The sequence below is a fragment of the Parafrankia sp. BMG5.11 genome, assembly GCF_004337455.1.
In genome coordinates this window covers 1-455,923 of the sequence record NZ_SJXI01000027.1, presented here as the reverse complement: position 1 = coordinate 455,923, position 455,923 = coordinate 1, and the positions used below count along the sequence as shown (strand labels likewise).

The following is a 455,923-nucleotide window of genomic DNA, read 5'->3' as shown; positions in this document are numbered from 1 at the left end:
TAAGATTATCCGGGTGCTTGACCCATACCTCAACCTAGACAGCCGCATCTCCAAGGGATGGGATTTCGGCCTCTATTACCGCGTGCCCGATTTCGGGATGGGAGATTTCCGCATCCGCCTGAACGCGGCGCGACTGGAAAGCTTTGTCCAGGACGCCGGTCCTGAGGGTCAGGAAATCCTTGACGCGATCGAGGCGGGCACTCTGCCGCTGGACGTTAGCGTCGGTGGCCTGGGCGAGCTGCTCGAAATCGATGGCCGGCCCAAGTGGCGTGCGAGCGGCTCGATCAACTGGGAGCAGGGACCGGTCGAGCTGGGCCTGTTCGGCAGCTACGTCGGCAGCGTCTACGACACTGGCGTCGTGCGCGACACGCTCATCGTCTCCGATGACCCGAACGCCAATTTCTTCCCGGTCGACGACATGTTCACGATGAATGTCTCGATCGCCTATTCGATCAACAATGACACCCCGCTCGACGGCACGCGGCTGCGCTTTGCGATCAACAACCTGTTCGATACCGATCCGCCGCTCGCCGACGAAACCTATGGCTACTTCAGCGACCTTCACAGCGCGCGGGGGAGGCAGTTTGCAATCGAGCTCCGGAAGAAGTTCTAGCCTGTGATCGTGCCGATGAAGCTGTCGTGGCGTGTGGCGCTCCTGCTTCTGCCCCTCGGGGCGTGCGCGGGGGCGCTTCCGCCGGTCAGCAGGACCGATGTCGTGCCTGGCTGCTCGACGCGATCCGCGTCGATCCGGTTCGACTTCGACACCGCGCCTCGACACGCTTGCGCTATCCTGGGCGAGCGAAAGTTCGCGATACTCGTAACCCCCGAGCACGCCCCGCCGATTAACCCCAGCCCGTGGTACGCCTTCCGCTACGCCGCGAGCGGAACCAAGGGCATTTCCATCCGGCTCGATTATCTGGGGGCGCGGCACCGCTATTCGCCAAAGCTGATCCGGGGCGAGTCGATCGCCCCCGTTCCTGTTGAGGTGGCCGAGAACGGCGCCAGCGCGTGGGCCGAGCTTCCCGCCGGGGAAGGACTCGTCGCGGCGCAGGAGCTCTTCGATGGAGCGCGTCACGATCGCTCGCTCGACCGCCTCGCGGCTCTGCCGCAAGCCGAGCGGCTCGAGCTTGGCCGCTCTTTCGATGGACGCCCGATCTCAGCCGTCCGTTTCGGCGATCCCGCTGCTCCCTCGCTCGTTTTGTTGCTCGGCCGCCAGCACCCCCCCGAGGTGACCGGCGCGATTGCAATGGAGGCGTTCGTTGACGAGTTGGCCGCTCAGGTGAAGGCGGGTCGCATCGCCGATGGCCGGATCCAGTTTCTGTTCGTGCCGCTGCTCAACCCGGATGGCGTTGCGCGAGGCCATTGGCGCTCCAGCCGCGGCGCGAAGGACTTGAACCGCGATTGGGGAGAGTTCTCCCAGCCTGAGACGCGCACGGTGAAGGCTTGGCTCGAAGCGCTGCCGCAAACCGTTCGGCCGATCGCGATGCTCGACTTCCACTCGACCAGGGAGAACCTGTTCTACGTCCAAGGCGAAAGCGAGGCGGGCGATCGGGAAGAGGAATTCCTCGCAGGATGGCTCGCTGGAAGGGAAACCGCGATCCCGGGCTACCCTTTCTCGGTCGAGCGCCGCGATGCCAACCCAGGGGCCGGTACGGCGAAAAACTGGTTCCACCAGACCTACGGCATTCCTGCTTACACCTACGAAGTGGGCGATGAGACCGATCGCGAGGCGATCAGGCGGTCTGCGATAACTCTCGCCCGCACCTACCTCGATCCGCTTGAGCAACTGGCGCGCGATCGGCCCGAGCGTTAGATAGCGCTTAGAGGGAGACTGCGCAGTGCGGCGGCTTTTTGTCCTTCTGCTTCTATTTGTGCTGTTCACGGCATGCGTCGGAGCCGGTGATGCGCCGCGGGCACCCCAAGACGCGACTGTTCACACTTCTTTTGAATTCAGCGGCTGGGCAGGTCCGGCCATACGGGTTTGGTATCAGAAGCCGGTGCGCGTCTCCGTGAGCACGCCAATCGTGTTCGTGATGCACGGGGTGCGGCGGGATGCCGACCGCTATCTGGCAGAGTGGGCGCCTATCGCTCAGCGGAACGGTTTCATTCTTGTGGTACCCGAGTTCAGCCAAGCCGATTTTCCCGGATCGCGCGGGTACAATGACGGCTATCTGCGCGAGGAAGACGGCTCTCTCCGGCCGCGCTCGCACTGGTCCTTCGCGTCGATCGAGCCGCTGTTTGATGAAATCAAAGCCCGGACCGGCACCAGATCGGCAGCATACGCGCTTTACGGTCATTCAGCCGGGGCCCAGTTCGTCCACCGCTACGTACTGCTCATGCCGCAGGCCCGCCTCAGCAGGGCGATTGCTGCCAACGCGGGTTGGTACACGATGCCCGATCTCCAATTTGACTATCCCTATGGTCTCGCTAGCACCGGGGTAGATGAGCCAGCTTTGAAGCGCGCACTCACCAAACCACTGACGGTCCTGCTTGGTACTGCGGATACTGACCAGGATCCGAACCTTCGCACTACGCTTGATGCAAACGCGCAGGGGCCTCATCGATATGCGAGAGGGCTCAATTTCCACCGTCATGCTGAGGCCGCTGCCGCGCGCGCTGGGGTGCCGTTTGGCTGGCGACTTCTGAGAGTCCCGGGGGTGGGCCACTCTAACAGCAAGATGGCCATCTCCGCTGCACCGCTTTTAGCAAAGTAACGAAGCTTCCGCTCTTTTTGCTCACCGAAATGATCGTCTGCTTTTCGCTAACCGCGGCTCGAAAGCTGCAAGTCAGCTTACGGCCCAGAACCTGCCATTCCGCGGCTGTGTTTCCCAGGTGCTGCCTCAGTCGTAGGCGCCGCTTCTTTGATGGGTTTAAGCGCTTGAATTAACAGTAGGTCGTCCGCCCACTCACGCTGATTGAATATTAGCGGGTCCACACAATTCCATGCCTGAGTGTGCTCGGCAATGGGGGGCCAGGACGCTGGCTGGGCGGTCTTGCACTATCCCTGCGCCGGGCTCACAAACGCGAGAAGTATAAATTTAGGAGGCAACCTTGAGCTTCACTCCGGCCGGCAAGTTGCTCACCCTTGCATCTGGTTTGCTGTGTCCTAGCCTAGCGTCAGCTGCGCCGGTCGATGCTGCGGTGGAAGTGGCAGTGGGGGCGAAAACAGTGACCGCCGATGTAAAGGTGGCGATCGCGGAGGGCGCTTCGGCGCTGTTAGCCAATGAGCGGTGGGCTGTGGTTGGAAGCTGCTCCAATCGACCCACAGTCAGGATCAACTTCGTGAAAGGGGCTCAAGCCTTAACAGCGACGAAGCGAGTAGCAATTGTCAGTGGCGCGGCGAGGCTGACGGCCGATCGCCAGATCTGCATTACCAACGCCGCGCAACTAACGACGGAGATGCGGGCCTCGTTGAATCTGCCTACGGATTAGATCTGACAGTGGCCTCAGGTCAGGGCATTAGAAACCCCGTCTTTTATACTCATCAGGCAGGAGTTTGGATGCGTCGATCGAGGCATCTTCGAATGAGAGACCATTGTCCATACCCGTCTTATGACGACGCGGATTCGGTCCAAGTCCTCTTTCTTCTGCGAGCGCTTTGCCATACCAACTCCAAGGTCTAGGCCCACAATAGTCGGACGAGGTGGTCCTCGCGAACGCGACGACGACGCTCTAAACTGAGAGAATATCGCGCCAAGCGCCGCACTTGAAATGCGCTCACCCTTGAGATATCTCAAGCGTAATCATCAGGAGCAGGGCAATTCCGCCCTCACCAACCTGCCAGTTCGGGCAAGGTGGTACCCGCAAGGGGATGTGGCCGAGGCAAATATGCGAACCCATTCGAACCGCGAGCAGCTCCTACGCAAAAGGAGACCTGCATATGCACCCGTTTAAGCTTGGCGACGTCGTTGTGTGCGTTAACGATACGCCTCTCCCCGAAAAGATCGTTCGCATCGGTGAGCCGTGGGTGAAAATCGGGCGAACTTATCTAGTGTCCGGAATTAGCAGTAACGAAGTCGGCCACCACGGCATCGTGCTTCTTGAGATAAGGCAGTGGCCGCCCGCGATCGGCTGGCACACATGGCGCTTCAAAAAACTTTATGGCACGGATCAGCGCGTGGAAGTAGAGACCCGCGGTAAAGAATTGGAGCATGCATAGCTCCGCACTGGCGGGCTCGAGCCGTCCGCGGTCAAGTTTTGTTTTCAGGCGTCGGCGCCAGCACCGCGTTGCTTCGTGCCCGCGCGGCATCAAGTATGGCGGCAATCCGAACTGACGCATCGACGTCAGAGTGCTGACCCGCGGGCAGCAGCTTTTCAATCGATAGGATAGTCTGAGCGGGCCGGCCCCAGCCGCGATCCAGCAACGCAGTAGCTGCGGTCACTCGTGCTGCGGCCGGGCTTCTCTTGTCCTCAAGCACAGCCATCAGCGCGGCCAGGGCATCCTCGGTTTTTTCGCGCGCGAGCTCTGTGAGGCTTCGACCGTCTGATAAGCGACGCGGGGGCCGACCGCCAGGGTTTCCGCTTTGTCCCTTCTCGAAACGGCCGAGTGGCCTGTTCGGCTCCTGAGAACAGGTGTCCATAACGATCTCCTTAACTCATCGGTCCACCCACCACCCCTCTTGTAGGGGGGTGTGGTGTGGGTGGAATGGATTTGATGTCCACATCTGCCGTTTGTGGGTCGATGTGGGGTTGTGGGAGCGTAATTCCTGCAGGACCTTCGGCGATGAGGCCTCTTTGCATCATCGTGCGAATGCTGCGCTTGATTGCGTCTGGTCGCGGAACCGGTGAGTTGGGGTAGATCCGCAGGTGCTCATCCCTGGTTGATTGTACCAGCTCGTAAATTGAAAAGGGGCCCGTGAAATCAAGTTCCTGAAGCTTGTCCAAAATTATGCTTTGTATCTTGCCGGCAGGTGCCGCCGAGGATTCTACAGCGTCGATATGGCTGACGACGCAGCTAGTCACCGGATCGCCGTCCTCATCGGTCTCGAGAACAATCTGTTGCATGGTGAAGGCGGCTGCAGCGCCGTGCTCGCCGTCTTTCATTTTAGTGACTTCGGCGACAGAATAGGAGTCACCTCGCGAAACGCGGATCTCAACGTCGACGGCGCCTTTCAGACCTGACCAACCGCGAGCCCCTCGCCCTTCGTCTTTGCCACTGTGATGGATCAACAAGACAGTCGCTCCCGTGCGCTCGATGAGTTCGTTACAGTGCGCAATGGCAGCGCTCATATCCTGGGCGGAATTCTCGTCCGCGCCTGATGTGGCTTGGGCGAGCGTATCTATCACGATGAGGTCCGCACCACCCGCAGCGCGGATCTCCTCAATGAGCGCAAGGGGGTCCTCGCTGTGAAGTGATGGACGCCCAGCAATTACGCCGATTGGCAGGTCGGCTAGGGCTACCTGATGGTACTCGGCGTAGGCTCTAAGGCGGAGACGGGCGCCAGTTGCCCCTTCAGCCGCAATGTAGACAACTCGCCCGCACTGGGTGCGCCTGGCTCTCCAAGAAGTTCCTCGCGCAACCGACCAAATCAGGTCGAAAGCGAGGAAGCTTTTGCCCGAGGCTGGGGCGCCATAGAGCATGACCAACGATGCGGCAGGAAGGTAACCTTTCACGATCCAACGCACTGGGGGTCCTTGGCAAAATTCCGCCGCGGGAACCACCTGTAGAGGCCGCCGATCATCGCGTAGGAATGGTGACACTATCGGAAGAGAATAGCGCATGCCGCCATGGGCATGGGAGTAGATGTGGGGTTCGCTGGCGTCCTTCAGCAAGGCTACGGCGATGCGGTTGTCACCGCGGTAATCGGGCTCGAGTGGATCGGCAAAGCGTCGGCCATTCCACTGGTCTAAATCGTTCAGGAGTTCGCTAACTGATACTTCCGTCCCCTCTTCAGTGAGGAGCAGCAAATCCGCTGGCAGTGTGCCCGCCTCCAGCGCGTCCCGCATTGCACTACGTACGCGATGCAGTTCGCCCTGCTCGGCGTCGTGTCGCACGACTTTACGGCTTTGAGCATCGAGCCATACGTCACGTCGACGCGCTGCTTCCACGTATCGATTTTCACGAGATTGTTTTCTTAAGGCATCAAGTTGCCGCTCCTCATCTTCCGTTAGAAGCTGAAGGCCCCCGGCCGGCAATCGAGCCTCATTTCCGAGAAGATCATCGATGTCCCCGGGGTAAACTGTCCCCGTCAATTTCTGAATCAGGGGACGCTCGCACTCTGCCACGGCATAGATCAGCCGCTCGGGCTGCCAGACACTGGCATCAAAGAGCGTGCGCTCCCTCATCTGACCATTGGCCAGAACTAGAATGTCGCCGTGGCCCGCCAGCCACAGGCGATCAGAGATGCGCTTTCCGAAGGTAGGAGCATCTTCAGCCCTCTCCAATGCGATGAAGAGATGCTGGCCGCGCGTTCCACGTAGCTCGAGACCAGTCTCGTCGAAGATACAGCTGGATGTGCTCGGCTTATGACCAATGGTGATATGTTCGAGCTCCGGGACAGCCCGACGTAGCGCCGAAACCAAATCATCGGGCTGCAATGGATCGGTCCGAGGCGAAGGGTCGTAATCGAGTAGGAGAAAGCCTGGCCCTTTAGGCCAAGCGAAATGCTTCCGATCCCGGGCCACCTGGTTCTGGGCGCATGCTGCCCTCTCAAGAGCTGCCTTCGTTACGACCCGAGCCTCGACCGGTGAGCAGACCCCGAAGCTTACTGCTTGGCTGGAACTCAGGGAACACAGTAGATCAAGCAATTGCCTGATCGTCGCCACTTCTGCCCTAGTTACCCGGCCATCGGTCAGGTTACCGCCGCCTCTGGACACGAGCCCACCATCCCGAGCTTTGCTGATCGTCTTGCTGAGGACTCTTCCCCCTTCAGTGGTGAATACGCTGAGTTGAAAAGCGTGCATCACTGAACAGCCACTCGCGAAGCATCGGCAAGTGTTTTTGCGAGCTCGAGGATCTTGCGCGTTGGAACCCTTTCGCTGCCGTCCTGGAAAAGCAGCCAAAGCGCCATGGCCACCTCTTCGGGCTCCGCCTTGGGCGAGCGGAATACGGGATCCGAGAGTATCAAGAACAGCTTCTGCCGGAAGCCCGGCCGCATCTGCTTCAAAACGACATGTGTGATCCCGACCTCGGGGACGGGCTCACCAATGATCGGCGTACGCAGCCGGAAGTTGCAAGAAGGACGCGCCTCAAACCAAAGGCGGTCGGCTTCCTTATAAAGCGCGGCATCGGCGGGAGTGATGTCAAGATAGCCCCTCCACGATGAGTTCGCGCCGATCATCGCACCGACTCCTCAGAGGTGCTCGAGATCGTCCGCCTGGCCAGCCATTCATCAAGATCGCTCGCGCGGTACCGGACTGCCCGGCCCAGCTTCAGATAAACCGGCCCGCCACCACTGCATCGCAGCTTTTCAAGAGTGGGTACTGCGAGGCCAGTGTGTTCGGCGGCACCTGCAGTATTGAGAACATGAGGTTTCATGGTCAGCTCCTATCTAGCTGACGACAGGGTACCCCAGATTATCCTCCTGGTGTTCACGGTCCCCCTCGAGGGCAGCTGAGACGAGATCTTCAAAGTCCAACAAGACGCTGAACGTTCGAGCCCCAACGTTCCAGTGCCTCTCGCTTCTCTGCTGCCCAATCATACCGCTGATAAACTCCGGCAATTCCTGATCGCGAGCCGCTCGAATGGTTCAGCACGGCCTCGGTCACTTCAAAGCGGATACCGAGACGCTGGAGACCAGTTGCTACTGTGCGCCGGAGGTCGTGCAGCCGCCACGGTGGCGGAGGCTCCGCTAGAGCGGCAGTCAGATGCTCATCGAGTCTGCGTTTCACCTTTGAAAATCCCGAGACCGGCGTAATCCCGGTCGTAGAGAACACGAGCCCCCTCGCCGGCCATTCCTTTCCTGCGGCCACTTCATTGAGAACCGCTAGCGCCAGCGTACCTAGCGGAACGAGATGCGGTTTCCCATTCTTCGAGCGCCCTGCAGGCAGCGTCCAAGTCGAACCGCGGCGATCAAGTTCTCCCCACGAGAGCGCGGCGACCTCTTCGCGGCGCTGCCCGGTTAACATCAGCAATTTGAGCAGTCCTTCGAACTGCCCTCCGATCCCTCCCGCCCCGGCCCACACCGCCGCCAGTTCGTCGTCACAGAGGACGCGGTCGCGCGCGGCCACCGGCGGGGGCGCCTCCACGCCCTCCAACGGGGATCGCTCGAGATCGCCACGGCTTACTGCCCATCGAAATAGCTTACGCAAGGTGGCGTGGGTGAGCCTCGCAACCGCGGGTCTATCCTGCAGCCGGTCCCAGATACCACTCAAGTCCGAGCGCTTGATCTGCGGCAGAGGCTTCTTCTTGAGGACAGACACGGCTTCACGCCGCAGCACGCCCGCACCCAACGACCACTGCTTCCACCGCTTCTTAAGGTACAGATCTACGAACGTATCGACGTACGCATCGAATGCGAGATCGACGGCCTGCCGCCGGCGCTCGTGATCGGCCTGGACCGGATCAACCTTCTGCTGAACCAGCATTGCGATCCGCTCCGCTTCTTTGCGTGCGGTTTGCGGCGTCCAGGGCGATCCATGCCGGCCAATCGTATAGCGCCGCGAGGGCGCCTCGCGGCCACCCATGCGGTACTGGAAGACGTAGGACCTCGCGCCGTTCGGCGTTGCGCGCAGACCGAACCCGCGAAGCTGATCGTCCCACAAAAAGGTGTCTTTGAGGGCTCCCGCCACTGCATCGACCGACTGTTTCGTAATTCGCACTGTAGGCATCAGCGCGCCTCCCCAACCATATCAGCGAGCCCGAAATGTAAGCACCGTGGAAGCACGGTACAGCAAACTCGAGGAAACTGGAAGCGACGCGAGCTAAAGGAATAGGGAGCGTTTAAACGCACTTAGCCCTACAGGAGGCAAAATCAGGTAAGTGGAGAAAAGTCGAATTGCATAACTCTTAATCAGCGGGTCGTTGGTTCGAACCCAACAGCGTCCACCACCCTTCCCCCCTATCGCCGTTTCAGGAACCGGTTTCCTGCTCCGGAATGAGCACGGCGCGGTCCTGGTAATCGGCACGCGGGGGGCGCGGCGGGAAAATGCCGAGCGCGGCATCGCGGCGGGTAACGAGGTATTCGTAGTCGGAATCGTCACCCATCTGCGGGCGATCTTCGATCTCGTATTCCATGTCCGGCACCTCTCCATCTCCGCAATGCCGGAGAGGTGTGACGGTTCCGCGAATCTGCGCTAAACTGCAGAGACTTGCGCCGAATTGTTCACCTGTCAGATGTGAAGCGCGCGGCCGTAGGCGGCGAGCACGCTTTCGTGCATCATTTCCGACAACGTCGGATGCGGGAACACGGTCTGCATCAGTTCCGCCTCTGTGGTCTCAAGTGTCTTGCCAACGACATATCCCTGGATCAATTCGGTCACTTCAGCCCCGATCATGTGCGCGCCGAGCAGCTCCCCGGTGGCCGCGTCGAACACCGTTTTGATGAAGCCCTCCGCTTCGCCCAGCGCGATCGCCTTGCCATTGCCGATGAAGGGGAAGGTGCCGACCTTGACCTCGCGCCCGCCCTCTTTCGCCTTGGCTTCCGTCAGCCCGACGCTGGCGATCTGCGGATGGCAGTAAGTGCACCCGGGGATGTTCGAACGATCGAGCGGGTGCGGATGGACATCCTTGTTCCCCAGTTCCTGCGCGATCGCCTCCGCGGCAGTGACGCCCTCGTGGCTTGCCTTGTGGGCCAACCAGGGGCCGGGCGTGCAATCGCCGATCGCCCACAAGCCGCTGGACTTGGTGCGACCATAAGGGTCGATCTGAATGAAGCCGCGGTCCATCTCAACCAACTGGTCGAGGCCGAAGCCTTCGGTGTTCGGCACGATGCCGACCGCGACGATGACGTGGCTGAATTGCTCTTCCGCGATCTTGCCCGCCTTATCCTTGATCCTGGCTCTCACGCCGCCGCCAGACACCTCCAGCGCCTCGACCCCGGCACCGGTCATGATCGTCATGCCCTGCTTGGTGAGGCTCTTTTCGAGAAATGCCGACACGTCCGCGTCCTCCACCGGCACGATCCGGTCGAGCATCTCGACCACCGTCACCTCGGCGCCCATGTCGTTGTAGAAACTGGCGAACTCGATCCCGATGGCGCCGCTGCCGATCACCAGCAGCTTGCTGGGCATCTCGGCCGGGGTCATCGCGTGGCGGTAGGTCCACACGCGCGCTCCATCGGATTTGGCAAACGGCAGTTCGCGTGCGCGCGCGCCGGTGGCGACGATCACATGCTTAGCCGAGACTTTCTCCTCCCCTTTGTCGGACTTGACCGTCAGCGAGGTCGGGCCGGTCAGCGTTCCCTCGCCCATGTGCACGGCGATCTTGTTCTTCTTCATCAGGTGCGTGACGCCCTGGTTAAGCTGCTTGGCCACTCCGCGGCTGCGTTTGACCACCGCTGCCAAATCTGCCTCGATCGCGCCGGCGACCTTGAGACCGTAATCGGCCGCGTGATCCATGTAGTGCTTGATCTCGGCCGAGCGCAGCAGCGCCTTGGTGGGAATGCAGCCCCAATTGAGGCAGATACCGCCGAGCAGTTCGCGCTCAACGATCGTGGTCTTTAGACCGAGTTGGGCGCAGCGAATGGCCGCGACGTAGCCGCCGGGGCCGCTGCCGAGCACGATGACGTCGTATGATGTTTCAGCCATGAGTCTCTCTAACCGTTGACGGCACGCGGCCGGTCGTTCTCGTCAAGCAGGACGAACTTGAAAGTGCCACGCGAAACCAGTTGAGTCGCCTCGCCATTCCGCTCGCGCGCGATGCCTTCGGCGGAGATAGTGAGCGAGGTGGTGCCGGTCGCGGCGACCGCGCAGTAGACGCTAAGTTCGTCCCCCACCGCCATCGCGCCGGGAAATGCGAAGTCGGTTGCCGAGACGACCACCGCCTTGCCCCGCCCCAACCGGCTGGCCAGCGCGCCCGCACCGAGCGCCATCTGGCTCATCAGCCATCCGCTGAACACCCCGCCATAGGGATTGGTGTCCGCCGGCATGGCGGTGACGCGGATGAGGGGGTCACGCTGCCAACGGACTGTCAAGCCACCAGCCCCAGCGGTGCCTCGCAGATCTGCTTGAACGCGCTCATCAGCTCCGCACCGGTCGCGCCGTCGATGGCGCGGTGATCGAAGCTGCCGGTGGCGGTCATCACAGTGGCGATGGCGAGCGCGTCGTCGACCACGTAGGGCCGCTTCTCGCCCGCGCCGACGGCCATGATCATGCCTTGCGGCGGGTTGATCACCGCTTCGAACTGCTTGATCCCGTACATGCCTAGGTTGGACAGGCTGGCGGTGCCGCCCTGGTATTCGTGCGGCTGCAGCTTGCCCTCGCGCGCCTTGCCGGCGAGGTCCTTCATTTCGTTAGCAATTGCGCTGACCGACTTGGCGCCGGCGTCGACTACGATCGGCGTGATCAGGCCGCTGGGCGCGGCGACCGCGACCGAGATGTCAGATCGGGTGAAGCGGCGAAGCGTATCGCCGCCAAAGCTGACGTTGCACGCGGGGACCTGCATGAGCGCCTTGGCAAGCGCCTTGATCAGCAAGTCGTTAACGGAGAGCTTGACCCCCTGCGACTCCAGCGCAGCGTTGAGGTCAGCCCGCAGCTTGAGGAGAGGATCAAGCCGCACGTCGATCGCGAGATAGTAATGCGGAACGGTCTGCTTGGATTCGGTCAGGCGGCGCGCGATTACCTTGCGCACGTTCGACAGCTTCTCATCTTCGTGCGGAATACCGAAATCGGGCAAAGCTGTGGGGACCGACAAGACGGTGCCGGGTTCAGCGGGCGCCTGGGCCTGGGCGGGTGAAACCTTCGCCTGTGCCGGGGTGGCGGCGGCCCCTTCGACATCCGACTTCACGATGCGCCCGTTGGGACCGGAGCCGGTGAGCGATGCGAGATCGACGCCTTTCTGCTGAGCGATGCGCTTGGCGAGGGGGGAGGCGATTATTCTATCCCCATCCGTTGCCCCAGCATGGTCTGGGGCCCCGGTGGGCTGGGCGGAAGGCCGCGTATTTGTCGACGACTCCACAGCCTGCGCTGGAGCGATGGGATTGTCCTCAGAAGCAGCGCGCGCAGGCTCTGGCTCCTCCCCCGGTTCGGTTGGTTCGGGCGTACCGGTGATCGCGGTGCCCTTGCTCTCGTCTGCCTTGACCGCGGGAGCGGAGGCGGCGCTGGCGTCCTCCCCCTCGCCCGCCAGCATCGCGATCACGGTTCCGACCTTCACGCCTTCGGTGCCTTCGGCCACCTCGATCTTCGCGATCGTGCCTTCGTCGATCGCTTCGAACTCCATGGTTGCCTTGTCGGTCTCGATCTCAGCCATGACGTCGCCGGCGGAGACGGTGTCGCCTTCCTTGACCAGCCATTTGGCGAGCGTGCCCTCCTCCATCGTCGGCGACAACGCAGGCATCTTGATCGGCGTGGGCATGGTTTTCCTTCACTGGGGAGTGACGCCCGCCCGCTTTGGCAAAGCCGTAGCGTCACGGCAAGCCGCTTGCCCTGACGCTCCTTTGCGCCGATACTTTGGCTCACGCAAAGGGGTGGGATCGATGCGCGTCTATCTGGTGATCATGGACGAGACCGAGGAAGCGGTGCGTGCGCTGCGTTTCGCCTCGCGCCGCGCGACCAAGACCGGCGGGGCAGTTCACATCCTCGCGCTGGTGCCGCGCGAAAGCTTCAATGCGTTCGGCGCGGTGCAAGCGACGATCGAGGAAGAAGCGCGCGACCGGGCGGAAATGGTCGCCAGCAGCGCCGCCGGATCGCTGTTCGCCGAAAGCGGGAAGATGCCGGTGATCTCGGTCCGCACGGGCGATGCGCAAGGCGTGATCAAGGACTACCTCGCCGAACACCCGGAGGTCGCCGCGCTGGTGCTGGGCGCCGCGAGCGAAGGTGGGCCGGGGCCGCTGGTGACGCACTTTTCATCCCACATCGGCGCGTTGACCTGTCCGCTGTTCATCGTGCCCGGCACGCTCACAGATGAGGACATCGACCGCCTGAGCTAGGCGGCGTCTGCGCCAATCAACGTTTGCCCCGCCCCTGATGGCGGATGCTGCCGGGACGGCCTCGCTTACCCTGCGGATGCTGGCCGGCGGGCGACTTGCGCTTGTCGCGCGGCGCGAGCCGGTTGCCGCGTGGCTCAACCCGCTCGTCGCCGTCGGGCAGTTCAAACTTGAGCGCACCAGTCAGCGGGTTTGCCTCCCCCAGCCGCAGTTGCAGCCGGTCGCCTGGGGCGTAGCTGGTGCCGCTGTCGTCGCCCACCAGCCGCTGCGCACCCTCCTCCCACCGGAAATGCTCACGTCCCAGAGTGGACACCGGCACCAGCCCGTCGCCGCCCAGGCCCACGATTGTGGCGAAGAAACCAAAGCTCTGCACCCCGGTGATGCGCGTCTCGAACACCTCGCCCACGCGGCCCGCCAGCCAGGCGGCGACGTAGCGGTCGATGGTATCGCGCTCCGCTTCCATCGCGCGGCGCTCGGTCTTGCTGATCGCCTCGGAGATCTTGCCGAGATCCTCACGGTCGCGATCTGACAGGCCGCTGTGCTCGGGCAGGTGCTTGGGCGCGGGCTGCTCCAGCTTGTAGGCGTCGACCAACGCGCGGTGGACCAGCAGGTCGGCATAGCGGCGGATCGGGGAAGTGAAGTGCGCGTAGGAGCCGAGCGCGAGCCCGAAGTGCCCCATGTTGTCTGGACCGTAGTACGCCTGCGTCTGGCTGCGCAGGACGGCCTCCATCACCTGCGCCTTTTCGCTCTCGTCGCCGATGTCCTTGAGGAGGCGGTTGAACAGCCCCGGCGTGACCACCTGTCCGAGCGCGAGGGAATGGCCAAACGTCTTCATGTAATCGCGCAAGGTAATCAGTTTCTCGCGCCCCGGCTGCTCGTGGACCCGGTAGACCACCGGCGCGGTCTTGGCCTCCAGCGCCTTGGCGGCGGCGACGTTGGCGGCGATCATGAAGTCCTCCACCACGCGGTGCGCATCGAGTCGTTCGCGCACCGCGATCTCGGCGATCTTGCCTTCCGCGTCGAGACGCACCTGGCGTTCGGGCAGCTCCAGTTCCAGCGGATCGCGCGCCTGGCGGGCGGCGAACAGCAGCTTCCACGCATCCCACAGGATGGTGAGATGAGCGGGCGCGTCCCCGCCGTCGATCGCCGCCTGCGCGTCTTCGTAGGCGATGTTGTGCGCGATGCGCACCAGCGCGCGGGTGAAGCGCCATTTGGTCACCTTGCCTTCGGCCGAGATGCGCATGTGACACGCCATCGCCGCCCGGTCCTCGCCCTCCTTCAGCGAGCAGACGTCGGCGCTGAGCACTTCGGGCAGCATCGGCACGACGCGGTCGGGGAAATAGACCGAGTTGCCGCGCTTCCGCGCCTCGCGGTCAATCTGGCTGCCCGGGCGGACGTAGAAGCTGACATCGGCGATCGCGACGATCGCGTTGAAGCCGCCCTCCCCGTCAGGCTCGGCCCAGATAGCATCGTCGTGGTCGCGCGCGTCGGCCGGATCGATGGCGACGATCGGGACGGCGCGCAGGTCCTCGCGGTGGTCGGGCGACAGCGGTTCGGTCGCAGCCTGCTCGGCTTCAGCCAGCGCTTCCTCAGGGAAGATGTGCGGGATGCCGTGCTTGGCGATGGCGATCAAACTGAACGATTTCGGGGCCAGGGGATCGCCGATCACCTCGGTCACCTTGACGCCCGAGCGAGGCGACTTGCCTGCCGGCTCGGCGATCACAAGCTGACCTTCCTCTGCCCCGCCAAGATCGGCAATCGGCGAGGACGAGCGCACCCGCTTGTCCACCGGCGCGAGCCAGCCCTTGCCGCTGGCGTCGATCTCCACCACCCCCATCAATCCCTCGGTGCGGGCGGGCAGTTTTTTCATCACGTAGGCGCGGTAGCCGTTGCCCGCCTCCTCGGTGCGGGCGAGCACGCGATCGCCGATCTTCAGCGCGGGGAAGCGGTTGCCATTCTTGCCCCCTTTCTTTCCCTCGATCACCCGGATGCGCGGAGGGGGCGCGCCGTCGTCCGGGCTCCAGGCGTCGGGGATCGCGAAGGGTTCGCCGTCCTCGATCTCGGCAATGCGCAGAGTGGTGACCTTTGGCACACCGCCCATGCGGTGATAGGCTGTTTTCTTGCCGTCGATCAGGCCTTCCTGGGCCATGTCCTTGAGCAACGCCTTGAGGGCGATCTTCTCCTGACCCTGCAAGCCAAACGCCTTGGCGATCTCGCGCTTGCCGGCGATCTGGTCGCTGGTCTGGAGAAATTCGAGGATTTGCGCCCGGGTGGGCATTCCGGGCTGGCGATTACGGGTACTGCTCATCATCCCCGATATGGGGCCGCAGCTAGTCCTTGTCACCCTTGGCGCTGGCGAGCGGCCGAAACCCTCCGCCAGGCACCGCGCTGGCGACGGGGCTGCACAGTCCATCGGCCGAACAGGCGCTGACGCCGAACACCCAGTCGTCTCCGCGCACGCCTTCCAGCTTGGCGCTGGTGGCGACGATCTTGCCGATGACCGGTTCCGCGGGCCAATTCGCCTCGTCGGTGCGGCGCTGCCAGACGGAGTAGTTCGCCGCGCCCGGCACTTCGCCCCATTTTACGGTCGTGAATGTCTGCACGGCGGCCTCGGCGGTCGGCACCGGCGGGGCGGGCGTCCGCGCAAGGCGGTCAAGCATGCGAACATTGAGCGCGGTCACCTTGGCGAGGTAGGGGAAGTCCATCGCCTCGATCGTGTCCCCATACACCGTGCCGCCTTCCGTCCGCAGATCCTGGTGCTGATGCTCGTAATCTTCGACTGCCACTGAAAAGCGGATCGCGGGGTAGCCCTTGTCGAGGTACGGCAGGTGATCGCCGCCCCGCCCCATGCGATCGGCGCGCCAGATCTGGCGGACCTCCAGCACATTGTCGTCGAGCCCGGCCGCGTAACGCGACAAATTGCGGCTGGGCGAATCGTTCTCGCCCCCATCACGGCGCTGCGCGGCGCGGGTCTTGTCGTCGAGATCGGCGCGCGGTCCTTCAGAGAAAACCCGCACGTGGTCGGGGTCGCAGTACCCGTCGGAACCGCACGAATTGCCAACGATGTCGTTGTTGAGCACCGCCTTGACCTGCCACCCCTGCTCGGCCGCATAATCCGCCAGAAGCTGCCCGCCATAAAGCCCCTGCTCCTCGCCCGAGAGCAGGGCGTAGACGATCGTCACCGGATACTTGTTCTTCGACAGCAGTCGCGCGGATTCCAGCACCAGCGCCACCCCGCTGCCGTCGTCGTTCGCGCCCGGCGCGTCGGAGGTGAAGTCCATCACGTCGGTCACGCGGCTGTCGATGTGCCCCTGGACGATGACCACTTCGCCTGGCCGCTCGGTCCCGCGCTGGATCGCCACCACGTTCACCAGCCGCGTCGGGGTCGGCACCCGCGCGCCTTCCACCACGCGTTCGGGCAGGACAATGGACAGGCAGCCGCCGCACGCCTGGCTGGTCTTGCGGAACTCCGCTTCTCCCCACCGGCGGGCGGCGCCGATGCCGCGCGCGGGATTGTCCTGCTCCGACATCGTATGCCGGGTGCCGAAGCTGACCAGTTTTTCGATATCGGCCCGGAGCCGCGCTTCAGATACCGCGGCGGAGGGAGTCTGGGCGGCGGCAGGAATGGCGACCAGACCGGCTGCCAGAAGAAGGATTGTGCGCATCAGCCCTTGTTCCGCGCCCGGCGCGGCAACGCAAGCCGCAATTGCGCGATCAGAATCGGACCGGCACCTCGCCGTAGCGGTTCTGACCGGGGGTCGATCGCAGCAACCCGATCACAATCACGAGCACGATCGGCACATAGCCCAGCAGGCTCTGCCGCGCCAATTGCGCCTGCGCTTCGATTGCGCTCGCCGGATTGGACGCGCTCGACATCTGGCGCATCACCTCGACCATCTGGTCGGCGCTCGACCAGTTCTGCCATAGCGAAAACAGGTAGATCGCTCCCACGAGCGCGGCCCACAGCCCGGACTGGCCGCTGTCGTGCAACCGGCGGACGAGCGCCGCTGCCAGCAAAACGACATTCACCAGCCCCAGCACGATGCCGGCGATGATCATCGAGCGCATGGACCCCGCCATGCCCGCCATCGCCGCTGCTTGGGCTGCTGCTGGATCCCCGCCGCTCCTGGTAGCTTCCAGTGCAGTCGTCGTCGCGCTGATGGTGGCCGGCAGGCTCATCGCCAGACCGACAACGATGTTGAGGATAAACAATGCCAGGAACCAGTACCAGAAGGTCTGGCGCGCATCCCGGCCGCTGAAGTCAGCGAGATGGCTCAGGTGGTAGCGCACAGCTTGCAGCATCGGATGGCCCTCGGTTGTTTCTCAGTAAGCCCGCGCGACCAGCACGCGCTCCACGGCTGGCTCTCCGGTGAAGACGCAGGCCCCGTCAGCCGGATCACTATCGGCTGGCACGTTGCGCAAGGTCAGCTTGAGCGCCTTCAGCCGCTCGGCCACGGCATCGAGCGCCGCGCCCGTCGGCTTTGACCACTGAACCTCCACCCAGCCGGGGTTCTTCACCTCGTCGGAAAAGGCCGCCTCGATCTCGGAGAATGAATTCACTCCGCGAGTGATGCGCCGGTCACGATCGGCCTGTGCCGAGGCAAGCAACGATGCCTGCATCTCGGTCAGCATCGCCGGGATGGACTGCGCCGCGTATTCCAGCGAAGGCGCGGCGAAAGCCGGCTTGCCGTTTTCAGCCCACAATGCGTCGCGGCGCAGCAGGCTGACCTTGCCATCGGTCATGTCGCGCTGGCCGACCTCGACGATCAGAGGGGCGCCCTTGCGGACCCAGTTCCACCGTTTGGACGCCGCCTTGCCGGGCTTGATATCCAGCAGCGCGCGCACCGGCTCACCCAGCGCGGTCTGTGCCGCAATCTGGGCACGCAGTCGTTCACAATACGCGATCAACGCCGGGTCGCCATCGTCCTCGCGCAGCATCGGCACAATGACGACCTGCCAGGGGGCGATCCGCGGCGGCACCTTCAGCCCATCGTCATCGCCGTGAACCATAATCACCCCGCCGATCATCCGGGTAGACACGCCCCAGCTGGTGGTGTGCGCCAGTTGCTGGCCGCCGTCGCGGTCCTGAAACTTGATCCCGCTCGCCTGCGCGAAATTGGTGCCGAGATAATGGCTGGTGCCGGCTTGCAGCGCCTTGCCGTCCTGCATCATCCCCTCGATCGACCAGGTCTCGACCGCGCCGGGGAAGCGTTCGTTCTCGGGCTTTTCGCCCGCGATCACCGGCAGCGCGAGGTCTTCTTCGGCGCAGGCGCGATAGACTTCCAGCATGCGCAGCGTGTGTTCCTTCGCCTCGGCCGCGGATTCGTGGGCGGTGTGGCCCTCCTGCCAAAGGAACTCGCTCGTGCGCAGGAACATGCGGGTGCGCATTTCCCACCGCACCACGTTGGCCCACTGGTTGAGCTTCAGCGGCAGGTCGCGCCACGACTGGACCCAACGCGCCATCGCGTCGCCGATTATCGTTTCCGACGTCGGGCGGACAACCAGCGGCTCTTCCAGCTTGGCTTCGGGATCGGGTACCAGTCCGCCCTTGCCGTCGGCGATCAACCGGTGGTGCGTGACCACCGCCATCTCCTTGGCAAACCCCTCGACGTGCTCCGCCTCGCGTTCGAAGTTCTTGAGAGGGATGAATAAGGGGAAGTACGCGTTGTCGTGGCCGGTCGCCTTGATCCGGTCATCGAGCAGGCGCTGGATACGCTCCCAGATGCCATAACCCCACGGCTTGATCACCATGCACCCGCGCACACCCGATTCCTCGGCCATATCGGCGGCGGAAATCACCTCCTGATACCACTGGGCGAAATCGTCGGCGCGCTTGATCGAAAGGGCGTGGCGGATCTGGGACACGGGATGGGTACTTTCAGGAACGGACGGGTCGCGGGCGCCTAGCGGCGGGGGCGGCTATTTGCCAAGCTCATCAAGCTTCTTCTGCATCGCGGCCATCTGCGCGCGCAGTTCGTCCAGCTCGTCCGCCCTGGGCGGAGCAGGTTCTGCTTCGTTCGTCGCTTCGGGCTTGCGCGGCATCAGCGCGTCGGCGGCGGCCCGCATCATCGCCATATTGGTCTCGGCCATCTTGGCAAAGGGGTTGGATCCCGCGCGAGCGTGCAGCGCCTCGGCCACCTTGGCCTGGTTGTCGCGGAAATTGCTCATCATCGCATCAAGGTAGGCTGGCATCATCGACTGCATCGAATTGCCATACATGCCGATCAACTGGCGCAGGAAGCTGATCGGCAGCATCTGCTCGCCTCCGCTCGACTCCTCCTCCATGATGATCTGGGTCAGGATAGTATGGGTGAGGTCTTCGCCCGACTTCGCATCAAGCACCCTGAAATCGACCCCTTCGCGGGTCATGCGCGCCAGATCTTCCAACGTGATATAGCTGGACGACGCGGTGTTGTAGAGCCGCCGGTTGGCGTATTTCTTGATGATGGTCGCACCGTCCGCGCTATCGTTCCGCTTGGCCATCGTCTGAAATCCTTCGCTGCTGCAAGAGTTGCTTAGCACTTGCAGCATTGAAGCTTCAATAATGCTGCGCTCGTTGTGCGCAGCAATTCAAGAGCGGTACCGCTGGCCGAGGGTTGTCAGCAGCTCGTATTGCGACAGACCCGAACGTTCCGAGGCGGCGGGAAGATCATACGGGACGTCAACCCACTCGCCCTCGCGTACACCCGGAGCGGCGGCGAGATCGACCACCACCATGTCCATCGACACCTTGCCAAGCAGGGGCAACTTAGCGCCTTCGTAGCGCAAATAGCCGCGAGCGCCCCAGCAGCGCAGGAAGCCGTCGGCATAACCCAACGACACCACTCCGACGCGCATCGGCCGGCTGGCAACAAATGCCGCGTTATAGCCGACGCCTTCGCCAGCCTCGATCTCGCGAACCTGCAGGATCGCCGCGCGCGGATATGCCACCTGGCGGATCGCAGCGTCCAGCTCGGCGCGCGGAACACCGCCGTAAAGCGCCAGCCCGGGCCGCGTCACATCGAACGCGTAAGCATCACCCAGGCCGATACCGGCGCTGTTGGCCAGGCTGCGGCGGCGGGCCGGTACCGCGGCGCTTACGTCACGAAAGCGGGCGAGTTGCTCAGCGTTTTGCGGCACGTCCTCATCGGCCGAGGCCAGGTGCGACATCAGCGTATCGACCGCCAGCCTGGCGACCAGCGGATCGCCCAGGTCGCTCAGCGCCAGCCCCAGACGGTTGATGCCGGTGTCGACCATCAGGTCGCACGGGCCCCCGCCCGTGTTCACCCAGCGCGCGGCCTGCGCCAGACTGTTGAGCACGGGACGCACGCCAGTCTCGCGCGCGAACCGGCAGTCGGCCTCGCTCATCGGCCCGTGCAGGACTGCAATCCGGTCTGCGGGAACATACGCCAGGACGGCAGGCACCTCGCTCCAATGCGCGACCAGGAAATCGCGCGCGCCGGCCTGCGCCAGAACTGGCACGACGTTGCCGACTCCCAGGCCATAGGCGTCCGCCTTGACCGCCGCACCCGCCCGCGCGGCGCCCGACAGGCGGTCGAGTGACCGCCAGTTGTCCGCCAGCGCCGCGGTATCGAGATCGAGCCGCAGGCTGGGCGGCGGAAGCAATGTCATGGGCGGTTCGGCGCCACCGGCGGGTTATCGGTCGAAGCTTCGAAATCGCGCGGCTTGCCACCGGGAATGCCCCACCACGCGACCAGCAACCCGAACGCCACCACACCCCAAGTGTACCAGAGCCCGGCATAGGCGTTGCCGGTGGTGGCGACGATGTAGCTTGCGATCAGGGGAAGGAACCCGCCGAGATAACCTGCACCGATGTGGTAAGGGATCGACATGGAGCTGTAACGAATTTGCGGCGGAAACATCTCTGCCAGCAGGGCCGCTACTGAGCCGTAGGTGAGCGCCGACAAGAGCCCCAGCCCGCACAGCAGCGCGATGATACCAAGTATGCTGGCAAGCGGCGGCGTCTGCTTGGCAAAGTCATAACCCTGCTGCTCCAGCAGGCTCTGGACCGCCGCTTTCTGCGCGGTGTCGTCGGCTGCGCCGAACGCGGCGAGTTCGGTCCGGGCATCGCCTACTGAAAGCCGAGCGCTGCCGTAAGGATCGGCCACATCGTATGCGACCCCCAGTGCGGTGAGATCGGCCAGCAGACGGCCACACTCGGTTGCCTGCTTGCTGGCGAACGGATCGTAGGTGCATCCCTCGCCCGACACGACCACCGGCGCACGTTCGGCGCTGGCCGACAAGCCGGGATTGGCAAGCGCCCCGATGCCCCAAAACAGAGGGAACAGAAGCACCAGGCTAGCCGCCGCGCCGACAATGATCGGGGTCTTGCGCCCGATGCGGTCTGACCATCGGCCAACCAGGAGATAGAACACCATCGAGATGCCGGCAGAAATTAGCATGACCATTTCCACGGTCGTGTCGTCCACTCGCATCGGGCCGCGCAGGAAGCTCATCCCGGAAAAGAACGCGGTGTACCAGATCGTTGTGAGCACCCCGGTGATGCCGAACAAGGCCACGAAAATGCGCTTCTTGTTACCAGGGTAGGTGAAGCTTTCCACGAACGGGTTCTTCACCATCTCGCCCGATGCCTTCATCGCCTGGAAAACGGGGCTTTCCGACAGCTTCAGACGCATCCACAAGCTGATGCCCAGCAGGATCAGGCTAAGCAGAAACGGCACACGCCAGCCCCAGGCAGCGAACTCGTCCTCAGGGATTAAGGCGCGGCAGGCGACGACCACGACGATCGACAACACGAACCCACCGACCACGCTCGCTTGAATAAACGAGGTGTAGAACCCCCGCTTTTCTGGCGGGGCGTGTTCCGCGACATAGACCGCCGCTCCGCCGTACTCCCCGCCCAGCGCAAGCCCTTGGAGAATCCGCAGGAAGATCACGATCGCCGGCGCCGCCACCCCGATAACAGCGGCTTCGGGGATCAGCCCCACGCCCGCGGTGGCAACGCCCATCAGAGTGACGGTGACCAGGAACGTGTACTTGCGCCCTAACCGGTCGCCCAAGTACCCGAACAGGATCGCACCGAGCGGCCGGAACCCGAATCCGACCGCAAACCCGGCCCACACCAGCAACAACTGCAGCGTTTCGTTGTCCGCCGGGAAGAACGCCTTGCCGATCAGCGCGGCGAGCGTCCCGTAGATGAAGAAATCATACCATTCGAACACGGTCCCGGCGGACGATGCAGCGATCACCAGGCGAATTTCGCGCGCGCTCGGTTCCGGCGCGGCGGTGACGGCAGTAGCGCTCATGACGGCAGCCTTGCTCCCCTTCCCTCAAGGTGACGCGCTCTAGCTGTCCGCAGTTTCCTTGGGAAGCGCGGCCAGCGCGGCGTTCCACGCCAACGGAATGGCTCCGTGCCGTCCGGGATAATCGATCGCAGGCGCCAGCGCCTCGATCCCGGGCCAGACAGGCGGCGGACCCTGACTGGCCAGCCAGCCCATGATCGCGTCGCGCGCCGCCTCGATCTCGCCGCGTGTGCGCCCGGCGGCATGCGCGACGAAGATCGCCGCGGCGGCTTGCCCGACGGCGCAGGCAGTGACGCGCAGGCCAGGGGCGCTGATCTGACCTCCATGCACGGTGCCAGAAAAAGCGACCCGGCCGCCGCATGTCGGAGAGCGGGCCTCACCGGTGCAACCGGAAGCCCGATCGAACGGGAACCGCGCCAGCGAAACCGCCAGCTTCAGCAATTCGGGTGTGTAAAGCACCGACCCGGGCCGAGCGGTCATCGGCTCTGGTCGCGGATCACGGAATCGCTGTTGGCAACGGACTCGTTGCGGTTCTCGATCATCTTGACCAGCGCATCGGCGCTGGCGTTGATCAGCGGATACGTGCGCGCCTGCTTGATCCAGTCGGGACGACCCGCGATGCCCCAGGCTGCATCGTAGCCGAGCACCAGCAGCGCAAAGCCACAGGTCACGACGACCGCCCCCTTGATCGCGCCGAACCCGAAGCCGAGCACCCGATCGATCGGACCGAGCATCGATGCGCGAGAGCTTTCGCCCAGCCGACCCGCGATCAGCTTCATGCCCGCGTACGGGATCAACAGCAGCATGGCGAAGGCCAGGGTCGCCGCCCCGGTTGGGTTGCCGATCTTGGGCACCAGCCAATCATACAGCGGCGTGTGAAGGTTGTGGATTGCGAGGATCGCGACCGCCCAGGCGACCAGCGACAGCACTTCCTGCACGAAACCGCGCATGAAGCCGCCTACCGCCGCTACCGCAACGATCAGCAGTACGATGATGTCGAAACCCGTCATACGATCTTCGGAACGACTATGCCTCTGCCACGACCCGGTCAACGAGATTGCCCAGCCGCCGTAGCCCGCGATAGTTAAGTCCGGATGAACCCGGCTCGACATCGGCCGGCCCGAAACCAAGGTTGAAACCCAGCTTTGCCGCTTCGCGCAAGCGCAGCCCGGCGTGTGACACCGGGCGTATTTCACCCGCCAGCGACACCTCGCCGAACCACACGGCGTGGGTCGCCAGCGGCTTGTCCGCCAGCGCGGAAACCAGCGCGGCGGCCACTGCAAGGTCGGCGGCTGGGTCCGACAGGCGATAGCCGCCCGCGACGTTCAGATAGACCTCGGCCGAGCTGAAATTCAGCCCGCAGCGCGATTCCAGCACCGCCAGCAGCATCGCCAGCCGCCCCGTGTCCCAGCCCACGACCGCGCGACGCGGGGTAGCGCCCGATTGCAGGCGCACGATCAGCGCCTGGATCTCCACCAGCACCGGCCGGGTACCCTCCAGGGCGGGGAACACCGCGCTGCCCGCCAGCGGTTCGTCGCGCCCGGTAAGGAACAGCAGCGACGGGTTGGCGACTTCTTCCAGCCCCGCCCCTGCCATCGCGAAAACGCCGATCTCGTCGATCGCGCCGAACCGGTTCTTAAGCGCGCGAAGGATGCGGTACTGGTGGCTGCGCTCCCCTTCGAAGCTCATCACCACATCGACCATGTGTTCAAGCACGCGGGGCCCGGCGATCGACCCGTCCTTGGTCACGTGGCCGACCAGTACCAGCGCAACGCCATTCTCCTTGGCGTAGCGGATCAGCTCGAACGCGCACCCGCGAACCTGGCTGACCGTCCCCGGCGCCCCCTCGATCGTGTCGGAGTGCATCGTCTGGATCGAATCGATCACCAGCAGCGCAGGCGGTGCCGACTGCCCCAGGGTGGTGAGGATATCGCGCACCCCGGTGGCCGACGCGAGCTTGATCGGCGCGTCCGACAAGCCCAGCCGCCCCGCACGCATACGGACCTGCCCCGCGGCCTCTTCTCCGCTGACATAGACCACGCCAGCGCCCGTTCGGGCCACCGCTCCGGCCGATTGCAGCAACAGGGTCGACTTGCCGATCCCCGGATCGCCGCCCATCAGGATGGCGGAACCGGGCACCAGCCCGCCGCCCAGCGCACGGTCGAACTCGGCCAGACCGGTGGGCAGCCGCACCAGCGGCTCCGTCGGCGCATTGAGCGCCTCGAACTTGATCGCGCGCCCGCCCGCCGACAGGTCGTGCTTCAGCGAATACACGGTGGCGGGCGCATCCTCGACCAGAGTGTTCCACTCCGAGCAATCGGCGCACTGCCCCTGCCAGCGGCTGCTGACCGAACCGCAGGCCTGACATACGTATCGCCGCTTCGCCTTGACCATGCGGGTTCGCCTAACGGGAACATTGGTGGAACGCAATTGCCAAGGGCGACGCGACACGGCAAGGCCCGCACATGCGTCAGAAGGAACTCCGCATCGCGCTGATCTGCTATGGCGGGGTCAGCCTGGCGGTGTACATGCACGGGGTCACCAAGGAACTGTGGCACTTGGCCCGCGCCAGCCGCGACTATCATGGCGACGGGCCGGAACGGGGCGGAGTCAGCGCGGTCTACCGCGATCTCCTGACCACCATCGAAAGCCGCCACGGCCTGCGCCTGCGGGTGCTGCCGGACATTGTCACGGGGGCGAGCGCCGGCGGCATCAACGCGGTGTTCCTCGCGCAGGCGATCCATTCAGGCCACAGCCTGGAACCGCTGACCGAGCTGTGGCTGGCCAACGCCGATGTCGAACGCCTGCTCGATCCCGATGCCCGGCCATGGTCATGGGCGGCCAAGCTGTGGGCGATGCCGCTCGTCTGGTGGTTGCTGCGCCGGCCAGGCAACGTGGTCAGCGAAAGCGTGGCGCCGGAAACCCGGGCCGAGGTGCGGCGCAAGGTATCCCACCTCGTGCGCAGCCGATGGTTCGAACCGCCCTTCTCGGGCGACGGATTTTCGGCGTTGCTGTTCGATGCGCTAATGGAGGTGAACGCAGGCCACCCGGATACGCCCCTGCTGCCGCCCGGACACCCGCTGGACCTGATGGTGACCGCCACCGACTTCCGTGGGTTCCTGTCGCTCCTGCGCCTGAACAGCCCGCCGACCGTCGAGGAGAGCGAGCACCGGATGCCCATCGCCTTTCGCAGCAAGACTCCGCCCGGCGGAGGCGAGAACGTGGCCGAGCCGCTTGAACTGACGATGGCGGCACGCGCCACTGCGAGCTTCCCCGGCGCCTTCCCTCCGCTGCGGCTGGAAGAGATCGACCGGCTCGCGGCGGCGCGCGGGCGGCAGTGGAATGGGCGTGGCGCGTTTCTGGACCGGATCATGCCCGTGCACGTGCGCCAGGGCAGCGAGGCGCATGTATCGCTGATCGACGGGTCGGTGCTGATCAACGCCCCGTTCGCCGCCGCCCGCGGCGCGCTGACGTCGCGCCCGGCCCAGCGCGAAGTGGACCGGCGGTTTGTCTATATTGATCCCCGCCCCGACCGGTTCGGTTCATTGGAACAATCGATCGATCGGCCGGTGGGCTTTTTCGGGGCGATCTTCGGCTCGTTGTCGACCATTCCGCGCGAACAGCCGATCCGCGACAACCTGGAGGCGCTCGAGCGCCAGTCACGCGAGGCGGTGCGGTTGGCTCGCATCGTCAAGGCATTGCGCCCGGAAGTCGAAGGCGCGGTTGACAAGCTGTTCGGCATGACCCTGTTCCTCGATCGCCCCACACCCAAACGCCTCGCCGCCTGGCGCACCAAGGCGCAGCAGGCCGCCGCCGACCGCGCCGGATATGCCTTCCAGGCTTATGCGCAGACCAAGGTGGCCGGGATCATCGACACCCTCGCGCAAGTGGTGCTGGCGGCCGCACCTGCCCTGCTGCTGCCCGATGCGGAGCCGATCGCGCTCCGGCTGCGGCGTGAACTCGACGAACGGGGGCTGTTCTCCCTGGCGGACGGAGGAGGAGGGCTGAGCGAAGCAGCGGTGGCGTTCCTGCGCGCGCACGATCTCGCATTCCGGATCCGCCGCCTGCGCCTGATTGCGCGGCGCCTGTCGATCGACTGGGAAGCGGACGAGACCATCCCGGACACCGCGCTGGAGGCGGCGCGAGAGGCGATCTACGACATCCTCGCGCTCTACTTCGCGCAGGAAAGCGGCACCAACCTTGGCGACGACTTCGCGGTTCTGGCGGGCAAGGTGATGAGCGATCCGGGCGCCGTCCTCGATGCGCTAGCCGCGCGGCGGCTGCTGCCCGAGGTCGACGCCGAGGCGGAGGAGCGGCTTGCCGCGGCGCTCGACGAGATGCCTAAGGAGCTTCGCCGGCGGGTGTTGCTCACCTACCTTGGGTTCCCGTTCTACGATGCCGCGACGCTGCCGTTGTTGCAGAACGAAGGCCTCACCGAATTCGACGCGGTCAAGGTCGATCGGATCAGTCCGGAAGACGCCCGATCGATCCGCGCTGGCGGCACGAAGGCCACCCTACGCGGGACCGAGTTCTACAATTTCGGTGCGTTCTTCAGCCGCGCCTATCGTGAGAACGATTACCTGTGGGGTCGGCTGCACGGAGCGGAACGCATGATCGATCTGGTCGCCTCGACCGTAGAGAACTTCAGCGATGGCGAACTGGCTGCGTTCAAGCAGCGCGCGTTCCTCGCGGTGCTGGACGAGGAAGATGGCCGCCTCACCGCCGACCCCGGCTTGATCGCCCGCATCAGGAGTGAGGTGCTGGCCGCTTAGCCCCCAAACGCGTTCTTCAGCTTATCGAAGAAACCGCGGCTCTCGGGACACTCGTCACCCGTCTCGGTATCCCGGAACTGCTGGAGCAGGTCGCGCTGGGCCTTGGTCAGCTTGGTCGGGGTCTCGACGGCAATCTCGACTACCAGGTCGCCCCTGCCGCGGCCCTGCAACACCGGCATGCCTGCTCCGCGCACTCGCAGCTGCTTGCCTGACTGGATCCCCGCGGGAACCGAAACCTGGTGCGTTTCGCCGCCAAGATCGGGAATCTCAAGCGTGTCGCCAAGCGCCGCGCTGGTGAAGCTGATCGGGCAGCGGGTGAGCAAGGTCGTGCCTTCGCGCTGGAATACCGCGTGAGGCCGGACATGGACAAAGATGTACAGGTCGCCCGGAGGCGCGCCACGCGGTCCCGCCTCGCCCTTGCCGGCGAGCCTAATGCGGGTGCCGGTATCGACCCCGGGAGGGACATTCACTTCCAGCTTTTGCGGCAGGTCGATGCGCCCTTCACCGCTGCACGAGCGACAAGGACTCTCGATCACCTCGCCGGCCCCGTGGCAATTGGGGCACGGGCGCTCGACCACGAAAAAGCCCTGCTTGGCGCGGACCTTGCCGTGCCCGGAACACAGGTTGCAGCGCCGGGCCCCGGTGCCGGGAGTGGCGCCTGACCCGTGGCAGCTATCGCAGGACTGGCTGACCTCGATCTCGATCTCGCGGCTTTCGCCGTGAAACGCCTGATCGAGAGTGATCTCCATGTCGTAGCGCAAGTCCGCACCGCGCCGGGCCTGGGTACGCCCTCCACCGCCAAAGGCGCTGCCGAAGATCGTCTCGAAAATGTCGCCGATGTCGCCGAAATCCTGCCCGTGGCCGGCGCCCCCGCCCATGCCGCCCTGAAAGGCAGCGTGACCGTACCGGTCGTAGGCAGCGCGCTTCTGCGGGTCCTTCAGGCACTCGTACGCGGCCGAAACGGCCTTGAACTTGTCCTCGTTATCCTTGCACCCGGCATTACGGTCGGGATGGAACTGCATCGCCAGCTTGCGGTAGGCGCTCTTGATCGTGGCGCCGTCAGCGTCGCGGGCGACTCCGAGCACCTCGTAGAAATCGATTTCAGCGGTCGACATGGACTGGCCCCGAACTCAGCCGCCACCGGTGCGGCGGGCACCGGTGGCAGACTGCGTTTTCATCGTTTCGATCAGTTCTTGGCGTCTTCGTCGACTTCCGAGAATTCGGCGTCGACCACGTCCTCGTCGGAACTGCTTTCCGACGCCGCCTCGGTCCCATCGGAGCCCTGCGCCGAAGCCTGTTCCTGGCTGTAGATCGCCTGGCCCATCTTCATGGCGAGATCGGTCAGCGCCTGCGCCTTGCCATTGATGGCGTCGGCATCGTCGCCTTCCAGCGCGGTCTTGGTTTCCGCGATCGCGCTTTCGACCTGGCTCTTGAGATCGGCGTCGATCTTGTCGCCATGCTCGGACAATTGCTTCTCGGTCGCGTGCACCAGGCTATCGGCCTGGTTGCGTGCTTCAGCCGAGGCGCGCCGCTTCTTGTCCTCTTCAGCGAACTTCTCGGCATCCTTGACCATCTGGTCGATGTCGTTGTCGCTGAGCCCGCCCGAGGCCTGGATGCGGATCTGCTGTTCCTTGCCCGTGCCCTTGTCCTTGGCCGAGACGTTGACGATGCCGTTGGCGTCGATGTCGAACGTGACTTCGATCTGCGGCACGCCGCGCGGCGCCGACGGAATGCCGACGAGGTCGAACTGACCAAGCAGCTTGTTGTCCTGCGCCATCTCGCGTTCGCCCTGGAACACGCGGATGGTCACCGCCTGCTGGTTGTCCTCGGCGGTCGAGTAGGTCTGGCTCTTTTTCGTGGGGATCGTCGTATTGCGGTCGATCATCCGGGTCATGATCCCGCCCAGCGTCTCGATGCCGAGCGACAGCGGCGTCACGTCGAGCAGCAGCACGTCCTTCACGTCGCCCTGCAGCACACCCGCCTGGATCGCCGCGCCCATCGCGACAACCTCGTCCGGGTTTACGCCAGTGTGCGGTTCCTTGCCGAAGAACTCCTTCACGAATTCGCGAACGCGCGGCATCCGGGTCATGCCGCCGACGAGCACGACGTCGTCGATGTCGCTGGCCTTGAGGCCGGCATCGGCCAACGCCTTCTTCATCGGCTCTTTCGTGCGTTCGATCAGGCTGCCGACCATCTTCTCCAGATCGGCGCGGCTGATCGTTTCGACCAGGTGAAGCGGCGTGGTGCTGCCGCCTTCCATGCGCGCGGTGATGAAGGGAAGATTGATCTCGGTGGTCTGCGCGCTCGACAGCTCGATCTTGGCCTTTTCGGCGGCTTCCTTGAGCCGCTGCAGGGCAAGCTTGTCGGTGCGGAGATCCATGTTCTCCTTCTTCTTGAACTGGTCAGCCAGCCATTCGACGATCGAATTGTCGAAGTCTTCACCGCCGAGGAAGGTGTCGCCGTTGGTGCTCTTCACCTCGAACACGCCGTCGCCGATCTCGAGGATTGAGACGTCGAACGTGCCGCCGCCAAGGTCGTAGACCGCGATGGTCTTGCCGTCGTTCTTTTCCAGGCCATAGGCGAGCGCGGCTGCGGTCGGCTCGTTGATGATGCGCAGCACTTCAAGGCCGGCGATCTGGCCGGCGTCCTTGGTCGCCTGGCGCTGCGCGTCGTTGAAGTACGCCGGCACGGTAATCACCGCTTGGGTGACCTTTTCGCCCAGATAGCTTTCGGCGGTTTCCTTCATCTTCTGCAGGGTGAAGGCGCTGATCTGGCTGGGGGAGTAATCCTCGCCGCCGGCCTGGACCCACGCGTCGCCATTCTTGCCCTTGACGATCGTATAGGGGACCAGCTCGGTGTCCTTCCGGGTCACCGGGTCATCGAAGCGGCGGCCGATCAGGCGCTTGACCGCGAAAATGGTGTTGTCGCCGTTGGTGACGGCCTGGCGCTTGGCCGGCTGACCGATCAGCCGTTCGCCGTCCTTCGTGAAGGCGACGATCGAGGGCGTGGTGCGCGCGCCTTCCGAATTCTCGATGACCTTGGGCTTGCCGCCGTCCATGACCGCGACGCAGGAATTGGTGGTGCCGAGGTCGATCCCGATAACTTTTGCCATGGTTTCCCTATTGCCTTCTCTGGTGTTGGACACCGCCCATCCGGCCTCCCGCGTCTGCGGCAAGGCCTGTCGGCGGCTCGATTAACGCGGGCGATATAGGTGCGCTTTCGCTTGGCACAAGAGAGCTTGGGCGCTACGCGAACGGCGCCAGCAAGGGGGAGAAAACGATGCCGGGCAAGCTGTTTGCAGTCGCGCTGATGGGCGCTGCGCTGACCCTTTCGGGATGCGGCGAGAGCCCGGAACAACCCGCCGCCACTGATGCCGTCGGCATCCCCGGCATGAAGATTTCGAACGCGCGCATGGTGCTGGCGCCGGTGCCGGGCAATCCTGCAGCGGTGTATTTCGACCTCGCCTATGACGGGGATCGCCAGGTCGCGCTCAACCGCGCGGAAGTCACCGGCGCAGCCAGCGCGGCGTTCCATGACTACGCCGAGTTCGAAGACATCCGGCAGATGCAGGAGATGCTACCGGTGCCGCTCAAGAAGGGCGACCGGATCACGTTCGAGCCCGGCGGCAAGCACCTGATGGCGATGGATGTGTCACCCGACCTCAAGCCCGGCGGCACGACCGAGGCGGCGGTGATCGTTTCCGGTGGCAAGAAGCAGACATTCGCGGTGGAGATCCGCGCAGCCGGGGATGAGCGCTGAACCAGGCGAATGACGAACTCGGAATAGAGAGCCACTCCGCGCCGGCCTGCCCGGTGGGCGGGGAACGGCGGTTGACGGGCGGCGAGGTCGACCTTGCGCGCAGTGTCTTTGGCAGCGCCATCGATTATGCCCGCGTCACCATCCGGCGGCGCAAGTTCTTCCCCTTCCAGCCGCGTCACACCACCATGGCGCCGCGCGGCCACCTGCACTTCCACCCGCGGGGGACCGGCTACTGCGACGATTTCGGTCGCGCGGGTCGCGTGGCGCAGGGATTGTTTATCCACGAAATGACGCATGTGTGGCAAACGCAGACACTCGGCGAGTGGTACCTGGTGCTCCACCGCCACCCGTTCTGCCGCTACGACTACAGCTTTAAGCCCGGTTGGCCGCTTGAACGCTATGGCATCGAGCAGCAGGCGCAGATCGTGAAGCACGCGTTCTGGCTGCGCAACGGGGTGAAGGTGGCAGGCGTTGGCGATGCCGCCGCGTATGATCTGCTGGTGCGGTTTCCGGGGACGGTCTGACGCGGTCGGCTTGAGCGATACGGTTTCGCTTGATACCATCTGCGCATCGATCCGGGCGGCCCAACCCGCGCCCGGCATACGGTGCAATCCATGGAGCTATCTGACTACGGCATGTCGCGGACTCGCGGCTTTCTCTCGCATTACGAGATCGACGAGATCGCCCTCCCCTCCCAATTTGACGAAGTAAAAGACGCCGCCGGCAACCTGTCCGGCCTGCTGTCCACCGGGCGCGTGCGCCACTGGCTCGACCAGCTCGCCGACCCGACGCTAGAAGACTGGGCGCGTGAAGCCGCGGAGGAAGAGGTCCGCACCGCAATGGTCCACTACAGCTTCCTGGTGCAGGCTTACGTCTGGGGCGAACCTCTCCCGCCAGAGCATCTGCCGGCCAATCTCGCCCGCCCGATGGTGGCGATCGCAGACCGCTTGGGCCAGGCGCCATTGCTGCCGTATTCCGCCTACGTGCTCGACAACTGGTCGCGGCTCGACAAGGCGGGGCCGATCAGCCTTGAAAACATCTACATGGTCCAGAACTTCCTCGGCGGGGCCGATGAAAACTGGTTCGTGATGATCCATGTCGCGATCGAAGCGGAAGCCGGAGTGCTGCTCGACAACGCGGCGCGGCTGGTCATGATTGCGCAGCAAGGCGACGCGGCCGAAGCGGAGCGACTGCTGATCGAGATGGATGCCGCGTGGGAGCGGATCTATGGCCACTTCAGCCGCATGACCGAGCGATGCGATCCGTACATCTACTTCCATCGGGTGCGCCCCTACATCCACGGGTGGGCCAACAACCCGGCGCTGGCTGGCGGCGGGTTGATCTACGACGGCGTGGAGCGGTTCGAACGCAAGCCGATGCCGTATCGCGGCCAGACCGGCAGCCAGTCAAGCATCGTCCCGGCGATGGACGCACTGTTCCAGGTGGGTCATTCGGACGATCCGCTGCGGCAGTTCCTCGACGAACTGCACCACTACCGCCCTGTGCCGCATCGCCGCTTCATCGAAGACATCGCGGCGCAGTCCACCTTGCGCGCGTTCGTGGCGGGCTCGGCATCGCAAAGCCTCAAGGACGCGTTCAACGCCTGCCTCAACCAGACGGCCCGCTTCCGCACCCGCCACCTTGAATACGCGGCGAGCTACATCAATAAGCAGGCAGGCAGCATTGCCGGCAACGATCCCGATGTCGGCACCGGCGGCACGCCGTTCATGAAATACCTGAAAAAACACCGCGACGAAAACCGCGCGCAGCTGGTGTGAAATATGCTTGCTCCCCGGCAAAACAGTCTCTGCCGGGGAGCAACACGCAGGTTGATCAGGGAGTAATTAAGGCTTCTTCGCGACCGCCACCATCGCCGGTCGCAGCAGGCGGTCCTTGATCATCCAGCCGGTCTGCATTTCCTGCACCACGGTGCCCGCTTCCACGCTGTCACTAGGCACCTCCAGCATCGCCTGGTGCTGGTTGGGATCGAGCGGCAGCCCCATCGAGGCGATCCGGGTGATCCCGTGCTGGGCGAATACTTTTTCGACTTCGCGCTGAGTCGCTTCGATACCGGTGACCAGCGCCTTCATGCGCGGATCGTCGTGGAGTTCACCCGGGATGGCATCAATCGCGCGCACCAGGTTGTCGTACACCGACAGAATATCCCGCGCGAAGCCGGTCGCGGCATAGGCGCGAGCGTCGACGATATCCTTTTCCATGCGGCGGCGCACATTCTGCGTTTCCGCCTTGGCATAGAGCGTTTCCTGCTTCGCGGCTTCGAGGTCGTTCCTCAACGCCGCGAGCGCCTCTGACACGTCGGAACCGCTTTCCGTCGCGTCTTGCGCTTCGTCGAGCATGTCGGCTGGGACGCCGTCGAGTTCCTTGGCCACGGCTTCATCCTCGGGGCGTGAATCTTGGTCTGCGATCATTGTTTTTTCGTGGTTATCCGATGATCTTGCCCAGTGATCGGGCGGTGAAATCCACCATGGGGACAACGCGCGCGTAATTCAACCGGGTGGGGCCGATGACACCCACCACGCCGACCACCCGGCCCTCGCGATCGCGGTAGGGCGATGCGATGACGGAGGATCCCGACAGGGCGAACAAGCGGTTCTCGCTGCCGATGAAGATACGGGTCGCCTGCGCCTCCCGCGCGGCCTCCAGCAGCGTGGCGACCTCCTGCTTGTCCTCCAGGTCGTCCAGCAACTGGCGTACCCGTTCGATGTCACCAAGCGCCGCCTCGTCGAGAAGGTTCGCAGCGCCGCGGACGATCAGCACCGGGCGGCGCGCGGCGTCCTCGCTCCACACGGCAAGCCCGCGTTCGACGAGGTCGCGGCTGGCCGCGTCGAGCTGGCTTCGGCCCGTCGCAAGCTCGGCGCGCATGGCGGCGGCGGCTTCGGCCAGCGTTCGCCCGGCAAGGCGCGCGGTGATGAAGTTGCCCGCCTGCTCAAGGGCGGAGGGGCCTGCCGGGGCGGAAAGCTCGATCACCCGGTTCTCGATTCCGCCATCCTCTCCCACCAGCACCGCCAGCGCCCGGGTCGCGCTAAGCGGGACGAGAGTCAGCTGCGCCAGTCGCGGCTCCTTGCGCGGTACCATGACCATGCCGGCAGCCCCAGAAATATCCGACAGCAAGGCACTGGTCGCCTCCAGCGCGGCTTCGATCGGACCGGGTGCGGCGAGACGCTTTTCGATCGCCTGCCGCTCCTGCCGGGTGGGTTCAGCCACCTGCATCATCCCGTCGACGAACAGCCGCAGGCCCACGTCGGTCGGCATGCGTCCAGCGCTGGTGTGCGGCGCGGCGAGCAGGCCCAGGGTCTCCAGCTCCGCCAATACCGAGCGGATGGACGCGGGCGACAGGTTCAGCCCGGCATCGCCGGCAAGCGTTTTCGATCCCACCGGCTGTCCGCTGGTGAGGTAGCCTTCCACCACGAGACGGAAGATATCGCGGGCGCGAGTGCTGAGTTCGGTGACGGGCGGCGTGGCCATAGCCGCTCACTCTAGAGCCTGTCCTTGCAGCCTCAAGGGCGAAGCGCCTAACGCGGCGCGAACGACTCATCAAAGGAATGACCCATGCGACCATCCGGCCGCGCGCCCGACGAGATGCGCGCCATCACCATCGACACCGGCTTCACCGTTCATGCGGAGGGTTCGTGCCTCGTCAGCTTCGGTGATACCCGGGTGATCTGCACCGCCAGCGTAGAGGAGCGGGTGCCGCCGTTCCTGCGCGGCAAGGGCCAGGGCTGGGTCACGGCCGAGTACTCGATGCTCCCGCGGGCGACTCATACGCGCGGCCAGCGCGAAGCGGCCAAGGGCAAGCAGAGCGGACGAACGCAGGAAATCCAGCGGCTGATCGGGCGCTCGCTGCGCTCGGTGGTGAACCTGAACAAGCTCGGCGAGCGGCAGATCACGCTCGACTGCGACGTGATCCAGGCCGACGGCGGGACCCGCACCGCCTCCATCAGCGGCGCATGGGTCGCCCTGCGGCTGGCGGTCGACGGCTTGATCAAGAAGGGCTTGCTGGTCGAAGACCCGATCGAGGCAAAGATTGCCGCGATCAGCTGCGGAATTCACCAGGGCACCCCCGTGCTCGACCTCGATTATGCCGAGGACAGCAATGCCGATGCCGACGCCAATTTCGTGCTGATCGAGGGCGGCAGGATTGCCGAAGTCCAGGCCACGGCCGAGGGCGCGACGTATGACGAGGAAGGGCTCTTGCGGCTGCTCCGACTTGCGCAGATCGGTTGTGCCCAAATCTTCCGGGAGCAGGAGAGCGCCACTCGATGACCCGGCGGATCGGTTCCGGCACGGTGGTGATTGCCACCCACAACGCGGGCAAGCTGAAGGAAATCGGCGCGCTACTGGAACCGTTCGGCGTCAAGTGCATCTCGGCCGGATCGCTGGGGCTGCCCGAACCGGCGGAAACCGGCACCAGTTTTGTCCAGAACGCGCTGATCAAGGCGCGAGCGGCGGCGGAGGCGTCAGGGCTCGCCGCGCTGGCGGACGACAGCGGATTGTCAGTGGCGGCGCTGGACGGGCGCCCGGGGGTCTATACCGCCGACTGGGCCGAACGGCAGTGGTTCGAAGGGGAGCCGGGCCGGGACTGGTACATGGCGATGGGCAAGGTCGAAGGCCTTCTCGCGGCCAAGGGTGCCTCTGCCCCGCGCAACGCATGGTTCATCTGCGTTCTCGCGATTGCCTGGCCCGATGGCGAAAGCGCGGTGTACGAAGGGCGTGTCGACGGCGCACTCACCTGGCCGCCGCGGGGCACGCTGGGGTTTGGCTACGACCCGGTGTTCGTGCCTCATGGGCGCGAGGTCACCTTCGCCGAGCTCGATCCGGAGGAAAAGCACCGCATCAGTCACCGCGCAGATGCGTTCGAGAAGCTGGTTGCCGATCAGTTCGGCTGATGTGCTAGAGTACGGCGGCACTAGCGAAACCTGAAAGCACCCGATGGCGCGCGCGCTTTACATTCACTGGCCGTTCTGCGCGCGCAAATGCCCGTATTGCGACTTCAACAGTCATGTCCGCGAAAGCGTCGACCATGCCGCGTGGCAGGCGGCCTTGATTGCCGACATGCGCCACGAGGCGCAGATCGCCGGTGGGGAGCCGCTGCAGTCGGTGTTCTTCGGCGGCGGCACGCCCAGCCTGATGCCTCCGGCGCTGGTGGCGGCACTGCTCGCGGAAGCGGAGCGGTGGTGGGGCTTCGCGCCGGACGTGGAGATCACGCTGGAGGCCAATCCGTCATCGGTCGAAGCGGCGCGGTTCGAAGGGTTGGCCGCGGCGGGTGTGAACCGCGTGTCGCTGGGGCTGCAATCACTCGAAGATTCCGCGCTCAAGTTCCTAGGAAGGCTACATAATTCCGCCGAAGCGCTGGCTGCGCTCAAGTTGGCGCACAAAAGGTTCAACCTGGTCAATGCGGACCTGATCTATGCCCGTCCGGGACAGACTCCGGCCGATTGGCGCGATGAACTGTCGCGCGCGCTGGACCTCGGCACCGGACACCTCTCGCTTTATCAACTCACGATCGAGCCCGGCACCCGCTTCGCGACCGATGTGCGCCTGGGTGCCTTCGCCCCGCTGGAGGACGATCCGGCGGCCGACCTGTTCGCGCTGACCCGCGAACTCACGGCAGCGGCGGGGTTGCCGGCATATGAAATCTCCAACCACGCCCGCCCGGGCGAAGAGAGCCGGCACAACCTCGCTTACTGGCGCTACCAGGATTACGTCGGGATCGGACCGGGAGCGCACGGCCGGCGGCGGGGCAGCGCGACGGTGCGGCACAAGAAGCCGGAAAACTGGCTGGCCGCGGTGGCGGAGCGGCGGCACGGCATTGCCGAGGAACGATCGCTCGCGGCCCGTGAGCAGGCCTCCGAGGCGCTGCTGATGGGTTTGCGGCTGGCCGAGGGGGTGGACCTGGCCCGGCTGTCGGAGCGGCTAGCCGTCCCGGCGGAGGAGCTGGTCGATCCGGCACGGCTGCAGTTCCACACCTCGCTCGGGCTCGTGCGGCAGGAAGGGACGCGGGTCTTTGTCACCGACGCGGGGATGCCGCTGCTTGATGCGCTGCTGGGCGAGCTGGTTCCGGTGGAACTGGTCGCGGCGTGAGCAAGGCCGACCTGCTGGAGGCCTGGGGCGAGCATCTGCGCAACGGCCGGCGCCGATCCCCCCACACGGTCCGCGCCTATCTCGCGACTGCGGACAGGTTGTTGACCGAAGAGCAGATCGGCGATTGGCGGCGCGCCGCCGCGCTCGATGCCGCCGCCCTCCGCCGCCAACTGGCGCTGCGCCGGGCCGACGGTCTCGTGAACACCTCGGCCGCGCGCGAACTATCGGCGCTGAAGGGCTTCGTCGCATTTGCCCGGACGCAAGCCGGGGAAGAGAGTACCGCGCCCCGTCTGCGCGGCCCGCGGATCAAGAAGGGCTTGCCCCGCCCGATCACCCCGGACGAAGCGGTGAACCTGGCCGAACTGGTCGACCATAATGCCGCCGAAGACTGGATCGGAGAGCGCGACCGCGCAGTGCTGCTGCTGATGTACGGCGCTGGCTTGCGGATCGCGGAGGCTCTGTCGCTGACGGGCGGCAGCCTGCCGCTGGGCGAGACGCTGACCGTGACCGGCAAGGGCGGCAAGCAGCGGATCGTGCCGCTGATCCCGTTGGTGCGGGAAGCGGTGGCCGCTTACGCCGCGAAATGTCCCTGGCCGCTGCTAAAGGAACAGCCGCTGTTCCGCGGCGCCAAGGGTGGACCGCTGGGCCAGGGCATGGTGCAAAAGGCGGTCGCGCGCGCGCGCATCGCGCTGGGCCTGCCGGCAACCGCCACGCCTCACGCCCTGCGCCACAGCTTTGCCACCCACCTGCTCAGCGCCGGAGCGGACTTGCGATCGTTGCAGGAACTGCTCGGCCACGCGAGCCTGGGCTCGACCCAGATCTACACCCGCGTCGATGCCGCCACCCTGCTCGACACATACCGGCGGGCGCACCCGCGCGGCTAGTCGCCGGTGCGGTCCGCAGCGGGGCGCGGCTTCCAGGTGAGCACGCGGTACGCGTAGCCCAGCACCGCCAGCGCGATCAGCCCCACGATGATCCACCCCATCGCGGATTCGTATTCCTCCAGATACCGGGCGAGGAACGTGCCGCCCAGGATCAGCAGCGCGTTCCAGATCGCCGACCCGGCGGTGGTGAACAGCAGGAAGCGCCACACGCTCATGTGCGCAAGGCCGGCCGGCAGCGAGATCATCGTGCGCATGAACGGACTGAAGCGGAGGAAGAACACCACCCATTGGCCGTGTTTCTGGAAAAAGGCCGTCGCGCGTTCGACGTGTTCGAAATCGATCGTCAGCCACCGGCCCCACCGCTCCACGAACGGTTGGGTCCGCTCATATCCCCAGCGGTCCCCGATCCAGTACCAGGCGTAATTGCCCGCCACCGTGCCGAGCGTGCCCCACACCATCAGCGGCCAGAACGCCATGTCACCGCGCGCGACCAGCACCCCGCCGATGCCCATGATCACTTCGGACGGGATCGGCGGGAAGATGTTTTCCAGCGCCATCAGCACGAAGATGCCGAAATAGCCGCCCTTCGCGATCGCTTCGATGATGATTGAATGCATGGGGCTGACAACGACAGGGTGGCGATTGTTATCCCTGCCCCATTAGTCGACCTGCGAGCGATCGCCCTTCCCGGCGCCGCTGCGCCTGCGGCCTAGGCTTGCCGGGCGAGAACAGGTAATGCGAACGCGATGGAGGAAAAACCACCCGTTCCCCCCGCCCCGCTTCCCGCCTCGGAGCGCGAGCTGTTCGCCTCGATTGCCCTCAGCCCGATCGCGACCGTCATCACCAATCCACGGCTGCACGACAATCCGGTGGTCGCGGCGAACGACGCCTTCTGCGCGCTCACCGGCTATCGTCATTCGGAGATCATCGGGCGCAACTGCCGGTTCCTGGCCGGGCCGACCACCGAACCCCACCTGACCGAGCGGATTCGCGCCGCGATCCGCTCGCCCGCGGCCACGCTCACCGAACTGGTCAACTATCGCAAGGACGGCACGCGCTTCCGCAATACGGTGCTGATCGCCCCGATCCTGGACGGGGACGGCTCGCCCGCGTGGTTCCTGGGGTCGCAGGTGGACGTCAGCACGGCAGAGGATGCTCCGGACGTGCTCCGGCGGCAGCGGGCCCGCGACGCGGTGGAGGCGCTGTCCCCCCGCCAAAGGCAGGTCCTAACCGAAATGGCGCATGGTTATCGCAACAAGCAGATCGCATGGCGGCTCTCGATCAGCGAACGAACGGTCAAGATGCACCGCGGCCTGATGCTGGAGAAGCTGGGCCTGCCCACGTCTGCCGACGCGATCCGGCTGGCGATCGAGGCGGGACTGTAGCCCTTCGAGATACGGTACAAAGTCCATGTAACCAGCCCCAGAACGGGTTCCTATCTTTGCGTCACACAGACGCCATCGAGGACCCGCCCATGAAGCTTTCCGTCGCCGCCGCACTGGCACTTTCCGTCGCCCCGCTTGCCGCCTGCACCACGATGATGGACGGCGGCATGGCGACGCAGACCGCGTTCGTCGGTGGGGCCGAGATGTTCCCATCGCGCAATATCGTCGAAAACGCCGTCAATTCGCCGATCCACACCACGCTCGTCGCAGCGGTCAAGGCTGCCGGGCTGGTCGACACTTTGTCCGGGCCCGGTCCGTTCACCGTGTTCGCACCGACCAATGATGCGTTTGCGAAGCTGCCCTCCGGCACGGTCGACACCCTGCTCCAGCCCGCCAACCGCACCCAGTTGCAATCGGTGTTGACGTACCACGTGGTCCCTGGCCGCGTGAGCGCAGCCGAACTGGTCGAGATGATCCGGGCCGGCGGCGGCACGGCGCGGCTGACCACGGTGCAAGGCGGCGTGCTGACCGCCAGCATGATGGGCAACCGGGTGATGCTGACCGATGCCGCCGGCGGCATGGCCCACGTCACCCAGGCCGACGTGTTCCAGTCGAACGGCGTGATCCACGTGACCGACGCGGTTTCGCTCCCCGGCTAAGCCGCCACCTGTTCTCAAAAGTAGTAGTGACCTGAAAGGAATGTCGATGAAGACCCTCATGACCGGCGCGGCGCTTGCCGCCGCCCTGACTCTGGCCGCGTGCGATGCCCCGGCTGAAACCACCACCCCCGCCGCCACCGATGACATGGCGATGGCCGAAGAGACCGCCGGCGATACCACACCGGCCGGTGGCACGATCGTGGAACTGGCGCAGAGCAACGCCGACCTGTCCACGCTGGTTTCGGCGGTTCAGGCAGCGGACCTTGGCACCACGCTTTCCGGGGCGGGACCGTTCACCGTGTTCGCGCCGACCAACGCCGCGTTCGAAGCCGTGCCGCAGGCCGCACGTGACCAGCTGATGAGCCCCGCCGGCAAGCAGGACCTGACCGGCATCCTCACCTATCACGTGGTCGCCGGCGAAACGATGAGCCCCGCGCTGATCACGGCCATCGAAGGCGCCGGTGACGCAGGCTACACCATCAAGACCGTCAATGGCGCGAACCTCACCGCCACCCTCGAAGGCGGCAAGGTCGTTCTGACCGACGCCGCCGGCAACAAGGCGACCGTCACCCAGACGGACGTCGATGCCTCCAACGGCGTCGTGCATGTCATCGACAAGGTGCTGATGCCCGAGTGAGTTAACAGAGGCTGTCGCCCTTTGCAGCCTCGCGGCGGCGGGTCCTTTCGGGTCCGCCGCCGTTCTCGTTTACCAATGCAGCCAGCGTCAGGCGGACAGGCGCGCCTCGATCGCGTCCCAGATCCGGCCGGCGGTGTCGGTGCCGTTGAAGCGGTCGATGGCGACGATGCCGGTGGGGCTGGTGACGTTGATCTCGGTCAGCCACCGGCCGCCGATCACGTCGATGCCGACGAAGATCAGGCCCAGCTCCTTCAACCGCGGGCCCATCGCGGCGCAGATTTCTTCCTCGCGCGGGGTCAGCCCCGTCGCTTCGGCGCTGCCGCCCACGGCCAGGTTGGAACGGAACTCCCCCTCCCCCGGCTTGCGGTTGATCGCGCCGGCCACCTCGCCGTCGATCAGGACGATGCGCTTGTCGCCCTGCGCGACCTCGGGCAGGAACGGCTGGACCATGTGCGGTTCGGCCCAGGTCTGGTTGAACACCTCGAACAGGGCCGAGAGGTTGTCGCCATCGGCCGGCACGCGGAAGATCGCCTTGCCGCCGTTGCCGTGGATCGGCTTTACCACCACCGCGCCGTACTGCCGCTGAAACGCGCGCACTTCCTCGGCCGAGCGGGTGACCAGCGTCGGCGGCATGAATTGCCGGTAATCGAGCACCATGACCTTTTCGGGCGCGTTGCGGACGCTGACCGGGTTGTTCACCACCAGCGTCTCGCCCGCGATCCGTTCGAGCAGGTGCGTGGCGGTGATGTAACCCATGTGGAACGGCGGGTCCTGCCGCATCAGCACCACGTCGATGTCGCGCCCCAGGTCGAGCCGCCGCGCCTCGCCGGCGGTGAAATGGTCGCCCGTCACCGGCTGCACCCGCACGGGACGCGCCGGTGCGGTTAGGCGGTCGTCGGCGTCGAGCGTGAGGTCCCCGGCGTCGTAGTGGAACAGCTCGTGCCCACGCGCCTGTGCGCTCAGCATCAGCGCGAAGCTGGAATCGCCGGCGATGTTGATGCTTTCAAGCGGGTCCATCTGGACCGCGACGCGCAGGGTCATCCGTTTTCCTTTTCAGGGCTGCCAGGCGTTGACGATGTGCTGCGGCAGGCAGTCTGGCGCAAGCAGGATCACGTCGATCCGCAGGTCTTCTCCGCCGCTCGCGTATTCGTGCGCGACCGCTTCCACCGCGGCGGCGACGCGGCGAAGGCGGTACTCGTCGATCGCGAGCGCAAGCTCTTGCGCGTTCCTGCGCCACTTCACCTCGACGAACGCGACCACGCCGGCGCGGCGCGCCACCAGGTCGATTTCGCCCAGCGGCGTCTTGCGCCGGCGGTCGAGGATCGCCCACCCCTTGGCCTGCAGATACAGCTCCGCCGCTACCTCGCCCTTGCGCCCGGCGGCTTCGGCGCGCTGGCGCTTCACCCGGCTTTCAGCTCGAGCGCGCGGGCGTAGAGATCCTTGCGGTCCAGCCCCGTCGCCCTGGCCACCTGCGCGGCGGCCTGCGACGGCTTGAGTGTCTCCAGCGCCTCGACCAGCAGCGCCTCGGCATCGGACGCATTCGGCGCGTCGTCGCCAGGCGGGCCGATCAGCAGGACGATCTCGCCCTTCGGCGGATGCGCGGCATAGTGGGCGATTAGCTGTTGCGGAAAGCCGGTGCGGCATTCCTCATGCAGCTTGGTCAGTTCGCGCGCGACCGCGACCTCGCGTCCCGGCAGCACGTCGCCTATCCCAGCAAGCGCCTTCAGCAGGCGCGGCGCGGTTTCGTAGAACACCAGCGTCGCGGGCACTGCCGCGAGATCGCGCAAGGCATCGGCGCGGGCCTTGTCCTTGACCGGCAGGAAGCCGGCGAACAGGAACTTGTCGTTAGGCAGGCCCGACAGCGTCAGCCCCGCCACCGCCGCGCAGGGGCCGGGCAGCGTCACGATCGCAATCCCCGCCGCGCGCGCTTCCCGCACCAGGCGGTATCCCGGGTCGGACACCAGCGGAGTGCCCGCATCGCTGACCAGCGCGACGGAGCGGGTGTGCATCGATTTCACCAGCCGCGCGCGGTCCTTGTCGCTGGCGTGGTCGTCATATCGCCACAGCGGCTTCGACGCGCCGAGGTGCTTCATCAGCTTGCCGGTGACGCGGGTATCCTCGCACGCGACCCCGTCGCACGCCCGCAGCACCTCGGCCGCGCGCAGGGTGATGTCGCCAAGATTGCCAATCGGCGTCGCCACGATGTAGAGGCCGGGAGACAGAGTTGCGGGCGCGCGGGTGGACACGGCCGGCCTCATGAACCAGCGATACGGGGAGCGGCAAGCATGAACGTTGCCAAGACAGGCGGATTGATCGATCGGCGCAAGCTGATCGCGGTGGGCGGCGCGATGCTGCTCGCCGGGTGCAAGATCATCCCCGGCGGCGGCGTTTCTAAAAGTCCGGACCCGGTCCCGACCCCCACGCCAAGCGCCAATATTCCCAGCCCGCTGCCAACCGACACCGCGCGCCACCGGGTGGCGCTGCTGGTGCCGATGTCGGGCACCAACGGCGCGGTCGGCCAGTCGATCGCCAACGCCACCACGATGGCGCTGCTCGACACCAGTGCCGAAAGCCTGCGCATCACCACTTACGATACCGCCGGCGGCGCCCGCGCGGCAGCGCAGCGCGCGGTGGCCGAGGGTAACAAGCTGATCTTGGGGCCGCTGTTGTCCGAAGATGTCGGCCAGGTGCTGGCGGAAGCGCGCCCCGCCAACGTGCCGCTGATCACCCTGTCCAACGATACCGCGGTCGCCGGTCCGGACGTGTTCGTGATGGGCCAGGCACCCGAGCAATCGATCCAGCGCACGGTGGATTACGCCCGCTCGCGCGGGTCCAGCCGCTTTGCCGCGATCGTCCCCGAAGGCGAATACGGCCAGCGCGCCGCCGCCGCGCTGCGCGCCTCGGTCATCACCGCCGGCGGCACCGTGGGCGCGGTCGAAACCTATGCGCGGGGCAACACGTCGGTGGTCAGCGCCGCCAGCCGCCTGGCGGCGAAGGGCGGCTACGATGCGGTGCTGATCGCCGACGGCGCGCGGTTCGCCGCGCAGGCCGCCACGGTGCTGAAGCCGCGCGCCACCGCCGGCGTGCAACTGCTCGGCACCGAGCTGTGGAGCGGCGAGAGCGAAGTCACCCGCGCGGCCGGGCTGCGGGGCGCGTGGTTCTCGGCCATGTCCGACGCGCGGTTCAAGCGGTTCTCCGACAGCTACAAGGCTCGCTTCGGCGGTGCGCCCTACCGCGTCTCCACGCTGGGGTATGACGGGGTGCTGCTTGCGCTCAGGATCGCGCGCGACTGGAAACCGGGGCGCAGTTTCCCGGTCGCCCGCCTGCGTGACGAAGGGGGGTTCCTGGGCCTCGACGGCGCGTTCCGCTTCGGCCGCAACGGCGTGGTGGAGCGGACCATGGAAGTGCGCGAGGTCCGGAACGGCCAGGTGGTGATCGTCGATCCTGCGCCCGCTGCCTTCGGCAACTGACGATAACCCCGTGGCCTGCTTGAAGCGCGCAGCGCCCGCTGCGTATAGCTGAACCCATGTCCGACGATCTGTTCGCCAACACCCCCGCCACCAGCGGCGACTACGATGCATCCTCGATCGAGGTGCTCGAAGGGCTGGAGCCGGTGCGCCGCCGGCCGGGCATGTACATCGGCGGGACCGACGATCGCGCGCTGCATCACCTCGCCGCCGAAGTGCTCGACAACGCGATGGACGAAGCGGTCGCGGGGCACGCTTCCCGGATAGAGGTAGCGCTCGATGAGAACAACCGCCTGACCATCGCCGACAACGGCCGCGGGATGCCGGTGGCCGAACACCCCAAGTTCCCGGGCAAGTCGACACTCGAAGTGATCATGTCGATGCTGCATTCGGGCGGCAAGTTTTCGGGCAAGGCCTACGCCACCAGCGGCGGCCTGCACGGCGTCGGCGTGAGCGTGGTCAACGCGCTGTCCAGCCACACCCGGGTCGAAGTCGCGCGCGACCGGCAGCTCTACGCCCAGGAATTCTCGCGCGGGGTGACGCAGGGACCGCTGCAGGAACTGGGGCCGACCCCGAACCGGCGCGGCACCACCGTCAGCTTCACGCCGGATACCGAGATCTTCGGCGACCGCGACTTCAGCCCCAAGCGCCTGTTCAGGCTCGCCCGGTCGAAGGCGTATCTCTACGCCGGCGTCGAAATCCGTTGGAAGTGCGCCGCCGCGCTCGCCGCCGACGATGTTCCGGCCGAAGCAGTGTTCAAGTTTCCAGGCGGCCTGTCGGATCACCTTGCCGAACAGATCGGCGGGCGCGAGTGCGTGACCGCGCAACCGTTTGCCGGCACGCAGGACTTCCCCCCAGACGAAACAGGTGGCTCACAGGGCCGCGTGGAATGGGCAATCGCCTGGCCGCTGTGGTCGGACGGATCGTATTCCTGGTACTGCAACACCGTGCCGACGCCCGATGGCGGCACCCACGAACAGGGCCTGCGCGCCGCGCTGACCAAGGGCTTGCGCGCCTTTGCCGACCTGATCGGGCAGAAGAAAGCCAAGGACCTGAGCGCGGACGACGTGATCACGGGTTCCGAGATCATGCTCAGCGTGTTCATCCGCGACCCGCAATTCCAGAGCCAGACCAAGGACCGCTTGACCAGCCCCGAGGCCGCGCGGCTGGTCGAGAACGCGGTTCGCGATCATTTCGACCATTACCTGACCGATAACATGGAGCGCGGGCGCGCGCTGCTCGGGTCCGTCATGGAGCGGATGGACGAACGCCTGAAGCGCAAGGCGGAACGCGAGATCAAGCGCAAGACCGCGACCAATTCCAAGAAGGTCCGCCTGCCCGGCAAGCTGACCGACTGCACCGGCGAAGGCAGCGGCGAGACCGAACTGTTCATCGTGGAAGGCGACAGCGCCGGCGGCAGCGCCAAGCAGGCGCGCGATCGCAAGACGCAGGCGATCCTGCCGATCCGCGGCAAGATCCTCAACGTGGCGTCCGCCAGCGCCGACAAGATCCGGGCCAATAGCGAAATCGCCGACCTGACCCTGGCGATGGGCTGCGGCACCCGGAAGGACTGCAACGCCGATCAGCTGCGGTACGACCGGATCGTCATCATGACCGATGCCGATGTCGACGGCGCGCACATCGCGACGCTGCTGATGACCTTCTTCTTCCAGGAAATGCCCGACGTGGTGAAGCGCGGGCACCTGTTCCTGGCCCAGCCGCCGCTGTACCGCCTGACCGCGGGCAAGGAGAGCGCCTATGCCCGCGACGACGCGCACCGCGCCGAGCTGGAGGCGACCCGGTTCAAGGGCAAGAAGGTCGAGGTCAGCCGCTTCAAGGGCCTGGGCGAGATGAACCCGCAGCAGCTCCGCGAAACGACGATGAACCCAGCCAGCCGTAGCCTGATCCGCATCACCCTGCCGCCTGAGCATGAGCAGCGCTTCGCGGTGCAGGAACTGGTCGACCAGCTGATGGGCCGCAACCCGGAACACCGGTTCAACTTCATCCAGAACAACGCCGCCGAATTCGACCGCGAGCTGATCGATGCCTGAGCGCCGTCAGGGCCTCCGCGGGCTGTTGCGGTTCGAAGGCAATCGCCCGGTCGTGGTGCTGCTGGCTGCCGGCCTGGCGCTGCTGGTCATCGCGATCCTGGTGTCGATTCAGGCGTTGTCGCAGGTGACCGCCACCGGCGAGCGCGTCGAACAAAGCCTGCGCGTGCAGGCCGAACTCAATCGGTTGATCAGCATCAACGAGCGGGTCGAGACGGCGCGCCGCGGCTACCTGTTGTCCACGCAGTCCGACATGATCGACATCCTGCAGGAGAGCCAGGCGCAGTTCACCGCCTCGGTGGCAGAGCTGCGCGGCCTGGCGGGCGAGAGCAGCGACCAGATTGCCGGGATCGAAGAAATCGAGCGCCTGCGCGCCGCCCGCGAGGAAGCGATCAGCCAGAGCATCCTCAGCCCCTATACAGTCGCCGCCTCCGCCCGGGAGAACGGGCTTGCGCAGGAGGCCGGGACATTGATCACCCGGCGCATTCGCACGATCACCGATGTGATGCGAGAGCGCGAGGCAGCGCTGCTGTTCAACAACGCGCGCGCGCAGTCCGCCTCGCAGAGCCGGTTCTATGTCATCAGCGGCGGGGCCACCGCCTTGCTGCTGCTCACCCTGATTGCGGTGATCGTGCTGATGCTGCGCTTCAACCGCGATCTCGGGATCGCGCAGGTCCGGCTGCGCCAGGCCAACGAGGGGCTGGAAGCCGCGGTCAACGCGCGAACCCTGGAACTGACCCGCGCCAACGAGGAAATCCAGCGCTTCGCCTACATCGTCAGCCATGACCTGCGGTCGCCGCTGGTCAACGTGCTCGGCTTCACGTCAGAGCTGGACGAGGCGCGCAAGATCATCCGCAAGTTCCTGGCCGAACTGTTCGAACGCGATCCCGACCTGCGCGACCAGGCGGTCTGGCTGGCCGCTGACGAGGATCTGCCCGAGGCGCTCGATTTCATCCGCAAGTCGACCGAGAAGATGGATCGGCTGATCAATTCGATCCTGGAGCTGTCGCGCCAGGGGCGGCGTCCGCTGACCCCCGAACTGCTCGACATGGACGCGGTCGCGGATGGCGTGGCCGCCTCGCTCTATCAACGGGCCGAAACCGCGGGGGCCGAGATCGTGATCGAGCCGCTGCCAGACGTTCACAGCGACCGGATCGCGGTGGAGCAGATCCTGTCCAACCTGACCGAGAACGCGCTCAAGTACCTCAGCCCCAAGCGTCCCGGGCGGGTGGAGATCAGCGGCCGCAAGGTCGGCCCGCTGGTGGAGATCGCGGTCAAGGACAACGGCCGCGGGATCGATCCGGCCGATCACGAAAGGGTGTTCGAACTGTTCCGCCGCGCCGGCACGCAGGATCAGCCAGGCGAAGGGATCGGCCTCGCCAACGTGCGCGCACTTGCATACCGGCTCGGCGGGACGATCCGGATCGAGTCTCAACTTGACGAAGGCGCAACATTCACGCTTTCGTTGCCGCTACGGTTCACGGCAGGGGAAACAGTCACATGAACGCGCATCAACCCGTCGGCATCGTGATGATCGAAGACGATGAAGGCCATGCCCGCCTGATCGAGAAGAACATCCGCCGCGCCGGTATCTCGAACGACATCAAGCATTTCGCCGATGGCACCAGCGCGCTCGAATACCTGTTCAACGACACGACCGGCCCGGTCCACAATGGCCCGTGCATGGTCCTGCTCGACCTCAACCTGCCGGACATGAGCGGCACCGCGATCCTGGAAAAGATCAAGAGCAACGACAAGCTGCACCGCACGCCAGTCGTCGTGCTGACCACCACTGACGACAAGGTGGAGATCCAGCGGTGCTATGACCTCGGCTGCAACGTCTACATCACCAAGCCGGTGAACTACGAAAGCTTCGCCGACGCGATCCGCCAGCTGGGCCTGTTCCTGGCGGTGATCCAGGTGCCCGAGGTCGAGTAACCATCACCGCGCCGCGGATCCTCTACGTCGATGACGACGACGGCCTGCGCCGTCTGACCCAGCGCGCGCTCGGCCGCCGCGGGTTCGAGGTAGAGGTCGCCGACAGCGCCGACGCAGGCCTGGCGCGCCTGAAGGAGAGCGCGTTCGATCTCGTCGCAATCGACCATTACATGCCCGGGAAAAGCGGGCTGCAGCTGCTGGACGAAATCGTCGCCCTGCCCGATCACCCGCCGGTGGTGTTCGTGACCGGCAACGATGACACCGCCGTAGCGGTCAAGGCGATCCACGCCGGCGCGCTCGATTTCGTGGTCAAGATCGTGGGCGAGAGCTTCTTCGACGTGCTCGACAGCCGCTTCCGCCAGGCGCTTTCGCGCGCCGAGCTGGAGCGAGCCAAGCGGCAGGCCGAGGCCGATCTCATCGTCGCGAACGAGCGGCTGGAGCTGCTGGTGCGCGAAGTGCATCACCGCGTGTCCAACAGCCTGCAGATGGTGCTGGGATTCGTGTCGATGCAGGGCAGCCAGTCGCCCGATCCGGCGGTGCGCGCCGCGCTGGACGAGATCCAGAACCGGATCAAGGCGATCAGCAAGGTCCACCAGCGGCTCTATACCCGCGAGGACCTGTCCTCGATCGACCTCGACGCCTACCTCACCAACCTGGTCGATGACCTGCGCGACAGCATTCCGAACCATTCGGCCAACATCCGCCTGGAACTCCAGACCGAGCCGGTCACGGTGCCGCCGGACACCGGCGTGTCGATCGGAGTGATCGTCAACGAACTGGTGAGCAACGCGGTCAAGTATGCCTTTCCCGATGGCGCGGAGGGGGTCATCGCGGTGCGCCTGGAAGCGCAGGACAAGGGCGGCTTCAGCCTGACGGTGACGGACAATGGCCAGGGGATCGACCGCGCGGGCTCGCCCACGGGCACCGGCATGGGTACCCGCATCGTCGATGCCATCGCCCGCAGCCTGCACACCGCGCTGGAGGCGATCGACCAGGCTTCCGGCACCGCGCTCAGGCTGACTGTCGCCGGGCCTCCCTCGAGCAGCTGACGCTCGCGCCCGATCCCTGTTGCAACGACCGCGGCAGCCAGCCAAGAGCGTCTTCGGGAGGATCTTTCATGCTTGCTCGTTTCGCGCTGCCGCTGGCCCTGTTCAGCGTGCCGGCCATCGCTCAGCCCGCGCCGCAGCCGATCCCGCCGGCCGTGCAAGCCGCGGCGGACGGCATGGCCGAGGTGCTGCTCGGCAAGCGACCGGCGGCCGAGGTATTCTCGCCCGCGTTCCTGGCCGCGGTGCCGGCAGACAAGCTGGCGGCGCTGACGGCGCAGATCGCAGGTCAGTTCGGTCCGCTGGAAGGCCTTGAAGGCGTCACGGCGACCGGTCCTGCCAGCGGCGTGATCGCCTTGCGGTTCGCCCGTGCCATCTACAGCGGCCCGTTCGCGGTGGATGCTGACGGCAAAGTCGCCAACCTGCTGCTCAACGATTACAAGCCGGTGGGGGACGACACCGCGACGATCCTGCGCGACGTCGCGGCGCTGCCCGGCGCGGCGGGCGTTCTCTATGCGCCGCTTGACGGCGGAGAACCGCTGCTGGCGCTGAACGCCGATCGCCAGCTCGCGATCGGTTCGACCTTCAAGCTGTATGTGCTGGCGGCGCTGGCGCGGCAGGTTGAGCAAGGCACGCGCAAGTGGGATGAGGTCGTGACGCTAGACGACCTGCGCTCTTTGCCGAGCGGGCAGATGCAGGACTGGCCCGCGGGTGCGCCAGTCACGCTGCAAACGCTGGCGACGATGATGATCTCGATCAGCGACAACACCGCGACCGACCAGCTGATCCGCTTGGTGGGACGCGATGCGATCGCGGAAGAATTGCGGGCAAGCGGCCATTCGGCCCCCGCCCGGACCCTGCCGTTCCTCACCACGCGAGAGGCGTTCGCGCTGAAGGCCGATCTTGCGCGCGGAACGCGGTACGCCGGAATGAGCGAGCCCGAGCAAACAGGCGCGCTGGCAGCGCTGGGGCGCGAATTCGCCGCCGACCCGGCGACGGTCGCCGCGCCAACGTTTACCGCGCCGACCCTGATCGACGGCGTGGAATGGTTCGCCAGCCCCGATGACCTGCGCAAGCTGCTCGGCCGGATCGTCGCGCTGAAGGATCCCACTGCCCGGAAGATCCTTGCGGTCAGCCCCTCGATGCCCGCCGCCCAGCGCAAGAACTGGGCGTTCACCGGGTTCAAGGGCGGGTCGGAACCGGGCGTGATCAACGGCACCTGGCTGCTGCAGAAGCCGGGCGGCCAGTGGCGCATCCTGACGATGAGCTGGAACAATCCCGCCGCGGCGGTCGACCAGGCGACGCTCGAATTGATCGCGCAACGTATCCTGGCCTTGCCCTGACAGGATCACCCGCTTACCGCTTACGTAAACTGGCAAGGGAAGATTCCGGTATGGTCGAGCGTTTCGAGGGCACCAGCAACTACATCGCGACCGAAGACCTGAAGGTCGCGGTCAACGCGGCGGTGACCTTGCGCCGGCCGCTGCTGGTCAAGGGCGAACCGGGCACCGGCAAGACGGTGCTGGCGTACGAGATCGCCAAGGCGGTGGGCGCGCCGCTGATCGAATGGAACGTGAAGTCCACCACCAAGGCGCATCAGGGGCTGTACGAATACGACGCCGTGGCCCGCCTGCGCGATGGCCAGCTGGGTGACGAGCGGGTCCACGACATCCGCAACTACATCAAGCGCGGGAAGCTGTGGGACGCGTTCACCTCCCCCACCCTGCCCGTGCTGCTGATCGACGAGATCGACAAGGCCGACATCGAGTTTCCCAACGACCTGTTGCAGGAACTCGATCGCATGAGTTTCGACGTGTACGAAACGCAGGAAACGATCGCGGCCAAGGAACGGCCGATCGTGGTGATCACCTCGAACAACGAAAAGGAACTGCCCGACGCGTTCCTGCGCCGGTGCTTTTTCCACTATATCAAGTTTCCCGACCGCGACACGATGCGCGAGATCATCGAAGTCCACTTCCCCAACATCCAGAAGATCCTGGTGACCAAGGCGATGGACGTGTTCTACGAAATCCGCGACGTGCCGGGTCTGAAGAAGAAGCCTTCGACCAGCGAGCTGCTCGACTGGCTCAAGCTGCTGCTGAACGAAGACATGCCGCTAGACGTGCTGCAGGACCGCGACCCGACCAAGGCGATCCCGCCCCTTCACGGCGCGCTGCTGAAGAACGAGCAGGACGTGATGCTGTTCGAACGTCTCGCTTTCATGGCGCGCCGGGGGGCCTGACAGCCCCTTCCCGGTAGTCGGCCCCAGCGGCGCCGGCCACTAAGTAATAGCCCGCGCCCGGTTTTCTTCGCGCGCCAAGCCCGTTATCACCTCTGCAAAAGGGATCGCAGAGGTGACGGAAATTCGGTGATGGGGGAAGAACGCAGGGACGACCGCCACGATATCGAGGTGTGGGGGCATTACCGCACACCCAACGGGCTCAAGCGTGATGTGCCGGTCAAGGACCTGTCGGAGACCGGCTGCCGGTTCTTCGACAAGTTTTCGAGCTTGCTGCCGGGGGCCGAGATCACCCTGCGGATCGAATCGCTCGGGCCATTCCAGGCGACCGTGCGGTGGCAGGAAGGCGGCTATGTCGGGGTCGAATTCCAGAACCGGCTGTACGGTCCGATGTTCGATCACATCCGCCTGCGGCTGAGCCGCTAGGGCTCTCGCCTACAGGACGTAGGCGAGCTCGAAATCGCCCCACCGGCGACCTTCGATCACCAGCGGCACATAGACGTTGCGGACCACTTCATAAGTCCGCCCGTCCCCCTCCTGGCGATAGACCGCCATCATGTAGGGATCGCTGCTCGCCTTGGCCTTGCGATCGATTGCGTCGAGGATGATGCGCCCGTTGCGGCAGAACTTCGTGTCGTGCGCGAGGTCGCCGGTCGGCGCGCGCGAGCGGTCGGTGATGTGGGTCGGCAGGAACCCTTGCATGTCGGCCTGGCTGCACATCTTCACCGCCCCGCCTTCTGCCACGACGCGGTCGTTCACCGGGCGCCAGTTGGCATCGGCCCAGTCGCTGAGCGACGTGCGGAAGCGCTTCGGGTTGCTGCCCGGCACCTCGCGATAACCCTGGTCGAACAGTACTGCGGAGGTGAGCTTGCCTTCGCGCACGGCGGTTTCCGCCCGCTCGACGATCTCGCGCGCGAAGCCTTGCGCCTTGTCGACCATCGCGCTGTCAACGGGGGAGAGCCCCGCCTTGACGATCTCGTCGAACATCGCGCTGGCGGTCAGCTCCAGTTCCTCGATGCGATTGTGCGCGGCAGACAGCTTGCTCTCGTTCTCGATCGCGGCGCGGTCGAACGAATCGAGCACCGTCTGCACGGCATGGACATGGTTGCTGATCGTCGCGGTCGCCCGCGTGATCTGGTCATTCTGGCCGTCGACCTCGACGATCAGTTCGTTGACGACGCGCATGGTGTGGTGGATCTGCCCGACCGAAGTCTTGGCGGTGCCGCTTTCCCTGGCTCCGCGCTCGATCTTGGCGATCACCTCGTCCGCTTCCTTGCCCAGCGTGTCGATCGTGCGGCCGATTTCCTCGGTGGCGCGGCGGGTGTCGTTGGCCAGGCTCTTCACCTCGCTCGCCACCACTGCAAAGGTGCGGCCCGCGTCGCCTGCGCGCATCGCCTCGATCGTGGCGTTGAGCGCGAGGATGTTCGTCGTTTCGGCGATCTGGTCGATCTCCTGCGCGCTGCGGCGCACCTGCGCCATCGCGGCGGCGAAGCCGGTGACGTGGACCGTCAGGGTTTCGACCAGTTCGAGCAGGCCGGTGATCTGATCGAGCGACGACTGGATCAGGCTGGAGCCCTCCCCCAACCGGTCGATCGCCCGTTCGGACAGCAGGCGCGCCTCGTCACTGGCCTGCGCGACCTTCATCTGATCGGTTTCCAGCCCGGCCACGGTTTCCTGCAGCGCGGCGTGTTCGGCGCGCAGTTTCTCCGACGAGACCATCACCGCATGGATGATTCCCGCCACATCGGTGCAACCCACCGTCACTTCGCCGCACGAGGCGGAAATGCGGTCGATGCCGCGCGCAGAGGTCACGTCGATTGCCTGGTGTTCCATGTTCGCCCGAGAGCCCCCGTTATTCGTTGCCGCGGGATTAAGCGCCGATGGTTAGCAACTCTTTAAGCAGCCCCTCAGCGCAGCGCTGGCGCGCCGCCTGAAGACGCGGTATGCCCCGGCCCATGTTCTTCAATTTCGTCGACGAGCTGCGCAGCGCCGGCATTCCGGCCAGCTTCAAGGAACACCTCACGCTTCTCGAAGCGCTGGACAAGGACGTGATCGAGCAGACGCCCGAGGCGTTCTATTACCTCAGCCGCGCGACGTTCGTGAAGGACGAAGGGCTGATCGACCGGTTCGACCAGGTGTTCCAGAAGGTCTTCAAGGGCATCCTGACCGATTACGGCCAACAACAGGTCGACATTCCCGAAGACTGGCTGAAGGCGGTCGCCGAGAAGTTTCTCACCGCAGAGGAGATGGAGGCGATCAGGTCCCTCGGGTCGTGGGACGAGATCATGGAGACGCTGAAGAAGCGGCTCGAGGAACAGGAAAAGCGCCACCAGGGCGGCAACAAGTGGGTCGGTACCGGCGGCACCAGCCCGTTCGGCAATGGCGGCTACAATCCCGAAGGCGTGCGCATCGGCGGCGAAGGCAAGCACGGCAAGGCGCTGAAAGTGTGGGAGAAGCGCGAGTTCAAGAACCTCGACAACACCCGCGAGCTCGGCACCCGCAACATCAAGATGGCGCTGCGCCGCCTGCGCCGGTTCGCCCGCGAAGGCGCGGCGGACGAACTCGATATCGACGCGACGATCGAAGGCACCGCAAAGCAGGGCTGGCTCGACATCCAGATGCGCGCCGAGCGGCGCAACGCGATCAAGCTGCTGCTGTTTCTCGACGTCGGCGGATCGATGGACCCGTTCATCAAGCTGGTCGAGGAGCTGTTCAGTGCCGCGACCGCCGAATTCAAGAACCTGGAGTTCTTCTACTTTCACAACTGCCTGTACGAAGGCGTGTGGAAGGACAACCGCCGCCGCTGGGCCGAACGGACCAAGACTTGGGACATCCTCCACAAATACGGCCACGACTACAAGATCGTGTTCGTGGGCGACGCGGCGATGAGCCCGTACGAGATCACTCACCCCGGCGGCAGCGTGGAGCACATGAACGAGGAAGCCGGCGCAAGTTGGCTGCAGCGGGTAAATACCACCTACCCCGCGACCGTGTGGCTCAACCCCGTGCCTGAGCAGCAGTGGGGCTATTCGCAGTCGACCAAGATCATCAAGCAGTTGCTGAACGACCGGATGTACCCCCTGACCCTCGACGGGCTGGACGATGCCATGCGCGAGTTGAGCCGCAAACAGGGTTAAGGTAAACCAGCGGCAGGAGCGTACCCCATGCGAGTCATCCTGTTGCCCCTGCTCGCCGCAGCCGTGCCCGCTCTTGCAGCCGTGCCTGGGTCCGTGGCGCTACCGGCTCCAGTAGCCTCGCCCGACGCGATGATGCCGGCATACTCCCAGCCGCCGCAAGCATGGACCGACATCGACGAAGCTGTCGCCAGCCAGACCTGCGGCGACCGCATCGAGCAGGTTCGCGCGGCGGCGGGCCAGCCCCCGCTCGACAAGACACCTGCCGCTCCGCAGGAGGGTCTGCTGATCGCGGCAGTCGACAAGCGGATCGACGGCTGCGCGGTGATGCAGATGCACCGCGATGTGAACGACGTGCGGCCGTTGCCCGCTGCCAGCGGAAGCGCGAAGTTGCAGCCAGCCAAATAGGGCACGATTGGCGTAGCGCGGAACCTCGCCGCAGCTTAAGGGCCGCGCCCGATGGACATCCAGCTTATCGTCATTTGCGTGCTGACCTTCGGGATCAACCTGATCGGCACGCTCGCCTACGCCGCGCGCATCGCGGGCGTGCGCACCCGCCGGATCGCCATGAGCTTTGCGCTCTTCAACGTGCTGGTGCTGGTCAGCCGCACCGCCAACGGCTTCCTCGGCCCGTTCCTCGCCAAGCGGATCGAGGGGCGTCTGCTGGAAGGGGGCGGTGACGCGCTGGCGGGCGATTTCCGGCTGGTGCTGGCGAGCGCTTCCGTCGCGGTGTTCGTCGGCATCCTGCTCGTGCCCACGGGCCAGCGGTTGTTCGCGCGCGCGATCGCGCACTTCCAGCGGCACCGTTCGACCGGCAAGCTGATCCTGCGTTCCGCCACCCCGTCGGGGCTCAGAACCGTACGCGAGGAGGTATCGCTGCCGGGCCGCGCGCATCTCGGCGCGCTGCGCAAGCCCCTCGGCGTGTCGTGGACGGTGCTGGCGGGCAACGCATTGGCCCAGGCGCTGCTGACGGTGGGCGTGGTCGCCTCGCTCTATGCAGGGTATCTCGCGCCGGAATTCCGCGTCACCGCCAGCCAGTTGTCGGCCGTGATCAATGGATTTGCCACCATCCTGCTGTTCGCGCTGATCGACCCCCAACTGTCGGTGATGACCGACGATGTCGTCGAAGGCCGGATCGACGAGCCGCTGTTTCGCCGCACGATCGTGTGGATCAGCTTCAGCCGCCTGTTCGGCACGCTGCTCGCGCAGGCGTTCTTCATTCCGTCAGCCGCGCTGGTCGCGTGGATCGCGGTCCACGCATAGCGCCGCGGCGCGGCGTCAGTAGAGCAGCAGATCGGCCACTTCCGCACGCCAGCGTTCCTCATCGGAACCGGCCTTGGTTTCCAGATCGAGCGGCTCGGCGCTTTCGTCGTCCACCCATTCGCGCAAGGCAGGCCCGCCGTTGATCACATCGATCGCCAGGCGCTTGAATTCGTATTCGTAGGGAAAATCGCGCCACAGGTCGTAATCCGGCCGCAGCCGCCGGATCGCCTTGAACGCGAGCGCCTGCAGCCGCCACGGCCGAAAGGCGTGGTGATCGTAGAACCCCTGCTCTGCGTGGATCATCAGCCCGCTGTTGAGCTGCTTGGCGTGCTTGTGAAAGGTCGGCTCGAAAAAGCACGGGCGGATCGCGCAGCCGTCCAGCCAGCGGGGCGCAATCCGGCGCATCTCGGCGAGCACGTCCGCACCGTCGAGATCGGGCGCGCCGAACAGCACTTCCAGCGGACGGGTCGTGCCGCGGCCTTCCGACAGGGTGGTCCCTTCGAGCATCACCGTGCCGGCATATGCGCGCGCCATGTTGAGGCTGGCGGCGTTCGGGCTGGGGTTGATCCACACCCGGTCTTCCGGCCAGCCGAAGCCGGGACCCTCTTCCGGCAGCCATCGATCCATCCCGATCACGCGGTAATCGACGTCGAGCTTGAAGTGGCGGATGAACCAGTGGCCCATCTCCCCCATGGTCAGCCCGTGGCGCATCGGCATCGGCCCCGCGCCGACGAAACTTTCCTGCCCCGGCAGCAGCAGCGTACCCTCGATCGGGCGGCCGGCGGGATTCGGCCGATCGAGCACCCACACCGTCTTGCCCGTCTTGCTCGCCGCCTGCAGCAGGTAGAGCAGCGTCGTGACGAAGGTGTAGATCCGGCAGCCGAGGTCCTGCAGGTCGAACAGGAAGACGTCCGCCGTGCTCATCATCTGCCCGGTGGGTTTGCGGACCTCGCCATACAGGCTGAACACCGGAATGCCGTATGCCGGGTCCACCTCGTCGGCGGTTTCGACCATGTTGTCCTGCTTGTCCCCCTTCAGGCCATGCTGCGGCCCGAATGCGCTGGTGACGTTCACCCCGGCAGCGATCAGCGCGTCGAGGCTGTGCGTCAGGTCCTCGGTCACCGACGCGGGATGCGCGACCAGCGCGACGCGGCGGCCGTGCAGTTGCTGGAGAAGCTCCGGCTCGCTCAGCAGCCGGTCGATGCCGAATTTCATGGCTGCGCAGGTGGCGTAAGCTCGGCGGTGAAGCAAGCGGGGTCATGGAAATCGGGCTTCGCCGCCGGGTGCGCGAGTGCCCAGAAGCTCTTCACCCCGCCCTGCTCCTCGATCACCGCCGCGAAGTTTGCCGCCGCTGGCAGCACGGGCAGGACATCGCGCGGGATCGCCGCATCGAAGATGGCGAAGCTGCTGCCCTGCCGCATCGTGCAGTCGGGTTCGCGCGATGCGGGCCGTTCGGCCATGCCGTCCCGGTAGCCTGAGAAATCATACGCCGCCCACCGCTCTGACGGCGAGAGGTTCAGCTCGACATAGGCATCGCCGCCAGCGGGGCGCAGGAACAGTTCGAAGCAGGTGGTCTGCCACAACTCGTCCGCGCGGCCGCGCCCGGCGAAGGGCGGGATCACCAGCCCTTGCGCGCCCTCGACCCGCCAGCGCACGCGCAGCCAGTCGGCATCGAAGCCGATCACCCGCGCCTCGATGCCCGAGACCCGCGCCGGCGGATGCGCGGGATGCGCGCTCAGTTGATGCGTTTGCATGTGTCGGCCCTCGTGCTAACCGCCCGCCGCGATGAGCGACTACCAATCCGATCTGCTGCGCCTGCTCGAACAGCGGGGCTATGTCCACCAGATGACCGACGCCGCGGGGCTGGACGCCCTTGCCGCGCGCCAGATCGTGCCGGGCTATATCGGGTTCGACGCCACCGCGCCCAGCCTGCACATCGGCAGCTTGGTGCAGATCATGATGCTGCGCCGCCTGCAGCAGACCGGGCACAAGCCGATCGTCCTGATGGGCGGCGGCACCACCCGGATCGGCGACCCCACCGGGCGCGACGAAAGCCGCAAGATGCTGACCGATCAGGCGATCGCGGACAACATCGCGGGCATCTTCACGGTGTTCGACAAGCTGCTGACGTTCGGCGACGGGCCGACCGACGCGGTGATGGTCGACAATCACGATTGGCTGGGCCAGCTCGGTTACATCGAGCTGCTGCAGGAAGTCGGCACGCACTTCACCGTCAACCGGATGCTGACGTTCGATTCGGTGCGATTGCGGCTGGAGCGCGAGCAGCCGATGACGTTCCTCGAATTCAACTACATGATCCTGCAGGGCTATGACTTCCGCCATCTGTCTCGCGAGATGGGCGTGCGGCTGCAGATGGGCGGCAGCGACCAGTGGGGCAACATCGTCAACGGGGTGGAACTGGGCCGCCGGATGGACGGGGCGGAGCTGTTCGGCCTTACCACCCCGCTGCTGACCACCGCCGATGGCGCCAAGATGGGCAAGACCGCCGCGGGTGCGGTGTGGCTGAACGAGGCGCAGCTGCCGGCCTACGACTTCTGGCAGTTCTGGCGCAACGTGGACGATCGCGACGTGGGCCGGTTCCTGAAGCTGTTTACCGACTTGCCGCTGGACGAGGTCGCCCGGCTGGAAGCGCTTCAGGGGGCCGAGATCAACGCCGCCAAGATCGTGCTCGCCAACGAGGTCACGCGCCTGGTGCGCGGCGACGAGGCTGCCCGCACTGCGGAGGCGACCGCATCGACGACCTTTGCCGGCGGCGCTGGCGAAGACCTGCCTACGCTGGCGCTGGAGCCGGACATGACCTTTGCCGCCGCGCTCACCGCGCTGGGCTTCACCGCGTCGAACGGCGAAGCCAAGCGCAAGGTGGCCGAAGGCGCGGTCAAGCTTGACGGGGAGCCGGTGACCGATCCTGCCGCCCCGGCACGGGCGGGACGCATCAGCCTGGGCAAGAAGCGCCACGGCGTGCTGACCTGAAGCGTCGCGCCGCGGCTTAACCCAAAATCAGCGATTGGCCGCTATCCGAGCCGTTCCAGGTCAACGGAAGGGCGGTGTCATAGTGTCTGTCGGAGCTCAGCTATCGGTCACCGACCTGCGCCGCGCCGCGCGGCATCCGGTCGATTTCCCGGTGATCGCGGAGCACCATGAGCGGGGCGACCTGAAGCTGCACATCGCCAACCTGTCGGCACACGGCTTCATGATCGACGACGCGAGCGGGATTGCCCGCGGCGACCGGGTGATCATCCGCCTGCCCGAGATCGGCCGGATCGAGGCCTATGTCATCTGGGTGCGCGAGGAGCGCGCGGGCTTCCAGTTCGAGCGGATCATCCGGCTGGACGATTTCATGCGCATCATCGAGGCGCTGCAGCCCAATCCCCGCCTGCGCCGCGCGCGCTGAGCGCGAAGTTAAGCCAACCGGCTGAATAGCAAAGGCTTGGTTGGCAAGCCGCCGGGCCACTGTCATGGGCGTGGAGGTGAGCGTCGCCGCCCCCCACCCTCTCACCATTCCAGCGTTCCGCGCGTATTTCGTGTCCCGCCTGTTCGCCACCATCGCGATCAGCGCGCAGGCGATCATCATCGGCTGGCAAGTCTATGGCATCGCCCGCGAAACGCTGGACATCCGGGAGTCGGCCTTCCTGCTCGGCATGATCGGCCTGGTGCAGTTCGTGCCGCTGTTCCTGCTGACCCCGATGGTGGGCCTGTTCGCCGATACGTATGACCGGCGCTGGATCGTGCGCGGGACCAACGCGCTGCTGACGGTCAATGCGGCCGCCTTGGGTTTCCTGACGTTTGCCGGCCAGTTGACCTTGCCGTTCCTGTTTGGCGCTGCCGCGATCATCGGCATCGCGCGGGCGTTTTCGGGCCCCGCATTCTCCGCGCTTGCCCCCAATCTGGTGCCGCGCGAAAGCCTGCCGACCGCCATTGCGGTCAGCTCCATCGCGTGGCAGGTGGGGATGATCGCCGGCCCGAGCATCGGCGGGGTGTTGTATGCGATCCATCCCGACATCGCCTATGCAGCAATTTCGGCGATGCTGTTCGCGGCACTGCTGGCGGTGTTCCTGATTCCCAAAGTCCCCCAGCCTCCGCTGCAAAAGGATCGCCGGCCGATCCACCGGGTGATCGACGGGTTCCGCTATGTGCGCAACAACCGCCTGGTGTTGGCGACGATCACGCTGGACCTGTTCGTGGTGCTGCTGGCGGGCGCGACCGCGCTGCTGCCGGTGTTCGCGCGCGACATCCTGCACGTCGGCGCTGACGGGTTCGGCATCCTCGCCGCCGGGATGGGCATCGGCGCCACCGCCGCTTCGGTGTGGTTCTCCGTGCGCCCGATGCGAACCAACGTGGGGGTCAAGATGCTTGGCGCGGTGCTGATCTTTGCCCTCGCCGTGCTGACGTTTGGCCTGTCGAAGTGGTTCTGGCTCAGTTTCGGCGCGCTGACCGTGGCGGGAGCGGCGGACATGGTGTCGGTCTACGTCCGCCAGTCGCTGATCCAGTTGCACACCCCTGACGAGATGCGCGGCCGTGTGGGAGCAGTATCGGCGCTGACGATCTCTGCTTCTAACGAATTGGGAGAGGCGGAGAGCGGCATGCTCGCCGCGCTGATCGGCCCAGTGGGCGCGGTCGTGTTCGGCGGGGTGGCCGCGATCGGGATCACACTGGCGTGGTCGCGGTTGTTTCCAGAGTTGCGCCTTGCCAAGACCTTCGACCCGCCTGCACATTGACCATGGCAACGCCACCAGGAGTAACACGATGAAAGCCGACAGCGTCCTTGCCGTAATCGGCAACACCCCGCACATTCGCCTCTCGCGCATGTTTCCCACTCACGACGTGTGGGTGAAGAGCGAACGCGGCAATCCGGGCGGCTCGATCAAGGACCGCATCGCGCTGGCGATGATCGAGGATGCCGAAGCATCCGGCGCGCTCAGCCCCGGGGGGACGATCATCGAGCCGACCAGCGGCAACACCGGCATCGGCCTTGCCATGGTGGCCGCAGTGAAAGGCTACAAGCTCATCCTGGTGATGCCCGAAAGCATGAGCATCGAACGGCGGCGGCTGATGCTGGCCTATGGGGCGAAGTTCGATCTGACGCCCAAGGAAGGCGGCATGAAGGCAGCCATCGCGCGCGCGCAGGAACTGACCGAGCAGACGCCGGGCGGGTGGATGGCGCAGCAGTTCGACAATCCGGCCAATATCGCGGTTCATGCGCGCACCACGGCGCAGGAAATCCTGGCCGATTTTCGCGATACGCCCATCGACGTGCTGATCACCGGCGTCGGCACCGGCGGGCACCTGACGGCTTGTGCCGAAGTGCTCAAGCAGACCTGGAGCGGGCTGAAGGCGTTCGCGGTGGAGCCCACCCTGTCGCCGGTCATCAGCGGCGGCCAGCCGGGGCCCCACCCGATCCAGGGAATCGGCGCGGGCTTCATTCCGACAAACCTGCACACTCAGTCGATCGACGGCGCGATCCAGGTGGACCCTGAAGACGCCCGCGAGATGGCCCGCCGCTGCGCGCGCGAGGAGGGTATCCTGGTCGGCATCTCGAGCGGCGCGACCCTGGCGGCCATTGCCAGGAAGCTGCCTGAACTCGATCCCGACGCTCGCGTGCTCGGGTTCAATTACGACACCGGAGAGCGCTATCTCTCGGTGCCGGACTTCCTGCCCGAATCGTGATCGTGGAGACCGTCGCCTACCGCGAGGGCGGCACCGCGCTCTCCGCGCTGGTGGTGCGCCCGGCGTTTCCGCCGCGCGCGGCGGTGGCGGTGTTTCCGACGATCTTCAATCCCACTCCGGGGGTGATGGCAAAAGCCCATGCCCTGGCGGACGCGGGTTATCTGGCGGTCGTGTGCGATTTTTATGGCGAGGCGCCCGCCGACATGGCGGATGCCTTCGCTCGTGCCGAGCGGTTGCGCGCCGACACCGATGGATACCGGTCACGCCTTCGTGCCGGTTTGACGGTGCTGGCCGAACAGGCCGGGCCATTGCCCTTGCTGGCGATCGGCTTCTGCATGGGCGGCCAGGCCGTGCTCGAACTGGCCCGCGACGGAGCGGACCTGGCTGCGGTGGTGAGCTTTCACGGCCTGCTCAATACGGCGCGTCCGGCGGCCGCGCCCGTCAAACCGCGCATCCTGGTGTGCCACGGCGATGCCGATACGCTGGTGCCCCGCGCGCAAGTGATGGCGTTCTGGGAGGAGATGGACGCTGTCGGCGCCAACTGGCACTTCCACAGCTATGCCGGCGTGGCCCACGGGTTCACTAATCCCGCCATGCTGGATGGTGCCGCCAATCCAGCCTACGACGCCAGCGCCGACCGGCAAAGCTGGGCGGCAATGCTGTCGATGTTTGACGAAGTGCTCGGCTAGAAGCCGTCCCCCGCCGGCTGCGGTGCGAACCGCACCAGCCGGCTGTCGGCCAGCGCCGCCGTGCGGTTGACCACCGCGCGCTGGTAGTCCGGGTCCTTGATCATCTCCAGGAATGCCGCGGCGCTGGGGTACTGCGCGATGAAGCCGTCATCCCAGCGCATGTCGTCAGGGCCGGTGACGACCGTCTGGAAGGCGCCGCGCCACACCAGGGTGCCGCCCACCCGGCGGAAGATCGCGCCGCTGGTGGCGCCGTACTCCGCGTATGCGCGCCGCCCGCTCCAACCTTTGCCGGCATGCTCGTTGCCATCGGGATATTCCGCCTGATCACGGTAGCGCAGCAGGTTGAGCATCTGGATCGGCTGGTCGCGCGGCAGGTTCTTGAACGCGTCGAAGTTGGCGCGCGAGGGATCGATGTAGACCGTCATGGGGCATAACTCTCCAGGTAGCCACATCCCGCGCAGCGCCAGGTCGCGATCTCACGCCTCTGCCGCTTATCGACTTTGAGGCCCCACCACCTGGGGGCGGGTTTGCCGGGATGCCAGTGACCCACCATCGCCATGTTCCCGTCACCGAGCTCGATCGAAAATCCCTCTTCCATCAAGCGGCCGCACCGGGCGCAGTTGAGGATCAAGCCACGTCCTCGGCCACCAGTCGGTAGTCGCGGAACTGCTCGCGCAAATCTTTCTTGCTGATCTTGCCGGTGCCGGTGTGAGGGATCTCGTCAACGAACTCGATTGCATCGGGCAGCCACCACTTGGCGACCTTGTCCGACAAATGCGCCAGCACTTCCGCCGGGGTGACGCTCGCGCCCTGCTTGGCGACGCAGACCAGGATCGGGCGTTCATCCCACCTGGGATGCGCGATGCCGATCGCGGCCGCCTCGGCGATTGCCGGGTGCCCCACCGCGGCGTTCTCCAGTTCGACGGAACTGATCCATTCACCGCCCGACTTGATCACGTCCTTGGTCCGGTCGGTCAATTGCAGCGTGCCGTCGGGATGGATGACCGCCACGTCGCCGGTGTCGAACCACCGCTCGGCGTTCGCCGCGTCCTCCTCCGCCTTGAAATAGCGCTGGATGACCCACGGCCCGCGCACCTGCAGCGCGCCGGAGGTCTGGCCGTCGCGTGGCAGCTCCCGGGTGGGATCGTCGAGGTCGACGCAGCGTAGTTCCACCCCGAACGCAGGCCGTCCCTGCTTCTGGACCAAGGCGACCCGTTCAGCGAAGTCCATCTCGTCCCACGACGACGGATACGCGCCGGTGGTGCCGATCGGGCTGGTCTCGGTCATGCCCCAGGCATGAGCCACCCGCACGCCGTTGTTCATCAGCCGCTCGATCATGAACTTGGGCGCAGCCGAACCGCCGATGATCGCGGTCTCCAGCTTGCCGATGTCGCGCACGTCCTTTCCGATCGAATCGAGGTGCTGGAACATGCCGAGCCAGACCGTTGGCACGCCGGCCGAGTGCGTCACGCGCTCCCGGTCGAACAGCTCGCACAGCACGGCGGGATCGTTGACCGCCGAATAGACGAATTTGATCCCCGGAATCGCCCCGGCCCAGGGCAGGCCCCAGCTGGCCGCATGGAACATCGGCACGATCGGCAGCATGACCGCCCGCGAATCCAGATCGAACAGGTTGGGCTGAACGCCCGCCATGGCGTGCAGCATGGTCGAGCGATGCTCGTACAGCACGCCTTTGGGGTGTCCCGTGGTGCCGCTGGTGTAGCACAGCATGCACGGATCGCGTTCGGCGACCTCGGCCCACGCGGTGTCACCGTCGTGCGCTCCAATCCAATCCTCGAAGCCGAGCACGTCCGACCCGGTCGGGGGATCGAAACAGACGTATGTGGTGACGGTCGGCCAGCAATCCCGCATCCGGTCGACGATCGGCTGGAACACCGCGTCGTACAGCAGCACCCGGTCCTCGGCATGGTTGACGATGTATTCGAGCTGGTCGTCAAACAACCGCGGGTTGATGGTGTGCAGCACGCCGCCCACGCCCACCGCGCCGTACCAGGTCACCAAGTGGCGCGCGTGGTTCATCGCCAGGGTGGCGACCCGGTCACCCTTGCCCACGCCGGCAGCGCGCAGAGCCTGCGTCATCTTCAGCGCATCGCGCCGGACTTTCGCCCACGTCGTGCGCGTTTCGCTGCCATCGGCCCAATGAGTGACGTGCTCGCGCTCTCCGTATTCACGCGCGGCATGATCGATCAGGTGAGTGACCACGAGGTCCCAGTCCTGCATCGCTCCCAGCATTGGCATTCTCTCCCTGTGGCGCCCTCTCGTGCAGGAGGGCCTCAGGCCACCAGACGCAAGCTCGGCGCGCGCTGGGTGCCAAGCTGCACATTGGCAAGTCCGTCGAGGCTTGCCAAGCGCTCGGCGAGATCGCCGTCGAGCTGGAAGTTGTGACCCAGGATCATCTCCGGCTCGTGCTCGCCGCCGGTGCGCAGCTTGACCCGCACCTCGCCCCGGCCATCCGCGCCCGTTTCCAGCAGGTTGCGCAGGGTGGCAAACCCGTCGGGCGCGGTGACATCGAGGGTGAGCACCATCCGTGCACCCGCCTTCACGTCGCGCAACGGCCGTGCGCCGCGCACGGTGATCCGCGGCGGCTCGTCCGGGCTAGGGCTGTCGAGTTCGACGTTGAGGAGGATCGACGTGCCGTCTTCGGCCCAATTCACGAAGCTCGCGATCAGCGTCTCTTCAAAACACGCGGCCGAAAACTGCCCGCTGCTGTCGGAGAAGTCCGCGCGCACGAAGTCCTTGCCCCGCTTGGTCCGCCCGCGATTCACCTTTTCCACCATCGCCGCCATGACCGCGGTGGCGCGGCCCCCCGCGGGAGCGCCCCCGCCCATCAGCGAGGCATAGCTGCGCGCGCCATTGGCGGACGCGATCGCGCGATACTGTTCCACCGGATGCGCAGAGAAATAGAATCCGAAGTTGTCGCGCTCCTTGGCCATGCGCTCGGTGCGCGGCCAGTCCTCCGCCTCCTTCAGGCGCAGGGTGCTGTCCGCCTGCGCCTCGCCACCGAACAGGCCGCCCTGCCCGCTCTCGCGTTCGCGGTTGGCAGCCTCCGTCACCGCCAGCAGCAGATCGACGTTGGCGTAGAGCTTGCCGCGGTTGGGCTCCAGCGCATCGAGCGCCCCAGCCGCGATCAGCCCTTCAAGCTGGCGCGAATTCATCGACCCCTTGGGCAGGCGCTGGAACAAGTCCTCGACGCTCTCGAACGCGCCGCTCGCCTCGCGCTCCGCGACGAGCGCTTCCATCGCTTTTTCGCCCACGTTGCGGATGCCCGCCAGCGCATAGCGCACGGCGTAGCCATCGTCCGTCCGCTCGACGGTGAATTCAGCCTCGGAACGGTTCACATCGGGCGGTGCGATGACCGTTCCGCCGCGCCGCGCGTCATCCACGAACACCGCCAGCTTTTCCGACTGATGCATGTCGAAGCACATCGAGGCGGCGTAGAATTCTTCCGGGTAGTGGGCCTTCAGCCACGCGGTCTGATACGACAGCAGCGCATAGGCGGCGGCGTGGCTCTTGTTGAAGCCGTAACCGGCAAACTTGTCGATCAAATCGAACAGTTCGTTCGCCTTCGCTTGCTCGATGCCGGAGTGAGTCTTGCACCCTTCCACGAAACGCTGGCGCTGGGCGTCCATCTCGGCCTGCACCTTCTTGCCCATCGCGCGGCGCAGCAAGTCGGCGTCGCCCAGCGAATAGCCGGCGAGGATCTGCGCGGCCTGCATCACCTGTTCCTGGTACACGATGATGCCGTACGTTTCGGCGAGGATGGCCTCAAGCTTCGGGTGCGGATACTCAATCACCTCCAGCCCGTTCTTGCGCCGCCCGAACAGCGGAATGTTGTCCATCGGGCCGGGGCGATAGAGCGCGCCGATGGCGATGATGTCGCCGAAGTTGCTGGGCTTCACGGCAGACAGCGCACGGCGCATGCCTTCGGATTCGAGCTGGAAGACGCCGACGGTGTCGCCTTTCTGCAGCAGCGCGTAGACCGCCGGATCGTCCCACTCGAGCGCGCTCAGGTCGATGTCGATCCCGCGCCTGGCCAGCAGCTCGACTGCCTTTTGCAGCACCGACAGGGTCTTCAGACCCAGGAAGTCGAATTTGACCAGACCCGCACTCTCGACATGCTTCATGTCGAACTGGGTGACCGGCATGTCCGAACGGGGATCGCGGTAGAGCGGCACCAGCTTGGCCAGCGGCCGGTCCCCGATGACCACGCCGGCGGCGTGCGTGGAGCTGTTGCGCGGGAAACCTTCGAGCTGCATCGCAAGGTCGAGCAGGCGCTTGACCTCGTCGTGGTTCTCGTACTCGCGCTTGAACTCAGCCACGCCGTTCAGCGCGCGCGGCAGGGTCCACGGGTCGGTCGGATGGTTGGGCACCATCTTGCACAACCGGTCCACGTGCCCGTAGCTCATCTGCAGGATGCGTCCGCAATCGCGCAGCACGGCGCGCGCCTTGAGCTTGCCGAAGGTGATGATCTGCGCGACGTGATCGTGCCCGTATTTGGCCTGCACATAGCGGATCACCTCGCCGCGCCGCGTTTCGCAGAAGTCGATGTCGAAGTCCGGCATGGACACGCGTTCCGGGTTTAGGAAGCGTTCGAACAGCAGGCCCAGGCGAATGGGATCGAGGTCGGTGATGGTCAGCGACCATGCCACCAGCGAACCCGCGCCCGAACCACGGCCCGGGCCCACCGGGATGCCCTGCTCCTTGGCCCACTTGATGAAGTCGGCGACGATCAGGAAGTAGCCGGGAAAGCCCATCTGGTTGATGACGTCGATCTCGAACTCAAGCCGGTCGCGATAGACCCTGAGCTCGTCGTCCGAGAGCGCGTCATATTTTTCCAGGCGCGCCGCAAGGCCGCGGCGGGAGTCCTCAGCCAGCAGGCGCTTCTCGCCCTCGATATCGCCGGCCAGGCTGGGCAGGATCGGGTCGCGCCTGGGCGGCGCGTAAGCGCAGCGGCGAGCGATCACGAGTGTGTTTGCCAACGCCTCGGGCAAGTCGGGAAACAGCTCCTGCATCATCGGCGCCGACTTGATGAACGCTTCCGGGTTCGACCTCGGACGCTCGGCGGCATCGATATGCGTGCTCGCCGCGATGCACAGCATGGCGTCGTGCGCGGCGTAGAAATGGGGGTCGCCGAACTGGGCCGGGTTCGTCGCGACCAGCGGCAGATCGCGCGCATAGGCAAGATCGATCAGCGCATCCTCGGCCGCCTCGCACAGCGGATGACTGCGGCGGGCGATCTCGATGTACAGCCGGTCGGGAAACAGGGCCTGGAGGCGGCCGCAGAGCATTTCAGCTTCATCAGCCTTACCGTCCGCCAGCAGCCGGGTCAGCGCGCCCTCGCCCGCGCCGGAAAGCGCGATCAGCCCGTCAGTCCGCCCTTCAAGATCGCTGAAATGGACATGCGCTTCGAGTTCGACCGGCCGGGCCAGATGCGCCTTGCTGACCAGGTGGCAAAGGTTTTCGTACCCCGCCTCGTCCTGCGCAAACAACGGCAGGTGGTCGATCGTCTCCCCGCTCGCGTCGCGCGCAACGCCCAGCAGCGCGCCGACGATCGGCTGGATGCCTTTTTCAAAGCAGGCGGCAGCGAACGGGATCGCGCCATAGAGACCGTTGCGATCGCAAATCGCGGTCGCCGGGAACCCACGCTCCTTCGCCAGGCGCGCAATGGTCTTGGGATCAATCGCCCCCTCGAGCATCGAATAGCTCGACATGACGCGCAACGGGACGAATGGGGCGAAGGCCATCAGGACAGATTAGGGATTAGCGCCAGAATCGGAAGGTCCGCGGAGCTGCATTTCTCCACAGCTGACGGGGGCTAGAGCAGCTTCTCGATGTCTTGTTCGATGCTCGCCGGCGTGTCAGTCGGGGCGTACCGCCGCACAACCTTGCCGTCCCGGTCGATCAGGAACTTGGTGAAGTTCCACTTGACCGACTTGGAGCCCATCAGCCCCGGCGCCTCGCGCTTCATCCAGTCGTACAACGGACTGGCGGCAGCGCCGTTGACGTCCACCTTCTTCAGCACCGGAAAGGTGACGTCATAGGTCAGCTTGCAGAAGCTGGCGATTTCCTCCGCATTGCCGGGCTCCTGCGCGCCGAACTGGTTGCAGGGGAAGCCCAGCACCTCTAACCCGCGCTCGGCATATTTGCGCTGCAGCGCTTCCAGCCCTTCGTACTGCGGGGTGAAGCCGCACCGCGAAGCGACATTGACCACCAGCAGGACCTTGCCGAGCTTCTCGGACAGGTCGAGCGGTGCGCCGTCGGGCGTTTCGACGGTAAAATCGGCGATAGTGGTCATTCGAGCACTCCCTCGTGCAAGCGTACCACGCGGTCCATCTTCGCCGCCAGCCGCTCATTATGCGTGGCGACCAGCGCGGCGCTGCCTTCTCCGCGAACGAGTTCGAGGAACTCGGCGAACACCTTGTCCGCGGTATGCTCGTCCAGGTTCCCGGTCGGCTCGTCCGCCAGCACCAGCTGAGGTCGGTTGGCGAGTGCACGGGCGACCGCCACCCGCTGCTGTTCGCCGCCAGAGAGCTGGCTCGGCCGGTGTGTCAGTCGGTGCCCCAGGCCCAGCGCGGTCAGGATCTCGCGCGCCCGTTCCTCAGCCGCGGCGCGCGACCGGCCCGATACCAGCTGCGGCATGATCACGTTTTCGGTCGCGTTGAAATCGGGCAGCAAGTGGTGGAACTGGTATACGAAGCCAAGGTGATCGCGGCGCAGCCTGGTGCGGCCGTCGGTCGGCAGCGCGCTCGCATCTGCCCCGACGATCTCAATCTTGCCGCCGAAGCCGCCTTCCAGCAGCCCGACCGCCTGTAACATGGTCGACTTGCCCGACCCCGAAGGGCCCAGCAGCGCCACGATCTCCCCCGGAAGGATCGACAGGTTGACCCCGCGCAGCACGTCGATGCGCACGCCGCCCTGCTCGAACGAGCGGGTCAGGTTGGTCAGGCGAACGACGGCATCACTCATAGCGCAGCACCTGGACAGGGTCGGTGCTCGACGCCTTCAGCGAGGGATAAAGCGTCGCCAGGAAGCTGAGGATCAGCGCCAGCGAGGCGATGCCGATGATCTCGACCGGATCGGCCCGTGCGGGCAGCGTCGAGAGGAACCGAACCGATGGATCCCACAGGTTCTGGCCCGTCAACCGCTGGATCACCTCGACGATATTCTGCCGGAAATAGAGGATGATGAAGCCGAGCACCAGGCCGGCCATGGTGCCGACCGCCCCGATGGTGAAGCCGGTCGTCACGAAGATCTTCAGCAGGCTGCGACGGGTCGCGCCCATGGTCCGCATGATCGCGATATCGCGGGTCTTGGCGCGCACCAGCATGACCAGGCTGGAAAGGATATTGAACGCAGCCACCAGCACGATCATCGACAGGGCGAAGAACATCGCTACCCGCTCCACCTCCAGCGCTTCGAACAGCGAAGAGTTGATCTGCCGCCAGTCGGACACCACCGCCCGGCCCGACAGCTTGCGCGCCAGCGGCGCCAGGTATTCGCCGACCTTGTCCGCGTCCTGGGTCTTCACCTCGATCATGCCGATCGTGTCGCCGGTCAGCATCAGCGTCTGGGCATCGGCGATCGGCATGACGACGAACTTCTCGTCGTAATCGTACACCCCTATCTCGAATATCGCGGCGACCCGGTAGCCCACCTGGCGAGGCACCGTGCCGAAGGGCGTCGACCGACCGGCAGGGTTGATCACGGTGATCGTGTCCCCGACCTGCGCGCCGATGTTTTCGGCCAGTCGGGCGCCGATCGCGACGTTGCTGGCATCGGGCCGCAGCCCGCCGAGATCCCCCTGGATCACATTGGGCTGCATGCGCTGGATGTCCTGCGCGGTATTGCCGCGCACCAGCACGCCTTCGACCCGGCCGTTGAAGGTCACCAGCAGGGGCTGTTCGATCAGCGGGCTCGCGCTGACGACACCGGGCGTCTTGCGCACGTCCTGCAGCACGTCCTGCCAGTTATCCAGCCGACCGCCGTATGCCTGGATGATGGCATGCCCGTTGAGGCCCACGATCTTGTCCAGCAGTTCGGCCCGGAAGCCGTTCATCACGCTCATCACCACGACGAGCAGGGCGACAGACAACATTACCACGCCCACGCTGATGCCGGCGACGAGCGCGATGAAGCCCTCGCCCTTGCCGGGCAGCATGTAGCGCTTGGCCACGGTCCATTCGAAAGGGGAGAGGATCAAGCGGTTCGTTTCGTTAAGCGAGGGTTTCGCGGCGGCGGTGTAGGGGCCGAGTGGCCGGCGCGCAACGGGTGATGGTGAGCAGCCTGCCCTTGTCATCGTGTCGTACAATCGCCATTAGCCCCACGAGCAGCGAGGCAACGCCCAGCCGATGATCATATCTCATCCGTTCTACGACGCGGACGGCGACAAGCTCCGCGAGGAATGCGGCGTATTCGGTGCGATCGGCGCGCCCGATGCCTCGGCGATGACCGCGCTGGGCCTTCACGCGCTGCAGCACCGCGGCCAGGAAGCGGCCGGCATCACCAGCTTCGACGGACAGGAATTCTATTCGCGGCGCGGCACCGGCCACGTGGCGGAGAACTTCTCCACCTCGGAAGCACTGGCCGAATTGCCCGGGATCATGGCCGCCGGGCACGTGCGGTATTCCACCACCGGGGGCGCGGGTCTGCGCAACGTGCAGCCGCTGTATGCGGATCTTGCCGCCGGCGGTTTTGCAGTGGCCCACAACGGCAATATCTCCAACGCGAAGACCCTGCGTGACGAGCTGGTTCGCAAGGGCGCGATCTTCCAGTCGACCTCCGACACCGAGGTGATCATCCACCTCGTCGCGACCAGCCGCTATCCGACAACGATAGACCGTCTGATCGATGCGCTGCGCCTGGTCGAGGGCGCATATTCGCTGATCGTGATGACGCCCGAGGGCATGATCGCCTGCCGCGATCCGCTGGGCATCCGGCCGCTGGTGATGGGCAAGCTGGGCGACGCCACCGTGTTCGCCAGCGAAACGGTCGCGTTCGATGTCATAGGCGCAGAGTTCGTGCGCCAGGTCGATCCGGGCGAGATCGTGCGGGTGGATTTTGACGGCAAGGTCACTTCGCTGCAGCCGTTCGGTCAGGTGCGGTCGCGTCCGTGCATCTTCGAACATGTCTATTTCAGCCGGCCCGATTCCATCTTTGACGGACGGAGCGTGTACGAAGCGCGCAAGTCGATCGGGCGCGAGCTCGCGCTCGAAGCGCCGGTCGAGGCCGACCTGGTGGTGCCGGTGCCGGACAGCGGGGTGCCCGCCGCCATCGGCTATGCCCAGGCATCGGGGGTCCCGTTCGAACTGGGCATCATCCGTTCGCACTATGTCGGGCGCACCTTCATCCAACCGGGCGAAGGCGCGCGTCATTCCAGCGTGAAGCGCAAGCACAACGCCAACCGCGGACTGGTGGAAGGCAAGCGGATCATCCTGATCGACGATTCGATCGTCCGCGGCACCACCTCGATGAAAATCGTCGAGATGATGCGCGATGCCGGCGCCACCGAAGTCCACTTTCGGGTCGCCAGCCCGCCCACGGCGCATTCATGCTTCTATGGCGTCGATACACCTGAGCGATCCAAGCTGCTCGCGGCGCGTATGGACATCGAGCCGATGCGCGAATTTATCAAGGCCGACAGCCTGGCCTTCGTGACCATCGACGGGCTTTATCGCGCGGTCGCCGGGGAAAGCCGCGATCCGGTGCGGCCACAGTACTGCGATGCCTGCTTCACCGGGGATTACCCCACCACGCTGACCGACCTCGCCCAGCGCGAGATACGCGAAACGCAGCTACCCTTCCCCATTCACAAGGTTGCCTGAATGAACTCCGATTTGCCGCTCGCCGGGCGCGTTGCGCTCGTCACTGGTGCGAGCAAGGGGATCGGCGCGGCCACCGCCAAGGCGCTGGGTGCGGCGGGTGCGCACGTTGTGCTCACCGCCCGCGACGTCAAGGCGCTGGAGGGCGTCGAGGACGCAATCCACGCCGCCGGAGGGACCGCGACCATCGCGCCGCTCGATCTGTCCGAACAGGACGGGGTGTCGCGCCTGGCCGCCGCGCTGGCGCAGCGTTGGGACAAGCTCGATATCCTGGTAATCAACGCGGCGTACCTGCCGTCGCTGACCCCCGTGACGCAGATGGAATCCAAGCAGTTCGGGCAGGCGCTGACAGTCAACGTGCTGGCAACTCAAGCGCTGATCGCCGCCTTTGATCCGCTGATGAAGCGCGCAGGCAACGCCCGGGTCATTGGGGTGACCAGCTCGGTCGGCAGCGTCCCACGCGCGTTCTGGGGCGCGTATGGCGCGAGCAAGGCGGCGTTCGAGGTCATCCTCGATTGCTACGCCGCTGAGGTCGAGAAGCTGGGCGGGACGCGCGTGGCGATCGTCGATCCGGGCGCCACCCGCACCGCGATGCGCGCGCGCGCCTATCCGGGAGAGGACCCTGCGAGCGTCAAGCCGCCCGAGGATGTCGCAGCCGGGATCGTCGCGCTGGTGCAGAGGGACTTTCCGACGCGGCACCGTGAACGGATCGGCGCAACCGGTTAACCACTTCCGCCAGCAAAGCGGAAACCAGCCTTCGGCAGAAGTTACAAAGCCTGGCCGCGAACCGTGCGGTGAGGCTGTTGGTTACGTGCACCGAGGGTACTGGGATGATCCATACGCAAGACCCCTATTCGCTGGCAGCGCAGGAAGACCGCTGCTCACCCCGCACCAAACTGTCGATCCCGGCGCAGTTGCGCGCTTCCGGCGGGCGCCCGGTCCGCACGGTGGTGCATGATCTGTCGATCTCCGGATTTTCCGCGGCGGCCATCAACCGGATGCACCTGGGTCAGCTGTGCTGGCTGACGCTCCCCGGTCTGGAATCGCTGCAGGCCGAGGTGGTCTGGTGGGACAACAGCATCGCCGGTTGCGCTTTCGCCGAGCTGCTGAGCCCGATCGTGCACGACAACATCCTCGCCCGTTACTCCACCGGCGGGGTGTTCCGGCCGATCGCCTGAGCCTAGCGGCCGCTGGCGGCGATGACCTGATCCAGGAGCGCGCGGCGGCTGGCCGATAGCGGCTTGCCAGTCGCCGCCGGCCAGTTCGAGACGATCGCGATCACCAGCCGCCGGTCAGGCACGATCGTGATCGACTGGCCGAAGATGCCCTGCGCGCCAAAGCTTGCGCCGGGGTAGGTCCACCACTGGAACCCGTATCCGTTGCCGTCGCCAAATTCGACCTGCGGCGCGCCCGCACTGGCGAACCAGCCGACCGGAACCGCCGACTGTCCGCCCTCCAGCGCGAACTGGCCCATGCGCGCGTAATCCGACAGGCGGATCGACAGGCAGCACCCGCCGATATTGTTCCCGGTGAGATCGGTCATCCAGAACAGCGGCCCTGCAAAGCCTGCCGGATCGACGATCTTCTTCTTGGAGTAAGCGGCCAGCGACTGTCCCGTCGCGGCGGTGACCAGATCGCCCAGCAGGTTGGTCTCCAGCGTCTTGTAGACCCACTTGCGCCCCGCCGGCGCCTCTCGCGTGAGCTGCCGGGCATAGGTGATCGCCTGCGATTCGCCCGCCACCGGCGCGACCAGCAACATCCGGGCAACGTCGCTGGCGGGATCGGTGTAATCCTCGTTCCACTTCACCCCGGACGTCATCGTGGCCAGCTGCTCGACACTGACGCCGTCATATGCGGTGCCCGCCAGCTTGGGCAGATACTTGGTCACGGGATCGTCCATGCTTGCGATGAAGCCGTCTTTCACCGCCGCCCCCAACAAGGTTGAGGTGAAGCTTTTCGCGACCGAGAAGCTGGTCCAGCGCCCCTGCGGTCCGAACCCAAGCCCGTACTTTTCGTACCGCACCCGGCCATCCTGCAGCACCATTATGCCCGCAGCGCCGGAACTGGCCAGGTACGCATCCAGCGCAGCCGCGGTGGCAGCATCGTACGGGCTACCCGCGGGCAGATTGCGCACGTCAGTGGCCGCGGCGACTTCGTGCCCGGCGAAAAAGTCCTCCATCCTGCGGAAGCGATCGGACCGGGTCGCGTCGTTCCAGAACAGCACCTGCTGATCCTGCAACGGCACCTCTGCCACCGGCTGGCTCATCCGCACGGGTGCGTCTGCCGGCACGGTCGCACACGCGCCGAGCATCGCTGCTGCAAGCAAGAGGACAAAGCGCCGCATCACAATTCCTTCACAAGGGTGACCTGGTGGACATCGATCCCGCCGCCGCGGAACCCGCCCTCGCAGTACATCAGATAATAGCGCCACAGGCGCACGAAGCGATCGTCGAACCCGGCAGGCAGCCGCCCTTCTGTCACCGCGAGGTCGAACTGGTCGCGCCAGATGCGCAGGGTCTCTGCATAATCCAGCCCGAAATCGTTCTGGTCGGTCCAGGCGAGTCCCCGCTCCTCGGCCAGGCGGCGGAACTCGCTGGTCCGGATCAGCAGTCCGCCTGGGAAAACATACGCCTGAATGAAATCGGCGCTGCTGGCATAGGCATCGAACAGCGAATCCTTCATCGAGATGAACTGGATCGCCGCCCGTCCCCCCGGCTTCAGGTTGCGCGCCATGCAGTCCATGAACGTGGGCCAGTATTCCCGGCCCAGCGCCTCGACCATTTCGACGCTGACGATCGCATCGTACTGCCCGTGCGCATCGCGGTAATCCTGCTTCAGGAACCGGGGGTTGGCCGGATCGATGCTTTTCGTGCGACAGAATGCGAGTTGCTCGTCCGACAGGCTGATCGCATCGACCCGCGCGCCCATCGCCGCCGCGGCGTGCGCCAGCATTCCCCAGCCGCAGCCGATTTCGAGCAGGCTGCCGGCCTGGTCCGCGCGCACCCGGTTGAGCATCGCGGTGACCTTGGTCAGTTGCGCGTAATCGAGCTCGGTCAGGAACTGCTCAGCCTGCGACGGCCCCTCACGCTCGCCGAACAGCGCGCTTGAATAACACATCGATTGGCCGAGCCACTGGGCGTAGAAGTCGTTGCCCAGATCGTAGTGCGCGTGGATGTTCCGCTCCGCCCCGGCATGGGTGTTACGGTTGAGCCAGTGCGCGAACCTGGCCGCAAGCCGGAACGGCCCCCGCGCCCGCGCAGTTTCTCCCAGCGCATCTCCGTTGGCCATGAACAGCGCGAACAGCGGAACGGGATCGGGGCTGGTCCATTCGCCCGCCTCCCATGCCTGGTACCAGCCGATCGATCCATTGGTCGCCAACCGGACGAGCGCACGCCAGTCACGCAGGTCCACTTCCGCGACGAACCCCGGCGCGCGTCCGCCCAGCATCCGCGTGCTGCCATCGGGCAGCCGGCCCATGATGGTGCCGCTCTCCAGCCCGGCGTCGATCCGGTCGAGTAACTTGTGGAAGCCCGGCGCGATCAGGCGCGCGACCCAGCCCGGGCTGCGCTCAAACCGCGCACCCGCCGACAACAGGCTTGCGCCCCGGCCTATCCCCTCTGCCCTCATGCCGCTGTTTATGAACCGTATCCTGCGTGGGGGCAACCTAGGACCGGCTCGTGCGATACGCCGCCAGCGCGCGCTCGCGGGCCTCGCGGTGGCCGATCAACTTGGCGGGATAGTCACCCCGCAGCCGATCGGGCGGATCGTGGATCTGCGCGTCATCCAGGTGCGCCAGTTCGGGCACGTAGGCGCGGATGTAGTCGGCAGCGGCGAACTTTTCGCTTTGCGTCAGCGGCGCCATGATCCGCACGAACATGTTGCTGTCCACCCCGGTCCCGGCGACCCACTGCCAGTTCACAGCGTTGTTGCCGTAATCGGCATCGACCAGCGTATCCCAGAACCACCTTTCGCCCGCGCGCCAGTCGATCAGCAGGTGTTTCACCAAGAAGCTGGCGGTGATCATCCGCACCCGGTTGTGCATCCACCCGGTCTGCCACAGCTGCCGCATGCCGGCATCGACGATGGGATACCCCGTGCGCCCGCGCTGCCAGGCGGTGAGATCGCGCCGCGCCTCCGCACCCGTCCGCCACAGGCCATCGTAACCGTTTCGATAGCTGCGCGTGCCGTAATCGGGGAACTGGTCGATCACGTTCTGAGCATAGTCGCGCCAGACCAGCTCCTTGGCGAAGGTGCTCCACCCGTCGGATGTCCGACCGGAAAGCATGTGCCACACCTGCGCGGGAGAGATTTCTCCCCAGTGCAGATGCGGCGACAGCCGGGACGAACCATCCGTCGACGGCAGGTTGCGCGCGTCCGTATAGTCGGCGACCGAATCAGCCCATTCGGCCAGCCGGTCGTGCGCCGCCGCTTCGCCCACCTGCCAGAACTCCCCCAGCCCGCCCGACCAATCGGGCGCGGAAGGGAGCAGGTCCCAGCTGCGAAGCTCGTCGCCCGCCGGCCACTGGGCCGGAGCCGCTAGGCGCTCCGGCGTCGGAAGCGGGTCGTGCGGCGGCATCTGCGCCAGCACAGCTTTGGCGAACGGCGTGTATATCTTGTACGGCTCGCCCGACCCGGTCCGCACCGCGCCCGGCGGCAGCAGATAGTTGCCGTCGTACAGCGTAAGATCCAGCCCCTCCCCGAGTTCGGCCTCGGTTTGCTGCCACCATGGTTCGTAATGGCGGACAGCGTGCACCTGGACCGCGCCGGTCTCCTCGGCGAGCCGCGCTATCTGTTCGGCGGCGTTTCCGCGTCGCAGGACCAAGCGGGAACCGAGCGCCTCCAGATCCCGTGCCAGGCTGGTCAGCGAATGGTGCAGCCACCAGCGCGACGCCCCGCCCAGGGCGAACTCGCCCGCCGCGTCATCATCCAGTACATAGACCGGCACCACCGGCCCAGCCCTCGCTGCGGCGCATAGCGCGGGTTGGTCCGCCAGGCGCAAGTCGCGGCGAAACAAGACGATCTGAGGCAAACTCATGCTGACCGGAACCGCGCGTGCTTGCTGCTGGTTCCTCCGCCATGTCCAATCCCGACACCGTGCACCCGCAAGAGCATCCGATCCCGGCCCAGGCGATCCGACTGCCGCAGCGAGGGTTCACGATCAATCGCCGTAAGGCGCTGCTGGCCGCCGGCATTCTGTGGCTCGGCTTCGCGGTCATGGTCTGGCTGGTGCTGGCCGGCCGGACGGGGGCGTTCGACGAAATGGGTCTGCTGGCGGCGCGCCGCGAAGGCAACCTGGACTTTGCCGGATCGCACCTGATGCTGGAGATCGTCCGGGACACGACGGCCCTTGGCGGGGTCTTTCTGCGCAACCTGTTCGCCGTCGGAGCGGTGGTGGCGCTGCTGTTTCTCGGCCTGCGGCGCGAGGCGGTGCTGTTCGCCATGACGGTGACCGGCGGATGGATCACCAACACCGCGCTCAAGGGCATCGTCGGCCGCGATCGGCCCCAGATCGTGCCTCACCTGATGGAGGCCGGCGGCGAAAGCTTCCCGAGCGGACACAGCTTCAACGCGGCGGTTGTCTACATTGCGATGGCGCTGGCCTTCGCATCGATGAGTTCGCGGCACTCGGTGCGCTGTACGATCGTCGGCAGCGCGATGGTGCTAAGCGCGATGATCGCGTGGAGCCGGGTCATGCTCGGCGTCCACTTCCCGAGCGACGTCACCGCGGGCTGGCTTGGCGGCGCCGGCTGGGCCTTTCTGGCTGCGGCGTTGCTGTACAAGCCGGCCAAGGCCGCAGCGGACAGTCAGGTGGCCGGAACGCTCGATCCGGCTACAGCTGCTCACAGCGGACATTCGGCAACGCAACGGTGAACCGCTCGCGAGCGCGCGGGTCGTAGTAGCGCGCGTCGCGGATGAGCACCGAGCCGTTGGGGGCGCGTTCGGCGAAGGGTGCGCGCGACCAGAATAGGAAGGCGTCGAGGTCACTGTCGGTCTGCCTTAATTTCTCGGTGTCAGGCCATGCACATCGAAGCGAAGGAACTACCAGTTCGTGACGCTCGGCTCGCTGCCTCTCGAGCAGAGCCCCATGGAATGTAAACCAAACATCCCGGTCACGGCCAACAATCTGTTCTCGCTGCCAGAAAGCAAACGGTAGCGGGCTCGATATGTACTCCGCGCCTACCACAAGTTGATCGCCATACGTGGCGCGGTCGTACGCTGTAATGGCTGCGTTAACAGCAATGTAAGCCAACCCCACTGCAATCGCGATCCGCGCCGGGCGCATCCATTCTCCGCCCCGCCGCTCCCGCCGCAGCGAAAACCACATCGCACCGCCCATCAGCGCCCACAGCCACACGTCGATGATGAACAGCACGTCGCCATAAAACCACCGGCTGGAGAACGGTTCGAGCAGGCGGATACCGTAGACGTTGAGCCAGTCGAGCGCGGGGTGAGTCAGCGTGGCGAGCAGGCTGAGGGCATAGAGCCAGCCGAAGTGCACCGGCAGCCGCCCCTCCGGCCGCTTGCCGCGCCCCGATTGCCAGCGGTCCCACCACCACAGCGATAACGCCAGCAGCAGCGGCAACACCACCCAGGCGATCGGACCGTGAGTGATCCCGCGACGGAAGGCGAGGTGCTGCACCCCGTCGAGCCACAGGAAGCAGGCCGCGTCGATGTCGGGAATGTTGGCGCCAATGATCAGCGCCGGCATCGCCAGCCCGGTCTTCCGCTTGAGCCCCGCCTGCCCGATCAGCGCGCCGACCAGGCTGTGCGTGAGGTTATCCATCAGCGCCCGCCGCGGCAGTAGGAAGTGTCACACGTGTCACACTGTTCTGGCGCGAAAATCCCGCCGACCTGCCGCGCACATGAACACGGGCGGAAAGGGGCGCGGCTGGGCATGACGGCACCCTTAAGGGCGCATCGTCGTGTAGGAAAATGCCTGTGTGGAGCGCACCGATCAGAGCGGATCAGCCGCGTCCGGCGCGCCCTGCCCCGGCGGGCGGCTGTCGAACGGTTCGGGGCCGTTGCCCTCGACCGTCCAGCTCTGTCCCTTGCCGAGCAACTTGGCGAGGTTGGCATCCTTGCCCGCGCTCGCCTGCTCCCGTTCCAAGGCCACAGCCGCTTCGAAGGTCGGCGTGGGATCGTCGTAGAGCACGCCCAGCGCCATCGGGAACGGGCCGAACGGCATTTCGACCAGCATGTGCGCGATCGAACGGTTGGTGACATCGTGAACGAGCACGCCGGCCGACTGCCAGTCGCCATCGACAACGGGCACCACCATCAGCCGCAACCGATCGCGGTCGAGCGCGATGCCTTGCATGCCGCCCGGCGACCTGTCGGAACCGAACAGCATCGGCTCCCCGTCCTGCAGCCAGAGCTGGCGATCCTCCGCGCCCTTCGGCTGGGCGAAGTCGTCGAACACATCCTTGTTGTACACGACGCAGTTCTGGAAGATTTCGATGAACGCGGCGCCCTGATGCGCGTGCGCGGCCTTGAGCACGTCCGGCAGGTTCTTCGACACGTCGAACCCGCGTCCAACGAACCTAGCGCCCGATCCCAGCGCGAAAGCGGCGGGACGCGCCGGGTGATCGTAGCTGCCGAGCGGGGTCGAAGGGCTCTTGGTCCCCTCGCGGCTGGTGGGGGAGGACTGCCCTTTGGTGAGGCCGTAGATCTCGTTGTTGAACAGCATGATCTGCATGTTCACGTTGCGCCGCAGCACGTGCATCAGGTGGTTGCCGCCGATGCTGAGGCCGTCACCGTCGCCGGTCACCAGCCAGATGTCGAGTTCTGGATTCGCAAGCTTCACCCCCGTCGCCACCGCGGGCGCGCGGCCGTGGATGGTGTGGAAGCCATAGCTTTCCATGTAGTACGGGAACCGGCTGGAGCAGCCGATGCCGCTGATGAACACGGTGGTCGCGGGATTGGCGCCGATCTGCGGCAGGGTGCGCTGCACCGCCTTCAGGATCGCATAGTCGCCGCAGCCCGGGCACCAGCGAACCTCCTGATCGGTCTCCCAATCCTTCAGCGTGGTCTGGAACGGGGTCATGTCGTTCATGTCAGTTGTCCCGGTCGTGATGCAGGCGCAGGTCGCGCGGCAGGGTGCCGTCGTCGTGCCCGCTTTCGGGGGTCGGCAGCTGCTGGAGATTGGCGGCGACTTCCCCGCCCTCGTTGCCGGGGATGCCGTCGAAGTACTTGCCGATCGCGTCTTCCAGTTCGGCGATCTGGAACGGCTGGCCGCTGGTCTTGGTGAGCGGAGTGGCATCGACCAGATACTGGTCGCGCAGCACCGTCTTGAACTGGCCGGTGTTCATTTCGGGCACCAGCACGTTATCGAACCCACGCAGCAACTCGCCCAGGTTCGCGGGCAGCGGCCAGATGTGGCGCACATGGATGTGGCTGACGGAAAGCCCCTTGCGGCGCGCGCGGCGCACGGCCTGATGGATCGGGCCGAACGTGCTGCCCCAGCCCACCACCGCCAGCGTGCCGCTGGTCTCGCCCAGGCACACGTCCTGGTCAGGCACCGAGACGCCGTCGATCTTGTTCTTGCGCGCGTCGGTCATCGCCTGGTGATTGGCCGGCGAATAATCGATGTGACCGGTGTCGACCGCTTTCTCGATCCCGCCGATGCGGTGCATCAGGCCGGGCGTGCCCGGCTTGATCCACGGGCGCGCGCCCTTCTCGTCGCGCTTGTACGGGAGGATCTCCCCGGTGCCTTCGCCGTCGACCGCATTGCTGGTCGTCATGAAGGTCTTGGGGAACGCGGTGAAGGTGGCCGGGTCGGGCACCTTCCACGGCTCGGCCGCATTGGCGATGTAGCCATCGGTCAGCAGCATGACGGGGGTCATGTACTCGGTCGCGATCCGGCACGCCTCGATCGCGCATTCGAACGAATCGCCGGGGCTGCGCGCGGCGATCACCGGCATGGGCGCATCGCCGTTGCGGCCATAGACCGCCTGGTAAAGATCGCTCTGCTCGGTCTTGGTGGGCAGGCCGGTCGAAGGCCCGCCGCGCTGCGAATTGACGATCACCAGCGGTAGCTCGGTCATGATGGCAAGGCCCATCGCCTCGCCCTTCAGCGCGATGCCGGGACCCGAAGAACTGGTGACGCCCAGGCTGCCGGCATAGCTCGCGCCGATGGCGGCGCAGATCGCCGCGATCTCGTCTTCCGCCTGGAAGGTGGTGACGCCGAATTCCTTGAGCCGCGCCAGGTGGTGCAGGATCGCCGAAGCTGGCGTGATCGGATAGCCGCCGAAGAACATCGGCAGGTCAGCGAGCTGCGCACCGGCGACCAGGCCAAGGCTGACCGCCTCGGCCCCGGTGATCGTGCGGTAGAGCCCGGGATCGCTCGCCACCGGCTCCACGTGAAGCTGCTGGAGTGGTCCTGCGAGCTCGGCGGTCTCGCCATAGGCATGGCCGGCGTCCAGCGCCGCGCTGTTCGCCTCTGCCAGTTCCGGCTTGGTGCGGAACTTCGCTTTCAGCCAGTCATGGATGGGCTCGCGCGGGCGGTCGAACATCCAGAGCGCGAGGCCCAGCGTCCACATGTTCTTGCAGCGCAGCGCGTCCTTGTTGCCGAGGCCGAAGGGCTTCACAGCCTCGACCGTCTGGGCGCTGATGTCGAACGCCAGCACCTGCCACTTGGCGAGACTGTCATCGTCCAGCGGACTGGTTGCGTACTTGGCCTTTTCCAGATTGCGCTTGGTAAATTCGCCGGTGTCGATGATGACCAGCCCACCCGGCTTCAGCGCCTGGAGGTTGGTCTTCAGCGCCGCCGGGTTCATCGCCACCAGCACATCCGGCGCGTCGCCGGCAGTCTCGATCGCGGTCGATCCGAAGTTGATCTGGAACGCGCTGACCCCAAACAGCGTCCCCTGCGGAGCGCGGATTTCCGCCGGGAAATCGGGAAAGGTCGCCAGGTCGTTGCCGGCGAGCGCGGTGGAGAGCGTGAACTGCCCGCCGGTAAGCTGCATCCCGTCCCCCGAATCGCCGGCAAAGCGCACGACGACGGCTTCGGGATTGGCGGCGGCGGCCGGTTGCGACGTGTCGCCGGAAGTCTGGGCAGCGGCTTGGGAAGCCATGGGGTATCCTTGTCACGGCGCCACGCGGCGCTCTTGTCGGCTGGCAGCTAGGCAGCGACCAACTCTCCCACAACCAAGTTTTTCTCCTCCCACGGGAAAATGTCGAGTGGAAAAGCGGGCGGCCAGCGCTAATCATCCTCCAACGCAACCGATTGCATAAAGGGACCCGAGGATGGCCGATACCGAACACTACGTGCGCGATGACGTCCGCGGCTTCCTGGCGATGCTCGAACAGCTCGGCGGTCCGCAGATGGACGAAATCCCGGTCGACCAGGCGCGCGCGGGCTACGTCGCGATGAAATCGCTGGCGGAAGTCGATCCGCGCGAATTGCCGGTGAAGCGCGACCTGTCGTGCCCCGGACCCGCCGGTGAAATCCCGCTGCGGCTGTATGACGCGCGCGACAATCGCGAGGCCAGGCCGGTGGTCATGTTCTTTCACGGCGGCGGCTTCGTGATCGGCGATCTGGAAACGCACGATGCGTTCTGCACCGAGCTGGCGATCGGCCTCGACCTGCCGGTGGTGGCGGTCGATTATCGTCTCGCGCCCGAGGCGCCATTCCCCGCGGCGCCGGAGGATTGCGAGGCGGCGACCCGCTGGGTGGCATCCAACCCCGCCGAACTCGGCCGGCAAGCCACCGGCCTCATCACCACCGGTGACAGCGCGGGCGGCAACCTCGCGATCGTGATCGCGCAGGCGCTGTCCGATCGCCCGGCCGAGGTGCCGGTGATCCTGCAGGCTCCGATCTACCCGGTGGCGAGCGCCGTGGAGGAGACCGGCAGTTTCAAGAGCTTTGGCGAAGGCTTCCTGCTGACCGCCCGGACGATGGGGTTCTTTTCGAGCAGCTACGCCGCCGACCCGCAGGACAAGCGCAACTATCCCATCCTGCACGACAACCATGCGGCCAGCCCGCCGACGGTGCTGATCACCGCCGGTCTCGATCCGTTGCGCGATTCGGGGCGCGAGTACGCCGCGCACCTGATCCAGCACGGGGTCGACGTGATCTACCTGGAGGCGAAGGGCAACGTGCACGGCTTCATCACCATCCGCAAGGCGGTGCCAAGCGCACAGGGCGACGTCGAATCGTTCGTGGCGGCGGTCAAGCTGATGCTGGAACGACACCGTGGCTGAGCTCGGTTACCGCCCATGCGTCGGAGTGATGATGGTAAATCCCGACGGCAAGGTGTTCGTCGGCAAGCGGATCGACACCAAGGAAGGCGACTGGTGGCAGATGCCCCAGGGCGGCGTCGATCCGGGCGAGGATCTGGCTGACGCGGCCTTGCGGGAACTGGCCGAGGAGACCGGTGTCAGCGCGGAGTCGGTGTCACTGATCGGGCGGCTCGACGAGCCGATGCGCTATGACTTGCCCGAAGAACTGATCGGCAAGCTATGGGGCGGCCAGTATCGCGGGCAGGAGCAGGTGTGGTTCCTGGCCCGGTTCAACGGCGCTGAAGAGGAGCTTGACCTCGATCTTCATAGCGAACCGGAATTCTCGGAATATCGCTGGGTCGATCCCGAAGACCTGCCGGACTTGATCGTGCCGTTCAAGAAGCGCGTCTATCGCGCGGTGGTCGAAGGGTTTCGCGCGCTGGTCTGACCCGGCGCGCGGGCGCTCAGTTCTGCTGGGTCACCACCGCGTCGGGCATGACCGCTTCGGCGGTGAGGACGCGCTGCTGCGGCCCCTTGGCGATGGCGGCGGCAAGTTCCGCGGTTTCCGCGCACCGATCGCCGCAGATCGACTGCAGCTTGGCGAGGTTGCGGCGCGCTTTTTCGACCGCGCCCTTCTCCACCAGCGCGGCGCCTTCGCCCGACAGCGCGGCAAGGTTGTCCGGTTCCCGTTCCAGCGCGAGGCGATAGTAACGGATCGCCTTGCCCTGCAATCCATTGAGCCGCGCGGCTTCCGCCAGGTTGAGGAAGATCGGGGTCGCGGCCGGATCGATCGTCAGCGCCGCTTCGAACGCGTCGACCGCTTTCTCAAGCTCACCCGCCGCCAGGTTCGCGCGTCCTTGCGCCACCAGCGCGGCGGCACGCGGATCGGTTACGTGGTCGTTTCCCTGCCCGACGCTGGCGGTCACCGCGAGAACGGCAGCAAGGGCGGCGGCGGGAACGGCGTAACGCATCAGCAACTCCTTCAGGCCCGTCCTTTGATCACGCATCCGTTGTTCAGCGGGCCTGGCCATCGGCGGCATTGTTACCACGGGCGAGTGAGACGTGCGATGAAAAAGCCGTCCGTGCCATCTGCAAACGGTGCCAGCCGCCATCCTTTCCCGCGCGGGCTACCAAGCGGGAGATCGAGCGAGTCGGGCACCCACCCGGGGTGCCGCGCCAGGAAGCTTTCGGCCTGATCCGCTCCCTCGGCGTCGAGCAGCGAGCAGGTCACGAACACCAGCCTTCCGCCCGGACGCACCAGCTGCGCGCCGATGTCGAGCAGCCGCTCCTGCACAGGAACGAACCGGGCGAGGCGTTCGGGGGTCAGCCGCCAGCGCGCTTCCGGATTGCGCCGCCAGGTGCCGGTGCCCGAGCATGGCGCATCGACGAGCACCGCGTCGGCTGTGCCGGCAAACTCGGCCAGCATGGCGAGTTCCTTGCCCGGATCGATCAAGCGCGTCTCGATCATGCCGGCGCCGGCCCGCTCGGCCCGGGGGCCAAGCCGGGACAGGCGATTGCGGTCGCTGTCGGAGGCGATCAGCACCCCGCGATTGTCCATCATCGCCGCCAGCGCCAATGTCTTTCCGCCCGCCCCGGCGCACAGGTCGATCACCGTTTCACCCGGCTGCGCGGCCACGGCCAGACAGGCAAACTGGGAGCCGGTGTCCTGCACTTCCACCAGTCCATCCCGGAAGGCGTCCCAGCTTTCGACCGGCGCGCCCGGTTCCACGCGGAGACCGTTCGGCGCGTCGGTGACGTGCGCGGGAACGGGCAGTTGCACCGTCTCGCGCGCTGCCTTGAGCGTGTTCACCCGCAGATCAAGCGGCGCGCGATCTAGCAAAGCGGCGGCATCCTTCCCGTCGACTCCCGACGCGGCCAACAGCGCGGCAAGCCAGTCCGGCGCAAGACCGCCCCGGGCAACCGGCTCTCCTTCACGGATCGGTGCCGGCCCATGCGCCGAGCCGTCGAACAAACCCGCGATCGCCTCGTCATCGCGAGCCAGCGCGAGCAGCGCGGCGCGGCCGCTGTCAGGAACGGGGCCGGACACCCGGATCGCGCGGTATACCAGCTCGCGCACCGCCCGGCGGTCCTTGGACCCGGCGTAGCGGCGGGCGCGGAAATAGTCCGCGATCAGGCGGTCGGCAGGCGCGCCGTCAGACCGCGCCGCCTCGATGACGGCGTCGAGCAACTCGATCGCCGCCTGAACGCGCGCAGCAGGAGTCATCGGCCGGGCTCGCGCACGGTCATCGGGTCGGGTAGTTCGGCGCCTCGCGCGTGATCGCGACGTCGTGGACGTGGCTCTCTGCGAGCCCCGCCCCGGTGATCCGCACGAAGCGGGCCTTGTCCCGCAATTGCTCTAGCGTGGCGGAGCCGGTGTAGCCCATCGCGGCCTTGATCCCGCCGACCAATTGATGGACCACGTCCTTCGCCGGTCCCTTGTAAGGCACCTGCCCCTCGATCCCTTCGGGCACCAGCTTCAAGGCGGATACGTCCTGCTGGAAATACCGGTCGGCAGACCCGCGCGCCATCGCGCCGACGCTGCCCATCCCGCGATACGCCTTGTAGCTGCGGCCCTGGTACAGGAACGTCTCGCCCGGACTTTCTTCGGTGCCCGCGAGCAACGAACCGATCATCACGCAGGCCGCGCCGGCGGCAAGCGCCTTGGCCGCATCGCCGCTGGTGCGCAGGCCGCCATCGGCGATGATCGGCACGCCCGACCGTGCCGCTTCCTCCGCGCATTCCAGCACCGCGGTAAGCTGCGGCACGCCCACGCCCGCGACGACCCGGGTGGTGCAGATAGATCCCGGCCCGATGCCGACTTTGACCGCGTCCGCCCCGGCGTCGATCAGCGCACGAGTCGCTTCCGCCGTCGCCACGTTGCCAGCCACGATCTGGACCGAGTTAGATAGCATCTTGGCGCGTTCGACTGCGCGCGCCACATCCTTGTTATGTCCGTGCGCGGTGTCGATGATGACCACGTCGCATTCGGCAGCGATCAGCGCTTCGGTACGGGCGAACCCCTTGTCGCCGACTGTGGTCGCGGCGGCTACGCGCAACCGTCCGCTCTCGTCCTTGGTAGCGGCGGGATAGTTCACCGCCTTCTCGATATCCTTGACGGTGATCAGGCCCACGCATTTGTAGGCGTCGTCCACCACCAGCAGCTTTTCGATCCGCCGCTGGTGCAGCAGTCGGCGCGCCTCCTCCTGGCTGGTGCCGAGCGGGACGACAGCAAGGTTGTCGCGCGTCATCAGTTCCTTGACCGGCTGGCCCGGGTTCTCCGCAAACCGCACGTCGCGGTTGGTCAGGATGCCGCACAGCTTGCCTTTGCCATCGGTCACCGGGATGCCGCTGATCCGGTTGGCGGTCATCAGCGCCTGCGCCTCGCCCAGGGTCGCGTCGGGGCTGATGGTGATCGGGTTGACCACCATGCCGCTTTCGAACCGCTTGACCGCGCGCACCGCGGCGACTTGTTCTTCGAGCTCAAGGTTGCGATGCAGAACCCCGATGCCGCCCAGCTGCGCCATGACGATCGCCATGTCGGCTTCGGTCACGGTGTCCATCGCCGCGGAGATCACCGGGATGTTGAGCGCGATCCCGCGGGTGAGCATCGTGCGGGTGTCGGCCATGCTCGGCACGATGTCGCTTTCGCCCGGACGCAGCAGCACGTCGTCGAAGGTGAGGCCAAGGGGGATGTCGTAGTGCGCCACTTCGGTGCTTTCCGCCGGAGGAATGGTGGCGGCCCATCTAACGAGAGTGGCGCCCAGCGGCTAGGGGGCGGCGGGAGTTTTTCCCGCAACGCCCGGCCAGCGTGCCGGATCGGCGAAATGCCGCACGAGCGCTGCGGTCAGCAACAGGTCGTCGGCCGCTCCGCCCAGTTCCACGCCCGCGGGCTCGTCACTCGGCTGGTGATAGTGCTCGGCGGTATAGCGACCGAGCGGGCCCGGCAGAGCGAACGCGCTGGTGACCGACACCGCGGGCACATCGCGCTGCAACAGCGCCCAGCCGTCCTGCCGGCGGACATAATCCTGCGCCAGCCGCTCGTCGCTTTCGCTGCGCCCCATCTGGGCGATCACCTGGAGGATACCGGGATCGAGGCGGGTCAACCCCTTGCCCACGATCGCCACCGGGCTTCCCGCAGGCGCGACCGCGACCGTATCGAGGTTGAAGGCCGCCACGATCGTGTCGAGCGGAATCGGGGGGTTCTCGGCAAACGCCTGCGCGCCGAGCAGGCCCCATTCCTCCGCCGTGGTGGCGAGGAAATAGACATCGCGCTCCAGCCGGGGACCGGCGGCAAGGCGCCGGGCGAGTTCCGTCATGACCGCAAGCCCGCTCGCGTTGTCGACCGCGCCGTTGCAGATGAGATCGGTCGCGGGCGGCTCGGCGCAGGTGCCGAAGTGGTCCCAGTGTCCCAGGACCAGCACCGCGCCGGCGCTGGAACGACGGCCCGGCAACCGCGCGACGAGGTTGTAGGTCCGCACCGTTCCGGGGATGGAGGTGGCCTCGAGCGTGGCCGAAAGATTGAGCGGGGTGGGCCGGAAGTCGTCTTCGCCAGCCGCCCGCAGCAGGGCCGCCCAGCGCTCTTGTCCCACCAGGGTGCTCATGGCCGCGCGCGACAGGTACCCGTCAATGGCCCCGCCATCGTCCGCACCGCCCAGCCGGTAACTGCCACGCCGGCGGTTGGCCGTCAGCCCCGCCAGCTCCCGCTCGTCCATCACCACGGCCAGCACGGCGGAGGCGCCCGCGCTCAGCAGCGCGTTGCGCTGCTCGACCTGCCCTTCGTGATCCCACAGCATGACCGCAACCCGCCCCGCCAGGACCGACCGGTCGAGTTGTCCGCCCGCCGTGCCGACAAACACCACGGGCGCACGTTCCACCAGGCCGCGCTGGGCGCTGGTGAACACCGCTGCGTCGCCAGCGGCCAGCGGAATCGCTCGACCCCCGGCAGTAAACCGCGCAGTGCCGCGCTCCGGCAGGCTAAGCGCCAGCTCCACCGGGGCGAACCACGGGTTGGCGGGATCGTTGGTGCCCGATTCGAGACCCGCCGCCTGCCACTCGCGCGCCAGGTAGCGGAGCGTCTGCGCCTCACCCTCCGTGCCCGGCCGCCGGCCGCCGAACTCGTCGCTGGCGAGAATGCCGATATGCCTGGCCAGCGCCGCCTGGATCGCGGCGTTGTCACGCGACAGCGGCGAGGACGCCGGCGACACGGTGGTGCAGCCGGTCACCGCCAGCAGCACCGTCGCCGGGATCAGCAGCAACGCGGCGCGCATCGTTGGCCCCTGTGCGAGTGTGCGAGGGAGAATTCCCGCTGCCAATCTATTCAGTGGTCCAACCGCCGTCGACGCTCCAGTTGGCGCCGGTGACGTTTTGCGCTTCGTCGCGGCAGAGGAACGTGGCGATCGCCCCGACCTCGTCCGGCTGCACGAACTTCTTGGTCGCCTGTTTCACCAGCAGGACATCGTTGATGACCTGCTCGCGCGTCATCCCGCGCGCCTCCATCGTGTCGGGAATCTGGTTCTCGACCAGCGAAGTCCAGACATAGCCGGGGCTGATGCAGTTGGCGGTGATGCCATGCGGCGCGACTTCGAGCGCCACCGTCTTGGTGAACCCGTCGAGCCCGTGCTTGGCGGCGTTGTATGCGGATTTGAACGGCGAGGCGACCTTGGAGTGCGCGCTGGCGGTGTTGATGATCCGCCCCCACCCCTTCGCCTTCATGTGCGGCACCGCGAGCCGGGTGGTGTGAAACGCCGCCGTCAGGTTCAGCGCGATGATCAGGTTCCACTTGTCGACCGGAAACTCCTCCACCGGCGAGACGTGCTGGATGCCCGCGTTGTTCACCAGGATGTCGACCGGCCCCGCGCCGGCCATCAACGCCGCGCACCCGTCTTCGGTGGTGAGGTCAGCCTTCACGTGCGTGGCGTCCAGTTCTGCACGCAGGTCGGCGATGTCCTGCTCGTCACCAAAGCCGCTCAGGACCACTTCCGCGCCCTCGGCCCGCAGCGCTCGCGCGATGGCCAGGCCAATGCCTGAAGTGGAGCCGGTGACCAGCGCGCGCTTGCCGTTCAGGAACATTGCACCCCCAGAAGAATTGATCGGCCAACGGCCACGACACGTGCCTTCGCGAAGCGCGTGGGCACTGTCCAGCCATATCACGGCTCCGCACGAGAGAACGGGGCGTCACAGCGGGGGAGAGCGCATGCGGCTCAACAGGTTCGATCCATCCAGCATCAACGTCCGCGGTGGCGGCGGCGGCGGTTTCCCCGGCGGCGTGGGCGGAGGCGCCGGTTGCGGCACTATCGTCATCGCGCTGATCGCGGCACTGGTGTTCGGGGTCGATCCGACATCCATGCTCGGCGGAATGCAGGGCGATGGCGCGGGCACAGTCCAGCAGGGTGATGGGTCTGCGCAATCGGTCGAGCAGCTGTGCACGCAGAACGCTTACGCTACCGAAGCGTGCAACGCGCTTCAGTCGCTCGACCAGACCTGGGCGCCTGCGTTCCAGGCCGCCAACATCGAGTTTCGCCAGCCCACGCTCCACTTCTACACCGGGGGCACCCAATCCGGGTGTGGTGGCGCCTCATCCGCCATGGGTCCGTTCTACTGCCCGGCGGACGAAGGTATCTATATCGACACCGGATTTTACGACCAGATGCAGCAGCAACTGGGCGCCGGCGGCGACTTTGCCCGCTATTACGTCATGGCGCACGAGTACGGGCACCACATCCAGAAGCTGACGGGGGTGGCTGACGCAATCCGCAGTGCGCAAAGCCAGAACCCGCAAGGTGCAAATCAGCTGCAGGTGCGCATGGAGCTTCAGGCCGATTGTTACGCGGGCGTGTGGGCAGGCAAGAACCGCAACCTGATCGAGCCCGGCGATTTCGAAGAGGGCATGACCGCGGCGAGCGCTATCGGCGACGACAGGCTGACAGGCGGCCGGGTAAGCTCCGAAAACTTCACCCACGGAACCAGTGCCCAGCGCAGCGCGGCCCTGCGCGCCGGGCTGGAAAGCGGCGACGACACCGTGTGCGACCGCTATGTTCAGGTCGGCTGAGGTGTTGCGCACGCCAATCCTGGCACTCGCCGCGCTGGCGTCTGCTGCCCCGCTAGCGGCGCGAGAGGCGCAGGAGACGGCAATCGGACGCTCTCCCGATGTTGAGGACGTGGCCATGACGCCGCTCAACGATCTCAATCTGGCGCGGGAGGAGCTTCCGGCCGTGCTCGTGGCGGCGGCCGTCGATCCGTACGCCAACACCGGCCTGACCGACTGCCGTGCCATCGAGGCGGCGATTGCCAACCTCGACCTGACCCTGGGCCCTGACCTTGATGTCGCACGGGTGCAGGGGGACCGGCTGAGCACAGGGCGCATCGCGAAGAGCGTGGTCGCCTCGTTCATCCCATTCCGCGGCATCCTGCGTGAGTTGAGCGGCGCGGCGGACCAAGAACGCGCCCTGCAATCGGCGATCTATGCGGGAGCCATCCGGCGGGGTTACCTGAAGGGCCTGGGCGAGCAAAAAGGCTGCGCCTATCCCGCCCGCCCCGCCTTCACGCGAACGGTCGCCGCCAAGCCGGTACCCCGTGGCAGTGCCGATCCCGGCCCGACGGCTGTCGCGGTCGCAGAGCAGACGTCGTTCGTGTCCGAACCCGTAGTGCAAGCGGTCGGCAAACGCTGACGCGGGTGGAAGGCCGCGCGCACCACGGTCAGGGACGGCTCAGCGAGTGGCTTGCAGCCGCTCGATCTCATCGTCCAACTGATCGAGAATCGTGTCCCGGGTTTCTTCGCTCATGTCGCGCTGACGGGCGATCTGCGCTCGCGCAGCGCGAAGTCCGCTGACTGCGTGAGCTGTCGCCATCCGGCGGCACATGCTGGCAGCGCGCGTGCCATTTGCTTCCTGGCTATCGCATTTCACCGCGACCGCCGTAGCTCGCGGAGCGACAGCGGCGGCTCGCGCAGCGCCAGCGGCGGCGTGCGGAGCGACAGCGGAGGCGACACGTGCAGCGCGCCGCGATTCGGCAGTAATCCGCTCAACGTCGATTTCCGGGACTACGATCGACTGCTCGATCTCTTTACCCAGATGACTGAGGCGCGCTGCGAGCCCCTCCAGTTCCTTCAAGGAACGCCCGTCCAACCGGGTTTCATGGTCTACGCGCGTGACCCGGATTTCGCGCCGACGCTGATGTGTGGCAGCGCGATCACCTTGCTGAAGACGCCGAACGCGAGCGGCGAACGGGTTGCGGGCGTCTCGATCAAGCGAATGGAGCCCGTCTGTCCAACGGTTCGCGCGTCACGGAACAACTCGCGCCGCAGCCGGATGTACGAGGCGAGCCGCAGCACGATGTAACCAACCGCCCCGGCGAGCCACAGCGCGCCGATCAAGGCACTCCAGTCGAAAGCGGCCGCGCTGGCGACAGGTTCGGAAACCATGGGCACGGCGGCGACCGCCACGCTCGCCGGCATAGTCTCGGCCACCGGGGGCGCCGGTGCGAGCCATGCGGGCAGGACGATCGGCGGCAGCGCCAGGCGCAGCAGGGGGAGGAACCACAGCGCATAAGCCGCCTTGGCGCCGAACTGCCGGGCGACCGGCCGGCGGATCAGCAGGACCGCGGCGATCAGCACGCCGGTCCACACGAGGGTGTCGAGCAGCCAGCTCATCGCCGAAGCTCCTTCAACAGCGCTTCGATCTCAGTGAGATCCTCCTCTGTCAGCGCTTCGTTCTCCGCGAGATGCGCGATCAGGGGCGCTGCGCGGCCTCCGAAGAGGCGCGTGACGAGGCGCTTCGATTCGCTGCCTACGTAATCCGCGCGGGCAATGACCGGGGTGTAGAGGAAGCGGCGGCCATCAGGAGTGGTGTCGATCGCGCCCTTGCCTACCAGGCGGCCGAGCAGCGTCTTGACGGTGGGCATCGACCATCCGCGATCTTCGCAAACCGCGTCGCACACGTCGGCGGCGCTGAGCGGGCTCTTGTCCCACAACGCCTCCATCACGGCGTGTTCGGCCTCGCTGATGCGTTCGGGCCTTGGGTCGGTCTCGTCACTCACGGCTGTCCTCCCGGCGCCTCGACTCACTCAACGATTACGTGTGTAAATATTGCTCGTCGCTGAGCCGTTGGCAAGCAGAAAGTTGTTCGCGCCCTCGCTGTCGACAGCGCGATCGCAAGAGTGGGTGGCAGCGGCGGGTTTTTGCCCTATCCGCACGTGGCATGACCGAGCCTGCGATTTCCTTCGGACCGTTCGTGCTCGATGCGGCCGATCGCCGCCTGCTGCGCGCCGGCGAACCGGTGGAGGTATCCGCCCGCTATTTCGATGCCCTCGCCCTGCTGGTGAGCGAAGGCGGGCGGCTGGTCACCAAGGAACGGTTCCACCAGGAGGTTTGGCGCGGCATCCCCGTGACGGATGAGGCACTGACCCAGTGCATCCGCTCGCTTCGGCGCGCCCTCGATGATGACGCCGCCGCCCCCCGATTCATCGAAACCGTTCCGCGGCATGGTTATCGGTTCATCGCTCCGCTGACCGGAGCGCCGGAACCGGGGCCTGCCGCGCGACAGTCCCCGCCGGTCGTGCATGATATCGCGCAGGACACCGCGGGCGCTGCTTTGGGGGGAGCCAGCGCGGGGATCGTGGGCGGGCTGCTGTACCTCACGCTGGGTCTGATCAGCCCGTCGATGGGCACGGCCTCCACTCTGCTCGTGCTGGTCAGCATGAACCTGTTGCTCGGACTGGCTGGAGGCGGCGCGGTCGGTCTTGGCGTGTCCTTGATGCGGCGGGGCGGCGACGCCGTGTGGCGGGCCGCGCTCGGCGGGACGGCGGGCGGCCTGCTGGTCGGCGCGGTGGCTCACATGATCGGCACCGACCTGTTCGAGCTGCTGTTCGGACGCTCACCCGGCGCGGTGACTGGCGCTGCGGAAGGAGCTGTCATGGGACTGGCCGTAGGCGTGTCCTTCGCAACCGCCATGCGCCTGGGATACGAGCGGCAGGTTCTGGGCGCGGCGACCGGCCTGCTGTCTGGTGCGATAGCGGGCGTGGCATTGGTGGCGACGGGGGGCAAGCTCATGGCCGGCAGCCTGGCCGAACTGGCGCAGCAATTCCCCGACTCCCGCCTTGGAATGGGCCGCGCGGGGGCGATGTTGGCGTCAGCCGGGGAGCCGCAATGGATGATCGCGCTGGCCACTGTGATCGAAGGCGCGCTGTTCGCCGGGGGCGTGGTCGGCGCCTTGCTCGTCGTGCGCCGCTTGCGGATTAGCGGCCGCTAAAGCGCTTTTCAGCGAGCGCTCACCTTCCGCTCATGACGCTCACCCCCGCCGCGGCCGATGGCGGGATCTTCTGAAACGGAGTGAGCCGACATGACCGAATCCACCTTGATGAGCGACCGCACGACCCGCATCCTGCGCATCGGCGGCTGGGTGACGGCGGCCCTGCTGCTGACAGTGCCCGCCATCGCCATGCAGTTTCCCAATTCCGGCGTGCACTGGACGGTCAGCGACTTCGTCTTCGCCGCCGTCATCTTCGGCTTGATCGGCGGCCTATTCGAACTCGCGGCGCGCGCCAGCCGCAACATCGCCTATCGCGCGGCGGTGGTGGTGGCGGTGGCTTGCGGGTTCCTCCAGCTGTGGATCACGGTTGCGGTGGGCATCATCGGCAGCGAGGACGATCCCGCCAACTGGACTTACATCGCGATGGTGATCGCGGCTCTCAGCGCGGCTATCGTCGCGGGAAGCGCGCGCAATCTGGCATGGGCGATGCGCTTCATGGCCGTGCTGCAGCTAGCGTTCCTTGCGCTGCATCTGATCGAGGGACACTTCACCGCGGTGATCGACCTGTTCTTCACCGCGCTGTGGGTGCTGTCGTCCCGCCTGTTCGCCCGCGCTGCGTCGCAAGCCAACGCAGCCTAGCATACCTCGGCGGTATCCTGCGGGATCGGCCCGGCTGGCACCCGTGCGGGCGACATCCAGAACGGATCGCCGGCCAGCCGATGCCGATCCCCGTAAGCCGCGCCGAGTGCCGCGTAGAGCGCCGGGTCGTACTCGGCCAGATCGCTGTGGTTGAGGATGATGCGACCGCCGAACGCCGCCAGCTTGTTCGAATTGAACCATAACTGGGTGCCTTCCGCCCAGTATTCATCGATCGTGGTGGAGGCATATTCGTCCTTCCACCGCCCCGCCGACCGCGCATCGGCGAACGCGGCATCCGCCTGCGCGGACAGCACCGGGTCGATCGCGCGAATGGCGGCGAGGACATTGTGCCCGAATTCGTGAACCAGGATCGTCTCACCGTAATATTGGCTCGACCGTAGCCCGAGGACATCCTCGGCGGCGGCGCTCGTCAGCGGGCCGGCCATCCCCCGCGCACGCGCGTTCCAGTATTCCCGATCGGTCAGAGCGCCGACCCGCGTGTCGTAATGCTTGCGTTCGCACTGGGTCAGCCGCGGGTCGGAGCGGTCGGGGCGGGTCCAGCCCGCCTGCTCCGGCAAGTCGGTCGTCGCCTCGCTTTCCGCCATGATCGCCACGCGATAGCCGTTGGCCACCAGCCACCGCGCCAGGTCGGGCCGGTGGGCGAGCATCTGCCGGATCAGCCCTGCCGCGCGCGCGAGCGCCGCTGCCGGCACCGCGTTCGACCCGATCACGGGAATGCCGCCAGCGTCGATGCGTTGGGCATAGAAGGGGTGCAGCCGGACGGTCGGCCGCGGCCCGGTGTCAACCGACGCGCATCCGGCCAACACGGCCAGCGCGCCGCCGAGCAGCCAGCCGGCGCGAAGCCCCACGAAGGCTTCCGTCAGTACACCCGCTTCTTGGGCTTGATGTACTCCACGTCGTCGGTGAGCGTGTACTCGTGCACGGGGCGGTAATCGATCCTGACCGACCCGCCGGTGCCGCCCCAGCCGGTGAACCAGCTGGCGGTGTGCTTCATCCAGCCCGCATCGTCGCGCTCCGGGAAATCCTCGTGCGCGTGGGCGCCGCGGCTTTCCTTGCGGTTGTAGGCGCTCGCCATCGTGACGTTCGCCTGGGCGATCAGGTTGTCGAGTTCCAGCGTCTCGATCAGGTCGCTGTTCCAGATCAGCGACCGGTCGGTGACCGCGATGTCCTGCATCGAGCGATAAATCGTCTCCAGCTGCTCGACGCCTTCCTTCATCAGTTCGTCGGTGCGGAACACCGCGGCATGGCGGCTCATCGCCTGCTGCATGTTCTTGCGGATCGTCGCGGTAGGGGTGCCCCCGCTGGCGTTGCGGAAGTGGTCGAGCCGGGTCAGCGCCAGTTCCGCGCTGTCCTTGGGCAGTTCCTCGAAAGCGGTGCCGGGAGTGATCAGCTCCTTCAGCCGGTGTCCGGTCGCACGGCCGAAGACCACCAGGTCGATCAGCGAGTTGGAGCCGAGGCGATTGGCGCCGTGCACTGAAACGCACGCCGCTTCGCCAACCGCGAACAGGCCGGGGACGACCGTGTCGGCGTTACCGTCGGCACCGATCGTGACCACTTCGCCGTGATAGTTACAGGGGATGCCGCCCATGTTGTAGTGCACCGTCGGCACCACGGGGAGCGGCTGGCGGGTCAGGTCGACGCCGGCGAAGATCTTGCCGCTTTCGGTAATGCCGGGCAACCGGTCGGCCAGAATCTTCGGGTCGATGTGGTCGAGGTGAAGGTAGATGTGGTCCTTGTTCGGACCCACACCCCGGCCTTCGCGAATTTCGAGCGCCATCGAGCGGCTGACGACATCGCGGCTGGCGAGGTCCTTCGCGCTCGGCGCATACCGTTCCATGAAGCGCTCGCCCTCGGAATTGGTGAGGTACCCGCCCTCGCCCCGCGCGCCTTCGGTGATCAGCACGCCCGCGCCGTAGATGCCGGTTGGGTGGAACTGCACGAATTCCATGTCCTGCATCGGCAGGCCCGCGCGCAGTACCATGCCGCCGCCGTCGCCGGTGCAGGTGTGCGCGCTGGTGGCGGTGTAATAGCAGCGGCCATAGCCGCCGGTCGCCAGCACCACCGCTTTGGCGCGGAAGCGGTGGATCGAGCCATCGTCCATGCACAGCGCGATGACGCCGACGCACTTGCCGCCGTCCATGATCAGGTCGATCGCGAAGTATTCGATGAAAAAGTCCGCGTCGTGCTTCAGGCTCTGCTGATAGAGCGCATGGAGCATCGCGTGCCCTGTGCGGTCAGCCGCGGCGGCGGTGCGCTGGACCGGGGGGCCTTCGCCCATGTTCTGCATGTGACCGCCGAACGGACGCTGGTAGATCGTCCCGTCCTCGTTACGGCTGAACGGCACGCCGGCGTGCTCCAGCTCGTACACCGCCTGCGGTGCCTCGCGCACCATGTACTCGATCGCGTCCTGGTCACCGAGCCAGTCGGACCCCTTGACGGTGTCGTACATGTGCCACGTCCAGTGATCCGGCGTGTTGTTGCCCAGGCTGGCAGCGATGCCGCCCTGCGCCGCCACCGTGTGGCTACGGGTGGGGAAAACCTTGGTGATGCACGCGGTGCGAAGCCCCGCTTCGCCGGCGCCCATCGTGGCGCGCAAGCCCGATCCGCCGGCGCCGACGACGACGACATCGTAGGTGTGGTCAATAATCTTGTAAGCTGCGGTCGCCATCAGGCGGCTCCTGACAGGGCGAGGCGGATGATGCTGAGAACGCCGAGACCGGCGCCCACGACGGCGAGGATGTTCAGCACGATGGAGATCGCCAGGTGGTTGCCGGCGTCGTGGACATAATCGTCCACCAGAATCTGCAGGCCGTGGCGCGCGTGCCAGAACACGTTGGGCACCCACAGCGCCAGCACCAGTGCGGGCAGTGGGCTGGCGACCCAGTCCTTCATCGCCGCAAAATCGTGGCTTGGCAGCAGTGCCAGGCCGAACGCCAGGAACAGGCCGCCGAGAATATTGCCGATCGCGGTGAAGCGCTGGATCAGCCAGTGGTGCGCGCCGGTCCGCGCGGAGCCCAGCCCGCGTACCCGGCCGAGTTCGGTTCCATCACCCATCGATCAGTTCCTCAGCGGGTCAGGACCAGGGCCCAGAAGACCACGGTCAGCAGGAGACCGATCGCCGGCGTCAGCCACGACCAGGTCTTGTTGGTGCCGAGTTCGTAGCCCGAGCCGATGTCGAGCACGAAGTGACGGATGCCGCTCGCCAAGTGGCTGAAGTACGCCCACGACAGGCCGATCAGAACGATTTGCCCGATGATGGAATCGGCCGCGGCCTGGAAGTTGGCATAGCTTTCGCCGCCGCTCGCCAAGGCGGCGAGCCACCACACCAGGATGGGCAGGCCCAGCAGCGCCATGCCGTCGCCGGTGACGCGGTGGAGGATGGATACCGCCATGTGCGGCCCCCATCTCCAGATCTGCAGGTGCGGTGCTATCGGGCGATTGGCCATCGAGAAGTCCGTCGGTTGAAGTGCGCCCTCCCCTTAACGTCTTGGCTTGGTCGCGCAAGCGCTCGACATGCAACCGATGATGCGGAAAAGGGGCCGGTATGACGACCATCCTTCTCACCGGCGCGTCGCGCGGGATCGGCGCGGCGGCCCTCGCCGCTCTCGAAGCACGCGGGTGCCGTGTGATCGGACAGGCAACACGCGCCAGCGAAAGCTTGCTGGCGGCGGATTTCGCCGAGCCCCAGGCGCCGCAGGTCCTGTGGGAAACCGCGCTGGCGCAGGCTGGCGGTGCGATCGACGTATTGGTCAACAATGCCGGGCTTTTTGCCGAGAATCCGCTCGACGGATCCGACATCGCCTGGCTCGACGGATGGGAAGATACGGTGCGGATCAACCTGACCGCAGCGGCCCAGCTCAGCCGGTTCGCCGTGCGGCACTGGCAGGACCGAGGCGCAGCGGGGCGCATCGTCCACGTCGCGAGCCGTGCCGGGCACCGGGGCGATTCCCCGGCGCACTGGCACTACGCCGCGGCCAAGGGCGGGATGCTGGCGCTGCACAAGACGATCGCGCGGCAATACGCGGCGCAGGGGATTCTCAGCTATGCGATCGCGCCCGGCTTCACCGATACCGGCATGGCGGGAGACTACCTCGCCAGCCGTGGCGGCCCGGCGCTGCTGGCGGACATTCCGCTTGGCCGGGTGGCAACGCCGGAGGAGATCGCGACGATGATCGTGTTCTGCGCGCTTGATGCGCCGCCGAGCATGACCGGCGCGACCCTCGACGCCAACGGAGCAAGCTATGTCCGCTAGATCAATCGCCGCCGCATTTGCGCTGCTGGCGGGATGCGCGACGGCTCCGGCGCCGCTGGCCGATGCCGCCACCGGCCAGCGCGCCTGGGCCGCGGCGTGTGCGGACGCTGACGAGTGGGACAAGCCCGGCCCGCCCTTCCGCATCCGCGGCAACACCTATTACGTAGGCACTTGCGGCATCACCGCGCTGCTGGTGACGGGGCCCCGCGGCCACACGCTGATCGACAGCGGGACCGACAAGGGTGCCGAGGTGGTGCTGGCTAACATCCGCGCGCTCGGCTTCGATCCGGGCGACGTGAAGTACCTGCTGATGAGCCACGAACATTTCGACCACGTCGGCGGGATCGCACGGGTGCAGGCTGCCACGGGAGCAACCATCGTAACCTCTGCAGCTGCCGCCAAAGTCCTGCGCAGCGGCGAGGTCGATCCGAACGACCCGCAGTCCCGTTCCAACCACCCGCCCTTCCCGCCCGCAACCGGCCGGATCATCGAACTCGGCGTAGATGAAGCGCGAATGCCGCAGGGTTTGGCCGCCAGACCGATCTTTACCCCGGGCCACACTCTGGGAGCGTTGAGCTGGACCTGGCAGGCGTGCGACGATGGGGACTGCAAGACGATCGTCTATGCCGACAGCCTCAATCCGATCAGCTCTGAAGGCTACCGCTACCGCGACCATCCGGAGCTGGTGAAGGGGTTCCGCGGCGGAATCGACGCGGTGAGCAGCGCACCGTGCGACATCGTGCTGGCGCCGCATCCTGTGGCGGCGGCGATGCGCGCGCGCTTGCTGGGCGACAAGCCCCTGGTCGATCCGGGCGGCTGCCGTGCCTATGCCGCGGCAGCAAGCGAGCGGCTCGACAAGCGGCTCGCACAGGAGGCCGCCGGTGGCTGACTGCTGGTCCGTTCGCGCCGATGTGCCGCGGGAAATCGCCCGTGCGGCGCTGGTGGCGCACGAAGACGCGCTCGACTGGCCGGAAGACTGGGTGCTGACCGGCAGCGAGGTGGCCGATCACTTGCCGGAAGACTGGTTTGTCGAAGCCTATCTGCCGCACGAACCTTCGGCGGAGGACGTCGGCCGTGTAGCGGCTTTGTTTGGAGACACGGCGCCAAAGCTGGTAGTGACCGCGATCCCCGATCAGGACTGGCTCACCGTCAGCCAGGCGGGGCTGGAGCCGATCGTCGCCGGACCGTTCCGCGTCCGCACCCCCGATCATCCGGCGATCCCCGACACGATCGACTTCGCGATCCCGGCCAGCCAAGCCTTCGGCACCGGCCATCACGCCACTACCGCGGGCTGCCTGGCGATGCTAGGGCGCATGAAGCGGACGGGGATGCAGGTGCGCAACCTCGCTGACATCGGCACCGGCACGGGGCTTCTGGCATTCGCCGGGCTGGCCTTGTGGTCCCGCGCCTATGCGACCGCGAGCGACATCGACGCGGTCTGCGCCGGGGTCGTGGAGGCCAATGCCGAGGCCAACAACGCGCGGATGGGTGCTGGCCGCGGCGCGCTGACGATGGTGATCGCCGATGGCATGGCGGACCCGCTGCTGCGCGTGCGCGGGCCGTACGACCTGCTCATCGCCAACATCCTCGCCGGTCCGCTGGCGGAACTGGCCGCCGATTTCGGGCGCGCCGTGGTGCCCGGCGGCAGCGTGCTGCTGGCGGGCTTGCTCGAAACGCAGGAGCGCGCGGTGCGCGCCGCCTACACCCGCGCCGGGTTTCGCCTCGCCGCGCGCGACGTGCGCGGAGACTGGTCCGTGCTGTGGCTGCGAAAACGCAACCGTCAGCCGCTCCACCGGGCGAGCGTCTCACGGTAGTTTTCGCGCGCATCCCGCTCGCGCCGCTGGAGCTTCTCGGCTTCCTTCGCCTGCTGCGCCCGGAGCGTTTCAATCTTCCGGTCAAGCGACTCGCGCTCGGCTTCCAATGCAGCGAGTGCCGCCGCGTGGCGGCTGGTCGCCTCCTCCAGATCCGCCTCCGCCTTGTCCAGCGAAGCACGGCTGGGCGGCTTGCTGCGCTTGCGGGGAGGTGCCGGTTCAGGAGCCGCTTTGGCAGACTTTGCGGAATTCTTGGTCTTGCGCGGGCCGAGCGCCTTCAGTTGTTCGGCCAATCCACCGCGCGATATCATCACGATCTCGCCTGGCTTGGAGAGGGGCGCGGCCATCAAGGCTTCGTCGGTCACCTCTTCCGCGGTGCCTTGCGCGAACAGGTTTCCACTCGCGCCCCAGGCAGCAAGCGCCGCTTTCTAGCTCGGCGCCGCGACATACGCGTCGTTGAACCCCGCCGCCGTGCGGAACACCTTGAGCTTGCGTGCCATGGCTTGCAAAGCGCCCCGCCGGCGCGCGGGTTCCGCTATCCCGCGCTGGCGACGATCTCCGCCCATGCCGCCTCGTCGATCACCTCGATGCCCAGTTCGGCGGCCTTCTTGAGCTTGCTGCCCGCGCCCGGCCCGGCGACGATGAGGTCGGTTTTGGCGCTGACCGTTCCGGCGGCTTTGGCACCCAACCGCTCGGCCTGCGCCTTCGCTTCGTCCCGACTCATCGTTTCCAGCTTGCCGGTAAACACCACCGTCTTGCCGCTGACCGCGCTGGCGGTGGTTTGAACCTCGTAACGCGGGGGCGAAACCTCGCGCAGCAGGTCGTCCCACACCGCGCGGTTGTGTTCTTCGTGGAAGAAATCGCCGAGCGCCTCGACTACCACCGGGCCGACGCCCTCGATCGCGGTTAGCAACGCGGCCGCCTCCGCATCGCCCCGGTGCGCGGCTTCCGCGGCGGCGCGCACCGCCGGCAACTCGTGAAAATGCTTGAGGAGATCGCGCGCGGTCACCGCGCCCACGTGCCGGATGCCGAGGCCGAACAGCAGCCGCGCCGCATCGGGCGTGCGCTTCGCTTCGATCGCGGCGAGGAGGTTGTCGACCGATTTCTCCTGCCACCCCTCTCGTCCGACCAGATCGCCGCGATGGTCCCTCAGGCGGAAGATGTCCGGGGGGCCGCGGTCGAGCCAGCCCAAGTCGATGAATTCAGCGATGGTCTTTTCCCCCAACCCCTCGATGTCGAGCGCGGCGCGGCTGACGAAATGGCGCAGCCGTTCGAACTGCTGGGCGCGGCAGACCAGGCCGCCGGTGCAGCGAACATCGACTTCACCCTCTTCGGCCACCGCTTCGCTGCCGCAGACCGGGCAGTGATCCGGGAACACGTAAACGTCTCGCGGCTCCTCGCCAGTGAGGTTGCCGACCACCTGGGGGATGACGTCGCCGGCGCGCTGGATCACGATCCGGTCGCCTTCCCGCAAGTTCAGGCGAGCGATCTCGTCCCGGTTGTGCAGCGTCACGTTGACCACCGTCACCCCGCCGACCAGCACCGGTCGCAGGCGGCCCACCGGAGTCAGCTTGCCCGTGCGGCCGACCTGGATATCGATTTTCTTCAGTACGGTTTCGGCCCGTTCGGCAGGGAACTTGTGGGCCAGCGCCCAGCGGGGGGCCTTGCCAATCGCACCGAGCCGCGACTGCAGCGCTAGGTCGTCCACCTTGTAGACCACCCCGTCGATGTCATACGGCAGGCCGTCACGCCGCTCGCCGATGCCGCGGTAATGACGCACCATCTCCTCAACCGTCTGGCAGAGGACGAAGTCCGGGCTGACCGGCAGTCCCCACGCGCGCAGCCGCTCCATCATGGCATGCTGGGTGTCGGCGGGCACCTCGGACGCCGCCCCCCAGCCATGCGCCCAGAAACGCAGCTTGCGGCGGGCGGTGACACTAGCGTCCTTCTGCCGCAGCGATCCGGCCGCCGCGTTGCGCGGTGTCGCGAACAGCCGGCCGGCCGCCTCCTGCTGCGCCGCATTCAGGGCCGCAAAGTCCTGTTTCGCCATGTAGACTTCGCCGCGCACCTCGAACAGCGCGGGCACCTCGCCCGTCAATTCCTGCGGAATGTCAGGGATGTGCGCGACATTGGCGGTGACATCCTCCCCCACCTCGCCGTCCCCGCGGGTCGCCGCACGTACCAGGCGGCCCTGCTCGTATCTCAGTGAGCACGACAGGCCGTCGATCTTGTCCTCGGCGGTGAAAGCCAGCGGGGCGTCTGCAGGCAGGTTCAGGAACCGCCGGACGCGGGCGACGAACTCCGCCACCTCCTCGTCGGAAAACGCATTGTCGAGGCTCATCATGCGCACGTCGTGGCGCACTTTGCTCAAGGGAGAGGCGGCGACTTCATGCCCCACGGCGCGAGACGGTGAATCAGCGCGCACAAGATGCGGATAGGCTGTTTCCAGCTCCGCATTGCGCCGCACCAGCGCGTCATATTCGGCGTCGGTGATCTCCGGCGCGTCCTGGACATGATACAGCTGGTTGTGATGTGCGATCGCCTTGGCGAGCCGCATCAGCTCGTTCGCGGCATCGGATTCGCTCATGGCCGTGCTCATTGCGCGCGCAGCACCGCCAGCACTTGCGGTTCGACCGCATCGTAGGCCGCGGCACCGGGCGTGATGATATCGAAGTGGGTCGCCGCGGGCTTCAGTTCCACCGCAACCTTCGCTCCGGCGGAGCGCAGGGCTGCGAGCCCTCGCTCATTCGGTGCCGGCAGCCGTGCCTGGACGAACAGGATCCGGTCCAGCCGCGCCGGATGGTTGAGCGGAGAGATCGCCCGATACCGCTGCGGCACCTCCCTCTCGCTGCCGCCCATGAACGGAGCCACGGCCGAAAACTGGCATAGCGCGTCGAACGGTGGCTGATCCAGCGCGAGGTCGGCTGGGCCGTCAAACACGATAGCACTGGCTCCGGATGTCGCCGGGCGATTGCCAAGCGGCCCGTCCACGCCTTGGGCCGCCGCCAACCACTGCGCCGGCAGAGCGCCGGCCGAATGTCCCACGAAAGTCAGGCGGCTAAGGTCCAGCCGCGGATCTTCCGCCAGTCCGCGCAGCAAGCCTTCGGCGTCAGACCAATCGCCGAAGCTTCCCGGCCAACCCCCTCCGTCGCCCACTTCGCGGTAGTCGACATTCAAGGTGGCGATGCCGAGTTGCTGCCACCGGGTGGCGAGCGGCTCCATGTATCGTCGGTCGGCGATGCCCGTCTTCCAGCACCCGCCGTGAAAGATCATCGCGAGGGGAAACGGCCCCGTGCCTTCCGGCAGGCGCAGGTCGGCGACACCGCGCGGGTGGTCGGCATAGCGCAGCACGCGATCAGGTTTCGACGGCGTGAGATTCGCATCGGTGCCGTACATGCCCAGCGGCGGTGCTGCGGCCGGAGGCGCCGTCATCGTGCAACCCGCCAGCAAAACCGCCGCCGCAGCGCCAAACAGGTTCCGCACCGCACTCACACTCCCTCCAACAGCCGATCGGCCTGCGCGCGCGCTTCGGGAGTGACCTCCGCGCCGGACAGCATCCGGGCGATCTCCTCCTGCCGCGCAGCCGGATCGAGCAGCGTGACCGAGGTGCGCGTCACCGTGCCCTCGCTCGATTTGTGGATCACGAAATGGGTCCGCCCACGCGCGGCGACCTGCGGGCTGTGCGTGACCACCAGCACCTGCCCACCGCTCTTCGCTTCGTGGCCGGCGAGGCGCAACAGCCGTTCGCCAATGGCGCTCGCCACCGCTCCGCCGACGCCGCGATCGATCTCGTCGAAGATCATCGTGGCTGCCCCGCCTTTCTCCGCCAGCGCAACCTTGAGCGCGAGGATGAAGCGGCTGAGTTCGCCCCCGCTCGCGATCTTGTTGAGCGGGGCGAAATCAGCTCCCGGATTGGTGGCGATCAGGAATTCGACCGCGTCGATCCCGTGCGGCCCCCAGCGGTCCTCCGGCAACTCCGTCACCGCTGTCCGGAAGCGCGCCGAATCCAGTTTGAGCGGCGCAAGCTCTCCCGCAACCGCCGCGTCCAGTCGTTCCGCCGCGGCGATCCGCACCTGGTGCAAGGCGACGGCGCGCTCTCGATAAGCCTCGCCAGCCGATTTCGCCGCGGCGGCCAGCGAATCGAGCTCCGCCTCGCCGCCCTCGATCGCATCGAGCTGGTGGCGGAACTCGCGCATGCGGTCGGGCAGCTCGTCGACTTCGCAGCGATGCTTGCGCGCCAGTGCACGAAGATCGAACAACCGCGTTTCGGCGCGCTCCAGCGCCAGCGGATCGTGCACCAGCGCCTCGCCCGCGGCGGTCAGCTTGTCCTCCGCCTCCCCCGCCTCGATCACCGCGCGGTCGAGCGCCGCCAGTGCTTCGGCCAGCAGCGGGTGTTCCGATGCGATCCGGTCCAGGCGGCGAGCAGCGACCCGCAGGTTGGCCAGCGGCGAGTCGGAACCCTCCCACAGCAGGCGCAATTCCTCGAGGTCGCCCGACAGCCGCTCGCCCTTCTGCATCGATGCGCGCGCTTCGGCCAGGCGTGCTTCCTCGCCCGCCTGCGGTTCGATCGCCGCGAGTTCGGCGAGGTGCGCGAGTAGCAGGTCCTGATCGGCCTGCGCCGTCGCCACCCGTTCTCGCGCGGCGGCCAGCCGATCCTCGGCAGCGCGCCACCCTGTCCACAGGGCAGTGAGGCCTTGCTCCCCTCCGGCAAACCGATCGAGCAGCGCCCGATGGCCACGCGGATTGACCAGCCCGCGGTCGTCGTGCTGACCATGCAGCTCGACCAGCGCGGGCGCGATCTCGCGCAGCAGCGCCACGCCCACCGGCTGGTCGTTGACGAACGCGCGGCTGCCCCCGTCCGCCTTCAGCGTGCGCCGCAGGATCAACGGCTCGCCCGGCTCCAGTTCGACGTCAGCCTCATCAAGGGCGGCGGCGATGGCTTCGGGTAGCGCGGCGAACTCGAACGTCGCGGTGACGCTCGCCTTGTCCTCTCCCGCGCGCACCAGACCGTTTTCCGCCCGGTTGCCAAGGACGAGGCCCAGCGCATCGAGCAGGATCGACTTGCCCGCCCCGGTCTCGCCAGTCAGTACGCCCAGCCCGCTGCGGAACTCCAGATCGAGCGCCTCGATCAACACGATGTTGCGGATGGTGAGGCGCGTCAGCATTCGCCGCATTCACTAGCGGATGCCGCGGGGCGCGTCACGCGGGCAGGCGCGCAACCTTGAGAAAAGCCGCGGGCGAGAGCGGGGCCGATCGCAAAAAGCCTTGGTACACCGCACATCCCTCGCTGTGGGCGATGGCGCGCTGGGCCTCGGTCTCGATCCCCTCGGCGACCACTGTCAGGTCGAGCGCCCGGGCGAGCGCCACGATAGCCCGCAGGACTGCCCGGTCGCGCTCGTCCTGCTCGATCCCGTCGATCATCGAGCGGTCGAGCTTCAGTGTGTCGAGCGGCAGCAGCTTGAGGTAGCGAAAATTGCAGAACCCGCCGCCGAAATCATCGAGCGCGATGTGGATTCCGCGAGACTTCAGCGTGGCCAGCGTAGCAGCGCATCGCTCGAGATCGCCCAGCAGCACCTGCTCGGTGATCTCCAATGTCAGCCGTGCCGCGGCGAAGCCACTTGCGTCCAGCAGCGCCGCGAAATCCTGCGCGAAGTTCGGGCTGGCGAGATCAGCCGGCGTGACATTGATCGACAGCCGCAGGTCGCGCGACCACACCCGCGCCGCCGCCAGCGCCTTCTCCGCGATGTGCCGCGACAGATGCGCCACATGCTCGGCGCGTTCGGCGATCGCGAACAGCGCACCCGCCCCGATCTGGCCGATGCGGGGGTGGTTCCACCGGGCGAGCGCCTCGGCCCCCACCAGTCTGTCGTCGGCCATGTCATACTGCGGCTGGAAGACGATCTCGATCTCGCCGTGGTCGATGGCCGTAAGCAGGTCCGCCTCGATCTCGGCAGCGCGGATGCCGGCGGGTGAGCGGGTCCGGTCGGCCCACGCGATCCGCGCGCCCGGCCGGTCGTGCGCTTGCGCCAGCGTGCCGGCGAGACGATCGACCACGTGATCGGCCCGCTCTCCGGGCAGCACCCGCAGCAGCGCGATGCGCGGCCACAGGCGCACCGTGCCGGACCGGTCGAGCGTCGCTATCGGGGCGGCGAGCGCTTCGCCCAAAGCCTCCCCCAGCCACTGCCACCGTTCGCGGCTCATCGCCTCTCGCGCAACCAGCGCGAACTTGCCGCCACCCAGGCGGGCCGCCAGCCATTCGCCGTCCACCAGTTCATCGGCCGCAAAATGAAGGATGCGTCGGGCCACTTCGACCAGGGCGCCGTCTCCCGCGGCTTCGCCGTACGCCAGATTCACCGCATCGAACCGCCCCAGCCCAATCAGCAGGGCATGAACCGGCGCCGCCTTGCCGTCGGTGGCTTCTGCCCGCCAGATGTCGAGCGCGCCGCCCACGGCCTCGCTGTCGGCAAGCCCGGTCAGGGCATCGCGGCGGCTCTGGCCTGAAGCATGCGATAGCGACGTCATCCGGTCCTCCCTAGCCCTTTGCGCCCGCCGCCGCGCGCCCGCCGCCGCCCTGCGTTGCCAAATGGGACACCCGGCTCTAGCTTCGCGCCCATCCTGGTTTCGAAATAAGGGTGCGCGCGTGACTGGCTCCATCGACGTCAAGCGCCTGGCGCTGCTCGCCTCCCGCACCGAACGGGCCATCGCCGCGGCGGCCGAGCTGCGCGAGCATCACGATTTCGTCTCGTTCGACCGGGCGGAAGCGGTGGTGGTGCTGGGCGGCGATGGCTTCATGCTGCACACGCTGCACCGGATGCTCGACAAGGGGCGGGTCATACCCGCGTACGGCATGAACTGCGGCACAATCGGTTTTCTGATGAACCGTTATCGCACTCCGGCCAAGCTGGTTGATCGGCTGCACAAGGCCCGCATCCACGCTATCGCCCCCCTGCGGATGGAGGCCATCACCCAGGACGGCGCGCGCCATGTCGCCTGCGCCATTAACGAGGTGTCGCTACTGCGCGAAACCCGTCAGACCGCCAAGATCGAGGTGTTGCTGGACGGCAAGACCCGGCTGAAGGAACTGGTCTGCGACGGCGTGCTGCTCGCCACCCCGGCCGGTTCCACCGCCTATAACCTGTCTGCCAACGGACCGATCCTGCCGCTCGATTCGCAGTTGCTGGCGCTGACCCCGATCAGTCCGTTCCGCCCGCGACGGTGGTCGGGTGCGGTGTTGCCTGAGCGGAGCAAGGTGACCTTCCGTGTCAACGAGCCAGCCAAGCGCCCGGTGTCGGTGGTCGCCGACCAGAAAGAGTTCCGCGACGTCGCCGAAGTGAACCTGGAGATCGCCCGCGAAAGCCAGCTGACCCTGCTATTTGATCCCGGTCACGCCCTCGATGAGCGGATCGTTGCGGAACAGTTCGCGGTCTAGTCGACTCTGGGACTTGCCAACCATCCGGCACGCCCATATAGGCGCGCTCCTGCCGATCCGGCTGCTCCCCGATAGCTCAGCGGTAGAGTAGGTGACTGTTAATCACTTGGTCGTTGGTTCGAATCCAACTCGGGGAGCCATTCATCGTCGCCAGTTCGACGATGCACGATACGCCTCCAGGCGGCGGTTCAGTCCTTCTCTTCTGTTATGGTAGGCGCACTGGCGATGACACCGAAGCTTGAACCGTACGGGTTGCGGTGCGGCTAGGTTAGGCCGTTATCCTGTGCTCCACATCGGTTGAAAGGGCCCGGACGGCGAAGCAGCCGGTTGCGGCCGCGATCCCCCGCATCCACGGGATGCCCAGGGACCCGTAATACTCTAATCGGGATACCGGCGGCGCGGCGGATCGGCGCGGCAATCGAACCGTCCTCTTACCGCAGAGTTGACGAACCGGCCGGCCGATCCAGCTTCGCACAGCGACTGATAGATCTCGGCCGGGACGCCGGAATAGATGTAACGCCTCCGCTCGCTGAACCAGACGCTGAGTTCGCGCGAAAGGGGATTGTAGGCCACTCTCTCGATCGCGGACGAACCTCGGATTTGCTGGACAGGCATGAAGGCTGAGCGCGCGAGAGAATCGCAGTGTTCCGGCCGTTACGCTGAACCGAATCCGTTTCGCGCCAGACCGAATCGGAACTGGCGGCGGCTCATCCGGTTCGGATCGGGGTGGTGAAGCCAATCTCTTGCACGCTGGTGAGGTCGCCAATCGCGCTTCGGTCGCAGCGCCCGACCTGCCCGAGCCGGACCATTTCCACAAATGCCCGGTCTGCGGCCAGCCGGTCGATCGCCGCCGACTGGGCGACGTCATTCACCACTCAAGTCCATGCCATAAGCAGCTGTCGCACTGACTTCGACCATACCGGACCCTTTGCGGGTCGCCTTCGTTGAGGGGCTGAAGGAAAGGACACCTCAAGATGCTTCTCAGAATGGCAACCCTCGGCGCCCTCGGATACGCCGCTTACAACTATTACAACAAGAACCGCGAGCAGGTGGACGGCACCTTCCGGCGCCTGACACAGGGCGGATCCGCCAGTGGTCGGACCGGCGACAACGCTGACCTCGCCGGTGGGCCTCTCAGCAGGGACGCGACGGTGGTGCACGCTGGTGAAGGGCCGCTCGCCCCGACCAGTTAGAATTTCAGCAACAGCCGCGCTCCGACATAGATCGTGAGCGCGGCGGTGAGCCAGCGAATGGCGGTCTGCGGCAGCAGGCGCACCGCCAGCAGGCTGCCGACCTGGCCGCCGATCACCACGGCGATCAACAGGGGCAGTCCCAGCGTCGCGGCTTCGCCGAGGCGATCGCCGCCATTCTTGATAAGCTGGCCAGCCAGGCCGAACACCGAATTGATCAGGATGAACAGCGCCGCTGTCGCGGCGATAGCGCGTGCGTTGTCCCAGCGGGTCAGGTGCAGCAGCGGGGCGAGGAAAATCCCGCCCCCGATCCCCACTAGGCCCGCCAGATAGCCGATCGGCGCGGCGAGCAGGGGCATCCACCGCGCGGCGGGGGGCGCTTCCCCTTCCCCCCGGGCGGCCAGCGGGATCAGCAGGGCTGCCCCGGCGAGCACGAGGCTGCTTCCGAGCAGTCCGACGAACACTTCCTGCTTCAACGGGGTCAGCCCGCCCAGGAAAGCGGCGGGAGCGGCCACGCCGGTGAGCAGCGCGGCCCCGCGCCACGGCGTCAGGCCGGCGCGCGCAAACCGGATCGAGCTACCGCTCACCACCACCAGGTTGCAGGCGAGCGCCAGGATCGGCAGCAAGCGGTAATCGAACCCGGCGAGCGCCAGCAACGCGCTGTAGGTCGATCCGCCACCAAAGCCGACCGCGGCGTAAAGCAGGGCAGTCAGCGCGAAGGCGGCGGCAAGCAGCGGCATCATCGCTTCCTCTACCAGACCCCATGCGCCATGATAGCGTCGACCTTGCCACTAGCAGGAGGGAGCGCGTGGACTTCCCCGCCATCGAACTCGGCCGCGACCTGGAGCGCGGCGGATCGAGCGACGCGCGCGCCATCGGCGACATCACCGCCGACGCTTTTCGCGACGACCCGTTCAATCGCTGGTTGTTCGGGCGCTTTGCCGGGATGGCGGGGGTATTCGGCGCGCTCGCCCGCCATGTCTATCTGCCGCGCGGCTACTGCATTCGGCTGGGAGATGAGGGTGCCGCGATGTGGATGCTGCCCGGGGGTGACGTCGAGCCGCCGCTGCGCGCCTTACCCGCGCTGTACGGCGCGGTGTTGTTCGGGAGTACCTGGGGAGCAAAGCGGCGGACCGACGCGGCGGTCGCTGCCATGGCCCGCCACCACCCGGAGTTTCCCCACGCATACCTGTTTACTATCGGCGTGCGCCCATCTGCGCGGGGCAAAGGCCGAGGACGCAATTTGATCCAGCCGGTGCTCGACGCGTGCGATCGGGCCGGCGTGCCAGCCTACCTCGAGAATTCGAACCCGGCGAACCGCGGGTTCTACCGCAGTTGCGGCTTCGAACGTCAGGCGATGATCGACGTGATGCCCGGTGCCCCGCCGCTGGAGGCCATGCTGCGGCCCCCGCGCTAGGTTTCGCCGGGCGGCCGTGGTTGGCGATCCGCGCCCGCAGGTCAGGCCGGCGTCTTGGTCCCCACCGCGCCGTGGCAGTGCTTGTACTTGTTGCCCGATCCGCAAGGGCACGGCGCGTTGCGGCTGATTTCCTGACCTGCCCACGGGTTGTCCGCCACGCCGCCCGGCCCGGCTTCGGCCACAGGCGACCCGGCGAGCGAGCCGAACAGCGCTTCGCGCAAGCGTGACCCGTCGCCATCGTTCGAATTGTCGATGCCGAGCAGCGGATCGATGTGACCCGTCAGGAAATCCGGCAGGTCGGGGAGCGACAGCGGCGCCTGAGGCGCGTTGAAGCGGAATTCGCTGCGCAGCAGGATCGTGGTCACGTCTTCGCGCAGCGTTTCCAGCATCCGCTCGAACAGCATGAATGCTTCGCGCTTGTACTCGTTGATCGGCTGCTTCTGAGCGTAGGCGCGCAGGAAGATCACCTGACGGAGCGCGTCGAGGGTGGAGAGGTGCTCCTTCCAGTGGTGATCCAGCCGTTCCAGCAGGATCTGCTTCTCCAGCCGTTTCCACATCCCGGGATCGGCCTCGGCGATCTTGCGCTCCATCGCCTCGTCGGTGAGCGCCTGCAGGCGTTCCTCGATCAGCTCAGGCTCGACGTGGTCTTCCTCCAGCCACGCTTCGACCGGGGCATCGACGCCCAGCACGTCAAAGATGCGCTGCTTGAGTCCGGCCACGTCCCATTGCTCGGGGTACGAGCCAGGAGGACACGCTTCACCGACCAGATTGTTGACCGTGTCATGACGCATGTCGGCGACCACATCGTCGACGGCTTCGGAATCCATGATGTCCGCGCGCTGTTCGTAGACGACCTTGCGCTGGTCGTTCATCACGTCGTCGTATTCGACGACCTGCTTGCGGATATCGTAGTTGCGCGCTTCGACCTTCTTTTGCGCGGTCTCGATCGCCTTCGACAGCCATTTCGATCCGATCGCCTCGCCATCGGCGAGGTTCGAATTCATCATACGGCTGAACAGCGTATCGGGGCCGAAGATGCGCAGCAGGTCGTCTTCGAGGCACAGGTAGAACCGGCTGAGGCCGGGGTCGCCCTGACGGCCGGACCGCCCGCGCAGCTGGTTGTCGATGCGCCGGGATTCGTGCCGCTCGGTCGCAAGAACGAACAGGCCGCCCGCTTCGAGCACTTTGGCTCGTTCTGCGGCCACTTCTTCCTTGATCCGCTGGATCGCGGCATCGCGCTCCGGACCTTCGGGCACGTTCTTCAGCTCGTCCTCGGTCCGGAACTCGACGTTGCCGCCCAGCTGGATGTCGGTCCCGCGGCCCGCCATGTTGGTCGCGATGGTCACTGCGCCCAGCCGGCCCGCCTGCGCCACGATGTGCGCTTCCATTTCGTGGAAGCGGGCATTGAGGACGGAATGCTTCACGCCTTCCTTCTCAAGGTATTCGCTGAGCAGTTCCGACTTTTCGATCGACACGGTGCCCACCAGCACCGGCTGGCCGATCTTGCTCTTCTCGGCGATCGCCTTGGCAATCGCCTGGAACTTGTCGGCGGTATTCTTGTAGAACTCGTCCTCTTCGTCGATCCGCTGCACCGGCACGTTGGTGGGGATCTCGACGACGTTCATCTTGTAGATGTCCCAGAACTCAGCCGCCTCGGTCGCGGCGGTGCCGGTCATGCCGGAGAGCTTGGGATACATGCGGAAATAGTTCTGGAAGGTGATCGAGGCCATCGTCTGGTTCTCGGGCTCGATCTTGACGCCTTCCTTCGCCTCGACCGCCTGGTGCAGGCCGTTCGACCAGCGGCGGCCGTCCATCATGCGGCCGGTGAATTCATCGATGATGACGATTTTCTCGTCCTTGACGATGTAGTCGATGTCGCGCTTGAACATCACGTTCGCGCGTAGCGCCTGGTCAAGGTGATGGACGACCTGCGTGTTCTCGACGTCGTAGAGATTGGGCGTGGTCAGGAGGCCGCTGCCGGCAAGCAGCTCCTCGATCTTCTCCGCACCCTCTTCGGTCCAAGAGATGTTCTTGGTCTTCTCGTCTGCCTCGTAATAGCTGTCGTCGATCGACTTCACGATGGCGTCGATCGAGAGGTACAGGTCCTGTTTGTCCTCGGTCGGGCCCGAGATGATCAGCGGGGTGCGCGCCTCGTCGATCAGGATCGAGTCAACCTCGTCGACGATCGCGAAGTTGAACGCGCGTTGCACCATCTGGCCGCGTTCGTGCTTCATGTTGTCGCGCAGGTAATCGAAGCCGAACTCGTTGTTCGTGCCGTACGTCACATCGGACCCATATGCCTCGCGCCGCTCGAATTCGTTGAGGTTGGGCACGATCACCCCGACCGTCAGGCCGAGGAACTTGTGAATCCGGCCCATCCAGTCGGCATCGCGGCGGGCGAGATAGTCGTTGACGGTCACGACATGGACGCCCTTGCCCTCGATCGCGTTGAGGTACGTCGCCAGCGTCGCGACCAGGGTCTTGCCCTCGCCGGTCCGCATTTCGGCGATCTCACCGCGGTGGAGGACGATGCCGCCGACCATCTGGACGTCGAAATGCCGCATGCCCAGCACACGCCGCGATGCTTCGCGAACGGTCGCAAACGCTTCGGGCAGGATATCGTCGAGAGTGGAACCGCCGGCGAGCTGGTCGCGAAACTTCTGCGTCTGGGCGGACAGTTCGGCATCCGAGAGCGCTTCAAGCTGCGGTTCGAGCGCATTGATCTGGCGGACGATCTTGTCGAGCGACTTGACGTAACGGTCGTTCGACGACCCGAACAGGGCCTTGGCGAAATTCTGGATCATGATGGAGTGCCTGACGGCTGGAGGTTCAAGAGCCAAACCCGCCGGACGCGCGGGTCCTGCCGGGCAGCGTTACGGGGAAGCGAACCGACGCGCTATTCGTACGCGCGGTCGGGGCCGTACTGAACCGTAGGAATGTAGACGACCACCGGCCGGCGCGGCGCGCAACCGGGCTGCGTGACTGCCTTGCCCTGCGCGTTCACCCGCTGCGGCTGCGAACTGCAGGGCGCTTGAGAAGAACCCTGCGAAGTCGGCACGCTGGTTTCGATACGCGTACTGGAATCGAGGATCATGCGCGCATGCGCGGGAGTGCCGGTGGCAACAAGCCCGGTGATCAGCGCAAGACAGGCAAGAATACGACGCAACATGGAGCGAGACAGATAGGCTTTGGCAAGCATCTCGTCCACCCCCTAGTGAATCGCAGCAACCGAAGCGTCCACGCTACGCTTGAGCGCTGAACGAGTCTTGAACAGCCGTCAAAAGGGGTCTTTAGCGGCCGATACATGGATCTCGATCGCTCTCCGCTCGCCCGCCCTTTTCCAGTCGCACTGCCGGTCGCGGGGGTGACCCCGCGCGTGGCCCGCGCCGGTTACAAGGAGTGGGGCCGCTGCGATCTGACCTATATCGAAGTGGCGCCGGGCACGACTGTCGCGGGCGTGTTCACCCGCAATGTCTGCTGTTCCAGCGAGGTGGAACTCGGCCGCGAGCAGGTGCGTCTGGGGACTGCGCGCGCGCTGGTGGTCAATGCCGGCAACTCGAACGCCTTCACCGGCTACCGCGGCCGCGCGGCGGTCGAGGGGATCATGGCCCAGGTTGCCGAGAACCTGGGGTGCGCCCCAAGCGACGTGTTCGTGTCTTCCACCGGGGTGATCGGCGTGCCGCTTCCGCAAGACAAGGCGCGCGAAGGCCTCGCTGCTGCCTTCACGGCAGCCGAGTGCTCATGGGAAGAGGCTGCGACAACCATCGGCACAACCGACACTTTCGCTAAAGGCGCGGTGGCGACCGCGATCGTCGGCGGGCAAGAAATCTCGCTGGTGGGGATCGTCAAAGGCAGCGGGATGATCGCGCCCGACATGGCGACCATGCTGGGCTATGTGTTTACCGACGCAGCGGTCGAGCCAGCTTTCCTGCAGGCGCTGCTGTCGGCGGCAAGCGACGCGACGTTCAACTGCATCACCGTCGATAGCGACACCTCGACCAGCGATACCGTGCTGGCGTTCGCCACCGGGCAGGCCGGCAACACTCCTCTTGCCTCGATCGAAGACGCGGGCGCCGATGCTTTTGCCGCGGCGCTGCACGATGTGTGCCGCCAGCTCGCCCACCTCGTGGTGCGCGATGGCGAAGGGGCCGCCAAGTTCATCGAGGTGGCGGTAACGGGAGCTACTTCCGACGACAGCGCGCGCCGGATCGGCCTTGCGGTCGCCAACTCTCCGTTGGTCAAGACCGCCGTAGCGGGCGGTGATGCCAACTGGGGGCGGGTCGTTATGGCGGTCGGCAAAGCTGGGGAGCCGGCGGACCGTGACAAGCTGTCGATCGGGTTCGGCGGCACCTGGGCCGCGCGTGAGGGTCAGCCGGTCGTGGACTACGACGAGGCGCCCGTGGCCCGGCATCTCGCAGGCGATGAAGTGACGATCGCGGTCGATCTTGGCCTTGGCGAAGGCCGCGCGACCGTGTGGACCTGCGATCTCACCGCGGGGTACATCGCCATCAACGCAGATTATCGGTCCTGAATGGCCGCCGGCGATAAGCTGACCAGCGCCGTCGGCGCGCTGATGCGTGACGCCGCGACGCGCGCCATCATGCCACGTTGGCAAGCGCTTGCCGAATATCAGATCGAGAGCAAGGTAAGCGTCGGCACCCTGCCTGACGTGGTCACGATCGCGGATCACGAAGCGGAAGCGATCCTGACCGAAGGTTTGTCCCGCCTGCTGCCCGAAGCCACCGTGATCGGCGAGGAAGCCTGCGCCGCCGATCCTTCGCTGCTTGCTCGGCTCGGCGACCCGTTGTGCTGGATCGTCGATCCGCTCGATGGGACAAACAACTTCGCCGCCGGCAAACCGCCGTTCGGCATCCTGATCGCGCTGGCTGAGCATGGGGAAACGGTCGCCGGGTGGATCTACGATTGCCTGACCGGCCGATTTTGCCACGCGAACCGTGGGCGAGGCGCGTACATCGACGGCCACCGCGCCGCCGCGCGCGAGACAGGCGCCTCGACCCCGGTCGCGGCCAACTCGTTGATCTACATGGCCCCCGATCGGCGCGCACGAGTCAGCGCGGCGATCGCCCCGCACTACACGCTCGTCGACATTCCCCGGTGCGCAGCCGAGCAATATCCGCGCCTGGTTCTCGGCGAGAACGATGTCGCTATTTTCGAACGGACCCTGCCATGGGATCACGCTGCCGGCGCGCTGTTCGTCAACGAGGCCGGCGGAAAGGTAGCCCGCCCCGACGGGTCGCCCTACCGCGTGGACGAGTACGAGCGGCCCGGCCTCATCGGCGCGGCGAGTCCGCGCTTGTGGGACCAGATGGCCGCTCGCCTACCCGTGTCCTAGCTCTGCAGTTCGCTTTCAAGCCAGCTCTTGAGCTGCATCTTGGGGGCTGCGCCGAGCTTCTGCGCGATGGGCTTGCCGCCCTTGAACAGCACCATCAGCGGGATCGACTGCACGCCGATCGAACCGGGCACGCCGGTGTTTTCCATGATGTCCATCTTGGCGATGGTCACCTTGTCCGACAGCTCATCCGCAATCTCTTCCAGCGCGGGGCCGATCATCTTGCACGGACCGCACCACTCGGCCCAGAAATCCACCAGCACCGGTTTGTCGGAATCGAGCACGTCGGATTGGAAACTGGCGTCGGTCACCGCGATGGTCGGCATGGTATTCTCCTTTTGCGCGAGCCGCCTTTCCGCGGCGGCCCGATGTTCTGGCCACCAATCTAGGCAGCCCGGTCGTTCACTCAACCGATGGGGCTGGAAAGCTTTCCGGTTCGGGGGACAAGTGCGTCTTGCGCGCGGCCAGCAGATCTTCCGGGATGACGATTAGCTGGGGCGCCTGGGTGTAGAGAACCGCCGCGCAAATCTCCCGCCCGGGATAGATCACCTGCAGCGCGGCTGCGTACGCCGCCATCTGGCGGAGCGTGCGTTCGGGCACTTCCTCCAGCGAGGATGGCGGGCGGCGCATGGTCTTGAAGTCGACTACCGTGATCCGGCCCGGCTCGATCAGCAGACGGTCGGCGGTTCCGGCGACCACCACGCCGCCCACCGTCGCCGCCAGCGGGACTTCGGCAAGGGCGCTGGGCGAGAACACGTCGGCAAACGCGGGCTGCGACAACACCGCCAGCGCACTGGCGAGCAACGCCTCGCGCTCCTCGGCGGGAATATCCGCGGCCTGGCGGGTAAGCCATCCTCGGCCAAGCTCGCTCCTCTGGTCCGGCGCGATGTCGGGGAGTCGTTCCAGCAGCCGGTGCACCAGCACGCCCCGGCGCGCCGCGATCCGCGCGGTATCGGCGGGGAATGGCGGATCGGCGCCCTGCTCCGCGCCGGCAGCCGAAGGTGCCAGCGGCCGCGGCGGGCGCGGTTCGTCGCCGACCGGAGTGCTGGCCCAGACAGGTAGTCCCGCTTCGAGCGGAGCCGGGACCGCCGCCGTTGGCGGGGCCTCTGGCGCGCGCGCGCCCCATTCGCTGACCGCCCCCCAGATCGGATCGGCCAGCGGTTCATTTTCGAACAAGGGCGCCAGGCGCGCAAACCATGAATCCGGTGCCGGCTCTTTCTCTCGCTTGCCCAGCGCGCCGCCGATGAACAGCGCTTCCTCGGCGCGGGTCATCGCGACGTAGAGCAGGCGCCAGTGCTCCTGGCGCTCGGCAACACGGGCGGTGTTCTCCGCATCGACCACCGGGCCGGCCTTTTCCTCCTTGCGCAGGGGAGGCATCGGCACCGTGCGCCCGCCGCCGCCGGGCAGATCCTCGGTGAGAGTCAGGTCGCGCGTCGGAGAAGCGTCCGGATTGCCGGTGGCATCGGCCAAAATCACGATAGGCGCCTGCAAGCCCTTCGATCCGTGGACGGTCATCACCCGCACCAGCCCGCCGCCTCCGTCCGCGTCGCGCTTCAGTTCGCCCTCGCCCGCATCGAACCATGCGAGGAAGCCGACGAGACTGGGCGTTTGCGTAGACGCATAGGCGCTGGCGGCATTGAGCAGTTCGTCGATCGGATCGTTTACCTCGTGACCAAGACGCGCGACGAGTGTCTTGCGACCCTGCCACGGACCCACCAGCAGCCAGTGGAGCAACGCCTGGGGCGGCTCGAAATCCGCGCGCCGGAGCAAGTCGAGCAAGCGGGAAGCGGTCTCTTGTTGGCGCGGGTGCGCGCCGCCCCGGATGTGATCCCACAGCGGCACGCCTTTGATGCGATAGCCGAGTTCGAGCAGTTCTTCCTGGGACCAACCGATCAGCGGACTGACCAGCAGGTTGGCCAAGCTCAGGCTGTCGAGCGGCTGGGCGGAAAAGCGCAGCGCCGCCAGCAGGTCCTTCACCCCGAGCGGCGCACCCAGGCGCAGCCGGTCGACGCCCGCGACCGGCACGCCCGCCGCGTGCAGCCGGGCGACGATCAGCCCGGCCAACTCACGCCGCTTGCGCACCAGCACCATGATATCGCCGGGTCCGGCATTGCGGGTGCCGCCCTTGACCAGCGGGAAGCCGTCTCTCAGCCAGACACGGACTTGATCGGCGATGCGGTTGGCCATCGCTCGCTCGGGTTCCGACAGCCAGTCCTCAGGCCCGTCGTCATCGGCATCGTCTTCGCGACCGGCCACCGGGTGCCACAGCGTGACAAGTCCGGGGCGCTCGTCCCCGATGTGCGGCTCAGGCTCGCTGTCGAGCCCGAACGCGCGCGCGCCGATCGTCTCGATCGCGCGATCGACGAAATCGAGCACCGGCTGCGCGGTGCGGTAGCTGCGGCCGAGCCCCAGCTTCAGCAGTTCACGGTCGGGGTCACCGGCCGCAAGCGCGTCGATCAGTTCGGCATAGTGCTGCCGGGCGATGGCGAAGTTTTCCGGGCTGGTGCCCTGGAAGCGAAAGATCGCCTGCTTGTAATCACCGACCACGAAGATCGTGCGCATGGCTTCGCCCCGCGCGCCCTGGCCGGCGAAGAAGTCTCCGGTCAGCGCGCGGATGATGTCCCACTGGGCCTGGTTGGTATCCTGCGCTTCGTCGATCAGGATGTGGTCGAACCGCCGGTCCAACTTGTAGCGGATCCAGTCGGCAATATCGGACCGGGTCAGCAACTCGGCCGCGCGGCGGATCTGGTCATCGAAGTCGATCAGCCCTTCCCGCTCCTTGGCCTCTTCCCACGCGAGCGCAAACCGGCGGCCAAGCTCGAGCGCGGGCGTCAGCAGGTCAGCCAGCGCGAGCAACGCCTGTCGCTCGCGTAGAGCGCCCAGCGAAGCCGCGACCGCTTCCGCCGCGGCGGCATAGCCGGGATCGCACTTTTCCAGGCTTTTCAGCGAGCGGATTTCACCCTTCTGGGTGAACAGCGCATCCCGCAGCGGACCCGCCGCCGTGACCCGACCCATGCCGCTGGCGCCAAGGAAGTCGGCAATCGCGGTGGTCGATTTTTGCGCGGTCGCCGTGTCCCATGCCTCGTTTGCGGACCGGACCCGGTGCAGCGCGTCGCAGTCGAACACGCCCTCGGCGCACAGTTCCACCAGGCTGCTCTCGCTCGCGTCGCTCTCGAGGCCGAGCAACCGGAGCACCCGTTCGTGCATCGGGGGCTGCCATGCACCCGTCCCCTGCCAGACCTCGCGCGCTTCGGCGCAGCGCATCAGCCACGACCGCACGCCGTCCGGCCCCATCCGTTCGCTCAGCATCGCCAGCGGGCCGAGCACCGCGACGTCCTCCGCCTGCTCGGCCTCCACGACGAGTGTCTGGAGCACCTGTCGCGCCAGGAGGTCGCGGTCGCGGTCTTCCATCGGCCGGGTGCCGGCGACCAGCCCCGCTTCGTCAGGGAATGCCGCCAGCAGCCACTGGGAAAACGCGTGGATCGTGTCGATCCTCAATCCACCGCCAGGGCAATCGAGCACCGCCGCGAAGCGCGTGCGTGCCCGCTCCTGCGTCGCCGGATCGACCGGCGCGCCGATCGCGAGCAGGTTTTTGCCCAGTTCCTCCGGTTTCAATCGCACCCAGCGCGCGAGCACGGCGTTGACCCGCTCGGACATTTCCGCCGCGCCGGCCTTGGTGAAGGTGAGGCACAGGATCTGGCCGGGCTTGACCCCCGGTTGAAGCAGCAAACGCAGCACGCGCGCGGACAGCACCTGGGTCTTGCCCGTCCCGGCCGATGCGGACAGCCACACGCTGCGTTCCGGCGCGACGGCCCGCGCCTGATTGTCGCGCAAGGGGTGAACCGCGCCGCTCATTGTTCGTGTCCCACCCACTCATCCAGCCGCATCAGCTGGTCATACGTCGCGTAGCTGGGCGCATCGGGGTTGAGCCGGGCGGTGAACGGCTCGGACCCCAGGATCCAGTTGTCCAGCGCATCATCCAGATAGCGCCGCGCCTGCGGCAGGAACTCGCCCGCGGCGATGCCCTTTTTCTTGGCGCCTTCCAGGATCGGCGTGGTGATGTAACCGAACCCGGTATCACTCTTGTCGCTTCGACCGAGCGACCAGTATTCGAACCGGCTGGCTGTGCCCTGTGCCTTGGCGAACGCGCCCTCGCCCACCATCAACCCCAGCGTGCCGAGCTGGAGCGCGAACCCGCGCTCCACCTGCGCGCCCGACGGCGGCTTGCCGGTCTTGTAATCGACCACTGCAAAGGTGCCGTCCTCCAGCTGGTCCAGGCGATCGATTCGCCCATGAAGGGTCACGCCGCGCCACTCCATGCGCCCTTTCTCCTCCCAGAGAACGGGCGTGCGCGAGGGATCGGAGGCGACGCTCGCTTCCACCCATCGCAGCGCGTTCAGCAGCCGCGGGCGCCATAGCGCGCGGGTCAGCGGATGGGCGTGCATCGCACTCAGCGTTTCGCGCGCGATTTCGTCCAGGGGGCGACCGGTCTTGTGCCAGGTTTCCAGGATCTCGTGCGCCAGAGTGCCTTGCCAAGCCGGGCTCGGCTCCGCCTCCAGCGGCTCCAGCTCCGGCAAGCCGAGAATCGACGACGCATAAAACTGGTATGGATCAGCGCGCAGCCGGTCGAGCCCGGTCACGCTGATCGCGACCCTGCGCTGCTCCGCCGTGGGCATGGGCCGCGGCCGGGGATAGTCCGGCGCCGGCGCGGCATGGTCGATCATCGCGGCAAGCCGCGGCGCGTCTGCCTCCCGGTGATGGTCGCCCAATTCCCCCAGCAGCGCCTGGACCCGCAGCAGAAAGCGCGAGGCGATAGCCGGCCCGCCCTCGTCCCGGCGGGAGCGGCTGAGCACCACTTCGGGCGCGCCCATCGCGGCAGCAAGATCGTGTGCGTTAAGGCCGATGCGGAAATCGGCGCCCGGCACGCCGAGCGCGCGCAGCACCGCCGGTGCGAGCAGCGGGTCGGTCGCCGGTCGCGTGGGCCAGGTGCCTTCGTTCAACCCGGCTGCGATCACCAGGTCCGCCCGCGCCATACGCGATTCGATCAGGCCGTAGATCGCCACCCGCGGGTGTCCCCCGTAGGGCGGACGAACCGCCACCGCTTCCATCGCATCGCCCAGCGCAGGGTGCAGGTCGCGCGCCTCCAGCACGGTGCCCGTTTCGCGGGCGTGGGCGCGCAGATCCTCGACGAAGGCGGACAGTGCGCGGCCGTCCTCGCGGCTCCACAGCACTTCTCCCGACAGCGCCTCTCCGGTCGCGGCGAGCCGGTCCAGCCATTCTGCCAAGTAGAGCGTTTCGTCCGCCATCAGCGGCGTTAGAATAGCCTCGACCTCAAGCCACCAGGGCTCGACCCGCGCCTTCTCCGCGATCGGCCGCAAGGCTGCGAAGCCCGGTGCGGGACGCGGACCGCGCAGCTTGAGCTCGAACGCGCGCAGGCGTTCGAGCCAGGGCGCGCGCCGCTCGCCCGTCATCACGAGCGGATGGGCGAGCGCGGCCACCAGCGCGATCGGCGCGCCGCCTTCCGACGCGATCTGCGCCAACTGAAGAAACAGCCGACCGGCGGCGGTGCTGCCTAGCGGGCGGCCCGCGGAATCGTCGGCGTCCAAATTCCAGCGACGCAAGTGCTGGATCACCCGGCGCGCGAGCGCGCGGTCGGGCGTGACCAGCGCGACCCGCTTTTCCGGTTCAGCCACCGCTTGCCGGATAAGCAGTGCGATTGCCTGCGCCTCGGCTTCGGGGTTGGGGTTCTCCATCAGCCGGACGCCGGCCAGCCGGCGGCGATCGGGCGGCATGTCGGCCCACGACTTGCTCGCTTCGGGCGGCAGGAACAGGCTGGAGATTGCGCGGCTGCGTTCGGGCGGGGCGGCCGACAGCCCGCGCCGGTGCCACGGCTGCACCTCCTGCCGGTTCACGCCCATCCGGTTGAGCAGCAGCTTGAGGTGGTATTGCGGGTGCGAGACCGCGTCGTCTTCCGAGAATGGTGGATCTTCCGGTCCGCCGGCGATGCCCAGCTCTGCCCACACCTCATCGGGCATCGCCAGATCGAGGTCGGGCAGGATGACGGCACCCTGCGGCAGTTCGCTGACCACGCGCAGCAGCCGCGCAAGGGCGGGCGCGGCGCTGGTCACGCCGGCGGCGATCACCGGAGTTTGCGGCGGTCGTTCCTTCCAGGTTCGCGCCGCATGATCGAACAGGCGATTGCGCCGCGCGGACGCGTCTAGCGCACACATCGCCGAAAGTTCCGCCAGCCACCGTGTCTGGACCCGCGCAAACAGCCGCACGGACCGCTGCCAGTGTTCGGCCATGTCGCCGACGATCTCGCGCACCTGATCGCTCAGCAGCAATTCGGGTCCGATATCCTCGATCAGCAGACGGTCCATCGTGCGGGCGACCTGCTGCGCCAGCCGCAACAGCGCAGCACCGCGCGGTGCCTCCTGCCCCATCTCGTCCGCCAGCAACGCGGCGATGCGCAGCCATCGGCGCGTGGGATCGACCGCCGGCGGGATGTCGGCCGCACCCAGCGGGTCAAGCAGCGTGCCGAGCGTTTCGTCGAGGTCTAGGTCGCCGACCACCGCCATCCGCGGCATCAGCAGGCCGGCTCCCGAACCGGCGGACGGGCTGACCCGCACGAACGCTTCCTGCAAGGTTCGGGCGGCACGGCTCGACGGCAACAGCAGCGTCAGGCGCGCAAGCCCGTAATCGCCTTCGGTGTAGCGCGGGATCAACCCGGCGACGAGCGCGTCGGCAAAGCCGCGGTGGGCTGCGATCGAATAGACTTGCGGGCCCTTCATCGGCGGCGATCAGGCACCCCTCAACGCCTCTTCGGTCGGCTTGATCGCGTGCGGCTCTCCGACTTCGAACCACTGGCCGGTAAACGCGGTGCCGAACAGCCGGCCTTCCGCGATCGCCCGCTCCCACAGGATCATCGTGCCGAACGGACCGTCCGGCGCATCGCGCAGCAGCCGGTGACTGACGAGCTGGATGCCGGTATAGATGAACGGCGCGACCCGGCCCGTCTTGCGCCGGCTGAGGCGGCCAAGCGCGTCCATGTGGAAATCGCCCTGCCCCCGGAAGTTCATCGCGCGCGCGTGCGGCACGACGAGCAGCAGCGCGTCCATCTGATCAGGCCGCCACGCGCTCGACAGATCGGCGAAGGCATCGCGCGGCCCGTCGAGCCAGATGTTATCGGCATTGAGGCAAAAGAACGGATCGGGCAGCAGGCCGGCGGCGAGCGCTTTCTTCATGCCGCCGCCCGTCTCCAACAGCACCGCGCGCTCGTCCGAAACGGTCACCTTCGGCGATTGCCGCTCGGCAAGGTGCGCCTCCAACAGGTCGGCCAGATAATGCACGTTCACTACCGCTCGCGCGACGCCGGCATCTGCCAGACGGTCGAGCGCGTGATCGATCAGCGGCTTGCCCGCGACGCGCACCATCGGTTTGGGCTGCGTCGCCGTGAGCGGACGCATCCGCTTGCCCAGCCCCGCCGCCATGACCATCGCGGTATCGCTGGCGAGGACGGTCACGTCAGGCTTCCACCCAGTTCATCACGGCGGGCCTGCGGGATGTTGGCGTCGAACCAGGCGGCGACCGGGGCCAGCGCCGGATGTTCAAGGTCGCGCTCCAGCGCGGCCCATACCCGCGGGATCAGCGACAGGTAGCCTCGCTTGCCGTCGCGCTGCCATAGCCGCACGAAGATGCCGACGATCTTGGCATTCCGCTGGGCGCCGAGGCGCGCATAGTCCGCCGCGAATTCAGCGCCCGGCCGCGCGCGCGTGACATAACGGTCGAGCATGCGGCGCTCGAGCTCGGGCGAGACCTCCCGCCGCGCATCCTGCAGCAGGCTGACCAGATCGTACGCCGGATGACCGACCAGCGCGTCCTGGAAATCGATCAGCCCTTGCGCGCCGCCCGCGTCCTTGCCTGCCTCCAGCAGCATGATGTTTTCCGCATGGTAATCGCGCAGCACCGTCACGCCGGGGCGTTGACGATCGAGCAGCGGAGCGAGCACTTCGTCCCAGGTGCGGAAGTAACCCTCTACGTCCACTTCCAGCCCTGCGGCGGGGCAGTACCATTCCGTCAGCAGCGCCGTTTCGCGCTGATAGGTCGCCATGTCATACGGTGCGAACGGACCAGGCGTTTTGGTGTGCAGCGCGACCAGGGCATCGATCGCGGCGCTGTATGCCCCGTCCTCGTCGGCGGGATGAACGTCGAGCCAATCGCGCATTCGGTCGTTGCCGAAATCTTCCAGCAACACCCAACCTTCCGCGGCGTCGGCAGCGTAGATCGCGGGCGCACGCATCTGTGCGGCGGTCAGCCATACGGCGACATCGAGGAACGGTTGCGGATCTTCATGCGGCGGCGGGGCGTGCATCAGCATCGCCTTGCGCTCACCGCTGCGAATGCGGAAATACCGCCGGAACGACGCATCGCCGGGAATGGAATCGACAGCGGCGCCGCCCCAGCCGGCAGCGGTAAGAAACGGGTGCAGACCTTCGGGCAGCTCGCTCATGACAGGCGCCCTAGCCAATCGGCCCCCGGTTCGACAATCGCCACGCGGCCGTTTCCCGCCGTTTCCAGCGTGATCGAGAGGCATCCCGGCTCATGATTGAAACCGCCCGCATTCTCCGGCCATTCGGCGATCAGGGCTGCGCCGTAGCGGTAATCGTCCAACCCCAGCTCCTCGGCTTCAGCGGGCGAATCGAGCCGATAGAAGTCCGCGTGCACCAGGGGCGGATCGAGCGCATCGTAAATCTCGAGGATGGTGAAGGTCGGCGACGGCACTTCTCCCTGATGACCCAGGGCGGCGACGATCGCCCGCGCCAAAGTCGTCTTGCCAGCGCCAAGGCCACCAGACAGGGCGATCACGTCGCCCCGGCGCAGGTGCCCGGCCAGGCGGGCACCGAACGCATCCATCGTGGCAAGGTCGGGCAGCTCCACCCTCACGGCAGCAGGATCGTCGCGGTGGTCCCCTCACCAGCACGCGACACGATCTCGAGCGTGCCGCCGTGCGCTTCGACCAGCTGACGGGCGAGCGGGATGCCCAGCCCCGCGCGGCGCTCCGGGCGGCCATTCGCACCAGTGCGCAAACCCTCCAGCGCGCGGCGCAGCTCGTCGCGGGTCATGCCCTTGCCGTTGTCGGAAACGATGATGCGCACGCCGTCGGCCTTGCGCGACAATTCGACGAGGATCTTTCCCCCCTGCGGCGTGGCGGCGATCGCGTTGTCGAGCAATTGGCCGAGTGCCCGGCCCAGCTGGCGCGGATCGGCCTCCACCTTCGCCGTCTGGCCGCCGCGCAAGTCCAGGCTCAACCCCGCACTCAGGATGGCCGCCTCGCGATCGCGCACTACTTTGGTGGCAAACGGCAGCAGTTCCAACTTCTCGGGCGCCAGCGGCAGCAGGCCGGCTTCGCTTTGCGACAGGTCGAGGACATTCTCCACCTGATCGGTCAGGCGCTGGACCGATTCTATGATGGCGGCGACATACTCATGCCCCTGCGCGGAAAGTTCGCCCGCCACGCCGGCCTCCAGCAGCTCTGCAAACCCGCTGATCGAGGTAAGCGGCACGCGGAATTCATAGCTCATGTTGGCGAGGAAACGGGTCTTCAGCTCGTCAGCTGCCTCCAGCGCCTCGTTACGCTCACGCAGGGCGTCCTCGGCTTTCTGCGAATCGGTGATGTCGAGCACCGTCAGCAGGCCATTGCCGTCGGGCAGCGGGACGCCCGCGATCTCCAGCGTGCGCCCGTCGGCCAGCGCGACCCGGCCGCCGGTCTGCTTGCGATCGAGCGTAGCGCCGCGGACGATTTCGCCGATGGCTTTCGCCTGCTTGGGCTTTTCCAGGTGCGGGGCGATGATCGCCACGAGTTGATCCGCGGTCGGATGACCATCGAGTGTGTCCGGCTCGATCCCCCAGGCTGCTGCGAAACGGCGGTTCCACAGTTGCATGTGCCCGTCGGGAGCGAACACCGCCAGCGCCTCGAACAGGCTGTCGAAGGTCGCGGTGCGCGTGCGCAGCAGCGTGTCACGGGTCGCGGACAGGGCCAGGCTTTCGGTGCGATCCTCCGCGATCAGCACGAGCCCTCCGTCAGGCATCGGCTGCGTGACGATCCGCAAGTGCGTGCCGTCGCTCAGCGGCCAGGCTTCTTCCACCGGCTCGCCTTGCGCGAACCACTCGACCCGTTCCGCCCGCCAGGCGGGGAAGTCGCGCACTTCGGGCGTCCGCCCGGCCTCGCGCGCTTCGCGCAGGAAGCGTTCGAACTCGGTGCCCTCGCTTGCGCCGAGACGCATCGTGAAGGCACGGCGGAAGGGCTGGTTGGCGGAGATCAGCTTGCGGTCGGCTCCGAACTGCGCGACGCCGACGGAAAGCTGGTCCAGCATCGCGCGCTGGGCATCCTGGAATGCCCGCAGGGTGCGACCCAGCTCTTCCATCTCCTCGATGTCGACCGCGTATCCGGCGACGCCCTCGTCCCCCAGCGGCAAGTCGCTGACCTTCATCGCCCGCCGCTGACCGGCGATAGTGGTGGCCACGATCCGCTCGATCGCCTGCTTCTGTCCGGCAGCCTGGGCTGCGACCTGCGCTGCGGACAGGCCGTCAGCAGGTTCAATCAGTTCCACCTGGTTTTCGACCGCTGTTTCGGCGCTGTCGGCGCCGACCGCGGCAACATAGGCCTGGTTGACGAGCTTCAGCCTCGCGTCGGGACCGCGAAACCACATCGGCATGGGAGCGGCTTCGATAAGGCCCACCAGGGCGGCAAAATCGCTTTTGGCGCGGGCGGCGTCCGCGCGCAGGCGAGCCAGTTCGCTCTCGCTTTCGGAAAAGTCGAAGATCCACAGCAAGGCCGCGCCGCCGGGCGAGACCTGGGGGTCGGCCAGTGCACCGCGCACGGCAAGGCTGCGGCGCGAGCCGGGGGGAGTGATCGCCATGCGAAACGGAGCGGCGGTTTTCTGCGTGCGCGCGACGAGGCGCTGCAGTTCGGCAAGCTGTTCGGCGGACAGTCCCTTCCCGCCCGCGCCGTTGCCCAGATCCACGAGATACTGGGGCAACTTGGCGAGTCCGAACCAGCCGGCGAGTCGCTCGCTGCCTTCGATGCGCCCGTCGGCGCGCACCAGCAAGGGAATGGCCGGTGCTTCGTCGATCATCCGCGCCATGCGCCGCGCGGCCTTGCGGGACGATTCCGCGGCGCGCGCTTTCGCGCTGGCGGCGATCATCAGCCCGGCCGCTCCCGCCACCCAGGCGGCGAGCAGCAGACCGATCAGTGCCAGCGCGAGAGGTGAAAACTGCATGGGGGCCGTTCGCTATGCGCGCACGGCCCCCAAAGCAACCGGGCGACGGCGACTTAGTAGCGGTAGTGATCCGGCTTGAACGGACCGGCCACTGGCACGCCGATGTAGTCAGCCTGTCGCTGGCTCAGTTGAGTGAGCTGAACGCCCAGCTTTTCGAGGTGCAGCGCGGCCACCTTCTCATCGAGATGCTTGGGCAGCACGTACACGTCGTTGTTGTACTCTTCACCCTTGGTAAACAGCTCGATCTGCGCAAGGGTCTGGTTGGTGAACGAGCAGCTCATCACGAAGCTGGGGTGTCCGGTGGCGCACCCCAGGTTCACTAGGCGGCCCTTGGCCAGGATGATGATCTTCTTGCCGTCGGGGAAGGTCACCACGTCCGTGCCGGGCTTGATTTCCTGCCAGTCGTAGTTGTCGAGCGCGCTGATTTGGATCTCGCTGTCGAAGTGACCGATGTTGCACACGATCGCCATCGGCTTCATCGCCTTCATGTGCTCGGCGGTGATCACGTCCTCGTTGCCGGTGGTGGTGACGAAGATGTCGCAGCGCTTGACCGCCTCTTCCATCGTGACGACTTCAAAGCCTTCCATGGCTGCTTGAAGAGCGCAGATGGGATCGATTTCGGTCACCATCACCCGCGCGCCGCCGTTGCGGAGGCTGTCGGCAGACCCTTTGCCGACGTCGCCGAACCCGGCAACGCAGGCAACCTTGCCGGCGAGCATCACGTCGGTGGCGCGGCGGATCGCGTCGACCAGCGATTCCTTGCAGCCGTACAGGTTGTCGAACTTCGACTTGGTCACGCTGTCGTTCACGTTGATCGCGGGGAACGGCAGCTTGCCCTGCTTGGCCAGGTGGTACAGCCGGTGCACGCCGGTGGTGGTTTCTTCCGACACGCCCTTGATCGCCTTGACCGTCTCGGTGAGGTAGCCCGGCCGTGCCTTGATGAACGCCTTCAGTGCGCGCTGCATCTCGATTTCTTCGGCGTTGGCGGGATCAGGCATGGTCTCGCCCGCCTCGATCCGTGCGCCCCATAGCGCGAACATGGTGGCGTCGCCGCCGTCGTCGAGGATCAGGTTGCAGGTCTGGTCACCCCAGTCGAAGATGCGGCCGACATAGTCCCAGTAATCCGCCAGGCTCTCGCCCTTGATCGCGAACACGGGCACGCCGCTCGCGGCGATCGCAGCGGCTGCGTGGTCCTGGGTCGAGAAGATGTTGCAGGTGGCCCAGCGCACTTCCGCACCCAGCGCGGTCAGCGTCTCGATCAGCACCGCTGTCTGGATCGTCATGTGCAGCGAACCGGTGATCCGCGCGCCCTTGAGCGGCTGGGACGCACCGTATTCTTCCCGCAAAGCCATCAGGCCGGGCATCTCGGTTTCGGCGATCGCGATCTCGGCCCGGCCATAGTCGGCAAGGTTGATGTCCGCGATCACGTAATCGCGGGTAAGGGTCTGGGCAGAAGTGGCCACGGCAAAATTCTCCATTCGGGGGTTGCGCGCGCCCTAGCTCCCGTTGGCGCCAAAAGCAAATATAAAGCTTCCTTTATATGTGATCCAGAACCCGTCTTGGCAGGCTGTCGAGGCAGCGGACGCCCCGGCACGGAAAATCGTCGTTCACGGGGCCGTGCGGCTTGCAGCGGCGTCCGTGCGCGCTATCTCACGGGCGACTTCCTGCAACTTGCAAAAGGATAAGCGCGATGACGATCAAGGTGGGTGACAAGCTGCCCGACGTGAAGCTGGTTAAGGCGACCGAGAACGGCCCCGAAGCCGTGCAGAGCTCCGACTATTTCGCGGGCAAGAAGGTTGCGCTGTTCTCGGTGCCCGGCGCGTTCACACCGACCTGCTCGGCGCGCCATCTTCCGGGATATGTCGACAAGGCGCAGGATCTGAAATCGAAGGGCGTGGACGAGATCGTCGCGACCTCGGTCAACGACGCGTTCGTGCTCGGCGCCTGGAACAAGTCCGCCGGCAGCGACGACATCACCATGCTGGCTGACGGCAACGGCGACTTCGCCGAAGCGCTCGGCCTGACGATGGACGGCTCCGGCTTCGGGCTCGGCAAGCGCGGTCAGCGGTTCTCGATGATCGTCGATGACGGCGTGGTGAAGGAGCTCAACGTCGAACAGCCCGGCGATTTCTCCGTGTCCAGCGCTGAGCACCTGCTCGAACAGCTCTAGTTTTCTCCAGAACGCGACAACAGCCGCGGGCGAGAGATCGCCCGCGGCTTTTTGACGGCCGGGTGGCGACGCGTTGTCCACCGAATGGCAACCATTGCCGTTTAGTTTTGCCGCATGAACGGGCTTCTCGCCGCACGCGCCATCGCACTGGATCATTCCCCCACGCCCCCCACGGCGGCGTGGACCTCGCGGCATGGCCTGACCTCGCTGATGGCGATCGTGCTGGGAAGTGCCGCGATGCTCGCCGGCATCATTCTGATGATTACCGGCACGTCCCTCGAGGGGGCCGTGTTCGCCGGGTTCGCCGCCCTGGCGACCGGGATGGGCCTGGTTTCGTTATGGTGCAGCAAACGGCAGCTCGATCCGCGGATGGCGTCGGCTGCAGCAATCGTCGCGGCAGCGATCCTCTCGCTGATGCTCTGCGCGGTCATCTCGCATGTGGGCCTCAAGCTGGAGGCGCCCCTGTTGGATGCGCGCCTGGCCCGGGCCGACGCCGCGCTGGGGTTTCATGTCGATCGGGCAGTCCGTGCGGCGACTTACAGTCCGCTCCTGATCGACGTGCTGGCGTTGGTGTACAACGCTTCGGGAGTTGTCGTCGTAGCGCTGATACTCGCGGTTCTCGCGACCGGTAGCTCCGGCCGCGCGTGGGAGCTTACTGCGACCATCGTGATCGCCATGCAGGTTGTCGCCGCGCTATCGATCCTGATGCCGGCCATCGGTGCCATGCACCACTTCGGCCTGGGCGATCTCCAGGGCCGCGGCCTGCCAGTGGGGGCTGGCGTGTATCACCTTCAAGGCTTCGCGCACTTTTACGGCGGGAGCGATCCCGTCGCCCGGCTGAGCGACATGACCGGTCTCGTCACCTTTCCGTCGTTTCACACGTGCTGGCGCTGATGGAGACGCAAGCGCTCGCGCCCACTCGCTTCCGCTGGCTAGGAGCCGCCTGGACGACCATCGTCATCGTCTCGACCGTTCCGGTGGGCGGGCATTACGCTGTAGATCTTGCCGCCGGCTTTGTCATCTGGGCCTTGGCCGCCGCGATCAGCCAGCGGGTCAGTACCCCATCAGCTTGAGCACTTCCTCGCGGCTGCGCGGATCGTCAAGAAAAGTGCCCATCATCCGGCTGGTGATCATGCTCACCCCCGGCGTGCGCACCCCGCGCGCGGTCATGCAGCTGTGGGCGGCCTCGATCACCACCGCCACGCCTTGGGGGTGGAGGTGGTTCCAGATGCAGTCCGCCACTTGTGCCGTCAGCCGCTCCTGCACCTGCAACCGGCGCGCGAACCCGTGGAGTACCCGTGCCAGCTTGCTGATGCCGACCACCCGGTCGTTGGGCAGATAGGCGATCGCGGCCTTGCCGATGATTGGCGCCATGTGGTGTTCGCAGTGGCTCTGGAACGGAATGTCCTTAAGTAGGACGATCTCGTTGTACCCGCCCACTTCGTCAAACACACGGCTGAGGTGCACTGAAGGGTCCTCGGCATAGCCCAGGCAGTATTCCTTCCACGCTCGGGCGACGCGCTTGGGCGTATCGAGCAGCCCTTCGCGCGACGGGTCGTCGCCCGCCCAGCGGATCACGGTGCGGATTGCTTCCTGTACGTCCGCTGGCACCGGCGGCTTGCCTTCATCTTTGTCCTCGTCCGGACCGACCAGGCTGCTCATCTGCGGATCCCCTTCTTGGCGCGCTCGTACGCCCGCTTCATCAGGCTCCCCTGCTTGAGCAAGCCGCCCTTGGCAAACGGTTCGAACATCTCTTCGGGGCGTTCGGGATCGAGCACCTGCGATCCCGCCAGCGTTTCCTCGATCGCGCCCAGTTCGGGCGGATCAAATCGCCGGAGTTGACGTGAGTTGCGCGCGCCGTGCTGCTCGATCAACCGGAGCATCGATCCCCCGGCATCCTCCAGAGCGGACGCCACCTCGGGATCGGATAGCCCGCAATGTTCCGCCAGCAGCGAATGCCGCAGTGCGGCGATGCCATCGCACGCGTGCGCGTTGCCGGGACGATTGCAGTCGATGAACACGTCGCATTCGCTGTCCAGCCCCATCGACCGGTTGTTGAAGTTCGCTGATCCAATCCGCAGGACCTGATCGTCGAAGATCGTCAGCTTGGCGTGGACATAGATGCTCGTTTCACCCGTGTACGGTATGAACAGGCCGAACCGCTTCTTGTGGTCGATGTCCTGAAGGGAGTGCAGCAGGCAGTTGCGCGCATGGTCCATCGCCTGCTGTTCAAGCCAGCCATCAGCCGCCTGCGGTTGCACCATGACAATCTCGGGCGGATCGTCTTCCTTCAGGCGGCGAGCGATCGCTTCGGCGATCTTCGGCGAGGTGAAGTACTGGTTTTCCGAATAGATGAAGCGCTTGGCCGCGGAAATCTGCTGCAGCAGCAGATCCTCGATCTCGTTTACCGCGACGTCGCCATCGTACTTGGCCCGGGTGCGGGCGATACCGATCTCGACGTTCTCGAACTGAACCGGCAGTTCCTCGGGCCACAGGCTGTCGTCCGGTATGTCGATCTCGCTCAATTGCTTGCCGCCCGCTTTGACCCAGCGGTCACGGCACAGCCGGCCCAGTTCGCGTGCGGCGTCGCCCTCCATCATCATCGTCGCATCGTGCCACGGACCGTACTTGCGACCGTGCGGCCGCCGGCGCCGGCGGTCCGTTTCATCGTGCGCACGGGTGTCCCAGCGATCCATCGTCATGTCGATCCCGCCGCAGACCGCGAGGCGATCATCGAGCACCGCGATCTTCTGGTGATGAGAGCAGCCGACCGGGTGATGGCTGTCGAAGTTGAACTTGATCCGTTCATAGCTGGCCATGCGGATCACATCGATGAACATGTATCCGCGGGCGACGAACTGGAACACGCCCATCCCCCATTTGAGGATTCGGATTTCCACTTTCTTGTGGCGACGGGCCAGCCACAGCAGGAAGCTGCCCAGACGGCGGGGATGGTTTCGCCGGAACGGCCGGCTAAACCAGCGGCGACCGACTGCGAGGTGGATACGCGTGTCGAAGTCCCACCCGACCAGCATGACGCGGCGTTGCGCCTTCAGCATAGCCCGCTGCATGAGGGCGAAATAGTCTTCAGCATCCACGACGACACTGGCGCGCTCGACCTTGGCGAACTTCCATACGCCGGGCGCGACCGAGTTGTCATCGAAGGCGGGACCCTGATGTTGTTCCGGCGGCTTTGCCAAGTGTTTCCCCTTCGTCGCTAGCCTACGGTCCGTAGGGCAAGGCGGGGGCCGGGTCACGGGTGTTGCTATCGCGGAGACCGATCGCTTCGATTTCAGCGGCAGAAACACAGCGGGCCGCCTCCCGATGGGAAGCGGCCCGAAGTTGGCGCGCCCGGAACGATTCGAACGTCCGACCCTCAGATTCGTAGTCTGATGCTCTATCCAGCTGAGCTACGGGCGCGCACTAGGGGGCGGCACATAGGGTCGCCGTTTCGGCTTGGCAATCCCTTATCCTGCCTCCGTGAAGAGTTGCGCAACCAGCGCGCGGTCGAGCGGCGGAACCGGCAGCCGCCCTACCTCTGCAGAAGTGAACCAACGGCATTCCGCGCCGGGTTCGGGCTGCGGCACTCCGGTCCATGAAGTGATTCTGTAAAGAGTGATGACAATCGCAGCCTCGCCCCCGCCAGCATCGGCGCGCGCCTGACCAACGGCGTCTTCGTCGGGCAAGCAGACAATGATCGCCAATTCCTCATGAAGCTCGCGCAGCAGCGCCTCGGCGTGCGTTTCGCCAGGCTCGACCTTGCCCCCGGGAAATTCCCACAGTCCCCCGTGCCGCTTTCCCGCCGGGCGCTTCTGCAGCAGCCAGCGACCCGCACCGTCGGACATTGCGCCCGCCACCACCTCCATGGCTGTCGGGAGATTTTCCAGTTTCGTCGCCATCGGCAACCTTTTCTTAACGAGTGAAGTCCAGAAGCGAATTCGATCAGGCGGTGTTCGACAGAAAGTAGCAAAAATGCCGATGCGCAACGTCCTAAAGCGGATTGCCAGCGACATTTCGGGGGCGACTGCTGTGGAATATGGCCTGATCCTGGCCATGGTTTTTCTCGCCATGCTTGCCGCGGTTCAGAACTTCTCGGATAAAACAATCTCGATGTGGACCAAAGTGAGTAGCAAAATGGAAGAAACCACGGAGCTGAGAACGTAGGGCGAGCGGAATTAGGAATTCGAAAGGCCTAATTCTATCCGCCCCTCAACCTCCGATAGAATAGGATGAGGGGCAGGCCGGGTAGCGAAGACTAAACCAGGAGACATCAAATGCAAATTTTCAAGAATCTGATCCGCGACGAAAACGGGGCCACCGCCATTGAATATGGCCTGATCGCCGCTCTTATCGCAGTCGCAGCGATCGCCGCGATGCAAAGCCTCGGCGGCAGCCTGAGCACAACGTTCAAAAACGTAAGCACCGAAGTTGCCAAGGGCAGCACCACGCCGACCACGTAAGCAAGCATTATCAAATGCCGATAAGGCGGTGGGAGCAATCCCGCCGCCTTTTTGGCCAAAGCGACTCAGCTCCCGCGCACCACCAACTTAACCTTCTGCCCTGGCGCGACCGTCTGGTTCGCCGTCAGTCCGTTGAGCACCCGAAAGCGCTGTTCCTGAGCATCGGTGTACGCCATCCGCGCAGCCAGCGACTGCACCGTGTCGCGTGACCCGACCGTCACCACATCGATCACCCGCGGGATGATCTGCGCCGCTTCGTTGGCGCTGATCCGCCGCATCGAATTGAACATCGGCGAAAACACGCTCGACCGGCCCGCCTGGCTGATCGTGACGAAATGGAACGCCTGATTGCTGGCAAATTCGTAGGCGAAGATCACCACATCGACCTGGCTGTTGCCCGAATTGACTCGCGCCGTGCCGAACACCGCCGGAATGCCATTGACGGTGGTGCGCTGCAGCGACTGCGGCGCGACCTGCTGGTTCTGGCTGAGCGAGGCGAATGCCTGGCGCACGTATGTATCCAGATTTCCATTGTACGGCGCGGTCGTCAGCTGCGCTTGTCCGCTCTGTCCCTGGATGGACACCGCCTGCGTGCCGTTGACCATGTAGAATCCGCTCGGCGCGCTGAAGGACAGGCGATAGCTCGGGTGGATAAACTGCCGTCCCTCGATCACCCCTTGCGCCGGATCGTCGCCATAGACGAGCCCGTCGATCCGGGTGAGGAAGGTATCGCGATTGGTCACGCCAGTCGCATTGCCTGCGGTCCGCAACGCACTCTGCACCCGGCTGGCGGGATCCGGGTGTGTCGAGGCCCATTGCGGCACGCTCGCGTTGTCCCGGCCCTGCAGCGAAGCGTCCAGCGCGTTCTGCAGCGCAAGGCTCTGCAACACGGTGCCCATCGCCCGCGGATCATAGCCGGCGCGCTGCAGGTACTGGATGCCGAGCCGGTCGGCCTCCAATTCCTGACTGCGGGAGAACTTCAGCGTCAAGAGCTGCGATCCCTGCTGGATGCCGCTGGTGATCGCCTGGCCAACCTGGCTGTTGCCCAGCACGGCCCCTGCGAGGATCGAGCCCAGAGCGCCCAGGATCGAATTCTTCGTCGCGGTGCTTTGCCGCCGCTGGGCGTGCCGCGCGGCGACGTGGCCGACTTCGTGCCCCAGCACGCCGGCCAGCTCTGCTTCGTTGTTCATCAGCCCGACCAGCTGTCGGGTGGTGTAGATGTAGCCGCCCGGGATGGCGAAGGCGTTGTTCACCGAGCTGTTGAGCAGGGACACCGTAAAGGCATCGCGCGCATTGGATAGACTCGATTGGACGGCGATGTTCTTGCCAACCTGCTCGACATATTGCGCCTGCGGCCCGCTCATCGCGCCGCCGAATTCCTGCAGCAGTTGCGGGTGCTGCTGCGCGCCTTGTTGCGCTTCGGACTGGCTGATCGTGGCAGCCGTGGCTCGCGGCGCGGCATCGGCAGTGGTCGAGCAGCCGGAAACGATAAAGCCGGCTGCGCTGGTGGCGAGTAAAAGCGCGCGCATTCTGGTGCGATGTACGGTCATGTCTGGTCCCTTTCCAAGGCATGCACGGCGACCCACCGCCCGCCGCGGTTATGCGTTTTTGTGGCCTTGGAAACCCGCAAGGAACAACTCTGGTTCCCCCGGGAGCAGTGTTCAGCCGGCGCCCATCGCCAGGAACCGGTCCTCCCGCATCCGCCGGATCACATCGGCGGGCAGCTTGGTAAGCGCGTCAATCTCCTGAGCGATCGCGCTGCCGAGCGCCCTCGCCGCGCCGACGGGATCGCGGTGTGCGCCCCCCATCGGTTCGGGCACGATGCGGTCGATCACGCCCAGCCGCTCAAGGTGCTGTGCCGTGACCTTCATCGCCTCTGCCGCGTCGGGCGCCTTTTCCGCGGTTCGCCACAGGATCGATGCGCAGCCTTCAGGGCTGATTACCGAATAAACGGCGTGTTCCAGCATCAGGACCCGCTCGGCGCTGGCAAGCGCGACCGCCCCGCCCGATCCGCCCTCGCCCACGATCACGGCGACCATCGGCACCGGCAATGCCAGGCACGCTTCGGTCGAGCGGGCGATTGCTTCAGCCTGACCGCGCTCCTCGGCCTCGATCCCCGGGAATGCCCCGGACGTGTCGACCAGCGTCACCACCGGCAGGCCGAACCGGCCGGCCAGTTCCATCAGGCGGATCGCCTTGCGATACCCCTCCGGCTTTCCCATTCCGAAATTATGGCGGATGCGGGTCTGGGTATCGTGGCCTTTTTCGTGCCCGATCAGGACGACCTTGCGGCCATCGATCCTGGCCAATCCGCCGATGATCGCCTGATCGTCGCCGTACAGGCGGTCACCGCCCAGCGGGACGAACTCATCGAACGCGTGGGCGACGTAATCGCGGAAGTGGGGCCGGTGGGGATGGCGCGCGACCTGCGTCTTCTGCCAGGGAGTGAGCCCCGCGTAGGTCGTGGCCAGCAGTTCGGCGCTCTTGGCCTCCAGCTTGGCGAGTTCGCTCGAGATGTCGACTTCGTCACCTGCGGCGGCCGCGCGCAACTCTGCGATGCGCTTGTCCAGCGAGGCGACGGGCTTCTCGAATTCGAGATAAGACTGCATTGGCGCCCCGCTAGTCCCCCCGGCGCGCCCGTGCAAGCGGGTGGCGCTCATTGACCAGCGTCACTAGCCGCGCGGCATCGACGTGGGTATAGATCTGGGTCGTGGCGATGTCGGCATGGCCGAGCAGGGTCTGCAGCACCCTCAGGTCCGCGCCGCCTTCCAGCAGGTGCGTTGCAAAGGCATGGCGCAGGACGTGCGGGCTGACTTTTTCAGGAGGCAGGCCGGCGCGGATCGCCAGTTCCTTGATCAGTTGAAACAGCCTGACCCGGGTCAGGTGCGTGCCCGCGCGGGAGGGGAACAGGAACCGCCCCGGCGGCCGGGTCGCCAGCCAGCGGGTAAGCGCGGCACGGGCGGCAGAACTGACGGGCACCATGCGCGATTGCCCCCCCTTCCCTGTCACCGTCAGCAGCGGCGCATCGCGCGGCACCGCCGTCACCGGCAATGAAACCAGCTCTGTCGCGCGCAAGCCCGATCCATAAAGCAGTTCCAGCAACGCCAGCATCCGCAAGGCCGGCGGACTTTCAGTTGCCGCCTCCAGCTCCGCGCGGCTGAACAGGGCCTCGACTTCGTAGTGTGACAAGATCTTGGGCAGCGGGCGGCGGGCGACGGGGCGCGGAAGCCCGCTGCTCGGATCGTCTTCGCGCACGTTCTCGTCGATCAAAAAGGCGTAGAACTGACGCAGCGCAGACGATTTCCGCGCGACGCTCGCCGGCGCGAGATCGGACCACGCGGTGCCTAACCTGGCGAGCGTCGTGGAGTCGGCTGTCGCCAGATCGCCGACGTGCCCGGCGGCTCCCTCCAGGTCTCGGCGATAGGCGGCCAGCGTGTTGGCCGCCGCGCCGCGTTCGGCTGCCAGCATCGCGAGGAAATCTTCGACCAGGCCCGTGCCAGCCGCCATCAGCCGCGCGCGACCGCCTCCGCCGCGATCATTCGCGCTTCGGCGGACAGGCCCACGCGATGGAGCGCGCCGACGATGTGATACAGATGGCGCGGGGTCATCTGCTGCCAATCCGAACCCTGCATTCCCAGCCCCGCCAGAAAGGCCACGAGCGCCTGGTTGTCGGCCGCGGCCGCCGCATCGATTGCGCGGGTCCAGCGCGTCGCGCTTCCAAGACCGAGCTTGAGGTCGCTGGAATAGCTGTTGATGTCGCTCTGGCTCAGCCGCCCGAGACCGGCGAGCCCGGCAACCAGGAACTTGGACTGTCGCTGGCCCGCGCCATCATCGTCGCCGATGAAGTCATCCACCGCACCCGTCGACACAGGATCGTTCTGGTTGGGCGCCGCAAACACCAGTTGGGCCCAGCCGTCGCTGCCTTCCGGGATCACGTTCCCCCACCGAAGCGCATCCCGTTCAAGGCCCGCCGAAAGCATCGCGGCCAGCAAAGGTCCGGAATCGTCGACGAACTCCTCGCTCGGCTCCAGCCGCGCGGCGGCATAGGCTGTCAGCACCAGCCGTGCATAATCGATTGCCTGCCCGGGACCGGACACCCAGACGTCCTTGATCGCCGCCAGTCGCGCGGCCGAATCCCCTCCGACATACGCCTGGCGCAATTGCCCCGCCAGCGTCGCCGCTGGCCCGTCGAGGTCCTCCTCGCCGTATGCCTGCGAGTACAGATCGATCAGCGCGGACGATGACAGGATACCTTCGCGCGCGGCGATTTCCGATGCGGCGATGCGCTGCGGCAATGCCAGCATCGGGGCGACCGCTGCTGCCCGGGCGTAGTATGGGCCTGCTCCCTCGAGCAAACCCGCTGGCACCGGCTCGCCCACGGCGTTCGCCAGCGCGAACCGCATCGGCGTCAGTTCGTCGACGTCGTTCCACTCGATCGTGACCGCACCGCGCCCCTGCCCCGACGCCCCGGCGAAGCGAAGTGCCAGCAGGGCGTCGATGCTGGCGGCCTGACCGCGGCTGCGCACGCGGTTGAGATCAGCCTTGGCCCGCGCGCCCTCGCCCGCGAACGCATTGCAGATGCCCTGGACCAGCCGCCAGTTTGCGTCTTCGCGCCGGCTGCCTTGCAGGCGCACCGCCGGGCAGGCTCCGACCAGATCGGCGGTGCCAATATAAGCATCGAGAGCCGCCGCGGTCAGCGCCGCGTTCCAGTCAGAGGTATCGACCTCTTGCGCCACCGCTCGCGCGGCGGCGAATTCGCCCATCGCGTTGAGAGTGCTGACGCGCAGCGCGGCAAACTCCACCGGGTCCATGTCCGCCGGCGCCGCCAGCCGGCTGGCAAGAGCCCGGCGCAGCAGGATGTGCCCCCAGCGCGACACCACGGGACCGTCGCTACCGGCAAGCGCGGCACGCACCAGCGAGGCGGGCTGGTTGGCGAGTGAGAACGTCGGCAAGCCGCCTTCCGCAGGAGCGAGCACCCCCACGCGTTCCAGCGACCGGCGTGCGCCGGGGGGAATATCGACTTTTGGCTTGAGGCCGAGCAGCTCGTCGATTTCGTCGGTCGACATCCGCTCGATCTGGTCGAGCGAGGGGAGCTTGCCTGCGAAATCGGGGAGCGGCGCAGGTGCGGGCGCGGGCGCGCGGTTGCTGCCGCCGCTCGGCAGCGGCTGGATGACGGGCACCGAGGTCGCATTGCCACTCGGCCCGGGTGCCGGGGCTTGCGCGCCGCCCGATGGGCTGGGCCGGGGCGTTGGAGTGGGCGCCGGCCGCGGTTCTTCAAAGCCGGGCGGGAGCAGCGATTCGGGGGCATTCTGCGCCAACGCCAGACCTGAAACGAGCGCCAGGGCAGCCGCGCCTCCGCTCAATGCCGCAAGCCGCCTCATCGGGCATGCTCCGGCACATCGATGGGCTGGACGATCGGGTGGATCGCTTCCTCGCCGCCGTCGATCCACGCATACGCCAGCAGCAGCGCCACCAGCGCCGCCGCGATCCAGCCGATGCGCCTGCCGTTCATCACCAAGACCCGCGATCCCTTCCGCCGCGCGCACGCAAAGCCGGTGCGCGGTTGCGCGTCCCCTAGCCCATCTATAGTCGAAGCGGCAATGCGCTGCGCGACTGCCGCCCTCACCCCAGCCGAGATCGGCGCACTCGTTCGGCGGATCGACCGGCCGATCGTGCTGGTCGGCCTGATGGGGGTCGGCAAGTCGACCGTCGGTCGCCGTCTCGCCACCATACTGCAAACCGACTTCGTGGATGCGGACGAGGCAATCGAGGAAGCGGCGTCGATGCAGGTCGCGGAAATCTTCGACCGCTTCGGTGAACAGTACTTTCGCGACGGGGAACGGCGCGTGATCGCGCGCCTGCTCGACGAACATCACGGCGTGATCGCCACCGGAGGCGGCGCGTTCGTCAACCAGGATACCCGGGCGTTGATCTTGGAACGCGGGATCGCCGTGTGGATCGACTGCGACGTGGCCACCCTGGTGGAGCGGACGGGCCGCCGCGACGACCGGCCGCTGCTGCGCGGAGGCGACCCCGCGGAAATTCTGGAACGGCTGAACCGGGAGCGCACACCGTTTTATGCGCAGGCGCCGATCCGGGTCGAGAGCGCGCGCGGCCCGCAGCACGAAACGGCGATGCAGATCGTCGAGGCGGTTGACCGGTGGCTGTGATCCCCGTCGCGCTCGCCGGGCGCGGTTACGATGTGCACATCGGACGTGGTCTGCTCGAGCGCACCGGTGCGCTCGCCGGGCCACTCCTGCGCAAGCGCCGCGTCGCCGTGGTCGCTGACCGCAACGCCTGGAACCTGCACGGTCAGCGGCTTGAACAAGGGCTGCGCGAGGCTGGCAAGGACGCCGACGTCTACCTGGTCGAGCCGGGGGAAGGCTCCAAGAGCTGGCAGAGCCTGTCCGCGTTGACCGACTGGCTGCTGGCGCGTGAGATCGAGCGCGGCGACAACGTGCTGGCGCTCGGCGGCGGAGTGGTCGGCGATCTCACCGGGTTTGCGGCGGCCATTCTCAAGCGCGGGTGCGGGTTCATCCAGTTGCCGACCAGCCTGCTGGCGCAAGTCGACAGTTCCGTCGGTGGAAAAACGGCGATCAACACCGCCGCGGGCAAGAACCTGATTGGCGCGTTCCATCAGCCGAGCATGGTCCTGGCCGATCTCGACGCGCTGGGCACCCTGCCCGATCGGGAACTGCGCGCCGGCTACGCCGAAGTGCTGAAATACGGCGTGCTGGGAGACCGGGTGTTCTTTGACTGGCTCACGAACCACGGCCCCGCGGTGCTGGCTCTGGAGGATGCGCCGCTCGAACATGCGGTCGCGACCAGCGTCGCGATGAAAGCTGCCATTGTCGCAGAGGACGAGCGTGAGACCACCGGACAGCGCGCGCTGCTCAATCTCGGCCACACCTTCGGCCACGCGCTGGAGGCGGAAACCGGATTCTCCGACCGCCTGCTGCATGGCGAGGCGGTCGCGCTCGGCATGGTGTTGGCCGCTCGCTATTCGGCGCGGACCGGGCTGATGGAGGCTACGGAAGCAGAGGCGGTAGCAGGGTCGGTGCGTTCCGCCGGCCTCCCGTCCGAGATTGCGCAACTCAGGCTCGATCGCGACGGCGGCACGCTGGTCGACCACATGCGGCACGACAAGAAGATGGACGCCGGAACCCTTCCGTTCGTGCTGCTGCGCGGGATCGGTCAGGCGTTCCTCGCACGTGACGTTGCCTTATCCGACGTCGCCTTGTTTCTCGACGAGGAGTTGCGCCGCTAACGCCTTGCACACCCCGCACGGGTGACGATCCGCGCTAAGGCTCGTTCTGCTGCTTGCGATACTGCCCGTAGCCGACGACATCGCAGAGGGTCGAACCATCGCCGGGTTGGGCAATGACGCTGAGCGTTCCGTCCGTTTCCAGGACGACGGCGTGAACGTCTTTGAAAGCGGTGCTGCCGTGCCTGCGGACAGCGGCCCGCAGATCCGACAAGCCGATCCGCTCTGCATTCATCGCCGCGTCTATCGGTGTGCCATCGATCAGCAACAGCCGCGGGGTGGAACGGGTAAGCTGGAAGAACCACGGCCAGCGCAGCGATGCCTTGGCAACCAGCCACTGCAGCGAACACAGAATCGCGAGGGCGATCGCCCCTTGCGACCAGGTTGTGCTCTTCGCGAGGATCGTGCTGGCAAGGATCGACCCGAGCGCGACGGTGACAATAAAGTCGAACGCATTGAGCTTCGCCAGCGTCCGCTTGCCGTACAAGCGCAGCATCAGCACCAGCCACCCGTATGTCAGAACGGCAAGAAGCGCGGCACGCAGGAGACTGGACCAGTTATCGAACAGCATGCCGAACTTACGTACCGGCAGCGGATTGGGTCCGCCCCGTCAGGTTTTCGGCAGCAGTTCCGGTTCCAGATCCACCCGCTCGAACCCGTCGAACAGTGCATCGAACAGCAGGCTGCGGTGACATTCCGCCGCATCGCGCTCGTAGCACAACAACGCCACGCGCTGTTGCTGCGCGATGTCGTGCAGTTCGCCCATCTGCGCCATCGCCTCGGGCAATTCGAGCTGTCCGCCGTAGATGCACGCAAGGGTGGCGTGATCCCCGCGCCGCGCGGCCTCGCGACCTTCAGCCGGGGTGCCGAGTTGCTTGAAGTGGCGGTAGGCGATCCCCGCTTCCTCGGCCGCGGCCTTGAGGCTCGACTTGGAGAAGCCGGGGCGGCGCGACAGCGGCAGGAAACGGATGTCCGCCAGCAGCTGGACCTTGGCCGCGCGCAGCGCGTCGATCACCGCCGCCTGCGTCGCCTGTTCGTAACCGATGGTGTAGATCGCCGGCATCAGAACAGCCGCGATCCGTTGGGCACGTGCACGTCGGGCGCGAACAGGACGACCTCGCCGGCGGTGTCGGCAAAGCCCAGGGTCAGCACCTCGGACATGGCTGGTCCGATCTGCCGCGGCGGGAAATTGACTACCGCCGCGACCTGCCGGCCGGGCAATTCACCCACAGGATAGTTGGCGGCAATCTGCGCGCAGCTTTTCCGGACGCCGATGACGGGTCCGAAGTCGATCTTCAGCCGGTACGAAGGCTTACGCGCCTCCGGAAACGCGTCCGCTTCGACGATCGTGCCGATCCGGATGTCGACCTTGAGGAAATCGGCGAACGCGATTGTCTCGGCCGCCGGGGCCTCGGGCGAGTGCGACAGGTGCATCACTCCAGTTCCAGGATCACCTCGTCGACCGCCAGGCTGGCGCCTTGCTGCGCGTTGACCTTGGCGACGGTGCCGGTCTTCTCGGCGCGGAGGATGTTCTCCATCTTCATCGCCTCGACCGTCGCGAGCGGCTGGCCTGGCTGGACGGTGTCGCCCTCTCCCACATGAAGCGCGACCAGCAGCCCTGGCATCGGGCAAATGAGGAACTTCGACAGGTCGGGCGGCACCTTCTCGATCATGTGCTGCGCGTACTGAGCGACGTGGGCGGGCAGGATGCGGACCTCGTGCTTCGCCCCGCGCGTGGTCATGCGGTAGCCGCTACGCGTCGGCGACAGCTGGATGCCGTAGCTGTCCAGCGGAGCGGCTTCATCGTCCGCGTCAGCCGCATAAAGCTCCACCTCCACGAACCGGTCGCCCGGCGTGTACTCCAGCGCGATCGCGACCGGATGGCCATCGACGGTGATTGCGTCCTCTTCCAGCACGACCGCGTGATCCTGGCCCGCGATACGCACCTGCCAGTCGCCCGGTGCAGCGCGCTCGTCCCCCAGCTGGCCGTCAATGCGACGTGCGCGGTCGGCATCGGCGGTGGCGATCGCGCCAGCCACGGCGGCAAGTACGCCGATGGTGCGGATGTCGCTCGCCGCCCCGTGGAAGCCGTCGGGGTATTCCTCGGCGATGAACCCCGTGGTCAGCTCGCCCGAGCGGAACCGCGGGTGCTGCATGATGGCGGAGAGGAAATCGACATTGTGGCCGAGCCCCTCGATCTGGAAACTGTCGAGCGCCTTGACCTGCAGGTCCGCGGCTTCATCGCGGGTCGGCGCCCATGTCACCAGCTTGGCGATCATGGGGTCGTAGAACATGCTGACCTCGCCGCCTTCGAAAACGCCGTCGTCGACCCGCACCCCGCCCGCGCCGACTGGCACGCCGCGCCGGTCGCTGCCCTCGACCTCGCTTTCGGTCCAGCCTTCGACGGGAGGGTCATATCGCACCAGCCGCCCGGTGCTGGGCAGGAACCCGCGATAGGGGTCCTCGGCATAGACGCGGTTCTCGATCGACCAGCCGTCGATGCCGATGTCCTCCTGCGTGAAGGCAAGCTTCTCGCCCGCGGCGACGCGGATCATCTGCTCGACCAGATCGATGCCGGTGATCGCCTCGGTCACCGGGTGCTCAACCTGCAGCCGGGTGTTCATCTCGAGGAAGTAGAAGCTCTCACCGGTCGGGTCGGCACCGCTGACGATCAACTCGACCGTGCCCGCGCTGTAGTACCCCACCGCGCGGCTGAGCGCGACGCACTGCTCGCCCATCGCCTGACGCATCTTTGGGGTGACGAACGGGCTCGGCGCTTCCTCGACCACCTTTTGGTGGCGGCGCTGGATGCTGCACTCGCGCTCGTTTAGGTAGACGATGTTGCCGTGCTGGTCGCCGAGGATCTGGATCTCGATGTGGCGCGGATTGAGGATGAACTTCTCGATGAACACCCGGTCGTCGCCGAACGAGTTCAGGCCCTCGCGCTTGGTCGCCTCGAAGCCCTCGCGCACGTCCTGCTCGGAATAGGCAAGCCGCATGCCCTTGCCGCCGCCGCCGGCGCTGGCCTTCATCATCACCGGATAGCCGATCTCGGCTGCGATGCGCACCGCGTGCTCGGTATCCTCGATCTCGCCCACGAAGCCCGGGACGACGTTGACCCCGGCTTCCTTGGCGAGCTTCTTGGATTCGATCTTGTCCCCCATCGCCGCGATCGCGTTCACCGGCGGACCGATAAAGGCGATGTTCTCCTTGGCGAGCGCCTCGGCGAAACTGGTGCGCTCAGAGAGGAAGCCATAGCCCGGATGCACCGCCTCGGCGCCCGTCTGCTTGCACGCGGCGATGATCTTGTCGGCGATCAGGTAACTTTCAGCGGCCGGCGAGGGGCCGATATGCACCGCCTCGTCCGCCATCCGCACGAACGGCGCGCGCGCGTCGGCGTCCGAATAGACCGCGACGGTCGCGATACCCATCCGGCGCGCGGTCTTGATAACCCGGCAAGCAATCTCGCCCCGATTGGCGATGAGGATTTTGGAGAACATCAGTTTGCTTTCGAGGTGAGTGGTAGGCGATCCGCGTCCGCTACCAATTGATTGAGCCTACGAAGCGCAGGTGCACTGACGGGTCGCTGGTTTACCCATGTCGATGGCAAGAGTTCTCGAATGGGCTGTTCAGGTCCATTGTAAATGACCTCGCCATAGCAACCGTCATAGTCGAAATGAAAAAATAGGAGGTGGTCTGCGTGAGTCTCCACAGGACGAAAAGCAGCGCCACGTTTGGTCCCGCTAGCTTTTCCTTGCACAGAACGCCCATCAGGCGCGTAACCGTCGATACCCTCGTTGCTACGTCCAGTTAGCCTCAGCCCGAATAACTCGGCTGCGACTGCCTCACCAAGATCCCCGACCAAATTTCCGTCGAGCGTGAAATGGAGATCGACAGCGCTGTAATGCGCCTTGAGTTCATTGCGGGCCGCGATCAGTTTCTGGATTGATGGTGGCAACTCGAACTTCACTCCGCCGCCTCCACCACCCGGCACGCCCGCATCGGCTCCTCGCCCTTGAGCGCGGTCAGCCCCAGCTTGGCGAACAGCGCGGCGTCGCTGTCGTCGCCGGCGTTGGGGGCGGTGAGCAGCTTGTCGCCGGTGAAGATCGAGTTCGCGCCGGCGAGGAAGCACAGCGCCTGCGTCGCCTCGCTCATGGACTCGCGCCCGGCGCTCAGTCGCACCATCGAGAGCGGCATCGTGATCCGCGCCACCGCCACGGTGCGGACGAACTCGATGTCGTCGATCTTGGCGAGCGGGGTGTCGGCCAGCATGTCGCCCAGCACCGTGCCCTTGACCGGCACCAGCGCGTTGACCGGTACGCTTTCGGGATGATGCGGCAGGGTGGCGAGCGTGTGGACGAAGCCCACCCGGTCGGCGCGCGTCTCGCCCATGCCGACGATCCCGCCCGAACACACGTTGATCCCCGCCGCGCGGACGTTCGCCAGTGTGTCGAGCCGCTCGCCCATCGTGCGCGTGGTGATCACCCGCTCGTAGTATTCGGGACTGCTGTCGATGTTGTGGTTGTAGTAGTCGAGCCCGGCCTCGGCGAGCATGTCCGCCTGTTTCGGCGTCAGCATCCCCAGCGTCATGCAGGTTTCCAGGCCCATCGCGCGCACGCCCTTCACGATCTCGATGATCGCGGGCATGTCGCGGTCTTTGGGGTTGCGCCACGCAGCGCCCATGCAGAACCGCTGGCTGCCGTGGTCCTTCGCCTGCGCGGCCGACTGCAACACCGCCTGAAAGTCCATCAGCTTCGACGCGGGCACTCCACTGTCCGCTTTGACGGACTGACTGCAATAACCGCAATCCTCCGGGCACCCGCCGGTCTTGATGGAAAGCAGGGTGCAAAGCTGAACCTGGTCAGGCGGATGGTTCTCACGGTGCACGCTCGCCGCCTGGAACAACAGTTCGGTGAACGGCAGGTCGAACAGCGCGGCGATCTCCTCGCGCGTCCAGTCGGTGCGGGAGATACTCATGCGGGCTTCCTTGCGAGATACAGGCCGACCGCCATCACTGCGAGGCCCAGCAAGCGCTTGGGCGTCAACGCGCTCTGCACGGTGCCCAGCCAGCCGAAGTGATCGATCGCCGCCGCCGCGACGATCTGGCCGAGCAACACGAAGAAGATCGCATTACCAAGCCCGATCCGCGGCGCCGCAAAAGCGACCGACGTGGCGTAGAACAGCATAAAGATCGCGCCGAACCAGATGTGCGGCGTTTCGAAAGTAAAGGTGGCGCGCTGCGGGAAGCCGGTCACCGCCACCATCACCAGGGCGATGACGAGGCCAACCGCGAACGTCACGGCCGTGGCAGCGATCGGACCGCCCAGCTGCTTGCCGAGCGCGGTGTTGAACGCGGCGAACACCGGGATGCCGATGCCGGCCAGGAACATCATCGCGGCAATGGGGAGAAAGCCGGCCTGGGGGGCGCCGCTCATTCGGCCGCTTCCAGCTCGCTTCCCAGCGGCGGCATATTATGGCCGAGCAGGCGCAGCAGGTCCGCCGCGCATTCGACCACGTTGGACCCCGGGCCATAGATGCCCTGCACCCCCGCCTCGCGCAGGAAGTCATAGTCCTGCGGCGGGATCACGCCGCCTGCGACGACCTTGATATCCGCCCGCCCCGCTTCGCGCAGGAGCTGGATCAGTTCCGGGATCAGGGTTTTGTGCCCGGCGGCAAGGCTGCTCGCACCGATCGCGTCGACCTCACGCGCCAGCGCCATGTCGCGGGTTTCGGCCGGGGTCTGGAAAAGCGGGCCGCTGACGACGTCGAAACCCATGTCGGCAAAGGCCGAGGCAATGACGTTGGCGCCCCGGTCATGCCCGTCCTGCCCCATCTTGGCGACCATGATCCTGGGCGCGCGGCCCAGCCGGCGGGCGACCGCCTGCACCCCGTCCGCCACTTGCTGGTACCGCGGATCCCCCTCGTAAGCGGCGCTGTAGATGCCCTTCACCGGGGTCGGCACCGTGTCGTAACGGCCGAACGCCTGTTCCATCGCACTGGAGATTTCCCCCAGCGTCGCATCGTGCCGGGCCGCCTCCACCGCCAGCGCGAGCAGGTTGCCACCAGCCCGCGCCCCATCGGTCAGCGCGGCCAGTGCCGCCTGACAGGCCGCCTCGTCGCGCGCCGCGCGGACCGCTTGCAGCCGGGCAATCTGCCCGTCGCGGACCGCGTGGTTGTCGATGTCGAGCGTGTCGAGGTGATCTTCGCTCGCCTTGCGGTACTTGTTGACCCCGACGATCACCGTCTCGCCGCGATCGACTTTGGCCTGTTTGGCGGCGGCCGCTTCCTCGATCGCGGCCTTGGGCCGGCCGGTCGCGACATAGGCCGTCATCCCGCCCGCTGCATCTGCGGCAGCGATCAATTCTTCCGCTTCTTTCACCAGCTTGGCGGTCAAAGCTTCGATGTAATATGATCCGCCGAGAGGATCGACGACATTGGTGATCCCGCTTTCTTCCTGCAGCACCAACTGGGTGTTGCGGGCAATCCGGGCGGAAAAATCGGTCGGCAAGGCGATCGCCTCGTCGAGCGCGTTGGTGTGCAGGCTCTGCGTGCCGCCCAGCACCGCCGCCATCGCTTCCACCGTGGTGCGGATCACGTTGTTGTACGGGTCCTGCTCCTGCAGGCTGACGCCGCTGGTCTGGCAATGCGTGCGCAGCATCTTCGACCGCTCGCTCTTGGCGCCCAGTTCCTCCATCGTCCGCCACCACAGCGTGCGCGCCGCGCGCAGCTTGGCGACCTCCATGAAGAAGTTCATCCCGATCCCGAAGAAGAAGCTCAACCGTCCGGCGAAGGCGTCGATGTCGAGCCCGGCGGCCATCGCGCGCTGGGCGTATTCCTTGCCGTCGGCGATGGTGAACGCCAATTCCTGCACCGCCGTCGCGCCGGCTTCGTGCATGTGGTAGCCGGAAATCGAAATGCTGTTGAATTTCGGCATGTTGGCAGAGGTATATGCGATGATATCTGAAACGATCCGCATGCTCGGTTCGGGCGGATAGATGTACGTGTTGCGGACCATGAACTCCTTCAGGATGTCGTTCTGGATGGTCCCGTCGAGCTTGTCCTGGCTAACCCCCTGCCGCTCCGCCGCGACGATGAAGAACGCCAGCACCGGGATCACGGCGCCGTTCATCGTCATGCTGACCGACATCTGATCGAGCGGAATGCCGTCGAACAGGATCTCCATGTCCTTGACGGTATCGATCGCCACCCCCGCCTTGCCGACGTCGCCGACCACGCGCGGGTGATTGCTGTCGTATCCCCGGTGCGTGGCAAGATCGAACGCGACCGACAGCCCCTTTTGCCCCATCGCCAGGTTGCGGCGGTAGAACGCGTTGGACTCTTCCGCCGTGGAGAAGCCGGCGTATTGGCGGATCGTCCACGGGCGTCCGGCGTACATGCTCGCCTTCACCCCGCGGGTGAACGGGGCGAAGCCGGGCAGCCCTGGATCGGCCGGCACGTCGTCCGCCGTGTAGAGCGGCTGGATCGCGAACCCTTCCGGCGTGTGCCAGGCCAGATCCCTGCCCTTCACTTCCTTGTCTGCGAGCGCCTGCCAGTCAGCTTTGGTCTTGTCCGTCATGGCCAACCCCTAAGCACAACCGCCCTGCCAGCGGAAGTCGCGACGCGACTATGCCGCAGCGCTCGGCCGCGCGCTGACCGTCTCGTGCCAGCGCATCAGCGCGCCGTTCCCGGAGTCCGGCCCGCTGCCGATGAACGTAGCGAAATCGACCGTGGTAAGCAGCAGTATGTCCGCCATCGAAAACTTGTCGCCGGCCAGAAACTCGTTGTTTTCCAGGCTGCGGTCGAAGAACGCAAAGGCATCGGCGATCCGCGGCCGATTGGACTCGCCCCACTCGGTGTTGCGGCCGGGGAGCGCGGCGGTGAATCGGTGCGTGTGGACCCACACCGCACCCACCGGCGGCATCAGGATCATCTCCACCCGGCGGTTCCACATCTCGATCACGCCAATCTCGGTCGGCGTGCGGCCGAACAGGGGAGGATCGGGATGCAACGCTTCCAGGAAGCGGCAGATCGCGACGCTTTCAGCGATCACGGTGCCATCGTCGAGTTCCAGCGCGGGGGTCTGTCCGCGCGGGTTCTTGGCGGTGTAATCAGGCGCCTTGTGCTCGCGCGCGGGGATCGACACCTCCTTGGAAGGAAGCGAGATGCCTTTCTCGGCGGCGAAGATGCGCACCCGTCGCGGGTTGGGCGCGGGGTTGGGGCTATCGTAGAACAACATCATCAGGCTCCCTTGAAGGCGGCTTTGCGCTTCTGAAGGAAAGCCATCCCGCCCTCCGCCGCATCGGCGCTGGCGCCAGCCACCCGCTGGCCCTCGGCCTCGGCCAGAAAGACCTGCGGCAGCGTGCCGTCGAGCGCGGTCTGGATGTTCGCCTTCATCGTGCGGTAGGCAACGGTCGGTCCTTCCGACAGGCGGGTGGCGAGCGCCATCGCCTCGTCCATCAGCGCCGCGTCGTCCACCGCGCGGTAGATAAGTCCCCAATCTTCAGCCTGCTCAGCACCGATCTTCTCACCCAGCATCATCATGCGGGTGGCGCGGGCGCGGCCGATGGCGCGGGCGAGCAACCACGTCGAACCGCCGTCGGGCACCAGCCCGATGTTGACGAACGCCTGCAGGAAATACGCGCTCTGGCCCGCGAGGACGAAATCGCCCGCCAGCGCGATCGAGCAGCCGACGCCGGCGGCCGGACCGTTGACCGCGGTCACCACCGGCACCGGGCAGCGCAGTATCTGGCTGAGCAGCGGGTTGTAGTAGTTCTGCAGCGCGCGGTGGCTACCGCCCTTCTGCTGGATCGCGCTCGACTCGCCGCGCGCCGCAAGGTCCGCGCCCGAGCAGAACCCCTTGCCCGCGCCGGTGATCAGAACGCTGCGCGCATCGCCCAGGTCATAGAACGCGGCGCCGAGCTCCTCCGCCAGTTCGATCGAGGCGGCGTTGAGCCGCTCGGGCCGGTTGAGCGTGATCTTGAGCACGCCACCCTGGCGCTCGGTCAGAATCGTTTCGTAATTGGCCACACCCGCTCTCCCTCATGCGTTGCTTGTCGCAACCTTTGCCCGAGCCGCCCGCGGGAGCAAGCGTCAATACGCGGGCTAATGGTCGCTTCGGGGCGTCTCCATGATCTCGGTCAGCTGGCCCATCATGTCCTTCGGGTGGAGGAAGAAGATCGGCGTCCCATGCGCGCCGATGCGGGTGGGGCCGAGGATGCGCTTGCCCAGCCCCTCGAACCAGGCCCGCGCCGCGTCGATATCGGACACCTCGTAGCAAAGGTGATGCTGCCCCCCGAGCGGGTTTTTCTCGAGGAACCCGCGGATCGCTGAGCCCTCGCCCAGCGGCTCAATCAGCTCGATCTGTGTGCCGTGAAGTTCAGAGTTTGGGCCGCCCTTGCCCGGCGTATCGACGAAGCAGACCTTCACCCCCTGCTCGGGCAGGTCGAAGGGCTCGGTGATCTGCGTCGCGCCCATCACCTCCCGGTAATAGGCCACGCTGTCCGCGATCGAGGGCGTTGCGACGCCGATGTGATTGAGACAACCGAGTTTCAAATCACCTGCTCCACATGAAGAATGCGCCGAAAAGGGCTGCGGCGCCGACACAACCGAGGAAACGCCCGCCGAGCGTCAGCCAAAACCGGATTGGATCATTTGCCCGCACGAACGTTGGCCACCCCAACATTGTAGTCTGTCCGGCCTCCAGCTCTTTGAGCCCGCGCGCAACACTCCAAAGGCCAATACCAGCCACTGCTAACATCCAAGTCCAAATGAGCAAATCAGTCACAGCGGAATGTTGTCATGCTTCTTCCACGGGTTCTCGAGCACCTTCCCGCGTAGCTTCCTCAGCCCCAGCGCGATCCGCCGCCGCGTGGAGTGCGGGTAGATCACCTCGTCGATATACCCCCGGCTCGCCGCCACGAAGGGGTTGGCGAAGCGGTCCTCGTACTCTTTGGTTTTCTCGGCAATCTGCTCCGGCCCAAGCCCACGGAAGATGATTTCGACCGCGCCCTTGGCGCCCATCACGGCGATCTCGGCGGTGGGCCAGGCGTAGTTGAGGTCGCCGCGCAAGTGCTTGGACGCCATGACGTCGTAGGCTCCGCCATAGGCCTTGCGGGTGATCACGGTGATCTTGGGCACGGTCGCCTCGGCATAGGCGAACAATAGCTTGGCGCCGTGCTTGATGATGCCATTGTGCTCCTGCGCCGTGCCGGGGAGGAAGCCGGGCACGTCGACGAAGGTCAGGATCGGGATCTCGAACGCATCGCAGAACCGCACGAAGCGCGCGGCCTTCTTGCTCGAATTGATGTCGAGCACGCCGGCGAGCACCATCGGCTGGTTGGCGACCACGCCCACCGTGCGCCCCTCGACCCGGCCGAACCCGCACAGGATATTGCCCGCGTGCGCCGGCTGGACTTCGAAGAAATCGCCCTCATCCAGCACCTTACGAATCACTTCGTGCATGTCGTATGGCTGATTGGCGTTGGCCGGGATCAGCGTGTCGAGGCTTTCGTCGAGCCGGTCCCACGGATCGGAAGTCGGACGCTCAGGCACCGCCTCGCGGTTCGACAGCGGCAGGAAATCGAAGAACCGGCGGGTCTGCAGCAGCGTCTCGATGTCGTTCTCGAACGCGAGATCGGCGACCGAAGTTTTGGTGGTGTGGGTGACTGCCCCGCCCAGTTCCTCTTGCGTCACCACCTCGTTGGTCACCGTCTTCACCACGTCGGGCCCGGTGACGAACATGTAACTGCTGTCTTTCACCATGAAGATGAAGTCGGTCATCGCGGGCGAATAAACCGCCCCGCCCGCACATGGCCCCATGATCAGGCTGATCTGCGGCACCACCCCGCTTGCGAGCACGTTGCGCTGAAACACCTCGGCATAGCCGCCGAGCGAAGCCACACCCTCTTGGATACGCGCGCCGCCGCTGTCGTTGAGGCCGATGACCGGCGCACCAACCTTCATCGCGCTGTCCATCACCTTGCAGATCTTCTCCGCGTGGCGTTTCGACAGCGAGCCGCCGAACACGGTGAAGTCCTGGCTGAACACGAACACCAGCCGGCCGTTGATCGTGCCCGATCCCGTCACGACACCGTCGCCGGGGATGCGCTGGTTCTCCATCCCGAAGTCGTTGCAGTCATGCTCGACATAGGCATCGAGCTCTTCGAAGCTGCCCTCGTCGAGCAGGATGTCGAGCCGCTCGCGCGCGGTCAGCTTGCCCTTGGCGTGCTGCGCGGCGATCCGCTTCTCGCCCCCGCCCATCCTGGCGGCGGCGCGGCGGCGTTCGAGTTCGGCGATATTGGCGGACATCGGCACCCCTTGTCTGGTTGCCGCCGCCTTGCCGCGCGCGCGGCGGAGCGTCAACAAACCGTCAGAGTTTGACCACCCCTTGGGCGATCAGGCTACGCGCGGTGTCGAGCACGGTCTGCTCCACCGGCAGCGTGGTCCAGCCGAGCTTGTCCTTCGCATGCTGGCCGCTGACCACTTTGCGCTTGCCGACCTCGCCCGCGATCTGGCGGATGTCGCGGCTGAACAGCGCCATCAGCTTGAGGACCGGGGTCGGCATCCGGCGGCTCGGGACCTTGCGGGCATCAGCCCCCAGGTGATCGCGCAGCACGCGGGCCATGTCCTCCATCCACATGAAATCGGCTGCGCAGGCGAAGCGTTCGCCGCGGATCGTGGCGGCGGGCGCCTCCAGCGCGAGCACGTGGAGCGAGGCGACATCGCGCACGTCGACCACGGTAAAGCCGATGCGCGGGATCGCCGGGATCTCGCCGGTCAGAAAGCGGCGGACGAACTCGATGGAGGCGGACAGGTCATCGTTCGCGACCGGCCCCAGCACCGCGACCGGGTTGATGCTGCAGAACGCCATGTCGAGAGCGTTTTGCGCCACCCATTCGCGCGCGGCCCGCTCGGCAACCGTCTTGGACTTGATGTAAGGCTGGATGCCGGGCGCGTTCGCATCGGTCCAGTCGCTCTCGTCGAACAGGGTCTTGCTGGCGGGATGGCCATAGGCGATCGCGGCGGAACTGCTGGTCTGGACGAAGTGCTGCACCCCGGCGGCATGCGCGAACCTGAGAGCACGCAAGGTGCCTTCGCGGGCGCGCACGATCAGTTCGTTCTCATCCTTGGGCACACCCACCGGAAAGGGCGAGGCGACATGCGCGACGTGCGTGCAACCTTCGTTCGCCAGGTCCCACCCGGCATCGTTCATCAGGTCGGCCTCGAACACGAACAGCTTGTCGCCCGCCCCCGGCCAGCGTGCCCGCAGCCGCGCCTCGCTGGTGGCCTTGCTGCGCACGGTGGTGCGCACGCACCAGCCCCTGCCGAGCAGTTGGTCGATCACCTCGCCCGCGATGTAACCGGTGCCCCCGGTGACCAGAACCGTGCCTGCCATGCGCGTTCTCCCTCATGCGCTGGTTACGCGTAACCGAGACGGCCGGCAATCAGCGCAGCAGCACCAGTTCCTCCGCCATCGTGGGGTGGATGGCGACCGTCTGGTCGAACTGCTCCTTGGTCAGTCCCGCCTTCACCGCGACGGCGGCCGCCTGCATGATCTCGGCGCTTTCCGGGCCGATCATGTGGATGCCCAGGATCTTGCCGGTCGTTTCCGCGCAGACCATCTTGTACAACGAGCGTTCGTTGCGCCCGGCAAGCACGTTCTTCATCGGGCGAAAATCACTCTCGTAGACCTTCACCGGACCATACGTGTTGCGCGCCTCGCTCTCGGTCATGCCGACGGCGGCCAGTGGCGGGTGGCTGAAGACCGCGCTGGGGATGCAGCCGTGGTCGACCGTGCGTGGGTTGTCGCCGAACACGGTGTCGGCGAACGCCTGCCCTTCGCGGATGGCGACGGGGGTAAGCTGCACCCGGTTGGTCACGTCGCCCACGGCATAGATGTGGCCGACGTTGGTCTTGCTGTATTCGTCGACCACGATCTCGCCGTGGTCGCCCACTGCGACGCCGGCGTGTTCCAGTCCCAGTCCCTCGGTATTCGGCACGCGTCCGGTGGCGAACAGGACGCAGTCGACCACCAGGTCTTCGTGATTGGTCATGCTGACCTTGAGGCACCCGTCCTCGGTCTGCTCGATCGAGCGGAACTGCGCGTTGAAGCGGAAGTCGATGCCCTTGGTGATGCTGATCTGCAGCAACCGGTCGCGCAGCGCCGAGTCGTATCCGCGCAAGAGCTGATCGGATCGATTGACGATGGTAACTTTGCTGCCGAACTGGTTGAAGATGCCGGCAAATTCGTTGGCGATATACCCGCCACCGGCAATCAGGATGCGCGGCGGGAGGGCATCGAGATGGAATGCCTCGTTGCTGGTGATCCCCAGATCGGAGCCGGGAAAGGTGGGGACATGCGGCCGCGCCCCGGTGGCGATCAGGATGATCTTCGCGGTCACGGTCCGTCCGCCGCCCAGCGTGATCTCATGCGGGCCGGTCAGCGTGGCGCGTTCGAGGATGATCTCGACATCGTAGTTCTCAAGCGTCGAGGTATAGGCGCCGTTCAGACGGTCGACGTCTTTCAGCACGTTGTCGCGCAGCACCGACCAGTCGAACTTGGGACTGTCGATCGTCCAGCCGAAATTGCGCGCGTCCTCCAGGTCCTCGGCGAAGTGTGCGCCGTAGACGAGCATTTTCTTGGGCACACAGCCGCGGATTACGCAGGTACCGCCGACCCGGTACTCCTCCGCCACGGCAACCTTGGCGCCATAGCCCGCGGCCACCCGGCTGGCGCGCACGCCGCCCGAGCCTGCGCCAATGACGAACAGATCATAGTCGTAAGTGCCGTCCGCCATGCGCGCCTCCTGCCTGAGCGGCGCATATGGCGGGCGGGGGCAGCCTTGCCAACCTCAGTCGAGGTCGTGGATCGCGGGATCCCAGAACGTGGCCAAAGCCAGGGCCGCGACCGTCGCGGTCCGGGCAGCGCCACGGTCAAGGCCGGGTGCGAGCAGCAGCGCCGGGCGTCCGGTGAGTTCCAGCGCTCCGATCTCGACCCCGCGCCGTTCGAACACGTATCCGACCGGGGTCAGGCTGGGCAACGGGGTGCCGGCCAGATGATGCACCGAACGGAATCGGATGGTTTCTCCGCCCAGGGCGATCTCGCCGCGCCGTTCATGGCGGGTGATCGCGCTGCCGCCGCCGATCACCTCCTGCAGCTCGAAGCGCGCGGGTATGGCGCGCCCTTCCGCGGTGAACGCGCAGCGATAAGCGAGCGGCTGGACGGTGATTTCCGCCAGGCCAAGGTCGACCGCCCGCTCGCGCATCGCACACCGCGCCTCGATGGTCGAACTGATCTCCGGCCCGGCAATGATGAAGTCGCTGTGGCCGGTGCGGGCGATCGTGTCGGCGAAAGTCCAGCGCTCCAGCGCGCGATCAAAGCTGCCGGTATAGGCACCGGCGATAAACTGCCCGCTCGGGCGGCCGCCGATGCCAGAAATCTCCGTACGGATCGACGCATCGGCCAACGCGGACGGCAGGCGGATTTGCGCAGCGGTACAACCGCTCAGCGCGATTGACCCCAGCAGAACAAACAGACGTATCATGCGAAACAACCTGGATAACCCCGTGCGAAACGGGGACGGCGCGACCCGCAATTGTCAGGAAAACACAAGTTTACCTGAACAAAAGCTGTCGCGCCGCCAGAATGCTGGGAGTGCCGGGGTTAGCCGCGCGCGCGCCGCTGGGCCCCGCCGCCGCCCTGGCCACCGCGACCACCGCCGCCGCCCTGGCCCTTCCCGTGGAACCGCCGCGGACGATTGCCGCCCTGCTGGCCAGAGCGTTCGTCGGTTCGTTGATCGCTCCGCTCTCCGCCACCTTGCTGTCCCTGACGGGGCGCGCGGTCCGGGCGGCGATCGCCTCCCACCGGCTTCGCAAAGACCTTTTTCGGTGCGCTGCGCTGTTGCTGGCCGGGGTTGCCCTTGGGCCGGACGATAGGCGCGTCTTCGATGAAAGCACGGAAGTTATCGGGCAGCGGCAGACGCTCGCAGGTGACCCCGGTCAGCTTCTGAATGTCGCGCAGATACGCGCGCTCGTCCTCGGCGCACAGGGTCAGCGCGATGCCGTCCGCGCCCGCGCGGGCGGTCCGCCCGATGCGGTGGACGTACTGTTCGGCCACGTTGGGCAGTTCGTAGTTGATCACGTGGCTGACGCCCGACACGTCGATCCCGCGCGCGGCGATGTCGGTCGCCACCAGCACCTTGACCCGGCCCGACTTGAAGTTCGCCAACGCCCGCTCACGCTGAGGCTGGCTCTTGTTGCCGTGGATCGCGTCGGCCTGGATGTTCGCCTGGACGAGCTTCTTTACCACCCGGTCCGCACCATGCTTGGTGCGGGTAAACACCAGCACGCGGTCCATCCCCTCGGTCTTGGGATAACGCTTCTGCAGCATCAGTTCGAGCAGCGCCTGCTTTTCCATCTGGCTGACCAGTGTGACGTACTGCTCGACCCGCTCGGCGGTGGTCGCCGCGGGAGCGACCGAGACCTGCGCGGGGTTGTTCAGGTACTGCTTCGACAGGTCCTTGATCGAACCCGGCATGGTGGCGCTGAACAGCAGCGTCTGCCGCTCTTTCGGCATCAGCGCGACCAGCTTGCGCAGCGCGTGAATGAAGCCGAGGTCGAGCATCTGGTCGGCTTCGTCGAGCACCAGGATCTCGATCCCGTCCAGGCGAATGGCCTTCTGGTCGACGAGGTCGAGCAAACGGCCTGGCGTGGCCACCAGCACGTCGGTTCCGCGATGCAACTTGTTGCGGTCCTTGCCCACCGACGTTCCGCCGACGACGACGTCGACCTTCAAGCCGGTGAAGCCGCCGTAATCCTCGGCGCTCTTGGCGATCTGTCCGGCGAGTTCGCGCGTCGGGGCAAGCACGAGCATGCGGGCCGACTTGAACGGGGTCTGCTTGTCGGCTTCGCGCAGCCGGTCGATGCTCGGAAGCATGAACGCGGCGGTCTTGCCGGTGCCCGTCTGGGCGATGCCGAGCAGGTCGCGGCCCTGCAGCACGAGCGGGATCGCCTGCTGCTGGATCGGGGTGGCGACGGTATAGTTCTTCTGCTCCAGCGCCTGGAGCACGGGCTGCGACAGCCCAAGGTTTTCAAAAGACATAGTGGGAAACTGCTTTACGTATGCAGCAGCGCGCAGCCGGAGTCCGGGCGCGTGCAGCGGGGTGGTGAAGCCGAAAGTGGCCTCGTCAACGACCCGCGTGAATTGGGCTGTCAGGCAATGTAGAACCGAGACACGGCCGGGGCGGACTGTGGTCAAATCGAAGTGAACCTTCGACAGAACCCAAGCACTCGCCTGTTCACGCTGCTAGGCGTCTCGATGGCGGCTAGTTAGTTGTGCACCTGCGAAAAGTCAATGGCGCGTGGCCTCCGCCGCGTCGCGCTGCGCGGTCAGGCGGCCGATCAGCTGGGCCAGATCGGTCTGGGAGAACGGCTTGGCCAGCCGGGGCACGTCGAGCGCGGTGCCTTCCGGCAGGTCCGCGTACCCCGATACGATTGCCGCGCGGATAGCGGGCTGCATGTCGCGCGCCCGGCGCACCAGTTCCCCGCCGTTCATGCCCGGCATGGCATAGTCGGACAACAGCAGGTCGAACTGGTCGTGTCGCAGGGTTTCGATCGCTTCGGGACCGGAATGACGCTCCGTCACGGTATGCCCCATGTCCTCCAGCATCGTGACGGTGTTGAGCAGCACGATCGCATCGTCATCGACCGCCAGCACGCGCAAGGGTTGCATTTCCGGCTGCGGATTGGCCGGCGCTGGCCGCGCCGTGTCAGCGTCGTCCTGCCGGGCCTCCTCTTCCGCCACTTGCAACCAGATCTCGGCGGTCGTTCCCGCGCCCGGTTCGCTGGTGATGACGAAGCGGCCACCGCACTGCTCGGCCATGCCCTGGACCATGGACAGGCCAAGGCCGGTCCCCTTGCCCACGCCCTTGGTGGTGAAGAACGGCTCGATCGCGCGGGCCAGGGTGTCGGCGTCCATCCCCTCGCCCTGGTCGATCACCCGCAAGCGGGCGAATTGCCGGGCGCCGGGCGTGGCCGCGGGCACGTCGATCGCGAGGATGATCTGGCCGCCAGCCGGCATGGCATCGCGCGCGTTGACCACAAGGTTCATCAGCGCGAGTTCGAGCTGTCCGCGATCCACCATCACTTTGGGCAGACGCATCGGAAAGCGGGTTTCAAGGGTGACGTTCGGGCCCAGCGTGCGCTCCAGCAAGCCCGCGGTGTCGCGGATGCTGGCGACCAGATCGGTCGGCGCCAGTTCCAGTTCCTGCTTGCGCGCAAACGCGAGCAATCGCTGGGTCAGGGTCGCGCCGCGCCGGGCGCCGTGCATCGCGTTGTGCAGGAACGGCAAGGGGTCCTCCCCCTGCTCGATCCGCTTCATGGCGATTTCCAGGCTGCCGGAAATGGCCGAGAGGATATTGTTGAAATCATGCGCCACGCCGCCGGTCAGCTGGCCGATGGCTTCCATCTTCTGCGCCTGGAAGATCTGCTCGCGCGATTGCTCCAGCGCGTCTTCGGCGATCTTGCGCTCGGTCAGGTCGCGAGTGATCTTGGTGAACCCGCGCAGGTGACCGTCGTCGTCGCGGATCGGATCGATCACTACGTTGGCCCAGAACCGGGTGCCGTCCTGGCGCACCCGCCAGCCCTCGGCCTCGAACCGCCCGGCTTCTTCCGCCGTCCTCAACGCCTGTTCGGGCATCCCGGCGGCGCGGTCCTCCTCCTGGTAAAAGCGCGAGAAGTGCTGGCCGATGATGTCCTGCGCGGCATAGCCCTTGAACCGCTCGGCCCCGGCGTTCCAGCTTGAGACATAGCCCAGCGGGTCGAGCATGTAGATGGCGTAGTCGGTAACGCCCTGGACCAGCAGCCGAAAGTGTTCCTCGCTCCGGCGCAGCGCCTGCTCCGCCTCGCGCCGTTCGGTGAGGTCGCGGGTGACTTTGGCGAACCCGACGTGGCCACCCTGTTCGTCCCGGATCGGATCGATGACGACGTTGGCCCAGAAGCGCGAGCCATCCTTGCGCAAGCGCCAGCCTTCAGCCTCGTACCGTCCTTGCGTCAGTGCGATCTCCAGCGCCCGCTCGGGCAGGCCGGCGGCGCGCTCGTCTTCGGTGTAGAAACGGGAGAAATGCTGGCCGATGATCTCATCGACGTCGTATCCCTTCAGCCGCTCGGCACCGGGGTTCCAGCTGCTGACGATGCCGCCCGGATCGAGCATGTAGATGGCATAGTCGGTGACGCTCTGGACGAGGAGGTCAGCCTTGCTGTGCGATTTCGCTGAATCAGCCATGCGTCCGTTACTCTAAAGCCCCCCTTTGGCTAATGCGGCACCCAACCGTTCGACCACCCCTTGGTTCCGCAATTCAAACAGTGGACACCGTCAGGCGAGATCCGCTGCCCGCAGCAAAGCCTCGGTCGCGGGATCGAAACTGGCGCCGCCCGCGTCGATCTTGTTCGCGATCGCCTTGCCCAGCTCGACCCCGTATTGGTCGAACGAGTTGATCCCCATCAGCACGGCATTGGCGAACGTGCGGTGTTCGTGGAACGCGATCAGCGCGCCGAGCGTGGCCGCATCGAAGTCGTCGCACAGGATGGTGGCGCTCGGGCGGTCGCCGGGATAGGCCCGCGCCGGATCGTCGCTCGTCTGCCCCGCCATCAGCGCCGCGCCTTGCGCAAAGCAGTTCTTCAGCAGGATCCTGTGATGCGCCGGGTCCAGCGTGTCGCCGGGGGTCACGCTGGCGATGAAATCCACCGGCACCACGACAGTGCCCTGGTGAAGCAACTGGAACACCGCGTGCTGCGCGTCGGTGCCCACCCCGCCCCAGGTGACCGGCGCGGTGGCGCCGCGAACCGGCGTCCCGCCCGCGGTTACTCGCTTGCCGTTCGATTCCATTTCCAGTTGCTGGAGATACCCCGAAAACAACGCCAGCCGCTCGTCATAGGCGAACACGGCCCGCGTCTGGCATCCGCGCACCTGCGCGTAATAGCGGTCGGCAAACGCCGCGCGCAGCGGCAGGTTGGCCCGGCCATCCGTGTCGCGGAAGTGTTCGTCGATCACCCGCGCGCCCGCTAGCATCGCGTCAAACGCCTGCCAGCCCAGCGCAAGCGCGACCGGGAAACCGATGCTCGACCACAGCGAGTACCGCCCGCCGACGGTTTCGGGGAACGGCAGCACGCGGGTTTCGTCCACGCCCCACTCGACCGCTTTGTCCGGGTTCGCGGTCAGTGCCACCACCCGGCCATAGGGATCGGCCACTCCGTTGTGCTGCAGCCACTCGAGCGCGCTGGCGGCGTTGGTCATCGTCTCGACGGTGGTGAAGGTCTTGCTGGCGACGGCGATCAACGTTTCGGCCGGGTTGCAGCGCGTGAACGCCGCTTCCAGTGCCAGACCGTCGATGTTGGACACGACGTGGACTTCGACCAGAGCGCCTTCCCGCGCCAGCGCATCGACCGCCAGCTTGGGACCCAGCGCCGACCCGCCGATGCCGATGTGGATCAGGTGCCGCACCTCGCCCAGCGCTCCGCCGTGGATCGCTTCGACCAGCATGTGCATCCGCTGATGCAGCGCCGCCGCCTCCTCGACCGCGGCATCGCTCCCCAGCCCGCGCTGCGCGGTGTGTTCGGCGGCGCGGTTCTCGGTCGTGTTGACGCGCCCGCCCGTGAGCAGCGCCGTGCGACGGTCGGCGAACCCGGCGGCATCGGCCAGGCTTTCGAACGCGCTCAGCAGCTCATCATCAAGGTGTGTCTTGGACCAGTCGAACAGCGCGCCGCCCGGCTCCTCCTCGCTGCCCCAGTCAAGCCGGGCAGAGAGCGTCTCGACCCGCCCGCCATCAGCGGCGAACAGCTGTTCCAACGTGCGGTGCTGACACCCCTCGATCCGCTGCCAGCCCGCCTCGATCGCGTCGCTCACGTGAAAATCCTTTCCTACCCGGACAGCTCGGCCTTAGGAGGCGGGCTTATGTTTGCAAGCACCGCCCACCCTTTCTCCGCCCGCCCTCCGGAACTGCTGGCATCCGGTTTTTCTGCGTCGGGACAGTGTGACACGTGTGACACTTGTGACAGCAGGGCGAGCGCATGAGCGCCACCGATGTTCCCGCCCGCGATCCGGCTCCCGCGACCGAGGACAAGGAAAGCCTGGGCAGTTTCGCCTGGTTCGTGGTCAAGCTGGCCCTGGCGGTGTTCGTGTTCCGCGCGTTCTTTTTCTCGTTCTATTCGATCCCCAGCGAATCGATGCTGCCGCGTCTGTGGAACGGCGACTACTTCATCGCCGCCAAGTGGCCCTATGGGTACACCAGATGGTCGATGCCGTTCAGCTTGCCGCTGATCCCGGGCCGCGTGCTGGGTTCCGCGCCCAAGCGCGGCGACGTCGCGGTGTTCAAGCACCCGGTGGACCGGGTCGACTATATTAAGCGGGTGATCGGACTGCCCGGCGACAGCGTGGCGCTGCGCGGCGGCCAGGTGGTGCTGAACGGCCAGCCGGTGAAGCGCGTGCGGATCGGCGATTTCTACTTGCCGACCACGCCCAATTCCCCGTGCGTGCTGGGCCGGCCCGCCACCGGGTCGGATGGCATCGCCGCCTGCCGCTATGCCCGCTTCCGCGAAACCCTGCCCGGCGGCAGAAGCTATGACACGCTCGATTTCGGACGGACGCCGCAGGACGACTTCGGCCCGATCATCGTGCCCGACGGAACGGTCTTCGCGATGGGCGACAACCGCGACAATTCAATGGACAGCCGCTTTCCTGCAGCCCCCGGCGGCGGCGTGGGGCTGGTGCCGCAGGACCTGCTGGTCGCCCGCGCCAGCGCGATGGTGTGGTCGACCGACGGATCGGCCGAATGGCACAAACCGTGGACGTGGTTCACCGCCGCCCGCTGGAACCGGCTGGGGCGCGGCATATGAGCCTGCTCGACGACCGCACCCGCGAGTGGCTGGCGCAGACCGGCTTCACCGTGCGCGACGAAGCGATCTGGCACATGGCGCTCACCCATGGCAGCACCGGCGAGACGGCGAATTACGAACGGCTCGAATGGCTCGGCGACCGGGTTCTGGGCCTGTCGATTTCCCACTGGCTGTTCGCGCATTCGAACGCCGCGGAGGGAGAGCTCGCCCAGCGGCTCAACGCGTTGGTCAGCCGCGACACCTGCGCCTGCATCGCGCGTGACATCGGCGTGCCGCTGCATATCCGGCTGGGCAAGCAGGCGCGCGACGATGGCGCGCACGATAGCGACAACGTGCTGGGCGATGTGATGGAGGCGCTGCTCGGCGCGAACTTCCTCGAAGCCGGGTTTGATCCGACTCGCGATCTTGTCCATCATCTGTGGGCCGATGCGGTGGAGGGGCGGCGCGGCCGCTCCAAGCATCCCAAATCGGCGCTGCAGGAATGGGCCGCAGGCAACCGCCGCAAGCCGCCCGAATACCAGCTGGTGGATCGCTCCGGCCCCGACCACGCGGCGCGCTTCACGGTGAAGGTCAAGGTGTACAACGTCGGCGAAGTGGAAGCCGGTGGATCGAGCAAGCAGCAGGCCGAAACCGAAGCCGCGCGTGCATTCATGGAGAAGTTCGGATGAGTTCCTCGCCCTCGCAGCGCTGCGGCTTCGTCGCCGTCATCGGCGCGCCCAACGCGGGCAAATCGACGCTGGTCAACGCTCTGGTCGGCCAGAAGGTCGCGATCGTCAGCGCCAAGGCGCAGACCACCCGTGCGCGGCTGATGGGCATTGCGCTCGCACAGGATGCTGAGGGAATCGACACGCAGATGGTGCTGGTCGACACGCCGGGCATCTTCAGCCCCAAGCGCCGCCTCGACCGCGCGATGGTCAGCGCGGCGTGGGAGGGGACGCAGGCCGCCGACGCGATCCTGCTGGTGGTCGACCCGATCAAGCAGCGGCGGCACGAACTCGACCCGCTGCTGGAGGCGCTGAGCGTCCGGCCCGAACGGAAGATCCTGGTGCTCAACAAGGTGGACATCGCGAAGAAGGAGCCGCTGCTTGCCCTGGCGCAGGAATTCGGCGCGAAGGCGGACTTTGCGGAGATCTTCTTCGTTTCGGCCCAGACCGGCGACGGGGTGCCCGAGCTCAAGGCAGCCCTCGCCTCGATGATGCCGCAGGGCGAATGGATCTTTCCGGAAGACCAGGTGTCCGACGCCAGCGAGCGGTTGATGGCAGCCGAAATCACCCGCGAGCAGCTCTACCGCCAGCTGCACGAGGAACTGCCCTATGACAGCGCGGTGCGGCCTGAGCAGTACGTCGAGCGCAAGGACGGCAGCGTCGAGATCCACCAGCAGATCGTCGTCGGCCGCGAAACGCAGCGCCCGATCGTGCTGGGCAAGGGCGGCTCCCGCATCAAGCAGATCGGCGAGGCCGCACGGCTGGAGCTGAGCGAACTGCTGGGGCGCAAGGTGCACCTGTTCCTCCACGTGAAAGTAGAGGAAAACTGGGCCGAAAACCGCGAGATCTACGAAGAGATCGGGCTCGATTTCGGGCGCTAGCAGGCACGATTTTTTCACTCGTTCCGGCATAAGTGCCGGTCATGGCCACCCTTCCCGCACCGCCCCCTGTCCACGTTGTCCTGAAACACAGGGAGGTGCTGGCCGCCGCGCTCAACTCCTCCTCCCGCATCAGGGGCGGCGGGACCTGGTTCAGCCTCGCGCTGCTCGCGCTGTTGTGCCTGGCGATCTGGCTTGGTCATCTGCTGGCGTTCTGGGGCGCACAGCAGTTGCCGTTTCCGGTGATGTTCGCGCTCGGGCCGTGGCTGCCGGTGATCCTGCCCGCGGTGCTCTGCCTCGTGGCGGTGCAGCTCGCGCTCAACTTGGAGCAGCGCCGCGCCAGCCGCGTCTACTTCAACCGGCTGGCCGCGATCGGCAGTCCGCTGGAACGCGCAGCAACGTACGAAGTGACGGACGAGGCGCTGGTCCTGACAACCGAGCGCATGGTGCTGGCGCCGCGTTGGCATGCCATCGACACCGTCGAGCGGGGTGCCGAAGGCTGGGTGCTGAGCGCGGACCAGCTGCATTTCCTGATTCCCTTCGCGGCGTTCGACAGCGAGGATGCGCAGCGCCCGCTGCTGGCGGCGATCACCGCGCGGATGACACCCGAAGCGCGCGCCCGCAGCCGCGATGCGGTGGAGTTTGCCGAGGCTGGTCCGGGAAATATTGCCGAGGCTTCAAGCAGCACTCCGCCCGATGCGGCCACACAGCCCACCGACGCCGAGGCGAACTTACCCGGAGAAACAGTGGAAGCACGCGGATGGCTGACGCAGGAGCAGGCCAGCTGGGCGGCAAACGTCATCTACAGCCGGATCGCCCACGTCGGGTTCCATCGCTGGGCCTATCCGCTGACCGGGGCGGTGAGCGGCTTCGTCGGCAGCGCGCTGATGGTCGCGCTGTTCGTGCTGCTGGTGCCTTCAGAACTCCTCATGCGTGCCCCGTTTGCGGTCTTTGTTGGCGGCTTCCTGGTGCTCATGCTCGGCGCCGCCTACGGGCTGGGCGTGGGTTATAAGCGCCTGGGCATCGTGCTCGGCAAGGCGTGGAACTCCGGCCTCGACGCGCGAGGCGTCCCGCAACAGCTTGAGGCACACTGGCGCCTGACCGCCACCGGCGTATGCTACGAGACGGCGCGGTTCTCCGGCGAGGCGGCGTACGCGAGCATCCACCAGCTTCTGCACGAGCACGGCTACTGGATCATCGGCGCGGATTCACTCACCCTATGCATCCCCGACACCGCGTTCGGATCCGCCCAGGACGCTGAGATTTTCATGTCGCGCTTGCTCGCCCGGATGACCGAGCCGGCCCGCGCCCGCAGCGTTGCCGTGGAGCCGCCTAGCGTTTCTTGAGTATCTCGATCCCGTTCTTCTTGGCGAAGTCCTTGGTCGATTCCTCGCTGCGGTTGATGGCCTTGGCGATCTCTTTCAGGCCCTTGCCCTTGCCCGCTAGCATACGCAGCATCCCCGCCTCGTCGGCCTTCCACGGCTGCTTGTGCCGTTCGAAGTTCTCCTTGCCCATCAGCTTGCCTTCTTCTTCGTGGCGGCTTTCTTCGCGGCCGGCTTCTTGGCCGCAGCTGCCTTCTTCGGCGCAGCTTTCTTGGCCGGAGCCTTGCGGCCCTTCTTCTTCGCCGGCCCCTTGGCGGCGCGGGCGTCGATCAACTCGATCGCCTGCGCCTCGGTCAGGTCTTCGGGCTTCATGTCGCGCGGCAGGGTCGCGTTGGTGGTGCCGTCGGTGACATAGGGACCATAGCGGCCCGCCATCACCTTCATCTCGCCGCCGCTGGTGGGATGCGCCGCCAGCACCTTGATCGGCTCGGCCGCCGCGCGGCCCGCGCCGCGGTTGGCGCCCTGCGCCAGCAGGTCCACCGCGCGGTTCATGCCAACCTCGAACACCTCGCGGGTGTTGGCCAGCTTGCCGTACTTGCCGTCATGGCGAAGGTAGGGACCGTACCGGCCGATGTTGGCCTCGATCTCCAGCCCGGTGTCGGGATGCGCGCCGACGATCCGGGGCAGGCTCAGCAGCTTGAGCGCCCATTCGAAGTCGAAATCGTCGAGGTCCTTGGGGATACTCGCGCGCTTCGCCTCCTTGCCCTCGCCCAGCTGCACGTACGGCCCGAAGCGGCCCTTCTTGCGCTCGACCGGCAGACCCGTTTCCGGATCGGTGCCGAGCACCGCGTCCTCGCCGCCGTCGTCACCGGAACCGCCGGGCGAGGCGAACTGCCGCGTGTACTTGCATTCGGGATAATTGGAGCAGGCGATGAACGCGCCGAATTTCCCGCCGCGCAGCGCCAGCCGCCCGCCCTCGCGCCCTTCGGCCACGCACGCCTGGCACTGGCGCGGATCGCCCCCGTCCGCGCGCGGCGGAAACAGGTAATCGCCCAGATACTCGTCAAGCGCCTGGGTCACCTCCGACGGCTTCTTCTCCATCACCTCTTCGGTCTTCGGCTTGAAGTCGCGCCAGAACGCTTCGAGCAGCGTCTTCCAGTCCTCGCGCCCGTCGGAAACGGTATCGAGCTCGGTTTCCATGTCCGCGGTGAAATCATACCCGACATAGCGATCGAAGAACCGTTCCAGGAACGCCGTCAGCAGCCGACCGCTTTCTTCGGCGAAGAAGCGGTTCTTCTCCATCCGCACGTACTCGCGGTCGCGTAGCGTCTGGATGGTCGAGGCGTAAGTGGAGGGACGCCCGATGCCGAGTTCTTCCAGCCGCTTGACCAGGCTCGCTTCGGAGAAGCGCGGCGGCGGCTGGGTGAAATGCTGGTTCGCATCGACGCCGGTCTTGGCCGGGCTGTCGCCCTTGCGCATCAGCGGCAGCAAGTTCTCGTCGTCGTCCTCGCTCTTCTGGTCGAAGCTTTCTTCATACACCGCCAGGAAACCAGGGAACTTCACCACCTGGCCGGTAGCGCGCAGTTCGTTCCGACCGGTCGCATCGCGCAGCGTCACCGTCGTGCGTTCCAGGCTGGCGGCGGCCATCTGGCTCGCCATCGCGCGCTTGAAGATCAAATCATAGAGCTTGGCCTCGTCCCCCTGCCCCACCCGGTCGCGGGTGAATTCGGTCGGCCGGATCGCTTCGTGAGCCTCCTGCGCATTCTTGGCCTTCGTTTGGTAGATGCGCGGCTTGTCCGGCAGGTAGTGCCCGCTGAAGCGATCGCTGATCGCCTTGCGCGCGGCGCTGATCGCGCTGCCGTCCATCTGCACGCCGTCGGTGCGCATGTAGGTGATCGCGCCCTGCTCATAGAGATTCTGCGCCAGCCGCATCGTGTGGCTGGCCGAATAGCCGAGCTTGCGCGCCGCCTCCTGCTGCAGGGTCGAGGTCGTGAACGGCGCGGCGGGATTGCGCTTGAACGGCTTGGTCTCGACGTCCTCGACCGTGAAGCGCCCCTCCTCCACCGCCGTCTTGGCGGCTTCCGCCATGCCCTGGTCGCCAATCGCGAGGCGGTCGAGCTTGTTGCCGTCATAGGTCACCAGCCGCGCGTCGAACGCGGTGCCGTCATGCTGAAGATGTGCCACGACGCTCCAGTATTCCTGCGCCACGAAGGCTTCGATCTCGCGCTCGCGCTCGACGATCAGCCGCAGGGCGACGGATTGCACCCGGCCCGCGCTCTTCGCCCCCGGCAGGCGCCGCCACAGCACTGGCGAGAGCGTGAAACCGTACAGGTAGTCGAGGGCGCGGCGCGCGAGGTACGCGTCGATCAACGGCTGGTCGAGATCGCGCGGGCGCGCCATCGCCTCGGTCACCGCCTGCTTGGTGATCGCGTTGAAGGTGACCCGCTCGACCTCTTTGGGCAGCGCCTTTTTCTTCGCGAGCAGGTCGCGCACATGCCAGCTGATCGCTTCGCCTTCGCGGTCAGGGTCGGTGGCGAGGATCAGGCGGTCGGCTTTCTTGGCCAGGTCCGCGATGTCCTTCACCCGGCCGGTCTTGTCACGATAGACCTCCCAGTCCATCGCGAAGTCCTCATCGGGCCGAACGCTGCCGTCCTTGGGCGGCAGGTCGCGGACGTGGCCGTAGCTCGCCAGAACCTTGTAGTCCTTGCCGAGGTACTTCTCGATGGTCTTCGCCTTGGCCGGCGATTCTACGATGACTAGTTGCATGTGAGTTTGGCGGTGTCCCTACGCGTATACGTACGCGCGAGGGTGGTGCCGGTCCACGCCGCGCGTCAAGCGGCCAGCGACACCCGCCCTCCCGCATGGCGCGTCAATCGCCCGGCGATCTCCAGCTCCAGCAGCGCGAGCTGCACCGATGCGGGGGGCTCGCCCGACTGGCGGATGAGCTCGTCGACCGCCACCGGGGCGGTGGTCAGCAGACTGGTCACATCGGCAGGCTCCGCGTCAGCCAGTTCCTCGTCGGCGAACAGGAACGCCGGGGCGGCCTCGCGGAAGCTGGAGCGCGGGGTGCCGTCGAACCCGCTCAGCAGCTCGATCACGTCGTCCGGCGTCTGCACCAGCATCGCACCATCGCGGATCAGCTGGTTGCACCCGGTGGCGCGAGCCTCCAGCGGGCTGCCGGGGATCGCCATGACCTCTCGCCCGGCCTCCGCCGCCAGCCGCGCGGTGATCAGCGAGCCGGACTTGGGCGCGGCCTCGACCACCAGTGTGCCGCTGGCGAGCCCGGCGATGATGCGGTTGCGACTGGGGAAGTGGCGGCCGCGCGGCTCGGTGCCGGGGACCTGCTCGGCGATCAGCAGGCCGCGACCGGCGACTTCCTCCTGCAATGCGGTGTGTTCAGGGGGATAGGTGATGTCGATCCCACTCGCGATCACCCCGATGGTGGCAGGCAGTGCCCCGCGGTGTGCCGCGCCGTCGATCCCGCGCGCCAGACCCGATACGACGGTGAACCCCGCCTCTGACAGCGCTGCGGCGAAATCGCGCGCCAGTTTCACCGCCGCGGCCGAGGCGTTGCGCGCACCGACGATCGCCACGCATGGCTTTGCCGCCAGCGACACGTCGCCCCGCCATGTGAGCACTGGCGGCGCGCTGTCGAGCTCTGCCAGCAGCGGCGGGTAATCGGGCTGATCGTGAAACAGGTACCTGGCGCGGGCGCGGCGGACTTGCGAGATTTCCTCGGCAATCGTTTCGGGCGGCGCGGCGCGATAGGGCGCGCCGCCGCGCCGGGCGAGGTCGGGCAGTGCGTCGATCGCGGCTTGCGCGGTGCCGAAGCGGCGGATGAGCTGGCGGAAACTGACCGGACCGATATTGGGCGACCGCAGCAGCCGAATGCGCGCGAACGCCTCCTCCTGCGACAGGCTCACTTGGTGCGGCCCACCCGCGGTTCCTCGCCGCGCAGCAGCCGGCCGATGTTGGCGCGATGCTGGACCAGCACGATCGCGGCGATCGCGATCAGCGTGAGCGACAGCTCTTCATAATCGAGCGCCCACGCCGCAAGCGGCGCGGCGATGACGGCGAGCATCGATGAGACCGACGAGATCCGGCTGATCGCTAGCGTCGCTGCCCAGATGGCGGCGCAGACGAGGAACACGGGCCAGGCGAGCGCCAGCACCACCCCCGCTGCCGTGGCGAAGCCCTTGCCCCCCTTGAACCGCAGCCAGACCGGGAAGCAGTGGCCGACAATCGCCGCCACCGCGGCCAGCCCCTCGGTACCCGGCCACAGTAGCGCCGCGAGCAGCACCGCCGCCACGCCCTTGCCCGCATCGAGCAGCACCGTCGCCGCCGCGAGTCCCTTGCGCCCGGTGCGCAGCACGTTGGTCGCCCCGATGCTGCCCGAACCGATCTCCCGCACGTCGCCCGCGCCGAAGCCGCGGGTCAGCAGCAGGCCGAACGGTACCGAACCGAGCAGGTATCCGGTCAACGCCGCCAGCACATAGTCCATCAACGCCCCCTTGACCCGTTCGCCCTTCCGTGTCGAAGGGCCGCATTCACGCGGAGGCCAGCTAGTCGGAAAGGCGGCCGTTCGACAAGCTCGGGACGAACTGTTTTGCATGAAAGCATCGCGCCTGCCGCCCCGATCCTGTTGTTCGATTCAGGAGTCGGCGGCCTCACCGTGCTGGCCGAACTGCGCAAGGTCCTCCCGCAGGCACCGGTCATCTACGCCGCGGACACCGCCGGGTTGCCCTATGGCGCCAAGAGCGAGGCGGAAATCGCCGCCCGGGTCGCCGGGCTGCTCGGCGTGCTGAGCGAGCGCTATCGGCCGCGCCTGGCGGTCATCGCTTGCAATACCGCCAGCACGATCGCGCTCGGCATGGTGCGCGAGGTTCTCCAGATCCCGATCGTCGGCACGGTGCCGGCCATCAAACCCGCCGCCGCGCTTACCCAAACCGGCACGGTAGGCCTGCTCGGCACCGCCGCCACCATCCGGCAGCGCTACGTCGACCAGCTCGAGGCGGAATTCGCGGTCGGCAAGCATGTCGTCCGGTTTCCAGCGCCGGGATTGGTGGAGGCGGCCGAGGCGAAGATGCGGGGGGATCCGGTCGATCCGGCGATCATCCACGACGCCGTCCAAGGCCTGCTCGCCCAGCCATGGGGCGACCAGATCGACACGGTGGTGCTCGCCTGCACGCACTTCCCGCTTCTGGCGGACGAGCTTGCCCGCGCCTTCCCCCGCCCCGTGACCTTCGTTGACGGAGCGGAAGGGATCGCCCGCCGCACGGCAAGCTTGCTCGCAGGGCAGCCATTCGCCCGCAGCAAACCCGATCTGGCGGTGTTCACCGCCGAGCCGGACAGCCGTGCATCGTTCGCACGGATGCTGTCCACCTACGGTCTGGAGCGCATCGAACGCCTGTAATCGCGAACCGTTCGCAAAGATCGCGGTGGCAATCGGCGGGGCGGAGGAGTAGGTGGACCGCGTTTGCCGGACGGGACCGGCGGGTAACTCGCGAGCGACCTTTCGTGAACTATGACCAGATCTTCGACCAGGCGATCGATCGCTTGCACACCGAAGGGCGCTACCGCGTCTTCATCGACATTCTGCGCAACAAGGGTGCGTTCCCCAACGCGCGCTGCTTTGCCGGCCACAACGGTCCCAAACCGATCACCGTGTGGTGCTCGAACGATTACCTCGCGATGGGCCAGCACCCCAAGGTCATCGCCGCGATGGAACATGCGCTGCACGATGTCGGCGCAGGTTCGGGCGGCACGCGCAACATCGGCGGCAATTCGCATTACCACGTGGAGCTTGAGGCCGAGCTGTCGGATCTCCATGGCAAGGAAGCCGCGCTGCTGTTCACCAGCGGCTATGTCTCCAATGACGCGACCCTGTCGACGCTGGCCAAACTGCTGCCGGGCTGCGTGATCTTCTCCGACGAGCTTAACCACGCCAGCATGATCGCCGGCATCCGCAACTCGGGTGCCGAGAAGCGGGTGTTCCGCCACAACGATCTTGCGCACCTGGAAGAACTGCTCGCCGCCGAAGACCCGGACGTACCCAAGCTGATCGCGTTCGAAAGCGTCTATTCGATGGACGGCGACGTCGCGCCCATTCACGCGATCTGCGACCTGGCCGAACAGTACAACGCCCTCACCTACATCGACGAAGTCCATGCCGTGGGCATGTACGGCGCGCGCGGCGGCGGCATTTCGGAACGCGACGAAGCGGCGCACCGGATCGACATCATCGAAGGCACGCTGGGCAAGGCATTCGGCGTGATGGGCGGCTACATCGCCGCCGATCGCAAGATCGTCGACTGCATCCGCAGCTATGCGCCGGGCTTCATCTTCACCACTTCGCTATCGCCGGTGCTGGCCGCCGGCGTGCTCGCCGCGGTGCGCCATCTCAAACAATCGAGCGAGGAGCGCGAAGGCCAGCAGGCAGCCGCCGCTTGCCTGAAAACGATGTTCGCCGAAGCGGGCTTGCCGGTCATGCCCAGCACCACGCACATCGTGCCGCTGATGGTCGGCGATCCCGTCCGGGCAAAGAAGATCAGCGACATCCTGCTCGCCGAGTACGGGGTCTACGTGCAGCCGATCAATTACCCCACCGTGCCGCGCGGGACGGAGCGTCTGCGCTTCACCCCCGGCCCCGCGCACAACGAAGCGATGATGCGCGCGCTGACCGATGCGCTGGTGGAAATCTGGGACCGGCTCGACCTTCAGCAAGCGCAGGCGGCTTGATCGTCACGGCCATATCGAGCCTTCGCCTTAGTCTGGCGGTAACCATTACCGTTTAGTCGCACGAATGCTTGTCCGACCTGGTTCGGACGTTAGCGGCAAGGGGCGATGGCGGTCAGGAATCTTTGGAAGGGGCTTTCGGGCGGCGCGGGTGACAATCTCACCAGCGATGGCCTGCGGCTCTCGGTGCTCGAGGATTTCGAGCAGACCGGTCTCGCCTGGATCTGGGCGTCAGACGCCGATGGGGTGTTAAGCTACCTGTCGCCCGGTGCCGCCGAAGCCATGGGCCTGCCGCTGGCTAACCTGCTGGGCCGGCCGCTGGCGACCTTGTTCGAAACCGATCCCGAACATCCCGATACCCATTCGGCCCGCCCGCTCGGCTTCCAGATCAGCGCGCATAACCGGATCGTCGACGTCACCGTCCGCTGCGCTCTGCCCGAAGCCCGCACCGGCCGACCCGTGTGGCTGTCACTGTCCGGCCAGCCCAAGGTCGATTCGACCGGCCGTTTCCACGGTTACCGCGGCTCGGCCAAGGACATATCGGTCGAATACCAGCGCCAGATCGAAGATTCGCGGCTGGCCGAATACGATTCGCTGACCGGCCTCTACAACCGACACCGGATGCACCGGCGGCTGGAATCGGTGCTGGCGGCGTTCAAGGCCGCCAAGCGCAACTGCGCGCTGATGATGCTGGACCTCGACCGGTTCAAGCAGGTCAACGACACCATGGGCCACCCGGCGGGCGACGACCTGCTGCGCCAGGTGGCGGAGCGGCTGCGCAACATCATCGGCGATCGCGGTGAGATCGGCCGGCTGGGCGGAGACGAGTTCCAGGTGATCATCCCCGATGTGGACGATCGCGGCAAGCTGGGGGAACTGGCCGACAAGATCATCCAGATCGTGTCGCAGCCCTATCCGATCGATGGCAAGCGGGCGATCATCGGGACTTCGGTCGGCATCGCCATCGCGCCGTACGACGGCCAGGAAGTGGAAGAGCTGGTGCGCGCGTCGGACCTCGCGCTCTATTCGGCCAAGAACGGCGGGCGCGGTCAGTTCCGTTTCTATTCGTCGGACCTCAAGGACGAAGAGGAAGAGCGCCAGCTGCTGCTCGATGACCTGCGTGAGGCGCTGGAAAGCGAACAGCTGGAGCTGCACTATCAGCCGGTGGTTCGCATTCACGACAACCACGTGGTCGGGATGGAAGCGCTGATGCGCTGGGAGCATGAGGAGCGCGGCTGGGTCAGCCCGGGCATGTTCATCCCGGTGGCAGAGGATTCGAGCCTGATCGGCCCGTTGGGCGATTGGGCGCTGAACCGCGCGTGCGCCGATGCCGCCGCATGGCCGGACACTGTCCGCGTGGCGGTCAACGTGTCGGCGCGCCAGTTCACAACCGCCGGTTTCGTCGATGTGGTTGCCGATGCTTTGCAGGCCAGCGGGCTCGATCCCGACAGGCTGGAGCTGGAGCTCACTGAAAGCGTGTTCATGGGCGACAGCGAAGCCACGGAAGAAACCTTCCGAGCGTTGAAGAAGATCGGCGTGCGGCTGGCGCTGGACGATTTCGGCACCGGCTATTCCTCGCTGAGTTATCTCCGCTCGGCGCCGTTCGACAAGCTCAAGGTCGACAAGAGCTTCGTCGATTCGTGCACCCAGAAAGACCAGAACAGCGCCAAGATCATCACCGCGATCATTGGCTTGTCCAAGGCGCTGGGAATGGAGACGACCGTCGAGGGGGTGGAAGCGTTCGACCAGCTCGAAGTCGTCCGTTCGCGCGGGGCGGAACTGGTCCAGGGGTGGATTTTCGCCAAGGCCATGCCCCAGCATCAGGTGCTGCAGAACATCCGGTCGGGTGAATTCAAGATCGAGCCGAGTGGTCCGGATAAGCACCGCCCTGATCGGCGGTCGATGTTCCGCCGCATCGGGATCATCCACGGCGATCATCGGTACGACGCGGTGATCCGCGACCTGAGCAAGACCGGCGCGTTCGTCGAAGGCCTGGTCGGGGTTCCGCTCGATACCGCGCTGGTGCTCGATCTGGGCGGCGGTCAGCTGGTGGTGTGCAAGGTGCTGCGCTCCGAAGGCGCACAGCTTGGCGTCGAATTTGAAACGCCGTTGGTCAGCGACGGCGCGGGCGGATTGTGTACCCGCCACCGGGTCAGCCCATACGCGCTTGCGGCGGCGAGCCTGCCGGTCGCCGGCGCCCCGTCCCATGCGCCTGCCGCGCTCAGCGCTGGAGCCGGCGCGCCGCAGTTCATGCAGGTTCAGGTCGGCAGCGGCGGCTGAGGGTTTACTCGCGGCGATGACGGGTTAAGCCGGTGGCCATGAGCAACTCATCGCACCCCACCTACGACGAAGTCGTGCTCGGCCGCCGATCGATCCGCGGCTATCTCGACAAACCCGTCCCCCGCACGCTGATTGAAGAGGTCATTGCCCTCGCCACCCGCGCGCCCTCGTCCATGAACACCCAGCCGTGGCACTTCCACGTCATCACGGGGGAGCCACTCGCGCGGATCCGGCGGGGGAACACGGAGAACATCCTGGCCGGCGTCCCCGACAGCCGCGAGTTCCGCCGGGGCAGCGCCTTTGCCGGCGTGCATCGCGAACGCCAGATCGGCGTCGCCAAGCAGTTGTTCGAAGCGATGGGCATCGCCCGCGACGACAAGGACAAGCGGCAGGACTGGGTATTGCGCGGCTTTCGCCAGTTCGACGCACCGGTGTGCGTCATCGTTGCCTACGACCGGGAACTGGCCGACAGCGACGACAGCGCTTTCGACTGCGGCGCGGTCACGACAGCGCTGGTCAACGCCGCCTGGTCACGCGGGCTCGGCTGCGTAATCAACAGCCAGGGCATCATGCAAAGCCCGGTGGTCCGCGAACATGCCGGCATCCCTGAAGATCAGGTGATCATGAAAGCGGTCGCGATGGGCTGGCCGGATGAAACCTTCCCCGCCAATGCGGTGGTCAGCGAACGCAAGCCGGTGGAGGAAGCGGCCCGCTTCATCGGTTTCCTCGATTGACCTCCAGAGACCCGGGCGCGCCCCAGGTTGCATCAGTTGTGCGGCGACTTGCCAGGGGTAAACGGCACTAGAAAGCGCTGCTCACAGCCAATCCGCGCAGCACTTCGCGGCCTAACGGCTTAGCGTAGGCTCACCACATTGTCGGTGGCGCGCGGATCCACCCGATCGCCGCGATAGAGGCTCGCCATCGGCTCATCTTCGACGATGATCTGTTCGGCATCCCCGAAGCCGTTGAAGCCGGTCTTCATCGCCGCGCCGTACGCACCCAGCATGCCGATCTCGATGTAATCGCCAGCCTGGATGTCGGCCGGTAGCATGAAGGGCCCCTTCATGTAATCGGCATCGTCGCAGGTCGGACCATAGAACGAAAACTCGGCCAACGGCTGCGTCAGGTCATCCTCCAGCGCGTTCACGGGGAACCGCCAGTCGATATGCGCGGCATCGAACAGCGCACCATAGGCGCCATCGTTGATGTACAGCTCATCCCCACGGCGCTTCTCCACCCGCACGACGAGAGATGAATACTCGGCGCACAGCGCCCGGCCGGGCTCGCACCACAGTTCGGCGTTGTAGGCGATCGGCAGCGCTTCGAAGTGGCGGTGGATGATCGCGAAGTAATCTTCCAGCGGGGGCGGCTCCATGCCGGGATAATCACTCGGAAAGCCCCCGCCCACATCGACCACGTCGATCACGACCGATGCTTCGGCCACAGCGGCGCGCACGCGCTCCAGCGCCTGCACATAGGCAAACGGCGTCATCGCCTGGCTGCCGACGTGGAAGCACACGCCCAGCCAGTCACAATGCTGGCGAGTCGCCTGCAGCAGTTCGGCCGCATCGGCGAGATCACAGCCGAACTTCGCAGCCAGGCTGAGTTCCGAGTATTCCGAGGACACCCGCAAGCGCACCAGCAACCGCAGGTCGGTCGCGCCGGTGCCGTCGGGATGTGCCGTTGCCGCCACGATCTTTTCCAGCTCCTCGACAGTGTCGAGGCTGAAGGTCTTCACCCGGTGTTCGAAGTACGCTTCGCGGATTGCGCGCGCCGTCTTGACGGGATGCATGAAGCATAGCTCGGCATCCGGCAGAGCCTCTCGCACCAGGCGCACTTCGGCGATCGACGCGACGTCGAAGTGCGTGATCCCTGCGCCCCACAGCACGCGCAAAAGGTCAGGCGAAGGATTCGCCTTCACGGCGTAGAGTGACTTGCCCGGAAACTTCTCTGCGAAGAAACGGGCTGCGCGCGCCGCTGCGTGCGGGCGGTTCAAAATGACCGGTTCGTCCGGCGCGAGGGCGCGAACTACAGACCGTGCGTCAGGATGATGGTGCAACTCAAGGGACCCCCAAACGGTAAGTTTGAACGAGGCAGCCTTGCGGTTAAGGAAGTCCCCTTGGGGCTGCGGAGGGCGCGTATATAAGGCCCGGCGTGAACCGCAAGTGAAAATCCGGTCCCGCGACAACAAGCCCCGGTGCGATCGGACGGCGGCAAGACGCGGTCAGCTGAGCCGATCGCGGAAATCTTCGTAGCCGAAGCTGCGTATCTGCTCGAGCGCGTCGGTGTCGCTGTCCCACAACCAGATGGAAGGCAGCTGCACCCCATTGAAAGTGTTAGTCTTTACCATCGAGTAGTGCGCCTGATCGAGAAACGCGAAGCGCTCGCCAGGCTCGTTCGGCACCGACAAGCGATAGTCGCCGATGACATCCCCCGCGAGGCAGGATGGCCCTCCCAGGCGGACCGGTTCACCTTCGCCCGCTTCGTTCAGCATCGCCGGGCGATACGGTGCTTCGATGACGTCGGGCATGTGGCAGGTCGCCGAAATGTCCGTAATCGCCACGGGCAGGCCGTTCCAGTGCGAATCGAGGATCGTGCCGACCAGGATGCCGGCATCGAGAGCCACCGCCTCGCCCGGCTCAAGGTAGATTTCCGCGTCAGTATCGTCTTTCGCGTCCTTCAGGAATTCGATCAGTTCCTCCCGCTGGTAATCCGCGCGAGTGATATGATGGCCGCCGCCCATGTTGATCCACTTGAGATCGCCGAAATAGGGCTCGATCTGGTCAAACACGGTGTCCCACGTACGGCGCAGAGGTTCGAAATCCTGCTCGCACAGGTTGTGGAAATGGATACCGTCGACCTGCTCCATGATCTCGGGCGTCAACTGGTCCAACGGGAAGCCGAGCCGGCTGCCGGGCGAGGACGGATCGTAGCGCGGCACCTCGCCGCACGGGCAAAGCGGATTGATCCGCAACCCCACATCGAAGTCCTGCCCCGCGGCACGCGCTGCGTCGAGTACCGGGCGATAGCGTTCGAGCTGTCCGGGCGAGTTGAAGATCACGTGATCGGACAGGCGGCACACCTCCGCCAGCTCGTCGGGCTTGTAGGCTGCGCAATAGGTGGCGATCTCGCCATCGTAGAATTCGCTCGCCAGCCGCGCTTCCCACAGGCCGCTGGTGCAGACACCGTCCAGGTACTCGCCGATGATCGGAGCGACGGACCACATGCTGAAAGCTTTCAGTGCCGCAAGCACCTTGATGTCGGCGGCGTCGCGCACATCGGCAAGAATTTGCAGGTTGGCGCGCAGCCTGGCGGCATCGACGACGAACGCAGGAGAGTCCACGCGTTGCAGGTCGAAGCGGGCAAACGCCCCCGGATCGCCGGCCCTGGTTTCCATCAGATGCCGAACCTCACGTTGCCGTCCGCGTCGATCGCGAACCCTGGGTTGTAAGCGATTTCCCACGCATGGTCGTCCGGGTCGGAGACGTAACCGCGCAGCCCCCCGATCGGTGGTTCGTCCGCAGGCCGCAGGACAAGCCCGCCCGCTGCCACCAGGCTGGTCATCAAAGGCTCGACCTCCTCGCGCGAGCGGACGTTGTGCGCCAGCGCGAATGCGCCGGGCCTGGAGAGGCTACCTCGGCCCATGTCCCGTTCCAGCGCCCCCTCTTCAAATGTCCCCAAGATGATCCCGCCGAGCTGGTAGAAGATGATCTCTTCGTTCTCGAAAGCCGGCGTCCACCCGAACCCGTCGGTGTAGAACCGCCGCGACCGTGCAAGGTCGCGGGTGCCGAGAGTGACCAAGGAGAGGCGCTGCTCGGCCACGGTCAGAATTCGACCGGACCGTTCAGTTCCTCGACCGTCCAGGGCAGACCGTCCGAGTTGAGCATCTCCATGAATGGATCGGGGTCCATCTCTTCCATGTTGAACACACCGTCGCCGGCCCACTTGCCCGTCACCACCATCGCGCTGCCGATCATGGCCGGCACGCCGGTAGTGTAGCTGACCGCCTGATTGCCGGTCTCTTCGTAAGCCGCTTCATGACTGCAGATGTTCTTGATGTAGAATGTTTTCTCGCCCGACCCGTCGAGCGCCTCACCGGTGGCGATGACGCCGATGTTGGTATTGCCCTTGGTGGTTTCGCCCAGTGACTCTGGCTTGGGCAGCACCGCGGCGAGGAACTGCAGCGGGATGATCTCCTTGCCCTGGTAGCGGATCGGCTCGATCGAGGTCATGCCGACGTTCTGCAGCACGGTCAGGTGCGTGATGTAGGCATCGCCGAAAGTCATCCAGAACCGCGCCCGCTCCAGTTCAGGGACGAACTTCGCCAGGCTTTCCAGCTCTTCGTGATACATCAGGTAGGCGTTCTTCTTGCCCACCGCTTCGAAATCGAACTCGGTTTTCACCTGCATCGCCGGGGTTTCGACCCACTCGCCGTTCTCCCAGTGGCGAGCCGGCGCGGTGACCTCGCGGATGTTGATCTCAGGGTTGAAATTGGTGGCGAAGTGCTGGCCGTGATCGCCGCCGTTGCAATCGAGGATGTCGAGCTGACGGATGGTCTTCAGCTTGTGCTTCTTGAGCCACATTGTGAACACGCTGGTCACCCCCGGGTCGAAGCCCGAGCCGAGCAGCGCCATCAGTCCGGCCTGCTTGAAGCGGTCGTGATAGGCCCACTGCCACTTGTATTCGAACTTGGCCTCGTCCTTGGGCTCGTAATTCGCGGTGTCGAGGTAGTTGACGCCCGCTTCCAGGCAGGCGTCCATGATCGGCAGATCCTGGTACGGCAGCGCCAGATTGACCACCAGGCTGGGCTGCACCTTGCGGATCAAGTTGACCATCGCCGGCACTTCTTCGGCGTCGATCGAATAAGTCTGAACGTCGCGGCCGGTGCGCTGCTTGACGCTGGCCGCGATCGCGTCACACTTCGATTTGGTGCGGCTGGCGAGATGGATATCGGAGAAGATTTCGGCATTCATCGCCATCTTGTGGACGCAGACCGAGCTGACCCCACCCGCACCGATTACCAGGACTGTCGACATGAAAACTCCAAACTTTCTTGGCGCGCCGATTGGCGTCGAATGGCGAACGCACTAGTCGGCGGGAATGTTTCGCGAAACCCCCGCCGACCACCTGCGCATGCCTGACAGAGCGGGCGTACTGCGCGCGGCCGAGAAAATCAGGGCCATCCTTCCGCCCACCCCTTTGCTGCCGCTGGAAGTGAACGGAACACGGTTGTGGGCCAAGGCCGAGAACCTGCAGCCGATCGGCGCCTTCAAGATTCGTGGCGGATGGCACCGGCTGACCGACATGACGCCAGAGGAACGCGCCCGCGGGGTGATCGCCGTCTCTAGCGGAAACCATGCACAAGGCATTGCGTGGGCCGCGCGCGAACTCGGGATCCGGGCCACGATCGTGATGCCGCATAACGCACCGCAGGTGAAACTCGACGCCACCCGCGCGCTGGGAGCCGAAGTGGTGCTGTACGAGCGCCCGCGGGAAGATCGCGACGCGGTGGCGGCCCGTCTGGTCGAAGAGCGCGGGGCGGTGCTCGCCCATGCGTTTGCCGATCCCTGGGTGATCGAGGGCCAGGGCAGCGCCGGCGTCGAAATCATGGAGCAGCTGGGCCGCCAGCCTTCCCGCATCGTCGCGCCGTGCGGGGGCGGTGGTCTTGCTGCCGGGCTGGCCCTAGCATGTCCTGACAGCGCGATCGTGCCGGTTGAACCGGAAGGGTGGGACACCGTCGGCCAGTCGCTGGCCGAAGGAAAGGTTCGCTCCATCAGTAGCGGTCCGGTCACGGTGTGTGACGCCTTGCAGCCGCCGGCGACCAAACAGATCAATCTCGCCGTGCTGTCCGGCCGATCCGATCCCGGGGTGACGGTCACCGACGCCGAAGTGCGCGAGGCCCAGAGGTTTGCCTTTGCGAAGCTCAAGCTGGTGGTCGAACCCGGCGGCGCGGCGGCGCTGGCTGCGGCACTCGCGGGCAAGGTGATGCTGGACCCGCACACGGTGATCATGCTCACTGGCGGCAACACGGACGCGGAGTCATTCGCGAAGGTCATCACCCACGCCGATTGACGGCGATTTGACATGCACTTCTGCCCGGCGCACGTTCGCAGCCGGGACGATGATGGGGGAAATTGGATGCAGGCACAGATGCTCGCGCCCGCGGCAGTGTTGATCGGGTGGACGCTGATCATGCTGGTGTGGATGGCCGCGACCCGGCTACCGGCACTCCGCCGGATCGGCGGGCTCAAGAATGCCAAGCCGGGGGGGCGGGGACAGGATCTGGAAGGAGTCGTGGACGACCGGATCAACTGGAAAGCCCATAACTATTCCCACCTCGTCGAACAACCGACGCTGTTCTACGCCGTGTCGCTGATCATCGCGCTGCTTGGACCCAATCCGACCATGGTTCTGGTGGCCTGGATCTATGTCGCGATCCGCATCGTGCACTCGATCTGGCAGGCGACCGTCAACGTGGTGTCGGTGCGTTTCCTGCTGTTCATGCTGTCGACGCTGGCGCTGGTAGTCCTGGCGATCCGTGCGCTTGCGCTGACGCTGTTCGCCGATCCGATGGTGATCCAGTGATCGGGGCCGATATTCTCCAGCCCGTCGTCGCGTTGCTCGCATGGACGATGGTGATGTGGCTGTGGATGTACGCCACCCGGATTCCCGCGATCAACCGGCTGCCCAAGGACGGCGGCCCTAACGCCGACGTCGGCTGGACCGGCGCCAAGCTCGACGGTCTGCTCGCCCCGGACATCCAGTGGAAGGCGCATAATTACAATCACCTGCACGAAGCGCCGACGCTATTCTACGCGGTGGCGCTCGTGCTCGCGTTCGTTGGACAAGGTGACGGCCTGAACGCGACGCTGGCATGGATTTACGTCGCGCTGCGTGTGCTCCACTCGCTGTGGCAGGCCACGGTCAACAAGGTGATGGGCCGGTTCCTGCTGTTCTTGCTGTCGAGCTTTGTGCTCATCTGGTTGATCATCAGGGCAGCGTTGGCGGTGTTCTGAAAATGGCGGCGGAGCTACTCCGCCGCTTCGGCTGCCTCGGCGTGGCCATGCAGATCGATCGACAATCCTGACACAAATCGCTCGGCATCCAGCGCGGCCATGCACCCGGTGCCGGCGGCGGTCACCGCCTGCCGATACGTATGGTCCATCACGTCGCCGCACGCGAACACGCCCGGGATCGCCGTCTTGGGCGTGCCCGGCTCGACGATCAGGTAACCGCCCTCGTCAACGGGAAGTTGCCCCTTGAACAGTTCGGTCGAGGGGGCGTGGCCGATCGCGACGAAGGCGCCATCGCAATGGAACTTGCTCAGTTGTCCAGTTACGCGGTCCTTCAGCGACAGGTGAGTCAAGCCGCCGGCCAGCGGATCGCCTTCGAACCCTTCGACCACCTGGTTCCACAAAACGGTGATCTTGGGATGGTTGAACAGGCGATCCTGCAGGATGCGCTCGGCCCGCAGGGAGTCGCGCCTGTGAATCAGCGTCACATCGTCGGAATGGTTGGTGAGGTATAGCGCCTCCTCGACAGCGGTGTTGCCGCCGCCGATCACCGCAACCTTCTTGCCGCGGTAGAAGAATCCATCGCACGTAGCGCAAGCGGATACGCCCTTGCCGCCCAGTTCCATCTCGCCGGGCACGCCCAGCCACTTGGCCTGCGCGCCGGTCGCGATGACCAGCGTGTCGCCTTCGTAGATGTCGCCGCTGTCGCCATAGGCGCGGAAGGGGGAGCCGCCTTCCAGATCGACCCGGACGATGGTGTCCCACATCATCCGCGTGCCGACGTGCTCTGCCTGGGCCTGCATCTCCTGCATCAGCCACGGGCCCTGAACCACGTCGCGGAAGCCGGGATAGTTCTCGACATCGGTGGTGATGGTCAACTGTCCGCCGGGCTGAAGGCCCTGCACCACGATCGGCTCCATCATTGCGCGCGCGCCATAGATCGCGGCCGACAGACCTGCCGGGCCCGAACCGATGATGAGCATGCGCGTCTTGTGGGTAGCCATCGTTTCCTCCGTCTTGCCGGGCCAGATAGGGGCGCGGCGGCGGGAAATCGAGTCAGGCGACGAACTTGTCCCGCAGGTTCATGCGTAGCGTGTCGTCGACGCCAACGGCCTGATTCAGCCAATCGTCGAGCGAACCGTGCGTCTGACGCGCCACCTGGTGAAAGCGCGCAAAGTAATCCTCGTGCACGTCGAGCATCGCGCGGACCGACGCCTCGTCCATGGTCCGGCCGAGCCGCTTCTCCATCACCGGAATCGATTGCGCGCGCAGAATGTGGAACGTCGGCGATTCGTTGGTGAGCAGGAATTCGCGTACCTGATCGTCTTCCGACACGCCGACTATGTGCAGCAGCAGCGTGACCGCCATGCCGGTGCGATCCTTGCCTGCAAAGCAGTGCACCAAGCTGGCTCCGTCGCGGTCTGCCAGCGCGTGCAGATAGCGTCCGAACATGGCCTGCATCGCCGGGTTTTCAGGCATCCGCGTGTACACCTGAAGCATTCGGTCGCGCGCGTAATCGGCGGTCGTGACTTCGGGACCGATGTCCATGTGCGGCGGGCTGGAGGTCGTCGACCCATCATGCGCGACGACTTCGCCCGCCCAACCTTCGTGGCGGCGGCAAGGATGCATCTCGCGCTCGGCGATGCCGCGCAAATCGATCACCGTGCGGATGTCGAGCGCGGCCAGCTCTGCAAGATCTTCATCGGTCGCCGCGACATGCTGGCCGGAGCGGTAGAGCACTCCGCGGCGGACCTTGCCGCCGGCGGCGGAATAGCCGCCATAGTCGCGGAAGTTGTGGATGCCTTGAAAGCTGGGGGCCTGGGTCATGACACGCCCCTGCCAGCGACTAATACGGCAGGCAAGCTCAGGCAGGCGGCTGCGGGTTGTTCGGGACCAGGATCATCGTCCGCCCCTCCACGCGCCAGGACGCAAGGCGTGACAGCAAGTTCATCCCGATGACGTTGGTCCTGCCGATTTGCGGCGCGATCACCGCGTCGAGCCCGCCCGCCTTCACGCTGCCAAACCGCAAGGTGTCGATCGTGGTCAGGTCGGCGGTCACCGTGCCGTTGGCGGTCGAGATGCGGACCGGCACCCCGCCCGCGCGCGGCTCCAGCCCGGCGCGTTCTGCCAGCGGTACCGAGACCGCTGTCAGGGTCGCCCCCGTATCGACCAGGAACGCGGCCGGCTCTCCATTCACGGTCGCCTGAATCCAGAAATGCCCGTCCGGTGACATCGGCACCCGGGTTTCACCCCCCGCAACGGTCTGTTCGGGAAAGCCGAGTTCCGGCACGGCGATGTCCAGCCGCGGATCGAAGCGCGACACCTGCAGCATTACCACCACCAGGATCGCCGCCAGCGCCATCGTGCTGGTCGTCGCCATGAAGCGGCCGAAACGCGAATAATGACGCGCGATCCCGGTGCCGAGAATGCTGCCGAGCACCGCCGCAACGGTCGCGATCAGCAAACCCGAGCGCGGTATCTCGCGGATGATCTCGGTCGTTGCCTGCCAGGCTGCCTGCGGGTCCATGCCTGTCCTGTTACACCCTCGCGGCTTTCACCACCATGACTAGGGCGCGCTGCGCGGCACGGTGGCGTCCGCGAGAATGAGCGAAAAGCGCTCCTCCCGATCGGTCCAGCGTTGCCGGGGCGTCCACCCGCTCGCCAGCAGCAAGGTCGTGCTGCTGCGGCGCGAGAACTTGTGGCTGTTCTCGGTGTGGATGGTGTCGCCCTCGCCCATCGAGAACCGATGGTCGGACACTTCGAATTCGATCGGTCGCAGCGCCTCGAGGTGCATCTCGATCCGGGAATACGCGTCGTTCCAGCGGGCGACGTGACGCAGCGCATCAATCGGGATGGTCCCGTTCAGCTCCCGGTTGATGCGATGCGCGAGGTTCAGATTGAACCGGGCGGTTACACCCGCCGCATCGTCATAAGCGGCCTCCAGGATTGCCTGGTCCTTGACCAGGTCCATCCCGATCAGGAGTTGGCTGCCCTCTCCGAGCGTTGCGCGCATCGTGCGCAGCAGATCGACTGCCGTGCGGGCCACCATGTTGCCGATGGTAGACCCAGGGAAAAACCCGAGCTTGGGCATGGCGGTAACCTCAATCGGCAGTTCGACCTTGCGCACGAAGTCCGCCTCGACCGGGTAGACCGGCAAGCCGGGAAATTTGGCCGACAGCGCGTCAGCCGAAGACCGCAGGAAATCTCCTGCGATGTCGAGCGGCACATAGGCGGCGGGGTCGATGCAGTTGAGCAGCAGCGGCGTCTTCACCGAACTGCCAGAGCCGAATTCGACCACCGCCCGTCCGCCGCCGATCATCGTGCGGAACTCGTCGCATCGGTCGGTCAGGATTTCGGTTTCCGCGCGGGTTGGATAGTATTCGGGGAGCCGGGTGATCTCCTCGAACAGTTCTGATCCCTCGTCGTCGTAGAACCAGCGCGCCGGGATCGCCTTCTGCGGCTCCGACAGACCCTGCAACACGTCTTCGCGAAATGCGGTGTCGACCCCGTCGCGATCCAGATCGACCAGGCTCAGCCCCTGTTCGGCAGCCATCAGATGTCCTTTGCGAGCCGCAGGCCGGTGAACTGCCAGCGTTGATGAGGGTAGAAGAAGTTGCGGTAACTGGTGCGGGAGTGGCTGCGCGGCGTCGCGCAGCTAGCGCCTTTGAGGACCACCTGGCCGCTCATGAACTTGCCGTTGTATTCCCCGACCGCGCCCTCCGCTGTACGGAAGCGCGGATAGGGCAAGTACGCAGAGCGAGTGAACTGCCAGCAGTCGCCGAACAGGTTGTGGCCACCGCGCGGCAGCGGTGGTGCGGCGTCGTCGAGCTGGTTGCCGGCGGCCGGGTCGTGGCTTTGTGCCGCCGCCTCCCATTCGAACTCGGTCGGCAATCGCGCACCAGCCCAGGCAGCAAAGGCATCCGCTTCGTAAAACGAGATGTGCGTCACCGGCGCATCCGGATCGCGAGCCTGCCAGCCCGAGTGGGTAAACTGCTGGTCCTCGCGCCAGTACGACGGCGCCGAGATTTGCTCGCCTTGAACCCATCCCCAGCCATCGGACAGCCACAACGACGCGGTGCGATACCCGCCCTCGTCGATGAACGAGTGCCATTCGCGGTTCGAGACCAGGCCGGAGGACAGCGCGAACGGCTCCAGCAGGACCCGGTGCCGCGGGCCTTCGTTGTCGAACGCGAAATCGACCCCCTCATGACCCACCAGTGCGATGCCGCCCGGATGTTCCTGCCAACCGGACGCCTCACGCGCAGGCTCTCTGGCGGAAGGGGCGCCCCACATCGCAGGGCCGAGGGGGTTCTGGAACAGTGCGTGCTTGATGTCGGTCAGCAGCAATTCCTGGTGCTGCTGCTCGTGCGCTATGCCCAGCTCGATCAGTGGCGCGTGTTCGGGCCGGTCCAGCAAATCCATCATCGAGTGCGTGACGTGGTCCCGCCAGTCGAGGATCTCGGCAAGCGAGGGGCGCGACAACATGCCCCGGCGCGAACGCGCGTGCCGGGCACCTTCCGCCTCGTAATAGGAATTGAACAGGTACGGCCAATCGTCGCGCCACCGCCGATAACCGGGCAAGTGATCGCGCAGCAGGAAGGTCTCCCAGAACCATGTCGTATGCGCCAGGTGCCACTTGGCCGGACTTGCATCATCCATCGACTGGATCGTGGCATCGGCATCGCTGAGCGGCTCGGCGAGCGCGGCGCTGAGCGCGCGCGTTTCAGCGAAGCGATCGGCTAGAGCCCGCGGCGTCTGCTGAGCGTGAATCGTCAGGGGCTGGGGCACGGTCATCCTCTTGCTGCAGCCAGTCCTCTGGCAAGATGACCGGGAAACCGCACAAATGATAGACTCTGTCGCGGCCAACAGTTTCCCCGGGCACCGAGGAAATATGTCGACCCAGTAGCGATAGACGCCCCGGTTAGTTGCTCGCCCTGCGCGCCCTGGCAGACGGGCCTATGCTGCCACGGCCGGCCGGGTGCTTGCTTCCTGGTTGAGCATCTCAGCAAGCATGAATGCCAGCTCGATCGACTGCGCGGCGTTGAGACGCGGATCGCAGTGCGTATGATACCGATCGCCGAGCGCTTCGTGGCTGATGGCCACCGCACCGCCGACACACTCGGTCACGTCCTGTCCCGTCATTTCGACATGAATGCCGCCCGCATGCGTGCCTTCCGCCCGGTGTACCGCGAAAAAGCCCCGAACCTCGCGCAGGATGCGGTCGAACGGCCGGGTCTTGTAGCCGCTGTTCGATTTGATCACGTTTCCGTGCATGGGATCGCAGCTCCACACCACCGGATGGCCTTCGCGCGCGACCGCACGCACCAGCGGCGGCAGGCCGCTCTCTACCTTGTCGTCGCCGAACCGGCTGATGAGGGTAATGCGGCCTGGCTCACGCGCCGGATTGAGGATGTCGAGCAGGCGGATAAGGTCATCTGCAGCGAGACTGGGCCCGCACTTCATGCCCAGCGGGTTGCCGATGCCGCGGCAGAATTCGATATGTGCGCTGCCGGGAAATCGCGTCCGATCGCCGATCCACACCATGTGCGCCGAACAATCGTACCAATCGCCGGTCAGGCTGTCCTGCCGGGTAAGCGCCTGCTCATACGGCAGCAACAGCGCCTCGTGGCTGGTGTAGAAGGTCGTCCGCTCCAACTGCGGCAGCGTCTCGGGATTGACGCCGCAGGCCTCCATGAAATCTAACGATTCACCGATCCGGTCGGCCACGTCCTGGAACTTGTCGGCCCACGGGCTGCGGTCCATGAAGTCTAGCGTCCAGCGGTGCACCTGGCGCAGGTTGGCATACCCGCCCCCGGCAAACGCGCGCAGCAGATTGAGCGTGGCCGCGGCTTGCGAATAGGCGCGCACCATCCGCTGGGGATCGTTGGCGCGGCTTTCGGGCGTGAAATCGATGCCGTTGATATTGTCGCCCAGATAGCTTGGGAGCGTGACCTCGCCCTGCGTTTCGGTCGGCGCGCTGCGGGGCTTGGCAAACTGTCCCGCCATACGTCCGACCTTCACCACCGGTCGCTTGCTGGCGAAAGTCAGGACAACCGCCATCTGCAGCAGGACGCGGAAGGTGTCGCGGATGTAATTGGGGTGGAACTCGGCGAAGCTTTCGGCGCAGTCGCCGCCTTGCAGCAGGAACCCGCGGCCCCCGGCGACTTCCGCCAGGTCGTCTTTCAGCGCGCGCGCCTCTCCCGCGAATACCAGCGGTGGATAGTGCGCCAGCGTCGCTTCGACCTCTGCCAGCGCGGCACGATCGAGGTAGTTGGGCAAGTGGCGGGCTTCGTGCGCCTGCCAGCTATCGGGGGTCCATTCCTGTGTCACCCGGGCGCCGTAGTCCCTTCGCGCCTGCAGCGCCAAGCGGCTTAAACTTGGAGCGGCGCAAGCTGCCTTAGCGCGAGACGCTGGCCGACTGACCTTCCACCTGAGTGGCGAGCGTCTGCCCTTGAGGGATCACGGCAAGCCGGAAGGGTTGGCGCCCCGTCAGGTATTTCGCCGCCAGCGCCTGCATCGCCTGGGGAGTGGTCTGGGTGTAATCGTTCAGCAACGAGCGCAGCAGCCGCACACGCTGCGGATCGGTGCTCGCCCCCTCCAGCTGCCACAGCCAGAACGTGTTGCCGGTCGATGCGCGGCTGATCGACTGCTTGAGCGGTTCGGTCACTCGGGCAAGCTCGTCCGCGGTTGGCGGATTGGCCACCAGATCGCGCGCGATCTGGTCGGTCGCGGCGAAGAACGCCGGCACGTCCTGCGGCCGGACGGTGGCCGCCGCCGAGACCGTGCCGCCGGTCGCGATGTCCACCGGCCAATCGCTTGACACCTGCGGCGAATAACTCGCTCCGGTCCGTTCGCGCATCTCCTCGAGCAGGCGATTGTTGAACAATTCGGTCAGGATCTGGAGCTGGCGCGATTCCGGCAGCGAGGCGACACCTCCGCCGGTCGGCCAGGCGATCACCGCTGCCGCCTGGTTCGAGTCTCCGCGATGGAACAGCACTTCCGGCTGCGCGGAAGACGCGACGGTGACGCTGCGGGCGAGCGTCGCGGCCGGGATCGCCGCGCGCGGCGGCAGTGCCCCGAATGTTCGGCTAAGTGCCGCGACGGCGTCGGCCATCTTGAAATCACCGAAGATCAGGACCTCGACCGGCCCCTGCTTGAGCAGCGGCTCCCACACCCTGCGGAAGCCTGCTGGCGTGGCGGAATCAAGCTGCGCGGCGGTCGGCGTCGCAAACCGTGGGTCGCGGTCGTACAGCCGGTATTGCAGATCGCGCTGCAGTACCCCCGACGGGCTGGTTGAATAGCTTTCGTAAGCCAGCTTGGACGCAGCCTTGGCACGCTGGACCGGATTGGCGTCCCACCGCGGCGTCGCCAGCTTGGCGGCGAACAGATAAAGTTGATCGGCCAGGTCGGCCTCACGCGTCTGCGCGGTAAAATCGAATACCCCGTCGTCGATCTCGAAATCGAAGCCCATCTTGCGGCCATTGCTGATCCGGTCGAGCTCCTCCTGCCCCAGTTCCCCAAGGCCGGAACTCACCAGCGCGCTTTCACCAAGCTTCGCATAGACGGCGTCTTCCGGAGCGAACGAGCGCCAGCCGGCACCGAACCGTGCCTTCACCGTCACCCGCCCGGGTTCGCCGTTGTTGGACCACAGCAGCGCGGTCGTGCCGTTCGGAAAGGCCACCCGCTGGATATCGAGCAGGCCAAGCGGAGCCGTCGAACTGGGCTGCTGCGGGGTGCCGATCGGCGGCAGGTCAGTGAACGAAATGGATTTGGCCGCCACCCGAGCGCTGCCGTCAGCTTCGACCGGCGCAAGCAACGCCGCACGGAGCGCTGCGGGGGTGGCTTCGGAAGCGTCCGGCGTCACGTACACCGAACGGATCACGTCGCCCGTCATCAACGAACGCGTGTGCGCGAGCACATTGGCGGGCGTGAACTGGTCCTTCATCCCGCGAAAAACGGTCAGCACCGTTTCGGGCGCGGCCACCGTCTCGCGAATGTCCACCGCCTGCACCACGTCGTCCGCAAGCTTGGAGCCGGCCAGAACCGCGCGCTGCTCGACCGAACTGGCGAAGGCCACGTCGAATTCGGCCATCTCGCGATCGATCTCTTCCTGCGTCGGCGGATTCGCGAGCGCGTCGGCGATCACCGCCCGGACGTCGCTCAGCGCCGCCGACCAGTCTTCGGTCAGCGGGGCGAACGTGACGAACGTCGCGTCCGCCGTCCGGCTGACGTCTTCCTGATTTACCTGCGCGTAAAGATAGGACCCGCCCGCTCGGGCGCGCGATTCAAGCCGCCGGTTGATGATCGACTGCGCCAGCGAATCGAGCAGCAGCCCTTCGTTGTACTTGATGGTATCGTTCACCGGGCGCCACGGCCGCATGACCGCGTATGTCAGGCTGCGCGGCAGGTCGGGTTCGACCAGCACCTGGGTTTCGCCCACCGGGTTGGCGGGATCGGCACCGGCGGGAGCCTTGGGGTCGCCGAAGTCAGGCGCCGGGGTGTGCGGGCCGACGCCCTTCCAACCGCCAAAGTATTTCTCCACCAATCCTGCCAAGGTGCGGGCGTCGCTGTCGCCGGCAACCACCACCACGGCATTTTCCGGTCGGTACCAGCGCTTGTGGAACGCCTTTACCGCGGCGGGCGTCGCGGCGTTGAGCGTGGCTTCGGTGCCGATCGGCAGGCGGTTGGCCAGACGCTGACCGGCAAAGATCGTCTTGCGGCTCTCCTCGGCCACCCGCTGCGCGGCGGCAGCGCGCTCCCGCATTTCGGCGAGCACGATGGGGCGGTCTTCCGACAACCCCTTGGCGGAAAGCGCCGGCGCCTCGATCATGCCGGACAGCAGCTTGAACACCTCTTCGAGCTTCGCCGGAGTGGCATCGGGCACGTCGAGCTTGTAAACCGTCTGCGTGGGCGTCGTCTCCGCGTTGGTGTCGCTGCCAAAGGTAGCGCCCAGCCGCTGGAACGTGGCGATCGCCGCGCCGTCGGCGAGATACTTGCTCTCGCGGAAGGTCATGTGCTCGATCAGGTGAGCAAAGCCCTGCTCGGAATCGGTCTCGTGGATCGACCCGGCATCGATGCGCACCCGGATGGACACCTGGCCCGGCGGCACCCCGTTGTGGCGTACCGCATAGCGCAGACCATTGGGCATTTCGCCGAACTGCCATTCCTTGTCGCGCGGGACATCGCTGCCGCGATAGATCCACGGAGTCTGCTCGCCCGTCTGAAGCGACTTCGGCGCTGGCGGTGCGGAGCCATCCTGCGCTGGAACCGGCGAGGCCAGGAGGACGAGAGGGAGCAGGGGCGCGAGATGCCGAACGGCACGCGGGAGCAATGTCATATCGCGGCGGTATACCCGCCCTCCGGGTGAAGGGATAGTGAATGCCGGACAAGAAACGCTGACGGGCGGGCGAACTTGTTCCCCCCTCCCCTCACGCCTACATGACCACCATGTTCATCGAGACCGAAACCACGCCTAACCCGGCGAGCCTGAAGTTCCTTCCCGGCCGGCAGGTCATGCCGTCCGGCACCCGCGAATTCGTCGACCCTGAAAGCGCCGAGGCGAGCCCACTGGCGGAGGCGTTGTTCGACACCGGCGAAGTCACGAACGTGCTGCTGGGCAGCGACTTCATCGCCGTGACCGCCGCGCCGGGCGTGGACTGGAGCCAGCTCAAGCCGCAGGTCGTCGCCGTGCTGCTCGACCATTTCGTGTCAGGCGCGCCGCTGTTCGTCGGCGGCGGGGCCGGCGGGATTTCGGTGCCCCCCGAAGCTGACCTCATCGTCGAAGAAGACCCGGCAGATGCCGACATCGTCGCGCAGATCAACGAACTGCTCGAATCGCGCATCCGCCCCGCCGTCGCCAACGATGGCGGCGACATCGTCTATCGCGGCTACCGCGACGGGGTGGTGCACTTGCAAATGCAAGGTGCCTGCGCGGGCTGCCCATCCTCGACCGCGACTCTCAAACACGGCATCGAAGGGCTGCTCAAGCACTACATCCCCGAGGTCGCGGAAGTGCGCGCCGCCTGAAGGCCAAAATGATGATCAAGCAGTTCCACCAGCCGCTCGGTGACGCGGCGCTCGACCAGCTGTTCCGCGAAGCGCGCACTTACAATGACTGGCTCGACCACCCGGTCACCGATGCGCAGCTGCATGCGATCTGGGACCTCGCCAAGATGGGCCCTACGTCAGCCAATATGCTGCCCGCGCGGATCGTGTGGGTGAAATCGGACGAACCCAAGCAGACGCTCGCCAGCCTCGCGGGCGGCACCAACCCCGGCAAAATACTCGCGGCGCCGGTCACCGCGATCATTGGCTACGACATCGATTTTCACGAGCATCTGCCCGAACTGTTTCCCCATGCCGACGCGAAGAGCTGGTTCGAGGGCAACGAACCGCTGCGCAACGAAGGCGCGTTCCGCAACTCTTCGCTGCAGGGTGCATATTTCATCATCGCGGCGCGGGCGCTGGGGCTCGACACCGGGCCGATGTCGGGCTTCGATAACGCCGGCGTCGATGCGGCGTTTTTTGCCGACCAGCCGCGCGTGCGATCCAACTTCATCTGCTCGGTCGGCTATGGCGATCCGGCGAGTGTCTTCGATCGTTCGCCGCGCCCTGCCTTCGACAAGTTCAACCGCATCGTTTGACCCGCGCACCCGCGCCGTGCATCGGCGCGCCATGATGCGTACCCTGGCTATCGACTGTGCGACCGAAGCGTGTTCCGTCGCGCTGATTGACGAAGGCGGTCTCATCGCGGCCGATCACCGGGTGCTGGGACGCGGTCATGCGGAACACCTAGTGCCGATGATCGCCGCTCTTCCCGAACGAGGCCGGGCCGACCGTATCGTCGTCTCGCTGGGCGCGGGCAGCTTTACCGGCGTCCGGATCGGCATCGCCACGGCCAAGGCGCTCGGGTACGCGTGGAGCGCTCCTGTGTTCGGCTATCCGACGCTGGCGCTGGTGGCGGCGATCGCATCAGAGGACGAAGGTTGGTCGTCACTGACCGTCTGCATGAGCGGCGGGCACGGGGAATGGTTTGTGCAGGACTTTGTCCGCCACGGCCGGCCGGATGGCGACCTCGCGTCATGCACCCCGCAAGCGGCCGTCGCTCGCGGCGGGGACCGACCCCTAGCGGGATCGCAGGCAGCCGCATTGGCGGAGGTCCTCGAACATCGTGTTCCCGCGCGCGATCAGTTGCCCGACGCCTCCCGCATCGGCCTGCTCGATCCAGCGCTGTTCAGCCCGGTCGTGACGCCCATCTATGGCCGTGGCCCCGACGCGAGACTTCCTGCGTGAACGAGGATGATCTCGATCGCATCATGGCGGTGATGGACGCGGCTTTCGACCCTGCGTGGGCGGAGGCATGGACCCGCCGTCAGATCGCGGACTCATTGGCGTTCGCGCACACGCACTGCCGCCTGATTGCTGCCGATGGCATGCCGCCCTCGGGCAGCGCACCTGCAGCCGGGTTCACGCTCGTCCGCGCAGCGCCCGGTGAGGAAGAGCTGCTGCTGATCGGGGTCGTGCCCGGGCATCGGGGCAAGGGACTGGGACGGGTCCTGCTCGAGCAGGTCATGGCCGATGCCCGAAGTCGGGGCGCCGATCGGGTGTTCCTGGAAATGCGGTTCAATAACCCGGCCGAACAACTTTACCGATCCATGGGTTTTCAGCCGATCGGCCGGCGCAAGGATTACTACCGCCTGCCTGACGGCAGCAAGCTGGACGCAATTACATTCGGCGTCGCGATCTAGCGAACAAACGACCACACTGCAGGTTGATGAAGCTTAGAGTGTTCGCTTGTAAGATGGCGTAGAATGCATCAGGGCACAGGCGCGGTGAGGTTTTAGACCGGTCGCCCGCCTGCAATACTAATGAATCAAGAGGCTTAGCCATGGATAACACTGAAAACGACACGTCGGAGATGTTGATCACGCTCACTTCCGACATCGTCGCAGCGCACGTCAGCAATAACACCATTTCTGTCGAAGAAGTGCCGGCGCTTATCTCGACAGTCTACACCGCGCTCGCAAACCTGGGCGGCAGTGCTCCGGTTGAGGAGGAGCGTCCCGAACCTGCGGTCACCGTCCGCGCTTCCGTCAAGCGCGATCACCTCGTCTGCCTGGAAGACGGCAAGAAGATGAAGATGCTCAAGCGTCACCTGATGACCGAGCATGGCATGACACCTGACGACTATCGCCAGCGCTGGGGCCTCAATGCCGATTATCCGATGGTCGCGCCCGAATACGCCGAAACCCGCCGCGACCTGGCGAAGAAGATCGGACTCGGCCGCAAACCTGGTCAAAAGCGCGGTCGCCGGAAGAAGACCGCTGCCGCCTGAGATCGGCTAAGCTGAGCTTGAGAAGCGTGTCCCGGGGCGGTAGGCTCCGGGACGACCTTCTAAACAAGCGGACCCGCACAGTTGCACCAGCCGATCGACCTTGAACAACTGTGCGCCGAGCGCGGCCTGCGGATCACCGAACAGCGGCGCGTTATCGCGCGCGTTTTGTCGGAAAGCGACGATCATCCGGACGTCGAACTGCTGCACAAGCGCGCTGCCGCCATCGACCCGAAGATTTCGATCGCAACCGTGTACCGCACGGTCCGCCTGTTCGAAGAGGCCGGAATTCTGGACCGGCACGATTTCGGCGACGGCCGCGCCCGCTATGAAGCGGCCCCCGAAGCGCACCATGACCATCTGATCGACGTGGAAAGCGGCAAGGTGATCGAGTTCGTCGATCCGGAACTGGAGGCTCTCCAGCGTCAGATCGCGGCGAAGCTTGGCTATCGGCTGGTCGATCACCGGATGGAGCTTTACGGGGTCCGGCTCGACCGCGAAGACTGATGGCCCACGCGCTCCCCGTTCGGCGCATTCACCCCCTGGGGTGGGGGCTGATCGGCTTTCGCCTGCTTCTCATGCTGGGGTTGCTGCTGGCGTGCACGCCGCTGCACCTGCTGTGGCGTTTGCTGAACCTGGGCCGCTGGTGGCCGCGGGTATTTCTCTCCGGCATCGGGATGATCGCTGGACTGCACCTGCGGATCGAAGGTCGGCCGGTCAAGGGCGCACTGCTGCTCGCGAACCACGTCAGTTGGCTCGACATACCTGCCCTCGCCCACGCGACCGGCAGCGCGTTCGTCGCTCATGACGGACTGGCCGCATTTCCGTTTCTGAAATGGCTGTGCGAGATGAACGACACGGTGTTCATCGCGCGCCACGATCGAGCGTCGATCGGCCGCCAGGTCCAGCAGGTCCGCGATGCCATGGCCGGGCGCGGCTGCCTGACCGTGTTTCCCGAAGGCACCACCAGTGACGGGACCGGCTTGCTGCCGTTCAAGTCGGCTCTCCTGTCCGCGCTCGATCCGCTGCCGCCGGGCGCGGTGGTCCAGCCGGTGTTGATCGCCTATGAAGACGCAGCGCAGATCGCCTGGGTTGGCGAGGAGCACGGACTGGACAATTTCAAGCGAATCCTGGCGCGGCTGCGGCCGGTTCGGCTGACGCTCAGGTTCCTCACCCCGCTCGAAGACACCGCGCTTGCCGATCGCAAGGCAATCTCCGCCACCGCGAGAAGCCGACTGGCCGAGGCGCTGGCGCGCTAGCCTCGGCGCGCGTTTTCGGTTAACCGCCCGGCCCCATGTCCCCCGTACCGCCTCCCAAGACCTACCGGGTCAAGAGCTTCGGCTGCCAGATGAACGTCTACGACGGCGAGCGCATGGCCGAGCTGCTCGCCGCGCGCGGCATCGCCCCCGCCGCGGACGGAGAGGAAGCCGATCTGGTGGTGCTGAATACGTGCCACATCCGCGAGCGAGCGTCCGAAAAGGTTTATTCCGATATCGGCCGGCTCGTGAAGACCGGCGACGCGGCGGGCAAGCGCCCGTTGATAGCGGTCGCCGGCTGCGTCGCGCAGGCGGAGGGCGACGAGATCATGGCGCGCGCCCCCGCGGTCAGCATGGTCGTGGGACCGCAAGCCTATCACCGCCTGCCGGAGATGCTCGATCGCGCGGTTGCGGGCGAACGCGCCAGCGACACCGACATGCCACCGATCGCCAAGTTCGATGCCCTGCCCGCGCGCCGCCGCAGCGGCCCGAGCGCGTTTCTGACGGTGCAGGAGGGGTGCGACAAGTTCTGCACATATTGCGTCGTGCCCTACACCCGCGGCGCCGAGATCTCCCGGCCGTTCGCGGACCTGATCGCCGAGGCGCGACTGCTGGTGGACGGCGGCGCCCGGGAGATCACCTTGCTCGGCCAGAACGTCAACGCCTGGCGCGGCGCCGATGCGCGAGGGAACGACTGCGGGCTGGACGGCGTGATCAGGGAGATCGCACGGATCCCGGAACTCCAGCGGATCCGCTACACCACCAGCCACCCGAACGACTTCACCGACGACCTGATTCGTTGCCATGGCGAGGTCGAGAAGCTGATGCCGTTTCTGCACGTTCCGGTGCAGAGCGGATCGGACCGGGTGCTCAAGGCGATGAACCGCAGCCACTCGTGCGACAGCTACCTGCGCTTGCTCGACCGGGTGCGCGCCGTGCGCCAGGACATTGCTTTGTCAGGGGATTTTATCGTCGGTTTTCCAGGCGAGACCGACGCGGATTTCGAGCAGACGCTGCGTGTGGTCGACGCGGTGGGTTATGCGCAGGCGTTCAGCTTCAAGTACTCCCCCCGCCCCGGCACACCGGCGGCGTCGATGGGCGATCACGTCAGCCAGGAACAGATGGAACACCGCCTTCAGCGACTGCAGGCGGCGCTGAACCGCGACCAGCTCGCGTTTAATCAGGCGAGTGTCGGTCGGACATGTTCGGTCCTGATCGAGCGACGCGGCAAGAAGCCTGGCCAATGGCTCGGCAAGTCTCCCTGGCTGCAATCGGTCTGGTTCGAAGGCGATCACGCGATCGGCGACATCGTCGAAGTCGAATTGCTGGAAGCGGGGCCCAACTCGATCGAAGGCCGCGTCCGGGAACCAGCGTTCGCCTGAGGCTTATCCACCGTACTCGCCGGGCTCGGTGGTTGCCTCGCCGGCGCGAGACACTCATCCTCCCGACTCGGACATGAAAGGAGCGCCTCACAAGCGCATGGCTCGCAAACCTGCCCGCGCCGATGGCGCCACCCCGATCCCTCCCGCCACTGGCGCCAGCCGGCGCGCGCGCAGCGAGATCACTTTCGAAGACCAGCGCCTGCTGGGCCCCCTGTTCGGCCAGTTCGACGCCAATCTGGTGCAGGTGGAAAACCGCCTGGGTGTGTTCATCTCGGCTCGCGGCGAGCGCGTGCAGATCGAGGGTAGCGAGGATGCCGTAGCGCGTGCCCGCGACACCTTGCAGGCGATGTACGACCGGCTCGCGGTAGGTCAGCAGCTCGAGGCCGGCGCGATCGAGGGGCTAATCGCGATGTCGGTCGAACCGACGCTGGAAGGCATCGTACGCGGCGGGGGCGACAATCCCGGCGTGATGATTCGTACCCGGCGCAAGACCATTGTCCCGCGCAGCGCGGGTCAGATCCCCTACATGGGCCAGCTGGCCAGCGCGGATATCATCTTCGCATTGGGTCCGGCGGGAACCGGCAAGACTTATCTCGCGGTCGCCCAGGCGGTCAGCCAGCTGATCACGGGCAGCGTCCAGCGGCTGATCCTGTCGCGTCCTGCGGTGGAAGCGGGCGAGAAGCTCGGCTTCCTGCCCGGCGACATGAAGGAGAAGGTCGATCCCTATCTTCGCCCGCTGTACGACGCGCTTTACGATTGCCTGCCGCCGGAACAGGTCGAACGGCACATCGCGAGCGGGGTGATCGAGGTCGCGCCGATCGCGTTCATGCGCGGGCGTACGCTGGCCGACGCATTCGTGATCCTGGACGAGGCGCAGAACACCACGCGCGAACAGATGAAAATGTTCCTCACCCGCTTCGGCCAGAACAGCCAGATGGTGGTCTGCGGCGACCCGAAGCAGGTCGACATCCCGGGCGGCGACCGGATGAGCGGCCTTGCTGATGCAGTCGACAAGCTGGAAGGCATCGAGGGCATCGCAGTCAGCCGCTTCACCTCGGCCGACGTCGTTCGTCACCCCATCGTCGGGCGGATTGTCGACGCCTATGAAGGCCCGCCGGCGGAATGATGGCGCTCGACATCGAGATTGACGGCTGGCCGGGCACGGTTGACTGGCCCGACCTTGCCGAGCGCGTTCTGGAGGCGACCCTGCAAGTCGCGCCGGAACTCGCCAATCAGCGACTGACGGCGGATGTCCTGTTTACGGTGGACGAGGAAGTGCAGGCACTGAATCGCGAATGGCGGATGAAGGACGCGCCCACCAACGTGCTGTCGTTTCCGATGATCGCGCGGGACGACCTCCTCGCCATGGAACCCGACGGCGGACCGGAGATGCTGGGCGATATCGCCCTCGCTTATGAAACGTGCTGCCGCGAGGCCAAGGCCAAGGGTGTGCCGCTCGATCATCACGCCGCGCACTTGCTGGTACACGGCTTGCTCCACCTTGCCGGCCACGACCATCAAGCCGATGGCGAGGCGGAGACAATGGAAGCGCTTGAGACTAAGGCGCTTGCTTTGATGAAAATCGCCGACCCATACGGGAACGGCTGACCTAGGGGGACATTCACCAAGGCTATGGCCGACACCGACCAACAATCCGGAGACCCGGACAGTAACCGCAGCCTGTGGCATACCATCCGGCGCTTCTTCGACGCCGACGATGGCACCCGTTCGCTGCGCGCGCAGCTGGAAGACGCGATCGACGAGCACTCGGCCGCCCGCGGCGACGAGGACGACGCTGCGCCAACTGACGGTGATCTCAATCAGGTCGAGCGGCAGATGGTCAAGAACCTGCTGCACTTTTCCGAACACGACGCCGACGACGTTGCCATCCCGCGCGGCCAGATCGTCGCCCTCAACGCGTCTGCCACGTGGGAAGAGGTCGTCGCGGCGTTCGCCGAACATGGTCACTCGAGGCTGCTGGTCTACCGGGACACGCTCGATGAGGTGATCGGGATGATGCACATCAAGGATGTGTTCCCCATCATTGCCAATGGTGCGTTGCCGCCCGCGGACTGGACCACGCTGATGCGGCAGCCGCTGTTCGTGCCGCAGGCGCGTAACGCGCTCGATGTTCTCGCCGACATGCGTCAGCAGCGGGTTCACCTGGCGGTCGTGCTTGACGAATACTCCGGCACCGACGGGTTGATCACGATCGAAGACCTGGTGGAGGAAATCGTCGGCGACATCGAGGATGAGCATGACGACGAGGCCGAGGAGTGGATCATCCCGCTCCCGGACGGCATGTGGGATTGCGATGCCCGCGCCGAGCTTGATGATGTGGCCGAGCAGATCGATCCCCGCCTGGCGGAAGTGGAGGAGGCCGTCGACACGCTTGGCGGGCTTGCCTTCGTGCTGGCGGAATCGGTTCCGCGGGTGGGTACGATCGTCACGCATCCGAGCGGCTGGCGCATGGAAGTGACCGACGCGGACGAAACGCACGTGAAGCGCCTGCGGCTTCACCCGCCGGAAGTTGTCAGCGAAGCGGAAGAATAACCCTTCTTCGCAAGTGCGAGAAAAAGCGGCTCGACAAGCAGGCCGCGTGCTCGCAAGTTCCGCCCATGAGCCGCCGTTTACCTCCGTTGCGCGCCCTAGAGGCGTTTTTGCGGGTTGTCCGCCTGGGTTCGGCGCGGGCGGCAGCGGCTGAACTGGGCCTCAGCCCTTCGGCCCTGTCGCGCCGGATCGGCACGCTGGAAGAATTCGTCGGGCGCAAGCTGTTCACCCGCGCACATCAGGCAATGCAGCTGACCGATGAAGGGCGCGCGTTTTATGACGCCGTGGCTCCGCATATCGAGGCGCTGGCCGCCGCGGTCGAATCGCAATCGGACAACCTGGGGGTCATGCGCCTGCACCTCGGCGTATTGCCGTTGTTCGGCGGCCAGCGCCTGTTTCCGCGGCTGGGGGAATTGCGCAAGCTGCATCCGCGTCTGCATATCGACATCGACACAGGGCCGCATCTGCTCGACCGGGTGGGCGACACGCTCGATGCCGCGATCCTGCTGCTCCAGCAGCCCGACCCCTCGCTTCACGCCGTGCGGCTCGATCACAACAGCGTCTACGCCATCGCCTCGCGCGAGCTTGCGGCGGAAATCGGCTCCACGCCGGACACCGTGAAGCTGTCCAGACAGACGTTCCTGGTGCACAACGAGTTGCCCGACAGCTTCGGCACCTGGCGCGATGCGATGGGATTGAAGACGTTCGAACCGGCGGCAGTGGACCATTACGATTCAGGGCAGTTGCTGCTGGAGGCGGCGGCACAGGGACTCGGCATCGCGATCATGCACGACGACCATTTCAAGCGCGCGGGCGACAAGCGCCTCGCCCGGCTGTTCGATGTCGACGTGCCCAGCCCCTATTCCTATTGGTTCGTCTGCCGCCCACGCGACCTGGAACAACGTCCCGTGCGGCTGTTCCACGATTGGCTGGTCGACGCCGGGCTCTAGCCGTCCTCGTCGGCGGCAAGAGCTTGTGCCGGAGCGCCGAGCACCATCTGGCGCAGGATCAGTGACTGGCGCAGCAGCGGCGTGTCGAGCTTGAGGAAAGCCTGCGGGCTCATCCCCAGAAAATGTCGCGCATCGCGCACGAAATGGGAATAATCCGTGTAAGCCAGATCGATCGACCGCGCCCGGTCTGCCGCCGGCAATTGCGCCATCGCGTGAAGCGAACGCAGGAAGCGCGCCCGGCGCAGCAACATCTTGGGCGCGAACCCGAAAGCCTTCTGGCTCAACCGTTCAAGCGTACGGGGCGAGATGCCGGTTCGCTCGGCCAGCGCCGCAACGGTCGCCAGTTCCGGGTCGAGCAAGGCCGCTTCGATCATGCCAACAACCGCGTCCCGTTCGTCAGGCGGACCGAGATGTGCGCGCAGGAAGGCATCGAACAGCGCGGGGACTTCAGGGTCGTCCAGCGCCCGTTCCAGGCTCGCTGCGAGCGAGGCCGTATCGAAGGCGAACACATCTTCCGCCCGCCCTACCCGGTCGGCCCAAGCGGCAGCGTTGACCCTCGCCAGCCGTGACCACCCGCGCGGCCGCAAACCGATCCCGACGACGAGGCCGGGCCCCGATTCCGACCAGGTGATCCTGCTGCTGGGGCCGAACACCGATCGGGTCGGCACCTTGCGCCACCCCTCGCCCGGTTGCCGCACGCACCAGTCGTTCGCACCGAGCGCGAACCGCAAGCTCGGCCAGGCCGGCTGGAACACGTCACGCTGGCGCTCCCCATCGGGCGGCGCCAGCGCGTAGAGGTGGTATCCGCTGACCAGCGGAGTCAATTCGGGAGCAGGCCGCCAGTATCGCATCCGCGGAGTACGCGGCAGCGACGGCGCGGCCTGTTGCCCGGTTTCCTCCATGCGACCCGGCGGAGGGATCTAACCCACTGTGGCCTTGACGATCTTGCCCGGATTGCGCGGCGGCTCGCCCTTGGGCAGCGCGTCGACGTGCTCCATCCCGCTCTCGACCTGGCCCCACACCGTGTACTGACGGTCAAGGAACCGCGCGTCGTCGAAGCAGATGAAGAACTGGCTGTTGGCGCTGTTGGGATCGTTGGTGCGCGCCATGGAACACGTGCCGCGAACGTGCGGCTCGGCGCTGAATTCCTGTTTCAGGTCGGGTTTGCTGCTGCCGCTCATCCCCGTGCCCGTCGGGTCGCCGCCCTGCGCCATGAACCCGGGGATCACGCGGTGGAAGAGCACGCCGTCATAAAACCCTTCGCGCGCGAGTTCGGTGATCCGTTCGACATGGCCAGGCGCGAGGTCGTTACGCAGGCGAATGACAACGTCGCCGCCTTCACCGTTGCCGGTATCGAGTGTGAACGTCAGTGTTTCGGCGGTCATCATTGTGTCTCCTGAATAATATGCGGCCGATATAGTCAGCCCAAAAGCGTTGTCACCCGTCGCTTGCGTTTCGGCGGCCCGCGCCTAGACGCCTAGCGGGATGGCGGACGAGCAGATCATGGACGCGGAATTGCGCGCCGGCGATGAAGCCGGCCGCCCTGACGACCGGATCGACGACGAGCGCCACGACGAGGAGAACCGGCTCAAACCGGGCTACCTGCGCAGCGTTCGAGAAGCGCTGGAGGCCGGCGACAAGGGCCGCGTGTACGACCTGGTCGAACCGCTTCACCCGGCCGACGTGGCCGACTTGTTCGAGCTGCTGGAAGCCGACGAGCGCCCGCTGCTCGCCGCCGCGATCACCGACCTGATGAGCGGCGAGGTCATCGCGGAACTCAACGATCACGTCCGCGACGACATGATCGAGGCACTCGCGCCGGGCGCCGTCGCGGAGATCGCCGAGCAGCTCGACACCGACGACGCGGTCCAATTGCTCGAGGACCTGGAGCCCGCGGACCAGGCGGCGATCCTGGCCGAGATGGAGCCGGAAGACCGGGCGGCGATCGAAAGCGCGCTCGCCTATCCCGAAGAAACCGCCGGTCGCCTGATGAGCCGCGCGTTCGTCGCGGTGCCGGAACACCTGACGGTCGGGGATCTGATCGACTTTCTGCGGGACACCCAGGGAGACGAACTGCCCACCGACTTCTGGGAAGTGTTCGTGGTGGATCCGGCGCACAAGCCGGTCGGCACCTGCCAACTTTCGTGGATCCTGCGCACGCCGCGCCACATCGCGCTGAGCGATGTGATGAAGCGCGACCAGACGCTGATCCCGGTTACCGCCGATCAGGAAGAAGTCGGCAACATGTTCCAGAAATACGCGCTGATTTCAGCCGCGGTGGTGGACGAAAGCGGGCGGCTGGTCGGCCAGATGACCGCTGACGACGTGGTCCATATCATCTCCGAAGAAGCGGGCGAGGACGTGTTGCTGCTGTCGGGCGCGGGCGATGGCGACATCAACGAACCCATCCGCGACGCTTACGTGGCGCGGGTGCGCTGGCTGGTCGCCAACCTTGGAACCGCGGTGGTGGCCAGCACGATCATCGCCTTGTTCGGCGCGGCGATCGAAAAACTGGTGGCGCTGGCGGTGCTGATGCCGATCGTCGCCAGCATCGGCGGCAATGCCGGCACCCAGACGATGGCGGTCACCGTCCGCGCGATCGCGATGAACCAGCTCACCCGCGCCAACACCCGGCGGATGCTGTGGCGCGAGATGCGCGTGGCGCTCGCCAACGGGGCGACGGTCGCGGTCCTGATCGGGATCGCCACCGCCCTGTTGTTCAATCCGCAGCTTGGCCTGGTGATCGCTGCCGCGATGTTGATCAATATCGTCGTGGCGGGCTTTGCCGGCGTGGCGGTTCCGGTGATCTTCGAGAGGCTCGACCAGGATCCCGCGGTCGCCTCCAGCGTGTTCGTGACCATGATCACCGACTCGATGGGCTTTTTCGTGTTCCTCGGCCTCGCGGTGGCGAGCGGCGTCGTCGGCTGACCTGCCATGCCGCTGCACATGACCAAGATCGCCTATCGGACCAAGAGCCTGGACGCCTTGCGGGAGTGGGTCGAGGCGGGCGACGAGGCGCACATGCACACGCGCTACCTGCCCAAGAGGCACGAGGAGATGATCGGCGGCTCGCTGTTCTGGATCCTGGATCACGCGATCGTGGCGCGCTCGGAAATCCTGGGATTTGTCCAGCGGCCCGACAGCCACTGGACGATCCGCCTGGCCCCCCTGCTGGTGCCGGTCGAACCCAAGCACAAGCGGGCGCATCAGGGGTGGCGCTATCTCGAGGACAAGGACGCTCCGCGCGACCTGGCCGACGGCGAGGAGCCCGGCGTCGCGATTCCCGGGCGCTTGCACGGTCGCCTGACGAAGCTGGGGCTGATTTGATCAACGCGCGATCAGAATTGAGCGGTCATTCGCCTCACCTCCAATCCAGCATACGTTAAAAGTCGCAAACGGAACTCTGTCGAGGCGCGGCCCGTTGGTCTGGTGATAAGGAGACCAGACATGACCGAACGCGACCCCCACTCCGACAATGACCTGATCGACTCCATGGCGAAAAACGCTGGCGGTTCGACAGCGCAGAACGACCGCGCTGGCGGCAATCTGGCGCGCGATGTCGGCACCCGCGCCGAAGAGCGCACGGCCGAAGGGACCCTCTCCGGAGAGGAGGTTGACCGCGTGCAGGGCTCGGACAACCCTGAGCAGGACGCGATGAAGGGCGACAAGACGATCGGCGCCATGCCGACCACGCCGGATCCCTAACGGCGAGCGATCACCTTGCGGATGACATCGACGTAAGTTTCGGGTTCCTGAGCGCCGGGAACCAGGAACCTGCCGTCGAAGATAATCGCGGGGACGCCGCTGATGTTCATGTCCCACGCGTGCTGCTGCTCGGCGCGCACGGCGTCGGCGAGATCCGCGTCATCGAGCGCGGCGGCGGCAGCGGCCCGGTCAAGACCAGACGCCTCCGCGACATCGAGCAGCACCTCACGGTCACCGATCCGCCGCCGCTGCTGGAAGTGCGCCGCGAACAGCGCCAATGCCAGCCGCATCTGCGCTGCAGCTCCGGCATTTGCGACCGTCCAGGACAGCAGCTTGTGCGCGTCGAAGGTGTTCCACATCATCGTCACGGGGGGCTCGCCCTCGCCGGTGTAGTCGAACGAAAACCCTGCCGCGCGGGCACGCTCGGCCATGATGCCTGCGCCGGCGGCGGCCTCTGAAGGGGTGCGGCCATACTTGCGCGCGATATGCGCGCGGCTCTCCTCGCCCTCGGGCGGCATGTCTGGGTTAAGCTCGAACGGGAGCCAGCGGATCTCGGCTTCAACCTCTCTGCCCAGATCGTCGAGCGCGCGGCGGAGGTGCTGGTAACCGATCACGCACCACGGGCACATGACGTCCGACCAGATGTCGATCGAGATTCGCTCAGTCATGGCGCCTTCCTCATCGATCGAGCCACCAGGTGACGAGGTGATGTGCGATCGCCCAGGAGCGGGGAAAGATCAGCGTCTCGTTGCCCTCTGGCCCCGCCTCCCGCGCGTCTTCCAGTTCGGCGCGGGTGAACCAGCGCGCCTCCTCTAGCTCGGTCGTGTCCACGGTGATCGCATCGTCGTCTGCGTGCGCGTGACAGCCGATCATCAGCTGGCTGGGGAATGGCCACGGCTGGCTGGCGATATAGGTCACATCGCGCACGCGCACGCCCGCTTCCTCGAATACTTCGCGGGCCACCGCCTCCTCGATGGTCTCGCCCGGCTCCACGAACCCCGCGAGCGCGGAATGAACCCTTGGCGGAAAGCGCGGCTGGCGGCCCAGCAGTAGGCGCCCCTCGTGTTCGACCAGCATGATCGTGACAGGATCGGTGCGAGGAAAATGCGCCGCGCCGCACGCGCTGCAGTCGCGTTGCCAGCCACCCTTAGCCAGCGCGGTGCCGCTGCCGCAGCGGGCGCAGAAGCGATGCCTGGCATGCCAGTCGACCAGACTGCGCGCGCCGCCGTAGATCGCGAGATCGCTGGGCGAGAGCACCTGCATCGCCTGCCACACTTGCGGTTGGGCGTAGGCGGGGCCGTCGGCTCCCTCGGCTGGCACCGCGGCGAAGCAGGCCTTGCCGTCCAGCAAGCCCAGGAACACCAGTTCGGCATCCTCCGGCGCATCGGCCAGCGTGCCCCAATCGATCTCGCCCGTGACGGCATCGTATGACGGCAGCAACCCGTCCAGCTTCAGCAGCCGCGCCCGCCAGTTCATCAGCTCTGCCAGCGCCTCGCGATCCGTTCGCAGATGATCGGCCCGATCAAGCGGCGAGCCGCTGAACGCGATCACGCGGCGGCCTTCCGGCCCGTCATTGCCGCAAGGTCAGCCAGCACAGCCCGATTGAACTCCCCGGTCAGTGGGTACGGCGTCAGCGACATGTATTGCGTCATCATGGTGGCGCGGAAACCGCGCTTCATGTCGACGAAGGCCACGGTCCCGGCTGCCCCGCCCCACCCATAGGTGCCGGCCTGCTCACCCAGCCCAACCCGGCCGCCGGCGCCAAACCCCTGTCCTTCGGCGAACGTGCCCGTGGTATCGACACCTTCCGGCAGCAGGTTGGATGTGCCCACCCGCACCGCCAGCTCGCTCATCACCCGCTTGCCGTCGATCTTGCCATAGCCAAGCAGCATCCGCAGGAAGCGGTCGTAATCGCGCGCGCTCGACACCAGGCCCGCGCCGCCCATCGGAAAGGCCGGCGCATCGGCGTAGATCGACTGCGTCGGCGGGTCGATCGGCAGCAGGCGGCCATCCAGCACGCCGTAGTTGGTGGTCAGTCGGCCCAGCTCACTCCCGGGAACCTGGAACCAGGTGCTCGTCATGCCAGCGGGATCGAAGATCCGCTCGTTGAGAAAGGCGTCGAACGGTTGGCCCGAAGCGACCTCAATCACCCGGCCGAGCAGGTCCAATCCCACCGAATACGACCAGCGCGTCCCCGGCTGCGCGATCAGTGGCATCGTCGCCAGGCGATCGGCAAAGGTCGTGAGGCTGCGCACCGCCTCGCCCCGCCCGAAGGCAGCGGCGATGGGCAGCTTGGTCACCTGCCCGGGGACCAGGCCGGCATCTTCATACGCGGTCTTGATCGGTCCTTTCTGGACGATCGCATAACCAAGGCCCGCCGTATGGGTCAGCAGGTGGCGGATGGTGATCGGCCGCTGCGCCGGCTCCAGATCGGTGATCGACCCATCATAGGTCTTCTGCACCTGCATATTCGCGAAGGCAGGCAGGATTTCCGCCAGCGGCTGATCAAGGCCCAGCTTGCCTTCGTCGATCAGCATCATCGCTGCCATCCCGGTGACCGGCTTGGTCATCGAATAGATGCGATACAGGCTGTCGAAGCCGGCCGGCGCCGCCTGGCCCAGGGCCAGCGTGCCGACGGACACGACATCGGGATCCCGCTGGCCCCAGCCCAGCGCGGCGACGATGTTGGCGACCTTGCGCGCGGCGACGTACTCGTTGGCAAGCTTTGCGACGTTCGCCCACTGCGTCGATGCCTGCGCAAACGCCGCGCGGCCGAACGGCAGCCCACTCAACGCCGCCCCGGCGCCCAGCAGCGCCCCTGAACGCAGCAACGAACGGCGCGACAACTGCGCGATGTCGAATTCCCTGAAAGCCATCTGCATCCTCGAACTGATCGGTTTCATTTCAGGATGTGCGGCAAGCCACCAGCCCGGTCAATCGGCCTTGCGTTGCGCGAGTGTCCTATCCATACAGCACACCATGCTGAACATTCTCTCGATCATCATCGGCATTGTGGCCCTGCTGCTCGCCATCCCCTCGGCCATTCCGTTTCTGGGCTGGGGTAATTGGATCGTGTTGCCGATCGCCATCGTTGGGGCAGGTCTGGGGGCGCTCTCGCGCTCCAACCAGGGGCGCAACTTCTGCCTGGTCGTGATCGTCATCGCCGCGATCCGGTTGTCGCTCGGCGGCGGTATCCTCTAGCCGAGCACGCGCGCGGCAGCCTTGGCGAACAGGGTCGGCAGACCGGCCTCGCCCAGGCGATCGATCGGCCACCATTCGCCATTGACCGCAGGTGCCTGCGTGGCGGAGGCGCGCCGGATAGTCAGTTCAAGGTCGAAGTGCGTGAAGCCGTGGCGCACCGTGCCGACGCAGGTCCACTCCGCGGCAATTGGCGCATCGCCTGACCCGTCAATGGCTGCCGACCAGCCGTCACCCGGCAGGGCTCGCATCCCGCCCAGCATGCCCCGCCCCTCGCGCCGGATGAGCCAGACATGCCCGCCGCGCTCGATCCAGAAAGCACTGCCGGTACGCATGGGTTTGGTCTTCTTCGCGGCCTTGACCGGATAGCGTTCCGGCTCGCCTTCGGCGCGGGCCTCGCACCACCCCGCGACCGGGCAGACAAGGCACCTGGGTTGGCGCGGCGTGCAGATGGTCGCGCCCAGATCCATCATAGCTTGCGCAAAGTCTCCCGCGCGCTGGGCGGGGGTGATTTCGTCCGTGCGGACGCGGATCGCCTTGCGGGCCTGTGGCAAGGGATCGGCAATCGCGAACAACCGCGAAACGACCCGCTCGACGTTGGCATCAACCACCACCGCGCGTTGCTCGAACGCGATCGCGGCTACGGCAGCGGCGATGTAAGCGCCCACCCCCGGCAGCGCACGTAGCCCTGCCTCGTTGTCGGGAAAGCCGCCTCGTTCCACGACTGCGCGGGCGGCGGCGATAAGGTTGCGCGCGCGCGAGTAGTAACCCAGCCCCGCCCACGCCGCCATGACGTCAGCCTCGTCGGCCGCCCCCAAATCCGCCACGGTCGGCCACCGTTCCAGGAACCGCCGATAATACGGCGCCACCGCCGCGGTGGTGGTCTGCTGCAGCATCACTTCCGACAACCACACCCGATACGCATCGGGCGGCGGCGCGCCAGGCGGGCTGCGCCATGGAAGCGTGCGCGCGTGACGGTCATACCAGGCGAGCAACGCACTCGCGACGCTGTCCTCGCTGGCAGTCACCGGCTCGCTATGGCATGGCGCGCCCAAGTATGGAACGGGACACACCTTCGAAGTTGGGCAAGGCGAAGCCGCGCAGCTACGAGCGGCCGCGCGGCGGGCCGGCGCGCTCGATGGCGGAACTGACGCCGCAGGTCGGGCGCACCGCGTTCCGCCGGTTCGGATTCGTGCAGTCGAGCGTCGTCACCCGGTGGCCCGAGATCGTCGGGGAACACCACGCCAAGGTTTGCTCGCCCGAGGCGATCCGCTTCGCTCCGGGGGAAAAAGCCGACGGCATCCTGCAACTGGTCGTCCTGCCGGCCCACGCGCCGCTGATCCAGCATGTGATCCCCGAGATCATCGAGCGGGTGAACCGCTTTTTCGGTTACAAGGCGGTGGCCCGGGTCAAGCTGCGGCAAGGGTCGGTTAATCCGCCGCGTGGTGAAGCGCCGGTCGGGGGACCCCCATCATTGAAACCCATCCCGATCGAGCTCGGCGACAGCCTGCGCGACATCGGCGATCCAGAGCTGCGCGCGGTGCTGGAATCGCTTGCCCGCTCGCTCGGGGGACAGGAGGACACCAAGTGAGGTTCGCATCGCTGGCGCTGGCAATCGGTGCCGCCTTTACCGCGACCGCGGCGGTTGCCGCGACCAACTGGCTGACAGTGGTCGATACTGCCGACGGCGGCCACCGGATCGGTAATCCCGCCGCCAAGGTGAAGCTGACCGAATTCATCAGTTACACGTGCACTCACTGCGGCGAGTTCGCCCGGGAAGGCACCAACGCGGTCGATGTTTACGTCGCCAGCGGCAAAGTGCAGCTGGATGTACGCCACATCGTGCGCGACCCGGTCGATCTGACCGCCGCGATGCTCGCCAATTGCGGGCCAGCGGCGAAGTTTCCCCGCAACCACGCCACGCTGATGCTCAGCCAGCCGAAATGGCTGCCGATCATGTCTCGCGCCACGGCCGGGCAGAAAGCGCGCTGGTCGACAGGCGCCGGTCCCGCCCGCCGCCGCGCGATCGCCAGCGATCTTGGCTTTTACGACCTGATGGTGCCGCGCGGATACGACCGCCCGACGCTCGACCGCTGTCTGTCGGACGAAGCGCTCGCGACGCGGTTGGCCGAGCAGACCGCCGCGGATGCAAAAAAATGGGGCGTGCGCGGCACCCCCAGCTTCGCGATCGACGGCACCCTGCTTGCCGGCACGGGCACCTGGCCGATGCTCCAGCCCCAGATCGACGCCCGTTTGTAGGAGTTGTGGACAGCGCGCCGTTGTGCTTTCGGGCCCCGAACGCTTCCGCTAGGCTTCATCACCACTTCAAGAGAGATCGCATGACCCGCCTTCGCACCGCTTCCCTCGCTTTCGTCGCCACTCTCGCGCTTGCCGCCTGCAATGCGGAAGAAGCCCCCACGGCTGAGGTGGCTGAGGGTCAGCCGGTCGCGGCCGTGGCAGCGCCCGCGGGTCAGGCGTGGTCGGACGTTGCCTCGTTCACCCCGGAAGGCGGCGTGATCCAGGGCAATCCCAACGCCCCGATCAAGCTCGTCGAATACGCCAGCCATACGTGCGGACATTGTGCCGAGTTCGCCGAAACTTCTGCCGAGCCGCTGCGCACCAAGTACATCGATACGGGCAAGGTCAGCTTCGAACTGCGCAACCAGATCCACGATCCGATCGATCTCACGGTCGCGGTCCTCGCGCGCTGCACGGGGCCACAAGGTTTCCACGCGCTGGCTGAACAAAGCTGGGCCAACCTGCCGGCGATCTTCGAAGCGGCCAATGCCAACAAGGCGGCGCTTGACGCGGCGATGCAGGCGCAAGGCGCCGCGCGGTTCGACGCCATCGCTCAGGGCACCGGACTGTACGATTTCTTCGCGCAGCGCGGCGTCTCACGGGATCAGGCTCGCACCTGTCTCGCAAACGCGAAGACTGCCGAGCAGATCGCGGCGAATTCCGAAACGCAGTCGGAAGAACTCGGCGTCACCGGCACGCCCACCTTCTTCATCAACGGCACCAAAGTTGGCACGCAGACCTGGGCGACGCTGGAGCCGATGCTGCAACGCGCCGGCGCGAGGTAGCACCGCCACGCGATGCGCATCAGGCGGCTCAAGCTCTCGGGGTTCAAGAGCTTCGTCGAGCCGTCTGAACTGCGCATCGAGCCGGGTCTGACGGGAGTCGTCGGCCCGAACGGCTGCGGCAAGTCCAACCTGCTGGAAGCGATCCGCTGGGTCATGGGCGAGAATTCGCCCAAGTCGATGCGTTCCGGCGGGATGGACGATGTCATCTTCGCCGGCACCGCCAGCCGCCCCCCACGGGACTTTGCCGAAGTCGTGCTCACCGGTGAGGGGGACGAGGGCGAACCGCTGGAGGTCGTGCGCCGGATCGAGCGCGGCGCCGGCAGCGCCTACCGCGTCAACGGACGCGATGTGCGCGCCAAGGATGTAGCACTGACGTTCGCCGACGCCGCCACCGGCGCTCACTCCCCCGCCCTCGTCAGCCAGGGCAAGATCGCGCAGGTCATCGCCGCCAAGCCGGCCGAGCGGCGCATGATGCTGGAGGAAGCCGCGGGGATCGCCGGCCTGCACGTCCGGCGCCGCGATGCAGAAGGCAAGCTGCGCCAGACCGAGGCTAATCTGGCGCGGCTGGAAGACCTCATGGCGGGGCTCGACAGCCAGATCGCCACGCTGCGGCGCCAGGCCAAGCAAGCCGAACGCTACACCGTGCTGTCCGACCAGATCCGCCTGGCCGAAGCGCGGTTGCTGTTCGCCCGGTGGCGCGACGCGGCGGCGGCGGCGGAGACCGCCCGGGGCGAAGCGAAAGCGGCGGACGCGCGCGTCGATGCCGCACAGACCGCCGCCGGCGCGGCGCAAAAGGCCCAGGCGGCGGCGGCGCGCGCGCTTGGCGATGCGCGCGACGAACTGTCCGATCGCCGGCATGACGCCAGTGCGCATGGGCACCGGATGGCGGCGCTGTCCGGCCAGCTAGAGGCCGCAGAGCAGCGGCTCGCTGACCTCGATCGCCAGCGCGCCCGGCTCGAGGAAGACCGCGGAGATGCCGACCGCCTGACCCGCGACGCCGCCGAAGCGCTCGCCCGGCTCGAACGCGATCTGGTCGCCAACGCCGCCACCTTGAAAGCGGACGAAGACCGGCGCCCGGCGATCGCCGCGAAGCTCGACGATGCCGACCGTGCCGCGCGGTCTGCCGAACTGGCGCTGGCGCGCGCGACGGCGGACCATGCCGGGGTGGAGGCCGACTGGCGCGTTGCGGAGGCGGAGGTCGCGCAGGCCACTACGGTGCTCGACCGGCTGGATGCCGACGTGCAGCGGATCGACGCAGCGCGCAGCGCGCTGGCGCAGACCGGCGATCCGGACAGCACCCTGCGGATCGCCCGCGCGGCGGCGGAGGCTGCAACCGCGGAGATCGCCCGCTTGCGCGCCCGGCTCGACGAGCGACGCGTGCTTGCGGCAACCCTGCGCAGTGCGCGTGACGAAGCCGCTTCAATGCTCGCCACCGCGCGCGCCGATGTGGCCGGACTGGAGCGCGAACATTCCGCGCTCGATCGGGATCGGCAGGCGCGCCGCCGGCAAGCCGCCAATCGCCATGGCCTGCCCACAGCCCTCGACCAGGTGCGCGCGGCTCCGGGATACGAACGCGCGCTGGCCGCGGTCCTTGGCCGGGACGCCAAGGCTCCGCTGGGTCTGCCGGACGGTATGCCGGAAGGACGCTTCTGGAGTGGCTCCGCCGCCCCCGCGGCGGTGGCCGATGCGCTGGCGGCCCATGTGCCCGACTGTCCACCGCAACTCGCCGCGCGCCTGGCGCTGGTCCACGTGGCGGACACCGACGATGGCCGCGAGCTTGCTCCGGGGGAGTGGCTGGTCACCCGCGGCGGGGGGCTGCGGCGGTGGGACGGCTTTATCGCGCGCGGCGAAGGCGCCGCCGAGGCGGCCCGGCTGGAGGCGGACAACCGCGTGGTCGACCTCGAACGCCTCCTCCCGCCGGCACGCGCCGCGCTGGCCGACGCCGAAACGGCCGCAGCGGGAGCGCACGAAGAACTGGCAACGCTGCAACGCGAACTGGTCGCGGACGAGCGCGCCCTGCAGGCGGCAGCGGACAGCGAGCGCCAGGCACTGCGAGCGGCCGACCAGGCGGAGGCGGAGCGCGAGCGGCAGGCCGCCCGGCTGGAGGAACTCGCCGCCAGCGCCGGTGCCCTGGCAGATCGGCGCGCCGCCGCGCTGGCCGAAGTCGAAGCCGCGCACGCCAGGCGGGCATCGCTGCCCTCGCCCGACACCGGCCGCGCGGCGCTCGATGCAGCGCGCAATCGCAATGAAGACGCGCGCACTGCGCTGCAGGCCGCAACCGCCGCGCTCGCGGCGCACGACCAGGCGCTGGCGGTCGCCCGCGAACGCACGCAGGCGCAGCGGGCGGACATCGCCGGGTGGCAGGCCCGCTCAAGCGACGCTGCGCGGCGCCTGTCGGACATGAGCCGCCGGTTCGAGGAAATCGAACAGGAGCGCGCCGTCATCGCTGCCAAACCGGAAGGCTTGCTGCGCGAGATCGAACAGGGCGAAACCGTTCGGACACGGCTTTCCGCTGAACTCGCCGCCGCGGAGTCCGCGATGGCTGCCGCGCAAAAAGCGGTCGAGACCGCGGACCGGATCCTGGCCGAAACCGCCGAAGCGCTTGCCGCGGCGCGCGAATCGCGGGCGGGTCTGGGCGCGCGGGCAGAGAACGAAGAGCAGCGCCGCGAGGAGATGCGCCGCATTTCCGGCGAGCGGTTCCAGTGCCCCCCGCCGCTCCTCGCCTCACGCTTCGGCTTCGCTGTCGAAACAGTGCGCCATGCCGGCCTGGAAAGCGAGGACCTGGAACGCCTGACCGCCAGCCGCGAACGCATCGGCCCGGTCAATCTGGTGGCCACCGAAGAGCTGGCCCGGATCGAGGCGGAGCACGGCTCCAGCGCGGAAGAGCAGGCCGAACTGCTGGAAGCGGTCAATCGCCTGCGCGGGTCGATCGGCAATCTGAACCGCGAAGGACGCGAGCGCTTGCGCTCCGCGTTCGAGCAGGTGGACGCCCATTTCCGCCGGCTGTTCACCCGCCTGTTCGAAGGCGGTCAGGCGCACCTCGCGCTGATCGACAGCGACGATCCGCTCGACGCCGGGCTGGAAATCTACGCTCAGCCCCCGGGCAAGCGCCTGCAGTCGCTGACCCTGCTGTCAGGCGGCGAACAGGCGCTCACCGCGATCGCGCTGATTTTCGCGCTGTTCCTCACCAACCCGGCGCCGATCTGCGTGCTCGATGAAGTCGACGCGCCGCTCGACGATGCCAACATCGACCGGTTCTGCGACCTGCTCGATTCCATGGTGGCGGAAACCGATACCCGCTACCTGATCGTGACGCACAACGCCGTGACGATGAGCCGGATGCACCGCCTGTTCGGGGTGACGATGGTCGAGCGCGGCGTGAGCCGCCTGGTCAGCGTCGACCTCGGGGCGGCGGAGGAACTGCTCGCAGCGGAGTAGCGCCGCCGATGCCGGAGCAACCTTGACCATCAAGCGTTCGCACCGGGAATGGAGAACGCTTGATGACAATCCGCGACTGGCTGGGCGTATCGGTGATCGCCCTGACGCTGACTGCGTGCGGGGAGACCGAACCGAAAAACGGATCGGCAGAAATCCTGGCCAGCAAGCAGAAATCACTCGCGCAACGCCTTAAGGCGGCGTGTTCTTCGCAAGCGACTTATGACCGCCTCAAGCAAGTGGCGTTCGATGAGGCGATCCGGATCCGCAACGCCGATCCGGTCAACCTCGATACCCTGTCCACCCATTCGCTGGTCCGAGTGGAAAATCCGGTCGTAAAGAGCCGGGACGAGACGCTCGACGTGACGGTGTGCAGCGGGCGGTTCGTGCTGCAGGTTCCTCCCGGGGCGGAGCGCGCGTTCGACGGCAAGCGGCAGCTGGTGGCGGACATCGAATACGCCGCGCAGGCGGCCGCCGATGGCAGCGGCCTGGTTTACCAGATCAAGGGCGCCGAGCCGATCATCTACCGTCTCGCGACATTCGATCTGCGATCCGACACCTATCGCTCCAAGGCGCCGGCGACCGAGGTCGCAGTGGCGCAAGCCTCACCGCCGCCGGAGGCCAAGACCGCAGCTCCGCCGCCCCCGCCGCCCCCTCCAGCAGCGAGCCCGGCGCCGGCAGCTTCGCCGACCGCGCGGCCGGCACCCGCGCCAACCCAGGCGGCCCCGCGTGTTGCCGCGGCCGCCCCCAGCTTCAACTGCCGGGTGGCTCGATCGCGCAGCGAGCGAATGGTCTGCTCCAGTCCCCAGCTTGCGTCGCTGGACCGGGAGATGTCATCCCGGTTCTATTCGGCGCTGAGTCGCGGCAACGAGGGCGTCAGGGCGGAACTACGCCGAACTCGCGACAGCTTCCTCCGCTATCGCGAACGCTGCCCCGACGAAGCGTGCGTCGCGCAGGCCTATCGCGATCGAATGGATGAAATCCGCGACATCAGCGCCGCGCGCTAGGCCCGGTCCGCATCCGCCCTGGCAAACTGGGCAAGCTGTTCTTCGTGCGCTCGCTGGAACGCGGCACGCGAGGTGACCCGTTCGACATAGGCGTCCGTCGCGGGGCGGTCGGCGAATGTCTTGAGCGGATCGCCCCGCAGCACATCGGCCATCAGCAGGTCGGCCACGGTAAAGCGATCGGCGGCCAGCCATTCGCGGCTGTCCAGCACGCGCTCCAGTTGTGTCAGGCGGCTGCCCAGCCAGGTGGTCAGGGGCGTGTCTGCATGGCCCGAAAACCGCAGGAACAGCCACGGCACCGTGACGATCTCGATGGAGTTGAGCGCGGCGAACAGCCACTGGATGGTGTCCGCTTCACCCACGCTATCGCGCGGCATCAGCGCTTCGCTTTGTCGCGCCAGATGCAGCAGGCAGGCGCCGCTTTCGAAGATATGCACATCGCCATCGGACAGGTACGGCACCTGGCCGAATGGCTGCCGGTCCCGATGGTTGGCTTCACGCCCATCGAACGGCACCGTGGCGATCCGGTAGCCTAGGCTCGCCTCCCGACACGCCCAACGTAACCGCAAGTCGCGCACGAACCCGCGAGGCATTTCCGGTACCCAGTCATAGGTCCAGATCGTCAGGTCGCTCATCGCCGGCGTTGCCTCTTACGCCAGCGTGCTTCCTCGCTCTGAATTAACCGGTTTCGCCATGGCGAAAACCTCAGGCGGTGAGCGCCTCGGCAAGGCGGGTGCGGATTGCGCGCAGCCGGGCGATCACCTCGGGCGACACCGTCTCGGCGGCCGGGCTCTCCGCCCTGCCCGAAGGCTCAAACAGCGTGGCTGGTGCTGGCGGCGCTTCTACTGGTGCCTCGACCGCGCTGCCGAAATCCTTGAGCGCTGTTCGCGCGCCGCGCAGCGTGTAGCCGTCGCGGTTCACCAGCCGGTCGATCTCGCGCACCAGCGCCACATCTTCGGGGCGGTAATAGCGACGGCCGCCGCTGCGCTTCAGCGGCTTCAGTTGCGGAAACTGATCCTCCCAATAGCGCAGCACGTGAGTTTTGATGCCCAGCGCCTCGCCCAGTTCGCCAATCGTGCGCAGCGCGCCCTGATCCTTGCCGTCCTCGAATTCCGCCACCCGGGCCGCTCCTTTATCCGTTTGCCACCCGCTCCTTGAGCAACTGGCTGGCGCGAAAGGTCATCACCCGTCGGGGAGTGATCGGCACCTCGACGCCGGTCTTGGGATTGCGGCCGATCCGTTCGCGCTTCTCGCGCAGTACGAACGTGCCGAACCCGGAAATCTTGACGTTCTCACCCTGGCTCATCGCCTCGCACATATGCCGCAGGATGGCCTCGACCAATTCGAGCGCCTCGGCCCGGGAGAACCCGTGCTTGCGGTTGATGGTATCAGCGAGGTCGGCGCGGGTAAGCGTGCCAACGGAACGCATAAGAGTGTTCTCCTGCCCGTTCGTGCGACCCGTGGGGATTAACTTATGCTATCCATTTAGCGTGACTGCCGCAATGGGTTTGCGCAGAAACTCAAAGAATTACGGGTCAGACGCGGACCAGGCTGGCGCCCCAGGTGAAGCCACCACCCATCGCTTCGAGCATCACCAGATCGCCGGGCCTGATCCGCCCGTCGCGCACGGCCGTGTCGTAAGCCAGCGGCACTGAAGCGGCCGAGGTGTTGGCGTGCTGATCGACCGTCACCACCACCTTGTCCGCCGGCAGGCCCAGCTTGCGGGCGGTGGCATCGAGGATGCGGGCGTTGGCCTGGTGCGGCACCACCCAGTCGATGTCCTCTGCGGTGAAGCCGGTCTGCTCCAGCACCGCCTGCAGCACGGTCGCCAGGTTGACCACCGCATGGCGGAACACTTCCCGACCTTTCATGCGCAGCTTGCCGATCGTGCCGGTGGTGGAGGCACCGCCATCGACGTACAGAAGTTCATTGTGCGCGCCGTCGGCGTGAAGCTGGCTGAACAAGATGCCGGGCCCGTCGCCGTAACCCTCAGCAGCGACCTCGCGCGCCTCCAAGACGAATGCGCCGGCCCCGTCGCCGAACAGGACGCAGGTGGTGCGGTCTTCCCAGTCGAGGATGCGGCTGAAGGTCTCGGCGCCGATCACCAGGGCACGCTTGGCCATCCCGGTACGCAGCATAGAGTCCGCGGTGGCCAAGGCATAAAGGAAACCGGAGCACACCGCGGCCACATCGAACGCGATGCCGCCCCGGCAGCCGAGCATGTCCTGTACCTTGGTCGCCGTGGCTGGAAACGTCTGGTCCGGCGTCGCGGTCGCCAGGACGATCAGGCCGATGTCGCTGGCCTCCAGCCCCGCGGCTTCAAGCGCGCGGCGGCAGGCATCGGCGGCGAGGGTCGCGGTGGTTTCCCCTTCGCCGGCGATGTAGCGGTTGCGGATGCCGGTCCGCTCGACGATCCATTCGTCGCTGGTGTCGACCATCTGCGCCATTTCGGCATTCGGCACCGCGCGCTTCGGCAATGCGGAGCCGGACCCGACGATCACCGAACGGATCATGCGGGCTGCCCCTCATCGGCGGCGGAACGCTTCGATCGGCCCCCTGACTTGCCCCCCGTGGTGCTCAGCTTGCTTTCGCCCAGCTCCGCGAGGTCGGCCGAGATGCGGTGCGTGAGGTCGTCCTCAAGCAGTCGCGCCGCGACCGCGACGGCGTTGGCGACCCCGGCGGCGGTAGCGCTGCCGTGGCTTTTCACCACCACGCCGTTCAGCCCCAGGAAGACCGCGCCGTTGTGGTTGTTGGGATCGAGGTGGTGGCGCAGCAGTTCGGTCGCCGGACGCGAGACCAGGAAACCGATCTTTGACCGGACCGAACTGGTGAAGGCGTTACGCAACAGGTCGGTCACGAACCGCGCCGCGCCCTCGATCGCCTTCAGCGCGATGTTGCCGGAAAAGCCGTCGCTCACCACCACGTCGCATTCGCCGCGGTTGATCTTGTCCGCCTCGATGAACCCGTCGAAGCGCATCGCCAGGCCGGTCGCCTCGCGCAGCCGCTGAGTCGCCTCCTGCAGCTGATCGGTGCCCTTGGTCTCCTCGGTCCCGATGTTGAGCAGGCGCACGCGCGGCGCCTCGAGCCCGGTCACGATGCGTGAATAGGCGGCCCCCATGATCGCGAATTGGACCAGGTTGCGCGCGTCACACTCGGTATTGGCACCGAGATCCAGCATGATGACGTCGTTGTCGCCGAGGGTCGGCAGCAGGGCGGCAAGCGCCGGCCGGTCGATACCCTTGATGGTGCGCAGCGCCAGCTTGCTCATCGCCATCAGCGCGCCGGTGTTGCCAGCGCTGACCGCGGCGCCGGCGTGGCCCTGCTTCACCGCGTTGACCGCGAGGCCCATGCTGGTGGTCTTGGCGCGGCGAAGAGCCTGCGTCGGCTTCTCGTCGCCGCCGACAACATCCTCGCAATGGAGAATCTCGGATGCGCCGCGCATCTGCGGATGGGCATCGAGCGCGGCCTTGATCCGCGGCTCGTCACCGACCAGCAGGAACTTGAACTTCTCGTGCCGACGCCGCGCAAGGGCGGCGCCCGAGATCATCGTCTGCACGCCTTCATCGCCGCCCATCGCATCGACGGCGATACGCGGCAGTGTCATGGCAGTACGGACCCGTTACCGGCCGTCAGAGGCCGACGGCGATGACTTCGCGGCCGTTGTAGTGCCCGCAGTGATTGCAGAGGTTGTGCGGGCGCTTCAGCTCCCCGCAGTTGCTGCATTCGTGGTGCGCTTCAACCTTCAGCGCATCGTGGCTGCGGCGCATGCCCCGGCGAGAGGGCGAAGTCTTTCTTTTGGGGACAGCCATTTCGGCACCTGTTCCAGTGTAAGCGTGTGTGTCGAGGTTGCCGTAGGCGAAGGCCTCGCGGCGCACAACCCGGGCGGGCGGGCACGCTTTGCAAGGACCCAACCGTGGCGGGAAGGCGCGGCCTATAGCGAAAATCTGCGCCGTTGCAAGGCCGCGGGCATGTGCTAGCCAGCCTTACCAGGTTCGCATTGGGGAGTGGGGCGAATGATCCTTCCGGTTACACTGTGCGCGGCGGCGGCCGCGGCGCTCATCAATATCTGGCTGTCCACGCGGATCGGCCAGCTGCGCATGGCGCACAAGATCTCGATCGGCGACGACGCGGGCGGCCCGCTGACGGCGCGAATGCGCGCGCAACTGAACTTCGTGGAGAACACCGCCTTCGTGCTCGTGCTGATCGCCGCGATTGAGTTGAGCGGAGAAGGCGACCCGTGGCTCGCGTGGGTGGCGGCGGTCTACATGCTCGGCCGGGTGGCGCACGGCCTGGGGATGGATGGCGGCGCGCTCGGCAAGGGGCGGTCGGTCGGCACGATCATCACGATGCTGACGCAGCTTGGCCTAGCGGTGGCGGCGGTGCTGATCGTGCTGCGGGTGCTATAGCTTAGCGCCCTCAACTCAGCGCGTAGTCGCTCACAAAAGCATTCGTCTGTCGCTCCCGGCCGAAGGTGCTGGTCGGGCCGTGGCCGGGGATGAAGGTCACGTCGTTACCCAGCGGCCACAGCTTCCGCGTGATCGCATCGATCAGATCCTGGTGATTGCCCTTCGGGAAGTCGGTGCGGCCGATCGAGCCCTGAAACAGCACGTCGCCCACGATCGCGAAGTTCGACGGGCGGTGGAAGAACACCACGTGCCCGGGGGTGTGGCCGGGGCAATGGATCACCTCCAGCGTCAGCTCGCCGACGGTGACGGTGTCGCCGTCCTGCAGCCAGCGGTCTGGCTCGAAGACTTCGGCTTGCATGCCGTACTTGCCGCCATCCTCGCCCAGCCGGTCGATCCAGAACCGATCCGCCTCGTGCGGCCCCTCGATCTGAAGGCCCAATTCCTGCGCCAACATGCCGGCTTGGCCGCAATGGTCGAGGTGCCCGTGCGTGACGAGTAGCTTTTCCAGCGTGACCCCCGCCTTTGCGACCGCGGCCTTCAGCCGGTCGAGATCGCCGCCGGGATCGACCAGCGCCCCGCGCATGGTCCTGGTGCACCAGATCAGCGAACAGTTCTGCTGCAGCGGGGTCACCGGAATGATCGCGGCGCGCATCGGCGGCGTGGCGGGAGTGTCGGTCATGACCCGTGAAGTGCCCCTGCCCCCGGACGATTGCAAGCGGCGGCAGCCTTCACAGCCGGCCGCCCTTCCACACCACCCGGCCGACGATCTCCAGTTCTTCCAACGACACCTCGACGGGCGGATAGGCGTGGTTCTCGCTGATCAACGAAGCGCGCCCACGCCCGGCCGGGGCGAGGCGCTTGACCAGCAGGACATCGTCCAGCCGCACCACATGAATGCCATCCCGCAGGCTTCGCTGCCCCTTGTCGACGAGGATCTCATCACCGTCGTTAAGCAGCGGCACCATGGAATCGCCGGTCACGCGGATCGTCGACAGCTGATCGATGCTCAGGCCCGCATCGCGCAGCCAGCGGGGCGAGAAGCGGAAGCTGTCGAACGGCGCTTCGTCGCTTGCCATCGCCCCCGCGCCCGCCGCGGCACCGATCGCCAGGCGGGGCACCTCGATCCACTCCTCGCGCAAGCGGGGAGCTTGCCCCGTCGCGCGACGGGCGGCGCCTTGAGGATCAGCGCCGCCCAGTTCGCTTTCGGGCACAGCGAAGAACTGCGCCAGCGTGCGGCGATCGCTTTCCTCCAGCCGGCGCGGGCTGCCCTTGCGGATGAACTGTTGCAGGTAGCTCGCGTTGCGGCCGAGCATTTCGGACAAGCCGGACAGGCTGACGCCGCGCTGACGAGCCAGCTGCAGCAGTCGATCGCGCGGCGAAGTCTGGTTTACCATTGTTCCTTCCTAGATGAAGGATTTTTCCTAGACAAGTAGGATTTCGCCCGCAAGCTAGGGCCCTCGATTGCCTATTCGAGTCGCACGATCGAGGAGCCTTATGCTGATCCGCACCATCGAAAAATTCCTGCGGGAGAACCGCATGTCCGCCACCCGGTTCGGCCGGCTGGCCGCCAATGACCCGCGCCTAGTCCTCGATCTGCGGATGGGCCGCGAACCGCGAGCTCAGATGACGTCGCGGGTGGAACATTTCATGAACAAATATCGGGAAATCAGCCATGCTCAGTAGTGAAGCCCCCGCCCCGCCCCCTCTGCGCACTCGCCGCGGAGCCGGCGAACGGCTGCGCGAGGCGGTGCTCAGGCTGGCCGGTCCGCACGGAGTGCTCGCGCGGCACAGTCACAAGAACTGGGCGAGCATCACCTTCGCTGGCGCGCGCCACCGGCTGGAGCTGGTGTTCGATGGGGCCGAAGCCGTGGAAGCGGGCGATCTGTTCGTGGCGGCGCTGGCCGATCACGAATTCACCATCTCGGGTCAGCTGGTCGCGGAAGCCGCCGTGGTCGCGGTGGATCACCGCCTCCACCCGGCGCGCCTTCAGGTCACGTGCGAAATCCTGCTGCTGGAGGACGCCTGAGCGCTATGCCGGGGCCGCTCGATTTTTTCGCTCTGAACAGTGTGACACGTGTGACACTTCCGGCAGGCGGCCGCCTCACACGCGCCGGATCACCAGGTTGCGGATCTCACTCATGTCCTCCATCGCGAACCGGATCCCCTCGCGCCCCAGCCCGGAGTCCTTGACCCCGCCGTAGGGCATGCTGTCCACGCGGTAACTCGGCACGTCGTTCACCACGATTCCGCCAACATCGAGCGTGTCCCACGCTCCCAGCACCTGATGGATGTCGCGGGTGAACACGCCCGCCTGAAGGCCGAACTTGCTGTCGTTCACCTGTGCCAGCGCGGCATCCCAATCGCTGAACGGCTGAAGATTCGCGAGCGGGCCGAATGCCTCCTCACGATTGGCCTCGCAATCTTCCTGAACGCCTTCCAGCAGGGTCGCTTCCAGCATGTTGCCCATCCGCTCCCCGCCGCACAGCAGGGTCGCGCCGGCATCCACCGCGCGGTCGATCCAGCTCTTGAGGCGGGTGGCCTCCTGTTCGGAGATCATCGGCCCGATGAAGGTGTCGCGGTCCTTGGGATCGCCCGCGACAAGGGTTTTCGTCCTGGCGACGAGCATGTCCTTGAACCGGTTGTAGATGCTGTCGTGAATCAGGATCCGCTGCACCCCGATACAGCTCTGTCCCGACTGGTAGAACGCACCGAACACGATCCGCTCCAGCGCATGGTCGAGGTCAGCATCCTTGTCGACGATCACCGCGGCGTTGCCGCCCAGTTCGAGGACGACCTTCTTCTTGCCGGCCCTGGCCTTCAAGTCCCAGCCCACGCCTGGGGAACCGGTGAAGGACAGTAGCTTGAGCCGCTCGTCCGTGGTGAACAAGTCCGCCCCGTCGCGGTGCGCCGGGAGGATGGAGAACGCGCCTTCAGGCAGCACGTCGCACTCGGCGAGCACTTCCCCCATGATGATCGCGCCGAGCGGGGTCAGGCTGGCCGGCTTCATGACGAACGGACAGCCCATCGCAATGGCGGGGGCGATCTTGTGCGCGGCGAGGTTGAGCGGAAAATTGAACGGAGAGATGAAGCTGCACGGCCCGATCGGCACCCGCCTCCACATGCCCATGTAGCCCCGGGCGCGCGGTGAGATGTCGAGCGGCTGGACCTCGCCGTAAATGCGGGTCGCCTCTTCGCTGGCAATGCGGAAGGTATCGACCAGGCGGGTGACCTCGCCCTCGGCATCCTTGATCGGCTTTCCCGCCTCGACGCAGAGGGCATAGGCGAGCTCGTCGAACCGCTCCTTGAACCGCGCGACGCAGTGATCGAGCACGCCCTGCTTCTCAAAGCTCGCCAGCCGCGCCATCGGTTTGGCCGCGCGCACCGCGCCCGCGATCGCCTGCTCGATCACGTCGGGGGTGGCCAGCGCGGTGCGGAATGCGACCTCGCCGGTGAACTTGTCCGTCACCGCCAGATCGGTGTTCGGCTGCGCTGCCTTGTTATTGAGGTAAAGCGGGTAGGTATCTTTGAGCAGTCCCATCGCGGTCGCGCGTCAATAACCGCGCGCGGGATCGAAGATCGGCGCGAGCGCATCGCCGGCCACAAATCGGTGACAGTTTTCGACGAACCGTTCGGCCGACCGCACAAACATCTTCGACTGCGCGCGGCCCGACAGGTGCATGGTGATCTGGGCGTTCTCCAGGTTCCACAGGGGATCATCCGACGGCAGCGGTTCGGGCGTGGTCACGTCGAGCAACGCACCGCCGATCCGCTTGGCCTGCAGGGATTCGACTAGGGCGTTCTGGTCGACCACCGCGCCGCGCGCGATATTCACCAGCACCGCGCTGTCCTTCATCGCCGCCAGTTCCGCCGTGCCGATCATGCTGTCGGTTTCGGGAGTGGCAGGGACCGCCAGGATCACCCAGTCGAATTCACCCAGCCGCGCGCGCCACTCGTGCGGTCCGAGAGCCCCGGCCGCGGGGGTTCGGCGCACGGGGACGACCTCCACATCGAACGCTTGCAGCCGCGTCATGATCAGTCCGCCGATGGCGCCGAGGCCCAGCAGCAGCGCACGGGTGTCCGCCAATTCCAGCTTGCCGGGGGAATCCATCAGCCACTCGTGCCGATCCTGCGCGCGGACCACGTCCCGGTAACCCTTGGCATGAGTCAGCATGAGCATGACGACATATTCGGCGATCGTGATCGCGTTGATCCCCGCGCCGTTGGTCACCGTCACCCGGCGCTCCGCCAAGAGGTCGAGAGGGAGGAAGTCGAGCCCAGCGTAGATCGAGTTCAACCATTTCAGCTTGCCCGCGCACCGCACCGCCTCGGCCATCGGCTCCTTCTTGTCGAGATCGAACCACCCGATCTCCGCCTCGGGCGCCAGGGCGAGCAGCTCTTCGACGGAAGTATACCAGCGCGGCTCGATCTCGGCCGGCAGGCGCGCTTCGATCAGCGGGCGAACCAGCCCGGACAGCACGGCAACGGTCATAGTTTCCACTCCCACCCCAAAGGGTCGCCGTCCATTATGCCCACACCATCTGCGGTAAGCAGGTCACGGATCAAGTCTGACGCTGAGAATTCGCGACGCGACTTCAAAATCTTCCTCGCATGTATGAGCGAGTCGACCTCGCGGTTTGTAAAAGCGTATCTAATGTCATGTTTCGGCCTTATTCGAAGAGCCTTTCTAGAAAGCTTCTCCACTCCTAGTCCCAAAACTTGGTCCATTATCAAAGAAAGACGAACTCGGTCTCGCAAACTGATTTTTTTATTTTGTAGTACTTGCTCGAAAATTGGAAGCGCCTTCGGAGTATTAAGGTCCTCTGAAATTGACCGTTCGAAATCTTGGAGATAAAACTTAGCGACGACAGGGTCGAGCCGGCTTCGAAGGCCCTGAAGCTGCCCATCTGCAGCCTGTTTTTGAACGAATTGGAATGCTGTCGATGCTCGCAATCGCTCTATCTGCAATGCGATTCTGTTAAGCCTAGCCAAGGCTGCGGTGAGCCCATCCCAGGTGAACTCAAGCTCGCTTCGGTAATGCGCCTGCAGGCAGAGCAGGCGATAGGCGAGCGGGTGGTAGCCGCGGTCGACCAGCGCCTGCAGGGTCAGGAAATCGCCGGTCGACTTGCTCATCTTGCCCAGGTCGCCCGATCTCCTGCGATCGACCAGGAAGTTGTTGTGCATCCAGATCCGTGCCCCGGTGTCCGGGCCGCAGGCATGCGCCTGGTTCTGGGCGATTTCGTTGGGGTGATGGATCTCGCGGTGGTCGATCCCGCCGGTGTGGATATCGAACGGGTGGCCGAGCAGTTCGGCGCTCATCACCGAGCATTCGATATGCCACCCGGGCGCCCCGCGGCCCCACGGCGAATCCCACTCCATCTGCCGGTTTTCGCCTGCAGGCGTGGTGCGCCAGATCGCGAAGTCGGCGGCGTGGCGCTTGCCTTCGACGGTATCGATGCGGCTTTCGCCCTCATCCGTCGAAGCGCGGGCGAGACGTCCGTAATCGGGCACCGTGGTCACGTCGAAATAGAGCCCGCTGTCGAGCCGATAGCAGTGCTTGTCCTCAATCGCCTTGCCCCACGCGATCATCGCCTCGACATAATCGGTCGCGCGCGGATGCTGCGGCTTGCGGATGTTGAGGCGCGCCAGGTCCTCCTCGAACACCGACTGGTAATGCCGCGCGATGTCCCAAGCGGACTTGCCCTGGCTTGCCGCCGCCTTTTCCATCTTGTCGTCGCCCGCATCGGCGTCGCTGGTCAGGTGACCAACGTCGGTGATGTTGATGACGTGTCGCAGGTCATAGCCCTTGAAGCTCAGCACCCGCCCCAGCGTGTCGGCGAACACATAAGCGCGCATGTTGCCCACGTGCTGGTAATTGTAGACCGTCGGACCGCACGAATAAACCCGCGCCTCGCCGGGGTGGATCGGCTGGAATGTCTCCAGGCTGCGGGTCAGCGAATTGAACAGCTTGAGATCGGTCATCGCGCGTGGGTTAGCCAAGCGCCGGGCCGGGTCAATCCCAACCCTCCCACCGCACCGCCTCGTCCAGCGGAGCGCGGGCGACGGAAAACTGGTTTACCGGCGCACCCGGATCGCGATAGCCGATTGCCACGCCGCAGAAGAACGTGTGATCCTGCGGGATCGCCACCACCTCGCGAATCTGCGGGGAGTACACCGCCCACGCCTCCTGCGGGCAGCTGTCGAGCCCCTCCTCGCGGAGCAGCAGCATGACAGTCTGCAACCACATGCCGATGTCCGACCACTGCGGTGGCCCCATGTATTTCGGCGTATGCACCAGCATCAGCACCGGAGCGCCGAACGCCTGGAAGTTTCGCGCGAACCACGCCAGCCGCGCGGCCTTGTCCTCGCGCGTAATCGCCAGCGCGCCGTACATGTCCTCGCCAACCCCGCGCCGGCGCGTTTCGTAGGCGCCGTCCAGCTCGGGCGGATAGACGTGATATTCGGGCGCGTGCGCGGCGCGGCCTTTAGGCAGTTCCTCGGCAACGCGGGTGATGAGGCGGGAGAGCGGCTCGCCAGCAAGGACTACCCCGTGCCACGGCTGCGTATTACCGCCGGACGGCGACCGCTGCGCTTTTTCCAGCACGCGCTCCAGCAGGGCTCGGTCGACGGGTTCATCCAGGAACGCGCGAATGGACCGCCGGCTTGCGACCGCTTCCGATACGTCCATCAATCCACCTCGAACAGTTCGGCGAGCTGCTCGGTGATCGTGCCGCCAAGCTGCTCCACGTCCATGATCGTCACCGCCCGCCGGTAATACCGCGTCACGTCATGACCGATGCCGATCGCGACCAGCTGGACTGGCGATTGCTTCTCGATCCAGTCGATCACCTTGCGCAGGTGCTGTTCAAGGTACCCCGCGCTGTTCACGCTCAGCGTGGAGTCGTCGACCGGCGCGCCATCGGAGATGACCATCAGGATGCGGCGATCCTCGGGCCGGGCGAGCAGGCGGTCATGCGCCCACAGCAGCGCCTCGCCGTCGATGTTCTCTTTCAGCAGCCCCTCGCGCATCATCAGGCCCAGATTGCGGCGTGCCCGGCGCCACGGTTCGTCCGCCTTCTTGTAGATGATGTGGCGCAGGTCGTTGAGGCGGCCGGGCTGTGCGGGCTTGCCGTCGGCCAGCCACGCCTCGCGGCTCTGCCCGCCCTTCCACGCGCGGGTGGTGAAGCCGAGCACTTCGGTCTTCACGCCCACGCGCTCCAGCGTGCGCCCCAGGATGTCGGCGCTGATCGCCGCGATCGAGATCGGCCGCCCCCGCATGGAACCCGAATTGTCGATCAGCAGCGTAACGACGGTGTCCTTGAACTCCTGCTCGCGCTCGACCTTGTAGCTGAGCGAATGGCCGGGGCTGATCACCACGCGGGCGAGGCGCGCGGCATCGAGCAGACCTTCCTCCTGGTCGAAGTCCCACGAACGATTCTGTTGTGCCATAAGCCGCCGCTGCAGCCGGTTGGCGAGCCGCGTGACAACGCCCTGCAGGCCGGTCAACTGGCTGTCGAGGTACTGCCGCAGCCGGTCGAGTTCGTCGGCGTCGCACAGTTCGGTCGCTTCGACGACTTCATCGAACCGGGTCGTCCACGCCTTGTAGTCGAAGCCTTCGGGAATATCGGTCCACGGACGGTTCGGCCGGACGGGCATCATGCCCTCCTCGCCTTCGTCGCCCGGTTCACCGTCGGCGGTATCCTGCTCCGAGGTCATCTCGGTGTCGGATTCCCCGTCGTCGTCACCTTCCGACATTTCGCCGGCCATTTCGGTGGACTGCGGGGTGCCCTCGCCCTGGTTCTCGTCCTCGCCCTCGTCCTCCTCCTCTCCTTCAGGCTCCTCGCCTTCGTCGCTATCGTCAGAAGGCTGATCGGTGTCGTCGGGCAGCGTCAGATCGAGGTGACGCAAGAGGTCCAGCGCCAGACCCTGGAACGCCTTCTGATCGTCGAGGGAGAGCGCTAGAGCCTCGAAATCCGCGCCCGCCTGCTCCTCGATCCATCCGCGGACCATGTCCACGCCGGCGGCGGCGCGCCGGGGAATTGCTTCGCCGGTCAACTTCTCGCGCAGGATCAGTCCCAGCGCGCTGGCGACGGGCACGTCTTCGGTCCGTGTCGCGCGAGAAATGGGATCGGAGTTGGTCCGCAGTTCGGTCGCCGCGCCAAGGTTATCGCGGATGCCGCTGAAGCTATTCGCCCCCAACGCCTCGTAGCGGACGCGCTCCACCACATCGAAGCACTCCCGCGCGGTCGGCTCGGGCGGCATGGCTCGGGCGTGCATCGCCTCGTCATGATGGCGCAGTTTGAGCGAGAAGCTGTCGGCGAAGCCCCGTGCCTCCCGCGCCTGATCGACCGGCACGGAGCGGCCCGGGAGCGGCACGCGGAAATGCTTGCCGCGAGCGGTGGGTGCATCCGCGCTCCACGCAACCTCCACCTCGGGTTCGTGCGCCAACGCGCGGCTGGCGCCGGTCAGCGCGTGCTTGAAGCGATCGAGAGGGGTTTCGTCGGCCATCGCTTACTTGATGATGCTCTGCCCGGTCTTGGCCCAATCGGCCATGAACCCCTCGATGCCTTTGTCGGTCAGCACGTGATTGGCGAGACTCTTGATGACCGCCGGCGGCGCCGTCATCACGTCAGCGCCGATGCGCGCCGCTTCCAGCACATGGATCACGTGGCGCACGCTCGCGACCAGGATTTCGGTGCGGAAATCGTAGTTGTCATAGATCAGGCGGATGTCGCTGATCAGCTCCATGCCGTCGAAGCCATTATCATCGTGCCGGCCGACGAACGGGCTGACAAACGTGGCCCCGGCTTTCGCCGCGAGCAGCGCCTGATTGGCCGAGAAGCACAGCGTCACGTTGACCATCGTGCCTTCCCCGGTGAGCGCGCGGCAGGTCTTCAGGCCGTCGATCGTCAGCGGCACCTTGATGCACACATTGTCGGCGATCTTCCGCAGCACTTCCGCCTCACGCATCATGGTCGCGTGATCGAGCGCGACCACTTCGGCGCTGACCGGGCCGTCAACGAGGTCGCAAATCTCCTTCGTCACCTCCATGAAATCGCGGCCCGACTTGTGGATCAGCGACGGATTGGTGGTGACCCCGTCCAGCAGGCCTGCCTCTGCGAGTTCGCGGATCGCGTCGATCTCGGCGGTGTCGGCGAAGAACTTCATGGTGGTGGCGCTCCCGGGAATGATTCCCGGCAAGCCTTAGCCACCACTGCGCAGGCAGGCTAGAGCCGCGCGCCCACGCCGAACGTGCCAATGATCAGCGGATCGCGCGTCGCTTGCGGATTAGCGCGGATCGCCTGTTCCTCGTTACCGATCTCGTTCCAGATGACATCGTCCACCCGGGCCGAGAAGTTGCGCGCGACCTGCGGGATATCGACCCCGCTCAGCGCCGCCAGTGCCTGCCCGACCAACGGGTCGTTCGCCAGGCGCAGACCGCTGCCGACGCCGGGCAGCATCGCATCGATCAGGGCAGTGCCCATGTTCTGGCGCAAGAAACCCGTGGCGGCCCTCGGTCCGCCGCGGATCAGGTCGATCGCGTTGGCGTAGCCGATGGTGCGCACCGTATCAGCGACAACCGGCGCCGCCCGCTGTGCAGCATCAAACGCAATTGGCGCGAGTGCGTCGGCCAGTCGGTCCTTGAACAAAGCGGAGGTGAGGATGCGATTGAGGACTCCGCCCCGCGCGCCGAGGAACTGGTCGAAGCCGATTGCGGCAACCTGCTGATCCCAGAATCCGCCCTGCGAGGTCATGCGATCGAACGCGCGGCCGGTGGAAAGATACAGCAACCGGGCGATCGCGTCGGTGAAGCTGAAGCCGCCGCCGAAGCCGGTGGTGCAGGCTGGCAACATCAGCGCACCCGCAGAAACGCCCAGGCCCGCGATGAACTTGCGCCGGTGCAGAACGGTCGGCGAATCAATCGAATCGGTCATTGCAAGGTTCCTCTCCTTGCCGCCCCACCCCGGCGGTGCCCATATGGGCCGAACTGATATGAACCGCGCCCGACTGCTGATCTTCAACGCCGCGCTTGGCCCGCTTGACTACCGCGTTCCGGAAGGGATGAGCGTCGAGCCGGGCTCGGTCGTCGTGGCACCGCTCGGTCCCCGGCAGATCGTCGGGATAGTCTGGGAAGCGGAACGGCTGCCCGGGAGCGAGGTTCCGGAGGCCAAGCTACGGCCCTTGCTGGCGGTCCTTCCGGTCCCCCCACTCAAGGCGGAATTGCGCCGCCTGCTGGAATGGTCGGCGGAATATTACTGCGCACCGCTCGCCTCGGTCGCGCGCATGGTGCTGGCAAGCGGCGGCGCGCTGCGCGGACCCGCGACCATGACCGAATACCGCCTGTCGGGCGGAGTGCCCGAACGGATGACCCCGCAGCGTCAGTCGGCGATCGACGCGCTGGAGGGAGAGCAGGCCACGATCCGCGAACTTGCCGGCATCGCCGGGGTCAGCGAGGGTGTGCTGCGCGGACTCGTCAGCCAGGGGGTGCTGGAGCCGATCCAGGTCGACTGCGACCGCCCCTATCCAAAAGCACGCGCGGATTTCGCGGCACCGGATCTGTCGCCCGCTCAGGCCGAAGTGGCCGAGCGGTTCGTCGCTGCGGTCAAGGCGCACGCGTTCGCGCCGTTCCTGCTCGATGGAGTGACCGGATCGGGCAAGACGGAGTGTTATCTGGAGGCGGTCGCCCAAGCCTTGGAAGCCGGCCAGCAAACGCTGGTCCTGTTGCCCGAGATCGCGCTTACCGAGGCATTTCTGCGCCGGTTCGAGGATCGCTTCGGCGCGCCGCCGGTGGTGTGGCACTCCAGCCTCAAGTCGACCGAGCGCCGCCGCGCATGGCGGGCCATCGCCGCAGGCACCGCGCAAGTCGTGGTCGGCGCCCGCTCCGCGCTGTTTCTGCCGTATGCCAGCCTCGGCCTGATCGTGGTCGACGAGGCGCACGAGGTGAGCTTCAAGCAGGACGAAGGTGTGCGCTACAACGCGCGCGACGTGGCGGTGATGCGCGCGCGGTTCGAACAGCTGCCGGTCATCCTCGCCAGCGCCACGCCGGCTTTGGAAAGCCTGCAGATGGCGGAGAGCGGCGTGTACGAGCGCCTGGTGCTCGAAGATCGTTTCGGCGGAGCGCGGTTGCCCGATATTGATACGCTGGACCTGACGGTCGAAAAGCCTGCCCGGGGCCGCTGGCTCGCCCCGCGGCTGGTGGAGGCGATGGAGGAGCGGCTCGCCCGCGGAGAGCAGTCGCTGCTGTTCCTCAACCGCCGCGGCTATGCTCCGTTGACGCTGTGCCGCAACTGCGGGTTTCGCTTCCAGTGTCCGAACTGCAGCGCCTGGCTGGTGGAGCATCGCCTGTCGCGGCGCCTCGCTTGCCACCACTGCGGACATGAGACTCCCCCGCCCCCCGCCTGCCCCGAATGCGGCGAGCTTGATTGCTTGGTCGCGTGCGGCCCGGGTGTGGAGCGGATCGCTGACGAAGTCGCCGAGATCATGCCCGATGCCCGCGTGGCGGTGGTCACCTCCGACACGGTCAACTCGCCCGAACGCGCAGCCGAGTTCGTCGCTCAGGCCGAGGCGGGCGCGATCGACGTGATCGTTGGCACCCAGCTGGTGACCAAAGGGTTCCACTTTCCCGAACTAACGTTGGTCGGCGTGGTGGATGCCGATCTTGGCCTTGAAGGCGGCGACCTGCGGGCGGCCGAGCGCACCTACCAGCAAGTCGCGCAAGTCGCCGGGCGGGCTGGACGCGGGGCCAAGCCGGGCGAAGTTCTCATCCAGACCCGCCATCCGGATGCGCCGGTCATCGCAGCATTGGCTGGGGGCGATCGCGACGCGTTCTATGAAGCCGAAACCGAGGCCCGCCGCCACGCCGGTGCCCCGCCCTTCGGCCGCTGGGCGGCGATCATCGTCTCAAGCGAGGACGAGGCCGAAGCCAAGGAAGCCGCGCGAATGATCGGGGGCACCCAGCCGAATGTCCCGGACGTCGCGATTCTCGGCCCTGCGCCAGCGCCATTGAGCCTGCTGCGCGGCCGTTACCGCTATCGCCTGTTGATCAACGCGCGGCGCAGCGCGCAGGTTCAGGACGTAATCCGAGATTGGCTGGCTCCGCTGCGATTTCCCCAAGGCGTCCGCGTGTCGATCGACATCGATCCCTACAGTTTCGTGTAAGTGCGAGCTGTGCCTTTTCACCGCCGACTGGCTGTGTAACAACGGTGATCCCAGGGGACAGGGATCGCACTTCTATGATGAAATACCTTATCGGCGCCGGCGTCGGCTTGCTTGCAGCCGTGCCCGCGACAGCCGCGGACAAGTGGATCGAAGCAAAAAGCGACCACTTCATCGTCTGTTCGGAAGGGACCGAAGCGGACGCGCGCACGCTTGCCACTAATCTTGAACGGCTGGACGGCGCGCTGCGGATGATCCGGGGCATGTCGACCGTCAGCAAGGAGGTGCCGGACGCCACCAAGCTCACCGTGTACCAGTTTGGCGCGACATCCGACATCGGCATGCTGGCGGGACAGCGCGGTGTCGCGGGGTTCTTCATCCCGCGCGCCGGACGCTCGGTGGCATTCGTGCCCTTGAAGCAAGACCGCGACACGGGCCTTGGCACGCGAACCGATGGGCGCGACATCGACCCGGCGAAGGTGCTGTTCCACGAATATGCGCACTATTTCATGTACCAGCATTCTGCCGCGGCTTACCCCTTCTGGTACAGCGAAGGGTTTGCCGAGCTGTTCGGCACGCTTCAACTGACGGACAACGGCTTCAATCTCGGCGAACCGCCCGAGCACCGCGTGAGTACGCTGAAGTCCTCACCAGTGGACGTGCGCAAGCTGTTCGATCCGCCCAAGGAAGGCGATTACTCGCTGGTGCAGCGGCAGTACGCGCAAGGCTGGCTGGCTTCGAGCTATCTGACGTTCGAGCCGAGCCGCAAAGGCCAACTGGCCGATTATCTGCGACGGCTGATCGCGGGGGAAGCCAATCTCACGGCGGCTGAACAGGCATTCGGCGACCTCGACAAGCTGCAAAACGAACTGAACGCCTACATGAAGGGCCGGGTACGGGCGATGGGCGTTACCTATACCAATTTCGTGCCGCCCAAGGTGGCCGTGCGCGAGGTGACGCCGGGCGAAGCGGCGCAGATGCGCATGCACATCCGCAGCAGCCGCGGCGTCACGCGCGGGACCGCTCGTGGTATGATCGGTCAGGCGCGGGCCCTGGCCGCCCAGTACCCGACCAGCTTGCCGGTTCTGCTGGCGGCGACCGAGGCGGAATTCGACGCCGAGAACTACCCCGAGGCGGAGGCGATGGCCAAGCGGGCGCTGGCGGTGGACCCGAAGTCGGAGAAAGCGCAGCTCTATGTGGCGGGCGTGCATCTTGAACGGGCGAAAACGGATCCCGCCGCGTTCGGCGCTGCGCGCGCGGCGTATGTGGCGGCCAACAACGCGAATCCGAACCATCCGGAAGCGCTGGCAGGCTATTATCGGACGTTCGTGCTGGCGGGGGAGACGCCTCCTGAAGACGCTCTGATCGCTTTGGAGAAGTCGTTCGAACTCGCTCCGTTCGACAGCGAAACGCGGATGACCCTGGCGCACCGGCTGTTGCTTGAAAATCGCGACAAGGAGGCGCTTATCCTGCTTGCCCCCATCACGAACGATCCGCACAGCGGCAAGCGCGCCGAGCGATACCGCGCGCTGGTCGACAAGTTGAAAGCGGGCGAACGAGAGCCGTTGATCGCCAAACTCACGCCCAAGAATGGTACTGACGACGAAAAAGAAGACGGCTGACCCAGGCCCGGCAGGAGAACGAAATGCTGACCGTCCACCACCTGCGCATCTCGCAATCCGAACGCATCGTCTGGTTGTGCGAGGAACTGGGCCTCGAATACGATCTCAAGCTGTACACCCGGCGAAGCGACAACAACCTCGCCCCCGACGACTACAAGGCGCTTCACCCGATGGGGATCGCCCCGGTGATCACAGACGGCGATTTCGTACTCGGTGAGAGCGGTGCGATTTGCGAATACATCGACCGCAAGCACGGGAGCGCGCGGCTGTCGCCGGGACCGGAGTATCCGGACTTTGCCGGGCACCTGTTCTGGTTCCATTTCTCCAACGCGACGTTCATGACCAACGGCATGATGGCGCTGGTCGCGGGGCGGATGGGCGGCGACACGCCGGAGTTCGTCGCGGTCCGCGTCGCGAAAGCCTGGGCTCTGGCCGAAGCTCGCCTGGCAGAGGCGGAATTCTTCGGCGGCTCCCAGCTTACCACGGCGGACATCATGATGGGGTTCAACCTTACCACCTCGCGCATGTTCGGCGGGGCGGACTTGGCGTCGTTCCCCAACATTGCGGCCTATTTGCAGCGGATCGGCGAGCGACCCGCCTATCGGCGCGCCATGGAAAAGTGCGAGCCGGGGATGACGCCGAAGCTCGACTAGCTTTCGCTAGTCTGCATCTGGTTCTGCCGTGCCAGGCGCCCGCGCACCCACCACGGTTGGACCAGGTTACCCGCTCGCACCGCCCGATAGACGAACCACATACCCAGCGGTGTCGCCAGCGCCAGCGCGATGACCGATGCTTCCAGCCCGAAGGGGCCGCCCGAAAGCAAGACCGGACCGGCAGGGTACGATTCGACCAGCCCATCGACCTGGAAGCCTGAGACCGGCACGTCCCAGATATACCCCTGCGCAAAATTCCATCCGAAGTGCAGTCCGATTGCCAGCCACAGGTTGCGCGTCAGCATGTACGCGCCGCCCAGCATGACCCCGGCCTCCACCGCGATCGCAAGTGAGGAGAACACCGTCGCGTTGTCGTTTCCGAGGTGCCCCAGCCCGAACAACGCCGAGCTCAACGCCAGCGCGAACCAGCTGCCGCCGAACTGCTCGAGGAAGCGGAACAACACTCCGCGTGCGAGAATCTCTTCGAAAATGCCAGCCTGCAAGCCGGCCGCGAACAGCAGCATCGGCAAGCTGGTGCTGCCGCCCCACCCTTCCAGCCTGTATGCGCCCATCAACGCGGCGACGCCCACAATGAGGCTCATGAGCAGCGTGGCAATCAGGGCTCCGCGAGGCGCGTCGAGCCACTGGCGATTGAACGGAAGTTCGTCCGCAGGCTGATCACCCAACCGGGCGATCACCAGTTTGTAGGCCGCGATGGCCACTGCCACCGTGCACAGCGAGATGAGCGGCGCGTCGACCCACTGGGGCAATGTTTCGAGAGGGAGCGCCTGTAGTATTGGCGCCAGCAGCGCGATGGGGAACAACAACACCAGCATCGCGATAATCAGCGCAACGAGCGGAAAATCGATTACGCGCCGCCGCAGCGGCTTGGTCGATGCTGCAATGCTAGTGATTGGCTCGCTATCCACTATTGTTCCCCCGCCCAGCAGCACGCACGCAGGCTGGCGCCGAGTCAACCGGCGTAAGGCGGGTTTCCGCCGGCGAACACGGCCGTCGCCTGTTGCTCCAGCCAGGTCATCGCCGCCGCCCACGGCCCGTGACCGAAGCTGATCCGCGCGACGCCCAATGCGCCGAGCTCAGCGGCCGTGCCGCGGCCGGGCGCCCACAGGATGTTCACCGGCAGGGGTGACCGTTCGCAGATCCGCGCGATGGTCGCATGGTCGCCAAGGAACGGCACGAACAGGCTGCCGGCACCGGCATCGGAAAAGGCGCTCGCCCGCTCCACCACCGCATCGATCAGGGCGGGCGTGTAGTCATGGGCCTTCTTGCCGAAGTAAACATCGGTTCGCGCATTGACGTGGATGCCCGCCGCTGCGGCTGCCGCGACCCGCGCCGCCGCGGTATGCACCGGCAAAAGCTCACCGGCGCCTGGCATGCGATCTTCCAGGTTGACCCCTGCCGCACCCGCTTCGCGCGCCAGTTGCACCGAACGGGCAACCTCTTCGGTGCCGTCGCCGTAACCCGCTTCCATGTCGATGGTCACGGGCAGATCGGTGACCGTCACGATGCGCCGCAGGTTCTCCAGCGCCACTTCAAGCGGCAAGGTCTCGCCGTCCTTGAATCCGTTGGTCTCGGCGACCGCATAGCTGCCAGTCGCGATGGCTTTGGCGCCCGCGCCTGCCACGACCTTTGCCGAGCCCGCGTCCCAGATGTTGAACAGAACCAGCGGATCGCCCGGAACATGCAGCGCCCGGAATTGATCGACCTTGTTCATCAATCCGCTCCTTCTCGTTTCAGCAACTCGCGCTTGCGCGTGAGCCCGTAGGCGTAGCCGCCCAGATCGCCGCCGGTGCGGATCACGCGGTGACACGGGATCAACACGGCCACGTTGTTGCGGGCATTGGCGCTGCCCGCCGCGCGGATCGCCCTGGGATTGCCCGCAGCAGCAGCAATCTGCGCATACGTGCGCGTCTCGCCGGGCGGGATCTCGCGCAGCGCCTTCCAGCATGCCTCCTGAAACGCGGTGCCCCTGACATCGAGGGGGATGTGCGCTGAGTCGCCCGGCGTCTCCACCGCCGCGATGACCTGGCTGAGCAGAGCCTGGAATGCCTCTCCCCCTTCCACCAGGTCGGCGCGGGGGAACCGGCGCGCCAGCGCGTCCGCTCCTTCCTCGAACGACAGGCGGCAAACCCCCCGCTCTGTCGCGGCGACCAGCATCTGGCCCAGCGTCGTGCCGACGATCGCCCAATGGATCGTCACGCCGCGCCCGCCGTTGGCCCATGCGCTCGGCTGCATTCCCAGCCGGGCGTTGTCGTAGAAGCGGCTGGGGTTCTCATAGCCTGCCTGATAGATCGCCGCCGTGACGCTGCCCTCGCTGGTCAGCGCCGAACGGGCGCGCTCCTCGCGCAATGCGCGGGCATAGGCGGCGGGGGACAAGCCGGTGGCGCGGGTGAACACGCGCTGGAAATGGCTTGGCGAATAGCCGGTCAGCGCCGCCAGCTCGTCGAGCTTCGGCAGGCCCGAACTGGCCTTGATCTCGTCGATCGCGGCGACCACCGCCGCCTCGTCCCGCGCAACCGCGTTCGGCAGGCAGCGTTTGCAGGCCCGCAAGCCCGCCGCCTCGGCCTCCGCCGCCGTCGCATAGAAGCGCACGTTCTCGCGCCTGGGTGCCCGCGCGGGGCAGCTGGGCCGGCAATAGATGCCGGTCGAATGAACCCCGGTGACGAAGCGGCCATCGTATCGCCGGTCCTTGGCCATGGCGATGGCCCATTGCTGCTCGTCGGTGAGTGCTTCGTCATGATCCATCGCTGTCTCCACGGTGCCAGACTTGGCTGCGGCTGAACAGGTAGCGTGCCACGATGGGCTGCGCTTCCCGCCGCTTGCGGTCAATGTCGCAGCCCTTCACAAGCCGCCCATGCATCGCCTGTTTGCCGCCGTCTTCGCGCTGGTCCTTCTCTCGATCCCCGGCGCAGGCCGGGCGGACCCCGCCGACATCGCCGCCGCCGCGCGGGGTGTGGTGCGGGTGGTGATCATGAATACCGAGGGCGATCAGGTCTTCCCCATCAGCCATGGCACCGGGTTCGCGGTAGGACCCAACCGGATCGTCACCAATGCCCATGTCGTGCTCGACGCGATGCAGGACGATACCCTGCGGATCGCCATCGTCCCGCCGGATGGCGATGCCGCCGATTACGCGACGGTCATCGCCGCGTCTGCCGCCAAGGACCTCGCCCTGCTGGAGACTACCGGGACGCTGCGCCTGCCCAGGTTGACGATCAGCGGCACCGCCGCCAGCGATGGTGAAGAGGTGACGGCGGTCGGTTACCCGATGAACGTCGACCGGGCGCAGGGGCTCGACCTGCCCGACCTCTTCCGTCCCCAGCCCCCGGTGAAGAGTCGCGGTTTCATTTCGGGCGCACGGCCCTCCCGCGATGTGGACACCCTGCTCCACACAGCACCGATCGCTCGGGGAAATTCAGGTGGGCCGCTGCTGGACAATTGCGGGCGCGTGCTGGGGGTCAACAGCTTCGGAACCACGTCCGAAGACGGCTCGGACGCTGAGTTCTCTTTTGCCGTGTCCGACCGGGAGTTGCTGCCGTTCCTCAAGGCCGCGGGCGTGGAGCCGGCGATCAACGCGCTGCCCTGTCGCTCGATGGCGCAGCTCGATGAGGAAGAACGCGCCCGCCTTGCCGAGCAACAGGCCACCGCCCGCGCCCGGTTGGCCGACCGGGCCGAGGCGAGCCGTGAGGAGCGGGAGCGCGCCCAGCTCGAGGCAGAGATGTCGGTCCTAAACGATCGCGAGAACGCGATGGCGATCGCCGCGGTGCTGTTGCTGGTGGCGGCCGGTGCGGGGTTCTCCGCCTTCAACTTGCGAACGCGCGCGGATGGCGGCAAGGGCATGCGTATCGCCGGGGCCATCTCGGCTGCCGCGCTGGTCGCGGCGCTGGCGGTGTGGTTCACCCGGCCCGGCCTCGACGCGATCGATCGACGGGTCAGCGATCTCCTCGCACAAGAGGTTCAACCTGCTTCCGATGGCGACGGAAAGGCAGACCCTGCGGCGACCGAACTGACCTGCACCCTCCAGCCGGACCGCAGCCGGATCGTCAGCGAGCCGCCGACCGACCTGGACTTCGCGTGGAACCCGAACGGCTGCGTCAACCGGCGCACCCAATATGGGTTTGCCGGCGGCCAATGGAGCCGGCTGTTCGTGCCGAACGACGAGGACGCGATTTCGGTCAACAGCTTCGACCCGGAAGCCCGAACGTTCCGCACCGATCGGTTCGCGCTGAGCCGGTCGGCCATGGTCAAGGCTCGCGAGGCCCGCGCGAGGTACCGGGCGCCGGCCTGCGGGAGCGACGACGCGGCGAGCAAGCTGGGCGAGATGCAATCGAGCGTCGCCGCGCTGCTTCCGGCACAGGCGAACGAGCGGCTGGTCTACAGCTGCCGGGCCCGGAAAGACTGAGCGAGGCGGGACTAGGCGGCCAGCGCCTCTCCGGTCAGGGTGATGCGGTGCATTTCGCGGGCGTGGCCGTGGTAATCGTTCATCGCGTAGTGCCACGTGGTGCGATTGTCCCAGATCGCCACGGTGCCATCGCGCCATTCGACCCGGCCCTGCAGTTCCTCACGCATGGCGTAGGCCCACAGGCGTTGGAGCAGCGGCAGGCTGTCCGCCCGGCTCCGGCCGACGATGTTGAGGGTGAACGACGGGTTCACATAGAGCAGCCGGCGCCCGGTGCGCGGGTGGCGCACCACCAGCGGATGAACGGCGCCGGTCTTGAGGTCCTGCCCGCGCAAGGTCGCGCCCTGATCGGTCTGGGCATAGACGCCGTCCGGCGAATAGATGTGGTCGGCGGTGTGGAAGGCGCTCAACCCTTCGATCTCCGCCTTGGTGCCATCGTCCAGCGAATCGTATGCCTCGCCCATGTGAATGAATAGCGTGTCCCCGCCTTTCGGAGGCAGGGTGCGCGCCACGAGGATAGAGCCCATCGCCGGCACCTGATCATACGAGTGATCGGTGTGCCACCCGCCGCCGATGTTGGTGGTCTGTTCGGGCGTCTTGCCGACGATGGCGATCTCCGGATGCTCTCCTTCGAGCGGGAAGTAGTTGTTGATGTCGATCCCGCCCCATCGATTGGCAAGCGCGATGTGATCTTCCGGAGTCAGCGTCTGGTCGCGCAGCACGGCCACGCCCTTGTCCCAGACCAACGCCTTGAGGTCGTCGAGCGCTGCCCCGGCCACGGTCGCAAGGTCCACCCCGCGCACTTCGGCGCCCACCCGGTCCGCCAGCGGAAACCATTCCATCGTCTCTCTCCCATTCGCCCGTGCTGCAGGTTTACTCCACCTCGGGCGCGGGCGCAAAACCTTCGGGGCCCGCACCCGGTTGCGTTGTTGGAGACCCGGTGATAGGGGCGCGCCAGCCATCCCCGGGCAGCCTTGCGGTTGCTCCCTCGCGGGCTCGGCTGAACCGACCTTTTTCCGGATCCAAGAGGACCAACGCGCGTGGATGTTTCCGCCGGTATTCAGGCTAGCCTCGCAGGGCGCTATGCCTCCGCGCTGTTCGAACTGGCAAGCGAGGCCGGCACGGTCACCGCGGTCGAGGCAGACCTCGAACACCTGGGCCAGGCGCTCAGCGAATCGGCTGACCTGCGCAATCTCACCACCAACCCCGAGATCGGCCGCCGCGCGCAAGGCGCCGCGATCGAAGGGGTGGCGGGGGTTCTCGGCACCAGCGAACTGACCCGCCGCTTCCTCGGCGTGCTGGCGGAGAACCGCCGCCTGTCGCAGCTCGGCAAGATCGTTCAGGCTTTCCGCGCGATCGCTGCCGCCCAGCGCGGTGAAGTGACCGCCGAAGTCACCAGCGCCCACGCGCTGACCGACGCGCAGGTCGACCAGCTTCGTCAGAAGCTGACAGCGCGCGAAGGCCGCACGGTGAAGCTTTCGACCAGCGTGAACCCCGATCTGCTCGGCGGTCTGGTGGTCACCATCGGATCAAAGCGGATCGACGGTTCGATCCGCACTCGCCTCAATTCACTTGCCCAGGCCATGAAGGCCTAAGGTCGTCCACGACCGCCCTAAGAAGGTATCGAAGTCATGGAAATTCGCGCCGCAGAAATCTCCAAGGTCATCAAGGACCAGATCGCCAATTTCGGCACCGAGGCGGAAGTCTCGGAAGTCGGTTCGGTGCTCTCGGTCGGTGACGGCATCGCCCGCATCCACGGCCTCGACAGCGTCCAGGCGGGCGAGATGGTCGAATTCGCCAACGGCGTGCAGGGCATGGCGCTGAACCTGGAAGCCGACAACGTCGGCGTCGTGATCTTCGGCTCGGACGCCGAGATCAAGGAAGGCGACAACGTCAAGCGCACCGGCACCATCGTCGACGTGCCGGTCGGCAAGGGCCTGCTCGGCCGCGTGGTCGACGCGCTCGGCAACCCGATCGACGGCAAGGGCCCGATCGTCGCCGACAAGCGGATGCGCGTGGAGAAGAAGGCCCCGGGCATCATCCCGCGGCAATCGGTCAACGAGCCGGTGCAGACCGGCCTCAAGGCGATCGACGCGCTCGTCCCCGTCGGCCGCGGCCAGCGCGAGCTGATCATCGGCGACCGCCAGACCGGCAAGTCGGCCGTGGCGATCGACACCTTCATCAACCAGAAGGAAGCGAACGCCGGCACCGACGAGAGCAAGAAGCTGTACTGCATCTACGTCGCGGTCGGCCAGAAGCGCTCCACCGTCGCGCAGCTCGTTCGCACGCTCGAAGAAAATGGCGCGATGGAATATTCCATCATCGTCGCCGCGACCGCTTCGGAGCCCGCTCCGCTGCAGTACCTCGCGCCCTACACCGGTTGCACGATGGGCGAATTCTTCCGCGACAACGGCATGCACGCCGTGATCGTGTACGACGACTTGTCGAAGCAGGCGGTCGCCTATCGCCAGATGTCGCTGCTGCTGCGCCGCCCGCCGGGCCGCGAAGCCTATCCCGGCGACGTGTTCTACCTGCACAGCCGCCTGCTCGAGCGCGCGGCCAAGATGAGCGACGAGAACGGCGGCGGGTCGCTGACCGCGCTGCCGATCATCGAGACGCAGGCGGGCGACGTGTCGGCCTACATCCCGACCAACGTGATCTCGATCACCGACGGCCAGATCTTCCTTGAAACCACGCTGTTCTTCCAGGGCATCCGCCCGGCGATCAACGTCGGCCTGTCGGTGAGCCGCGTCGGCGGCGCCGCGCAGACCAAGGCGATGAAGAAGGTGTCGGGCTCGATCAAGCTGGAGCTGGCGCAGTACCGCGAGATGGCGGCGTTCGCCCAGTTCGGTTCCGACCTCGACGCCTCGACCCAGAAGCTGCTGAACCGAGGTGCGCGCCTGACCGAGCTGCTCAAGCAGCCGCAGTTCTCGCCGCTGCCGTTCGAGGAGCAGACCGTGTCGATCTTCGCCGGCACCAACGGCTATCTCGACACCGTGCCGGTGGACAAGGTTACCGACTACGAAGCCCGGATGCTGAGCTTCATGCGCAGCGAACACGCCGGCGTGCTGGAGGAAATCCGCACCTCGCAGAAGTTCGAAGGCGAGACGGCCGACAAGACCAAGGCAGCGCTCGAAGCATTCGGCAAGCAGTACGCCTGAGCCCGAAGAGAATAGTTAGGGAGCCGAAATGGCCTCGCTGAAAGAACTCAAAGGTCGGATCAACTCGGTCAAGTCGACCCAGAAGATCACGAAGGCGAAGCAGATGGTCGCCGCCGCGAAGCTGCGCAAGGCACAGGCTTCGGCCGAAGCCGCGCGTCCCTATGCCGAGCGGCTGGGCACGGTGATGGCCAGCCTGGCGACCAAGGTCACCGGTGATGGCGCGCCCAAGCTGTTCGCCGGCACCGGCAGTGACCAGCGTCACCTGCTGGTAGTCGCGAACAGCGACAAGGGCCTGGCCGGCGCGTTCAATTCGAATATCGTGCGCGCGGCGCTCACCAAGGCGCGCGAGCTGCGGGCCGAGGGCAAGGACGTCGACTTCTACCTCGTCGGCCGGAAGGGCCGCGCCCCGATCCGGCGCGCGCATCCGCAGAACATCGCCCAGATGTTCGACACCACCGACGTGCGCGAGCCCGGCTACGCCGAGGCCGAGCGCATCGTGGCCGAGATCATGGAGATGTACGAGGCGGGCCGCTTCGACGTCGCGCACCTGTTCTACTCGAAGTTCAAGAGCGCGCTGACGCAGGAGCCGACCCGGCTGCAGATCATCCCGGTTCCCGCGCCCGAGAACGCCTCGACCGGCGAAAGTAGCAAGGCCGCGGTCGAATACGAACCGGACGAGGCCGAAATCCTCGCCGAGTTGTTGCCGCGCTATCTCAAGACCCAGGTATTCGGCGCGCTGCTCGAGAACCAGGCATCCGAACAGGGTGCCTCGATGACCGCGATGGACAACGCGACCCGCAACGCGGGCGAACTGATCAACAAGCTGACCATCCAGTACAACCGCAGCCGCCAGGCCGCGATCACCACCGAACTGATTGAAATCATCGCCGGCGCCGAAGCGCTCTAAAGTTTAGACCCAAGGAACGAACAATGGCCACCGCCCCCGTCCTGAACCAGACTACTACTGGCACCATCGCGCAGGTGATCGGCGCCGTCGTCGACGTCGCCTTCGAAGGCGAGCTGCCGGCGATCCTCACCGCGCTGGAAACCGACAACAACGGCAACAAGCTCGTGCTCGAGGTCGCGCAGCACCTTGGCGAGAACACCGTCCGCACGATCGCGATGGATTCGACCGAGGGTCTTACCCGCGGCCAGCGCGTGACCAACACCGGCGCGCAGATCTCGGTCCCGGTCGGACCGCAAACGCTGGGCCGCATCCTCAACGTCATCGGCGAGCCGATCGACGAGCGCGGCCCGGTGAACGCCGAGAAGCGCAACCCGATCCATGCCGAAGCCCCGCTGTTCATCGACCAGTCGACCGAAGCGGCGATCCTGGTCACCGGCATCAAGGTCATCGACCTGCTCGCGCCCTATGCGCGCGGCGGCAAGATCGGCCTGTTCGGCGGCGCCGGCGTCGGCAAGACCGTGCTGATCCAGGAACTGATCAACAACATCGCCAAGGGCCACGGCGGCGTGTCGGTGTTCGCCGGCGTGGGTGAACGCACCCGCGAAGGCAACGACCTCTACCACGAGTTCCTCGACGCGGGCGTCATCGCCAAGGATGCCGAAGGCAACCCGACCAGCGAAGGCTCCAAGGTCGCGCTCGTGTTCGGCCAGATGAACGAGCCCCCGGGAGCGCGCGCCCGCGTCGCCCTGTCGGGCCTGACGATGGCCGAATACTTCCGCGACGAGGAAGGCCAGGACGTGCTGTTCTTCGTCGACAACATCTTCCGCTTCACCCAGGCGGGTTCTGAAGTGTCGGCACTGCTCGGCCGTATCCCGTCGGCGGTAGGCTATCAGCCGACCCTGTCGACCGACATGGGCAACCTGCAGGAACGCATCACCTCGACCACCAAGGGCTCGATCACCTCGGTGCAGGCGATCTACGTGCCGGCGGACGACTTGACCGACCCCGCGCCTGCAACCTCGTTCGCCCACTTGGACGCGACCACCACGCTCAGCCGCGCGATCTCCGAACTCGGCATCTATCCGGCGGTGGACCCGCTCGATTCGACCAGCCGCGTGCTTGAACCGCGCGTCGTCGGCGAAGAGCACTACCGCACCGCCCGCCGCGTCCAGGAAGTGCTGCAGAAGTACAAGAGCCTGCAGGACATTATCGCCATTCTCGGCATGGACGAGCTGTCGGAAGAAGATAAGCTGACCGTCCAGCGCGCGCGCAAGATCCAGCGCTTCCTCTCGCAGCCGTTCCACGTCGCCGAGGTGTTCACCAACATCCCGGGCAAGTTCGTCCAGCTGGAAGACACCGTGAAGAGCTTCAAGGCAGTCGTCGACGGTGAGTACGATCACCTGCCCGAGAGCGCGTTCTACATGGTCGGCGGGATCGACGAGGCGGTCGAGAAGGCCAAGAAGATGGCGGACGAGGCGTAAGGCAGATGCCGCTCCATTTCGAACTCGTGACGCCGGCCAAGCTCGTCCTGTCGGAGGATGTCCACATGGTGGTCGTCCCCGGCACGGAAGGCGACTTCGGCGTGCTGGAAGGCCACGCCCCGGTGATGAGCACCATCCGTGACGGCGCGCTGCAGGTGTATCGCACCGCAGGCGCGGCGCCCGAAAGCATCGAGGTGCGCGGCGGTTTCGCCGAAGTGGGCGATGCCGGGCTCACCGTCCTCGCCGAGCAGGTCGTCGAGGGCTGATCATCTTTCGGATGTTTGAAAGCGCGCGCGCGCAGCGATGGCTGCGGCGCGCGTTTTTCTTGGCCGCTGCATTCGCGTTCGTGATGGCGCTGCTGCCCCAGCCCCCGCAGATACCGGGTCAGCCGGGCGACAAGATTCAGCACATGCTGGCGTTCTTCACCCTCGGCGCGCTCGCGGCGGCTGGATGGCGCGACCGGTCGATCCTGACGCTATTCGCACTGCTGGCGATCCTGGGAGGCGCGATCGAGCTGTTCCAGGCGATTCCCGCGCTCCACCGGGACGCCGAATGGCTCGACTGGCTGGCGGATATGGGAGCGACCCTGGTGGCGCTGATCGTGACCCGCGGGGTCCTCAACCGCGGCTAGCCACAACTCGTCGTACCGCTGCCTCCACTGGGATGCTTAACCCGTTGCTAGGCATTCGGGGAAAGTCCGAATTAACTCTCTCCGTCCACTTTCGTCCTCGAGGGGGCGGAGGAGTTTTAAGATTATGGCCTACGCCTATGACAGTACCGTATCCGAAGCGATCAAGCGCGCCGGACTGCCCAAGTCGCATAAAGTTCACTGGTCACCGGCCCGCAAGGCCGAGGTGGTCCGGGCCGTGCGCGACGAACTGATCACGTTCGACGAGGCCCGCGGGCGCTATTTGCTGAGCCGCAGCGAATTTCGTGAGTGGGAGGAAAAGGTCGATCGCGAATCGCAGCGCGAGAACGCCTGACCGGGCGTCACGCCAGGAAGGCGGGATCGATCACCACGCGGTGCTCGTCCCATTCGGGCACCGCGTCGGCGGTCATCGGGACCATCGCCCGGCGACCGTCGGGCGCCTCGATTTCCAAGATATCGCCTGCGCCGAAATTCTCGATCGCGACAACCACGCCCAGCGGTTCGCCATCAGCATCGACCGCGGCCAGCCCGAGCAAGTCGGCGTGGTAATACTCACCTTCGGCAAGCGGCGGCATCGCTGACCGCGGCGCCGTCAGCGCGGTGCCGCGCAACTGTTCCGCCGCGGTGCGGTCAGCGATCTCGGCAAAGCGTGCGACCGCCCCGCCCTTGTTGTCGCTGCGGATCTTGCTGAGCGTCAGCGCGCCATCATTGAAGCTGGCGTAGCGCTTCAGCGCGTCCACCCCGTCGCCGAACAGCTTGAGGCGGACTTCGCCCGTCACCCCGTGCGCGCCGGTGACGGCGGCGAGAGTGACGGGCTTGTCCATCGGCGTGGCTTAGCCTTCGGCCTTGTCCGCGCTGCCTTCGGCAGGCTCGTCGGACGAGGCGCCGGTTGCGGCATCGTCACCGGTCGCGGGCGCTTCGCTGCCTTCGGCCGGTTCGTCAGAGCTGGTCGCGGCGGCGGAAGCTTCCTCGGCAGCCGGGGTTTCCTCGGCTTCAGGTGCCGGGGCGGCGGCGGCGGCGGCAGCGGCCTCGGCAGCTTCGGCTTCCTTGGCGGCCCGCTCTTCAGCGCGCTCGGTCGCGGCTTCGCCCGGCTTGCCCTTGTTCGGGTTGTTGCGCGGCGCACGCTCGCGGATGCCGGCGGCATCGAGGAAGCGGGCGACACGGTCCGACGGCTGCGCGCCGACCGAGAGCCAGTGCTTCGCGCGGTCGTCGTTCAACTTGACGCGCTCTTCGGAGTCCTTGGGCAACAGCGGATTGTAGGTGCCGATCTGCTCGAGGTACTTGCCGTCACGCGCCGAGCGGCTGTCCGCCACCACGATGCGATAATAAGGCCGCTTCTTCGCGCCACCGCGCGACAGCCGGATTGCAATTGCCATTGTCTCTTACCTTTCCAGTCTAAACTATTTAAATTACTTCTTTTTCATCAAATCCTGCAGGTTGGCCGGCAACGCGCCGCTGCCCAGCCCGGGAAGCGCCGGAGGAGCGGAGCCGCTTCCCCCGCCAAATCCGCCCTGGCCGCCCATGCCGCCCATGCCCATTCCGCCGAGCGCCCCGCCCAGTCCGCCCTTGCCAAAGGCGGCGGCCAGCCCCTTGAAGCCGCCCATCTTGCGGATCTGCTTCATCGCGCGGGCCATTTCCTGGTGCATCTTCAGCAGCTTGTTGACGTCCTGCACGTCCAGCCCGGCGCCCGCCGCTACGCGTTTCTTGCGCTTGGCGTTCATCAGTTCGGGCTTCTCGCGCTCCCTCGGCGTCATCGAGCCGATGATCGCGTCCATGTGGACCAGCATCTTGTCGTCGGCACCTGACTGCGCCATCGCCTGCTTGGCTTTCTTCAGGCCGGGCATCATGCCGGCGAGCATCCCCAGACCGCCCATGTTCTGCATCTGCTTCAGCTGCATGCGCAGGTCGTTGAGGTCGAACTGACCCTTGGCCATGCGCTTGGCCAGCGCCTCGGCGTCTTCTTCCTTGATCGTCTGCGCGGCGCGCTCGACCAGGCTGACGACGTCGCCCATGCCAAGGATGCGGTCGGCTACCCGGCCGGGGTGAAACGCCTCCAGCGCATCGAGCTTCTCGCCCGTGCCGGCGAACTTGATCGGCTTGCCGGTGACATGCCGCATCGACAGCGCCGCGCCGCCGCGGGCATCGCCGTCCATCCGGGTGAGCACCACGCCGGTGAGCGGCACTTCGCCGCTGAACGACTGCGCGACGTTGACCGCATCCTGCCCGGTCAGCGCATCGACCACCAGCAGCACTTCGGTCGGGGCCGAGACGCCGGCAACCGCCTTCATCTCGTCCATCAGCGCCTGGTCGACGTGCAGGCGGCCCGCCGTGTCGAGCAGCAGGACGTCGATGTTCTGCAGGCGCGCGCTCTCCAGCGCGCGGCGGGCGATGTCGACCGGCTGCTGGCCCTTGACGATCGGCAGGGTGGCGACGTCCACCTGCGTGCCCAGCACCGCGAGCTGTTCCTGCGCCGCCGGCCGCGCCACGTCGAGCGAGGCCATCAGCGCCTTGCGGCCGTGCTTTTCGCGGATGTACTTCGCCAGCTTGGCGGTGGTGGTGGTCTTGCCCGACCCTTGCAGGCCGACCATCATCACCACGACCGGCGGCTTGGCATTGAGGTTGAGCGGTTCGGCCTGCGCTCCGTCTCCGCCGCCGAGCATTTCGACCAGCTCGTCATGCACGATCTTGACGACCTGCTGACCCGGCGTGACCGAGCGCAGCACGTCCTGGCCGACCGCTTTCTCGGTCACCGCATCGATGAACCGGCGCGCGACCGGCAGCGCGACGTCCGCCTCGAGCAGCGCGACGCGCACCTCGCGCATCGCCTCGCGCACGTCCGCCTCGTTCAGCGCGCCGCGACCGCGCAGGCGGTCGAAGACGTTACCGAGGCGGTCGGACAGATTGTCGAACATGCGCTACCTCAAAACACGACCGACCCTCCCGGGTCCGCCAAATGCGAAAAACGCCGGCGGACGAAACCTCGTCGGCCAGCGTGCGAGCTCCACCAGGAAACCCGACTTTGTCTGTATCGCAGCCATTGGACCGAATTCGGCGGTCTAATGGTGGAGCCTAGCGGGATCGAACCGCTGACCTCCTGCATGCCATGCAGGCGCTCTCCCAGCTGAGCTAAGGCCCCGTACCACTGCGTTCCTGCCAAACCTGCGAGAGGTGCGGCAGGCCGCGCCCTTTATGGACGCAGGCCGCGGTTGGCAAGCATCGATTTAACTGTCGTCGTCGTCGTCGTTGCCGCCGGTGGCCACGCCCAGATCGTCGTCACCGCCGAGATCGACGTCGTTGTCCGGCGAATCCTCGTCGTCATCGACGTCGATGTCTTCCAGATCGTCACCGCCCAGATCGCTATCGGGCTCGACGTCCTTCTTCTTTTCTTCCTCGAACGGGATCGGCTGCTTCGACTTCAGCACCGGTTCGGGCGACCACGTGTCGCCGCATTCGATGCAGGCGACCGGATCGTCCTTGCCCAGATCGTAGAAGCGCTCACCGCACTTCGGGCACTGACGCTTGGTGCCCCATTCAGGCTTGACCATTGCAATTCCTCGGCTGGCCCGCCCGAAAGCTGCGGACGGGCGATAGATATGGGAAACTTGATGGGTACCGGCGCACCGGAATCAAGAGCGGGCGCGCCTTGCCACAGGGCATGGGCACTGTCAAAAGCCGCGCGTCCGGGTCGACCCGGCAAGTCTTGCCGGACCGATCGCCCTTGGACGCCTCCCCCACCCCCCGCACCTTCATGCCAGCCGGTCCGCTGCGCGGGACGATCCGCGTGCCGGGCGACAAATCGATCAGCCACCGCGCGGTGATGCTGGGCGCGCTGGCGATCGGGGAGACGCGGGTGACGGGCCTGCTCGAAGGCGAGGACGTGATGGCGACCGCCGCCGCCATGCGGCAGATGGGCGCCGGGGCCGCGAAGCATGCGGACGGGTGGCGCATCCACGGCGTGGGGGTTGGCGGATTGCTGCAACCAGCCATGGCGCTGGAGATGGGCAATTCGGGCACCTCCACCCGGCTGCTGATGGGCCTGCTCGCCAGCCACGCGATCACCGCCGCGTTCACCGGCGATGCCAGCCTTTCGCGCCGGCCGATGGGCCGGGTGATCGAGCCGCTGAGCCGGATCGGCGCCAGCTTCACGCCCTCGCCCGGCGGCACGCTGCCGCTGATGATGACCGGGGCTCCGGTCCCCGTGCCGATCGAATATCGCCTCCCCGTGGCGAGCGCCCAGGTAAAAAGCGCCGTGCTACTCGCGGGCCTCAACACCGCGGGCATCACCACGGTGATCGAACCGGTCGCCACCCGCGACCATTCCGAACGGATGTTGCGCGGGTTCGGCGCGGAGCTGGAGGTGGAGGAACTGGACGGCGAGCGCATCATCCGCGTGCGGGGCGAAGCCGACCTGACGCCGCAGACGATCGAGGTGCCCGGCGATCCCAGCTCCGCCGCGTTCTTCATCGTGGCCGCCACGCTGATCGAGGGCAGCGACCTCACCATCGAGAACGTCGGCCTCAACCCCACCCGCGCCGGACTGATCGATGTGCTGCGGCAAATGGGCGCCTCGATCGAGGAACTGAACGCGCGCGAGGTGGGCGGTGAGCCGGTCGCCGACCTGCGAGTGCGCCACGCCGCGCTGTCGTGCATCGCAGTCGATCCGGCCCTCGCCCCCAGCATGATCGACGAGTTTCCGGTGCTGTTCGTCGCCGCCGCGCTCGCGCAGGGCCGCACGGTCACGCGCGGGCTGGACGAACTGCGGGTCAAGGAGAGCGACCGCCTCGCCGTCATGGCCGCGGCACTCACCGCAGCAGGGGCGCGGGTCGAGGAAACCGCCGACGGCCTGATCATCGATGGCACCGGGGGCGAACCCTTGCGCGGCACCGCCAACGCCCGGGTCAAGACGCACCTCGACCACCGTATCGCGATGAGCCTGGCCATTGCCGGGCTCGCCAGCCAGGCCGGGGTGGAAATCGACGACACCCGCCCGATCGACACCAGCTTTCCCGGTTTCATCCCGCTCATCGAAGGCCTCAGGCACTCATCATGACACCCATCTCTCCGTTCGCTGCCGACCTGATCGGATTTGCCGGAAGCTTCTGCATCGTCGCCGCCTACGCATACAGCAACGTCGCCAAGACGATGAACATGGTGCTGTTCAACCTGACGAACTTCGTCGGCGCCGCGCTGTTGACCGTGTCACTTACCGTCAACTTCAACCTGCCCACGCTGGTGCTGGAGATCGTCTGGATGGCGATTGCCCTGTTCGGCCTGGCGCGGGCGCTGATGGCCCGGCGGGCGCCGTGATCGTCGCGGTCGACGGTCCCACCGCGAGCGGCAAGGGCACCATCGCCCGCGCGCTGGCGGAGCATTACGGCCTGCCGCATCTCGACACCGGGCTGCTCTATCGCGCGGTTGGCCGGCAGGTGTTCCTCGACGGCGGCGATCCCGACAACGGCGGTGATGCCCTCGCCGCGACCGCCTTTCCCGATGGTTTGCTGCTGGACCCCCATCTGCGCAGCGAGGAGACCGGCGGCCTCGCCAGCCGGGTGTCGGTTCACCCTTCGGTCCGCCAAGCGCTGTATGAACGCCAGCGCGCCTTTGCCACGCAGGCCGGCGGCGCGGTGCTGGACGGGCGCGACATCGGAACGGTGATCGCCCCCGACGCCGACGTGAAGCTGTTCGTCACCGCGAGCGTCGATGCGCGCGCGCAGCGCCGCTGGAAGGAGATGCGCGAGGCCGGGCGTGACGTGACCCTGCCCGCGATCGCGGCCGACATCCGCGCCCGCGATGCGCGCGACAGCGGCCGCGCCGACGCCCCGCTGCGGGTGGCCGAGGGTGCGTTCGTGATCGACACCTCGGCCCTCAACCGCGAGCAGGCCATTGCCGCCGCGATCGAGGCGGTGGAGACCGCGCGGCGCTGATCCGCTTATCCTTGCTTTTTGCCGCATCCGCGACTAAGGGGCCACCCGTCCCCACAGCTTTGGCCGAACAGCTTCGCTCGACAGGACCTTCGCACGGCATGCCGGCCGCGCGAGGAAACGGCCCTCTTGCCCCGGATGATCGCGCAATGGTGCGTGGTCGGCGGGAAAGACCCCGGTAAAACCGGTGGCCGGTAGCAAACGTGAACAGGAACCCTGATCCTATGGCATCATCTGCCACCCCCACTCGCGCCGATTTCGAGGCGCTGCTCAATGAACAGCTCGGCGGCGCCGGCGAAGACGGCTTCGAAGGCCGCGTCGTCAAGGGCACCGTGACCGCGATCGAAAACGGCATGGCCGTGATCGACGTCGGTCTGAAGAGCGAAGGGCGCGTGGCGCTCAAGGAATTCACTCGCGGCGAAGGCGGCGAGGACATGGAGCACGGCCTTTCGGTCGGTTCCGAAGTCGAAGTGTTCGTCGACCGGGTCGAGAACGCCGACGGCGAAGCGATGCTCAGCCGCGACCGCGCCCGCCGCGAAGCCGCGTGGGACAAGCTGGAAAGCGAATTCGGCGAAGGCAAGCGCGTCGACGGCCGCATCTTCGGCCGCGTCAAGGGCGGCTTCACTGTCGATCTCGATGGCGCCGTGGCCTTCCTTCCCGGCAGCCAGGTCGATATCCGCCCGGTGCGTGACGTCGGCCCGCTGATGGACATGCCGCAGCCGTTCCAGATCCTGAAGATGGATCGCCGCCGCGGCAACATCGTCGTGTCGCGCCGCGCCGTGCTGGAAGAAACCCGCGCCGAACAGCGCAGCGAGCTGATCGACAAGCTGACCGAAGGTCAGGTCATGGACGGCGTGGTCAAGAACATCACCGATTACGGTGCGTTCGTCGACCTCGGCGGCATCGACGGCCTGCTGCACGTCACCGACATGAGCTACAAGCGGGTCAACCACCCGTCGGAAGTGATCAACATCGGCGACACGGTGAAGGTGCAGATCGTCCGCATTAACCCGGAAACGCAGCGCATCAGCCTGGGCATGAAGCAGCTGGAAAGCGATCCGTGGGATGGCGTTGCCGCCAAGTACCCGGTCGGCATGAAGATGAAGGGCACGGTGACCAACATCACCGAATACGGCGCCTTCGTCGAGATCGAGCCCGGCATCGAAGGCCTGGTCCACGTTTCGGAAATGAGCTGGACCAAGAAGAACGTCCACCCCGGCAAGATCGTCTCGACTTCGCAGGAAGTCGACGTGGTGGTGCTGGAAGTCGACAGCGACAAGCGCCGCATCAGCCTTGGCCTCAAGCAAGCGCAGGGCAACCCGTGGGACGATTTCGCCGACAAGTACCCGGTGGGTGCGATCGTCGAGGGCGAAGTCAAGAACGCCACCGAGTTCGGGCTGTTCATCGGCCTGCCCGGCGATGTCGACGGCATGGTTCACATGTCCGACATCGCCTGGGGGATCTCGGGCGAGGACGCGCTGGCGCTTCACCGCAAGGGTGAAGAGGTCAAGGCGGTCGTGCTCGACGTCGATGTCGAGAAGGAACGCATCAGCCTCGGCATGAAGCAGCTTGAAAAGGGTGCGCCCGCTGCTGGCGGCGGTGCCGCTTCCGCAGGCGGTGGTGCCGGTTCGGTCAAGAAGAACGATGTCGTCACCGTCACCGTGCTGGAAGTGCGCGACGGCGGCCTGGAAGTGCAGGTCGGCGACGACGGCGCGACCGGCTTCATCAAGCGCAGCGACCTTGGCCGCGACCGCGACGAGCAGCGTCCCGATCGCTTCCAGGTCGGTGCCAAGCTCGATGCCATGGTCATCGGTTTCGACCGTTCCAAGAAGCCTAACTTCTCGGTCAAGGCGCGTCAGATCGCCGAAGAGAAGCAGGCCGTCGAACAGTACGGTTCGTCCGACTCGGGTGCGTCGCTGGGCGACATCCTCGGCGAAGCGCTGAAGGCGAAGCAGTAAGCCGCAGCGGCCAGCGGGCTTAGCCCGTCTGGAAGCAAAGGCTGGCCGGAGGCCGCGTCACGGGATCCCATCCCGTGACGGCCCCGCCGAAGTAGAGAAAGGCCCGCCCGCTCCCTTGAGCTGGCGGGCCTTTCCTCATTGGGGCGCAGGCGTTACCCTGCCCCTCATGCTCGAGATCCACCAGTTTCCTTGCCTGTCGGACAACTACGGCTTCCTGGTCCACGACCCGGACAGCCAGGAAACCGTCTGCATCGACACGCCCGAGGCGAATGCCTACCTGCGCGAAGCGGCCGTCAAAGGCTGGCAGATCACCCAGATCTGGAACACGCACTGGCACCCGGATCATGCGGGCGGCAACGCGGCGATCAAGGCGGCCACCGGCTGCACCGTCAGCGGACCTGCGGAAGTCGAGCGGATCGGCCCGCTCGACCGGGTGCTGACGCCGGGTGACACCGTGACCATCGGAGAGCACGAAGGCACCGTGTTCGACGTGGGCGGGCACACCAACGGCCACATCGCCATCCACTTGCCCGACGACGAGGTGGCTTTCGTCGGCGACAGCGTGTTCGCGCTCGGCTGTGGGCGCATGTTCGAAGGGACGGCGGAGCAGTTCTGGGCCAGCCTCCAGCGGATCAAGGCGCTGCCGCCGGCGACGATGCTGTACTGCGCGCACGAATACACTCAGTCGAACGCCCGCTTCGCGCTCCACGCCGACCCTGACAATGCGGAGCTGCAGGACTATGTCGCGGAGATCGACCAGCGCCGCTCCCGGCAGGAACCCACGGTGCCCACCAAGCTGGAGCGCGAGCTCGCGACCAATCCGTTCCTGCGTGCCGATACGGACGACTTGCAGGCCCGGTGGGGCGGCGGAGCGGCGCACGAGACCTTTGCCGCCCTGCGCGCAGCCAAGGACAGCTTCTAGGCCGTGGCGATCCGCGGCTACCATGCGCACATCTATTTCGACCCGCACGAGGTCGATCATGCCCGCGCCGTGGCCGCGGCGGCGCAGGCGGAGTTGGGCTGCCCGGTCGGACACTTCCACACGGCACCGGTGGGGCCGCATCCGCGCGGATCGGTGCAGCTTTCGCTGCGGCCCGAGCAGTTCGCGCGGTTCGCCCACTGGGCTTCGGAAGGACGCGAGGGGCTGACCATTTTTGCGCATGGCCTCAGCGGCGACGATCTGGCCGATCACACCCGCTACGTCATCTGGTTCGGCCATTCGGAGCCGCTCGACCTGACGATCTTCGCCTGATGCAGGCGCTGCGGGTCGAGGCGCTGTCTGACGATCTGTCCGGCGTGCGACTGGCGGACCTGGCGGATCCCGTGCGCGCACCGGGCGAGGTGCTGGTGCGGGTCCACGCGGCATCGCTCAACTATCCCGACCTGCTGATGACCAGGGGCGGCTACCAGTTCAAGCCACCGGTGCCGTTCACCGCGGGCATGGAACTGGCGGGCGAAGTGCTGGCGGCTGACGCCGACAGCAGGTTCTCGGTCGGCGACCGGGTGATGGGCGGCGCCAAGACCGGGGTGTTCGCGGAATTTGCCGCGGTGCCGGCGCGCTCGCTCAAACCCATACCCGCCGCGCTCGATTATTCCGCCGCCGCGGCCTTGGGAGCGGCCTACACGACCGCTTACACCGCCCTGGTGGAGCTTGGCGGATTGCAGGCTGGACAATGGGTGCTAGTGCACGGCGCCAGCGGGGGTGTTGGCCTTGCCGCGTGCGACCTAGCGCGCGCGCTGGGCGCTCGGGTGATCGCCGCCACGCACGATGCCGGTAAGGCCGAGCGAGTTCGCGCGGTCGCCTCGCCCGAAGCCGTGATCGTCAACACTGGCCGCTTTCGGGAGCAGGTCGCGGAACTGACCGGCGGCGCCCTGTGCGACCTGGTCTACGATCCCGTCGGCGGGGACGTGTTCGACGAGAGCACCCGCTGCGTGGCGTTCGGCGGGAAGCTGCTGGTGATCGGCTTCGTCGCCGGCCGCATCCCGGAAATCGCGGTCAACATTCCGCTCATCAAGGGCTTCTCGATCGTCGGCGTGCGGGCAGGCGAATACGCACGCCGCTTTCCGGAGCGGGGCGCGCGGATAGCCGCCGAAGTCTCGCGCCTGGCCAACGACCGCGCCATCGCACCGGTCATCGACCGGGAGCTGCCGCTGGCCCGCTGGAAGGAGGGCTTCGACGCGATGGCCGCCGGCGCGCTCGTCGGAAAGCTGATCTTCCGCCCCTGATTGTCAGGCAGGGCCCGGGTAGGCATCCGCCTTCAGCAACTTCGCCAGATGCGCCGCATTGCTGGCGACCAGCTTGGCGGTCTCGGTGACCTTGTCAGGCGTCTTGTCCAGATCCTTGAAGTCGGTCGAACCCATCGCTTCGCCCACCCAGTAACAGGCGGCGGTGGCGGGGATCGTCCAGCCGGTGTCGTTCAGGCTCTGGAACAGTTGCGCCGAGGCCCAGTGGGCGCCGTCCTCGTTTCCGACAATGGCCGCGACGGCGACTTTGGAGAAGCTCGGCATTCGTCCCTGATCGTCGGTTTCAGACAGGAATGCGTCCATCCGCTCCAGCACGCGCTTGGCGATCGAGCCGATCTGGCCCATCCAGATGGGCCCGCCAAAGATCAGGATGTCGTGGCTGAGGATTTTTTCCCGCAAGGCCGGCCAGTCATCACCGTCCCCTTCATCCGACGTGACGCCCGGCAACACGTCGTGGTCGGCGATCCGGATGGTTTCACTGATCTCGACGTCAGCGGCCGCAAAGTGCTCCCGCAACACCTCGATCATGGCGTCGGTCGAGCTGTCCTCGCCCGAGCTTTTCTTGAGCGAACAGTTGATGGCGATCGCGGTAACCGGCACGTGCTTCTCCTTGCTGTAACAAGGACGAAGCGAGCGGGTCCGGCGGCAGTTCCGCCGCGCCTGATAAATATCAGATTGTGCTGATCAGCTGATCGGCCAGGCGACGATCGGCGTCCTCGCCGTGCTGCGCAGCGATGAGGCGCGCGGCAGCCTGCGAGGCCATCGCGGCAGCCTCGCGCCGTAGCTCGTCGACGGCGGCCCGTTCGGCAGCGCCAATCTTCGATTCCGCCGCCGCCGCGCGGCGCTCGAGCAGCAGGGCGGTATCCGCTTCGGCCTGTTCCACGATCTTGGCGGCATCGGCACGCGCATGATCGAGCAGCGCGGCAGCTTCCTGCGCGCTCTGGGCATGCTCTGCCTTGGCCTGGTCGAGCAGCGCCTGCGCCTCTGCACGGATGCGCGCCGCTTCGTCGAGGTTACGGCGCTTCTCCGCGATTTGCGCGTCCAGCGCGGCAGCGATCTTCTGCGGCGCCTTGGCAACGAAGATCGCCAGCAGGAAGAAGATCGTCAGGCTGACGTAGACCCAGCCCTCAGCGCCCAGGCCGAGGAGGGTTTCCTCGACATGCCCGTTCACCTCGGTGTGCCCGGCAGGCTGTTCTTCGACCAATGCGGGAAGTGCGCTCATCGTTCTGGATCCTGTCAGCCGCGCGCCAGGGCGGCATCGACGGCACTGGCCGCAGCGTCCCGCGAAGGCTCGCTGCCGGTCAGCTTGGCGACGATCGCCTGGGCGTTTTCGGCGGCCACATCGCGCAAGGCGACACGGGCCGCTTCGCGCGCGCCGGCGATCCGCTGTTCCGCGGCCGCCGTGTGAGCATCGGTCGACGCCTTGGCGGCAGCGACCCGCTGCTCGCGCGCGGCGGCGGCGGCGGCGTTGGCTTCCGCCAGCGCCTCACGCGCACGGGCGTGGTTGGCTTCACGCTCGACCCGGTTCTGTTCGACGAGTTCGTCAGCCGCGTCCTTGGCCGACTGCGCGACCGCCAGATCGCCGTCGATCTTCGACGTGCGCTCGTCCATCACCTTGCCCAGGCGCGGCAGCGTCAGGCGGACGATGCCGAAATAAAGCACGACGAAGAACACCGCCAGCCAGAACAGCTGGGGGATGAACACTGTACCGAAATCGAATTGAGGCATCGAAGCCGCCCGTCACCCGGAATGTTGATCGCCGGGCCCCACGCGCTGCGTCTGGCCCGGCGATAAGGAAATCAGCTGAAGGCGAGTGCCAGCGCGACGACGGCGGCGATCAGGCCGAGGGCCTCGGTCACCGCGAAGCCGAAGATCAGGCGGCCACCCATCTGCGCGTCGGCGCTGGGGTTGCGCAGCGCGCCCTGCAGATAGTTGCCGAAGATCGCGCCCACGCCGATGGCGGCGAGACCCGCACCGATCGCAGCCAGACCCGCACCGATAACGCGTGCCGATTCAACGTCCATGTCGAAAACCTTTCCTTGAGATTACCAGTCGGTGGGCCAACGCGGCCCTTAGTGGAGATTCACCGCATCGTTGAGGTACAACGATGCCAGAAGAGCGAAAACATAAGCCTGGACGACCGCGATCAGCACTTCGAGCGCGGTCAGCGCGACGTTCACCGCCAGCGGCAGGATGCCGAACACATACGGCACCGCGTTGAACGAGCCGAGCGCCACGACGAACGTGCCGAACACCTTGAGCAGCACGTGGCCCGCGGTCATATTGGCAAACAGCCGGATCGCCAGCGTGAACGGCCGCGAGAGGAAGCTCAGCACCTCGATCACGAACACGAATGCGCCGAGGAAGATGTTGGCGTCCTTGGGCCAGAACAGGCTGAAGAAGTGCAGCCCGTGGCGCCAGAACCCGACGATGCAGACGATGATGAACACCAGGAACGCAAGGCCGATAGTCACCGAAATGTGGCTGGTCGGGGTAAACGCGCCGACCCACGGCAGCAGGCCGAGGAGGTTGCACACCAGCACGAACATGAACACCGCGAAGATCAGCGGGGCGTAGCGCTTGCCTTCAGGTCCGACGTTTTCCGCCAGCATGTTGCGCACGAAATCATACACGTATTCGACCGCCGCCTGCCAGCGCCCGGGGACGAGCTGCGGCTTCGCCGTGCCGACGAACATGAACACCGCGATCACGCCGATCGCGATCGCCATCCACAGCGAACTGTTGGTGAACGACAGGTCGTAGCCACCCGCTTCCAGCGGTTGCAGCTGAACGACCTCGAACTGCTCCATCGGACTTGCCATGAAACTTGATCCTACCTGCGGTCGTCGTTGTCAGGATGGCTGTCGAACTGCGCGGAGGTCTTCATCGCGCGGCGCGTGCCCGCGGCGAAGCCCAGCACGAGCATCACGATCATGCCCCACGGCGCGCTGTCGAAGCCGGCCCAATTATCGAACGCCCAGCCGATGAAACCCGATACCAGCACGGCGCCGATGAATTCGATGCCCACAGCCCAGCCGCGCGTTTCCGCCTGCCCCTGGGCGTTGGTGACGCCCTGGTGCTGCCGCGCCTGCGCGTCGGCTATACGGCGATCGAGGTCGTCGCCGGGATTATGGTCGTTCTGATCGGCCAAAGCGAGCTGTCCGTTAGCGCGGGCCAGCCCCCGCGGACGGACGACTGGTTCGATTATAGACGGAACCGGCCCCGGCCGCGAGTGGGCCAGAACCGGTGCGCCGCCCCCTTAGGCAGGGGTCTAAGCCGAGTCAACCGGCCCCGGCATGACCGCCGCAGTTACTGGGCGATCTTAGCCTGCAGCGCGGGGCAGCGGCTGTCACGCTGCGGCGGGGCGCTGGTGCGCGTCTGCCAGCTGCCGTCAGGCGCCTGGTATTTTTCCCCCGGCGTGGTCCGCGCGATCGCGATGCACCCGGCGGTGAGCGCATATTCTTCCAGCGTTACCGGCGGATTGGCCGCTTGCGCGCGCTGCGAATAAAGCGCCCGGCGCTTGATATTGATGTCCGATACGATCCGCTGCAGGCCTGCCCCGCCGCTGACGATGCCGAGATAGCCATCCATCTTCTCACCCACCTGGCCCGAAGCGCGTGCCGCTTCGTAGGCCGGGTCGCGCTGCGCCATCGCGGGTGCGGCCACGACCATGCCGGCGAGGCTGGCTGCCGCGAAAAACTTTGCCACAGTGTTCATCAGAAGATGTCCTCGTTTTCGTCGATCGTGCTCTCCGCGTCCGCGGCGAGCCGATAGATCACTTCCTGCCGGATGTTGACGTTGAGTTCGATCACGATCGGCTTGTCAGGGGCAGTCACATTGACGCACCCACCCACCATCGCGATCCCCAGCATCGCCAGCGGCAATACCCCCACCTTCGAACCTGCGCGCCTGATCCCGCTCATCGGCGGGATTGTCGCAAGGCCGCGGGCGCGGGTCAATTCGCAAGGGTTCATGGCAGTATCTCGCTTTCCGAGGTCTGAACGGGAGGGCTGTCGGGGATGAGGTCGTCGGGCGTGATCGCAGGCGGCGGCGGAGTGACCTCGCGGCGCAGGACGTTGCCTTCGTCGTCCAGCAGCCCCACGTCGCGCGGATCGCGAGTCGACGCCGGATCGTACATCGCCTTCAGTGACGTGATCAGCGAATAGAACGGCGCGCGGATGTTGATGTTGAACCGGATCGGCAGGTTCTGGAACCGTCTGGTGATGAAGTTGCGCCTGGCGTTCGCGCCTTGCTTCACTCCGTCGAACCGTACCCGGGTGACGATCTCGCCCGTCAGGTTGCCGTCCATCGCGACGCTCATCTGCTGGTAATCGAGCGACTTCAGCGCCTCGAACGCGAAGTTCGCCATCGTGCCGAGATCCTCGCGTGTGAGTTCCCCGACATACGACACATTACCCCCGGGCGCCCGCGCGATCAGCAGGCCGCCTTCGATCCGGCCGTTCCCCTGCTGGTCGAAAACGATCGGCAGGGTGCCGTCGAACGTGCCGGTGGCCGAAATGTTGGGCAGTTCCATCCGCTGGACGAACTCCGCCGCCTGAAGTCCCTCGATCTCGAAGACATAGCGCCGTTCCTCGCTGACGCCGAGGTTGAGGCTGGTCGAGCGCAGGGTCAGCGTGCCGCCCATGAACGGCCAGGTCGCGCCTCCGACGCCCAGGACCTGCCCGTTGCGCAGCGAGAACACGAGTTCGCCGTCAGTCACCTCGATACCCGGGTTGACCGACCCGATGCGGAGACGTTGGTCGGGCGCCGTGGTCAGCCCGATCAGGTCGATGAATTCGACCGTCCCGCTCGCGCCTTTCACCGGACCGAAAGCGGCGGCGAAATCGAGCGCATCGCTGGAAAAGCGGCCGGAACTGGTGGTGCCGCGCTCATCCCAGTCGATCCGCCCGGTCCCGCGCACGGTGCCGAACACGTTGGCGACCACGCCCTTGGCGCGCGGGGTCAGGGTGGCGGGCTGCAGGCCGCGGTCAAACACCAGGCCACCGACCGCCAGGTCCGCATGGCCCACCCCGGTTTGCAGGTTGTGCAGGATCGCCACGTCCGTCACCTCGCGCCCGCTGGCGGGTTCCTGCAAGGTGGCGTTCGCCCGGATGATGTTGTCCTGTAAAGTCAGCGTTCCGCCTTGCGCGATCAGCGGATTGAAGCGCGGTGCGGCCTCCCGGTCGATCAGGCGGAAATTGCCGTCGGCCAGGCTGAGCACGCCGCCGGCGTAACGCCAGGTGCCCGACGCCTGCATCAGGTTCATCGGCACGGAGAACAACCGGATGTCGGCGTCGGCGAACCTGCCCGCGATCTCTCGCCCAAAGGTCGCCGTGAGGTTGGATATGCGGAACGTGCTGGCGGTCGCCGGCGGGCCGAGCGCGACATCCACCGCCTGCGCGCTCAGCGCACCGGGATAGGCGAAGCCCACCGCTCCCGTGCGCAGGCGAATGGGCGTGCTGGCCAGCCGTCCCGACAGGTCGAGAGAGGGCGCCCCCGCGGCGATACGCAGACCCTGCGCGGAGTGCCGCACGATCGGCTGGCCGCGGACGGGGCACAAGGTGAGCGACCTGCGCTCCAGCGTCAGCGAAGCCACCTCCAGTTGATCGAAGCCGATCTGCGTGCAGCGGTTCCACAGCGCGAGCCCGCTCCGCCGGGACCAGTTTCCGCTGAGGGGTAGCAGGAGGTTGCGGGTCGATCCGCCCGGCAGCGCGCCGCTCGCCCGCGCGCGCCCGGAAAAACCCAGCGCGCCGTTAGGGGATTGGGCGAGGACCAGCTCGGGGATTTCCAGAACGCTTCTGCCAGCGCGGTATTCGGCCATGCGCAGCCGCAGGACCGACCGGCCGGCGGGCGTGCGCTCCATCCGCCCGGCGATCCGGGGCAAGCCCGCGCCGCCCGTGGCCAGATTGCCGGCAAAGCGCGGCGTGCCCTGCCCGGTGATGCTCAATTGCCCTCGCGACAGCGCCAGCAGAGTGGCGCCGCTGCCCCCCCGCAAGTTGGCCTGGGGGATGACGAGGGTGGTGACGCCGCCGGTGCGGCGGGCGGTCATTTCCGCGGTCAGCGTGCTGGCCCTGCCCTCACGCGCGAGCGCCGAGCGCGTCTGGGACAGCAACGGTGCCAGCAAGGTGCCCTGCGCCGATCGTGCCGCATCCGCCAGCACCCCATCCAGTCCCGCGCCAACGCGCAGGCCATTACCGGCGATCGCGGATTGCACCTCCAGCGTGCGCAGGCCGTCCCGCGCACGCACCGTGCCATCGGCCGTCACCAGTGCGGCGTTCGCTTGCGGGTGCGCGAGCCCACGCGCGGCAAGCGAGTACCGAGCCGTGAGCGCACCTGCGCGCCAGGTGGCGTTGGCCGTCCCCGCCAGGCCGTTGGCGCGTGCGCCGGCGACCCGGGCCGGGCCCGTTTCCAGGCGCCCCCGCCCCTCCACTCCGGCGAAGTCCGCATCGATCGCGGCATCGACCGTCACTGCCGCCCTGGCGAGCGCCAGACCCTGGCCCGGACACGACAGGCTGGCGAACCGCGCGGGTCCTTCGATCCGCGCCTTCCCGCTGGCCGTGGCCACCTTGCCATAGAGCGATGCGCCGCGCGCCGCACAGCCGCCGCCGTCCAGCGTGGGCGCGGCGACCGCGAGCATGCCGGTGAACCCGTTGTCGATCCGCCCTTCACCCTCCGCCTTGATGCCCAGGGGACCGTAGTCGCTTTCGATCAGGGCGCGTCCATCGATCAGCCGCAGGTCGATCCGCGGCAGGCCCGGCGGCTGGCCGGTGTCGCGGAACAGCGCCTTGTCGAGCGTGCCAAAGCTCAACCTGCCGCCGCGCGCCGTCCCGAACAGGCGCGGACGAACCAGCGTGATCTGCCCGACCGTGGGCGCACCAAGGCGCAGCTTGATCGGCACTTCGGCGCGTTCGATGGTCAGGTCGGGCCGACGGGGATCGCCGACGACGATGTTGGTCAGGATCTGCCGGTCGGGGCCAATCCGCTCGATCGTGTAGGTCGCGGGGATGTCATACTTTTCGAGCTGGTCCTCGATCAGGTTGCCGGCGATCCGCTCTCGCGAAAGCCATCCCGCCAGCACCACCGCAAGCAGCACGAGGATGAAGGCGAACAGGACGCGCAGCCAGACCCGGCGGCGGCGCGGCTCACCGTCAGCTACAGCTTCGTCAACGTCGCCGTCCGCGCTCGTCATCGGCCCCCACTTGCGCGCGCTGCCCACCAAAGGCAATGCGCCGGTGTGAACGAGATGCCGGGGGAAAGGTTGCCACCACCTGAAGCCGAAACGCCCGGTGCCTCGAACGGCGCTGCCGGCCACCGGGCGCGGCTGCGCAGACGGCTGCTGACCGGCGGGGCGGAGGCGCTGGCCGACTACGAAGTGCTCGAATACCTGCTGTTCGCCGCCAATCCGCGCGGGGATACCAAGCCACTCGCCAAGGCGCTGCTGGCGCGTTTCGGCACACTCAACGCGGTCCTGAATGCGGAGCCGGGCGCCCTGACGCAGGTGACCGGCATGGGCGGAACCGGGGCCGCCGCGCTCAAGGCCGTGGCCCTGGCGGCGCGCCGGATGGCAAGGGGCGAGGTGCAGGCCAAGCCCGTGCTCGGCAGCTGGCAGGCGCTGATCGATTACCTGACGATCGACATGGCGCACCTGACCGTCGAGCGGGTGCGGGTGCTCTATCTCGATACCCGCAATCGCCTGATCGCCGATCACCACGTGGGCGACGGATCGATTGATGAAGCGGCGATCCACCCGCGTGAGGTCGTTCGCAAGGCGCTCGATGTCGGCTCGACCGCGCTGATCCTAGTGCACAACCACCCGAGCGGCAATCCCGAGCCGAGCCGTGCCGACATCGACATCACCCGCCGCATCGCCGAGGCCGGGCGCCTGCTGGGCATCGTGGTCCACGATCACGTGATAGTCGGCCGCGAAGGGCACGTGAGCCTCAGGGCCAAGGGGTTGATATAGCCGGGCGCGGCCCCTAGCCGCTGGCGCGCAGCCAACCGGAGTCACGACATGGTCCCCCGCTATTCCCGCCCCGCGATGACCGCCATCTGGGAGCCGGAGGCGCGCTATCGCATCTGGTTCGAGATCGAGGCGCACGCGACCGAGAAGCTGGGCGAGCTGGGGGTCGTTCCGGACAGCGCGGCGCAGGCGTTGTGGAAGTGGTGGGCGACCGAGCCGACCATCGACGTCGCCGCGATCGACGCGATCGAGGCGGTGACCAAGCACGACGTGATCGCTTTCCTCACCTGGGTGTCCGAGCAAGTGGGTGAAGAAGCCCGCTTCATGCACCAGGGCATGACCAGTTCCGATGTGCTCGACACCACGCTGTCGGTCCAGCTTGCGCGGGCGAGCGACATTCTGCTCGACGATCTCGACCAGCTGCTCGCCGCGCTGAAGCGCCGGGCGGAGGAGCACAAGTACACCCCGACCATTGGCCGCAGCCACGGGATCCATGCCGAGCCGGTGACCTTCGGCCTCAAGCTGGCGCAAGCCCATGCCGAGTTCGCCCGCTGCCGCGAGCGGCTGGTGGCGGCGCGGGCCGAGATCGCGACCTGCGCGATCAGCGGCGCGATGGGCACGTTCGCCAACATCGATCCGGCGGTCGAGGCGCATGTCGCTGACCAGCTCGGCCTCGCGATCGAACCAATCAGCACGCAGGTGATCCCGCGCGACCGGCACGCGATGTACTTCGCCGTGCTGGGAGTGATCGCCAGTTCGATCGAGCGGTTGGCGATCGAGGTCCGCCACTTGCAGCGGACCGAGGTGCTGGAGGCGGAGGAGTATTTCTCCCCCGGGCAGAAAGGCAGCTCGGCGATGCCGCACAAGCGCAACCCGGTGCTGACGGAAAACCTCACCGGGCTGGCGAGGATGGTTCGCAGCGCGGTGGTGCCGGCGCTGGAGAACGTCGCGCTGTGGCACGAGCGTGACATCAGTCATTCGTCGGTGGAACGCTTCATCGGACCCGATGCGACCATCACGCTCGACTTCGCGCTGGCGCGGCTCACTGGCGTGATCGACAAGCTGCTGGTCTATCCGGAGCGGATGCAGAAGAACCTCGACCGGATGGGCGGCCTGGTCCACTCGCAGCGCGTGCTGCTGGCGCTGACCCAGGCAGGCGTCAGCCGCGAGGATGCCTATCGGCTGGTCCAGCGCAACGCGATGAAGGTGTGGGAAAGCGACGGCGCGCTATCGCTGCTCGACCTGCTGAAGGCGGACCCCGAAGTGACCGCTGCGCTTTCGCCGGCCGAGATCGAGGACAAGTTCGACCTCGACTACCACTTTGCCCAAGTCGACACGATCTTCGACCGGGTGTTCGGCCGGTAACGGCGCACCTGTCCCCCGCCCTTCCCTTCGCCCCGGCTTCATCCTAGACCGGCGGCAAGGCTTACAGGAGTTCGAGCGCATGCAGATCGTCCGCACAATTCTTTGGGTCGCGCTGCTGGTTCTCCTGCTCGCGTTCAGCTTCTTCAACTGGCGCCCCGTCGAAGTGCAAATCTGGGATAACCTGGTGCTGGAAACCAAGATCCCGGCGCTGGTGGTGACGTCGTTCCTGCTCGGCCTGATCCCGATGTGGCTGGTCCACCGGGGCAGCAAGTGGCGGCTGCAGCGGCGTATCAGCACACTGGAGACCTCCGTGCGCGCCAACGCCGTGACGCCGGCTGCGCCCGCAGCGTCCTCGCTGTCACCCGCGCCTGCGGCCGCGCACGCCCATCCGGCCGCCGAACCGCTGGCTCCCGCGCCGGTCGACGGTGCACCGGTGCGGCGGGACGACATCCTGGGATGAGCAATCCGGTCTACCTTGCGCTCGATTTGCCGCGGCTGGATGACGCGAGGGCGCTCGCCTCCAAGGTCAAGGGCCATGTCGGCGGCCTCAAGCTGGGGCTCGAATTCTTCTGCGCTCATGGCCACCACGGGGTTCACGAGATCGCGCGGGTTGGCCTGCCGATCTTCCTCGACCTCAAGTTGCACGACATCCCCAACACGGTCGCCGGGGCTATGCAAGCGATCCACGTGCTGGAACCGGCGATCGTGACCGTCCACGCCAGCGGCGGGCGGGCGATGATGGAAGATGCCAAGGCGGCGGCGGGCAATGGAACCCGGGTCGTCGCGGTGACGATGCTCACCAGCCTCGACGAGCGCGACCTGCAGCGCACCGGCGTGAACGGCTGCGCGCACGACCAGGTGATGCGGCTTGCCGACCTTGCCCAATCGGCCGGGCTCGATGGCATCGTCTGCTCTGGACACGAGGTTAAGGCGGTGCACGGCCAGTGGAAGGATGGCTTTTTCGTCGTCCCCGGCCTGCGGCTGGCGGACCACGTGGTCGGTGATCAGAAGCGCGTGGTCACCCCGCGTGCCGCGCGTGACGACGGCGCCAGCGTGCTGGTGGTCGGGCGGCCGATCAGCCGGGCCGAGGACCCGCTCGCCGCCGCGCGCGCCATCGAGGCGACGCTTTGAGCGCAATCGAGCGCGCAGCGCCCGGTGATGCCCCTGCCCTCAAGCGCCTGCTCGAGGCGGCGTATCGCGGCGATTCGGCGCGGCGCGGGTGGAACCATGAGGCCGACATCCTCGACGATGAGCGGGTCACTGCTGAAGAGCTAGCCGGCGTGCTGGCCGATCCACAGACCGCGATGCTGGTGGCGCGCGGGGGCGACGCTCTGGTGGGCTGCGTTGCGGTTACCCGCAAGAAGGCGCACCTCGCCTACCTTGGAATGCTCTGCGTCGAGCCTGCTCTCCAATCGTCGGGTCTCGGCCGCCGCCTGCTCGATGCGGCGGAGGAGCGCGCGCACCAGGATGGCGTCGCTGCGATGGAGATGACCGTGATCGATACCCGCGAGGTCCTGATCGCCTGGTACGAGCGGTGCGGCTACCGAAGGACGGGTGAGACCCGCCCGTTCCCCGTGCGGCGCGATCCGCCGATCACCTTTGCGGTGCTGGAAAAGTGGCTCACCACAGCCTAGGTGCGCGTCATGCCAGCGCCCCTGATCAAGATATGCGGAATCAGCGATGCCGCTGCGCTCGATATCGCGATCGCGGAGCGCGCCGACTACGCCGGCCTGGTGTTCTTCGCGCCCAGCCCGCGTAACCTGAGCTTCCCTGATGCCGCAGCGCTCGCCCAGCGATCCGGAGCGGCGATCAGCCGGGTGGGGGTGTTCGTCGATCCGGCCGACGACCTGCTGCGCGAGGCGGTCGAGGCGGGGCGACTGGGCGCCCTGCAGGTTCACCGCGTCACGGCAGCGCGGCGAGCGGAAATCCGCGCCCGCTTTGGCTTGCCCGTGTGGGCAGTGGTGGAAGTCAGCCAGCCCGCCGATCTCGCCGCGCGCGCCCATCTCGAGGCGGCGGACCGCGTGATCTATGACGCCAAGACGCCAGCGGGCAGCGCGCTGCCGGGCGGCATGGGGTTGGCGTTCGACTGGACGATGCTGTCGGGCATGTCGCAGCCCGCGCCATGGGGACTGGCCGGCGGATTGAGCCCCGCCAACGTGGCCGAAGCGGTGCGCATCACCGGTGCGCCGCTGGTCGACGCGTCCAGCGGGCTCGAAAGCGCGCCCGGCGTAAAGGACCCCGACAGGATCCGGGCGTTCATCGCCGCTGCGCGCGGTGCCTGACGGGCGCAATCCCTACTCGACTTCGCCGGGTAGCGCCGCCAAGGGATACGCCATGAACACCGCTCCCAACTCCTACCGTAACATGCCGGACGAACGCGGGCACTTCGGCGATTACGGAGGCCGTTACGTCGCCGAAACGCTGATGCCGCTGATCCTGGAGTTGGAGACCGCGTATCGCTCCGCGCAGGCGGACCCGGCTTTTCAGGCGCAATTCGACGATTTGATGGCCCACTACGTCGGCCGCCCCTCTCCGCTCTATTTCGCCGAGAGACTGACTGAGGCGCTGGGCGGCGCGCAAGTGTGGTTCAAGCGCGACGAGCTCAACCACACCGGCGCGCACAAGATCAACAATTGCATCGGCCAGATCCTGCTCGCGATCCGCATGGGCAAGCGCAAGATCATCGCCGAAACCGGCGCGGGCCAGCACGGTGTCGCCACCGCCACCGTCTGTGCGCGGTTCGGCCTGCCGTGCACGATCTTCATGGGCGCGACGGACGTTAGCCGCCAGCAGCCCAACGTGTTTCGCATGAAGCTGCTCGGCGCCGAGGTGATCCCCGTCACCAGCGGCGCGGCGACACTGAAGGACGCGATGAACGAGGCGATGCGCCATTGGGTCGCGAACGTGGAAGACACGTTCTACATCATCGGCACCGCCGCGGGCCCGCACCCGTACCCGGAGATGGTGCGCGATTTCCAAAGCGTGATCGGCACCGAAGCGCGGGCGCAACTGCTCGAACGCACCGGCCGCCTGCCCGACCTGCTGGTCGCCGCGATCGGCGGCGGCAGCAACGCGATCGGTCTGTTCCATCCCTTCCTCGACGATGCGGAGGTCAAGATGCTTGGCGTCGAGGCGGCGGGGCATGGGCTCGACAAGGAACACGCCGCGTCGCTCGCGGGCGGATCGCCCGGCGTGCTTCACGGCAACAAAACCTACCTGCTGCAGGACGACGACGGCCAGATCACCGAAGCACACTCGATCAGCGCGGGGCTCGACTATCCCGGCATCGGCCCCGAGCACGCCTGGCTCAAGGACACCGGCCGGGTCGAATACACCGCCATCACCGATGACGAGGCGCTGGACGCGTTCCAGATGCTGTGCCGCACCGAGGGCATCATCCCCGCGCTCGAACCCAGCCACGCCATCGCCGCCGTCGCCAAGCGCGCGAAGGAGATGGACCGCGACGCGATCATTTTGGCAAACCTGTGCGGGCGCGGGGACAAGGACATCTTCACGGTGGCGGAGCATCTCGGAGTCCAGATGTGAAGACGCCGACGCTGGCCGAAGCCGGCCGCTTTATCCTTATTGTCTTTGGCGTCCTGTTGATCTGCCTGATCGCGCGAATCCTGGTGTTCGACGGTCCGCGCGAAAGCATCGGCGCGGGTGACATCGTCGTCGCCATTACTGCCGCCGTGCTGATCATGGGTGGCTGGCTGAGCAAGAGCGAGCAACCATGACACGCCTTGCCTCCGCATTCACCAAGGGCCACTCCGCTCTCGTCTGCTTCATCACCGCAGGCGATGGCGACACCGCGGCCAACCTTGACGCGCTGGTCGCGGGCGGCGCGGACGTGATCGAACTGGGGATGCCATTCACCGATCCGATGGCCGACGGGCCGGCGATCCAGGCGGCGAACCTGCGCAGCCTTGGCGCGGGCACGACCACCCGTGACGTGCTGATGATCGCCAACGAGTTCCGCGACCGTCACCCCGATGTGCCGCTCGTGCTGATGGGCTATGCCAACCCGATGATCCGCCGCGGACCCGAATGGTTCGCCGCGGAGGCCAGTGGTTGCGGTGTCGACGGGGTGATCTGCGTCGACATCCCACCCGAGGAGGATGACGCGCTCGGCCCCGCGCTGCGTGCCGAAGGGATCGACCTCATCCGCCTAGCCACTCCGACCACCGACACCGCGCGGCTGCCGGCGGTGCTCGAAGGTTCGTCCGGCTTCGTCTATTACGTCTCGGTCGCCGGGATCACCGGGCTGCAGCAGGCCGCCACCGCCTCGATCGAGAGCGCGGTCGCCCGGCTCAAGACCGCGACCGACCTGCCGGTCGCTGTCGGCTTTGGCGTGCGGACGCCGGATCAAGCCAGCGCGATCGCCCGGGTTGCGGACGGCGTGGTCGTCGGCTCCGCGCTGGTCGAACTGTGCGCCCAGCCGAACGCCCCTGAACGCTTGCAAGCGCTGACCGCTTCGCTAGCGGAAGCCGTCCACACAGCACGGAAAGACGTCCATGTATAAGGAACCCCGGGCATGAGCTGGCTCAGCCGCGTCCGCAACTCGCTCCCGTTCGTCGCCAAGCGCGAGACTTCCGATAACCTGTGGATCAAGTGCCCGGGTTGTCAGGAGATGCTGTTCATCAAAGAGTTCGAGGACAACCTGGAAGTCTGCCCCCGGTGCAACTTCCACGGGCGGATCGGCGCCGACAAGCGCCTCAGCCAATTGCTCGACGCCGGATTCGACGTCCTCCCGCAGCCGAGCGTGAAGGAAGATCCGCTCAAGTTCCGCGACACGAAGAAGTACACCGACCGCCTGAAGCAGGCGCGCGCCAAGAACCCGCATAGCGATGCCTTCAGCGTCGGCTCCGGCGCGATCGGGGGACGGCCGGCGGTGGTCGGGGTGCAGGATTTCGGCTTCATGGGCGGCAGCATGGGCATGGCGGTCGGCACCGCGTTCGTCGCAGGCGCGGAGCGGGCGTTGGAGCGGCGCTGCCCCTACATCGTGGTGACCGCAGCGGGCGGCGCGCGGATGCAGGAAGGCATCCTCAGCCTGATGCAGATGCCCAAGGCGACCGTGATGACCCGCCGGCTGAAGGAGGCCGGCCTGCCCTATATCGTCGTGCTGACTGACCCCACCACGGGCGGCGTCACCGCGAGCTATGCCATGCTGGGCGATATTCACATCGCGGAACCCGGCGCATTGATCGGCTTTGCCGGTCAGCGAGTGATCCAGGACACCATCCGCGAGCAGCTGCCCGAGGGGTTCCAGCGCGCCGAATACCTGCACAAGCACGGCATGGTCGATATGGTGGTCGAGCGGAAGGACCTGAAGAATACGCTGGCGACCCTGATCGAATACCTCGCGCCGGCGCGGGCGGCGTAGCTCTTCTCCCGCACGCGGAGGGCGCGGATGAAAGACTTTGCGACATCGTCCGATCCCGCGGTGCAGGCGCAGCTCGATCGGCTGGCGAAGCTGACGCTGCCGCAGGCACGGTTCGGGCTGGAAACGATCCGCGCGCTGCTGGAAAGGCTCGGCAACCCGCAGGACCGGCTGCCGCCCGCGTTCCACGTTGCCGGCACCAATGGCAAGGGGTCGACCTGCGCCTACCTGCGCGCGATGCTGGAGGCCGGCGGGCTGACCGTCCACACCGCCACCAAGCCGCACCTCGTCCGCTATAACGAACGCATTCGCATCGCGGGCGAGCTGATCTCGGACGATGAGCTTGCCGGGCGCCTGAAGGACGTGCTGGATGCTGGCGAGGACCTCGGCCCCAGCTTTTTCGAGGTCACCACTGCCGCTACCTTCCTCGCTTTCGCGGAGGCGGAGGCCGACGCGTGCATCATCGAGGTCGGCCTGGGCGGCCGGTTCGATGCGACCAACGTGCTTCCGCACCCCGCCGCCTGCGGGATCGCCAGCCTCGGTATCGATCACGAAGCATTCCTGCTCGCACCCGAAGAGGGCACGCCCGATGATCCGATCGCGCGCATCGCGTTCGAGAAAGCGGGGATCGTCCGCCCAGGCCGTCCACTGGTGACGATGAGCTATTCCGAAGCCGCCGAACTCGAAATCGAGCGCGCCGCGCTGGCCGCCGGGGCACCGCTGCACATGCGCGGGCGCGACTGGTCGGCACACGTGGGAGAGCGCATCGAATACGAGGACCGGCACGGCCGCCTTGCGCTGCCCCTTCCCGCACTCGCCGGCGCGCATCAGGCGGATAATGCGGCACTCGCGGTGGCGATGCTGCGGCACCAGGATTTCGTGGCGGTCGACCCGCTGGCGATTAACGAAGGCATCCGCAGCGCCCGCTGGCCCGCCCGGCTGCAACTGCTGGGCGACGGACCTCTGAGCGCTTTGGTCGCGGGGCGCGAGCTATGGCTTGATGGGGGCCACAATCCCGACGCCGGGGCGGCCATCGCTCGTCATTTTGACAAGCCCGTGCACCTCGTCATCGGAATGTTGGCGAACAAGAACCCGCGCGCGATCGTCGATCCGCTGGAGGGTCGGATCGCCAGCCTGTCGGCGGTGCCGATCGCCGGAAGCGACTGTCACGACGCGCCGGCTTTCGGCCCCGGCTGCCGTGCCTTCGCCAGCGTCGAGGACGCGCTGCGCGCGATCGAGCCGGACGGGCGGCCGATCCTGATCGCCGGCTCGCTATACCTCGCAGGAGAGGTCCTGCGGGCGAACGACGAGATCCCCCGCTGATCGCCGCAATCGGTCAGGCCGGCTCTGGCGCGACCACCCCGGCCTGAGCCGTGCGGCTCTGCCGGTACCATTCCGCGAGGCACAGGACGACGGCGATGCCGCCGATGGCGGTGGTGAACAGGAAGACATTGTAATAGCCCCGCTCCTCGATCGCCTGACCGAGTGCGCCGCGCCCCAGGGTCCCGACCAGCAATGTCAGTGACGACAACAGCGCGTACTGCACCGCGCTATATCCCTTTGCGACGATCGACGAGAGCCACGCGACATAGGCGGCCCCGGCGATGCCGACGGCGAGGTTCTCGGCGCCGATCGCGAGCATCAATTTGGCCATTTCAGGCCTTGCGCCGAAGCTCTGCACCAGGTTGGTGAACCCGACTGCATCGGCGAACGCCTGCATCGTGATGCCTCCCCGGGCAAGGTCGGCGTAAAGCAGGTTGGTGAGCGCGGCCAGCACCGCCCCCAGGGTCAACGTCGCCATGCGGCCGATGGCGGTGAGCAGCGTTCCGCCGATCGCGAGGCCGAGCACGATGGCCCCCACTCCGAAGAACTTGGAGGCGACCGCGACCTCGTCATTGGAGTACTTCAGTTCGCCCAGGTAAAACGGATAGGCGAAGGTGCCCCAGATCGCGTCGCAGATGCGGTAGGTCAGCACCAGCGCCAGGATCAGGACCAGCGACCAGCCCAGCCGGCCGACGAATTCCACCAGCGGCAGCACCAGCGCACGATAGAGATGGTCGGCCACCACCGCTCCGCCGGTGGCGACCGGCACGTCTTCCTGCAACAGCAAGGCCGGATTGCGCTGCTTGCCCACCAGCCAACCGGCGATCAGGGCGGGCAGCACGATGGTGGCGATGACGATCAGCGGACCTGCGGTGGCCGTAAAAGCGGTGGGATCTGGCCGCTCGTCGGGTGCGGCGGTCATCGACATGACCATGAACACGATCACCGTCAGCAGCGCCGCGCCCCACAGCGCCCCGATCGCCAGCAGCGCCTGCATCCGCACTTTGGGGGAAAGCTGTCCGGCGCGGCGCAGTTCGAGCATCGCGTCCTGCTGCTCGGCGGTCGGCGCGACGACGTCGGCATCAGGTGCAAACAGCCCGACCACGCCGATCGCCAGCAGGATCCCGCCCATCAGCAGGTACGTCTGCGGCCAGCCGATCCGCGCCGCCAGGATCAGCGCCAGCGCCCCGCCCACCAGCGAAGACAGGCGGAAACCCATCTGGTAGACGGTCGAGAGGATATCGAGCGTCGCGTCCTCGTCGGCGATGTCGATGCGCCACGCGTTGATCGCGATGTCCTGCGTCGCGCTGGCGAACGCGCCGATCGCGGCCAGCAGGCTGAACATGCCGAGCGCACTGCCCGGATCGAGCGCGCTCATGATCACCAGCACCGCGCCCAGCACCAATTGGGCCGGCACGATCCACTGCTTGCGCTTGCCCAGCTTGCGGAACAGCGGAATGTCGATCCGGTCCACCAGCGGCGACCAGAGGAACTGGAAGGCGTAGGCCAGCCCGATCAGGCTGAACACGCCCATCGTTTCAAGATCGACCTCGGCCTCGGTCAGCCAGGCGTAAAGGGTGCCCAGGAACAGCGCGAAGGGGAGCCCGCTGGCAAACCCGAACAGCGCCATGAAACCGGTCTTGCGATGGCGCATCGCGCGCATCAGCGTGCGAAACCCCGGCTTCTTCGCTGCGGCTGCGGCCATTCCCTAGCGTCCTTCCCGAATACCCAATTCCGTGCGACACTTAGCGCTGGGACAAGAATAAGGAAGCTTCGCCATGAACGAGGCCATAATCGCGCCGGGGAAAAGACCGACTGCCGGGCAGCTTGCGCTGGCCGAAGCACTGGCACGCGGCGAGACGCGCCCCGCGGGGGGCATCACCACGGTGCCCGCCTCCGTCTACACCGATCCTGAGCATTTCGCGCGCGAGAAGGCCGCGCTGTTCGACCGTCTGCCGCAAGTGCTGATGCCCAGTGCGCTGGTCCCCGATCCGGGAATGGCGGTGCCGCACGATCTCACTGGCAAGCCGCTGCTGGTGACCCGCGACAAGGCGGGCGTCTGCCATGTGTTCCTGAACGTCTGCCGCCATCGCGGCACGCGACTGGTGGAAGGCAACGAAGCGGAGTGTGCCGCGCGGCTGGTATGCCCGTATCACGCGTGGACCTATCGCCTCGACGGCGCGCTCCTCGCCCTGCCCCGCCCCGACAGCTTCCCCGGCCTCGACAAGGGCGTCTTTCACCTCGTCGAGTTGCCGAGCTGCGAGGCGGGCGGGCTTATCTGGTATTCACCAGTCGAGGAGGCGGATTTCACCCTCGCCCGCACGCTGGGCGACGACATGGACGCCTTCGGCGCCGCGGATCATTTCCTGTTTCGCCGCAAGACTCACGAGGTGCGCGGCAACTGGAAGCTGATCATGGACGCGTTCCTGGAAAGCTATCATGTCACCCGGCTGCACGCGAAGACCATCGGCCCGTTCTTCAAGGACGGCGTGACCGCCGGCGATCTCATCGGCTGCCATGCCCGCAGCGCGGTCGGCCGGGTGGACGAGCTGGGCGACATTGACCTCACCGACATGGCCGCGCTGCGGCGGCGGGTGACTTTCGCCTATCAGCTGCTCCCGGCAACGGTCATCATCCCCAGTCCCGACTACATCAACGTGATGGCCTTGTGGCCGACTGCGCACGATCACACTCTGGTGGAAGACTTCATGCTGATCCCGGAGGAGCCGCACAGCGACAAGGCGCGCGATCACTGGGAGCGCAGCTGGGCCCTCCTCGATGGCGGGGTGTTTGCATCCGAAGATTTTCGCGCGGCCGAGCTGGGCCAACAAGGACTGTCGACCGGCGTGGTGCCGGAACTGACGCTCGGTACGCTCGAAGGGGGCATCCGCCGGTTTCATGACACGGTGAGCGAGGCGTTGCGCGCGGCGAACTGAGCGCCTAGTCGCGCGGACATGCCACAAAGCTCTGACCGACCCGAAGGCGAACGCATCGCCAAGCTGCTCGCGCGCGCCGGAGTCGCCAGCCGGCGCGAAGTGGAGCGAATGATTGCCGAAGGCCGGGTGGCCATCGGCGGCAAGGTGCTCGATACCCCGGCGACGATCATCCCCAACCTGCAGGATGTCACCGTCGACGGCAAGGCGGTTGAGCGGGCGGAACCGGCCCGCGTGTTTGCCTTTCACAAGCCATCCGGCCTGCTTACTGCCGAGCGCGATCCCAAGGGCCGCCCGACGATCTACACCGCGCTACGCAACGCGCTGCCGCGCAACGCACCCCGGGTGATGCCGGTCGGCCGGCTGGACATGAACACCGAAGGGCTGCTGCTGTTGACCAACGACGGCGCGCTCAAGCGGTCGCTTGAGCTGCCCTCCTCTAACGTTCCGCGCACCTACCGCGTGCGCGCGTTCGGCGACATCACGCAGAGCCGGCTCGATGACCTGATCGAGGGGATCGAGATCGAAGGCGTGCGCTATGGCAAGATCGAGGCCGACCTTGAGCGCGGCGCGGGGCGCAATCGCTGGATCGTGATGACGCTGACCGAAGGCAAGAACCGCGAGGTTCGCCGCGTGCTGGAACATCTCGGCCTACAGGTCAGCCGGTTGCTTCGCGTCGGGTATGGCCCCTTCAACCTGGGCGATCTGCCGCGCGGCGCGGTGGCGGAAATCCCGCAGGTCGAAGTGGAGCGGCTGCGCAAGAGCCTGAAGGCATGAGGCCGACGCGATGAGAATTGTCGCGGGCGAATGGCGTGGCCGCAAGCTGATCGCTCCCAAGGGAGAAGCCACCCGGCCGACCGCCGACCGGACCCGCGAAACGCTGTTCAACATGCTCACCAGCAGGATCGGCCCTTTTGACGGGCTGACGGTCGCCGACCTGTTCGCGGGGTGCGGCGCTCTGGGACTGGAGGCTTTGTCTCGCGGTGCACGATCATCGCTGTTTGTCGAGCAGGACCCCGCCGCAGTCGATGCGATCCGCGCCAACATCGCGGCGCTGGGTGCAAGGGAGCGCAGCGAGGTGCGGCGCGGTTCGGTGATGGAGCTCGCCCCGGTCCAGGCGCCGTACGACCTGATGCTGCTCGACCCGCCATACGGCACCGGGGCCGCGGGTGTAGCGCTCGACCGGCTGGCGCGGCTCGGCTGGTTCGGACCCGCCACCTGGATCGCGGCGGAGACCGGGGCCGACGAACAACTCATCGTGAAGGGTCTGTCGACGCAGGTTGAGCGCAAGGTCGGCAAAGCACGGCTCTGGCTCCTGCGCGCCGAAGGTTGACACGCAAAGGGCACCTCCCGTCACGGAAGGTGCCCTTCTCTCGACCGACGATGGGTCAGTTCTGCTTTTTCGGACCCGGTATCTCGCTGGCGGGTCGACCAGGCCACCGGTTGAGCGGGCGGTTGCCGTAATTGAGCCCTGCTTCGCGCGGATTGATGCACTGATCCTGCACGGTGCCGCGGCACGGGGGGTAGGTGCCGCCGTTGGTTGCGGCAGGCACGCTCTGCGTCACTTCCCCGCTCACGAACCGGGGGCCGCCAGTGCTCGCGCCCATGGCGGCGGTGGTCGCGGTCTGCGCGGTGGTCGAGGCATTGGCCGACGGCGTGCCCGCCATCTGCCCCTCGATCGAGGTCCACGCAGCGGTGCGCTGCTCTGGCGTCATCGCATAGACGCGAGCGCGCTGGTCGTCGGTCAGGGCCCACCAGCCGGTCTGCTGTGCCGGGGTCAGCGTCCAGAAATAGGTCTGATAGGTGCTCGGCCACGCGGTATAGGTCGTCTGCCGATCCGGCGGCCATGCGTCATAGGTGGACTGCTGGGTCGTGGTCATGGTGTAGACATTGCCGCTGGCGTCCACCGACATGTCTTGTGCCAACGCCGGCATTGCAAAGACCAACGCGGCAGCGCCGGCGAGCATCAACTTGTTCATCGGATCTCTCCTCAACAATTGTGAACTCGCTACGCTCACCCTCGGCACTCGGTTCCGCCCCGCCCCTTGCGTGGCACACCCATGTTCCCTAGCTGTTCGCGATAGATGGATGCCGACCCCGCCCTTCCCGCCGCCCCTGACGCTGGCGAAGTTCCCGCGTATGCGCAGGGACTTAACGTCCCGCAGCAACAGGCGGTGCTGACCACGGAAGGTCCGGTGCTGATGCTGGCCGGCGCGGGCACCGGCAAGACGGCGGCGCTCACCGCGCGTTTGGCTCACCTCGTCGCAACCCGCCGCGCCTGGCCGAGCGAGATCCTTTGCGTCACCTTCACCAACAAGGCCGCGCGCGAGATGCGGGAACGGGTCGGCCGCCATATCGGCGAGGCGGTTGAGGGAATGCCGTGGCTCGGCACCTTCCACTCGATCGGCGCCAAGATGCTGCGCCGCCATGCCGAGTTGGTCGGCCTGCAATCGAACTACACGATCATCGACACGGACGATCAGATCCGTCTGCTCAAGACGCTGATCACCGAAAACGGTCTTGACGAGAAGCGCTGGCCCGCGCGCCAGCTTGCCGGCCTGATCGACCGGTGGAAGAACCGCGGGCTGAACCCCGCCGATCTGGATGCGGTGGAGAACGAAGCGTACGCCAACGGGCGCGGGCAGGAGTTCTATGGCCTGTATCAGGCGCGGCTGAAGGCGCTGAACGCATGCGATTTCGGCGACCTGCTGTTGCACATCCTCAACGTGTTCCGCAGCCACCGCGAGGTGCTCCAGCAGTATCAGCAGCGCTTCAAGTACATCCTGGTCGACGAGTACCAGGACACCAACCAGGTCCAGTACCTGTGGCTCCGCCTGCTGGCGCAGGAGCGCAAGAACATCTGCGTGGTGGGGGACGACGACCAGTCGATCTATTCCTGGCGCGGCGCGGAAGTGGCCAATATCCTGAAGTTCGAAAAGGACTTCCCCGGGGCGGCGGTGATCAAGCTGGAGCAGAATTATCGCTCCACCCCGCACATCCTGGCCGCCGCATCCGGCCTGATCAACGCCAATAGCGACCGCCTGGGCAAGACGCTGTGGACCGAAATCCCTGCGGGCGAGAAGGTCCGCGTCATCGGCGTGTGGGACGGTCCCGAGGAAGCCCGCCGCATCGGCGAGGAGATCGAGCGGCTGGAGCGCGAGGGCGCAGGGCTAGACCAAGTCGCGATCCTGGTCCGTGCCCAGTACCAGACGCGCGAGTTCGAAGACCGGTTCATCCAGATCGGGATGAACTACCGCATCATCGGCGGTTTCCGGTTCTACGAGCGGGCGGAAATTCGCGATGCGCTCGCATACCTGCGGGTGATCGCCAGCCCAGCCGATGATCTGGCGTTCGAACGGATCTACAACCAGCCCAAGCGCGGTCTGGGTGCCAAGACGCTTGAACTGATGCACCGCCACGCCCGCGCGACCGGCCTGCCGCTCGCCGCCGCGTCGCTCCAACTGGCGGACTCGGACGAATTGCCCGCCCGTGCGCGCGGCACCATCGCGAACCTGATGGGGCAATTCCTCCGCTGGCGCGAGATGGCCGAGAGCATTCCGCCGGCCGAATTGATCCGCGCCGTGCTGGCCGACAGCGGTTACGACGCGATGCTGCAGGCGGAAAAGAGCGCCGAAGCCGCCGGTCGGGCCGAGAACCTGTCCGAACTTTCCCGCGCGATGGAGGAATACGACACACTAGGCGATTTCCTCGAGCATGTAGCGCTGGTGATGGACAACGAACGCGCCGATGATGGGGAAAAGGTCACCATCATGACCATCCACGCGGCCAAGGGGCTGGAGTTCGACCACCTGTTCCTGCCTGGCTGGGAAGAGGGAGTGTTCCCGTCGCAGCGCGCGCTGGATGAAGGCGGGCTCGCCAGCCTCGAGGAAGAACGGCGCCTCGCCTATGTGGCAATCACTCGCGCGCGCCGTCGGTGCACGATCATCCACGCTGCCAACCGCCGCATCTACGGGCAGTGGACCAGTTCAATCCCGAGTCGCTTTGTCGGCGAACTACCGGCCGACCAGATCACCGAGGAGACCACCCTCACCGGCGGAGCCTCACTCTGGCGCGCGCAAATGAGTGAGCACGACGATCCGTTCGCTCACGTCGCGCGGGCGCAGCCTGCCCGCACGCTGACCCGCGGCCCGGGTTGGCAGCGGGCGCTGACCACCGGCTACGACGCCACGCCGCACCGTGTCAGGGAAAATACCCGCAGCGCCGCCAGCTTTGCCGCCAAGCCGCGCAGCGATGTCGCGGTCGGACAGCGGGTGTTCCACGACAAGTTCGGCTATGGTGAAGTGGTCGATCAGGAAGGCAACAAGCTGGAGATCGAATTCGAGGCCGCAGGGCGCAAGCGGGTGATCGACAGCTTCGTCACCGTAGCCTGACGCCTAACGGCGGGGTCTTCATGCGTGGGTGCTGCTCTCGTCCGAAGGCAATCGCCAACAAGGTGTGGGGTACTTCAGAAAGTCAGGCGGCGTAGCGCAACCTACAGTGCCGAATGTTCGAGGAAACTCGGCACCGGCCCGTTCCACTCGCCCGGCTTGGACGGCGTGTCGTCCCGTTCGTCCCGGCGGGGGCGCTCGTCCTGGCGGGGGCGCTCATCCCGGTGGGCGCGGTCGTCACTGCGAGGCCGCTCGGCCTGCTCGTCGCGCGCGCGCGCCGGACGCTCTTCGCGGCCGCGGCGAGGACGGTCCTCCCGCCCGCGGTCGGCAGCTTCGCGCCGGGGACGCTCTGCGCGACCCTCAGGCTCGGACACTTCAGCAGCGGCTGCGGGGGCGGTGACCGCTGGTGCAACGAGTTCGACCCGGAGGTCTTTCTTCCCGAACACCGCGATCGGCGCCTGGGTCAGCTTTTCGACATTGCCGATCGCTTCGGCATCTTCCTCCGAGACGAAGGTGAACGCCCTGCCCTTGGCCCCGGCGCGGCCGGTGCGGCCGATGCGGTGCACATAGTCATCCGGGTGCCACGGCGTGTCGAAGTTGAATACGTGGCTCACGCCCTTGATATCGAGCCCGCGGGCCGCGACGTCGGAGGCGACGAGGATGTTGACCTCGCCATTCTTGAACCGGTCGAGTTCCTTGATCCGGCTCGACTGGTCCATGTCGCCGTGGATCTCGCTCGAGCGGAAGCCGTGGCTCTGCAGGCTCTTGTTGATCTCGCGCACCGTGGTCTTGCGGTTGGCGAAGATGATCGCGGTGTCGACCAGGTCATTGCGGAGCAGCCAGCGCAGCGTGTCACGCTTGTCGCGCGCCTTCACCGGCACCTTGAACGCGGTGATGTTCTCGTTGCTGCTGGCCGCGCGATTGACCTCGATCCGCTTGGGATTGGTGAGGAACTTCTTCGCCAGCTTCTCGATCGGCGGCGGCATGGTGGCCGAAAACAGCATCGTCTGCCGGGTTTCGGGCAGCTTGGAGCAGATGAACTCGATGTCGGGGATGAACCCCATGTCGAGCATCCGGTCAGCCTCGTCGATCACCAGCAGCTCGCAACCGTTGAGCATGATCTTGCCGCGCTCGAACAGGTCCATCAGCCGGCCCGGCGTGGCGATCAGCACATCGACGCCATCGGACAGCGCCTTGATCTGATCGCCCATCTGCACGCCGCCAATCAGCAGCGCCATCTTGAGGTCGTGGTTGGTGCCGTACTTGATGAAGTTCTCGGCCACCTGTGCGGCGAGTTCGCGGGTGGGTTCGAGGATCAGGCTGCGGGGCATCAGCGCGCGGCGGCGGCCATGGCTGAGGATGTCGATCATCGGCAGCACGAAGCTGGCGGTCTTGCCGGTCCCGGTCTGGGCGATGCCGATGATGTCCTTCATCATCAGCACCGGCGGGATCGCCTGCGCCTGAATAGGCGTCGGCTCGGTGTAGCCGGCGGTTTCCACCGCCTGGAGAAGTTCGGGTGATAGGCCGAGGTCGGCGAAGGTCATGCAGTCTCGATTGAAAGAGGGTTCGGCAGGGCGGCGCGCGCCGTTCATGACGAAGGGCGCGCCGCCCGCCACGATCCGCGTCACGCAGTGCGCGCGGCGGCGGTGAAAGTCAAGGTTCCGCCACCCCCCCGGTCATGGCCGTTCGCATCGGCTCAGTCGTCTTTGGCAACCAGCTGTCGTAAGCGGCTCACCTCGCAATTTGCGCCAGCGCGCGAATGGAGCCGGTCGCGGTCCACGCACAGCATGCCGTCCCGGGTTCGTTCCAGGTAGAAGCCAGCATAGAAATCACGCGCGCTGCACGCTTTTTCCAACGTGGCCGAAACCAGCCGTCGATCGCGCATGAACAGCAGCAGCCTGCCGCTGGAATCGGGCTGAACCGCCGCGATGCCGCTGACGGGGACGCACTTGCCCATCTTGCGCTCGCTGAGCCGCGGGACAGCGGCAGGGGCGGTTTCGGCGGCGATGCTCTGACGAATCCGCGGTCCGGGCGGTGAAATCCGGACGATGACCCGCTGCTCGATCCGCACCTGCCCGGCAGCCGGTTCATCGGCCGGGCTGACCGCGCGTATCGGCTCGCGGGCCTGGGGCGCGGCGGGCACGGCGTCGCCGGCAGCCCCGCCCACCGTCATGGTGGGCACCAGCAGCGCGATCGGCGCGAAAAAGGTCAGCAACAGGTTCATCAGGTGATGTTCGATGCGGTCCCTAGCTCACGCGGTTGAATAGCGGCTTAATCTTACCGCTGCCCGGTGCAACTCTCGCCTTGCCCGCCAATCCTGTGCCATAGGCGCAGCCATGCAAGATCGTGGACCTTTCCTGGAGGCGGCAGCGGCTATTCTTGGCCAGCGCGGACTGACGTACGACCCTGAACTGATGCAGCCTTGGCTGACCGACTGGCGGGGCCGGTTCACCGGGCAAGCGCTGGCAATGGCTTCGCCCGCCTCGACCGCCGAGGTGGCGGCGCTGGTCAGATTGTGCGCCGAGCACCGCGTGCCGATCGTCCCGCAGGGCGGGAACAGCGGCATGTCTGGCGGCGCGACCCCTGATGGAAGCGGCAGCGCCCTACTCCTGTCGCTCCGCCGGATGGACCGCATCCGCATGTTCGCCCCGGCCGCGCGGGAGGCGGTGTGCGAAGCGGGCGTGGTGCTGCAGACTTTGCACAGCGCGGCCGAGGCGCAGAACCTGCGCTTTCCCCTCACCCTGGGCGGCAAGGGTTCTGCCACCGTGGGGGGCCTCGTCTCGACTAACGCCGGCGGCACGCAAGTGCTGCGCCACGGGTCGATGCGCGCGCAGGTTATGGGGATCGAGGCGGTGCTGGCCGATGGCAGCGTGTTCTCCGCCCTCACTCCGCTCAAGAAGGATAACCGCGGATTTGATCTGAAGCAGTTGCTCATCGGGTCGGAGGGGACGCTGGGGATCGTCACGGCAGCCACCTTGCGGCTGGTACCGGCGCTCGCGGCGCGTGCGGTGTTGTGGGTCGGGGTCCCCACTCTGGCTGCCGCGCGCGAGCTGCTGTTGTTCTGCGAAGAAAACGCAGGCGACGCGCTCGAAGGCTTCGAGGTGCTGGCGCAGGATACCCTGGAGGATGTGCTGGCGTACCTCCCCGGCGCGCGCGCTCCTCTGTCAGGCGCCCATGGCTGGCATGCCCTGATCGAACTGGCCGCCGATCACGCCGCCGCTGACGACCTTCCCGACCGGGCGGAATCCCTGCTGTCCCGGGCGTTCGAGCTTGGCCGGGTGGAAGACGCCACCATCGCTGCGAGCGAAACGCAGGCCGAGGCGTTCTGGGCGATTCGCGAGGCCATCGCCCCTGCCGAGCGCGCGCGCGGTCCGGCGGTGCAGCACGACCTTTCGGTTCCCGTGGACCGGATGCCCGGCTTCGTCGCCGATGCGGTGGACCAAGTCGAACGGGCGTGGCCGGGTACGCACGCGGTCGCGTTCGGCCATCTGGGTGATGGCAACGTTCACTTTCATGTGATCGCCCCGCCCGGGGTCGACGCCGGCGAGTGGCAGGCTGGACCGGGCAAGGCGATCAGCCGCCAGGTCCATGACCTGGTCACCCGATGGGAGGGTTCGATCAGCGCCGAACACGGCATCGGACAGCTAAAGCGGGATGAACTGAGCCGCCTGGGCGATCCGGTCGCGCTATCGGTCCTGCGCTCGGTCAAGCAGGCGCTCGACCCCTTGGGATTGCTCAATCCGGGCAAGCTGGTCCCGCTTGCGCCAGCCGGCCACAATCCGTAAAGCGCCCGCTTTCTTGCGCGGGGCCGGGATCTGCCGCCGCACTTAATCTTCGGAGACCTGATATGGCCAGCGCGCCGCAGCCGACCCTGCCGTTGTTCTACCAAGACCTCATGCCGCTCAACAGCCGCGATCATGGCAAGTACAAGATCAACCCGCCGCAAGGGTTGAAGTGGATGCGCGATCAGCACGCCATCCCGTTGACGGCTGACGAATTCATCCAGGCGCAGCGCAACTTCCCGATCGTGTTCAGTTCCGGCGAAGGTAGCGTGCCGCTGGCTCTGCTTGGGCTGAACGAAGGCGTGAACACCTTCTTCAACGATGACGGAATGCTGGAAGAGGACGTGTACATCCCGGCCTATGCTCGCCGGTATCCGTACCTGCTGGCCCGGCTGACGCCCGATGCGCAGGAGCTGTCGCTGTGCTTCGATCCGACTGCAGAGGCGATCGGCGAATTCGACGAAGGCCGGCCGCTGTTTGATGACGAGGGCAAGCCGACCGAGTCCGTGGAAGGCGCGCTCAAATTCTGCGAGCAGTTCGAAGAGGCGGGCGCCCGCACTCAGGCGTTCGTGGCGGAGCTGGTCAAGGCCGATCTGCTGATGGACGGCGAAGTCGCCATCACGCGCAACGAGACGCCGGACCAGCCCTACATCTACCGCGGCTTCAAGATGGTGAATGAGGAAAAGCTGCGCGAACTCGACGCGGAGACCGCCAAGCAGTGGACTTCGAACGGGATCATGGCGCTGATTTTCGCCCACCTGTTCTCGATGGACCTGATGCGCGTGGTCTTCGCGCGGCAGGTATCGCAAGGAAAGATCCAGGCGATCGAAGGTCAGCTGGAGACTCCGGCCGCCTCTTGATCGATCGCGGATAGGCGGGCGCCGGGGCGGGGTTGAAACCCCTTTGCTGCGCGCCTATTTCGCTCTTGCCCGGTTCGCGCTTCCCTCATGGCCGGATCGGGTTGGTGCACCGATGTGCACCTCCTCCCTGAACCTTGGCCACCTCGTGCGTTTGCACGAGGTGGTTTTTTCATGGGCCTACTCGGCTGCGAGTGGCGTCGTCCTGGCGCCGCCCAGGTTCGCGACTTCGCCGGCCAGCGCCCGGACCAGTCCGGCAACCGTGCGGATCACCGCGCTGGCTCGCACGCTCGTTTCAGCGAACCGCGCGTCGAGATAGCTCGACCGGCATATCTCCAATTGCAGCGCGTGGATGCCGCGCGCTGGTGCAGCGTGGCGGTCGAGCACGTAGCCGCCAGCGTATGGCCGGTTGTGCGCGGCGACCCGGCTCTGCGCCTCCAGGAAGGTGAAAGCCGTGCTCACCAGTCCGCGGTCGCAGCTCGCGCCGAACCGATCACCGATGACGAATTCGGGCGCCGGTTGTCTGCCTCCCGGAGAACCGAGCGGCGGCATCGAATGCAGATCGATCAGCAACGCCGCGCCCCACTGATCCCGCAGCCGCTCCAGCGCCCGCGCCAACGCAGCGTGATACGGTGCGTGGATCAACGCGATGCGTGCATCGAACTCATCGCGCGGCATGGTCCCGCGCCAGATCTCCCCCAGCCCAGCCAGGCGGCGCGGCACCACTCCAAGTCCGCTGCGCGCGCGGCGATTGGCTAGTGAGTGCCGTGCGCCCCCGGCATTGCCGCCGGCGATCATCGACCAGTCCATGTCATCGGGCGCCCGATTAAGGTCGACCATTGCCCGCGGTGCCTGCGCGACGAGCAGCGCAGCCCCGGTCGCCTCCGCGATACCCCGGGCTAGCGAATCGACGTGCCGGTCCTCCAGTCGCAAGGCCGCATCGGCGGGATGGCGCATCCGGGCAGTCAGCGCTGCGGGATAGACGCGTCCGGCGTGGGGCGCCGCTATTAGCACCGGGATCGGAGCGCCGATCGGCTGGCGTAACTCGAACGCGGGAAGATCGGTTCCGGGGATCGTGCCCCCTCCCTTGCCCTCGCCCGGATATCCCTCGCTCGCCATGGGCCTTGAGGTAATGCCGTCGGCGCGTGTGTCAAAGCAGGCCGCCAGCTTCGGCGCGAAAGATTTCTTAAGCGCCATGGGGTAAGACGCGCGCATGAACGAGCTTCCCCAGACCCGAATCCTCCTCGCCGAAGACGAGGAGGCGATGCGCACGTACCTGTCGCGCGCGCTTGAGAAAGCAGGCTATTCGGTGGTCGCGGTGGACCGCGGGACCGAAGCCCTGCCGCTGCTGGAGGCGGAGCATTTCGACCTGCTGCTGTCGGACATCGTCATGCCCGAAATGGACGGGATCGAGCTTGCCCAGCGGTGCAACGAGGTCAGCCCGGCGACGAAGGTGATGTTCATCACCGGTTTCGCCGCGGTGACGCTGAAGGCCAGCCGGGAACAGCCGCGCGCGAAAGTGCTGTCCAAGCCCTTCCATCTCAAGGATCTGGTGCTCGAGGTCGACCGGGTATTTCGGACCGAAGAAGCCGCCCGCCTCTGACCCCCTTGCAGCGGCGCGCAGCCGCCGCTACATGGCCGCCTCGCCACGCAGTTGGCGGCACGATGGTGCGGGCGTATAGCTCAGTGGTAGAGCACTATGTTGACATCGTAGGGGTCGCAAGTTCAATCCTTGCTACGCCCACCATCGAACCTTCGAGAGGCGTCGCGAAAGCGGCGCCTTTCGCGTTTCCGGGCTGCCCTTGCACCCTGCCGGTGCCCTGCTAAAGCCCGCGCAACCTCCCGATACAGCATGACCGACAGCAGGACCGATATGGCAAAGATCAAGGTAGTGAACCCCGTCGTCGAGATGGACGGCGATGAGATGACCCGCATCATCTGGCAATGGATCCGCGAGCGGTTGATCCTGCCCTATCTCGATATCGACCTGAAGTACTACGACCTCTCGGTCGAGAAGCGCGACGAGACGAACGACCAGATCACGGTCGATTCCGCCGAAGCGACCAAGAAGTACGGCGTCGCGGTCAAATGCGCGACGATCACGCCAGACGAGGCGCGAGTCGAGGAATTCAACCTCAAGTCGATGTGGAAAAGCCCCAACGGCACTATCCGCAACATCCTGGGCGGCACGATCTTCCGCGAACCGATCGTCATCCAGAACGTCCCCCGGCTGATCCCGGGGTGGACTGACCCTATCGTGGTCGGCCGCCATGCGTTCGGCGATCAGTACCGCGCGACCGACTTCGTCGTGCCCGGACCCGGCAAGCTGCGCCTGGTATTCGAGGGTGACGATGGCGAAGTGATCGACCGCGAGGTGTTCAACTTCGCAGGCGGCGGCGTCGCGATGGCGATGTACAACCTCGACGATTCGATCCGCGACTTTGCCCGCGCCAGCTTCAACTATGGCCTCAACCTCGGCTGGCCGGTGTACCTCAGCACCAAGAACACCATCCTGAAAGCGTATGACGGCCGCTTCAAGGACCTGTTCCAGGAAGTGTTCGACAGCGAAGGCTTCGCCGAGAAGTTCAAGGCTGCCGGCATCGTCTACGAACACCGCCTGATCGACGACATGGTCGCCTCCGCGCTCAAGTGGTCGGGCAAGTTCGTGTGGGCGTGCAAGAACTACGACGGCGACGTACAGTCGGACCAGGTGGCGCAGGGCTTCGGCAGCCTCGGCCTGATGACCTCGGTTCTCCTGACCCCGGACGGCAAGACGGTGGAAGCCGAAGCCGCGCACGGCACCGTTACCCGCCACTACCGCCAGCACCAGCAGGGCAAGGCGACCAGCACCAACCCGATCGCCAGCATCTTCGCCTGGACCCGCGGCCTCTATTATCGCGGCAAGTTCGACGGCACCCCCGAGGTGCAGAAGTTCGCCGAGACGCTGGAGCGGGTGTGCATCGACACCGTCGAGAGCGGCAAGATGACCAAGGACCTGGCCCTTCTCATCGGCCCCGAACAGGCATGGATGACCACCGAGCAGTTCTTCGAAGCGATCGTCGAGAACCTTGAAAAGGAAATGGCCGCCCAGGCGGGGTGAAACCATCGCGTCGCTCGGCCATTGATCGAGCGATGTGATTCCTGATGCAAACCTAGGGACCGGGTCGGCTGCAGCTGGGCCCGGTCCTTTCGCATAAGCAGCCCACTTTTTCGTGTTCGCACACGCGACGCCACCGATATGGAGTTCCATGGCCGATACCGCCAACAGCAAGCCGCGTTCGATGCCCAGGCGCAAAGCCAGCGAGAAAGCCGGGAAACGCCGGCTGGAGGTGCGCAACGCCCGCGTGAAGGACATCCCTGGCATCGCAGCATTGGTGCGGCGCGTATACGACGAGATGCCCGCCTATACCCACGGCGAGATCCGCGGCCAGATCAACAATTTCCGCGAGGGCTGCTTTGTCGCTCTGCTCGACGACACCATCGTCGGATACTGCGCGACGATGCAGGTTGCCGAAGCGCTGGCCTTTCAGGATCACGACTGGGACGAGATCACCGGCAATGGCTTTGGCAGCCGGCACGATCCGACCGGGGACTGGCTCTACGGCTACGAGATGTGCGTCGATCCCAAGGTGCGTGGCGTGCGCATCGGTCGGCGCCTGTATGAAGAGCGCCGGTCGCTGGCCGAAGAGCGCGACCTGACCGGGATCGTTTTCGCTGGCCGGATGCCGCACTACCGCCGCAACCGGCGCAAGGTCAGCGGGCCGCAGGACTACCTCGACCAGGTGGTCGCCGGAAAGCTGCACGATCCGGTGCTGCGCTTCCAGCTCGCCAACGGGTTCGAGCCTGATCGTGTGCTGGAAGGCTATCTGCCCGAAGACACCGCTTCGGCCGCGAACGCGGTGCTGATGGTGTGGCGCAACCCGTACGTCGAGCGCGACCAGCCGGCGAAGAAGCGACTGCCGCGCGGGGTGGAATCGGTCCGCGTCGCCACCTGCCAGTTGCAGGCGCGCGCAGTGAAGGATTACGACGAGTTCCTCTCAACCATTCGCTATTTCATCGATGTTGCAAGCGATTATGAGGCGGACTTCATCCTGTTTCCCGAACTCTTCACGCTGATGCTGTTGAGTTTCGAGGAGAAGGAACTGTCGCCAGTCGAGGCGATCGAGCGGCTGTCGGACTACACGCCCCGGTTGAAAGCGGACATTTCCGACATGGCGATGCGCTTCAACATCAACATCATCGCCGGCAGCCATCCAACGCGCATGGACGATGGCGACATCCACAACGTGTCGTACGTGTGCCTTCGCGATGGTTCGATTCACGAGCAGGAAAAGATCCACCCGACGCCCAACGAGCGGTACTGGTGGAACATTCGCGGCGGCGAGAAGATCGACGTGATCCAGACCGACTGCGGTCCGATCGGCGTGCAGATCTGCTATGACAGCGAGTTCCCCGAACTCAGCCGCCGACTGGCCGACGAAGGCGCGCGGATCATCTTCGTGCCCTTCTGCACCGACAACCGGCAGGGTTACCTAAGGGTGCGCTATTGCGCGCAGGCGCGGGCAATCGAGAACCAGTGCTTCGTGGTGATGAGCGGCAACGTCGGCAACCTGCCGAACGTCGCCAACATGGACGTGCAGTACGCGCAAAGCTGTATCCTCACGCCGTGTGATTTTCCGTTCGCCCGCGATGGCATCGCGGCCGAAGCGACCGAGAACGTGGAAACGTTGACGATCAGCGACATCAATCTCGCCGACCTCAACTGGGCGCGCGCGGAAGGCACTGTCCGCAACCTCGCTGACCGGCGGTTCGACCTCTATCGGATCGAATGGGACAAGACGGGCAAGCACCCCGGCAAGCCCCGCCCGCGGCGCGAACCGTTGGGGCACGGCGGACCGGGCGGCGGATAGGATCGCGTCGCAGACTAGGCCCACGGCTGCGGGGTACGCGCTGTGTAATTCGTTTTCCTATTCATCGGCTTGGCCGCTACCCTGCTGCGGCATGTCGTCACCGTCTATCCTCGCGCGATCTTCTCCGCACTCGGGCCTGCGTGCGTCGTTATGGTCGTGGCCCGTAATCAGTACCGCCCCCGTCAAGGTCACGCCCGTTGAACAATAAAGGCGATAAAACAGGCGTCTGGATGCCACAGTTATCCAGTCTTGCTCACGGTTCTGTGCGCGGCGCAAGCCTCCGCGCTCGCATGGGCAAGGCGCGCTGATGGCGGCCGAACTCGCAGCCAGCGACACGCTGTCGGACGCGCTGGTGATCCTGGGCGCCGCGGGGATCGTCATCCCCGTGTTCCATCGGTTCCGGATCACTCCGATCATCGGCTTCATCCTGATCGGCATCGCGGTCGGGCCGTTCGGCCTGGGGAGGTTCGTGCCGCAAGCGCCTTGGCTCTATCACTTCACCATCACCGATACCGAAGCGCTGGCGCCGTTCGCCGAATTCGGCATCGTCCTGCTGCTGTTTACGATCGGGCTGGAGCTGTCGTTCAATCGGCTATGGTCGATGCGGCGGCTGGTGTTCGGTCTGGGCGCGCTCGAATTGCTGATCATCGGCTGTCTGATCGCCGCGGGTTTGTCGCTGACGGGCCTGAGCCTGGCCGGCGCGGCGGCGCTCGGCTTCGCCCTCGCGCTCAGTTCGACCGCGATCGTGCTGCCGATTTCCGGCACCACCACCCCGGTCGGGCGCGCCGCCCTGTCGATGCTGTTGTTCGAAGACATCGCGATCGTCCCCATCATCTTCACCCTGGGGGCGCTGGCTCCCTACGCGCAAGCTGACGGCCTCCAGGGCCTGGTCACTACCCTATGGCAGGGAGCTCTGGCGGTGATCGGCTTGCTGGTGGTGGGGCGGCTTGCCCTCCCGCGGCTGTTTGGTCAGGCGGCGCGCACCAAAAGCCCGGAGTTGTTCCTTGCGGCCAGCCTGCTGGTGGTGATCGGCGCCAGCCTGGCGACCGCGGCGGCGGGCCTGTCGCCGATCGTCGGTGCGCTGATTGCCGGACTGCTGATCGCCGAGACCGAGTACCAGGGCGAAGTCGAGGGGATCATCGAGCCGTTCAAGGGTCTGGCCCTGGGCGTGTTCCTGATCACGGTTGGCATGAGCGTGGACCTCCAGCGCATCTGGACGGAGTTCGGCTCGATCGCACTCGCGGTAGTCGCCGTGCTGTCGCTGAAGGCGGTCGTCACCGGGGTGCTGCTGCGATTGATGGGGGCGCGGCGGGGGACCGCTGCGGAAACGGGCCTGCTGATGTCCAGCCCCAGCGAAACGACGCTGATCGTCCTCGCCGCTGCCACCGCCGCGCAATTGATCGATCCGGCTACGGCGCAGTTCTGGCAAATCGTCACCGCCATCGGCCTGACGGTAACCCCCTTGCTGGCCCGGCTTGGCTCAGTAGTGGCGCGGCGCGTAGAGCCGCTGCCGGCAATGGAAGACGCCTTGGGCGAAGGGCGGGCGATCATCGTCGGCGCTGGGCGGGTTGGCCGGCTGGTAGCGGACATGCTGACCGTGCACGGAATCCCTTATGTCACCATCGATAGCGATTCCGACCTGGTTCTGCGCGCCCGCCGGCGCAAGTACCGCGCCGTGTTCGGCGATGCGGGACGCGGCCAGACTCTGGAGCGTCTCGGCATCGACCACGCCCCAGCGATCATCCTGACTATGGACGAACCGGTGCTCGCCCAGCGCCTCACCGCCAAGTTGCGCCGTGCTCACCCCGACCTGCCGATCATCGCCCGTGCGCGCGACCTGGCGCACGCCTCCGCGCTGTACCGGGCGGGAGCGAGCCATGCGGTGCCCGAAACCCTAGAAAGCTCGCTTCAATTATCGGAGGCGGTGCTGGTGGACCTCGGCGTGCCGATGGGGCCGGTGATCGCCTCGATACACGAAAAACGGGATGAGTTCCGCGCGCTTATTCGGGAACAGGGGGCGCTGGATTACACCCCCAAGCTGCGCACCAGCGTGACGGACGAGGGATAGATCACGCGTCTCGCCCGTTGGTGAGGCGAAGGAGAAGTCCCGATGACTACGCCCAAATCGCCCGAGAAGGGTACACCCGCCGACCAGGCCGGCCAGGAACACGGATCGATTGACCAGCGCCAGCGGCACGAGCGCGACATGATCGACACTGCCCGAGGAAGCGAGCCTGCAACCCGTGGGTCATCCGGCCGCCGCAACTGAGATCAGGCCGGGGCGGTCTCGCTCTCCAGCGCAGCGCGCACGGCGGCGATCGCCTCGGCAGCCTTGCTAGCGTCCGGACCGCCGCCCTGGGCCATGTCCGGGCGGCCTCCACCGCCTTGCCCGCCCAGCGCTGCGACCCCCGCGCGCACCAGCGCGACGGCATCGTAACGACCGACAAGATCCTCGGTCACCGCCGCCGCGATCGCCGCGCGTCCATCGTTCACCGCCACGATCGCCGCCACCCCTGATCCCAGGCGCGCCTTTGCTTCGTCGAGCAGTCCGCGCAGTGCCTTCGCCTCAAGACCATCGATTACCTGGCCGGAGAACGCCACCCCGCCGATATTTTCATCAGCCGGGCCAGCCTTGGCCGCGCCGCCGCTGAGCGCCAGAGCCTTGCGTGCTTCGGCCAATTCCTTCTCGAGCCGCTTTCGCTCATCGAGCAGCGCGGCAAGCCGAGCTGGCACATCTTCAGGCGTTGACCGGACTGCGGCGGCGGCATCCTTCAGCGCGTCCTCGCGTTGGACCAGCCACTGCCGCGCGGCTTCGCCCGTCAGAGCTTCGATGCGCCGCACTCCTGAACTGACAGCGCTTTCCGAAATGATCCGCAGCAAGCCGATGTCGCCCGTCGCGCGGACGTGAGTCCCGCCGCACAACTCCACCGAGTAGTTGCGGCCCTCGTCCCCGGCCCGCCCCATGCTGAGCACGCGGACTTCGTCGCCGTACTTTTCGCCGAACAGCGCCATCGCCCCCGCCCCAATCGCCTCTTCGGGGCTCATGAGCCGCGTGGTGACCGTCTCGTTGGCGCGGATTTCGGTGTTCACCTCAGCCTCGATCGCGGCGATATCGTCCGCGCTCAGGGGCTTGGGATGAGAGAAGTCGAACCGCAGCCGGTCTTCTGCAACCAGCGATCCCTTCTGCGTCACGTGATCGCCCAGCCGGTGGCGCAAGGCCGCGTGAAGCAGATGGGTTGCCGAATGATTGGCCCGGACACGATCCCGGCGGTCGGCGTCCACCCGCAGGTGGATCGTGTCATTCACACGGAGAGAACCCGCTTCGATCGTGCCGTGATGAGCGTGCAACCGGCCAAGCGGCTTGGAGGTGTCGGTGACTACGATGCGCAGACCTTCCGGCGTCGAGATCAGACCGGCGTCGCCAGCCTGTCCGCCGCTTTCGCCGTAAAACGGCGTCTGGTTGGTTAGCACAACCACCTCGTCGCCGGCGGACCCGCTGTCCACCGGTTGGCCATCACGGATCAACGCGACCACGCGGCCCTCACCTTCCGTCGACGCGTAGCCCGTGAATTCCGTGCTTCCCTCGCGCTCGGCGATGTCGAACCAAAGTTCGCTGTCGGCCGCGGAGCCGCTGCCCTTCCAGGCCGCGCGTGCCGCTGCTTTCTGGCGCGCCATGGCGGCATCGAAGCCGCCGCGGTCAACCGTGATGCCACGGCTACGCAATGCGTCCTCGGTCAGGTCGTACGGAAAACCGAACGTGTCGTAGAGCTTGAAAGCGGTCTCACCGTCGAGGCTCGCCCCTTCCCCCATCTCGCCCGTCGCCTCGTCCAGCAGGCGCAGGCCGTTGGCCAGGGTGCGGCGGAACTGGGTCTCTTCGCGCTGCAGCGTTTCCTCGATCAGCGGCTGCGCGCGGCCGAGTTCCGGGAACGCCTGTCCCATCTCGGTCACCAGCGCGGGTACCAGACGGTGCATCAGCGGCTCGCTGGCGCCCAAGAGATGCGCGTGACGCATGGCCCGGCGCATGATGCGCCGAAGCACATACCCGCGGCCTTCGTTGGACGGCAGCACCCCGTCGGCCAGCAGGAAACTGGTGGAGCGCAGGTGATCGGCGATGACGCGGTGGCTCACCTCCGCCTCGTCACTCGGGGCGCCCGGCGTGAGCGCCTTCGACGCCGCGATCAGTTCCGTGAAAGTATCGGTGTCATAATTGTCGTGCACACCCTGCAGCACGGCCGCGAGGCGCTCCAGCCCCATTCCGGTGTCGATGCTGGGCTTCGGGAGATCGGCTACGATCTCGTCCGCTACCTGCTCGTACTGCATGAACACGAGGTTCCAGATCTCGACGAAGCGGTCCCCGTCCTCGTCGGGGCTGCCGGGAGGACCGCCGAAGATATGCTCGCCGTGATCGTAGAACACTTCCGAACATGGACCGCACGGTCCGTCCGAGCCCATCGACCAGAAATTGTCCTTTGTCGGGATGCGGATGATCCGCTCTTCGGGCAAGCCGCTGATCTTCCGCCACAGGTCGAACGCCTCGTCGTCGGTGTGATAGACGGTGGCGGTCAGGCGGGCGGGATCGATGCCCCATTCCTTCGTCAACAAGGTCCAGGCATGCAGGATGGCCTGGTCCTTGAAGTAGTCTCCGAAACTGAAGTTGCCGAGCATCTCGAAAAACGTGTGGTGCCGCGCGGTATAGCCGACATTGTCGAGATCGTTGTGCTTGCCGCCCGCGCGAACACACTTCTGGCTGCTGGTCGCGGTGGCCGCCGGCGGGGTCTCGAGGCCGGTGAACGCGTTCTTGAACGGGACCATTCCCGCATTGACGAACATCAGCGTCGGATCGTTGTACGGCACCAGCGGCGCGCTGGGCACGACGCGGTGCCCCTCGCGGGCGAAGTAATCGAGGAAGCTGCGGCGGATCTCGTTGGTCGAGGTCATAATGCCAGCGCAGTTAAATGGTGCAACGCGGCACGACAAGCAGATTGCGCGGTTGGCCCACGAGCGATGATGCGACCGTCAGGTAGCGGCACGCGCGGTCACGATCCAGGCCGCGCCGGGAAGCGCCACCAGATCGCCCTGAGCATTTCCGGCGAGATAGTTGCGCAATCGGGACACGAATTCCGCTCGCGCCGTGTCGCCAAGCTGCGCCGCACCTCGCGTCGCGGGCCCGATAGTCAGGAAATAGGATACCGCATCGTCGACCGCGTGTTCGCCCATCCCGGCGACATAGGCGAAATCGACCGCTTCGAAGGCGATATCCTGCCACCCCGCCCCTCCCAAAATCGCCACAACCCGAGCGCGATCGGCAAAGGCGAAGGGCCCGGGCTCATCCGCCGCCGGCGGGGGGGCCGGGTCGGGCAGGAGCGCGGCCAGGCGTTCGGCCCAGGGGTTGAGCGCGCGGTCCCGGAAACAGGAGAAAACAAGCCGTGCTGCCGGTGCGGTAGCCTTGGCGAGGTTGGTGAACGCCGATACGGGATCGCTGAAAAACATGACTCCGTGGCGGGATACCACAAGGTCTGGGGAAAAATGCGAGCCGCGCCAGTTGGCGGCGTCCGCCACCAGAAAAGTCGCGTTGCCAAGGTTGGCGGCCCGCGTGCGCGCCACTTCGACAAGATCTTCGCTGATGTCGAGGCCGATCACCTCAGCGTCGGGGCGACCCCGAGCTAGCGCCAACGACAGTTCACCGGCGCCGCATCCGACATCGACCGCGCGCGAGATCGGGTGAGCGCAGGCGCTGGCAAGTAGCCGGTCCGTCAGGCCGGCGAAGCTGCGGTCAGTGCGACGCCATTCCTCCGCCCACTTGCGTCCGACCCGCCCTTCCCACTCGCTGCGATCCATCGACACCCTCCCGTTTCGTCGAACCACGGTTCACCGCAACGCGACGCAAATGCAACAGCGGTTTGCGTCATAGGCTTAGACGGGAAAAGCCGGCACGGGTCCCACAGACACCGCGCCGGCTTTCCGGGTGGGGAGGCGCGAAAGGGTCGCCTGCTATGAGGTATCAGATGTCGTCGTCCGCGTCCGGGCCCTTCATCATCTCCTCGGCGACGGCATCGGTCCGGCCGCGAATCGCAGCTTCCAACTTGTCGCAAAGTTCAGAATTCTCCTTCAGGAACTGCTTGGCGTTCTCGCGGCCCTGACCAATGCGGATCGAATCGTAGCTGAACCAGCTGCCCGACTTCTCCACCAGGCCGGCCTTGACCCCGAGGTCGAGGATCTCACCGATCTTGGAGATGCCCTCGCCGTACATGATGTCGAATTCGACCTGCTTGAACGGGGGCGCGACCTTGTTCTTGACGACCTTCACCCGGGTCGAATTGCCGACGATATCGTCGCGATCCTTGATTTGTCCGGTACGCCGGATGTCGAGCCGGACCGAAGCATAGAACTTCAGCGCGTTGCCGCCCGTGGTCGTCTCGGGATTGCCGTACATCACGCCGATCTTCATGCGCAGCTGGTTGATGAAGATCACCATGCACTTGGACCGGTTGATCGAGCCCGTCAGCTTGCGCAGCGACTGGCTCATCAAACGGGCCTGCAGGCCGACGTGGCTGTCGCCCATCTCGCCTTCGATCTCCGCCCGCGGAACCAGCGCGGCGACTGAATCGACCACCAGCACGTCGATGGCGTTCGAGCGCACCAGCGTATCGACGATCTCGAGCGCCTGCTCGCCCGTATCGGGCTGCGAGACAATCAGTTCGTCGATGTTGACGCCCAGCTTCTTGGCATAGGCGGGGTCGAGCGCATGTTCGGCATCCACAAAGGCGACCGTGCCGCCATTCTTCTGCGCTTCGGCAAGCACATGCAGCGCGAGCGTCGTCTTGCCCGAGCTTTCCGGACCGTACACCTCGATCACGCGGCCCTTGGGCAAGCCGCCCACCCCAAGCGCGATGTCGAGGCCCAGGCTGCCGGTGGAGATCGTCTCGACCTCCATGGTTTCCTTCTGACCCAACTTCATCGCCGAGCCCTTGCCGAACGCACGATCGATCTGCGCAAGCGCGGCGTCGAGCGCCTTCTGACGGTCAGTATCCAAGTTCTTGCCTTCCACCAGCTTCAAGTTCGCTGCCGCCATGACACACCCTTTCGCGCTTTGCCTAGACCCGCAGGCCCGCTGTCAACCGAAGGTGCATGTATTCTGTTTGTTCCACGAGAACAAGAGGAGAACGCGATTTATTTCCAACTCGGTTGCTGGCTCACTCGCTGATCGATCTCCATTCTATCCGGCGATTACCGTTCCCCGGCACGATCACGTCGGCGATCTGCTGGCCGTCCTTGACCCGCACACCCTTAAGCCCCGTAATCCGCGCGGCGCCGGCGCGGCCGAGCGACATGCGGACTGTCACCGGCTTGGGGGTGGCATTGCTGAGGACCGCGCGCATCGTGGCCCCCGTACCAGCGTCGCCAGCCGGGTCGCCGCCTGCGGCGCTACAGGTGACGAAAACCTGCGTGCTCTGCCCCAAGCCAATCTCGACCTCCTGGCCCGAGGCATAGTCGCGGAGCGTGGGCCGGCCGATCAGCTGGTCGCCGCGGGCAGACTGTTCGAACACCGTCAAACTGCCGGCGGGAAGAGCGACGCCGAGGCCGTGCTGTGTATCGTTCACGGTCGCCAGGATGATCGACGCGGCCCGGGCGTCTTCGGCAGCGGTCCAGGGGGCACACTCGGTGGTATAGATCATCCGCCCGGTGACCTGGTCGCGATCCAGGAAAGCGATCTGCTTCTGGCTTTTCGCGGTCACCGTCACCGGTTCGGGCACCCGGTAGAGTTTCAGGTCGGCCAGATTCTCTTCCCGCGCGACCATCGCAGGCGCACGAGCGCGCGAGCCGGTGACGATGATGTCCTGCGCAATCGCTGCCATGGGCGCGGGAGGCGGCGGCGGGGGCGGCGCGAAGGGATATGGAGGGGGAACCTCCACCGGCGATCCCGCGGCCGTGCTGCCCAATGGATAGCATAACAACCGTAGCGGCTTGGCATCCGGCGGATCGGCCAGTTCGCGATAGTTGCTGACGACGCTCAACCTGCCGGCCACCGCCAGCAGTTCGGCATCGGGGAAGCTCTGCCCGTTATCGTTTACCAGCGTGAGCCAGCTCGTGAGGTGCATCGACAGCTTGTCGGGCGAGGCGCCGCCGGCAACGGTGGCGACGTAATTCGCCTGCCAGTCAAAGCCCCAGGCGAGATAGGTCAGCGTTACATCGAAGGTGCCGCTCCGCGGTGAAGCGGTGTCGATCGTATAGACCGGGTTGGCTGACAGGCCCGCCGGAACCCGGTCGAAAGTCACGTTCTCAGCCAGGCCTGAACAACGGACCGCTTCGAACCCGGCCGAGGTCTGCAGCACGAGGCCGCCGTCGGCGCGCGTGCGCACAATCGCCTCCTCGCTGGTCGCAAGGCCGCTGGCCGGATTGGTGCGGGTGATGGTCACCCGATTGCCGAGCGAGCCGTCGACCAGTGCGCCAGGGCTTAACAGGTCGGCGTTGCGGTTCTTTTCGATCGTGCCGCCCGGCAGGCCGGTCACGATCGCGCTGACCGCTACCATCCCCTCGGCCACGCCATCGAAGCGGATGGTCGATTCGCCGGGGGGCAAAACCACCCGCCGGGTCTCACTGATCATCGCGAAGCCGCGCGGCCAGTTGCGATCGAGCTTTTGATCCGGCGCGCGATCGGGATCGCGGTACATCGTCACGGAAATCGCCTTGGGAGCCGAGGCGTCGACGGTCTCGCGCGCCTCCCCTGGCGCACCAGCACCGGCGAGCAGCAATAGCAGGACGGCACGCCGCATCGCGGTGCCCTCAGTACCGGGTGTCGTAAGTGACGCGCACTTCGCGCCGGCCGTTCGCCGGCACGGTGACGAGATATTTGCGGCGATCGGCGTTGATCTGTTCGCCGGGCACGTCCTCGCTGGAGACTCGGAAATCGCGGCTCCACCAACCCCGGTCGAGCCCGCTCTGGCTCAGTTCGACTTCTACCGGGACGGCTCTGGCATTGGTCAGCGTGTAGCGCATCGTGGTGCGCCAGAATTCGACCGGCCGTTCGCTGGTGACGCTGGCGGCACGACCATCGTCAGCGATGACCCGATAACCACTGGTGGCCTCCCACTGCTGCGAGGTGATTTTCTCGCGGCTGACCACCTCCGCCTGGACGAACACGTCGAACGCGTCGCCGGTGACGAGGGTGAGGGCGCTGCCCATCGGCGTGTGACCGATCCGGCTCTCGCCGATGAACTGCGGCGTGCCCTCCCGATCGCGCTGATAGAACCGCACCGTGCCCGCCGGCAGCGCATCCCCCAACCCCTGCTCGCGAGCCGTCGAGAAGCCGACCGCCGTGGTCGCGTTCACTGGTGCGTCGTCACTGGTGAGCCAGCCGATGGTGCGAGCATAGACCTTCCTCGCCGGCACGCCCTGCACGTCCAGGAAGCTGACCTGCTTGGTCTGCGCGTTGGCCACGGTCGTCCGGCCGGGCAGCGGGTAGAGATAGTAGTCGCCCAGCCGTTCACGCGGCGCCGTTTCGGTGCCCGGCCTGAAGCCACCGCGCGGCGGGGGCGGCGGCGCATTGCGGGAATTGCTGCTGCTGGACGGGCTGCCCGCCACCAGGACCGTGCGGGCATCGTGGAACGTCGTGCCGGTCTGATTGGTCAGGGTGACCCAGCCTTGCATGTCCGTCGTGCCCTTGGCCTCGTCATACAGCGCGACGTAGTCCGCCGACCACCCCAGCCCGCCGGTGAGATAGCGGATCGCGGCGGGCCGCACCCCGGCGCGGTCGCTGTCGATCGATACCGACAGCGTCGGCCGCGCGCGCAAGTTGGGCGGGACCCGGTCGAACACCACCCGGGTAGGCAACCCATCGTCCCGCAACACCTCGATCCGGTCGCCGATTCGGACGACCACCCCGCCTGCGGTCGATAAAACCGTAGCGCGCTCCACCGTCTCCGCGCCGGTGGCGGGGTTGGTGCGCACCAGCGTTACCGTCTGTCCGATCGCCTTTTCCATCAGCTTGGCCGGAGTCAGCAGGTCGAAGTCGAAATTTTGCTCCAGGATGCCGGCGCCGTCGGCACTGAAGCTCAAGGTTTCAGGCTGAATCTGGGCGGAGACATCGGGGAAATCGATGCGGCTGCGTCCTTCGGCGATCGCCAGGCGGCGCACGTCCTGCACCAGCGCTTGCCCATCGTTGTAGATCGTCAGCGCAAGATCGCCCTGCGCGGTCGGTTCGCTATCAGCCGTCTGCGCGCCGACGCCGACCGCAGCGCCCAACACAATCGCGGCACCCAAACCCAGCTTCCACCGCCCGCCCATTGCATTCCCCTCGCTTGGTTGAGTACCGCCATATCGCGCACGTAACGGTGTATCATGGGTGAACGACCGGCAACCACCGTTTTGTTTGTCGTTGTTGCCGGCGTGCGCAGCCGAATCTAGGTACTCGTCGATGAAGCGAAGCGATGATCCCAGGCGCGCAAGATCGCTGCGGCAGGTGTGGCAGTACCTGACGCGGCGATATTTCTGGCGTTCGCGTGTGGCTCGCTCGGCCTGGATTCACGCCACAGCATCGGTTGACCGCACGCATCCCGCTGGCATCGAAATTGGCGAAGATGTGTGGATCGGCCCTTACGCCATGGTGCTGTCGCACGACATGAGCCGTGGGCTTTACGCCCGGACCGTAATCGGCGCGCGCAGCGTGATCGGTGCCCGGGCCGTAGTGATGCCGGGTGTCAAGGTGGGTCTGGACTGCATCGTCGCGCCAGGTTGTGTGGTGTCGCGCGACATACCATCAGGGGAGCACATCGCGGGCAACCCGGCACGGATCGTGCGCTCGCCTGACTAGGCGCGCTCGGTGGCCCGCGATGCGCCGAGCACCTCCCCGGCCTTGTCGGAAATCTGCTGCACGCTGAACGGCTTGGCGATGAAATGCATGTTGGCGATGTCAAGATCGCGCCGCAGCTGCTCTTCGGCATAGCCTGACATGAACAAAATCGGCAGCGAGGGTTTCACCCGGCGGATCGCGCGCGCCATCGTGGGGCCGTCCATGCCCGGCATCACGACGTCGCTTACCACCAGGTCGAACGTCCCGCCGTTGGCAATGGCGGCCAGGCCTGCTTCCCCATCGGCGCATGCAGTGACCTGATAACCGGCCCGGGTCAGTGCCCGCTCGGCAACGGCGCGGACCATGTCCTCGTCCTCGACCAGCAGAACCTTGCCGCCCCCGGACCATTGCGCGGCAGGCGCGGGCGTCGCTGGCTTGCGCGCTTGCGGCACGGGGCCCTGGTGCACCGGGAAGTACACGCTGAAGCGCGCGCCCGCCCGGCCCTTGCCAGCAGCGGGGGACACGTTGTCAGCGAAAATAAAGCCACCGGACTGCTTCACGATGCCATAGACGGTGGACAGGCCAAGGCCGGTGCCCTTCCCCTGCTCCTTGGTGGTGAAGAACGGTTCGAAGATCTTGGACAGGTTTTCGGGGGGAATGCCTCCGCCGGTATCTTGCACCACCATCACGGTATAGTCGCCTTCGGGCAGGATCTCGCTACCCATCTGCCGCACGTCGCGAGCGGATACGCGGCGGGTGGCGAGCGACAGCTTGCCTCCCGCGCCCGTGCTCAGCATCGCGTCCCGCGCATTGACCGCGAGGTTCACGATCACCTGTTCCAGCTGCTGCGGATCCGCGCGAACCGGCCCGAGATCGCGGTCGTGATGAACCTTGAGCTCGATTTTCTCGCCTAGCAGCCGCTTCAGCAGCAGGCTCACCTCGCTGATGACATCCGGAAGTTGGAGCACTTCGGGACGCAGCGTCTGCTGGCGGCTGAAGGCGAGCAGTTGGCGGGTAAGCGCCGCCGCGCGGTTTGAGTTGGCCCGAATCTGCTGGATGTCGTCGTAGTCGCTGTCGCCCGGCGTATGGCGCAGCAGCATCAGGTCGCACGTGCCGATCACCGCAGTGAGCACGTTGTTGAAGTCGTGCGCAACTCCGCCCGCGAGCTGCCCGACCGCCTGCATCTTGGTCGCCTGCGCGACCTGCCGCTTCAGCTTGGTCTCCTCGGTCGAATCGACCAGGCTGAGCAGCACCGCCGCTTCGCCCAATCCGCGTACGCCGGCGATACCCAGCGACACCGGATCGTCCGCCGCGCCGCGCAGGCGCACGGCCATGTCGGCCGCGCTCGGCGCGCCTTTGCCGAACCGGCGGACGGCATCGACCAGTGCGCCCTTGTCTTCCGCCACCACCAGGTCGGACGGGAACTGAGGCAGCGTGCCCCCTTCGATGCCCGCTGCCCGCCGGAACGGAGTATTCGCGAACAGGAACCGCCCGTCCCGATCGGTCATGGCCAGGCCGAGCGGAAGCGCGCCCAGCAGCGCCTCGAGCTGCGGCGCGGCACCGCTGCCGGCGGCAACCTCGGGCGAGCCGCCCAGGCCCACCCCCGCGTCGACCAGGAGCATCAGCGAAGGCCCTTCGTCCGCATTCGGTGCGCGCGGAGTAGCCTGCTCGGTCAAGGGGACGTGGATCAGGGTCTGCGGATTGCCGCGGCGCCCCTCGCGGGAAAAGAATATGCGCTCGCGTTCATCCGCCCGCAGCAGGGTAGCGAATTCCTGGCCCGCGAGCGTGGCGGCCGCATCGCCCGTCGCCCGCTGCGCAAACCCGGGCGCGGCCGCCCGGACCAGGCCATCGGCGCCGACCAGCGCCGCTTCGATGCCACTACGCGACAATACCCGGCCCAGCGCCCCAGTGATCCGCGCTGACAGGTCCTCGACAAAATCGTCTTCGGTCAGTCCGACAAAGCGCCAGATGAGGTAATCGTCGCCTCGTCCCGCCCGCTCGGCCTGCGCGCTCCAGCTGGCGGCCCCGTCGCCGGCGTCAATCCGTTCGGCGCGGCTGCTGCCCTCGCGCCAGGCTTCGCGCGCGACACGGGCGAGAGCTTCCAGCCCGCTGCGCTCGAGCGGCAGATTGGGCGGCGCGCTGTCGGGACCGAACCAGCCGCTGTAAACGGTATTGGCGCAAACCAGCCGGTTAGCGCGATCCACGATCGCGACGCCCTCGCCCGCCCGCTCGATCGCGGCCACGGTGACCGACCAGTCGGGAGTGGCAAGTTCCTCCGCCCCGCCCGCGGGACGAAGGCGCGCGATCACCGCGCCCACCATGACGAACACCGCCAGACCCCCGGTGAAGGCCAGCGGGGTCACCGCATCGCCGCTCGCCAGCCACACCAGCGCTGCGCTGATGACGATCGCTGCCGCGATACCGCCGATGAGCGGTGTCAGCCGGTTCGTCTCCATCTCAGAACCCTGCGTCGCTGGCGGACGCAGCCCGCTCACGGCGGGTGCGCCGTTCATGCAGCTTGCGGGTCCGTTTCCTTGCAACGATGATCCGCCACGCGAACACCGTGACCAGGTAGCTTACCGCGGACGCCACCACCGCGATCACGACCAGCCCGAAGGCCGTCACCAGGGTCGCCCCTGTCAGCCATTGCAGCATGGCACCGAACTCGCTGCGCTCCATCGCCGCATTGACGGGTGCGACCACGGTCATCGCATCGACCCGCAGCATCCACGATCCCACGTTGTAGCCCAGCACCCACACCAGCGGCGTGGTGAACGGATTGGTGACGAATGTTGTCAGGGCCGCGATCGGCACGTTCGCGCGCACGGGCAGGCATAGCACTGAGGCGAACAAGATCTGCGCGAACGGGACGATGATTCCGACGAGCATCCCCAGCGCCACCCCGCGTGGCACCGACCGCCGGGTAAAGCGCCACAGGTCCGATCGCAGCACCCGGCTGGCGAAGGGGCGCATGACGCGGCTCTTCTCCATCTGCTCGCGCGTCGGCAGGTTGCGCTGGACCCAGGCGGTAGTGCGTTGGAACATCGGTGCGGGCCGCCCTTAGGAGATCGCGGTGCGCGCGGCTAGCCGCGCTCGCGCAGCAGACGCGCCTTGTCACGCTGCCAATCACGATCCTTGGTGCTCTGCCGCTTGTCGGCCGAGTTCTTGCCCTTCGCCAGCGCCAGTTCAACTTTCGCCCGGCCGCTCCCGTTGAAATAGATCGACAGCGGAACCAGCGTCATGCCCTTGCGCTCCACCGCGCCGGTCAGCTTGTCGATCTCGCGCGCGTTGAGCAGCAGTTTGCGCGGGCGCTTCGGCTCATGATTGAAACGGTTGCCGTGGCTGAATTCGGGCACGTTGGCATTGACCAACCATACCGACCCCTCGCGCACCTCGGCATAGCTTTCGGCGATCGTCGCCTCGCCGGCACGCAGGCTCTTCACCTCGGTCCCGGTCAGCATCAGACCGGCTTCGAACTTGTCGTCGATGAAATAATCGTACCGTGCGCGCCGGTTCTCGGCGACGGTCTTCTGCTTGTCGAATGTTGCGGGTTTCGGACGGGCCATTGGCGGCCATGTAGGCCGTTCCGCGCCAATGCGAAAGGGCGCCCACGAAGGTACGGTGGCTCAGTGCGCCAGAAGGTCTTCCGGCAGCGTCGGTTCGCTCAGGATTTGCTCCATCCGGCGCCACTTCGCTTCCTGGTTCGCACCAGCCGCTTCGACGTGCGCGCGCACCATGTCCTGCCCCAGTCCGTAATTGATGATGTAGCTGCGATAGGTCTTGATGAAGCGGATCGATTGCGCCGCGCGTTCGGGCGATTCCAGCTGATACTTCTGCAGCAGATCGGCGGCTTCGGCCTCGGTGATATCGCCCGCCAGCAGCCGTGAGGCTACGGTGTAGCGCGCGGACGTCAGCTTCTCGGTCATCTGGTTGAGCGCGACGAACCGTGCGACATCGGCCGTGGGCAGGCCTGCGAGCGGCGCCAGCACCCGTGTATTGAACGCGACTGCGTCATCACCTGGAAATGCCAGATCGATACCGTAATTGGCCGATCCTTCGGCGATCAGCGACTGCGGGGAATAGAGCGGGTAGACGGCGTATTCGCGCCAGCCGCGGCCTTTCACCAGGTCGCGCTCCAGCAGTACGTTGTATACGTGGTGCCCCGGGTATCCTTCGTGGCAGCCAAGGTCGATCGCGCGGTCCAGGCGCACCGGCAGGTCGGTATTGACCTCGATCTTGGAGTGATAGTCGCCCTGATAATAGTTGTAGCCGCTCCACGGCTTGTCGGTGACCAGCGCCAGTTCAAACCGCTCGCCCGCTGGCATGGCGATCCGCGCCAGCGTGCGGCTGCGGCACTCCGCGATCGCTGCATCCATGACGGGCTTCAGGCGGTCGGCCGGAATGTCGAACTGTTTCTTGAATGCGTCCACCCGCTGCCACAGCGGCCCGCTGCCGGGCACCAGCCGATCGACCTCCGCAATGACCGGATCGAAACTGGACAGCGCGGGCGTTTCCGGCCGTACCCCGAACAGGCCTTGCGCTTCATCCTGGAACGACAGCTTGGCACCTTGCAGCATCTGCAGCCGCGTGATTGCAGCGGTAAGCTGAGCCACGAGGAAGCGGGCGCGGCGTTGCTCTAGCGAGCGCTCGCCGCCACTGGTCCGCAAAAGTCCGGCGGCCCGGTCGCGCAGCGCAAGTGCCCGTGCCGACAACTGGGGCAGCGACTGCCCCGCCGCGTCGGACACCGCGCGGTTTCTCACCACATCTGGCCCGTAGTAGGCGTCGATGTAGCCGCTTTCCTTTTCCCCGATCGTCAGCTGCAGCAGCACATAGTCGTCGGCGATCGCATCCATGCCGGTATCAGTCGCCAGGCTTTCCCCCGTGGTCGCACACGCCGCGAGCGCCGCGCTTGCCACCATCGCCAGCAGAGCCCGCATCAGATCAGTTCAGCATGCGCGAGGGCTTCGTCGACCGCCTGGCGCGCGGCTTGCGAACATTCCACCAAAGGCAGGCGCACGCTCGGATTCAGCCAGTCGTGCACCCGGCTGAGGGCATACTTGACCGGCCCCGGGCTCGCATCCTCGAACATCGCATAATGAAGCGGATAAAGCTTGTCGTTTAGCTCCCGCGCGCGGGTCAGATCATTGGCCGCGATCGCCGCCTGGAACTCCGCGCACAGCGCGGGCGCGACGTTGGCGGTGACCGAGATGCACCCCACCCCGCCCGCGGCGGAGTGCGGCAGCCACAACTCGTCATCTCCCGATAGCTGGCAGAATTCCTTGCCGATGCCCATCCGGTGGTCCGTCACGCGGCTCAGATCCCCGCTCGCATCCTTGATGCCGACGATCTTGCCCGGAAAGCGCGTGGCGAGCTCGCATACCGTCTCCGGCATGATGTCGGTCACCGTCCGGCCGGGAACGTTGTAGAGAACTATTGGCAGACTGCTGTTTTCGGCCAGGAAACTGAAGTGCGCGATCAGTCCTTCCTGGCTGGGCCGGTTGTAATAGGGCGCCACGCACAGCGCGGCCGCTGCTCCAGTCTTGCGGCTGAAGTTCATGTGCAGCCGGGCGTTCATCGTGTCGTTCGAACCGCAGCCGGCGATCACCGGAACCCGTCCGGCCGCCTGCTCGACGCATACCTCGATCACCCGGTGATGTTCGGCATTGGACAGCGTCGAGGCCTCTCCCGTCGTGCCGCACGGGACCAGCGCGCTCGACCCGCTGTCGATCTGCCAGTCGACCAGCCGGCGGAACGCCTGCTCATCGAACGATCCGTCGCGAAAAGGAGTCACTAGAGCGGGTATGGAACCGGAAAACATTGCAGTGGCGCCTTTGCTACGGTCATATCGGCCAGACGGAGGGGTGGGTTCCGCGCGCCCGATTTCAACGCATTCATCGCCTGATAAGGAGCCAGTGGCCAGGATGTCCAGCATGGTCGCCAATCGCTTACATTCGCTTCGCTTTCTTCCTCTTGTCGCGCTTGCCTGCGCATCTGCTCCGGTTGCGGCGCAAAGTTACGACAATGGCCGGGCACAACTGGTGGCAAGCCAGCCGGGTCAAGCCGCGGCCGCGGTTGCACGCTGGAAGCAGCTGACCGGCAGCAGCCGCATGGCATTTTCCGATTACGCAGGGTTCGCGCTGGCATATCCCGATTTTCCGCGGATGGAGGTCATCCGATCAAGTGCGGAAGGCGCGCTGGAGCGCGATCTAGCGGCGACGCCGCAACAGGTCGCCGCCTTCTTCGATCGGTTCCCGCCGATGGCGAACCCGGCCCGCGCGCGATATGCCTTGGCGCTGTCGACACTGGGCCGCCCGAACGCTCGCGAAGTGGCGCGCGCGGCCTGGCGTGGCGGCGAGATGAGCAGCGGGTCGGAGGCATATCTGCAAGGGCTGTTCGGTCCGGCCTTCACCGCTGACGATCACGAAGAACGGATGCGCGCGCTGCTGTGGCAGGGCGACAGCGAAGCCGCCGCCCGCCAGATGAACGTGGTCCAATCGGCGAACCGCGAAGGCTACATGGCGCAGCTTGCCCTGCTGCAGGGGAACCTGCCGACCATGATCGGTCTGTCGGTCCCGGCCAGCGTCACGACCGATCCGGCTTATGTATTCAACCTGGCACGGCACTATCGCAATACCGGCCAGACCGACCGCGGACGGCAATTGCTGGCGACCCGCGCGACGTTTGCGCGTCCGCCGCACGACGCGCAGAACATGATCACTGAAATGCTCGCGCAAGCCAAGGGAGCGTCCGCCAACACGGCGGCCGCGATCGCGGGCAAGGTGGACGATCTGTTCGCGCCCGGGACCGACATCTCCGCACTCTCGTACAAGCTGCGTGACGACTATACCTCGCTGATGTGGCTGGGCGGCACCAGCGCGTTGTGGTCTATGGGCGACGGCAATCGTGCCGCGCCGATGTTCTATCGCTATGGCAATGCCGCGCGCACCCCTCAGACCCGCTCCAAAGGCTTCTATTGGGCCGGCCTCGCGTCCACCCGGGCGGGCAATCAGGCCGAGGCGAACCGTTTCTTCGAGATGGCCGCGCGCTACCCTGAATATTTCTACGGCCAGCTCGCACTGGAGCGGCTTGGCCGCCCGCTGCCGCGCTTCAACCAGGCGGCGCTGGCGCAGCCGCTACCCGCCGATGTGGCGGCGTTCAACGCGCGCCCGCTGGTGCAAGCGATCCGTTTCAACGCGCGATCGCAGCCCGACTGGCGGACGGAGCGCTATTTCTTCACCGAGCTGGCCGATCAGGCGACCACGCCGGGGCAGATGCAGATGGCCGCCAATCTCGCCAGGGAGCTGGGCCTCAATGAACTTGCAGTGGTGCTCGGCCGCGTGGCACCCGAAAAGGACCTGACCGGCTTCACCGCGACCGGGTTCCCGGTGATCACCACCCCGGCTGGCTCCGACTACACGATGGTGCACGCGATCACTCGGCAGGAGAGCGAATTCGACCGCGACCGGATCAGTCACGCCGGTGCGCGGGGGTTGATGCAGCTGATGCCGGGGACTGCGAATGAACAGGCGGGGAAGATGGGCCTCGCATACATGAGCGCGAACCTCACCCAGGACACGCAATACAATATCCGGCTCGGTGACGCCTATTTCGCCCGGATGCTGAGCTACTACGGCGGCAGCTACCCACTCGCAGTTGCCGCGTACAATGCAGGCGCGGGCAACGTGAACAAGTGGCTGCGTGCGAACGGTGATCCGCGCACCGGCAGTGTCGACTGGCTTCGCTGGATCGAGGAAATCCCGTTCTTCGAGACCAAGAACTACGTCCAGCGCGTGCTCGAGAACGCAGTGGTGTACGAGGCGCTGCACCCGGAGCGCACGGGTTATGGCAACGCACGCGGGATTACCCAGTTCATCGGCAAGCGTTCGCCGGGTTGATACAGCGGCCTTGCGGCGGGTAGATGGCGGGGATGCCCGCACCCGCCAGCAACCCGATCAGTCCTGCCGGCCTTGCGGCACTCAAGGCCCGCTACGATCAGCTGCTGGGCACGGAACGGCCGGCGATCGTCGAACTGGTGAGTTGGGCCGCCGGCAACGGCGACCGCAGCGAGAACGGGGACTATCTCTATGGCCGCAAGCGCATGCGGGAGATCGATCGGGAGCTTGCGCACCTCGCCCGCCGGATGAAATCAGCTCGGGTGATCGATCCGGCGGACCAGCCCGATCCCGCCCGCGTGTTCTTCGGCGCGACCGTGACCCTGGCCGACGATGACGACCAGCAGCGGATCGTCACCCTGGTGGGCGACGACGAGCAGGACGCCGGCAACGGCGCGATCGGCTGGAGTTCCCCGATGGCGCGCGCTCTGCGCGGCGCGGCTGTCGGCGATGTTCGGACCGTGCGACTGCCGGGCGGGGAAAAGGACTGGGAAGTGATCGCGATCCGCTATGCTTAGGGCGGTGCTGATCGCGGCGGCTTTGGTGGCGACGCCGGCCGCAGCCAAGGACAGCCTGGGCGTCTTCGGATCATGGGCTGCCTTCCGCGACCCGCCGGTGCCTCGCTGTTATGCCATCGCCATGCCGGCTGCGAGCAAGGCTTCGCGAGATTACGCCCCATTTGCCACAGTCGGCACGTGGCCCCGCCGCGCCGTTCGCGGCCAGGTCCATTTTCGCCTGTCCCGCAAAGTCGCCGCAACCGCCCCGATCATCCTCAGCATCGGCGGGCAGCGGTTCACTCTTGCTGGTGGCGGCGGAGATGCATGGGCCGGCGACCGAGCCATGGACGCAGCGATCGTCGCCGCGATGCGCTCGGCAAGATCCATGACCGTGTCCGGGCGCGATGCGAAGGGGCGCCGTTTCTCCGACCGCTATCCGCTGGAAGGCGCGGCCACCGCGATGGACGCAGCGACCGTGGGTTGCGCCCGCCGCTGATGCAAGAAAGGGCGGAGCGCCAGCGCCCCGCCCTTCCCTGGGTTTACCGCTGGTAGCGCTTAGAAACGCACACCGGCGGTGGCGACGACCTGGTGACGATCGGTGTCGAGGTTGAAGCGGCTGGAGTCAGGCGTGTCGCCTTCGAAATCCACTTCGCCCTTGCCGTACTTCGAATAACGGTATTCCGCGCCGATATAGGCCTTGCGGCTTACCGCGAATTCAGCACCCGCACCAACGCGCCAGCCATCGGTGTCCAGCTTCTGGGCGAGGTTGACCGTTCCGTCGCTGCCCGTGACCGAGAAGCGCTGGTTGGTGTAGCCTGCCTTACCATAGATCATCGTGGTCGGGCTGGTGACGTAACCGACGCGGCCACCGACATAGATCTCGCGATCCGCCTGGACGTTGCCGAGGTTGAACACCGTGGGCTGGTCGTTGTTGAAGTCACGGCCAGCGGTGCTGCCCGAATACGAAGCTTCGGCACCGACGCGGAAGTTCGGGCTCGCGGCGAAATCATAGCCAACCACGCCGCCGTAGGTTACGCCGTCAACCGACTGCTTGAGGTCGCGGGTGTTGTCCACGTCCTCAGTGCTGCCCGAGCGGATGTGATCGTAGCCCACTTCGGCGCCGGCGCGCAGACCGCTAAACGGGATCTCGCTGGCGGTCTGGGCCATCGCGGGGGTCGCCAAGACCACCAACGAGGCGGCGGCGAGCGATGCGATCTTGTACTTCATGGGGGTACTCCGTCTTTCTTTCGTCCGGTCCGGCGCAGTGCCGTGACCTTGGACACGCTGAACGGGGGGCAGCGGCGCCAGTTTCATGAACCTGAAACAACAAGAAACCTGTGGTGTTTCAGCAACAATCTAATCGACGAAGAGTCGTTCGTGTCCGACATCTGGAGGGAACCCGGGCTGGATTGCGAGGTTTGCGCGCGCGCCCTTGAATACCTATATGCGCCGCTTCATGACCGACACTGCCCTCATGTCCATTCCGGGTCCAATCGACCCGGTGCCCGTCGCGCGTCCCGATGCCGCCGATGGCCTCACGCCGCGGTCTGACGGGCGGATCGACCTGCTGGGTCTTCCGCGTGAGCGGATCGCCATCTTCCTGGCCGAGGCGGGTTTGGACGATAAAGCGGCCAAGCTGCGCTCGCGCCAGGTATTCCACTGGATCTACCATCGCGGGGTAAGCGACTTCGAAGCGATGACTGACATCGCCAAGACTATGCGCCCTTGGCTCGCTGAACGGTTCGTCATCGGTCGGCCCGAGATTGTCGAGGCGCAGCACTCCACCGATGGCACGCGCAAGTGGTTGCTGCGCACCGCGGATGGACACGATTTCGAAATGGTGTTCATTCCCGATGCCGACCGGGGCACGCTTTGTGTGTCCAGCCAGGTCGGATGCACGCTTAATTGCACGTTTTGCCACACCGGCACCATGCGGCTGGTGCGCAACCTCACGCCGGGCGAGATCGTCGGTCAGGTGATGCTGGCACGCGATGCGCTTGGTGAATGGCCGCGTGGCTCGATGGCCGGACTGGAAGACGAGGAAGACGCCGGTCACTACTCGTCCGATGGGCGCCTGCTGACCAACATCGTGATGATGGGCATGGGCGAACCGCTGTACAATTTCGAAAACGTGAAGTCCGCGCTTCGCATCGTGATGGATGGCGCCGGGCTTGCGCTGTCCAAGCGGAGGATCACGCTGTCGACCAGCGGCGTGGTGCCGATGATGGCACGCGCGGGCGAGGAAATCGGGGTGAACCTCGCGGTATCGCTTCACGCTGTGAACAAGGAAACGCGCGATGAGATCGTCCCGCTCAACCGCAAGTACGGCATCGACGAGCTGCTGACCGCCTGCGCGGCCTATCCGGGGGCGTCGAACGCGCGGCGGATCACGTTCGAATACGTGATGCTGAAGGACAAGAACGACAGCGATGCCGATGCACGGGAGCTCGTCCGTCTGCTGAAGCACTACAACCTGCCGGCGAAGGTCAACCTGATCCCGTTCAACCCATGGCCCGGCGCGGCCTACGAGACGTCTTCGCCCGAACGGGTACGGCGCTTCTCCGAAATCGTGTTCGAAGCCGGCATCAGTGCCCCGGTGCGCACCCCGCGTGGACGCGACATTGATGCAGCTTGCGGCCAGCTCCGCACAGCAGCCGAGAAGAAGAGCCGTGCCGAACGAGATCGCGAAGCAGCTGCGGTAGCGTAGACCGCATCACGGGCACGACTTATCGCCGGATCGGGGCATCTCGTCGTGAAAAGCGTTAGGCAACAAAGCGTTCATCTGAGGTTGTGGACCCCCTCGCCAGCTTGAGCGTCGACAGTTCAAGTCGCTCATTCGAGGGAAAGGAAAACCCCGTGAAAAAGATTGCTCTCGCCCTTGCCGCCACTGGCCTCATGGTTCCCGCCGCCCCGGCGCTCGCCGACCATCATCGTGGGCATCATTACAAGCAGAAGCAGCAGCGGTATTATTCGACCGATAACGGCATCCGTTACTGGCAGGGTGAAGACGGCCGGCGCTACTGCAAGCGCTCGGACGGGACCGTGGGCCTGATCGTCGGCGGTGCCGCGGGTGCCCTGGTTGGCCGCGCGATCGACACGCGCGGCGAACGGGCCACCGGCACGATCCTGGGTGCCGCTGCCGGTGCCCTGCTCGGCCGCCAGGTTCAGCGCGGCAGCAGCTCCTACCGCTGCCGCTAAGCACATCGCTTCATCGGGTCGCATCTGATGAACGAGCGCGCCGTCTCCTTCGGGGGGCGGCGCGTTTTGCTATGGGCTTTGTTATGGTGCGCCGCTGTGCTTGAATGGCGGAGATGAGTGATGCCCCGCCCTCCCCTCCCGCCGTCCTGGTCACCGGCGGAGCGCGGCGGATCGGCGCGGCCATCGCCCGACGCTTTGCCGCTGCCGGGTGGCGCGTCATCATCCACTATGGCCGCTCGGTCGCCGAGGCAGAGCAATTGGCCGCCGAGTTGCCTGGAGCCGTCGCCATCCACTGCGATCTGGCGGACGGGGATGCGGCCGAGGACATGGTGGAGCGGCTGGCGAGCTATCTTCCCGACTGGCGCTGCCTGGTGAACTGTGCGTCCGTGTTTGACGCTGACGACGTATCCCGCCTCGACGCCGATACCTTCCGCCGAGCGATCCGCGTCAACGCCGAAGCTCCAGCGCGCATGGCGCAGGCGTTTCTCGCCAAGGCGCAGGCGGGCGGCGGACGGCGGGTTATCCAGGTGACCGATCAGAAGCTTGCCAATCCCAACCCGGATTTCTTCAGCTACACGCTGAGCAAGCACGCCATCGCCGGCGCCATCCCGATGCTGGCGATGGGAGCCTGCGGCCCGGACGATCGAGTATACGGGCTCGCCCCGGGCGCCATTCTCGCCAGCCACGACCAATCGGAAGACGAGGCGGCGATCAGTCACCGGCTCAACCTGCTCGGTCGCCGGACCGATGCAGACGAGGTCGCGGACGCGTGCCTGTGGCTGTCGCAGGGATGGCTGGCGAGCGGTGAGACCCTGTTCATCGACAGCGGCCAGCACCTGATGGCGCAGCCGCGGGACGTGATCTACCTGGCCCGGGAAAATGCCGCGTGAAGCGGCACGCGCTCTCCGCCCGGATCTGGCACTGGGCGAACTTCGCCTGCCTCGTGATCCTGTTCATGAGCGGGCTCAACATCTCCAACGCGCATCCCTGGCTCTACTGGGGCGAACGAGGGTTTCATCCGTCCGAAGCGTGGCTGGCGGTCACCCGCTTTCCGGGATGGGCGACGATCCCGGGGTATTACAGCCTTGCCGGGGCACGGGAGTGGCACCTGGCCGTCGCCTGGCCGTTCGCGCTTCTGCTGGCCTTCCTGTGGCTGGCGATTTTACTCAACGGCCACTTCCGCCGCGATCTGATGACCCGCCGCCGCGAGTGGCGCGGTTCGGCCATCGCCGCCGATATCAGGGCGCACCTGCGGTTCGATTTCGATCGCGGAGACGCCAAGTTCAACTTCCTGCAAAAGCTGTCCTACGGTGTGGTGCTGGGAATCCTGCTGCCGGGCATGGTGCTGACCGGCATGGGCATCAGTCCGGGCCTGGAGCCGATCATGCGCCCGCTGAGCGACTTGGTCGGCGGGCGGCAGTCGATGCGATCGCTGCATTTCATCCTTGCTTGGAGCCTGTTCGGGTTCCTGGTCCTCCACGTCGCGCTGGTGCTGGTATCCAGTCCGCTGAAGCAGATGCGCGCCATGATCACGGGCGGCCGTGATGCACCGTAGGGGCTTGCTGGCAGGAATCGCTGCGCTGGCGACAGGCGGCTGCGCCAAAGTCGCCGACAGCGGCACGGGGCAGGCGCTGCTGGGTGCTGCGGAGACGTGGCACATGAACGCACAGCGCTTCCTCACCGGTCGGAACGCACTGGCGACCGAATTCACGCGCGCCGACATCTCGCCATTCTTTCGCGGCAATGGAACGACCGCAATCGACACGCCAGAGTACGCCGCCGCGAAGGCGACGGATTTCGCCAACTGGCGGCTGACCGTCACCGGGCTCGTCGCGCATCCGCTGACCCTCAGCATGGAAAACATCCGCCGCCTGCCGCAGCGCACGCAGATCACCCGCCATGACTGCGTCGAGGGTTGGAGCGCGATTGGCGAATGGACCGGCCCGCAGCTTGCCACCATCCTGCGCGGCGCGACGCTGCTTCCGTCCGCACGCTTCATCGTATTCCGCTGCGCAGACACGCTGGGCGGCGCGCCTTATTACGAGAGCATCGATCTGGTCGATGCGTTTCACCCGCAAACGATCATCGCGCACATGCTCAACGGAGCCCCTTTGCCGGAGCGCAACGGCGCGCCCCTGCGCCTGCGGGTAGAGCGACAACTGGGATACAAGCACGCCAAATATCTGACCGGGCTGGAGATCGTGTCCGACCTCTCGGACATACACGGCGGCCACGGCGGATACTGGGAGGACCGCGGATACCATTGGTATGCCGGCGCCTGATTGTGCCGGCTGAAGAGCCACGTGAGGCGTAATTTGCTTACGTTCACCCGCACGGCGCCACAGCTTGGCATGTCACGTCTTGCACAAGGCAAGAGCACCGGTACTAGCGCGAGGCGCCGGATTGGCGCGTCAGCGCAGTGACGAGCAACGAAACGGATCGGTCGCAACGATGAAACTTGTCCCATCGCGGTTCATCGCTCTGCTGCTGGCGGTATGCGCTGTCATGGTGCCGCAAGTGGCCCTGGCCAAAGTCTCGGTTGCCTTCCACAGCTTCAACGGGTCGCTCCTGTTCGGGCGCTACCCGCACGCTTTCGTGGTGTTCGAGGGCACCTTGGACGACACCGGTGAGCGGGTATATTCCAACTACGGATACACTGCGGTGACCGCGGGTCCTGCCGTGCTTGCGGGGCCGGTCCGGCAGACGATGATGTCCGAAAAGGACAAGTACATCCGCTCCACCAACCGGCATTTCACGGTCACGGTGTCGGACGCAACGTATCGCAAGATGATCGCGGAGGTGGCCGCCTGGCGCGATAAACCAGGCAAGAACTACGTGCTCGACAGCAACAACTGCATCCACTTCGTTGGCGCGATCATGCAGCTCGCGGGGGTGCGAGTAACCTACCCCTCCTCGATGGTCCGCAAGCCCAAGGCGTGGATGAACCACATCACCAGGCTAAATCCGCAATTGGGCGCGCGGCAGATTCCCTAGCGCGCCGCGGCACCGGCTTCACTTGCCGCACCTCCGGCAGTCGCCTAGGGCGCGGCGCCACTGGCACACCCTATCAGTTCCCGGGAACCGACATGACCGACATCAACAAGGTCGTCCTCGCCTATTCGGGCGGCCTCGACACCAGCGTGATCCTGAAGTGGCTGCAGGTAACCTATGGGTGCGAGGTGGTGACATTCACCGCCGACCTGGGCCAGGGCGAGGAGCTGGAACCCGCGCGGGCGAAGGCGCGGCTGATGGGCATTCCCGACAGCAACATCTACATCGACGATCTGCGCGAGGAATTCGTGCGCGACTTCGTGTTTCCGATGATGCGCGCCAATGCTCGCTATGAAGGCGACTACCTGCTCGGGACCTCGATCGCGCGGCCCCTGATCTCGAAGCGATTGATCGAAATCGCGCGCGAGACCGGTGCCGATGCGATCGCCCATGGCGCCACCGGCAAAGGCAACGACCAGGTCCGCTTCGAACTGTCGGCCTACGCGCTCGATCCCGACATCAAGGTTATCGCGCCGTGGCGTGAGTGGGATCTGACCAGCCGCACCGCACTGATCGCCTGGGCCGAAAGCCACCAGATCGCGGTCTCGAAAGACAAGCGAGGCGAAAGCCCGTTTTCGACCGACGCCAATCTCCTGCACACCTCGTCCGAGGGCAAAGTGCTCGAGGATCCGTGGGAAGAAGTGCCCGACTATGTCTATTCGCGCACCGAGGAACCCGAGAACGGTCCCGATGCGCCCGAATACATCACGATCCATTTCGAACGGGGTGACGGGGTTGCGGTAAATGGCGAGGCGATGAGTCCGGCGACCTTGCTCACCGCGCTCAACGAATTTGGCCGGCGTCATGGCATCGGTCGTCTCGACCTGGTGGAAAACCGCTTCGTCGGGATGAAAAGCCGCGGCATGTACGAGACGCCGGGCGGCGAGATCTATGCGCGCGCCCATCGCGGGATCGAACAGATCACGCTCGACCGCGGAGCGGCGCATCTCAAGGACGAGTTGATGCCGAAGTATGCGGAGCTCATCTATAACGGCTTCTGGTTCACGCCAGAACGCGAGATGCTGCAGGCAGCCATCGATCTGAGCCAGGAAAAGGTGTCCGGTACGGTCCGGCTCAAGCTGTTCAAGGGCCAGGCGCAAGTGGTCGGCCGCAAGTCGCCCAACTCGCTCTATTCGGAGCGGCACGTCACTTTCGAGGACGACGCCGGCGCGTACGACCAGAAAGATGCTGCCGGGTTCATCAAATTGAACGCCCTGCGCCTGCGGCTGCTCGCCCAGCGAGATCGTTGATTTAAAACCAAGGATTTTGTGCAGTTCGACTGCGCGAGTTTTTTATCCACCGATGTCCACAGGGAAAACCGGGGACAGTGGATAAGTGGCCACTTGTGTCCTTGCCCGACTCGGCTCCAAAGCGCAGGTTCGGGTCATCGAGAGGAAACGAAATCCTTCAACTGGACAGGCTTAACAGCTTGAACGGAAAATGGATTTTCTACCGATCGTGATGGCGGCACCTGTCCGCGCAGACCTTGAGATCGTCGAATATCGGGCTTCGGTTCGATGCCAGGCGATCACCAGATAGGAATGCGAACGCGATGCAGTCATCGGCTGGACAGACCCAGCCATTCGGATGGCACGGTGTGCAGGCTTCGGCCAGGTATGCAGTGTCAAGGAATGGTCGGGAATGATCGGCCTCGGAACCGGATGTCGGCGCTGGATCTTCGGATTCGCGCCAGCGGAAGGAACCGGATGCCGGTGCGAGCACCGGTGACAGAGCTGACGGAACGCCGGTCTTCGGATCGATCGACCTTCAGCAACGACACTGGGCGCCAAGTGCCTTCTCCGGAAGGTCCACGCGCTGGTGAGAGTGGGGTCGACCTTCGGGTCGGCCCCATTTGCGTTGAAGCCGCGCATGACAGCTTTGCTTGAGATGCAGCCGAGCGGTGGCTGAGCGAATCGGGCCTGAACGGCTAGCTCAATTGCCCGCACGAAGCGGTCGTCAGCCTTTGGTTGGCCGAACTATCGTGGTTAATCTTGAGTAACCACACGATGAACGGTTTGCGCGATGGGGCGAAGCGAGCGCGCAGGGGTGCCTCCCAAGCATAGACGCGGGTAAACCGCCCGCCATGCAAAGAACTAACAAACGCATGTCGCGCCAGATGTTACGCAGCGTCGTTTTCGCTGCCGCCGTCATGCTACCGGCATCTGCCAGCGGACCGGCATTTGCAGACGCAGGTGTTTCAGCCAGCCGCGAGAATTTCGCAGCGTCCTTCGCCAGTCTCAACACCGCCGCCAGCGCTTTTGTTCCCTCGACCGGGATGGTTGACGTGACCGCCATCCAGCCGAGCGAAGAGCCTGAGATCGAAGGCGCAGGACGGTCTATCGGCAGCGGCATCGCCAGCTACTACGGCAACGAACTCGCCGGAAATCGCACCGCGAGCGGTGAGCGGTTCGATCCGGGCAAATTGACCGCCGCGCATCGCACCCTGCCGATGGGTAGCCGCGTCCTTGTCACCAATGCGGCGAACGGCAAATCGGTGATCGTCCGGATCAACGATCGTGGCCCGTTCCACGGTAACCGGGTGATCGACCTGTCGAAGTCAGCTGCCAGTCGTATCGGCCTGATCGCTCGCGGCAGCGGGCGGGTAGAGATGGCGTTGCTGGACTAACCTTGCGCCTTGGGCGCGATCGCAAGTCGATTGCGCGCGGCGCGAAACGCTGCCTCTCCGATGTCTGACCCCGAACCTGGTGCGACGCCCGGAAAGTCCTGTTGTTTCACGCGTTGATGATCTGCACGCACACACGAAAGGATCATCATGCAGAGTGAAATTCTCAGCATCGCGACCATAGTCGGCCCCATCCTCATGCTCGCCGTGATCATCTGGGCCTACATGCGCAACAAGTCCGCCAGTCGCTCGACAACTCAGCGCGCTGAGCGCGGCGCTCGCGAACTGCGGGAGGAAATCGAGCACGACCGCGATCCCATCTGAGGAGCGCCGAGGCTGCTGGCGGTCGCACCTCCGCCCCTCACGCCTTGATCTGATGCCGTCCACCGTTTCGCCACAGGCTCAGCCTTGGAGAAATTGACCGCGCGCGAGGCGGTGCATAGGACCGGGCAGATGACAATTAGCTCAGGGGCGGCGCTGACTGCGTTTGCCATTTCGACGTGCTTGCTCGGCGAAGATCTACAAAAGCTGGCGCAGGATGTGCGTGGCTTAACCCGCTCCCGGTGAAGCGTTTCGCGGGCCTTTTCCTGTGCGTGCTGGCGGCTTGCCGTCCGCCGGCGAGCGACGATTACGTTCAGCGCATCGAGCTGAATGCCGAGCGCGGTCCCACGGTGGAACCGACCTCGCCGCAGGTCGAAGGCGCGATATGGGCGCCCGGCGGAGGGTCTGAGCGGATCGTGTTCGGCAAACCGGGTTCGCCCCCATACCTAGCGCTTGCGTGCATCGGCACGGGCAGCAGGCGCGCCGTCGAGATCACCCGCTTCGCGCGAACGGATCCCAGGGCGCGCGGCATGATGGCCCTAGTTGGCAACGGACATATCGAGCGGCTGAAGATCGATGCCGAATGGAACGGCCGGGGGTGGTTGTGGCGCGGTCGCTACCGCCCGGCTGACGAACGGCTCGATGCGTTCACCGGCACGCGTAAACTGGAATTGACGATCCCGGGCGCCGGCACGTTGGTGCTGCAGGGCAGCAATGAACCCGGCCAGTTGATCGACCTGTGCCGACGCCAGTCCGCGCCCACAATCAGGGTTGAGCCTGCAGCGACCCTTCCGCCAGGCTGACGAGATTGTCGACGGTGAGGACCTGCGGCAGAACCTGTGCCTCGCCTCCCGGAGCATACCACAAATAAAGCGGGATGCCGGCCGCCCCATGGCGAGTGAGGAAGCGGGTGATTGCCGGATCGCGCCGCGTCCAGTCGCCCACCAGCGGCACCACGCCCGCCTTTTCAAAGGCCTTGCGGGTCGCCTCACGCTCGATCGCCGCCCGCTCGTTCACCTTGCAAGTGAGGCACCAGTCGGCGGTGAACCAGACGAAGACTGGCCTGCCCTCCGCCCGTGCGCTCGCGAGCGTCGCCTCGGAGAACGGTCGCGCGGGGAGCACGCCCTCGGTCGCGCTGGCAGGCGGCGCAACCATACTGGGCAAGGCCACTGCCATTGTCACTGCGAGTCCGGCGCTCAATCCGGCCAATGCAGTTCGCCGGTTCGCGCCTTGCCAGAGCGCCGCCAGCGCCGCGATCGTCAGCACGGCGAGAATTGCGGCCCCGGCCGCGAAAGACGCTCCACCCAGACGCCAGCAAAGCCACACCAACGCGGCCACCGTCAGCCCCATGGGTACCGCCAGCGCGCGGCGGAAGCGCTCCATCCACGGCCCCGGGCGCGGCAGCAGGCGGCGCAGTGGAGGCAGGAACCCCAACAGCAGGAACGGTAGCGCAAGACCCAGGCCAAGCGCGCCGAACAGCAGCAACGCCTGCGCCCACGGCAACAGCAGCGCCGCGCCCATCGCCGCCGCCATAAACGGTCCTGTGCACGGGGTGGCGACAAACGCCGCCAGCAGTCCGGTGGCGAAGGCGCCGGCCGGCTGGCCCCCGCGCGTCACCGACAGTGACGGCAGGTGGAACACGCCCGCCAGATTGGCGGTGATCGCCGCCGCCAGCACCAGCAGCGCAACCACCACCGCCGGTTCCTGCAACTGAAAGGCCCAGCCGACCATCTCCCCCGCTGAGCGCAGCGCGAGCAGCAACACGCCAAGCGCCAGCGTCGCCAGCATGACCCCGGCGGTGTACGCGATCCCTTCTGCCCGAGCCTGCGCATCGCTCTCACCCGCGCGTGCCAGGCTCAGCGCTTTCAGGCTGAGGATGGGAAACACGCACGGCATCACGTTCAGGAGCAGCCCCCCGGCCAACGCGCCGAGCAACAGCAGCCATATCGGTCCGGCCTGCCTGTCTCCGGTCTTGAGCGGCACGCCGCCCGTCGGGACTGGCCCGGGTACGGCGCTGAAGCGTACCCCCTCCCCGTTGCCCAGCGCCAGAATGCCGCTCATGGTCTGCGGTCGTCCGGCGCCCGCCGCCAAGGGGATTTCGGCAATCAGCAGGTCGCCCTCAGCAGCGAACGTCTGGACCGCGGCGTATCGGACAAGATCGCGCTGCTCGAGGAACACGTGAAGGTCGGGCTTGGCCAGCGTGGCCGGCAACGGAATGGCGATGCGCAGCCGCCCCCGCTCGCTGGCGAAGCTGGCCGTGCGGTCGATCAGCGCGGGAATCGCCGCGCGCCAGCGATCGAACTGCGCGCCTGGCTGAACTTGCGCCAGATCGAGCGTGAGGCGCTCTTGTTCAGGCACGCAAATCTGATCGGTGCAGGCGAGCCACTGCGCATCGACCGCAATGGGCGCGGGCCTGGCCGCAGCCGACGAAGACGGAATCTCGACATCGATCAGCACCGCGTACTGCCCTTCGTACACGTGGTTCATCAAGCCACCGATGACGAGCCGCTGCGGCACTGGGTATTGCGGCTCTCCCGCTTGCCACCCGGGCGGCAACTTCCACTTGAGCGTCAGGCCGTATCCGGCGTCGCCGGGGTTCTTCCAGTAACCATGCCACCCGGGTTCCGGCGTAAAGGCGATAGCCAGGGTAAGCGGTTGGCCCGGACGAACCGGTCCCTCGGCCACCAGGCGCGCGGCGATGTGGTTGGGCCGCGCCTGTGCCGTCGCGACATCGGGCATCAGCAGGGCCAGGAATGCACACAGCACCGCCAGAAGGGGCAAGGACCTTGCGCGCATCGTGACTTGCGCTCTAGGGCCCGTGGACATGGACGACAAGCGCGACCTCGTGATCCTGGGCGGCGGACTCGTCGGCATGACGCTGGCGCTGGCTGCGGCAAGCAAGGGCATCTCCAGCCACGTCGTCGATCGGGCCGATCCCGCCGAATTGACGGCGGTGGGCTTCGATGGCCGCGCCTCCGCCATTTCGACCGCCAGCTGGAACCTGTTCGGCAACATCGGCCTCGCAAGCGCGTTGGAGCCTTTCGCCTGTCCGATCGAGCGCATCGCCGTCAGCGACCAATTGAAGCCGGGCCAGATCGATTTCGTGCCTGAACCGCACGAAGGTTCGCTCGGCCGCATGTTCGAAAACCGGCGTCTGAGGCTGGCGCTGTTCGAAGCCGCGGAGCAGCAGCCGCTGATCGCCTTCCATCCCCGCGCCGAAGTGATCGAGCGGGAACGCGGGGCGCATGGCGTGGCCGCGCGACTGCGAGATGGGCGCACGCTCACCGGCAGCCTGATGGTGGCGGCGGAAGGTCGGCGCTCGCCCACCCGCGAAGAAGCTGGCCTGCCGTTGGCGCAGTGGGATTATCGCCATCGGGCCATCGTGACAGGGCTGATCCACGATTCACCGCATGGCGGAACCGCGTGGGAAATCTTCTATCCGGCGGGCCCCTTTGCGTTGCTGCCGATGCTCGACGACGAAGCCGGCAACCATCGCAGCGCGCTGGTGTGGACCGTTGCGGAAAAGGACGCGGCGGGGACGCTCAAGCTGGGCGACCGCGCTTTCCTGGCCGAAGTGAACAAGCGGATGGGCGGGGTGCTCGGCACCGTCACCGCGGCGGGTCCGCGGGCCTCCTATCCGTTGAGCTTCCAGCACACCGCGCGGATCGTGGCCGACCGGCTGGCGCTGGTGGGCGATGCGGCCCATGGCATCCATCCGATCGCTGGCCAGGGTCTGAACCTGGGCCTGCGCGATGTCGGCGCACTGGTCGAAGTAATCGCTGAGGGGATGCGGTTGGGCCTGGAGCCCGGCGATGCCCAGTTGCTGGCGCGCTACGAACGGTGGCGCAGTCTCGATAGTATGTCGGTGGCGCTAGCAACCGATGGGCTGACCTGGCTGTTCGGCGTCCCGGGAAAGACCGCCAGCGCGGTGCGCCGACTCGGCATGGGCGGGGTCCAGCGCATGTCGCCGCTGAAGCACTGGTTCATGGATGAAGCGCGCGGCGTATCGGGCGCGCTTCCTGAATTGCTGACCGAACGCTACTGAGCGGCAGGCGTAGCCGCGACGGCCGGACTGAGCTGCTCGACCGGCTGGCCGGCGCCGTTACGCAAGGTGCGCGGCTCCTGCACCGCAGCGGTCTCGATCAATTCCAGCGCCCGCTGCGCCCGCTCATACCGGCTGGCATCGGCGAGCCACTGCGCCGCGTTCAAGGACCCGGGCAGAAGCCGCACCTCGGCCATAGCCTTGTCCACCCGCCCGCTTTCCAGGAACATCCGCGCGCGCTGGAACCGCCGCTCCGGCTGAGGCGAAGGCGTGGTTTCGCGGCGGATCACGAACATGTTCGAGAGCTCTTCACCCAGGCGGCTGAGGCTGGGCCGTCCCGACCCCCGCTCAAGGCTGGGCTGGAGACCGTCGAGACGCGCCACCAGGACGTCGCGGGTCACGGGGTTGCCCGCAAAATCGAGCACCGTCTGCACCGCGTTGGGCTGAGCATCGCCGAACCGCAGGCGGAGCTGATCCGCCAGATAGCCCAGTTCGCTACCGCGCTCCAACGCCCGGCGCGCGGCAAACGCGATCAGAAGGCCTTCCGCGCGCGCCGCGTTACCGCCAGCCGCCTGCGCCTGAAGGTCGAGCCGGGCGATCCGCTGTTCGGCCGCCGCGAGCCGCTGGTCGAGGCCGCCCTGGGTCTCTTGCACCCTGGCAACCGCAGCGGCGGCAGTCTCGCTCGGCACGGGGCGGGCAGGTGGGCCGGCCAGGGGCGCCTGCTCGGTCGGTGCGGGCGCGGGAGAGGCGACGCCGGGTACGAAAAAGCCGCGCCACGCAAGGTAGCCGACCACCGACGCTCCCAGCAGGAACGACGCCAAAACTGCAAACAAGACCGGCTTCAACGACGAGCGCGGACGGCTCGTGGTGGTGTAATCGTTCATCAAGTCCCGTTCTGCGAACCCGGGCATCCCGCCCTTGTCGACGTCAATCTTGGCACAACCTCGCCGCCAAGGCCAGCAGGCGCGTATCGGAGGGCTGGTCGGCCGCCAAGGCGGTTCGCCATCCATTCCCCGAGGCGGTCACGATCCGGGGGCCGAGGCCGGCGATGGAGACAGGCGCGCGGTCGATCGCCAGGCGATCGCACTCCCCGGCGAACCGCTCCGCCGCGTCCGCGGAATGCAGCAGCACCACCGCACCTCCGCGCAGCACAGCCGGCACCGCGGGGTCCAGATCGACCGGCTGCGCGCGGTAGACCACCCGCTCGGCCATCGTGCATCCGCCGGGCACCTGCAGCGCGATCCGCTTTTCCCCGCCAAGACGCAACAACCTGACGGGCGTGGTGAAAGCATCGATCACGGATTGCAGCCCGCCCTCGCCCGTACCCGCGACGGTGAACCCTGCGGCGCGGGCTGCCTGCGCGGTGCGCTCCCCGACAGCGAATACCGGTAGGCCCGTCAGCCGGGCGAGATCCGTCCCGCCGCAGCGGAAGGCATTGGCGCTGCCCGCGATGATCGCATCGTATTGGGAAGCGTCCGGCACCTGCCAGGCCACGGGCTCCATCGCGGACAGGGGCGCCCCCATCGCGGTCAATCCCAGGGCTTCGGCGGCGGCCAGTGTTTCGCTGAGCCCCGGTTCGGGCCGCAGCACGATCAGCGGTTGCGTCACGGTCCGCTGAACAGGGCGGCGATTCCCGGCGTAGCGCGGGCCAGCAGGTCCGCCGCCAGCCGTCCGGCCGCCGCGTGATCACCGGATGCGAAGGTCGCGGTGCCCTCCACCCGCTCCGCCCCGTCCGCGCTGAACAGTGCGGCGGTCATCGCGAGGTGCGTTCCGTCGGAACGGGTGAGCACGGCAATGGGCGACTGGCAACTGCCGCCCAGGCCCGCCAGCAAGGCGCGCTCCGCCATGACTTCCGCCCGACTGGGAGCGTGGTCCACCGCCGACAGCCACTCCCGGGTCTGGGCGGCGTCCGCGCGGCATTCGATCCCGATGGCGCCCTGCGCGGGAGCCGGCAGCCAGTCGGAAGTTTCCAGCGGATGTCCCGTGCCGGTTTCCCCCAGCCGCTCCAGCCCGGCCGCCGCGAGCAGGGTCACGTCGGCCTCTCCCGCCGCCAGCTTGGAGATGCGGGTCGCCACGTTGCCGCGGATCGGCACCACCTGCACGTCCGGCCGCCGGTACAGCATCTGGGCGGCGCGGCGCGGCGCGCTGGTGCCGACCCGGGCGCCTTCGGGGATGCCCCGGATGCTGGCGGCACCGAGCAGGACGTCGCGTACGTCCGCGCGCGGGAGCACGGCGGCAATCGTCAGCCAATCGGGCCGAATGGTCTCGACATCCTTCAGCGAGTGGACCGCCCCGTCGATCCGGCCATCCTCGAGACAGGCGTCGAGTTCCTTGGTCCACAGCGCCTTGCCGCCGATCTCCGCCAGCGGGCGGTCCTGCACCTTGTCCCCGCTCGCCAGCACCGGCACCAGTTCGATCGCGCTTTCGTCCCACCCGTGCGCCTTGCACAACCGCGCGCGCGCCTCATGCGCCTGCGCCATGGCAAGCGGTGAGCGGCGGGTTCCGAGGCGAAGCTTGGGTGTCACAGTCATCGGGTGCGCTTGCCGTAGCCAAGCAAAGCTCTAAGTGAAAGCAACGATGGGTGTGGTGCTGGGCATTGAATCGAGCTGCGACGAAACCGCAGCGGCGCTGGTCGCAGGCGATCGCACGATCATCGCACAGGCCATCGCCAGCCAGGACGAAGCGCACGCGCCCTATGGCGGCGTGGTGCCCGAAATCGCCGCGCGTGCCCATGCCGAACGGCTGGCGCCGATGATCGAGGCGGTGATGCGTGACGGTGGGCTCAAGCTGGGCGACCTCGATGCCGTCGCCGCCACCGCCGGGCCCGGTCTCATCGGCGGGGTCATGGTCGGGCTGGTCACCGCCAAGGCGCTGGCGATGGCGGGCGAGGTTCCGCTGATGGCGATCAATCACCTGGAAGGCCATGCGCTCAGCCCGCGCCTCGCGGATCCGGCGCTGGCGTTCCCTTACGCCCTGCTGATGGTGTCCGGCGGGCACTGCCAGATTCTCCGCGTGGAAGCCGTCGGACGATACCGGCGACTCGCGACTACCATCGACGATGCGCTGGGCGAAGCGTTCGACAAGACGGCCAAGATACTCGGGCTCGGGTTCCCCGGCGGACCGGCGGTTGAGCGGCTTGCGCGGGAGGGCGATCCGAAGGCTGTCCTCCTCCCCCGCCCGCTGGTCGGCAGCGGGGAGCCGCACTTCAGCTTCGCCGGCCTGAAAAGCGCGGTGCTGCGCGCCCACCAGAGCGGCCTTCATGCCGATGCGGACCTTGCCGCCAGCTTCCAGCAGGCCGCGATCGACTGCGTGGTCGATCGGCTTACCCATGCCCTGCACGCGATGGAGCCGGTCGAAACGCTGGTCGTCGCTGGCGGGGTGGCCGCGAACCAGGCAGTGCGTCGCGCTCTCGAAAGCCTGGCCGCGGCGCAGGGCTTGCGCTTCTCCGCGCCGCCGCCGGCGCTGTGCACCGATAATGCCGCGATGATCGCGTGGGCCGGGCAGGAGCGGCTGGCGATCGGTGCCCCGTTCGATCCGCTCGACATCGCCGCCCGGCCCCGCTGGCCGCTCGATCCCGCAGCCGAGCCGGTGCGCGGCGCAGGATACAAGGCTTGAGTTCCGCCTCTTTGCAAGTCGCGGTGCTCGGCGCGGGGGCGTGGGGGACGGCGCTGGCGCAGATGCTCGCCAGCGACGGGCGCGAGGTGCTGTTGTGGGCGCGCGAACCGGAGCTGGTCGAGGAGATTAACACCCGCCGCACCAATAGCCTGTTCCTCCCGTCCGCCACGCTCGCGCCGTCGATCCGCGCGACCAGTGATCTGAGCGATCTGGCGCAGGCGGAGTTAATTCTCGCCGTCGCGCCGGCGCAGCACCTTGCCGCCGTGATCGAAGCGATGCCGGCGCATCCGCGAGACCTGGTGCTGTGTTCCAAGGGCATCGAAGCGGGCACCGGGCGACTGATGAACCACGTGGCCCGCGATGCCGCTCCCGAAAGCGAAATCGCGGTCCTGTCCGGGCCCACGTTCGCCCACGAGGTCGCAGCCGGCTTGCCGACCGCGGTGACGCTGGCTTGCGCCGGCGGCGATGCGCAATGGCAGCGGTTGGCGCCGGCGATCGCGCGCCCGGCGTTCCGGCCTTACTATTCGGACGACGTGGCAGGCGCTGAGATCGGGGGCGCGGTCAAGAACGTGCTGGCGATCGCCTGCGGAGTCGTCGACGGGCTCGGGCTCGGGCAGAACGCCCGCGCGGCGCTGATCGCCCGGGGTTATGCGGAAATGCTCCGCTTCGGCGAGGCGCTGGGAGCGCAGCGCGACACCCTGGCTGGCTTGTGCGGCCTGGGCGACCTGGTGCTCACCTGCTCGTCAACCGCCAGCCGCAACTTCAGCCTCGGCAAGGCGCTCGGCGAAGGGGGCGATCCGGAGCAGCTTATGGCCGACCGGCGCACCGTAGCCGAAGGCGCGCACACCGCCCCGGTGCTCACCGAGCTGGCGGCGCGCCATGGGGTCGCCATGCCGATCGTGGCGGCAGTCTATCGCCTGCTGCACGGCGCCCCTGCCCGCGACATCGTTGCGGAACTGCTCGCCCGGCCTCTGGGTGCAGAGACCGACGCGTGAATTCAGACCGCGATCAGGGTGACATTGCCGCTCTGGCCAAGGGCGGCCGGCAGAACTTCTTCGGCTTCCTGCTGCGCCTTGCGGGGATGCTGCCGTTCCTGTTCATCGCTGGCCGGCTCTACGGCGCGGCCGCGCTCGGCCGCTATGCCTCGGCCCTGGTCGTGGTCGAGATCGTCGGACTGATTTGCTCCATGGGCGAGAAGCGCGGGCTCGCCCAGCGGTTGACCGAGGATCCCGACAGCCGCCCCGCCAACGTCGTGTTCGACGGCATGCTCATCGCGCTTCTCGCCGGATCGGCCGCCGCGGCGTTCTTCTGGCTGGTGCCGGCACCGCTGTTTCCGAGCGGGGAATACACCCAGCTCGACCGGCTGATCGTGCTGGCGATCCCCGCCTATGCGTTGACCGAGATCGTGCTGGCCGCGCAGGCGTATCGCTTCGACATCGCCACCACCGTCCGCGCGCGTTCGATCGTCCTTCCCTGGACGCTGTCGATCGGTGCCGGCGTGCTGTGGTTCGTGGTGCCAGAATCCGGCCTTGCGCTCGCATACCTCGCAGCGACCCTGGCGGGGCTCGCCACGGGACTGTGGTCGTTCCTGAGGACGTATGGCCTGCCGCGCGCCTGGCACCCGCGGCTGGGCGAGATGGCCCGGCTGACCACCCGCGCGTTGCCGCTGGCCACCGCCGATGCCATCGAATGGGGCACCCGGCGGCTCGACATCTTCATCCTGGGCCTATTCGCGGCGCCGAGCGCGGTCGGGGTCTATTACGTCGCGCAGCAGGTCGCTTCGCTGCCGCAGAAGCTGAAGACCAGCTTCGAGCCGATCCTGGGGCCTGTGATCACCCGCAATCTCAAGGACAAGAACTACGCGGCGATCGCCCGGCAGGTGTGCCAGGTGGGCTTCTGGATCACCGCCGCGCAAGCCGGAATCGGGCTGGCACTCGGCATTCCGGGAGAAGCGGTGATGGGGCTGATGGGTCCGAACTTCGTCGGCGGGACCGGGGCGCTGGCGTTCCTGCTGGCGGCGGAGGTCGTAGCCTCCACCGCGGTGGTGTCGGAAGCGGCCCTGATCTACGTCGCGCGGGTCCGCAATCTGTTGATTTCGGTCGCGACGATCGGGCTGCAGGCGTTGCTCACGGTGACGGCCATGCTGATGGTCGATCGTTTCGACCTGCCCGAGACCTGGAAGGCCGCCGGCGCGGCGGCGGCACTGATGCTGGCGCTCGGGGTCGCAAGCCTGGTGAAGTCGATCGTGCTGAGCCGCTTCCTCCAGCATCGGATCAACAACTGGCGCTGGGCGCTGGTATATGCGGCCGCGCCGGCCATCCTGGTCGGCTGGGTGGCGACCATGCTGCCCGAATGGGCCGAACTGGCGATCGGGGTTCCCGCGATCCTGTTGGCGTACGGCTGGGTGATCTGGCGGTTTGGCTTCGGCCCGGAAGACCGGGTACTGTTTCGTCGTAATCTCGAACATGCCGATGAAGCGATCGATGCCGAAGCCGCCGCGATCGCCGGCGCACCTGCTAGAAAGGTAGAACCATGAACGATTTCGTCACTGCCAACTGGCCGCTGATGGTAATCGCGACTTTGGTGGTCATCGCGCTGCTGTGGTGGCTGCTGGTCGCCTCGCGGCGCACCCGGGTCCAGATCGACCGGCACGATATGCTCGATGAGGATGCCGCGCCCGCCGCGCGCAACCACGCGCTGATCGATGCGCCGCCCGCCGCGGCGCCATCGGTCGTGGTGCCCCCGCTGGTGCCTGATGCCATCGGCGGCGCTGGCGTCGCGGTCGCCGCCGCGGCGCTCGAGGCACGGCGGGACGCAGGGGAAATCGCCGGTGACGATCTCACCCGCATCAAGGGGCTGGGTCCAAAGCTTGCCGCCACGCTCAACGACCTTGGCGTGTCGCGTTTCGATCAGATCGCGGGGTGGAGCGATGCTGACATCGACCGGATCGATGCGCAGCTCGGGCGCTTCCAGGGCCGCATCCGCCGCGATGACTGGGTCGGCCAGGCCCGCCTTCTGTCAGCTGGGGACGAGGCCGCGTTTCAGGCGAAGTTCGGCGCCGTCTGATAGGGAACAAAATCAAGTTTTCGGGGTTAATGCGCGATCCACCCTGAACCCCGTGCACAAGGAATAATCATGGCTCAACAGTGCGTCCTCGTGGCCGAAGATGAGCTGATCATCGGGGTGGACCTGTGCGATACCGTGGAGGAAGCCGGGTACGATGTCGCGGGCCCGTTTGAATCCTCGAGTTCCGCAATCGACGCTATCGAGCGCCGCAAGCCGGACCTCGCGATCCTTGACGTGCGGCTCGGTGACGGTGAAGTGTTTCCTCTCGCTGAAAAGCTGATGGCGGCGAACGTGCCGGTGATCTTCCACTCCGGCGAATTTTCACCGAGCGAGGTGAGCGGCCGCTATCCGCAGGCGCACGCGCTGGCCAAGCCGTGCCCGCCCGATCAGATCATCGCCACCATGCGAGAGGCTCTGGCCGAAGCCTGACCTTGCACGCGGTGCCCGGTCCTGCAAAGGATCGGCGCATGACACCATTCGACTGGCAGGACCCGTTCAGCCTCGACGCGCAGCTTTCCGAAGACGAGCGCATGATCCGCGACGCCGCCCATGCGTTCGCGCAATCCGAATTGCAGCCCCGCGTGATCGAGGCGTTCGCCAACGAGGTCGATGCGCCCGAGCTGTTCCCGCTGATGGGTCGCGCCGGACTGCTTGGCGCCACGGTTCCCGAGGAATACGGCGGCGCGGGCGCGAGCTATGTCGCCTACGGCCTGATCGCACGCGAGATCGAACGGGTGGATTCTGGTTACCGCTCGATGGCGAGCGTGCAGTCCAGCCTCGTGATGTACCCCATTCACGCGTACGGATCCGAGGAGCAGAAGCGCAAATATCTGCCCGGTCTCGCCAGCGGTGAATTGATCGGCTGCTTCGGCCTGACCGAGCCTGACGCCGGTTCCGACCCTGGCGGGATGCGCACGTATGCCAAGCAGGATGGTGACGGCTACTCCTTGTCGGGCGCCAAGACCTGGATCAGCAACGCCCCGTTCGCCGACGTGTTCGTCGTCTGGGCCAAGAGCGAGGCGCACGGCGGCGCGATCCGCGGGTTTATCCTCGACAAGGGCATGGCGGGCCTGTCCGCGCCCAAGATCGATAACAAGCTGTCCTTGCGCGCCAGCACCACCGGCATGATCCTGATGGACGAGGTCAAGGTCGGCGCCGATGCGCTGCTGCCCGAGGTGTCCGGGCTCAAGGGTCCGTTCGGCTGCCTCAACCGCGCCCGTTACGGCATCTCGTGGGGCGCGATGGGCGCGGCCGAATTCTGCCTTCACGCCGCGCGCCAGTACGGCCTCGACCGTGAGCAGTTCGGCGTGCCGCTCGCCTTCAAGCAGCTCTTCCAGCTCAAGCTCGCCGACATGATGAGTGAAATCGCCCTGGGGCTCCAGGCGTCGCTTCGCGTGGGCCGGCTGATGGACGAGCACGCCTTCGCGCCCGAGATGATCTCGATCGTCAAGCGCAACAATGTTGGCAAGGCGCTCGATATTGCGCGCAAGTCGCGCGACATGCACGGCGGCAACGGGATCAGCGGCGAATACCAGGTGATCCGCCACATGGTGAACCTGGAAACCGTGAACACCTATGAAGGCACGCACGATGTCCACGCGCTGATCCTCGGCCGCGCGATCACCGGAATCCCGGCGTTTTGACGCATCAGAAGCAGATGCGCCTGTGGGCCTATTTTCGCAGTTCGACCAGCTATCGGCTGCGGATCGCGCTGAACCTCAAGGGCCTCGAATACGAGGTCATTCCGGTGGACCTGCGCACCGCACAGCAGAAGGACGCCGGGTTTACCGCGCGCAACCCCTTCGGCAGCGTTCCCATGCTCGAGGCGGACGGACGCGACCGCGCGCAGTCGATGGCGCTGCTCGAATGGCTGGACGAGGCATACCCCGAACCCCCGCTGCTGCCCTCGGGGATGGAGGACCGCTACACCGCGCGCGAGCTTGCCTATGGCATCGCCACCGAAATCCACGCGGTGAACAACCTGCCGGTGCTCAATTATCTCAAGACCGAGCTCGGCCACTCGCAGGACGAGATCGACGTCTGGTATCGCCATTGGCTGGCGCGCACGCTCGATCCGGTCGAGGGGCTGCTGGCGCAGATCGGCACCGGCGATTTCCTGTTCGACGCGCCCGGCCTGTTCGAAGTCGTCCTGCTGCCGCAGGTCTACAATGCGCGCAAGTTCGCGTTCGATTTCTCCCGCCACCCGCATATCGAGCGGATCGAGGCGGCGTGTCTCGCCCTGCCCGCGTTCCAGCGCGCCCACCCCGACAACCAACCGGATAGCCCGCAATGAAACTCGCCTCTCTCAAGCACGGCCGCGACGGCATGCTGGTCGTCGTATCCAAGGACATCACCCGCTATTCGTCGGCTGAGCATATCGCGCCGACGATGCAGTATGCGCTCGACAACTGGGCCGAGGTCGCACCGCAGCTGGAGGCGCTCTACCGTGACGTCGAGCACTGGACGGTGCCGTGCGGGCGCTTCCATGAACATGACGCCGCGTCACCCCTTCCCCGGGCGTATCAGTGGGCGGACGGCAGCGCGTACATCAACCACGTCGAACTGGTCCGCCAGGCGCGCGGCGCGCAAGTGCCCGAAAGTTTCTACCATGACCCGCTGATGTACCAGGGCGGCAGCGACGGTTTCCTGGCCCCCCGTGATCCCATCCCGCTCAAGGACACCGCCTGGGGCTGCGACATGGAGGGCGAGATCGCCGTCATCGTCGACGATGTGCCGATGGGCGTGTCGGCGGGCGAAGCGGCCGAGCACATCAAGCTACTGATGCTGGTCAACGACGTGTCGCTGCGCGGCCTCATCCCGGGTGAGCTGGAGAAGGGTTTCGGCTTCTTCCAGTCGAAGCCCGCCAGCGCCTTCTCGCCGGTCGCGGTGACTCCTGACGAGCTGGAAGATGCGTGGGCCAACAGCGTCATCAACCTGCCGCTGATGGTCGATTACAACGGCCAGCCGTTCGGCCGGGCCAACGCCGCGCAGGAAGCCACGTTCAACCTGGCCGATCTGGTCGCTCACGCCGCCAAGACCCGTAGCCTGTGCGCCGGATCGATCATCGGCTCGGGCACGGTGAGCAACAAGGGTGCCGATGGCGGCCCGGGCACGCCGGTCAGCGAGGGCGGCGCTGGCTACTCGTGCATCGCCGAGATCCGCATGATCGAGACCATTGCCGGCGGAAAGCCGACCACGCCCTTCATGCAGCCGGGCGATGTGGTGTCGGTCGAAATGCGCGATGCGCAGGGCCATTCGATCTTCGGCAAGATCGAGCAGGAGGTCGTCACCGCCTGATCGCGCTTGCGCGAAAACGCTTTCGAAATCATGGTATCCCGCAGATAACTGGGAGAGCACCATGACCGATCCGTTTGACCTCGCTGGCAAAGTCGCTGTCGTTACCGGCTCATCGCGCGGGATCGGCAAGGCCATTGCAGAGCAACTCGCCGCCCGCGGCGCGCGCGTGGTGGTTTCGAGCCGCAAGCAGGATGCATGCGAGGAGGTCGCCGCGGCGATCAACGCGCAGCATGGCGCAGGGCGGGCCATCGCGATCGCGGCCAGCATCTCATCGAAAGAAGCGCTGCAGGACCTTGTCGCGGGCACGCGCGAGCGGTTTGGCCCGATCGACATCCTGGTGTGCAACGCCGCGTCCAACCCGCACTACGGCTCGCTCGATACGATCGACGATGCGATGTTCCGCAAGACGCTCGACAACAACATACTGTCGAATCACTGGCTGATCCAGCTTGCCTTGCCCGATATGCGCGCGAAGCGGGACGGGGCAATCGTGGTGATCAGTTCGATCGGCGGTCTGCGCGGATCGACGGTGCTTGGCGCCTATACCATCACCAAGGCGGCCGACATCCAGCTGGTCCGTAACTACGCTGTCGAAAATGGCCAGCACGGCATCCGCGTGAATGGCATCGCGCCGGGCCTGGTAAAAACCGACTTCGCCAAGGCTCTGTACGAAAATCCGGAAGCCGAGAAGGCGGCGGTGTCGCGCACCCCCATGGGCCGTCTTGGCGTGCCTGATGACATCGCCGGTGCGGCGGTGTTTCTGGCGTCCCCGGCAGCGAGTTGGCTGACCGGACAGACGCTGGTCGTCGACGGCGGATCGACGGTCTAAACGCGCGCCGGTTGCACTCCCGCTTGCCGCCATTCCAGAAAGCGGTATGCTCGATTCGTTGAGCCGCGCACAAGCGGCCGGCGGGAGAGATGCAAGTGGTCTGGAAATCCGTCACTTCAGTTGAGAAGCGCATTTGCGGCAGGCTCGTCCTGGTATCGGGGGCTTTCGCTTGATCGCCCCGGGTTCTCTGCAGGGAGACGGCAGCCGGATTCCACTCGGTACGCGGCTGTCCTATGGCTTTGGCGCCGTGTCCAACGGGATCAAGAACGCCGCGTTCTCGACTTACCTGCTGCTGTATTACAATCAGGTGGTGGGCGTTTCGGCGGCGATCGTGTCGACTGCGATCGCCCTCACCCTGATCGTCGATGCCGTGGCCGATCCGTTCATCGGCCGCTGGTCGGACATGACCCGCTCGCGCATCGGGCGGCGGCACCCCTTCATTTTCGGGTCGGCGCTGCCCACCGCGTTCTTCTTCGTGCTCGCATGGTTTCCGCCGGACGGACTGTCGGACCTGGCGATGGGAGCATGGATCTTCGCGCTCGCCGCACTCACCCGCATGTCGATCAGCGCGTTTGAGATCCCCAGTTCGGCGATGGCGCCGGAACTGACCAGCGATTACGCGGAGCGCACGCGGCTGTTCTCGCTCCGTTATTTCTTCGGCTACGCCGGCACTTTCGGCTTCACCGCGTTCAGCCTGGCGTTTTTCTTCGTCGCGACGCCGGAGTTCCCGCGCGGGCAGCTCAACCCCGAAGGCTACGTCAAGTTCGCCTTTGCCGGCGGCGCGCTGATCTTCATCGCCATTCTCGTATGCGGATTGGGTACCGTGAAGCGGGTGTCACACATGCGGCAGGCGGAAGAAAGCGGACCGGGCGGCCTGCTGTCGCACGTGAAAGAAATGGGCGACGCGTTTCGCCACCCCGGCTTCCTCGCGATCTTCGGCTTCGGCGTGTTCAAGTACACCGCCATCGGCCTCTACAGTGCGACCACCCTGTATTTCGGCACGTACGTGTTCAAGCTGGGTGCCGGGCAGCTTGCGCTGCTCACCTTCGATTCCCTCGTCGCCGCCGCGATCGCGGCTCCGCTGGCCCCGAAGTTCTCGCGCTGGCTGGGCAAGCGCAACACGTCAGCGCTGATGGCCGTGTTCGGGGTCGCGCTCGGCCTCACGCCCCTCGCCCTCACCTACCTGCGGGTTTTCTTTGCCCCCGGCGATCCCATGCTGCTGCCGACGCTGTTCGTGATCGGCGCGGTGTACGGCTCGATGGTGGCGATATCGCTGATCAACACCAGCGCGATGCTGGCCGACGTGGTGGAAGACCACGCGGTCAAGACCGGCAAGCACACCGCCGGCGTGTTCTTCGCCGCGTCGAGCTTCATGCAGCAGTGTTCCAGCGCGCTCGGCATCCTGGCCGCGGGCCTCGTCCTGACCTGGTCGGGATTTCCCGAGAAGATCGCTCCGGAAGCGGTCACCCGCGCGATGGAGCAGAGCCTGCTGGCGCACTACATCCCCGTGGTGATGAGCTTGTGGATCATTGGCGCGCTGTTCCTGTTGTTCTATCCCATCGACGAGGCCAAGCACCGCGCGAATGTCGAACGGCTGAAAGCGCTCGAAGCTGAATCGCGTGAACAAGTCGTGCGTGACGGGGCCTTCGGCGCCCCTGCGAGATAACGAGGAGACTGACATGGCAACCCTGGCAGAGCCGCAAACGGCAAGCGCCGACGATACCTTCCGCGAGGAAGTGCGCAGCTTCCTGGCGGAAAACTTCCCCCCTGAACTGAAGAACAAGGGCAATGCGCTCGCCAGTGTGGAAGGCCCCACCCAGGAAGGCCCGGCCGAAAAGGCGTGGCGCGAAGCCATGGGTGCGCGCGGCTGGGGCGTGCCGACCTGGCCCAAGGAATACGGCGGCGGCGGACTAACCCGCAAGCAGGCGGCGATCCTTAACGAGGAAATGGCCAAGGCCGGCGCTTACAACCCGATCGGCGGCATGGGCGTGATGATGTTCGGCCCCACCCTGCTGGAATACGGCAGCGAGGAACAGAAGCAGGAGCATATTCCCCCGATCGCGCGGGGCGAGATCCGCTGGTGCCAGGGCTATTCGGAACCCAACGCCGGGTCCGACCTTGCGAACCTGCAGACCTTTGCCGAGGACAAGGGCGATCACTACCTCGTCAACGGGCAGAAAACCTGGACCAGCGGCGGCCAGTGGGCCGACAAGTGCTTCGCGATCGTGCGGACCGACCGCAGCGACAAGCATCACGGCATCTCGTTCATGCTGATCGACATGGATGCGCCCGGCGTGGAAGTGCGCCCGATCCAGATGATCAGCGGCATGAGCCCGTTCTGTGAAACATTCTTCACCGACGTGAAGGTGCCCAAGGAGAATCTGGTCGGGAAGGAAGGCCAGGGCTGGACCATCGGCAAGCGCCTGCTTCAGCACGAGCGCACCAACCTGTCCGGCGGCGGCAGCATGGCCCGGATGATGGGCTCAAGCCTCGCCGACACGGCCAAGAAATACGTCGAGACCGACGACACCGGCGCGATCGCCGACAAGACCCTGCGCGACAAGATCGCCGATTTCGAGATCCGCTGGCAGAGCTTCCTGCTCACCGCCAAGCGCGCGGTGGAGGAAAGCAAGGCGGCCGGCGGCGTGTCCGAAATCAGCTCGGTGCTCAAGAAACTCGGCACCAAGCTCGGCCAGGAACGTGCCGAACTGATGATCGAGATCCAGGGCCTGCAGGGCCTTGGCTGGGAAGGCGAAGGCTTCACCGACGGCGAACTGGCGGGCGTGCGCGCCTGGCTGTTCGGCAAGGCGACCACGATCTACGGCGGCTCGACCGAGATCCAGAACAACATCATCGCCAAGCGCGTGCTTGGCATGCTCGACCACCAGTAAGGGGGCCGCGAAGATGGCTATCTTGAACGAAGAACAGGAAATGCTGCGCGACATGGCGCGCGGCTGGGCGACCAACGAGAACCCGATCACCGCCTGGCGCAAGGTGCGCACGGAGAAGCCGGCCGAAGGCTACTCGCCTGACGTCTGGCGGACGATGGGCGAGATGGGCTGGGCCGGGATCGTCATCCCCGAAGAGTTCGGCGGCAGCGATTTCGGCTGGATGAGCGCTGGCCTGGTGGTGGAGGAGCTCGGCAAGACGCTCACCGCCAGCCCGATGATCGCCAGCACCCTGGCAGCCAGTGCGATCGTGATGGGCGGCAGCGAAGAACAGAAGCAGAAATGGCTGCCCCGGCTCGCCACGGGCGAAGTGGTCGGCACGCTCGCGTTCGATGAAAGTCCGCGGCACACGGGCCGGTATTCGGTTGCCGTCGATGGCGGCAAGCTGTCCGGCACGAAGGCGTTCGTCCACGAAGCGCATGGCGCGACCCTGTTCGTGGTCGCTGCGGCGGACGGGCTCTATCTGGTCGAAAAGGGCGACGGCGTGTCGCTGTCGGACCGCAAGTTGACCGATCAGCGCAGCCACGCCGAAGTCACCTTCAATGGGGCGGCGGCGGACAAGCTGGCGAACGGCAGGGAGGATCTGGTTGACCAGGTGCTCGACCGTGCGCGCATCCTCACCGCGGCCGAGATGCTGGGCATGGCGCAGCAGGTGTTCGACGTGACCCTCGATTACCTGAAGCAGCGCGTGCAGTTCAACCAGGTGCTCGCCAGCTTCCAGGCTTTGCAGCACCGGATGGCGGACCTGTTCGGCGACCTGGCGATGATGCGCTCGGCGGTCGAAGGGGGTCTTGAAGCGCTAGATGGCGGTTACGGCATTCCCCGCGCCGCGACGGTCGCCAAGGCCGAAGCGAACCGCGTGCTCCACACGATGAGCCGCGAGGGCATCCAGCTGCACGGCGGCATCGGCATGACCGATGAATACGATGTCGGCTTCTTCCTCAAGCGCGCGCGCGTGCTGGAGGCGAGCTGGGGTTCCACCGGCTATCTGAAGAACCGGTTTGCCACCCTGGCGGGCTACTGAGTTCGGTTGATCCTGTCGAAGACGACGTCCTCGCCCTTCGGGGCGGGGACGACGCCTTCGCGCGCCACGACCGGTTCGTCGCGGACAACCTGAAGCGCAATTACACCGCGAATTTCATCCACGGCGTGCTGGGAATGACCGGCTTCCGCCTGATCTACGCGCCGACCATCATCCCCGCTTACCTGCTGGCGATCACCGGCAGCGCGGCGGCGGTCGGGCTCGGCACCGCACTGCTCCAGCTTGGCGCCACCATCTCGCCGATCCTGTCGGGCGCACGGATCGAGCATCGCAGCCACATCCTGCCGTATTCGATCCGCGTCGGATCGATGATGCGGCTGGCCATCCTCGGCCTTGCCCTTGCCGGCTGGTTCCTGACCGGCGAGGTGCTGGTCATGGTCACGCTGGCGCTGTTCGCGTTCCTGGGCTTCTTCAACGGCGCCCAGCGTGTCGCCTTCCAGATGATCATGGCCAAGGTTATCCCGATCGACCGGCGGGGCCGGTTGCAGGGGTACCGGAACCTTGCCGGCGGGCTGATCGCGGCGGTGCTGGCGTGGGTCGCGGGCAAGTACTTCATTGCGGAGGAGTGGCTGGGGAACGGTTACTCCACCACCTTCCTGTTCGCCTTCGCGCTGACCAGCGCGGGGCTGCTGGTGCTGCAGACGATGATCCGCGAGCCCGCTGCGCCGGCGTCGCGCCCGGTCATCCCGTTGCGCGAGCGGATCCGCCAGTTCCCGCAGCTGCTGGAGGACAAGGACTTCGCCCGCTTCATCGCGGCGCAGGCCTGCTCCACCGCGATCCGCATCGGCGGGCCGTTCTGGACGATCTACGCCGCGCAGCGGCTGGGGATGACCGGCGCGCTCATCGGCGGGCTCAGCTTCGCGTTCCTTGGCGCGGATACCTTGTCGAACCTGTTGTGGGGCCCGATGGGCGACCGGCTGGGCTTTCGCATCGTCTACATCCTGTCGCTCGCCAGCGCGGCGGCGGGCGTGATCCTGCTGATGACGCTGGGCACGGCGGCGGCGATCTACACGGCGTTCATCCTGCTGGGCATCGGCGGATCGGGCTGGATGCTGGCGTCGACGACGATGGTGCTCGAATTCGGCGCGCACGAGGACATTCCCATGCGGCTGGCATTCGTCACCACCGCGGAAGGCGCGGTGGCGGCGATCGGTCCGGTCCTCGCGGGGCTGCTGGTTGCCGTCGCCGGGTTCGGCCCGCTATTCGCGCTGGTGCTCGCGAGCATCGCCCTGGCGCTGGTCCTGATGATATTTGCGGTACGCGAGCCGCGCGGGCGCACGCACGGTTGATCTTTCGCGGCGCAGGCGTTGCCCGCCCGCCTCACCTATCTGCAAAGAACCGAAAATACGCCATCAGGCGCTGCTCCCGGCTTGACAGGTTACCCGCCTTCACCTTTCAGATTCGAGGAACGGGTACCCATCGCCTGATGGCGAGCACCCGTCCCCAAGGGAGATAGAAGACCGATGATTAAGGCTAATCTGCGCCATACCTGTGCCTGCTTCGCAATTGCGGCAGGACTTTTCGGGGTGAGTTCCGCTCACGCGCAAGACACCTCCGCCGCCGCCGTGACCGATGAGTCCGCCGAAGTGCTCGAAGAGAGCGTCGACGATGTCGGCATCGTCGTCACCGCGCAGGGCCGCGCACAGGCGCTGGCCGACGTGCCGGTCGCGATTTCCGCAGTGAATGCAGAGACGCTGCAGAACTCGGGTGCCAACGACATCCGGCAGCTCAATCAGGTCGCCCCGTCGCTCCTCGTGTCCTCGACCGGCAGCGAGGCGAATGCCTCGCCCCGTATCCGCGGCATCGGCACCGTCGGCGACAACCCCGGCCTCGAAAGCTCGGTCGTCGTGTTCATCGACGGCGTGTACCGTTCGCGTTCGGGCATCGGCCTCAATGAACTGGGTGAGATCGACCGTGTCGAGGTACTGCGCGGGCCGCAGGGAACCCTGGGCGGCCGCAATTCCTCGGCCGGCCTGATCTCGATCATCTCGAAGCAGCCTTCGTTCAGCGGGTTTTCCGCTGGCGGCGAAGCGACGTACGGCAACTACGATTACCTGCGTCTGGCCGGCAACGTGAACGTGCCGATCGGCGATACCGTGGCCGCCCGGGTCGACGGCGTGTTCGTGCAGCGTGACGGGTTCTACCGCGATCCCGCGAACGGCACCCGCGTCAACGACCGCGATCGCTATTTCCTGCGTGGGCAGCTGCGCTTCGAGCCGACCAGCGACATCAGCGTCCGCCTGATCGGCGACTACACCAACCGCGAGGAATCATGCTGCGGTGCGGTCTATGTCGATCGCTCAGTCAACCCGTTCATCGGCAATCTCAACGAGCCGGTGGCGTCGGTGAATGCGGGCGCCGGGACGTTCGGCAACGGCAACAACATCATCAACGTGCTGCGCGACCTGGGACAGAACCCGGCCGCGTTCAACCAGGGGTACGAGCGTACGCTGTCGGTCACTCCGGGCCGCAGCTACGACGGCAAGACCGAGGACTGGGGTCTTTCGGGACAGGTCGAATGGAACCTGGGCGGCGCATCGCTGACCTCGATCACCGCATACCGCGATTACTACAACGAACAGGCGGGCGACGTCGATTACAGCACGGTCGACATCCTGTACAACGCGGCCGACGGCAACAACCGGCGTGGGTTCAGGACCTTCACGCAAGAGCTGCGCCTGAACGGCGAAGCGTTCGATGGCAGGCTCGACTGGCTCGTCGGCGGCTTTTACGCGGACGAGAAATTCCGCGGGAAGAGCAACCTGCGTTTCGGCAGCCAGTACGGCCGCTTCGCCGCTTGCCGTGCCGTGTCCGGCGGGACGCTGGCTGCGGGCTATTCGCCGACCAGCGCGGGCTGCCTTGCCCCGGCCATTCGCGGCGCCCTCAACGCCGGGTTCGTGCCCGGTATCTCGGCTGGAGTGGGACAGACCCTCACCGCCGCGTTTGACCGGCTGGATTCGATCAGCGATCGGGGGAGCACGACGGACTTCTACCGGCAGGACAGCCGCAGCTTCGCAGCGTTCACGCACAACATCCTGCACGTCACCGACACGGTCGATCTGACGCTGGGCCTGCGCTACACCAATGAACGCAAGAAGTTCAGCGCCACGTTCGGCAACGACAACACGGCGTGCGTTGCCCAGCAGGCGGCGCTTGGGCCCTTCCTCGCCACCGGTCTGGCGGCCACGGCGGGCGGGCTGATCTCGCTGACGTGCCAGGGCAATTCGACCAGCGAGCTGAACGGCGTCAGCATCAACGACCAGCGCAAGGAAGACGAGTTCACCGGCACCGCCGTCCTCTCGTGGAAGCCGATAGACGATCTGCTGGTCTACGGCAGCTATTCGCGCGGGTACAAGGCGGGAGGGTTCAACTTCGACCGCTCGGCGCTCAAGGCACCGATCCTGTCGTTCGCCAGCTTCGGCGGCGGCAATGCGCAGGCCGGCGCTCAGGCGCTGGTCGGCAATCTCCAGTTCGACCCGGAAACGGTGAACGCGTTCGAGATTGGCGCGAAGTACGCGACCGGGCCCTTCTCGCTGTCGGGCGCGCTGTTCCGTCAGCAGTTCAGCAACTTCCAGCTGAACACGTTCGACGGCACCGTCTTCATCGTCCAGAACATCAACGGCTGCTCTTCTGATCTGAACGGTGCCGACCGTGACCAGAGCAAGTTCACCGGCGCTCCCAACTTCAACGCCGGGGCCAGCGCCAGCGGTGCTTGCGCTGCGGACGATGTGACGTACGGCGTGCGTTCGCAGGGCGTCGAGCTGGAGGCGCAACTGGTGCCGTCGGACGACATCCGGGTGGCGCTCGGCATGACCTATGCCGACACGAAGTACCGCCGGAACCTGGTCGGCACGGAGGATGGCGCGCCGCTCAACCAGGCGCTGCGCAAGCTGCCGGGGGACAACCTGTCCAACGCGCCGCAGATCACCACCACGGCCTCGTTCGCCTATACCCCGGAACTCGGCAACAGCGGCCTGTCGGCCCTGTTCTATGTCGATGGCCGGATGACCGGCGACTACAACACGGGGTCCGACCTGTTCCCGCAGAAGGAGCAGGATGGCTACGCGCTGTTCAACGCCCGCATCGGCCTCCGCGGTCCCGATCAGCGCTGGTCGGTCGAGCTGTGGGGACAGAATATCTTCAACAAGGACTACGCTCAGGTCGCCTTCAACTCGCCGTTCCAGGAAGGCGCGGTCTCGACGACGGCTGCGTTCGCCGATCCGCAGTACCCGGGCGGCCGGCAGATCTATTCGCAGTTCCTCGCGGAGCCGCGGACTTACGGTGTGACCCTGCGCAGCCAGTTCTGATCGCAGGCTAATTGATCGGGAAGGGGCCGGGTACCGCGAGGTATCCGACCCCTTTTCGTTGCCACAAATCTAGTTATTCAGCCGACTTCGGGCGGATCGGTGAACACGCCCGCGCACAGCGTCCAGGCATACAGTTTGACCGCCAGCGCAGGGTCCGGCTGCCGGGCCGCCCAGCCGCGCGCCTCGTACGCGGCGTTCAGGGCCGGCATGATCAGCTGGCTCGCCACCAGGGGATCGACCGCGCGCACCGACCCGTCGGCGATCCCGTCGGACAACATCCCGGCAAAGCGATTGGCCAGCCGGTTTGACCGCACGACGACGCTGCCCCGATCCCCCATTGGCAGCGCCTGCAGCGCCGTGGTCCGCAGCAGCGGCATCGGATCGTGGAACTGCAGGTCGATCAGCTCTGCCAGCGCACTGGCGGTGCGCGTCCACCCGTCCCCCGCCAGCTCTCGCGCAGCCAGCTGAACCGCTGACAGGCGATCGTAACTGCGCTGGAAACACGCGAAGACCAGATCGTCCTTGGCGTTGTGATGGTGATAGAAACTGCCTTTGGTGACATTCAGCGCCGCCGCGATGCGGTTGACCGATGCGCCCCGGTAACCGCGCTGATTGATCATCACGGTCGCCGACCGGAGGAATGCGCCGGTCGCGTCATCGTCGTCCCCGCCGCGCCAGGATTCGTTCGCCAGCGTCTGCGGCGACCAGCCCTGCCCCTCCCCCGCCAGGCCGCGGGCGAAGATATCGAACATCCGTGCTTCAAGGCGATCGAAGTCATGCGTCGAATAGCGCAGCGACCATACCGGCCACCAGAACATCGCTTCCAACAGGATGTGCGCGCGAGCCGTGTCCAGCGACCGCTTAAGGCCGCCGCGCCCGTCGCCGAAGAACGCGCGCACGTGATCGAGCACCCGCGCATATTGCGCCAGCAGCGGCGCCTGCGCGGCTTCGCCCAGTGTGCGGATTTCGCTGAGCGCGGTGATCAGCCCGCTCTCGCCGCCGCGAATCCGGCGGCGGAGCGCGACGTGCGCGCGCACGAACGAGCGCACCCGTTCCTGCGGCGTCGGCTGCGCGGCAGCCTCCGCCGCCGCTGCTTCGAGCCATTCCAGCGTCGCTTCGTAGACCGCGACCACCAACTTGTCCTTGCGGTCGAAGTAATAGGTGATGCTGGTGGCGTTGAGCCCGACCGAGCGCGCAAGCTCGGCGAACGTGGTGCCCTTGACCCCCAGTTCGTTGATCAGCGCGGACGCTGCATGGATGACATCCTGCCGCCGCCGTTCGAAGCGGTCGGTCTCGCTAGGCCTGGCGTGGGTCCCCTCTCCCATCGCCAGGTCAGCTTTGTTCTGGCGGCTGTTCGAAGAGCGCCTTCAGGTCCTTCTTCAGGATCTTGCCGTTGGCGTTGCGCGGCAGCGTGTCCGCGCTGAACAGGATCCGGACCGGCACCTTGAACTTGGCCAGCCGCTCGGCAACCCAGGCCTGCAGTTCGGCCTCGGTGGCGGTCGTGCCGGGTGCGAGGTGGACCACCGCCGCCGGTTCTTCGCCCAGCTGCTGATGCGGGATACCCACCAGCGCCGCGTCGGTCACCGCGGGGTGATCGTAGAGGACGTTCTCGACTTCGGACGAATAGATGTTCTCGCCCCCGCGCAGGATCATGTCCTTGGCCCGGTCGACGATGTAGCAGAAGCCCTCCTCATCGACCCTGGCGAGGTCGCCGGTCCGCACCCAGCCGTCGATGAACGTCTCGGCAGTGGCTTCAGGATTGTTCCAGTACCCCTTCACCACCATCGGCCCGCGCGCATAAAGCTCGCCCACTTCCCCGACGGCAAGCTCCTCCGTGCCGTCCTCGTTCATGATCTTGAGATCCGCGACCGCGACCGGCGGGCCGCAGCTGGTGGGGCGGTTGAGGTAGTCTTCGCTCGAGTGGCCGGTGACGGTCGCCATCGTTTCGGTCATGCCCCAGCCGTTGCCGGGGAGCGCGCCGAAGATGTCGCGGATCTTGCGCACCAGTTCCGGAGCCGAGGGCGCGCCGCCGTACGCGATCGCCTCCAGGCTGGAGAGGTCGTAGTTCTCGCGGTCGGGATGCTCGATCAACTGCCACGCGATCGTCGGCACCCCGCCGGTCACGTTGACCTTCTCGCACTCGATGATCTGGAACGCCTTCACCGGATCCCACCGGTGCATGAACACCAGCGTGTTGCCCGCCGCCAGCGTGCCCATCAGGGTGGCCGAGCAGGCGGTGACATGGAACAGCGGGATCACCGTCAGCGCGGTCTTGGGCACCGGGTCGGGTGGTACCTCTCCGCGCCGCAGCACCGACACCGTGGCGTTGTAGGCGCCAGAGAAAATGTTGGTCACGAGATTGCGGTGCGTGCCGAGCGCGCCCTTGGGCTTGCCAGTGGTGCCGCTGGTGTAGAAAATCGTCGCGTCGTCGTCCGCTGCGATGTCGACCGGGGGAAGCTCCGCGTCCGGCAGGTTCTTCCATTCGCCGGTAGTGCCGATGAGTTCCTCCAGCCGCGCCGCGGGGGGAGCGAGGTCACCCAGGCAGCGGCTGACGAAAACGTGGCGCAGCGAGGGGATGTCGCCAGTGTGCGGGGCGATGCGGTCCCACCGCTCCGCATCGCAGATCAGCACCGTGGTGCCCGAATCCGCCAGGCCGTAGGCGAGCTCGCCGCCGGTCCACCAAGCGTTGAGCGGGACGCACACCGCACCGATCGTCACGCTTGCGAAGAAAGCTACCGGCCATTCGGGCAGGTTGCGCATCGCCAGCGCGACCCGATCGCCCTTCTTCACGCCGTGCGCCTGCAGCACCTGCGCCAGCTTTGCCACCGCGCGGTGGAACGCGGCATAGGTCACCCGCTCATCTTCGTAGATGGTGAACTCGCGGTCCCCGTGCGTGCGCGCGACCATCATCAGCGCGCGCAGGTTTTCCGGCGCGTTCTTCCACACCCGCGTGGGGACGCCGCGGATGGTGATCGTCTCCATTTCGAATCGCTCGCCAGGCGCGGTGAGCTTGTCCTGGATCTGTCCGCGGCTCATCGCGGGCCAGCCCGCGGGCGGCGTCCAGCCGAGAACCTCGGCCAGGTTGGTGTCAGGCATCGCTTTCCCTTATGCTTATGTCTTTGGCCTGACTGTATGAGCAATCGCGCCGCGTTCGCAAGCGGGCTTTCCAGATGCAGGTATGGCGGCAAGCGGCGGAGAGTATTTGCCCTGATCGGAAAGCTGGGTATGGCTTGACCGCAAGAGCGCCGATGGGCGCCATGCGGGAGAGAATCGCATCATGCTGGACACCACCACTGCCACCGCGCTGGGGTTCGATCAGGATCGGCTGAATCGGATCGAGCCATTTCTGCGCACCGCCTATCTCGACAGCGGCCGCCTGCCGATGATGCAGGTGTCGGTCGCCCGCGACGGCGAGATCGCCTATCGCGCGCAGATGGGCGTGATGGGCGAAGGGCGCGAGGACCTGCGCGACGACGCGCTGTTCCGCATCGCCAGCATGACCAAGCCGGTCACCTCGATCGCGTTCATGCAGCTGGTCGAACAGTGCAAGGTCGCGCTGGAAGACCCGGTGACAAAGGTGTTCCCGGAATTCAGGAACCTGTCGGTCTACGCCGGCGGAGGCGGCAGCGGGGCGCCATTCGTGCCGGGCGCGGCGGCGGGGCCGATGCGGTTCGTCGACCTGCTCACCCACATGAGCGGCCTGACCTACGGCTTCCAGCAACGCAGCAACGTCGATGCCGCCTATCGCGAGAGCAATTTCGACTTCGCCCGCGCGCAGCTCGACAGTGACGAATACATCGCCAAGCTCGCCAAGATCCCGCTCGAGTTTTCGCCCGGCGACCGATGGAATTACTCGGTCTCGACCGACGTGCTGGGCGTCGCGGTGGAGCGGCTCAGCGGCATGCGGCTGGGCGATTATTTCCAGCAGCACATCTTCGCACCCCTGGGCATGACCGACACCCGGTTCGGCGCGGAAGGCCAGCTTGAGCGGCTGGTGGACGCGTATCAGTACGTGCCCGGCCAGCCCGCCAAGCTGATCGACGCGGGCCGCACCAGCCGGCTGGGCCAGGCGGGCAAGTTCGACAGCGGCGGCGGCGGCCTGGTCGGCACCATCGCCGATTACGAGAATTTCTGCGCCATGCTGATCGGCCGCGGGGAGTTGAACGGCGCGCGGATCATCGCGCCCAAGACGCTCGACCTGATGACCGCCAACCACCTGCCCGGCGGCCAGGACCTGACGCAGCTGTCCCAGAGCCTGTTCTCCGAAAGCCAGAACGCCGGGGTCGGCTTCGGCCTGGGCTTTGCCTGCGTGATCGATCCCGCCAAGACCCTGATGCCGTCGAGCAAGGGCGAATTCTACTGGGGCGGCGCCTATTCGACCGCGTTCTTCGTCGATCCGGTGGAAGGCATCTCGATGGTGTTCATGACCCAGGTCTATCCGTCGAGCGCCTATCCAGTGCGCCGCCAGCTCAAAACCCTGATCTATTCCGCGCTGTCCGACAGCCGCGCTTGAGGAGCCTGAGAAAATGACCGATCCGATTTCCTCCCACCGTGACGGCGAAGTGCTGGTCGTCGTGTCCAACAACCCCCCGGTCAACGCGCTCGGCCAGGCGGTGCGCGCCGGCCTCAAGCGCGAGGTCGAGGCCGGCCTCGCCGACGACAGCGTCAAGGCGATCGTGATCCGCTGCGACGGGCGCACGTTCTTCGCCGGGGCCGACATCACCGAATTCGGCAAGGCGCCGCAGGGCCCCAGCCTGCCTGAAACGCTCGATGCGATGGAGGCGAGCGACAAGCCGGTGGTCGCCGCGATCCACGGCACGGCGCTGGGCGGCGGGTGCGAAGTCGCGCTCGCCTGCCACTACCGCGTCGCGGTGCCGAGCGCGAAGCTCGGCCTGCCCGAAGTCAAGCTCGGCCTGATCCCGGGCGCCGCAGGCACCCAGCGCATGCCGCGCCTGGTCGGTGCCGAAGCCGCGCTGCCGCTGGTCGTCGGCGGCGATCCGATCAGCGCCAAGAAGGCTGAAAGCATCGGCTTGCTCGATGCGATCGTCGGCGAGGACAGCCTGGAGGTTGATGCCGTCGCCTTCGCCCGCAGCAAGATCGGCCAGCCGGTCCCGCGCGCCTCGGAAGGCACCAAAAACCAGGACGGGGTGCGCGATCCCGACATCTTCGATAAATTCCGCGCTAGCCAGGCGCGCAAGATCCGCGGCTTCGACGCGCCCAACGCCGCGATCGAGGCGGTCAAGGCGGCGGGCGAGCTCCCCTACGCCGAAGGCGTGAAGAAAGAGCGCGAGCTGTTCGGCAAGCTGATGTCCGGCACCCAGTCCGCCGCCATGCGGCATTACTTTTTCGCCGAGCGCGCCGCGAACAAGATCGACGACGTGCCCGCCGACACTCCGCTGATCCCGATCAAGCGGGTCGGCATCATCGGTGCGGGCACCATGGGCGGCGGGATCGGGATGAACTTCCTGACCGCTGGCATCCCGGTGACGATCCTGGAGATGCAGCAGGAAGCGCTCGACCGCGGCGCGAAGACCATCCGCAAGAATTACGAAAATACTGCCAAGCGCGGCCGCATGACCGAGGATGCGGTCGAAAAGGCGATGGGCCTGCTCAAGCCGACGCTCGACTACTCCGAACTGGCCGACTGCGACCTGGTGATCGAGGCCGTGTATGAGAACATGGACGTCAAGAAACAGGTCTTCGCCAAGCTAGACGAGGTGGTGAAACAGGGCGCGATCCTGGCCTCCAACACCAGCTACCTCGACATCGACGAGATCGCGACCGCCACCAAGCGGCCCGGCTATGTCGTGGGCATGCACTTCTTCTCACCCGCCAACGTGATGAAGCTGCTGGAGATCGTGCGTGGGCGTGAAACCCGGCACGACGTGCTGGCGACGGTGATGAAGCTCGCCAAGACCATCGGCAAGGTCGCCGCGGTGTCGGGCGTGTGCCCCGGGTTCATCGGCAACCGGATGCTCAGCCCGCGCCAGCAACAGGCCAACGCGCTGATCATGGAAGGCGCGAATTACTGGGACATCGACGACGTCCTGCTCGAATTCGGTTTCCCGATGGGGCCGTTCCAGATGGGCGACCTTGCCGGCACCGATATCGGCTGGCACCGCGATCCATCGAAGATCGAAACGATCCGCGATGCGCTGTGCGCCAAGGGCCGCTTCGGCCAGAAGGCTGGCAAGGGGTATTACGACTACGACGAGGCGCGCAACCGCACCCCGTCCGAAGAAACCAAGGCGATCATCGCCGATTTCGCTGCCAAGGAAGGCAAGCCGCAGCGCCAAATCAGCAAGGACGAGATCCGCGAGCGGCTGCTTTACCCCATGGTCAACGAAGGTGCGAAGATCCTCGACGAAGGCATGGCCCAGCGCGCGAGCGACATCGATGTGGTGTGGATCAACGGTTACGGCTGGCCGCTCTACACCGGCGGGCCGATGTTCTGGGCGGACACCATCGGGCTCGATACCGTGGTCGAAGGTCTCGAGAAGCACGATCTGCCGGTGAGCGGGTACCTGCGCCGCAAGGCCGAGGCGCACGAGAAGTTCAACCGCTGATGGATGACCGCACGCCGGTGATCGTCGGCGTCGGCCAGGTGGTCGAGCGGATCGGAGAGGCGGACTGGCAGGGCCGGTCCGCCGCCGATCTGGCCGCCTGGGCCGCTGAACGCGCCATCGACGATGCGGGCACGGCCTCTGACCTCAAACCGCTGATCGAGGTCGTCTCCGCGATCCGCACGTTCGAGGATTCAGGCGCCGCGCCCGCGCCCTTCGGCAAGCCGGACAAGTTTCCGCTGGCAGTCGCGCGCCGCGTTGGCCTGGCGCCGAAGCGCGCGATCCTGGAAGCGGTCGGCGGTCAGTCGCCGGTCACCGCCCTGGTCGAGATGGCGGAGCGGATCGCCCGCGGCGAGATCGCGGCCGGCCTGGTGTTCGGGGCCGAGGCGATCTCGAACACCCGCCACCTCTCCACCCAAGGCGAGAGCCCCGACTGGGCCGAGCACGACGACGGCGGGATGGAGGATCGCGGTTCGGCGCGGATGCTCACCCCGCTTGGCATCCGGCACGGCATCGTCAGCGCGCCGATCGCGTACGCGCTGCTGGAGAACGCCCGCCGCGCCCGCTTGGGCTTGAACCGCGAGGACTACCGCGCCGCCATGGGCGAACTGTTCGCGCCGCTGAGCGCGGTGGCCGCGGCCAACCCGTATTCGAGCGCCGCGAGCGAGCCCTTGTCGGCGGAAGAGATCGCCACGGTCACCCCGAAGAACCGGATGATCGCCGATCCTTTCCCGCTGAAGGTCGTCGCCCGCGACCAGGTCAACATGGGTGCCGCGATGCTGGTAATGTCGGCCGCCGCAGCACGCGAAGCGGGCATCGCCGAGGATCGCTGGGTTTATATCCACGGCGCCGCGCACGCTGCCGAGCCCGACATCCTCGAGCGCGCCGATCCGGGCGCCTATCCCGCCGCCGAAGCCGCGCTGGACGCAGCGCTGGCAGCGGCCGGCAAGCGGATCGACGAAGTCGCGGTGCTCGATTTCTATTCGTGCTTCCCCGTCGCGGTGTTCTCGACGGCGATCGACCACCTCGGCCTGTCGCCCGACGATCCGCGCGGCCTGACGGTGACGGGCGGCCTTCCCTACTTCGGCGGCGCGGGCAACGGCTATTCCAGCCACGCGATCGCCAGCGTGGTCGAACGGCTGCGCGCGAACGCGGGCGCATACGGTCTGATCGGCGCCAACGGCGGGTTCCAGAGCAAGTACGCGGCGCTCGTCCTGTCCACCGAGCCGGCGACGTTCGGGGGCTGGAGCGAAGCCGTCCAGCACCGCCCGGCCGCGCCCGACCTCGTCGAACTGGTCGCGCGCACCGGCACGATCGACACCTACACCGTAGTGCATGATCGCGCGGGGCCGAGCTACGCGGTGGTGATCGGCCATCTGCCTGACGACCGCCGCTTCATCGCGCGCAGCGACGAGGCCGAGACGCTGGCCTTGATGGGAGCGCACGACCCCCTCGGTCGGCAGGTCACGCTCACCAATGACGGCGCGCGGAACGCGTTCACACTCGCCGATTGACCCGCTAGCCTGCCGCGCAAAGGAGAGAGCCATGACCGAGCCTGCCGCGCACCACGATGACGAATGGGTGCGTCGCCCCGCCGCCGCCGCGCACGGCACCAACTGCACGCCCGAGCAATACGAGGCGCTGTACCGCCGCAGCATCGACGACAGCGACGGCTTCTGGCTCGAACAGGCACAACGGCTCGACTGGGTGCAGACACCCACCGTGGCGGGCGACTGGAGCTACGATCCGGTCAGCATCAAGTGGTTCGAGGACGGCCGGCTCAACATCTGCCACAACGCGGTCGACCGTCATGTCGCCGCCGGGTATGGCGACCGGCTGGCGCTGATCTTCGAACCCGACGATCCCGCAGGCGAGGTCCGCCGCATCACCTATGCCGAGCTGCAGGCGGAAGTGATCCGCATGGCGAACACGCTGAAGACGATGGGCGTGGCCAGGGGCGACCGGGTGACGATCTATCTGCCGATGGTGCCCGAAGGCGCGTTCGCCATGCTCGCCTGCGCCCGGATCGGCGCGGTGCATTCGGTGATTTTCGGCGGCTTCAGCCCCGAAGCGATCGCCGGCCGGATCGAGGACTGCGCGAGCGATTGGGTGATCTGCGCGGACGAAGGGTTGCGCGGCGGCAAGACCGTGCCGCTGAAGGCCAACGTCGACGCAGCGCTGAACAAGGTCTCGGTGAAGGCGGTGCTGGTGATCCGCCACACCGGCGGCGATGTCGCCATGACGCACGGCCGCGACCACTGGTATCACGAGCTGTCGGCAGGGGCCGCCGCCGACTGCCCGTGCGAACCGATGAACGCCGAAGACCCGCTGTTCATCCTCTACACCTCCGGCTCCACCGGCAAACCCAAGGGCCTGCTCCACACCACCGGCGGCTATGCCGTGTGGACCGAAACGACCTTCCGCTACGCCTTCGATTACCGCGCGGGCGAGGTGTTCTGGTGCACCGCCGACATCGGCTGGGTCACCGGGCACAGCTATGTCGTCTATGGCCCGCTGCAGAACGGCGCGACCGCGCTGATGTTCGAAGGGGTGCCGAACTGGCCCGACCACGACCGGTTCTGGGCCACCGTCGCCAAGCACCGGGTCAACATCTTCTACACCGCCCCGACCGCGATCCGCGCTCTGATGCGCGAAGGCAAGGCGCCGGTGGAGCGGCACGACCTCTCCTCGCTCCGCCTGCTGGGCACGGTGGGCGAGCCCATCAACCCGGAAGCCTGGCGGTGGTATTCGGACACGGTCGGCAAGGGCGCGCTGCCGGTGATCGACACCTGGTGGCAGACCGAAACCGGCGGGGTGATGATCACCACCCTGCCCGGCGCGCACGACATGAAGCCAGGCAGCGCGGGCAAGCCGTTCTTCGGCGTGTGCCCGCAACTGGTCGATGCGGAGGGCGAAGTGCTGGAAGGCGCGGCGAGCGGCAACCTGTGCCTCACCCGCAGCTGGCCCGGCCAGGCGCGCACCGTCTATGGCGACCACCAGCGCTTTGCCGAAACTTACTTCACCACCTATCGCGGGAAGTATTTTACCGGCGACGGGTGCCGGCGCGATGGCGACGGATACTACTGGATCACCGGGCGGGTGGACGACGTGATCAACGTCTCCGGCCACCGCATGGGCACCGCCGAGGTCGAAAGCGCGCTGGTGATGCACCCCAAGGTGGCGGAGGCCGCGGTGGTCGGCTACCCGCACGACATCAAGGGCCAGGGCATCTACTGCTACGTGACCCTCAACGCCGGCGAGGATCCCTCCGACGCGCTGACCGCCGAATTGCGCCAGCAGGTCCGCACCGAGATCGGACCCATCGCCAGCCCCGACCACCTGCATTTCACCCCCGCCCTGCCCAAGACGCGGAGCGGCAAGATCATGCGCCGCATCCTGCGCAAGATCGCGGAGAACGAGGTGAGCGCGCTGGGCGACACCTCGACGCTGGCGGACCCGAGCGTGGTGGAGACCCTGATCGAAGGGCGGCTCAACCGGTAAGACCCGAGAAATCCTTACGTCGGGTTCACCAGCTATTTCACTGCAAACCGGACCGGCAGTAAACGACCCGATTGCTGCCGTTTGATTGTCGGTCAGCAAAAGCTCATCAGTTGCTCATGACGGTGACGAAGGAATCCGCAACGACGTCAGCATGAGAAAACGACACCTCAGACTGGCTTGCCTGACGGCCGTCACCATGCTCGTGAGCGCATGTTCGAACACAGAGGAGTTCTGTTGCGGCTACTCGGTTCTAGACCAAGGTGGCAGCAAGCGTTCGCTGATGCGCTCAGGGCTCGTAGTTGAGAGCTACATCGTGACTGGCGTTTTCACCGCACAGAACGTGACGGTGTTTGAACTGCGCCCTATGGCGCTGATGAATGCCGATACAGAGTGGCGACTCCACCTGAAAAATTGTCTCCAGCGATGCCACTTTCTCGGTTGGACGATCACCGCTTTGGGTTGGCCTCTGCGGTCAAAGGAGGATCGTTTATCCCCCAGAGTTCTCGTTCGTGCCTAGGCACCCCTTTGCCCGCGTTCTGAATGTCCGCTTCCCACCCAATATCGGACGTTCGGGGATGGCTTCTGCACTCCCGAAAGCAGACTGTCCGCTTCGCGCACTCGCTGCCGAAAAGCCGCCTGTCTGCAAACGACCCCATTGCGGACTTCGACTGGCCACGGCACAATCTCTCGAATGGCTGGCATTGATGCAGAGGTTCTGGCTCAACTTCCGGTGGCGGAAGTGAGCAAGGTCGCATTCTACAAGCGGGATGAAATCACAACTGACCTCATTTGCTGCGATGTAGTGGTCGGCGAGAAGGTCTGGACCTTCCATGAGAAACTTCCCGGATGGGGAGCGTTGATCGATCACCTACAGACGCTGCCTTCCTTTGATGCAAACTGGTTTGCCTCCGTGTCGCAGCCGCCATTTGCCAGCAGTGAAACAGTGGCTTTCGCTCGCTAGTAGGAATGGCGGCTATTCACCCACTTCCCGCCTTCGAGCCGCGCGGCAGCAAACGACCCCATTGCGGACATTGGAAAACGGGACGTTGCTGATAACCTTCGCTCATGGTTGAATTGCCCCATCACCACGGCGGACGAAATTGGTTACGCCGAGCTTCACATGCATTTCGCCAATGGCTTGAGCGTGACCTAAACGAAACGAGGCCATTGAGTTTGGCCCTCGCTATTGTTCCGGTCCTTCCTGCAATCGTGGCCGATGAACTGGGCGCAACAGGCGCAGTAACCGAGGCGCTGTTTTACCTTGGAGGCGCCCTAGCCATCGCCTGGTTCGGCTACATTCTTGTCCGATTCATTGCAGTGAGCACACGTAACATGACACGCAGCTTTTCGGACCTCGCCGCGCGAAAGCGGGGTGACGAATTGCCAACACGTTGCCCGGAATGCGGAGCGGACTTGCCCGACTTCGTCCCTCCCAAGGACGGCCATTCTTACCGCTTTCAAGGTTGGGATTGCGGGAACTGTGGCGCCACTTTGGACGCTCTTGGGCATCCAATCTGAGGGATTTCGTTCGTCAGCTTTCCACCCAATGTCGGCCATCCAAGCGCTGCGGCGGAAGGAGCATAAGCAGACGCCCTGCTGTCCAGGCGATCAGCTGACTTGCATCGGCTCCAATTTGCTCGAATGCGCCTCCAGCCATCGCGAGAGGTCGCCGATCACTTGGTCCTTCTCCGGCTCGTTGTAGATCTCGTGGAACAGTCTCGGATAGGTGATCACCGTCTTGTCGCCCGCGCCGATCGCGTCGATCGTCGGGCGGGCGGCTTTGAGCGGCACCAGCGCGTCGGCCTCACCGTGCTGGATCAGCACCGGGACCATCATTCCGGGTGCGCGGGCGAGGTAGCCGGGGAGCGGGGCGAACAGTTCGTGCGCGGTGCGCGCCGGGACCTTGCCGATCGTCACCAGCGGGTCGGCGGCGTAGGCTTTCACTACGGCCGGATCGCGGCTGACCGCCTCGGGCGGAAGCGCGACCGTCCCCAGCCCCGGCGCGATCGCGGATAGCAGCTTCACGATCCGCCGTTGCCCGGCGGGCGCGCTGCCGCCGATCAGCGGGCCTGACAGGATCAGGCCGGACAGGTCCTCCGGCCAGCGCAGGGCGTAACCGAACGCGACGTTGCCGCCCATCGAGTGGCCGAGCAGCTTGACCTTTCGCCCGCCGTGCCGCGCGCGGACTTCGCCGACGAACCGGTGGAAGTCCTCGATCACCCAGGCCATCCGGTCGACCAGCGCGCGCTTGCCGCCTGAACGGCCATGGCCCCGGTGGTCGAGCGCGTAGAGGGCATACCCTTGCGGCACCAATCGCTCGACCAGGTTGCCATACCGCCCGCCGTGCTCGGCAAAGCCGTGGGCGATGGCGATCACGTCGCGCACCGGCCCCTCGGGCAGCCAGCCCTGCGCGAACAGCTCAACCCCGCCGTGGCCGGTCAGCCGCCAATCCGTGCGCTTCACCCGAACTTGCCCCGGTTGGGGCCGAGATAGCCGAACAGGTACGCGCCCACCTTGCGCATCTGGATCTCCTCCGCGCCCTCGGTGATGCGGTAGCGGCGGTGGTGGCGGAAGATGTGCTCGAACGGCTTGTGCCGCGAATAGCCGATCCCGCCGTGCACCTGCATCGCCCGGTCCGCCGCCTCGCACACCAGCCGGTTCGCCCAGTAGTTGCACATGCTGACCTTGTCGGAGATCGTCCGCTCGATCTCCTCGTGCGGCATGTTGTCCATCTCCCACGCGGTCTTGTAGATCAGCAGGCGCAGCATCTCGCACTGGGTTTTCAGCTCGACCAGCGGGAACTGGATCGCCTGGTTGCGCGCCAGTTCCTCGCCGAACGGCTTGCGGAGGCGCGCATATTTCACGCTTTCATCGATGCAGTGGAGCGCGGCGCCAAGGCTGCTGGCGGCTTGCCGGATGCGGTTCTGGTGGACGAAGCTCTGCGCCAGGCTCAGCCCGCGGCCTTCCGCGCCTAGCATCGCGCTGTCGGGCACCCACACGTTGGTGAACGACAGGCGCGGGTGATCGGTGGGCATGTTGAAGGTCCACATCCACTCCTCGATCTTCAGCCCCTCGGTGGGATTGGGAACCAGGAAGCAGGTGATCCCGCGCGCATCGCCCGGCTCCCCGCTGGTGCGGGCGAACGTGGCGCAGTGGGTGGCGACGTGCATCCCGGTGATCCACATCTTCTCGCCGTCGATCCGCCAGCCCGGCACCCCGTCACGCTCTTCGCGCACGGCGCGGGTTTCCATCCAGGTCGCGTCCGATCCGTGGTCGGGCTCGGTCAGGCCGAATGCTACCCGGCGGCTCCCTTCGAACCCGCCGAGGATAAACTCGTCCTTTTGCTCCTCCGTCCCGAAGTGTTCGAACATCGCCACGAACGGGAAATTGCCGACGATCGAGTGTTCGTTCTGTAGATCGTTGTGCAGCCCCAGCCCGCGCCGGGCAAAGCGTTCGCGGATCACCGCCATCCACAGGTTGCTGGCATCCTTGCCGCCGTATTTCTTCGGCGCGGAGAACCGCCAGTGGCCGGCCTTGTCCGCGGCCCGCCGCGCCTGGCCGAGCAATTGCTCCCACGCGTGATTGGGCAGGCCTTCGCGGTCCCAGTCGGTCCGGGCGTCTTCGCGCCGATGGTCGAAGAAGCGGATGTTGTCGTCCGCTGCCACCAACGGCTCGATCTCCGCCTCGATGAAGGCGACCAGTTCGGCGTAATAGTCTTCCAGCTCCCGCGGAATCGCAAAGTCCATCGCCGCCTCTCCCTTTTGGTTGTTGGGAGAAACCTATCGCAGGCGGGCAAGAGAGCAAGCGTCAGGTCACGGCGCTGCGCTGTTTGTGTTCGGGCCGGTCCCATTCGCGCTGTTCCATCACCGCCGCCAAATGCTCGACCGCCGCCGCAACCTCGGCATGGGTGGTATACAGCGGGGTGAACCCGAACCGCAGGATGTCCGGCGCGCGGAAGTCCCCGATCACGCCGCGCTCGATCAGCGCCTGCATGATCGCGTACCCTTCCGGATGGCGATAGGAGACCTGGCTCCCCCGCTCAGCCGGGTCGGCGGGACTGGCGAGCGCGAACCCCCACGCCTCCGCCAGCGGTGCCATGCGTTCGATGAACAGCTGCGCCAGCGAGATCGACTTGGCGCGCACCGCTGCCATGTCGGCTTCAAGGAACAGGTCCACCCCCACCTCCAGCGCGGCCATGCCCAGCACCGGCGGCGTGCCCACCAGGAAGCGCGCGATGCCCGGTGCCGGTTCGTAGCGATCCTCGAACGCAAACGGCGCTGCATGGCCGAACCATCCGGCCAGCGCCGGGATCACCTTCTCTTGATGCCGCTTCGCCACGTACAGGATCCCCGGTGCGCCAGGTCCGCCGTTGAGGTACTTGTATCCGCAGCCCACCGCGAAGTCGGCGCCTGCCCCCGTCAGGTCTACCGGCACGGCCCCGGCACTATGGCTGAGGTCCCAGATCATGGCCGCGCCGTGACGATGAGCCAGCGAAGTGATCCGCGCCATGTCACGCATCCGGCCGGTCTTGTAATGCACCTGGGTCAGCAGGACGGCCGCCACGGATCCGTCGATCGCATCCTCGATCTGGTCAGGTTGCACCAGTTGTGCGCGGACTTGGCGACCGGTCAGCGTCTCGATCCCCTGCATCATGTATACGTCGGTGGGGAAGTTGCCGCGTTCGGACAGGATCACGCTGCGTTCCGGCGCCAGCGACAGCGCCGCGCACGAAGCCTTGAAAACGTTGATGGATGTGGAATCGCAGGCGATCACCTCGCCCTCCCCGGCCCCGATCAGGCGGCCGATCTTGTCGCCAATCCGCTGCGGCATCCCGATCCAGTCTGCCTGGTTCCACGAGGTGATCAGCCCCTCCCCCCACTCCTTCCGAACCACCTGCAGCACCCGTTCCTCAGCCGCTTTCGGCCGCGCACCCAGCGAGTTGCCGTCGAGGTAGATCACACCCTCAGGCAGGGCGAAGCGGTCGCGGAAAGGGGCCAGCGGGTCAGCGGCGTCGAGTTGCGCAGGGGTCATCGTTCCTCCCTAGCCGCACAAGTGTTTGCCAGCGAAGCGCAAATCGCGCACGTTGCCCTGCGATGGAAGCCGACACCGACCTCGCCGAAGCGCTGCGCCGGGCCGCGCACGATGCGGGTATGCCGGCTGAGCGGGTGGACAATCTGCGCCAGTTGTCGGGCGGGGCCAGCAAGGAAATGTGGGCCTTCGACCTGGTGGCGCCCGATGGGGCCTCGACCCCGCTCGTGCTGCGCCGCCAACCGCCGGGTCGCGGTTTCTCGTCGCAAGGTCTGCCGAGCGTCGCCGCCGAAGCCGCGCTGATCCGGCTTGCCGAGGGCGCGGGCGTGCCGGTCCCATCGGTTGCCTTCGAACTGGCCCCGGGCTCTCCTGCGGGCGACGGATACGCGATGGCGCGGATCGAGGGTGAAACCGTCGGCGGGCGGGTGCTGAAACTGCCCGAACTGGCCGAGGCGCGCGCGCAGATGGCGCGGCGATGCGGGGAGATCCTCGCGCGGCTTCATGCGGCGAAAGGATACGAGGCGCTGGGCCTGCGGGAAATCGGGGCCCGGGCGGAACTTGCCGCGCTGGAGGAACGCCACCGCGCCACCGGACACGACCGGCCCGTATTCGAACTCGCGCTCTCCTGGCTAGACGATCATTTGCCCGAAGAGCGTACCCGCGTTCTCCTTCACGGCGATTTTCGCAACGGTAACCTGATGGTCGCCCCCGATGGCATTCGGGCGGTGCTTGACTGGGAACTCGCGCATGTCGGCCCACCCGTCTACGACCTGGCCTGGCTGTGCGTCACCAGTTGGCGCTTTCAACGGCCCGATCTGCCGGTGGGCGGCTTCGGCACGCGGGAGGACCTGATCGCGGGCTACGAGGCCGCTGGCGGAGCGCCGGTGGACCCCGGCGAACTCTATGCGTGGGAGGTGTTCCAGACCATGAACTGGGGTGTGATGTGCGCCGGCGTTGCCGAAGCGTTCGCGGACGGCGGCCGCTCGATCGAGGCCGGCGTGATAGCCCGCCGCGCAAGCGAAACCGAGTTCGATCTCATGCGTCTGCTCGCGCCAAACCATCCCGCATGGAGCGCAGCGGATGTTCGATAAGCCCGCGCCCGCGCTGCTGATCGCCGAAGCGCGCCGCGCGCTTGAGGCCGGTGTCGCCCAGGGTTTTCCGCAGAAGGTGGTCGCCAATGCCCTCGGGATCGCGCAACGCGAGCTTGAGGCGGGCCCGCAGCTGGTGCAGCAGGAATTGGACCGGCTGACCAGATTGCTGGGAGACGACGGCGATCTCCCCACCCTGAACGGCCGACTGGCGAGCGCCATACGCACCGGTTCGATTGCCGCCGACGACCCCGCTCTCCTCGATCACCTGATCCGCACGACCATCGCGAAGCTGGAGATCGATCAACCGGCTTACCCGGCGTTCAAGGCGTGGCGCGAAGGCGCCTAGCCATCGCCCAGCGATGTCAGGCTGCGCGCTCCGTCGACCACCTGCCGTCCAACCATCTCGAGTTGCAAGCGCGAACGGTCGTCCAGCCGGTCACCGGTGGGCGAGAACATGTCGGGGCCCACCCGGATCGTGGCACCCATCGGCGTGGGCCAGCCCCGCAGTGCGTGCACGACGGTGCGCAACGTCTGCATCGTGTTGACCGTCGCCTGATCGCCGTAAGCGGTCGCGATCAACCCCACCGCGCGGCCATCGAGGTAAGGTCGCGCGTCGCTGGCCAGATCCTCAAGATAGTCGAGGGCGTTCTTGACGAGACCCGAAACCGTCCCGTGATAACCGGGCGCGGAGATCAGCAGACCATCGGCCGCCCGCACCGCCTCAACCATTTCCGCGCCGTGCTCCAGCGTATGGCCCGGCCCCCGGTAGTGCGGCAAGGCCGCCAGATAGGCGCCGTCGAACAGCGACACTTGCGCGCCCTCCGCTTCGGCAGCCGCGATTGCGGACTTGAGGGCAAGCTCGGTTGCGCTGCCAGGCGAAACCGTGCCGCCGATCGCGACGATGCGGGGGGTCAAGCGGGGTGCTCCTGCGTCAAGAATTGCTCCAGTGCCTGTCGCTGTTCGGGCGAGCAACGCAAGCCCAGCTTGGTCCGCCGCCACAGGATGTCGTCTGCAGTGACGGCCCACTCCCGTGTGCAGAGGTAGCGCACCTCCCGCGCTGTCAGACCGGCCCCGAAGTGCTCGCCGCATGCCGCAAGAGTGGCCGCATCGCCGAGCACGGTGAACGCGAGCGTGCCGTATGCCTTGACCAGACGATCGGCCCAGGCGGGTTCCAGGAAGGGATAGCGCGCGGCCAGCTCACTCCTCAGTTTCGGTTGCCCGTCGGTCGCGAAATCACCACCGGGGAGCGGAGCCCGGTCAGTCCAGTGCTGTCCATCAAGCTCAGGAAGGCGCTCCGCCAAAAGCGCGACCGCCTCCTGCGCGAGGTGCCGATATGTGGTGATCTTGCCGCCGAACACGCTCAGGATCGGCGCGCCTTCGTCCTCGTCCGATAGTTCGAACCGATAGCCGCGGGTGGCCGCCTCAGGCTTGCCGCTGCCGTCGTCGATCAGGGGCCGGACCCCGGCGAAGGTCCAGACAATCTGCTCGGGGAGCACGGCCTCCTTGAAGAACCGGCTCGCGCCCTCGCAAAGATAGGCGATCTCCTCCTCGCTCGCCTCGATCGGATCGTCCGGCCCCTGGTCCCGGTCGGTGGTCCCGATGAGGGTGAAGTCTCGTTCGTACGGCATCGCGAAGAAGATGCGCCCGTCCGGCAACTGAAAGAAATACGGATACGGATGATCGAACAACCGCGGCACCACGATGTGCGACCCGCGTACCAGTCGTAACGCGCTGTCTGTGCGTTCGTCTGCCTTGCGCAGCAGGTCCAGCACGCCGGGTCCCGCGGCGTTGACGATCGCTCGCGCGGAGAACCGCCTGTCGGGAGTGTCTATGCGCCAAGCCGGCCCAACCCGTTCCAGCTTCTCGACTGGACAGCGGGTGCGCACGTGCGCCCCCCTGTCCGCAGCATCACGCGCATTGAGGATGACCAGCCGGGCGTCGTCGACCCAGCAATCGGAATAGGCGAAGCCGTGGGTGAATTCGGGCTTCAACGGCCCACCTGCCGGATGGCGATCGAAGCGGATGCTCTGCGTGGCCGGCAGCTTTTTGCGGGCGCCGATGTGGTCGTAGAGGAACAGGCCCAGCCGGAGCAGCCACCGCGGACGGAGGCCGCGAACGTGAGGCAGGACGAAGCGCATCGGCCAGATGATGTGCGGCGCGATGGTCCACAGGCGTTCGCGCTCGGACAAGGCCTCCCGCACCAGCCCGAACTCGTAGTGCTCGAGATAGCGCAATCCGCCGTGGATCAGCTTGCTCGACGCTGACGACGTGCCGCCCGCGAGGTCGCCCCCCTCGAGCAAAAGCACCCGGGCGCCCCGTCCGGCGAGGTCGCGGGCGATCCCGGCGCCATTCACGCCGCCGCCGATTACCGCGACATCGAAGGTATGCTCCGCTTGCCCCATACCGCTCCTGCGTACAGTTCCCGCCGGCGCTGGCGAAGCTACTCCCTCATGTCGCGGTTCGGTTGCAGCTAGTTGCGGAACGATGCCGACATGGCGGAATCGTGCGGGCCTTCGCGGACTTCGTTGAGCTCGTTGCGCCCAACCACCATGTGATGCACGGCATCCGGGCCATCTGCGATGCGCAGCGTGCGGGTGTTGGCATACATGCGCGCCAGCGGCGTGTGCTGCGAAACGCCGAGCGCACCATACATCTGGATCGCTTCGTCGATGATCTGGCACACCCGTTCAGGCACCATGGCCTTGACCATGTGAATCCACACGCGGGCTTCGCGGTTGCCGAGCACGTCCATCGCCTTGGCGGCCTTCAGCACCATCAGGCGCATGGCCTCGATATCGATCCGCGCCCGGCTGACGATCTCCAGATTGCCGCCCAGCTGGATGATCGGCTTGCCGAAGGCCACGCGGCTCATGCCCCGGCTGACCATCAGGTCGAGCGCTTTTTCCGCCGAGCCGATGGCGCGCATGCAGTGGTGGATGCGACCGGGCCCAAGGCGAAGCTGGCTGATCTCGAACCCGCGGCCTTCGCCCAGCAGGATGTTCGACGCGGGCACGCGCGCATTGTTGAATCGAATGTGCATGTGGCCATGCGGCGCGTCGTAATCACCGAACACCTGCTGACCGCCGACGATCTCGACCCCTTCGGTGGGCAGCGGCACCAGGATCTGCGATTGACGCCCGGAAGCGGGCGAGTCCTCGTCGCCGGTGCGCACCATTGTGATCATCACCTTGCAGCGCGGATCGCCGGCGCCCGAGATGTAATGCTTTTCGCCGTTGATGACGTATTCGTCGCCCACGCGAACCGCGGTGGTATCGATGTTTTTCGCGTCGGAACTGGCGGTGTTCAGTTCGGTCATGCAGAAGGCGGAGCGGATCTTCCCCTCGAGCAGCGGCTCCAGCCACTGTTTCTTCTGCTCCGGCGTGCCGACCCGTTCCAGCACTTCCATGTTGCCCGTGTCAGGTGCGGCGCAGTTCATGATTTCCGATGCGAGCCGGTTCTTACCCAGTTCCACGGCAATGTAAGCATAGTCGAGGTTCGACAGGCCTTCGCCGGTGTGGGCGTCAGGCAGGAAGAAGTTCCACAGCCCTTCCGCCTTGGCCTTTTGCTTGGCGGCATCGAGTACTTCGAGCTGGCCGGGTGCGTAGTCCCAGATGTCGGCGCGGTTCTCACCAAGTTCGTGAAATTTCTCCGAAGCCGGCTGCACGACTTCCTGGATGAATTGCTTGACCTGATTGAAGAGCGGCAGCGCCTTGTCGGACATCCGCAGATCGTTGAGCTCATCCTGAGGGTTCAGCGCAAACCCGGACTGCGAACGTTCGGTGGTCATGGATCTATCCTTCAGCTTCAAACGACGGGCCGGACGGCCGGGTGACGGCCCTTGCTAGGCACTGTTGCCACGCCTTGCACCCATAGTTTTTCGATGACCTGCTTGTGAAGTTGCTTTCTGCTCCGGCTCGGCCGCATCGCACCTGACGCCCGGAGCACGCCGAATTCTTGGGATGTAGCGAGTTTCCGACTTGCAAGACGACAGCGAAAATTGGGTAAATGGCTTCATTGGATGCCGCCAGGACACCAAACCTTGATCACCTCGCCAAAAATCTTCTCCCCAGCTTCAGCTTCGCGAATCGCACGCTGTCTGTTGGCGTCTATACGATTGCCGACCGCTTGAAAGTCGAGCTCAACGGGCATGTCGTGCAGGACAAGGCATTGACCCCTTTGACCAGCCGCATCACGCAGATTGTCGTACCCTATATGCCGGGGCGGCTCGTGGTGACCGCCTTTATCGATGGCAGGCAGATTGGGCGTCGTCCTCTGGAAATCGTCGGCCCGCCGGAGGCGCTACGCATCAACGCCGATCGAACCAGAATCGGCGCCAACCGCCACGACTTGTCTTTCGCCACGATCGAAATCGTGGATGGCTAAGGCCGCTTGGTGCCCGATGCCGTATGTCCTACGTGTCGCGCTGAAAGGCCCGGACGACTTTGGAAGTGCCAATCGACGCGGAGTAGCAAGTTTCCTGCAACCGGTGGCGCAAAGCTGGCATGGAAGGGCGCTGGCCGTGCTGCGGCCGACGGGTGGAATTGGGGTAGCGGTTATTCGGGTCGAGGCCGACGATCTGCGATCAGCAGAGAAGGCGGTCATGATAGGCGAACGTAGCTAACCTGCGCAAATCATCAACAGGCAGGTTCGAACGTATCTTTTATTTAGAGCGTCTCGAGCATTGATCGGAGTTTACGCTTAAGCACCTTACCATTTGCATTGCGCGGTAGCGATGCAACGAAGTGATATTCCTCAGGTCGCTTGAAGTCCGCCAGTCGGTCGGTACAGTGGGCTTGCAAATCATCCGAGTTCAAAGTGGGCTCTCCCACCACGAAGGCGTGCACTCGTTCTCCAAGCACCGGGCAATCTTTAGCAACTACCGCCACCTCTTTGACCGACGGGTGCGCAAGCACCTCGTTTTCAACTTGAGAAGCGAATATTTTGTAGCCCCCTCTGTTTATGACATCCTTGATTCGGTCGATGATTTGTACAAATCCGTCCGCATCAATGATCCCGATATCGCCCGACTTCCAATAACTTCCAGCGAAGGCCCTTGTAGTTGCATCGGAGTTGTTCCAGTAGCCGCTGACCACCATAGGTCCAGAGATCCAAATTTCTCCGGCCTCTCCAGTTGGAACCTCGCGCGCATCCTCATCCATTATGACAATGTCCGCGCAGGGTAATGGCAAACCAACTTGGTGCGCCCTCTCGGAGGCATATACGGGAGGCATCATAATCGCGGGCGAAGCCGTCTCAGTTGCTCCATAGCAATTAATCAATTTCAATTGGGGCAAAACTTTATCAATTCTCTGAAGTGTCGATTCGGGCATTATTGCCCCGCCATATCCAGACACACGCCACGCTCGGAGATCATAGTTGCCGATGTCCGAGTTTAAAAGACAAAGGGCGAACATAGCGGGCACCAACACCGAATGAGTCATTCGTTCACTGGCGGCGAGCCGTATGAAATTTTCTGCTCTAAACTCCTGCATAATAATAAGCGTTCCGCCCACCATTAATATGGGTAGCGCAAGGGCTACGAGACCGGTCACATGACTGAGGGGGACCGCCACAATGGAGCGATCATCGCTAGATAGTTCCATACCGTATACATAATGCAATATAGAGTGCGCTATGTTGACATGACTCAGTTTAGCTCCTTTTGGCTCTCCTGTTGTGCCAGATGTATAGAGTATGACCGCGACATCATCCGCAGTGACGGTCGCGGCTTCCTTTTTTTCCGTTCTAGGTAAAGCTTCGAATGGATCAGCCAGTGATAGATCGATTACTCTCACCGATTTCACGCACTTGATTTCGTCTCGCACTGGCAATTGACTGAGGACGGTAGAGCTACAGATGATGATTTTCGCGCCGCAGTCCCTGAGGATGAAGGCTAGCTCGGCTGACGTCTCACGAATGTTCAGAGGAACAGTGATTGCTCCGATCTTCGCTGCGGCCAACAGGGTGACGATGTATTCAGGGCAATTCTCAAGCAAGAGAGCAACGCGGTCTCCCTTGCGTACACCAATAGCCTCGAGCTCGGCTGCGAACTTGGAGATTAGTTCTTCAAGTTCCGAATAGGTCGTCCGACGGTCCTGTTGGACGAGAGCATGCCCGGTCGGGTTCAACCTGAGTCCCGCACTGAAGATTGAGTAAAGGCTCTGAGGCCGCTCCTCGAAACAGCGGACTACGCGCTGATCGAAAATGCACTCGGCCCTTTGGGCCGGGAAAAACGCGTGATCGGTCCATCTCAAGCCCATTTCCTCCAGCAAGGCTCCTGCCCTGTCACGGGTCGCAAACCCTATTGTCGACATCTACTCGGCGACCTTGGCAATCGCCGTGTATGACTCGGGATGGGGTATGAAGGCGGCATTCGCAAGATCCTTGAACCCCAGTGCATCTTTGCAGATAGTGGGATCATCGGCCTCGACCAAGGGCGCGTCCGTTCGACGATCGAGCAGCTTCCACGATTACCTCTCGACAGATGATTGAGGCTCAGCGCCGGCCGTGCTTTGATTTGTTGAGGAACCCAGTCCACCGCTCATGCTAACGTGGTTTCGACAATTCGCGCGGGTCCGCTGCCAATTGAAATCAATCGTAAAACGAGGACGAGATGGCCGAAGACAATATCACCCCCATCATGGATCGGGCGCTTGAAGTGATCGGCAACGAGGCCGCAGCATTGGAGTGGATCGACAAACGCTCGGCAACTCTCGGCGCGACGCCTCGGGAATTAGCAGCCACTCCTGAAGGTAGAGACCGGGTGCTACTTCATCTCAACGGAATCTCCCGTCACCGAATCAGTTGAGCATAGGCTTCCTCTAAGCCCTAGTTGCAGGCGCTTCTTGTGCCTTAGTGAGTCGGTACAAAAACGAGCAGCTAGCCTCCAAGGGGGCCCGACCTGCGCTTTGATCGAAGCAATTTAGGCTGGTCCAATTTCTAACACTTTAGCCGCGAGCCGCGAAGGCTGCTGCGGCACCAAACAGTCCCGGTTGCGGATGAACGATCAGCTTGACCGAGATGGACCTCATCACATCGGCGAACCTGCCCTTGTTTTCAAATTGACGGGAAAAGAGTGAACTTGGCAAATGGTCTTTTAAACGAAAGCCCAGCCCCCCGGCGATAACTACTGCCACCGCACCGTGGGCCAGCGCCAGATCGCCCGCGACGGCTCCGAACGCCTCACAGAAGCGTTCTAGCGCTGCAGTTGCCCGCTCGTCATGGCCTGACATTGCGAGTGACCACAACTCAACATCCTCAAGCCCATCGACTGCCTTGTCATTTTTTCCGGCCAGCGCCCTGTAAATTCGCCTAAGGCCCGCACCCGAAACGACCCGCTCTGCCGAAACGCGGCCGTAATTGGACCGCATGTCGCTGATCATAGCGTCAAAGAAGCCATCCGTAGGCGCAAAGCCGATGTGCCCACCTTCTGTAGGAATGACTCGGTAATCTGGCCCGGATCGGTGGAGCTGCGCTACTCCCAGGCCAGTTCCTGGGCCAACGACGCAGATCGTCCCGGAAGCCGGTAGAGTGCCGTGGGGACCGCAGACATGCATGAAATGATGACTGTCGGCTCCAGCGACCGCGTGAGCCACAGCCTCGAAATCATTGAGCAAGAGATACGAGTTCAGGCCCAGCTCACAAGCCAGCGAAGATGGACGAATGGTCCACGAATTATTGGTGAAGCGGATGACATCTTCGCGCATCGGTCCGGCGATCGCGATGGCCGCTGATCTCGGCAGTGGTTGTCCGAAATGTTCAGCAAATGCCGTCCAGGCGGTCTGGAAACTCGCGTGCTCCGACGTCGAGAGCACGATCTCATCGCCCAGAGAGACAACGCGATTTTCATCGACCTCGGCAATGGCGAACCGCGCGTGCGTGCCGCCGATGTCCACTGCAACTACGTCAGGCACCCGTTCCTCCACACCCGCGCGATAGCGGACGATCTAGTGTGCGGGCGAGACGCCGAGCGCAACAGAATCAGCGCGCTCAACAACGGCGAAGACTCTTTTGACCAAGATGCCAGCTTGCAGTGACTGTCACACTTCGCGAGCCGATGTCGTAGGGACGTAGGGCTAAGCGGAAAGTAGCGGGGCGGATGTCTCGATGCTCCGGACAACGAACTCACGCGCTTGCGGCAACGGAGGAAGTTCCGCCAGCGGGTCGCCGGTGGTCCAAATGATCGCTCGCGCTGGAAAGGCCGGCTCTCCCCACGGTTGGATCAGGTCTAGCGACACGGCGCGCCCCCTAGCGGCGAGCGACCGCGCCAAATCGATCGTCCGCTCCTTTTCGCCCGCGCCGTCACCGCGCCAGTCCACGAACACAGCACGCCGCAATCCGTCAGTCGCCGGCCCCTGATCGCTCAACAACCGTTCCTCTGCTCCAGCGGCAGCGATCCGGCTTCGATCCATGAACCGCTCCTCGTCGGCCCTCATGATCTCGCCCGCCGGCCCGTCCATCAGCGCGGCCACCTTGCCGATATCGGCTGCCCAGAATTCCGAGATGGTATCGAAACCCGGCTCGACCGATCCAACAAGGTGATTGCGCACATAACGTGCGAAGGGAAAGTGGCCGATAGCCAAGGGCGCATGCGAGGTTTCGTAGTAATCGTGAAACGCGGTGCGCCCGGAACCGGCCTTGCGCGCGAGGATGCAAACGCTCTTCATCATACCGTGCATCGCTTCCAGCTGTCGAACATCCGGGTTGCCGCGGCATGTGGAGTGATCGCGCCCTCGTCCAGCTCGGTGAACGCTTGCGTACCAGCGCGCAACAGGACTTCCTCTTCCACGAGATCGCGAAGTATCCGCCAGGTTTGCTGCCGATTGCGGGCCGCACCGCGGCGGCGGAACTCTTTCGATTTCTCCAAGAAAACGCGGTGCGCGGCAATCGCCTCCATGATTTCGCGCCCGCCTTCCTGCTGGCTCGCGACCGCGCGCACGAGCGGCACCCTCCATCCGGGGCCGGCCGTGTGTTGCTCGCGCAAGTGCAGCATCAATTCAAAGTGTCGTCTCGCCGCGTCGTAGCCATCGCGATCGGCCTTGTTGATCACGAAAATGTCGCCCGCTTCGAGCAGTCCGGCCTTTACTGCCTGAATCTCGTCACCCATCCCCGGCATTCCGACGATGATCGTGGTGTGCGCTACCGCGGCGATGTCGATCTCGTCCTGCCCTACGCCCACCGTCTCGAGGATGATCAGATCGTATCCCATGGCATCGAGAACCAGTGCCACGTCATGAGCACTGCGCGAGAGACCGCCGGCCTCTCCGCGAGTGCCAAGCGAGCGAATGAAAACACCATCGTCGAGGGTGTGGCGGCCCATCCGGACCCGGTCTCCGAGGATCGCGCCGCCAGTGAACGGGCTCGAAGGATCTACGGCGATGACACCAACACGATGCTCCCATCGGCGCGCCTCGGTGATGAGCATGTCACAGATCGTCGACTTGCCAGCCCCGGGCGGGCCGGTCAGACCGACGATCAGAGCGCGCCCGGTGGCCGAAAAGACCTCGGCGAGGACACCTTCCCCACGCGGATCGCGGTCATCGAGCCATCCGATCACCCGCGACCCTGCGCTAACGTCTCCGGCAAGCAGCCGTCGCGCGAGATCAGGCATTGGCGGTGGCGGACGATTGGTTCTCCCACCAGTCTTCTAGAAACCCGACGATTTCGCGCGTGTCGGTGCCCATCGTAAAGATGCGGTCCACACCTGCTTCAATCAGCACCGGCTGGTCTTCCTCGGGAACGACGCCTCCGGCCACCAGCAGAACATCCTGCGCGCCCGCTTCGCGCAGCAAACGCGCCAGCTTGGGCAGCGAGCGCATGTGTCCGGCCGAGAGCGTGGAGATGCCGACGACGTCGACCCCCTCCTGGACCGCCGCTGCCACGACCATCTCAGGTGTCTGCTTTAGGCCGGTGAAGATGACCTCCATCCCCGCCTCGCGCAGGGCGTGGGCAATTACGGTGACACCCACGGTGTGCGTGTCCATACCCAGCTTCGCGAGCAGGATCCGCAAGGGTCGCGATTTGACCGCCATCTTCAGATCCCCCCCAGCTGGCTGTTCGAGCTATGCTCGCCGAAGACGTCGCGCATCGCGTCGCACAGCTCGCCGTGGGTCGCATAGACCTTGACCGCCGCGATGCAGGGCGGGACTATGTTCGCTCTGTCGCGCGCCGCCGCCCGCACGGCCTCCAGCGCCTTATCGACCGCCCCCTGATCGCGTTTGGCGCGCAAGTCTTTCACTTTCGCAGCCTGTTCGTCCTCCATGCGATCGTCGAGGCGGAATATTTCGATTTCCCGCTTTTCCTCGCCCAGCTTCAGATGATTCACACCCACCCACTTGCGGCGCCCTTCCTCGAGATCCTTGTGCCGCTCATACTGCTCCCGTCCCAGCTCGCTCTGGAAGTAGCCGCGCTCGATGGCTTTCAGCGCGCCGCCCATCGCGAATATCTTCTCCAGCTCGACGAACGCCGCGTCCTCAATCTGCTTGGTCAGCGTTTCGACGTAATACGATCCTGCCAGCGGGTCGATCGTCTCCGCGACACCCGTCTCGTGCGCAACAATGTGCTGTAGCGCCGCTCCAACGCGGATCGCGTCCTCCGCCGGGAGCGCGTGCGCCTCGTCATAGAGCGGCGTCGTCATCGCCTCACCGGCACCTCCGAGCGCACAGGCGGTGGCCATGATCGCAAGCCGGCCGATGTTGTTGAGCGGCTGTTGCAGCGTCAGCGCAATCGTGGTGGGCGAGGTCATCATGCGGATCTTGAGCGCCGCCGACGTGGAAGCGCCGTACCTCTCACGCATCAGTCGCGCCCAGGATTTGCGGAACGCTCGCAGCTTGCAGACGCCTTCGAAGAAATCCATGTCGACGTTGACGACGAAGTGATTGAGATAAGGAGCCGCCTCGTCGATCGTCAGACCTCGCTCCAGCACCGCATCGAGATAGGCGGAAGCGATCGCCAGGCTAAAGGCGATCTCCTGTACCGGGTTCGCCTTGGCCGGCTGCAACTGCGCGGATATGATCGACAGCGGCGCCCAGTTCGGGTGGTTGCGAATGATATACTCGATACAATCGGTCGCGAGACGAAGGCCGTGCTCGGGCGGGTAGATATAGCGGCCCACGCAAATGTATTCGATCAGGATGCCGTTGACGATGTGAAGGACAAAGTCGGCGGGATCGATGCCCTTTTTTTCGAGCGCCGCGATGATCATGGCCAGATTGACCGGTTGCGGCGCATTGCAGACGCTCATCAGATACTTGAGCCTGTCGAACGGTAGGTCGAACGCCGATTCTAGATCTTCGAGGCTGTCGAGCGCCATCCCTGCCCGACCCACCTCGCCTTCGACGATCGGGTTGTCGCTGTCGAAGCCGTTGGTGGTGGCGAGATCGTATTCGAGGATGAGGCCACTCAGGCCTTGATCGAGCATGTAGCGCGCGCGCTTTGCCCAGTCCGCGCCTTTGCCGAAGCCGGTCACCTGGGTCATCGTCCAGAAATCCGAACGATGCCCGTTTGCACGGGTCGAGCGGGTATAGGGATACTCGCCCGGAAACCCGGAGTCCGCGGCGTAGTCGAAGCCGATGTCCTCGAGATCGGCCGGCGTATAGAGCGGCTTGATATCCCATTTCAGCGCTTGCGTCCGAAACTCCTCCCTGCGTTCGGGATTGGTTTGCAGATGCGGGGCGCGGGTATCGCGCCGCCACCGCTGTTCCTCTGCTCGAACGTCGTCGGCTGGTGAGCTTGATCCGGCTTCTGATCGGCTCATTGTTCAAGTCCCGCTGATTCGACGAGCGGCCATGCCGCGCTCCACAAGCCGGACGCCGCTTGGGGATCGAGCGACTGCCGCGTCACGGCCCACCCGGGCGGCGTCGGAGGAGCCCAGATCGGGGCGATCGCGCAGTCCTCGACATACACGCCGCCCTCGGCGGCAGCGGGTGCGAGTGCGGCCCACAACGGGCTCGCGGCCCCCTGGTCCGGGGTTTTCATCGCACCCTGCGGCAACGTGCCGTCTTCGTTGATCCAGCCCAGCGCCACGGCGTCTGCAAACGTGACGTGTCGGCCGAGGTTGGTCATGACCCCGCCGGGCGTCGCGGCATTCATGACGATGCCCTCGCCAGCGTGCTGTATTGAAAATTCCACCGCGAGCAGATTGGCGCACAGCTTAGCGTGACCGTACGCCTCGAACTTGTCGTAATCTCGGGAGTCATAGTTGAGATCGTCGAGACGCAGCTCGGCCGAATGATGCGAACCCGAAGAGACCATCACGACCCGCGAAGGCGCCGCGGCCGCAAGATTAGGCACCAGCAGTTCGGAAAGCAGAAGCGGTGCAAAAAAGTTGACAGCCATCTGGCTCTCGAACCCGTCGATCGTGATGGTCCTGGGCGGTCCCATCAGTCCGGCATTGTTAATGAGCAGATCGAGAGGCCGGTCGCCCCAGCGCGCGGCGAATGCCCGGACAGAAGCCAGCGATAGCAAGTCGATATGTTCGACGGCTGGCGCCGCGGCTCCGGTGGCATCGGCAATCTCGGCGGCTACCCGCCTGCCCGCTTCGCAATCACGCACGGCGAGCGTTACGGCGGCTCCCGCCCCGGCGAGCGCCCGGGCGATGCTCACGCCCACGCCCGAGGAGGCGCCGGCCACGATGGCAATCTTGCCCGCAGCCCCAAAAAGGGCGGCGACCTCCGCTGCCTCCGCTACCGTAAGTTCCGCATTCTCGTTCGACATCGCTACTCTCCGCGATGTGCCATACGATCCGAGCACTGCCCGGCACAGGCATGTCGACGTTCAGCAGGCGAATTGCGCAATATCTCGATAATGCTAGCAACATCGAATAGACGGAGACGGATGGACGATATCGCACCAGTCAGCATCTTGGAGGCCCGGTCCCGTCCGGACCTCATTGTCCGGTCCATCGTCACTCCTTTGGCGATCTTCGAAATCTGCCGGTTTCCCGCAGTACGCAACGAGTCCCTCGAGGTTACCGAAAAGGAATCTTTGCTTTCGCTCGGTCTCTCGCGGATCATGCCCGATGCAGGGGGCCGCACGACGCGCGGGTATGGCCGATTTATGCCCATGGGGGGTCTGAATTTCCGCCCTCGCCGTGTTCCCCTGGAATTCAACGTCGGCGGTCCGCCCTTTCACACGGTACGCGGACGGTTTGACGATCAGCAATTGGCCGCCGCCGGGCTCAACGTAACAAGTCTCAGCAGCGGTCAACTGGAGGCATGCCTCGATATCCACTCACCCCGAGTCGAAGAATCGATGATGCGCATCGCGGAGGAGGTCGACGCGGCGGACAGCGATAGCGAGCGACTCGTCGGCGCGCTTGCCGCCGTCGTGGTAACGGATCTTGCCCGCTATCTCGCGACTTTCGTCGGCGATTCACTTTCCCGGACAGGCGGCATCGCTCCCCGTAAGCTGCGGCTGGTCTGCGAGCACATGGACCGCCCCGGGAAGCCGGCCACTCTCGAAGAACTGGCTGGACTTTGCGGACTCAGTCGCTTTCACTTCGTCCGCGCGTTTCGCCAGTCGACGGGTTGTCCCCCGGCTGCGTACGCCCAAAAACTACGCATGAACCGCGCCCGCCGGTTGCTTGCGACCGACATGGCGATCGCCGAGGTCGCAGCGGAGCTTGGCTATCGGGGCGCGTCAGCGTTTTCGGCCGCTTTCCGACGAGACAGCGGGAGATCCCCGATCCGTTGGCGGGCGGGACTGCACTGACCGCGGCCAAGCTCGCCAAAAAACCACCCGACCTCTTATCGCGCTTGCTATTCGAACGCTGTCGTACGAATTATGGCGCATCGGGGAGTACCAAATTATGAACGCGCTTCGCATTGCCTCTTTGGCCACACTCCTCATGGCGAGCTCAGCCGTCGCGGCACCTGCTGAACAGCGCGTCAAGCAGGAGGGCCGGTGGTTTGTCGATACGGCGGGCCGCGTGATCATCTTCCACGGCGGCAACGTCACGCTTCCTGAATTTAGGGACACCGAGCAGCGGTGGAGCGACGACACTCCCGCACGCATGGCAGAGCAGGGATTCAACGGGGTTCGCCTGGTTGTTTTCCTATCCGGGGTGATGCCCACACCTGGCGTCGTGGACGAGGCTTACCTGGAGCGGATTGCGCGGACCGTAGCGGCCTTCAAGGCCGCCGGTATCTACACGATGATCGACTTCCATCAGGACGAGTATGCGACATTGGTCGGTGTGCGTGGCATGCCTGACTGGGCGGTGTTCTCGGGGGGCAACGCGCGTATTCCCGGACTTCAATTCCCTATGGGCTATTTCAATGACCCCGCGGTCCAGATTTCGTTCGACAATTTCTGGAAGAATCATGCCGTGCCCGGCGTCGGCAAGGGGGTGCAGGAACTTTACATCGATGGACTGGCGGCGGTCTCGCGGCGATTCCGTGACGAGCCTGCCGTCATGGGAATCGACGTTATGAACGAACCGGCCACGGGGAGCCGCTGTGCGTTGCCTGATCCGGCCAAGGCTCATTGCCCTGAGCTCGAACAGGAGCTGCTCAAGCCGTTTTACGAAAAAGCGTCGCGGGCGATCAACCGGGCCGCGCCAAAGATGATCGTGTTCGTCGAGCCTTTCATGCTCCAGGGGGCACTGGGAACGCCGATCGACACGCCGTTCGCCGCGGCCGATGGGACGCGTGGTTTCTCGTTTCACAACTATGGGCCGCAGCAGGAAATCCGGGATCGGGTGAACGACGGGGCGCTCGCCCATGCGGTGGAGGAGAACGCGGCGATCATCAACACCGAGTGGGGATTCAACAACGACCCTGCCGTTGTAGCAGGGCAGGCGAGCGATTTCGACGCCCGGCACATTTCGTGGCTAGCCTGGACCCGCGGTGCGTTCGAGGCGCTGGTCGATCCCTCGCTTCCCGACAAAGGCAACGGCAACCGGGTCGCCCTGCTACGCGCGTATGCCCGCCCCTTCCCCGAAACGACCGCCGGCACGCCGTTGGAAATGAGCTTCGATGGCGCCACCGGGAGGATGCGCTTTCGCTATCGCGCGGCGTTGCCCGGCGGGGGAACAGCACGGCACGGTACGGCCATCCGTATTCCGGCAATCAATTACCCGGGAGGATACACCGCCACCGTCGATGGCGGCAGCGTGCTCTCGCGCGCGAACGCGACTGTTCTCGAGATCGAAAACACGCCTGGGTCGAGCGAAGTCTCGATTGTCGTGGAGCGGGTCGGAGCCCTACCTCCTCTGCCAGCTGCCGAAATTCAGCCGGATGCCAGCGACGAAGCCCTGCGCGCACTTCCGCGGATTCCCGACGGGCCACTCACCCGTAGTTCGCTCATAGGCCACATCGTCCTCACCAAGGGCGGCCGCGCGGTGCTCGATCGCCAGGTTCCGGGCATGCTCGTGGGCATGAGCCATGTACACGGGTGGGAGAAAATGACCCTCGCCGGTATTCAGCAGTTCGCCAGCGGCACCCTGACAGAAAAGAAGCTGGCAGAGATCGAAGCGGACCTTGCCAAGCTCGACACCATGGTTCCTGCGGCACAGGTTGCGAGCCAAGACCGTCTCAGCATCGACTCTCTTACCAGCGACCTGCTGGCTGATTTGCGGGCACGGGCGATCCTCGACCGTGAGGCTCCGGGCCTGGCAAGTTCCTCGCAGCAGGGCCTGTTTCCGCAGACTCGGCTGCGGGCGCTCAAGGTGGCCATGCCCGATCTCCTGACCGATGCAGTCCTTCAGCGGATCGAGCAGCAACTGGCGCAGTTGCCGCACTAGTCGGCAGCCGTGCTGCTTTACCTCAATCAGCGCTATCCAGCACGATGGCAGACTTGCGCTTGGTCAGCGGATAGGTCCGCCCCGCCCATACGAACTCTCCGGTCAGTCCAGCCGGAAGTCCTATGTCGGCGGTAAGCCGCGAACCGTCGCGGCGATAGCTGACGGTCACCGGTCCTGCGGGAGTTGCTGAGACCGCATCGACAGATCGCAGTTGCCCGATATTCGGCGCGATCCGCACCGACCGGTAACCCGGCGAACCGGGGCCGATCCCTGCGACGATTCCGAGGAGATCGGCCGTCGGGTGTGCGCTCCATGCGTGAGTGTCGGAACGAGTCTTGCCGCGCTCTTCCGGCCATGTGGTGTAATTGAGCGCAAGCAGGTCGCGCCAGGTTTGCAACAAGTCGAGGTAACGGTCGGCCGTGCCCGCATGCTCGAGCGCCCGGGCAAGGTACCACGAGTAGTAGTAGCTGACCTCGCGCATCCCTTCGGGGGCGTCTATGCCCTTTCCCGGAGCGGTGATCCGGCCAAGAATTTGCCGCGCGGCATCGCGGTCGGCGACATCGTAGAGCACCGCCAACGCGTTCATATGCTGGCTGAATTGATCAAGGTCCGGATTATCGGCGTACAAGCCGCGCTTCGCGCTCCAGCACTGCTTGCGAATACCATCCTGCATGCGTTGGGCTGTGGCCGCGTACCGCTGCGACAAAGCCGCGTCGCCAAACTGGTTTTCGATGCGCGATCCTTGTTGCAACGCGCCGAGCCAAACTGCGGTGGTCAGGCAGCTTTCCCCGTGCGCCTTTCCATAGGAGGGGAACAGGCTCCGATCGGTTGACGGCTGTCCTGCCCAGTCGACGAAATTCCACTCCGGGTTTTTGGTCAGTAGTCCGGAGGGTCCCTGCCACTTGTCGATCCAGCCCAGCACCTCGCGCATCCGTGCGAGATTGCGGACGATCGGCGCGGGATCGGGTTGATGCATGCGCCAGTCGTCCAGCATCGCGACCCACATGGGAGAGAAGGTGGCGATGACATTGCTGTTGCGCGTGGGTGCTGCGCCCTCCACCAGGCCGCCATCGCCGCGCGAGGCCGCGATCTGATCGATTGCATTTTCGGCCAGTCGCGGATCGCCCGCTACGGCATAGGAAATGAGCATCTGTAGCCGGGTGTCGCCCACGTATTGGAGCTGTTCCCAAAAGGAGCTGTCCATGAAGGTTTCGTGCGCGTCGATGCGCTGGGTCCGCCAGCCGATATCGAAGATTTTCTCGAGCTGGGGATCGTCGCTCTTAAACGAGCCCACTTGAGTGAAGGGGTAGCCGGTCTCGGTAACCCTCAGACCTTCCAGCGTCAGCTGTTCGCCTTTAGTTTGCACCCCGATTTCCATAAAGCGCCAGACCCGCCACCAGAGCGGTCCAAGGCTGCGGCGTGAACCGTCTGCGGTGAAAGTATCGGTCAACCCCATGATCTTGCGATCGCCGATCAGGTTGCGGTCGCCTTTGTCGCCCTTCTCGTTGAAAAGAGCCTCGGAGTACGTCATGGAGATGTCGGCCCCGGCTCCCCCTTCGACCGACAGCTCGGGATAGGCGGCGACCATGGTCTTCCGATCGATCAACAGTTTGACCATCGAATTTGGGGGGATGACAACCGGCCGGGTGGGAAACTCGTCGCCACCGGTGACGTCCGATCGCACCACTGCACCGGCATTTACAACTCGGTCCATCTGCTGGGGCAGCTTGTCAAGCACCAGCGTGCGCGGAGTAGTGGCCTTTGCCGCAACGGGTTCACTCCATGCGACGTTCGATGGTGCGGTGCTCATCCAATCCGCGGGCGACTTTGCCGCATCGATTTTTTCAACGGCGCCCGCGACGTAATAATAGCGGCGCACTTGCGCCCAGCCGTTGGCAAAGTTGTGGCCGGCATCGCGCGCCACGCTCCAGCCGGGTTCTCCGGTCGAAACTTCAGCCGCCGGGCCTGCTCCGACAAGTCGGAAACCCGTGCCGGCACTATGCTGGAACGCCGGAGCTGTCTGGGTGAACAGCGCCCGGCCCCGCGCCATCTCCGCCTCGCGCGGAGTCGCGTCCGGCTTGATGGTCAGCGGCTTAACCCCGTTCCAGACTTTCGCCGCAATGACGTTGTCGCCCGCGCGAAGATGAGGTGCCAGGTCGATCCGCTCGACCCGCCAGTGGTCAAGATCTCCGGTCGATGGTCCTTCGGCAATTCGCTGCCCGTTCACGTAGAGAATGAAGCGGTTGTCCGCCGTCACCTGAACTGGAAAGCTCTTTGGCTGGCCATCGAGTGTCAGTTCGCGGCGAAAGAGCAGCACCACCGGAATGTCGTCCGCTGCGAGTCCCGGCATAGTGACCCAACCGTTCTCGGGAGGTGTGGCGGACAACAGGGAGACCGGCTGTTCGACTGGCGCGGTCGTCGCACATCCTGTCAGGCCCAGCGCGCAGATTGCAGTGGTTGCCCATATTTTGATCACTTCGTTCCCGATAGCTCGAGTTGAACGGGGCCAAGAAGTCCGGCGGAGATCGGCGCGAGCTTTTGATAGGGCCCGCTATCAGCGATCATGGCGTTTTCGAGCACGTTGCGGACTTCGATCTGGAACTCGTTGCGGCCGGGCTTCAGGGCCGAGGTCACATCGAGCCGCCAGGGGCGCGATACCAGTGGCTGAAGTTCGACACCGTTGACCGTAACCCGCGCCATGTCATGCACGTCACCGAGCGAGAGAACGACTCGGCGACGCGGCTTGAGCCAGGCCGTCGATAAGTCAGCCGCTGCCGAGTAGCGCCCGATACCCGAAAATCGCGCCAAGGCTTCGTTTTCGCGCCAGTCCCCCAGGCCCACTTTGCCCAGGTCGGCGGCAAAGGGCTCGCGCGCGGCATGGCCGTCCACCGCAAGCTTCCAGGCGTCAGCCGGAATGACGATCTGGCCCAGCGGCCGAGATGCGGCGACTTTCCGCGCCGCAGTGTCGGGGTTCTGGACCAGCAATGCACCCTGGCCTGCCAGGATCGCCGGCGATACGACGGCGCGACCGTCACCGATCGTCGTGGCAAGCGGGGTGATCGTTCCGCTCATCGCATCCCACTGCGACAGGGCGCCCTTGCCCCCAAAGGCGACTGCGGGCGAGATGTCGGTCTTGCCGCCATTGTAGAGGAAGGTGACTGTCCGGTCGCCGTCGCGACGCTGTACGAAGGCGATGCCAGAGGGGGCTTCACCCACGAACGCCAGGTTGGCCGGCACCTTGGCGACAGCCAATGCCGACGCAATATCGGCCTGTGCGACGGTTCGCGCCCCCGCCGCCACCGCGACGGCGAGCGCATTGCTGACTCGGCAATCACCAGACGCAGCGTCTTTTAGCCCCGTCGCACGAGTTGGCGCATGGTCGATGAAGAACACCGGCAGGCCGGCAGTCGCAAACGTCGCGATCTGCTCTGCCACTTCAACGGGGATCCCATCGACCGGCGGCAGCACCAGCACATCGTACGCTTGTCCTCCGCTGGAAACCAGACGCGTGCCCTGCAGCCGGGCCGAACTGAGAGCGTCCGGATTGATGCGGTCGTAATCGTAGCCCGCGCCGAGAAGGCCGGTTTCGATCGGCCTGTCATGCGCACCCTTTGTCTCGATGCCGACGTAGTAGCCGATGTCACCATAGTAGAGAGCGACCGGCACAACGGGATCGCCCGCCTGCAGCAGCGCCTGAGTGCGCGCCGCATAGTGAGCGAGTTGCGGCACCCCGTCCCAAACGGGATTGGTTTCGGTGAGCATGGTGCTGAAACCAAGCGCGAAAGGGGATGGTTGGAAGGCATGCCAGCCGGGCCAATTGTCGTCGGCATAGCGATACGGAACGCCGTGGAGATTGACGCTGTTGACCCCGCCGGCGAAAAGGAGATCGAGTCGTTCGCGCATCTCATCCGGCGTCACATCGTACGGCCGGTCTTTCCACACCAAAGATTCCGCGGACACGAGTTCGCGGCCATAGAGGTGCGCGCCCGACCGGGCCAGCCGCATGAACAGGGGATCCCCGCCGTCTACGAGATCCTCGGTTTCGGGGATGTCGGCAAAACCGTACGCGCGGATCTGGTCGAGAGCACCGCCATGGGCCTGGAACTTCGTCGCCAGGCCGTGCTGCCGGTTCCATTCCTTCCAGGGCTCAAGAAAGCGCTCGAACAGCAGGTCGGACACCGTCTGGCGATAGTCCTCGCGCACTCGCTCGCCGAGTTGGCGGTCATCGGCCTCGAAGTATGGTGGTGAGTAATGCTCCAGCCAGGCAGCCATCCAGCCGGGTTGTACGATGAACGGCAGGTAAGGCTCGAGATCGTATCCGCGCAGCTCGCGAAAGCGCGGCAGGAAGTCCTTGCTCCACTGCAGATCCTGCATGAGCTCGAGGCTGTCGACAAAGGTCGATCGGATCCCTACCGGGTTCTTGCCCAACGGATCGCCCACGCGTGCGGCGTGGGCCGCGAATGCACTCTCGTCGAAGTGGTCCAACACCAGCTGCGGTCCCTGACCGGCGGCCCCCATGGCGCCCATGTTCGACCCATACTGACGGAAGACGAACACCTGCCAGCGTCCCGGCGGCGCCTTCCAATCGAGCGAGCCATCTTCGGCCAGCTTGTCTGTGAGGTTGATGACCTCATCGGTCTCGAGTTTACCGGGCTCGGTGATATCGCGCAAAGCGGTGAGCTTGATCGGGACGCTAAGCGGTGAAGCGCGCTCTCCCTCGGCAAAGCGCGGGGCGGTTCCGCGCATCGCGATCACGGAGACGGTCTTCCCCAGTGCGTCGAACCGGGTCTTCCAGTCCGCCACCGCGGGGTCGCGGGTCCGGGCATCGAACGCCCCGAGCGCGCCAAGCCGGGAAGTGCGGTCGGGTACCGCGACCTTGATCGGGTCAACTTGCCCTCCCACCACTTCGGTCACTGCCATCGTCAGCTCGACGAGCGCCTTCTCCGGGGGGATGGCGAAGCCGCCGCCTGACGGCCATGACGATCCGAACGTGTAGTCGAGATCCATGCCGTGCGCGCGCGCCGCTTCCCCGGCCGCCTTGACCAGCTCGAAGAAGCGGGGCTCCGCATAGAGATTCACCCGCGCGGCATCAGTCGGCGAGATTGGCGGTGTCGTGTTTGGAGACAGCGCCTGGATCTCAGCACCGCCGAATCCAGCCGCATCGAGCATGGCGATCTCGCGCGCTAGCTCCTCTTCAGTGACGTCCGCTCCGGGCCACCACCATCGCACCCTCGGCTCGGCTTGCTGCGGCGGGTTCTTGAACAACTGTTCCAGGGTGGGTTCGGGTGATTTTCCGAAAGCCGGCGCCGCCAAGCCTGCAGTAAGGGCGATTACGAGGTAACGACGGTTCACGGGGCGATCTCCATACGGTCGAGCTTAACCGTTCTGGTTGCAGCGACCTGCGTGGCCGAATGGGCCAGCTCGACGGTGTAGGTGCCCGCGGGAACGACCCACTTGCGCAGGGTCGTGTCGAAATCCGCAACCACTCGCGGATCCACCGCGATCTCGGCCTGGGCGCTCTGCCCGGGAGCGAGGTCAGCCCTCTTCCACCCGACCAACCGCTTGGCCTTGCCCCGACGAGAAACGTAGACTTGAGCCACATCGGCGCCGGATCGCTCGCCCTCATTGGTCATCACGAAGCCGATCGTCAGGCGCTGCCCTCCGGAGACCTTGAGCCCCGACTGAGAGAAACGCGTGTAGCTAAGCCCGTGCCCGAACGCGAAAAGCGGTTTGAAGCCCTTGGCGTCGTACCAACGATACCCCGCATCGGACCCTTCGGGATAGCCGAAGTCGAAGGGCTTGGTGCCCGCCTGAACGCCATAGACCGCGCGCGTCTCCGCGTCTGCCCGCGGAGCGTCAGAGCCCGGCAAAACCCGGTGGGGAAGTTGGTCCAGCGATGCCGGGAAGGTTATGGGTAAGTGCCCTGAGGGATTGACCGCCCCCGTGAGGACCTTGGCGATAGCCTCGCCGCCTCGTTGACCTGAAAACCAGGCCGAGATGACGGCGGGGGTCTGGTCGAGCCAGGGCATCAAAACCGGATTGCCCGTTTGCAGGACCACCACTGTGCGCGGATTGGCCTGAGCGACAGCCTGGATCAGTGCGTCCTGGCCGTCCTCCAGCGAGAGATCGGCATGATCGTTGGTCTCGGTGGCCCATTTCTCGGCGAAGACGATCGCCACATCCGCTTTTGCCGCGGCCGCGGCGGCAGCCGCGGGATCGGCGCCGTCGCTGAACATGACAGTGGCTCCAGGCATCGCTTCGCGCAGAGCTTGGAGCGGCGCGGTTCCCCCCACTCCGCGTCGGGCGAACAATTTGGCAGGCCCGGTGCCCGCAACCTCATAGACCTTGAAACCACCGACCGGCACGACTTGGCTAGAGCCGCCTCCCGTCAGGACGCCCTTATCGATATCCCGACCGACCACTGCGATCGTACGCACGTCATTATTCAGCGGAAGAAGGTTGTTCTCGTTGCGGAGGAGCACGATCCCTTGCTCCGCCGCTTGAAGAGCCACTTGCGAATTGGCGGAGTACGGAATGTCCGCGCGCTCCGCCGTCGACCACTTGTCGAGACCCTGACGATAGATGGCAGTCAGGATGCGGGATACTGCCTGATCCACGGCAGAAATGGGAATAGCGTTGGACTGAACCTTCGGCGTCATTTCGGTACTGAACCAGCGCTTCTGGTCGATCTGGTCGCCGGACTGCTGGTCGAGGCCGGCAAGAATCGCCTCGCTCGAATGAACCGCTCCCCAATCCGACATGACGAAACCGTCATACCCCCAGTCCTTGCGCAGGACTTGATTGAGCAGGAAGTCGTTTTCACAGGCATATCTGCCGTTGACGCGGTTGTACGCGCACATAACCGACGCCGGCTTGCCCCTTTCGATGCCTATCTGGAACGCAAGCAGATCGCTTTCGCGCATGGGAGCTTCGTCCATCACCACGTTGTGGACGTTGCGTCCGGTTTCCTGGTCGTTGAGAGCAAAGTGCTTGATAGTGCCGATGAGGTCGTTGGACTGAACGCCAGAAATCTGGGCACCGACGAGGGCGCCCGCGAGCAAAGGATCCTCGCCGAGATATTCGAAATTTCGCCCGGCTCGGGGATCTCGCACCAGGTTCACGCCGCCGACAAGCATGACGTTGAAGCCCTTCGCGCGCGCTTCCGACCCGATCATCTGTCCACCACGGTGGATCAGATCGGGATTCCAGGTCGAAGCTAGCGCCAGACCCGACGGTAGCTGGGTCGCGACGTCACCCTCACGCATCTGCAACAGATTGGAGACCCCAAGGCTGGCATCGGTCTCCACCAAGGCCGGCACGCCGAGCCGTTCGACACCCGCCACCCAGCCTGCGCCCAGCGTCACTCCGGGTGGCCGCTTCGCCGCGGGCACGAAGCTGAGCATCTTGCCGCTAATCAGGCCGATTTTCTCGTCAAAGGTCAGTTGACGCAAGGTTTCCTGGGCGCGGACTTGCGACTGATCCGAGCCAGATGCCCTTAACTGGGGGCGCTCCGGGGTAGTTGACGTGCAGCCTGCCAATCCAATCGCCAATAGCACCGGCAAAACTCGCTTCATCTGGCTCTCCCTCGTAAGCATCGGTTTGACCCAGATAGCGCAATGCGTCAAGTAATAGGCCGCTATCGTTCGATTACAGGAACCCGCATTGGCAATGACGACCAAGAAATCCGCCTTAAGTATGACGGGCCGACCGAGGGGGCGGCCAAGCGCGCAGCGCGCCGCTGCGCTGGATCAACTGGTGATCGATACTGCTCGTCGAAAATTCCTGAACGACGGGTTCGAAGCGGTCGCGCTCGAAGCCGTGGCAGCCGAGGCCGGGATCTCCAAGGGAACGCTCTATGCCCGCCATGCCTCCAAGGAAGCGTTGTTTCTGGCCGTGTGGGAAGATGCGGTAGGCAAATGGTCCGCTGCAGCGGCGCGTAACGATCATTTGCTGGGAGACGACATCGCCCAGCGCCTGTTACACCACGCGAGAACGATCGCGGGTTCTCTCCTCGACGAGGAGACGCGGGCCTTTCAGCGGATCATCTACGCCAATCTCAATCGCTTTCCCACGATCGCCCGCGAAATCCACAATCTCGGATTTCGCTACATTGCGAGCATCGTCGCTCGCGACATCGCGGAAGCCTCGGCACGCGAAGGCTTGCCAGTGCGAGATCCCTCAACCGCAGCGGAAGTGTTCATTTCCTCCATCAACGGCTGGATGATCCAGAACTCGACGGTCCGACAGATCGAGGAGAAGGAGGCTATGGAGTTCGCCGCCAAAGCCACTGGCATATTCCTCGAAGGCCGCGCGGCGTGGTGACTGTTGTCAATCGCACGAAGCCGTGCGATAAGGCGCCAGCTTTTACGAGAGGATACTCTTCATGATTCGTATATTCGCCGCTTCCGCGGCTCTTGGACTTGCCGGATGTGCCTCTTGGGCCGTAGCTGCTGAACCGGCAGCGCCTGTTGATGCCAAGTCTCCGGCGAAAGTCGTCTCGGTCGACAGCACCCAGATCGGCGACTTCCTGGACAACCCGGAACTCAAGGCCATCTTAATCAAGCATCTGCCTCAGGTGGCGAACGGCGACCAGATCGAAATGGCGCGGGCCATGACGCTGCGCGACATCCAGCCTTATGCGCCCGACTTCATCACCGACAAGGCGCTGGCGGACATCGAAACCGATCTCAAGGCGCGCAAGTAAGCCACGAGAGACATTTGGAAAAACGGGGCAGGCGCTTTGCATCTGCCCCCTTTTTTTGCGTTAAGCATCCGGAAACGGGTTGGCGCGGACCCAGCGGTCGAACTGCTGTCCGACGCCAGAACCGCCTGACCATGCGGTTGGGCCGTAACTCTGATCCTCCGGCCATTCGCCACGCGTAAAGCCGGCGCGTATAAAGCCGGAGATCGTGCTCCTCGCTGATGCCGATGAGCCGTGCACCGCATGAGCAATGTTCGCAAGCGCGCCGCGGCAGCCGAGGCAACCGAGGCAACCGATTTCGCAGTTGCAGCCCTGAATATCGTGCCCCCGCCCTCGCACGCCAGCTCTACGGCCATCCGCGCTGCCACCGCGTCTTCTGCCACGACGGCGAGCAGCTGCTGAACCGCTTGCTGGCGCCCGACCAGCTTTCCGAACTGAACGCGCTCGTTTGCATACGCCACTGTGAGCGCCAGAATGCGGCCTGCCGGACCAGCGATTGCGGCCGCGTGGACGATGGCAGCGTACGAAGCAATCCTGCGTTCGTCGACAGCAATGCACGCGCCGCCCGCGGCTCGGCCGCTCCACAAGCCGTCAAGCGAACCCGGGAGTTCGACCGGTGTAAAGCTTTCCCGGTCGCTAAGGAGTACCTGTTCGCCATTTGCGTAGAGAATTGCATCGGCAATTTTCCTCCGATCACCAAGCCTGGCCGCGGCGCGAGTGCGATTAAGCCGTCAGGAAAAGAGGGCGTCTGCCGAAGCCAAGATCGCGCGCGCAGTGATTGTTTCTCCGAATGGTAGAGGGACCGCATGCTGGCCCAGCGCAATCAGCAACGGAACGACTTGGGCCACGGACGGCGCGAACGATGCTTCTTCGCTAGATTCTGCCCCTCAAAACAAGCGCTCGTCCCGAGCGGTGAGAGCAACCGCGGGAAGAGCCTCCCCGCGGTCGCCAAGCCACACCTTCCTACCAGTTGAATTTCGCGGTCACGCCGATCTGGCGCGGGGGCGAGATCACGCCCGTCCGATAACCGGAGTCGAACGGCTCGCCGGTGAAGTTGGTCGGAGCGAACGTGAAGTCCAGCCCCGACGTTCCCTGCGTTACGATACCTTGCGATGCCGACAGGACGCGCGCCTTGTCAAAAACGTTCTTGACGAAGGCAAGCAGTTCCCAACGCCCGCCAGCGCCACGGATGCCGGCAAACAGGTCAAGCTTGGTGTACGACCGGTAATCGAAGTTGTCTCGCTCCGAGTTGAACCCTGGACGATAGTTCAGGAGCCCACGGACGAACGGCTCAATCGATCCACCGGTCGGAATGCGCACTTCGGCCGTGCTGGACAGGCTGAACTTCGGAATTTGCGAGAGACGGTCGTTACTAACGCAAGTCGAGATCTGCTTACCGGCCTGCACACTGGGCACCCCATCAGCGTCGGGCTGCCCGTTACCGTCGAAGTCGTTGCAGAGAATTTCCGCATCGTCGTAATGCGCGTCGGAATAGGCGGCGTTGATAGCGAAATCGATGAAGTCAGTGGGTGATAGGCTGAACTGGGCTTCGACGCCCTTCGAGATCGCATCGCCCGTAAACGGAAGCGGCTGGAGGGCGGTGTCCGCAATGCCGTCCGATCCAGCCGCGGTTGTCGCGTTGATCTGGGCATCGGTCGCAATCCCGGGATTGTACGCGATATAATTCTTGAACTTCTGATAATAGGCCGAAAGGTTCAGCGCGCCGCGACCGTTGAGAAACCGCATTTTCGCGCCGACCTCAAAGCCGTCAGATGTCTCGTCATCTGTGTTAAGGATTTGCGCGTCTAGCGGTACGCTCGTTCCAACCGCGAACACTCCCGGTCGGAAAGCACGGCCGTAGCTCGCATAAATGTTTAGATCGGGAGTGACCTCGTAATTGATGCTCGCGCCACCCGTGAAAGCCTTGGAATTCGAGTCCACAGTGCTGGTCGTTGGCGGCAGCCCGAAAATGAGGAATCCGCCGCCAACATCAAGGCCGTCCGGGAACAGGACTTCTAGATTCTGCACTCGAGTCACATTGTTCCAGGTGTGCCGAATACCGGCGGTAACGCTCAAGCGCTGGCTGAAGTCGTACGTGACTAAGCCTGCAAGGCCATAGTTCTTTGTGGCGATTGAAAGGTCTAGATTAACATTGGTCCTAAACAGCGCAAGCGACGGCGAGATCGGGCTGAAGCCCAAAATACCGAACAGGGAATCGTTACTCTGAGTGAGAGGTATGAAGTTGTCCTGATCGGTATAATTGCCGCTGACCGTCCAGTTGAATGGACCATCGCCATTCGAGCCAAGCCGCAGTTCGGCGCTAAGAACCTGATAGATGATGTCGATCTGCTGATTGCGAGTGTAGTTGGGTACGGCGTTGGCGACATCCTGGTCGCGGAGCTGGCTGAGCACGGAATCTTGGTACCCGCCGTTGAAGGCTAGATTGACCCCGCCGAAATCGTATGACGAGTTGATCGTCACGAAGTCGGTGTTGTTTTGAAAACGGAACGGACCTTCAGTGACCGAGAGGCGATTGGAAATCGCAATGGCCGGTCCGGACGCGCTCGGGTCCCCCAAGTTGATCGCTGGCTGGTTGCTAGGTCCGAAAACCGCGACAAACGGCCGGGTGTCATTATCGAGGTGATAATACATCACGTCGGTGCGCCAGCCGGCTTCATTGTCGAAGGCCAGTGAAACGCGGCCGCTCATGGTCTCGCTATATGAGTTCCGGCCGTCGACGTTCGTGACGCTGCCGACGTCATTCTGGTCATACAGCAGCGCCGCGCGCATTGCGATCTTGCCCGGAACGAATGGCAGGCTCGCCGCGCCCTGGAAGTTGTAGGCGCCCTCGTCGGCGATCGTGCCTTGGACGTGTCCGGCCGGTTCATCCATGTCGGGACGAGCCGTTCGAATCAGTATAGCGCCCGCGGGCGAAGTGCGTCCGCGGAACAGACCTTGGGGTCCACGCAGAATTTCAATCTGCTCCACGTCATAGAGCGCCGTGAATACCGTCTGCGGATCAGCTGGCACTTCGTTCATGAAAATTTCGACGGCTGGCGAGGTGCCGGCGTCGGGATCGAAGGTAATACCACGCAGGGTGGCAACGTTGGAGCGGCCGTCGTTGTTGGTCAGGGTTAAGCCGGGTGCGAGGCTCGATATGTCCTTGACGTCGAAGATGTTCAGGTCAGTGATGTCTTCGGCCGTGACGACGTCAACCGTCGCGGAAGCGTCCTGAAGCGTTTGATCTGCACGCAGCGCAGTAACGATGATTTCGTTGCCAGTAGCGGCGCGGTTCTCGTTCGACTGATCGAGAACTGCCTGCTCGTTGGGCGCATCCTGCGCGGCCGCGGCGATTGGCAAGGTGACAAACGATACGCCACAAAGCAGCGCCGACGAACTGGTAACGAATTTCTTCGACATGATCTTTTTCCCTCTCCCGAACCCGATGGGCTTGATGAGCCCTGACTTCTCAGTGATGCGTGCCGCCTCAGGCCGCGTCTTGCATGTACATGGGTGTAACAGGCGCCTCGCGTGGGTACTCAACCGGGGATCCGAAATCGTAGGCCGCAATCAGCGTCTTGATAAACTGTGGATCCCGCATGGGATCGGTTGGAACCTCGAACTCGACCCCTCGCGACCGTAGGTCAGCAATGAAGGTGTCGAAGACCCGATCGAACGTAAGGTCGTCGGAACCATCCATGTTCTTCTTGAGCTCGGCGTAATCCTCGAACACTTCCGCGGACCAGTGAACAAGAAACCGCAGCTCGTCGGTGCGATGCTGCGCAATGATCTGGTCGCCATTCTTGAGCAGCCAGTTGTCCTTGTCATCCGGGTCGCCTCCGAAGACGGTCTTGAACGATAAACCCGCCGGACGCTGCTGATCGAGTGGGCCGTTTGCCTCACCCCGGTGCATCATCATCTCGTTCTGCACCACGACACCCCGGTTGTAGATCGGCGGCATCAAACGCTTCGGCGACCTAGCAGGACCTTCCGGCCAATACGTGAAGCCGCTGCCGGGATCGTGGCTGAACCACGTGATGACCTGCGCCATCTTGATCAGATAATCCTGGAACAGGCCGGACTTGCCCATCACCGAGCACAGCCATGTCGGCGAATTTTCGTAGCGCACGCCGCGGAAGCTCGGCGAATCGAGGTGCCCGGGATCGGTGTTGCCGCACGGGCCGTTCACATTGAACAGCATCATCTGCGGCTTTGCGTACTCCGCGTTCCAGTACCGTTTCGCGTGATCAAGGAAGCGCTCGTTGTAGAAGCAGTCTTGGATTTCCGGATAAAGCGCCGCCGAATAATTGGCGTAGAAACCACGGAAAGTTGGCGTGAGAAACATGTCCAGCGTGGGGGTAAAGCCTTCTGGGAAGCTGCCCGACATCGTCGCGATTAGTTCCTCGGCATTTGCGAAGTGTTGCGCGATGATGAGTTTCCAAGGCCCCTGGTCGTGAACGATCGCCAGCAATCTTTCAAGCTGATCGGAGGTGTAGACCTTGTCGAGTTCGACAGGGGGCGATGCCGGTCGAAGAATATCGGCCATGGCTTCGCGCGAGTACGCTTTCATCGGGAACCTCTCCAGGATTTGCATCCCTGCTGCACGGCAGGCACGACGTTAGCAGTCACTTACCTCTACGCGGCGGACGCGGTCAAGATATTCGTGAAACCAAGGCCCCTGATATACGCAAATCCACAATAATGTGGCATCACAGCACTACGATCCGGAGCGAAAAGGCGGATGTGATCCGACATACGGAAACGGCGGTTGCGCTGCGGCCTCAAGGCTAGTAAGCATCTACTTACTTAGTCGGGAGAGAGACATGGATGAGATGGTGACCGTCGAACGGGCCGCCGGCAGCTTGCCGCTGGCGGACAGTCCGGACCTTGCATTGGCGCTCGACGAGGCGAACCTTCACACCCTGCTCGCGTCGTATGTTTACCTTTCACACGACCGCGAACTGCTTGAGCGGTTCGCGCCATTCATCCGGCCGGCCTTCTCGATGGAGTACGTCGAGATTCCTGCAGACCTTGCCCAAGAGCTGCGGACCAAATTTAAGAGGCTGCTGACGACCGGCGAAGGCGCGCGATCTGAAGCGCCGGGCGATGAACTGGTCCAGCGGATCATGACGGTGACCGCCGGAGAGCCGGTCGAGGACGAATTTCTTGAACTGGTTTACGATCAATGCGGCTTCAAGCCGTGGATCGACCGCTCGGCGATGCCCGACCGCAGGCAACCCCCTGAGGATTTCAAGGTACTCGTTATCGGCGCCGGCATGACTGGCATGGCGGCTGCGACCAAGTTGCGCGAAGCCGGCTACAACTTCGTTGTGGTCGAGAAGAACGGCGATGTCGGCGGCACCTGGTACGAAAACACTTATCCCGGCGTCGGCGTCGATACGCCCAGCCATTTCTACAGCTATAGCTGGGAAATCTGGCCGGACTGGCACAATTACCACCCGCAGGGCGCCGATATGCAGCGCTACATGCTGACGGTGGCCGACAAGTATCACCTGCGCGAGGACATCCGCTTCGACACCAAGGTTGAATCGCTGGTCTACGACAAGGAGGCGGCGTTATGGACTGTCACCGTTCGCACCAAAGACGGACAGAGCGAGCAGATCGTCGTCAACGCCGTCATCAATGGCCACGGCCCCGTCAATCGGTATAAGTTTCCGGACATCCCGGGGATTGACGCGTTTGCCGGCACCCTCGCCCACACGGCCGCCTGGCCCAAGGGACTGGACCTGCGCGACAAGCGAGTCGCCGTGATCGGAACCGGGGCAAGTTCGGCCCAGCTGGTCGGAGCAATCGCGCCGATCGTGTCCAAGCTAAATGTGTATCAGCGGTCCAAGCACTGGGTGATCCACAATCCCGAGATCGCCAACGAGGTGAGCGAAGGCATGCGGTGGGCGCTGGCAAACATTCCGACGTTCAAAGAGTGGTTCCGCTTTCGCGTCTACTGGAGTGCGGCCGACGGACTGTTCAACAACGTGCTGCAGGACCAGGAATGGGCCGGCAATGACCTGGCGGTGTCGGCGTCGAACGACATGACCCGTCAATGGGCCCTCGGTTACCTGTCGCAGAAGTTCACGCATCGCCCGGACCTGATCGATAAGCTCACCCCGGATTTCCCGATCTTCTCCAAGCGTATCATCCTCGACAACGGCTGGTTCGACGCCCTCGCCCGAGAGAACGTGCACCTTGAAACCAGCGGGATCGCACGCATCCTGCCGGACGGCATCGAAACGAAGGACGGTAGCAAGTTCGAATGTGACGTCATCATCTGCGCGACCGGCTTCAACGTGTCGCGGATGATCGGCGATCTGACAGTGAAGGGCGTGGACGGCCGCGACCTGGGTAAAGAGTGGGGGGAGGAAGATCCGCGCTCGTATCTCGGCATGTGCATGCCCGGGTTTCCCAACCTGTTCTGGACCGTGGGCCCCAACAGCGCGCCGAACCACGCCGCAGGGCAGAACCTTGTCTCAGAATGCCAGGTCAACTGGATCGTGGAAGCGCTCGACCGGATCGTGGCCAACGATGCCAAGGCGTTCGAAATCAGCCAGGAGGCGTTCGACGGCTTTCAGCGCAAGGTCGAGGAGCGCATGCCACAGATGATCTGGTCGCATCCGAGGGCGAACAGCTACTACAACAATTCCAAGGGGCGCATTTTCCTGTCGTGGCCCTGGCGCCTGGTGGACTATTTCAATGCCACCCGCGGGCCCGCAGAAGGGACCTACAAACTGCACTGATGGGATGCCCGCGACGTTGTCCAGCGCTCGTGTGATGAGGAAGATCAGATGCGGGCGATCGCCATGACCAGGTTCGGGGGACCGGACGTACTCTTCGAGGCTGACCTTCCGCGCCCGGTTGCGCGGTCCGGCGAGGTGGTGGTGCAAGTCGCCTACGCCGCAGTCAACCCTGCCGACTGGAAGGTGCGGGAGGGCTGGCTCGCGCCCTACTTCAGTCCCGTGTTTCCGTTCGTCCCGGGGTTCGATGCCTCAGGCTGGGTCGCCCAAGTCGGTGACGGGGTGGAAGACCTCGTGGTGGGTGATCGGGTCGTCTGTGCGACTAATCAGGGACTCGGCGAAAACGGAGCGTATGCCGAGTTCGTACGCGCCGCCGCGGACCGCATCGTTCAACTATCGGATACCGTCACACTCGCGGACGCCGCCACCCTGCCGACGGCTGGAATGACGGCGTGGGAAGCAGTCTGCGATGTCGGCCGCGTGAGCGCGAGCCAGCTTGTCCTGGTTAATGGCGGGGCAGGCGGAACCGGGAGCTTCGCGGTTCAGCTGGCGAAGATGCGCGGTGCGCGGGTTGCCGCGATCTGTCGGCGCGAGAACTTCGCGTACGTGCAGGCGATGGGGGCCGAGAGGACGATTGACTATCGGGAAGGCAGCGTCCTCGATGCGGTCCACAATTGGGCCCCTCGGGGCGTGGATCTGGTGGTCGACACAGTCGGTCAGGGGAGCCTCGCCGAAGGGCTTGCGATCCTCGGTAGTGAGGGCCTGATCGCCCATATCGCGACGCTGATTTCCGGTGAACGTCGTGCCGACCCGGAAACCGCCGCGCGGTCGGGCAAACATGTGGCGCTCGTCAGTTCGTCCTTCCCCAACCAGCCGCACCAGCTTCGCGGCTTGGTCGAGGCTCTGGCCGACGACCGCATCGTCGCGCCTGCGCGCCAAACCTTTCCCCTCGAACGAGCGGCAGACGCACAAGCGAGGATTCAGGGTGGCCATGTCCGCGGCAAGCTCCTGCTCGAGGTTGCCCGCGAATGATCGGCCGCGGCAGGCTTTTTCCTCACCAGTTGGACACAGGCCGGCAAGGCCCCTAACGACCGCGAGGACGATGGCTCGCACCCGCATTACCGGCCCGGAACGCAAGGCTTCCATTCTTGCCGCCGCCCGGCGCGTATTTTCGCGCACCGGCTTCGACAACGCAAAAACTTCGGATGTCGCGCGCGAGGCGGACGTGTCCGAAGCCTTGGTCTTTCGGCATTTTCCTTCCAAGCTGGCACTCTATCGCGCGGTCCTGCGCCAGATCATCCGCGAGCAAGACGAGAATTTTGCGGAGTTCGCTCCCGCCGATCCCTCTGCCGCCAGCATCATCCATGGGATCAAGGCGTATTTCTCACACGCCGCCTCGCTTCGCGAAGACGAGATGCAGCAGCGATTCCGGCTCCTCCTGGCCAGCCTGACCGCGGATGGTGCCTATGCCCGGCTGGTCTCTCGCCGGTCACGACGCATGATCGACCGGTCGGTCGACACGGCGATGGAACGCACCAAAGATGATGGAGACATCCCCGGCGAGCTTCTGTCGGTCAACGACACGTCGCTGTTCATCGAGCACATCGGCACCATGATGAGCGCGATCGTCGCCATCGCTGGCAAGGATGCGCCCTACTCCGTGACGGGCGACGCCCTCGTGCGTCAGGTCGTGTGGTTCTGCTGCCGGGGCCTGGGCTTCAGCGACGAAGCGATCGCACGGCATATCGACGACTGAGGCGTGTCGATCATCAGGCGTGCGGCAGGAGCTCGACGTTTTCTGCCAACGCGCCTTCCGGGTCTTCGGAAAACTGCACCCGGACCCCGTGCTCGCGCTGATCACGCAGCGGGCCGATCAGCTTCCCCCCGTTGGCCACGATCCGCCCATTGAGCGCCTCGATGTCATCGGTGATGAAGCCGAGGATCGATTGCTGGTCGCGCGGCGGCTTGCGGTCGGTGAAGTTGAACATGACCAGCGTCTGCCCCGTCATCTCCCCACTCGCACTCATGATAACCTCGCGAAATTTCTCGCCCGTCCCGGCGCTGTCGCCATCTACTCGAACGACATCCTTGAGGCCGTAAACGCCAGAATAGTAGCGGGCCATCGCCTCTTCGTCGGCGACAATCAGCTTGGTGAACATGGTGGGAATGGCAGCGTTGTCGGACATTGGATTCAAGCCTCCTGAGTGGCGGGTTCAAAAGAAAACTGTTCGAGTACCGGCTCGGCCATAGCATCTGCAAAAGCCTGGTAGCTCCATGGCCAGATTGCCGGAACGCCGGTCTTGTCGAGATACCAGCTAGTGCAGCCAGAGCCGAAGATCGTCTTGCGCGCGGCGTCGACCCGGCGTTCCTCGTATGCCTCGAACGCATCGGCGCGGGGCTCCACCGCGCGCGCGTCAGCGGCGCGCAAGGGCTCCAGCAACTGGTCGATATAGCCCCACTGGCGCTCGGCGATGTCGATGAGTGAAAAATTGCCGACCGGACCGCTGGGACCGTTGAGCATGAAGAAGTTGGGAAATCCGGGCATTGCTACGGCGAAGTGCGCGCGCGGGCGGGTTGCCCAGAAATCATCGAGCGAGCGCCCGTCGCGGCCCCGCACGACGGTCGGACGGATGAAGCGGTCCGCCTTGAACCCTGTCGCGAGTACGATGACGTCGAGGGGATGAAGCGTTCCATCCTTCATCAGAATGCCATCAGGCACCACCTTGTCGATGCCGCCGGTTTCGACGAACACGCCGGGCGACTGCACGCAATCATAGTATTGCCAACTGTAGATCAGCCGCTTGCACGCCGCGCGATAGTTGGGCCGCAGCTTTTCGCGCAACTCGGGATTCTTGATCGTCCCTTCGAGATTGGCCCGGCAGTACGCCTCGATCTCGCCCATCTGCGGACTCTCGGGATCGGTCAGGCCGTCGGCAAAACGGTAGATGTTGGACCAGTACTGCGGATCGTTCCGAATGGCATCGATCAACGCGGGGTTTGTCCTGAAAGCCTCGCGCTGATCATCTGTGTAGACGAATTGCGGGACCGGCATGATCCATTGCGGCGAGCGCTGGAAATGCACCAGCCGCTCCACCCGGTCGTGCAGCGCGGTGATAAGCTGGACGCCGGTGGAGCCGTTGCCGATGACACCGACACGCTTGCCGTCGAGCTCAACACAATCGTTCCATTGGGCAGAATGAAACGCCTCGCCCGCGAAGCTGGAAAGACCGGGAATGTCGGGCAGGTTGGGGTGATGCAGGACGCCGGAGGCCGCGATCACGACCTCCGCTTGCATTGTGACGCCGTCTTGAAAAGTCAGGGTCCATTCCGCCGCATGATCGTCCCATGCGCAATCGACAACTTCGCGGCCGTAGTGAATCGATGCCCCAATCCGATAGCGCTCGGCGACCCATTCGAAGTAGGTTCGGACTTCTTCTCCCGCGGCGTAGTAGGCCGACCATTCCGGCCACGGCGCGAAGCTGTAGGTGTACGCATGCGCGGGAACGTCGCAGGTCAGCCCCGGATAGCGGTTATCGCGCCACGTGCCGCCGAGCCGGTCCGCTTTCTCGAACACCGCGAAGTCTTCGCCGCGTTCATCCAGTTTGATGGCAGCAAGGATGCCGGCCATGCCAGCTCCGATGACCGCATAGCGCAACCGCCGAGAAGCAGACTGCGACACCTCGCTACGCTCCCCGATCCTGGACTCTCTCATGCGATGAGCCCCCCGCCGTTCACGTTGATCACCTGGCCGTTTATCCATCGGCCGTCATCGGACAGCAGCAAGGCGGCCATCGCTGCGACATCGTCCACGTGGCCCACACGAGTGCTCGGCGTGGCTGCAAGGAAGCCATCGATCAGCCCCTCCGGAACTTGACCGCTCGCCACCATTTCGGGCGTCATGACAAAACCCGGAGAGATGCAGTTGGAAGTAATCCCCTCCCTACCCCAACGGCTAGCCACGTGGCGCATCAGCGCGTTGAGACCGCTTTTCGACACAGCGTAGGAGGGTCTTTCCGGATCGGCCCCATGCGCAGCGCTCGAACTTGTATAGACGATTGCGCCGCCGTCGTTGGCGAGCAAGTGCGGCAATACGGCGCGCGTGCACAGCAAGTGTCCGCGCAAGTTGACCGCCAGCGTTCGGTCGAAAACGGCAAGATCGACATCGAGCGCATTGGAATCGGCGAAAATCGTTCGCAGATCGGCGGCGTTCAGGTATGCGCCGTCGAGTTCCCCGAGCAGTTCGACGGCGCGTGCGACGGCCTCCGCGACAGTACTCTCGATAGCGATGTCGATGGGCACGGATGAGACATTGCCGCCATTCTGCGAAAGTCGCTCGGCAAGCGCCTGGACGCCGTCGAAGTTTACATCCGCAGCACATACACGCGCGCCCTCGGAAGCCAGTCGCCCAACCGTCGCCGCGCCGATTCCGGTTGCCGCGCCGATCACCAGGATGGCCTTGTCTTTCAATCGCGATATCATCTTCCAGGCCTCTCCATTGCCATTGCCTTTTTATGCAATTGGCGTAGACTTGGTACCGCCGTTCTACGCATTTGCAAAACGAAATGGCAGATGTGCAGATATATCGGGATTTAATCGGACGAGTGATGATGCAAACAACCTTGAACATGCATCCCCTCACCGGCCGGGTCTGCGCGCCATGAGTTCCGGCCGATTTCCTCACCTGCTCTCACCGGGGCGGATCGGCTCGCTCAAGTTGCGCAACCGGATTGCGGTGACCGCGATGGGCGTGAGCCTGTCGGAAGACGACGGCACCGTGGGCGAAAAGCTGATCGCCTATCACGAAGAGCAGGCCAGGGGCGGCGCCGGTCTGATCATAACCGGGGTGACGGGCGTCGCATGGCCCGTGGGCAGCGTTTCCTGGCAGCAAACTGCGATCTCCGACGATCGGTTCGTTCCGGGTCTCAGCGCCCTGACCGAACGCGTAAAGGGCCATGGCGCGAAAATTGCCGCGCAGTTGCATCACGGCGGTCTCGTCGCCGCCTATTCGCACGCACGCTGGGGACATCCTCTGTGGGCGCCCGCGATCCCGCCGCCGCCGAAGGGGAATTTCACAGACTACTTCCTCGGCGAGGAGCTAGCCGGGTTGGCGGGGATGAAGGTGCCCGAGGTCAAAGTACTCGCCAGGGCCGACATCGATCTGGCGATCGAGCAATTCCGTCTGGCCGCCGGGCGCGCGGTTCGCGCCGGCTTCGACGGTATCGAGATCCACGCCGGCCACGGCTACCTTCTGTCGTCGTTCATCTCGCCGAGCACCAACACGCGCACCGACGAATACGGCGGCAACCGCGAAAACCGGATGCGCTTGCTGCTCGAGGTGCTTGCTGCCGTTCGGGGCGAGGCTGGCCCCGAGTTCCCCGTGTGGGTGAAACTGGATTCGCGCGAGGTCGGCAAGACCGGGATCACGCTGGACGATGCGGTAGAACACGCGCGCATGATCGAGGCGGCCGGTGCGGACGCGATCACTGTGACGACGTACCACGAAACCGGGGATGGCAAGCTGCACTCTCAATCGCACACTCCGCACATCCCGGCGTTCAATCTGCCGTCATCGGTCGCGATCCGAAGAGCGGTGTCCATCCCGGTGATCGCATCGGGTCGCATCGAGCCGAAGGTCGGGGATCGGTCGATCGGTCGGGGGGAGATCGATTTCGTCAGCATGGGCCGCAAGCTGCTTGCCGACCCTCATCTTCCCGCCAAGCTCGCCGCGAACCGGGCCGACGAAGTTCGGCCTTGCATCTACTGCTATACCTGCATCAGCGCGATCTACATGGGCGAAGAGGTTCGCTGCGCCGTCAATCCCGAATTGGCCCACGAGACCGACGCCTCCCCTCCGGGCGCACGCGCAGCGCTGCGCGTAGCAGTGATCGGCGGCGGCCCGGGCGGGATGGAAGCCGCCCGGCGCCTCGAAGTCCTGGGGCATGACGTCACCCTCCTGGAGCGGGGCGATCGCCTTGGGGGCACGCTTCGCTTCGCCAGCCTGGCGTATGAGCCCAATGAACGGATCCTCGACTGGCTCAGAAGGCAGATTGCCCGCTCGCGCGTCGATGTACGCCTGCGCACCGAGGCGACGCCCGATACGCTGCGAAGCATCGCACCCGATGTCGTGGTGGTCGCCACTGGCGCGGTGCGCGGGATGCCCGAGATCCCCGGCAGCGACTTGCCGCACGTCTATTCCGGCGACGACTTGCGCAATCTGATGCTGGGCGAAGAGAGCGACGCGCTGCGGGGCAAGAATGGCCTTCTCACGCGGATGATCACCCAGATCGGCGCGGCAACAGGCGCAACCGCCAATCCGGCCGTGGTTCGCCATGCAACCCAGGCATGGATGCCGCTGGGCAAACGGATCGTGATTATCGGCGGCGAACTGGTTGGCATCGAACTGGCGGAGTTCCTCGGCGAGCGCGGGCGGGCGGTGACCGTTCTCGAGGAAGCCCCCCGCCTTGGAAAAGGGCTTACGCTGGTGCGGCGCATGCGCATCCTCGCCGAGCTTGCGGAGCATGGCGTCGAACTCCAGTCGGGAGCGAGTGAGATTGCCATCGAGCGCCGCGCCGTGCGCTTCGTCTCGGCGGACGGCCGACACCGGAGCGTCGCTGCCGATCACGTGATTGTGGCGATCGGCGCACGGGGCGACACCTCGCTCGCCGATCGGCTCACTCAAGGTGGCTTCAGGGTGCACGTCGTCGGCGATGCGAAGGGAGTGACCTATATCGAGGGCGCGATGCACGGCGCGCGAGTGACGGTCAATGCGATTGCCAGGGAATCCGCGCCAAGTAAGCGAACGGTCACTAACGTTTGACTTGAAGGCTCGCATCGCCGATTACCGCTTGTGCAATGGGGGTCCAGGTGAGCGTCACGACAGCGAGAAAGCGCATCCCAGCCGAAGAGCGGCGCGAGATGTTGATCTCAGTCGCGCGCAAGTTGTTCGCCGAACGTGGGCTCGACGGCACCAAGACATCGCAGATCGCGGCTGAGGCTGGAGTGTCCGAGGCTCTCCTCTACCGCCATTTCTCCTCGAAAGACGCGCTGTACCGAGAAGTTCTGCGCCAGACCCTGCGCGAACAGGACGCGATGTACGACGTCCTCGGCGTTCCAGAGGCAAGCGCGGAAAGCCTGATCACCGTCATCCGGGAATACCTGCGCGTCGCCATCGCAACTCCGAAGGGCGCGCTACGAGAGGGCTCGCGCATCATGCTGGCCAGTCTGGCCGGCGATGGCAACTACGCCGCGCAGGTCTATCGCCGTGCGATGCGCAAGCAAATCGCACCGATCACCGCCGCGCTGGAATCCGCCGCCGCTGCTGGAGAGCTCGAAGGTCATCGGTTGACGCCGGAAAGTGTCGCGATGCTGGTCGAGCATGTCGGATCGCTGCTTGCCGCCGGCGTCTCGCTGCCCGGCCGCGATACGCTTTACCCGCATGACCGCGAGCGGCTGCTCGATGACGCGACCTGGTTCTGTTGCCGCGGAATCGGATTGACTGCCGCGAGCATCGAAAGATGCTTGTCGGGTAAGGTGATCCCGCTCGGCCGCGCCCGGCTGGGCAATCGAAAATCGAATTAAGGGAGAAAGACGATGGGTAGCTATCGCATTGACGACGGTGTCGTGGACCTCGGCGGCAGCAAGCTGCCTGTGCCGGACAGCGTCAGTCCCGAGGCGCAGGCATACCTGTCCACTCATCCGTGGGGGGAAGAAGCGCAGAACGCCCCGCGCATTCCGATGTGGCATACCCGCGAATTCGTCGATCCGGCATTTCAGATGCTCAACGATGTGGCTCTGCAAATCTGGCCCTGCGAGGTGGAGGATACCCAGGTGGCCGGCGTCCATTGCCATCGTATCCGGCGCAAGAATGCCCCGGTTGCGGTGGGTTCGAAGGCCATGCTCAATCTTCATGGCGGCGGGTTTGTCATTGGCTCGGGTGCTCTTGGCGAAGCAATTCCCATCGCCGGCGAGACCGGCGTTGAAGTGGTCGCTATTGATTACCGGCTCGCGCCCGAGCACCCCTTCCCCGCGGCGATCGACGACATCGTCGCGGTTTATCGCGCGTTTCTCGATGAGGGATACGGAGCCGATGACATCGTTTTGTTCGGCACGTCGGCCGGCGGCTTCCTGACCGCGATGACCGTCATGCGGCTGAAGCGAGAAGGCCTGCCGCTCCCGTGCTGCTGCGGGGTCTTCACCGCCGGCGGCGACGTGGCCAATCTGGGCGATACTTTCAACTACATGACCCTGGCGGGATTCTACGGCCACATCGGGCACGAGATGAGCGATCCCGAGTGCGAACGCGCCGTTTTCCTGGGCGGTGCGGACCGCGACGATCCAATTGTCGCCCCGATCAAGGGCGACCTGTCGGACTTTCCGCCTACTCTTCTGGTGACCGGCACGCGCGACGCGGTGCTCAGTTCGGCGGCGATGTTCCATCGCGCTCTGCGGCGCGCCGGACGTGAGGCTGAGCTTTATGTGTTCGAGGCGATGCCCCATGCGCACTGGTACGCGTATCAGCTGCCCGAAGCGCGCGAAGCCATCGACGTAATGGCTCGCTTTTTCGAACGGCACCTGGAGTTGTAATCAGCGCAGCGCGGTCTTGAGCACCTTGCCGGCGGCATTGCGCGGCAATTCGCCGACCACATCGACGATGCGCGGCACTTTGTAGTTCGCCATCCTGTCCCGCGCCCAGGACATGATGTCGCTGTCATTCGCCTGCGCGCCGGGCCGCAAGACGACGAACGCCTTGCCGACCTCGCCGAGGCGATCGTCCAGCGTGCCGATGACCGCGCACACCTCGATCGCGGGATGAGCGGCGAGCAGCTTCTCTACTTCAGCCGGATAGACGTTGAAGCCGCCCGAGATGAACATGTCTTTCTTGCGATCGGTAATCGCGAGATAACCCTGCTCGTCGATGGTCCCCACATCGCCGGTGTGCAGCCAGCCATCGGCATCGATCGCGTCCGCGGTCGCGACGGGGTCATCGAGATATCCTTGCATGACCGAATGGCCCCGCACCCAGAATTCGCCCGTCACACCTGGCGGCACGTCGTCCCCAGTCTCGTCCACGCAGCGGACCTCGATGCCTGGCATCGGGTAGCCGCAGGTGTGGGCGACCGTTCGGGCATCATCGCCCTGACGAGTCATGGCGATTACTCCGCACTCGGTCATCCCGTAGCCATTGACGATGTTCTGCATCCCAAGCTCTGTGCGCATCCGGTCGACAAGCGCGGGGGCCACCGGCGCGGCTCCCGTGACTGCCACGCGCAACGACGAGAAGTCGCGCTGCCTGTCGCCAGCGAGCTCCTGCAACAACGACTGGTAGATCGTGGGCGGACCGGGGATGAAGCTGATCTGCTCGCGTTCGATCAGGCGCACGGTCTCCCGTACGTCGAAAGTTTTCTGCGGCACGATCGTGGCCCCGCGAAGAAGGCACGCGACCCATCCCGCTTTGTAACCGAAAGTATGGAAGAACGGATTGACGATCAGATAGCGGTCGCCCTCCCGCAAATCGACCCGCTCCGCCCAGTTCCCGAACGTGACGGTCACCTGCTCGTGCGCGGTAAGGGCCCCCTTGGGCTGTCCCGTGGTCCCGGAAGTGTAGATGACATCGCTGATCTCACCACCGGAGAGCCGCTCGAGCGCGGCCGAGACCGCAGCGTCGTCTTGACCGGCCCCACGCGCAATGAAGCGGTTCCACTGCGTATCGAGCCGGATGGTTTCCACGAGCGCGGGCAAGCTCTCCTCGGCCAGCAGCGACGCGTAGTCCTGACCGAGAAAGTCGCTAGGGGCGAACAGCACTTTCACGCCGGCGCGGCGGAGTATGTCCGCCGCCTCGCCCCCCTTCAAGCGGGTGTTGAGCGGCACGATTGCCGCGCCCAGGCACTGAGCACCAATCGCCGCGAGGATCCATTCGCGCGTATTGGGGGCCCAAATGCCGACGCAGTCACCGTGCCCCACGCCAGTCTGATGCAGGGCGGATGCGGTGGCTTTCGCATCCGTCCATAATTCGGCGAAAGTCCATTGCTGATCGCCATCCACCAGCGCCGTTTCGCCTGGCCAGCGGCGGGCCGCGGCTTCGGCGGCGGCGGGAATGGTCCGCGGCCAATCTCTTCGCTCGTCGGTCATCGGAGGAGGGACCTCAAGCCACTTCGAACAGGCCGGCGGCACCCATTCCGCCCGCGACACACATCGAGACGACGACGTACCGCACGCCGCGGCGCTTGCCCTCGATCAATGCATGGCCGACCAGGCGGCTGCCGGTCATGCCGAATGGGTGGCCGATGGCGATCCCGCCGCCGTCAACGTTCAGCTTGTCAGGGTCGATGCCGAGCTTCCGTTGGCAGTAGATCGCCTGGCTAGCGAACGCCTCGTTGATCTCCCACAGGCCCACGTCGTCGATGGTGATCCCGGCGCGGTCGAGAAGCTTGGGAATCGCGAAGACCGGCCCAATGCCCATTTCCTCCGCTCCACATCCCGCGACCTGAAAACCGCGATATACGCCAAGGATCGGCACGCCTTCACTTTGGGCCGTGGACAGGTCCATCAGGACTTGGGCGGACGCTCCGTCGGACAGCTGGCTCGCGTTTCCGGCGGTAACGTGCTTGCCTTCCGCGACCACTTGGCCGTTTTTAAAAACCGGCCTGAGCGCTGCGAGGCCTTCGTAAGTGGTTCCGGCGCGCACGCCTTCATCCCGGTCGAGGGTGATTTCCTCTTTACCCGTCTCGTTGCCCTCCTTGTCGAATAACGCCTTCGAAACAGTGATCGGAGCGATTTCGGCGTTGAAGCGGCCAGCTTCCTGCCCCGCCGCGGCGCGCTGCTGCGACTTCGCGGCGAAGCGGTCCTGATCTTCGCGGCTCACTCCGTAGCGGTCGGCGACGATTTCGGCGGTTTCGATCATCGCCATATAGGCGTGCGGGTCGGCGGCCTTGATGAACTCGGATCGGTTACGAAACTGCGGGGCGTGCTTGTTGATGGTGAGCGAGATGCTTTCCATGCCGCCCGCCACGGCGACATCGATCTCGTCGCACATGATGCCGCGCGCGGCGAGCGCAAGGGCGTTGAGTCCGGACGAACACTTGCGGTCCAGAGTGAAACCGCCGGTCGTGTCCGGCAGCGACGATCCGTGGACGGTCAGCCGGCCCAGATTGTAGCTCTGGGTGTTCCAGTGGTTGCCCACGCCCAGGTAGACGTCGTCCACTCGTGACGGATCGATTCCTGCGCGCTCGATCGCGGCATCAACGACATGGCTCGACAGAACAGGCGCTTCGGTGTCGTTGAATGCCCCTCGGTACGCCTTGCCCACTCCGGTGCGGGCGGTGGAAACGATCGCTGCTTCGCGCATCAGGGTGCCTTTCAAGAAAATCCGTGCATGTTCGCGGGACCCCAGAAGGCCCGCATTTCGGTGACCTTGCCGTCCGCATCGAAGCGGAAGGTATCGATAACGTCGATCCGTTTGTCCGAGCCTTCCCAATGCAGGTTCACGGAGAACGGAAAGACCGCATAGTCGGCGACAACCCGCACCGGGCCCTCGAGCTTGAGCTTGGCGCCGGTTGCCACCGAGCTGCGATAAAACTCGAGGATTTCGGTTCGGCCGTTCTTCAGCGGAGAGCCGACAGGGTCTTCGACGGTCGCGTGCTCGGCATAAAGCGCGCCGATCCGATCGGCATCGCCGGCCTCAAATGCCGCGACATATTCGTGGACTGCCGCTTCCATCTGTTGGGGGTCGGCCATGTCAGACTCCTTGGGGAAAATAGCGGCTGATGGTGTCGACGACGCATGCCGGCTTGTCTTCCGGTGACCCGCCATCTCCTTCGATTTGCACTGTAACGCGAACGACCGATTGCACAGCACCCTTCATTTCCTGGACCGCGACGATCTCGCCGACAGCCCGGATTCGGCTTCCCACGCGAACGGGTGATAGGAATCGCAGCCGGTCGGCTCCGACGTTCACCGCGTGAGCGAAGCCACGCACTTCGATCAGCTCGGGCAGGAAGTGATTGACCAGACTCATCGTGAGATAGCCGTGGACGATCGTACCCCCGAACGGCCCCGCCTTGGCCCGTTCGACGTCGATATGAATCCACTGGCGGTCGCCGGTCACCTCGGCAAACCCGTCGACCCTTTGTTGGTCGACCAGTAACCAGTCCGTCGGCCCCAGCGCCGTCGCCTCGCTCCCGATGAGCGCCTGGGGCGTGTCGAAGATGCTCGGCTCGCTCACGCCCGCTGGCTCGATACAGGGACGATCTCACCGGTCATGTAGCTGGACAGTTCGCTAGCGAGGAAAATCATCACGTTGGCCACTTCCCATACTTCGGCGGGGCGGCCGTAGGCTTCCTTTGCGACCAACTTCGCGAGCGCTTCCTCGGTGGTCACTCTCGCCAGAAATGGATGCATCGCGAGGCTCGGCGCAACGGCGTTGATGCGCACACCGTGTTCGGCCGCTTCCAGCGCCGCGCACCGGGTGAAAGCCATCACGCCTGCCTTCGCCGCGGCATAGTGCGCCTGGCCCTTCTGCGCCCGCCAGCCGAGCACCGAGGCATTGTTGACCATCACGCCGGAACCCGCCGCGTACATGACCGGCAAGAACGCCCGCGTCATGCGGAACAGACTGGTCAGTGTTACATCGAGCACCCGGCCCCACTGCTCGTCCGTCATGTCGACCACGCTCGCTTCGCCGCCTAGCCCAGCGTTGTTCACTAGCACATCCACCCTACCAAGAGCGGCAAGAGAAGCCTCGCGAAGACCGCCGATCGCCTCTTCGCTGGTCACGTCGCAGACGAACGTCGCCGGACGCGCGCAACCGACTTCGTCGGCGATCTGGTCGGCGGCCTCGCCCAGCCGGCGTTCGTGGAAATCGCTGATCAGCACCGTCGCACCTTCTTCGGCAGCGCGCTTGGCGACCGCGAAGCCGATGCCTGTGCCGGCGGCGGCGGTTACCACCATCGTCTTTCCGCCCAACAGGTTGCGCGGGCTGGGGTAAGGGGGGACCGGAACGCTCATGTGTCACCTCGAGGCTCGCGCGGAAGCCCTAGGCCGCGTTCGGCTATCAGGTTGCGCTGGATCTGGTTCGTGCCGCCATAGATCGTGTCGGCTCGGCTGAAGAGGAACAGGTTGGGCAGTTGGCCCCATTGGTAGGCTTCGCCGTCGGCGATTTCGCCGGTCTGCCCGAGCACGTCCATCGCCAGCTCGCCCAGGTTTCGGCGCCAAGTGGCCCACTGAATTTTGTAGGTCAGCGCAGCGCCGTCGATTGCGGAATGGTCCGTCTTGGACAACATCCGAAGCGCGCCGTAGCGCATCAGGCGTAGACCGACTTCGGCCTTGGCGATTCGCTGGCGAATCAATGAATTGCGCGCCTGGCCATTCGCCTTGGCCGCGACGATGATGGCGTCGAGCTCGTTGCGAAATCCCATCTGCTGGCCGAGCGTCGACACACCGCGTTCAAAGGCGAGCAGACCCATCGCAACCTTCCAGCCCTCTCCGGGACCCCCAATCATGCTGCTCGCGGGACATGTCGCCTCGGTGAAGAAGACCTCGTTGAATTCTGGGTCGCCATTCATCTGCTTGATCGGGCGCACTTCGATTCCGGGCTGATCCATTTCAAGCATGAGGAAGCTCAGGCCTCGCGGACCCCTGGACCCTTCCTCACTTCGCGCAATCACGAATATCCAGTCGGACAGGTGCGCCAGGCTGGTCCAGACCTTCTGACCGTCGACGATCCAGCGATCGCCCTCGAGCAGCGCGCGCGTTCGTACGTTGGCTAGATCGGACCCTGCATTGGGCTCCGAAAAGCCCTGGCACCAGATAGAGGTTCCCGCGGCGATACCGGGAAGAAAGCGCGCCTTTTGGTCATCGCTGCCGAAAGCCAAGATAGTGGGCCCCGCCAATTCAACCCCGATGTGGTTGATGCGGCCCGGGGCGCCCGAGCGTGCATACTCCTCGGCAAAGATGACCTGCTGCGCCAGAGTAGCATCCCGCCCGCCCCACTGCCGCGGCCAGCCAATGCACGACCAGCCGTGCGCGGCGAGTTGCTGCTCCCATTCGCGCCGGCGCTCCGGCTTGCTGGTCAGCTCGTAGATTCCGCGAATGTCAGCAAAATCGCCCCGCATCTGCGCCTGAAGCCATTCGGCGCACTGGTCGCGGAACGCCTCATCCTCGGGAGAGAAACCGAGCTTCACGCGGCCTCGTCCAGCAAGTTGCGGGCGATCTGTTCGCGGTGATACTCGCCATCGCCCAGCATCGACTGGATCGAGCGGGCCCGCTTGAAAAGCAGGTGCGCGTCGTGCTCCCAGGTGAAGGCGATCCCGCCGTGAAGCTGGATCATATCCCCCGCGCACTTGAAGAAGGCGTCCGCGCAAAAGCACTTGGCGGCATGGAGCGCGACCAGCTCCTCGTCCGATTCCTCGTCGACCGCGCAGGCTGCCCAGTACACCGCGCTCCGTGCCTGTTCGATTTCGATCATCATGTCGGCGAGTCGGTGCTTGTAGGCCTGGAAAGAGCCGATCGGACGGCCGAACTGGACCCGTTCGCGGGCGTATTCCACCGTGCGATCGAGACACGCCTGCGCCCCGCCCAGCGCTTCGGCGGCAAGGCACAGCCAGCCGCCCGCCTGTGCGGCCGCGATCGCGCTCGCCGGGTCGGCCAGGGGTTCGGCAGCCGCATCGTCAAATGTTACTGTGGCCAACGGGCGCGTCTGATCCATAGTCGTGTGCGCGGCCGCGCACACGCCCGGCGAGTCGGCGCGGATAAGCCAGGCGTCATCGGCCGCATGAACTATGAGCATATTTGCAATGGCGCCGTGTGGTACGAAGCGGGCTTCGCCCTTCAATCGTCCCTCGGCGTAACAAACCGTCGCCCCATCGGCCCAGGCCGCAATCGCCTCTCCCGAAACGAGCTGGGGAAGCCATTCGCCTCGCTGCTCGGCGCTGCCGCCGGCCGCGATCGCCCGTCCGGCCGTCGCGAGACCTAGCATCGGCAGGGCCGCGACCCGAGCGCCCGCTGCTTCGGCCACGATGGCGAATTCCACCATGCCGAGTCCGCTGCCGCCATACTCTTCGGACAGGCCAATGCCGGACAATCCCATCGCGGCGCAAAAAGCGGACCACAGTGCGCGATCGATCCCGTCTTGCGCCATCGCGTCCCGCGTTCGCTCGCTCGTCGCGTTCTCGGCAAAAAATCCGCGCACCGTATCGGCAATCATCGCCTGTTCTTCGGTGAAGGCGAACTCCATCGTTCAGCGCGCCCCGTATACAGGCTTGACCGGCTCGCGCGTATCGAGGAGCGAGCGCACGACCTGATCGAGTTCAGCTGCCTCGTACCGGGCGCCCTTTTCTCGGGCCGGACTGTCGGTCCATCCTTGCGAGAGGAATATCTCGCCGCCCTTCAGCTCAAAGACTTGCCCGGTCACGCCCTTCGACTGGTCAGACACGAGGTAGGCCACCAACGGCGCCATGTTCTCCGGCGCATAGACATCGAACGCGCCGTCCTTCGCATCCATGTCGAACGCGCCGGTCTCGGTCATTCGCGTACGCGCGTTGGGCGCGATCGCATTGGCCGTCACGCCAATCCGCCCGAGCTCGGCCGCCTGCACCAGCGTGAGCGTGGCAATCCCGCCCTTCGCGGTCGAATAGGCCGACTGACCGACGGAGCCCTGCAGCCCCGCACCGCTCGTGGTGTTGATGATCCGCGCGTCGACCGGCCGGCCGGCCTTGCTCTGACTTCGCCAGTATTCGGCAGCGTGGCGGCTGGTGCAGAAGTGCCCCCGAAGGTGGACCCTGATCACTGCGTCCCACTCCTCGGGACTGCAGGTGAAGAACATGCGGTCGCGCACGAAGCCCGCATTGTTGACCACCGCGTCGAGGCGCCCGAAGTTGTCGATAGCTGCGCGTACCATGCGCTCGCCCGCGTCCCACTCGGCCACGTCATCGGTATTGGCGACCGCCTCGCCACCCAGCGCGCGAATTTCATCGACCACCCGCTCGGCGGCGCCTTTGGTCTCGCCTTCCTCGCCGTGCGTGCCCACGCCAAGATCGTTGACTACGACACGGCAACCCTGGCGCGCCAGTTCGAGCGCGTATGCCTTTCCAAGGCCGTTGCCCGCACCGGTGACGATCGCCACGCGTCCTTCGCAAATTCCCATCGTCAATATCCGTCCAAGGTCTGTGGCAAGTCAGCAGTGAGATCTGCGGTCGCAGTGGCGATCACTGTCACAATCTTTCGATTATCGTCACGTTGGCTTGACCGCCACCTTCGCACATCGTCTGAAGGCCATACCGGCCGCCGGTGCGCTCCAGCGCGTTGAGCAGCGTGCACATGAGCTTCGCGCCGGTCGCGCCGATGGGATGGCCGAGTGCGATCGCACCGCCCTGGACGTTCACCTTCTCGTGCGGGATACCGAGTTCCTTCATCCAGGCTAGCGGTACGCTGGCGAAAGCCTCGTTGCATTCGAACAGGTCGATGTCGTCGATCTTCATCCCCGATCGTGCGAGGGCATGGCGGGTAGCCGGAATCGGCCCCGTGAGCATCCAGACCGGATTGGCAGCGCGAACAGCTAAGTGGTGAATGCGCGCACGCGGCTTAAGGCCATGGTCCTTCAGCGCCTGCTCGCTCACCACCAGCAACGCCGCTGCGCAGTCGCTGTTCTGGCTGGCGGTGCCGGCCGTCACCAGCCCGCCCTCGCGAACCGGAGCAAGGCTCGCGAGACCTTCTAACGTCGTTCCCGGACGGATAGTCTCGTCGCGGTCGAGCCCCGCGATCGGCGCCACCTCACTGTCGAACCAGCCATTGTCCCACGCAGCCTGCGCCCGCATGTGGCTGGCCAACGCGAACTCCTCCATGTCGCGCCGGCTGATGTTCCACTTTTCGGCAATCATCTCGGCTGAGCGGATCTGGTTGACCTCTTCGTCCCCGTAGCGGGCATCCCATCCCTCGGAACCGATGAACGGACTGTCGAAGCCATAAGCTTGTCCCGCGATCATAGCGGCCATGATCGGGATGCGGTTCATCGCCTGGCTACCGCCCGCAACCACCATGTCCTGCGTCCCGCTCATCACCCCTTGCGCGGCGAAATGGACCGACTGCTGGGACGATCCGCACTGTCGGTCAATGGTGACGCCAGGCACCTCCTCGGGCAACCCGGCGGCGAGCCAGGCAGTACGGCCGATGTCGCCAGCCTGCCCGCCGATCGTCTCGGTGCATCCCCACACCACATCGTCCACCGCTGCGGGGTTGATGCCGGTGCGCTTGATCAGTTCGCGGATCGGGTGCGCGCCGAGGTCAGCAGGATGAAGCTGCGCCAGTGCGCCCTTCTTGCGCCCCACGGGCGAACGAACGGCATCGACAATGTAGGCTTCGGGCATGCTGCGTCCTTACGCGAATGTGTGTTGCGGGCCGATCGGATGTCGGTCGCTAAGCACGGCGTCATCAACCCGGTTCTGGTGAAAGGCCTGGGCGCCCCACGCGCCGGCGAGAGCCCAGCAGCGCTTCATCCAGTAATGCAGGTCGACTTCATAAGTGTAGCCCATTGCGCCGTGCACCTGGATCGCGCTTTCGGCCGATAGCATCGCTGCGTCGGTCGCGGCGACTTTGGCATGGCTGACGTGGAGGCTGGCGCTCGTGAGACCGTCGACCATCGCCTGCGCCGCGCGCCATATCACGGGGCGGGCGAATTCCAGCGCCAGCGCGACATCGGCGAGCTTGTGCTTGATCGCCTGAAAGCCCCCGATCTGCTGGCCGAATTGTTCACGAATCTTGCTGTATTCGATCGCCTGGTCGAGCATTGCTTCACCCAGGCCGACAAGCTGGGCAGCCGCCATCAGCGCGCCGATGTCGAGCAGTAACCGGTCGTCAGACGCGTCTTCAGGAAGCCTCGACAGGCGCCGCAATGGATCGACACTTTCGAGCCGGTCGCAGCTCCCGTCCGCCTGCCACGCATTGACGGAGTGAGCAGGCGCGAATGCCTTTTCACCGCTCGCAATCGCCGCAAGATCGGTCTCCTCGCCGCGTGCAATCAGCCACGGAACAGCAACGAACGCCGTATCGACCAGCGGCTCGGCGAGCGCCACCCTGCCGCACTCGCGTGCGATTAGTGCCGCATCGAGCAGATCGAGACCGAGCCCTCCGTGGTCCTCCGGGACCAGCAAGCGGGTCAACCCCATTTCGACCAGGCCGGACCATATCTGCGGATCCCGCGCCTTCCGGACATCGAGACGGCGCAGCACTTCCGGGCCATGCGTTCCGGCAAGGTAATCGCGCACGGCCTCGGCCAGCTCGAGCCGCTCTTCGAGAATCCGGAAGTCCATCAGCCGGCCCCTACCCGTGGCAGGCCGAGCAGACGCTCGGCGGTGATGTTGCGCTGGATCTCATTCGATCCGGCGTAGATCGGCCCCGAAAGCGAGAAGATGTAGCCCTCCAGCCAGTCGTTCGGCGTCCCATTGAGCAAGGGCCGTAGTTCGGCCTGCGCCCCAAGGATCTGCATGCCCGTGCGGTGCATCGCACGGTCGAGCTCCGACCACCAAAGCTTGTTGAGGCTAGCCTCGGCGCCGATCTTTCCACCGGCCATGATCTTCGCGGCCACCGCGTAAGTGTTGTAGGCGTAGGCCTGAGCCGCCATCCAGGCCTTGCTGACTGCATCGCGGATCGCAGGCGAAGCGTTCGCTTCGTGCTTGCGATACAGTTCGACCAGTTTGGCGGCGGTCGCCTGGAAGCGCCCGGGAGACCGCAGCATCAGGCCGCGCTCGAACCCCGCGGTAGCCATCGCGACGCTCCACCCCTCGCCCTCGCCGGCCAGACGGTTTTCGACCGGAATCCGCACATCGTCGAAGAACAGTTCGGCAAAGCCGGTGTCGCCGTGAATCTGGCGGATGGGGCGGCGAGTAATCCCGGGGGTGTCGAGATCGAACAGCAGGAAGCTCAAGCCCTTGTGCCGCTTGCTGCCATCCTCGGTGCGAAACATCCCGAAGCCCCAGTCGGCGAACGCAGCTCGGCTCGACCAGGTCTTCTGGCCATTGATCACGTAATGGTCGCCGTCGCGCTGGGCGGTGGTCTTGATGGCGGCCATGTCGCTGCCGGCGCCGGGCTCGGACCATGCCTGTGCCCAGATGACTTCGCCGTTGGCCATGGGCGTGAGAAAGCGCGCTTTCTGTTCGTCGGTGCCGAATTCCATAATGGTCGGACCGAGCAGGAAGATACCGTTCTGGTTGGCGCGGTTGGGCGCACCGGCGGCAAAGTACTCTTCCTCGAAGATCAGCCACTGGATGAGGTCGAGCCCGCGCCCGCCGTAGGCTTCGGGCCACGTCACCATGCCCCAGTTACCGCTTGCAAGCGTGCGTTCCCATGCGACATGCTGGTCATAACCGTCCTGCCGCTCGAGCGTCACGAGCGGTTCGCGCGGCACATGTGCCGTCAACCATTCGCGTACCTCGGCACGAAACGCCTGCTGCTCGGGGGTGTAGGTCAGGTTCATCAGAACTTCGCCGCGCCCTTCTTGTCGACGAAGGCATCGCGCGCCGCCTGGCTGTCCTCGTGGCCATACATCTCGAGGGTGAAGCCCTGCTCGATCCGGTACATGTCGCTCGGATTCCAGGGCTCGATCAGGTTGAGCGCTTCTTTGGCAAGCTCGAGCGCCTTGCGGCTCTTGCCCGCAATGGTCTCGGCAAAGGCGAAGGCCTCGTCACGCAACCGGTCGAATGGGACGATCTTTTCGATCGATCCGTGCCGATGAAAATCCTCGACCGGAATGCGTCCGCCGGTGAAGAAGTTGGAACGGACTTTCTGTACCGGCAGCATGCGGCTCATGAACGCGGCCCCGCCCATCGCTCCGCGGTCGATCTCGGGCAGCGAGAAAAACGCACCCTCCGCAGCAATCAGGCAATCGCAGGCGCCCGCGATGTTGACGCCGCCGCCGATGACGAAGCCATGCAACGCGCCGACGACCGGTATCGGGCAATCGCGGATCGCCCGGAAGGTGAGGAAATTGTTGCGGTTGAGCTCGGCAATGCGTTCGGGATGCGCTTGCATTTCCTTGATGTCGACGCCGCTGCAGAAGCCGCGCCCCTCGGCACGGATCAGGAGGCAACGAGTTTCGGGGTCGCTCCCGGCATCTTGGACGAGCTGCGGGATCGAGCCCCATCCGGCCGTATCGAACGCGTTGACCGGCGGGTGGTCGAACAGGATCTCCGCGACCCGGCCGTGCTTGGTAAGTGTAATCGGCATTGAGGCTCTCAGGCTGCGTGGGGTGTGGAGAGGGCTTGCGGCCCCGTGAGCGCGGAAATGCGATCGCGGGCTTCGGCGACGATGCGATCGACCAGTTCCTGGCAGCTCGGCACTTCAGTGATCCGACCGCCGACAACTCCGGTCGCCATCACCCCGTTTTCGATGTCACCATCTACTACCGCGCGCTGGATCAGCATCGGCATAGTGGCCGCCATCAGCGATTGCCGGAGCGAGCCGCCGTCCTTGGTCATTTCGCGCGCGCTGCGCAGCAGGTCCCCCCAGCTCGCCCCGGTGCGGCGTTTCATCAGCATTCCCGCTTCGTACGCTCTGAGCCATCGTCCGAGCGGCCCCGAACGCTCGATCCGGTCCATCATCGGTGTGCGGACCATCCGCTGGGGAATGCCGTCGAGCTTGGTGGTCACCAGGATGTCGTCGGTGCCCGCTCCGAGATAGCCGGCCTTGGTGCTCTGCGGCACGGGGCTTTCCCGGGTGAGCAGGAAGCGCGTACCCATGGCGATCCCGACCGCGCCATAGGCGAGCGCCGCCGCGAGACCCCGACCGTCGCCAAATCCCCCCGCAGCGATAACCGGCACGTCGACTGCATCCAGAACTTGCGGCAGCAACACGGTGGTCGGAACCGAGCCCGTGTGGCCGCCGCCTTCGCCGCCCTGCACGGTGATCATGTCGACGCCCAGCTGGGCCATCTTCACCGCATGCTTGACCGCGCCGACGGTGGGCACGCACAAAATGCCCGCGTCCTTGAATCGCGCGATCATCTTCGCGTTGGGTCCGCGTCCGAAGCTCACCGCCCGCACCTGCTCGCTGTTCGCAAGGATAAGATCGACGATTTGTTCCGCGCCCGGCTGGAAGCTGTGGAAGTTGACGCCGAACGGACGATCCGTCCCGCGCCGCACCGCGAGGATTTTCTCGCGCGCCTCGTCCGGTGTCATGACCGCCGCGCCGAGAAAGCCAAAGGCGCCCGCGTTGCTGCTGCCGATCACGAGCGACGGCTCCGCCACCCAGCCCATGGCGGTCTGGATGATCGGGTAGCGGCATCCGAGCCGCTCCACCATCACCGTGCGCAGCGGAGCGTTCATGACTTCGCGGCGTCCTTCTTGTTCGCCTCGGCCATGGCCTTGCCGTCCATCCCGGCGATCGAGCTGCCCGTGACGAGATCGCTCTGGGCATGCGCGAAGTGGTGCATGTGATATTGGGCATCCATCGCCGAGCGCTTGCCCATCAATTCCTCGACGTGGTTGATCGCCTGCTTCGTCAGCCAATTGCCGAGCCGCGGTTGCTCCGCGAGCTTGTCGGCCATTTCCGCGACGGTATCGCGCAGGTCGTCGCGCGCGACGACGCGATTGACCATTCCGAACTGCTCCGCACGCTGGGCGCTCATGCGCTCTCCCAGAAGGAGAAATTCCTTCGCGATGCGCGGCGGCAGCTCGTAGGCATGAGCAAAGTATTCCACGCCCGGTATGCCCATCATCCGGTTGACCGGATCCTGGAAGAACGCGTCGTCGCTGGCGACAATCAGGTCGCACACCCAGGCTAGCATGAGGCCGCCTGCCACACAGGCGCCCTGCACCATCGCTATCGTCGGCTTGGCGCAATCGCGCCACCGGCGGCACATGCCGACGTACTGCTCCTTTTCGCGGGTGTAGAGCAGCTCTGCGGCAGGCTTGTTGACGTGACCGGGGACCAGCAGGCGATTTTCGAAATGGGTGTGCAGGTCGCGACCGGGCGTGCCGATGTCGTGTCCGGCGGAAAAGTGCTTGCCGTTGCCGCCCAGCACGATGCAGCGCACCTGATCATCGTTCGTCGCCCGGATGAAGGCGTCGTCGATCGCGAACGTCATCTGGCCGTTTTGCGAATTGTTGAACTGCGGCCGGTTGAGCATGATCCACGCCACGTTGCCCACCACTTCGTAGGTAACCGGCTCGTCGGTCTCATACGTCACGTCGACCTGCGCGGGTTCGACGAGTTTGTTGAGCTCGCTCATGTTAGCCCTTCCTTCCGGGTGGATTGTCCTTGAACGCCTTCGAGCGCACGTTGTGCGGATCGAGCTGTGCGATCAGGGTGAGCTGGGAAGCGCTCGGCGCCGGCGTTTCGGGAATTTCGTTGCCGATCTTGCCGAGCTCAAAGCCGGTGTTGTCCTGGACTTCCTCGAACGACACGCCCGGATGCAGCGATACCACTCGAATGGCGTGATCGGCGCCGCCGAAGTCCATCACCGCCAGGTTGCTGACGATGATCCGTAGGTCGAGCCCCTTGGGCGGTTTGCCATTCAGATACCGGTCGGGATTGTATCCCGCCATGCATACGAAATCGACTTCATCAGGCACGAACGCGCGCGCGTTGTGGCTCGGCATGAAGAAACTATTCGGGTGATAGACTGAATTGCCGGGAAATCCGCGCGCGCCGAGCATCGCGACCTTTGGATGCTCATGACTGCCGATGACGCTGATATTGGCCTGGCCAAAACGGTCGAGTTGAACCGGGCCGACCATGGCGTGACGCCGGCCGCCCCACAGCGCGTCGAACACGCGCGCGTAGTTCCCGACTCCTTCGATGATCCCGACGCGGCCACCGGGCGGTACCGGGTCATCGCCATACCACAGTTCGCCGTCTGTCGTCTGAAGGGCCGGATTGAAGGTCTTCTTGGCGAGTGCTGTGCCGAGGCGCGGGAGCGGACCGATGCCGGTGGCCATGATCTCGCCGTCGTTGCGCCAGGCTTCGGCGCACGCGGTAATGACCAGTTCGGCAAGGGAGAATTCGGTATCGGTCATAACGCTGCTCCTCAATAGACCGGCTTGGGAAGAGCACGCAGCGCGTCGGCGCCGCCGACCGCGTCGAGGTAGGCACCCTCCCCGATGTCGACGAAGCGCTTCGTGTATTCGCCCCACGCTTCGGGAGAATCCGCGCTGGCGACGTAGGTTTTCAAATGTCCCAGGTCGAGGTGATAGTCCGGATTGGCGCTGGTCGGGTGCGCTCCATACGGAGCTTCCACGATACCGGTGATGCGCGCACGCTCGACCAGCGCGAAGCGGGCGCTGCCCTCCATGTCCAGATCTGCGGTGCTCACCAACCGTTCGGTACTGGCGTAGACCTTGTCGGCGGCCCGGCAGAACAATTCATCAAAGAAAGGATCAGGCGAGATGGTCAGCACATTTCCCTTTTCGTCGCTGCGATGAGTGTGGATGAGGGCCGCGTCGAGCGAGAGCGCTGGCGCCGCGATCAACTCCTCGGCGTCCGCGTATGGGCTGGTCACGGTTTTGAATTCGATGCCCTTCTGGCGGATGATGTCGGTGCCGATCCCGATGCGGGTCGGCAGGAAGGGTAACTGCATCGCAGCGGCGCGCAGCATCCAGTGGAACATCCCCTCGTCGAGCTCGGCCACCTCGATCGAACCAGTCTGACGAGCAATGCGGAAATGCGGCTCGAGGGGAAACTGGTCGAGGCTAACGAAGGCGAAGATCAGCTTCTTCACCTTGCCGGCCGCGCATAGCATGCCCACGTCGGGCCCTCCATAGGAGGCGATCGTCAGGTCCTTGAGATCAGAGCGCAGGATCTCGCGGATCAGCGCCATGGGCTTGCGGCGTGTCGCCCAGCCGCCGATCCCGATGGTCATCCCATCGTGTAGCTGCGAGACCACGTCGGCCGCGGTCATCCTCTTGTCGAGCGTCACCGGGCTGTCTCCTTTGCCGCTTCGCGCTGGGCTTTTTGCCACGCCCACTCGTGTCCCCATTCGCTGGGTTGCAGGTGTGCGGTCGGCACCCACGTCGCAGGATCGATCACCAGGGGATCGCAGCCGATCTCCAAATCGTAACCGCCTGGGGTCTGCATGTAGAAGCCGAAAGTCTGGTCGTTCACGTGGCGTCCGATCGTCGCGCTTTCCGGAATACCCGCGGCGCGCATGCGGTCGTGGCACCGCCCGACATCAACCATTGTCTTCATCTCGAGCATCAGGTGGACGCACCCCGCCGGCGGTCCGGGCATTTCCCCGATCGCCAGCGAATGGTGCCGTCCGTTTGCCGCGTGCATGAAGGCGAAGCGCATGCCCGGATCCTCGGGATCGTCGGAAAACTTGAAATGGGGAAAGTCGGTGTTGCGAAAGCCCAGGGCGAGGTAGAACTCGTGGGTCGCATTGAACCCCGGCGGCGGAGCGGCAAACACGGCATGGCCCATGCCCATGTCGCCGGTTATGAATTCGCTGACGCCGGCCGGCGAAACAAAATCGACGTCAGGGGCGGAGTCGCCGACGAAGAATTCGAGCCGGTTGCCTGACGGGTCGGTCGTTCCGAATAAAGCGTCAACGTCTCGCGCCTGCGCATCGCCCTGACGCCCGATCTCGACAGGGCGGCCTGCCTCCTGCGCCACCCCTTGCAGGCGTTCGAAATCCGCAGGGCTTTCCACTTGGTAAGCGGCGGTCACTCGCTCCGCGGCCGCTGGCCGAACCCAGAATCGGAACCGGCGGCGATCGAGGGCATAGTAGACGCCCTCACCCTCTCCTTCACTCCGCATCAAGCCAACGACATCGACAAGGAATGCGTCCCAAGCCGCGGGATCCGGACTATCGATGATCACGTAACCGAGTGCTTGAACCCCCATCAGGTCAGTCTTCCTTCAGCAGTTCGAGGAAAAACGGCCGCTCACCGCCGCCGTCGATGTTGATGCGAGCTCCGCTCACCCAGCGGGATCGGTCCGAAGCCAACCACAAGACCGCTTCCGCTAGATCGTCGCCGGTACCCATCCGCCCCATCGGAATGGAGGCCGCCACTTTAGATTGAGCGCTAGAGTCGCCGTAAGTCTGGTCGGCCGTCTCGGTCGCCATCAACCCGGCAATCAGCGCGTTGACGCGAATGCCGTCAGGACCCCATTCCTGAGCCAGGCTCTGGGTCAAATTCAGCAGTCCGGCCTTCGCCGCTCCATAGGCTGCGGTGCCCGGCGAAGGCCTTATGGCCGAAACGCTGGCGATGTTCACGATCGAGCCGCCGCCGGCTGCCTTCAGGGAAGCGTGGGCCGCCTGCATCATGTACATCGGGGCGCCAAGATTGAGCTTCACGATGGCATCGAAGAAGCGCGGGCTCGCGACGGCGGCCTCAGCCTGCGGAGAGCCGCCGGCGTTGTTCACCAGGATATCGAGCGAGCCGAAGTTAGACACGCAGCGCTCGACGACCGCGCGGGCGCCATCGGGTTCGCGGATGTCGGCCTGCATGTAACTGATGCGCGAGTCGGGATCGGCTGGCTCCGACCGCGCGCAGACAAGTACCTTGCAACCTGCGCCAGCAAGCGCAGCGGCGATCGCGCGGCCGAGGCCACGCGTACCACCGGTCACGACCGCGGCTTTGCCCGCCAGACTGTCTGGAACGCCTGTCAAAAATCCTCCAACCCGTAATCTCAACCCGGCGCGGTCATTCCGCACCCGAAATCGCACAGTATCGAAAGTGAAACCGCTTTTCAATTGACGATTTGCGTATTCAATGGCAGAGATTTCTACGAATGAGGCGGGTCAGCCCGTTACGAGACGACCTTGTGGGAAGGAATGCAGGGAATGGCGAGCGTTGCCGAAATGAAGCCCTCTTCGACCGAAGCTCCTTCGGGCGAGCAACTCATCGAACGCGCGCGCGCCATGATTCCGGCGCTAAAGAAGCGTGCGCGCCAGTGCATCGCGGACCGCGACGTGCCGGCCGAAACGATCTCCGACATGCAGGCGGCGGGATTTTTTCGCATACTCCAGCCTAAGCGCTTCGGCGGCTATGAGATGCACCCGAATGTCTTCTTCGACGTGCAGAAGCTGCTTGCCGAAGGGTGCATGTCGACCGGCTGGATGTATGGCGTGCTCGGCTGTCATCCGTATGAGCTCGCTCTATTTGATGATCGCGCTCAGCAGGAAGTGTGGGGCGAAAGCCAGTCCACACTGGTGTCCTCGACCTATCAGCCGGTTGGCAAGGTGACGCGGGTCGACGGCGGGTTCCGGCTCTCGGGTCATTGGGGGTTCTCGACCGGCTCGGTGCATTGCGATTGGGTCCTGCTGGGAGCTGTCGTGCCCCCCGCCAATCAGGGCGACCCGTTCGACATGCGCACGTTCCTGCTTCCGCGGTCGGACTACACCATCGACCGAGACAACTGGCATGTGTTCGGGCTCAAGGGCACCGGCAGCCATGACATTATCGTCGATGACGTGTTCGTGCCCGAATACCGTACGCACAAGGCAAGCGACGGCTTCCTGTGCCAGAATCCCGGCCAGGCCGAGAATGACAGCGCGCTCTACTCACTGCCGTGGGCACAGGTGTTCGTCCGTTCGGTTTCGACCGCATGCCTCGGCGGTACTCGGGCGGCCATCAATGCGGCGATGAAGATCATGGAGAGCCGCATCTCCACCAACACGGGCAAGGCATCGAAAGCCGATCCGATCCTGCATGCCGCGATTGCCAGGGCTCACTCCCAGTTGCTCGAGATGGAGTTGACCCTCAGGACGACGTTCGATGACTTGATGGATACTGCGGAGCGCGGCGAGACGGTGCCGATGGAAAAGCGCGCACTGTTTGCGTACAACTCTTCGACCGTAGCGCGCCGCTGTGCGGCCCTCGTCGACGATATGGTTCAGCTTCTGGGCGGTCGCGCGATCTACGAAACCAGCGAAATCATCCAGCCCTGGCTCGATATCAACGCGGCGCGCGCGCACGTGGCCAACGATCCGAATAACCGAACGCTGGACGTGGTCGGGACCCAACTCGGCCAGGCGCCCACGTTCACTTTCGTCTAAGAAGGCCGGCGCACATGGCAGACTTCAGGGAAGCGACCTATTCGGTCGAGGGCGGTTACGAAATCATGGTGCGGGAAGCCGGCTCGGGGCCGGCCATCGTGTTCCTGCACGGCAGCGGCCCCGGGGCTTCGGGAGTGTCTAATTTCCGGGCGAATATCGATGCCTTCATATCTGCGGGCTACCGGGTCGTTTTGCCCGATCTGGTCGGCTACGGGGCGTCGTCGAAACCCGAAGGCATCGACTACACCCTGACATTGTTCACGGACACGGTGTACGACGCGCTACGCCAGCACGGGATCGAGCGAGCCACGCTGGTCGGAAACTCGCTGGGGGGCGGCATTGCCATCCAGATGACCGCGGACCATCCTGAAATGGTCGCGAACCTCGTACTGATGGCGCCGGGCTGCATCGAGGATCTTGACGTCTATTTCGCGATGCCGGGCATCGCCAACATGCGTTCAAGCTTTGGCAGCCCCGACTTCGGCCCGGCAGACCAGCGCCGATTGATCGAGAGCCTGGTCCACGATCCGGTGCATGTTACCGACGAGCTGGTGGCCGAACGATACGCAGTGGCGCGGACGCAATCCAAGGACGTCATCGGCCGCATGCGCACGCACGACGTGCGCCAGCACCTTCCCGGCTTGACGATGCCCATCCTGCTATTCTGGGGACGCAACGAGAAGTTCATGCCGCTCAGCGGCATCGACACGTTTTTCGAAAATTGCCCCGACGTGCGCTGCATGATCTTCAGCGGCGTGGGGCACTGGGTACAGGTAGAGCGCGCGAGCGAATTCAATCGTTACGCAATCGAGTTCCTTGATGAGCATCGCTGAGAAGCATGGCGGCGAACTGTTCGCCGCGCTTCGCGAAGGTCGAACGGTTCCACCGCTCATCGAGCGCAATCCGTCGCTGACCGTTGACGATGCCTATGCGATCAGCCTTGATTTCCTGGCGCGGAGGCGTGCCGAGGGTGAGAAGGTCGTTGGGAAGAAAATTGGGGTCACCAGCAAGGCCGTTCAGGACATGCTTGGCGTTCACCAGCCGGACTTCGGATTTCTCACCGACTGGATGCACGTCTCGGGCGACATCGATGTCGAGGAGAAAAACCTCATTGCGCCGCGCGCCGAGGCCGAGATCGCCTTCATTCTGCGTGACGGCCTCAAGGGGCCGGGGGTAACGCCAGAAGCAGTGATCGCCGCAACCGAAGCCATCGCACCGTGCTTCGAGATCGTCGACAGCAGAATCACCGACTGGAAGATTGGCATCGTCGAGACGGTGGCCGACAACGCCAGCTGCGGAGTATTCGTGGTCGGCGATGCACGAGTGGACCCGCGCTCGGTCGACTTGCCGGCCCTCAGGGTCACGGTGACCAAGAATGGCAAGCCCCTTTCGGAAGGATATGGCTCCGCCGTCCAGGGCGATCCCGCGATGGCAGTCGCATGGCTCGCCAACACGCTCGGGGCCTATGGCGTTACGCTCGACGCCGGGGACATCATCCTGTCGGGTTCACTGGTGCCGCTCGAGAATGCGGTCGCCGGTGACGTGTTCGAGATGGAACTTCATGGCGTGGGGAACTGCACCGCCCGCTTCGTTTGAGGAAATCGAATGTCACGAGTCAAAGCCGCGATCATCGGGTCGGGCAACATCGGCACCGATCTGATGATCAAGATGCTGAAGTATCCCCAGAACATGGAACTGGTCGCAGTCGTCGGGATCGATCCGGCCAGCGAAGGACTGGCGATGGCGCGCGAGCGCGGCGTCGCGACTACCCACGAAGGCATCGAGGGGCTGCGCAAGCTGGATTGCTACAAGGACATCCGGATCGTGTTCGATGCGACCAGCGCATACGCCCACAAGCTGCATGACGCGGCGTTGCAGGCCGACGGGATTCGCGTGATCGACCTGACCCCTGCCGCGATCGGTCCGTTCACCGTTCCTCCGGTCAACATGGATGCTAATTTGGACCGCCCCAACGTCAACATGGTGACTTGCGGCGGCCAGGCGACGATTCCGATGGTCGCCGCGGTAAGCCAGGTCGCCAAAGTCCATTATGCGGAGATCGTCGCGTCGGTGTCATCCCGTTCAGCCGGTCCGGGCACCCGCGCCAACATCGACGAATTCACCCGCACCACTGCCCGCGCGATCGAGGCGGTCGGCGGCGCGGCGCACGGCAAGGCGATCATCATCCTCAACCCCGCCGAGCCGCCGATGATCATGCGCGATACGGTTTTCACGCTCTCTGAGGGTGCAGATGAGGACGCCATTCGATCTTCGGTCGAGGCCATGGTCGCGAAGGTGCAACGCTATGTGCCGGGATATCGGCTCAAGCAGGAAGTCCAGTTCGAGAGGTTCGGCGACAACAATCCGCTCCGAATCCCCGGCATCGGCGAGTTCACGGGCGTCAAGACGATGGTCCTGCTGGAGGTGGAAGGTGCGGGTGATTACCTGCCCAGTTACTCGGGCAATCTCGACATCATGACCGCGGCGGCAAAGGCCACCGGTGAACTGATTGCCGAGAGGATCGCGGCATGAGCGCGAAATTCGACGTCGAGCGCGGGGACAAGCTCTACATCCAGGACGTCACACTGCGTGACGGTATGCATGCAATTCGTCACATGTACGGCGTGGATCAGGTTCGCGCGATCGCGGCCGCGCTCGACGAGGCGGGCGTTGACGCGATCGAGGTCGCGCATGGCGATGGCCTGTCGGGCATGAGCTTCAATTACGGGTTCGGTGCGCACACCGATTGGGAATGGCTGGAAGCCGTCGCCGATGTCCTCAAGAACAGCATTCTGACGACGCTCATCCTGCCCGGGGTGGGAACGGTGGAAGAGCTGCGGCGCGCCTACGACCTCGGCGTGCGTTCGGTGCGAGTCGCGACCCATTGTACCGAGGCCGACGTCAGCAAGCAGCACATCGGCATCGCGCGCGATTTGGGCATGGATGTCGCCGGCTTCCTGATGATGAGCCACATGATCGACGCCGAGGCGCTCGCGCAGCAGGCGGCGCTGATGGAGAGCTACGGCGCGCAGTGCATTTACGTGACCGACAGCGGAGGAGCCCTCGACATGGACGGCGTGCGGGATCGCCTGCGCGCTTACGACCGGGTTCTCAAGTCCGAGACCCAGCGCGGGATGCACGCGCATCACAACCTATCGCTCGGCGTAGCAAATTCGCTGGTCGCCGCACAGGAAGGGGCGGTGCGGATCGATGCGAGCCTCGCCGGAATGGGCGCGGGTGCCGGCAATGCCCCGCTCGAAGTGTTTGCCGCCGCCGCCGACCGCAAGGGGTGGAATCACGGCTGCGACGTGATGGCGCTAATGGACGCGGCCGAGGATCTCGTCCGTCCCCTCCAGGACCGCCCCGTCCGGGTCGACCGCGAGACGCTCGCCCTCGGATACGCGGGGGTTTACTCGAGCTTCCTGCGCCATGCTGAAAAGGCCGCGCAGGACTATGGCCTCGACACCCGCGAAATTCTCGTCGAGCTCGGCCGCCGCAAGATGGTCGGCGGTCAGGAAGACATGATCGTCGACGTCGCGCTGGACATGGTCAAGGCGCGCGAAGGCTGACGCGGTGACCGAGGTCTCGCTTCATCGGCCCTTTCCCGCCACCGCAGTCGAGAGGTGGGACTACGAAACCGATGTCGCAGTCGTGGGCTTCGGGGCTGCCGGCGCCTGTGCTGCTATCGAAGCGGCGGACGGCGGCGCTGCCGTCATGCTGTTCGAGCGGAATTCGGGGAGCGGCGGCGCGTCAGGCCTGTCGGGCGGTGAAATCTACATCGGTGGCGGCGGCGGAACGGACGCGCAGCGCGCAGCGGGGTTCACTGACACCACCGAGGACTTCGCGGCATACCTAAAGGCTGCGGGAGGCCCCTGCGTGGATGATGCCAAGTGCGACCTCTACGCGCGCGAGGCGCTCGATCACTACGCCTGGCTCAAGGCCCAGGGGGTTCCCTATCGCGGCAACTATTTGCCCGGGAAACACATCGAGCCGACCGACGATTCCACATTGATCTGGTCGGGCAGTGAAGCGGCCGCTCCATTTTGCGAACTCGCCGTCCCCGCCCCCCGGGGCCACGTCATCCAGCATTCCGGGTGGGGCGGCGGCCGGCCGCTGGTCGACATTCTCGAGCGCGCCGCCCGCGCGCGCGGAGTTGAGGTGATCGTGGACGCCCGCGCTGTCGCCCTGGTGCAAGACGGCATTCGCATTGTCGGCTTGGTCGTGCGCATCGACAATAGGGACCGCTTTGTTCGCGCGAGCAAGGGCGTCGTACTGGCCACCGGCGGCTTCGTCATGAACGAGGCGATGCGCCGAAAGTACTGCCCCGAAACCTTTCGCATCAACTCACCGATCGGCGATCAGGATGATGGTACCGGCATCAATCTCGGGGTCGGCGCAGGTGGCGAGGCTATCCATATGGAACAGTACTTCACCACCTGTCCTTGGACGATGCCCGAGCCGCACGCCAACGGCGTGTTCGTCAATGTCGCCGGACAGCGCTTCATCAACGAGGATTGCTACCACGGCCGGGTGAGCCGTTGCGCACTCGACCAACCAGGAGGCAAGGTTTTCCTGCTGCTGGACAGTGCGCACTTCAGCCAGCCGCTCGATATGGCGGGGATCACGATCGCGGGTACCGGAGCGACCTGGGACGAAGTCGAGAGCGAACTCGAAATGCCCGAAGGGACACTGTCGGCGACGATGGCGTTCTACAATCGTCATGCCACCGAAGGAAACGACCCGTTGTTCGGCAAGCAAGCGCCGATCCTCACCCCCCTCGACCGGGCGCCCTTCGTTGCGCTCGAGCTCAACTTTCAGACCAGCTACTTCAGCTTCTTCACGCTGGGCGGGCTCAGAACCTCCATCGATGGTGAAGTACTGGACCGGTCGGATCGGCCCGTTCGAGGGCTCTACGCGGCCGGACGATGCACGAGCGGCCTGCCGGCCTGGGGGCATGGGTACAGCTCGGGCATGAGCCTGGCCGACTGCACCTTCTTCGGGCGCCGGGCCGGGAAGAAAGCGGCTGACGGATAACCTAGCCGCAGGAGAGGAAGCGCAATGATCCTGAAAGACAAAGTCGTGATCATCACCGGAGCTGGCCCCGGCATGGGCCAGGCAATGTGTCGCGGTGCGGCTCGCGAAGGGGCGAAAGTCGTCGTCTCGGCCCGATCGCGCGAGGCGATCGAGGCGATCGCGTCCGACATCGTGTCCGACGGGGGGGAAGCGATCGCCGTGCCTTGCGACGTATCCCAGACCGACCAATGCCATGCCTTGGCGAAAGCAGCCTTGGATCAATGGGGGCGGATCGACGGCCTCGTCAATTCGGCATACTATCACCCCGACTGGCTTCCACTCGAAAGCCACGGAATCGATCAGCTACTGATGGCGTTGGACGTGATCGCGGTGGGCGCTGTGCGCATGGCGCAGGCTGTCATCCCGTCGATGCGCAGCCAAGCCAGCGGATCGATCGTCAACGTCTCGACGCTTGCGACCCGCAAGCCGATGCCGGCGGAAGGCGGGTATGCGATGGCCAAGGCCGCGCTCAATCAGTGCTCACGGCAACTCGCGGTCGAACTCGGCGGGAGCGGGATCCGCGTTAACACCGCGCTGATGGGCTGGATGGAAGGCGCGCCGCTGCGGCAGTTTTTCGATTCGCTTGCGGATAACGGCGCGTTCGAGAAACAGCGCGCTTCGGAGATCCCGGTGGGCCATATTCCGCCCGACGCTGCCTGCGCCAAAGCAGTTTACTTCCTGCTGTCGGACTATGCATCGGAAGTGACCGGCGCCGCTCTCGACGTCAACGGCGGCGACTGGGTCGCGATCTAGGAGAACATCATGGTACTCGACTGGATGAAAACCCACCCGACGCTGGACGAAGACCCGCTCGAAGGCTTCGACCCCGAAGCGGTGACGGTCGGCGAGACGGTATCGGTCAAGGCCCCCGCACGGATGGTGTGGCAAGTGCTCACCGACATGCCGCGGTACAACGAATGGAACCCGTTCTGCGTCCGCGCGCAGTCGACTCTGGAGATGGGCGCGCCGGTCGACATGACGCTCGCAAATTATGCCGTTCCGGGCACGCTGGTGCCCAACTGCGAATACATCTGCGCCTTCGAGCCTGAGCGCTTGATTTCATGGGAAATGAAGCATTCGGACGCCTGGCCGTACCCTGCCCGGCGCGACCAGGTGATCGAACAGACCGGAGCCGATAGCTGCCGCTATTTTTCGACCGATGCATTCCTGGGCCGCAACGGCATTCATGTTTTCAGGTTCGCTGGCCCTTGGGTAAAGCGCGCGTTCGACGATTCCGCCGTCGCCCTGAAGGCCCGCGCCGAGGCGCTTTGGGCTGCGGAAAGGGGGGCCTGACAATGACTTACACACTGCAGCAGTTGTCCGATCTCGAAAATATCCGCACGCTCAAACATCGTTACTTCAGGGCCATCGACACCGCTGACCGGGACTTGCTCGAAACGCTGTTCACCGATGACGTGTCGGTCGACTACCGTGGAGGAACGTACCGCTGCCGGTTCGCCGGCAAGGACGAGATGCTGCTATTCCTGGCTAACGCCTTCCCATCTGACGCGTTGGCTATGCACCACGGGCACATGCCCGAAATCACTTTCACCGGAGCTGATACCGCAGATGGGATCTGGTATCTTGAGGATGTGTTCATCAGCCTCGCGCGGGATGACCATACTTTCGGGACGGCGATCTACCGAGACCGCTACCGCCGCGAAGACGGCACATGGAAAATCGCGCATACCGAATATGATCGGGTGGTCGAGATCGTCTATCCACGAGACCAATCGGCCCAGATCACGGCGCATTGGCTCGGTCGAACGGGGCTGAAACCCGAAGAGCGGAGCGACATCTCCCATCTGATCGGATGGGAAGGGTAACGTTTTTTCAGGGGGCCGGGACGTCCGGTACTGGCGGCATGTCGGGCGCGTCCTTGACCCACCCCATTTCCTCGACGCGCTCCGCGATGCGCCAGCCGCCGACAGTGCGTACGAACGAATCCCGGTACCACAGGCCGATGAAAAACGTCGAACGCGTGCCTGTGGCATCCTCGTGGACCATCGGATTGAACAGGATGGTCCGGCTGCTCGCACGATCCCCGTCGAGTCGGAGCTGGGTCGTGGCAACCATGTGCTGGAAGGTCGGAAAGCGTTCCAGCGCTACCGGCAACCACCTCTTGATGTCGGCCAGCGATCCGGCGATGCCGCCCGCGGCGGTGTAGTCAATTCGCGCATCGGGCGTGAAAATGCCATCGAGCGCGTCCCAATCCCGATCATCGATGGCGAACGAATAATGCGCAAGAAGATCCTGAATCTCCAGCCGGTCGGACATTTCCTGTAGCGTCATCATCAATGCATGATCCCACGATTGCTTTCGCAATTTGGGCATCGGAATACCGTTTTGGCAAGTGAATGCGTAATCAGCCCTTGTCGCCGCAGCGTGGCGTGAGTAGGCCCAAGGCACGCAGTTTACGGAGAGGGTTATGAGTTTGTCGAAAGTCGTCCTGCAAAACACGGACCTCACCGTCAGCGAATTCTGCTATGGGACGAACATGCTGGGCACGGCGATCGACCAAGCCGGATCGAACGCAATTCTCGATACCTTCGCCGAACTGGGCGGGAATTTCATCGACACCGCACGGATGTATGGTGACTGGGTGCCCGACGCTCCTGCCGGCGCAAGCGAGCGGGCAATCGGTACATGGCTTGCTTCGCAAAACCGTGACGATTTCGTTGTCGCCACAAAGGGCTGCGCGATGGACATGCGCAAGGGCGATTGGCAGCCGCGCCTCACACCCGACGATCTCGCCAATGACGTTTCGGAAAGTCTCGACCACCTGCAGTTGCAGACAATCGACCTCTACTTCCTGCACGCCGACAATCCGCAAGTGCCGGTTGGCGAGATGATAGACGCGCTCGCCGCGCATCAGGCCGCCGGCCGCGTTCGCCACTATGCCGCGTCCAACTGGTCAGCGGACCGGATCGCATCGGCCAATGAGTATGCCGCGTCGAGTGGCAAGCCGCCCTTCGTCGCATCGCAGACGTTTTGGGGATTGGCCAAGCCTAATGTCGCGGCGGCAGCGCAACAAGGTTACCTCCATTATTACGAGGGCGAGTACGAGGAACTGCACGCCGCCGGCCTGCCGATCATCGCCTACGGCGCCCAGAGCGGAGGATACTTCAGCAAGCTCACCGACGGGACCGCGATGCCGGAAGGGATCGCCGCCCGGTACGACGATCCCGCGAATTCGCAGCGCTATGAGGCGGCCCGCGCTATCGCCTCGGCGCGGGGCATCAGCATCAACGATGTCGTGCTGGCGTACATTTCATCGCAGCTGAATCAGACGATTCCGATTTTCGGCGGCCGAAACGAGGAGCAGGTTCGCGACAGTGTGAAGGCCTCGTCGGTCAGATTGGATGCGAGCGAGCTCGCCGAACTGCAGGTCGGCTAAACCCAGTTTAGAACTGCGCGAGTAGCATCTACCGCCGCTAAAGCGCGGTCCGCAGACGGCAGGCGCCCGACGTCGGCGTTGCGCGGCACTTCAATGCTGATGGGGCACTCGGTTGGCAGGGTCGTTACGAACCCCTCGACGTCGAAGCTCCCTTCGCCGGGCAGCAGCCGGTCCGATGACGCTTCGAAATCGAAATCCTCCGTTGCCCGCAGCGCCGGTCCGTCGCAGACCTGGGCGTAGCGGATATACTCCGGCGGAATGCTGGCGAGATCGGCCACCGATCCGCCCGATCGCATGAGATGCAGCAGGTCGACGTTGATCCCAACCGTTTCCGGCCGGCCGATGCCCTGCACCAGCGTGAGTGCGTCACTGATCGTGCGGACTTGCGACACAGGGTAAAACTCTACCGCGACCTTCAGCGAAAAGCGGCTCGCCAGATCACAAAAGCTGCCGAAATTCTCTGCGCGCCGCGATGGCTCGCGATCGTAGATCAGGGCGTTGAGTGCGCCAGTCCCAAGTTCGGCAGCGCATTCCATGGCCGGCGCGAAGTCGGACACCGTGGTGCGCCCTGAAAGGGTGAACGGGTAGGCAAGGTCGAGCGCGACCCCGAGGTCCGCGAGCACAGTCCCGAGACGGCGCCGCTGCGTCCTGTCACCGTACAGGTCGAACGCAGGCATGGACGGCAGCACCTCCATCGGCTGCATGAAGAGGCAAATGCCTTCGCAGCCCGTGCCGCTCGCGACCACGGCGAGCTCAAACGGGTCGGCATCAACAACTGTAAGATGATCGAGTGCAAGCCGTCGCATGCGGCTCCTTAGCCGGCGCGAGACGTGGAGTCATTACGCCAGAGGCGAACAATAGAAATGGGGCGCGAACCTTTCGATCCGCGCCCGATGAATGCTTAAAGGTGCGGATCACTCGCCGCCAAAGTGAAACTTCAACCGCAGGCCGTACATGCGCGGCTCCCCATAGAGCGTCGCCCAGTACAGAAGTGCACCGTTCTGGTAGACGTCCGAGTTCGACGTGCGATATAACTCGTTGGTGATATTGGTCCCGAATACGCCCACGTCGAAATTCGATCCGGCGACGTTGCGCCAGTCAATCGATGCACTGAGCAGCCCGAACGGCTCCAGCACCGACCCCGGTTGCACGGCCGGTATGTTGACCGCTTCCGTATTCTGCTCTGAAGTGTGCGAATAGTTGACGAAAAACGCCAGTTCGCCCGCGTTACCTGGAAGGGTGACATCGTATGACGCATGTACGCTGTAGATCGTGTCCGCGACATACTGCATGTCGAGGCACGACGAGTCCGCCGTTCCACCCTGGGGCACGTAGCCGAAACAGTCGAACTGCCCCGCCGGACTGTTCACGAGGTAGGTATACTCGGTGTAGTCCGCATCGGTTAGGCTTAGGTTGCCTCCGATCGTGAAACCGCTGAAAGGACGCACAGAGGCTTCGATCTCGATACCCCGAATGCGCGCATCTGCGTTGAGCGTCTTGGCGCCGCCGGCGTTGGTCGACGGATTGAAGTCGCCTGCGGCGCGCTGAATGCCCTTGAACTTGGTGTGATAGGCCGAGGCATTGAAGCGCAGCGGAACCGTCCCGAGTTCGAAGTCCGCTTTGATGCCGACTTCATATGTCGTGACGAACTCGGGTTCGAACGTGCGGGTATCGACGAAGACGGCGTATGGATTGAAGCCGCCCGACTTGTAGCCGCGGCTGGCCTTTCCGAAGACCAGGATGTCGTCCGTGACTTTGTAGTCGAGCCCGACGAGCCATGTGTCGGCACTCGTCTTCAAGACGGAGTTGAATTCACAGGCACTGCCGCCTTGAGCGGCCGGCACCGAGATGCCTGTGGCGGCACACACGACATTGGCCGGGTTCGCGGCATCCGGCGTGAATTGATAGGCGCTGCCGACGATCTCGTCCCAAGTATGCCGATACCCCGCGGTGAGGCTCAGCCCGTCAAGCCCGGGCGCGAACACGCCGAGATCGATGGTTCCTTGCGCGTATAGCGCGTTCGATGCCTGCTTCACGGACGATTGTGAGGTGGAGCTGCCACAGAAACCGGTGAACAGCGCCGGGCAGTAGAGAACCGCCGCGCTTCCCTGAGGCCCGGTCGGGTTTTGATGGGAGTAGAACCCACCAACGGTCCAGTTGAACCGATTGTCGAGCATGTTGCCCTGCAGCTGAAGCTCTTCGGTCAGCAGCTCATAATCGTCGCGCGGCAATTCCTTGGCGAGCGACGAGTTGAAGTAGGCCAGAGGCGTACCGTCGGGCAGCGTCGCCTGGCCCGGCGCGGGCAATACCCCCGGATCGACATCATGCTGCTGCAGGACCGTCGCGTCGCCGTCGTAACGATAAGCGATCTTGAGGCTCTGGTAGCCTGCGATGTTGCGCAACGTGAGGTGATCGGCAAGATCGATGGTTGTCGTGTTTGTCAGTCCCCAGCTCGAGGTCTTTTGGAACACATCGGTCGAGAAGGCGGTCTGCCGCGGCCCCAAGGCATCGGCCTGCGCCGTCACCGAACGGTAAACATCGCACGGTACTCCAAGAAACGGGATTGGGCTCGCGGGTGGGTCGGCGCAGAATCCGACCAGCTTCAACCCATCGGTGTTATAGCCTTTGTGCATGAGGCCGGCGCCGTTCGTCGATGACTTCGATCCAAAGAGCATCGTGTAGTTTTCGAACCAGTCGGCGGGCTTCATCGTGATGCCGAGACGGCCCGAATACCAGTCCTCATCGTCGCGGAACTTGTCCCACACGACGTCGCGCGTGTAGCCATCGCGCTTGTGCATCGCGCCTACTGCCCGAACCATCAGCTCATCGCCGACAATCGGGACGTTGACCGCGCCCTCGAGATAGGTGCGATCGTAATTGCCATACTCGGCCTTGGCCCATCCCCCGAACTCGTCCCGCGGCTTCTTCGGGACCAGCAAAAGCGCACCGCCGGTCGAATTGCGGCCGAACAGGGTGCCCTGCGGACCCGCCAGGACCTGCAGGCTTTCCAGATCGACGAAATTGCCCGGGCCACCCTGCTGGCTCAGCGTGATCGCGCCGAGGAGTGGCACCTCGTTCAAGTAGATCGGAACGGCGGGGGCGGCCTGGAAGGTCGCACCCTGCCCGCGCAAGGTGATCGATTGGGTTTCGCGAGATCCCTGGCCATTTGGCCCCACCACCAGGGACGGCACGCTTGCGAGCAGATCCTGCTCCTTGGTGATGCCCTGTTGCTCGAGGCGTTCGGGCGAGAACGCCGTGATCGAGATCGGGACGTCCTGATTTTCCTGCTCGCGGCGATTGGCCGTAACGATGATCGCGTCGAACCCGTTGGAGGCCTGCTCCGGCTGGTCCTGCGCTGCAGCTGCAACCGGATGAAGGGCCGCCAGCGCGATACCGAGACTGCTCCCGGCAAGCCAGCGTTGACGCTGGCTGCGGCGGGGCTTCGCTGCGATCTTCCTCATAGTCACTCTCCCTTGGCCAGTTTGCCGCGCCGCCGTGAAGGACGGTCGAATTCGCCGAGCACACATCCGCGTACCGTGGACAAGTTATCTACGCACATTGCGGTCATCTGAAAAGCAAAATGCACTTTTGCGTAACAGAACATCCATTCCTTAGAGCTTTGCCGCGCGAGTTCGCGCCCGATCGAGTTAACTCTGTCCTGTTCGGTTCATCACCGCGCAATGCCGCCCGAACGTGCGATCAGTGCCAGCGCCCACGAAGGATCACCGCGATCGGCCGTTCCATGGACGGCATCACGTCCGAGAGCAGCCAGCGCCTCTTCATCGACCGGCCTCGTTTCACCGTGGTCGAACACCAAGGATCGACGCAGGAAGCGCCATTCGCCCAACCGCCTCTGGTAGCGGTCGAGATAGCGGCCATAGACGATAACCTCGCGGCGATCGGGTGGATGGGTTCGGTGCCAGGCGCGGACCATGTGCTCGCCTTCCGCAACGTCGCCATCGATCACGATAACGCTGTTTGACAGTGAGTGAATGGTCAGTTCCCAAGGTTCCATCGCCTTGGGTAACCATTCCACGAATGCATCGGGGCCGCCGCAGAACATGGCCCCGTGATCGTCGACCGCGTCATCGTGATACAATGAGCGGACCAGCGCAAAATCCCGGCGGTCGCAACCCCGGCAGTAGAGCGCAACAAGATTGCGAATGGCGGCCTGATCGACCGGATCGCAACCTTGGCCTCGATCATACATTGTAAGCACTTACTAACATATTGTGCCTCGTTGTCGCCGATGATAACTCGTTGAAGCTAGGCGCACAGTTTCAGTGCGGTCGTCTTGAGGAGAGCCAGCTTGGCCAGTGCAGCACCCGCTCGGAGTCTGGGGCACATCGCCCTCCATTATGGCGACGCGAGCGACGGACCGGCCGCGGCGAAGCTGCTGACCGCACTCGGCTTCGAAGAAACCCAGATGCTGCCGCTTCCGCACGGCAACTTCTACCGCTTCGTGGTTGATGGATCGCACTTCGCGAAAGGCGACGGCATCATCTATCTCTCCGCACTGCCCGAAGCGCAGATGAACCTCATCGCGGCGACGCACGCGGCGCTGGGGGTCGGAACGGCTGAACAGCACCCCGCAGTCGAGGCTATGCGCGCGGCGCTGATCGCCGACCCCGAGGCCAGCTTCCATTTCGGATTCCTTTGCCACTCTCTGAAAGAGCTTGAAGAGAGGATCGCTTGCCTCCGGGTGCAGGCGGAGACCGACCCCGACCTCAAGGGCCGCTTGAAGGTCACCATGAACCGCGCACGGCCGGGAGACGCGGACGTGGACGCCCGGCTTGATGCCTCGCCCCTGTTCGGCGACGTTACGCGGTACGCCTACGGCCGCAATGGTGTGCAGGTGTTCGTGGAGACGGACATTCTCAAGGCGAGCCAACTGGGCGACAGTGCGATCCTTGAGTTTGACTACATCTTTCCGGGCAAGGACAATCATCTGCTTGCCGTCGTAGAGCTCTAGAGCCGCACAACCCGTCCTTGCGGCAACGGGAAGTCGTCCGCTTCGAACCAGCGCCACAGGGCGGTGCCGCTGCGATGCCCGGCCAGGTCGATCCAGTTGCCGAATCCGGGATCGTGGTCCGCGCACACGACCGCTATCCGGCCATCATCCTCATATTTGGCCTGATGCGAGTTCACCCATACCTTCTGGTGAACGTGATCGAGCGATTCCATCCACCAGTTGTCGAGCTGGAAATTCCACATCCGGCACTCCGGCGGCGCGACCTCGATCAACCATGCCTCGCCGGGCTGCAGTTCGAAATAGGCGTGCCCGTACCAAATCTTGGGATCGCCTCCCGCGCGCTGGAACACCGTCTGATCGCCGTCGTAAAAGCGGTTTGGGGTGGGCTTGAACCATTCTGCCCAGTTGGCAAACGTATTGGCGGTGCCCCGCGTCCAGGCCGCGGCGCCCAGCAACTGGCTGCGGATGGCCTCCGGCGACAGGAGTGCGGGCACTGCGGGCCCCTCGCTGATGCGCTCGATACGCACCTCAGCCGGCCGCTGGCTGGCCTTGTCCTCGAAGGTCTGTCGGACGATCAGGAGGGTGCTGTCGTCGGCAAGCGGCAACCAGTTGCCTGATCGCGGTTGACGGCTCGCGATGATCTCGAACGTGCCATCCTCGCTCAATTCCATCTGCCCAAGCTCGATTTCGCCGGTCGAAGCCATCGTCCCGTCGATGGCGTAGCGGTTAGCCTTCGTTCCGAAGCTCAGGTAGGGGACGCCATTGATCTTCCCGCTGATGCGGTAGTCGCGGTCGCCGGCAATGACCGCCTGCTGGTAGAAGTTGTCGGGGTTGTCGGCGCCGATCTTGATCTTGTCGTCGGTCAGCAGGAACAGCCGCGGAAAGTCGGGATCCGAACTGTCGACCAGCATGTTTAGCGCGGTGCGCGCGAGGCGGCTGAGATAACGCAGCCCCTCAGCCTGATCGAGCGGACTGGCGGGAGCCGCCGGACGAGCCAGAATCTCACCGGCCTTGGCAAGTTCGTCGCAGAATTCGCGCCACACATGATCGAGTGGGCCGTTATGATTACCAGCCATCGCTTGGCCCTCCTAACCGTGTGTACATGCGTTACAGGAAAAACGGGGCGCCACCCGACAGTTCGAAGGCTCCCGCGCCTCGACGACCACCCTTGAACGGCGATGCAGCCGCACGCGCATCGCTCAGCCCGCCAGCTGGCCGCCATCAATTGTGAACAAGGATCCGGTGACCTTGCGCGCCCTGTCACTTGCCAGCCAGGCGAACAGCTCGGCAATGTCTTCTGGTTCGCACATTCCGTCGACCAGCTTGGGCGCGTTCCGCATGACGATCGCCCAGTCGAGGTCGCCCTCAGGCGGGGCGGCATTGCCCATCGCGGTGTTGACGTGCCCTGGGCACACCGCGTTGATCCGTACGCCGCGAGACGCGAATTCCACTGCCAGTCCTTTGGTGATCGCGGCGACCGCGTGCTTCGACGCCGAATAGGCGATCGTGTACGCGATGCCCTGCAAGGCCGCCGTCGATGCGGTGTTGACTATGTTGCCGCGACTTTCGACGAGATGAGGCAAGGCCGCCTGGCAGATGGCGAACACGCTGGTGGTGTTGATCTTGAGGACACGCTCGAAATCATCGAGACTGAATTCTTCGGATCGGCCCCACTTGAGCAATCCGGCGATATTGCAAACAATGTCCAGCCCGTCGCCCGCAGCATCCCGGACAAGGGCACGGCTGGCTTCGAGATCGCTCGCATCGTAAAGATGAACCCGGGGCGCACTAGCCATCATGCTCGCCGTCTCGGCCAACCCCGATTCGTCGATATCGCCGATGGTGATCAGGGCACCTTCCTGTGCGAACCGGATCGCCGTTGCCCGGCCGATCCCCGAGGCGGCACCCGTGATCAGCACCCTCTTGCCTTCAAACAGCATCGAACTCTCCCATCGCGCTTGATTTGCGTAATAGACCGCTTCACAATCTACGCAAAGAGGAGAATGGGATGACGGTCGAGGAACGCTTGCAGCGTCTGGAGGACGATCGCGCCATTCGCGATCTCAAGGCTCGCTATCTGAGGGCGTGCGACAGCAAGGATCCGGAATCCGTCCGCGACACCTTGCTGCCCGATGCCGTGATCGAGTTCGAAGGCTTTCCTCGGTTCGATAATCGCGACGATTTCGTGGCGATCTATCGCCAGTTCGGGTGCGCGCCCGGCATTTACGATATCCACCACGCCGCCAACGGTGTTATCGCGTTCGATGGCCCGGACGCGGCCACGGGACAGTGGGCACTGACCTTTCATAACGTCAATCTGACCGAGCGCACCCTCACCCAGTTCGGGGTCGAGTACGAGGATGTTTATGTTCGCAAGGACGGCCGGTGGTGGATCGCCGTAACCCGCTCGCGCAAGAAATCCGTGGTGATCCAGAGCGTCGACGCCGACGGTTCAACCAGGGTTGTCGCAATGGGTGAAATCCCGGTTGGCGCCGCCGCCGGCCAGCAATGAGCGAACGCTCGCTCGAGAATCGGCTGGCGCGCCTCGAGGCGCTTGACGAGATACGGCAATTGCCCGCGAAGTATGCCCTGTGTCTCGACATGCGGGACATCGATATGATGGTGACGCTGTTCCCCGAAGGCGTGCGCGTCGGCCGGGAGCGAACGGGCCGCAAGGCGCTGCGCGAATACATGGACGCGACACTTCGGTCGCCATTCACAGGCACTTCGCATCACATCGGCGGCCATATCATCGAGTTCGACGGTTCAGACCGCGCGCATGGCATCGTCTATTCGAAGAACGAGCACGAGACGGGCGACGAGTGGGTCATCATGCAGATGATGTACGCCGACGATTACCTCCGGCAGGACGGTCGCTGGTACTTCGCGAGGCGCCTGCCGCTATACTGGTACGCAAGCGATCTCAAGAAGCCGCCGGTCGGCCCTGCCAAGATGCGCTGGCCGGGGAGCGAGCCGGCAGAAGGCAATTTTCACAAGCTGTTTCCGGCGTTCGCCGAATACTGGGACCGTGACGGCGATCACGGCGGTCCGGTGTTTCAACCAGCACCGCTCGACAAATTCCTTGAGACAATGCGCCGAGGCACCCCGCCACCAAAGGTCAAGGTACGGGCGACCTGAACGATCAGTGGGGCGGCCACCGCAGCTTCAGTCCGGTAAATCCCATCACCGAGCCGCCGAAGACAGCCCTGTCCGGCTGAACCGGCGCCAGCTCGAAATCGGGAATGCGGCGCAGCCACTGCTGCATGCTGACCATGATTTCGCGCTTGGCCAAATGCGAACCCACGCAGCGGTGGGGTCCGACGCCAAAGGTCAGATGAACGTTGACCTTGCGGTCAAGATCGATCGTTCTCGGCTCGGCGAACTTCGCCGGATCGCGGTTGGCCACGGTGTTGGGCAGGATCACCCGATCGTTCTTTTTCAGCGACACGCCCTTGTACACGCAATCATGCGTGACCCTGCGGTAGAGGTTCGAGACCGCGTTGATCCGCATCAGTTCCTCTGTGGCCCTCAAAAACGCATCGGGGTCGTCGAGCCGCTCGCGAAACGCGGACCGGGCGGACGGAGTCGTCGCCAAATAACGCCAGATGTAGGCCATCGTGTTGGTGACGGTATCGAGGCCTGCGACGAACAAAAGGAAGCCGCAATTGAGGATGTCGGTCCAATCGTGATGATTGCCCTCGCCGTCGACTGCGTTGACGATGACGCTGGCCCAGTCGTCCCTGGGCTGGTTTCGCCGCGCGCGAAACAGCGCGTCGAGTTCCCGGTAGATGTCGTCGATGTTCTGTGCCCGGGCCGCCTCATCGGTCGACCGGAAGAACACATTGGCGATCACCAGGAATTCGTCGAGCCGATCCTCGGGCAGACCGAACAACCAGAGGAAGGTACTGGTCGGAAACTTCTCCGCATAGTCGGCGATGAAATCGCATTCTCCACGTTCGGCAAATCCCTCGATCAGCGAGGCAGAACGGCGTTCGAGCTCCTCTGTCATCTCGCGCACCGCGATGGGCGTGAACAACGGGGCGAGAAGTCGGCGAAAAACGTTGTGCTCGGGCGGATCGAGACCTTGCGGTTGCACGACCGGGAACGGTTCGATCGGCGGAATCGGAGTCTGATATGTCGAGAAAGTCTCGTAGTTGCGGTATCCTTCGACGATATCCTCGTAGTCCAGGAACACCCAATGCCCGCCGTTGCGCGGGGAGTAGAAGATTTTCGGCACCCCTCGGCGGACGAGGTCATGCCAGATTTCCGCGGGGTCGGAGACGCCTTCCGGAATGTCGAAGAAATCGAAATCGACCATGAGTTCGGCCGGCACGTGGTCGGGCGCGGGCGGTTGGAATTGGTAGTTCACTCCGATGTCCCCTCTTTCCGTGTGACCCGCAGTGCCCCCTCCGGACAATTACGAACCGCAAGACGAACCTTCTCCTCAAGCTCCGCGCCGAATTCCGGCCGGAGAACGATTGCCTTCCCCTCTACCGCATCGGTTGCGAAGACTTCGGGGCAGAGCTCTTCGCATCGGGCATGACCCTGGCACTGCGCCGCGTTCAAGATCACTCGCACATCGCTCTCCTGTGTTTCATGGCTCCAGCAGTATCAAACCCTGCGCTGCTTGCCCAAAATCGCCACCGAACTGCGTCGGCCAATCTGCACGCATTGCGCCATGAAACACGCGCAGCTCGCTCCCGTACGCGTCTCAGGGGGTCGTCGATATGGACCGGCGGGGAAGACTGGCTAGTCTGTCAGGGGGAATTGCAGGACAGTCGCATGGACGAACAGGAATTCGATTACGTCATCGTCGGTGGGGGCGTCGGCGGATGCGTGTTGGCCAGTCGCCTCAGTGAGGACAGCCAGACTCGAGTTCTGCTGCTGGAGGCAGGCGGTCGTGACTCGAGCCCGCTCATCAGTGCACCCGGCGGGCTGCTGCCGATCATGATGGCGGGCAGCCACGCGTGGCGATACATGTCGGCCCCGCAACGGCACCTCGACGACCGCGCGCTATACACTCCGCGCGGCAAGGTCCTCGGTGGCGGATCGTCGATCAACGGCATGGTCTACGACCGCGGATTTCATTCGGACTACGATCGCTGGGCCCAGGCGGGAAACAGCGGCTGGTCCTTCGCCGAGGTCCTGCCGTACTTTCGCAAGCTGGAGTCCTTCCATCCGCACGCGGATGACTGGCACGGTCAGGACGGTCCGATCCAAGTAACCCGGGCAGGTCAGGATCATCCCTTCGCAAAGGCCTTCATCGAGGCAGGTCAGCAAGCGGGGTACGGGTTTTGCGCCGACTTCAACGGCGCGCGCCGCGAAGGGTTCGGTCCGGTCGACCTGACGGTTGGCCGCGGCCGGCGGTCAAGCGCGTCGTCGGCCTATCTCACGCCAGTGGTGGGACGCGCCAACCTGACCATCGTGACCAACGCGCTTGCCGAAAAAGTCGTTTTCGACGGCAGGCGAGCCTGCGCGGTCCAGTATCGCATCGCCGACACGGTGCGCGTGGCACGCGCGCGGCGCGAGATTATCCTGGCCGCCGGAGCAATCGCCACGCCCCAATTGCTTCTGCTGTCGGGAATTGGCGCCGCCGGCCATCTGGCGGAGCACGGGATAGGGGTCGTCGCAGACCTGCCCGGCGTGGGGCGTAACCTGCAAGACCACCTTGCCGCACACGTGAAGTATCGCGCGACCAAGCCGCTTTCGATGTTGCGCTACCTCAACCCGCTGCGGGGAGCTGCCGCGATGGGGCAGTATCTGCTGTTCCGATCGGGTCCGCTAGCCGACCCGGGAATGTCGGTCGCGTGCTTCGTGAAGTCCGATCCCGCGCTCGACGAACCGGACATCAAGATGCTGCTGGTGATGGCCCTGTTCAGCCACAACGGCCAGAAGATGGTGCCGATGCATGGGTTCTATGCCCACATCAATGTCGCGAGGCCTGAATCGACGGGCTCCGTGTCGCTTGCCAGTGGCGATCCGGCGGCGGCGCCCGTGATCGACCAGAATTATAACGGCAGCAAGAACGACCGGCGGGTCATGCGGGAAGGCGTCCGCATCGCGCGGCACGTGTTTGGCCAGCCCGCATTCGACTACTTGCGCGGCGACGAACTTGCTCCGGGCGCCGCGGTCACCAGCGACGAGGACGTCGACGCGTATATCCGCGCCGGTGCCGAGGCCGACTATCACTCGGTGGGGACCGCTCGCATGGGCACCGATCCGATGGCGGTGGTCGATGCCCAGCTTCGCGTGCACGGCATCGAAAGTCTGCGGGTTGTCGATGCCTCGGTCATGCCCCACCTGCCAGGCGGCAACACCGCGATCCCGGTTGCGATGGTGGCGGAAAAAGCGGCCGACATGATCCTCGGCCGCCCTCCGCTCGCGGCGGTGGACCTTCCGGGCGAAGCACGATGAAGACCGAAGCGATGGTCTGTCACATGCCGGGCGAGGCGTTGAAGCTGGAAATGCTCGACCTCGAGGAGCCCGGCGACGACGAAGTCCTCATTGAAATCATTGCCTGCGGCTTGTGCAAGACAGACCTCAGTCAGTTGGAGGGCAAGGCCGCACCCTACCCCTTTCCCGTCGTCGTGGGGCATGAAGGTGCCGGCATCGTCCGCGCGGCCGGAGCGGCTGTGCGAAGTCTGCGCTGCGGCGACCATGCGATCACGCTGGGCATCGGTGAGTGCGGCCAATGCCGCAATTGCCTGTCGGGCAAGACCAATCTGTGCGAGCTCTGGCTAGCGGAGATCATGGAGCAGCCGACACGCTTCTCGCTCGAAGGCAAGCGGGTTTCGACTTACACCGGCGTGGGCGCGCTCTCACGATTCGTCGTGATGAAGGAGCGCAGCGTCGCGAAGATAAGGCCCGATGTGCCGCTCGAACTGGCCTGCACGATCAGTTGTGCGGTCGCGACCGGGGTCGGCGCCGCGCTTCACACGGCGCACGTAGAAGCCGGTTCCAGCGTGGCCGTGTTTGGACTCGGCGGGATCGGTCTCAACGTCGTGCAAGGCGCACGATTGGCAGGGGCGGCGCGGATCATCGGAATCGACAGCAATCCCGCGCGGGCCCGGCAAGCCATCCCGTTCGGACTGACCGATTTCGTCGATCCCGCTGCCGGTGACCCTGTCGCGGAGATCCTGCGGCTGACCGAAGGCGGAGCCGATTACACGTTCGAATGCGTCGGCAGCGGCGTCTTGATGCAGCAGGCCTTTGCCGCCAGCAGGGCGGGCTGCGGCTGCTGCACCGTTCTGGGAGTCCCGCCCGATGGGGAAGTGATGGAAGTGACCCCCTTCAACCTGCAGATGGGGCGGACGATCAAGGGATCGTTCATGGGCAACATCAAGGGCCGCAGCCAGCTTCCGGGCCTGCTCGACCTCTACGTAGAAGGAAAGCTCAATCTCGATGATCTGGTGACACATCGTTTGCCGATGAGCCGGGTGAACGAAGGCTTCGAGTTGATGAGAACCGGTGAGGCGCTTCGCGTCGTGGTCAGCTTCCAGGGCGACTGAGCAACGCGATCACGGGCGCTGGGATCGCAGGATTCCCCCGTCAATCACCAGGTCCTCGGCCGTCAGGTAGCTGGCTTCGTCAGACAGCAGGAAGCGGATGGCGCGGCCAATTTCCTCCGGGCGTCCGAACCGACCGAGCATGATCCGCGAACGGTAGACGCCTTCCATCGCATCGCGCGCTGCACCCAGGATCGGAGTATCGATCATGCCCGGGCTGACGGTGTTGATCCGGATGCCATGGCCGGCAAGCTCATCTGCCATCGATCGCACGAGCGAGATGACGGCGCCCTTCGCCGCGGAATATATCGGGATCGTACCGTTACCGAAGCTCGCGTTGATCGAGGACAGGGCGACGACTGCGCTGCCTGGAGTAACCTTGAGATCGGCGAGAAAAGCCTGGACGAGTTGGATGACCGCCCGCGCGTGGAGCGCGAGGCCGGCATCCCAGTTGTCGGGTGTCACGCCCTCGATGCCGGTCTGCTCGGCGGTTCCAGCGCAATGGACCAGCCCCCCGATCGGGCCGAGCGCGTCGCGCGCCGCTAAGGCTGCAGGAGACACCGCTTGGGGATCGCGCAAATCCACGCGCTGACCCAGGACAAGCACGCCAAACTTGGCCCCGATTCTTGCCGCTTCCGCGCGGGCCTTGTCGCCATCGATGTCCCACAGCGAAACCGGCCGCCCCACTGCGGCAAGAGCAGAAGCGGTCGCCAGTCCGATGCCCGAAGCGCCGCCGGTGACGACAACCGGAGTCGATGGCGATCCGAGCATGGGCATGTAATCGATTTCAGTCATCGGACTTGGCGCGCTGTCTCGCCGCCCGCTTTCTCGGAGCACCAGGGTCCCCCGTGGTCATTAGCCCAATCCAGGGCTCCCCCGATCAGCGCTCGCATCTCCGGCTCGGAGTAGGACGCCGCTGTGTGACCCATCGCGGTGTAGAACGCGCGCCCCTTGCCCACGCATCGCCACCAGGCAACCGGATGATCGCTGCCCATGGCCAGATCGGTGCCGAAGAAACTCCCCGGCGAGTAGGAACGTTCGTCGATCGCAGCGATAACGTGAACCCCCGCTCGCCTTGGTGAGGCTGCGAAACTGTACCATTCGTCGCGGTGCTTCCATCGCGCCGGAGTTCTCGCGCCCGCAGGGTGGTCGGCATCCTGGCGGTTGACGGTCGCTCGCTGGAACTGCGGGTCCATCGGATGACCGATGAACCTGGCGCCGATCACCTGCTCTACGTACCACGGCCAGGGGTGGGAATTGTCGCCTGCCGCATGGATGCCAACGAAGCCGCCGCCGTTTTCAAGGTATGACCGCAAGGCGCTCCGCTGCGCTGGTGTGAATACGTCGCCCGAGACGTTGTTGAAGACGACTACATCGAACCGGGCGAGCAGTTCGGGCGCGAAGGTAGCTCCATTATCGGTAAGGTAGATGCCCCAGCGGCGCTTCTCGGCTATCTCGCTAAGTAACCTCTTCGCTGCCGGAATGGCCTCTTCGTGGCGGAAAGCGTTCGTCTTGGAAAAGACCAGCACGGCAGGCCGCGCCAACTGCGTAGGCAGCACGGGCGGCTCGGTTTCGTAGACCTTGAGGCCGCCCAGGAACACACGCTGGATCGTGTCCCAGTTCCAGGCGACCCCGACTGCGGCGACCCCCAGCACAGTCAGCGGCAAGCCGACGAGGAGGCGGACAAGCCAGCGCTTCATCGGGCCGCGGTCACACCCCGAAGCCGCCGGAAACCGAGATCGACTGACCGGTCGTGTAGGCACCCTCGTCCGACGCGAAGTAAACGCATGCCTGGCCGATATCCTCGGGCGAGCCCCAGCGTTTGAGGCAGAGCAGCTTCTTCGTCTCCTCGACCCATCGGTCATCGAGCTGGCCCTGCTCGGTCAGCGTATGCAGTTGCCCGGCATCGATGACTCCGACCAGCACTGAGTTGGCCCGGATGCTGTGCTTGCCTTCTTCCTTGGCGATTCCCCGGACGAGCTGTTCGTTGGCGGCCTTGACGGCGACCGACATCCCGTCGCGGGCAGGCCACCAATCGTGCCCGGCCGAGCCCAGGTGCACGAAGCTCCCCCCGCCATGCTTGCGCATGTGCGGGATCAGCACGGTGGCCGCGGTGAAGAAGCCATGCACCTCGACATCGAAGGCATGTCGCCATTCCTCGAGCGGGGTGTCTGCGAGATAACGCTGGTTTACCAGCGGGCCGGCCGCCCAGACCATGCTGTGCACGCGTCCATGCCGCGCGACTGCCGCGTCGATTGCGGCGCGGACCTGGGCAGGCTCCGTTACATCCGCGCGATGCGTGCTGCCCTCGCGGCCGAGCGCCGAGACGTCGGCCGCAACCGCGTCTGCCTGACTGGACTTGCTACGGTAAACCACGGCGACATCGCTGCCGCTCGCGGCGAACGTGCGCGCCACTCCGCTGCCGATGCCTCCGCTACCGCCGAAGACCAGCGCACAACCCTTCGGAAAGGATGCCAAGTTCAGTCCCCCTAGAGAGTGTCAGGCCGCGGTCTTGTCTTGCCGCTTGTCGAGCGTGACGACAGTGCCGTTCACTCGCGCCTGAATGCCCGCAACCTTGTCGCGGGGATTGTGGAACTGGCCGTACCACCGGCGAAGCTTTCCATACGGCCCGTCCGCCGGCACCGCCAGCGGATTGATGCACGCGCGCTTGTTCGCCCAGATTTCGACATCCTGGGCAAAGGCCAGGCGGCTGCCCTCCTGATATTGCAGGGCGTTTGCGCGGTCCTCGTCGGTGATCTCCCGACTGCCGTCGTGCACTTTCACCATCAGACCATGCCACGCGCGGACCCGGTCTTCCTCGATCGGCGTATTGGCGATCATGATGAAGCTGTCGAAGGCGCCAGCCATCTCCGACTGGAGAAATCCGGGCCCGGTGTACCAGGTATCGAGGACGAGCATATCGTCAGGATCGCTGGTCAGCGTCCGATGTCCGGCGCTGTAGTATTGATGAACGATGTGATCCTGGAATTCGTTGGCGAAATACTGCCAGTCGGTCGCGCCGTGAATGGGAATGAAGTGACCGAAATCGGCCATGTTATCGACAACCTCCACCGGGTGGACGTCGAGATCCCCCATGAAGTCGATCTTCCATTCAACCCAGCCTGGCGCACCGTAATGGCCGCCGAAATCGGGCAGCGGATAATCGGGCTCCCGTTCTTCCGAATCGTGCCAGGCCCACAGAATCCCGGCGCGCTCTTCCAGCGGGTAGTGCCGGAGGGTCGCCGCCTTGGGAATGAAGTCGGAATAAGGAATATGATTGCACCGGCCATCCGGTCCGAAGCGCCAGCCGTGAAATGGGCAACGAATCGATTCGCCTTCGACGTGCTCGCCGTCGAGCACGATGTAGCTCGTCTTGTTGCGGGCAATGTGCGCGCCCATGTGCGGGCAATAGGCGTCCGTCAGATACGCCTTGCCGCTCTCGCCGCGATAGAGAACGAGATCCTTGCCGAAGTATCGATGGGACGACGGAGTCGAGGTCGCTTCGGTCGCCGCACCGATCATGTACCAACCCCGGGCGAAGGGAAATTCGCCCAACCCGTATTCGCTTGTCTTGGCCATCGCTCGCTCTCCGTGACGTCGGTCTTTAAACTACCCTAATGCGCAAAAGGCACGCCAGGCAGAGCCGAATTGTGGAGACCGTGTACTTCTGTTACGCAATTTGCGCAAGATCGTGGTTAGCTTTGCAAGTATCGGCAGAACAGGCGCGAGCATCTTGCGCATTCGTGTGATGTGGGAGCAGATAATGAGCACGGACATTGCGGTTTTATCGCAAGCGACGATGAAGAGAGCCTGCGAGGCTTATATCGAGCGCACGAATGCCGGCGACGCCGCGGGGTTGGTCGCGCTTTTCGCAACCAACGCTGTCATCGAAGATCCGGTCGGCTCGCCGCCCAAGCGGGGCACGGAGATTGCGTCCTGGTTTGCTGATTCCGTCGCATTCGGCGCACGCATTTTTCCGGTGGGGCCGGTTCGCGGGTCCCATTCGAACGAGGCGGCGTTCGCGTTCGATGTGGAATTCACTCCGCCCAATGGCGTCCGCCTGCGCATCCGCTCGATCGACGCATGCCGCTTCGACGAGGAAGGAAAAATCACCAGCCTGCGAGCCTTCTGGGGGCCCGATGACATTTGCCCGGCACACTGAACCGACTTGCGCCCTGATGTAAGTGAATGCATACTACCTACGACGTCAGCGCCTGGAGGCGCGGGGATATTTGGAGAGCTCGCCTGTGACTCGCACCGCCGATATATTTCGTCCCGTCTCCGAACCGCGGATCATCGAGAACGCGTTTACTGCGGACCAGCACCGGCGCATGCTCGACGTGGTGCGACGCGAAGGCCCGTGGAGCCTGATCCTCGCACAGCACTTCAAGTCGCCCGAAGAAGTGGTCGCGACAACGTCGGGAAAGATGCCGGAAGGATTCACGCCGACTTGGGACATGTTCTTGACGCCGGTCTTCCGGGGTTACTTTGCCCAGGGTCACACGGCGCTCCATTCGGAAATCGAGGATTGCTTTCTCAACCAGCAATTCCTCGATCTGGTGCGCGGCTATTGGGGCGCGGCCTACGCCAGGCCCGAAAGCATGCTGTTCAACATCCAGGGGCCTTGTCCCGGAACCGACACTCCGCATGTCGATGCCACCCGGTTTCGTGGGATCAGCTATCAGACCACCCCCGTGTGGCTGATGAACATGATGGTGAAGTCGGGTCTGTTCAAACGTTGGCAGGCCAAGAAGGCCCAGGTCATCGCCTGGTATTACCAGGGGAAGGTCGGCGGCGGCTTCAACTACTGGCCCGATGGGCTTTCCGCGCCGCCCAAGCAGGTCAAGGCGCCGATGTGGGGTCGTGCCGTGGTTGTCGAAAACGAGATGATGTACCACACGGCCGAGGCGTGCGGCCCAGCGGCCCTGCGCCGTCCGGAAGGGCTTTCGATCCAATCGGTCATGGAGCCCGATCCTGAGGCGGCAGGTGGCTGGCAAATCCTTACCGACGGCCGGGTGATCCAGCGCGTGCCGGAAGAGGAGTTCCGTCTGCTCGTCCATTGGGGCGCGGATATCTTCATGGATTACGAAGAGCTTCGCATGACGCTCGATCACACCGACGATATCGGTCACGAACGCATATTCGATATGTTGATTGCCGACTTGCGCGCTCGCGACATTACTTTCGAGGTTCCCAGCGATCCGCTGATCGACACCGCGTTCATCACCCTTCTCACCGAGGTCTATGATCCCGGCAAGCCGGCCTTGTTTCCGCCCGAACCAGAAGAGGCGCTAGCGGCATAGCTTTCGCGTAAAAGATCCGGGGCACCTTTGCGCAATCCGGGCAACCCGTCCCTTAGGATTGCGCATTGGCGTATTGCTTCGCCCCTCGGGTCAGCGTAGCGTCGCGGGCGGGAGACAACTATGACAGCCGACCCAGTGTCCAAGGTTCCGGTGTTGGATTGTGACGCGCTGCTCGAGCAGGCTCGTCAGCGAACGGGCCTGTCCGACTTCGGCGATACCTGGTTCCTCGAGCCGATGCGGGCGTTTGTCGATGCGGCGAATCGACAAGCGGCGCTCACGGCTGCAGGTGTAACCGGCCAGACCGAGATCATCGTCAAGGGCCTCGCCAGCCGCCTGCGGATGATCGACGACATTAAGCGCAATCCCGAGATTCTCGACGAAACCGTCGATGTTGCAGGGATCATCCTGGGCCTGCCGCGGACTGGAAGCACAATATTCCAGCGTCTGCTGGCAAGCGCGCCGGGCATGACCGCGATCCGGTGGTTCGAAGCCCAGAATTTCGCCCCGTTTCCGGATGAGGAGCCGGGTAAGCCGGTCGGGCGGCGCGCGTATGCCGAAGCGATGATCGCAGGGTGGCTGGAAGCAGCCCCCGAACTCGCGTCGATCCACCCGCTGGAGCCTGACGCCCCGGACGAGGAAATCCTCATCCTGGGGCAGATGTTCGTGTCAACTATGATCGAGGGAATGAGCTTCGTGCCGTCCTTCTCTAGCTGGCTCGACGATTACGATCAGAGCCGCGGGCATGAGGATCTCAAGACGATCCTCAAGTATCTCCAGTGGCAGGATCCGGCGCGGCGCGGCGCGAAGTGGATTTTGAAAAGCCCGTCAAACCTGCCTTATGCCGAGACCGCGGCGAGTGCATTCCCTGACGCGCTTCTGATCATGACGCACCGCGATCCGCTCGATGTAGTGCCCTCCTACATCAGCATGGAAGTGTCGCTCTACAAATTGAGCGCCGAGTTGGAGGAACGCGCCGTCGCGCATTTCTGGTTCCATAGGCTCGTCCAATGGATGCGGCGCTTTGAAGCGGCGAGAGGCCGCATCGGCGAGGATCGCTTTATCGACATCGATTATCGCGACGTGGTCCGCAATCCGCTCGGCCAGGCGCGCATGGTCCTGTCGCGAATGGGTATCGAGGCGGATACCGGCATGGACGCCGCGCTGGAAGAATTCCTCGCCGGCAACAAGCGCGAGCAGCGCCCGGCCCATGCCTACTCTCTCGAGCGCTTCGGACTGCGGGAGGAAGACATCTTGCAGGAATTTTCCGAGTATCGCGCGCGATATATCAACCACGATCCAGCCTGAACGAGGACCCGATGAGTTTGGAAGAAGAGAAGTTCGCTGGCGGAGTGGCCGTCATCACCGGCGCGGGTTCGGGCATCGGCGCTGGGTTCGCGCGCCGCGCGGGGGCGATCGGCATGCATGTCATCGTGGCTGACATCGACGATGCTGCAGCGCAGGCGGTCGCGAGGCAGATTCGCGACGTCAGCGGCAAGGCGGAAGCATTCCAGCTCGATGTCTCGCAGCCGGCAGAGCTCGACCGGCTGGCGCACGACGTGTTCGACCGCCACGGCAGCGTACGGCTGCTGGTCAACAACGCCGGCATCGAGACCCTGGGTTTTGCCTGGGAAATCCCGGTCGAACGGTGGGAGAAGACGCTCGACGTCAACCTTCATGGCGTGGTTCACGGGGTCCGTGCGTTCGTCCCGAAGATGCTTGAAAGCGGCGCGGAGTGCTGGATCGGTAACCTCGCCTCTGTCGGATCCTTCGGAATGATGCCGACGCAATCGGCATACATGGTCACCAAGCACGCTGTTCAGAGCTTCAGCGAGTGCCTGTTCCTCGAGATGCAGCTCAAGCAGGCGCCGATCCACGTTTGTTCGATCATCCCAGGGATGATCCGAACCAACATTTTCAACGCCGAAAACAGTGCGGGGGAACCTGACAGCGCAGAGCGCTTTCGCCGCTCGATGCACGACATGATGGCGAACTACGGGATGGACCTGGAGGAAGGATGCGCTGTCATGATGCGAGGTCTTGCCGAAGGAAAATTCTGGGTTTCGAGCCAGCCTGAAATGACCGCGGACATCATCGCAGGACGGGCAGCGTTCCTGCAGGGCCAGAGCGATCCGGCGATGAGCGATCAGACCCGCGCGCTCGTCGAATAATTTCATGCAGTACGAGACGATCCGCTACGAGGTCGACGATGGTCTCCTGCTGCTGACCCTCGACAGGCCCGAGGCGATGAACGCGTTCACGGTCCAGATGGCGGATGAACTCGAGCACGCCTATGGCCGCGCGAGCGACGACGACGAGGTGCGTGCGATCGTAGTCACCGGGGCCGGAAAGGCGTTTTGCGCCGGCATGGACCTCTCGATTGGTGGCAATGTCTTCGGACTCGACGAGAGTCTCACTCCGACGATCGCGGACATCCGTGCGCGTCCCGTCGAGCCGGAGGTTGGGCGCGGCGTGCGCGACACCGGTGGGCGCGTGGCGCTCGCGATGTACGATTGCACCAAGCCAATCATCGGCGCGATCAACGGAGCGGCTGTTGGAATCGGCGCCACCATGACGCTGCCGATGGACTTTCGCTTCGCTTCGGAGCGGGCGCGCCTTGGTTTCGTGTTCGGGCGCCTAGGCATCACGCCGGAAGCGTGCTCAACCTGGTTCCTTCCGCGCATCGTCGGGCATGAAAAGGCACTGGAACTGCTCTATCGCGCCGATATCCTCACCGCTGAGCAGGCTCGTGAAGTGGGAATCGTCCGCGAAGTGGTTCCGGCAGACGCCTTGGTCGGCCATGCCCGCGCCTTTGCCCGCGGACTGGCGGCGGGCCGGTCGCCGGTTTCGATGGCGCTCATCCGCGCCATGGTCTTGTCGAACGCGGCGCAGCCGCACCCACGCATGGCGCACGACGTTGAATCGCTGGCAATGTTCTACACCAGCATCGGCGACGGCAAGGAGGGCGTCTCCGCTTTCCTCGAGAAGCGGCCGCCCAGCTTCGCGGGCAAGGCATCCGAAATGCCGCCGTTCTATCCCTGGCAGGAAAGCTAGCCGCCGATCAGCCGTTGGCGCCGGTCAAGTCCCTCGCCGCGATGTAGCCGAACGTCAGCGCCGGACCGAGCGTCACCCCGGCTCCCGGATAGCTTTCACCCATTGATGAGGCGGCGTTGTTGCCGGCCGCATAGAGTCCGCGGATCGGCTTGCCATTGGTGCCAATCACGCGCGCCCGTTCGTCGGTTAGCAGGCCACCGTTCGTGCCGATATCGCCGGGATAGATCGGCATCGCGTAGAACGGGGCTTCCGTGAGCGGCCGCAGGCACGGATTCGGAACATTACGCGGGTCTCCGTACATCTTGTCGTAGGCTGCCTCCCCGCGATGGTATTCGGGATCCTCGCCCCGCGCGGCATGCTCGTTGAAGCGCGCGACAGTCCCGGCAAGCGCCGCTTTGTCCACGCCCATGTCGTCGGCCAACTCTTCGATGGTTGCGCCTTTCTTGAGGATCGACTTGACCGCGCCGCTCTGCAGCCAGTCGGGAACCAGCGGCAGCAACGGTCCCATCGGATAGAGGTGGCGGTAGCGATGATCGAACACCATCCAACTCGGACTGGCATCGCCCTCGTCCCGTTGGCGCCGGGCCATGATCTGTCCAGTGATATGATAGGACGCGGCCTCATTGAGAAACCGCTCGCCTTTCTGACTGACCATAATGCAGCCCGGCAATGCGCGCTCGATCGTGCTCAATCTTCCGCGATCTTCTCCGGGCACGTAGAATACCGGTGCCGCCCAGGCGGACTGCAGGTTCATCGTCTGCGCGCCGATAGCCTCACCGGCGCGTATGCTGTCGCCAGTATTACTCGTCACGCCCCCGGAATATCGCGCCACCGTGTAGAGGTCCATGTTGGCGTCGCGCATGGCCTGGTTCTTGTCGAACCCGCCCGCTGCCAACACCACGCCCTTGCGCACGCCGATGCGCACCTGCCGTCCGCGCCGGGAGACGATCGCGCCCACGATGGTACCGTCTTTTTCAATCAGCTCGGCAAGCGGACTCTCGAGCCATACCGGCACCTTGCGCTCGTTGAGCGCGACCCGCAGGGCACCGGTCAAGGCGTTGCCCAAAGTCAGTCGGCGGTCCTTGCGCGAAGTGAACCTGAACGGCCAATCGAGCCAATATCTCGCCATGTTCCGCACAAGGCCGGTGAGCCAGCCCTTGCCGCGATATAGCAGCTGGTAAGTCTCCTCGAAGGTCCAATTGAGATAGCCGAACAGGCTAGCCGCAGGTGAAGGAAAACGCTGCGTCTTCAGGTCGTCGCCCAAAAACCGCCCGTCGAGTTGAAGCGGCAGGTGCGTGCGATAGCCGGTCGGGGAGCCACCTTCGTTCTCCGCGTGATAATCGGGATACGGCAGGGAGACGTAGCGTACCGGCGTGTGCTCGGTCAGCCAGCGCAGCATCGGTGCCGCGTTGTCTATGTAAGCGCGGATGTTGGCGTCCGGGACATTGTCGGCCGAGAGCCCACGGATGTAGGTAAACGCGTCGTCGAGATTGTCTTCGAAGCCTGCCGCCGCGGCAATATGGCTCCCTGGAATCCAGATCCCGCCTCCCGAAGTAGCGGAGGTGCCGCCCCATCGCTGATCCTTCTCGATGACGAGAACCTCGGCATGGTTGTCGGCCGCCACGAGCGCCGACATCATCCCGCCTGCCCCGGAGCCTACGACGAGTACGTCGACCTGCATGTCCCATTGGTCAGTCATGGACAGTCCTTAGGCTGAAAGTTGGAAATCAATCCACATCACAACGCGTTTTGCGGTTTCGCTTGCGCGGATGTCAACGTCATGCGTAGAATACTGGCAAATAAAATACGAATTGAGAGGAATCTGATGGTCGACCTTGCAGGCAAGGTTGCATTGATCACGGGCGCTGGCCAAGGAGTCGGCGAAGGGATCGCGCGCGCTCTCGCCGCTTCCGGGGCACAGGTTGTCCTCGCCGGTCGGACCTTCGATAAAGTGGCTGCCGCCGCGGCGACAATTTCCGAACAAGGCGCGTCCGCGCTCGCCGTGCGCTGCGACGTGAAATCGCCAGACGATTGCTCCGCAGCAGTCTCGCAAACGGTCGAGCATTTCGGCGGTCTCGATATTCTCGTCAACAACGCACAGGAGGTTCCCCTTGGCGCGCTGGCCGAAGTAACCGACGACCAGTTCCGCGCCGGCTTCGAGTCCGGGCCGCTCGCGACTTTTCGACTGATGAAGCTGGCGCACCCGCACATGGCCGTGCGCGGGGGCGGAACGATCGTCAACCTCGCGTCTTCGGCCGGCATTCGCTGGGACATGTCCACCTATGGTGCTTATGGCGCGGTCAAGCAGGCGATCCGGGCACTTACCCGCGCGGCGGCGTCGGAATGGGGCGGCGATGGTATTCGCGTCCTTACGATCGCTCCGCACGCCGAGTCGCCAGGCCTGAAGTGGTGGATCGAGAACAACCCGGAAGAAGCGCAGACCTTTTTTCGCACGATACCACTCGGGCGCATCGGGCGGCTGGAGGAGGACATCGGCCGTGCTGTAGCCGCCCTGTGCGGCCCGGACCTGGCATATATCACCGGCGCCACGATCCCGCTGGACGGCGGGCAAGCCAATTTCGACTGAGGAGCGGCACATGGAAAAACTCGTCTGCGCGCTGTGGAAACAACCCGAAGAGCCGCGAGCCGTCTTCAACGAGCGGTTGCTGGCGGATCTCCCAGGCCGTCTGGCGTCCTGCGGCGCGCAACGGGTTCAAGTTAATATTCGCGATGATGCGATCGCGGCGGCCGACAGCCTGGTACAGCAGTGGCAAAGCCCCCAACAGGACGCTGTCGTCCAGTTCTGGCTGCCTTCGGCCAACGGGCTGTTCCGAGGTTCGGTCGATGCAGCGCTCTCGGATTGCTGCGGCACCTTCGCGTCATGGCTGGTCGCCGAGTCCACCATCATCGACAACGACGAACAGGCGTTGCAGCCGGGCGAACGAACACACGGCTGGTCCCAGGCGAGCTTCATCTCGTTTCGCCCCGACATGTCCCGCAAAGCGGCCATCGCACACTGGCATTCGCATCACACCAAGGTGGCGATCGATACCCAGGCCAATTTCGAATATGTGCAAAACCTGATCGTAATGCCGCTGACGGAGGACGCGCCGGCTTACGATGCGTTCGTCGAGGAATGCTTTCCTGCTGTGGCGATGACCGATCCGGCCGCTTTCTTCGATGCGCAAGGGGACAAGGCAAGGCTCGACGCGAATATCGCCGCGATGGCGGAAAGCTGCGCCGGTTTCATCGACTTCGCCCGGATCGACATCATTCCAACCAGCCAATACCGTTTTGGAGACGGCTGAAATGGTGTTGCACCGGAATCTCGAGCCGACCGTGCTGGCGTCCGCGAGAGTCGCCCAAACCCGCATCGAGCTCGTCGAATGGCGATGGCCGACAATGTTCGAGTGGGAGCGCGCGGAAGACGAGCTGATGCTTGAGATGTCGCTGCCTCCGTTGTCCGAGGACGCTTCGGCCTGTTTTTCCCACATCGACGGCGAGCGAAGCACCTACATGGGCACCCTTTTCGTCCGCTACCCCGGAGTGCATATTACCGGGCGTTCGGCTGGCGGTCATATCCGCGTGCTGCGCTGGATTCTGCCGGAGCCCATTCGATCGCAGGTCCTGGGACTCGATGGTGTGCCCGAACTGGAGGTCCTCCAGTCGCTGCTCAACATCCGCAACGAGACGCTTCGCACGCTGATGCGGCTGGCTCATCGCGAACTGCTCGCCGGAGCCGAAGGTTCCGCAGAGGCGCTAGCCGCACTTCACGAGCTGGTGGTCATCGAACTACGCCGGCTATTCTTGGCATGTCCGGGTCCCGTAGCAGGGGGGCGGCTCGCGGCATGGCAGTATCGCCGCATTCGCGAGCGGCTCGCGCAAGGACCGGAACGTCCCACGGTCGCCGAACTGGCGGCGTTGTGCGGCATCAGCTCTCGCCATCTCCATCGGCAATTCCATGCGCTGACGGGCGAGCCCATCTCCCACTACATCGAAAGCTTCCTGATGATGGAAGCCAAGTCGATGCTGACCGCGCGGGGAACGCCAGTAAAAGCGGTCGCGCGCGCCTGCGGCTTCTCGCACGCCAACAGCTTTTCGCGCGCCTTCCGCCGTGTAACCGGGGTCACTCCGCAGCAGTTTCGCCAGCGCGCTCACCCTGCACCCCAAGCATTCTGAACTGAGGAAGACGGACACATGAACACGGGCAAGGTCGCTCTTGTAACCGGCGCCAGCCGCGGCGCAGGAGCAGGTATCGCGCGGGGATTCGGCGAGCTGGGTTATACCGTCTACGTCACCGGCCGTACGGTAACCCCTGGCGAGGCCAAGGGATGGGATGGGTCGGTCCTCCCGGGCACGGTCGCGGAAACCGCGTCGCACGTGAGCGAACGGGGGGGACATGGCATTCCGGTCGTCTGCGATCATGGTGACGACACGCAGGTCGCCGCACTTTTCGAGCAGATTGCCCGCGAGCAGGGACGGCTCGATATCCTGGTCAACAACGCGGCGATGATCCATCATCAGTTGATCGAGAAGAAACCGTTCTGGGAAAAGGAACTCGCTGCCGTCGGCATCATCGATGTGGGCCTGCGGTCCTCATACGTCGCCAGCTGGCACGCGGCGCGGATCATGGTGCCGCAAGGAAGCGGCTTGATCGCGTTCACGTCCAGCTTCGGCGCGACGTGCTATATGCATGGGCCAGCATATGGAGCGCAGAAGGCCGGGATCGACAAGCTCGCCCATGACATGGAGCACGACTTGCGCGGGACAGGCGTGGCCGCGGTTTCGATCTGGCTGGGGCCGCAGGTCACCGAACGCTCCGAAATCGCCCGCAAGACTAATCCCGAGCAGTACGAAGGTTTCATCGCCATGGCGGAGAATCCTGAATTCACTGCTCACATCCTCGAGGCGATCGATAAGTCGCCGGAGCGCGACGAACTTTCCGGCCAGACACTGATCGGGGCGGAAATCGCCCGCGAACTGAGAGTGACGGACAGGGGGCACGAACGACCCTCGCACCGCGAAATGCTCGGTAGCCCACGGGCGAAGAACCCAGCGGCGGTCTATTGACGTGAACGTCCTCCCCGCCCCCGCGGACAGCGATCAGCTCGTTTCGGGCAGCCATGCTCGGCGGAGCATGACGCGGTGATCGAACAAGCCATGCCATGGCTCGGCCTGATCGGGCTCATCGGCTTCGGCGGATTGGTCGCGATGCGCCGCCCGGCGAATGCCTCGCGCCCGGGCGAACGAGTCCGCAAGCTGGGATACTTGGGGTTGCTCGGACTGGCGGGGTTCTGGCTAGAAGGTGCGGGCGCGGCCGGAGCACTTGGCGCATTGAGCCTCTGGAACCACGAAGACACCCAGCTTGCGCTGTGGGGCCGGCTGGCGCTGCTCGGATTGATCGGCATCCATTCTTGATCGCGCCATTTGTGTGAGCGTGCTCTCAATCACGCCGATCGTCAGGCCGCTGCGGGCTGTACACTTTAGGCCAGTTGAGTGAGGTTGAAGTGGCAGCGGCCCGCAAATTTGGGTCGATCGAGGGGAGAGATGGCGATGAGCACGGCGACGCTTCCAGCTCTGGAGGGCGGCGCGCCCTTGATCGGTCATCTAGCGCAATTCTTTCGCGATCCGGTCGCCGTCCTCAAGCGTGGATACGCGACGAAGGGCTCGCTGTTCTCCTTCAAGCTGGCCGGCCGTCGGATGAACGTCATGCTCGGCCCGGAGAACAACAAGTTCTTTTTCGAGGAAACGGACAAGCTCCTCTCAATCCGGGAGTCGATGCCTTTCTTCCTCAAGATGTTCTCGCCCGATTTCTATTCTTTTGCCGAGATGGAAGAGTACCTCCGTCAGCGCGCGATCATCATGCCGCGCTTCAAGGCGGCGTCGATGAAGCAGTACGTAGGCATCATGGCCGAAGAATGCCTCAGCCTGGTCGAACGACTCGGCGACGAGGGGTCTTTCGACATGATCCCGACGCTCGGTCCAGTGGTGATGGATATCGCTGCGCACAGTTTCATGGGGCGCGAGTTCCACCAAAAACTGGGTCACGAATTCTTCGATCTGTTTCGCGATTTTTCGGCAGGGATGGAGTTCGTGCTGCCGCTGTGGCTGCCGACCTCCAAGCAAATTCGCAGCCAGCGCGCGAAGAAGAAGCTTCACGCCATTCTGCAAGGCTGGATCGACAAGCGGCGCGCAGCACCACTGGACCCGCCCGACTTCTTCCAAGACCTGATTGGGACTCGCTACCCAGATGGCACGGCAGTCCCCGATGAAACCATTCGTCACCTGATCCTTCTGCTCGTGTGGGCCGGTCACGAGACGACCGCCGGACAAGTCAGCTGGGCGCTCGCCGATCTACTCCAGAATCCCGGCTACCAGCAGGTGGTCCGCGAAGAGCTTGCGGCTGGGATTGGCGACGGCGATGGGAGTAATCTCAACTGGGAACAGACGCTCGCGCTGACAAAAATGGATCTGGCGCTGCGCGAGACCGAGCGCCTCCATCCGGTTGCCTACATCCTGTCCCGCAAGGCCAGCACCGAGATCGTCCGCGAGGGTTATCGCATCGCCAAGGGCGACTTTGTCCTTCTTGCGCCGTCGGTGACCCACCGGATGACCGAGAACTTCCATCATCCCGATGCCTACGATCCCGAGCGGTTCAATCCTGACAATCCCGATGCTCGAATCGAGAGCAACAGCCTCGTGGGGTTCGGCGGCGGAATGCATCGCTGCGCGGGCGTGAATTTCGCGCGGCTCGAAATGAAGGTGCTCTTGGCTGTTCTGCTCCAGCATTACGATATGGAACTGCTAGATGAAGTGCGACCGATCGCCGGCGCCGGAACATATTGGCCAGCCCAGCCTTGCCGCGTCCGCTATCGCAAGCGCGCGGCCGTTCGCGCCGGGCGCCCGGCTGATGTCCCGGCTCTCGTCGCAAGCATCTGATGGCGGCCGTTACGTACGTGCAGCCCGATGGCACCGCGCGGACGTGCGTCAACTTCGAAGGTATGACGGTCATGCACCTGGCGGTCGGCAACTTTGTTGATGGCATCGACGCGCTGTGTGGCGGCGTGCGCCAGTGCGGCACGTGCCACGTCTATCTCGATCCGGCGTGGACCGACAGGGTGGGTCCGCCGAGCGCGGACGAGCGCGACATGCTCGAGGCGCTGGACGGAGTCGAAGTTCGCGCAACAAGCCGACTGGCGTGCCAGATCCACCTGAGCGAGCAACTCGACGGACTGGTCGTCGAAATTCCGCAGTCGCAGCCGGGAGTATGACAAACCGACACGCGCCGCCCCGATAAATTCGGGGGCAGCGCGTTCAGTATGAGGCTTGCGATCAATCCGCGGGCGGAGTGGGAGAGCCGGGGAAACCCATGTAATAGTGACCCGCGTTCATCCCGCCATCGACCGATAGCTCGGTGCCCATGCAATAGCGCGCGTCGTCAGACGCCAGGTAGGCGGCGGCCGCCGCGATATCCTTCGGCTCGCCGGCGTACTGCGCAGGATAGATCCAGTAGTTCTTGTCGTATTCCTCTTTCGGAATGTTCGTCGGATTCGCCAGCGGCGTGTAAATCCCGCCTGGGTGGATCGAGTTGACGCGGATCTTGCGCGGTCCCAATTCGAGCGCCAACGCCTTGGTCAGCCCGCGCACTGCAAACTTGGTCGCGCAATAGACCGAAACTGCGTTCGCTCCCGCAATGCCATCGGCCGAACTCATGTTGACGATTGCGCCGCCGCCCGCGCGCTCGAGCGCCGGAATGGCCGCCTGGCACCCCAGGATCACGCCCTTCAGATTGACATCGATCAGCTTGTCGATCTGGGCATCCGAATAGCCTTCGAAGCCGCTGAAGAACAGCACGCCGGCGTTATTGACCAGAATATCCAGCCGGCCGAACTTGTTCTCCGCTTCGGCGACCGCAGCCGCCCAGCCTGCCCGGTCTGTAACGTCCTGATGAAAGTAGCGCACCGCATCGCCCAGTTCTCCGGACAATGCCTCCCCTTCCTCGTCCAGAAGATCGGTGACGAGAACCTTCGCCCCCTCTTCGACGAAGCGGCGAACGATGCCTTCCCCGATGCCCCGCGCGCCTCCGGTGACAAGCGCAACCTTCCCCTCCAAGCGATCCATGATAGCTCCAATCGAATTTGAGTTCGCATCGATAGAGGCTGGCAATTGCAATCACAATCCGCAATTATCGGTAGGCAGCCGGTTATCCTATCAATTCGCGGACTTCCCTGTCCCTCAGTCAACGCATTTCCTCGTGAGGCTCTGATGACGATCAATCCCCAGGTCGATGCGCTGCTGACCCAGATGCGACAGTTTCCCGCACCCGACTTCAACACCGCCACCCCTGCCGAAGTGAGAGCGGCAAGCGACAATCCCTTGGCTTTCGGGCTAGCTCCGGAAGTCGCTTTGGTCAGGGATCTGACGGTGCCCCTTCCCGGGCGCAGCCTGGCGGCAAGACTGTACGTACCTGAACGCGGCGCCGGGCCCGCTCCGCTAACGATATATTTTCACGGCGGCGGCTGGGTGGTGGGCACACTCGACACTCACGACCGGACGTGCCGGGCACTGACGCTGGCGAGCGGTTCAGCGATCCTTTCCATCGCCTATCGGCTCGCTCCCGAGCACCCCTATCCTGAACCGCTGGAGGATTGCTATGGCGCACTGGAGTGGGCAGCTGCCAACAGCAAAGCGCTGGGGGTCGATGCGGCCCGACTAGCGGTCGCGGGTGATAGCGCCGGCGGCAACCTCGCCGCTGCCACAGCCATCCTGGCCCGGGACCGAGGCGGGCCGGCGTTGTGTCATCAGCTCCTGATTTACCCCGTCACCGACGTCGATTTCAGCCGCCCTTCCTACCGGGAAAACGGCGAGGCCGGCGGCTTCCTGACGACCGCGATGATGCGCTGGTTCTGGTCTCATTACCTCGCGGGTCGCACCACTGACGAGACACCCTTGGCGGTGATCGCGCAGGTCGAGGATCTTGCCGGACTACCGCCAGCCACGGTGCTCACCGCACAGTACGATCCCCTGCGGGACGAAGGCGAAGCCTACGCATCGCGACTCAAGGGTGCAGGTGTCGCCTGCCAACACTGGACCGCGCCCGGCATGATCCACGGTTTCGTCAGCCTCTTTGAAGCCGTTCCCGATGCCATGCCCTGGATTCAGCGCATGGGGGCCCGGCTGCGCCAGGCGCTCGGATGAGCGGCGGTACGGCTGCGCCCGCGATGAAAGAGGGGATAAAGCGTCACGCGAGGACGCGGCGATGCTTGACGCTGGCGCATGGGCTCAGCACTCCGCACGAGAAGCTCGGGGACTGCTCGCCATCATGAACCAGAAAATGACCTTCGACGCCACCGATCGCGCGATCATCGATGAATTGCGCCGCGATGGCCGGGCGACCAATCAGCAAATCGCCGAAAGCCTTGGGCTTACCGCCACAACCGTCTCCTCGCGCATCAAGCGGCTAGAAGATGCGAACCAGATGCGTGTCGTCGCGGTGTCCGATTTCTCGGCGCACGGCTTCGATTTCCTCATGCGGCTGGCGATCGAAGTGGACGGACGGAAGGCTTCGGATGTTGCCGGTGAGCTCGCTGAATTGCCCGAGGTCTACGCCGCTCATCTGGTGACGGGGCGCTACGACATCGACGTATTGGTCGCCATGAGTGATTATCGGCAGCTGTCGCAATTGCTCCTCGACAAGATTTCACGAATTCGCGGCATCCGCTCGATGAACCCCTCGATCGTAATCGACATCATCAAGTACCAATTCGACGTCGCCCCCATCGAGACCAGGAGTTGAGCTGATGGCGCAATCACGCCTGGATGAACTCGATCAGCAGTTGGTCGAGGCCTTGGCCCGCGATGCCCGAGTGTCCAACCGCAAGATCGCCGCCGAGCTAGGCGTCACGGAAGGCACTGTCCGCGGGCGGATAAAGCGGCTGCAGCAGGAAGGCCTGATCGCCTTTACCGCGATCAGCAGCTTCGACATGGCGCAACATTCACACTTGGCCTTCATCAGCGCGCAGGTAGACGTCGAAAGAGTGCGAGAGGTCGCTCAGGCGATCGCGGCAGTGCCTCTGATTAACGCGGTGCTGATCACTATGGGCGAGTTCAATATAACCGCGATGTGCCTGTTCCATGAACTGGAGGAACTGCTTCACACAGCATCGGATCAGATCCTTGCTATTCCCGGCGTGCACCACGTCGAGACGTCGATCGCCGTGAAGACGGTAAAATACAACGCGAAGATGGCCAAGATCACATAGCGGTCAGACGGCGGTCGCGCCGCCATCGATGACTAATGGATGGCCGGTGACAAAGCTCGCCGCGTCCGAACTAAGCCACAGCACCGCTTGCGCGACCTCGTCGGCCGAGCCCATGCGCCCCATGGGCGTCATCGAATCGATCAGCTGCTTCATCTGCGGATCGGCCACCAGCGGATCGGTCATCGGAGTTTGGATAACACCGGGGCATACCGCGTTTACCCGAATGCCGGCTTGCGCCCAGCGCAGCGCGCCATGCCGGGTGAGGCCAACGACGCCGTGTTTCGAGGCGGAATAAGCCGGCTGGCCGGGATTGCCCACGAGGCCGTTAATGGACGCCGTGTTGACGATGGCGCCGCCGCCTTGCTTCAGCATGACTTCGGCCTCCTCGCGCATGCAAAGCATCACGCCGGTGAGATTGATTGACAGCGCTCGCGCCCACACTTCGTCGCGGTACTCGTCGGCGGAAATGTCGTTGACCCCGGCGTTGTTGAACGCGGCATCCAGGCGGCCGAAGCGGTCGATCGTCTGGCGAATCATCGCCCTGACTTGGGCGCCGTCGCTGACGTCGCAGTGCGAGTAAAAGGCTCGGCCGCCGTGGGCCGCTATCAGTTCCACTGTCTCCCCGCCGGACTTGTCATCGACGTCGGCGACGGTGACCGAAGCTCCCGAACGGGCGAACGCGAGCGCGGTCGCTCGGCCAATGCCGCTGCCCCCGCCCGTGACGAGCGCTACCTTGCCTTGAAAGCCGTAATCGATCATCGGTTAGTCCGCCTTTGCCGCCGGTCGCCAACCGAGAGGGACATCCTCCCCGGTCAACTCGATGATCCTTCGCAGCAGGCGCTTTGCTTCGAACACTTCGCCCGGCGTAAGCATCCCCAGCAGATCGTCCTCGAATCCTTTGGCCACCGCCAGGGTGCGGATGTGAAGCTCGCGACCTTTTGGCGCCAGTTCGAACCCTGCTGCCGAGCGTATGAGAAGTGCGCGGCCGACCATGTCGTGAAGTGTTGCCGCATCCGGCGCATAGCCCGTGTGCTCCAGCCGACGCACAACCTCTTCGCTCGAGGCAGGGGTCTCGTCCATGCTGAGTACCGCTAGGGTCAGGTATTCGCTCTGACTGAGCCCGAGTGCCTCGTGCATTTCGCGCGCTCTGCGGGAAGTCTGGAAATGCGCGCGTGAGATCAGGTAGAACAGGAATTCGTCCGAGAAAATTCCGTGCTGGATGTCGACCGTCTCTCGATCGCCCGCCGCGCCGCGGTCGCGGGTCTCGGCATACCGCCCGCCGTGAAATACAAGGGGCGGATGCTCCCGTTGTTCGAACGAAACCACCTCGCCGACCAGTATGACGTGATCGCCACCCTCGTACTGGTGCAAAGTGCGGCACTCGAACAGGGCCGCGAAAGTATTGAGGACTGGCGACCCCATCTCTCCCGAACGCCAAGCCATGCCCGAAAACTTGTCCTCGCCGCCGCGAGCGAAACGGTTCGAGACGTCCTCCTGGTTCGCCGATAGCACATGGATCGCGAAATGCCCGCTCGAGCAAAATGCTTCGTTCGAGTGCGCGGACCGCGCCAGCGACCAAAGGACTAGTGGAGGATCGAGCGAAACCGAGTTGAAGCTGCTCGCAGTCACCCCGACCGGTTTTTCCTCGGCATCGAGCGTGGTCACGACCGTTACCCCTGTCGGAAAGCTGCCCAGCGCGCTGCGAAAGGAGGCTCGGTCGAACGTCATGCCAAACTGGACGTAATGGCAAAACCAGCGCCCTCTCGCTTTACCCGCATTTCGTGCCTCTCGATATTACGCAAATGGTAGGTTCATGGAGCATGGTTTGCATAAATTCGCAAGCTTAAGCGCTAATGCTCTCGCGATCTCGTTGCAAACTGGCTAAGCAGACACTTACAACTGCACTAGCAGAGCGAATCGCAATAAGCGGCCGGGGGGAAGTAGATGACTGAGGCGAGACCCACGGGCACCAATTTCGGAATGACGTACGGTTTTGCGAAAACCTTCGTCCACGCCCTCGAGGAAATGGGCGCGTTCTACCAAGCAGTCTTTGGATTGATCGAGGCAGGTCGCCACAGCGACATCATGCTCGGGCGGCCGATCGATGAAATCATGTACCAGGCAAGCTATCCGGGCGGACCCGGCCTGACTCTCATCAAGTACCGCGATTCAACCGGGCCGGTCGTCGGCGAAGCGGTGCAGGGCTTCATAACCGACGACATCGAACGCGTGGTGGAGCGCGCCGAATCAGCCGGCGGAACGATTGGCGAGCCGGGAATTTTCCGGGTGGAAGACTATGGCATCCGCTGCGTGTTCGTCCTCGACCCGGAAGGCCACGTCAACGAAGTCATCCAGTTCGATGAAACCCCTTCGTGAGAGCGGCATCTAGACGCGACCGGGGCCTGACCCGGGCACTCTCCGGGACCTTGCTGGGACTCGCGATCGTGCTCGCGGCGCCCGCCTCGGTCGCCGCGCAGGATCACGCGCCACCGGCCGCGGGACAATCGCTGAGCGTCGATTCGACGATGGGAGAACTGCTCGACAATCCAGCGTCGCGAGCGGTCCTCGAACGCGAAGTGCCGGTCATTGCCAAAAGCCCGCAGATATCAGCGGCACGCGACATTTCGCTGCGAATGGTAGCGCAATATGCGCCGGCCATTCTCACAGCGGAAAAGATGGCATTGATCGACGCAGCACTGGCCGCTGACCCGGCGGCGGTGGCGACAGAAAAGGCTCGCGCGCCTGCGCGGCCGCGGGACGCGCGCGAGGCGCTGTCCTTGCAGACCATCCCGCTCTGGCCGGGCAAGGCACCGGGCTCGCTCGGCGATCGGCCGATGGACATGCCGACCCTGACTATCGTCAAGCCCGATGAGGCTCCGTCGTTCGGCTCGGCGGTCGTCGTGGCCCCCGGCGGGGGATATGTCGGACTCGCCACAGGAATGGAGGGTCGGCAGGTCGCGGACTGGTTCGCGGCCAACGGCGTGACCGCCTTCATCCTGTCCTATCGCTTGCTGTCGTCCGGCTATGGCCATCCCACGCAACTCACCGACGCCGAGCGCGCCTTGCGCTGGGTGCGGTCGCATGCAAGCGAGTACGGCATCGATCCGAACCGCATCGGCATGATCGGTTTTTCGGCCGGCGGGCACCTCACGGCGATGGCGTCGACGCAATTCGACGCGGGTAATCCGTCTTCGGACGACCCGGTTGAGCAAGCGAGCAGCCGGCCGGACTTCGCCGTGCTTGGATATGCCGCCATCGATCTGCCGAGCAATCGGTGGCAAAGTAACGGCTTCATCCCCAAGCACGCCGCGCCTGAAACTCGTGCGCAAGTCGCGCCGGCCCGCAACGTCAGGGCGGACACCCCGCCGACCTTTCTGGTCCATACAACCACGGATGAACTCGTCCCCGCGACCAACGCGACGTTGTATTACGATGCGCTGGTGAAGGCCGGCGTACCGGCGGAACTCCACATCTTCGCCAACGGGCGCCACGGGCTGGGCCTCGGCCAGAGCGAAGATGCCCTCAGCGCCTGGCCGATGCTATTGCGCAACTGGCTCAAGGACCGCGGCATCATCGGCTCGGCCACGAATTAACCGGCCAACTCGCCACAGGACATGTCATGACGCTAACCCATCTCCAGCGCCTCGAGGCCGAAGCGATCCACATCATGCGCGAGGTGGTGGCGGAGGCGGAGCGGCCGGTGATGCTCTATTCGGTGGGCAAGGACAGCGCGGTGATGCTGCACCTGGCGCGCAAGGCGTTCTACCCCGCCCCGCCGCCGTTTCCGCTGCTCCACGTCGACACAACCTGGAAGTTTCGCGACATGTATGCCCTGCGCGATAAGATGGCGCGCGATTCGGGGATGGAGCTGCTGGTGTGGCAGAACCCGGAAGCCGCCGAGCGTGGCATCAACCCGTTCGATCACGGGCCCTTGCATACCGACATGTGGAAGACCGAAGGATTGAAGCAGGCGCTCGATCACTACGGCTTCGATGCGGCGTTCGGAGGCGCGCGGCGCGACGAAGAGAAGTCTCGAGCGAAGGAAAGAGTGTTCTCTTTCCGCACCGCCAGCCACGGATGGGACCCCAAGAACCAGCGTCCCGAGGTGTGGAACCTATACAATGCGCGGCGTAACAAGGGCGAGAGCATCCGCGTGTTCCCGATCTCCAACTGGACCGAGCTCGACATCTGGCAGTACATCCAGCTGGAAGGCATCGAGATCGTGCCGCTGTATCTCGCCGCGCCGCGCCCCACGGTGGAGCGCGACGGCATGTTGCTGATGGTCGACGACGACCGCTTCCCCTTGCGCGACGGTGAGACGCCGGTGATGCGCTCGGTGCGCTTCCGCACATTGGGCTGCTATCCGCTCACCGGCGCGGTCGAAAGCGAGGCGGCGACCTTGAGCGAGGTGATCCAGGAAACGCTGCTCACCACCACGTCCGAACGGCAGGGCCGCGCGATCGACAAGGATGCCGGCGGCGCGGGCATGGAAGTCAAGAAGCAGCAGGGATACTTCTGACCATGAGCGAGCCGATCTACCAGACCGACGCGCTGATCGCCGAAGACATCGACGCGTACCTCGCGCAGCACCAGCACAAGACGATGCTGCGCTTCATCACCTGCGGCAGCGTCGATGACGGCAAGTCCACCCTGATCGGGCGGCTGCTGTACGACAGCAAGATGATCTTCGAAGACCAGCTCGCGGCGCTGGAAAGCGACAGCAAGC

The 455,923-nt window shown here is 65.4% G+C and carries 442 protein-coding genes, 4 tRNA genes, 1 pseudogene and 1 riboswitch (1 of these 448 cut by a window edge); of the genes and pseudogenes, 216 read left to right on the top strand and 231 right to left on the bottom strand.

What is annotated here, in order from left to right; genetic code table 11:
- The 5 genes from E0504_RS20230 to E0504_RS20210 all read left to right on the top strand — a co-directional run.
- Positions 1-613, top strand: the final stretch of a protein-coding gene (locus tag E0504_RS20230) for a TonB-dependent siderophore receptor (RefSeq protein ID WP_131625523.1). The gene continues 2,456 nt to the left of window position 1, outside the view; the window shows 613 of its 3,069 coding nt (coding positions 2,457-3,069); its start codon lies beyond the left edge, outside the window; the stop codon is at positions 611-613.
- A gap of 3 nt (positions 614-616) precedes the next feature.
- Positions 617-1,813, top strand: coding sequence for a M14 family metallopeptidase (locus E0504_RS20225; protein ID WP_131625522.1), 1,197 nt, complete (start codon positions 617-619; stop codon positions 1,811-1,813).
- Positions 1,814-1,838: 25 nt separating this feature from the next.
- Positions 1,839-2,714, top strand: coding sequence for an alpha/beta hydrolase (locus E0504_RS20220; protein ID WP_131625521.1), 876 nt, complete (start codon positions 1,839-1,841; stop codon positions 2,712-2,714).
- A gap of 337 nt (positions 2,715-3,051) precedes the next feature.
- On the top strand, positions 3,052-3,432 hold the full coding sequence (locus E0504_RS20215) for a hypothetical protein (protein WP_131625520.1): 381 nt from the start codon (positions 3,052-3,054) through the stop codon (positions 3,430-3,432).
- A gap of 306 nt (positions 3,433-3,738) precedes the next feature.
- A riboswitch (SAM-I-IV-variant riboswitch) is annotated at positions 3,739-3,840 on the top strand.
- Positions 3,841-3,880: 40 nt separating this feature from the next.
- Positions 3,881-4,159 carry a hypothetical protein gene (locus E0504_RS20210; RefSeq protein ID WP_131625519.1) on the top strand — a complete coding sequence of 93 codons (279 nt, stop codon included), beginning with the start codon at positions 3,881-3,883 and terminating at the stop codon, positions 4,157-4,159.
- Between the two features lie 31 nt (positions 4,160-4,190).
- Here the strand turns inward: E0504_RS20210 and E0504_RS51325 are convergent, their stop codons facing one another.
- The 9 genes from E0504_RS51325 to E0504_RS20170 form a co-directional block, all read right to left on the bottom strand.
- Positions 4,191-4,580: a DUF5681 domain-containing protein gene (locus E0504_RS51325; RefSeq protein WP_207974534.1), complete on the bottom strand. Its 390-nt coding sequence runs from the start codon at positions 4,578-4,580 to the stop codon at positions 4,191-4,193.
- A 10-nt stretch (positions 4,581-4,590) separates the two neighbouring features.
- Positions 4,591-6,537 (bottom strand): helicase RepA family protein, encoded by a 1,947-nt coding sequence (locus E0504_RS20200; RefSeq protein WP_165938562.1) that lies wholly within the window; start codon positions 6,535-6,537, stop codon positions 4,591-4,593.
- Positions 6,538-6,902: 365 nt separating this feature from the next.
- Positions 6,903-7,280 (bottom strand): hypothetical protein, encoded by a 378-nt coding sequence (locus tag E0504_RS20195; RefSeq protein ID WP_131625517.1) that lies wholly within the window; start codon positions 7,278-7,280, stop codon positions 6,903-6,905.
- Positions 7,277-7,477: an AlpA family transcriptional regulator gene (locus tag E0504_RS20190; protein ID WP_131625516.1), complete on the bottom strand. Its 201-nt coding sequence runs from the start codon at positions 7,475-7,477 to the stop codon at positions 7,277-7,279. The genes E0504_RS20195 and E0504_RS20190 overlap by 4 nt, the downstream gene beginning before the upstream one ends.
- Positions 7,478-7,566: 89 nt before the next feature.
- Positions 7,567-8,769: a site-specific integrase gene (locus E0504_RS20185; RefSeq protein ID WP_131625515.1), complete on the bottom strand. Its 1,203-nt coding sequence runs from the start codon at positions 8,767-8,769 to the stop codon at positions 7,567-7,569.
- A 241-nt stretch (positions 8,770-9,010) separates the two neighbouring features.
- On the bottom strand, positions 9,011-9,175 hold the full coding sequence (locus E0504_RS50435; RefSeq protein ID WP_165938561.1) for a hypothetical protein: 165 nt from the start codon (positions 9,173-9,175) through the stop codon (positions 9,011-9,013).
- Positions 9,176-9,270: 95 nt separating this feature from the next.
- Positions 9,271-10,686: a dihydrolipoyl dehydrogenase gene (gene lpdA, locus E0504_RS20180; RefSeq protein WP_131625514.1), complete on the bottom strand. Its 1,416-nt coding sequence runs from the start codon at positions 10,684-10,686 to the stop codon at positions 9,271-9,273.
- An 8-nt stretch (positions 10,687-10,694) separates the two neighbouring features.
- Positions 10,695-11,027: an acyl-CoA thioesterase gene (locus E0504_RS20175; RefSeq protein WP_131625721.1), complete on the bottom strand. Its 333-nt coding sequence runs from the start codon at positions 11,025-11,027 to the stop codon at positions 10,695-10,697.
- A 41-nt stretch (positions 11,028-11,068) separates the two neighbouring features.
- Positions 11,069-12,451, bottom strand: a complete 1,383-nt coding sequence (locus tag E0504_RS20170; RefSeq protein ID WP_131625513.1) for a pyruvate dehydrogenase complex dihydrolipoamide acetyltransferase — start codon at positions 12,449-12,451, stop codon at positions 11,069-11,071.
- Between the two features lie 121 nt (positions 12,452-12,572).
- Here E0504_RS20170 and E0504_RS20165 point away from each other — a divergent pair, with 121 nt between their 5' ends.
- Positions 12,573-13,025 carry a universal stress protein gene (locus E0504_RS20165; protein WP_131625512.1) on the top strand — a complete coding sequence of 151 codons (453 nt, stop codon included), beginning with the start codon at positions 12,573-12,575 and terminating at the stop codon, positions 13,023-13,025.
- Positions 13,026-13,041: 16 nt separating this feature from the next.
- Here the strand turns inward: E0504_RS20165 and E0504_RS20160 are convergent, their stop codons facing one another.
- From E0504_RS20160 to radA, 10 genes are all read right to left on the bottom strand, one after another.
- Positions 13,042-15,300: a ribonuclease R family protein gene (locus tag E0504_RS20160; protein ID WP_131625720.1), complete on the bottom strand. Its 2,259-nt coding sequence runs from the start codon at positions 15,298-15,300 to the stop codon at positions 13,042-13,044.
- 52 nt (positions 15,301-15,352) lie between these two features.
- On the bottom strand, positions 15,353-16,687 hold the full coding sequence (locus E0504_RS20155) for a M28 family peptidase (protein WP_131625511.1): 1,335 nt from the start codon (positions 16,685-16,687) through the stop codon (positions 15,353-15,355).
- Between the two features lie 49 nt (positions 16,688-16,736).
- Entirely contained in the window at positions 16,737-17,324 is a 588-nt protein-coding gene (locus E0504_RS20150) for a DUF805 domain-containing protein (RefSeq protein WP_131625510.1), read from the bottom strand.
- 21 nt (positions 17,325-17,345) lie between these two features.
- On the bottom strand, positions 17,346-18,887 hold the full coding sequence (proS, locus tag E0504_RS20145) for a proline--tRNA ligase (protein WP_131625509.1): 1,542 nt from the start codon (positions 18,885-18,887) through the stop codon (positions 17,346-17,348).
- Positions 18,888-18,941: 54 nt separating this feature from the next.
- On the bottom strand, positions 18,942-19,505 hold the full coding sequence (gene phaR / locus E0504_RS20140) for a polyhydroxyalkanoate synthesis repressor PhaR (protein WP_131625508.1): 564 nt from the start codon (positions 19,503-19,505) through the stop codon (positions 18,942-18,944).
- 87 nt (positions 19,506-19,592) lie between these two features.
- Complete coding sequence (gene alr / locus E0504_RS20135) at positions 19,593-20,633, bottom strand: alanine racemase (protein WP_131625507.1); 1,041 nt, start codon at positions 20,631-20,633, stop codon at positions 19,593-19,595.
- Positions 20,630-22,288 (bottom strand): MFS transporter, encoded by a 1,659-nt coding sequence (locus E0504_RS20130; RefSeq protein WP_131625506.1) that lies wholly within the window; start codon positions 22,286-22,288, stop codon positions 20,630-20,632. The genes alr and E0504_RS20130 overlap by 4 nt, the downstream gene beginning before the upstream one ends.
- Before the next feature lie 39 nt (positions 22,289-22,327).
- Positions 22,328-22,765 (bottom strand): iron-sulfur cluster assembly scaffold protein, encoded by a 438-nt coding sequence (locus E0504_RS20125; protein WP_131625505.1) that lies wholly within the window; start codon positions 22,763-22,765, stop codon positions 22,328-22,330.
- On the bottom strand, positions 22,762-23,295 hold the full coding sequence (locus E0504_RS20120) for a CvpA family protein (protein ID WP_131625504.1): 534 nt from the start codon (positions 23,293-23,295) through the stop codon (positions 22,762-22,764). The genes E0504_RS20125 and E0504_RS20120 overlap by 4 nt, the downstream gene beginning before the upstream one ends.
- Positions 23,296-23,311: 16 nt before the next feature.
- Positions 23,312-24,679: a DNA repair protein RadA gene (gene radA, locus E0504_RS20115; RefSeq protein ID WP_131625503.1), complete on the bottom strand. Its 1,368-nt coding sequence runs from the start codon at positions 24,677-24,679 to the stop codon at positions 23,312-23,314.
- A 71-nt stretch (positions 24,680-24,750) separates the two neighbouring features.
- Here radA and E0504_RS20110 point away from each other — a divergent pair, with 71 nt between their 5' ends.
- Positions 24,751-27,057, top strand: coding sequence for a patatin-like protein (locus E0504_RS20110; RefSeq protein ID WP_131625502.1), 2,307 nt, complete (start codon positions 24,751-24,753; stop codon positions 27,055-27,057).
- Here E0504_RS20110 and dnaJ read toward each other — a convergent pair.
- The gene (gene dnaJ / locus E0504_RS20105; RefSeq protein ID WP_131625501.1) at positions 27,054-28,172 is read right to left on the bottom strand and encodes a molecular chaperone DnaJ; all 1,119 of its coding nucleotides are present in this window, start codon (positions 28,170-28,172) and stop codon (positions 27,054-27,056) included. The two genes, E0504_RS20110 and dnaJ, sit on opposite strands and share 4 nt — an antisense overlap.
- A gap of 71 nt (positions 28,173-28,243) precedes the next feature.
- On the bottom strand, positions 28,244-30,169 hold the full coding sequence (gene dnaK / locus E0504_RS20100) for a molecular chaperone DnaK (protein WP_131625719.1): 1,926 nt from the start codon (positions 30,167-30,169) through the stop codon (positions 28,244-28,246).
- Positions 30,170-30,336: 167 nt separating this feature from the next.
- On the opposite strand from dnaK, the gene E0504_RS20095 reads away from it, so the two are divergent.
- The 3 genes from E0504_RS20095 to E0504_RS20085 all read left to right on the top strand — a co-directional run bounded on the left by E0504_RS20095 (position 30,337) and on the right by E0504_RS20085 (position 32,594).
- Positions 30,337-30,816: a copper chaperone PCu(A)C gene (locus E0504_RS20095; RefSeq protein ID WP_131625500.1), complete on the top strand. Its 480-nt coding sequence runs from the start codon at positions 30,337-30,339 to the stop codon at positions 30,814-30,816.
- Between the two features lie 71 nt (positions 30,817-30,887).
- Entirely contained in the window at positions 30,888-31,340 is a 453-nt protein-coding gene (locus E0504_RS20090) for a hypothetical protein (protein ID WP_207974532.1), read from the top strand.
- A 90-nt stretch (positions 31,341-31,430) separates the two neighbouring features.
- Positions 31,431-32,594, top strand: a complete 1,164-nt coding sequence (locus tag E0504_RS20085) for an indoleamine 2,3-dioxygenase (protein WP_131625498.1) — start codon at positions 31,431-31,433, stop codon at positions 32,592-32,594.
- Between the two features lie 66 nt (positions 32,595-32,660).
- Here E0504_RS20085 and E0504_RS20080 read toward each other — a convergent pair whose 3' ends face one another.
- Both E0504_RS20080 and hrcA read right to left on the bottom strand, forming a co-directional pair.
- Complete coding sequence (locus E0504_RS20080; protein ID WP_131625497.1) at positions 32,661-33,245, bottom strand: nucleotide exchange factor GrpE; 585 nt, start codon at positions 33,243-33,245, stop codon at positions 32,661-32,663.
- Between the two features lie 13 nt (positions 33,246-33,258).
- Positions 33,259-34,302, bottom strand: a complete 1,044-nt coding sequence (hrcA, locus tag E0504_RS20075; protein WP_131625496.1) for a heat-inducible transcriptional repressor HrcA — start codon at positions 34,300-34,302, stop codon at positions 33,259-33,261.
- A gap of 84 nt (positions 34,303-34,386) precedes the next feature.
- Between hrcA and rph the strand changes: the two genes are divergently transcribed.
- The 4 genes from rph to E0504_RS20055 are packed head-to-tail and all read left to right on the top strand — an operon-like array spanning position 34,387 to position 37,802.
- Entirely contained in the window at positions 34,387-35,100 is a 714-nt protein-coding gene (gene rph / locus E0504_RS20070) for a ribonuclease PH (RefSeq protein WP_131625495.1), read from the top strand.
- Positions 35,097-35,723 (top strand): RdgB/HAM1 family non-canonical purine NTP pyrophosphatase, encoded by a 627-nt coding sequence (gene rdgB, locus E0504_RS20065; RefSeq protein WP_131625494.1) that lies wholly within the window; start codon positions 35,097-35,099, stop codon positions 35,721-35,723. Before rph ends, rdgB begins: the two co-directional genes overlap by 4 nt.
- Positions 35,724-35,766: 43 nt before the next feature.
- Positions 35,767-36,918, top strand: a complete 1,152-nt coding sequence (gene hemW / locus E0504_RS20060) for a radical SAM family heme chaperone HemW (protein ID WP_131625493.1) — start codon at positions 35,767-35,769, stop codon at positions 36,916-36,918.
- Positions 36,915-37,802 (top strand): tyrosine recombinase XerC, encoded by an 888-nt coding sequence (locus tag E0504_RS20055; protein ID WP_131625492.1) that lies wholly within the window; start codon positions 36,915-36,917, stop codon positions 37,800-37,802. Before hemW ends, E0504_RS20055 begins: the two co-directional genes overlap by 4 nt.
- On the opposite strand, the gene E0504_RS20050 is transcribed toward E0504_RS20055, so the two are convergent.
- A complete protein-coding gene (locus E0504_RS20050; RefSeq protein ID WP_131625491.1) occupies positions 37,799-38,419 on the bottom strand; it encodes a DedA family protein in 621 nt (206 codons plus the stop codon). The genes E0504_RS20055 and E0504_RS20050 overlap by 4 nt on opposite strands.
- 129 nt (positions 38,420-38,548) lie before the next feature.
- On the opposite strand from E0504_RS20050, the gene E0504_RS20045 reads away from it, so the two are divergent.
- The 3 genes from E0504_RS20045 (at position 38,549) to E0504_RS20035 (ending at position 40,483) form a co-directional block, all read left to right on the top strand.
- A complete protein-coding gene (locus E0504_RS20045) occupies positions 38,549-39,187 on the top strand; it encodes a LuxR C-terminal-related transcriptional regulator (RefSeq protein WP_131625490.1) in 639 nt (212 codons plus the stop codon).
- An 89-nt stretch (positions 39,188-39,276) separates the two neighbouring features.
- Positions 39,277-39,846: a fasciclin domain-containing protein gene (locus E0504_RS20040; RefSeq protein WP_207974529.1), complete on the top strand. Its 570-nt coding sequence runs from the start codon at positions 39,277-39,279 to the stop codon at positions 39,844-39,846.
- Between the two features lie 46 nt (positions 39,847-39,892).
- A complete protein-coding gene (locus tag E0504_RS20035; RefSeq protein WP_207974528.1) occupies positions 39,893-40,483 on the top strand; it encodes a fasciclin domain-containing protein in 591 nt (196 codons plus the stop codon).
- Between the two features lie 87 nt (positions 40,484-40,570).
- Here the strand turns inward: E0504_RS20035 and gshB are convergent, their stop codons facing one another.
- Genes gshB through rsmI form a run of 3 tightly spaced genes read right to left on the bottom strand, consistent with a single transcriptional unit; the run spans position 40,571 to position 42,741 of the window.
- Positions 40,571-41,524 carry a glutathione synthase gene (gshB, locus tag E0504_RS20030; RefSeq protein WP_131625488.1) on the bottom strand — a complete coding sequence of 318 codons (954 nt, stop codon included), beginning with the start codon at positions 41,522-41,524 and terminating at the stop codon, positions 40,571-40,573.
- Positions 41,525-41,536: 12 nt separating this feature from the next.
- Entirely contained in the window at positions 41,537-41,887 is a 351-nt protein-coding gene (locus E0504_RS20025) for a YraN family protein (protein ID WP_131625487.1), read from the bottom strand.
- Positions 41,884-42,741: a 16S rRNA (cytidine(1402)-2'-O)-methyltransferase gene (gene rsmI / locus E0504_RS20020; protein ID WP_131625486.1), complete on the bottom strand. Its 858-nt coding sequence runs from the start codon at positions 42,739-42,741 to the stop codon at positions 41,884-41,886. The genes E0504_RS20025 and rsmI overlap by 4 nt, the downstream gene beginning before the upstream one ends.
- 27 nt (positions 42,742-42,768) lie before the next feature.
- Between rsmI and E0504_RS20015 the strand changes: the two genes are divergently transcribed.
- From E0504_RS20015 to E0504_RS19980, 8 genes are all read left to right on the top strand, one after another.
- The gene (locus tag E0504_RS20015) at positions 42,769-43,953 is read left to right on the top strand and encodes a penicillin-binding protein activator (protein ID WP_207974526.1); all 1,185 of its coding nucleotides are present in this window, start codon (positions 42,769-42,771) and stop codon (positions 43,951-43,953) included.
- A gap of 56 nt (positions 43,954-44,009) precedes the next feature.
- The gene (parE, locus tag E0504_RS20010) at positions 44,010-46,001 is read left to right on the top strand and encodes a DNA topoisomerase IV subunit B (protein ID WP_131625485.1); all 1,992 of its coding nucleotides are present in this window, start codon (positions 44,010-44,012) and stop codon (positions 45,999-46,001) included.
- Positions 45,994-47,502, top strand: coding sequence for an ATP-binding protein (locus E0504_RS20005; RefSeq protein ID WP_131625484.1), 1,509 nt, complete (start codon positions 45,994-45,996; stop codon positions 47,500-47,502). Before parE ends, E0504_RS20005 begins: the two co-directional genes overlap by 8 nt.
- Positions 47,499-47,936 carry a response regulator gene (locus E0504_RS20000; protein ID WP_131625483.1) on the top strand — a complete coding sequence of 146 codons (438 nt, stop codon included), beginning with the start codon at positions 47,499-47,501 and terminating at the stop codon, positions 47,934-47,936. The genes E0504_RS20005 and E0504_RS20000 overlap by 4 nt, the downstream gene beginning before the upstream one ends.
- 2 nt (positions 47,937-47,938) lie before the next feature.
- Complete coding sequence (locus E0504_RS19995) at positions 47,939-48,985, top strand: sensor histidine kinase (protein WP_131625482.1); 1,047 nt, start codon at positions 47,939-47,941, stop codon at positions 48,983-48,985.
- A gap of 68 nt (positions 48,986-49,053) precedes the next feature.
- Positions 49,054-50,322: a serine hydrolase gene (locus tag E0504_RS19990; protein ID WP_131625481.1), complete on the top strand. Its 1,269-nt coding sequence runs from the start codon at positions 49,054-49,056 to the stop codon at positions 50,320-50,322.
- A gap of 50 nt (positions 50,323-50,372) precedes the next feature.
- Positions 50,373-51,221, top strand: coding sequence for a MoxR family ATPase (locus E0504_RS19985; protein ID WP_131625716.1), 849 nt, complete (start codon positions 50,373-50,375; stop codon positions 51,219-51,221).
- A 129-nt stretch (positions 51,222-51,350) separates the two neighbouring features.
- On the top strand, positions 51,351-51,644 hold the full coding sequence (locus E0504_RS19980) for a PilZ domain-containing protein (RefSeq protein WP_243657562.1): 294 nt from the start codon (positions 51,351-51,353) through the stop codon (positions 51,642-51,644).
- 9 nt (positions 51,645-51,653) lie between these two features.
- Here E0504_RS19980 and E0504_RS19975 read toward each other — a convergent pair whose 3' ends face one another.
- The gene (locus tag E0504_RS19975; RefSeq protein WP_131625479.1) at positions 51,654-53,051 is read right to left on the bottom strand and encodes a methyl-accepting chemotaxis protein; all 1,398 of its coding nucleotides are present in this window, start codon (positions 53,049-53,051) and stop codon (positions 51,654-51,656) included.
- Between the two features lie 122 nt (positions 53,052-53,173).
- Between E0504_RS19975 and E0504_RS19970 the strand changes: the two genes are divergently transcribed.
- From E0504_RS19970 to E0504_RS19960, 3 genes are read left to right on the top strand one after another with little or no spacing between them, the layout of a single operon-like run.
- Complete coding sequence (locus E0504_RS19970) at positions 53,174-54,355, top strand: VWA domain-containing protein (RefSeq protein WP_131625478.1); 1,182 nt, start codon at positions 53,174-53,176, stop codon at positions 54,353-54,355.
- A 27-nt stretch (positions 54,356-54,382) separates the two neighbouring features.
- Positions 54,383-54,760: a hypothetical protein gene (locus E0504_RS19965; RefSeq protein WP_131625477.1), complete on the top strand. Its 378-nt coding sequence runs from the start codon at positions 54,383-54,385 to the stop codon at positions 54,758-54,760.
- A gap of 51 nt (positions 54,761-54,811) precedes the next feature.
- Complete coding sequence (locus tag E0504_RS19960) at positions 54,812-55,615, top strand: lipid II flippase Amj family protein (protein ID WP_131625476.1); 804 nt, start codon at positions 54,812-54,814, stop codon at positions 55,613-55,615.
- Positions 55,616-55,630: 15 nt separating this feature from the next.
- Here E0504_RS19960 and E0504_RS19955 read toward each other — a convergent pair whose 3' ends face one another.
- Entirely contained in the window at positions 55,631-56,830 is a 1,200-nt protein-coding gene (locus tag E0504_RS19955) for an exo-beta-N-acetylmuramidase NamZ domain-containing protein (RefSeq protein ID WP_131625475.1), read from the bottom strand.
- Positions 56,827-57,369: a DOMON-like domain-containing protein gene (locus E0504_RS19950; protein WP_131625474.1), complete on the bottom strand. Its 543-nt coding sequence runs from the start codon at positions 57,367-57,369 to the stop codon at positions 56,827-56,829. The genes E0504_RS19955 and E0504_RS19950 overlap by 4 nt, the downstream gene beginning before the upstream one ends.
- A 31-nt stretch (positions 57,370-57,400) precedes the next feature.
- On the opposite strand from E0504_RS19950, the gene tyrS reads away from it, so the two are divergent.
- The 5 genes from tyrS to E0504_RS19925 all read left to right on the top strand — a co-directional run bounded on the left by tyrS (position 57,401) and on the right by E0504_RS19925 (position 61,989).
- A complete protein-coding gene (gene tyrS, locus E0504_RS19945) occupies positions 57,401-58,606 on the top strand; it encodes a tyrosine--tRNA ligase (RefSeq protein WP_131625473.1) in 1,206 nt (401 codons plus the stop codon).
- An 82-nt stretch (positions 58,607-58,688) separates the two neighbouring features.
- Positions 58,689-59,027 carry a PilZ domain-containing protein gene (locus E0504_RS19940; RefSeq protein WP_131625715.1) on the top strand — a complete coding sequence of 113 codons (339 nt, stop codon included), beginning with the start codon at positions 58,689-58,691 and terminating at the stop codon, positions 59,025-59,027.
- Positions 59,028-59,091: 64 nt separating this feature from the next.
- Positions 59,092-60,351, top strand: a complete 1,260-nt coding sequence (locus tag E0504_RS19935) for an MFS transporter (RefSeq protein WP_131625472.1) — start codon at positions 59,092-59,094, stop codon at positions 60,349-60,351.
- 28 nt (positions 60,352-60,379) lie between these two features.
- Entirely contained in the window at positions 60,380-61,300 is a 921-nt protein-coding gene (cysK, locus tag E0504_RS19930) for a cysteine synthase A (RefSeq protein ID WP_131625471.1), read from the top strand.
- 2 nt (positions 61,301-61,302) lie between these two features.
- Entirely contained in the window at positions 61,303-61,989 is a 687-nt protein-coding gene (locus E0504_RS19925; RefSeq protein ID WP_207974521.1) for a dienelactone hydrolase family protein, read from the top strand.
- On the opposite strand, the gene E0504_RS19920 is transcribed toward E0504_RS19925, so the two are convergent.
- The 6 genes from E0504_RS19920 to E0504_RS19895 form a co-directional block, all read right to left on the bottom strand.
- Entirely contained in the window at positions 61,986-62,414 is a 429-nt protein-coding gene (locus tag E0504_RS19920; protein WP_131625469.1) for a DUF1330 domain-containing protein, read from the bottom strand. The two genes, E0504_RS19925 and E0504_RS19920, sit on opposite strands and share 4 nt — an antisense overlap.
- A 202-nt stretch (positions 62,415-62,616) precedes the next feature.
- Positions 62,617-64,242: a long-chain fatty acid--CoA ligase gene (locus E0504_RS19915; RefSeq protein WP_207974520.1), complete on the bottom strand. Its 1,626-nt coding sequence runs from the start codon at positions 64,240-64,242 to the stop codon at positions 62,617-62,619.
- 41 nt (positions 64,243-64,283) lie between these two features.
- Entirely contained in the window at positions 64,284-67,754 is a 3,471-nt protein-coding gene (gene dnaE, locus E0504_RS19910; protein ID WP_131625467.1) for a DNA polymerase III subunit alpha, read from the bottom strand.
- Positions 67,755-67,825: 71 nt separating this feature from the next.
- A complete protein-coding gene (locus E0504_RS19905; RefSeq protein ID WP_131625466.1) occupies positions 67,826-68,305 on the bottom strand; it encodes a glutathione peroxidase in 480 nt (159 codons plus the stop codon).
- Positions 68,302-68,976 carry an ABC transporter ATP-binding protein gene (locus E0504_RS19900; protein ID WP_131625465.1) on the bottom strand — a complete coding sequence of 225 codons (675 nt, stop codon included), beginning with the start codon at positions 68,974-68,976 and terminating at the stop codon, positions 68,302-68,304. The genes E0504_RS19905 and E0504_RS19900 overlap by 4 nt, the downstream gene beginning before the upstream one ends.
- The gene (locus E0504_RS19895; protein WP_131625464.1) at positions 68,969-70,210 is read right to left on the bottom strand and encodes a lipoprotein-releasing ABC transporter permease subunit; all 1,242 of its coding nucleotides are present in this window, start codon (positions 70,208-70,210) and stop codon (positions 68,969-68,971) included. The genes E0504_RS19900 and E0504_RS19895 overlap by 8 nt, the downstream gene beginning before the upstream one ends.
- Positions 70,211-70,358: 148 nt before the next feature.
- On the opposite strand from E0504_RS19895, the gene purF reads away from it, so the two are divergent.
- From purF to E0504_RS19880, 3 genes are all read left to right on the top strand, one after another.
- Entirely contained in the window at positions 70,359-71,831 is a 1,473-nt protein-coding gene (purF, locus tag E0504_RS19890) for an amidophosphoribosyltransferase (RefSeq protein ID WP_131625463.1), read from the top strand.
- Positions 71,832-72,554: an SDR family NAD(P)-dependent oxidoreductase gene (locus tag E0504_RS19885; protein WP_131625462.1), complete on the top strand. Its 723-nt coding sequence runs from the start codon at positions 71,832-71,834 to the stop codon at positions 72,552-72,554. It begins immediately after the preceding gene.
- Positions 72,555-72,658: 104 nt separating this feature from the next.
- The gene (locus E0504_RS19880; RefSeq protein ID WP_131625461.1) at positions 72,659-73,006 is read left to right on the top strand and encodes a PilZ domain-containing protein; all 348 of its coding nucleotides are present in this window, start codon (positions 72,659-72,661) and stop codon (positions 73,004-73,006) included.
- A 2-nt stretch (positions 73,007-73,008) separates the two neighbouring features.
- On the opposite strand, the gene E0504_RS19875 is transcribed toward E0504_RS19880, so the two are convergent.
- From E0504_RS19875 to E0504_RS19865, 3 genes are read right to left on the bottom strand one after another with little or no spacing between them, the layout of a single operon-like run.
- Entirely contained in the window at positions 73,009-74,172 is a 1,164-nt protein-coding gene (locus E0504_RS19875; RefSeq protein ID WP_131625460.1) for a serine hydrolase, read from the bottom strand.
- Entirely contained in the window at positions 74,172-75,455 is a 1,284-nt protein-coding gene (locus tag E0504_RS19870; protein WP_131625714.1) for a cyclopropane-fatty-acyl-phospholipid synthase family protein, read from the bottom strand. Before E0504_RS19870 ends, E0504_RS19875 begins: the two co-directional genes overlap by 1 nt.
- A 37-nt stretch (positions 75,456-75,492) precedes the next feature.
- Complete coding sequence (locus tag E0504_RS19865; RefSeq protein WP_131625459.1) at positions 75,493-76,863, bottom strand: deoxyribodipyrimidine photo-lyase; 1,371 nt, start codon at positions 76,861-76,863, stop codon at positions 75,493-75,495.
- A gap of 41 nt (positions 76,864-76,904) precedes the next feature.
- On the opposite strand from E0504_RS19865, the gene E0504_RS19860 reads away from it, so the two are divergent.
- The gene (locus E0504_RS19860; protein WP_131625458.1) at positions 76,905-77,699 is read left to right on the top strand and encodes a phosphatase PAP2 family protein; all 795 of its coding nucleotides are present in this window, start codon (positions 76,905-76,907) and stop codon (positions 77,697-77,699) included.
- Here the strand turns inward: E0504_RS19860 and E0504_RS19855 are convergent.
- The 3 genes from E0504_RS19855 to E0504_RS19845 form a co-directional block, all read right to left on the bottom strand.
- A complete protein-coding gene (locus tag E0504_RS19855) occupies positions 77,659-78,612 on the bottom strand; it encodes a metal-dependent hydrolase (RefSeq protein WP_131625457.1) in 954 nt (317 codons plus the stop codon). The genes E0504_RS19860 and E0504_RS19855 overlap by 41 nt on opposite strands.
- Before the next feature lie 171 nt (positions 78,613-78,783).
- Positions 78,784-79,881 carry a 2-oxoacid:ferredoxin oxidoreductase subunit beta gene (locus E0504_RS19850; protein WP_131625456.1) on the bottom strand — a complete coding sequence of 366 codons (1,098 nt, stop codon included), beginning with the start codon at positions 79,879-79,881 and terminating at the stop codon, positions 78,784-78,786.
- A 1-nt stretch (position 79,882) separates the two neighbouring features.
- Complete coding sequence (locus tag E0504_RS19845) at positions 79,883-81,901, bottom strand: 2-oxoacid:acceptor oxidoreductase subunit alpha (RefSeq protein WP_131625455.1); 2,019 nt, start codon at positions 81,899-81,901, stop codon at positions 79,883-79,885.
- A 172-nt stretch (positions 81,902-82,073) separates the two neighbouring features.
- Between E0504_RS19845 and E0504_RS19840 the strand changes: the two genes are divergently transcribed.
- Complete coding sequence (locus E0504_RS19840; RefSeq protein WP_131625454.1) at positions 82,074-83,030, top strand: alpha/beta hydrolase; 957 nt, start codon at positions 82,074-82,076, stop codon at positions 83,028-83,030.
- 28 nt (positions 83,031-83,058) lie between these two features.
- Positions 83,059-83,496 carry an RNA pyrophosphohydrolase gene (locus E0504_RS19835; protein ID WP_373693918.1) on the top strand — a complete coding sequence of 146 codons (438 nt, stop codon included), beginning with the start codon at positions 83,059-83,061 and terminating at the stop codon, positions 83,494-83,496.
- Between the two features lie 16 nt (positions 83,497-83,512).
- On the opposite strand, the gene E0504_RS19830 is transcribed toward E0504_RS19835, so the two are convergent.
- From E0504_RS19830 to E0504_RS19810, 5 genes are all read right to left on the bottom strand, one after another.
- Complete coding sequence (locus tag E0504_RS19830) at positions 83,513-84,019, bottom strand: tetratricopeptide repeat protein (protein ID WP_131625452.1); 507 nt, start codon at positions 84,017-84,019, stop codon at positions 83,513-83,515.
- 71 nt (positions 84,020-84,090) lie between these two features.
- On the bottom strand, positions 84,091-85,272 hold the full coding sequence (locus E0504_RS19825) for an RsmB/NOP family class I SAM-dependent RNA methyltransferase (protein WP_131625451.1): 1,182 nt from the start codon (positions 85,270-85,272) through the stop codon (positions 84,091-84,093).
- A gap of 19 nt (positions 85,273-85,291) precedes the next feature.
- Positions 85,292-86,755: an IMP dehydrogenase gene (gene guaB / locus E0504_RS19820; protein ID WP_131625450.1), complete on the bottom strand. Its 1,464-nt coding sequence runs from the start codon at positions 86,753-86,755 to the stop codon at positions 85,292-85,294.
- Between the two features lie 60 nt (positions 86,756-86,815).
- Positions 86,816-88,315 carry a M28 family peptidase gene (locus tag E0504_RS19815; protein ID WP_131625449.1) on the bottom strand — a complete coding sequence of 500 codons (1,500 nt, stop codon included), beginning with the start codon at positions 88,313-88,315 and terminating at the stop codon, positions 86,816-86,818.
- A 46-nt stretch (positions 88,316-88,361) separates the two neighbouring features.
- Complete coding sequence (locus tag E0504_RS19810; RefSeq protein ID WP_131625448.1) at positions 88,362-89,117, bottom strand: 3-hydroxybutyrate dehydrogenase; 756 nt, start codon at positions 89,115-89,117, stop codon at positions 88,362-88,364.
- A gap of 124 nt (positions 89,118-89,241) precedes the next feature.
- Between E0504_RS19810 and E0504_RS19805 the strand changes: the two genes are divergently transcribed.
- Both E0504_RS19805 and E0504_RS19800 read left to right on the top strand, forming a co-directional pair.
- The gene (locus E0504_RS19805; protein ID WP_131625447.1) at positions 89,242-90,096 is read left to right on the top strand and encodes a neutral zinc metallopeptidase; all 855 of its coding nucleotides are present in this window, start codon (positions 89,242-89,244) and stop codon (positions 90,094-90,096) included.
- Between the two features lie 115 nt (positions 90,097-90,211).
- Entirely contained in the window at positions 90,212-90,715 is a 504-nt protein-coding gene (locus E0504_RS19800) for a hypothetical protein (protein WP_207974516.1), read from the top strand.
- Between the two features lie 39 nt (positions 90,716-90,754).
- Here E0504_RS19800 and E0504_RS19795 read toward each other — a convergent pair whose 3' ends face one another.
- Genes E0504_RS19795 through E0504_RS19785 form a run of 3 tightly spaced genes read right to left on the bottom strand, consistent with a single transcriptional unit; the run spans position 90,755 to position 92,081 of the window.
- On the bottom strand, positions 90,755-91,156 hold the full coding sequence (locus E0504_RS19795; protein ID WP_131625446.1) for a hypothetical protein: 402 nt from the start codon (positions 91,154-91,156) through the stop codon (positions 90,755-90,757).
- Between the two features lie 29 nt (positions 91,157-91,185).
- Entirely contained in the window at positions 91,186-91,695 is a 510-nt protein-coding gene (locus E0504_RS19790) for a M56 family metallopeptidase (RefSeq protein WP_131625445.1), read from the bottom strand.
- The gene (locus E0504_RS19785) at positions 91,692-92,081 is read right to left on the bottom strand and encodes a BlaI/MecI/CopY family transcriptional regulator (protein ID WP_131625444.1); all 390 of its coding nucleotides are present in this window, start codon (positions 92,079-92,081) and stop codon (positions 91,692-91,694) included. The genes E0504_RS19790 and E0504_RS19785 overlap by 4 nt, the downstream gene beginning before the upstream one ends.
- Positions 92,082-92,242: 161 nt before the next feature.
- On the opposite strand from E0504_RS19785, the gene E0504_RS19780 reads away from it, so the two are divergent.
- Positions 92,243-93,292: a transcriptional regulator gene (locus E0504_RS19780; protein WP_131625443.1), complete on the top strand. Its 1,050-nt coding sequence runs from the start codon at positions 92,243-92,245 to the stop codon at positions 93,290-93,292.
- A gap of 90 nt (positions 93,293-93,382) precedes the next feature.
- On the top strand, positions 93,383-93,931 hold the full coding sequence (locus tag E0504_RS19775) for a hypothetical protein (RefSeq protein WP_131625442.1): 549 nt from the start codon (positions 93,383-93,385) through the stop codon (positions 93,929-93,931).
- Here E0504_RS19775 and E0504_RS19770 read toward each other — a convergent pair.
- The 4 genes from E0504_RS19770 to sdhC are packed head-to-tail and all read right to left on the bottom strand — an operon-like array spanning position 93,928 to position 97,398.
- Positions 93,928-94,800, bottom strand: coding sequence for a hypothetical protein (locus E0504_RS19770; RefSeq protein WP_207974515.1), 873 nt, complete (start codon positions 94,798-94,800; stop codon positions 93,928-93,930). The genes E0504_RS19775 and E0504_RS19770 overlap by 4 nt on opposite strands.
- 11 nt (positions 94,801-94,811) lie before the next feature.
- Positions 94,812-96,620 (bottom strand): succinate dehydrogenase flavoprotein subunit, encoded by a 1,809-nt coding sequence (gene sdhA, locus E0504_RS19765; RefSeq protein ID WP_131625441.1) that lies wholly within the window; start codon positions 96,618-96,620, stop codon positions 94,812-94,814.
- Entirely contained in the window at positions 96,620-97,006 is a 387-nt protein-coding gene (gene sdhD / locus E0504_RS19760) for a succinate dehydrogenase, hydrophobic membrane anchor protein (RefSeq protein WP_131625440.1), read from the bottom strand. The genes sdhA and sdhD overlap by 1 nt, the downstream gene beginning before the upstream one ends.
- Positions 97,007-97,017: 11 nt before the next feature.
- Positions 97,018-97,398 (bottom strand): succinate dehydrogenase, cytochrome b556 subunit, encoded by a 381-nt coding sequence (gene sdhC, locus E0504_RS19755; RefSeq protein ID WP_131625439.1) that lies wholly within the window; start codon positions 97,396-97,398, stop codon positions 97,018-97,020.
- A gap of 98 nt (positions 97,399-97,496) precedes the next feature.
- On the opposite strand from sdhC, the gene E0504_RS19750 reads away from it, so the two are divergent.
- The 3 genes from E0504_RS19750 to E0504_RS19740 are packed head-to-tail and all read left to right on the top strand — an operon-like array spanning position 97,497 to position 100,018.
- Positions 97,497-98,204, top strand: a complete 708-nt coding sequence (locus tag E0504_RS19750) for an SDR family NAD(P)-dependent oxidoreductase (protein WP_131625438.1) — start codon at positions 97,497-97,499, stop codon at positions 98,202-98,204.
- Positions 98,194-99,093, top strand: a complete 900-nt coding sequence (bla, locus tag E0504_RS19745; RefSeq protein WP_131625437.1) for a subclass B3 metallo-beta-lactamase — start codon at positions 98,194-98,196, stop codon at positions 99,091-99,093. The genes E0504_RS19750 and bla overlap by 11 nt, the downstream gene beginning before the upstream one ends.
- The gene (locus tag E0504_RS19740) at positions 99,086-100,018 is read left to right on the top strand and encodes a 50S ribosomal protein L11 methyltransferase (protein WP_207974514.1); all 933 of its coding nucleotides are present in this window, start codon (positions 99,086-99,088) and stop codon (positions 100,016-100,018) included. Before bla ends, E0504_RS19740 begins: the two co-directional genes overlap by 8 nt.
- Here E0504_RS19740 and E0504_RS19735 read toward each other — a convergent pair.
- From E0504_RS19735 to E0504_RS19715, 5 genes are all read right to left on the bottom strand, one after another.
- The gene (locus E0504_RS19735) at positions 99,985-100,380 is read right to left on the bottom strand and encodes a hypothetical protein (protein WP_207974513.1); all 396 of its coding nucleotides are present in this window, start codon (positions 100,378-100,380) and stop codon (positions 99,985-99,987) included. The two genes, E0504_RS19740 and E0504_RS19735, sit on opposite strands and share 34 nt — an antisense overlap.
- Before the next feature lie 170 nt (positions 100,381-100,550).
- A complete protein-coding gene (gene ligA / locus E0504_RS19730) occupies positions 100,551-102,602 on the bottom strand; it encodes an NAD-dependent DNA ligase LigA (RefSeq protein WP_207974512.1) in 2,052 nt (683 codons plus the stop codon).
- An 8-nt stretch (positions 102,603-102,610) separates the two neighbouring features.
- Entirely contained in the window at positions 102,611-103,507 is an 897-nt protein-coding gene (locus tag E0504_RS19725) for a S9 family peptidase (RefSeq protein ID WP_131625434.1), read from the bottom strand.
- Positions 103,504-105,180: a DNA repair protein RecN gene (gene recN, locus E0504_RS19720; RefSeq protein ID WP_131625433.1), complete on the bottom strand. Its 1,677-nt coding sequence runs from the start codon at positions 105,178-105,180 to the stop codon at positions 103,504-103,506. Before recN ends, E0504_RS19725 begins: the two co-directional genes overlap by 4 nt.
- 34 nt (positions 105,181-105,214) lie before the next feature.
- Positions 105,215-106,537, bottom strand: coding sequence for a bifunctional diguanylate cyclase/phosphodiesterase (locus E0504_RS19715; protein WP_131625712.1), 1,323 nt, complete (start codon positions 106,535-106,537; stop codon positions 105,215-105,217).
- A gap of 118 nt (positions 106,538-106,655) precedes the next feature.
- Here E0504_RS19715 and E0504_RS19710 point away from each other — a divergent pair, with 118 nt between their 5' ends.
- A complete protein-coding gene (locus E0504_RS19710; protein ID WP_207974510.1) occupies positions 106,656-107,444 on the top strand; it encodes an NAD kinase in 789 nt (262 codons plus the stop codon).
- Between the two features lie 65 nt (positions 107,445-107,509).
- A tRNA-Asn gene (locus E0504_RS19705) sits at positions 107,510-107,584 on the top strand.
- A gap of 238 nt (positions 107,585-107,822) precedes the next feature.
- Here the strand turns inward: E0504_RS19705 and E0504_RS19700 are convergent.
- A complete protein-coding gene (locus E0504_RS19700) occupies positions 107,823-108,059 on the bottom strand; it encodes a KTSC domain-containing protein (RefSeq protein WP_131625431.1) in 237 nt (78 codons plus the stop codon).
- A 92-nt stretch (positions 108,060-108,151) separates the two neighbouring features.
- The gene (locus E0504_RS50430; protein WP_165938557.1) at positions 108,152-108,316 is read right to left on the bottom strand and encodes a hypothetical protein; all 165 of its coding nucleotides are present in this window, start codon (positions 108,314-108,316) and stop codon (positions 108,152-108,154) included.
- 102 nt (positions 108,317-108,418) lie between these two features.
- On the opposite strand from E0504_RS50430, the gene E0504_RS19695 reads away from it, so the two are divergent.
- Positions 108,419-108,637 carry a hypothetical protein gene (locus E0504_RS19695; RefSeq protein WP_131625430.1) on the top strand — a complete coding sequence of 73 codons (219 nt, stop codon included), beginning with the start codon at positions 108,419-108,421 and terminating at the stop codon, positions 108,635-108,637.
- On the opposite strand, the gene E0504_RS19690 is transcribed toward E0504_RS19695, so the two are convergent.
- Positions 108,634-109,377, bottom strand: a complete 744-nt coding sequence (locus tag E0504_RS19690) for a sulfite exporter TauE/SafE family protein (RefSeq protein ID WP_207974509.1) — start codon at positions 109,375-109,377, stop codon at positions 108,634-108,636. The two genes, E0504_RS19695 and E0504_RS19690, sit on opposite strands and share 4 nt — an antisense overlap.
- 65 nt (positions 109,378-109,442) lie before the next feature.
- On the opposite strand from E0504_RS19690, the gene E0504_RS19685 reads away from it, so the two are divergent.
- On the top strand, positions 109,443-110,051 hold the full coding sequence (locus E0504_RS19685; RefSeq protein WP_165938556.1) for an N-acetyltransferase: 609 nt from the start codon (positions 109,443-109,445) through the stop codon (positions 110,049-110,051).
- Between the two features lie 41 nt (positions 110,052-110,092).
- Here E0504_RS19685 and secA read toward each other — a convergent pair whose 3' ends face one another.
- Positions 110,093-112,855, bottom strand: a complete 2,763-nt coding sequence (gene secA / locus E0504_RS19680) for a preprotein translocase subunit SecA (protein ID WP_131625428.1) — start codon at positions 112,853-112,855, stop codon at positions 110,093-110,095.
- Between the two features lie 92 nt (positions 112,856-112,947).
- Complete coding sequence (locus E0504_RS19675) at positions 112,948-113,259, bottom strand: hypothetical protein (RefSeq protein ID WP_131625427.1); 312 nt, start codon at positions 113,257-113,259, stop codon at positions 112,948-112,950.
- A 96-nt stretch (positions 113,260-113,355) separates the two neighbouring features.
- On the opposite strand from E0504_RS19675, the gene argJ reads away from it, so the two are divergent.
- Together argJ and E0504_RS19665 are read left to right on the top strand one after the other, a co-directional pair.
- On the top strand, positions 113,356-114,582 hold the full coding sequence (gene argJ / locus E0504_RS19670) for a bifunctional glutamate N-acetyltransferase/amino-acid acetyltransferase ArgJ (protein ID WP_131625426.1): 1,227 nt from the start codon (positions 113,356-113,358) through the stop codon (positions 114,580-114,582).
- Complete coding sequence (locus E0504_RS19665) at positions 114,583-115,404, top strand: inositol monophosphatase family protein (RefSeq protein ID WP_131625425.1); 822 nt, start codon at positions 114,583-114,585, stop codon at positions 115,402-115,404.
- Here E0504_RS19665 and trxA read toward each other — a convergent pair.
- The 8 genes from trxA to ahcY all read right to left on the bottom strand — a co-directional run bounded on the left by trxA (position 115,401) and on the right by ahcY (position 128,143).
- A complete protein-coding gene (trxA, locus tag E0504_RS19660; protein WP_131625424.1) occupies positions 115,401-115,727 on the bottom strand; it encodes a thioredoxin in 327 nt (108 codons plus the stop codon). The two genes, E0504_RS19665 and trxA, sit on opposite strands and share 4 nt — an antisense overlap.
- Before the next feature lie 76 nt (positions 115,728-115,803).
- Positions 115,804-119,256, bottom strand: a complete 3,453-nt coding sequence (gene addA / locus E0504_RS19655; protein WP_131625422.1) for a double-strand break repair helicase AddA — start codon at positions 119,254-119,256, stop codon at positions 115,804-115,806.
- A complete protein-coding gene (locus E0504_RS19650; protein ID WP_131625420.1) occupies positions 119,253-122,192 on the bottom strand; it encodes a PD-(D/E)XK nuclease family protein in 2,940 nt (979 codons plus the stop codon). The genes addA and E0504_RS19650 overlap by 4 nt, the downstream gene beginning before the upstream one ends.
- A 9-nt stretch (positions 122,193-122,201) precedes the next feature.
- The gene (locus E0504_RS19645) at positions 122,202-122,924 is read right to left on the bottom strand and encodes a nucleotidyltransferase family protein (protein WP_207974508.1); all 723 of its coding nucleotides are present in this window, start codon (positions 122,922-122,924) and stop codon (positions 122,202-122,204) included.
- Positions 122,921-123,910, bottom strand: coding sequence for an aminoglycoside phosphotransferase family protein (locus E0504_RS19640; protein WP_131625418.1), 990 nt, complete (start codon positions 123,908-123,910; stop codon positions 122,921-122,923). Before E0504_RS19640 ends, E0504_RS19645 begins: the two co-directional genes overlap by 4 nt.
- A complete protein-coding gene (gene tsaE, locus E0504_RS19635) occupies positions 123,907-124,344 on the bottom strand; it encodes a tRNA (adenosine(37)-N6)-threonylcarbamoyltransferase complex ATPase subunit type 1 TsaE (RefSeq protein WP_131625416.1) in 438 nt (145 codons plus the stop codon). Before tsaE ends, E0504_RS19640 begins: the two co-directional genes overlap by 4 nt.
- Positions 124,341-126,680: a PAS domain-containing sensor histidine kinase gene (locus tag E0504_RS19630; RefSeq protein WP_131625414.1), complete on the bottom strand. Its 2,340-nt coding sequence runs from the start codon at positions 126,678-126,680 to the stop codon at positions 124,341-124,343. Before E0504_RS19630 ends, tsaE begins: the two co-directional genes overlap by 4 nt.
- Positions 126,681-126,733: 53 nt before the next feature.
- On the bottom strand, positions 126,734-128,143 hold the full coding sequence (gene ahcY, locus E0504_RS19625; protein WP_131625413.1) for an adenosylhomocysteinase: 1,410 nt from the start codon (positions 128,141-128,143) through the stop codon (positions 126,734-126,736).
- Positions 128,144-128,370: 227 nt separating this feature from the next.
- Between ahcY and E0504_RS19620 the strand changes: the two genes are divergently transcribed.
- Both E0504_RS19620 and E0504_RS19615 read left to right on the top strand, forming a co-directional pair.
- Positions 128,371-128,850 (top strand): peroxiredoxin, encoded by a 480-nt coding sequence (locus E0504_RS19620; RefSeq protein WP_131625411.1) that lies wholly within the window; start codon positions 128,371-128,373, stop codon positions 128,848-128,850.
- 114 nt (positions 128,851-128,964) lie between these two features.
- Positions 128,965-129,923, top strand: a pseudogene (locus E0504_RS19615) (phosphatase PAP2 family protein).
- Here the strand turns inward: E0504_RS19615 and folE are convergent.
- The 4 genes from folE to E0504_RS19590 form a co-directional block, all read right to left on the bottom strand.
- Complete coding sequence (gene folE, locus E0504_RS19605; RefSeq protein WP_131625405.1) at positions 129,904-130,512, bottom strand: GTP cyclohydrolase I FolE; 609 nt, start codon at positions 130,510-130,512, stop codon at positions 129,904-129,906. The pseudogene E0504_RS19615 and the gene folE sit on opposite strands and share 20 nt — an antisense overlap.
- Positions 130,509-132,050 carry a phospholipase D-like domain-containing protein gene (locus E0504_RS19600; protein ID WP_207974506.1) on the bottom strand — a complete coding sequence of 514 codons (1,542 nt, stop codon included), beginning with the start codon at positions 132,048-132,050 and terminating at the stop codon, positions 130,509-130,511. Before E0504_RS19600 ends, folE begins: the two co-directional genes overlap by 4 nt.
- 143 nt (positions 132,051-132,193) lie before the next feature.
- Positions 132,194-132,270, bottom strand: a tRNA-Arg gene (locus E0504_RS19595).
- 47 nt (positions 132,271-132,317) lie between these two features.
- Positions 132,318-132,749, bottom strand: coding sequence for a (deoxy)nucleoside triphosphate pyrophosphohydrolase (locus tag E0504_RS19590; RefSeq protein ID WP_207974505.1), 432 nt, complete (start codon positions 132,747-132,749; stop codon positions 132,318-132,320).
- Positions 132,750-132,822: 73 nt separating this feature from the next.
- Between E0504_RS19590 and E0504_RS19585 the strand changes: the two genes are divergently transcribed.
- Together E0504_RS19585 and E0504_RS19580 are read left to right on the top strand one after the other, a co-directional pair.
- Positions 132,823-133,014, top strand: coding sequence for a Flp family type IVb pilin (locus E0504_RS19585; protein WP_207974504.1), 192 nt, complete (start codon positions 132,823-132,825; stop codon positions 133,012-133,014).
- A 110-nt stretch (positions 133,015-133,124) separates the two neighbouring features.
- A complete protein-coding gene (locus tag E0504_RS19580) occupies positions 133,125-133,310 on the top strand; it encodes a Flp family type IVb pilin (protein ID WP_131625404.1) in 186 nt (61 codons plus the stop codon).
- Between the two features lie 65 nt (positions 133,311-133,375).
- Here E0504_RS19580 and E0504_RS19575 read toward each other — a convergent pair whose 3' ends face one another.
- From E0504_RS19575 to E0504_RS51320, 5 genes are all read right to left on the bottom strand, one after another.
- Positions 133,376-134,860 (bottom strand): M48 family metalloprotease, encoded by a 1,485-nt coding sequence (locus E0504_RS19575; protein WP_207974503.1) that lies wholly within the window; start codon positions 134,858-134,860, stop codon positions 133,376-133,378.
- Between the two features lie 111 nt (positions 134,861-134,971).
- On the bottom strand, positions 134,972-135,919 hold the full coding sequence (locus tag E0504_RS19570; RefSeq protein ID WP_131625705.1) for an acetyl-CoA carboxylase carboxyltransferase subunit alpha: 948 nt from the start codon (positions 135,917-135,919) through the stop codon (positions 134,972-134,974).
- A 10-nt stretch (positions 135,920-135,929) separates the two neighbouring features.
- The gene (locus E0504_RS19565; RefSeq protein WP_131625403.1) at positions 135,930-136,817 is read right to left on the bottom strand and encodes a tyrosine recombinase; all 888 of its coding nucleotides are present in this window, start codon (positions 136,815-136,817) and stop codon (positions 135,930-135,932) included.
- Entirely contained in the window at positions 136,817-138,490 is a 1,674-nt protein-coding gene (locus E0504_RS19560) for a hypothetical protein (RefSeq protein ID WP_207974501.1), read from the bottom strand. The genes E0504_RS19565 and E0504_RS19560 overlap by 1 nt, the downstream gene beginning before the upstream one ends.
- 197 nt (positions 138,491-138,687) lie before the next feature.
- Positions 138,688-138,828 (bottom strand): hypothetical protein, encoded by a 141-nt coding sequence (locus E0504_RS51320; RefSeq protein WP_207974500.1) that lies wholly within the window; start codon positions 138,826-138,828, stop codon positions 138,688-138,690.
- A gap of 82 nt (positions 138,829-138,910) precedes the next feature.
- Between E0504_RS51320 and E0504_RS19555 the strand changes: the two genes are divergently transcribed.
- Together E0504_RS19555 and aroB are read left to right on the top strand one after the other, a co-directional pair.
- Positions 138,911-139,480 (top strand): shikimate kinase, encoded by a 570-nt coding sequence (locus tag E0504_RS19555; RefSeq protein ID WP_131625704.1) that lies wholly within the window; start codon positions 138,911-138,913, stop codon positions 139,478-139,480.
- Positions 139,471-140,577 (top strand): 3-dehydroquinate synthase, encoded by a 1,107-nt coding sequence (gene aroB, locus E0504_RS19550; RefSeq protein ID WP_131625400.1) that lies wholly within the window; start codon positions 139,471-139,473, stop codon positions 140,575-140,577. The genes E0504_RS19555 and aroB overlap by 10 nt, the downstream gene beginning before the upstream one ends.
- A gap of 34 nt (positions 140,578-140,611) precedes the next feature.
- On the opposite strand, the gene E0504_RS19545 is transcribed toward aroB, so the two are convergent.
- The 18 genes from E0504_RS19545 to pgi all read right to left on the bottom strand — a co-directional run bounded on the left by E0504_RS19545 (position 140,612) and on the right by pgi (position 160,474).
- Positions 140,612-141,145, bottom strand: coding sequence for a DUF421 domain-containing protein (locus E0504_RS19545; RefSeq protein ID WP_131625398.1), 534 nt, complete (start codon positions 141,143-141,145; stop codon positions 140,612-140,614).
- A 39-nt stretch (positions 141,146-141,184) separates the two neighbouring features.
- A complete protein-coding gene (locus E0504_RS19540) occupies positions 141,185-141,637 on the bottom strand; it encodes a DUF488 family protein (RefSeq protein WP_131625396.1) in 453 nt (150 codons plus the stop codon).
- On the bottom strand, positions 141,637-142,008 hold the full coding sequence (locus E0504_RS19535) for a tRNA-binding protein (RefSeq protein WP_131625703.1): 372 nt from the start codon (positions 142,006-142,008) through the stop codon (positions 141,637-141,639). Before E0504_RS19535 ends, E0504_RS19540 begins: the two co-directional genes overlap by 1 nt.
- Positions 142,008-144,074: an acetyl/propionyl/methylcrotonyl-CoA carboxylase subunit alpha gene (locus E0504_RS19530; protein ID WP_131625395.1), complete on the bottom strand. Its 2,067-nt coding sequence runs from the start codon at positions 144,072-144,074 to the stop codon at positions 142,008-142,010. The genes E0504_RS19535 and E0504_RS19530 overlap by 1 nt, the downstream gene beginning before the upstream one ends.
- Complete coding sequence (locus E0504_RS19525; RefSeq protein WP_131625394.1) at positions 144,074-144,544, bottom strand: hypothetical protein; 471 nt, start codon at positions 144,542-144,544, stop codon at positions 144,074-144,076. The genes E0504_RS19530 and E0504_RS19525 overlap by 1 nt, the downstream gene beginning before the upstream one ends.
- A complete protein-coding gene (gene bioB / locus E0504_RS19520; RefSeq protein WP_131625392.1) occupies positions 144,541-145,551 on the bottom strand; it encodes a biotin synthase BioB in 1,011 nt (336 codons plus the stop codon). The genes E0504_RS19525 and bioB overlap by 4 nt, the downstream gene beginning before the upstream one ends.
- Positions 145,548-146,009 carry a DMT family transporter gene (locus E0504_RS19515; protein ID WP_207974497.1) on the bottom strand — a complete coding sequence of 154 codons (462 nt, stop codon included), beginning with the start codon at positions 146,007-146,009 and terminating at the stop codon, positions 145,548-145,550. Before E0504_RS19515 ends, bioB begins: the two co-directional genes overlap by 4 nt.
- Positions 146,006-148,150 (bottom strand): methylmalonyl-CoA mutase, encoded by a 2,145-nt coding sequence (gene scpA, locus E0504_RS19510; RefSeq protein WP_131625391.1) that lies wholly within the window; start codon positions 148,148-148,150, stop codon positions 146,006-146,008. Before scpA ends, E0504_RS19515 begins: the two co-directional genes overlap by 4 nt.
- Positions 148,151-148,198: 48 nt before the next feature.
- Complete coding sequence (locus E0504_RS19505; RefSeq protein WP_207974496.1) at positions 148,199-148,813, bottom strand: glutathione S-transferase family protein; 615 nt, start codon at positions 148,811-148,813, stop codon at positions 148,199-148,201.
- Positions 148,813-149,601 (bottom strand): enoyl-CoA hydratase-related protein, encoded by a 789-nt coding sequence (locus tag E0504_RS19500; RefSeq protein WP_131625389.1) that lies wholly within the window; start codon positions 149,599-149,601, stop codon positions 148,813-148,815. The genes E0504_RS19505 and E0504_RS19500 overlap by 1 nt, the downstream gene beginning before the upstream one ends.
- A 75-nt stretch (positions 149,602-149,676) precedes the next feature.
- A complete protein-coding gene (gene mce / locus E0504_RS19495; protein WP_131625388.1) occupies positions 149,677-150,126 on the bottom strand; it encodes a methylmalonyl-CoA epimerase in 450 nt (149 codons plus the stop codon).
- 228 nt (positions 150,127-150,354) lie between these two features.
- Positions 150,355-151,881: an acyl-CoA carboxylase subunit beta gene (locus E0504_RS19490; protein ID WP_131625386.1), complete on the bottom strand. Its 1,527-nt coding sequence runs from the start codon at positions 151,879-151,881 to the stop codon at positions 150,355-150,357.
- Between the two features lie 61 nt (positions 151,882-151,942).
- Positions 151,943-152,968 carry an NAD-dependent epimerase/dehydratase family protein gene (locus E0504_RS19485; protein ID WP_131625385.1) on the bottom strand — a complete coding sequence of 342 codons (1,026 nt, stop codon included), beginning with the start codon at positions 152,966-152,968 and terminating at the stop codon, positions 151,943-151,945.
- Positions 152,969-153,017: 49 nt separating this feature from the next.
- Positions 153,018-154,370: a glutathione-disulfide reductase gene (gene gor, locus E0504_RS19480; RefSeq protein WP_131625384.1), complete on the bottom strand. Its 1,353-nt coding sequence runs from the start codon at positions 154,368-154,370 to the stop codon at positions 153,018-153,020.
- Positions 154,371-154,424: 54 nt separating this feature from the next.
- Positions 154,425-155,039 (bottom strand): hypothetical protein, encoded by a 615-nt coding sequence (locus tag E0504_RS19475; protein WP_131625383.1) that lies wholly within the window; start codon positions 155,037-155,039, stop codon positions 154,425-154,427.
- Between the two features lie 197 nt (positions 155,040-155,236).
- Positions 155,237-156,673: a DEAD/DEAH box helicase gene (locus E0504_RS19470; RefSeq protein WP_131625381.1), complete on the bottom strand. Its 1,437-nt coding sequence runs from the start codon at positions 156,671-156,673 to the stop codon at positions 155,237-155,239.
- A 249-nt stretch (positions 156,674-156,922) separates the two neighbouring features.
- Entirely contained in the window at positions 156,923-158,854 is a 1,932-nt protein-coding gene (locus E0504_RS19465; RefSeq protein ID WP_131625379.1) for a PAS domain-containing sensor histidine kinase, read from the bottom strand.
- Between the two features lie 90 nt (positions 158,855-158,944).
- Positions 158,945-160,474: a glucose-6-phosphate isomerase gene (gene pgi, locus E0504_RS19460; protein ID WP_131625378.1), complete on the bottom strand. Its 1,530-nt coding sequence runs from the start codon at positions 160,472-160,474 to the stop codon at positions 158,945-158,947.
- 164 nt (positions 160,475-160,638) lie between these two features.
- On the opposite strand from pgi, the gene lepB reads away from it, so the two are divergent.
- Genes lepB through E0504_RS19440 form a run of 4 tightly spaced genes read left to right on the top strand, consistent with a single transcriptional unit; the run spans position 160,639 to position 164,391 of the window.
- Positions 160,639-161,463: a signal peptidase I gene (gene lepB / locus E0504_RS19455; protein WP_131625376.1), complete on the top strand. Its 825-nt coding sequence runs from the start codon at positions 160,639-160,641 to the stop codon at positions 161,461-161,463.
- Positions 161,460-162,131 carry a ribonuclease III gene (gene rnc, locus E0504_RS19450; RefSeq protein ID WP_210413439.1) on the top strand — a complete coding sequence of 224 codons (672 nt, stop codon included), beginning with the start codon at positions 161,460-161,462 and terminating at the stop codon, positions 162,129-162,131. The genes lepB and rnc overlap by 4 nt, the downstream gene beginning before the upstream one ends.
- A complete protein-coding gene (era, locus tag E0504_RS19445) occupies positions 162,128-163,048 on the top strand; it encodes a GTPase Era (protein WP_131625375.1) in 921 nt (306 codons plus the stop codon). Before rnc ends, era begins: the two co-directional genes overlap by 4 nt.
- A gap of 41 nt (positions 163,049-163,089) precedes the next feature.
- Positions 163,090-164,391, top strand: coding sequence for a hypothetical protein (locus tag E0504_RS19440; RefSeq protein WP_131625374.1), 1,302 nt, complete (start codon positions 163,090-163,092; stop codon positions 164,389-164,391).
- On the opposite strand, the gene E0504_RS19435 is transcribed toward E0504_RS19440, so the two are convergent.
- From E0504_RS19435 to plsY, 4 genes are all read right to left on the bottom strand, one after another.
- Positions 164,378-164,560 (bottom strand): hypothetical protein, encoded by a 183-nt coding sequence (locus tag E0504_RS19435; protein WP_131625373.1) that lies wholly within the window; start codon positions 164,558-164,560, stop codon positions 164,378-164,380. The genes E0504_RS19440 and E0504_RS19435 overlap by 14 nt on opposite strands.
- Positions 164,560-167,133: a type I DNA topoisomerase gene (gene topA, locus E0504_RS19430; RefSeq protein ID WP_131625372.1), complete on the bottom strand. Its 2,574-nt coding sequence runs from the start codon at positions 167,131-167,133 to the stop codon at positions 164,560-164,562. The genes E0504_RS19435 and topA overlap by 1 nt, the downstream gene beginning before the upstream one ends.
- A gap of 65 nt (positions 167,134-167,198) precedes the next feature.
- Positions 167,199-168,290, bottom strand: a complete 1,092-nt coding sequence (dprA, locus tag E0504_RS19425) for a DNA-processing protein DprA (protein WP_131625370.1) — start codon at positions 168,288-168,290, stop codon at positions 167,199-167,201.
- Positions 168,287-168,868 (bottom strand): glycerol-3-phosphate 1-O-acyltransferase PlsY, encoded by a 582-nt coding sequence (plsY, locus tag E0504_RS19420; protein ID WP_131625369.1) that lies wholly within the window; start codon positions 168,866-168,868, stop codon positions 168,287-168,289. Before plsY ends, dprA begins: the two co-directional genes overlap by 4 nt.
- Before the next feature lie 117 nt (positions 168,869-168,985).
- On the opposite strand from plsY, the gene murI reads away from it, so the two are divergent.
- The 4 genes from murI to E0504_RS19400 all read left to right on the top strand — a co-directional run bounded on the left by murI (position 168,986) and on the right by E0504_RS19400 (position 174,116).
- Positions 168,986-169,780, top strand: a complete 795-nt coding sequence (murI, locus tag E0504_RS19415; protein ID WP_131625699.1) for a glutamate racemase — start codon at positions 168,986-168,988, stop codon at positions 169,778-169,780.
- A 104-nt stretch (positions 169,781-169,884) separates the two neighbouring features.
- The gene (hemA, locus tag E0504_RS19410) at positions 169,885-171,105 is read left to right on the top strand and encodes a 5-aminolevulinate synthase (protein WP_131625368.1); all 1,221 of its coding nucleotides are present in this window, start codon (positions 169,885-169,887) and stop codon (positions 171,103-171,105) included.
- 105 nt (positions 171,106-171,210) lie between these two features.
- Entirely contained in the window at positions 171,211-173,382 is a 2,172-nt protein-coding gene (locus E0504_RS19405; RefSeq protein ID WP_131625367.1) for a bifunctional diguanylate cyclase/phosphodiesterase, read from the top strand.
- A 38-nt stretch (positions 173,383-173,420) separates the two neighbouring features.
- The gene (locus E0504_RS19400; protein WP_131625366.1) at positions 173,421-174,116 is read left to right on the top strand and encodes a nitroreductase; all 696 of its coding nucleotides are present in this window, start codon (positions 173,421-173,423) and stop codon (positions 174,114-174,116) included.
- A 119-nt stretch (positions 174,117-174,235) separates the two neighbouring features.
- Here the strand turns inward: E0504_RS19400 and E0504_RS19395 are convergent, their stop codons facing one another.
- From E0504_RS19395 to E0504_RS19380, 4 genes are all read right to left on the bottom strand, one after another.
- A complete protein-coding gene (locus E0504_RS19395) occupies positions 174,236-175,441 on the bottom strand; it encodes an alanine racemase (RefSeq protein WP_131625365.1) in 1,206 nt (401 codons plus the stop codon).
- A 165-nt stretch (positions 175,442-175,606) separates the two neighbouring features.
- Positions 175,607-176,779 carry a carboxynorspermidine decarboxylase gene (locus E0504_RS19390; RefSeq protein WP_131625364.1) on the bottom strand — a complete coding sequence of 391 codons (1,173 nt, stop codon included), beginning with the start codon at positions 176,777-176,779 and terminating at the stop codon, positions 175,607-175,609.
- Positions 176,779-177,204: a VOC family protein gene (locus E0504_RS19385; RefSeq protein WP_131625363.1), complete on the bottom strand. Its 426-nt coding sequence runs from the start codon at positions 177,202-177,204 to the stop codon at positions 176,779-176,781. Before E0504_RS19385 ends, E0504_RS19390 begins: the two co-directional genes overlap by 1 nt.
- 2 nt (positions 177,205-177,206) lie before the next feature.
- Positions 177,207-178,418, bottom strand: coding sequence for a saccharopine dehydrogenase family protein (locus E0504_RS19380; protein WP_131625362.1), 1,212 nt, complete (start codon positions 178,416-178,418; stop codon positions 177,207-177,209).
- 64 nt (positions 178,419-178,482) lie between these two features.
- On the opposite strand from E0504_RS19380, the gene E0504_RS19375 reads away from it, so the two are divergent.
- The 3 genes from E0504_RS19375 (at position 178,483) to E0504_RS19365 (ending at position 180,398) form a co-directional block, all read left to right on the top strand.
- Positions 178,483-179,454: a threonine/serine dehydratase gene (locus tag E0504_RS19375; protein WP_131625361.1), complete on the top strand. Its 972-nt coding sequence runs from the start codon at positions 178,483-178,485 to the stop codon at positions 179,452-179,454.
- Between the two features lie 66 nt (positions 179,455-179,520).
- On the top strand, positions 179,521-179,967 hold the full coding sequence (locus E0504_RS19370; RefSeq protein ID WP_131625360.1) for an MAPEG family protein: 447 nt from the start codon (positions 179,521-179,523) through the stop codon (positions 179,965-179,967).
- On the top strand, positions 179,964-180,398 hold the full coding sequence (locus tag E0504_RS19365; RefSeq protein WP_131625359.1) for an MAPEG family protein: 435 nt from the start codon (positions 179,964-179,966) through the stop codon (positions 180,396-180,398). The genes E0504_RS19370 and E0504_RS19365 overlap by 4 nt, the downstream gene beginning before the upstream one ends.
- 14 nt (positions 180,399-180,412) lie before the next feature.
- Here E0504_RS19365 and trxB read toward each other — a convergent pair whose 3' ends face one another.
- The 7 genes from trxB to E0504_RS19330 all read right to left on the bottom strand — a co-directional run bounded on the left by trxB (position 180,413) and on the right by E0504_RS19330 (position 189,732).
- Positions 180,413-181,399: a thioredoxin-disulfide reductase gene (trxB, locus tag E0504_RS19360; protein WP_131625358.1), complete on the bottom strand. Its 987-nt coding sequence runs from the start codon at positions 181,397-181,399 to the stop codon at positions 180,413-180,415.
- 52 nt (positions 181,400-181,451) lie between these two features.
- Positions 181,452-182,222 (bottom strand): tyrosine-protein phosphatase, encoded by a 771-nt coding sequence (locus E0504_RS19355; protein ID WP_131625357.1) that lies wholly within the window; start codon positions 182,220-182,222, stop codon positions 181,452-181,454.
- A gap of 37 nt (positions 182,223-182,259) precedes the next feature.
- On the bottom strand, positions 182,260-182,922 hold the full coding sequence (locus E0504_RS19350; protein ID WP_131625356.1) for a TIGR02281 family clan AA aspartic protease: 663 nt from the start codon (positions 182,920-182,922) through the stop codon (positions 182,260-182,262).
- Between the two features lie 39 nt (positions 182,923-182,961).
- Positions 182,962-183,948: an L-histidine N(alpha)-methyltransferase gene (gene egtD, locus E0504_RS19345; RefSeq protein WP_131625355.1), complete on the bottom strand. Its 987-nt coding sequence runs from the start codon at positions 183,946-183,948 to the stop codon at positions 182,962-182,964.
- Entirely contained in the window at positions 183,948-185,189 is a 1,242-nt protein-coding gene (gene egtB / locus E0504_RS19340; protein WP_131625354.1) for an ergothioneine biosynthesis protein EgtB, read from the bottom strand. Before egtB ends, egtD begins: the two co-directional genes overlap by 1 nt.
- 162 nt (positions 185,190-185,351) lie before the next feature.
- The gene (locus E0504_RS19335) at positions 185,352-186,725 is read right to left on the bottom strand and encodes a class II 3-deoxy-7-phosphoheptulonate synthase (RefSeq protein WP_131625698.1); all 1,374 of its coding nucleotides are present in this window, start codon (positions 186,723-186,725) and stop codon (positions 185,352-185,354) included.
- A 67-nt stretch (positions 186,726-186,792) separates the two neighbouring features.
- The gene (locus E0504_RS19330; RefSeq protein ID WP_131625353.1) at positions 186,793-189,732 is read right to left on the bottom strand and encodes a pitrilysin family protein; all 2,940 of its coding nucleotides are present in this window, start codon (positions 189,730-189,732) and stop codon (positions 186,793-186,795) included.
- A 110-nt stretch (positions 189,733-189,842) separates the two neighbouring features.
- Between E0504_RS19330 and E0504_RS54280 the strand changes: the two genes are divergently transcribed.
- From E0504_RS54280 to E0504_RS19270, 12 genes are all read left to right on the top strand, one after another.
- Positions 189,843-190,421 carry a NifU family protein gene (locus E0504_RS54280; protein WP_131625352.1) on the top strand — a complete coding sequence of 193 codons (579 nt, stop codon included), beginning with the start codon at positions 189,843-189,845 and terminating at the stop codon, positions 190,419-190,421.
- 11 nt (positions 190,422-190,432) lie between these two features.
- On the top strand, positions 190,433-191,038 hold the full coding sequence (locus tag E0504_RS19320) for a malonic semialdehyde reductase (RefSeq protein WP_131625697.1): 606 nt from the start codon (positions 190,433-190,435) through the stop codon (positions 191,036-191,038).
- 31 nt (positions 191,039-191,069) lie between these two features.
- Positions 191,070-191,687, top strand: a complete 618-nt coding sequence (gene tsaB / locus E0504_RS19315; protein ID WP_207974491.1) for a tRNA (adenosine(37)-N6)-threonylcarbamoyltransferase complex dimerization subunit type 1 TsaB — start codon at positions 191,070-191,072, stop codon at positions 191,685-191,687.
- Positions 191,684-192,142, top strand: a complete 459-nt coding sequence (locus E0504_RS19310; RefSeq protein WP_207974490.1) for a GNAT family N-acetyltransferase — start codon at positions 191,684-191,686, stop codon at positions 192,140-192,142. Before tsaB ends, E0504_RS19310 begins: the two co-directional genes overlap by 4 nt.
- Positions 192,143-192,282: 140 nt before the next feature.
- Positions 192,283-192,729 (top strand): MucR family transcriptional regulator, encoded by a 447-nt coding sequence (locus tag E0504_RS19305; RefSeq protein WP_131625351.1) that lies wholly within the window; start codon positions 192,283-192,285, stop codon positions 192,727-192,729.
- A gap of 81 nt (positions 192,730-192,810) precedes the next feature.
- Positions 192,811-193,233 carry a Fur family transcriptional regulator gene (locus E0504_RS19300; protein ID WP_131625350.1) on the top strand — a complete coding sequence of 141 codons (423 nt, stop codon included), beginning with the start codon at positions 192,811-192,813 and terminating at the stop codon, positions 193,231-193,233.
- Complete coding sequence (locus E0504_RS19295) at positions 193,233-193,985, top strand: 1-acyl-sn-glycerol-3-phosphate acyltransferase (protein ID WP_131625349.1); 753 nt, start codon at positions 193,233-193,235, stop codon at positions 193,983-193,985. The genes E0504_RS19300 and E0504_RS19295 overlap by 1 nt, the downstream gene beginning before the upstream one ends.
- Before the next feature lie 35 nt (positions 193,986-194,020).
- On the top strand, positions 194,021-195,364 hold the full coding sequence (gene miaB, locus E0504_RS19290) for a tRNA (N6-isopentenyl adenosine(37)-C2)-methylthiotransferase MiaB (RefSeq protein WP_131625348.1): 1,344 nt from the start codon (positions 194,021-194,023) through the stop codon (positions 195,362-195,364).
- A gap of 97 nt (positions 195,365-195,461) precedes the next feature.
- Entirely contained in the window at positions 195,462-196,490 is a 1,029-nt protein-coding gene (locus tag E0504_RS19285; RefSeq protein WP_131625347.1) for a PhoH family protein, read from the top strand.
- Complete coding sequence (gene ybeY / locus E0504_RS19280) at positions 196,490-196,972, top strand: rRNA maturation RNase YbeY (protein WP_131625694.1); 483 nt, start codon at positions 196,490-196,492, stop codon at positions 196,970-196,972. Before E0504_RS19285 ends, ybeY begins: the two co-directional genes overlap by 1 nt.
- 24 nt (positions 196,973-196,996) lie before the next feature.
- Positions 196,997-197,917 carry a hemolysin family protein gene (locus tag E0504_RS19275; RefSeq protein WP_131625346.1) on the top strand — a complete coding sequence of 307 codons (921 nt, stop codon included), beginning with the start codon at positions 196,997-196,999 and terminating at the stop codon, positions 197,915-197,917.
- A 65-nt stretch (positions 197,918-197,982) separates the two neighbouring features.
- A complete protein-coding gene (locus E0504_RS19270; protein ID WP_131625345.1) occupies positions 197,983-198,864 on the top strand; it encodes a LysR substrate-binding domain-containing protein in 882 nt (293 codons plus the stop codon).
- Here E0504_RS19270 and E0504_RS19265 read toward each other — a convergent pair.
- The gene (locus E0504_RS19265) at positions 198,861-199,766 is read right to left on the bottom strand and encodes a helix-turn-helix domain-containing protein (RefSeq protein ID WP_131625344.1); all 906 of its coding nucleotides are present in this window, start codon (positions 199,764-199,766) and stop codon (positions 198,861-198,863) included. The two genes, E0504_RS19270 and E0504_RS19265, sit on opposite strands and share 4 nt — an antisense overlap.
- Before the next feature lie 18 nt (positions 199,767-199,784).
- A complete protein-coding gene (locus E0504_RS19260) occupies positions 199,785-200,249 on the bottom strand; it encodes a peptidylprolyl isomerase (RefSeq protein WP_131625693.1) in 465 nt (154 codons plus the stop codon).
- Between the two features lie 100 nt (positions 200,250-200,349).
- Between E0504_RS19260 and mgtE the strand changes: the two genes are divergently transcribed.
- From mgtE to E0504_RS19245, 3 genes are all read left to right on the top strand, one after another.
- On the top strand, positions 200,350-201,792 hold the full coding sequence (mgtE, locus tag E0504_RS19255; RefSeq protein WP_131625343.1) for a magnesium transporter: 1,443 nt from the start codon (positions 200,350-200,352) through the stop codon (positions 201,790-201,792).
- Positions 201,793-201,798: 6 nt separating this feature from the next.
- A complete protein-coding gene (locus tag E0504_RS19250; RefSeq protein ID WP_131625342.1) occupies positions 201,799-202,191 on the top strand; it encodes a DUF1489 family protein in 393 nt (130 codons plus the stop codon).
- Positions 202,192-202,311: 120 nt separating this feature from the next.
- Positions 202,312-202,569, top strand: a complete 258-nt coding sequence (locus E0504_RS19245; protein WP_131625341.1) for a hypothetical protein — start codon at positions 202,312-202,314, stop codon at positions 202,567-202,569.
- On the opposite strand, the gene E0504_RS19240 is transcribed toward E0504_RS19245, so the two are convergent.
- The 3 genes from E0504_RS19240 to E0504_RS19230 are packed head-to-tail and all read right to left on the bottom strand — an operon-like array spanning position 202,566 to position 205,445.
- A complete protein-coding gene (locus tag E0504_RS19240; protein WP_131625340.1) occupies positions 202,566-203,237 on the bottom strand; it encodes a DsbA family oxidoreductase in 672 nt (223 codons plus the stop codon). The two genes, E0504_RS19245 and E0504_RS19240, sit on opposite strands and share 4 nt — an antisense overlap.
- Before the next feature lie 10 nt (positions 203,238-203,247).
- Positions 203,248-204,120 carry an NAD(+) diphosphatase gene (nudC, locus tag E0504_RS19235; protein ID WP_207974485.1) on the bottom strand — a complete coding sequence of 291 codons (873 nt, stop codon included), beginning with the start codon at positions 204,118-204,120 and terminating at the stop codon, positions 203,248-203,250.
- A complete protein-coding gene (locus E0504_RS19230) occupies positions 204,117-205,445 on the bottom strand; it encodes a serine hydrolase (protein WP_131625339.1) in 1,329 nt (442 codons plus the stop codon). Before E0504_RS19230 ends, nudC begins: the two co-directional genes overlap by 4 nt.
- On the opposite strand from E0504_RS19230, the gene E0504_RS51315 reads away from it, so the two are divergent.
- Positions 205,423-205,770, top strand: coding sequence for a hypothetical protein (locus E0504_RS51315; RefSeq protein ID WP_207974484.1), 348 nt, complete (start codon positions 205,423-205,425; stop codon positions 205,768-205,770). The two genes, E0504_RS19230 and E0504_RS51315, sit on opposite strands and share 23 nt — an antisense overlap.
- On the opposite strand, the gene mutY is transcribed toward E0504_RS51315, so the two are convergent.
- Positions 205,767-206,795 carry an A/G-specific adenine glycosylase gene (gene mutY / locus E0504_RS19220; RefSeq protein ID WP_131625338.1) on the bottom strand — a complete coding sequence of 343 codons (1,029 nt, stop codon included), beginning with the start codon at positions 206,793-206,795 and terminating at the stop codon, positions 205,767-205,769. The two genes, E0504_RS51315 and mutY, sit on opposite strands and share 4 nt — an antisense overlap.
- A 29-nt stretch (positions 206,796-206,824) precedes the next feature.
- Between mutY and E0504_RS19215 the strand changes: the two genes are divergently transcribed.
- The 5 genes from E0504_RS19215 (at position 206,825) to E0504_RS50425 (ending at position 213,292) form a co-directional block, all read left to right on the top strand.
- Entirely contained in the window at positions 206,825-207,358 is a 534-nt protein-coding gene (locus E0504_RS19215) for a DUF721 domain-containing protein (RefSeq protein WP_131625337.1), read from the top strand.
- Positions 207,355-208,026, top strand: a complete 672-nt coding sequence (locus E0504_RS19210) for a thioredoxin domain-containing protein (protein WP_165938555.1) — start codon at positions 207,355-207,357, stop codon at positions 208,024-208,026. The genes E0504_RS19215 and E0504_RS19210 overlap by 4 nt, the downstream gene beginning before the upstream one ends.
- An 80-nt stretch (positions 208,027-208,106) precedes the next feature.
- A complete protein-coding gene (locus tag E0504_RS19205) occupies positions 208,107-208,850 on the top strand; it encodes a thioredoxin domain-containing protein (RefSeq protein WP_131625335.1) in 744 nt (247 codons plus the stop codon).
- 12 nt (positions 208,851-208,862) lie between these two features.
- Entirely contained in the window at positions 208,863-212,288 is a 3,426-nt protein-coding gene (locus E0504_RS19200) for a chromosome segregation SMC family protein (protein WP_131625334.1), read from the top strand.
- 62 nt (positions 212,289-212,350) lie between these two features.
- Positions 212,351-213,292 carry a lysozyme inhibitor LprI family protein gene (locus E0504_RS50425; protein ID WP_165938554.1) on the top strand — a complete coding sequence of 314 codons (942 nt, stop codon included), beginning with the start codon at positions 212,351-212,353 and terminating at the stop codon, positions 213,290-213,292.
- On the opposite strand, the gene E0504_RS19185 is transcribed toward E0504_RS50425, so the two are convergent.
- From E0504_RS19185 to rpmF, 6 genes are all read right to left on the bottom strand, one after another.
- Entirely contained in the window at positions 213,289-213,924 is a 636-nt protein-coding gene (locus E0504_RS19185) for a glutathione S-transferase family protein (RefSeq protein ID WP_131625331.1), read from the bottom strand. The genes E0504_RS50425 and E0504_RS19185 overlap by 4 nt on opposite strands.
- 70 nt (positions 213,925-213,994) lie before the next feature.
- On the bottom strand, positions 213,995-214,408 hold the full coding sequence (locus tag E0504_RS19180; RefSeq protein WP_131625330.1) for a MerR family transcriptional regulator: 414 nt from the start codon (positions 214,406-214,408) through the stop codon (positions 213,995-213,997).
- 13 nt (positions 214,409-214,421) lie between these two features.
- Positions 214,422-214,718 (bottom strand): integration host factor subunit alpha, encoded by a 297-nt coding sequence (locus E0504_RS19175; RefSeq protein ID WP_131625329.1) that lies wholly within the window; start codon positions 214,716-214,718, stop codon positions 214,422-214,424.
- Positions 214,719-214,824: 106 nt separating this feature from the next.
- On the bottom strand, positions 214,825-215,802 hold the full coding sequence (locus tag E0504_RS19170; RefSeq protein WP_131625328.1) for a beta-ketoacyl-ACP synthase III: 978 nt from the start codon (positions 215,800-215,802) through the stop codon (positions 214,825-214,827).
- On the bottom strand, positions 215,799-216,893 hold the full coding sequence (plsX, locus tag E0504_RS19165; protein ID WP_131625327.1) for a phosphate acyltransferase PlsX: 1,095 nt from the start codon (positions 216,891-216,893) through the stop codon (positions 215,799-215,801). The genes E0504_RS19170 and plsX overlap by 4 nt, the downstream gene beginning before the upstream one ends.
- A gap of 25 nt (positions 216,894-216,918) precedes the next feature.
- The gene (rpmF, locus tag E0504_RS19160) at positions 216,919-217,098 is read right to left on the bottom strand and encodes a 50S ribosomal protein L32 (protein ID WP_126176562.1); all 180 of its coding nucleotides are present in this window, start codon (positions 217,096-217,098) and stop codon (positions 216,919-216,921) included.
- Between the two features lie 204 nt (positions 217,099-217,302).
- On the opposite strand from rpmF, the gene E0504_RS19155 reads away from it, so the two are divergent.
- The gene (locus E0504_RS19155) at positions 217,303-217,695 is read left to right on the top strand and encodes an MAPEG family protein (protein ID WP_131625326.1); all 393 of its coding nucleotides are present in this window, start codon (positions 217,303-217,305) and stop codon (positions 217,693-217,695) included.
- Positions 217,696-217,705: 10 nt separating this feature from the next.
- On the opposite strand, the gene E0504_RS19150 is transcribed toward E0504_RS19155, so the two are convergent.
- Together E0504_RS19150 and E0504_RS19145 are read right to left on the bottom strand one after the other, a co-directional pair.
- The gene (locus E0504_RS19150) at positions 217,706-218,374 is read right to left on the bottom strand and encodes an MBL fold metallo-hydrolase (protein WP_243657554.1); all 669 of its coding nucleotides are present in this window, start codon (positions 218,372-218,374) and stop codon (positions 217,706-217,708) included.
- Positions 218,375-218,423: 49 nt separating this feature from the next.
- Positions 218,424-219,089, bottom strand: a complete 666-nt coding sequence (locus E0504_RS19145) for a S24 family peptidase (protein ID WP_131625325.1) — start codon at positions 219,087-219,089, stop codon at positions 218,424-218,426.
- Positions 219,090-219,189: 100 nt separating this feature from the next.
- On the opposite strand from E0504_RS19145, the gene E0504_RS19140 reads away from it, so the two are divergent.
- Entirely contained in the window at positions 219,190-219,378 is a 189-nt protein-coding gene (locus E0504_RS19140) for a hypothetical protein (RefSeq protein ID WP_131625324.1), read from the top strand.
- A 64-nt stretch (positions 219,379-219,442) separates the two neighbouring features.
- Complete coding sequence (locus E0504_RS19135) at positions 219,443-219,721, top strand: hypothetical protein (protein WP_207974483.1); 279 nt, start codon at positions 219,443-219,445, stop codon at positions 219,719-219,721.
- A 75-nt stretch (positions 219,722-219,796) separates the two neighbouring features.
- Here the strand turns inward: E0504_RS19135 and E0504_RS19130 are convergent, their stop codons facing one another.
- From E0504_RS19130 to E0504_RS19100, 7 genes are read right to left on the bottom strand one after another with little or no spacing between them, the layout of a single operon-like run.
- Positions 219,797-221,233 (bottom strand): aldehyde dehydrogenase family protein, encoded by a 1,437-nt coding sequence (locus tag E0504_RS19130; protein ID WP_131625323.1) that lies wholly within the window; start codon positions 221,231-221,233, stop codon positions 219,797-219,799.
- 12 nt (positions 221,234-221,245) lie between these two features.
- Positions 221,246-222,184, bottom strand: coding sequence for a D-2-hydroxyacid dehydrogenase (locus E0504_RS19125; RefSeq protein ID WP_131625322.1), 939 nt, complete (start codon positions 222,182-222,184; stop codon positions 221,246-221,248).
- Positions 222,181-223,674: a cysteine--tRNA ligase gene (cysS, locus tag E0504_RS19120; RefSeq protein ID WP_131625321.1), complete on the bottom strand. Its 1,494-nt coding sequence runs from the start codon at positions 223,672-223,674 to the stop codon at positions 222,181-222,183. The genes E0504_RS19125 and cysS overlap by 4 nt, the downstream gene beginning before the upstream one ends.
- 31 nt (positions 223,675-223,705) lie before the next feature.
- A complete protein-coding gene (locus E0504_RS19115) occupies positions 223,706-224,380 on the bottom strand; it encodes a nitroreductase (RefSeq protein WP_131625320.1) in 675 nt (224 codons plus the stop codon).
- Positions 224,380-226,200 carry a cobaltochelatase subunit CobT gene (cobT, locus tag E0504_RS19110; RefSeq protein WP_131625319.1) on the bottom strand — a complete coding sequence of 607 codons (1,821 nt, stop codon included), beginning with the start codon at positions 226,198-226,200 and terminating at the stop codon, positions 224,380-224,382. Before cobT ends, E0504_RS19115 begins: the two co-directional genes overlap by 1 nt.
- A gap of 3 nt (positions 226,201-226,203) precedes the next feature.
- Complete coding sequence (gene fsa / locus E0504_RS19105; protein WP_131625318.1) at positions 226,204-226,860, bottom strand: fructose-6-phosphate aldolase; 657 nt, start codon at positions 226,858-226,860, stop codon at positions 226,204-226,206.
- Between the two features lie 59 nt (positions 226,861-226,919).
- The gene (locus tag E0504_RS19100) at positions 226,920-227,627 is read right to left on the bottom strand and encodes a DUF4197 domain-containing protein (RefSeq protein ID WP_131625317.1); all 708 of its coding nucleotides are present in this window, start codon (positions 227,625-227,627) and stop codon (positions 226,920-226,922) included.
- Positions 227,628-227,685: 58 nt separating this feature from the next.
- Here E0504_RS19100 and E0504_RS19095 point away from each other — a divergent pair, with 58 nt between their 5' ends.
- The 3 genes from E0504_RS19095 (at position 227,686) to E0504_RS19085 (ending at position 232,123) form a co-directional block, all read left to right on the top strand.
- Positions 227,686-229,851, top strand: a complete 2,166-nt coding sequence (locus E0504_RS19095) for a primosomal protein N' (RefSeq protein WP_131625316.1) — start codon at positions 227,686-227,688, stop codon at positions 229,849-229,851.
- A 74-nt stretch (positions 229,852-229,925) separates the two neighbouring features.
- Positions 229,926-231,470 (top strand): hypothetical protein, encoded by a 1,545-nt coding sequence (locus E0504_RS19090; protein ID WP_131625315.1) that lies wholly within the window; start codon positions 229,926-229,928, stop codon positions 231,468-231,470.
- Between the two features lie 23 nt (positions 231,471-231,493).
- Positions 231,494-232,123 carry a glutathione S-transferase family protein gene (locus tag E0504_RS19085; RefSeq protein WP_131625314.1) on the top strand — a complete coding sequence of 210 codons (630 nt, stop codon included), beginning with the start codon at positions 231,494-231,496 and terminating at the stop codon, positions 232,121-232,123.
- Here E0504_RS19085 and E0504_RS19080 read toward each other — a convergent pair.
- From E0504_RS19080 to E0504_RS19070, 3 genes are read right to left on the bottom strand one after another with little or no spacing between them, the layout of a single operon-like run.
- Complete coding sequence (locus E0504_RS19080; protein WP_131625313.1) at positions 232,120-233,052, bottom strand: CPBP family intramembrane glutamic endopeptidase; 933 nt, start codon at positions 233,050-233,052, stop codon at positions 232,120-232,122. The genes E0504_RS19085 and E0504_RS19080 overlap by 4 nt on opposite strands.
- 44 nt (positions 233,053-233,096) lie before the next feature.
- Positions 233,097-233,858 carry an isocitrate lyase/phosphoenolpyruvate mutase family protein gene (locus E0504_RS19075; protein WP_131625312.1) on the bottom strand — a complete coding sequence of 254 codons (762 nt, stop codon included), beginning with the start codon at positions 233,856-233,858 and terminating at the stop codon, positions 233,097-233,099.
- The gene (locus E0504_RS19070) at positions 233,858-234,889 is read right to left on the bottom strand and encodes a bifunctional transcriptional activator/DNA repair enzyme AdaA (protein ID WP_131625311.1); all 1,032 of its coding nucleotides are present in this window, start codon (positions 234,887-234,889) and stop codon (positions 233,858-233,860) included. Before E0504_RS19070 ends, E0504_RS19075 begins: the two co-directional genes overlap by 1 nt.
- 22 nt (positions 234,890-234,911) lie before the next feature.
- Between E0504_RS19070 and E0504_RS19065 the strand changes: the two genes are divergently transcribed.
- A complete protein-coding gene (locus E0504_RS19065) occupies positions 234,912-236,546 on the top strand; it encodes a serine protease (RefSeq protein ID WP_207974481.1) in 1,635 nt (544 codons plus the stop codon).
- A gap of 11 nt (positions 236,547-236,557) precedes the next feature.
- Here the strand turns inward: E0504_RS19065 and E0504_RS19060 are convergent, their stop codons facing one another.
- Complete coding sequence (locus tag E0504_RS19060; RefSeq protein WP_131625310.1) at positions 236,558-237,385, bottom strand: TauD/TfdA family dioxygenase; 828 nt, start codon at positions 237,383-237,385, stop codon at positions 236,558-236,560.
- A 198-nt stretch (positions 237,386-237,583) separates the two neighbouring features.
- Between E0504_RS19060 and E0504_RS19055 the strand changes: the two genes are divergently transcribed.
- The 7 genes from E0504_RS19055 (at position 237,584) to E0504_RS19025 (ending at position 243,075) form a co-directional block, all read left to right on the top strand.
- Positions 237,584-238,138, top strand: coding sequence for a F0F1 ATP synthase subunit delta (locus tag E0504_RS19055; protein WP_131625309.1), 555 nt, complete (start codon positions 237,584-237,586; stop codon positions 238,136-238,138).
- A 36-nt stretch (positions 238,139-238,174) separates the two neighbouring features.
- On the top strand, positions 238,175-239,704 hold the full coding sequence (gene atpA, locus E0504_RS19050; protein WP_131625308.1) for a F0F1 ATP synthase subunit alpha: 1,530 nt from the start codon (positions 238,175-238,177) through the stop codon (positions 239,702-239,704).
- A 28-nt stretch (positions 239,705-239,732) separates the two neighbouring features.
- A complete protein-coding gene (locus E0504_RS19045) occupies positions 239,733-240,611 on the top strand; it encodes a F0F1 ATP synthase subunit gamma (RefSeq protein WP_131625307.1) in 879 nt (292 codons plus the stop codon).
- Positions 240,612-240,634: 23 nt separating this feature from the next.
- Entirely contained in the window at positions 240,635-242,092 is a 1,458-nt protein-coding gene (gene atpD, locus E0504_RS19040) for a F0F1 ATP synthase subunit beta (protein ID WP_131625306.1), read from the top strand.
- 5 nt (positions 242,093-242,097) lie between these two features.
- Entirely contained in the window at positions 242,098-242,358 is a 261-nt protein-coding gene (locus E0504_RS19035) for an ATP synthase F1 subunit epsilon (RefSeq protein WP_131625305.1), read from the top strand.
- A gap of 11 nt (positions 242,359-242,369) precedes the next feature.
- Positions 242,370-242,723 carry a hypothetical protein gene (locus E0504_RS19030; RefSeq protein ID WP_131625304.1) on the top strand — a complete coding sequence of 118 codons (354 nt, stop codon included), beginning with the start codon at positions 242,370-242,372 and terminating at the stop codon, positions 242,721-242,723.
- Between the two features lie 124 nt (positions 242,724-242,847).
- Positions 242,848-243,075, top strand: a complete 228-nt coding sequence (locus tag E0504_RS19025; RefSeq protein ID WP_131625303.1) for a DUF1153 domain-containing protein — start codon at positions 242,848-242,850, stop codon at positions 243,073-243,075.
- Positions 243,076-243,082: 7 nt separating this feature from the next.
- On the opposite strand, the gene rimM is transcribed toward E0504_RS19025, so the two are convergent.
- The 5 genes from rimM to E0504_RS19000 all read right to left on the bottom strand — a co-directional run bounded on the left by rimM (position 243,083) and on the right by E0504_RS19000 (position 246,286).
- Positions 243,083-243,565: a ribosome maturation factor RimM gene (gene rimM, locus E0504_RS19020; RefSeq protein WP_131625302.1), complete on the bottom strand. Its 483-nt coding sequence runs from the start codon at positions 243,563-243,565 to the stop codon at positions 243,083-243,085.
- 9 nt (positions 243,566-243,574) lie between these two features.
- On the bottom strand, positions 243,575-244,117 hold the full coding sequence (gene rpsP / locus E0504_RS19015; RefSeq protein ID WP_131625301.1) for a 30S ribosomal protein S16: 543 nt from the start codon (positions 244,115-244,117) through the stop codon (positions 243,575-243,577).
- A 33-nt stretch (positions 244,118-244,150) separates the two neighbouring features.
- On the bottom strand, positions 244,151-245,653 hold the full coding sequence (ffh, locus tag E0504_RS19010; RefSeq protein ID WP_131625300.1) for a signal recognition particle protein: 1,503 nt from the start codon (positions 245,651-245,653) through the stop codon (positions 244,151-244,153).
- A gap of 148 nt (positions 245,654-245,801) precedes the next feature.
- Positions 245,802-245,877: transfer RNA gene (locus E0504_RS19005), tRNA-Ala, on the bottom strand.
- 85 nt (positions 245,878-245,962) lie between these two features.
- Complete coding sequence (locus E0504_RS19000; RefSeq protein ID WP_131625299.1) at positions 245,963-246,286, bottom strand: TIGR02300 family protein; 324 nt, start codon at positions 246,284-246,286, stop codon at positions 245,963-245,965.
- Positions 246,287-246,489: 203 nt separating this feature from the next.
- Here E0504_RS19000 and aroA point away from each other — a divergent pair, with 203 nt between their 5' ends.
- The 7 genes from aroA (at position 246,490) to E0504_RS18965 (ending at position 252,846) form a co-directional block, all read left to right on the top strand.
- Positions 246,490-247,791 (top strand): 3-phosphoshikimate 1-carboxyvinyltransferase, encoded by a 1,302-nt coding sequence (gene aroA / locus E0504_RS18995; RefSeq protein ID WP_373693917.1) that lies wholly within the window; start codon positions 246,490-246,492, stop codon positions 247,789-247,791.
- Positions 247,788-248,048 carry a hypothetical protein gene (locus tag E0504_RS18990; protein ID WP_207974479.1) on the top strand — a complete coding sequence of 87 codons (261 nt, stop codon included), beginning with the start codon at positions 247,788-247,790 and terminating at the stop codon, positions 248,046-248,048. The genes aroA and E0504_RS18990 overlap by 4 nt, the downstream gene beginning before the upstream one ends.
- Positions 248,045-248,665 (top strand): (d)CMP kinase, encoded by a 621-nt coding sequence (gene cmk, locus E0504_RS18985; RefSeq protein WP_131625297.1) that lies wholly within the window; start codon positions 248,045-248,047, stop codon positions 248,663-248,665. The genes E0504_RS18990 and cmk overlap by 4 nt, the downstream gene beginning before the upstream one ends.
- A 221-nt stretch (positions 248,666-248,886) precedes the next feature.
- A complete protein-coding gene (gene rpsA / locus E0504_RS18980; protein ID WP_131625296.1) occupies positions 248,887-250,620 on the top strand; it encodes a 30S ribosomal protein S1 in 1,734 nt (577 codons plus the stop codon).
- Positions 250,621-250,786: 166 nt separating this feature from the next.
- Positions 250,787-251,542: a hydroxyacylglutathione hydrolase gene (gene gloB, locus E0504_RS18975; RefSeq protein ID WP_131625686.1), complete on the top strand. Its 756-nt coding sequence runs from the start codon at positions 250,787-250,789 to the stop codon at positions 251,540-251,542.
- A gap of 3 nt (positions 251,543-251,545) precedes the next feature.
- Positions 251,546-251,872: a DOPA 4,5-dioxygenase family protein gene (locus tag E0504_RS18970; protein WP_131625295.1), complete on the top strand. Its 327-nt coding sequence runs from the start codon at positions 251,546-251,548 to the stop codon at positions 251,870-251,872.
- Positions 251,872-252,846, top strand: coding sequence for an NADPH:quinone oxidoreductase family protein (locus E0504_RS18965; RefSeq protein ID WP_131625294.1), 975 nt, complete (start codon positions 251,872-251,874; stop codon positions 252,844-252,846). The genes E0504_RS18970 and E0504_RS18965 overlap by 1 nt, the downstream gene beginning before the upstream one ends.
- 3 nt (positions 252,847-252,849) lie before the next feature.
- On the opposite strand, the gene E0504_RS18960 is transcribed toward E0504_RS18965, so the two are convergent.
- The 9 genes from E0504_RS18960 to E0504_RS18920 all read right to left on the bottom strand — a co-directional run bounded on the left by E0504_RS18960 (position 252,850) and on the right by E0504_RS18920 (position 260,176).
- Positions 252,850-253,464, bottom strand: coding sequence for a flavodoxin family protein (locus E0504_RS18960; RefSeq protein ID WP_131625293.1), 615 nt, complete (start codon positions 253,462-253,464; stop codon positions 252,850-252,852).
- A gap of 70 nt (positions 253,465-253,534) precedes the next feature.
- A complete protein-coding gene (locus E0504_RS18955; protein ID WP_131625292.1) occupies positions 253,535-254,086 on the bottom strand; it encodes a hypothetical protein in 552 nt (183 codons plus the stop codon).
- 14 nt (positions 254,087-254,100) lie between these two features.
- Positions 254,101-254,592, bottom strand: coding sequence for an ATPase (locus E0504_RS18950; protein WP_131625291.1), 492 nt, complete (start codon positions 254,590-254,592; stop codon positions 254,101-254,103).
- 71 nt (positions 254,593-254,663) lie between these two features.
- Positions 254,664-254,888 carry a F0F1 ATP synthase subunit C gene (locus E0504_RS18945; protein ID WP_131625290.1) on the bottom strand — a complete coding sequence of 75 codons (225 nt, stop codon included), beginning with the start codon at positions 254,886-254,888 and terminating at the stop codon, positions 254,664-254,666.
- A gap of 48 nt (positions 254,889-254,936) precedes the next feature.
- Positions 254,937-255,686, bottom strand: coding sequence for a F0F1 ATP synthase subunit A (locus E0504_RS18940; RefSeq protein ID WP_165938551.1), 750 nt, complete (start codon positions 255,684-255,686; stop codon positions 254,937-254,939).
- Between the two features lie 11 nt (positions 255,687-255,697).
- Positions 255,698-256,015: an AtpZ/AtpI family protein gene (locus E0504_RS18935; protein ID WP_131625288.1), complete on the bottom strand. Its 318-nt coding sequence runs from the start codon at positions 256,013-256,015 to the stop codon at positions 255,698-255,700.
- A gap of 158 nt (positions 256,016-256,173) precedes the next feature.
- Positions 256,174-256,581: a YdbL family protein gene (locus E0504_RS18930; RefSeq protein ID WP_131625287.1), complete on the bottom strand. Its 408-nt coding sequence runs from the start codon at positions 256,579-256,581 to the stop codon at positions 256,174-256,176.
- Positions 256,581-256,757, bottom strand: coding sequence for a YnbE family lipoprotein (locus E0504_RS18925; RefSeq protein ID WP_373693916.1), 177 nt, complete (start codon positions 256,755-256,757; stop codon positions 256,581-256,583). The genes E0504_RS18930 and E0504_RS18925 overlap by 1 nt, the downstream gene beginning before the upstream one ends.
- A gap of 77 nt (positions 256,758-256,834) precedes the next feature.
- Positions 256,835-260,176: a YdbH domain-containing protein gene (locus E0504_RS18920; RefSeq protein WP_207974476.1), complete on the bottom strand. Its 3,342-nt coding sequence runs from the start codon at positions 260,174-260,176 to the stop codon at positions 256,835-256,837.
- Between E0504_RS18920 and radC the strand changes: the two genes are divergently transcribed.
- The 11 genes from radC to E0504_RS18865 all read left to right on the top strand — a co-directional run bounded on the left by radC (position 260,108) and on the right by E0504_RS18865 (position 268,892).
- Positions 260,108-260,827 carry a DNA repair protein RadC gene (radC, locus tag E0504_RS18915; protein WP_131625683.1) on the top strand — a complete coding sequence of 240 codons (720 nt, stop codon included), beginning with the start codon at positions 260,108-260,110 and terminating at the stop codon, positions 260,825-260,827. The genes E0504_RS18920 and radC overlap by 69 nt on opposite strands.
- Before the next feature lie 48 nt (positions 260,828-260,875).
- The gene (gene purB / locus E0504_RS18910) at positions 260,876-262,189 is read left to right on the top strand and encodes an adenylosuccinate lyase (protein WP_131625286.1); all 1,314 of its coding nucleotides are present in this window, start codon (positions 260,876-260,878) and stop codon (positions 262,187-262,189) included.
- A gap of 79 nt (positions 262,190-262,268) precedes the next feature.
- Positions 262,269-262,649 (top strand): hypothetical protein, encoded by a 381-nt coding sequence (locus E0504_RS18905; protein ID WP_207974474.1) that lies wholly within the window; start codon positions 262,269-262,271, stop codon positions 262,647-262,649.
- Entirely contained in the window at positions 262,646-263,320 is a 675-nt protein-coding gene (gene pyrF / locus E0504_RS18900) for an orotidine-5'-phosphate decarboxylase (RefSeq protein ID WP_131625285.1), read from the top strand. The genes E0504_RS18905 and pyrF overlap by 4 nt, the downstream gene beginning before the upstream one ends.
- Positions 263,317-263,823, top strand: a complete 507-nt coding sequence (locus tag E0504_RS18895; RefSeq protein WP_131625284.1) for a GNAT family N-acetyltransferase — start codon at positions 263,317-263,319, stop codon at positions 263,821-263,823. Before pyrF ends, E0504_RS18895 begins: the two co-directional genes overlap by 4 nt.
- A 9-nt stretch (positions 263,824-263,832) precedes the next feature.
- Entirely contained in the window at positions 263,833-264,471 is a 639-nt protein-coding gene (locus tag E0504_RS18890) for a phosphoribosylanthranilate isomerase (protein ID WP_131625283.1), read from the top strand.
- 52 nt (positions 264,472-264,523) lie between these two features.
- Positions 264,524-265,735, top strand: a complete 1,212-nt coding sequence (gene trpB / locus E0504_RS18885) for a tryptophan synthase subunit beta (protein WP_131625282.1) — start codon at positions 264,524-264,526, stop codon at positions 265,733-265,735.
- On the top strand, positions 265,732-265,926 hold the full coding sequence (locus E0504_RS18880) for a hypothetical protein (protein WP_131625281.1): 195 nt from the start codon (positions 265,732-265,734) through the stop codon (positions 265,924-265,926). Before trpB ends, E0504_RS18880 begins: the two co-directional genes overlap by 4 nt.
- On the top strand, positions 265,923-266,711 hold the full coding sequence (trpA, locus tag E0504_RS18875; RefSeq protein WP_131625280.1) for a tryptophan synthase subunit alpha: 789 nt from the start codon (positions 265,923-265,925) through the stop codon (positions 266,709-266,711). Before E0504_RS18880 ends, trpA begins: the two co-directional genes overlap by 4 nt.
- A 12-nt stretch (positions 266,712-266,723) precedes the next feature.
- Entirely contained in the window at positions 266,724-267,572 is an 849-nt protein-coding gene (gene accD, locus E0504_RS18870; protein WP_131625279.1) for an acetyl-CoA carboxylase, carboxyltransferase subunit beta, read from the top strand.
- A 27-nt stretch (positions 267,573-267,599) separates the two neighbouring features.
- Positions 267,600-268,892, top strand: coding sequence for a folylpolyglutamate synthase/dihydrofolate synthase family protein (locus E0504_RS18865; RefSeq protein ID WP_131625278.1), 1,293 nt, complete (start codon positions 267,600-267,602; stop codon positions 268,890-268,892).
- 13 nt (positions 268,893-268,905) lie between these two features.
- On the opposite strand, the gene E0504_RS18860 is transcribed toward E0504_RS18865, so the two are convergent.
- The gene (locus E0504_RS18860; protein ID WP_131625277.1) at positions 268,906-270,597 is read right to left on the bottom strand and encodes an MFS transporter; all 1,692 of its coding nucleotides are present in this window, start codon (positions 270,595-270,597) and stop codon (positions 268,906-268,908) included.
- Positions 270,598-270,670: 73 nt separating this feature from the next.
- Here E0504_RS18860 and E0504_RS18855 point away from each other — a divergent pair, with 73 nt between their 5' ends.
- The 3 genes from E0504_RS18855 to rsmD are packed head-to-tail and all read left to right on the top strand — an operon-like array spanning position 270,671 to position 273,158.
- Entirely contained in the window at positions 270,671-271,828 is a 1,158-nt protein-coding gene (locus E0504_RS18855) for an aromatic ring-hydroxylating dioxygenase subunit alpha (RefSeq protein WP_131625276.1), read from the top strand.
- Between the two features lie 18 nt (positions 271,829-271,846).
- Positions 271,847-272,602: a pseudouridine synthase gene (locus E0504_RS18850; protein WP_131625275.1), complete on the top strand. Its 756-nt coding sequence runs from the start codon at positions 271,847-271,849 to the stop codon at positions 272,600-272,602.
- A gap of 10 nt (positions 272,603-272,612) precedes the next feature.
- Positions 272,613-273,158: a 16S rRNA (guanine(966)-N(2))-methyltransferase RsmD gene (gene rsmD, locus E0504_RS18845; protein ID WP_131625274.1), complete on the top strand. Its 546-nt coding sequence runs from the start codon at positions 272,613-272,615 to the stop codon at positions 273,156-273,158.
- A 55-nt stretch (positions 273,159-273,213) separates the two neighbouring features.
- Here rsmD and E0504_RS18840 read toward each other — a convergent pair whose 3' ends face one another.
- Positions 273,214-273,804 carry a hypothetical protein gene (locus E0504_RS18840; RefSeq protein WP_131625273.1) on the bottom strand — a complete coding sequence of 197 codons (591 nt, stop codon included), beginning with the start codon at positions 273,802-273,804 and terminating at the stop codon, positions 273,214-273,216.
- Positions 273,805-273,909: 105 nt separating this feature from the next.
- Between E0504_RS18840 and E0504_RS18835 the strand changes: the two genes are divergently transcribed.
- The gene (locus tag E0504_RS18835; protein WP_131625272.1) at positions 273,910-276,216 is read left to right on the top strand and encodes an ATP-dependent helicase; all 2,307 of its coding nucleotides are present in this window, start codon (positions 273,910-273,912) and stop codon (positions 276,214-276,216) included.
- A 101-nt stretch (positions 276,217-276,317) separates the two neighbouring features.
- On the opposite strand, the gene E0504_RS18830 is transcribed toward E0504_RS18835, so the two are convergent.
- Both E0504_RS18830 and E0504_RS18825 read right to left on the bottom strand, forming a co-directional pair.
- Positions 276,318-277,757, bottom strand: coding sequence for a DEAD/DEAH box helicase (locus E0504_RS18830; RefSeq protein ID WP_131625682.1), 1,440 nt, complete (start codon positions 277,755-277,757; stop codon positions 276,318-276,320).
- A 152-nt stretch (positions 277,758-277,909) separates the two neighbouring features.
- The gene (locus E0504_RS18825) at positions 277,910-278,437 is read right to left on the bottom strand and encodes a hypothetical protein (RefSeq protein ID WP_131625271.1); all 528 of its coding nucleotides are present in this window, start codon (positions 278,435-278,437) and stop codon (positions 277,910-277,912) included.
- Between the two features lie 112 nt (positions 278,438-278,549).
- On the opposite strand from E0504_RS18825, the gene E0504_RS18820 reads away from it, so the two are divergent.
- Both E0504_RS18820 and E0504_RS18815 read left to right on the top strand, forming a co-directional pair.
- Positions 278,550-279,998, top strand: a complete 1,449-nt coding sequence (locus E0504_RS18820; RefSeq protein WP_131625270.1) for an FAD-binding oxidoreductase — start codon at positions 278,550-278,552, stop codon at positions 279,996-279,998.
- Between the two features lie 62 nt (positions 279,999-280,060).
- A complete protein-coding gene (locus E0504_RS18815; RefSeq protein ID WP_131625269.1) occupies positions 280,061-280,855 on the top strand; it encodes a SapC family protein in 795 nt (264 codons plus the stop codon).
- Positions 280,856-281,032: 177 nt separating this feature from the next.
- Here the strand turns inward: E0504_RS18815 and E0504_RS18810 are convergent, their stop codons facing one another.
- Positions 281,033-282,067 (bottom strand): N-formylglutamate amidohydrolase, encoded by a 1,035-nt coding sequence (locus E0504_RS18810; RefSeq protein ID WP_207974472.1) that lies wholly within the window; start codon positions 282,065-282,067, stop codon positions 281,033-281,035.
- On the opposite strand from E0504_RS18810, the gene cpdR reads away from it, so the two are divergent.
- The 5 genes from cpdR to E0504_RS18785 all read left to right on the top strand — a co-directional run bounded on the left by cpdR (position 282,066) and on the right by E0504_RS18785 (position 287,830).
- A complete protein-coding gene (cpdR, locus tag E0504_RS18805; RefSeq protein ID WP_131625268.1) occupies positions 282,066-282,455 on the top strand; it encodes a cell cycle two-component system response regulator CpdR in 390 nt (129 codons plus the stop codon). The two genes, E0504_RS18810 and cpdR, sit on opposite strands and share 2 nt — an antisense overlap.
- A gap of 69 nt (positions 282,456-282,524) precedes the next feature.
- Positions 282,525-282,599 (top strand) — tRNA-Val (locus tag E0504_RS18800).
- A gap of 126 nt (positions 282,600-282,725) precedes the next feature.
- A complete protein-coding gene (locus E0504_RS18795; RefSeq protein ID WP_131625680.1) occupies positions 282,726-283,952 on the top strand; it encodes an NADP-dependent isocitrate dehydrogenase in 1,227 nt (408 codons plus the stop codon).
- 181 nt (positions 283,953-284,133) lie between these two features.
- On the top strand, positions 284,134-285,762 hold the full coding sequence (locus E0504_RS18790) for a carbon-nitrogen hydrolase family protein (protein ID WP_131625679.1): 1,629 nt from the start codon (positions 284,134-284,136) through the stop codon (positions 285,760-285,762).
- Positions 285,763-286,069: 307 nt separating this feature from the next.
- The gene (locus E0504_RS18785; RefSeq protein WP_131625267.1) at positions 286,070-287,830 is read left to right on the top strand and encodes a cation:proton antiporter; all 1,761 of its coding nucleotides are present in this window, start codon (positions 286,070-286,072) and stop codon (positions 287,828-287,830) included.
- Positions 287,831-288,033: 203 nt separating this feature from the next.
- On the opposite strand, the gene alaS is transcribed toward E0504_RS18785, so the two are convergent.
- The 5 genes from alaS to E0504_RS18760 all read right to left on the bottom strand — a co-directional run bounded on the left by alaS (position 288,034) and on the right by E0504_RS18760 (position 296,046).
- The gene (gene alaS, locus E0504_RS18780) at positions 288,034-290,700 is read right to left on the bottom strand and encodes an alanine--tRNA ligase (RefSeq protein ID WP_131625266.1); all 2,667 of its coding nucleotides are present in this window, start codon (positions 290,698-290,700) and stop codon (positions 288,034-288,036) included.
- A 78-nt stretch (positions 290,701-290,778) separates the two neighbouring features.
- Positions 290,779-291,600, bottom strand: a complete 822-nt coding sequence (locus E0504_RS18775; RefSeq protein ID WP_131625265.1) for a trans-aconitate 2-methyltransferase — start codon at positions 291,598-291,600, stop codon at positions 290,779-290,781.
- 163 nt (positions 291,601-291,763) lie between these two features.
- Entirely contained in the window at positions 291,764-292,834 is a 1,071-nt protein-coding gene (gene recA / locus E0504_RS18770) for a recombinase RecA (protein ID WP_131625264.1), read from the bottom strand.
- A 121-nt stretch (positions 292,835-292,955) separates the two neighbouring features.
- The gene (locus tag E0504_RS18765; protein ID WP_131625263.1) at positions 292,956-294,536 is read right to left on the bottom strand and encodes a DUF4139 domain-containing protein; all 1,581 of its coding nucleotides are present in this window, start codon (positions 294,534-294,536) and stop codon (positions 292,956-292,958) included.
- 10 nt (positions 294,537-294,546) lie between these two features.
- The gene (locus E0504_RS18760) at positions 294,547-296,046 is read right to left on the bottom strand and encodes a DUF4139 domain-containing protein (protein WP_131625262.1); all 1,500 of its coding nucleotides are present in this window, start codon (positions 296,044-296,046) and stop codon (positions 294,547-294,549) included.
- Positions 296,047-296,104: 58 nt separating this feature from the next.
- Here E0504_RS18760 and E0504_RS18755 point away from each other — a divergent pair, with 58 nt between their 5' ends.
- The gene (locus E0504_RS18755; protein WP_131625261.1) at positions 296,105-296,572 is read left to right on the top strand and encodes a DapH/DapD/GlmU-related protein; all 468 of its coding nucleotides are present in this window, start codon (positions 296,105-296,107) and stop codon (positions 296,570-296,572) included.
- Here the strand turns inward: E0504_RS18755 and E0504_RS18750 are convergent.
- From E0504_RS18750 to dapA, 5 genes are read right to left on the bottom strand one after another with little or no spacing between them, the layout of a single operon-like run.
- Positions 296,569-299,007 (bottom strand): response regulator, encoded by a 2,439-nt coding sequence (locus E0504_RS18750; protein WP_131625260.1) that lies wholly within the window; start codon positions 299,005-299,007, stop codon positions 296,569-296,571. The genes E0504_RS18755 and E0504_RS18750 overlap by 4 nt on opposite strands.
- A 1-nt stretch (position 299,008) precedes the next feature.
- Positions 299,009-299,596: a DUF2062 domain-containing protein gene (locus tag E0504_RS18745; RefSeq protein ID WP_131625259.1), complete on the bottom strand. Its 588-nt coding sequence runs from the start codon at positions 299,594-299,596 to the stop codon at positions 299,009-299,011.
- A gap of 38 nt (positions 299,597-299,634) precedes the next feature.
- On the bottom strand, positions 299,635-300,117 hold the full coding sequence (gene smpB, locus E0504_RS18740) for an SsrA-binding protein SmpB (RefSeq protein ID WP_131625258.1): 483 nt from the start codon (positions 300,115-300,117) through the stop codon (positions 299,635-299,637).
- A 60-nt stretch (positions 300,118-300,177) separates the two neighbouring features.
- Positions 300,178-301,488 carry a hypothetical protein gene (locus E0504_RS18735; RefSeq protein ID WP_207974470.1) on the bottom strand — a complete coding sequence of 437 codons (1,311 nt, stop codon included), beginning with the start codon at positions 301,486-301,488 and terminating at the stop codon, positions 300,178-300,180.
- Complete coding sequence (gene dapA / locus E0504_RS18730) at positions 301,488-302,369, bottom strand: 4-hydroxy-tetrahydrodipicolinate synthase (RefSeq protein WP_131625678.1); 882 nt, start codon at positions 302,367-302,369, stop codon at positions 301,488-301,490. The genes E0504_RS18735 and dapA overlap by 1 nt, the downstream gene beginning before the upstream one ends.
- Positions 302,370-302,472: 103 nt before the next feature.
- On the opposite strand from dapA, the gene E0504_RS18725 reads away from it, so the two are divergent.
- The 3 genes from E0504_RS18725 to E0504_RS18715 are packed head-to-tail and all read left to right on the top strand — an operon-like array spanning position 302,473 to position 305,436.
- On the top strand, positions 302,473-304,446 hold the full coding sequence (locus tag E0504_RS18725) for a lytic transglycosylase domain-containing protein (RefSeq protein ID WP_131625256.1): 1,974 nt from the start codon (positions 302,473-302,475) through the stop codon (positions 304,444-304,446).
- Positions 304,447-304,478: 32 nt separating this feature from the next.
- On the top strand, positions 304,479-304,961 hold the full coding sequence (locus E0504_RS18720) for a GreA/GreB family elongation factor (protein WP_131625255.1): 483 nt from the start codon (positions 304,479-304,481) through the stop codon (positions 304,959-304,961).
- Positions 304,954-305,436, top strand: coding sequence for a hypothetical protein (locus tag E0504_RS18715; RefSeq protein WP_131625254.1), 483 nt, complete (start codon positions 304,954-304,956; stop codon positions 305,434-305,436). The genes E0504_RS18720 and E0504_RS18715 overlap by 8 nt, the downstream gene beginning before the upstream one ends.
- Before the next feature lie 59 nt (positions 305,437-305,495).
- Here the strand turns inward: E0504_RS18715 and E0504_RS18710 are convergent, their stop codons facing one another.
- The gene (locus E0504_RS18710) at positions 305,496-306,167 is read right to left on the bottom strand and encodes an outer membrane protein (protein ID WP_131625253.1); all 672 of its coding nucleotides are present in this window, start codon (positions 306,165-306,167) and stop codon (positions 305,496-305,498) included.
- Positions 306,168-306,396: 229 nt separating this feature from the next.
- Between E0504_RS18710 and rlmN the strand changes: the two genes are divergently transcribed.
- The 10 genes from rlmN to E0504_RS18665 all read left to right on the top strand — a co-directional run bounded on the left by rlmN (position 306,397) and on the right by E0504_RS18665 (position 314,936).
- Positions 306,397-307,647, top strand: a complete 1,251-nt coding sequence (gene rlmN, locus E0504_RS18705) for a 23S rRNA (adenine(2503)-C(2))-methyltransferase RlmN (protein ID WP_131625252.1) — start codon at positions 306,397-306,399, stop codon at positions 307,645-307,647.
- Between the two features lie 149 nt (positions 307,648-307,796).
- Positions 307,797-308,138, top strand: a complete 342-nt coding sequence (locus E0504_RS18700) for a glycine zipper 2TM domain-containing protein (RefSeq protein ID WP_207974466.1) — start codon at positions 307,797-307,799, stop codon at positions 308,136-308,138.
- 113 nt (positions 308,139-308,251) lie between these two features.
- Positions 308,252-309,028, top strand: a complete 777-nt coding sequence (locus tag E0504_RS18695) for an SDR family oxidoreductase (RefSeq protein ID WP_131625251.1) — start codon at positions 308,252-308,254, stop codon at positions 309,026-309,028.
- Complete coding sequence (locus E0504_RS18690) at positions 309,025-309,693, top strand: cytochrome b/b6 domain-containing protein (RefSeq protein WP_131625250.1); 669 nt, start codon at positions 309,025-309,027, stop codon at positions 309,691-309,693. Before E0504_RS18695 ends, E0504_RS18690 begins: the two co-directional genes overlap by 4 nt.
- Positions 309,683-310,420 (top strand): molybdopterin-binding protein, encoded by a 738-nt coding sequence (locus tag E0504_RS18685; RefSeq protein ID WP_131625676.1) that lies wholly within the window; start codon positions 309,683-309,685, stop codon positions 310,418-310,420. The genes E0504_RS18690 and E0504_RS18685 overlap by 11 nt, the downstream gene beginning before the upstream one ends.
- Before the next feature lie 169 nt (positions 310,421-310,589).
- Entirely contained in the window at positions 310,590-311,132 is a 543-nt protein-coding gene (locus tag E0504_RS18680) for a hypothetical protein (RefSeq protein ID WP_207974463.1), read from the top strand.
- Positions 311,133-311,224: 92 nt separating this feature from the next.
- On the top strand, positions 311,225-312,439 hold the full coding sequence (locus tag E0504_RS18675; RefSeq protein WP_131625249.1) for an argininosuccinate synthase: 1,215 nt from the start codon (positions 311,225-311,227) through the stop codon (positions 312,437-312,439).
- A gap of 854 nt (positions 312,440-313,293) precedes the next feature.
- The gene (locus E0504_RS18670) at positions 313,294-313,815 is read left to right on the top strand and encodes a septal ring lytic transglycosylase RlpA family protein (protein WP_207974462.1); all 522 of its coding nucleotides are present in this window, start codon (positions 313,294-313,296) and stop codon (positions 313,813-313,815) included.
- 147 nt (positions 313,816-313,962) lie between these two features.
- Positions 313,963-314,136: a hypothetical protein gene (locus E0504_RS50420; RefSeq protein WP_165938550.1), complete on the top strand. Its 174-nt coding sequence runs from the start codon at positions 313,963-313,965 to the stop codon at positions 314,134-314,136.
- A gap of 239 nt (positions 314,137-314,375) precedes the next feature.
- Positions 314,376-314,936 (top strand): hypothetical protein, encoded by a 561-nt coding sequence (locus E0504_RS18665; protein WP_131625248.1) that lies wholly within the window; start codon positions 314,376-314,378, stop codon positions 314,934-314,936.
- Here E0504_RS18665 and E0504_RS18660 read toward each other — a convergent pair.
- Positions 314,899-316,914 carry a protein-disulfide reductase DsbD gene (locus E0504_RS18660; protein WP_207974461.1) on the bottom strand — a complete coding sequence of 672 codons (2,016 nt, stop codon included), beginning with the start codon at positions 316,912-316,914 and terminating at the stop codon, positions 314,899-314,901. The two genes, E0504_RS18665 and E0504_RS18660, sit on opposite strands and share 38 nt — an antisense overlap.
- A gap of 43 nt (positions 316,915-316,957) precedes the next feature.
- On the opposite strand from E0504_RS18660, the gene E0504_RS18655 reads away from it, so the two are divergent.
- Positions 316,958-318,178 carry a UbiH/UbiF/VisC/COQ6 family ubiquinone biosynthesis hydroxylase gene (locus tag E0504_RS18655; RefSeq protein ID WP_131625246.1) on the top strand — a complete coding sequence of 407 codons (1,221 nt, stop codon included), beginning with the start codon at positions 316,958-316,960 and terminating at the stop codon, positions 318,176-318,178.
- On the opposite strand, the gene E0504_RS18650 is transcribed toward E0504_RS18655, so the two are convergent.
- The 3 genes from E0504_RS18650 to hemC are packed head-to-tail and all read right to left on the bottom strand — an operon-like array spanning position 318,172 to position 320,706.
- Complete coding sequence (locus E0504_RS18650) at positions 318,172-319,059, bottom strand: hypothetical protein (RefSeq protein WP_131625245.1); 888 nt, start codon at positions 319,057-319,059, stop codon at positions 318,172-318,174. The genes E0504_RS18655 and E0504_RS18650 overlap by 7 nt on opposite strands.
- Positions 319,060-319,102: 43 nt before the next feature.
- Positions 319,103-319,783, bottom strand: coding sequence for a uroporphyrinogen-III synthase (locus E0504_RS18645; RefSeq protein WP_207974460.1), 681 nt, complete (start codon positions 319,781-319,783; stop codon positions 319,103-319,105).
- The gene (gene hemC / locus E0504_RS18640; protein WP_131625244.1) at positions 319,780-320,706 is read right to left on the bottom strand and encodes a hydroxymethylbilane synthase; all 927 of its coding nucleotides are present in this window, start codon (positions 320,704-320,706) and stop codon (positions 319,780-319,782) included. Before hemC ends, E0504_RS18645 begins: the two co-directional genes overlap by 4 nt.
- A gap of 46 nt (positions 320,707-320,752) precedes the next feature.
- Here hemC and tsaD point away from each other — a divergent pair, with 46 nt between their 5' ends.
- From tsaD to E0504_RS18570, 14 genes are all read left to right on the top strand, one after another.
- Complete coding sequence (gene tsaD, locus E0504_RS18635; RefSeq protein ID WP_131625243.1) at positions 320,753-321,790, top strand: tRNA (adenosine(37)-N6)-threonylcarbamoyltransferase complex transferase subunit TsaD; 1,038 nt, start codon at positions 320,753-320,755, stop codon at positions 321,788-321,790.
- A gap of 11 nt (positions 321,791-321,801) precedes the next feature.
- Complete coding sequence (locus E0504_RS18630) at positions 321,802-322,785, top strand: NAD(P)H-dependent glycerol-3-phosphate dehydrogenase (protein ID WP_131625242.1); 984 nt, start codon at positions 321,802-321,804, stop codon at positions 322,783-322,785.
- A gap of 86 nt (positions 322,786-322,871) precedes the next feature.
- Positions 322,872-324,326 carry a lipopolysaccharide biosynthesis protein gene (locus E0504_RS18625; protein WP_131625241.1) on the top strand — a complete coding sequence of 485 codons (1,455 nt, stop codon included), beginning with the start codon at positions 322,872-322,874 and terminating at the stop codon, positions 324,324-324,326.
- Positions 324,323-324,856, top strand: coding sequence for a hypothetical protein (locus E0504_RS18620; RefSeq protein WP_131625240.1), 534 nt, complete (start codon positions 324,323-324,325; stop codon positions 324,854-324,856). Before E0504_RS18625 ends, E0504_RS18620 begins: the two co-directional genes overlap by 4 nt.
- A gap of 69 nt (positions 324,857-324,925) precedes the next feature.
- Positions 324,926-325,285, top strand: a complete 360-nt coding sequence (locus tag E0504_RS18615) for a response regulator (RefSeq protein WP_131625239.1) — start codon at positions 324,926-324,928, stop codon at positions 325,283-325,285.
- Positions 325,286-325,323: 38 nt separating this feature from the next.
- The gene (locus E0504_RS18610) at positions 325,324-326,499 is read left to right on the top strand and encodes an acyl-CoA dehydrogenase (protein ID WP_131625238.1); all 1,176 of its coding nucleotides are present in this window, start codon (positions 325,324-325,326) and stop codon (positions 326,497-326,499) included.
- A 14-nt stretch (positions 326,500-326,513) separates the two neighbouring features.
- The gene (gene maiA, locus E0504_RS18605) at positions 326,514-327,149 is read left to right on the top strand and encodes a maleylacetoacetate isomerase (RefSeq protein WP_131625672.1); all 636 of its coding nucleotides are present in this window, start codon (positions 326,514-326,516) and stop codon (positions 327,147-327,149) included.
- Complete coding sequence (locus tag E0504_RS18600) at positions 327,146-328,153, top strand: fumarylacetoacetate hydrolase family protein (protein WP_131625237.1); 1,008 nt, start codon at positions 327,146-327,148, stop codon at positions 328,151-328,153. The genes maiA and E0504_RS18600 overlap by 4 nt, the downstream gene beginning before the upstream one ends.
- A 61-nt stretch (positions 328,154-328,214) precedes the next feature.
- Positions 328,215-328,982, top strand: coding sequence for an SDR family NAD(P)-dependent oxidoreductase (locus E0504_RS18595; protein ID WP_131625236.1), 768 nt, complete (start codon positions 328,215-328,217; stop codon positions 328,980-328,982).
- A gap of 169 nt (positions 328,983-329,151) precedes the next feature.
- On the top strand, positions 329,152-330,648 hold the full coding sequence (locus E0504_RS18590) for an MFS transporter (RefSeq protein WP_282595933.1): 1,497 nt from the start codon (positions 329,152-329,154) through the stop codon (positions 330,646-330,648).
- Between the two features lie 13 nt (positions 330,649-330,661).
- Positions 330,662-331,873, top strand: coding sequence for an acyl-CoA dehydrogenase family protein (locus tag E0504_RS18585; RefSeq protein WP_131625235.1), 1,212 nt, complete (start codon positions 330,662-330,664; stop codon positions 331,871-331,873).
- 13 nt (positions 331,874-331,886) lie between these two features.
- Complete coding sequence (locus E0504_RS18580; protein WP_131625234.1) at positions 331,887-332,954, top strand: acyl-CoA dehydrogenase family protein; 1,068 nt, start codon at positions 331,887-331,889, stop codon at positions 332,952-332,954.
- 134 nt (positions 332,955-333,088) lie between these two features.
- Positions 333,089-334,261: an MFS transporter gene (locus E0504_RS18575; RefSeq protein ID WP_131625233.1), complete on the top strand. Its 1,173-nt coding sequence runs from the start codon at positions 333,089-333,091 to the stop codon at positions 334,259-334,261.
- A 174-nt stretch (positions 334,262-334,435) separates the two neighbouring features.
- The gene (locus E0504_RS18570; RefSeq protein ID WP_131625232.1) at positions 334,436-337,279 is read left to right on the top strand and encodes a TonB-dependent receptor; all 2,844 of its coding nucleotides are present in this window, start codon (positions 334,436-334,438) and stop codon (positions 337,277-337,279) included.
- A gap of 77 nt (positions 337,280-337,356) precedes the next feature.
- Here E0504_RS18570 and E0504_RS18565 read toward each other — a convergent pair whose 3' ends face one another.
- Together E0504_RS18565 and E0504_RS18560 are read right to left on the bottom strand one after the other, a co-directional pair.
- The gene (locus E0504_RS18565) at positions 337,357-338,604 is read right to left on the bottom strand and encodes a TetR/AcrR family transcriptional regulator (protein WP_131625231.1); all 1,248 of its coding nucleotides are present in this window, start codon (positions 338,602-338,604) and stop codon (positions 337,357-337,359) included.
- 7 nt (positions 338,605-338,611) lie between these two features.
- On the bottom strand, positions 338,612-340,375 hold the full coding sequence (locus tag E0504_RS18560; protein ID WP_131625230.1) for a class I adenylate-forming enzyme family protein: 1,764 nt from the start codon (positions 340,373-340,375) through the stop codon (positions 338,612-338,614).
- 181 nt (positions 340,376-340,556) lie between these two features.
- Here E0504_RS18560 and E0504_RS18555 point away from each other — a divergent pair, with 181 nt between their 5' ends.
- The 5 genes from E0504_RS18555 (at position 340,557) to E0504_RS18535 (ending at position 348,304) form a co-directional block, all read left to right on the top strand.
- Complete coding sequence (locus E0504_RS18555; RefSeq protein WP_131625229.1) at positions 340,557-341,792, top strand: serine hydrolase; 1,236 nt, start codon at positions 340,557-340,559, stop codon at positions 341,790-341,792.
- Between the two features lie 13 nt (positions 341,793-341,805).
- Positions 341,806-343,845: a 3-hydroxyacyl-CoA dehydrogenase NAD-binding domain-containing protein gene (locus tag E0504_RS18550; protein ID WP_131625228.1), complete on the top strand. Its 2,040-nt coding sequence runs from the start codon at positions 341,806-341,808 to the stop codon at positions 343,843-343,845.
- A gap of 17 nt (positions 343,846-343,862) precedes the next feature.
- Positions 343,863-345,356 (top strand): acetyl-CoA acetyltransferase, encoded by a 1,494-nt coding sequence (locus E0504_RS18545; protein ID WP_131625227.1) that lies wholly within the window; start codon positions 343,863-343,865, stop codon positions 345,354-345,356.
- A gap of 31 nt (positions 345,357-345,387) precedes the next feature.
- Complete coding sequence (gene acs / locus E0504_RS18540) at positions 345,388-347,343, top strand: acetate--CoA ligase (protein ID WP_131625226.1); 1,956 nt, start codon at positions 345,388-345,390, stop codon at positions 347,341-347,343.
- A gap of 691 nt (positions 347,344-348,034) precedes the next feature.
- On the top strand, positions 348,035-348,304 hold the full coding sequence (locus E0504_RS18535; RefSeq protein WP_131625225.1) for a hypothetical protein: 270 nt from the start codon (positions 348,035-348,037) through the stop codon (positions 348,302-348,304).
- 647 nt (positions 348,305-348,951) lie between these two features.
- On the opposite strand, the gene E0504_RS18530 is transcribed toward E0504_RS18535, so the two are convergent.
- The 3 genes from E0504_RS18530 to kynU form a co-directional block, all read right to left on the bottom strand.
- Positions 348,952-349,728 (bottom strand): alpha/beta hydrolase, encoded by a 777-nt coding sequence (locus tag E0504_RS18530; RefSeq protein ID WP_207974454.1) that lies wholly within the window; start codon positions 349,726-349,728, stop codon positions 348,952-348,954.
- A 74-nt stretch (positions 349,729-349,802) separates the two neighbouring features.
- Complete coding sequence (locus E0504_RS18525; protein WP_131625223.1) at positions 349,803-351,089, bottom strand: acyl-CoA dehydrogenase family protein; 1,287 nt, start codon at positions 351,087-351,089, stop codon at positions 349,803-349,805.
- 61 nt (positions 351,090-351,150) lie between these two features.
- Positions 351,151-352,374 (bottom strand): kynureninase, encoded by a 1,224-nt coding sequence (gene kynU, locus E0504_RS18520; RefSeq protein WP_131625222.1) that lies wholly within the window; start codon positions 352,372-352,374, stop codon positions 351,151-351,153.
- A 119-nt stretch (positions 352,375-352,493) separates the two neighbouring features.
- On the opposite strand from kynU, the gene E0504_RS18515 reads away from it, so the two are divergent.
- A complete protein-coding gene (locus tag E0504_RS18515; RefSeq protein ID WP_373693915.1) occupies positions 352,494-353,462 on the top strand; it encodes a phosphotransferase family protein in 969 nt (322 codons plus the stop codon).
- Entirely contained in the window at positions 353,452-353,808 is a 357-nt protein-coding gene (locus E0504_RS18510) for a DUF6285 domain-containing protein (RefSeq protein WP_131625220.1), read from the top strand. The genes E0504_RS18515 and E0504_RS18510 overlap by 11 nt, the downstream gene beginning before the upstream one ends.
- Here the strand turns inward: E0504_RS18510 and E0504_RS18505 are convergent.
- The 3 genes from E0504_RS18505 to E0504_RS18495 all read right to left on the bottom strand — a co-directional run bounded on the left by E0504_RS18505 (position 353,805) and on the right by E0504_RS18495 (position 357,249).
- Positions 353,805-354,377, bottom strand: a complete 573-nt coding sequence (locus E0504_RS18505; RefSeq protein WP_131625219.1) for an NADPH-dependent FMN reductase — start codon at positions 354,375-354,377, stop codon at positions 353,805-353,807. The two genes, E0504_RS18510 and E0504_RS18505, sit on opposite strands and share 4 nt — an antisense overlap.
- On the bottom strand, positions 354,374-355,864 hold the full coding sequence (locus E0504_RS52140; RefSeq protein WP_131625218.1) for a glycerol-3-phosphate dehydrogenase: 1,491 nt from the start codon (positions 355,862-355,864) through the stop codon (positions 354,374-354,376). The genes E0504_RS18505 and E0504_RS52140 overlap by 4 nt, the downstream gene beginning before the upstream one ends.
- A 68-nt stretch (positions 355,865-355,932) precedes the next feature.
- Entirely contained in the window at positions 355,933-357,249 is a 1,317-nt protein-coding gene (locus E0504_RS18495; RefSeq protein ID WP_131625217.1) for an acyl-CoA dehydrogenase family protein, read from the bottom strand.
- 218 nt (positions 357,250-357,467) lie between these two features.
- Here E0504_RS18495 and E0504_RS18490 point away from each other — a divergent pair, with 218 nt between their 5' ends.
- Complete coding sequence (locus E0504_RS18490) at positions 357,468-357,845, top strand: hypothetical protein (RefSeq protein ID WP_131625216.1); 378 nt, start codon at positions 357,468-357,470, stop codon at positions 357,843-357,845.
- A 281-nt stretch (positions 357,846-358,126) separates the two neighbouring features.
- Here E0504_RS18490 and E0504_RS18485 read toward each other — a convergent pair whose 3' ends face one another.
- A complete protein-coding gene (locus E0504_RS18485) occupies positions 358,127-359,590 on the bottom strand; it encodes a class I adenylate-forming enzyme family protein (RefSeq protein WP_165938548.1) in 1,464 nt (487 codons plus the stop codon).
- 485 nt (positions 359,591-360,075) lie between these two features.
- Between E0504_RS18485 and E0504_RS18480 the strand changes: the two genes are divergently transcribed.
- On the top strand, positions 360,076-360,270 hold the full coding sequence (locus tag E0504_RS18480) for an antitoxin Xre/MbcA/ParS toxin-binding domain-containing protein (protein ID WP_131625214.1): 195 nt from the start codon (positions 360,076-360,078) through the stop codon (positions 360,268-360,270).
- 139 nt (positions 360,271-360,409) lie between these two features.
- Here E0504_RS18480 and E0504_RS18475 read toward each other — a convergent pair whose 3' ends face one another.
- The 6 genes from E0504_RS18475 to E0504_RS18450 form a co-directional block, all read right to left on the bottom strand.
- Positions 360,410-361,375 carry a glucokinase gene (locus tag E0504_RS18475; RefSeq protein ID WP_131625213.1) on the bottom strand — a complete coding sequence of 322 codons (966 nt, stop codon included), beginning with the start codon at positions 361,373-361,375 and terminating at the stop codon, positions 360,410-360,412.
- Positions 361,376-361,537: 162 nt separating this feature from the next.
- Entirely contained in the window at positions 361,538-362,131 is a 594-nt protein-coding gene (locus E0504_RS18470; protein ID WP_165938547.1) for an EthD domain-containing protein, read from the bottom strand.
- Positions 362,128-363,072, bottom strand: coding sequence for a methylmalonyl Co-A mutase-associated GTPase MeaB (gene meaB, locus E0504_RS18465; protein WP_131625211.1), 945 nt, complete (start codon positions 363,070-363,072; stop codon positions 362,128-362,130). Before meaB ends, E0504_RS18470 begins: the two co-directional genes overlap by 4 nt.
- Positions 363,065-363,493 (bottom strand): cobalamin B12-binding domain-containing protein, encoded by a 429-nt coding sequence (locus tag E0504_RS18460; RefSeq protein WP_131625210.1) that lies wholly within the window; start codon positions 363,491-363,493, stop codon positions 363,065-363,067. Before E0504_RS18460 ends, meaB begins: the two co-directional genes overlap by 8 nt.
- 2 nt (positions 363,494-363,495) lie before the next feature.
- Positions 363,496-365,217, bottom strand: a complete 1,722-nt coding sequence (locus E0504_RS18455) for a methylmalonyl-CoA mutase family protein (protein ID WP_131625209.1) — start codon at positions 365,215-365,217, stop codon at positions 363,496-363,498.
- Entirely contained in the window at positions 365,214-366,176 is a 963-nt protein-coding gene (locus E0504_RS18450; RefSeq protein ID WP_131625208.1) for an SDR family NAD(P)-dependent oxidoreductase, read from the bottom strand. The genes E0504_RS18455 and E0504_RS18450 overlap by 4 nt, the downstream gene beginning before the upstream one ends.
- Positions 366,177-366,296: 120 nt before the next feature.
- Between E0504_RS18450 and E0504_RS18445 the strand changes: the two genes are divergently transcribed.
- Complete coding sequence (locus tag E0504_RS18445) at positions 366,297-367,172, top strand: AraC family transcriptional regulator (protein ID WP_165938545.1); 876 nt, start codon at positions 366,297-366,299, stop codon at positions 367,170-367,172.
- 97 nt (positions 367,173-367,269) lie between these two features.
- A complete protein-coding gene (locus tag E0504_RS18440; RefSeq protein ID WP_131625206.1) occupies positions 367,270-369,204 on the top strand; it encodes a cellulase family glycosylhydrolase in 1,935 nt (644 codons plus the stop codon).
- A gap of 22 nt (positions 369,205-369,226) precedes the next feature.
- Here the strand turns inward: E0504_RS18440 and E0504_RS18435 are convergent, their stop codons facing one another.
- From E0504_RS18435 to E0504_RS18425, 3 genes are all read right to left on the bottom strand, one after another.
- Positions 369,227-371,554, bottom strand: coding sequence for an alpha-L-rhamnosidase C-terminal domain-containing protein (locus tag E0504_RS18435; protein WP_131625205.1), 2,328 nt, complete (start codon positions 371,552-371,554; stop codon positions 369,227-369,229).
- A gap of 122 nt (positions 371,555-371,676) precedes the next feature.
- The gene (locus tag E0504_RS18430; protein WP_131625204.1) at positions 371,677-374,556 is read right to left on the bottom strand and encodes a glycosyl hydrolase; all 2,880 of its coding nucleotides are present in this window, start codon (positions 374,554-374,556) and stop codon (positions 371,677-371,679) included.
- Positions 374,553-376,778, bottom strand: coding sequence for a glycoside hydrolase family 3 protein (locus E0504_RS18425; protein WP_131625203.1), 2,226 nt, complete (start codon positions 376,776-376,778; stop codon positions 374,553-374,555). The genes E0504_RS18430 and E0504_RS18425 overlap by 4 nt, the downstream gene beginning before the upstream one ends.
- A 94-nt stretch (positions 376,779-376,872) precedes the next feature.
- On the opposite strand from E0504_RS18425, the gene E0504_RS18420 reads away from it, so the two are divergent.
- Positions 376,873-377,526 (top strand): TetR/AcrR family transcriptional regulator, encoded by a 654-nt coding sequence (locus tag E0504_RS18420; RefSeq protein WP_131625202.1) that lies wholly within the window; start codon positions 376,873-376,875, stop codon positions 377,524-377,526.
- 61 nt (positions 377,527-377,587) lie between these two features.
- Entirely contained in the window at positions 377,588-377,908 is a 321-nt protein-coding gene (locus E0504_RS18415; RefSeq protein ID WP_131625201.1) for a hypothetical protein, read from the top strand.
- Here E0504_RS18415 and E0504_RS54275 read toward each other — a convergent pair.
- A complete protein-coding gene (locus E0504_RS54275) occupies positions 377,839-378,366 on the bottom strand; it encodes a hypothetical protein (protein WP_373693913.1) in 528 nt (175 codons plus the stop codon). The two genes, E0504_RS18415 and E0504_RS54275, sit on opposite strands and share 70 nt — an antisense overlap.
- Positions 378,367-378,411: 45 nt before the next feature.
- Here E0504_RS54275 and E0504_RS54270 point away from each other — a divergent pair, with 45 nt between their 5' ends.
- Positions 378,412-378,702 (top strand): hypothetical protein, encoded by a 291-nt coding sequence (locus E0504_RS54270; protein ID WP_373693912.1) that lies wholly within the window; start codon positions 378,412-378,414, stop codon positions 378,700-378,702.
- A 166-nt stretch (positions 378,703-378,868) separates the two neighbouring features.
- Here E0504_RS54270 and E0504_RS18405 read toward each other — a convergent pair whose 3' ends face one another.
- Positions 378,869-381,325, bottom strand: a complete 2,457-nt coding sequence (locus E0504_RS18405) for a TonB-dependent receptor (RefSeq protein WP_131625200.1) — start codon at positions 381,323-381,325, stop codon at positions 378,869-378,871.
- Positions 381,326-381,392: 67 nt separating this feature from the next.
- Positions 381,393-382,499, bottom strand: coding sequence for a hypothetical protein (locus E0504_RS18400; RefSeq protein ID WP_207974453.1), 1,107 nt, complete (start codon positions 382,497-382,499; stop codon positions 381,393-381,395).
- Positions 382,500-382,728: 229 nt separating this feature from the next.
- Here E0504_RS18400 and E0504_RS18395 point away from each other — a divergent pair, with 229 nt between their 5' ends.
- The 3 genes from E0504_RS18395 to E0504_RS18385 all read left to right on the top strand — a co-directional run bounded on the left by E0504_RS18395 (position 382,729) and on the right by E0504_RS18385 (position 386,410).
- Positions 382,729-384,657 (top strand): NAD(P)/FAD-dependent oxidoreductase, encoded by a 1,929-nt coding sequence (locus E0504_RS18395; protein ID WP_131625199.1) that lies wholly within the window; start codon positions 382,729-382,731, stop codon positions 384,655-384,657.
- A 48-nt stretch (positions 384,658-384,705) separates the two neighbouring features.
- Positions 384,706-385,686: an NADP-dependent oxidoreductase gene (locus tag E0504_RS18390; RefSeq protein WP_131625198.1), complete on the top strand. Its 981-nt coding sequence runs from the start codon at positions 384,706-384,708 to the stop codon at positions 385,684-385,686.
- Between the two features lie 70 nt (positions 385,687-385,756).
- Positions 385,757-386,410, top strand: a complete 654-nt coding sequence (locus E0504_RS18385) for a TetR/AcrR family transcriptional regulator (RefSeq protein ID WP_131625197.1) — start codon at positions 385,757-385,759, stop codon at positions 386,408-386,410.
- A gap of 13 nt (positions 386,411-386,423) precedes the next feature.
- On the opposite strand, the gene E0504_RS18380 is transcribed toward E0504_RS18385, so the two are convergent.
- From E0504_RS18380 to E0504_RS18370, 3 genes are read right to left on the bottom strand one after another with little or no spacing between them, the layout of a single operon-like run.
- The gene (locus E0504_RS18380) at positions 386,424-386,840 is read right to left on the bottom strand and encodes a VOC family protein (RefSeq protein WP_131625196.1); all 417 of its coding nucleotides are present in this window, start codon (positions 386,838-386,840) and stop codon (positions 386,424-386,426) included.
- A gap of 5 nt (positions 386,841-386,845) precedes the next feature.
- Positions 386,846-388,366 carry an NAD(P)/FAD-dependent oxidoreductase gene (locus E0504_RS18375; protein ID WP_131625195.1) on the bottom strand — a complete coding sequence of 507 codons (1,521 nt, stop codon included), beginning with the start codon at positions 388,364-388,366 and terminating at the stop codon, positions 386,846-386,848.
- Positions 388,363-389,121: an SDR family NAD(P)-dependent oxidoreductase gene (locus E0504_RS18370; protein WP_243657550.1), complete on the bottom strand. Its 759-nt coding sequence runs from the start codon at positions 389,119-389,121 to the stop codon at positions 388,363-388,365. Before E0504_RS18370 ends, E0504_RS18375 begins: the two co-directional genes overlap by 4 nt.
- Between E0504_RS18370 and E0504_RS18365 the strand changes: the two genes are divergently transcribed.
- Genes E0504_RS18365 through E0504_RS18355 form a run of 3 tightly spaced genes read left to right on the top strand, consistent with a single transcriptional unit; the run spans position 389,105 to position 393,237 of the window.
- On the top strand, positions 389,105-391,471 hold the full coding sequence (locus tag E0504_RS18365; RefSeq protein ID WP_207974451.1) for an FAD-dependent oxidoreductase: 2,367 nt from the start codon (positions 389,105-389,107) through the stop codon (positions 391,469-391,471). The genes E0504_RS18370 and E0504_RS18365 overlap by 17 nt on opposite strands.
- A gap of 47 nt (positions 391,472-391,518) precedes the next feature.
- Positions 391,519-392,232 carry a TetR/AcrR family transcriptional regulator gene (locus tag E0504_RS18360; RefSeq protein WP_165938543.1) on the top strand — a complete coding sequence of 238 codons (714 nt, stop codon included), beginning with the start codon at positions 391,519-391,521 and terminating at the stop codon, positions 392,230-392,232.
- A 12-nt stretch (positions 392,233-392,244) separates the two neighbouring features.
- A complete protein-coding gene (locus tag E0504_RS18355) occupies positions 392,245-393,237 on the top strand; it encodes an alpha/beta hydrolase (protein WP_131625192.1) in 993 nt (330 codons plus the stop codon).
- Here the strand turns inward: E0504_RS18355 and E0504_RS18350 are convergent, their stop codons facing one another.
- From E0504_RS18350 to E0504_RS18265, 18 genes are all read right to left on the bottom strand, one after another.
- Positions 393,238-394,782 (bottom strand): FadD3 family acyl-CoA ligase, encoded by a 1,545-nt coding sequence (locus E0504_RS18350; RefSeq protein ID WP_131625191.1) that lies wholly within the window; start codon positions 394,780-394,782, stop codon positions 393,238-393,240. It abuts the gene before it with no gap.
- Between the two features lie 13 nt (positions 394,783-394,795).
- The gene (locus E0504_RS18345; protein WP_131625667.1) at positions 394,796-395,998 is read right to left on the bottom strand and encodes an acetyl-CoA C-acyltransferase; all 1,203 of its coding nucleotides are present in this window, start codon (positions 395,996-395,998) and stop codon (positions 394,796-394,798) included.
- 11 nt (positions 395,999-396,009) lie between these two features.
- On the bottom strand, positions 396,010-396,387 hold the full coding sequence (locus E0504_RS18340) for a steroid Delta-isomerase (RefSeq protein ID WP_131625190.1): 378 nt from the start codon (positions 396,385-396,387) through the stop codon (positions 396,010-396,012).
- A gap of 1 nt (position 396,388) precedes the next feature.
- The gene (locus E0504_RS18335; RefSeq protein ID WP_131625189.1) at positions 396,389-396,874 is read right to left on the bottom strand and encodes a MaoC family dehydratase; all 486 of its coding nucleotides are present in this window, start codon (positions 396,872-396,874) and stop codon (positions 396,389-396,391) included.
- Positions 396,871-397,656, bottom strand: a complete 786-nt coding sequence (locus E0504_RS18330; protein WP_131625188.1) for an SDR family oxidoreductase — start codon at positions 397,654-397,656, stop codon at positions 396,871-396,873. Before E0504_RS18330 ends, E0504_RS18335 begins: the two co-directional genes overlap by 4 nt.
- Positions 397,653-398,831, bottom strand: coding sequence for an acyl-CoA dehydrogenase family protein (locus tag E0504_RS18325; RefSeq protein WP_131625187.1), 1,179 nt, complete (start codon positions 398,829-398,831; stop codon positions 397,653-397,655). The genes E0504_RS18330 and E0504_RS18325 overlap by 4 nt, the downstream gene beginning before the upstream one ends.
- A complete protein-coding gene (locus E0504_RS18320; protein WP_131625186.1) occupies positions 398,828-399,883 on the bottom strand; it encodes an acyl-CoA dehydrogenase family protein in 1,056 nt (351 codons plus the stop codon). Before E0504_RS18320 ends, E0504_RS18325 begins: the two co-directional genes overlap by 4 nt.
- A 3-nt stretch (positions 399,884-399,886) precedes the next feature.
- Positions 399,887-400,792 carry an SDR family oxidoreductase gene (locus E0504_RS18315; protein WP_131625185.1) on the bottom strand — a complete coding sequence of 302 codons (906 nt, stop codon included), beginning with the start codon at positions 400,790-400,792 and terminating at the stop codon, positions 399,887-399,889.
- A gap of 67 nt (positions 400,793-400,859) precedes the next feature.
- Positions 400,860-402,011: an acetyl-CoA C-acetyltransferase gene (locus tag E0504_RS18310; RefSeq protein WP_131625184.1), complete on the bottom strand. Its 1,152-nt coding sequence runs from the start codon at positions 402,009-402,011 to the stop codon at positions 400,860-400,862.
- 9 nt (positions 402,012-402,020) lie between these two features.
- A complete protein-coding gene (locus tag E0504_RS18305; protein WP_131625183.1) occupies positions 402,021-402,953 on the bottom strand; it encodes an acyl-CoA dehydrogenase family protein in 933 nt (310 codons plus the stop codon).
- On the bottom strand, positions 402,953-404,116 hold the full coding sequence (locus E0504_RS18300; protein ID WP_131625182.1) for an acyl-CoA dehydrogenase family protein: 1,164 nt from the start codon (positions 404,114-404,116) through the stop codon (positions 402,953-402,955). Before E0504_RS18300 ends, E0504_RS18305 begins: the two co-directional genes overlap by 1 nt.
- Complete coding sequence (locus tag E0504_RS18295; protein WP_131625181.1) at positions 404,116-404,865, bottom strand: enoyl-CoA hydratase family protein; 750 nt, start codon at positions 404,863-404,865, stop codon at positions 404,116-404,118. The genes E0504_RS18300 and E0504_RS18295 overlap by 1 nt, the downstream gene beginning before the upstream one ends.
- Before the next feature lie 8 nt (positions 404,866-404,873).
- On the bottom strand, positions 404,874-405,962 hold the full coding sequence (locus tag E0504_RS18290; protein WP_131625180.1) for a nitronate monooxygenase family protein: 1,089 nt from the start codon (positions 405,960-405,962) through the stop codon (positions 404,874-404,876).
- Positions 405,959-406,867 (bottom strand): enoyl-CoA hydratase, encoded by a 909-nt coding sequence (locus E0504_RS18285; protein ID WP_131625179.1) that lies wholly within the window; start codon positions 406,865-406,867, stop codon positions 405,959-405,961. Before E0504_RS18285 ends, E0504_RS18290 begins: the two co-directional genes overlap by 4 nt.
- A gap of 1 nt (position 406,868) precedes the next feature.
- Positions 406,869-407,654, bottom strand: coding sequence for a CoA-transferase subunit beta (locus E0504_RS18280; protein WP_131625178.1), 786 nt, complete (start codon positions 407,652-407,654; stop codon positions 406,869-406,871).
- An 11-nt stretch (positions 407,655-407,665) separates the two neighbouring features.
- The gene (locus tag E0504_RS18275; RefSeq protein WP_207974566.1) at positions 407,666-408,535 is read right to left on the bottom strand and encodes a CoA transferase subunit A; all 870 of its coding nucleotides are present in this window, start codon (positions 408,533-408,535) and stop codon (positions 407,666-407,668) included.
- A gap of 14 nt (positions 408,536-408,549) precedes the next feature.
- Entirely contained in the window at positions 408,550-409,476 is a 927-nt protein-coding gene (locus tag E0504_RS18270; RefSeq protein WP_131625177.1) for a VOC family protein, read from the bottom strand.
- 4 nt (positions 409,477-409,480) lie between these two features.
- Positions 409,481-410,245 (bottom strand): SDR family oxidoreductase, encoded by a 765-nt coding sequence (locus E0504_RS18265; protein WP_131625176.1) that lies wholly within the window; start codon positions 410,243-410,245, stop codon positions 409,481-409,483.
- Positions 410,246-410,419: 174 nt separating this feature from the next.
- On the opposite strand from E0504_RS18265, the gene E0504_RS18260 reads away from it, so the two are divergent.
- The 9 genes from E0504_RS18260 to E0504_RS18220 are packed head-to-tail and all read left to right on the top strand — an operon-like array spanning position 410,420 to position 418,533.
- Entirely contained in the window at positions 410,420-411,634 is a 1,215-nt protein-coding gene (locus E0504_RS18260) for a flavin-dependent monooxygenase (protein WP_207974449.1), read from the top strand.
- A 14-nt stretch (positions 411,635-411,648) separates the two neighbouring features.
- Positions 411,649-412,467, top strand: coding sequence for an alpha/beta fold hydrolase (locus E0504_RS18255; RefSeq protein ID WP_131625175.1), 819 nt, complete (start codon positions 411,649-411,651; stop codon positions 412,465-412,467).
- Entirely contained in the window at positions 412,454-413,230 is a 777-nt protein-coding gene (locus E0504_RS18250; RefSeq protein ID WP_131625174.1) for a fumarylacetoacetate hydrolase family protein, read from the top strand. Before E0504_RS18255 ends, E0504_RS18250 begins: the two co-directional genes overlap by 14 nt.
- A 9-nt stretch (positions 413,231-413,239) precedes the next feature.
- Complete coding sequence (locus tag E0504_RS18245) at positions 413,240-414,166, top strand: acetaldehyde dehydrogenase (acetylating) (protein WP_131625173.1); 927 nt, start codon at positions 413,240-413,242, stop codon at positions 414,164-414,166.
- The gene (dmpG, locus tag E0504_RS18240; protein ID WP_131625172.1) at positions 414,163-415,203 is read left to right on the top strand and encodes a 4-hydroxy-2-oxovalerate aldolase; all 1,041 of its coding nucleotides are present in this window, start codon (positions 414,163-414,165) and stop codon (positions 415,201-415,203) included. The genes E0504_RS18245 and dmpG overlap by 4 nt, the downstream gene beginning before the upstream one ends.
- Positions 415,204-415,207: 4 nt before the next feature.
- Positions 415,208-416,668: an FAD-dependent oxidoreductase gene (locus E0504_RS18235; protein ID WP_131625171.1), complete on the top strand. Its 1,461-nt coding sequence runs from the start codon at positions 415,208-415,210 to the stop codon at positions 416,666-416,668.
- A gap of 24 nt (positions 416,669-416,692) precedes the next feature.
- Complete coding sequence (locus E0504_RS18230) at positions 416,693-417,460, top strand: SDR family oxidoreductase (RefSeq protein WP_131625170.1); 768 nt, start codon at positions 416,693-416,695, stop codon at positions 417,458-417,460.
- Positions 417,461-417,469: 9 nt separating this feature from the next.
- Positions 417,470-418,000 (top strand): SRPBCC domain-containing protein, encoded by a 531-nt coding sequence (locus E0504_RS18225; RefSeq protein WP_131625169.1) that lies wholly within the window; start codon positions 417,470-417,472, stop codon positions 417,998-418,000.
- Positions 418,001-418,002: 2 nt separating this feature from the next.
- The gene (locus E0504_RS18220; protein ID WP_131625168.1) at positions 418,003-418,533 is read left to right on the top strand and encodes a nuclear transport factor 2 family protein; all 531 of its coding nucleotides are present in this window, start codon (positions 418,003-418,005) and stop codon (positions 418,531-418,533) included.
- Between the two features lie 7 nt (positions 418,534-418,540).
- Here E0504_RS18220 and E0504_RS18215 read toward each other — a convergent pair whose 3' ends face one another.
- Entirely contained in the window at positions 418,541-419,002 is a 462-nt protein-coding gene (locus E0504_RS18215) for a nuclear transport factor 2 family protein (protein WP_131625167.1), read from the bottom strand.
- A gap of 133 nt (positions 419,003-419,135) precedes the next feature.
- Here E0504_RS18215 and E0504_RS18210 point away from each other — a divergent pair, with 133 nt between their 5' ends.
- Positions 419,136-420,104: an aldo/keto reductase gene (locus E0504_RS18210; protein ID WP_131625166.1), complete on the top strand. Its 969-nt coding sequence runs from the start codon at positions 419,136-419,138 to the stop codon at positions 420,102-420,104.
- Here E0504_RS18210 and E0504_RS18205 read toward each other — a convergent pair.
- The 3 genes from E0504_RS18205 to E0504_RS18195 form a co-directional block, all read right to left on the bottom strand.
- Positions 420,101-420,910, bottom strand: coding sequence for a sugar phosphate isomerase/epimerase (locus E0504_RS18205; protein ID WP_131625165.1), 810 nt, complete (start codon positions 420,908-420,910; stop codon positions 420,101-420,103). The two genes, E0504_RS18210 and E0504_RS18205, sit on opposite strands and share 4 nt — an antisense overlap.
- Positions 420,911-421,018: 108 nt before the next feature.
- Positions 421,019-423,565 carry a TonB-dependent receptor gene (locus E0504_RS18200; RefSeq protein WP_131625164.1) on the bottom strand — a complete coding sequence of 849 codons (2,547 nt, stop codon included), beginning with the start codon at positions 423,563-423,565 and terminating at the stop codon, positions 421,019-421,021.
- Positions 423,566-423,774: 209 nt separating this feature from the next.
- On the bottom strand, positions 423,775-424,314 hold the full coding sequence (locus E0504_RS18195) for a nuclear transport factor 2 family protein (RefSeq protein WP_131625163.1): 540 nt from the start codon (positions 424,312-424,314) through the stop codon (positions 423,775-423,777).
- 99 nt (positions 424,315-424,413) lie between these two features.
- On the opposite strand from E0504_RS18195, the gene E0504_RS18190 reads away from it, so the two are divergent.
- Positions 424,414-425,076, top strand: coding sequence for a hypothetical protein (locus tag E0504_RS18190; protein WP_207974448.1), 663 nt, complete (start codon positions 424,414-424,416; stop codon positions 425,074-425,076).
- On the opposite strand, the gene E0504_RS18185 is transcribed toward E0504_RS18190, so the two are convergent.
- A complete protein-coding gene (locus E0504_RS18185; RefSeq protein WP_131625161.1) occupies positions 425,073-426,152 on the bottom strand; it encodes a DUF1214 domain-containing protein in 1,080 nt (359 codons plus the stop codon). The genes E0504_RS18190 and E0504_RS18185 overlap by 4 nt on opposite strands.
- Positions 426,153-426,275: 123 nt before the next feature.
- Entirely contained in the window at positions 426,276-427,016 is a 741-nt protein-coding gene (locus E0504_RS18180; protein WP_131625160.1) for an SDR family NAD(P)-dependent oxidoreductase, read from the bottom strand.
- Between the two features lie 68 nt (positions 427,017-427,084).
- Between E0504_RS18180 and E0504_RS18175 the strand changes: the two genes are divergently transcribed.
- Both E0504_RS18175 and E0504_RS18170 read left to right on the top strand, forming a co-directional pair.
- Positions 427,085-427,588, top strand: a complete 504-nt coding sequence (locus tag E0504_RS18175) for a nuclear transport factor 2 family protein (protein ID WP_131625159.1) — start codon at positions 427,085-427,087, stop codon at positions 427,586-427,588.
- The gene (locus E0504_RS18170; protein ID WP_131625158.1) at positions 427,585-428,214 is read left to right on the top strand and encodes a nuclear transport factor 2 family protein; all 630 of its coding nucleotides are present in this window, start codon (positions 427,585-427,587) and stop codon (positions 428,212-428,214) included. The genes E0504_RS18175 and E0504_RS18170 overlap by 4 nt, the downstream gene beginning before the upstream one ends.
- Positions 428,215-428,218: 4 nt before the next feature.
- Here E0504_RS18170 and E0504_RS18165 read toward each other — a convergent pair whose 3' ends face one another.
- Together E0504_RS18165 and E0504_RS18160 are read right to left on the bottom strand one after the other, a co-directional pair.
- Entirely contained in the window at positions 428,219-429,445 is a 1,227-nt protein-coding gene (locus E0504_RS18165) for a cytochrome P450 (protein WP_131625157.1), read from the bottom strand.
- The gene (locus E0504_RS18160; protein ID WP_131625156.1) at positions 429,442-429,654 is read right to left on the bottom strand and encodes a ferredoxin; all 213 of its coding nucleotides are present in this window, start codon (positions 429,652-429,654) and stop codon (positions 429,442-429,444) included. Before E0504_RS18160 ends, E0504_RS18165 begins: the two co-directional genes overlap by 4 nt.
- A gap of 204 nt (positions 429,655-429,858) precedes the next feature.
- On the opposite strand from E0504_RS18160, the gene E0504_RS18155 reads away from it, so the two are divergent.
- Together E0504_RS18155 and E0504_RS18150 are read left to right on the top strand one after the other, a co-directional pair.
- Entirely contained in the window at positions 429,859-431,490 is a 1,632-nt protein-coding gene (locus E0504_RS18155) for a choline dehydrogenase (protein ID WP_131625155.1), read from the top strand.
- A complete protein-coding gene (locus tag E0504_RS18150; protein ID WP_131625154.1) occupies positions 431,487-432,584 on the top strand; it encodes a zinc-binding dehydrogenase in 1,098 nt (365 codons plus the stop codon). Before E0504_RS18155 ends, E0504_RS18150 begins: the two co-directional genes overlap by 4 nt.
- 9 nt (positions 432,585-432,593) lie before the next feature.
- Here the strand turns inward: E0504_RS18150 and E0504_RS18145 are convergent, their stop codons facing one another.
- Genes E0504_RS18145 through E0504_RS18130 form a run of 4 tightly spaced genes read right to left on the bottom strand, consistent with a single transcriptional unit; the run spans position 432,594 to position 436,160 of the window.
- Positions 432,594-433,376: an SDR family NAD(P)-dependent oxidoreductase gene (locus tag E0504_RS18145; RefSeq protein WP_131625153.1), complete on the bottom strand. Its 783-nt coding sequence runs from the start codon at positions 433,374-433,376 to the stop codon at positions 432,594-432,596.
- A complete protein-coding gene (locus tag E0504_RS18140) occupies positions 433,373-434,281 on the bottom strand; it encodes a ThuA domain-containing protein (protein WP_131625152.1) in 909 nt (302 codons plus the stop codon). The genes E0504_RS18145 and E0504_RS18140 overlap by 4 nt, the downstream gene beginning before the upstream one ends.
- 10 nt (positions 434,282-434,291) lie before the next feature.
- Positions 434,292-435,065, bottom strand: a complete 774-nt coding sequence (locus tag E0504_RS18135; protein WP_131625151.1) for an SDR family NAD(P)-dependent oxidoreductase — start codon at positions 435,063-435,065, stop codon at positions 434,292-434,294.
- A 15-nt stretch (positions 435,066-435,080) separates the two neighbouring features.
- The gene (locus E0504_RS18130; RefSeq protein WP_131625150.1) at positions 435,081-436,160 is read right to left on the bottom strand and encodes a Rieske 2Fe-2S domain-containing protein; all 1,080 of its coding nucleotides are present in this window, start codon (positions 436,158-436,160) and stop codon (positions 435,081-435,083) included.
- Between the two features lie 184 nt (positions 436,161-436,344).
- Between E0504_RS18130 and E0504_RS18125 the strand changes: the two genes are divergently transcribed.
- From E0504_RS18125 to E0504_RS18105, 5 genes are all read left to right on the top strand, one after another.
- Entirely contained in the window at positions 436,345-436,743 is a 399-nt protein-coding gene (locus tag E0504_RS18125; RefSeq protein ID WP_165938542.1) for a steroid Delta-isomerase, read from the top strand.
- Positions 436,744-436,828: 85 nt separating this feature from the next.
- Entirely contained in the window at positions 436,829-437,884 is a 1,056-nt protein-coding gene (locus E0504_RS18120) for a hypothetical protein (RefSeq protein ID WP_131625149.1), read from the top strand.
- 120 nt (positions 437,885-438,004) lie between these two features.
- On the top strand, positions 438,005-439,189 hold the full coding sequence (locus E0504_RS18115; RefSeq protein ID WP_131625148.1) for a sulfotransferase: 1,185 nt from the start codon (positions 438,005-438,007) through the stop codon (positions 439,187-439,189).
- An 11-nt stretch (positions 439,190-439,200) separates the two neighbouring features.
- Entirely contained in the window at positions 439,201-440,052 is an 852-nt protein-coding gene (locus tag E0504_RS18110) for an SDR family NAD(P)-dependent oxidoreductase (protein ID WP_131625147.1), read from the top strand.
- Between the two features lie 4 nt (positions 440,053-440,056).
- Positions 440,057-440,935: a crotonase/enoyl-CoA hydratase family protein gene (locus tag E0504_RS18105; protein ID WP_131625146.1), complete on the top strand. Its 879-nt coding sequence runs from the start codon at positions 440,057-440,059 to the stop codon at positions 440,933-440,935.
- Positions 440,936-440,942: 7 nt separating this feature from the next.
- Here E0504_RS18105 and E0504_RS18100 read toward each other — a convergent pair whose 3' ends face one another.
- Entirely contained in the window at positions 440,943-442,634 is a 1,692-nt protein-coding gene (locus E0504_RS18100; RefSeq protein WP_131625145.1) for an FAD-dependent oxidoreductase, read from the bottom strand.
- A 126-nt stretch (positions 442,635-442,760) separates the two neighbouring features.
- On the opposite strand from E0504_RS18100, the gene E0504_RS18095 reads away from it, so the two are divergent.
- From E0504_RS18095 to E0504_RS18065, 7 genes are all read left to right on the top strand, one after another.
- The gene (locus tag E0504_RS18095; protein WP_131625144.1) at positions 442,761-443,522 is read left to right on the top strand and encodes an SDR family NAD(P)-dependent oxidoreductase; all 762 of its coding nucleotides are present in this window, start codon (positions 442,761-442,763) and stop codon (positions 443,520-443,522) included.
- A 10-nt stretch (positions 443,523-443,532) separates the two neighbouring features.
- Positions 443,533-444,243, top strand: a complete 711-nt coding sequence (locus E0504_RS18090) for an EthD domain-containing protein (protein ID WP_131625143.1) — start codon at positions 443,533-443,535, stop codon at positions 444,241-444,243.
- A gap of 1 nt (position 444,244) precedes the next feature.
- Positions 444,245-445,114, top strand: a complete 870-nt coding sequence (locus tag E0504_RS18085; RefSeq protein WP_131625142.1) for an AraC family transcriptional regulator — start codon at positions 444,245-444,247, stop codon at positions 445,112-445,114.
- A gap of 18 nt (positions 445,115-445,132) precedes the next feature.
- Positions 445,133-446,005 (top strand): SDR family NAD(P)-dependent oxidoreductase, encoded by an 873-nt coding sequence (locus E0504_RS18080; protein WP_131625141.1) that lies wholly within the window; start codon positions 445,133-445,135, stop codon positions 446,003-446,005.
- 75 nt (positions 446,006-446,080) lie between these two features.
- Positions 446,081-446,353, top strand: coding sequence for a hypothetical protein (locus tag E0504_RS18075; RefSeq protein ID WP_207974446.1), 273 nt, complete (start codon positions 446,081-446,083; stop codon positions 446,351-446,353).
- Between the two features lie 135 nt (positions 446,354-446,488).
- The gene (locus tag E0504_RS18070; RefSeq protein WP_207974445.1) at positions 446,489-447,874 is read left to right on the top strand and encodes a cytochrome P450; all 1,386 of its coding nucleotides are present in this window, start codon (positions 446,489-446,491) and stop codon (positions 447,872-447,874) included.
- Entirely contained in the window at positions 447,874-448,206 is a 333-nt protein-coding gene (locus E0504_RS18065) for a 2Fe-2S iron-sulfur cluster-binding protein (RefSeq protein ID WP_131625139.1), read from the top strand. Before E0504_RS18070 ends, E0504_RS18065 begins: the two co-directional genes overlap by 1 nt.
- A gap of 61 nt (positions 448,207-448,267) precedes the next feature.
- On the opposite strand, the gene E0504_RS18060 is transcribed toward E0504_RS18065, so the two are convergent.
- A complete protein-coding gene (locus tag E0504_RS18060) occupies positions 448,268-449,056 on the bottom strand; it encodes a glucose 1-dehydrogenase (protein ID WP_131625138.1) in 789 nt (262 codons plus the stop codon).
- A 144-nt stretch (positions 449,057-449,200) separates the two neighbouring features.
- On the opposite strand from E0504_RS18060, the gene E0504_RS18055 reads away from it, so the two are divergent.
- The 3 genes from E0504_RS18055 to E0504_RS18045 all read left to right on the top strand — a co-directional run bounded on the left by E0504_RS18055 (position 449,201) and on the right by E0504_RS18045 (position 451,197).
- Positions 449,201-450,133 carry an alpha/beta hydrolase gene (locus tag E0504_RS18055; protein ID WP_131625137.1) on the top strand — a complete coding sequence of 311 codons (933 nt, stop codon included), beginning with the start codon at positions 449,201-449,203 and terminating at the stop codon, positions 450,131-450,133.
- Positions 450,134-450,194: 61 nt separating this feature from the next.
- Positions 450,195-450,731: an Lrp/AsnC family transcriptional regulator gene (locus E0504_RS18050; protein WP_207974444.1), complete on the top strand. Its 537-nt coding sequence runs from the start codon at positions 450,195-450,197 to the stop codon at positions 450,729-450,731.
- 4 nt (positions 450,732-450,735) lie between these two features.
- Positions 450,736-451,197 (top strand): Lrp/AsnC family transcriptional regulator, encoded by a 462-nt coding sequence (locus E0504_RS18045; RefSeq protein ID WP_131625136.1) that lies wholly within the window; start codon positions 450,736-450,738, stop codon positions 451,195-451,197.
- Between the two features lie 3 nt (positions 451,198-451,200).
- Here E0504_RS18045 and E0504_RS18040 read toward each other — a convergent pair whose 3' ends face one another.
- Both E0504_RS18040 and E0504_RS18035 read right to left on the bottom strand, forming a co-directional pair.
- Complete coding sequence (locus E0504_RS18040; RefSeq protein WP_131625135.1) at positions 451,201-451,956, bottom strand: glucose 1-dehydrogenase; 756 nt, start codon at positions 451,954-451,956, stop codon at positions 451,201-451,203.
- A 3-nt stretch (positions 451,957-451,959) separates the two neighbouring features.
- Complete coding sequence (locus tag E0504_RS18035; RefSeq protein WP_131625134.1) at positions 451,960-452,925, bottom strand: flavin reductase family protein; 966 nt, start codon at positions 452,923-452,925, stop codon at positions 451,960-451,962.
- A gap of 216 nt (positions 452,926-453,141) precedes the next feature.
- Here E0504_RS18035 and E0504_RS18030 point away from each other — a divergent pair, with 216 nt between their 5' ends.
- The 4 genes from E0504_RS18030 to E0504_RS18015 form a co-directional block, all read left to right on the top strand.
- A complete protein-coding gene (locus E0504_RS18030) occupies positions 453,142-453,573 on the top strand; it encodes a VOC family protein (RefSeq protein ID WP_131625133.1) in 432 nt (143 codons plus the stop codon).
- A 68-nt stretch (positions 453,574-453,641) separates the two neighbouring features.
- Positions 453,642-454,790 carry an alpha/beta hydrolase gene (locus tag E0504_RS18025; RefSeq protein ID WP_131625132.1) on the top strand — a complete coding sequence of 383 codons (1,149 nt, stop codon included), beginning with the start codon at positions 453,642-453,644 and terminating at the stop codon, positions 454,788-454,790.
- The gene (cysD, locus tag E0504_RS18020; RefSeq protein WP_306769253.1) at positions 454,727-455,716 is read left to right on the top strand and encodes a sulfate adenylyltransferase subunit CysD; all 990 of its coding nucleotides are present in this window, start codon (positions 454,727-454,729) and stop codon (positions 455,714-455,716) included. Before E0504_RS18025 ends, cysD begins: the two co-directional genes overlap by 64 nt.
- 2 nt (positions 455,717-455,718) lie before the next feature.
- Positions 455,719-455,923 (top strand): GTP-binding protein (locus E0504_RS18015; protein ID WP_207974443.1); only part of this gene is annotated, 205 nt, incomplete at its 3' end.

Bases quoted from the DNA above. Each gene is read 5' to 3' on its own strand.
- E0504_RS20210 (WP_131625519.1), top strand. From the start codon at position 3,881: ATGCACCCGTTTAAGCTTGGCGACGTCGTTGTGTGCGTTAACGATACG.
- E0504_RS51325 (WP_207974534.1), bottom strand. From the start codon at position 4,580: ATGGACACCTGTTCTCAGGAGCCGAACAGGCCACTCGGCCGTTTCGAG.
- E0504_RS20195 (WP_131625517.1), bottom strand. From the start codon at position 7,280: ATGATCGGCGCGAACTCATCGTGGAGGGGCTATCTTGACATCACTCCC.
- E0504_RS20190 (WP_131625516.1), bottom strand. From the start codon at position 7,477: ATGAAACCTCATGTTCTCAATACTGCAGGTGCCGCCGAACACACTGGC.
- E0504_RS20185 (WP_131625515.1), bottom strand. From the start codon at position 8,769: ATGCCTACAGTGCGAATTACGAAACAGTCGGTCGATGCAGTGGCGGGA.
- E0504_RS50435 (WP_165938561.1), bottom strand. From the start codon at position 9,175: ATGGAATACGAGATCGAAGATCGCCCGCAGATGGGTGACGATTCCGAC.
- lpdA (WP_131625514.1), bottom strand. From the start codon at position 10,686: ATGGCTGAAACATCATACGACGTCATCGTGCTCGGCAGCGGCCCCGGC.
- E0504_RS20175 (WP_131625721.1), bottom strand. From the start codon at position 11,027: ATGCCGGCGGACACCAATCCCTATGGCGGGGTGTTCAGCGGATGGCTG.
- E0504_RS20170 (WP_131625513.1), bottom strand. From the start codon at position 12,451: ATGCCCACGCCGATCAAGATGCCTGCGTTGTCGCCGACGATGGAGGAG.
- E0504_RS20165 (WP_131625512.1), top strand. From the start codon at position 12,573: ATGCGCGTCTATCTGGTGATCATGGACGAGACCGAGGAAGCGGTGCGT.
- E0504_RS20160 (WP_131625720.1), bottom strand. From the start codon at position 15,300: ATGCCCACCCGGGCGCAAATCCTCGAATTTCTCCAGACCAGCGACCAG.
- E0504_RS20155 (WP_131625511.1), bottom strand. From the start codon at position 16,687: ATGCGCACAATCCTTCTTCTGGCAGCCGGTCTGGTCGCCATTCCTGCC.
- E0504_RS20150 (WP_131625510.1), bottom strand. From the start codon at position 17,324: ATGCTGCAAGCTGTGCGCTACCACCTGAGCCATCTCGCTGACTTCAGC.
- phaR (WP_131625508.1), bottom strand. From the start codon at position 19,505: ATGGCCAAGCGGAACGATAGCGCGGACGGTGCGACCATCATCAAGAAA.
- alr (WP_131625507.1), bottom strand. From the start codon at position 20,633: ATGACATTGCTTCCGCCGCCCAGCCTGCGGCTCGATCTCGATACCGCG.
- E0504_RS20130 (WP_131625506.1), bottom strand. From the start codon at position 22,288: ATGAGCGCTACTGCCGTCACCGCCGCGCCGGAACCGAGCGCGCGCGAA.
- E0504_RS20125 (WP_131625505.1), bottom strand. From the start codon at position 22,765: ATGACCGCTCGGCCCGGGTCGGTGCTTTACACACCCGAATTGCTGAAG.
- E0504_RS20120 (WP_131625504.1), bottom strand. From the start codon at position 23,295: ATGACGGGTTTCGACATCATCGTACTGCTGATCGTTGCGGTAGCGGCG.
- radA (WP_131625503.1), bottom strand. From the start codon at position 24,679: ATGGTCAAGGCGAAGCGGCGATACGTATGTCAGGCCTGCGGTTCGGTC.
- E0504_RS20110 (WP_131625502.1), top strand. From the start codon at position 24,751: ATGCGTCAGAAGGAACTCCGCATCGCGCTGATCTGCTATGGCGGGGTC.
- dnaJ (WP_131625501.1), bottom strand. From the start codon at position 28,172: ATGTCGACCGCTGAAATCGATTTCTACGAGGTGCTCGGAGTCGCCCGC.
- dnaK (WP_131625719.1), bottom strand. From the start codon at position 30,169: ATGGCAAAAGTTATCGGGATCGACCTCGGCACCACCAATTCCTGCGTC.
- E0504_RS20095 (WP_131625500.1), top strand. From the start codon at position 30,337: ATGCCGGGCAAGCTGTTTGCAGTCGCGCTGATGGGCGCTGCGCTGACC.
- E0504_RS20085 (WP_131625498.1), top strand. From the start codon at position 31,431: ATGGAGCTATCTGACTACGGCATGTCGCGGACTCGCGGCTTTCTCTCG.
- E0504_RS20080 (WP_131625497.1), bottom strand. From the start codon at position 33,245: ATGATCGCAGACCAAGATTCACGCCCCGAGGATGAAGCCGTGGCCAAG.
- hrcA (WP_131625496.1), bottom strand. From the start codon at position 34,302: ATGGCCACGCCGCCCGTCACCGAACTCAGCACTCGCGCCCGCGATATC.
- rph (WP_131625495.1), top strand. From the start codon at position 34,387: ATGCGACCATCCGGCCGCGCGCCCGACGAGATGCGCGCCATCACCATC.
- rdgB (WP_131625494.1), top strand. From the start codon at position 35,097: ATGACCCGGCGGATCGGTTCCGGCACGGTGGTGATTGCCACCCACAAC.
- hemW (WP_131625493.1), top strand. From the start codon at position 35,767: ATGGCGCGCGCGCTTTACATTCACTGGCCGTTCTGCGCGCGCAAATGC.
- E0504_RS20050 (WP_131625491.1), bottom strand. From the start codon at position 38,419: ATGCATTCAATCATCATCGAAGCGATCGCGAAGGGCGGCTATTTCGGC.
- E0504_RS20045 (WP_131625490.1), top strand. From the start codon at position 38,549: ATGGAGGAAAAACCACCCGTTCCCCCCGCCCCGCTTCCCGCCTCGGAG.
- E0504_RS20040 (WP_207974529.1), top strand. From the start codon at position 39,277: ATGAAGCTTTCCGTCGCCGCCGCACTGGCACTTTCCGTCGCCCCGCTT.
- E0504_RS20035 (WP_207974528.1), top strand. From the start codon at position 39,893: ATGAAGACCCTCATGACCGGCGCGGCGCTTGCCGCCGCCCTGACTCTG.
- gshB (WP_131625488.1), bottom strand. From the start codon at position 41,524: ATGACCCTGCGCGTCGCGGTCCAGATGGACCCGCTTGAAAGCATCAAC.
- rsmI (WP_131625486.1), bottom strand. From the start codon at position 42,741: ATGAGGCCGGCCGTGTCCACCCGCGCGCCCGCAACTCTGTCTCCCGGC.
- E0504_RS20015 (WP_207974526.1), top strand. From the start codon at position 42,769: ATGAACGTTGCCAAGACAGGCGGATTGATCGATCGGCGCAAGCTGATC.
- parE (WP_131625485.1), top strand. From the start codon at position 44,010: ATGTCCGACGATCTGTTCGCCAACACCCCCGCCACCAGCGGCGACTAC.
- E0504_RS20005 (WP_131625484.1), top strand. From the start codon at position 45,994: ATGCCTGAGCGCCGTCAGGGCCTCCGCGGGCTGTTGCGGTTCGAAGGC.
- E0504_RS20000 (WP_131625483.1), top strand. From the start codon at position 47,499: ATGAACGCGCATCAACCCGTCGGCATCGTGATGATCGAAGACGATGAA.
- E0504_RS19990 (WP_131625481.1), top strand. From the start codon at position 49,054: ATGCTTGCTCGTTTCGCGCTGCCGCTGGCCCTGTTCAGCGTGCCGGCC.
- E0504_RS19985 (WP_131625716.1), top strand. From the start codon at position 50,373: ATGGTCGAGCGTTTCGAGGGCACCAGCAACTACATCGCGACCGAAGAC.
- E0504_RS19980 (WP_243657562.1), top strand. From the start codon at position 51,351: ATGGGGGAAGAACGCAGGGACGACCGCCACGATATCGAGGTGTGGGGG.
- E0504_RS19975 (WP_131625479.1), bottom strand. From the start codon at position 53,051: ATGGAACACCAGGCAATCGACGTGACCTCTGCGCGCGGCATCGACCGC.
- E0504_RS19970 (WP_131625478.1), top strand. From the start codon at position 53,174: ATGTTCTTCAATTTCGTCGACGAGCTGCGCAGCGCCGGCATTCCGGCC.
- E0504_RS19965 (WP_131625477.1), top strand. From the start codon at position 54,383: ATGCGAGTCATCCTGTTGCCCCTGCTCGCCGCAGCCGTGCCCGCTCTT.
- E0504_RS19960 (WP_131625476.1), top strand. From the start codon at position 54,812: ATGGACATCCAGCTTATCGTCATTTGCGTGCTGACCTTCGGGATCAAC.
- E0504_RS19955 (WP_131625475.1), bottom strand. From the start codon at position 56,830: ATGAAATTCGGCATCGACCGGCTGCTGAGCGAGCCGGAGCTTCTCCAG.
- E0504_RS19950 (WP_131625474.1), bottom strand. From the start codon at position 57,369: ATGCAAACGCATCAACTGAGCGCGCATCCCGCGCATCCGCCGGCGCGG.
- tyrS (WP_131625473.1), top strand. From the start codon at position 57,401: ATGAGCGACTACCAATCCGATCTGCTGCGCCTGCTCGAACAGCGGGGC.
- E0504_RS19935 (WP_131625472.1), top strand. From the start codon at position 59,092: ATGGGCGTGGAGGTGAGCGTCGCCGCCCCCCACCCTCTCACCATTCCA.
- cysK (WP_131625471.1), top strand. From the start codon at position 60,380: ATGAAAGCCGACAGCGTCCTTGCCGTAATCGGCAACACCCCGCACATT.
- E0504_RS19920 (WP_131625469.1), bottom strand. From the start codon at position 62,414: ATGACGGTCTACATCGATCCCTCGCGCGCCAACTTCGACGCGTTCAAG.
- E0504_RS19915 (WP_207974520.1), bottom strand. From the start codon at position 64,242: ATGCTGGGAGCGATGCAGGACTGGGACCTCGTGGTCACTCACCTGATC.
- dnaE (WP_131625467.1), bottom strand. From the start codon at position 67,754: ATGGCCTTCGCCCCATTCGTCCCGTTGCGCGTCATGTCGAGCTATTCG.
- E0504_RS19905 (WP_131625466.1), bottom strand. From the start codon at position 68,305: ATGACCACTATCGCCGATTTTACCGTCGAAACGCCCGACGGCGCACCG.
- E0504_RS19900 (WP_131625465.1), bottom strand. From the start codon at position 68,976: ATGAGTGATGCCGTCGTTCGCCTGACCAACCTGACCCGCTCGTTCGAG.
- purF (WP_131625463.1), top strand. From the start codon at position 70,359: ATGATCATATCTCATCCGTTCTACGACGCGGACGGCGACAAGCTCCGC.
- E0504_RS19885 (WP_131625462.1), top strand. From the start codon at position 71,832: ATGAACTCCGATTTGCCGCTCGCCGGGCGCGTTGCGCTCGTCACTGGT.
- E0504_RS19880 (WP_131625461.1), top strand. From the start codon at position 72,659: ATGATCCATACGCAAGACCCCTATTCGCTGGCAGCGCAGGAAGACCGC.
- E0504_RS19875 (WP_131625460.1), bottom strand. From the start codon at position 74,172: ATGCGGCGCTTTGTCCTCTTGCTTGCAGCAGCGATGCTCGGCGCGTGT.
- E0504_RS19870 (WP_131625714.1), bottom strand. From the start codon at position 75,455: ATGAGGGCAGAGGGGATAGGCCGGGGCGCAAGCCTGTTGTCGGCGGGT.
- E0504_RS19865 (WP_131625459.1), bottom strand. From the start codon at position 76,863: ATGAGTTTGCCTCAGATCGTCTTGTTTCGCCGCGACTTGCGCCTGGCG.
- E0504_RS19860 (WP_131625458.1), top strand. From the start codon at position 76,905: ATGTCCAATCCCGACACCGTGCACCCGCAAGAGCATCCGATCCCGGCC.
- E0504_RS19855 (WP_131625457.1), bottom strand. From the start codon at position 78,612: ATGGATAACCTCACGCACAGCCTGGTCGGCGCGCTGATCGGGCAGGCG.
- E0504_RS19850 (WP_131625456.1), bottom strand. From the start codon at position 79,881: ATGAACGACATGACCCCGTTCCAGACCACGCTGAAGGATTGGGAGACC.
- E0504_RS19845 (WP_131625455.1), bottom strand. From the start codon at position 81,901: ATGGCTTCCCAAGCCGCTGCCCAGACTTCCGGCGACACGTCGCAACCG.
- E0504_RS19840 (WP_131625454.1), top strand. From the start codon at position 82,074: ATGGCCGATACCGAACACTACGTGCGCGATGACGTCCGCGGCTTCCTG.
- E0504_RS19835 (WP_373693918.1), top strand. From the start codon at position 83,059: ATGATGGTAAATCCCGACGGCAAGGTGTTCGTCGGCAAGCGGATCGAC.
- E0504_RS19830 (WP_131625452.1), bottom strand. From the start codon at position 84,019: ATGCGTTACGCCGTTCCCGCCGCCGCCCTTGCTGCCGTTCTCGCGGTG.
- E0504_RS19825 (WP_131625451.1), bottom strand. From the start codon at position 85,272: ATGACTCCTGCTGCGCGCGTTCAGGCGGCGATCGAGTTGCTCGACGCC.
- E0504_RS19815 (WP_131625449.1), bottom strand. From the start codon at position 88,315: ATGCGCGCCGCGTTGCTGCTGATCCCGGCGACGGTGCTGCTGGCGGTG.
- E0504_RS19810 (WP_131625448.1), bottom strand. From the start codon at position 89,117: ATGTTCCTGAACGGCAAGCGCGCGCTGGTCACCGGCTCCACTTCAGGC.
- E0504_RS19805 (WP_131625447.1), top strand. From the start codon at position 89,242: ATGCGGCTCAACAGGTTCGATCCATCCAGCATCAACGTCCGCGGTGGC.
- E0504_RS19800 (WP_207974516.1), top strand. From the start codon at position 90,212: ATGACGCCGCTCAACGATCTCAATCTGGCGCGGGAGGAGCTTCCGGCC.
- E0504_RS19790 (WP_131625445.1), bottom strand. From the start codon at position 91,695: ATGAGCTGGCTGCTCGACACCCTCGTGTGGACCGGCGTGCTGATCGCC.
- E0504_RS19780 (WP_131625443.1), top strand. From the start codon at position 92,243: ATGACCGAGCCTGCGATTTCCTTCGGACCGTTCGTGCTCGATGCGGCC.
- E0504_RS19775 (WP_131625442.1), top strand. From the start codon at position 93,383: ATGACCGAATCCACCTTGATGAGCGACCGCACGACCCGCATCCTGCGC.
- sdhA (WP_131625441.1), bottom strand. From the start codon at position 96,620: ATGGCGACCGCAGCTTACAAGATTATTGACCACACCTACGATGTCGTC.
- sdhD (WP_131625440.1), bottom strand. From the start codon at position 97,006: ATGGGTGATGGAACCGAACTCGGCCGGGTACGCGGGCTGGGCTCCGCG.
- sdhC (WP_131625439.1), bottom strand. From the start codon at position 97,398: ATGGCCAATCGCCCGATAGCACCGCACCTGCAGATCTGGAGATGGGGG.
- E0504_RS19750 (WP_131625438.1), top strand. From the start codon at position 97,497: ATGACGACCATCCTTCTCACCGGCGCGTCGCGCGGGATCGGCGCGGCG.
- bla (WP_131625437.1), top strand. From the start codon at position 98,194: ATGTCCGCTAGATCAATCGCCGCCGCATTTGCGCTGCTGGCGGGATGC.
- ligA (WP_207974512.1), bottom strand. From the start codon at position 102,602: ATGAGCGAATCCGATGCCGCGAACGAGCTGATGCGGCTCGCCAAGGCG.
- recN (WP_131625433.1), bottom strand. From the start codon at position 105,180: ATGCTGACGCGCCTCACCATCCGCAACATCGTGTTGATCGAGGCGCTC.
- E0504_RS19715 (WP_131625712.1), bottom strand. From the start codon at position 106,537: ATGACGTCGCTATCGCATGCTTCAGGCCAGAGCCGCCGCGATGCCCTG.
- E0504_RS19700 (WP_131625431.1), bottom strand. From the start codon at position 108,059: ATGCCTGTCCAGCAAATCCGAGGTTCGTCCGCGATCGAGAGAGTGGCC.
- E0504_RS19695 (WP_131625430.1), top strand. From the start codon at position 108,419: ATGCTTCTCAGAATGGCAACCCTCGGCGCCCTCGGATACGCCGCTTAC.
- E0504_RS19690 (WP_207974509.1), bottom strand. From the start codon at position 109,377: ATGATGCCGCTGCTTGCCGCCGCCTTCGCGCTGACTGCCCTGCTTTAC.
- secA (WP_131625428.1), bottom strand. From the start codon at position 112,855: ATGATCCAGAATTTCGCCAAGGCCCTGTTCGGGTCGTCGAACGACCGT.
- argJ (WP_131625426.1), top strand. From the start codon at position 113,356: ATGGATCTCGATCGCTCTCCGCTCGCCCGCCCTTTTCCAGTCGCACTG.
- E0504_RS19665 (WP_131625425.1), top strand. From the start codon at position 114,583: ATGGCCGCCGGCGATAAGCTGACCAGCGCCGTCGGCGCGCTGATGCGT.
- trxA (WP_131625424.1), bottom strand. From the start codon at position 115,727: ATGCCGACCATCGCGGTGACCGACGCCAGTTTCCAATCCGACGTGCTC.
- addA (WP_131625422.1), bottom strand. From the start codon at position 119,256: ATGAGCGGCGCGGTTCACCCCTTGCGCGACAATCAGGCGCGGGCCGTC.
- E0504_RS19650 (WP_131625420.1), bottom strand. From the start codon at position 122,192: ATGAAGGGCCCGCAAGTCTATTCGATCGCAGCCCACCGCGGCTTTGCC.
- E0504_RS19640 (WP_131625418.1), bottom strand. From the start codon at position 123,910: ATGAGCGAGCTGCCCGAAGGTCTGCACCCGTTTCTTACCGCTGCCGGC.
- E0504_RS19630 (WP_131625414.1), bottom strand. From the start codon at position 126,680: ATGCAGTTTTCACCTCTCGCGCTGGCACTGATCGGTCTGCTGCTCGCC.
- E0504_RS19620 (WP_131625411.1), top strand. From the start codon at position 128,371: ATGACGATCAAGGTGGGTGACAAGCTGCCCGACGTGAAGCTGGTTAAG.
- folE (WP_131625405.1), bottom strand. From the start codon at position 130,512: ATGAGCAGCCTGGTCGGTCCGGACGAGGACAAAGATGAAGGCAAGCCG.
- E0504_RS19590 (WP_207974505.1), bottom strand. From the start codon at position 132,749: ATGGCGACGAAACTGGAAAATCTCCCGACAGCCATGGAGGTGGTGGCG.
- E0504_RS19585 (WP_207974504.1), top strand. From the start codon at position 132,823: ATGCCGATGCGCAACGTCCTAAAGCGGATTGCCAGCGACATTTCGGGG.
- E0504_RS19580 (WP_131625404.1), top strand. From the start codon at position 133,125: ATGCAAATTTTCAAGAATCTGATCCGCGACGAAAACGGGGCCACCGCC.
- E0504_RS19575 (WP_207974503.1), bottom strand. From the start codon at position 134,860: ATGACCGTACATCGCACCAGAATGCGCGCGCTTTTACTCGCCACCAGC.
- E0504_RS19570 (WP_131625705.1), bottom strand. From the start codon at position 135,919: ATGCAGTCTTATCTCGAATTCGAGAAGCCCGTCGCCTCGCTGGACAAG.
- E0504_RS19565 (WP_131625403.1), bottom strand. From the start codon at position 136,817: ATGGCGGCTGGCACGGGCCTGGTCGAAGATTTCCTCGCGATGCTGGCA.
- E0504_RS19555 (WP_131625704.1), top strand. From the start codon at position 138,911: ATGCGCTGCGCGACTGCCGCCCTCACCCCAGCCGAGATCGGCGCACTC.
- E0504_RS19545 (WP_131625398.1), bottom strand. From the start codon at position 141,145: ATGCTGTTCGATAACTGGTCCAGTCTCCTGCGTGCCGCGCTTCTTGCC.
- E0504_RS19540 (WP_131625396.1), bottom strand. From the start codon at position 141,637: ATGCCGGCGATCTACACCATCGGTTACGAACAGGCGACGCAGGCGGCG.
- E0504_RS19535 (WP_131625703.1), bottom strand. From the start codon at position 142,008: ATGCACCTGTCGCACTCGCCCGAGGCCCCGGCGGCCGAGACAATCGCG.
- E0504_RS19530 (WP_131625395.1), bottom strand. From the start codon at position 144,074: ATGTTCTCCAAAATCCTCATCGCCAATCGGGGCGAGATTGCTTGCCGG.
- bioB (WP_131625392.1), bottom strand. From the start codon at position 145,551: ATGAGTATCTCCCGCACCGACTGGACGCGCGAGGAGATCGCCGCGCTG.
- E0504_RS19515 (WP_207974497.1), bottom strand. From the start codon at position 146,009: ATGAGCGGCGCCCCCCAGGCCGGCTTTCTCCCCATTGCCGCGATGATG.
- scpA (WP_131625391.1), bottom strand. From the start codon at position 148,150: ATGACGGACAAGACCAAAGCTGACTGGCAGGCGCTCGCAGACAAGGAA.
- E0504_RS19505 (WP_207974496.1), bottom strand. From the start codon at position 148,813: ATGATGTTGTTCTACGATAGCCCCAACCCCGCGCCCAACCCGCGACGG.
- E0504_RS19490 (WP_131625386.1), bottom strand. From the start codon at position 151,881: ATGTCCGCCAATATCGCCGAACTCGAACGCCGCCGCGCCGCCGCCAGG.
- E0504_RS19485 (WP_131625385.1), bottom strand. From the start codon at position 152,968: ATGGCAGGCACGGTTCTGGTCACCGGGGGCACCGGTTACATCGCGGGC.
- gor (WP_131625384.1), bottom strand. From the start codon at position 154,370: ATGGCGGACGGCACTTACGACTATGATCTGTTCGTCATTGGCGCAGGC.
- E0504_RS19470 (WP_131625381.1), bottom strand. From the start codon at position 156,673: ATGTCTTTTGAAAACCTTGGGCTGTCGCAGCCCGTGCTCCAGGCGCTG.
- E0504_RS19465 (WP_131625379.1), bottom strand. From the start codon at position 158,854: ATGGCTGATTCAGCGAAATCGCACAGCAAGGCTGACCTCCTCGTCCAG.
- lepB (WP_131625376.1), top strand. From the start codon at position 160,639: ATGAGCGCCACCGATGTTCCCGCCCGCGATCCGGCTCCCGCGACCGAG.
- rnc (WP_210413439.1), top strand. From the start codon at position 161,460: ATGAGCCTGCTCGACGACCGCACCCGCGAGTGGCTGGCGCAGACCGGC.
- era (WP_131625375.1), top strand. From the start codon at position 162,128: ATGAGTTCCTCGCCCTCGCAGCGCTGCGGCTTCGTCGCCGTCATCGGC.
- E0504_RS19440 (WP_131625374.1), top strand. From the start codon at position 163,090: ATGGCCACCCTTCCCGCACCGCCCCCTGTCCACGTTGTCCTGAAACAC.
- E0504_RS19435 (WP_131625373.1), bottom strand. From the start codon at position 164,560: ATGGGCAAGGAGAACTTCGAACGGCACAAGCAGCCGTGGAAGGCCGAC.
- topA (WP_131625372.1), bottom strand. From the start codon at position 167,133: ATGCAACTAGTCATCGTAGAATCGCCGGCCAAGGCGAAGACCATCGAG.
- plsY (WP_131625369.1), bottom strand. From the start codon at position 168,868: ATGGACTATGTGCTGGCGGCGTTGACCGGATACCTGCTCGGTTCGGTA.
- E0504_RS19405 (WP_131625367.1), top strand. From the start codon at position 171,211: ATGGCGGTCAGGAATCTTTGGAAGGGGCTTTCGGGCGGCGCGGGTGAC.
- E0504_RS19400 (WP_131625366.1), top strand. From the start codon at position 173,421: ATGAGCAACTCATCGCACCCCACCTACGACGAAGTCGTGCTCGGCCGC.
- E0504_RS19390 (WP_131625364.1), bottom strand. From the start codon at position 176,779: ATGGAAACCAGGGCCGGCGATCCGGGGGCGTTTGCCCGCTTCGACCTG.
- E0504_RS19380 (WP_131625362.1), bottom strand. From the start codon at position 178,418: ATGTCGACAGTCCTGGTAATCGGTGCGGGTGGGGTCAGCTCGGTCTGC.
- E0504_RS19375 (WP_131625361.1), top strand. From the start codon at position 178,483: ATGTTTCGCGAAACCCCCGCCGACCACCTGCGCATGCCTGACAGAGCG.
- E0504_RS19370 (WP_131625360.1), top strand. From the start codon at position 179,521: ATGCAGGCACAGATGCTCGCGCCCGCGGCAGTGTTGATCGGGTGGACG.
- trxB (WP_131625358.1), bottom strand. From the start codon at position 181,399: ATGGCTACCCACAAGACGCGCATGCTCATCATCGGTTCGGGCCCGGCA.
- E0504_RS19355 (WP_131625357.1), bottom strand. From the start codon at position 182,222: ATGACCCAGGCCCCCAGCTTTCAAGGCATCCACAACTTCCGCGACTAT.
- E0504_RS19350 (WP_131625356.1), bottom strand. From the start codon at position 182,922: ATGGACCCGCAGGCAGCCTGGCAGGCAACGACCGAGATCATCCGCGAG.
- egtD (WP_131625355.1), bottom strand. From the start codon at position 183,948: ATGGCTGCCGAACAGGGGCTGAGCCTGGTCGATCTGGATCGCGACGGG.
- egtB (WP_131625354.1), bottom strand. From the start codon at position 185,189: ATGACCGTGCCCCAGCCCCTGACGATTCACGCTCAGCAGACGCCGCGG.
- E0504_RS19330 (WP_131625353.1), bottom strand. From the start codon at position 189,732: ATGACATTGCTCCCGCGTGCCGTTCGGCATCTCGCGCCCCTGCTCCCT.
- E0504_RS54280 (WP_131625352.1), top strand. From the start codon at position 189,843: ATGTTCATCGAGACCGAAACCACGCCTAACCCGGCGAGCCTGAAGTTC.
- E0504_RS19320 (WP_131625697.1), top strand. From the start codon at position 190,433: ATGATCAAGCAGTTCCACCAGCCGCTCGGTGACGCGGCGCTCGACCAG.
- tsaB (WP_207974491.1), top strand. From the start codon at position 191,070: ATGATGCGTACCCTGGCTATCGACTGTGCGACCGAAGCGTGTTCCGTC.
- E0504_RS19305 (WP_131625351.1), top strand. From the start codon at position 192,283: ATGGATAACACTGAAAACGACACGTCGGAGATGTTGATCACGCTCACT.
- E0504_RS19295 (WP_131625349.1), top strand. From the start codon at position 193,233: ATGGCCCACGCGCTCCCCGTTCGGCGCATTCACCCCCTGGGGTGGGGG.
- miaB (WP_131625348.1), top strand. From the start codon at position 194,021: ATGTCCCCCGTACCGCCTCCCAAGACCTACCGGGTCAAGAGCTTCGGC.
- E0504_RS19285 (WP_131625347.1), top strand. From the start codon at position 195,462: ATGGCTCGCAAACCTGCCCGCGCCGATGGCGCCACCCCGATCCCTCCC.
- ybeY (WP_131625694.1), top strand. From the start codon at position 196,490: ATGGCGCTCGACATCGAGATTGACGGCTGGCCGGGCACGGTTGACTGG.
- E0504_RS19275 (WP_131625346.1), top strand. From the start codon at position 196,997: ATGGCCGACACCGACCAACAATCCGGAGACCCGGACAGTAACCGCAGC.
- E0504_RS19270 (WP_131625345.1), top strand. From the start codon at position 197,983: ATGAGCCGCCGTTTACCTCCGTTGCGCGCCCTAGAGGCGTTTTTGCGG.
- E0504_RS19265 (WP_131625344.1), bottom strand. From the start codon at position 199,766: ATGGAGGAAACCGGGCAACAGGCCGCGCCGTCGCTGCCGCGTACTCCG.
- E0504_RS19260 (WP_131625693.1), bottom strand. From the start codon at position 200,249: ATGACCGCCGAAACACTGACGTTCACACTCGATACCGGCAACGGTGAA.
- mgtE (WP_131625343.1), top strand. From the start codon at position 200,350: ATGGCGGACGAGCAGATCATGGACGCGGAATTGCGCGCCGGCGATGAA.
- E0504_RS19250 (WP_131625342.1), top strand. From the start codon at position 201,799: ATGCCGCTGCACATGACCAAGATCGCCTATCGGACCAAGAGCCTGGAC.
- E0504_RS19245 (WP_131625341.1), top strand. From the start codon at position 202,312: ATGACCGAACGCGACCCCCACTCCGACAATGACCTGATCGACTCCATG.
- E0504_RS19240 (WP_131625340.1), bottom strand. From the start codon at position 203,237: ATGACTGAGCGAATCTCGATCGACATCTGGTCGGACGTCATGTGCCCG.
- E0504_RS51315 (WP_207974484.1), top strand. From the start codon at position 205,423: ATGTCGAATTCCCTGAAAGCCATCTGCATCCTCGAACTGATCGGTTTC.
- E0504_RS19230 (WP_131625339.1), bottom strand. From the start codon at position 205,445: ATGGCTTTCAGGGAATTCGACATCGCGCAGTTGTCGCGCCGTTCGTTG.
- E0504_RS19215 (WP_131625337.1), top strand. From the start codon at position 206,825: ATGGAACGGGACACACCTTCGAAGTTGGGCAAGGCGAAGCCGCGCAGC.
- E0504_RS19205 (WP_131625335.1), top strand. From the start codon at position 208,107: ATGACCCGCCTTCGCACCGCTTCCCTCGCTTTCGTCGCCACTCTCGCG.
- E0504_RS19200 (WP_131625334.1), top strand. From the start codon at position 208,863: ATGCGCATCAGGCGGCTCAAGCTCTCGGGGTTCAAGAGCTTCGTCGAG.
- E0504_RS50425 (WP_165938554.1), top strand. From the start codon at position 212,351: ATGACAATCCGCGACTGGCTGGGCGTATCGGTGATCGCCCTGACGCTG.
- E0504_RS19185 (WP_131625331.1), bottom strand. From the start codon at position 213,924: ATGAGCGACCTGACGATCTGGACCTATGACTGGGTACCGGAAATGCCT.
- E0504_RS19175 (WP_131625329.1), bottom strand. From the start codon at position 214,718: ATGCGTTCCGTTGGCACGCTTACCCGCGCCGACCTCGCTGATACCATC.
- E0504_RS19170 (WP_131625328.1), bottom strand. From the start codon at position 215,802: ATGATCCGTTCGGTGATCGTCGGGTCCGGCTCCGCATTGCCGAAGCGC.
- plsX (WP_131625327.1), bottom strand. From the start codon at position 216,893: ATGACACTGCCGCGTATCGCCGTCGATGCGATGGGCGGCGATGAAGGC.
- rpmF (WP_126176562.1), bottom strand. From the start codon at position 217,098: ATGGCTGTCCCCAAAAGAAAGACTTCGCCCTCTCGCCGGGGCATGCGC.
- E0504_RS19155 (WP_131625326.1), top strand. From the start codon at position 217,303: ATGATCCTTCCGGTTACACTGTGCGCGGCGGCGGCCGCGGCGCTCATC.
- E0504_RS19150 (WP_243657554.1), bottom strand. From the start codon at position 218,374: ATGACCGACACTCCCGCCACGCCGCCGATGCGCGCCGCGATCATTCCG.
- E0504_RS19145 (WP_131625325.1), bottom strand. From the start codon at position 219,089: ATGGTAAACCAGACTTCGCCGCGCGATCGACTGCTGCAGCTGGCTCGT.
- E0504_RS19140 (WP_131625324.1), top strand. From the start codon at position 219,190: ATGCTGATCCGCACCATCGAAAAATTCCTGCGGGAGAACCGCATGTCC.
- E0504_RS19130 (WP_131625323.1), bottom strand. From the start codon at position 221,233: ATGGGACTGCTCAAAGATACCTACCCGCTTTACCTCAATAACAAGGCA.
- E0504_RS19125 (WP_131625322.1), bottom strand. From the start codon at position 222,184: ATGACCGTTGCCGTGCTGTCCGGGCTGGTTCGCCCGCTGATCGAAGCG.
- cysS (WP_131625321.1), bottom strand. From the start codon at position 223,674: ATGACCGATCTCAAGCTGTTCAATTCGCTGACCCGCAGCCTGGAGACA.
- E0504_RS19115 (WP_131625320.1), bottom strand. From the start codon at position 224,380: ATGGACGTATCGGAAGCGGTCGCAAGCCGGCGGTCCATTCGCGCGTTC.
- cobT (WP_131625319.1), bottom strand. From the start codon at position 226,200: ATGGCCGACGAAACCCCTCTCGATCGCTTCAAGCACGCGCTGACCGGC.
- fsa (WP_131625318.1), bottom strand. From the start codon at position 226,860: ATGAAGTTCTTCGCCGACACCGCCGAGATCGACGCGATCCGCGAACTC.
- E0504_RS19100 (WP_131625317.1), bottom strand. From the start codon at position 227,627: ATGACCGATTCGATTGATTCGCCGACCGTTCTGCACCGGCGCAAGTTC.
- E0504_RS19095 (WP_131625316.1), top strand. From the start codon at position 227,686: ATGAACCGCGCCCGACTGCTGATCTTCAACGCCGCGCTTGGCCCGCTT.
- E0504_RS19090 (WP_131625315.1), top strand. From the start codon at position 229,926: ATGATGAAATACCTTATCGGCGCCGGCGTCGGCTTGCTTGCAGCCGTG.
- E0504_RS19085 (WP_131625314.1), top strand. From the start codon at position 231,494: ATGCTGACCGTCCACCACCTGCGCATCTCGCAATCCGAACGCATCGTC.
- E0504_RS19075 (WP_131625312.1), bottom strand. From the start codon at position 233,858: ATGAACAAGGTCGATCAATTCCGGGCGCTGCATGTTCCGGGCGATCCG.
- E0504_RS19070 (WP_131625311.1), bottom strand. From the start codon at position 234,889: ATGGATCATGACGAAGCACTCACCGACGAGCAGCAATGGGCCATCGCC.
- E0504_RS19060 (WP_131625310.1), bottom strand. From the start codon at position 237,385: ATGGAATGGTTTCCGCTGGCGGACCGGGTGGGCGCCGAAGTGCGCGGG.
- atpA (WP_131625308.1), top strand. From the start codon at position 238,175: ATGGAAATTCGCGCCGCAGAAATCTCCAAGGTCATCAAGGACCAGATC.
- E0504_RS19045 (WP_131625307.1), top strand. From the start codon at position 239,733: ATGGCCTCGCTGAAAGAACTCAAAGGTCGGATCAACTCGGTCAAGTCG.
- atpD (WP_131625306.1), top strand. From the start codon at position 240,635: ATGGCCACCGCCCCCGTCCTGAACCAGACTACTACTGGCACCATCGCG.
- E0504_RS19035 (WP_131625305.1), top strand. From the start codon at position 242,098: ATGCCGCTCCATTTCGAACTCGTGACGCCGGCCAAGCTCGTCCTGTCG.
- E0504_RS19030 (WP_131625304.1), top strand. From the start codon at position 242,370: ATGTTTGAAAGCGCGCGCGCGCAGCGATGGCTGCGGCGCGCGTTTTTC.
- E0504_RS19025 (WP_131625303.1), top strand. From the start codon at position 242,848: ATGGCCTACGCCTATGACAGTACCGTATCCGAAGCGATCAAGCGCGCC.
- rimM (WP_131625302.1), bottom strand. From the start codon at position 243,565: ATGGACAAGCCCGTCACTCTCGCCGCCGTCACCGGCGCGCACGGGGTG.
- rpsP (WP_131625301.1), bottom strand. From the start codon at position 244,117: ATGGCAATTGCAATCCGGCTGTCGCGCGGTGGCGCGAAGAAGCGGCCT.
- ffh (WP_131625300.1), bottom strand. From the start codon at position 245,653: ATGTTCGACAATCTGTCCGACCGCCTCGGTAACGTCTTCGACCGCCTG.
- E0504_RS19000 (WP_131625299.1), bottom strand. From the start codon at position 246,286: ATGGTCAAGCCTGAATGGGGCACCAAGCGTCAGTGCCCGAAGTGCGGT.
- aroA (WP_373693917.1), top strand. From the start codon at position 246,490: ATGCCAGCCGGTCCGCTGCGCGGGACGATCCGCGTGCCGGGCGACAAA.
- E0504_RS18990 (WP_207974479.1), top strand. From the start codon at position 247,788: ATGACACCCATCTCTCCGTTCGCTGCCGACCTGATCGGATTTGCCGGA.
- rpsA (WP_131625296.1), top strand. From the start codon at position 248,887: ATGGCATCATCTGCCACCCCCACTCGCGCCGATTTCGAGGCGCTGCTC.
- gloB (WP_131625686.1), top strand. From the start codon at position 250,787: ATGCTCGAGATCCACCAGTTTCCTTGCCTGTCGGACAACTACGGCTTC.
- E0504_RS18965 (WP_131625294.1), top strand. From the start codon at position 251,872: ATGCAGGCGCTGCGGGTCGAGGCGCTGTCTGACGATCTGTCCGGCGTG.
- E0504_RS18955 (WP_131625292.1), bottom strand. From the start codon at position 254,086: ATGAGCGCACTTCCCGCATTGGTCGAAGAACAGCCTGCCGGGCACACC.
- E0504_RS18950 (WP_131625291.1), bottom strand. From the start codon at position 254,592: ATGCCTCAATTCGATTTCGGTACAGTGTTCATCCCCCAGCTGTTCTGG.
- E0504_RS18945 (WP_131625290.1), bottom strand. From the start codon at position 254,888: ATGGACGTTGAATCGGCACGCGTTATCGGTGCGGGTCTGGCTGCGATC.
- E0504_RS18940 (WP_165938551.1), bottom strand. From the start codon at position 255,686: ATGGCAAGTCCGATGGAGCAGTTCGAGGTCGTTCAGCTGCAACCGCTG.
- E0504_RS18930 (WP_131625287.1), bottom strand. From the start codon at position 256,581: ATGAACACTGTGGCAAAGTTTTTCGCGGCAGCCAGCCTCGCCGGCATG.
- radC (WP_131625683.1), top strand. From the start codon at position 260,108: ATGCCGGGGGAAAGGTTGCCACCACCTGAAGCCGAAACGCCCGGTGCC.
- purB (WP_131625286.1), top strand. From the start codon at position 260,876: ATGGTCCCCCGCTATTCCCGCCCCGCGATGACCGCCATCTGGGAGCCG.
- E0504_RS18905 (WP_207974474.1), top strand. From the start codon at position 262,269: ATGCAGATCGTCCGCACAATTCTTTGGGTCGCGCTGCTGGTTCTCCTG.
- pyrF (WP_131625285.1), top strand. From the start codon at position 262,646: ATGAGCAATCCGGTCTACCTTGCGCTCGATTTGCCGCGGCTGGATGAC.
- E0504_RS18890 (WP_131625283.1), top strand. From the start codon at position 263,833: ATGCCAGCGCCCCTGATCAAGATATGCGGAATCAGCGATGCCGCTGCG.
- trpB (WP_131625282.1), top strand. From the start codon at position 264,524: ATGAACACCGCTCCCAACTCCTACCGTAACATGCCGGACGAACGCGGG.
- trpA (WP_131625280.1), top strand. From the start codon at position 265,923: ATGACACGCCTTGCCTCCGCATTCACCAAGGGCCACTCCGCTCTCGTC.
- accD (WP_131625279.1), top strand. From the start codon at position 266,724: ATGAGCTGGCTCAGCCGCGTCCGCAACTCGCTCCCGTTCGTCGCCAAG.
- E0504_RS18865 (WP_131625278.1), top strand. From the start codon at position 267,600: ATGAAAGACTTTGCGACATCGTCCGATCCCGCGGTGCAGGCGCAGCTC.
- E0504_RS18860 (WP_131625277.1), bottom strand. From the start codon at position 270,597: ATGGCCGCAGCCGCAGCGAAGAAGCCGGGGTTTCGCACGCTGATGCGC.
- E0504_RS18855 (WP_131625276.1), top strand. From the start codon at position 270,671: ATGAACGAGGCCATAATCGCGCCGGGGAAAAGACCGACTGCCGGGCAG.
- E0504_RS18850 (WP_131625275.1), top strand. From the start codon at position 271,847: ATGCCACAAAGCTCTGACCGACCCGAAGGCGAACGCATCGCCAAGCTG.
- rsmD (WP_131625274.1), top strand. From the start codon at position 272,613: ATGAGAATTGTCGCGGGCGAATGGCGTGGCCGCAAGCTGATCGCTCCC.
- E0504_RS18840 (WP_131625273.1), bottom strand. From the start codon at position 273,804: ATGAACAAGTTGATGCTCGCCGGCGCTGCCGCGTTGGTCTTTGCAATG.
- E0504_RS18835 (WP_131625272.1), top strand. From the start codon at position 273,910: ATGGATGCCGACCCCGCCCTTCCCGCCGCCCCTGACGCTGGCGAAGTT.
- E0504_RS18830 (WP_131625682.1), bottom strand. From the start codon at position 277,757: ATGACCTTCGCCGACCTCGGCCTATCACCCGAACTTCTCCAGGCGGTG.
- E0504_RS18825 (WP_131625271.1), bottom strand. From the start codon at position 278,437: ATGAACCTGTTGCTGACCTTTTTCGCGCCGATCGCGCTGCTGGTGCCC.
- E0504_RS18820 (WP_131625270.1), top strand. From the start codon at position 278,550: ATGCAAGATCGTGGACCTTTCCTGGAGGCGGCAGCGGCTATTCTTGGC.
- E0504_RS18815 (WP_131625269.1), top strand. From the start codon at position 280,061: ATGGCCAGCGCGCCGCAGCCGACCCTGCCGTTGTTCTACCAAGACCTC.
- cpdR (WP_131625268.1), top strand. From the start codon at position 282,066: ATGAACGAGCTTCCCCAGACCCGAATCCTCCTCGCCGAAGACGAGGAG.
- E0504_RS18810 (WP_207974472.1), bottom strand. From the start codon at position 282,067: ATGCGCGCGTCTTACCCCATGGCGCTTAAGAAATCTTTCGCGCCGAAG.
- E0504_RS18795 (WP_131625680.1), top strand. From the start codon at position 282,726: ATGGCAAAGATCAAGGTAGTGAACCCCGTCGTCGAGATGGACGGCGAT.
- E0504_RS18790 (WP_131625679.1), top strand. From the start codon at position 284,134: ATGCCCAGGCGCAAAGCCAGCGAGAAAGCCGGGAAACGCCGGCTGGAG.
- E0504_RS18785 (WP_131625267.1), top strand. From the start codon at position 286,070: ATGGCGGCCGAACTCGCAGCCAGCGACACGCTGTCGGACGCGCTGGTG.
- alaS (WP_131625266.1), bottom strand. From the start codon at position 290,700: ATGACCTCGACCAACGAGATCCGCCGCAGCTTCCTCGATTACTTCGCC.
- E0504_RS18775 (WP_131625265.1), bottom strand. From the start codon at position 291,600: ATGGATCGCAGCGAGTGGGAAGGGCGGGTCGGACGCAAGTGGGCGGAG.
- recA (WP_131625264.1), bottom strand. From the start codon at position 292,834: ATGGCGGCAGCGAACTTGAAGCTGGTGGAAGGCAAGAACTTGGATACT.
- E0504_RS18765 (WP_131625263.1), bottom strand. From the start codon at position 294,536: ATGCGGCGTGCCGTCCTGCTATTGCTGCTCGCCGGTGCTGGTGCGCCA.
- E0504_RS18760 (WP_131625262.1), bottom strand. From the start codon at position 296,046: ATGGGCGGGCGGTGGAAGCTGGGTTTGGGTGCCGCGATTGTGTTGGGC.
- E0504_RS18750 (WP_131625260.1), bottom strand. From the start codon at position 299,007: ATGGAGACGAACCGGCTGACACCGCTCATCGGCGGTATCGCGGCAGCG.
- E0504_RS18745 (WP_131625259.1), bottom strand. From the start codon at position 299,596: ATGTTCCAACGCACTACCGCCTGGGTCCAGCGCAACCTGCCGACGCGC.
- smpB (WP_131625258.1), bottom strand. From the start codon at position 300,117: ATGGCCCGTCCGAAACCCGCAACATTCGACAAGCAGAAGACCGTCGCC.
- E0504_RS18735 (WP_207974470.1), bottom strand. From the start codon at position 301,488: ATGCGGGCTCTGCTGGCGATGGTGGCAAGCGCGGCGCTCGCGGCGTGT.
- dapA (WP_131625678.1), bottom strand. From the start codon at position 302,369: ATGTTTTCCGGTTCCATACCCGCTCTAGTGACTCCTTTTCGCGACGGA.
- E0504_RS18725 (WP_131625256.1), top strand. From the start codon at position 302,473: ATGTCCAGCATGGTCGCCAATCGCTTACATTCGCTTCGCTTTCTTCCT.
- E0504_RS18720 (WP_131625255.1), top strand. From the start codon at position 304,479: ATGCCCGCACCCGCCAGCAACCCGATCAGTCCTGCCGGCCTTGCGGCA.
- E0504_RS18715 (WP_131625254.1), top strand. From the start codon at position 304,954: ATGCTTAGGGCGGTGCTGATCGCGGCGGCTTTGGTGGCGACGCCGGCC.
- E0504_RS18710 (WP_131625253.1), bottom strand. From the start codon at position 306,167: ATGAAGTACAAGATCGCATCGCTCGCCGCCGCCTCGTTGGTGGTCTTG.
- rlmN (WP_131625252.1), top strand. From the start codon at position 306,397: ATGACCGACACTGCCCTCATGTCCATTCCGGGTCCAATCGACCCGGTG.
- E0504_RS18695 (WP_131625251.1), top strand. From the start codon at position 308,252: ATGAGTGATGCCCCGCCCTCCCCTCCCGCCGTCCTGGTCACCGGCGGA.
- E0504_RS18685 (WP_131625676.1), top strand. From the start codon at position 309,683: ATGCACCGTAGGGGCTTGCTGGCAGGAATCGCTGCGCTGGCGACAGGC.
- E0504_RS18680 (WP_207974463.1), top strand. From the start codon at position 310,590: ATGAAACTTGTCCCATCGCGGTTCATCGCTCTGCTGCTGGCGGTATGC.
- E0504_RS18675 (WP_131625249.1), top strand. From the start codon at position 311,225: ATGACCGACATCAACAAGGTCGTCCTCGCCTATTCGGGCGGCCTCGAC.
- E0504_RS18670 (WP_207974462.1), top strand. From the start codon at position 313,294: ATGTCGCGCCAGATGTTACGCAGCGTCGTTTTCGCTGCCGCCGTCATG.
- E0504_RS50420 (WP_165938550.1), top strand. From the start codon at position 313,963: ATGCAGAGTGAAATTCTCAGCATCGCGACCATAGTCGGCCCCATCCTC.
- E0504_RS18655 (WP_131625246.1), top strand. From the start codon at position 316,958: ATGGACGACAAGCGCGACCTCGTGATCCTGGGCGGCGGACTCGTCGGC.
- E0504_RS18650 (WP_131625245.1), bottom strand. From the start codon at position 319,059: ATGAACGATTACACCACCACGAGCCGTCCGCGCTCGTCGTTGAAGCCG.
- hemC (WP_131625244.1), bottom strand. From the start codon at position 320,706: ATGACTGTGACACCCAAGCTTCGCCTCGGAACCCGCCGCTCACCGCTT.
- tsaD (WP_131625243.1), top strand. From the start codon at position 320,753: ATGGGTGTGGTGCTGGGCATTGAATCGAGCTGCGACGAAACCGCAGCG.
- E0504_RS18625 (WP_131625241.1), top strand. From the start codon at position 322,872: ATGCTGCCGTTCCTGTTCATCGCTGGCCGGCTCTACGGCGCGGCCGCG.
- E0504_RS18620 (WP_131625240.1), top strand. From the start codon at position 324,323: ATGAACGATTTCGTCACTGCCAACTGGCCGCTGATGGTAATCGCGACT.
- E0504_RS18615 (WP_131625239.1), top strand. From the start codon at position 324,926: ATGGCTCAACAGTGCGTCCTCGTGGCCGAAGATGAGCTGATCATCGGG.
- E0504_RS18610 (WP_131625238.1), top strand. From the start codon at position 325,324: ATGACACCATTCGACTGGCAGGACCCGTTCAGCCTCGACGCGCAGCTT.
- maiA (WP_131625672.1), top strand. From the start codon at position 326,514: ATGCGCCTGTGGGCCTATTTTCGCAGTTCGACCAGCTATCGGCTGCGG.
- E0504_RS18600 (WP_131625237.1), top strand. From the start codon at position 327,146: ATGAAACTCGCCTCTCTCAAGCACGGCCGCGACGGCATGCTGGTCGTC.
- E0504_RS18595 (WP_131625236.1), top strand. From the start codon at position 328,215: ATGACCGATCCGTTTGACCTCGCTGGCAAAGTCGCTGTCGTTACCGGC.
- E0504_RS18585 (WP_131625235.1), top strand. From the start codon at position 330,662: ATGGCAACCCTGGCAGAGCCGCAAACGGCAAGCGCCGACGATACCTTC.
- E0504_RS18580 (WP_131625234.1), top strand. From the start codon at position 331,887: ATGGCTATCTTGAACGAAGAACAGGAAATGCTGCGCGACATGGCGCGC.
- E0504_RS18575 (WP_131625233.1), top strand. From the start codon at position 333,089: ATGACCGGCTTCCGCCTGATCTACGCGCCGACCATCATCCCCGCTTAC.
- E0504_RS18570 (WP_131625232.1), top strand. From the start codon at position 334,436: ATGATTAAGGCTAATCTGCGCCATACCTGTGCCTGCTTCGCAATTGCG.
- E0504_RS18565 (WP_131625231.1), bottom strand. From the start codon at position 338,604: ATGGGAGAGGGGACCCACGCCAGGCCTAGCGAGACCGACCGCTTCGAA.
- E0504_RS18560 (WP_131625230.1), bottom strand. From the start codon at position 340,375: ATGCCTGACACCAACCTGGCCGAGGTTCTCGGCTGGACGCCGCCCGCG.
- E0504_RS18555 (WP_131625229.1), top strand. From the start codon at position 340,557: ATGCTGGACACCACCACTGCCACCGCGCTGGGGTTCGATCAGGATCGG.
- E0504_RS18550 (WP_131625228.1), top strand. From the start codon at position 341,806: ATGACCGATCCGATTTCCTCCCACCGTGACGGCGAAGTGCTGGTCGTC.
- acs (WP_131625226.1), top strand. From the start codon at position 345,388: ATGACCGAGCCTGCCGCGCACCACGATGACGAATGGGTGCGTCGCCCC.
- E0504_RS18535 (WP_131625225.1), top strand. From the start codon at position 348,035: ATGGCTGGCATTGATGCAGAGGTTCTGGCTCAACTTCCGGTGGCGGAA.
- E0504_RS18525 (WP_131625223.1), bottom strand. From the start codon at position 351,089: ATGGACTTTGCGATTCCGCGGGAGCTGGAAGACTATTACGCCGAACTG.
- kynU (WP_131625222.1), bottom strand. From the start codon at position 352,374: ATGACCCCTGCGCAACTCGACGCCGCTGACCCGCTGGCCCCTTTCCGC.
- E0504_RS18515 (WP_373693915.1), top strand. From the start codon at position 352,494: ATGCCGGCTGAGCGGGTGGACAATCTGCGCCAGTTGTCGGGCGGGGCC.
- E0504_RS18510 (WP_131625220.1), top strand. From the start codon at position 353,452: ATGTTCGATAAGCCCGCGCCCGCGCTGCTGATCGCCGAAGCGCGCCGC.
- E0504_RS52140 (WP_131625218.1), bottom strand. From the start codon at position 355,864: ATGGGGCAAGCGGAGCATACCTTCGATGTCGCGGTAATCGGCGGCGGC.
- E0504_RS18495 (WP_131625217.1), bottom strand. From the start codon at position 357,249: ATGACCACCGAACGTTCGCAGTCCGGGTTTGCGCTGAACCCTCAGGAT.
- E0504_RS18490 (WP_131625216.1), top strand. From the start codon at position 357,468: ATGGCTTCATTGGATGCCGCCAGGACACCAAACCTTGATCACCTCGCC.
- E0504_RS18480 (WP_131625214.1), top strand. From the start codon at position 360,076: ATGGCCGAAGACAATATCACCCCCATCATGGATCGGGCGCTTGAAGTG.
- E0504_RS18470 (WP_165938547.1), bottom strand. From the start codon at position 362,131: ATGATGAAGAGCGTTTGCATCCTCGCGCGCAAGGCCGGTTCCGGGCGC.
- meaB (WP_131625211.1), bottom strand. From the start codon at position 363,072: ATGCCTGATCTCGCGCGACGGCTGCTTGCCGGAGACGTTAGCGCAGGG.
- E0504_RS18460 (WP_131625210.1), bottom strand. From the start codon at position 363,493: ATGGCGGTCAAATCGCGACCCTTGCGGATCCTGCTCGCGAAGCTGGGT.
- E0504_RS18455 (WP_131625209.1), bottom strand. From the start codon at position 365,217: ATGAGCCGATCAGAAGCCGGATCAAGCTCACCAGCCGACGACGTTCGA.
- E0504_RS18450 (WP_131625208.1), bottom strand. From the start codon at position 366,176: ATGTCGAACGAGAATGCGGAACTTACGGTAGCGGAGGCAGCGGAGGTC.
- E0504_RS18445 (WP_165938545.1), top strand. From the start codon at position 366,297: ATGGACGATATCGCACCAGTCAGCATCTTGGAGGCCCGGTCCCGTCCG.
- E0504_RS18440 (WP_131625206.1), top strand. From the start codon at position 367,270: ATGAACGCGCTTCGCATTGCCTCTTTGGCCACACTCCTCATGGCGAGC.
- E0504_RS18435 (WP_131625205.1), bottom strand. From the start codon at position 371,554: ATGCCGGGACTCGCAGCGGACGACATTCCGGTGGTGCTGCTCTTTCGC.
- E0504_RS18425 (WP_131625203.1), bottom strand. From the start codon at position 376,778: ATGAAGCGAGTTTTGCCGGTGCTATTGGCGATTGGATTGGCAGGCTGC.
- E0504_RS18420 (WP_131625202.1), top strand. From the start codon at position 376,873: ATGACGACCAAGAAATCCGCCTTAAGTATGACGGGCCGACCGAGGGGG.
- E0504_RS18415 (WP_131625201.1), top strand. From the start codon at position 377,588: ATGATTCGTATATTCGCCGCTTCCGCGGCTCTTGGACTTGCCGGATGT.
- E0504_RS18405 (WP_131625200.1), bottom strand. From the start codon at position 381,325: ATGTCGAAGAAATTCGTTACCAGTTCGTCGGCGCTGCTTTGTGGCGTA.
- E0504_RS18400 (WP_207974453.1), bottom strand. From the start codon at position 382,499: ATGCAAATCCTGGAGAGGTTCCCGATGAAAGCGTACTCGCGCGAAGCC.
- E0504_RS18395 (WP_131625199.1), top strand. From the start codon at position 382,729: ATGGATGAGATGGTGACCGTCGAACGGGCCGCCGGCAGCTTGCCGCTG.
- E0504_RS18390 (WP_131625198.1), top strand. From the start codon at position 384,706: ATGCGGGCGATCGCCATGACCAGGTTCGGGGGACCGGACGTACTCTTC.
- E0504_RS18385 (WP_131625197.1), top strand. From the start codon at position 385,757: ATGGCTCGCACCCGCATTACCGGCCCGGAACGCAAGGCTTCCATTCTT.
- E0504_RS18380 (WP_131625196.1), bottom strand. From the start codon at position 386,840: ATGTCCGACAACGCTGCCATTCCCACCATGTTCACCAAGCTGATTGTC.
- E0504_RS18375 (WP_131625195.1), bottom strand. From the start codon at position 388,366: ATGAGAGAGTCCAGGATCGGGGAGCGTAGCGAGGTGTCGCAGTCTGCT.
- E0504_RS18365 (WP_207974451.1), top strand. From the start codon at position 389,105: ATGGCCTTGTCTTTCAATCGCGATATCATCTTCCAGGCCTCTCCATTG.
- E0504_RS18355 (WP_131625192.1), top strand. From the start codon at position 392,245: ATGGGTAGCTATCGCATTGACGACGGTGTCGTGGACCTCGGCGGCAGC.
- E0504_RS18350 (WP_131625191.1), bottom strand. From the start codon at position 394,782: ATGACCGACGAGCGAAGAGATTGGCCGCGGACCATTCCCGCCGCCGCC.
- E0504_RS18345 (WP_131625667.1), bottom strand. From the start codon at position 395,998: ATGCGCGAAGCAGCGATCGTTTCCACCGCCCGCACCGGAGTGGGCAAG.
- E0504_RS18340 (WP_131625190.1), bottom strand. From the start codon at position 396,387: ATGGCCGACCCCCAACAGATGGAAGCGGCAGTCCACGAATATGTCGCG.
- E0504_RS18330 (WP_131625188.1), bottom strand. From the start codon at position 397,656: ATGAGCGTTCCGGTCCCCCCTTACCCCAGCCCGCGCAACCTGTTGGGC.
- E0504_RS18320 (WP_131625186.1), bottom strand. From the start codon at position 399,883: ATGGAGTTCGCCTTCACCGAAGAACAGGCGATGATTGCCGATACGGTG.
- E0504_RS18315 (WP_131625185.1), bottom strand. From the start codon at position 400,792: ATGGGAATTTGCGAAGGACGCGTGGCGATCGTCACCGGTGCGGGCAAC.
- E0504_RS18310 (WP_131625184.1), bottom strand. From the start codon at position 402,011: ATGCCCGAAGCCTACATTGTCGATGCCGTTCGTTCGCCCGTGGGGCGC.
- E0504_RS18305 (WP_131625183.1), bottom strand. From the start codon at position 402,953: ATGGACTTCCGGATTCTCGAAGAGCGGCTCGAGCTGGCCGAGGCCGTG.
- E0504_RS18300 (WP_131625182.1), bottom strand. From the start codon at position 404,116: ATGAACCTGACCTACACCCCCGAGCAGCAGGCGTTTCGTGCCGAGGTA.
- E0504_RS18295 (WP_131625181.1), bottom strand. From the start codon at position 404,865: ATGCCGATTACACTTACCAAGCACGGCCGGGTCGCGGAGATCCTGTTC.
- E0504_RS18290 (WP_131625180.1), bottom strand. From the start codon at position 405,962: ATGAACGCTCCGCTGCGCACGGTGATGGTGGAGCGGCTCGGATGCCGC.
- E0504_RS18285 (WP_131625179.1), bottom strand. From the start codon at position 406,867: ATGAGCGAGCTCAACAAACTCGTCGAACCCGCGCAGGTCGACGTGACG.
- E0504_RS18280 (WP_131625178.1), bottom strand. From the start codon at position 407,654: ATGACCGATACCGAATTCTCCCTTGCCGAACTGGTCATTACCGCGTGC.
- E0504_RS18275 (WP_207974566.1), bottom strand. From the start codon at position 408,535: ATGACCGCGGCCGACGTGGTCTCGCAGCTACACGATGGGATGACCATC.
- E0504_RS18270 (WP_131625177.1), bottom strand. From the start codon at position 409,476: ATGGGGGTTCAAGCACTCGGTTACGTGATCATCGATAGTCCGGATCCC.
- E0504_RS18260 (WP_207974449.1), top strand. From the start codon at position 410,420: ATGGCGAGCGTTGCCGAAATGAAGCCCTCTTCGACCGAAGCTCCTTCG.
- E0504_RS18255 (WP_131625175.1), top strand. From the start codon at position 411,649: ATGGCAGACTTCAGGGAAGCGACCTATTCGGTCGAGGGCGGTTACGAA.
- E0504_RS18250 (WP_131625174.1), top strand. From the start codon at position 412,454: ATGAGCATCGCTGAGAAGCATGGCGGCGAACTGTTCGCCGCGCTTCGC.
- E0504_RS18245 (WP_131625173.1), top strand. From the start codon at position 413,240: ATGTCACGAGTCAAAGCCGCGATCATCGGGTCGGGCAACATCGGCACC.
- dmpG (WP_131625172.1), top strand. From the start codon at position 414,163: ATGAGCGCGAAATTCGACGTCGAGCGCGGGGACAAGCTCTACATCCAG.
- E0504_RS18230 (WP_131625170.1), top strand. From the start codon at position 416,693: ATGATCCTGAAAGACAAAGTCGTGATCATCACCGGAGCTGGCCCCGGC.
- E0504_RS18225 (WP_131625169.1), top strand. From the start codon at position 417,470: ATGGTACTCGACTGGATGAAAACCCACCCGACGCTGGACGAAGACCCG.
- E0504_RS18220 (WP_131625168.1), top strand. From the start codon at position 418,003: ATGACTTACACACTGCAGCAGTTGTCCGATCTCGAAAATATCCGCACG.
- E0504_RS18215 (WP_131625167.1), bottom strand. From the start codon at position 419,002: ATGATGACGCTACAGGAAATGTCCGACCGGCTGGAGATTCAGGATCTT.
- E0504_RS18210 (WP_131625166.1), top strand. From the start codon at position 419,136: ATGAGTTTGTCGAAAGTCGTCCTGCAAAACACGGACCTCACCGTCAGC.
- E0504_RS18205 (WP_131625165.1), bottom strand. From the start codon at position 420,910: ATGCGACGGCTTGCACTCGATCATCTTACAGTTGTTGATGCCGACCCG.
- E0504_RS18200 (WP_131625164.1), bottom strand. From the start codon at position 423,565: ATGAGGAAGATCGCAGCGAAGCCCCGCCGCAGCCAGCGTCAACGCTGG.
- E0504_RS18195 (WP_131625163.1), bottom strand. From the start codon at position 424,314: ATGTATGATCGAGGCCAAGGTTGCGATCCGGTCGATCAGGCCGCCATT.
- E0504_RS18185 (WP_131625161.1), bottom strand. From the start codon at position 426,152: ATGGCTGGTAATCATAACGGCCCACTCGATCATGTGTGGCGCGAATTC.
- E0504_RS18180 (WP_131625160.1), bottom strand. From the start codon at position 427,016: ATGCTGTTTGAAGGCAAGAGGGTGCTGATCACGGGTGCCGCCTCGGGG.
- E0504_RS18175 (WP_131625159.1), top strand. From the start codon at position 427,085: ATGACGGTCGAGGAACGCTTGCAGCGTCTGGAGGACGATCGCGCCATT.
- E0504_RS18170 (WP_131625158.1), top strand. From the start codon at position 427,585: ATGAGCGAACGCTCGCTCGAGAATCGGCTGGCGCGCCTCGAGGCGCTT.
- E0504_RS18155 (WP_131625155.1), top strand. From the start codon at position 429,859: ATGGACGAACAGGAATTCGATTACGTCATCGTCGGTGGGGGCGTCGGC.
- E0504_RS18150 (WP_131625154.1), top strand. From the start codon at position 431,487: ATGAAGACCGAAGCGATGGTCTGTCACATGCCGGGCGAGGCGTTGAAG.
- E0504_RS18145 (WP_131625153.1), bottom strand. From the start codon at position 433,376: ATGACTGAAATCGATTACATGCCCATGCTCGGATCGCCATCGACTCCG.
- E0504_RS18140 (WP_131625152.1), bottom strand. From the start codon at position 434,281: ATGAAGCGCTGGCTTGTCCGCCTCCTCGTCGGCTTGCCGCTGACTGTG.
- E0504_RS18130 (WP_131625150.1), bottom strand. From the start codon at position 436,160: ATGGCCAAGACAAGCGAATACGGGTTGGGCGAATTTCCCTTCGCCCGG.
- E0504_RS18125 (WP_165938542.1), top strand. From the start codon at position 436,345: ATGAGCACGGACATTGCGGTTTTATCGCAAGCGACGATGAAGAGAGCC.
- E0504_RS18115 (WP_131625148.1), top strand. From the start codon at position 438,005: ATGACAGCCGACCCAGTGTCCAAGGTTCCGGTGTTGGATTGTGACGCG.
- E0504_RS18110 (WP_131625147.1), top strand. From the start codon at position 439,201: ATGAGTTTGGAAGAAGAGAAGTTCGCTGGCGGAGTGGCCGTCATCACC.
- E0504_RS18105 (WP_131625146.1), top strand. From the start codon at position 440,057: ATGCAGTACGAGACGATCCGCTACGAGGTCGACGATGGTCTCCTGCTG.
- E0504_RS18100 (WP_131625145.1), bottom strand. From the start codon at position 442,634: ATGACTGACCAATGGGACATGCAGGTCGACGTACTCGTCGTAGGCTCC.
- E0504_RS18095 (WP_131625144.1), top strand. From the start codon at position 442,761: ATGGTCGACCTTGCAGGCAAGGTTGCATTGATCACGGGCGCTGGCCAA.
- E0504_RS18090 (WP_131625143.1), top strand. From the start codon at position 443,533: ATGGAAAAACTCGTCTGCGCGCTGTGGAAACAACCCGAAGAGCCGCGA.
- E0504_RS18085 (WP_131625142.1), top strand. From the start codon at position 444,245: ATGGTGTTGCACCGGAATCTCGAGCCGACCGTGCTGGCGTCCGCGAGA.
- E0504_RS18080 (WP_131625141.1), top strand. From the start codon at position 445,133: ATGAACACGGGCAAGGTCGCTCTTGTAACCGGCGCCAGCCGCGGCGCA.
- E0504_RS18070 (WP_207974445.1), top strand. From the start codon at position 446,489: ATGAGCACGGCGACGCTTCCAGCTCTGGAGGGCGGCGCGCCCTTGATC.
- E0504_RS18065 (WP_131625139.1), top strand. From the start codon at position 447,874: ATGGCGGCCGTTACGTACGTGCAGCCCGATGGCACCGCGCGGACGTGC.
- E0504_RS18060 (WP_131625138.1), bottom strand. From the start codon at position 449,056: ATGGATCGCTTGGAGGGGAAGGTTGCGCTTGTCACCGGAGGCGCGCGG.
- E0504_RS18055 (WP_131625137.1), top strand. From the start codon at position 449,201: ATGACGATCAATCCCCAGGTCGATGCGCTGCTGACCCAGATGCGACAG.
- E0504_RS18050 (WP_207974444.1), top strand. From the start codon at position 450,195: ATGCTTGACGCTGGCGCATGGGCTCAGCACTCCGCACGAGAAGCTCGG.
- E0504_RS18045 (WP_131625136.1), top strand. From the start codon at position 450,736: ATGGCGCAATCACGCCTGGATGAACTCGATCAGCAGTTGGTCGAGGCC.
- E0504_RS18040 (WP_131625135.1), bottom strand. From the start codon at position 451,956: ATGATCGATTACGGCTTTCAAGGCAAGGTAGCGCTCGTCACGGGCGGG.
- E0504_RS18035 (WP_131625134.1), bottom strand. From the start codon at position 452,925: ATGACGTTCGACCGAGCCTCCTTTCGCAGCGCGCTGGGCAGCTTTCCG.
- E0504_RS18030 (WP_131625133.1), top strand. From the start codon at position 453,142: ATGACTGAGGCGAGACCCACGGGCACCAATTTCGGAATGACGTACGGT.